409 protein-coding genes, 6 tRNA genes and 1 pseudogene (2 of these 416 only partly in view) are annotated in these 454880 nt (G+C 66.1%); 225 read left to right on the forward strand and 191 right to left on the reverse strand.

Going from position 1 to position 454880, the window contains the following annotated elements:
- Together SPYCA_RS00285 and SPYCA_RS00290 are read right to left on the reverse strand one after the other, a co-directional pair.
- Positions 1-593 carry the start of a proprotein convertase P-domain-containing protein gene (locus SPYCA_RS00285; RefSeq protein WP_232003414.1) on the reverse strand. It extends 1318 nt beyond the left edge of the window, so only the first 593 of its 1911 coding nucleotides appear in the window; its start codon is at positions 591-593; its stop codon lies off the left edge, out of view.
- Between the two features lie 544 nt (positions 594-1137).
- Positions 1138-1887, reverse strand: a complete 750-nt coding sequence (locus tag SPYCA_RS00290; RefSeq protein ID WP_120218491.1) for a 16S rRNA (uracil(1498)-N(3))-methyltransferase — start codon at positions 1885-1887, stop codon at positions 1138-1140.
- A 202-nt stretch (positions 1888-2089) separates the two neighbouring features.
- Here SPYCA_RS00290 and SPYCA_RS00295 point away from each other — a divergent pair, with 202 nt between their 5' ends.
- Genes SPYCA_RS00295 through ubiA form a run of 4 tightly spaced genes read left to right on the forward strand, consistent with a single transcriptional unit; the run spans position 2090 to position 6279 of the window.
- Positions 2090-4090: a pilus assembly protein gene (locus SPYCA_RS00295; RefSeq protein WP_120218492.1), complete on the forward strand. Its 2001-nt coding sequence runs from the start codon at positions 2090-2092 to the stop codon at positions 4088-4090.
- Positions 4087-4668 (forward strand): TadE/TadG family type IV pilus assembly protein, encoded by a 582-nt coding sequence (locus tag SPYCA_RS00300; protein ID WP_120218493.1) that lies wholly within the window; start codon positions 4087-4089, stop codon positions 4666-4668. The genes SPYCA_RS00295 and SPYCA_RS00300 overlap by 4 nt, the downstream gene beginning before the upstream one ends.
- Positions 4665-5324, forward strand: a complete 660-nt coding sequence (locus SPYCA_RS00305) for a TadE/TadG family type IV pilus assembly protein (protein WP_120222063.1) — start codon at positions 4665-4667, stop codon at positions 5322-5324. Before SPYCA_RS00300 ends, SPYCA_RS00305 begins: the two co-directional genes overlap by 4 nt.
- 46 nt (positions 5325-5370) lie before the next feature.
- Positions 5371-6279 (forward strand): 4-hydroxybenzoate octaprenyltransferase, encoded by a 909-nt coding sequence (ubiA, locus tag SPYCA_RS00310; RefSeq protein ID WP_120218494.1) that lies wholly within the window; start codon positions 5371-5373, stop codon positions 6277-6279.
- Here the strand turns inward: ubiA and smc are convergent, their stop codons facing one another.
- The 4 genes from smc to SPYCA_RS00330 all read right to left on the reverse strand — a co-directional run bounded on the left by smc (position 6280) and on the right by SPYCA_RS00330 (position 12173).
- Positions 6280-9723: a chromosome segregation protein SMC gene (gene smc / locus SPYCA_RS00315; protein ID WP_120218495.1), complete on the reverse strand. Its 3444-nt coding sequence runs from the start codon at positions 9721-9723 to the stop codon at positions 6280-6282.
- A 354-nt stretch (positions 9724-10077) separates the two neighbouring features.
- Positions 10078-10818, reverse strand: coding sequence for a DsbA family protein (locus tag SPYCA_RS00320; RefSeq protein ID WP_120218496.1), 741 nt, complete (start codon positions 10816-10818; stop codon positions 10078-10080).
- Between the two features lie 35 nt (positions 10819-10853).
- Positions 10854-11570, reverse strand: a complete 717-nt coding sequence (locus tag SPYCA_RS00325; protein ID WP_120218497.1) for a thioredoxin domain-containing protein — start codon at positions 11568-11570, stop codon at positions 10854-10856.
- Positions 11571-11588: 18 nt separating this feature from the next.
- Positions 11589-12173 (reverse strand): DUF721 domain-containing protein, encoded by a 585-nt coding sequence (locus SPYCA_RS00330; protein WP_120218498.1) that lies wholly within the window; start codon positions 12171-12173, stop codon positions 11589-11591.
- Positions 12174-12199: 26 nt separating this feature from the next.
- Between SPYCA_RS00330 and SPYCA_RS00335 the strand changes: the two genes are divergently transcribed.
- The 3 genes from SPYCA_RS00335 to nudC are packed head-to-tail and all read left to right on the forward strand — an operon-like array spanning position 12200 to position 15395.
- Positions 12200-13243 (forward strand): A/G-specific adenine glycosylase, encoded by a 1044-nt coding sequence (locus SPYCA_RS00335; RefSeq protein WP_232003416.1) that lies wholly within the window; start codon positions 12200-12202, stop codon positions 13241-13243.
- A complete protein-coding gene (locus tag SPYCA_RS00340) occupies positions 13240-14526 on the forward strand; it encodes a serine hydrolase domain-containing protein (RefSeq protein WP_120218499.1) in 1287 nt (428 codons plus the stop codon). Before SPYCA_RS00335 ends, SPYCA_RS00340 begins: the two co-directional genes overlap by 4 nt.
- Positions 14526-15395, forward strand: a complete 870-nt coding sequence (nudC, locus tag SPYCA_RS00345; protein WP_120218500.1) for an NAD(+) diphosphatase — start codon at positions 14526-14528, stop codon at positions 15393-15395. The genes SPYCA_RS00340 and nudC overlap by 1 nt, the downstream gene beginning before the upstream one ends.
- A gap of 368 nt (positions 15396-15763) precedes the next feature.
- Here nudC and SPYCA_RS00350 read toward each other — a convergent pair whose 3' ends face one another.
- The 3 genes from SPYCA_RS00350 to SPYCA_RS00360 all read right to left on the reverse strand — a co-directional run bounded on the left by SPYCA_RS00350 (position 15764) and on the right by SPYCA_RS00360 (position 18457).
- Complete coding sequence (locus SPYCA_RS00350; protein ID WP_120218501.1) at positions 15764-16186, reverse strand: DUF2497 domain-containing protein; 423 nt, start codon at positions 16184-16186, stop codon at positions 15764-15766.
- Positions 16187-16262: 76 nt separating this feature from the next.
- Positions 16263-17756: a TolC family outer membrane protein gene (locus SPYCA_RS00355; protein ID WP_120218502.1), complete on the reverse strand. Its 1494-nt coding sequence runs from the start codon at positions 17754-17756 to the stop codon at positions 16263-16265.
- A 38-nt stretch (positions 17757-17794) separates the two neighbouring features.
- Positions 17795-18457, reverse strand: a complete 663-nt coding sequence (locus tag SPYCA_RS00360) for a protein-L-isoaspartate O-methyltransferase family protein (protein ID WP_120218503.1) — start codon at positions 18455-18457, stop codon at positions 17795-17797.
- A gap of 238 nt (positions 18458-18695) precedes the next feature.
- Between SPYCA_RS00360 and SPYCA_RS00365 the strand changes: the two genes are divergently transcribed.
- The 10 genes from SPYCA_RS00365 (at position 18696) to SPYCA_RS00410 (ending at position 37803) form a co-directional block, all read left to right on the forward strand.
- A tRNA-Cys gene (locus tag SPYCA_RS00365) sits at positions 18696-18769 on the forward strand.
- Positions 18770-18981: 212 nt separating this feature from the next.
- Positions 18982-21345: a TonB-dependent receptor gene (locus SPYCA_RS00370; RefSeq protein ID WP_120218504.1), complete on the forward strand. Its 2364-nt coding sequence runs from the start codon at positions 18982-18984 to the stop codon at positions 21343-21345.
- A gap of 86 nt (positions 21346-21431) precedes the next feature.
- Positions 21432-23162: an alkaline phosphatase D family protein gene (locus tag SPYCA_RS00375; protein ID WP_120218505.1), complete on the forward strand. Its 1731-nt coding sequence runs from the start codon at positions 21432-21434 to the stop codon at positions 23160-23162.
- A 92-nt stretch (positions 23163-23254) separates the two neighbouring features.
- Positions 23255-23887, forward strand: coding sequence for a TetR/AcrR family transcriptional regulator (locus tag SPYCA_RS00380; protein ID WP_120218506.1), 633 nt, complete (start codon positions 23255-23257; stop codon positions 23885-23887).
- 452 nt (positions 23888-24339) lie between these two features.
- Positions 24340-25611: an efflux RND transporter periplasmic adaptor subunit gene (locus tag SPYCA_RS00385; RefSeq protein WP_120218507.1), complete on the forward strand. Its 1272-nt coding sequence runs from the start codon at positions 24340-24342 to the stop codon at positions 25609-25611.
- Positions 25612-25768: 157 nt separating this feature from the next.
- Positions 25769-28954 carry an efflux RND transporter permease subunit gene (locus tag SPYCA_RS00390; RefSeq protein ID WP_120218508.1) on the forward strand — a complete coding sequence of 1062 codons (3186 nt, stop codon included), beginning with the start codon at positions 25769-25771 and terminating at the stop codon, positions 28952-28954.
- Positions 28955-28968: 14 nt separating this feature from the next.
- Entirely contained in the window at positions 28969-30375 is a 1407-nt protein-coding gene (locus tag SPYCA_RS00395) for an efflux transporter outer membrane subunit (RefSeq protein WP_120222065.1), read from the forward strand.
- Between the two features lie 207 nt (positions 30376-30582).
- Complete coding sequence (locus tag SPYCA_RS00400; protein ID WP_120218509.1) at positions 30583-31926, forward strand: hypothetical protein; 1344 nt, start codon at positions 30583-30585, stop codon at positions 31924-31926.
- A 164-nt stretch (positions 31927-32090) separates the two neighbouring features.
- Positions 32091-36806 (forward strand): NAD-glutamate dehydrogenase, encoded by a 4716-nt coding sequence (locus SPYCA_RS00405; RefSeq protein ID WP_120218510.1) that lies wholly within the window; start codon positions 32091-32093, stop codon positions 36804-36806.
- 139 nt (positions 36807-36945) lie between these two features.
- Positions 36946-37803, forward strand: a complete 858-nt coding sequence (locus SPYCA_RS00410; protein WP_120222066.1) for an ATP-grasp domain-containing protein — start codon at positions 36946-36948, stop codon at positions 37801-37803.
- Here the strand turns inward: SPYCA_RS00410 and SPYCA_RS00415 are convergent.
- From SPYCA_RS00415 to SPYCA_RS00450, 8 genes are all read right to left on the reverse strand, one after another.
- A complete protein-coding gene (locus SPYCA_RS00415; protein WP_172594942.1) occupies positions 37788-38042 on the reverse strand; it encodes a ribbon-helix-helix domain-containing protein in 255 nt (84 codons plus the stop codon). The two genes, SPYCA_RS00410 and SPYCA_RS00415, sit on opposite strands and share 16 nt — an antisense overlap.
- A 209-nt stretch (positions 38043-38251) precedes the next feature.
- Positions 38252-38974, reverse strand: a complete 723-nt coding sequence (gene phbB / locus SPYCA_RS00420; protein ID WP_120218512.1) for an acetoacetyl-CoA reductase — start codon at positions 38972-38974, stop codon at positions 38252-38254.
- A 95-nt stretch (positions 38975-39069) separates the two neighbouring features.
- Entirely contained in the window at positions 39070-40581 is a 1512-nt protein-coding gene (locus tag SPYCA_RS00425; protein ID WP_146625073.1) for a DUF1963 domain-containing protein, read from the reverse strand.
- Between the two features lie 96 nt (positions 40582-40677).
- Positions 40678-41673, reverse strand: coding sequence for a ferrochelatase (hemH, locus tag SPYCA_RS00430; protein ID WP_120218514.1), 996 nt, complete (start codon positions 41671-41673; stop codon positions 40678-40680).
- Positions 41670-43958 (reverse strand): xanthine dehydrogenase family protein molybdopterin-binding subunit, encoded by a 2289-nt coding sequence (locus tag SPYCA_RS00435; RefSeq protein WP_120218515.1) that lies wholly within the window; start codon positions 43956-43958, stop codon positions 41670-41672. The genes hemH and SPYCA_RS00435 overlap by 4 nt, the downstream gene beginning before the upstream one ends.
- A 197-nt stretch (positions 43959-44155) precedes the next feature.
- Positions 44156-44752 carry a hypothetical protein gene (locus SPYCA_RS00440; protein WP_120218516.1) on the reverse strand — a complete coding sequence of 199 codons (597 nt, stop codon included), beginning with the start codon at positions 44750-44752 and terminating at the stop codon, positions 44156-44158.
- Positions 44749-45171, reverse strand: a complete 423-nt coding sequence (locus SPYCA_RS00445) for a CoA-binding protein (protein ID WP_120218517.1) — start codon at positions 45169-45171, stop codon at positions 44749-44751. The genes SPYCA_RS00440 and SPYCA_RS00445 overlap by 4 nt, the downstream gene beginning before the upstream one ends.
- Positions 45171-46148: an Mrp/NBP35 family ATP-binding protein gene (locus SPYCA_RS00450; RefSeq protein WP_172594943.1), complete on the reverse strand. Its 978-nt coding sequence runs from the start codon at positions 46146-46148 to the stop codon at positions 45171-45173. The genes SPYCA_RS00445 and SPYCA_RS00450 overlap by 1 nt, the downstream gene beginning before the upstream one ends.
- 92 nt (positions 46149-46240) lie before the next feature.
- Here SPYCA_RS00450 and hflK point away from each other — a divergent pair, with 92 nt between their 5' ends.
- From hflK to SPYCA_RS00470, 4 genes are all read left to right on the forward strand, one after another.
- The gene (gene hflK, locus SPYCA_RS00455) at positions 46241-47404 is read left to right on the forward strand and encodes a protease modulator HflK (protein ID WP_172594944.1); all 1164 of its coding nucleotides are present in this window, start codon (positions 46241-46243) and stop codon (positions 47402-47404) included.
- Positions 47404-48255, forward strand: a complete 852-nt coding sequence (hflC, locus tag SPYCA_RS00460; RefSeq protein ID WP_120218519.1) for a protease modulator HflC — start codon at positions 47404-47406, stop codon at positions 48253-48255. The genes hflK and hflC overlap by 1 nt, the downstream gene beginning before the upstream one ends.
- Before the next feature lie 127 nt (positions 48256-48382).
- The gene (locus SPYCA_RS00465) at positions 48383-49876 is read left to right on the forward strand and encodes a trypsin-like peptidase domain-containing protein (RefSeq protein WP_120218520.1); all 1494 of its coding nucleotides are present in this window, start codon (positions 48383-48385) and stop codon (positions 49874-49876) included.
- Between the two features lie 115 nt (positions 49877-49991).
- On the forward strand, positions 49992-50360 hold the full coding sequence (locus tag SPYCA_RS00470) for a VOC family protein (protein ID WP_120222069.1): 369 nt from the start codon (positions 49992-49994) through the stop codon (positions 50358-50360).
- Between the two features lie 394 nt (positions 50361-50754).
- Here SPYCA_RS00470 and SPYCA_RS00475 read toward each other — a convergent pair whose 3' ends face one another.
- Genes SPYCA_RS00475 through SPYCA_RS00490 form a run of 4 tightly spaced genes read right to left on the reverse strand, consistent with a single transcriptional unit; the run spans position 50755 to position 54608 of the window.
- Positions 50755-51795 carry a phosphotransferase family protein gene (locus SPYCA_RS00475; RefSeq protein ID WP_120218521.1) on the reverse strand — a complete coding sequence of 347 codons (1041 nt, stop codon included), beginning with the start codon at positions 51793-51795 and terminating at the stop codon, positions 50755-50757.
- Positions 51792-52883: a hypothetical protein gene (locus SPYCA_RS00480; protein WP_120218522.1), complete on the reverse strand. Its 1092-nt coding sequence runs from the start codon at positions 52881-52883 to the stop codon at positions 51792-51794. The genes SPYCA_RS00475 and SPYCA_RS00480 overlap by 4 nt, the downstream gene beginning before the upstream one ends.
- Before the next feature lie 49 nt (positions 52884-52932).
- The gene (locus SPYCA_RS00485) at positions 52933-53781 is read right to left on the reverse strand and encodes a metallophosphoesterase family protein (RefSeq protein ID WP_011542529.1); all 849 of its coding nucleotides are present in this window, start codon (positions 53779-53781) and stop codon (positions 52933-52935) included.
- Complete coding sequence (locus tag SPYCA_RS00490) at positions 53778-54608, reverse strand: diacylglycerol/lipid kinase family protein (protein WP_120218523.1); 831 nt, start codon at positions 54606-54608, stop codon at positions 53778-53780. The genes SPYCA_RS00485 and SPYCA_RS00490 overlap by 4 nt, the downstream gene beginning before the upstream one ends.
- Before the next feature lie 94 nt (positions 54609-54702).
- Between SPYCA_RS00490 and SPYCA_RS00495 the strand changes: the two genes are divergently transcribed.
- The 3 genes from SPYCA_RS00495 to SPYCA_RS00505 are packed head-to-tail and all read left to right on the forward strand — an operon-like array spanning position 54703 to position 57208.
- Positions 54703-55656, forward strand: coding sequence for an alpha/beta hydrolase (locus SPYCA_RS00495; RefSeq protein WP_232003420.1), 954 nt, complete (start codon positions 54703-54705; stop codon positions 55654-55656).
- A complete protein-coding gene (locus SPYCA_RS00500) occupies positions 55653-56447 on the forward strand; it encodes a nucleotidyltransferase family protein (RefSeq protein ID WP_120218525.1) in 795 nt (264 codons plus the stop codon). The genes SPYCA_RS00495 and SPYCA_RS00500 overlap by 4 nt, the downstream gene beginning before the upstream one ends.
- Positions 56444-57208 carry a phosphocholine cytidylyltransferase family protein gene (locus SPYCA_RS00505; protein ID WP_120218526.1) on the forward strand — a complete coding sequence of 255 codons (765 nt, stop codon included), beginning with the start codon at positions 56444-56446 and terminating at the stop codon, positions 57206-57208. Before SPYCA_RS00500 ends, SPYCA_RS00505 begins: the two co-directional genes overlap by 4 nt.
- On the opposite strand, the gene SPYCA_RS00510 is transcribed toward SPYCA_RS00505, so the two are convergent.
- Genes SPYCA_RS00510 through SPYCA_RS00530 form a run of 5 tightly spaced genes read right to left on the reverse strand, consistent with a single transcriptional unit; the run spans position 57196 to position 62111 of the window.
- Complete coding sequence (locus SPYCA_RS00510) at positions 57196-57624, reverse strand: HIT family protein (RefSeq protein ID WP_120218527.1); 429 nt, start codon at positions 57622-57624, stop codon at positions 57196-57198. The genes SPYCA_RS00505 and SPYCA_RS00510 overlap by 13 nt on opposite strands.
- Complete coding sequence (locus SPYCA_RS00515) at positions 57621-58724, reverse strand: CDP-alcohol phosphatidyltransferase family protein (protein WP_120218528.1); 1104 nt, start codon at positions 58722-58724, stop codon at positions 57621-57623. The genes SPYCA_RS00510 and SPYCA_RS00515 overlap by 4 nt, the downstream gene beginning before the upstream one ends.
- Positions 58721-59860, reverse strand: a complete 1140-nt coding sequence (locus SPYCA_RS00520; RefSeq protein ID WP_120218529.1) for a hypothetical protein — start codon at positions 59858-59860, stop codon at positions 58721-58723. The genes SPYCA_RS00515 and SPYCA_RS00520 overlap by 4 nt, the downstream gene beginning before the upstream one ends.
- Complete coding sequence (locus SPYCA_RS00525; protein ID WP_120218530.1) at positions 59860-60570, reverse strand: HAD family hydrolase; 711 nt, start codon at positions 60568-60570, stop codon at positions 59860-59862. Before SPYCA_RS00525 ends, SPYCA_RS00520 begins: the two co-directional genes overlap by 1 nt.
- Positions 60567-62111, reverse strand: coding sequence for a lipopolysaccharide biosynthesis protein (locus SPYCA_RS00530; RefSeq protein ID WP_120218531.1), 1545 nt, complete (start codon positions 62109-62111; stop codon positions 60567-60569). Before SPYCA_RS00530 ends, SPYCA_RS00525 begins: the two co-directional genes overlap by 4 nt.
- Before the next feature lie 220 nt (positions 62112-62331).
- Here SPYCA_RS00530 and SPYCA_RS00535 point away from each other — a divergent pair, with 220 nt between their 5' ends.
- The 3 genes from SPYCA_RS00535 (at position 62332) to zapE (ending at position 64863) form a co-directional block, all read left to right on the forward strand.
- Positions 62332-63114 carry a succinate dehydrogenase iron-sulfur subunit gene (locus SPYCA_RS00535; protein ID WP_120218532.1) on the forward strand — a complete coding sequence of 261 codons (783 nt, stop codon included), beginning with the start codon at positions 62332-62334 and terminating at the stop codon, positions 63112-63114.
- Positions 63115-63238: 124 nt separating this feature from the next.
- Positions 63239-63727 carry a PaaI family thioesterase gene (locus SPYCA_RS00540; protein WP_172594945.1) on the forward strand — a complete coding sequence of 163 codons (489 nt, stop codon included), beginning with the start codon at positions 63239-63241 and terminating at the stop codon, positions 63725-63727.
- Entirely contained in the window at positions 63724-64863 is a 1140-nt protein-coding gene (gene zapE, locus SPYCA_RS00545; RefSeq protein WP_120218533.1) for a cell division protein ZapE, read from the forward strand. Before SPYCA_RS00540 ends, zapE begins: the two co-directional genes overlap by 4 nt.
- Here zapE and SPYCA_RS00550 read toward each other — a convergent pair.
- Positions 64816-65859, reverse strand: coding sequence for a polysaccharide deacetylase family protein (locus tag SPYCA_RS00550; RefSeq protein WP_120218534.1), 1044 nt, complete (start codon positions 65857-65859; stop codon positions 64816-64818). The genes zapE and SPYCA_RS00550 overlap by 48 nt on opposite strands.
- Before the next feature lie 285 nt (positions 65860-66144).
- On the opposite strand from SPYCA_RS00550, the gene mdh reads away from it, so the two are divergent.
- The 11 genes from mdh (at position 66145) to SPYCA_RS00605 (ending at position 77861) form a co-directional block, all read left to right on the forward strand.
- Complete coding sequence (gene mdh, locus SPYCA_RS00555) at positions 66145-67107, forward strand: malate dehydrogenase (RefSeq protein ID WP_120218535.1); 963 nt, start codon at positions 66145-66147, stop codon at positions 67105-67107.
- Entirely contained in the window at positions 67107-67454 is a 348-nt protein-coding gene (locus SPYCA_RS00560; protein ID WP_120218536.1) for a hypothetical protein, read from the forward strand. Before mdh ends, SPYCA_RS00560 begins: the two co-directional genes overlap by 1 nt.
- On the forward strand, positions 67451-68341 hold the full coding sequence (sucD, locus tag SPYCA_RS00565) for a succinate--CoA ligase subunit alpha (RefSeq protein ID WP_120218537.1): 891 nt from the start codon (positions 67451-67453) through the stop codon (positions 68339-68341). Before SPYCA_RS00560 ends, sucD begins: the two co-directional genes overlap by 4 nt.
- Before the next feature lie 125 nt (positions 68342-68466).
- Positions 68467-68757 carry a GIY-YIG nuclease family protein gene (locus tag SPYCA_RS00570; RefSeq protein ID WP_120218538.1) on the forward strand — a complete coding sequence of 97 codons (291 nt, stop codon included), beginning with the start codon at positions 68467-68469 and terminating at the stop codon, positions 68755-68757.
- A gap of 123 nt (positions 68758-68880) precedes the next feature.
- Positions 68881-71703, forward strand: a complete 2823-nt coding sequence (locus tag SPYCA_RS00575; protein ID WP_120218539.1) for a 2-oxoglutarate dehydrogenase E1 component — start codon at positions 68881-68883, stop codon at positions 71701-71703.
- Between the two features lie 95 nt (positions 71704-71798).
- The gene (odhB, locus tag SPYCA_RS00580) at positions 71799-73016 is read left to right on the forward strand and encodes a 2-oxoglutarate dehydrogenase complex dihydrolipoyllysine-residue succinyltransferase (RefSeq protein ID WP_120218540.1); all 1218 of its coding nucleotides are present in this window, start codon (positions 71799-71801) and stop codon (positions 73014-73016) included.
- Positions 73017-73147: 131 nt separating this feature from the next.
- Positions 73148-73441, forward strand: a complete 294-nt coding sequence (locus SPYCA_RS00585) for a GIY-YIG nuclease family protein (RefSeq protein ID WP_120218541.1) — start codon at positions 73148-73150, stop codon at positions 73439-73441.
- A gap of 44 nt (positions 73442-73485) precedes the next feature.
- Positions 73486-74898: a dihydrolipoyl dehydrogenase gene (gene lpdA, locus SPYCA_RS00590; protein ID WP_120218542.1), complete on the forward strand. Its 1413-nt coding sequence runs from the start codon at positions 73486-73488 to the stop codon at positions 74896-74898.
- Positions 74899-74922: 24 nt separating this feature from the next.
- The gene (locus tag SPYCA_RS00595; RefSeq protein ID WP_197715358.1) at positions 74923-76260 is read left to right on the forward strand and encodes an amidohydrolase; all 1338 of its coding nucleotides are present in this window, start codon (positions 74923-74925) and stop codon (positions 76258-76260) included.
- Between the two features lie 9 nt (positions 76261-76269).
- Positions 76270-76896 carry a trimeric intracellular cation channel family protein gene (locus SPYCA_RS00600; RefSeq protein WP_120218543.1) on the forward strand — a complete coding sequence of 209 codons (627 nt, stop codon included), beginning with the start codon at positions 76270-76272 and terminating at the stop codon, positions 76894-76896.
- Positions 76897-76955: 59 nt separating this feature from the next.
- A complete protein-coding gene (locus tag SPYCA_RS00605; RefSeq protein ID WP_120218544.1) occupies positions 76956-77861 on the forward strand; it encodes an alpha/beta fold hydrolase in 906 nt (301 codons plus the stop codon).
- Positions 77862-77982: 121 nt separating this feature from the next.
- On the opposite strand, the gene sppA is transcribed toward SPYCA_RS00605, so the two are convergent.
- The 3 genes from sppA to proB form a co-directional block, all read right to left on the reverse strand.
- Positions 77983-79968: a signal peptide peptidase SppA gene (gene sppA, locus SPYCA_RS00610; RefSeq protein WP_120218545.1), complete on the reverse strand. Its 1986-nt coding sequence runs from the start codon at positions 79966-79968 to the stop codon at positions 77983-77985.
- Positions 79969-80127: 159 nt separating this feature from the next.
- Positions 80128-81048, reverse strand: a complete 921-nt coding sequence (locus tag SPYCA_RS00615; protein ID WP_232003421.1) for an SDR family oxidoreductase — start codon at positions 81046-81048, stop codon at positions 80128-80130.
- A 145-nt stretch (positions 81049-81193) separates the two neighbouring features.
- Positions 81194-82300, reverse strand: a complete 1107-nt coding sequence (gene proB, locus SPYCA_RS00620; protein WP_120222073.1) for a glutamate 5-kinase — start codon at positions 82298-82300, stop codon at positions 81194-81196.
- A gap of 113 nt (positions 82301-82413) precedes the next feature.
- On the opposite strand from proB, the gene SPYCA_RS00625 reads away from it, so the two are divergent.
- Both SPYCA_RS00625 and SPYCA_RS00630 read left to right on the forward strand, forming a co-directional pair.
- Complete coding sequence (locus tag SPYCA_RS00625; protein WP_232003422.1) at positions 82414-82974, forward strand: hypothetical protein; 561 nt, start codon at positions 82414-82416, stop codon at positions 82972-82974.
- A 31-nt stretch (positions 82975-83005) separates the two neighbouring features.
- A complete protein-coding gene (locus SPYCA_RS00630) occupies positions 83006-83536 on the forward strand; it encodes a GNAT family N-acetyltransferase (protein WP_120218546.1) in 531 nt (176 codons plus the stop codon).
- 124 nt (positions 83537-83660) lie between these two features.
- On the opposite strand, the gene SPYCA_RS00635 is transcribed toward SPYCA_RS00630, so the two are convergent.
- The gene (locus SPYCA_RS00635; RefSeq protein ID WP_120218547.1) at positions 83661-84107 is read right to left on the reverse strand and encodes an NfeD family protein; all 447 of its coding nucleotides are present in this window, start codon (positions 84105-84107) and stop codon (positions 83661-83663) included.
- Between the two features lies 1 nt (position 84108).
- Entirely contained in the window at positions 84109-85023 is a 915-nt protein-coding gene (locus tag SPYCA_RS00640) for an SPFH domain-containing protein (RefSeq protein ID WP_120218548.1), read from the reverse strand.
- An 85-nt stretch (positions 85024-85108) separates the two neighbouring features.
- On the opposite strand from SPYCA_RS00640, the gene SPYCA_RS00645 reads away from it, so the two are divergent.
- Positions 85109-85915, forward strand: a complete 807-nt coding sequence (locus tag SPYCA_RS00645; protein WP_120218549.1) for an HpcH/HpaI aldolase/citrate lyase family protein — start codon at positions 85109-85111, stop codon at positions 85913-85915.
- A gap of 186 nt (positions 85916-86101) precedes the next feature.
- On the forward strand, positions 86102-87604 hold the full coding sequence (locus SPYCA_RS00650; RefSeq protein WP_120218550.1) for a M28 family peptidase: 1503 nt from the start codon (positions 86102-86104) through the stop codon (positions 87602-87604).
- 119 nt (positions 87605-87723) lie between these two features.
- On the opposite strand, the gene SPYCA_RS00655 is transcribed toward SPYCA_RS00650, so the two are convergent.
- The gene (locus SPYCA_RS00655; protein WP_120218551.1) at positions 87724-89097 is read right to left on the reverse strand and encodes a class II 3-deoxy-7-phosphoheptulonate synthase; all 1374 of its coding nucleotides are present in this window, start codon (positions 89095-89097) and stop codon (positions 87724-87726) included.
- Between the two features lie 251 nt (positions 89098-89348).
- Between SPYCA_RS00655 and SPYCA_RS00660 the strand changes: the two genes are divergently transcribed.
- From SPYCA_RS00660 to SPYCA_RS00670, 3 genes are read left to right on the forward strand one after another with little or no spacing between them, the layout of a single operon-like run.
- A complete protein-coding gene (locus SPYCA_RS00660; RefSeq protein ID WP_232003423.1) occupies positions 89349-90041 on the forward strand; it encodes a Crp/Fnr family transcriptional regulator in 693 nt (230 codons plus the stop codon).
- A 39-nt stretch (positions 90042-90080) separates the two neighbouring features.
- Entirely contained in the window at positions 90081-90431 is a 351-nt protein-coding gene (locus tag SPYCA_RS00665) for an ArsC family reductase (protein ID WP_120218553.1), read from the forward strand.
- Positions 90428-91495 (forward strand): glycerophosphodiester phosphodiesterase, encoded by a 1068-nt coding sequence (locus SPYCA_RS00670; protein ID WP_120218554.1) that lies wholly within the window; start codon positions 90428-90430, stop codon positions 91493-91495. Before SPYCA_RS00665 ends, SPYCA_RS00670 begins: the two co-directional genes overlap by 4 nt.
- Before the next feature lie 216 nt (positions 91496-91711).
- Here SPYCA_RS00670 and SPYCA_RS00675 read toward each other — a convergent pair whose 3' ends face one another.
- Genes SPYCA_RS00675 through SPYCA_RS00685 form a run of 3 tightly spaced genes read right to left on the reverse strand, consistent with a single transcriptional unit; the run spans position 91712 to position 92840 of the window.
- Entirely contained in the window at positions 91712-91933 is a 222-nt protein-coding gene (locus SPYCA_RS00675) for a helix-turn-helix transcriptional regulator (RefSeq protein WP_120218555.1), read from the reverse strand.
- Positions 91926-92414 (reverse strand): hypothetical protein, encoded by a 489-nt coding sequence (locus SPYCA_RS00680; protein ID WP_232003424.1) that lies wholly within the window; start codon positions 92412-92414, stop codon positions 91926-91928. The genes SPYCA_RS00675 and SPYCA_RS00680 overlap by 8 nt, the downstream gene beginning before the upstream one ends.
- A gap of 3 nt (positions 92415-92417) precedes the next feature.
- Positions 92418-92840 (reverse strand): hypothetical protein, encoded by a 423-nt coding sequence (locus SPYCA_RS00685; protein ID WP_120218556.1) that lies wholly within the window; start codon positions 92838-92840, stop codon positions 92418-92420.
- A gap of 125 nt (positions 92841-92965) precedes the next feature.
- On the opposite strand from SPYCA_RS00685, the gene panB reads away from it, so the two are divergent.
- From panB to SPYCA_RS00715, 6 genes are all read left to right on the forward strand, one after another.
- Positions 92966-93829: a 3-methyl-2-oxobutanoate hydroxymethyltransferase gene (gene panB / locus SPYCA_RS00690; protein WP_120218557.1), complete on the forward strand. Its 864-nt coding sequence runs from the start codon at positions 92966-92968 to the stop codon at positions 93827-93829.
- 101 nt (positions 93830-93930) lie between these two features.
- Positions 93931-94692, forward strand: a complete 762-nt coding sequence (locus SPYCA_RS00695; protein WP_120218558.1) for a tetratricopeptide repeat protein — start codon at positions 93931-93933, stop codon at positions 94690-94692.
- A 1-nt stretch (position 94693) separates the two neighbouring features.
- Positions 94694-96028: an outer membrane protein assembly factor BamB family protein gene (locus tag SPYCA_RS00700; protein ID WP_120218559.1), complete on the forward strand. Its 1335-nt coding sequence runs from the start codon at positions 94694-94696 to the stop codon at positions 96026-96028.
- A 171-nt stretch (positions 96029-96199) separates the two neighbouring features.
- On the forward strand, positions 96200-97570 hold the full coding sequence (der, locus tag SPYCA_RS00705) for a ribosome biogenesis GTPase Der (RefSeq protein WP_120218560.1): 1371 nt from the start codon (positions 96200-96202) through the stop codon (positions 97568-97570).
- Complete coding sequence (locus SPYCA_RS00710) at positions 97560-97784, forward strand: sulfurtransferase TusA family protein (RefSeq protein WP_120218561.1); 225 nt, start codon at positions 97560-97562, stop codon at positions 97782-97784. Before der ends, SPYCA_RS00710 begins: the two co-directional genes overlap by 11 nt.
- Before the next feature lie 116 nt (positions 97785-97900).
- Positions 97901-98305, forward strand: a complete 405-nt coding sequence (locus tag SPYCA_RS00715; protein ID WP_120218562.1) for an Hpt domain-containing protein — start codon at positions 97901-97903, stop codon at positions 98303-98305.
- Positions 98306-98318: 13 nt separating this feature from the next.
- Here the strand turns inward: SPYCA_RS00715 and SPYCA_RS00720 are convergent, their stop codons facing one another.
- The gene (locus SPYCA_RS00720) at positions 98319-99557 is read right to left on the reverse strand and encodes a DUF418 domain-containing protein (RefSeq protein WP_232003425.1); all 1239 of its coding nucleotides are present in this window, start codon (positions 99555-99557) and stop codon (positions 98319-98321) included.
- Between the two features lie 42 nt (positions 99558-99599).
- Positions 99600-100274 carry a nitroreductase family protein gene (locus SPYCA_RS00725; protein WP_120218564.1) on the reverse strand — a complete coding sequence of 225 codons (675 nt, stop codon included), beginning with the start codon at positions 100272-100274 and terminating at the stop codon, positions 99600-99602.
- A gap of 190 nt (positions 100275-100464) precedes the next feature.
- Here SPYCA_RS00725 and SPYCA_RS00730 point away from each other — a divergent pair, with 190 nt between their 5' ends.
- Both SPYCA_RS00730 and SPYCA_RS00735 read left to right on the forward strand, forming a co-directional pair.
- Positions 100465-101901 (forward strand): hypothetical protein, encoded by a 1437-nt coding sequence (locus SPYCA_RS00730; protein ID WP_120218565.1) that lies wholly within the window; start codon positions 100465-100467, stop codon positions 101899-101901.
- A gap of 70 nt (positions 101902-101971) precedes the next feature.
- Positions 101972-102790: a Coq4 family protein gene (locus SPYCA_RS00735; RefSeq protein ID WP_120218566.1), complete on the forward strand. Its 819-nt coding sequence runs from the start codon at positions 101972-101974 to the stop codon at positions 102788-102790.
- Between the two features lie 4 nt (positions 102791-102794).
- Here SPYCA_RS00735 and SPYCA_RS00740 read toward each other — a convergent pair whose 3' ends face one another.
- The 3 genes from SPYCA_RS00740 to SPYCA_RS00750 all read right to left on the reverse strand — a co-directional run bounded on the left by SPYCA_RS00740 (position 102795) and on the right by SPYCA_RS00750 (position 106297).
- The gene (locus SPYCA_RS00740; protein ID WP_120218567.1) at positions 102795-103541 is read right to left on the reverse strand and encodes a DUF72 domain-containing protein; all 747 of its coding nucleotides are present in this window, start codon (positions 103539-103541) and stop codon (positions 102795-102797) included.
- A 129-nt stretch (positions 103542-103670) separates the two neighbouring features.
- The gene (purL, locus tag SPYCA_RS00745; RefSeq protein ID WP_120218568.1) at positions 103671-105914 is read right to left on the reverse strand and encodes a phosphoribosylformylglycinamidine synthase subunit PurL; all 2244 of its coding nucleotides are present in this window, start codon (positions 105912-105914) and stop codon (positions 103671-103673) included.
- Between the two features lie 86 nt (positions 105915-106000).
- Positions 106001-106297 (reverse strand): hypothetical protein, encoded by a 297-nt coding sequence (locus SPYCA_RS00750; protein WP_120218569.1) that lies wholly within the window; start codon positions 106295-106297, stop codon positions 106001-106003.
- A 654-nt stretch (positions 106298-106951) separates the two neighbouring features.
- On the opposite strand from SPYCA_RS00750, the gene SPYCA_RS00755 reads away from it, so the two are divergent.
- The 5 genes from SPYCA_RS00755 to queA all read left to right on the forward strand — a co-directional run bounded on the left by SPYCA_RS00755 (position 106952) and on the right by queA (position 110522).
- Positions 106952-107215: an exodeoxyribonuclease VII small subunit gene (locus SPYCA_RS00755; protein WP_120218570.1), complete on the forward strand. Its 264-nt coding sequence runs from the start codon at positions 106952-106954 to the stop codon at positions 107213-107215.
- A gap of 6 nt (positions 107216-107221) precedes the next feature.
- Positions 107222-108142 carry a polyprenyl synthetase family protein gene (locus SPYCA_RS00760; protein ID WP_120218571.1) on the forward strand — a complete coding sequence of 307 codons (921 nt, stop codon included), beginning with the start codon at positions 107222-107224 and terminating at the stop codon, positions 108140-108142.
- A complete protein-coding gene (gene coaD, locus SPYCA_RS00765; protein ID WP_120218572.1) occupies positions 108142-108648 on the forward strand; it encodes a pantetheine-phosphate adenylyltransferase in 507 nt (168 codons plus the stop codon). Before SPYCA_RS00760 ends, coaD begins: the two co-directional genes overlap by 1 nt.
- 86 nt (positions 108649-108734) lie before the next feature.
- Positions 108735-109451, forward strand: coding sequence for a peptidylprolyl isomerase (locus SPYCA_RS00770; RefSeq protein WP_120218573.1), 717 nt, complete (start codon positions 108735-108737; stop codon positions 109449-109451).
- A 24-nt stretch (positions 109452-109475) separates the two neighbouring features.
- Positions 109476-110522: a tRNA preQ1(34) S-adenosylmethionine ribosyltransferase-isomerase QueA gene (gene queA / locus SPYCA_RS00775; RefSeq protein WP_120218574.1), complete on the forward strand. Its 1047-nt coding sequence runs from the start codon at positions 109476-109478 to the stop codon at positions 110520-110522.
- On the opposite strand, the gene SPYCA_RS00780 is transcribed toward queA, so the two are convergent.
- The gene (locus SPYCA_RS00780) at positions 110501-111277 is read right to left on the reverse strand and encodes a MerR family transcriptional regulator (RefSeq protein ID WP_120218575.1); all 777 of its coding nucleotides are present in this window, start codon (positions 111275-111277) and stop codon (positions 110501-110503) included. The two genes, queA and SPYCA_RS00780, sit on opposite strands and share 22 nt — an antisense overlap.
- Before the next feature lie 166 nt (positions 111278-111443).
- A complete protein-coding gene (locus tag SPYCA_RS00785) occupies positions 111444-112112 on the reverse strand; it encodes a helix-turn-helix domain-containing protein (RefSeq protein WP_120218576.1) in 669 nt (222 codons plus the stop codon).
- A 223-nt stretch (positions 112113-112335) separates the two neighbouring features.
- On the opposite strand from SPYCA_RS00785, the gene SPYCA_RS00790 reads away from it, so the two are divergent.
- The 3 genes from SPYCA_RS00790 to tgt all read left to right on the forward strand — a co-directional run bounded on the left by SPYCA_RS00790 (position 112336) and on the right by tgt (position 116389).
- Positions 112336-114519: an EAL domain-containing protein gene (locus SPYCA_RS00790; protein ID WP_232003428.1), complete on the forward strand. Its 2184-nt coding sequence runs from the start codon at positions 112336-112338 to the stop codon at positions 114517-114519.
- A 63-nt stretch (positions 114520-114582) separates the two neighbouring features.
- Complete coding sequence (locus SPYCA_RS00795; protein WP_120218578.1) at positions 114583-115071, forward strand: hemerythrin domain-containing protein; 489 nt, start codon at positions 114583-114585, stop codon at positions 115069-115071.
- A 190-nt stretch (positions 115072-115261) separates the two neighbouring features.
- Complete coding sequence (tgt, locus tag SPYCA_RS00800; RefSeq protein WP_120218579.1) at positions 115262-116389, forward strand: tRNA guanosine(34) transglycosylase Tgt; 1128 nt, start codon at positions 115262-115264, stop codon at positions 116387-116389.
- Here tgt and SPYCA_RS19410 read toward each other — a convergent pair whose 3' ends face one another.
- On the reverse strand, positions 116390-116560 hold the full coding sequence (locus SPYCA_RS19410; RefSeq protein ID WP_232003429.1) for a NepR family anti-sigma factor: 171 nt from the start codon (positions 116558-116560) through the stop codon (positions 116390-116392).
- A gap of 211 nt (positions 116561-116771) precedes the next feature.
- Between SPYCA_RS19410 and SPYCA_RS00805 the strand changes: the two genes are divergently transcribed.
- The 7 genes from SPYCA_RS00805 to xth all read left to right on the forward strand — a co-directional run bounded on the left by SPYCA_RS00805 (position 116772) and on the right by xth (position 123820).
- Positions 116772-117566, forward strand: a complete 795-nt coding sequence (locus tag SPYCA_RS00805; protein WP_120218580.1) for a response regulator — start codon at positions 116772-116774, stop codon at positions 117564-117566.
- Positions 117567-117658: 92 nt separating this feature from the next.
- A complete protein-coding gene (locus SPYCA_RS00810; protein ID WP_120218581.1) occupies positions 117659-120376 on the forward strand; it encodes a bifunctional [glutamine synthetase] adenylyltransferase/[glutamine synthetase]-adenylyl-L-tyrosine phosphorylase in 2718 nt (905 codons plus the stop codon).
- Positions 120373-120834 (forward strand): peroxiredoxin, encoded by a 462-nt coding sequence (locus tag SPYCA_RS00815; RefSeq protein ID WP_120218582.1) that lies wholly within the window; start codon positions 120373-120375, stop codon positions 120832-120834. Before SPYCA_RS00810 ends, SPYCA_RS00815 begins: the two co-directional genes overlap by 4 nt.
- Positions 120834-121625 (forward strand): ferritin-like domain-containing protein, encoded by a 792-nt coding sequence (locus tag SPYCA_RS00820; RefSeq protein WP_120218583.1) that lies wholly within the window; start codon positions 120834-120836, stop codon positions 121623-121625. The genes SPYCA_RS00815 and SPYCA_RS00820 overlap by 1 nt, the downstream gene beginning before the upstream one ends.
- A gap of 142 nt (positions 121626-121767) precedes the next feature.
- Positions 121768-122442 (forward strand): M23 family metallopeptidase, encoded by a 675-nt coding sequence (locus SPYCA_RS00825; protein ID WP_232003430.1) that lies wholly within the window; start codon positions 121768-121770, stop codon positions 122440-122442.
- 101 nt (positions 122443-122543) lie between these two features.
- Positions 122544-122885 (forward strand): iron-sulfur cluster insertion protein ErpA, encoded by a 342-nt coding sequence (gene erpA, locus SPYCA_RS00830; RefSeq protein ID WP_120222076.1) that lies wholly within the window; start codon positions 122544-122546, stop codon positions 122883-122885.
- Between the two features lie 164 nt (positions 122886-123049).
- Positions 123050-123820, forward strand: coding sequence for an exodeoxyribonuclease III (xth, locus tag SPYCA_RS00835; RefSeq protein WP_120218585.1), 771 nt, complete (start codon positions 123050-123052; stop codon positions 123818-123820).
- A gap of 3 nt (positions 123821-123823) precedes the next feature.
- Here xth and SPYCA_RS00840 read toward each other — a convergent pair whose 3' ends face one another.
- Positions 123824-124993, reverse strand: coding sequence for an N-acetyltransferase (locus SPYCA_RS00840; RefSeq protein WP_120218586.1), 1170 nt, complete (start codon positions 124991-124993; stop codon positions 123824-123826).
- Positions 124994-125110: 117 nt separating this feature from the next.
- On the opposite strand from SPYCA_RS00840, the gene SPYCA_RS00845 reads away from it, so the two are divergent.
- Positions 125111-126217 (forward strand): fatty acid desaturase family protein, encoded by a 1107-nt coding sequence (locus SPYCA_RS00845; protein WP_120218587.1) that lies wholly within the window; start codon positions 125111-125113, stop codon positions 126215-126217.
- A gap of 148 nt (positions 126218-126365) precedes the next feature.
- On the opposite strand, the gene lptG is transcribed toward SPYCA_RS00845, so the two are convergent.
- Together lptG and lptF are read right to left on the reverse strand one after the other, a co-directional pair.
- Positions 126366-127466 (reverse strand): LPS export ABC transporter permease LptG, encoded by a 1101-nt coding sequence (gene lptG / locus SPYCA_RS00850; protein WP_120218588.1) that lies wholly within the window; start codon positions 127464-127466, stop codon positions 126366-126368.
- Entirely contained in the window at positions 127466-128674 is a 1209-nt protein-coding gene (lptF, locus tag SPYCA_RS00855; protein ID WP_120218589.1) for an LPS export ABC transporter permease LptF, read from the reverse strand. The genes lptG and lptF overlap by 1 nt, the downstream gene beginning before the upstream one ends.
- Before the next feature lie 132 nt (positions 128675-128806).
- On the opposite strand from lptF, the gene SPYCA_RS00860 reads away from it, so the two are divergent.
- The 3 genes from SPYCA_RS00860 to SPYCA_RS00870 are packed head-to-tail and all read left to right on the forward strand — an operon-like array spanning position 128807 to position 131129.
- Positions 128807-129280, forward strand: coding sequence for a DUF2141 domain-containing protein (locus SPYCA_RS00860; RefSeq protein ID WP_120218590.1), 474 nt, complete (start codon positions 128807-128809; stop codon positions 129278-129280).
- A 7-nt stretch (positions 129281-129287) separates the two neighbouring features.
- On the forward strand, positions 129288-130262 hold the full coding sequence (locus tag SPYCA_RS00865; RefSeq protein WP_120218591.1) for a diacylglycerol/lipid kinase family protein: 975 nt from the start codon (positions 129288-129290) through the stop codon (positions 130260-130262).
- A 6-nt stretch (positions 130263-130268) separates the two neighbouring features.
- Positions 130269-131129, forward strand: coding sequence for a hypothetical protein (locus SPYCA_RS00870; protein WP_120218592.1), 861 nt, complete (start codon positions 130269-130271; stop codon positions 131127-131129).
- A gap of 147 nt (positions 131130-131276) precedes the next feature.
- Here the strand turns inward: SPYCA_RS00870 and SPYCA_RS00875 are convergent, their stop codons facing one another.
- The 3 genes from SPYCA_RS00875 to SPYCA_RS00885 all read right to left on the reverse strand — a co-directional run bounded on the left by SPYCA_RS00875 (position 131277) and on the right by SPYCA_RS00885 (position 134916).
- Positions 131277-133253, reverse strand: a complete 1977-nt coding sequence (locus SPYCA_RS00875; RefSeq protein WP_120218593.1) for an ATP-binding protein — start codon at positions 133251-133253, stop codon at positions 131277-131279.
- 113 nt (positions 133254-133366) lie between these two features.
- Positions 133367-134569 carry a serine palmitoyltransferase gene (gene spt, locus SPYCA_RS00880; protein ID WP_120218594.1) on the reverse strand — a complete coding sequence of 401 codons (1203 nt, stop codon included), beginning with the start codon at positions 134567-134569 and terminating at the stop codon, positions 133367-133369.
- Positions 134570-134679: 110 nt separating this feature from the next.
- Complete coding sequence (locus tag SPYCA_RS00885; RefSeq protein WP_120222077.1) at positions 134680-134916, reverse strand: acyl carrier protein; 237 nt, start codon at positions 134914-134916, stop codon at positions 134680-134682.
- 152 nt (positions 134917-135068) lie between these two features.
- Here SPYCA_RS00885 and SPYCA_RS00890 point away from each other — a divergent pair, with 152 nt between their 5' ends.
- The 5 genes from SPYCA_RS00890 (at position 135069) to SPYCA_RS00910 (ending at position 140437) form a co-directional block, all read left to right on the forward strand.
- On the forward strand, positions 135069-135629 hold the full coding sequence (locus tag SPYCA_RS00890; RefSeq protein ID WP_120218595.1) for a Pycsar system effector family protein: 561 nt from the start codon (positions 135069-135071) through the stop codon (positions 135627-135629).
- A 251-nt stretch (positions 135630-135880) separates the two neighbouring features.
- Positions 135881-137314, forward strand: a complete 1434-nt coding sequence (locus SPYCA_RS00895; RefSeq protein ID WP_120218596.1) for an MATE family efflux transporter — start codon at positions 135881-135883, stop codon at positions 137312-137314.
- Positions 137315-137449: 135 nt separating this feature from the next.
- Positions 137450-137737, forward strand: a complete 288-nt coding sequence (gene groES, locus SPYCA_RS00900) for a co-chaperone GroES (RefSeq protein ID WP_011540765.1) — start codon at positions 137450-137452, stop codon at positions 137735-137737.
- A gap of 141 nt (positions 137738-137878) precedes the next feature.
- Positions 137879-139522 (forward strand): chaperonin GroEL, encoded by a 1644-nt coding sequence (gene groL / locus SPYCA_RS00905; protein ID WP_120218597.1) that lies wholly within the window; start codon positions 137879-137881, stop codon positions 139520-139522.
- A gap of 147 nt (positions 139523-139669) precedes the next feature.
- Complete coding sequence (locus SPYCA_RS00910; protein ID WP_232003432.1) at positions 139670-140437, forward strand: glutaminyl-peptide cyclotransferase; 768 nt, start codon at positions 139670-139672, stop codon at positions 140435-140437.
- On the opposite strand, the gene SPYCA_RS00915 is transcribed toward SPYCA_RS00910, so the two are convergent.
- From SPYCA_RS00915 to SPYCA_RS00930, 4 genes are all read right to left on the reverse strand, one after another.
- Positions 140434-141111 (reverse strand): DJ-1/PfpI family protein, encoded by a 678-nt coding sequence (locus SPYCA_RS00915; RefSeq protein ID WP_120218599.1) that lies wholly within the window; start codon positions 141109-141111, stop codon positions 140434-140436. The two genes, SPYCA_RS00910 and SPYCA_RS00915, sit on opposite strands and share 4 nt — an antisense overlap.
- A gap of 143 nt (positions 141112-141254) precedes the next feature.
- Entirely contained in the window at positions 141255-141440 is a 186-nt protein-coding gene (locus SPYCA_RS00920; protein WP_232003433.1) for a hypothetical protein, read from the reverse strand.
- A 90-nt stretch (positions 141441-141530) separates the two neighbouring features.
- Positions 141531-141827, reverse strand: coding sequence for an entericidin EcnAB (locus SPYCA_RS00925; RefSeq protein ID WP_120218601.1), 297 nt, complete (start codon positions 141825-141827; stop codon positions 141531-141533).
- A 182-nt stretch (positions 141828-142009) separates the two neighbouring features.
- A complete protein-coding gene (locus SPYCA_RS00930) occupies positions 142010-142336 on the reverse strand; it encodes a hypothetical protein (protein WP_120218602.1) in 327 nt (108 codons plus the stop codon).
- A gap of 228 nt (positions 142337-142564) precedes the next feature.
- On the opposite strand from SPYCA_RS00930, the gene SPYCA_RS00935 reads away from it, so the two are divergent.
- The 5 genes from SPYCA_RS00935 (at position 142565) to SPYCA_RS00955 (ending at position 149472) form a co-directional block, all read left to right on the forward strand.
- Positions 142565-143551, forward strand: coding sequence for an ArsR/SmtB family transcription factor (locus SPYCA_RS00935; protein WP_120218603.1), 987 nt, complete (start codon positions 142565-142567; stop codon positions 143549-143551).
- Entirely contained in the window at positions 143548-144486 is a 939-nt protein-coding gene (gene metF, locus SPYCA_RS00940) for a methylenetetrahydrofolate reductase (protein ID WP_120218604.1), read from the forward strand. The genes SPYCA_RS00935 and metF overlap by 4 nt, the downstream gene beginning before the upstream one ends.
- The gene (locus tag SPYCA_RS00945) at positions 144483-145532 is read left to right on the forward strand and encodes a homocysteine S-methyltransferase family protein (protein WP_120218605.1); all 1050 of its coding nucleotides are present in this window, start codon (positions 144483-144485) and stop codon (positions 145530-145532) included. The genes metF and SPYCA_RS00945 overlap by 4 nt, the downstream gene beginning before the upstream one ends.
- A 150-nt stretch (positions 145533-145682) precedes the next feature.
- Positions 145683-148304: a methionine synthase gene (gene metH, locus SPYCA_RS00950; protein ID WP_120218606.1), complete on the forward strand. Its 2622-nt coding sequence runs from the start codon at positions 145683-145685 to the stop codon at positions 148302-148304.
- 214 nt (positions 148305-148518) lie between these two features.
- Positions 148519-149472 (forward strand): right-handed parallel beta-helix repeat-containing protein, encoded by a 954-nt coding sequence (locus tag SPYCA_RS00955; RefSeq protein WP_120218607.1) that lies wholly within the window; start codon positions 148519-148521, stop codon positions 149470-149472.
- 36 nt (positions 149473-149508) lie between these two features.
- On the opposite strand, the gene SPYCA_RS00960 is transcribed toward SPYCA_RS00955, so the two are convergent.
- The 5 genes from SPYCA_RS00960 to SPYCA_RS00980 form a co-directional block, all read right to left on the reverse strand.
- Entirely contained in the window at positions 149509-150015 is a 507-nt protein-coding gene (locus tag SPYCA_RS00960; RefSeq protein WP_120218608.1) for a YbjN domain-containing protein, read from the reverse strand.
- 134 nt (positions 150016-150149) lie between these two features.
- Positions 150150-150482, reverse strand: coding sequence for an accessory factor UbiK family protein (locus tag SPYCA_RS00965; RefSeq protein ID WP_120218609.1), 333 nt, complete (start codon positions 150480-150482; stop codon positions 150150-150152).
- A gap of 48 nt (positions 150483-150530) precedes the next feature.
- Entirely contained in the window at positions 150531-151082 is a 552-nt protein-coding gene (locus tag SPYCA_RS00970) for a TspO/MBR family protein (RefSeq protein WP_120218610.1), read from the reverse strand.
- Between the two features lie 61 nt (positions 151083-151143).
- Positions 151144-151884: a TlyA family RNA methyltransferase gene (locus SPYCA_RS00975; protein WP_120218611.1), complete on the reverse strand. Its 741-nt coding sequence runs from the start codon at positions 151882-151884 to the stop codon at positions 151144-151146.
- Positions 151885-151999: 115 nt separating this feature from the next.
- A complete protein-coding gene (locus tag SPYCA_RS00980) occupies positions 152000-154066 on the reverse strand; it encodes a thioredoxin family protein (protein WP_172594946.1) in 2067 nt (688 codons plus the stop codon).
- A 130-nt stretch (positions 154067-154196) separates the two neighbouring features.
- Between SPYCA_RS00980 and SPYCA_RS00985 the strand changes: the two genes are divergently transcribed.
- Positions 154197-155837, forward strand: coding sequence for an alkaline phosphatase family protein (locus SPYCA_RS00985; protein ID WP_120222079.1), 1641 nt, complete (start codon positions 154197-154199; stop codon positions 155835-155837).
- Positions 155838-155852: 15 nt separating this feature from the next.
- The gene (gene proC / locus SPYCA_RS00990; RefSeq protein ID WP_120218612.1) at positions 155853-156683 is read left to right on the forward strand and encodes a pyrroline-5-carboxylate reductase; all 831 of its coding nucleotides are present in this window, start codon (positions 155853-155855) and stop codon (positions 156681-156683) included.
- Positions 156684-156722: 39 nt separating this feature from the next.
- Here proC and SPYCA_RS00995 read toward each other — a convergent pair whose 3' ends face one another.
- Positions 156723-157235, reverse strand: coding sequence for a MarR family winged helix-turn-helix transcriptional regulator (locus tag SPYCA_RS00995; RefSeq protein ID WP_120218613.1), 513 nt, complete (start codon positions 157233-157235; stop codon positions 156723-156725).
- Between the two features lie 76 nt (positions 157236-157311).
- Between SPYCA_RS00995 and SPYCA_RS01000 the strand changes: the two genes are divergently transcribed.
- Both SPYCA_RS01000 and SPYCA_RS01005 read left to right on the forward strand, forming a co-directional pair.
- Positions 157312-158397 (forward strand): branched-chain amino acid aminotransferase, encoded by a 1086-nt coding sequence (locus tag SPYCA_RS01000; RefSeq protein ID WP_120222080.1) that lies wholly within the window; start codon positions 157312-157314, stop codon positions 158395-158397.
- Positions 158398-158454: 57 nt separating this feature from the next.
- Positions 158455-158529, forward strand: a tRNA-Gln gene (locus SPYCA_RS01005).
- A 32-nt stretch (positions 158530-158561) separates the two neighbouring features.
- On the opposite strand, the gene trxB is transcribed toward SPYCA_RS01005, so the two are convergent.
- On the reverse strand, positions 158562-159527 hold the full coding sequence (trxB, locus tag SPYCA_RS01010) for a thioredoxin-disulfide reductase (RefSeq protein ID WP_120218614.1): 966 nt from the start codon (positions 159525-159527) through the stop codon (positions 158562-158564).
- A gap of 183 nt (positions 159528-159710) precedes the next feature.
- Between trxB and SPYCA_RS01015 the strand changes: the two genes are divergently transcribed.
- Positions 159711-160337 carry a class I SAM-dependent methyltransferase gene (locus tag SPYCA_RS01015; protein WP_120218615.1) on the forward strand — a complete coding sequence of 209 codons (627 nt, stop codon included), beginning with the start codon at positions 159711-159713 and terminating at the stop codon, positions 160335-160337.
- Between the two features lie 156 nt (positions 160338-160493).
- Here SPYCA_RS01015 and SPYCA_RS01020 read toward each other — a convergent pair whose 3' ends face one another.
- On the reverse strand, positions 160494-161450 hold the full coding sequence (locus SPYCA_RS01020) for a hypothetical protein (protein WP_120218616.1): 957 nt from the start codon (positions 161448-161450) through the stop codon (positions 160494-160496).
- A gap of 256 nt (positions 161451-161706) precedes the next feature.
- On the reverse strand, positions 161707-162435 hold the full coding sequence (trhO, locus tag SPYCA_RS01025) for an oxygen-dependent tRNA uridine(34) hydroxylase TrhO (protein ID WP_120218617.1): 729 nt from the start codon (positions 162433-162435) through the stop codon (positions 161707-161709).
- 299 nt (positions 162436-162734) lie between these two features.
- Between trhO and SPYCA_RS01030 the strand changes: the two genes are divergently transcribed.
- The 7 genes from SPYCA_RS01030 (at position 162735) to argJ (ending at position 170522) form a co-directional block, all read left to right on the forward strand.
- Positions 162735-163073: a P-II family nitrogen regulator gene (locus SPYCA_RS01030; RefSeq protein WP_037518110.1), complete on the forward strand. Its 339-nt coding sequence runs from the start codon at positions 162735-162737 to the stop codon at positions 163071-163073.
- A 124-nt stretch (positions 163074-163197) separates the two neighbouring features.
- On the forward strand, positions 163198-164610 hold the full coding sequence (gene glnA, locus SPYCA_RS01035) for a type I glutamate--ammonia ligase (RefSeq protein ID WP_120218618.1): 1413 nt from the start codon (positions 163198-163200) through the stop codon (positions 164608-164610).
- 155 nt (positions 164611-164765) lie between these two features.
- Positions 164766-165233, forward strand: a complete 468-nt coding sequence (locus SPYCA_RS01040; RefSeq protein WP_232003436.1) for a nuclear transport factor 2 family protein — start codon at positions 164766-164768, stop codon at positions 165231-165233.
- A 142-nt stretch (positions 165234-165375) separates the two neighbouring features.
- Positions 165376-165894, forward strand: coding sequence for a hypothetical protein (locus SPYCA_RS01045; protein WP_120218620.1), 519 nt, complete (start codon positions 165376-165378; stop codon positions 165892-165894).
- A 107-nt stretch (positions 165895-166001) separates the two neighbouring features.
- On the forward strand, positions 166002-167471 hold the full coding sequence (locus SPYCA_RS01050) for a PQQ-dependent sugar dehydrogenase (RefSeq protein ID WP_120218621.1): 1470 nt from the start codon (positions 166002-166004) through the stop codon (positions 167469-167471).
- 159 nt (positions 167472-167630) lie between these two features.
- Positions 167631-169064 (forward strand): aldehyde dehydrogenase family protein, encoded by a 1434-nt coding sequence (locus SPYCA_RS01055; protein ID WP_120218622.1) that lies wholly within the window; start codon positions 167631-167633, stop codon positions 169062-169064.
- Between the two features lie 231 nt (positions 169065-169295).
- Positions 169296-170522 (forward strand): bifunctional glutamate N-acetyltransferase/amino-acid acetyltransferase ArgJ, encoded by a 1227-nt coding sequence (gene argJ / locus SPYCA_RS01060; RefSeq protein WP_120222081.1) that lies wholly within the window; start codon positions 169296-169298, stop codon positions 170520-170522.
- Here argJ and SPYCA_RS01065 read toward each other — a convergent pair whose 3' ends face one another.
- The 8 genes from SPYCA_RS01065 to SPYCA_RS01100 all read right to left on the reverse strand — a co-directional run bounded on the left by SPYCA_RS01065 (position 170523) and on the right by SPYCA_RS01100 (position 182568).
- Complete coding sequence (locus tag SPYCA_RS01065) at positions 170523-170807, reverse strand: virulence factor (RefSeq protein ID WP_120218623.1); 285 nt, start codon at positions 170805-170807, stop codon at positions 170523-170525. It lies immediately after the preceding gene.
- A gap of 89 nt (positions 170808-170896) precedes the next feature.
- A complete protein-coding gene (gene trxA, locus SPYCA_RS01070; RefSeq protein ID WP_120218624.1) occupies positions 170897-171220 on the reverse strand; it encodes a thioredoxin TrxA in 324 nt (107 codons plus the stop codon).
- 33 nt (positions 171221-171253) lie between these two features.
- Positions 171254-174754, reverse strand: a complete 3501-nt coding sequence (addA, locus tag SPYCA_RS01075) for a double-strand break repair helicase AddA (RefSeq protein ID WP_120218625.1) — start codon at positions 174752-174754, stop codon at positions 171254-171256.
- The gene (gene addB / locus SPYCA_RS01080) at positions 174751-177729 is read right to left on the reverse strand and encodes a double-strand break repair protein AddB (protein ID WP_120218626.1); all 2979 of its coding nucleotides are present in this window, start codon (positions 177727-177729) and stop codon (positions 174751-174753) included. Before addB ends, addA begins: the two co-directional genes overlap by 4 nt.
- A gap of 95 nt (positions 177730-177824) precedes the next feature.
- The gene (locus SPYCA_RS01085; protein WP_443029491.1) at positions 177825-178544 is read right to left on the reverse strand and encodes a nucleotidyltransferase family protein; all 720 of its coding nucleotides are present in this window, start codon (positions 178542-178544) and stop codon (positions 177825-177827) included.
- Entirely contained in the window at positions 178541-179524 is a 984-nt protein-coding gene (locus SPYCA_RS01090; protein WP_232003439.1) for an aminoglycoside phosphotransferase family protein, read from the reverse strand. Before SPYCA_RS01090 ends, SPYCA_RS01085 begins: the two co-directional genes overlap by 4 nt.
- Positions 179509-179958 carry a tRNA (adenosine(37)-N6)-threonylcarbamoyltransferase complex ATPase subunit type 1 TsaE gene (gene tsaE, locus SPYCA_RS01095; protein WP_120218628.1) on the reverse strand — a complete coding sequence of 150 codons (450 nt, stop codon included), beginning with the start codon at positions 179956-179958 and terminating at the stop codon, positions 179509-179511. The genes SPYCA_RS01090 and tsaE overlap by 16 nt, the downstream gene beginning before the upstream one ends.
- 246 nt (positions 179959-180204) lie before the next feature.
- Positions 180205-182568 carry a sensor histidine kinase gene (locus SPYCA_RS01100; RefSeq protein WP_120218629.1) on the reverse strand — a complete coding sequence of 788 codons (2364 nt, stop codon included), beginning with the start codon at positions 182566-182568 and terminating at the stop codon, positions 180205-180207.
- A gap of 82 nt (positions 182569-182650) precedes the next feature.
- Between SPYCA_RS01100 and SPYCA_RS19655 the strand changes: the two genes are divergently transcribed.
- Positions 182651-182782 (forward strand): hypothetical protein, encoded by a 132-nt coding sequence (locus SPYCA_RS19655; RefSeq protein WP_269462434.1) that lies wholly within the window; start codon positions 182651-182653, stop codon positions 182780-182782.
- Here SPYCA_RS19655 and ahcY read toward each other — a convergent pair.
- Positions 182776-184194 carry an adenosylhomocysteinase gene (gene ahcY / locus SPYCA_RS01105; protein WP_120218630.1) on the reverse strand — a complete coding sequence of 473 codons (1419 nt, stop codon included), beginning with the start codon at positions 184192-184194 and terminating at the stop codon, positions 182776-182778. The two genes, SPYCA_RS19655 and ahcY, sit on opposite strands and share 7 nt — an antisense overlap.
- Positions 184195-184596: 402 nt before the next feature.
- On the opposite strand from ahcY, the gene SPYCA_RS01110 reads away from it, so the two are divergent.
- Positions 184597-184995: a hypothetical protein gene (locus tag SPYCA_RS01110; protein WP_120218631.1), complete on the forward strand. Its 399-nt coding sequence runs from the start codon at positions 184597-184599 to the stop codon at positions 184993-184995.
- Between the two features lie 54 nt (positions 184996-185049).
- Here SPYCA_RS01110 and SPYCA_RS01115 read toward each other — a convergent pair whose 3' ends face one another.
- A complete protein-coding gene (locus SPYCA_RS01115) occupies positions 185050-185613 on the reverse strand; it encodes a YqgE/AlgH family protein (protein WP_120218632.1) in 564 nt (187 codons plus the stop codon).
- Between the two features lie 308 nt (positions 185614-185921).
- Here SPYCA_RS01115 and SPYCA_RS01120 point away from each other — a divergent pair, with 308 nt between their 5' ends.
- From SPYCA_RS01120 to clpA, 3 genes are all read left to right on the forward strand, one after another.
- Positions 185922-186404: a peroxiredoxin gene (locus SPYCA_RS01120; RefSeq protein ID WP_120218633.1), complete on the forward strand. Its 483-nt coding sequence runs from the start codon at positions 185922-185924 to the stop codon at positions 186402-186404.
- A gap of 86 nt (positions 186405-186490) precedes the next feature.
- Positions 186491-187972 carry an AMP nucleosidase gene (locus SPYCA_RS01125; protein ID WP_120218634.1) on the forward strand — a complete coding sequence of 494 codons (1482 nt, stop codon included), beginning with the start codon at positions 186491-186493 and terminating at the stop codon, positions 187970-187972.
- Between the two features lie 165 nt (positions 187973-188137).
- Complete coding sequence (gene clpA, locus SPYCA_RS01130) at positions 188138-190477, forward strand: ATP-dependent Clp protease ATP-binding subunit ClpA (RefSeq protein WP_120218635.1); 2340 nt, start codon at positions 188138-188140, stop codon at positions 190475-190477.
- Between the two features lie 148 nt (positions 190478-190625).
- Here clpA and SPYCA_RS01135 read toward each other — a convergent pair whose 3' ends face one another.
- Positions 190626-192290 carry a long-chain-fatty-acid--CoA ligase gene (locus tag SPYCA_RS01135; RefSeq protein ID WP_120218636.1) on the reverse strand — a complete coding sequence of 555 codons (1665 nt, stop codon included), beginning with the start codon at positions 192288-192290 and terminating at the stop codon, positions 190626-190628.
- Positions 192291-192420: 130 nt separating this feature from the next.
- On the opposite strand from SPYCA_RS01135, the gene SPYCA_RS01140 reads away from it, so the two are divergent.
- The 16 genes from SPYCA_RS01140 (at position 192421) to SPYCA_RS01215 (ending at position 215798) form a co-directional block, all read left to right on the forward strand.
- Positions 192421-192951: a hypothetical protein gene (locus tag SPYCA_RS01140; RefSeq protein ID WP_120218637.1), complete on the forward strand. Its 531-nt coding sequence runs from the start codon at positions 192421-192423 to the stop codon at positions 192949-192951.
- Positions 192952-192987: 36 nt separating this feature from the next.
- Entirely contained in the window at positions 192988-194826 is a 1839-nt protein-coding gene (pabB, locus tag SPYCA_RS01145) for an aminodeoxychorismate synthase component I (RefSeq protein WP_172594948.1), read from the forward strand.
- Positions 194827-194940: 114 nt separating this feature from the next.
- On the forward strand, positions 194941-196152 hold the full coding sequence (locus tag SPYCA_RS01150) for a pyridoxal phosphate-dependent aminotransferase (protein WP_120218638.1): 1212 nt from the start codon (positions 194941-194943) through the stop codon (positions 196150-196152).
- Positions 196153-196563: 411 nt separating this feature from the next.
- Positions 196564-197250, forward strand: a complete 687-nt coding sequence (gene msrA, locus SPYCA_RS01155; RefSeq protein WP_172594949.1) for a peptide-methionine (S)-S-oxide reductase MsrA — start codon at positions 196564-196566, stop codon at positions 197248-197250.
- 143 nt (positions 197251-197393) lie between these two features.
- On the forward strand, positions 197394-198566 hold the full coding sequence (gene bla / locus SPYCA_RS01160; protein WP_120218639.1) for a class A beta-lactamase: 1173 nt from the start codon (positions 197394-197396) through the stop codon (positions 198564-198566).
- A 7-nt stretch (positions 198567-198573) separates the two neighbouring features.
- Positions 198574-198885, forward strand: coding sequence for a hypothetical protein (locus tag SPYCA_RS01165; protein ID WP_120218640.1), 312 nt, complete (start codon positions 198574-198576; stop codon positions 198883-198885).
- Between the two features lie 150 nt (positions 198886-199035).
- Positions 199036-200244, forward strand: a complete 1209-nt coding sequence (gene sucC, locus SPYCA_RS01170; protein WP_120218641.1) for an ADP-forming succinate--CoA ligase subunit beta — start codon at positions 199036-199038, stop codon at positions 200242-200244.
- A gap of 235 nt (positions 200245-200479) precedes the next feature.
- Entirely contained in the window at positions 200480-201229 is a 750-nt protein-coding gene (locus tag SPYCA_RS01175) for an electron transfer flavoprotein subunit beta/FixA family protein (protein ID WP_120218642.1), read from the forward strand.
- Positions 201230-201340: 111 nt separating this feature from the next.
- Positions 201341-202270: an electron transfer flavoprotein subunit alpha/FixB family protein gene (locus tag SPYCA_RS01180; RefSeq protein ID WP_120218643.1), complete on the forward strand. Its 930-nt coding sequence runs from the start codon at positions 201341-201343 to the stop codon at positions 202268-202270.
- A gap of 11 nt (positions 202271-202281) precedes the next feature.
- Entirely contained in the window at positions 202282-203646 is a 1365-nt protein-coding gene (locus SPYCA_RS01185) for a DUF389 domain-containing protein (protein ID WP_120218644.1), read from the forward strand.
- A 197-nt stretch (positions 203647-203843) separates the two neighbouring features.
- On the forward strand, positions 203844-206660 hold the full coding sequence (locus SPYCA_RS01190) for a TonB-dependent receptor (protein WP_172594950.1): 2817 nt from the start codon (positions 203844-203846) through the stop codon (positions 206658-206660).
- Positions 206661-206733: 73 nt separating this feature from the next.
- Positions 206734-208242 carry a tryptophan halogenase family protein gene (locus SPYCA_RS01195; RefSeq protein ID WP_120222086.1) on the forward strand — a complete coding sequence of 503 codons (1509 nt, stop codon included), beginning with the start codon at positions 206734-206736 and terminating at the stop codon, positions 208240-208242.
- A complete protein-coding gene (locus SPYCA_RS01200) occupies positions 208239-210041 on the forward strand; it encodes an alpha-amylase family glycosyl hydrolase (RefSeq protein WP_120218645.1) in 1803 nt (600 codons plus the stop codon). The genes SPYCA_RS01195 and SPYCA_RS01200 overlap by 4 nt, the downstream gene beginning before the upstream one ends.
- 11 nt (positions 210042-210052) lie before the next feature.
- Entirely contained in the window at positions 210053-211696 is a 1644-nt protein-coding gene (locus SPYCA_RS01205; protein ID WP_120218646.1) for an alpha-amylase family glycosyl hydrolase, read from the forward strand.
- A 2-nt stretch (positions 211697-211698) separates the two neighbouring features.
- Positions 211699-213741 carry a glycoside hydrolase family 97 protein gene (locus SPYCA_RS01210; protein WP_120222087.1) on the forward strand — a complete coding sequence of 681 codons (2043 nt, stop codon included), beginning with the start codon at positions 211699-211701 and terminating at the stop codon, positions 213739-213741.
- A gap of 266 nt (positions 213742-214007) precedes the next feature.
- Positions 214008-215798, forward strand: coding sequence for an arylsulfatase (locus SPYCA_RS01215; RefSeq protein WP_232003440.1), 1791 nt, complete (start codon positions 214008-214010; stop codon positions 215796-215798).
- 166 nt (positions 215799-215964) lie between these two features.
- On the opposite strand, the gene SPYCA_RS01220 is transcribed toward SPYCA_RS01215, so the two are convergent.
- Together SPYCA_RS01220 and SPYCA_RS01225 are read right to left on the reverse strand one after the other, a co-directional pair.
- A complete protein-coding gene (locus SPYCA_RS01220) occupies positions 215965-216885 on the reverse strand; it encodes a formylglycine-generating enzyme family protein (RefSeq protein ID WP_120218648.1) in 921 nt (306 codons plus the stop codon).
- The gene (locus SPYCA_RS01225) at positions 216882-217505 is read right to left on the reverse strand and encodes a TetR/AcrR family transcriptional regulator (RefSeq protein WP_120218649.1); all 624 of its coding nucleotides are present in this window, start codon (positions 217503-217505) and stop codon (positions 216882-216884) included. The genes SPYCA_RS01220 and SPYCA_RS01225 overlap by 4 nt, the downstream gene beginning before the upstream one ends.
- A 123-nt stretch (positions 217506-217628) precedes the next feature.
- On the opposite strand from SPYCA_RS01225, the gene SPYCA_RS01230 reads away from it, so the two are divergent.
- The 6 genes from SPYCA_RS01230 (at position 217629) to SPYCA_RS01255 (ending at position 228267) form a co-directional block, all read left to right on the forward strand.
- Positions 217629-219260 (forward strand): sulfatase-like hydrolase/transferase, encoded by a 1632-nt coding sequence (locus SPYCA_RS01230; RefSeq protein ID WP_120218650.1) that lies wholly within the window; start codon positions 217629-217631, stop codon positions 219258-219260.
- Positions 219261-219405: 145 nt separating this feature from the next.
- A complete protein-coding gene (locus SPYCA_RS01235; protein ID WP_120218651.1) occupies positions 219406-220413 on the forward strand; it encodes a LacI family DNA-binding transcriptional regulator in 1008 nt (335 codons plus the stop codon).
- Positions 220414-220537: 124 nt separating this feature from the next.
- Complete coding sequence (gene pgmB, locus SPYCA_RS01240) at positions 220538-223510, forward strand: beta-phosphoglucomutase (RefSeq protein ID WP_232003442.1); 2973 nt, start codon at positions 220538-220540, stop codon at positions 223508-223510.
- Entirely contained in the window at positions 223504-225864 is a 2361-nt protein-coding gene (locus tag SPYCA_RS01245; protein WP_120218653.1) for a TonB-dependent siderophore receptor, read from the forward strand. The genes pgmB and SPYCA_RS01245 overlap by 7 nt, the downstream gene beginning before the upstream one ends.
- A gap of 271 nt (positions 225865-226135) precedes the next feature.
- Positions 226136-227365, forward strand: a complete 1230-nt coding sequence (locus SPYCA_RS01250; RefSeq protein WP_120218654.1) for an MFS transporter — start codon at positions 226136-226138, stop codon at positions 227363-227365.
- A 56-nt stretch (positions 227366-227421) separates the two neighbouring features.
- On the forward strand, positions 227422-228267 hold the full coding sequence (locus tag SPYCA_RS01255) for an amidohydrolase family protein (RefSeq protein WP_120218655.1): 846 nt from the start codon (positions 227422-227424) through the stop codon (positions 228265-228267).
- Between the two features lie 100 nt (positions 228268-228367).
- On the opposite strand, the gene SPYCA_RS01260 is transcribed toward SPYCA_RS01255, so the two are convergent.
- The 3 genes from SPYCA_RS01260 to SPYCA_RS01270 form a co-directional block, all read right to left on the reverse strand.
- Positions 228368-229534: an iron-containing alcohol dehydrogenase gene (locus tag SPYCA_RS01260; RefSeq protein ID WP_120218656.1), complete on the reverse strand. Its 1167-nt coding sequence runs from the start codon at positions 229532-229534 to the stop codon at positions 228368-228370.
- Positions 229535-229588: 54 nt separating this feature from the next.
- Positions 229589-230626 (reverse strand): alpha/beta hydrolase family protein, encoded by a 1038-nt coding sequence (locus SPYCA_RS01265; RefSeq protein WP_120218657.1) that lies wholly within the window; start codon positions 230624-230626, stop codon positions 229589-229591.
- Positions 230627-230701: 75 nt separating this feature from the next.
- Positions 230702-231721 (reverse strand): autoinducer binding domain-containing protein, encoded by a 1020-nt coding sequence (locus SPYCA_RS01270; protein WP_120218658.1) that lies wholly within the window; start codon positions 231719-231721, stop codon positions 230702-230704.
- A gap of 142 nt (positions 231722-231863) precedes the next feature.
- On the opposite strand from SPYCA_RS01270, the gene SPYCA_RS01275 reads away from it, so the two are divergent.
- Entirely contained in the window at positions 231864-232706 is an 843-nt protein-coding gene (locus SPYCA_RS01275) for an MmyB family transcriptional regulator (protein ID WP_120218659.1), read from the forward strand.
- A gap of 28 nt (positions 232707-232734) precedes the next feature.
- Here SPYCA_RS01275 and SPYCA_RS01280 read toward each other — a convergent pair.
- Positions 232735-232821 (reverse strand) — tRNA-Leu (locus SPYCA_RS01280).
- Between the two features lie 316 nt (positions 232822-233137).
- Here SPYCA_RS01280 and SPYCA_RS01285 point away from each other — a divergent pair.
- From SPYCA_RS01285 to SPYCA_RS01355, 15 genes are all read left to right on the forward strand, one after another.
- On the forward strand, positions 233138-234721 hold the full coding sequence (locus SPYCA_RS01285; protein WP_120218660.1) for a hypothetical protein: 1584 nt from the start codon (positions 233138-233140) through the stop codon (positions 234719-234721).
- An 83-nt stretch (positions 234722-234804) separates the two neighbouring features.
- Positions 234805-237498 (forward strand): TonB-dependent receptor domain-containing protein, encoded by a 2694-nt coding sequence (locus tag SPYCA_RS01290; protein WP_120218661.1) that lies wholly within the window; start codon positions 234805-234807, stop codon positions 237496-237498.
- Between the two features lie 164 nt (positions 237499-237662).
- A complete protein-coding gene (locus tag SPYCA_RS01295; protein ID WP_120218662.1) occupies positions 237663-238532 on the forward strand; it encodes a type II secretion system protein N in 870 nt (289 codons plus the stop codon).
- A gap of 5 nt (positions 238533-238537) precedes the next feature.
- Complete coding sequence (gspD, locus tag SPYCA_RS01300; protein ID WP_120218663.1) at positions 238538-240736, forward strand: type II secretion system secretin GspD; 2199 nt, start codon at positions 238538-238540, stop codon at positions 240734-240736.
- Positions 240733-242226, forward strand: a complete 1494-nt coding sequence (locus SPYCA_RS01305) for a GspE/PulE family protein (protein WP_120218664.1) — start codon at positions 240733-240735, stop codon at positions 242224-242226. Before gspD ends, SPYCA_RS01305 begins: the two co-directional genes overlap by 4 nt.
- Complete coding sequence (gene gspF / locus SPYCA_RS01310) at positions 242219-243436, forward strand: type II secretion system inner membrane protein GspF (RefSeq protein WP_120222088.1); 1218 nt, start codon at positions 242219-242221, stop codon at positions 243434-243436. Before SPYCA_RS01305 ends, gspF begins: the two co-directional genes overlap by 8 nt.
- Positions 243437-243439: 3 nt before the next feature.
- Complete coding sequence (gene gspG, locus SPYCA_RS01315; RefSeq protein ID WP_120218665.1) at positions 243440-243946, forward strand: type II secretion system major pseudopilin GspG; 507 nt, start codon at positions 243440-243442, stop codon at positions 243944-243946.
- Entirely contained in the window at positions 243921-244409 is a 489-nt protein-coding gene (locus SPYCA_RS01320; RefSeq protein WP_120218666.1) for a GspH/FimT family pseudopilin, read from the forward strand. The genes gspG and SPYCA_RS01320 overlap by 26 nt, the downstream gene beginning before the upstream one ends.
- Positions 244399-244776: a type II secretion system minor pseudopilin GspI gene (gene gspI, locus SPYCA_RS01325; protein ID WP_120218667.1), complete on the forward strand. Its 378-nt coding sequence runs from the start codon at positions 244399-244401 to the stop codon at positions 244774-244776. The genes SPYCA_RS01320 and gspI overlap by 11 nt, the downstream gene beginning before the upstream one ends.
- On the forward strand, positions 244773-245384 hold the full coding sequence (gene gspJ, locus SPYCA_RS01330) for a type II secretion system minor pseudopilin GspJ (RefSeq protein WP_120218668.1): 612 nt from the start codon (positions 244773-244775) through the stop codon (positions 245382-245384). The genes gspI and gspJ overlap by 4 nt, the downstream gene beginning before the upstream one ends.
- Positions 245381-246385 carry a type II secretion system minor pseudopilin GspK gene (gene gspK / locus SPYCA_RS01335; RefSeq protein WP_120218669.1) on the forward strand — a complete coding sequence of 335 codons (1005 nt, stop codon included), beginning with the start codon at positions 245381-245383 and terminating at the stop codon, positions 246383-246385. Before gspJ ends, gspK begins: the two co-directional genes overlap by 4 nt.
- Before the next feature lies 1 nt (position 246386).
- A complete protein-coding gene (gene gspL, locus SPYCA_RS01340) occupies positions 246387-247532 on the forward strand; it encodes a type II secretion system protein GspL (RefSeq protein ID WP_232003445.1) in 1146 nt (381 codons plus the stop codon).
- Positions 247529-248011 carry a type II secretion system protein GspM gene (gene gspM, locus SPYCA_RS01345; protein WP_120218670.1) on the forward strand — a complete coding sequence of 161 codons (483 nt, stop codon included), beginning with the start codon at positions 247529-247531 and terminating at the stop codon, positions 248009-248011. The genes gspL and gspM overlap by 4 nt, the downstream gene beginning before the upstream one ends.
- A complete protein-coding gene (gspN, locus tag SPYCA_RS01350) occupies positions 248008-248724 on the forward strand; it encodes a type II secretion system protein N (RefSeq protein ID WP_120218671.1) in 717 nt (238 codons plus the stop codon). Before gspM ends, gspN begins: the two co-directional genes overlap by 4 nt.
- Position 248725: 1 nt before the next feature.
- The gene (locus SPYCA_RS01355) at positions 248726-249493 is read left to right on the forward strand and encodes a prepilin peptidase (RefSeq protein WP_120218672.1); all 768 of its coding nucleotides are present in this window, start codon (positions 248726-248728) and stop codon (positions 249491-249493) included.
- Here SPYCA_RS01355 and pal read toward each other — a convergent pair.
- From pal to SPYCA_RS01420, 13 genes are all read right to left on the reverse strand, one after another.
- Complete coding sequence (gene pal / locus SPYCA_RS01360) at positions 249480-249992, reverse strand: peptidoglycan-associated lipoprotein Pal (RefSeq protein ID WP_172594951.1); 513 nt, start codon at positions 249990-249992, stop codon at positions 249480-249482. The two genes, SPYCA_RS01355 and pal, sit on opposite strands and share 14 nt — an antisense overlap.
- 106 nt (positions 249993-250098) lie before the next feature.
- Complete coding sequence (gene tolB, locus SPYCA_RS01365; protein WP_120218673.1) at positions 250099-251466, reverse strand: Tol-Pal system beta propeller repeat protein TolB; 1368 nt, start codon at positions 251464-251466, stop codon at positions 250099-250101.
- A 5-nt stretch (positions 251467-251471) separates the two neighbouring features.
- Entirely contained in the window at positions 251472-252290 is an 819-nt protein-coding gene (locus tag SPYCA_RS01370) for a hypothetical protein (RefSeq protein ID WP_120218674.1), read from the reverse strand.
- Between the two features lie 9 nt (positions 252291-252299).
- Positions 252300-252824 carry a protein TolR gene (tolR, locus tag SPYCA_RS01375; RefSeq protein WP_120218675.1) on the reverse strand — a complete coding sequence of 175 codons (525 nt, stop codon included), beginning with the start codon at positions 252822-252824 and terminating at the stop codon, positions 252300-252302.
- Positions 252824-253522 carry a protein TolQ gene (gene tolQ, locus SPYCA_RS01380; RefSeq protein ID WP_120218676.1) on the reverse strand — a complete coding sequence of 233 codons (699 nt, stop codon included), beginning with the start codon at positions 253520-253522 and terminating at the stop codon, positions 252824-252826. Before tolQ ends, tolR begins: the two co-directional genes overlap by 1 nt.
- Positions 253516-253995 carry a YbgC/FadM family acyl-CoA thioesterase gene (locus tag SPYCA_RS01385; protein ID WP_120218677.1) on the reverse strand — a complete coding sequence of 160 codons (480 nt, stop codon included), beginning with the start codon at positions 253993-253995 and terminating at the stop codon, positions 253516-253518. Before SPYCA_RS01385 ends, tolQ begins: the two co-directional genes overlap by 7 nt.
- Before the next feature lie 146 nt (positions 253996-254141).
- Positions 254142-255158 (reverse strand): Holliday junction branch migration DNA helicase RuvB, encoded by a 1017-nt coding sequence (gene ruvB / locus SPYCA_RS01390; protein ID WP_120218678.1) that lies wholly within the window; start codon positions 255156-255158, stop codon positions 254142-254144.
- Positions 255155-255754 (reverse strand): Holliday junction branch migration protein RuvA, encoded by a 600-nt coding sequence (ruvA, locus tag SPYCA_RS01395; protein WP_120222091.1) that lies wholly within the window; start codon positions 255752-255754, stop codon positions 255155-255157. Before ruvA ends, ruvB begins: the two co-directional genes overlap by 4 nt.
- Positions 255755-256264: 510 nt before the next feature.
- Complete coding sequence (gene ruvC / locus SPYCA_RS01400; RefSeq protein WP_120222092.1) at positions 256265-256735, reverse strand: crossover junction endodeoxyribonuclease RuvC; 471 nt, start codon at positions 256733-256735, stop codon at positions 256265-256267.
- A gap of 160 nt (positions 256736-256895) precedes the next feature.
- Positions 256896-257642 (reverse strand): YebC/PmpR family DNA-binding transcriptional regulator, encoded by a 747-nt coding sequence (locus SPYCA_RS01405; protein WP_120218679.1) that lies wholly within the window; start codon positions 257640-257642, stop codon positions 256896-256898.
- Positions 257643-257711: 69 nt separating this feature from the next.
- Positions 257712-258029, reverse strand: coding sequence for a YbjQ family protein (locus SPYCA_RS01410; protein WP_120218680.1), 318 nt, complete (start codon positions 258027-258029; stop codon positions 257712-257714).
- 33 nt (positions 258030-258062) lie between these two features.
- Entirely contained in the window at positions 258063-258305 is a 243-nt protein-coding gene (locus SPYCA_RS01415; RefSeq protein WP_120218681.1) for a DUF2312 domain-containing protein, read from the reverse strand.
- 64 nt (positions 258306-258369) lie between these two features.
- On the reverse strand, positions 258370-258690 hold the full coding sequence (locus SPYCA_RS01420) for a DUF1244 domain-containing protein (RefSeq protein WP_120218682.1): 321 nt from the start codon (positions 258688-258690) through the stop codon (positions 258370-258372).
- Positions 258691-258789: 99 nt separating this feature from the next.
- On the opposite strand from SPYCA_RS01420, the gene pyk reads away from it, so the two are divergent.
- The gene (pyk, locus tag SPYCA_RS01425; RefSeq protein ID WP_120218683.1) at positions 258790-260244 is read left to right on the forward strand and encodes a pyruvate kinase; all 1455 of its coding nucleotides are present in this window, start codon (positions 258790-258792) and stop codon (positions 260242-260244) included.
- 253 nt (positions 260245-260497) lie between these two features.
- Positions 260498-261271: an arginyltransferase gene (locus SPYCA_RS01430; RefSeq protein WP_120218684.1), complete on the forward strand. Its 774-nt coding sequence runs from the start codon at positions 260498-260500 to the stop codon at positions 261269-261271.
- A 480-nt stretch (positions 261272-261751) separates the two neighbouring features.
- Here SPYCA_RS01430 and SPYCA_RS01435 read toward each other — a convergent pair whose 3' ends face one another.
- The 7 genes from SPYCA_RS01435 to SPYCA_RS01470 form a co-directional block, all read right to left on the reverse strand.
- Entirely contained in the window at positions 261752-262696 is a 945-nt protein-coding gene (locus SPYCA_RS01435) for a D-2-hydroxyacid dehydrogenase (protein WP_120218685.1), read from the reverse strand.
- A 48-nt stretch (positions 262697-262744) separates the two neighbouring features.
- Positions 262745-264541: a cysteine--tRNA ligase gene (locus SPYCA_RS19415; protein WP_232003446.1), complete on the reverse strand. Its 1797-nt coding sequence runs from the start codon at positions 264539-264541 to the stop codon at positions 262745-262747.
- A 50-nt stretch (positions 264542-264591) separates the two neighbouring features.
- Positions 264592-270837 carry a beta strand repeat-containing protein gene (locus SPYCA_RS19660; RefSeq protein ID WP_120218686.1) on the reverse strand — a complete coding sequence of 2082 codons (6246 nt, stop codon included), beginning with the start codon at positions 270835-270837 and terminating at the stop codon, positions 264592-264594.
- A 30-nt stretch (positions 270838-270867) separates the two neighbouring features.
- On the reverse strand, positions 270868-272691 hold the full coding sequence (locus tag SPYCA_RS01455) for a ShlB/FhaC/HecB family hemolysin secretion/activation protein (protein WP_120218687.1): 1824 nt from the start codon (positions 272689-272691) through the stop codon (positions 270868-270870).
- Positions 272692-272875: 184 nt separating this feature from the next.
- Positions 272876-273640 (reverse strand): hypothetical protein, encoded by a 765-nt coding sequence (locus tag SPYCA_RS01460; RefSeq protein ID WP_120218688.1) that lies wholly within the window; start codon positions 273638-273640, stop codon positions 272876-272878.
- On the reverse strand, positions 273627-275729 hold the full coding sequence (locus SPYCA_RS01465) for an adenylate/guanylate cyclase domain-containing protein (RefSeq protein ID WP_120218689.1): 2103 nt from the start codon (positions 275727-275729) through the stop codon (positions 273627-273629). Before SPYCA_RS01465 ends, SPYCA_RS01460 begins: the two co-directional genes overlap by 14 nt.
- A gap of 4 nt (positions 275730-275733) precedes the next feature.
- Positions 275734-278790, reverse strand: a complete 3057-nt coding sequence (locus tag SPYCA_RS01470; protein ID WP_331852512.1) for a CHAT domain-containing protein — start codon at positions 278788-278790, stop codon at positions 275734-275736.
- A 246-nt stretch (positions 278791-279036) separates the two neighbouring features.
- Here SPYCA_RS01470 and SPYCA_RS01475 point away from each other — a divergent pair, with 246 nt between their 5' ends.
- From SPYCA_RS01475 to grxD, 3 genes are read left to right on the forward strand one after another with little or no spacing between them, the layout of a single operon-like run.
- Positions 279037-279363, forward strand: coding sequence for a DUF1476 domain-containing protein (locus tag SPYCA_RS01475; RefSeq protein ID WP_120218691.1), 327 nt, complete (start codon positions 279037-279039; stop codon positions 279361-279363).
- Positions 279364-279373: 10 nt separating this feature from the next.
- Entirely contained in the window at positions 279374-279607 is a 234-nt protein-coding gene (locus tag SPYCA_RS01480; protein WP_120218692.1) for a BolA/IbaG family iron-sulfur metabolism protein, read from the forward strand.
- A 49-nt stretch (positions 279608-279656) separates the two neighbouring features.
- Positions 279657-279989: a Grx4 family monothiol glutaredoxin gene (grxD, locus tag SPYCA_RS01485; RefSeq protein WP_120218693.1), complete on the forward strand. Its 333-nt coding sequence runs from the start codon at positions 279657-279659 to the stop codon at positions 279987-279989.
- 68 nt (positions 279990-280057) lie between these two features.
- On the opposite strand, the gene SPYCA_RS01490 is transcribed toward grxD, so the two are convergent.
- Positions 280058-280432: a glycine zipper 2TM domain-containing protein gene (locus SPYCA_RS01490; RefSeq protein ID WP_120218694.1), complete on the reverse strand. Its 375-nt coding sequence runs from the start codon at positions 280430-280432 to the stop codon at positions 280058-280060.
- Between the two features lie 457 nt (positions 280433-280889).
- On the opposite strand from SPYCA_RS01490, the gene SPYCA_RS01495 reads away from it, so the two are divergent.
- From SPYCA_RS01495 to SPYCA_RS01510, 4 genes are all read left to right on the forward strand, one after another.
- A complete protein-coding gene (locus tag SPYCA_RS01495; RefSeq protein ID WP_120218695.1) occupies positions 280890-281258 on the forward strand; it encodes a BlaI/MecI/CopY family transcriptional regulator in 369 nt (122 codons plus the stop codon).
- Positions 281255-282928 (forward strand): M56 family metallopeptidase, encoded by a 1674-nt coding sequence (locus SPYCA_RS01500; RefSeq protein ID WP_120218696.1) that lies wholly within the window; start codon positions 281255-281257, stop codon positions 282926-282928. Before SPYCA_RS01495 ends, SPYCA_RS01500 begins: the two co-directional genes overlap by 4 nt.
- 459 nt (positions 282929-283387) lie before the next feature.
- Positions 283388-284308, forward strand: a complete 921-nt coding sequence (locus SPYCA_RS01505) for an MBL fold metallo-hydrolase (protein ID WP_120218697.1) — start codon at positions 283388-283390, stop codon at positions 284306-284308.
- Positions 284305-284904, forward strand: coding sequence for a DUF4230 domain-containing protein (locus tag SPYCA_RS01510; RefSeq protein ID WP_120218698.1), 600 nt, complete (start codon positions 284305-284307; stop codon positions 284902-284904). The genes SPYCA_RS01505 and SPYCA_RS01510 overlap by 4 nt, the downstream gene beginning before the upstream one ends.
- Positions 284905-284918: 14 nt before the next feature.
- Here the strand turns inward: SPYCA_RS01510 and SPYCA_RS01515 are convergent, their stop codons facing one another.
- On the reverse strand, positions 284919-285122 hold the full coding sequence (locus SPYCA_RS01515) for a DUF1192 domain-containing protein (protein WP_172594952.1): 204 nt from the start codon (positions 285120-285122) through the stop codon (positions 284919-284921).
- Between the two features lie 100 nt (positions 285123-285222).
- On the opposite strand from SPYCA_RS01515, the gene SPYCA_RS01520 reads away from it, so the two are divergent.
- Positions 285223-286221 carry an NAD(P)H-quinone oxidoreductase gene (locus SPYCA_RS01520; protein ID WP_120218700.1) on the forward strand — a complete coding sequence of 333 codons (999 nt, stop codon included), beginning with the start codon at positions 285223-285225 and terminating at the stop codon, positions 286219-286221.
- Positions 286222-286442: 221 nt separating this feature from the next.
- On the opposite strand, the gene SPYCA_RS01525 is transcribed toward SPYCA_RS01520, so the two are convergent.
- A complete protein-coding gene (locus SPYCA_RS01525; protein ID WP_120218701.1) occupies positions 286443-287153 on the reverse strand; it encodes an FMN-dependent NADH-azoreductase in 711 nt (236 codons plus the stop codon).
- A gap of 85 nt (positions 287154-287238) precedes the next feature.
- Here SPYCA_RS01525 and SPYCA_RS01530 point away from each other — a divergent pair, with 85 nt between their 5' ends.
- The 3 genes from SPYCA_RS01530 (at position 287239) to SPYCA_RS01540 (ending at position 290050) form a co-directional block, all read left to right on the forward strand.
- A complete protein-coding gene (locus SPYCA_RS01530) occupies positions 287239-288144 on the forward strand; it encodes a LysR substrate-binding domain-containing protein (RefSeq protein WP_120218702.1) in 906 nt (301 codons plus the stop codon).
- 109 nt (positions 288145-288253) lie between these two features.
- Positions 288254-288922: a DUF1013 domain-containing protein gene (locus tag SPYCA_RS01535; RefSeq protein WP_232003447.1), complete on the forward strand. Its 669-nt coding sequence runs from the start codon at positions 288254-288256 to the stop codon at positions 288920-288922.
- A 3-nt stretch (positions 288923-288925) separates the two neighbouring features.
- Complete coding sequence (locus SPYCA_RS01540; protein WP_120218703.1) at positions 288926-290050, forward strand: MBL fold metallo-hydrolase; 1125 nt, start codon at positions 288926-288928, stop codon at positions 290048-290050.
- A 6-nt stretch (positions 290051-290056) separates the two neighbouring features.
- Here the strand turns inward: SPYCA_RS01540 and SPYCA_RS01545 are convergent, their stop codons facing one another.
- Positions 290057-290782 carry a 2OG-Fe(II) oxygenase gene (locus tag SPYCA_RS01545; RefSeq protein WP_120218704.1) on the reverse strand — a complete coding sequence of 242 codons (726 nt, stop codon included), beginning with the start codon at positions 290780-290782 and terminating at the stop codon, positions 290057-290059.
- 66 nt (positions 290783-290848) lie between these two features.
- Complete coding sequence (locus tag SPYCA_RS01550; protein WP_120218705.1) at positions 290849-291124, reverse strand: hypothetical protein; 276 nt, start codon at positions 291122-291124, stop codon at positions 290849-290851.
- 128 nt (positions 291125-291252) lie between these two features.
- On the opposite strand from SPYCA_RS01550, the gene SPYCA_RS01555 reads away from it, so the two are divergent.
- A complete protein-coding gene (locus tag SPYCA_RS01555) occupies positions 291253-292422 on the forward strand; it encodes a DUF481 domain-containing protein (protein ID WP_232003449.1) in 1170 nt (389 codons plus the stop codon).
- 96 nt (positions 292423-292518) lie between these two features.
- On the opposite strand, the gene SPYCA_RS01560 is transcribed toward SPYCA_RS01555, so the two are convergent.
- From SPYCA_RS01560 to SPYCA_RS01570, 3 genes are all read right to left on the reverse strand, one after another.
- On the reverse strand, positions 292519-292977 hold the full coding sequence (locus SPYCA_RS01560) for a VOC family protein (protein WP_120218706.1): 459 nt from the start codon (positions 292975-292977) through the stop codon (positions 292519-292521).
- Entirely contained in the window at positions 292974-294509 is a 1536-nt protein-coding gene (locus SPYCA_RS01565; protein ID WP_120218707.1) for a M20/M25/M40 family metallo-hydrolase, read from the reverse strand. The genes SPYCA_RS01560 and SPYCA_RS01565 overlap by 4 nt, the downstream gene beginning before the upstream one ends.
- A 117-nt stretch (positions 294510-294626) precedes the next feature.
- Positions 294627-296150 (reverse strand): fumarate hydratase, encoded by a 1524-nt coding sequence (locus SPYCA_RS01570; protein ID WP_120218708.1) that lies wholly within the window; start codon positions 296148-296150, stop codon positions 294627-294629.
- 171 nt (positions 296151-296321) lie between these two features.
- Here SPYCA_RS01570 and SPYCA_RS01575 point away from each other — a divergent pair, with 171 nt between their 5' ends.
- From SPYCA_RS01575 to SPYCA_RS01595, 5 genes are all read left to right on the forward strand, one after another.
- Positions 296322-296777 carry a MerC domain-containing protein gene (locus SPYCA_RS01575; protein ID WP_120218709.1) on the forward strand — a complete coding sequence of 152 codons (456 nt, stop codon included), beginning with the start codon at positions 296322-296324 and terminating at the stop codon, positions 296775-296777.
- A gap of 101 nt (positions 296778-296878) precedes the next feature.
- The gene (locus SPYCA_RS01580) at positions 296879-297343 is read left to right on the forward strand and encodes a Fur family transcriptional regulator (RefSeq protein ID WP_120218710.1); all 465 of its coding nucleotides are present in this window, start codon (positions 296879-296881) and stop codon (positions 297341-297343) included.
- 31 nt (positions 297344-297374) lie between these two features.
- Complete coding sequence (locus SPYCA_RS01585; protein WP_120218711.1) at positions 297375-298136, forward strand: hypothetical protein; 762 nt, start codon at positions 297375-297377, stop codon at positions 298134-298136.
- A 44-nt stretch (positions 298137-298180) separates the two neighbouring features.
- Positions 298181-299020, forward strand: coding sequence for a type I methionyl aminopeptidase (gene map / locus SPYCA_RS01590; RefSeq protein WP_120218712.1), 840 nt, complete (start codon positions 298181-298183; stop codon positions 299018-299020).
- Between the two features lie 302 nt (positions 299021-299322).
- On the forward strand, positions 299323-300558 hold the full coding sequence (locus tag SPYCA_RS01595) for an outer membrane protein assembly factor BamB family protein (RefSeq protein ID WP_331852513.1): 1236 nt from the start codon (positions 299323-299325) through the stop codon (positions 300556-300558).
- On the opposite strand, the gene SPYCA_RS01600 is transcribed toward SPYCA_RS01595, so the two are convergent.
- Complete coding sequence (locus SPYCA_RS01600; RefSeq protein WP_120218713.1) at positions 300555-301778, reverse strand: IS256 family transposase; 1224 nt, start codon at positions 301776-301778, stop codon at positions 300555-300557. The two genes, SPYCA_RS01595 and SPYCA_RS01600, sit on opposite strands and share 4 nt — an antisense overlap.
- 125 nt (positions 301779-301903) lie before the next feature.
- Here SPYCA_RS01600 and SPYCA_RS01605 point away from each other — a divergent pair, with 125 nt between their 5' ends.
- The gene (locus SPYCA_RS01605) at positions 301904-302836 is read left to right on the forward strand and encodes a c-type cytochrome (protein WP_443029501.1); all 933 of its coding nucleotides are present in this window, start codon (positions 301904-301906) and stop codon (positions 302834-302836) included.
- A gap of 277 nt (positions 302837-303113) precedes the next feature.
- Here the strand turns inward: SPYCA_RS01605 and SPYCA_RS19665 are convergent, their stop codons facing one another.
- From SPYCA_RS19665 to SPYCA_RS01670, 13 genes are all read right to left on the reverse strand, one after another.
- Complete coding sequence (locus SPYCA_RS19665) at positions 303114-303347, reverse strand: helix-turn-helix domain-containing protein (protein WP_051035681.1); 234 nt, start codon at positions 303345-303347, stop codon at positions 303114-303116.
- Positions 303348-303351: 4 nt separating this feature from the next.
- Positions 303352-303564: a DUF2274 domain-containing protein gene (locus SPYCA_RS01615; RefSeq protein WP_058454876.1), complete on the reverse strand. Its 213-nt coding sequence runs from the start codon at positions 303562-303564 to the stop codon at positions 303352-303354.
- A complete protein-coding gene (locus SPYCA_RS01620) occupies positions 303557-304795 on the reverse strand; it encodes a TrbI/VirB10 family protein (RefSeq protein ID WP_058454877.1) in 1239 nt (412 codons plus the stop codon). The genes SPYCA_RS01615 and SPYCA_RS01620 overlap by 8 nt, the downstream gene beginning before the upstream one ends.
- Positions 304792-305643, reverse strand: coding sequence for a P-type conjugative transfer protein TrbG (gene trbG, locus SPYCA_RS01625; RefSeq protein ID WP_058454878.1), 852 nt, complete (start codon positions 305641-305643; stop codon positions 304792-304794). The genes SPYCA_RS01620 and trbG overlap by 4 nt, the downstream gene beginning before the upstream one ends.
- On the reverse strand, positions 305640-306482 hold the full coding sequence (trbF, locus tag SPYCA_RS01630) for a conjugal transfer protein TrbF (protein ID WP_058454879.1): 843 nt from the start codon (positions 306480-306482) through the stop codon (positions 305640-305642). The genes trbG and trbF overlap by 4 nt, the downstream gene beginning before the upstream one ends.
- A 3-nt stretch (positions 306483-306485) precedes the next feature.
- The gene (gene trbL / locus SPYCA_RS01635; RefSeq protein WP_120218714.1) at positions 306486-307793 is read right to left on the reverse strand and encodes a P-type conjugative transfer protein TrbL; all 1308 of its coding nucleotides are present in this window, start codon (positions 307791-307793) and stop codon (positions 306486-306488) included.
- 135 nt (positions 307794-307928) lie between these two features.
- Positions 307929-308666, reverse strand: coding sequence for a P-type conjugative transfer protein TrbJ (gene trbJ / locus SPYCA_RS01640; RefSeq protein WP_443029502.1), 738 nt, complete (start codon positions 308664-308666; stop codon positions 307929-307931).
- A 21-nt stretch (positions 308667-308687) separates the two neighbouring features.
- On the reverse strand, positions 308688-311156 hold the full coding sequence (trbE, locus tag SPYCA_RS01645) for a conjugal transfer protein TrbE (protein ID WP_058454882.1): 2469 nt from the start codon (positions 311154-311156) through the stop codon (positions 308688-308690).
- The gene (locus SPYCA_RS01650) at positions 311150-311422 is read right to left on the reverse strand and encodes a VirB3 family type IV secretion system protein (RefSeq protein WP_443026223.1); all 273 of its coding nucleotides are present in this window, start codon (positions 311420-311422) and stop codon (positions 311150-311152) included. The genes trbE and SPYCA_RS01650 overlap by 7 nt, the downstream gene beginning before the upstream one ends.
- Complete coding sequence (locus SPYCA_RS01655; protein WP_017499935.1) at positions 311419-311772, reverse strand: TrbC/VirB2 family protein; 354 nt, start codon at positions 311770-311772, stop codon at positions 311419-311421. Before SPYCA_RS01655 ends, SPYCA_RS01650 begins: the two co-directional genes overlap by 4 nt.
- Positions 311769-312791, reverse strand: a complete 1023-nt coding sequence (trbB, locus tag SPYCA_RS01660) for a P-type conjugative transfer ATPase TrbB (protein WP_058454883.1) — start codon at positions 312789-312791, stop codon at positions 311769-311771. Before trbB ends, SPYCA_RS01655 begins: the two co-directional genes overlap by 4 nt.
- Entirely contained in the window at positions 312788-313213 is a 426-nt protein-coding gene (locus SPYCA_RS01665) for a hypothetical protein (RefSeq protein WP_058454884.1), read from the reverse strand. Before SPYCA_RS01665 ends, trbB begins: the two co-directional genes overlap by 4 nt.
- 2 nt (positions 313214-313215) lie before the next feature.
- The gene (locus SPYCA_RS01670) at positions 313216-315243 is read right to left on the reverse strand and encodes a conjugal transfer protein TraG (protein ID WP_058454967.1); all 2028 of its coding nucleotides are present in this window, start codon (positions 315241-315243) and stop codon (positions 313216-313218) included.
- A 342-nt stretch (positions 315244-315585) separates the two neighbouring features.
- Here SPYCA_RS01670 and SPYCA_RS01675 point away from each other — a divergent pair, with 342 nt between their 5' ends.
- From SPYCA_RS01675 to SPYCA_RS01695, 5 genes are read left to right on the forward strand one after another with little or no spacing between them, the layout of a single operon-like run.
- Positions 315586-315924: a hypothetical protein gene (locus SPYCA_RS01675; RefSeq protein WP_058454885.1), complete on the forward strand. Its 339-nt coding sequence runs from the start codon at positions 315586-315588 to the stop codon at positions 315922-315924.
- Complete coding sequence (locus SPYCA_RS01680; protein WP_017499940.1) at positions 315921-316295, forward strand: helix-turn-helix domain-containing protein; 375 nt, start codon at positions 315921-315923, stop codon at positions 316293-316295. The genes SPYCA_RS01675 and SPYCA_RS01680 overlap by 4 nt, the downstream gene beginning before the upstream one ends.
- Positions 316296-316298: 3 nt before the next feature.
- Entirely contained in the window at positions 316299-317309 is a 1011-nt protein-coding gene (locus tag SPYCA_RS01685) for an ImmA/IrrE family metallo-endopeptidase (RefSeq protein ID WP_082657683.1), read from the forward strand.
- A gap of 6 nt (positions 317310-317315) precedes the next feature.
- Complete coding sequence (locus SPYCA_RS01690; protein WP_058454886.1) at positions 317316-317996, forward strand: C1 family peptidase; 681 nt, start codon at positions 317316-317318, stop codon at positions 317994-317996.
- Positions 317968-318747: a hypothetical protein gene (locus SPYCA_RS01695; protein ID WP_058454887.1), complete on the forward strand. Its 780-nt coding sequence runs from the start codon at positions 317968-317970 to the stop codon at positions 318745-318747. Before SPYCA_RS01690 ends, SPYCA_RS01695 begins: the two co-directional genes overlap by 29 nt.
- Here SPYCA_RS01695 and SPYCA_RS01700 read toward each other — a convergent pair.
- From SPYCA_RS01700 to SPYCA_RS01725, 6 genes are all read right to left on the reverse strand, one after another.
- Positions 318714-319418 (reverse strand): uracil-DNA glycosylase, encoded by a 705-nt coding sequence (locus SPYCA_RS01700; RefSeq protein ID WP_017499944.1) that lies wholly within the window; start codon positions 319416-319418, stop codon positions 318714-318716. The genes SPYCA_RS01695 and SPYCA_RS01700 overlap by 34 nt on opposite strands.
- Positions 319415-320344: a pyrophosphatase gene (locus SPYCA_RS01705; RefSeq protein WP_232003626.1), complete on the reverse strand. Its 930-nt coding sequence runs from the start codon at positions 320342-320344 to the stop codon at positions 319415-319417. Before SPYCA_RS01705 ends, SPYCA_RS01700 begins: the two co-directional genes overlap by 4 nt.
- A 245-nt stretch (positions 320345-320589) precedes the next feature.
- On the reverse strand, positions 320590-320790 hold the full coding sequence (locus SPYCA_RS01710; RefSeq protein WP_017499946.1) for a hypothetical protein: 201 nt from the start codon (positions 320788-320790) through the stop codon (positions 320590-320592).
- A gap of 51 nt (positions 320791-320841) precedes the next feature.
- The gene (gene rlxS / locus SPYCA_RS01715; protein ID WP_058454888.1) at positions 320842-322806 is read right to left on the reverse strand and encodes a relaxase/mobilization nuclease RlxS; all 1965 of its coding nucleotides are present in this window, start codon (positions 322804-322806) and stop codon (positions 320842-320844) included.
- A gap of 346 nt (positions 322807-323152) precedes the next feature.
- Positions 323153-323332 (reverse strand): hypothetical protein, encoded by a 180-nt coding sequence (locus SPYCA_RS01720; RefSeq protein WP_058800220.1) that lies wholly within the window; start codon positions 323330-323332, stop codon positions 323153-323155.
- 314 nt (positions 323333-323646) lie between these two features.
- Complete coding sequence (locus tag SPYCA_RS01725; protein WP_058454889.1) at positions 323647-323967, reverse strand: DUF736 domain-containing protein; 321 nt, start codon at positions 323965-323967, stop codon at positions 323647-323649.
- 361 nt (positions 323968-324328) lie between these two features.
- Between SPYCA_RS01725 and SPYCA_RS01730 the strand changes: the two genes are divergently transcribed.
- Complete coding sequence (locus tag SPYCA_RS01730) at positions 324329-324556, forward strand: hypothetical protein (protein WP_058454890.1); 228 nt, start codon at positions 324329-324331, stop codon at positions 324554-324556.
- A gap of 53 nt (positions 324557-324609) precedes the next feature.
- On the opposite strand, the gene SPYCA_RS01735 is transcribed toward SPYCA_RS01730, so the two are convergent.
- The 19 genes and pseudogenes from SPYCA_RS01735 to SPYCA_RS01825 all read right to left on the reverse strand — a co-directional run bounded on the left by SPYCA_RS01735 (position 324610) and on the right by SPYCA_RS01825 (position 342412).
- Positions 324610-325113, reverse strand: coding sequence for a hypothetical protein (locus tag SPYCA_RS01735; RefSeq protein ID WP_058454891.1), 504 nt, complete (start codon positions 325111-325113; stop codon positions 324610-324612).
- On the reverse strand, positions 325106-325573 hold the full coding sequence (locus tag SPYCA_RS01740) for a hypothetical protein (protein ID WP_017499952.1): 468 nt from the start codon (positions 325571-325573) through the stop codon (positions 325106-325108). The genes SPYCA_RS01735 and SPYCA_RS01740 overlap by 8 nt, the downstream gene beginning before the upstream one ends.
- Before the next feature lie 110 nt (positions 325574-325683).
- On the reverse strand, positions 325684-327492 hold the full coding sequence (locus tag SPYCA_RS01745) for a ParB/RepB/Spo0J family partition protein (RefSeq protein WP_058454892.1): 1809 nt from the start codon (positions 327490-327492) through the stop codon (positions 325684-325686).
- A gap of 85 nt (positions 327493-327577) precedes the next feature.
- Entirely contained in the window at positions 327578-328000 is a 423-nt protein-coding gene (locus SPYCA_RS01750) for a DUF2958 domain-containing protein (protein ID WP_058454893.1), read from the reverse strand.
- Positions 327997-328269, reverse strand: coding sequence for a zincin-like metallopeptidase domain-containing protein (locus tag SPYCA_RS01755; protein ID WP_120218715.1), 273 nt, complete (start codon positions 328267-328269; stop codon positions 327997-327999). The genes SPYCA_RS01750 and SPYCA_RS01755 overlap by 4 nt, the downstream gene beginning before the upstream one ends.
- Positions 328266-329168: an ArdC family protein gene (locus SPYCA_RS01760; protein ID WP_120218716.1), complete on the reverse strand. Its 903-nt coding sequence runs from the start codon at positions 329166-329168 to the stop codon at positions 328266-328268. The genes SPYCA_RS01755 and SPYCA_RS01760 overlap by 4 nt, the downstream gene beginning before the upstream one ends.
- A gap of 50 nt (positions 329169-329218) precedes the next feature.
- Positions 329219-331426, reverse strand: a complete 2208-nt coding sequence (locus tag SPYCA_RS01765) for an integrase (protein WP_120218717.1) — start codon at positions 331424-331426, stop codon at positions 329219-329221.
- Positions 331423-333210 (reverse strand): hypothetical protein, encoded by a 1788-nt coding sequence (locus tag SPYCA_RS01770; protein ID WP_120218718.1) that lies wholly within the window; start codon positions 333208-333210, stop codon positions 331423-331425. The genes SPYCA_RS01765 and SPYCA_RS01770 overlap by 4 nt, the downstream gene beginning before the upstream one ends.
- Positions 333207-334556: a tyrosine-type recombinase/integrase gene (locus tag SPYCA_RS01775; RefSeq protein ID WP_120218719.1), complete on the reverse strand. Its 1350-nt coding sequence runs from the start codon at positions 334554-334556 to the stop codon at positions 333207-333209. Before SPYCA_RS01775 ends, SPYCA_RS01770 begins: the two co-directional genes overlap by 4 nt.
- A 180-nt stretch (positions 334557-334736) precedes the next feature.
- Positions 334737-335522, reverse strand: a pseudogene (locus SPYCA_RS01780) (ArdC family protein); the annotation flags it as partial.
- Positions 335523-336038: 516 nt separating this feature from the next.
- Positions 336039-336479 carry a hypothetical protein gene (locus SPYCA_RS01785; RefSeq protein ID WP_137775485.1) on the reverse strand — a complete coding sequence of 147 codons (441 nt, stop codon included), beginning with the start codon at positions 336477-336479 and terminating at the stop codon, positions 336039-336041.
- 69 nt (positions 336480-336548) lie between these two features.
- A complete protein-coding gene (locus SPYCA_RS01790) occupies positions 336549-337190 on the reverse strand; it encodes a lytic transglycosylase domain-containing protein (RefSeq protein ID WP_058454896.1) in 642 nt (213 codons plus the stop codon).
- Positions 337178-337657: a S26 family signal peptidase gene (locus SPYCA_RS01795; RefSeq protein WP_369815587.1), complete on the reverse strand. Its 480-nt coding sequence runs from the start codon at positions 337655-337657 to the stop codon at positions 337178-337180. Before SPYCA_RS01795 ends, SPYCA_RS01790 begins: the two co-directional genes overlap by 13 nt.
- A 34-nt stretch (positions 337658-337691) precedes the next feature.
- Positions 337692-338000: a helix-turn-helix domain-containing protein gene (locus tag SPYCA_RS01800; RefSeq protein ID WP_082657684.1), complete on the reverse strand. Its 309-nt coding sequence runs from the start codon at positions 337998-338000 to the stop codon at positions 337692-337694.
- Between the two features lie 30 nt (positions 338001-338030).
- Positions 338031-338912, reverse strand: a complete 882-nt coding sequence (locus SPYCA_RS01805; protein ID WP_082731460.1) for a phytanoyl-CoA dioxygenase family protein — start codon at positions 338910-338912, stop codon at positions 338031-338033.
- 5 nt (positions 338913-338917) lie between these two features.
- Positions 338918-339532 (reverse strand): acyl-homoserine-lactone synthase, encoded by a 615-nt coding sequence (locus SPYCA_RS01810; protein WP_058454899.1) that lies wholly within the window; start codon positions 339530-339532, stop codon positions 338918-338920.
- Positions 339533-339624: 92 nt separating this feature from the next.
- Positions 339625-340371 (reverse strand): LuxR family transcriptional regulator, encoded by a 747-nt coding sequence (locus tag SPYCA_RS01815; protein ID WP_066113774.1) that lies wholly within the window; start codon positions 340369-340371, stop codon positions 339625-339627.
- Between the two features lie 86 nt (positions 340372-340457).
- A complete protein-coding gene (locus SPYCA_RS01820; protein ID WP_017499963.1) occupies positions 340458-340784 on the reverse strand; it encodes a helix-turn-helix domain-containing protein in 327 nt (108 codons plus the stop codon).
- Between the two features lie 482 nt (positions 340785-341266).
- Positions 341267-342412, reverse strand: a complete 1146-nt coding sequence (locus SPYCA_RS01825) for a CaiB/BaiF CoA transferase family protein (protein ID WP_041685272.1) — start codon at positions 342410-342412, stop codon at positions 341267-341269.
- A gap of 32 nt (positions 342413-342444) precedes the next feature.
- Between SPYCA_RS01825 and SPYCA_RS01830 the strand changes: the two genes are divergently transcribed.
- The gene (locus tag SPYCA_RS01830) at positions 342445-343494 is read left to right on the forward strand and encodes a LysR family transcriptional regulator (RefSeq protein WP_011415069.1); all 1050 of its coding nucleotides are present in this window, start codon (positions 342445-342447) and stop codon (positions 343492-343494) included.
- A 164-nt stretch (positions 343495-343658) separates the two neighbouring features.
- On the opposite strand, the gene SPYCA_RS01835 is transcribed toward SPYCA_RS01830, so the two are convergent.
- Positions 343659-344678: a TonB-dependent receptor gene (locus SPYCA_RS01835; protein WP_232003453.1), complete on the reverse strand. Its 1020-nt coding sequence runs from the start codon at positions 344676-344678 to the stop codon at positions 343659-343661.
- On the opposite strand from SPYCA_RS01835, the gene SPYCA_RS01840 reads away from it, so the two are divergent.
- Positions 344668-345839 (forward strand): IS3 family transposase gene (locus SPYCA_RS01840; protein ID WP_120218721.1). Its coding sequence is split into 2 segments (ribosomal slippage): positions 344668-344932 and positions 344932-345839, totalling 1173 coding nucleotides; the frame shifts between segments, so codons are not numbered across the junction. The two genes, SPYCA_RS01835 and SPYCA_RS01840, sit on opposite strands and share 11 nt — an antisense overlap.
- 31 nt (positions 345840-345870) lie before the next feature.
- On the opposite strand, the gene SPYCA_RS01845 is transcribed toward SPYCA_RS01840, so the two are convergent.
- A complete protein-coding gene (locus SPYCA_RS01845; RefSeq protein ID WP_232003455.1) occupies positions 345871-346713 on the reverse strand; it encodes a TonB-dependent receptor in 843 nt (280 codons plus the stop codon).
- A gap of 25 nt (positions 346714-346738) precedes the next feature.
- Entirely contained in the window at positions 346739-348157 is a 1419-nt protein-coding gene (locus tag SPYCA_RS01850; protein WP_058454905.1) for an amidohydrolase family protein, read from the reverse strand.
- Positions 348158-348279: 122 nt separating this feature from the next.
- Between SPYCA_RS01850 and SPYCA_RS19670 the strand changes: the two genes are divergently transcribed.
- Positions 348280-348987, forward strand: a complete 708-nt coding sequence (locus SPYCA_RS19670) for a TetR/AcrR family transcriptional regulator (RefSeq protein ID WP_058454906.1) — start codon at positions 348280-348282, stop codon at positions 348985-348987.
- Between the two features lie 219 nt (positions 348988-349206).
- Here SPYCA_RS19670 and SPYCA_RS01860 read toward each other — a convergent pair whose 3' ends face one another.
- Positions 349207-350715 (reverse strand): tyrosine-type recombinase/integrase, encoded by a 1509-nt coding sequence (locus tag SPYCA_RS01860; protein ID WP_232003457.1) that lies wholly within the window; start codon positions 350713-350715, stop codon positions 349207-349209.
- Between the two features lie 212 nt (positions 350716-350927).
- Here SPYCA_RS01860 and SPYCA_RS01865 point away from each other — a divergent pair, with 212 nt between their 5' ends.
- On the forward strand, positions 350928-352124 hold the full coding sequence (locus tag SPYCA_RS01865; protein WP_120218723.1) for a tyrosine-type recombinase/integrase: 1197 nt from the start codon (positions 350928-350930) through the stop codon (positions 352122-352124).
- On the opposite strand, the gene SPYCA_RS01870 is transcribed toward SPYCA_RS01865, so the two are convergent.
- On the reverse strand, positions 352099-352293 hold the full coding sequence (locus SPYCA_RS01870; protein WP_120218724.1) for a helix-turn-helix domain-containing protein: 195 nt from the start codon (positions 352291-352293) through the stop codon (positions 352099-352101). The genes SPYCA_RS01865 and SPYCA_RS01870 overlap by 26 nt on opposite strands.
- Positions 352290-352496 (reverse strand): helix-turn-helix transcriptional regulator, encoded by a 207-nt coding sequence (locus SPYCA_RS01875; protein ID WP_120218725.1) that lies wholly within the window; start codon positions 352494-352496, stop codon positions 352290-352292. The genes SPYCA_RS01870 and SPYCA_RS01875 overlap by 4 nt, the downstream gene beginning before the upstream one ends.
- A gap of 487 nt (positions 352497-352983) precedes the next feature.
- Between SPYCA_RS01875 and SPYCA_RS01880 the strand changes: the two genes are divergently transcribed.
- The 6 genes from SPYCA_RS01880 (at position 352984) to SPYCA_RS01905 (ending at position 356269) form a co-directional block, all read left to right on the forward strand.
- Entirely contained in the window at positions 352984-353562 is a 579-nt protein-coding gene (locus SPYCA_RS01880) for a MarR family winged helix-turn-helix transcriptional regulator (protein WP_120218726.1), read from the forward strand.
- Positions 353563-353631: 69 nt separating this feature from the next.
- Positions 353632-353877, forward strand: a complete 246-nt coding sequence (locus tag SPYCA_RS01885) for a thioredoxin family protein (RefSeq protein ID WP_120218727.1) — start codon at positions 353632-353634, stop codon at positions 353875-353877.
- Positions 353877-354668 carry a hypothetical protein gene (locus SPYCA_RS01890; RefSeq protein ID WP_120218728.1) on the forward strand — a complete coding sequence of 264 codons (792 nt, stop codon included), beginning with the start codon at positions 353877-353879 and terminating at the stop codon, positions 354666-354668. Before SPYCA_RS01885 ends, SPYCA_RS01890 begins: the two co-directional genes overlap by 1 nt.
- Positions 354669-354755: 87 nt before the next feature.
- Positions 354756-354989: a hexameric tyrosine-coordinated heme protein gene (locus tag SPYCA_RS01895; RefSeq protein WP_120218729.1), complete on the forward strand. Its 234-nt coding sequence runs from the start codon at positions 354756-354758 to the stop codon at positions 354987-354989.
- Between the two features lie 5 nt (positions 354990-354994).
- Positions 354995-355525, forward strand: coding sequence for a redoxin domain-containing protein (locus SPYCA_RS01900; protein WP_120222098.1), 531 nt, complete (start codon positions 354995-354997; stop codon positions 355523-355525).
- 36 nt (positions 355526-355561) lie between these two features.
- Entirely contained in the window at positions 355562-356269 is a 708-nt protein-coding gene (locus tag SPYCA_RS01905; RefSeq protein WP_120218730.1) for a 2OG-Fe dioxygenase family protein, read from the forward strand.
- Positions 356270-356275: 6 nt separating this feature from the next.
- On the opposite strand, the gene SPYCA_RS19775 is transcribed toward SPYCA_RS01905, so the two are convergent.
- From SPYCA_RS19775 to SPYCA_RS01920, 3 genes are read right to left on the reverse strand one after another with little or no spacing between them, the layout of a single operon-like run.
- Positions 356276-356623 (reverse strand): DUF1971 domain-containing protein, encoded by a 348-nt coding sequence (locus SPYCA_RS19775; protein WP_120218731.1) that lies wholly within the window; start codon positions 356621-356623, stop codon positions 356276-356278.
- A complete protein-coding gene (locus SPYCA_RS01915; RefSeq protein WP_120218732.1) occupies positions 356569-357021 on the reverse strand; it encodes a hypothetical protein in 453 nt (150 codons plus the stop codon). The genes SPYCA_RS19775 and SPYCA_RS01915 overlap by 55 nt, the downstream gene beginning before the upstream one ends.
- Positions 357014-357475 (reverse strand): group III truncated hemoglobin, encoded by a 462-nt coding sequence (locus SPYCA_RS01920; protein ID WP_120218733.1) that lies wholly within the window; start codon positions 357473-357475, stop codon positions 357014-357016. The genes SPYCA_RS01915 and SPYCA_RS01920 overlap by 8 nt, the downstream gene beginning before the upstream one ends.
- A gap of 83 nt (positions 357476-357558) precedes the next feature.
- On the opposite strand from SPYCA_RS01920, the gene SPYCA_RS01925 reads away from it, so the two are divergent.
- The 3 genes from SPYCA_RS01925 to SPYCA_RS01935 all read left to right on the forward strand — a co-directional run bounded on the left by SPYCA_RS01925 (position 357559) and on the right by SPYCA_RS01935 (position 361728).
- Positions 357559-358020 carry an RrF2 family transcriptional regulator gene (locus SPYCA_RS01925; protein ID WP_120218734.1) on the forward strand — a complete coding sequence of 154 codons (462 nt, stop codon included), beginning with the start codon at positions 357559-357561 and terminating at the stop codon, positions 358018-358020.
- A 256-nt stretch (positions 358021-358276) separates the two neighbouring features.
- Positions 358277-360889: a TonB-dependent receptor gene (locus tag SPYCA_RS01930; protein WP_172594954.1), complete on the forward strand. Its 2613-nt coding sequence runs from the start codon at positions 358277-358279 to the stop codon at positions 360887-360889.
- Positions 360889-361728, forward strand: a complete 840-nt coding sequence (locus tag SPYCA_RS01935; RefSeq protein WP_120218736.1) for a hypothetical protein — start codon at positions 360889-360891, stop codon at positions 361726-361728. The genes SPYCA_RS01930 and SPYCA_RS01935 overlap by 1 nt, the downstream gene beginning before the upstream one ends.
- A gap of 225 nt (positions 361729-361953) precedes the next feature.
- Here the strand turns inward: SPYCA_RS01935 and SPYCA_RS01940 are convergent, their stop codons facing one another.
- Genes SPYCA_RS01940 through SPYCA_RS01950 form a run of 3 tightly spaced genes read right to left on the reverse strand, consistent with a single transcriptional unit; the run spans position 361954 to position 366665 of the window.
- Positions 361954-366051 (reverse strand): Eco57I restriction-modification methylase domain-containing protein, encoded by a 4098-nt coding sequence (locus SPYCA_RS01940; protein WP_197715360.1) that lies wholly within the window; start codon positions 366049-366051, stop codon positions 361954-361956.
- A gap of 58 nt (positions 366052-366109) precedes the next feature.
- Positions 366110-366337: a conjugal transfer protein TraD gene (locus SPYCA_RS01945; protein WP_120218738.1), complete on the reverse strand. Its 228-nt coding sequence runs from the start codon at positions 366335-366337 to the stop codon at positions 366110-366112.
- Positions 366338-366359: 22 nt separating this feature from the next.
- A complete protein-coding gene (locus SPYCA_RS01950) occupies positions 366360-366665 on the reverse strand; it encodes a conjugal transfer protein TraD (RefSeq protein ID WP_120218739.1) in 306 nt (101 codons plus the stop codon).
- Positions 366666-366837: 172 nt separating this feature from the next.
- Here SPYCA_RS01950 and traA point away from each other — a divergent pair, with 172 nt between their 5' ends.
- Positions 366838-369723 carry a Ti-type conjugative transfer relaxase TraA gene (gene traA, locus SPYCA_RS01955; RefSeq protein ID WP_120218740.1) on the forward strand — a complete coding sequence of 962 codons (2886 nt, stop codon included), beginning with the start codon at positions 366838-366840 and terminating at the stop codon, positions 369721-369723.
- Between the two features lie 10 nt (positions 369724-369733).
- On the forward strand, positions 369734-370627 hold the full coding sequence (locus SPYCA_RS01960) for a DUF6118 family protein (RefSeq protein WP_197715361.1): 894 nt from the start codon (positions 369734-369736) through the stop codon (positions 370625-370627).
- Positions 370628-370651: 24 nt separating this feature from the next.
- Here the strand turns inward: SPYCA_RS01960 and SPYCA_RS01965 are convergent.
- From SPYCA_RS01965 to groES (SPYCA_RS01995), 7 genes are all read right to left on the reverse strand, one after another.
- Positions 370652-370728, reverse strand: a tRNA-Met gene (locus SPYCA_RS01965).
- Between the two features lie 61 nt (positions 370729-370789).
- Positions 370790-371275, reverse strand: a complete 486-nt coding sequence (locus tag SPYCA_RS01970; protein WP_232003629.1) for a 2'-5' RNA ligase family protein — start codon at positions 371273-371275, stop codon at positions 370790-370792.
- Positions 371276-371486: 211 nt separating this feature from the next.
- Positions 371487-372245: an alpha/beta fold hydrolase gene (locus tag SPYCA_RS01975; protein WP_120218742.1), complete on the reverse strand. Its 759-nt coding sequence runs from the start codon at positions 372243-372245 to the stop codon at positions 371487-371489.
- The gene (locus SPYCA_RS01980; protein WP_172594955.1) at positions 372242-373378 is read right to left on the reverse strand and encodes a Kelch repeat-containing protein; all 1137 of its coding nucleotides are present in this window, start codon (positions 373376-373378) and stop codon (positions 372242-372244) included. The genes SPYCA_RS01975 and SPYCA_RS01980 overlap by 4 nt, the downstream gene beginning before the upstream one ends.
- 43 nt (positions 373379-373421) lie before the next feature.
- On the reverse strand, positions 373422-374339 hold the full coding sequence (gene mltG, locus SPYCA_RS01985) for an endolytic transglycosylase MltG (RefSeq protein WP_120222099.1): 918 nt from the start codon (positions 374337-374339) through the stop codon (positions 373422-373424).
- Positions 374340-375016: 677 nt separating this feature from the next.
- A complete protein-coding gene (gene groL / locus SPYCA_RS01990; RefSeq protein ID WP_120218744.1) occupies positions 375017-376636 on the reverse strand; it encodes a chaperonin GroEL in 1620 nt (539 codons plus the stop codon).
- Between the two features lie 53 nt (positions 376637-376689).
- On the reverse strand, positions 376690-377004 hold the full coding sequence (gene groES / locus SPYCA_RS01995; RefSeq protein ID WP_120218745.1) for a co-chaperone GroES: 315 nt from the start codon (positions 377002-377004) through the stop codon (positions 376690-376692).
- 494 nt (positions 377005-377498) lie between these two features.
- On the opposite strand from groES (SPYCA_RS01995), the gene SPYCA_RS02005 reads away from it, so the two are divergent.
- The gene (locus SPYCA_RS02005) at positions 377499-377768 is read left to right on the forward strand and encodes an usg protein (RefSeq protein WP_120218747.1); all 270 of its coding nucleotides are present in this window, start codon (positions 377499-377501) and stop codon (positions 377766-377768) included.
- Between the two features lie 16 nt (positions 377769-377784).
- On the opposite strand, the gene SPYCA_RS02010 is transcribed toward SPYCA_RS02005, so the two are convergent.
- The 5 genes from SPYCA_RS02010 to SPYCA_RS02030 form a co-directional block, all read right to left on the reverse strand.
- A complete protein-coding gene (locus SPYCA_RS02010) occupies positions 377785-378249 on the reverse strand; it encodes an NADH dehydrogenase ubiquinone Fe-S protein 4 (RefSeq protein WP_331852515.1) in 465 nt (154 codons plus the stop codon).
- The gene (locus tag SPYCA_RS02015) at positions 378212-378733 is read right to left on the reverse strand and encodes an Hsp20/alpha crystallin family protein (RefSeq protein WP_120222100.1); all 522 of its coding nucleotides are present in this window, start codon (positions 378731-378733) and stop codon (positions 378212-378214) included. Before SPYCA_RS02015 ends, SPYCA_RS02010 begins: the two co-directional genes overlap by 38 nt.
- A gap of 90 nt (positions 378734-378823) precedes the next feature.
- Positions 378824-379303 carry an Hsp20 family protein gene (locus SPYCA_RS02020; protein WP_120218749.1) on the reverse strand — a complete coding sequence of 160 codons (480 nt, stop codon included), beginning with the start codon at positions 379301-379303 and terminating at the stop codon, positions 378824-378826.
- A 164-nt stretch (positions 379304-379467) separates the two neighbouring features.
- A tRNA-Thr gene (locus SPYCA_RS02025) sits at positions 379468-379543 on the reverse strand.
- A gap of 75 nt (positions 379544-379618) precedes the next feature.
- Positions 379619-380491 (reverse strand): hypothetical protein, encoded by an 873-nt coding sequence (locus tag SPYCA_RS02030; protein WP_120222101.1) that lies wholly within the window; start codon positions 380489-380491, stop codon positions 379619-379621.
- A gap of 62 nt (positions 380492-380553) precedes the next feature.
- Between SPYCA_RS02030 and SPYCA_RS02035 the strand changes: the two genes are divergently transcribed.
- From SPYCA_RS02035 to SPYCA_RS02085, 11 genes are all read left to right on the forward strand, one after another.
- A complete protein-coding gene (locus SPYCA_RS02035) occupies positions 380554-381126 on the forward strand; it encodes a NifU family protein (protein ID WP_120222102.1) in 573 nt (190 codons plus the stop codon).
- A gap of 26 nt (positions 381127-381152) precedes the next feature.
- Positions 381153-381746: a malonic semialdehyde reductase gene (locus SPYCA_RS02040; protein ID WP_120218750.1), complete on the forward strand. Its 594-nt coding sequence runs from the start codon at positions 381153-381155 to the stop codon at positions 381744-381746.
- Positions 381739-382368, forward strand: coding sequence for a tRNA (adenosine(37)-N6)-threonylcarbamoyltransferase complex dimerization subunit type 1 TsaB (gene tsaB / locus SPYCA_RS02045; protein WP_120218751.1), 630 nt, complete (start codon positions 381739-381741; stop codon positions 382366-382368). The genes SPYCA_RS02040 and tsaB overlap by 8 nt, the downstream gene beginning before the upstream one ends.
- On the forward strand, positions 382365-382847 hold the full coding sequence (locus SPYCA_RS02050; RefSeq protein WP_232003460.1) for a GNAT family N-acetyltransferase: 483 nt from the start codon (positions 382365-382367) through the stop codon (positions 382845-382847). The genes tsaB and SPYCA_RS02050 overlap by 4 nt, the downstream gene beginning before the upstream one ends.
- A 109-nt stretch (positions 382848-382956) precedes the next feature.
- Entirely contained in the window at positions 382957-383391 is a 435-nt protein-coding gene (locus SPYCA_RS02055) for a MucR family transcriptional regulator (protein ID WP_120218752.1), read from the forward strand.
- Between the two features lie 133 nt (positions 383392-383524).
- Positions 383525-383950, forward strand: a complete 426-nt coding sequence (locus tag SPYCA_RS02060; protein WP_011542351.1) for a Fur family transcriptional regulator — start codon at positions 383525-383527, stop codon at positions 383948-383950.
- Entirely contained in the window at positions 383922-384707 is a 786-nt protein-coding gene (locus SPYCA_RS02065) for a lysophospholipid acyltransferase family protein (RefSeq protein WP_120218753.1), read from the forward strand. The genes SPYCA_RS02060 and SPYCA_RS02065 overlap by 29 nt, the downstream gene beginning before the upstream one ends.
- Before the next feature lie 7 nt (positions 384708-384714).
- A complete protein-coding gene (gene miaB / locus SPYCA_RS02070) occupies positions 384715-386052 on the forward strand; it encodes a tRNA (N6-isopentenyl adenosine(37)-C2)-methylthiotransferase MiaB (RefSeq protein ID WP_120218754.1) in 1338 nt (445 codons plus the stop codon).
- A gap of 135 nt (positions 386053-386187) precedes the next feature.
- The gene (locus tag SPYCA_RS02075) at positions 386188-387195 is read left to right on the forward strand and encodes a PhoH family protein (protein ID WP_120218755.1); all 1008 of its coding nucleotides are present in this window, start codon (positions 386188-386190) and stop codon (positions 387193-387195) included.
- 614 nt (positions 387196-387809) lie between these two features.
- Complete coding sequence (locus tag SPYCA_RS02080) at positions 387810-390032, forward strand: TonB-dependent hemoglobin/transferrin/lactoferrin family receptor (protein WP_331852516.1); 2223 nt, start codon at positions 387810-387812, stop codon at positions 390030-390032.
- Between the two features lie 20 nt (positions 390033-390052).
- On the forward strand, positions 390053-391021 hold the full coding sequence (locus SPYCA_RS02085; protein WP_120218757.1) for a DUF6607 family protein: 969 nt from the start codon (positions 390053-390055) through the stop codon (positions 391019-391021).
- A 278-nt stretch (positions 391022-391299) separates the two neighbouring features.
- Here the strand turns inward: SPYCA_RS02085 and SPYCA_RS02090 are convergent, their stop codons facing one another.
- Complete coding sequence (locus tag SPYCA_RS02090; RefSeq protein WP_120218758.1) at positions 391300-391677, reverse strand: DoxX family protein; 378 nt, start codon at positions 391675-391677, stop codon at positions 391300-391302.
- A 140-nt stretch (positions 391678-391817) separates the two neighbouring features.
- Here SPYCA_RS02090 and SPYCA_RS02095 point away from each other — a divergent pair, with 140 nt between their 5' ends.
- The 6 genes from SPYCA_RS02095 (at position 391818) to SPYCA_RS02120 (ending at position 397492) form a co-directional block, all read left to right on the forward strand.
- Positions 391818-392273: a carboxymuconolactone decarboxylase family protein gene (locus SPYCA_RS02095; protein ID WP_120218759.1), complete on the forward strand. Its 456-nt coding sequence runs from the start codon at positions 391818-391820 to the stop codon at positions 392271-392273.
- Positions 392273-393139, forward strand: coding sequence for a sigma-70 family RNA polymerase sigma factor (locus tag SPYCA_RS02100; protein WP_120218760.1), 867 nt, complete (start codon positions 392273-392275; stop codon positions 393137-393139). The genes SPYCA_RS02095 and SPYCA_RS02100 overlap by 1 nt, the downstream gene beginning before the upstream one ends.
- A gap of 356 nt (positions 393140-393495) precedes the next feature.
- A complete protein-coding gene (ybeY, locus tag SPYCA_RS02105) occupies positions 393496-394002 on the forward strand; it encodes an rRNA maturation RNase YbeY (RefSeq protein WP_120218761.1) in 507 nt (168 codons plus the stop codon).
- A gap of 19 nt (positions 394003-394021) precedes the next feature.
- Positions 394022-394966, forward strand: coding sequence for a hemolysin family protein (locus SPYCA_RS02110; protein WP_120218762.1), 945 nt, complete (start codon positions 394022-394024; stop codon positions 394964-394966).
- A gap of 41 nt (positions 394967-395007) precedes the next feature.
- Complete coding sequence (locus tag SPYCA_RS02115; protein WP_120218763.1) at positions 395008-396165, forward strand: glycosyltransferase family 4 protein; 1158 nt, start codon at positions 395008-395010, stop codon at positions 396163-396165.
- A 7-nt stretch (positions 396166-396172) separates the two neighbouring features.
- On the forward strand, positions 396173-397492 hold the full coding sequence (locus SPYCA_RS02120; RefSeq protein ID WP_120218764.1) for a replication-associated recombination protein A: 1320 nt from the start codon (positions 396173-396175) through the stop codon (positions 397490-397492).
- A 64-nt stretch (positions 397493-397556) separates the two neighbouring features.
- Here the strand turns inward: SPYCA_RS02120 and SPYCA_RS02125 are convergent, their stop codons facing one another.
- The gene (locus SPYCA_RS02125; RefSeq protein WP_120218765.1) at positions 397557-397973 is read right to left on the reverse strand and encodes a GFA family protein; all 417 of its coding nucleotides are present in this window, start codon (positions 397971-397973) and stop codon (positions 397557-397559) included.
- A gap of 76 nt (positions 397974-398049) precedes the next feature.
- Here SPYCA_RS02125 and SPYCA_RS02130 point away from each other — a divergent pair, with 76 nt between their 5' ends.
- Genes SPYCA_RS02130 through SPYCA_RS02140 form a run of 3 tightly spaced genes read left to right on the forward strand, consistent with a single transcriptional unit; the run spans position 398050 to position 401962 of the window.
- A complete protein-coding gene (locus SPYCA_RS02130) occupies positions 398050-399783 on the forward strand; it encodes a hypothetical protein (protein WP_120218766.1) in 1734 nt (577 codons plus the stop codon).
- Between the two features lie 17 nt (positions 399784-399800).
- A complete protein-coding gene (locus SPYCA_RS02135; RefSeq protein ID WP_172594956.1) occupies positions 399801-401018 on the forward strand; it encodes a glycosyltransferase family 4 protein in 1218 nt (405 codons plus the stop codon).
- Positions 401015-401962: a lysylphosphatidylglycerol synthase domain-containing protein gene (locus SPYCA_RS02140; protein WP_120218768.1), complete on the forward strand. Its 948-nt coding sequence runs from the start codon at positions 401015-401017 to the stop codon at positions 401960-401962. The genes SPYCA_RS02135 and SPYCA_RS02140 overlap by 4 nt, the downstream gene beginning before the upstream one ends.
- On the opposite strand, the gene SPYCA_RS02145 is transcribed toward SPYCA_RS02140, so the two are convergent.
- The 4 genes from SPYCA_RS02145 to SPYCA_RS02160 all read right to left on the reverse strand — a co-directional run bounded on the left by SPYCA_RS02145 (position 401959) and on the right by SPYCA_RS02160 (position 407241).
- Positions 401959-402969, reverse strand: a complete 1011-nt coding sequence (locus SPYCA_RS02145) for a glycosyltransferase family 2 protein (protein ID WP_120222104.1) — start codon at positions 402967-402969, stop codon at positions 401959-401961. The genes SPYCA_RS02140 and SPYCA_RS02145 overlap by 4 nt on opposite strands.
- Before the next feature lie 133 nt (positions 402970-403102).
- On the reverse strand, positions 403103-405400 hold the full coding sequence (gene ptsP / locus SPYCA_RS02150) for a phosphoenolpyruvate--protein phosphotransferase (protein WP_120218769.1): 2298 nt from the start codon (positions 405398-405400) through the stop codon (positions 403103-403105).
- Between the two features lie 66 nt (positions 405401-405466).
- On the reverse strand, positions 405467-406204 hold the full coding sequence (locus tag SPYCA_RS02155; protein ID WP_232003461.1) for a hypothetical protein: 738 nt from the start codon (positions 406202-406204) through the stop codon (positions 405467-405469).
- Between the two features lie 32 nt (positions 406205-406236).
- Positions 406237-407241 (reverse strand): NAD(P)H-dependent flavin oxidoreductase, encoded by a 1005-nt coding sequence (locus SPYCA_RS02160; RefSeq protein WP_120218770.1) that lies wholly within the window; start codon positions 407239-407241, stop codon positions 406237-406239.
- A gap of 324 nt (positions 407242-407565) precedes the next feature.
- On the opposite strand from SPYCA_RS02160, the gene katG reads away from it, so the two are divergent.
- Positions 407566-409767, forward strand: coding sequence for a catalase/peroxidase HPI (gene katG, locus SPYCA_RS02165; protein ID WP_120218771.1), 2202 nt, complete (start codon positions 407566-407568; stop codon positions 409765-409767).
- A 334-nt stretch (positions 409768-410101) separates the two neighbouring features.
- Positions 410102-410668, forward strand: a complete 567-nt coding sequence (locus tag SPYCA_RS02170; RefSeq protein ID WP_120218772.1) for a septation protein IspZ — start codon at positions 410102-410104, stop codon at positions 410666-410668.
- 82 nt (positions 410669-410750) lie between these two features.
- Here SPYCA_RS02170 and SPYCA_RS02175 read toward each other — a convergent pair whose 3' ends face one another.
- Complete coding sequence (locus tag SPYCA_RS02175) at positions 410751-411998, reverse strand: aspartate kinase (protein ID WP_120218773.1); 1248 nt, start codon at positions 411996-411998, stop codon at positions 410751-410753.
- A gap of 157 nt (positions 411999-412155) precedes the next feature.
- Between SPYCA_RS02175 and ubiG the strand changes: the two genes are divergently transcribed.
- The gene (ubiG, locus tag SPYCA_RS02180; RefSeq protein ID WP_120218774.1) at positions 412156-412995 is read left to right on the forward strand and encodes a bifunctional 2-polyprenyl-6-hydroxyphenol methylase/3-demethylubiquinol 3-O-methyltransferase UbiG; all 840 of its coding nucleotides are present in this window, start codon (positions 412156-412158) and stop codon (positions 412993-412995) included.
- A gap of 166 nt (positions 412996-413161) precedes the next feature.
- Here the strand turns inward: ubiG and SPYCA_RS02185 are convergent, their stop codons facing one another.
- The 7 genes from SPYCA_RS02185 to SPYCA_RS02215 form a co-directional block, all read right to left on the reverse strand.
- Positions 413162-413833 carry a glutathione S-transferase family protein gene (locus SPYCA_RS02185; RefSeq protein WP_120218775.1) on the reverse strand — a complete coding sequence of 224 codons (672 nt, stop codon included), beginning with the start codon at positions 413831-413833 and terminating at the stop codon, positions 413162-413164.
- A gap of 152 nt (positions 413834-413985) precedes the next feature.
- A complete protein-coding gene (locus tag SPYCA_RS02190; protein ID WP_120222105.1) occupies positions 413986-414411 on the reverse strand; it encodes a hypothetical protein in 426 nt (141 codons plus the stop codon).
- A 97-nt stretch (positions 414412-414508) separates the two neighbouring features.
- Positions 414509-419041 (reverse strand): glutamate synthase large subunit, encoded by a 4533-nt coding sequence (gene gltB, locus SPYCA_RS02195; protein WP_120218776.1) that lies wholly within the window; start codon positions 419039-419041, stop codon positions 414509-414511.
- Positions 419042-419103: 62 nt separating this feature from the next.
- Positions 419104-420222: a DUF2059 domain-containing protein gene (locus SPYCA_RS02200; protein WP_232003463.1), complete on the reverse strand. Its 1119-nt coding sequence runs from the start codon at positions 420220-420222 to the stop codon at positions 419104-419106.
- Positions 420223-420245: 23 nt separating this feature from the next.
- A complete protein-coding gene (locus tag SPYCA_RS02205) occupies positions 420246-421688 on the reverse strand; it encodes an NAD(P)-dependent oxidoreductase (protein WP_120218778.1) in 1443 nt (480 codons plus the stop codon).
- Positions 421689-421846: 158 nt separating this feature from the next.
- On the reverse strand, positions 421847-422647 hold the full coding sequence (locus tag SPYCA_RS02210; RefSeq protein ID WP_120218779.1) for an undecaprenyl-diphosphate phosphatase: 801 nt from the start codon (positions 422645-422647) through the stop codon (positions 421847-421849).
- 58 nt (positions 422648-422705) lie between these two features.
- Positions 422706-423644 (reverse strand): complex I NDUFA9 subunit family protein, encoded by a 939-nt coding sequence (locus tag SPYCA_RS02215; RefSeq protein WP_120218780.1) that lies wholly within the window; start codon positions 423642-423644, stop codon positions 422706-422708.
- Positions 423645-423845: 201 nt separating this feature from the next.
- Between SPYCA_RS02215 and SPYCA_RS02220 the strand changes: the two genes are divergently transcribed.
- Together SPYCA_RS02220 and SPYCA_RS02225 are read left to right on the forward strand one after the other, a co-directional pair.
- A tRNA-Leu gene (locus SPYCA_RS02220) sits at positions 423846-423932 on the forward strand.
- Positions 423933-424105: 173 nt separating this feature from the next.
- Positions 424106-425341, forward strand: coding sequence for a tyrosine-type recombinase/integrase (locus SPYCA_RS02225; RefSeq protein WP_120218781.1), 1236 nt, complete (start codon positions 424106-424108; stop codon positions 425339-425341).
- On the opposite strand, the gene SPYCA_RS02230 is transcribed toward SPYCA_RS02225, so the two are convergent.
- The gene (locus SPYCA_RS02230; RefSeq protein ID WP_054588750.1) at positions 425338-425538 is read right to left on the reverse strand and encodes a helix-turn-helix domain-containing protein; all 201 of its coding nucleotides are present in this window, start codon (positions 425536-425538) and stop codon (positions 425338-425340) included. The genes SPYCA_RS02225 and SPYCA_RS02230 overlap by 4 nt on opposite strands.
- A gap of 427 nt (positions 425539-425965) precedes the next feature.
- On the opposite strand from SPYCA_RS02230, the gene SPYCA_RS02235 reads away from it, so the two are divergent.
- The 21 genes from SPYCA_RS02235 (at position 425966) to SPYCA_RS02330 (ending at position 451530) form a co-directional block, all read left to right on the forward strand.
- Complete coding sequence (locus SPYCA_RS02235) at positions 425966-426679, forward strand: DUF7146 domain-containing protein (protein ID WP_232003465.1); 714 nt, start codon at positions 425966-425968, stop codon at positions 426677-426679.
- 31 nt (positions 426680-426710) lie between these two features.
- Positions 426711-428732, forward strand: coding sequence for a ParB/RepB/Spo0J family partition protein (locus tag SPYCA_RS02240; RefSeq protein WP_120218783.1), 2022 nt, complete (start codon positions 426711-426713; stop codon positions 428730-428732).
- A gap of 139 nt (positions 428733-428871) precedes the next feature.
- Positions 428872-431124 carry a strawberry notch-like NTP hydrolase domain-containing protein gene (locus SPYCA_RS02245; protein ID WP_120218784.1) on the forward strand — a complete coding sequence of 751 codons (2253 nt, stop codon included), beginning with the start codon at positions 428872-428874 and terminating at the stop codon, positions 431122-431124.
- 104 nt (positions 431125-431228) lie between these two features.
- Positions 431229-432461 carry a site-specific integrase gene (locus tag SPYCA_RS02250; protein ID WP_120218785.1) on the forward strand — a complete coding sequence of 411 codons (1233 nt, stop codon included), beginning with the start codon at positions 431229-431231 and terminating at the stop codon, positions 432459-432461.
- Entirely contained in the window at positions 432458-433813 is a 1356-nt protein-coding gene (locus tag SPYCA_RS02255; protein WP_120218786.1) for a tyrosine-type recombinase/integrase, read from the forward strand. The genes SPYCA_RS02250 and SPYCA_RS02255 overlap by 4 nt, the downstream gene beginning before the upstream one ends.
- On the forward strand, positions 433810-434814 hold the full coding sequence (locus SPYCA_RS02260; protein ID WP_120222106.1) for a site-specific integrase: 1005 nt from the start codon (positions 433810-433812) through the stop codon (positions 434812-434814). The genes SPYCA_RS02255 and SPYCA_RS02260 overlap by 4 nt, the downstream gene beginning before the upstream one ends.
- A gap of 156 nt (positions 434815-434970) precedes the next feature.
- Positions 434971-436998 carry a strawberry notch C-terminal domain-containing protein gene (locus SPYCA_RS02265; RefSeq protein WP_331852525.1) on the forward strand — a complete coding sequence of 676 codons (2028 nt, stop codon included), beginning with the start codon at positions 434971-434973 and terminating at the stop codon, positions 436996-436998.
- Between the two features lie 515 nt (positions 436999-437513).
- Positions 437514-437729: a hypothetical protein gene (locus SPYCA_RS18945; protein WP_146625076.1), complete on the forward strand. Its 216-nt coding sequence runs from the start codon at positions 437514-437516 to the stop codon at positions 437727-437729.
- Positions 437730-438242: 513 nt separating this feature from the next.
- Complete coding sequence (locus tag SPYCA_RS02270) at positions 438243-439436, forward strand: DUF932 domain-containing protein (protein ID WP_120218787.1); 1194 nt, start codon at positions 438243-438245, stop codon at positions 439434-439436.
- Between the two features lie 57 nt (positions 439437-439493).
- Positions 439494-439883 carry a hypothetical protein gene (locus SPYCA_RS19450; protein ID WP_232003466.1) on the forward strand — a complete coding sequence of 130 codons (390 nt, stop codon included), beginning with the start codon at positions 439494-439496 and terminating at the stop codon, positions 439881-439883.
- A gap of 19 nt (positions 439884-439902) precedes the next feature.
- On the forward strand, positions 439903-440070 hold the full coding sequence (locus SPYCA_RS19165; RefSeq protein WP_172594957.1) for a hypothetical protein: 168 nt from the start codon (positions 439903-439905) through the stop codon (positions 440068-440070).
- A 23-nt stretch (positions 440071-440093) separates the two neighbouring features.
- Complete coding sequence (locus tag SPYCA_RS02280) at positions 440094-440330, forward strand: hypothetical protein (protein WP_146625077.1); 237 nt, start codon at positions 440094-440096, stop codon at positions 440328-440330.
- Between the two features lie 76 nt (positions 440331-440406).
- Positions 440407-441108, forward strand: a complete 702-nt coding sequence (locus tag SPYCA_RS19455; RefSeq protein WP_232003468.1) for a DUF5983 family protein — start codon at positions 440407-440409, stop codon at positions 441106-441108.
- 518 nt (positions 441109-441626) lie between these two features.
- Complete coding sequence (locus SPYCA_RS02295; protein WP_120218790.1) at positions 441627-442271, forward strand: hypothetical protein; 645 nt, start codon at positions 441627-441629, stop codon at positions 442269-442271.
- Between the two features lie 11 nt (positions 442272-442282).
- Positions 442283-442744, forward strand: a complete 462-nt coding sequence (locus SPYCA_RS02300) for a hypothetical protein (protein ID WP_120218791.1) — start codon at positions 442283-442285, stop codon at positions 442742-442744.
- Positions 442745-442815: 71 nt separating this feature from the next.
- Entirely contained in the window at positions 442816-443292 is a 477-nt protein-coding gene (locus tag SPYCA_RS02305) for a hypothetical protein (protein WP_120218792.1), read from the forward strand.
- A complete protein-coding gene (locus tag SPYCA_RS02310) occupies positions 443250-444344 on the forward strand; it encodes a sensor histidine kinase (RefSeq protein ID WP_146625078.1) in 1095 nt (364 codons plus the stop codon). Before SPYCA_RS02305 ends, SPYCA_RS02310 begins: the two co-directional genes overlap by 43 nt.
- A gap of 60 nt (positions 444345-444404) precedes the next feature.
- Positions 444405-445088 carry a hypothetical protein gene (locus SPYCA_RS02315; protein WP_120218794.1) on the forward strand — a complete coding sequence of 228 codons (684 nt, stop codon included), beginning with the start codon at positions 444405-444407 and terminating at the stop codon, positions 445086-445088.
- A gap of 70 nt (positions 445089-445158) precedes the next feature.
- On the forward strand, positions 445159-445347 hold the full coding sequence (locus tag SPYCA_RS02320) for a hypothetical protein (protein ID WP_120218795.1): 189 nt from the start codon (positions 445159-445161) through the stop codon (positions 445345-445347).
- Between the two features lie 308 nt (positions 445348-445655).
- The gene (locus tag SPYCA_RS02325; protein WP_146625079.1) at positions 445656-447149 is read left to right on the forward strand and encodes a hypothetical protein; all 1494 of its coding nucleotides are present in this window, start codon (positions 445656-445658) and stop codon (positions 447147-447149) included.
- Between the two features lie 16 nt (positions 447150-447165).
- Positions 447166-451530 (forward strand): NACHT domain-containing protein, encoded by a 4365-nt coding sequence (locus SPYCA_RS02330; protein WP_120218797.1) that lies wholly within the window; start codon positions 447166-447168, stop codon positions 451528-451530.
- 292 nt (positions 451531-451822) lie between these two features.
- On the opposite strand, the gene SPYCA_RS19780 is transcribed toward SPYCA_RS02330, so the two are convergent.
- The 5 genes in view from SPYCA_RS19780 to SPYCA_RS02355 are tightly spaced (at most 2 nt apart) and all read right to left on the reverse strand, a layout consistent with a single transcriptional unit that may run on beyond the window.
- Positions 451823-451927, reverse strand: coding sequence for a DUF2474 family protein (locus SPYCA_RS19780; RefSeq protein WP_197715362.1), 105 nt, complete (start codon positions 451925-451927; stop codon positions 451823-451825).
- Between the two features lies 1 nt (position 451928).
- The gene (cydB, locus tag SPYCA_RS02340; protein WP_120218798.1) at positions 451929-452927 is read right to left on the reverse strand and encodes a cytochrome d ubiquinol oxidase subunit II; all 999 of its coding nucleotides are present in this window, start codon (positions 452925-452927) and stop codon (positions 451929-451931) included.
- Positions 452924-454330, reverse strand: coding sequence for a cytochrome ubiquinol oxidase subunit I (locus SPYCA_RS02345; protein ID WP_120222111.1), 1407 nt, complete (start codon positions 454328-454330; stop codon positions 452924-452926). Before SPYCA_RS02345 ends, cydB begins: the two co-directional genes overlap by 4 nt.
- Positions 454331-454332: 2 nt before the next feature.
- On the reverse strand, positions 454333-454872 hold the full coding sequence (locus SPYCA_RS02350) for a DoxX family protein (protein ID WP_232003469.1): 540 nt from the start codon (positions 454870-454872) through the stop codon (positions 454333-454335).
- A protein-coding gene (locus tag SPYCA_RS02355; RefSeq protein WP_120218800.1) for a sulfite exporter TauE/SafE family protein crosses the window boundary here: on the reverse strand, positions 454842-454880 show its 3' portion. It continues 747 nt past the right edge of the window; the window shows 39 of its 786 coding nt (coding positions 748-786); its start codon lies off the right edge, out of view; its stop codon occupies positions 454842-454844. The genes SPYCA_RS02350 and SPYCA_RS02355 overlap by 31 nt, the downstream gene beginning before the upstream one ends.

Genomic DNA, 454880 nt, shown 5'->3' on the forward strand with positions numbered 1-454880 from the left:
AGCACATAGTCGATGCTGGCGCCCGATGCCGGGGCCGCATTGCTCACCGACTTGGTCAGCGACAGGTCGGCATAAGGCGAAAGCGGCACGGTGGTGAGAATGAGGTCGGCGCGCGTGAAGGCACCGCTGTCGCCGTTCAGCGAATCGCAGATGGAAAGCCGCCACGTCCCGGCCGATGCCTGGCCGTTGAACGCGGCGAGCGCGCTCTGCGGCGCGAAGGTCCGCTGATAGGGCGGGGCGGCGGCGGTCGAATCGGTCGCGTTGTGCGTCGTGATGCTCGCGGCGGCGCTATCGTCGAACAGGGTGTTGAGATTGTCCGCCGACGCGCCGACATTGGTGATGAGATCGACCACCGTGCCCGCGGGCGAGGTCAGCGTCGCGCGAATATCGCCCCGGTAGGTGTGCGTGAACTGGACGCCGATATTGACGTCGCTCACCTGGGCATTCGCGGCGACCGTGAAGTTGCGCACCATCGGCGTGGCGCAGGGGGTCGCGCTTTCGCTGATCGCGCCGGTAGTGGTGTTGCTGTAGCTGGTGGTCGTCTGTGCGGTGACGGGATTGCTGGCGAGCGTCAACGCCAGCCAGACGAGCATGATACAGGCTCGCACAGACTGCAAACACTGGCCCCCACGCCAGCGGTATCGGCTCTGGTCCCGCCGCTGCATGGCGGCCTTATGGCGGCGGGATAGCTAATATCGGGTTAAAATCGGGGGGTTAAGGGCAATTCTGTGCGGGGGCGGGACAGTTTGGGTGCCTGGGAGCGGGCGTGAAAGCGATGCCGTGAACGGCTGGAAGCGACCGGAACGGATCATCGCCGTTTCGTCAATCCGTTCGCATCGAGCGAAGTCGAGATGCCCGTCGGGCCCGGCCTGGCGCCGATTGGTGTCTGGACTTCGACCAAAGGTCGACGTTCATCCTGAGCGCCTGCAAGGCAGTCGAAGGGCTCGACACGAACGGAAAGAGGGGAAGGTCTGAAACCGGCCGATCGTTGCCGTACCCCGGCGAAAGCCGGGGTCCAGAGCGGGATGAGCCAACGCCTGCTCCTGGGCGCCCTGGACCCCGGCTTTCGCCGGGGTACAACAATAAGGCGAACGTCCACTCCCCACCCCGAAGCGGGCGCGCCGTCCCGCGTTGACCTTACGCCCCGCCGGTCCAGTCCCCATGCTGCGCCATCCACAGGCTGACCGCTGCGATGGCGGCGGTTTCGGCGCGGAGGATGCGGGGGCCGAGCGACAGGCTTTGGACCGCGGGGTGCGCGGCCAGCAGCGTGCGCTCGCGGTCCGTGAAGCCGCCCTCGGGGCCGGTGAGGATCGCGGCGGGGGCGGGGGCGGCGAGATGCGCGAGCGGCACGCCGCCCGCTTCATCGGCGAAGAGCAGCGCGCGCCCGGCGGGCCAGTCCTTCAGCAACTGCGGCAGCCTGACCGGGTCGGCGAGCGCAGGAAGGGCGGTGCGGCCGCATTGTTCGCACGCTTCGATGATCTGCGCCGCCAGCCTGTCCTGTTTGACGCGCTCGACGATCGTGCGTTCGGTCATTACTGGCTGGAGCCGCGCGACGCCCAGCTCGGTCGCCTTTTCGATGATCCAGTCGAGCCGCGCCTTCTTGACCGGCGCGAAGCAGAGCCAGAGGTCGGGCACCGCTTCGATCTCGCGCATGTGGCGGTCGATGCGCAGCGTGACCGAACGTTTGGCGGCCTCGGCGACGACCGCCAGCCACTCGCCGCTGCGGTTGTCGAACAGCCGCACCGGATCGCCCGGCCTCAGTCGCATCACGCCGAGCAGATAGTGGGCGGCGGCGCCGTCGATCACGGGCGCGCTGTCCGCGCCGAGCGGCCGGTCGACGAACAGGCGGGGGGTGCTGGCGGGCGGCCAGGCAGGAGTCGCGGGCATGGGCGCGCGATACCAGAGCAGGGCGATTTGTGCATCTTTTGCCGCCGCGCGCGGCGATCTGTCCCGATACGGGCCAGAAGCGCCGATTCGACCCGCCCCGCCGCCGCTCGATTAGCATTTTGGTAAGCAGTCACGCCCTAGGTGCGAGATTACCAGCGGCACATCGGTTGGGGAGTGCCGCGGGCCGAAGAGGGGTTAGACCATGCGAGGGACCTGGATCGGCCGGCTGCGCGCCGGCGCCAAATCGCTCATAAGCGACCGGCGCGGCAACGCCTTCATGCTGACCGCCGCGGCGATCATCCCGGTGATCGGCTTTGTCGGGTCGGCGGTCGACATCGGCCGCGCCTATATGACGCAGCTGCGCCTGCAGCAGGCGTGCGACGCCGGCGTGCTCGCCGGGCGGCGCGCGATGGCGGGCGGCAGCTATGACGAAGCGGCAGAGGCCGAAGCGAACAAGATGTTCAACTTCAACTTCCCCGAAGCCAAATATGGCGCGTCGGGCATTCTCTTTTCGTCGCAGGCCGTCAATGCCTCCGACGTCGCGGGGCAGGCCTCGGCGGTGCTGCCGACCGAGCTGATGTTCATGTTCGGCAAGGACGAGTTCCGCCTGTCGGCCAATTGCACGGCGAAGCTCGAAATATCGAACGTCGATGTGATGCTCGTGCTCGACGTGACGGGGTCGATGGCGCAAACCAATGCGGGCGACTCGGTCAACCGCATCACCGCGCTCAAAGACGCGACGATGGACTTTTTCGACACGCTGACCAATGCCGATGTCGGCGACGGGCGGCTGCGCTTCGGCGTCGTGCCCTATAGCTCGACCGCCAATGTCGGGCAGATCATTCTCGCGAAGAATCCGGCGTGGCTGGCCGACACGGTCACGCTACCCTCGCGTACGCCGATCTTCCGCGAGGAATATACCGAGACGGGAACCGAGACGAGCGACGACTATACCGACAGTCCGACGACATATTCGTCGACCTGGACCAATGACGGCACCGTATCGGCCAGCAACAGCGCGGCCTGCGCCGCACTGACGCCACCGGCCAACACCACACCGTCGCCCAGCGGATCGCCGGATTACAACCAGACGGGCCAATATGTCGACGGCGACACGCGCGTTACGACCTATGACACCGTTCAGACATATACGTTTCGCACCTATCGTTACGTCTGGTCCAGCAATCGCTGCCGCAGACAGTATCGCAACGGCTATTTCACGCGCACCTATACGACGACGGTGACCGAAACAAAGACCGATGTTTTCGACAACAAATATACCTATGAGGATCGGGTTTTCGATGTCAGCGGGGTGAAGGGCGGCTCGCCGATCGTCACCGACACCGGCGATTCGGGAGTCAGCATCAGCCACAACTGGGGCGGGTGCCTGATGGAGCGGGCCACGGTCGCTTTCGATTCCGACGACACGGCGCCGTCGGACGCGCTCGACATGGATATCGACCTGGTGCCCGATGCCGACGCCGATACGCAATGGCGGATTCTGATTCCCGAGATCGCCTTTCCACGGGCGCGTCATCCCCAATATGCGCCGTCGAGCAGCGATCCGCTGACGGTCAATGTGTTCAACAGCGACGGCACGCGAAACATCACGTCGGATACCAGCTCGAACGGTCGCTGGCAGCGCTACTCCAGATATTGGGGCAGCGGCTGGGGCGTATGCCCGGCCGCCGCGATGAAGCTGACGACGATGACGGCTTCCGACCGCGCGACCTTCAACACCTATGTCCAGTCGCTGCAACCGCTGGGCGGCACCTATCACGACGCCGGCATGGTCTGGGGCGCGCGGCTGCTGTCGCCGACCGGCCTGTTCGCCGACGAAAATGCGACGGCGCCGAACGATCGTCCGATCAGCCGCCATATCGTGTTCATGACCGACGGCGCGATGGCGCCGAATATGGGGAACCTGACCTTTCAGGGTTATGAGTATTTGATGCACCGCGTTGGCGGGACGAGCGATACCGACCTGCGCGACCGCCACAACAACCGCTTCACGCAATTGTGCCGCGGCGCGCGTCAGCGCGGGATCACCATCTGGGTCGTCTCCTTCGGGGTCGGCAGCAACGACAGCCTGAACAGCTGCGCCTCGTCGGGACAGGCGTTCGAGGCCGACAATGCCGCCGAGCTCAACGAGCAGTTCCAGGCGATCGCGCGCCAGATTTCCAAGCTGAGGCTGGCGCAATGACCCGCGTGAACCCCCTCTTCCGGCGCCTGGTGCGCCGCCTGCGGCAGAGCGAGCGCGGCACCGCCTTCATCGAGTTCGCCTTCACCGCGCCGGTGTTCCTGCTCGTCCTGCTCGGCATTTTCGATTATTGCTGGCAGATGTACGCGCAGCAGGTGTTGCAGGGGGTGGTGGCCAAGGCCGGGCGCGACGCGACGCTCGAAGGCTTCGCCGCCGACCAGAGCGCGCTCGACGCACGGGTCGAGGCGCAGGTGAAAAAGGTGTTCGCGAACGCCGCCGTGACCTTCAATCGTCGCGTTTTCGACGATTACAGCGACATCCGGCCGCTGCGCTGGGTCGATTCGAACGGCAATGGCATCCAGGATCCGTCGCCCGAGGATTGCTGGGAAGACGGCGGGCGTCAGGGCAATGGCGGCGCCGACGACGTCGTCCAATATACGGTCTCGATGCGATTCGACCGCGTGCTGCCCGTGTGGCGAATGCTGGGGCAGCCGCAATATACGACGCTGAGTTCGACGACGCTGCTGCGCAACCAGCCCTTTGCCGCGGGCGGCGAGGTCGAGGCGGAGATATGCGGATGACCGGCCCGTTTGCTTTCGGCCGCCGGGCGCGCCGCGCCGCGCGGCGGCTGGCGCGGAACGCGCGCGCCGCGGTGATGCTCGAAATGGCGTTCGCAATCCCCTTTCTGATCCTCGTCGGCTTTGGCGGGCTGGAAATCGCGAATCTGACGCTGGCGCACACGCGCGTCAGCCAGCTGGGGCTCAACACCGCGGACAATGCCGCGCGTATCGCCGCGGGCAGCAACCTGACCCAGCCGCAGATCCGCGAGGTCGACATCAATGAGGTATTCGCAGGCGCGGCGCGGCAGGTGGCGGGGATGGGGTTCGAGGACAACGGCCGCATCATCCTGTCGAGCCTTCAGCGCAACGACGACGGCGGGCAGACGATCAAGTGGCAGCGCTGTTTCGGCAATCTGGAGGTCGCCTCGGCCTATGGCGTCGAAGGAACCGGCGCGACCGGCACCGACTTTCCCGGCATGGGCCCGGCGGGCCGCGAAGTGACGGCGGCGGCGGGCACCGCCATCATGTTCGTCGAAGTCACTTATGAATATCAACCGCTGCTGTTCGGCGCCTGGTTGGGGCCGCAGACCATTCGATCGACCGCCGCCTTCAACATCCGCGAAGCGCGCGACCTGTCGGGCGTAAAGCCGCCGGGCGATCCTGCCACCTGTGACTGATCGGCCATTTATTCGCGCGCGCGCGCCTGCTATCGCGCGCGCAGCGATGACTGCCACCCACCCACCCGACAGCCAGCTTCGCGGCCTCGTCGCATGGCTTCCCGCCGCGGCGCGGCCCTATGCGCTGCTCGCACGCTTCGACCGGCCGATCGGCTGGTGGCTGCTCTACTGGCCATGCGCGTTCGGCGTCGCGCTGGGCGGCGGCGCGGTCAGCCACTGGCCGCTGCTGCTCTGGCTGCTGCTCGGCGCGATCGCGATGCGCGGGGCGGGGTGCGTCTATAACGACATCGTCGACCGCGATCTTGACGCGAAGATCGCGCGCACCGCGTCGCGCCCGGTGGCGAGCGGCGCGGTGTCGGTGCGGAACGCCGGGGTGTGGACGGTGCTGCTCGCGCTCGTCGGGTTGCTCGTGCTCGTCCAGCTGCCGCGCCCGGCGCAGATCGTCGCGCTGGCGAGCCTGATCCTCGTCGCCGCCTATCCCTTCATGAAGCGCATCACCTGGTGGCCGCAGGCGTGGCTGGGGCTGGTGTTCAGCTGGGGGGCGCTCGTCGCCTGGGTCGCGGTGGGCGGGGCGCAGGGGATGGCGCTGCCCCTGCTCTATGCCGGCTGCATCGCATGGGTGATCGGATATGACACCATCTATGCGCTGCAGGACATCGAGGACGATATGCTCGTCGGCGTCAAATCGAGCGCGCGCGCGATGGGCGGGCAGGTGAAGGCCGGGGTCGCGCTCTGCTATGCCGCGGCGCTTGGGCTCTGGGGCGGCGCGCTGTGCGCGGTGCGCCCCGACCCGCTCGTGCTGGTCGCGCTGGTTCCGGCGGCGGTGCAGCTGACGGGGCAGGTGGTGACGCTCGATGTGGCGAGCGGCGAGGATGCGCTGGCAAAGTTCCGCAGCAACCGCTTCGCCGGGCTGCTGGTGTTCGCGGCAATGCTGGTGGTGGGGACGGCGCCCTGATCATTCGGCCGCGAGCAGTTCCTCGGCGCCGCCGAGGTCGACCGAGACGAGGCGGCTGACGCCGCGTTCGATCATCGTCACGCCGAACAGGCGGTGCATCCGCGCCATCGTCACCGCATTGTGGGTGACGATCAGGTAGCGGGTGTTCGTCTCGCGCGCCATGCGGTCGAGCAGGTCGCAGAAGCGCTCTATATTGGCGTCGTCCAATGGCGCGTCGACCTCGTCGAGGACGCAGATCGGCGCGGGGTTGGTGAGGAAGAGGCCGAAGATCAGCGCCACGGCCGTAAGCGCCTGCTCGCCGCCCGACAGCAGGGTCAGCGTGCCGAGGCGCTTGCCCGGCGGCTGCGCCATGATTTCGAGCCCGGCTTCGAGCGGATCGTCCGAATCGACAAGCTCGAGATGCGCCTGCCCGCCGTTGAACAGCGTCGTGAAGAGCCGCTGGAAATGCGTGTTCACCGTCTCGAACGCCGCGAGCAGGCGGACCCGGCCCTCGCGGTTCAGATTGCCGATCGAACCGCGCAGCCGATGCACCGCCTGCGTCAGCTCCTCGATCTCGGCGGCGTTCTTTTCGCGCTCGGCATCGAGTTCGGCGAGCTCGTCGGCAGCGACGAGGTTGACCGGACCCAGCCGCTCGCGGTCGGCGACCAGCCGGTCGTGCGCGGCCGATTCGGTACTGGCGTCGCCGACGCTGTCGCCCGCGAACCCGGCCTTTTGCGGGAGAAGCGGCGGCGGGCATTCAAAACGCTCGCCCGACAGCCGCCCCATTTCGATCCGGCGGAGTTCGGCATTTTCGGAGCGCGCGACGGCGCCGGCGCGCGCCTCGCGCGCGGCGGCGACGCGCTCGCGGATCGCATTGAGGGCGGTTTCGGCTTCGCGGAGCGCGGCTTCGGCGGCGCGTTCCCGCGCTTCGGCGGCGGCGACTTTTTCGCGCAAGCCTGCCTGCTCGGCCTCGGCGGCGGCGCGCTGTTCGGCGAGGCGCGCGGGGGCGTCGGCGAGCGTGGCGGCCTCGGCGGCGAGCGCGTCGGCGCGCTTGTCCATTTCGGTGACGCGGTGCGCGGCCTCGCCCGCGCGGGCTTTCCAGCTCTTGATCTCGGCGCCGACGACCGCCTGGCGTTCGCTGAGCGCGGCGAGCGTGCGGTCGTGCGCGGCGAGCGCCTCGCGCGCCGATTGGGCGTCGCCGCGCGCGCGGTCGGCGGCCTGTTCCTCGGCATCGAGCGCGGTGCGCGCGAGCGCCTCGTCGGGGAGCGCGGCGAGCGCGGCTTCTTGCGCCGCGAGCTGTTCGTCGGCATCCTTCGCCATGTCGGCGATTTCGGCGAGGCGGCGGTCGAGCAGCGCCGCGGCATCGCGGTGCCGGTCGAGCGCGGCCTGTGCCTGGTCGGCGGCGCGCAGCGCGGTGCGGCGCGCCTCGTCGGCGTCGGCGAGCGCCTTGCGCGCGGCGGCCGCGGCTTCGGTCAGCGCGGCTGCCTTGGCGGCGGTGGCCTCGCGGCGGTCGCGAAGTTCCTGGACGCCGAGTTCGACCGCGGGACGCTGCGCCGCAAGCTCGTCGAGGCGGTTGCGGCGTTGCAGCCGCTCGGTGGCGGTGGCGCCGTCGCCGCGGGTCACGAAGCCGTCCCAGCGCCGCATGACGCCGTCCAGCGTGACGAGCCGCTGGCCGACCGCGAGCGGCTGGCCGTCATCGGTTTCAGCGACCGCGACCTGCGCGAGGCGGCGCGCGAGCGCGGCGGGCGCCTGGACATGATCGGCGAGCGGCGTGGTTCCGGCGGGCAGCGCGGGATCGTCGCCGGTTGCGGTGGCGCCGGTCCAGCTGCGCGCGGCGGCGGGGTCGGTACCGGCGTCGAGATCGTCGCCGAGCGCCGCGGCGAGCGCGGCCTCGTAACCCGGCCGGGCACGAAGCCGGTCGAGGATGCGGTCGTCGTCGCTGCACGCGGCGGCGAGCGCGCGTTCGAGCGTTGCGGCTTCGCCGTCGAGCGCGGCGAGCGCGGCCCGCGCTTCGGCAAAGCCCGATTCGATCCCCGCGAGTTCGGCGGCGGTCGCTTCGCGGTCGGCTTCGGCATCGTGCAGTGCCCGTTCGGCGGCGGTGATCGCGGCTTCGGCGGCTTCGGCGCCCGCCACGCTTTCGGCATGGGTCGCGGCGAGCGCGGCGCTGTCGCCCAGCGCGGCCAGCTCGGCCTCGACGCGCGCCTTGTCGGCGGCGATGCGGCGCACTGCCGCCTCGGCGCTGTCGCGCGCCGATAGCGCGATACGGCGGTCGGCGGCCTCGCTCGCGGCCCTGGCGCGCGCCTGCGCGAGCGCGACCTCGGCATCGCGAAGGCGCGCCTGCGCGGCGAGATGGGCCTCGGCGAGCGCCGCCTTGCCCGCGTCGTGCGCGGCGATGTCCCGCGCCAGCGATTTGGTTTCGGCGTCGAGCGCGGTGAGCGCGGCATGGGCCTCGCGCGCGAGTTCGCCCTCGTGCGCGCGGTCGGCCTCGATCCGCCGTTGCTGCGCCGCGAGGTCTTCGAGCCGCTGGAGCGCGGCGCGCTCCTCGCCCTGCAAGCGCAGCTGTGTCGCGGTCGCCTCGGCGAGCGCGCCCTGCTGCGCCTGCGCGTCTTTGCGCGCCGCGGCAACGCGGGTCGCAACCTCGGCCTGCGCCTTGGAGAGTGTTTCGAGTTCGTCCTGCGCGGCTTTCACCGCGGCTTCGGCGGCGTCGGCGTCGCGGCGCGCCTGATCGGCGGCTTCGGCGGCGTCGCGCCAGCGCGCGTAGATCAGCCGCCCCTCGGCGATGCGGATGTCGTCCGAGAGCTTTTTATATTTCTCCGCCGCGCGCGCCTGTCGCCGCAGCGCATTCGCGCGCAGATCCATGTCGGCGACGATTTCGGACAGGCGCGCGAGGTTCGTTTCGGTCGCGCGCAGTTTCTGCTCGGCATCCTTGCGGCGGACGTGCAGCCCCGCGATGCCCGCCGCCTCCTCCAGCATCGCGCGGCGGTCGGTCGGCTTGGCGGCGATGACATTGGCGATCTTGCCCTGGCTGACGAGCGCCGGGCTGTGCGCGCCGGTCGCGGCGTCGGCGAAGATCAGCGCGACATCCCTGGCGCGCACGTCGCGGCCGTTGGCGCGATAGGCGCTGCCCGCGCCGCGTTCGATGCGGCGGATGATTTCGAGCTCGTCGCCGTCGCGCTCGTCGGCCAGGCCCGCGACGAGCGCGCCTTCGGTATCGCAATGCAGCGCGACCTCCGCAAAGTCGCGCGCCGGGCGCGACGAGGTGCCCGCGAAGATGACATCCTCCATGCCGCCGCCGCGCATCGACTTGGGGCTCGATTCGCCCATCACCCAGCGGATTGCTTCCAAAAGGTTCGACTTGCCGCAGCCATTGGGGCCGACAACCCCCGTCAGACCGGGCTCGATGCGGAGTTCAGTGGGTTCGACGAAGCTTTTGAAACCGGTGAGGCGCAGCCGCTTTATCTGCACGGAAAGGCCCCGCGCAGGTCATCGAATCGGAGCTGGTGCAACCTGATCGTCACATATCCCCCATGGAGCCGTCATGCCGCGCGGTGGGGGGAGTCGCAAGACTTCTCATTCCGTCATCCCGGCGAAGCGCGGGATCTCGCCGGCGCGTAAAGCCGATAGCGTGCGATCCCGGCCTTCGCCGGGATGACGAGGAAGGGCTGGGATCGAACGATCCTCCCTGTCGCGAAGCGATGGGGAGGTGGCAGCCCGGAGAGCTGACGGAGGGGCTATGACGCAACGTCGCCGCCCCTCCACCATCCGCTTCGTGGACGCTCCCCCTCCCCACGGCTGCGCCGCAGCGAGGATCAATTCGGATCAGCGCGCGCCCATCGTGCGCAGGCGGTCGCGCAGCGGGCCCCAGGAGGCGATGCCTTCGGCGACCTGGCCGTTGATGACAAAGGTGGGCGTGCCGGTGATCTGATATTTCTCGATGCCCGCGTTGGTGCCTTTTTCGACGGCTTCGACATTTTCGACCTTGCCGAGACACTGCTGGATCGTTGTCGCGGGCACACCGCGCTGCTGATAGAATTGGTCGATCCCCCAGGCTTTCGCGAGCGCGGTGAAGCGCTGCCCCGGCGGCAGCTGCATCGCCGCTTCGACCCCAGGCTGCGGCTTTGACGCGCCCGCGATGAAGGCTTCATGTTCGAGGAAGGTCGCGTCGGCGAGGGGGAAGAAACGGTCGGTGCCGGCGCATTTGACGATCGCGCCGGCGATCGCGTCGATCGGGTGGAGCATGAAGGGCGTCAGCTTGTACGACACGCGCCCGGTGTCGACGAAATCGCGCTTCAGCTCTTCGTGCGAATCCTTGGCGAACTGCGCGCAGTGGCCGCAGGTGAAGGCGCCGAACTCTTCCAGTTTGATCGGCGCTTCGGGGTTGCCCATGACGACGCCGTCGCCATCGACGCGGACGACCTGTGACCAGCTCTTGCCTTCGGGCGGCGCGACCTTGGCGATCACGTCCTGCTCCTTGGCCGGGTCGGCGGTGCCGCCGCCGCAACTGGCGAGCGCGAGCGCGCCGAGCGAGGACAAAAGGGCGATACGAAGCGATGCGGTCATATATTCGTCTCCACGGGATCGGGAATGCAGGGTTTCTACGCAGCCTTGAGCGCGGCGTCGAGTTTCGATTTGAGCGCGGGCCAGGCGACGACGTCGGCGCGCTGGCCATTGATGAAAAAGCTCGGCGTGCCGGTGACGCGGTCGGCGCCGCGGCCGATGTTGGTCATGCCCGTGAGTTCGGCCTGCGCGACTTCGCTGTCCAGCGCGGCGTCGAGTTGCGCCTGCGCGTAGCCGCGCGCGCGCATCAGCGCGGCGAGGCCGGTATCGGCGGCGATCCGGCGCGCGCGCTGCGCCACGCTGCCCTCGAACCAGCTGGACTTTTGCGCGTCGGTGGCTTTCTGAACCCTGGCGATGAAGGTCGGGAATGCGGCAAAGATCGCCTGATGATTGCCGACAAAGGCGCTGGCGCCGCCGACGCGCGCGAGCAGCGCCGCGGTCATGTCGACCGGATCGCGCACCAGGTTGCGATATTCGAAGAGGACAAGGCCGCGGTCGATATAGTGCGTCCTGAGCGGGAGCGACGCCGCCGTCGCGAAATCGGCGCAGACGTGGCAGGTATAGCTGAAATACTCGATCAGCCGCAGCCTGGCCGAAGGATTGCCGACACTATAGGCGCCGATCGGGCTGGTCGTCACCGTCCGCGACCAGGCGGCGGGCCTGGCGGGCGTGGCGGCAATCAGCGTGATCGCGGCGCCCGAGAGTGCGGCGATCGCGCCGCGGCGGTCAAACAGGTCGTCATTGAAAGCGGACATGGTCGGCGGCGCTCTTTCCTAACTGATCTTGGGAAGCCGCGGCGGCGTCGCGAGGCCCGCGGCCATGCGCTCGAGCACGGTGCGCAGTTCCGGGTCGCCGATGTCGCGCAGGCTGTCCCCCAGTTCGGCGGGTACGGGTTTCAGCATGGCCGGCGGCTGAACGGGGGCGGCGGGGGTGACCTGTCCGTGCGCCATGCGGACGGTGGCGATCGCGGCATAGCCGAAGAAGCGGTTGACCGCGGCGATGATGTCGGGCGCGACATGCTGGAGCATCGGCGCGTGCGCGCCGCTGATCGTCAGGTGCAGCGTCCCGCCCGCCTTTTGCCCCGCGGGAAAGCGGATCATCGCGGGCTGGGTGACGTCGGCGAGGCGGTCGCCGACGATCTCGCGCCAGCGGCTGACCACCGACGACTGGATGAAGCCGAACTTGCGAAAGGCGGTGCGGCCGATTTCGGGGACGAGGTCGGAAATCGCGCGCGCCTCGCCGCCGCGCGGGCGCTCGTAGCGGCGCACGGGCGCCTTGGCGGGCTTTGCGCCGCCTTTGGCGCCGCCCTTTGCCTTCGCCTTTTTGGCGGGCGCCTCGTCTCCGGTGGCTTTCGTCATGCCCGACGCCATGCCATAGGCGGGGGGTGAGCGTCCAGACTATCGCAGACATCGACAGCCTCGCGCCCCGGCTGCTCGGCTGGTACGACCGTTCGGCGCGCGTGCTGCCGTGGCGGATCGCGCCGGGCAGCGCATCGGTCCCCGACCCCTATCGCGTCTGGCTCGCCGAAGTCATGCTGCAACAAACGACCGTCGCCGCGGTCGCGGACTATTTCGCGCGCTTTACGCAGCGCTGGCCGACCGTCGCCGATCTGGCGGCGGCGGAGGACGCCGAGGTCATGGCGGCGTGGGCGGGGCTTGGCTATTATGCCCGCGCGCGCAACCTGATCGCCTGCGCGCGCGCGGTCGTTGCCGATCATGGCGGGCGCTTTCCCGACAGCGAGGCGGGGCTGCGCGCGCTGCCGGGCATCGGCGACTATACCGCCGCGGCGGTCGCGGCGATCGCGTTCGGCCGCCCGGCGGTCGTCGTCGACGCCAATATCGAGCGCGTGATCGCGCGCCACCGACTGATCGCAACGCCGCTGCCGGGGGCCAAGCGCGCGATTCGCGGCGCGCTGGCGCCGCTGGTTCCGGGCGATCGGCCGGGCGATTTTGCGCAGGCGCTGATGGATCTCGGCGCGACCATCTGTACGCCGCGCGCGCCCGCGTGCGATCGCTGCCCGATCGCCGCCGACTGCCGCGCGCGCGGGCGCGCCGACGTCGAGCGATTGCCGGTGAAGCCGCCGAAGAAGGCGAAGCCGCGCCGCCACGGGATCGCGCATTGGATCGAACGCGACGGCGCGATCTGGCTGGTGCGGCGGCCGGGCAGAGGAATGCTCGGCGGGATGCGCGCGCTGCCCGGCGGCGAGTGGACCGATGCGCCGCCCGCCGAATCCGAACGCGCCGAATCGGGGATCGTCCGCGTCGACCATGGCTTTACCCATTTCGACCTGACGCTGGCGCTGGTGCGCGGCGAAACGACCGATGCCGCAGCGGAAGGCGAATGGTGGCCGATCTCGGACCTTGACGCCGCGGGGCTGCCGACGCTCTATCGCAAGCTGGTGGTCAGGATGCTGGAGAGAGACGCATGAACATGATGGTGACGCGCCGGGCGTTGATGGGCGGAATGGCGCTGGGCGGCGCCGCGGCGCTGCTGCCGCGCGCCGCATGGGCCTGGCGCGCCGACGGCGAGGCGCTTTATCCCGCGACGAGCGCGTTCATCCGGGGTTTCGTCGAGCGCCGCGAACTCACCGGAACGCTCGCCGCAATCGGCAAGGGACAGGAGGCGCCGCTGTTCATCGGCGCGGGGGTGCAGTCGAACGGGTCGCCGACGCCGGTCGGCCCCGACACGATCTGGCGCCTCTATTCGATGACCAAGCCGGTGACGGGCATCGCCGCGATGCTGCTGATCGAGGATGGCAAGATGCGGCTCGACCAGCCGATTGCCGACTTTCTGCCCGCCTTTGCCAATATGAAGGTGCAGAACACGCCCGACGGGTCGCTCACCGACGTGCGCCCCGCGAAGGGTCCGATCACGGTGCGTCAGCTGCTCACCCACACCGCGGGGCTGGGCTATAATATCATCCAGAAGGGGCCGATCAAAAAGGCGTATGACGATGCGGGCATCGTCGGCGGGCAGGCGAGCCGCCTGCCGATCCCCGGCCTTGCGCCCGTCACCCCCGCGCCGAGCCTGGCGGCGATGGCCGACCGGCTGGCCGAGCTGCCGCTCGTATACGAGCCGGGGACGAAATGGAGCTATTCGATCAGCCTCGATCTTCTGGGGCGGGTGATCGAGGTCGTGTCGGGACAGGCGTTCGACGCCTTTCTGAAGGCGCGGCTGTTCGATCCTCTGGGCATGACGAGCACGGGGTTCATGGTCGCGGCGAAGGACGTGCCGCGCTTCACGAGCAATTATGCGCCGTTCAGCGGCGCGCTCATCCCCTTCGATCCCGCGGCAAGCTCGATCTATCTCGACCCGCCCCCCTATCCGTTCGGCGGCGGCGGCCTCGTGTCGAGCGCGCGCGATTACGACCGCTTCCTCGCGATGCTGCTCGGCGAGGGCGAAACGGGCGGCGTGCGCGTGATGAAGCCCGAAACCGCGCGGCTCGCGATGTCGAACCTGATCGACGACAGCGTCGACCGCAAGGGGACGTTCATCGACGGGCAGGGCTTTGGCGCGGGCGGGCGCGTGTCGCTGCCGACGTCGCCCGGCGGCGAAGGCATTTTCGGCTGGGCGGGCGCCGCGGGGACGATCGGGTTCGTCCACCGGGGGCTCGGCTATCGCGCCGCGGGCTATACGCAGATCATGCCGCCCGATGCGGTGCCCTTTCAGGCCAAGTTCGGCGAGACCTTCTTCAAGGACGTCGTCGCCTGATGCCCCTGCCGCTCGGCTTCACCGGCGCGCGGCTCGACCGCGCCGACCAGCTTCGCGTCAATGAGGCGTCTTTTGCCGCCGCGCTCGCCGATCCGCGCGCGACCTGCCTCGCGCTCGACGGGATCGATTTCGTGCCGGGCGAAGGGGGCGGGCTGCTGTGGGAGCCGCTCGACCCCGCCGACGAGCGCGCGCCGATCCTGCTCGGCATCGACGATACGGGCGCGCCGCGCTTCGTGCGCGAGGCGGCGGCGGGGGTGCGCGTCGATGCGCGGTCGCGCACGGTGATGCGGCTGCTGCCGTTGCTGTCGACCGAGGAAGCGGCGCTGTATGGGGGCGCGCGCAGCCTGGTCGACTGGCACGCGCGGCATCGGTTCTGCGCGGCGTGCGGCGCGCCGACCGCGCTGTTCCGCGGCGGCTGGGGGCGGCGGTGCGGCGCGTGCGATGCCGAACATTTCCCGCGCGTCGACCCGGTGGTGATCATGCTCGCCGAATATGAGGACCGCGTGCTCGTCGGGCGCCAGGGCGGCTTTCCGCCGGGCTTTTTCTCGGCGCTCGCGGGCTTCGTCGAGCCCGGCGAATCGCTGGAGGAGGCCGTTGCGCGCGAATTGTTCGAGGAGGCGGGCATCCATGTGTCCGAGGTCACCTATGTGGCGAGCCAGCCCTGGCCCTTTCCCTCGTCGCTGATGATCGGCTGCCGCGCGGTGGCGACGGGCGCGGCATTGACGCTCGATACGGCCGAGATCGAGGCGGCGATGTGGGTCGACCGCGCCGAAGTCTGCGCCGCGCTGGCGGGCGACATGGGCGCGAGCTTTCTGGCGCCGCCGCCGCTGGCGATCGCGCGCTATCTGCTGGAGGATTGGGTAGGGTAGCGGGATTGGCGACGGTTTTGGGGTGGATTCCTGCCTTTCCCTTATCCGTCATCCCGGCGCAGGCCGGGATCTCGCCGGTGCGGCAAACCGATAGGGTGAGATCCCGGCCTTCGCCGGGATGACGATAAAGTTGAGGGCAACTACCGGTCGCTTCCGGACTTTGCGAGTTACAGTCCTCCCTGTCGCGTAGCGATGGGGAGGTGGCAGCGCGAAGCGCTGACGGAGGGGCTTTGGCGCCGGCGTCGCGGCCCCTCCACCACCGCTTCGCGGCGGTCCCCCTCCCCATGGCTCCGCCACAGGGAGGATATCAGGTCCGCAATCGGTCGTTGGCGGCCATAGCGGCCAACGATCGTTATGATGGCAAATGCCTAGCCCCGCTTGCCGGTGATCCGGCTGATTTCCTTCGCCACCATCGCCTCGACCAGCGCGGGCAGGTTGGCGTCGAGCCATTCTTTCAGCATCGGGCGCAGCGCGTCGAGCACGACCTCTTCCATCGTGCGGCCCCCGGCGGCGGGGGCGGCGGTGGTCGCGGCGGCGACCGCGGGCGCGACCACGGCGGTCAGCGCCTCGAGCGACTGGCGCGCGGCGTCGGCGCTTGCTTCGGACACCAGTTCGTCGCTGTCGGCGGCGTCAGCATCGGCGCGATCATCGCGATCCTGCAGGTCGAGGATGTCGTCGGCTTCGGGGACGCGAATCTCGCGCGCGGCGCCGGGCGCCTCGTCGCGGGCGATGACGCGCCGAATCGACGACAAAATGTCTTCCATCGACGGTTCCCGCGACATATCGCCCATATAGACCCCCTAAACCATCGCGCTTACCGGATGGTTAACGCTTCCCTTACCGATCGGGGGCGTATTTTGCCAAGCCTTATTGTGGCGCAGGCGCGGGCGGGCCTTCGGGAACGGCGGCGTCGGCGGCGGGCACCGCGCGCGTGTCGGTCGCGACCTGCTGCGGTTCGGGATCGTCGGCCCAGTCCCAGAGCTGACCCTTCACCCGGCGATAATTGACCTCGGGATCGTAGAGCGCGCCGCCCTCGATCCCCAGGTCGCGCGCCTCCGCCTTGCCCATCGCGGCGAGGAGCGAGAAGGCGGCGACGTAGGAATTGCGCTGCGCCGAGACGAGCTGGACCTGCGTGTTCAGATATTCCTGTTCGGCGTTCAGAATGTCGAGGATCGAGCGCGTGCCGACGCTGTTCTCGGCGCGCACGCCCTCGAGCGAGAGCGCGTTCGCGCCGACCGCCTGCCGCGTCGCGGCGATGATGCGCTCGTTCGCCTGCCACGCGGCATAGGCGCCGCGCGTCTGGGCGATCACGCCGCGTTCGACCTCGACATATTGTTCGATCGCCTGGCTGCTGCGCGACTGAGCCTGCCGCACCTGCGCCGAGCGGCGGCCGCCGGTGAAGATCGGCAAGGTGACCTCGACCCCCGCCGCCGCGCTCGATGTTTCCTGCGTCAGGCTGACGCCGGGGACGCCGCTGTTCAGCGAGCCGAGGAAATTATTGTAACCGCCGCTGAGGATCGCCGACACCTTGGGCGCGCGGCTCGACCTGGCGGTGCCGATGTCGGCGCGCGACGCCTTGACCTGCTCACTCGCGGCCTCGATGTCGGGGTTGCTGTCGAGCGCGATCGCGACCGCCTCTTCGGCGGTGGCGGGCAGGTTGGGGAGCGGGGGCGGCGGCTCGAGATCGACCGGCGCTTCGCCGACGAGGCGGATATAGGCTTCGCGGCTGGCGATCAGATTGGCTTCGGCGGTCCTGAGGTCGCCCTCGGCGAGCGCCAGCCGCGCCTCCGACTGCGCGACGTCGGTGCGGGTGAGGTCGCCGATTTCAAAGCGGTCGCTCGTCGCCTGCAAATTGGTGCGCAGCACCGCGACATTTTTCTGGTTGAGCTGGACGATCGCCTGGTCGCGGATGACGTCCATATAGGCGCCGACGACCTGCGAAAAAATGCTCGCCTCGGTCGCGCGCAGATTGGCCTGCCCCGCCTCGACGCGATGTTTCGCCGCGCGCACCGCGTTGCGCACCGCGCCGCCCTGATAGATCGGGACGCTCAGCCGTCCGCCCATCGTAATCGAGCGCGCGGGCGAGCTGAAATTATTGCCGGGGATGATCAGATTTTCTTCATAGCTTGCCTGCGTGCCGATTTCGGGCAGGCCGAAGCTTTTTTCGATCGGGACATTTTCGTCGGTCGCACGCTGGCCCGCGCGCGCCGCGGTCAGCGTCGGGTTGTTTTCATACGCCTTGGCGAGCGCCCCCTGCAGGGTTTCGGCCTCCGCCGCCATCGGCAGCATCAGCGCGCTCGCGGCGAGGCCGGCAAGCCAGCGGGCACGACGAGGGGACGGTTTCTTGTCGCTATCGGTCATCGTGATGTCAGCCTGAAACAAGGAGGGGGAGGGGCGGCTCAGAAGCGGAAGCCGGTTGGCGCGGCGAAGCCGGGCAGCGGCGCGACGTCCATGTCGGCAAAGCTGCGCAGCGCGACCACGCCGCCCGCCTTGACGCCTTGAACAAGCCGCGTGACCGCGCCCTCGCGCCGCGCGGCGACGATGCGGCCGCCCTCGGCGAGCTGCGCGGCGAGCGCGTCGGGCAGGATTTCGATCGCGCCGTCGATGATGATGCGGTCATAGGGGGCGGCGTCGGGCGCGCCCGCGGCGAGCGGCCCCTCGATCCAGCGGACGTTCGCGTCGGCGGTCGCCGGTTTTGCGATCGCGACCAGCGCGGGCGCTTCCTCGACCGCATGAACTTCGGCGCCGAGGGCCGCGAGCAGCGCCGCGGTATAGCCGGTCGCGCCGCCGACGAGCAGCACGCGCATTCCCGGACGGATGGCGGCGGCGACAAGCATCCGCCCGGTGACGAGCGGGGGATTGAGCATCCGTCCGTCGCCCAGCGCGATCGCGCGGTCCATATAGGCGACGCTGGAAAGCGCCGCGGGCACATGCGCCTCGCGCGGCACCGCGCCCATCGCCGTCACGACCGCGGGGTCGATGACGTCGTTTGTCCTGAGTTGGCTGTCGATCATGGCGGCGCGCATCTCCGCCGCGGTGATTTCGCTAAACCTGGTCGCCATCAGCCTTGTTCCGATTCCCTGGAGCCTTGATCCTTTGCGCCCGCTCTAGCCGAAGCGATGCTGTATTGCAACAATAATACAGCACGGCGGTCCGCTGCCGCGCGCATAGCCCGGCGGAGGGGATGCGCCAACCCCGCATCGCGCTGCGGCGGGCGCAAGACGATCGGCCCAACAATCGGATTGCCAGTGCCGGGCGAAACGGCTAGGGGCGCTCACTCCACGCATATCATGCGCCTGAGGCCCGATGGCGGAGTGGTGACGCAGCGGACTGCAAATCCGTATACGCCGGTTCGATTCCGGCTCGGGCCTCCAACATCATTCACCGTGATTTCCGGCTTGTCGCCCGCCTGACGGCGCGGCGACCCTATGCGTTTTTCCGTGGTCGCCGCCGGGAGCGCGGCCGTGCCGCGCCTGTCATCGCTTTGACCATGAACTGCCGCGCGACTGTCTCCGAACTGACGGCTCGGTGTCAGAATGCTCGACTAGCTGCCGCGCACCGAAGCTTGTCAAAGGGGTCTGTCACCATGTCGTTTTCCAGCCGCCATTTCCTTGTCGTCGGGGCCAGCCTCGCCGCGATTGCCGCCACGTCGCCGGCGATCGCCGCCGATGCGGCCGATGCGGCCGAAGCCGACACCATCGTCGTCACCGGAACGCGCGCCACCTACAATAATGCCGCGGCGACCGAAACGATGATCGCCGAGCAGCCGCCGCTCGTCTCGGTGCTGGGCGTCATCGACACGCTGCCCGGCGTGCAGGTGCAGGAAGGCGACGCCTTCGGCTTCGACGACTGGTCGACCACCGTGGCTGTGCGCGGCTTTCAGACCAATTTGAACCAGCAACAGGTCGGCATCACCGTCGACGGGCTGCCCAACGGCGGGTCGGGTTATGGCGGCGGGTCGAAGGCCAACCGCTTCATCGACACGATGAACCTGCGCACCGTCGAAGTGTCGCAGGGGACGGCCGACATCGGCTCTTTGTCGAACGAAGCGCTCGGCGGCACGCTCAACTTCGTGACATCGGACCCCTTGGAGGAAATGCGGCTGCGCGTGTCCGGCTCGGTCGGCGATTTCGAGGCGAGCCGCATCTACGCCCGGTTCGATACGGGTTCGATTCTGGGCGGGCAGGCGCGCGCCTGGTTCTCCTATTCGCGGCAGGAAGCGACCGACTGGATCGAGGGGTCGGCGCAGAACCGGCGCGACCATTTCGCAGCGAAGTTCGTGCTCGATACGCCCGTGCGGATCACCGGCTATGCCAGCTATGACGACGCGCATGAGGATAATTACGACCAGGTCTATTCGGCCGAACAATTCCGCCTGTTCCCCGAAACCGACGGGCTGGTCGGCGTGTGGACCGGCATTCCCTATCAGGATCAGGCCTATCGCCGCGCCTGGTCGACGCTGCGCAAGAATGTCTTCGCATATCTGAAGGCCGAAACGACGATCGCCGATGCGCTCGATCTGCGCGCTTCGGTCTATTATCACGACATGTCGGGACGCGGCGACTGGGTGCCGCAATATGTCGCCAATGTCATCGCCGATGGCGCGGGCAATCCCGAAAGCGAATTGGCGGGCGGGCTTGCGAAGGGCGGCGCGCCGGCGGGGCTCATCTATTTCGTCGACGCCAATGGCGTCGCACTCAGCCCGATCGCGGGCTGCGTCGGGTCGGTGCCCTATCCCTATGGCGGCACCACCAACCCCGTCTATGATCCCGCCTGCTACGCGCCCGGCGCGATCGGCGCGCAATCCTATCGCCACACCCATTATCGCAAGGACCGCATCGGCGGCGCCGCCGAAGCCGCGTGGACCGCGGATTTCGGCGGCGGCGAGAACAAGCTGCGCGGCGGCATCTGGTACGAGGATACGCGCCGCAGCGAATGGCGCGACTGGCACAATGTCCTCGACACGAGTGTCGGCCCCGACTTCGATCCCGCGCCCTACTGGATCCAGTACAGCCGCAAATATCCGCAGGACACGTTCAAATGGTATGTCGAGGACAGCCTGACCTTCGGGCCGGTGACGGTCAATGTCGGCGCCAAGCAGTTCATCAACAATATCGACCGCATCGACCTGTTCGGCGAAACGCCCAATGCGCGGATCGAATCGACGTCCGACGTGCTCTTTTCGGGCGGCATCCAGATCGAGCCGATGGCGGGGCTCAACCTGTTCGGCGGCTATGCCGAGAACTTCAAGGCGCTGAGCGACGCGGTGCTCGAGTTCAGCAACGCCGACTTTTCCGAACTCCAGCCCGAAACCGCGGAGAATTGGGAAGCGGGCGTGCGTTACCAGAGCCGGTCGTTCAATGCGTCGGCGACCTGGTTCAAGAGCAGATTTTCCAATCAGGTGATCTTCGTGTCCAACTCGACCGAAGCGGGCAATGACTATCTGGGCGAAGGCGACGGCAAATTCTTCAACGCCGGCGGCATCGATTCGCAGGGTTTCGAGCTGCTCGCCAACGTCCGCCCGGCGCAGGGCCTGAACCTCTACGCCGCCTATACCTATATCGACGCCACATATCGCGGCACCGGCAATGCGGTGCTCGACGCGGAACAGGGCGTGACGCCGGGCAATCGCGTCGCGGGCATTCCCAGAGATATGTGGGTGCTGTCGGGCCATTATGAAACAGGCCCGTTCCGCATCGGCCTGACCGGCAAATATACCGGCGACCGCTTCGTCAACGCCGACAACAGCTGGGAAGCGAAGCATTATTTCCTGACCGACTTCAGCATCGGGATGCGCGGCGAGGCGCTCACCGACTGGTTGCAGGCGCTCGATTTCAGCCTGACGATCAACAATCTGACCGACGAGGATTATCTGGGCGGCATTTCAGGCAATGCGGCGTGGATCGGCGCGCCGCGCTCGATGATCTTCACCGTGACCGCCGATTTCTGATCGGAAGTGGCGGCGGGCGGGGCCGATCCGGCGTCGCCCGCCTGCCACCGCGATCGGCGGGCCCGAATGACAGGGACGATCAGCGCATGACCAGCCATTTTCACCGCGCCGAAATCGCGCGCCGCGCGCTCCTCTGTGGCATGGTCGGCGGCGCGGCGCTGGCCGCGATGCCGCGCGGGCTGCTGGCCCATGCCGCGCCCGCCAACCCGACCTTTCGCTATGGCGTCGCGAGCGGTGATCCCGACGCGACCAGCGTCGTGCTGTGGACGCATGTAACGGCAAAGGATCGCGCCGAGGTCGCGTGGGAATTGAGCGCGACGCCCGATTTCGCCGACGTCGTGCAATCGGGCACGATGACGACCGATGCCGGGCGCGACCATACGGTCAAGCTGCTCGTGCGCGGCCTCGCGCCGGGCGGGGTCTATTATTACCGTTTCCGGCTGGGCGAGGCGGTCTCGCCCGTGGGCCGCGCGCGGACGTTGCCCGAAGGGCGGCTCGACCGACTGGGGATCGCGCTCGCCTCCTGCTCCAACTTCGCCTTCGGCTTTTTCAACGCCTATGACGCGATCGCGCGCGACCCTGCCATCGACTACGTGCTCCACACCGGCGACTATATCTATGAATATGGCGGCGACGACAGCTGGGGCGATGCGGTCGCGCGCAGCATCGGCCGCGTCCATGCGCCGACGCACGAGATCGTTTCGCTCGCCGACTATCGGATGCGCCATGCGCAGTACAAGACCGACGCCGGGGCGCAGGCGATGCACGCGAACCACACGCTGCTGGCGTGCTGGGACGACCATGAAAGCACGAACAACCCGTGGACCGGCGGCGCGCAGAACCATCAGGCGGCGACCGAGGGCGACTGGGCAGCGCGCCGCGCGGCGTCTATCCAGGCCTATTATGAATGGATGCCGGTGCGCGAGCCCGAATGGCTGGCGCAGCCGGGGCGCACGCGCGCCGACTTCTGGCGCGCCTATCGCTTCGGCGACCTTGCGCTGCTCCACACGCTCGAAACGCGCCACAGCGCGCGGGCGCGGCAGATCGAATATGCCGATCATGCCGCCGCGATCACCGACGCGGCATCGGCCGAGCGGTTTCGCCGCGAGGTGCTCGGCGCGCCGGGCCGCGCGATGCTGTCGGCCGAACTCGAAGCCGATCTGGAGGCCGCGCTCGCGCAGTCGGTCGCCGACGGACAGCCGTGGCGGATCATCGGGTCGCCGATGGTGATCGCGCGCGTCGAGGTGCCCGATGTCGCCAAGCTCGGCATCCTGCCCGACCCCTTCGCCAGGCTGGCCGCCGCCACGCCCGCCGAGCGCGCCAGGCTCGCGGCCGACCCCGCGGTTGCGCTGGCGTGGAAGGGGCGCTTCAACCTGCCCGACTATACTGATGCGTGGGGCGGCTATCCCTGGGCGCGCGAGCGGCTCTATGACCTGTCGCGGCGCGCGGGGGCGGGCGATCTCATATTCCTGTCGGGGGACAGCCACAGCTTCTGGGCCAATCGCCTGGCCGACGCGGCGGGACGCCCGGCGGGGATCGAGTTTGGGACCGCGGGCATATCCTCGCCCGGCGACTTTGTCGAAAGCGGCTTCGACGACGCCACCTCGCGCGCGCTGGACCTAGCCTATGCCGCGCATATCCCCGAGGTCGTGTGGACCGACAATATGCACCAGGGCTATGTGCGCGTCGAACTTGCCCGCGACCGCGGCGTCGCCAGCTTCATTGCCGTCGATACGGTGCTTTCGCCCGATTATCGCACCTCGGTGCTGAAGCGCGTGCCGTTCGCGCGCGACGGCGGGCAGATCCGGTTGGCGTAAGGCGCCCGTCGGGCCGCCGGTCGACCTGCGGCTCGGCTGAACCGGCGCCCCCGCTGGACTTTTTGTGACGGCTATATTATATACCAGTCGTTATGAAAGTTGACACTGGCGCCAGCGCTGATTCGCAAGCCGTCCCGCACAAGGGACGCCCGCGCGAGTTCTGCGTCGATGCGGCGCTGGCCGCGGCACTGCGTGTCTTCTGGTCGAAAGGCTATGAAGGCGCGTCGATGGCCGACCTCACCGAAGCGATGGGGATCACCAAGCCGAGCCTTTATGCCGCCTTCGGCAACAAGGAAGCGCTCTTCAACAAGGCGCTCGACCTTTATGAGCGCGAAAAGCTCGACTATATGCAGGCCGCGCTCGCCGCGCCGACCGCGCGCGGTGTCGCCGAGCGGCTGATGCGCGGCGCGCTCGACATGTATACCTGCCCCGAAAACCCCAACGGCTGCCTCGGCGTGATCGCTTCGGTCGCGTGCGGGGCGGAGGCCGAGTGCATCCGCCAGGCCGTGCTCGAACGCGGCGCGGCGGCGAAGCGCGCCATGCTCGACCGGCTGGTGCGCGCGAAGGAAGAGGGGGATTTTCCCGAAGATACCGACCCCGAGGGGCTCGCTGCTTTCCTGATGGCGGTGAATCAGGGCATGTCGGTGCAGGCGGGTGCCGGCGCGACGCGCGCCGAGCTGGAACGGCTGGTGGAAACCAGCCTCAAATTGTGGCCGGGGCGCTGAGCGGGGCATTTGTTCGCCGGAAGCGGGCGTCCGTGTTTCGGGTAAGGGCCCTGAAAGAATTATTTTTACTGCCCGGTACAGAATGCGCTTGACGCGGCGCAACATAGATTATATACCAACCAGTATACAAAGATAGGCTCTCCCCCCGGAGCGGCCGTCGTGTGACAGGATCATGCGGCGGCCGGATCCATCGACAGCATGAATCAATCCCGGGAGCGGGCTCGACCCGGCCGGGCGCCGATGGCGTTCGACCCAAGTAAACAGGGCCCGGCGCGCGCATTTTTCGGTGCGGGCGCCGGACGGGGCGGCCGTCCTCTGCCAAGAGGGTCGTCTGCATATGAGGACCGCAATCGCAACGCGGCGGAAGCAGCGCTTCCGGCGACGGGTTTCTGCGCCCCCTTTCCATGGCCGGGGTGCGGCAACCGAACCGAACGAAGAGAAGAGGGCATAAGATGACCGTCCACACCCCGATCGAAAAGCTCGACCCCGCCGATGCGAAGGTCCGCCGCGAACTCAAGACGCTGCTCCGCCCCGCGCGCGGCCGCCGTGTGGCGTGGATCGGCGCGTTTCTGGTGCTGGTCGCCGGCGCCTGGTGGCTGCTGCGCGACGGCGCACCACAGGCGGCGGCAGCGCCCGCTCCGGTGCTGACCGTCGCCGCGCCGCTCGCGCGCGACGTGACCCTGTGGGACGAATATATCGGCCGTTTCGAGGCGTCGAAGGCGGTCGAGGTGCGTCCGCGCGTGTCGGGCGCGATCACGGCAATTCACTTTACCGATGGCCAGATCGTCCGGCAGGGCCAGCCGCTCTTCACCATCGACCCGCGCTCCTATCGCGCCGCGCTCGCCGAAGCGCGCGCCGCGGCGGCGAGCGCGCGCAGCGACCTGGCGCTCGCCCGGCTTGAACTCGACCGCGCGAGCCGCCTGGTCGATATCGAGGCGGTGTCGCAGAGCGAGATCGACCGGCTGCGCGCGCGGGTCAACGCCGCGACCGCGGCGCTCGCAGCAGCCGAGGCGCGCATCGCCCAGCGCGCGCTCGATGTCGAGTTCACCACCGTCCGTGCCCCCTTGAGCGGCCGCATTTCGGACCGCCAGATCGACGCGGGCAACCTCGTGTCGGCGGGCGATGCCGGCGGCACCTTGCTGACGACGATCAACGCGCTCGATCCGATCTATTTCACCTTCCAGGGGTCCGAGGCGCTGTTCCTCAAGACCAAGCGCGAGGGCGGCGACAAGGGCGCGGCGGTCGAAGTGCGCTTGCAGGACGAAAGCGATTATCGCTGGAGGGGCCGCCTCGACTTCACCGACAATGGCCTCGATCCGCGGTCGGGCACGATCCGCGCGCGCGCGAGCTTCGCCAATCGCGAGATGTTCCTGACCCCCGGCATGTTCGGCAACATGCGTCTGTCGACCGGCCGGACGACGCGCGCGCTGCTGGTCCCCGCCGCCGCGGTGCAGACCGACCAGGCGCGCAAGATCGTCTATGTCGTCGGCCAGGACGGCATGGTCGCGGCGAAGCCGGTCGAGATCGGCCCCGAGGTCGATGGTCTGCGCGTTATCCGGTCGGGGCTGGCGCCGACCGACCGCGTCGTCATCAACGGATATCAGTTCGCGCGCCCCGGCACCAAGGCCGAGACCAAGGCGGGCAAGATCGTCGCGGCGGCGCCCAAGCAGGCGGCGGCCGGGACGAACGAGCCGGTGTCGGCGCAGGCGACCTTTGCGCGGTGACCTTTCTCCCCTCCCGCTTGCGGGAGGGGTCGGGGGTGGGCCAGCTCCGTCTCAATGGCCCACCCCGCTGCGACTAGCGAGCAAAGCTCGCAAGTCTCGCTGCCCCTCCCGCAGGCGGGAGGGGTGACCGAAACAGTTTACAGACAGGGGCTCTCCCATGCGCCTATCCCGCTTCTTCATCGACCGGCCGATCTTTGCGGCGGTGATCGCCGTCATCATCACCATCGTCGGCGCGGTCGCCTATATCGGCCTGCCCGTCTCGCAGTATCCCGACATTGTCCCGCCGACGGTGACGGTGACCGCCACCTATCCGGGCGCGTCGGCCGAAACCGTCGCCGACACGGTGGCGGCGCCGATCGAGCAGGAAATCAACGGTGTCGATAACATGCTCTATATGAGCAGCCAGTCGACCGGCGACGGCGTCGTGACGATTACCGTGACCTTCAAGATCGGCACCGACCTCGATGCCGCGCAGGTATTGGTGCAAAACCGCGTCGCGATCGCGACCCCGCGCCTCCCCGAAACGGTGCAGCGACTGGGGGTGGTGACGCGCAAGACCTCGCCCGACTTCCTGATGGTCGTGAACCTCGTCTCCCCCGACAAGTCGCTCGATCGCGCCTATATTTCCAATTATGCGCTGACCCAGCTGCGCGATCGCCTCTCCCGCATCGACGGCGTCGGCGACGTGCGCCTGTTCGGCGCGCGCGACTATGCGATGCGCGTGTGGATCGACCCCGGCCGCGCCGCCGCGCTCGACCTGACCGCGGGCGAGATCGTCGCGGCGCTGCGGCGCGAAAATGTGCAGGTCGCCGCGGGGACGCTCGGTCAGCCTCCCTATGCGGGCGGCAGCGATTTCCAGCTCAACGTCGAAACGCAGGGGCGCCTCTCGGACCCCAAGGATTTCGCCAATATCGTCATCCGCAGCGATGCCGACGGGCGTCAGGTCCGCGTGTCCGACGTCGCGCGCGTCGAACTGGGCGCGTCGGATTACAACAGCAACACCTATCTGTCGGGTGATCCCACCGTCATCATGGCGGTGTTCCAGCGCCCCGGATCGAACGCGCTCGCCGCGGCGCAAGCGGTTGAGGCCGAAATGGCGGCGTCGTCGAAAGATTTTCCCAAAGGCCTCGAATATCGGGTCATCTATAACCCCACCGAGTTCATCGCCCAGTCGATCGACGCGGTGATGACGACCCTGCTCGAAGCCGTCGTGCTCGTCGTCATCGTCATCCTCGTCTTCCTGCAGAAATGGCGCGCGGCGATCATTCCGGTGCTGGCGATCCCCGTGTCGCTGATCGGCACCTTCGCGGTGCTCGCAGGCGTCGGCTACAGCCTCAACAATCTGTCGCTGTTCGGGCTCGTCCTCGCGATCGGCATCGTCGTCGACGACGCGATCGTCGTCGTCGAGAATGTCGAACGCAATCTGGAGAAGGGCATGAGCGCGCTCGAAGCCGCGCGCACGTCGATGGACGAGGTGTCGGCGGCGCTCGTCGCCATCGTGCTCGTGCTCTGCGCGGTGTTCGTGCCGACCCTGTTCCTCACCGGCCTGTCGGGCGCCTTTTACCAGCAGTTCGCGGTGACGATCTCGACCGCGACGATCATCTCGCTGATCCTTTCGCTCACTTTGTCGCCCGCGCTCGCGGCGATCCTGCTGCGCGGCCATTCGGCGCCGGTGCAGGAGGGCAGGGGGATGCGGATGCTGCGCCGCGCGGGCGATGCGTTCAATCGCGGCTTCGAGCGGATGAGCGACGGCTATGCGCGGCTCACCGCCCGGCTGGTGCGCGCGCCCAAGAAGATGATGGTCAGCTATGCGGGGCTGATCGCGGCGACCGCGGGGCTGTTCTGGGCGACGCCGACGGGCTTCATCCCGGCGCAGGACCAGGGCTATTTCCTCGTCGCTCTCAAGCTGCCCTCGGGCGCTTCGGTCGAGCGCACCGACGCGGTGCTGCAAAAGGTCGCGGCGCGCGTGCTGCCGGTCGAGGGCGTGCTGGGGTCGGTGATGCTCGCGGGCTTCGACGGGCCGTCGCAGACGCTCGCGCCCAATTCGGCCGCCGCCTATTTCCCGCTCAAATCCTTCGAGGAAAGGAAGAAGCTCGGCGTCAAGTTCGAGGACATCATGGCCGAAGCGCAGAAGCGCACCGCGGATATTACCGAAGCGCAGATCGTCGTGATCCCGCCGCCCCTCATTCAGGGGATCGGCTCGGCCGGCGGTTACCGGATGATCGTGCAGGATCGCGGCGGCCATGGCTATGCGGCGCTCGCGAACGAAACGAACGCGCTGATCGGCAAGGCGAACCAGACCCCCGGCCTCGCCCATGTCTTCACCTTTTTCGACCCCACCAATCCGCGCGTCTTTGCCGACGTCGACCGCGCGAAGGCGAATGCGCTGGGCGTTTCGCCCGAGCGGGTGTTCGAGGCATTGCAGGTCTATCTGGGATCGGCGTTCGTCAACGATTTCAACCTGCTCGGCCGCACCTATCGCGTCACCGCGCAGGCCGACGCGCCTTATCGCCAGAGCGTCGCCGACATCGCGAACCTGCGCACGCGGTCGGACAGCGGCGCGATGGTGCCGATCGGGTCGGTCGCCAATTTCGAGGACCGCACGGGGCCGTATCGCGTCACGCGCTACAATCTGTTCCCCGCGGTCGAGATCGACGGCGACACCGCGCCCGGATCGTCGTCGGGCGCGTCGCTGACGACGATGGAAAAGATCGCGTCGGAAACGCTGCCCGCGGGTTATGGCACCGAATGGACGGGCATCGCCTTTCAGCAGAAGGCGGCCGCGAACACCGCGGGGATCGTCTTCGCGCTCGCGGTGCTGTTCGTCTTCCTCGTGCTCGCGGCGCAGTATGAGAGCCTGGTGCTGCCGCTCGCGATCATCCTGATCGTGCCGATGTGCCTGCTCGCGGCGATGATCGGCGTGAACCTGCGCGGCATGGACAATAATGTGCTGACGCAGATCGGGCTGGTCGTGCTGATCGCGCTCGCCGCGAAGAATGCGATCCTGATCGTGGAGTTCGCGAAGCAGGCCGAGGAACAGGACGGGCTGTCGCCGATCGACGCCGCGGTGCGCGCCGCGCGCGACCGCCTGCGCCCGATCCTGATGACGAGCTTTGCCTTCATCCTCGGCGCGGTGCCGCTGCTGATCGCGAGCGGGGCGGGGGCGGAGCTGCGCCAGGCGCTCGGCACTGCGGTGTTCTTCGGGATGCTGGGGGTGACGGCGTTCGGCCTCATCTTCACGCCGACCTTCTATGTCGTCTGCCGCGCGCTCGGCGACTGGTTCGCTGCGCGGAAACGCGGGTCGGGCGTGCGCGGCTCGGCGCTGCCCGTGCCGGCGGAATAAGGAGAAAGATCATGATGCTCCGCAATCTTGTCACCGCCGCGTCGGCGCTCGCGCTCGCCGCCTGCGCCGTCGGCCCCGATTACAAGGCGCCGCAGTCGGCGTCGGCGCCCTCCGCCACGGGGCCGTTCGTCGCGGCGAACAGCCCCGCGATGTCGCTCGATCCGGTCGCCGCCGACTGGTGGCGCCTCTATGACGATCCCGTGCTCGACGGGCTCGTCGTCGATGCGCTCGCCAGCAACACCGACGTCCGCGTCGCGGTCGCCAGTATCGCCCGCGCGCGCGCGGCGCTGCGCGGGGCGCGCGCCGACCGGCTGCCGCAGGGGCAAATCGGCGCGGGCGCCAATTACGGCCGCAGCCCCGAAGGCCAGCGCCTGCCCGGCGCGCCCCAAGAGGATTGGGCGGTCGATGTCGGCATCAACGTCGCTTACGAGGTCGACCTGTTCGGCCGCGTCGGCCGTTCGGTCGAGGCGGCGCGCGGCGATGTCGCGGCGGCCGAGGCCGACGCCGAGGCGGTGCGCGTAATCGTCGCCGCCGACACGACTCAAGCTTACGCAGACGCCGCCTCCAGCGCGGCGCGGCTCGCCGTCGCGCGGCGGATTGTCGAGTTGCTGGACCAGCAGGTGAAGCTCACCGAGCGCCGCAAGGAGGTCGGGATGGCGACCGGGCTCGATCTGGCGCGCATCACGACGCTGCGCGACCAGCGCGCGGCGGACATTCCGGCTATCGAGGCCGAGCGGCAGGCGGCGTTGTTCCGCCTCGCGACTCTGACCGGTCGCGTTCCCGCTGCGCTCCCTCCCATCGCGGCGGACCGCAACATCAGCCTCGAGATCACCGATCCCATCCCGGTCGGTGATGGGGCGGCGCTGCTCAAGCGTCGTCCCGATATTCGCGCCGCCGAGCGCCGCCTCGCCGCCGACACCGCGCGCATCGGCGTTGCGACCGCGGACCTGTATCCGCGCGTCACGCTCGGCGGATCGGCCGGGTCCACCGGCACGGGCTTTGGCGATATTTTCGGCGGCGGGCCGCTGCGCTGGCTGCTCGGGCCGCTGCTCAGCTGGGCCTTCCCCAACCAGGAACCCGCGCGCGCCCGCATTGCCGCCGCCGAAGCCGATGCGCAGGCGTCGCTCGCAGCATTTGACGGCACGGTGTTGCGCGCGCTGGAGGAGACCGAGACGGCGCTGTCCTCCTATGCGCGTTCGCTCGAACAACGCCAGTCGCTGCGCGCGGCGCGCGACCAGGCCGAACGCGCCGCGCGGATCGTGCGCGCCAAGCGGGTAGAGGGTGCATCGGACTCGCTCGAATGGCTCGACGCCGAGCGGACCTTTGCCGAGACCGAGGCCGTGCTCGCGGCGCAGGACGCGCAGATTTCGCGGCGGCAGATCGCGCTGTTCCGCGCGCTCGCGGGTGGCTGGTCGAGTTAGAGCTGGGCTCGCTTGAATCGTCATCCCGGCGAAGGCCGAGATCTCGCCCTCGCATTCTGACGCACCGGCGAGATCCCGGCCTTCGCCGGGATGAACGAGGCAGAGAGAAGGAGGTGCTGCGCCCCACCGCCATCCCACCATCGTTTACGCCGCTTTTACCAGTCCCGGTGCATAGGATTCACCGATATTTGTGGCTGGGGATAAATGATGGACAGCATGCGCGGACTGCTTTCGGGCAGCCACGGCCAGGATGACGAGGCGGTCGAGGCGCCCGCGGCTGTCGGCGTCGACGAACGGCGGATGCAGGTGCGCGCCTATAATTACTGGGCCTCGCTGCTTGCCGACCGCGCCTATCCGTCGGTCGAGGATCTCGACCTTGAAAACGCCGATTTCGGTCCGCATGCGGTGCTGCTCGATTTCACCCAGGGCATCGACAATCCCGGTATCGCCTTCCTGGGCGAGCGGCTGCGCGACGAGTCGCAGATCGACGAGAATGTCCATTATATCAGCCAGATACCGGGCCGCTCGCTGCTGTCGCGGCTGACCGACCATTATCTGCAGATCATCGCCAACCGCGCGCCCATCGGCTTCGAGGCCGAGTTCGAGAGCGATCGCGGCGTGACGATCATGTATCGCGGCATATTGCTGCCCCTGTCGTCCGACGACGATACGATCGATTTCATCATGGGCGTGATCAACTGGAAGGAAGCGGCTCCCGCCGAACAGGAAGCGGAGTTGCAGCTGTCGGTCGAACAGGCGCTGCGTAGCGCCGCGCCGCTGACCGCGCCGGTGCCGGTGTGGGCCGATGGCCCCGACTCGCTGCACTTCGACGAGGATTTCGGCGCCGATGCCGCGCCGGGGTTTGCCGTGCTGGGCGACGGCGCCGACCTGTTCGGCGACGCCGACCGCACCGACGACGCCGTCGATGAGTCCGCCGATCCCGGTCCAGAAGCCGAACTGGCCGACTGGCTGGCGCTGGCGCGCGAGACCGCCGAGCGGGCGATCGCCGCCGACAGTCGCAGCCGCAGTGCATTGTATCGGGCGGTCGGCCAGGCATGGGACTTCGCGCTCGCGGCCGAAGAACGGCCCGAGGCTTTTGCCGCGCTGCTCGACGATGCGGGACTGAAGCCACAGGCGCGCGCGCCGATGACGCCGGTGGTCAAGCTGGTCTTTGGCGCCGCCTATGACAAGACACGGCTGGCCGAATATGCCTGCGCATTGGCCCATGCGAAGGACGAGGGTATCGCGCGCGGCGAACTTGCCGCCTATCTCGACCGTTATCCCGGCGGGCTGAAAGGGCTGGTCAAGGACGCGCGCGCGCGGCGCAGGCCGGTCAAGGCGAAAGTTTCGGTCGACGCGCGGCTTGAAACCTTGCGCAGCGCGCAGCCCGCCGTGATTCTGGAACATGATGCGGGCGACGCCGAATTCGTCGTGCTCATCGCGCGCGCGATGCCGGGCGGTCATGTCGGCATCGTCGCCAAGGCGGCCGACGACCCGGCATTGGTGGCGAAGCTTGCCGGGAAGGCGATCGCGATCACCGCTGGCGGCTGACCGGCCTCGCGCAACAGACAACCCGAAAGTTGAAATATTTTTACGTGAGCGCGCGAACGAGGCCTTGAGCCGCGCGCGCCACAGGCGCATAGGGGGCGGCAGCGAACGGACCCCCGCCGATCGTCGGCTGGGTTCCCCCTTTTTGGTTCGGGATGCTGCACCTTATGCCCAAGACTCTGTCCGACACGCCGGAAACGGACACGCCGACCACCCCCGTCAAAATCCCCGCGAAAATCGCCGCCGCCTATCTGGGCGCGCTCGAAGGCAGCGCGCTCCCCGGCGAGGGCGACGACATGAACCGCGCGGCGCTCGCCGAGGCGAGCCAGTTCGCCGCGCGCGCGGCGCTCGATCGCGCCGCCGGGACGCCGTCGCTGCTGCTCGAGCCGATCGCCGCCGACGGCCCCGACCGCCGGATGCGGCTTGCCATCATCAACGACGACATGCCTTTTCTTGTCGATTCGACGTCGCAGGTCGTCGCGGCGCAGGGGCTGGTCGTCCATCGCATCCTTCACCCCGTCATCGCGGTGAAGCGCGATGCGAAGGGTCATTTGCAGGAAGCCGGAGCGGGCGACATACGCGAGTCGGTCATCTATATCGAGCTGGAGCGCGGCGACGCGCGCGCGCGGCGGCGTCTGCTCGACGCGATCGAGGCGGCGCTGCGCGACGTGCGCGCGGCGGTGCGCGACTGGCGCGCGATGCGCGCCGCGATGCTGGCCGACGCCGCGATGCGGCTCGAAGGCGAGGGCGCCGAACTGCTGCGTTGGTTCGAGAGCGGATTCATGACGCAGCTCGGCCACGAATGGCGCACCCGCGACGGCCGGATGCACGAACCGCTGGGGATCAGCGAGAGCGCCGACAGCGAGCTGCTGTCGCCCGCGGCGCTCGACGCCGCCTTCGCCTGGTTCGATGCCCAGCTGCATTCGGGCGGCGCGCCCGCGCCGCTGCTGATCAAGTCGAACCGCCTTTCGGCCGTGCATCGCCGCGTTCTGCTCGACCTCATCATCGTCCCCGAAATCAAGGGCCAGACCGTGGAGCGGCTGTCGATCCATGCGGGGCTGTGGACAAGCCAGGCGCTGTCGACGCCGCCCGCGAAGGTGCCGGTGCTGCGCGCGCAGCTCGACGCGCTGATGACGAAATTCGGTTTCGATCCCGCGGGCCATGCGGGCAAGGCGCTCGCGCACGCGCTGACTGCGCTGCCGCACGACCTGCTCATCGCTTTCGATGCGGCGTCGCTCGAAGAGCTTGTGCTCACGTCGATGTCGATCACCGACCGCCCGCGGCCGAAGCTGGTGACGGTGCGCAGCGCGCTCGGCCGCCATCTCTTCGCCTTCGTCTGGTTGCCGCGCGACGAGGTTTCGACCGGCCGCCGCATCGCGGTCGAGGCGATGCTGGTGCGCGAAGCGAAGGCGGGCGTGATCGGCTGGACGATGGTGCTCGAGGATGGCGGTGCGGCGCTGCTGCGCTACACGCTCGACCTGCGCAGCGGCGGCGTCGTTCCCGATACCGACGCGCTCAACGCGCAGCTCGAACAAATGGTCCGCGGCTGGCAGCCCGAGGTCGAGGCGGCGCTCGCGCGGCGCGGCGATCCGGGGCGTGCCGCGGCGCTCGCGGCACGCTTTGCGCCTGCCTTCCCGCCCAATTATCGCAATCTCTACAATCCCGAAGAGGCGGCGCGCGACATCGCGCGGCTGCGCGATCTCGATGCCGCGAACCCGCGCAGCGTCCGGCTGGCGAAAAAGAGCCTCGACGGCGACGATCGGCTGCGGCTCAAAGTCTATAGCGCGGTCGGCCCGCTGGCGCTGTCCGACGTCGTGCCGGCGCTCGAACATTTCGGATTCGAGGTGCTCGAGGAAATCCCGACCGCGCTCGGCGCGACGCGCGCGCCGGGCGGCGAGGACGACGACCGGCCGATCGTGATTCACGATTTCACGCTGCGCCTGCCCGCCAATGTCGAGGAAAAGGCGTTGCTTCCCTTCGCGGCGACGATCGAAGGCGCGATCGCCGCGGTGCTGGACGGCCGCGCCGAAAATGATGCGTTCAACCAGCTGGTGCTCACCAACCAGACCGATCCGGGGGCGATCGTCTGGCTGCGCGCCTGGTTCCGTTACCTGCGGCAGGGCGGGTCGGCCTATGGCATGGACACGGTGGTCAGCGCGCTGCGCCACGCCCCGCAACTGACCGCGGCGCTGATCGACCGCTTCCGCGCGCTCCACGATCCCAAGGCGCACGACGCCGCGCGCGCCGCGGCGCTCGATGCCGAGATTCAGGCGGGCTTCGCGGGCATCAAGTCGATCGACGAGGATCGCATCCTCCGACTCTTCCATGCGGTGATCGGCGCGACGCTGCGCACCAACGCCTTTGCCCCCGCCGCCGAAGAGGCGCTGGCGTTCAAGATCGACAGCGCGCAGATCCCCGGCCTTCCCAAGCCGCTGCCGTGGCGCGAGGTCTGGGTCTATTCGCCGCGCGTCGAGGGCGTTCACCTGCGCGCCGGCCCGGTCGCGCGCGGTGGTCTCCGCTGGTCCGACCGCCGCGACGACTTCCGCACCGAAATCCTGGGGCTGATGAAGGCGCAGCGCGTCAAGAACGCCGTCATCGTGCCGACCGGCGCCAAGGGCGGTTTCTATCCCAAGGCGCTGCCCGACGTGTCGCTCGACCGCGATGCCTGGTTCGCCGAAGGCACCGAATGCTATCGCATCTTCATTCGCTCCTTGCTGTCGATCACCGATAATCTGGTCGCGGGCAAGGTCGTGCACCCCAAACATGTCGTGACCCGCGACGGCGACGACCCCTATTTCGTCGTTGCCGCCGACAAGGGCACGGCGACCTTCTCCGACGTCGCCAACGGCCTCGCGATGGAGCGCGACTTCTGGCTCGGCGATGCCTTCGCGAGCGGCGGATCGAAGGGCTATGACCACAAGGCGATGGGCATCACCGCCAAGGGCGCGTGGATTTCGGTGCAGCGCCACTTCGCCGAAATGGGCATCGATGTGCAGAGCGATTGCGTTCGCGTCGTCGGCTGTGGCGACATGTCGGGCGACGTGTTCGGCAATGGCATGCTGCTCAGCAAGGCGATCAAGCTTTGCGCCGCCTTCGACCATCGCCACATCTTCCTCGACCCCGATCCCGATCCGGCGAAAAGCTGGAAGGAACGCGAGCGGATGTTTGGCCTGCCGCGATCGAGCTGGGACGATTATGACAAGAGACTGATCTCGAAGGGCGGCGGCGTCTTTCCGCGCAGCCAGAAGAGCATTCCCCTCAGCCCCGAAGTGCAGGCATTGCTCGGCCTGTCGGCGAGCGAAATCGACCCAAGTTCGCTGATCTCGGCGATCCTGAAGGCGCCGGTCGACCTCTTGTGGTTCGGCGGCATCGGCACCTATGTGAAGGCGGCGAGCCAGAATAATGCCGAGGTCGGCGATCCCGCGAACGACGCGCTGCGCGTCGATGCCGAGGATCTGCGCGTGAAGGCCGTGGGCGAAGGCGCGAATCTCGGCGTCACGCAGGCGGCGCGCATCGCCTTTTCGGCGAAGGGCGGGCGGATCAACACCGACTTCATCGACAATAGCGCGGGCGTCGATTGTTCGGATAATGAGGTCAATATCAAGATCGCGCTCAATCGCGAGATGGCGGAAGGGCGGCTGTCGCAGGACGACCGCGACGCGCTGCTCCTGCGCATGACCGACGATGTGTCGGCGCTCGTTCTCGAAGATAATCGCCTCCAGGCGCTCGCGCTGTCGATCGCCGAAAAGGGCGGATCGGCGGCGGTGCCGTCGCTGGTGCGGATCATGGAGACGTTCGAGGCATCGGGGCGGCTCGACCGCAAGGTCGAAGGGCTCGCCGCGAACGACGAACTGCTGCGCCGCGCCGCCGAAGGGCGCGGGCTGACGCGCCCCGAACTCGCCGTGCTGCTGTCGACGGCCAAGCTGGCCTTGCAGGATGCGATCGAGGCGAGCGATCTGCCCGACGATCCCGCGCTGGCGAGCGACCTTGCCGCGGCCTTCCCCCAGGAGATGCAGCGCGATTTCGCGGGCGCGATCGCCGATCATCAGCTCCGCCGCGAAATCATCGCGACCAAGGTGGCGAACCGCATCGTCAACCGCATGGGCATCGTCCACCCGTTCGAACTGGTCGAAGAGGAAGGCTGCGCGCTCGGCGACGTTGCGGCAGCGTTCGTCGCGGTCGAACGGCTGCTGGGAATGCCCGCGATCTGGAGCGAGCTTGACGCGGCAAAGATCGACGAGGGCATCCGCCTGTCGCTCTTTTCGCAGGCGGCGGCGGCGATGGCGTCGCAAATGGCCGACCTGCTGCGCGTGACGCAGTCGCTGTCGCGCCCCGGCCCGGTCGTCGCGCGGCTTGAACCGGGGGTGGACCGTCTCAACGCCAGCGTCGACGGGCTGCTCAGCCCGTCGGTGCGGCGCCAGTGGGAGATGCTGACGCAGCAGCTGCTCGACGCCGGCGCGCCCGAGGCGCTGACGTCGGCGGTCGTGCGGTTGTTCAAGACCGACGGCGCGATCGGCATCGTCGACCTGGCCGAACGGCGCGGCGACGACGAGGTCGCGGTGACGCACGCCTTCACCCACCTGGGCGAAGCGCTGGGGCTCGACTGGGCGCAGACGCTGGCGGCGCATATGAGCCCCGCCGACCCGTGGGAACGGCTGCTGGTCAACAGCCTGGCGCGCGATTTTCAGCAGATGCGGCTGGGCTTCCTCGGCGGGCTGCCCAAGGGCGACCTCGACGCGGCGGTGACCAAATGGCTGGCCGACCATGCGCCGCGCGTCGAACAGTTCCGCGCGACGGTCGACCGCGCGCGGATGATTCCCAACCCCAATGGCGCGATGCTGTCGCATATCGCGGGGCAGGCGCGGGGGCTTCTGGCGCGGTAGGATTTCGTCATTGCGAGCGACGCGAAGCAATCTCCAGCCGACGGCCTTTCACGACCGATAGCTGGAGATTGCCGCGTCGCCCCGGATCAAGTCCGGGGCTCCTCGCAATGACGTTTTTTTTAGAAGGCGACCCTTGTTCATGCCCTATCAGCCCCGCGTTGCCATCCTTGTCCCGGCGCCCGACTATGCGGAGAAATGGCAGCCCGCCTTTGCGCGCAAGGCGGCGGCGCTGACCGCCGCGGGTCTTACCGTCGAGCAGCGCGTGTGGACCGATCCGGGCGATCTGGCGGGGCATGAACTGATCCTGCCGCTCTTCGCCTGGGGTTATCAGCGCGACGTCGCGCGCTGGTATGGCCTGCTCGACCGTCTCGCGGCCGAGGGAGTGCCGGTGGTCAATCCGGTGCCGGTGCTGCGCTGGAACAGCGACAAGGCCTATCTCGCCGACCTGGCGGCAAAGGGCGTCGCGGTGGTGCCGACGGTCGAGGCAGCGGCGCTCGATGCCGCGGCGCTGGCCGATGCGCGCAACGCGCTCGGCGTCGATGAGGTCGTGATAAAGCCCGCGATTTCGGGCGGCGCCGATGGCACGCACCGGATCGCGCCGGGCGCGCCGATTCCCGCCGATGCGCTGGGCCAGCGCCGCCTCGTCCAGCCCTTGATGCCTGGGATCCTGACCGAAGGCGAATTTTCGCTCTTCTTCTTCGGCGGCCGTTTCAGCCATGCGATCGTCAAGCGCCCCGCGGCGGGCGACTTTCGCGTGCAGGAACAGTTTGGCGGGCGCGAGACGGCGTGGGAGGCCAATGACGCGGCGCGCACGCTCGCCGCGATGGCGCTGGCCGCCGTTCCGGTGCCGCCCGTCTACGCGCGCGTCGATATGGTCGGCGACGCGGCGGGGCGCCTGCATGTAATGGAGCTTGAACTGATCGAGCCGTCGCTGTTCCTTCATCACGCGCCCGACAAGGGCGCGGCGTTCGCGCAGGCGGTTTACGCTGCGCTCTGATCGGCGCGGCGATGCCACAGCCATTGCCGGATCGCCGAGGTCAGGTTCGGCGGATCGCCCGCTTCCATGCGTTCGACGTCGATGCGCGCGACGAGTGCGTTGACGGGCAGCGCCTGCCGCGCGGCTTCGGCTTCGAGCGCGGCCCAGAAGACGGGTTCGAGGCTGATCGAGGTGGGGTGGCCGGCGATGGTCACCGAGCGTTTGACGGGCGGGTGGTAGGAGGCGGCTTCATCGGCCATTTGAATATCCGTTCGCATCGAGCGAAGTCGAGATGCCGACGAAGTCGGCGCCGAGGGTGGGAGCGACGGCAAAGCCGCCGCTTGCCGTCAGACGGGTTCGGCGATCTTTCGGATCGCCGCCCCGCTGGCCGTGCCGGGCCGTGGCTGCGCCACCGGTTGCCAGCTCGTCGTTCGCTGACGCGAACGCCTTCGCTAGCGCCCTCGGCCCGTCAGTACATATGCTGCCCACCATTGATCGACATCGTCGACCCGGTGATGAACCCCGCATCCTCGCTGCACAGGAAAGCGACGCCGCGTGCAATTTCATGCGCCTGGCCCAAACGCCCGACGGGAATCTTCGCGACGATCTTTTCGAGCACCTGCGGCGGAACCGCGGCGACCATATCGGTGTCGATATAGCCCGGCGCGATCGCATTCACCGTCACGCCCTTCTTGGCGCCTTCCTGCGCCAGCGCCTTGGTGAAGCCGTGAATGCCCGATTTGGCGGCGGCATAATTGACCTGGCCATACTGGCCCGCCTGCCCGTTGATCGAGCCGATGTTGACGATGCGCCCCCAGCCACGCTCGACCATGCCAGGGAAACAGGCTTTCGCCATGTTGAAGCAACCGCCGAGGTTGATGCGCATCACATCGTGCCAGTCATCATAGCTCATCCGCGCGAGGGTGCCGTCGCGGGTGATGCCGGCGTTGTTGACGACGATGTCGATCGGGCCGACCTCGGCCGCGACCCGCGCGCAGCCGTCGAGGCATGCCTGATGGTCGCCGACGTCCCATTTATAGGTCCTGATTCCGGTGCGTTCGGTAAAGGCGCGCGCCTTTTCGTCATTGCCGGCATAGTTGGCGACGACGGTCACGCCCTGTTCCTGAAGCTTCAGCGAAATGGCTTCGCCGATCCCGCGGCTGCCGCCGGTGACGATTGCTATGCGTGCCATCGATCATCTCTCCCACAGATTTGAATCGATGATTAGGGCGCGGCGACGCGGCCTGCAAGTTGACCGGAACGTCAATCGCAAAGCTATTCAGCGAACTAGGATACTGACCCTAGCTGCGCCCGCGCTTTCGCAAAGTCGCCGATCGCCAGGTCGGCCTTGTCGATGGTCACGAGCAGCGCCTGACCGTCGCCGAAACGGCGGCTCATTAAGCCGCTTGTTGGCAGCGCGAGCAGGATGGGTTCGCCGTCGCGCTCGCCGCCCACGCTTGCCATTTCGCGCGCGGCGAGGCGCTGCCAGAGCGGCTCGAAATAGGCGCGGGCCGGGGCCGACAGATTGGCGGGATCGGCGCACCAGGCATGTTTCGCGCGGTCGAAGAGCATCGTCCGATAATCGCCTACCCAAAGGTCGGCGTCGGCGCGGTGCGTCGTCAGCGGCAGCGTCTCCAGCTCGAAGGTTTCGCTGCCATCGGCGGCCGTCTTGCGTGCGATCACCGCCCACGGGATCGCGTGGAGCGCCGCCATCACCGCGGTGGCATCGCCGGGCGAAAAGGGATCGCGCACCGCGCTGTCGTGGATGATGCCGACGATCTCGGCCGCGCGTCCGCGCGCCTCCCGGTTGATTGCGACGCAGCGCGCGATCACGTCGGCCGAAGCGGCATCGCAGTCGGCCGCGGGCTCGGTCAAAAGCCGACCCAGCCGCGATTCGAGAATCGCCGCCATCGCGGTCAGGCTGCCCCAGTCGAAGGGATGGAAAGCGGGATCGGCGATGTCGTAGCCTTGGGTGTCGAGGTCGTCCGCCATGTCGCTCGCGAGCGGGTCGCCGACGCCCGCTTCGACCAGATCGACCGGCCATTGCGGAAAGGCGCGCACGGCAAAAGAAGCAAGGTCGCCCCCGGCAAGGTCGCCATAGGGGCCGAACCACCCCTCGCCAAGGTTGAGCGCATAGGGCGGCGCGAGCGGCGCTCCGGGCTCGCCGACATGGAGCACGCGCACCTCGGGCCGGTGGCGATGGATGAAGAAGGCGAGCGCGCCATGGCGCGGCCCCAGTCCGCCCCACAGGTCGCGCGGCAGGTCGGCGCAGCCGATCTGGGCGAGGAAATCGGCGGGCTGATCGTCGATCAGCGGCCAGGCCATGCCCGTCGCCAGCCGCGGGCGCCCGCCGAGCCAGCTGCGCGTCGAAATGGCGTCGCGCGGCGGAATCTGCGGGACGAGGCGCAGCGTCACCGCCGCGGCGCCTGCATCGACGAGTGCCTCGGCCGCAATCTTTTCGGCCTCCGCCCTTCTCGTTTGCGATGCGGCTTCGGGCGCGGTCGCGTCGGCGATCGCCTCGACGGGCGTTTCGGTTTCAAAGCTTCCGTCGGGCATCAGGTCGCGCGGCGGCTCGAGCGGCGCCTTGCCGCTGACCCGTGCGAGGCGTGCCGGCGCGATTTCGACGTCGGCGACTTCGGGCGTCTTGCGCGGCAGTTTGGGCCGACGGGTTTCGCGCGGCGCTCGCGGGGCGGGCGGCGATGTGACGGGGCGGCGCGCGCGCCAGATCGCAAGGGCGAGCGCAATGCAGAGCAGCATCGCGCCTGCGAACATCAGGGCGGCCAGCTCGACCTCGTTCATCGCATCACTCCACAGACGGGCGCCGCCGCGCCGGATCGGCGCCACGATGGAGCATTTTAACCGGTTGCCCTAAACAGTTGGTAAGCAGCCGGAGCGTCAGATCCAGCCCGCCAGCTCGCGGCGCACGAGCGCTTCGATCATCGTCATGCCGGGCGCGTCGGCGTTGAGGCAGGGGAGGTAGGCGAATTGCCGCCCGCCCGCCGCCATGAACTGTTCCCTGCCGCGGATCGCCAGTTCTTCGAGCGTTTCGAGGCAATCGGCGGCAAAGCCGGGCGCGAAGATGGCGACGCTCTTTCCTGCCTTTGCCAAGGCTTCGAGCTGCACGTCGGTCGCGGGCTCGAGCCATTTGGCGCGGCCGAAGCGCGACTGGAACGCGACCCCGACCGGGCGACCGAGCGCCTCCGAGAGCAGCCGCGCGGTCTTTTGGCACTGGCAATGATAGGGATCGCCGAGACGCAGCGTGCGTTCGGGCATTCCGTGAAAGCTGGCGAGCAGCATGTCGGGCGCGAAATCGAGCGCGGCGAGTCCCGCCTCGACCGAGGTTTTGAGCGCGCCGAGATAGGCTGGATCGTCGGCATAGGGCGGCAGGAACCGCAGCGTCGGCTGCCAGCGCAGCGTCTTCAGATGGTCGGCGGCGGCATCGACGACGGTCGCGGTCGTCGCGGCGCAATAATGCGGATAGAGGGGGGCGATCAGGATGCGGCGACACCCTGCGTCGGTCAGCGCGTCGATCGCGCGGCCGATGGCCGGTTCGCCGTAACGCATCGCATAGGCGACCTCGACGCCGTCGCCGAGCGCGGCTTGCAGCGCCGCCGTCTGCGCGCGGGTGATGGCGGCGAGCGGCGAGCCGTCCTCGGTCCATATCTGCGCATAGGCATGAGCCGATTTTTTCGGCCGCGTTGTCAGGATGATGCCGCGCAGGATCGGCTGCCACAGGATCGGCGGGATTTCGACGACGCGCCGGTCGGACAGGAATTGCCCCAGATAGCGGCGCACCGACGGTGGATCGGGCGCGTCGGGGGTGCCGAGGTTGACGAGCAGGACGCCGACGCGCGGGGCGACGACGGGCGGATGATCGGGGGGCAGGGTCATAATGGTTGCGCCGAAAGGGGGATGCGGCGGATGCGGCGGCCGGTCGCGGCGAACATCGCATTGGCGATCGCGGGGGCGACGACGGGCACGGCGATTTCGCCGAGGCCGCCGGGTTCGCGGTCGCTGTCGACGAACTCGACGAGGATTTCGGGCGTCTGCGACAGGCGCGGCAGGCCGAGCTGGCCAAGCTTGCGCGCGGTCGCGAGGCCGCCCGCATAATCGGTCGTCGCGCCGACCGCGGCGGCGAGGCCGAAGATCAGCCCGCCCTCGATCTGTTGCCGCGCGATCGCCGGATTGACGAGGCGCCCCGCATCGACGACCGCGACCAGTTGTTCGACCTGAAGCCCCCGGTCGCTTTGCCGCGCGGTCGCCATCAGCGCGATGTGGCTGCCGCGCATCGTGTGGCAGGCAAGGCCCTGCGCGCTGCCGGGCAAGCCGCCTTCCCAGCCGCCAAGGCTGGTCGCGGTGAGCAGGCAGCGCGCGAGCAGCGGCGCGTCGCCGAGCATCGCCATGCGATAGGATAGCGGGTCGGACCCCGCGCGCGCCGCCAGTTCGTCGACGAAGCATTCGGTGAAAAAGGCGGTATAGCTGTCGGCATTGCCGCGCCAGCGGCCCGTGGGCAGGCCGATGTCCGCGGGGCAATGATCGACCGCGTGGTGCGGAATGGCGTAGCGCGTCGCCGCGCCCTCGACCGCGGCGGCGTCGGCGCGGCCGACGGCGGCGCGCTGCGCGACGTCGGCGGGCAGATTGTCGAACAGCCGCGCGCGCACCTCATGGTTGGTCGAAGGGACGGCGATACGCGTGACGAGCGCGTCGATCCCGCCCGCGGCGTTGAGCGTCGCGGTCAGCCTGGCGCGCGCCGGCGCGCGGGGCGGCAGGCGCATGATCTCTTCGGCGCGCGACCAGGCGAGCTGGACCGGGCGTTTGATTTGAAGCGCGATGATCGCCGCCTGCACCGCGACGCTGTGATCGAGGCAGGCGTCGAACGAGCCGCCCGCCATCATCGGGAAGAGGGTGACGTCGGCGACAGGCAAGCCGGTGGCGCGCGCGACCGCGTCGCGACACTGCGTCGGCGCCTGCGTCGCGACCCACAGCCGCAGCCCGCCACCGTCGGGCGCGGCGGTCGCGCTGCGCGTTTCGACGGGGGCGTGGAGCGCGGGGGCAGCGGCATATTCGGCGGCAATGCGCGTGCGTCCCTCCATCGCTTCGGCGACGTCGCCCTCGCGGTGGATGCGATAGCCATCGGCCTTCAGCGCGGCCTTCAGCGCCTTGTCGATGCGATCGGTCGAAATCGGCGTACCCTGGGTCTCGAACACCGGCGCGAAACGGTCGAGCGCGCGATTTGCCGCCCACCAGTTGCGCGCCACCGCCGCGACCCAGCGGTCGTGCGTCACGACATGGAGCAGGCCGGGTGCGGCGAACCCCGCGTCGCGGTCGATACTCTTCAGCCGCGTCGCGCCGAGCGGGCCCTGGCGGATCGCGGCGAAGACCATGTCGGGCAGGCGGATGTCGGCGGCATAATTTGCCGAACCGTCGACCTTTGCGGGCAGGTCGAGCCGCGTCAGTTCCTTGCCATAGAGCGGATCGGCGGCCGACGCGCGGTAGACGGGCTGCGCGGGCGGTTCGAGCGTTGCTGCGGCGGCGGCGACCTCGGCAAAGCGCAGTCGCTTCTGGCCATGGAGGACGAAGCCGTCCTGCGTGTCGCACTCCTGCCAGTCGGCGTCCCAGCGATCGGCCGCGGCCATCATCAGCAGCGCGCGCGCCTGCGCCGCGGCGGCGCGGCACGGTTCCTCGAACATCCGCACCGATGACGAATTGGCGGTCAGCATCACTGCATTACGCACCGCCCATTCGCGGCGCACCCAGCGGCGCACGTCGGCGACGAAATCGGGCACGCCCGCGCGCGGGGTAAAGACCGCGCTATCTTCGTCGACCAGCAGCGTGTTGGCGTAAAGCGGGCTGATCGGCGCGCTTTCGACCGCGATCGTGCGCCAGTCAGCGCCGAGTTCGTCGGCCATGATCTGCGGCAGCAGGGTCGTGACGCCCTGGCCCATTTCGCATTGCGGGACGATCGCGCTGATATGCCCGTCGTCGCCGATTTTCAGAAAGGCGTTGAAGACATGTTCGCCGGGCGCGGCGGTCAGGTTCGGCGGGTAGTCGCGCGGCCACAGGCCCCACGCGATCGCGAGGCCGCCCGCGGCGGTCGCGCCGACGAGCATCTGGCGGCGGCTGACCTGCGGCAGCCGCGATTTGCGCTTTCCAACCGTGTCGCGAATGCCCGCCATCGCCGACGCTGATAAGCGGGGCGATGCGGCGAGGCAAAGGCTTTTGGCGAATTGATCCTCCCTGTGGCGAAGCCATGGGGAGGTGGCAGCGCGAAGCGCTGACGGAGGGGCTATGGCGCTACCTTTGCGGCCCCTCCACCACTCGCTGCGCGAGCGGTCCCCCTCCCCATGGCCTGCGGCCACAGGGAGGATTATTCCTACCAGCCCCAGGGTGCAGGCGGCGGGGCGACCGGCTGGCGGTAATCGAAGGTCGCGCGGAAATCGCGGCCTTCGCGGCTCAGCCCATAGGTAAAAGCGTCGGCGGTCGTTTCGATCGACCAGATGTTGCTGTTCGAAACGCTCCGCCCTGTGCGGGTGAAAAGCGCGATCGATTCGGCATCGACGGGGAAGGTCTGGCGCGTCGCGGTGCCGGGTTCGGACGTGTCGCCGCCGTACATCGTCAGCTCGTCCTTGCTGCCGTCGGCGTGGCGATGGTCGTGCTTGAGGCGCAGCCCGGTGGCCGTCCGCGTGACGATCCAGGTGCGCGAGCGGTCCCAGCCGCCGTCGGGGCCGAGCCCCGCGATATGGAAGGGGATTTCGATCCGGTCGGGGGAGCAGCGGCGGACGTGCATGACCATCGCCTTGCCGCGCATGTCGGCATCGATGCCCTGATCGCTCGCGAGCTTGCCAGCATAGGCCTGTCCACAGCGCGCGGCGAGCGCGGCGAAGAAGGCGTCCTGCGGATCGGTCGCGGCAGGGGTGGTGGCGCAGCCGGCAAGCAGCGCGACGGCGGCGATGGCAAGGATCGATTTCATTTCAAAAGCCCGAGCCGCGGAATCTCGATCTTGGGGCAGCGATCCATCACCACGATCAACCCGGCGGCGTCGGCGCGCTTTGCCGCGGCCTCGTTGATCACCCCCAGCTGCATCCACACCGCCTTTGCGCCATGGACGATCGCTTCGTCGACCGCGGCGCCCGCGTCGTCGCTGTTACGAAATATGTCGACGATCTCGGCGGGCGGCTCGACATCGGCGAGCGTAGCGACGACCGGCGCGCCGTGGATCGTCTTGCCCGCGTGGCCGGGGTTGACCGCGATCACATTATGACCCTGCGCGATCAGGAAGGCGAGCACCCCGTTCGACGGCCGCGCGGGGTCGGGCGAGGCGCCGACCACCGCGATGCGGCGCGGCTGGCCCAGAAGCTCGCGGATCTCGCCTTCGTCGTTGATCGCCATCATTTGTCCTTTCGTGCGTTCAGCCAGTCGGCGACTTTCGCCGCTATCGCGTGAAATGGTTCGCCGGCCGGGTCGGTTCCCGCCGCCGGGGGCACGCCGCCGTCGCTTGCAAGGCGGATCCCCATCGACAGCGGCACGCGGCCGAGAAAGTCGATCTGCATGGTTCTGGCCGCCGCCTCGGCGCCGCCGCTGCCGAACGGATCGCTCACCTCGCCGCAATGCGGGCAGGCGTAACCCGCCATATTTTCGACGAGCCCGATGATCGGCACCTCGGCCTGCTGGAACAGGCTGATCGCGCGCGTCGTGTCCATCAGCGCCAGATCCTGGGGGGTCGAGACGATCACCGCGCCCGCGGGCTTGTGCTTCTGGATCATCGTCAGCTGGACGTCGCCGGTCCCCGGCGGCAGGTCGACGACGAGGGTGTCGACGTCGCCCCAGCTCGCATCGACCAGCTGTTCGAGCGCGCGCCCCGCCATCGGGCCGCGCCACGCGATCGCCTGCCCCGGCTGCGCGATCTGTCCGGTCGACAGCATCGGCACGCCATAGGCGCTCTGGACGGGGGCGAGTTTCGACCCGCGCGCTTCGGGTTTCACATGCTCGCTGTCCATCAGACGGGGTTGCGAAGGCCCATAGATGTCGGCATCGACCAGCCCGACCTTGATCCCCAGCCGCCGCAGCGCCACCGCGAGGTTCGCAGCGAGCGTCGATTTGCCGACGCCGCCCTTGCCGCTGCCGACCGCGATGATCGTCATCGCCTTTCTCTCGGCGGTCATCGCGACGCGCACCTCGTTCACGCCGGGCTGTTCGAGCAGGCCTGCGCGCAGCTTGTCCTCGAGCGGTTTGCGTTCGTCGGCGGCAAGTCCGGTGACATCGAGGACGATGGCGAGCGTGCCTTGTTCATCGAGGAAGCGCAGACCTGATGTGCGGCCGCCGCTGAGGTCGGCGGCAATGCTGGCGAGGGGGGCAGTGTCGGTCATGTCTGCGCCGAAATAGGGGAGCGCGCGCGCTTTGCCAGCCATTTTCGCGCGCACCCCCTGTTAATCGCGCGCGCCGCCCCTATAAAAGCAATATGAACGACCAGATTGAAGGCAGCATGGGGCGCCGCACCCTTCGGGGATTGCGGCAATTTTTCGATTCGATCAGCCTGATGGCCAACAGTCCGTGGGGCAGCGGTCCCGGCAAGGGCGAGGATGACAACGGCAAGGGCAGCGGCGACGGCAAGCGTCCGGGTCCGCGCAACCCCTGGATCACGCCCGACCCCGCCGACCAGCGCCGCGGCGCGAAGCCGCGCGGCCCCTCGGCGCTCGACGAGTTGCTGCGCAAGGGACGCGGCGGCTTCGGCGGCGGCGGTTCGGGCGGCGGCGGCTTCGATCTTGCCGATTCGGGGCGCATCTGGAAATGGGCGATCGTCGCGGTTCTCGCGCTGTGGCTCTTCTTTTCCTCCTTTCATATCGTGCCGCCGGAAAAGGAAGGCGTGGTCACGCGGCTCGGCAGCTATGCGCGCACCGTCGGCCCCGGCGTCAAACTGACCTGGCCGGCGCCGATCGAACGCATCCGCATGGAGGATGTCCGCGCGATCCGCACGATGGCGATCGGATCGCCCAACGCGACCGACGAGAATTTCGTGCTGACGCGCGACCAGAGCATCGTCGACCTGGCTTATGAGGTCCGCTGGTCGGTGCGCAGTCCGGAACTTTTCTTCTTTCAGCTCGCCAATCCCGAAGACACGATCCGCGAGGTCGCCGAAAGCGCGATGCGCGCGACGGTCGCCAATTTCGATCTGGTGCAGGCGATCGGCCCCGGCCGCGTCGAGATCGAGGCGCAGGTGCAGCGGCGGATGCAGGCGCTGCTCGACGAATATCGCGCGGGCGTGACGATCCAGGGCATCGCGATACGCCAGGCCGACCCGCCGAGTCAGGTCGACGAAGCGTTCAAGGAAGTCACCGCGGCGCGGCAGGAGCGCGAAGCGGCGATCAACCTGGCCCGCGCCTATCAGCAGCAGGTGCTTGAGCGCGCGCGGGGCGACACCGCGGCGTTCGACCAGATTTACGAACAATATCGACTGGCGCCGGACGTGACGCGCCAGCGGCTTTATTATGAAACGATGGAGGCCGTGTTGTCGAACGTCGACAAGACGATTGTCGAAGCGCGCGGGGTGACCCCCTATCTGCCGCTCAATGAGGTGCAGAAACGGCTGCGCGCGCCCGAAGCCGCGACGAAGGGAGGCGAGTGATGTTCTCCTCGCTTTTCCGCAATCCCGTGCGCCTGCTGGTTGGCGTCGTTGCGTTGCTGGTGCTGCTGTCGATGACAGTGTCGATCGTGCCCGAGGACCGGCAGGCGGTCGTGCTGCGCGTGGGCGAAGTCTATGGCACCAAGAACGCCTATAAGCCCGGCGAGCAATTCGGCCGGTCGGGCGCGGGGCTGCTCTTCACCCTGCCCTTTGCCGATACGGTGCAGCTGATCGACAAGCGCATCCTGGGCATCAATATGGAACGCCAGCAGGTGCTCTCGACCGACCAGCAGCGGTTGCAGGTCGACGCCTTCGCGCGCTTTCGCATCACCAACCCGGTGCGCATGTACACCGCGATCCGCACTGAGGAACGCCTGCAGCAGCAGCTCGCGACGATCCTGGGTTCGTCGCTGCGCAACGAGCTTGGCAAGCGGACCTTTGCCACCTTGCTGTCGGCGGAGCGCGGCGCGGTGATGGACAATATCCAGGTTGCGCTCAATCGCGAGGCGCAGAAATATGGCGCCGAGATCATCGACGTCAGGATCAAGCGCGCCGACCTGCCCGAAGGCGCGACGCTCGAAGCCGCGTACAACCGGATGCGCACCGCGCGGCAGCAGGAGGCGATTTCGATCCGCGCCGAGGGGCAGAAGGAAGCGCAGATCATCCGCGGCAGCGCCGACGGCGAAGCGGCGCGCATCTATGCCGCCAGCTTTGGCAAGGATCCCGAGTTCTACGATTTCTATCGCGCGATGCAAAGCTATCGGCAGACCTTCCTCGGCGAAAACAACCAGGGCGGAACGTCGATCATCCTGTCGCCCGACAATGAATATCTGAAACGGTTCAGCGGCGGTTGATTGCGGCCGCAGCGCCGATGAACGGAACTTGTCGCGCTTGTTCATGTTCAATTGGCGTTCAGCCGCCCCGCCGCAGAGACCGGCGGCCGGGGTCAAGAGTTTACCTAGACGAAGAGGATTTCCGATCGTGCGTTACGTATATGGCATCACTTCGGCCTTGCTGGCGGGTGGCACCGCGCTGGCGCTGGTCACCCAGTCGCCCGTCGGCGCGCAGGTCGCGCAGAACGAACAGAGCGAGATGGCGCGTGTCGTTCCGCGCGCCGGCGCTCCCGACAGCTTCGCCGATCTCGTCGAACAATTGCAGCCCGCGGTCGTCAATATCTCGACGCGGCAGGAGGTGACGCTCGGCGTCCGGCTCAACCCCTTTGCGGGCACGCGCGAGCCGATCACGCAGGAGCAGCAGGGCGGCGGATCGGGTTTCCTCATTTCGTCGGACGGCTATATCGTCACCAACAACCATGTGATTTCGGGCGGCCCGCGCGGCGAGGCGGTGAATGAAGTCACCGTGACGCTCACCAACCAGCGCGAATATAAGGCCAAGATCGTCGGCCGCGATGCGGCGTCGGACCTTGCATTGCTCAAGATCGACGCATCGGGCCTGCCCTTTGTCAAATTTGCCCAGGGCAGCCCGGCGCGCGTCGGCGACTGGGTGGTCGCGATCGGCAACCCGCTCGGCCTCGGCTCGACGGTGACCGCGGGGATCATCTCGGCGGTGCAGCGCAACATCGGCCAGGGCGGCGCCTATGACCGCTATATCCAGACCGATACCGCGATCAACCGGGGCAATTCGGGCGGTCCGCTGTTCGATCTTCAGGGCAATGTCGTCGGCATCAACAATATGCTGATCTCGCCCGTCGGCGCGAACATCGGCGTCAATTTCGCAATTCCCGCCGAAGCCGCGATCCCCGTGATCGAGGCGCTGCGCGCGGGCGAGCGTCCGCAGCGCGGCTATCTGGGCATCGGCATCGTTCCGGTGACCGAGGATATGGCGGCCGCGCTCGGCCTGCCCAAGGACCGCGGCGAGTTCGTGCAGCGCGTCGAACCCGGCGAAGCGGGCGAGAAGGCCGGGCTGAAGCGCGGCGACGTGGTGCTGAAGGTCAACGGCAGGGATGTGACGCCGCAGCAGACCTTGTCCTATATCGTCGCCAACACCAAGCCGGGCACGCGCATCCCGCTCGAGGTTATTCGCGACGGGCGAACGATGACGCTCAACGCCGTCGTCGGCACGCGCCCACCCGAAGAACAGCTCGCCGGGGACAATTTCGACCCCGAAGAGGAACAGACGATGCCGGAGGATCCCTCCGGCGCGGCCGACGAGGCGATCCAGAACAGCCTGGGCATGGCGGTGCAGCCGCTGACCCCGGCAATCGCGCGCGCCGTCGGCATCGACCCCGACAGCAAGGGACTGGTGATCGGCGCCGTTTCGGGCAGCAGCGATGCGGGCCGCAAGGGGCTGCGCCGCGGCGACGCGATCCTGAGCGCCAACCGCACGCCGGTCACCTCGGCGGAGGCGCTGGCGAAGGTCATCGCCGATGCGAAGAAGGCGGGCCGCGATGCGGTGCTGCTCGAAATCCTGCGTCGCGGCGGACCGTCGGCCTTCATCGCGATCCGCATCAAATAGTCGCGCCGCGCGCGCAACGGGACAAGGAGCGCTGCCGCGGCAGCGCCCCTTTTTCTTTGCGCTGCCGCGCATATGTTCCTATTATGTTCATATGATCGAGTCGGGAGGGATGGCGATGATCGGATATGTGACGCTTGGGACGAACGACCTCGCGCGTGCGGCGGTGTTTTACGACGCCATCGCCACCGAGCTGGATACGCCGCGGATGATGGAATATGAAGGTTTCATCGCCTGGGGCAAGCCCGGTGGCGCGGCGGGCATCGGCCTGACCAGGCCGTTCGACGGCAATCCGGCGAGCGTCGGCAACGGCGTGATGGTGGCCTTGCAGGCGAAGGACAAGGACCAGGTCCACCGGCTTTACGACATCGCGCTCGCCAACGGCGGGACGTGCGAGGGCCCGCCGGGACCGCGCGGCGAAGGATTTTACGCCGCCTATTTCCGCGATCCCGATGGCAACAAGCTCAACGCCTTCATCATGGGATGAGCGGCGAGGCCTGATGGCGGGGGCTGGCAAGGGATTTGCCGCCGTGCCCCTGCCTTCGCCGGGGCACGGATATGGGGTTGGGTTAAGCTGAAACCCTGCCATTCCACTTTCGTCATCCCGGCCTTCGCCGGGATCTCGCCGGTGCGTCAGGCCGATAGGGTGAGATCCCGGCCTTCGCCGGGATGACGTTCCACTCGAGAAACGATTAGAGCAAATTGCGCGAAATCTGAATCATCCGCCTCCCCGAGCCCTTCGACTGCCCTGGCAGGCGCTCAGGATAAACTTCGACCTTTGGTCGAAGTCGAGACACCCCTCGGCATCGCGCAACGTCGATGGGTGTCTCGACTTCGCTCGACACGAACGGGAAGATGGCTCTGATTAAACGCGCGCTGCTCTAAAGCAGGTCGAGGCTGCCCAGTTCGAGCGCCTGGCGCGCCGGGCGCTCGGCCATCAGCGCGAACATTTCGTCGCCGCGCGGCGTGCGCTCGACGCTCATCGAGGCGAAGACCGCCATGAAATAGCCGCTGAGCGCGCCGACGCGATAATCGGTCCATAACGCATCAGGATCGGGCGCTATGCCGCGCGCCCGAAGCGCGGCGATCCACTGGTCGAACGCCGGCCGGTCGGCGGCGGCGCGCTCGGCCGGATCGGCGATGCTGGTGCCGACGAGATAGGCCAGGTCGGCGGCGCCGCTGCCGCGCCCCAGCGTCTGCCAGTCGACGAGCCAGCAGGCCTGGCCGTCCGGCGCGAACAGGATATTGTCGATGCGCAGGTCGCCGTGGACGATCGTGCGCGCGGCGGGTTCGCGCGCGAGATAGCAGTCGAGCCGCTGGACGATTCCGGCGCCGAGGTCCAGCACCGCGGGCGCGAGCCGCGCCGCATAGCGTTCGCGAAACCCGGCATAAAGCTGCGGGAACAGCGCGCGCACCACATCGCCATTGTCGCGCGCGAGCCAGGGCAGCGTGCCCAGCCGCGGGTCGTTCCAGAGCAGGGCGTGCAGCGCCGCCGCCGCGTCGATGCAGGGGACGAGCCCGGCGGCGTCGATACCCGCGAGCTGATCGCCCTGCCGGGCGGGCGCGAGGTCGGCGAGAATGAGGATGAAATCGACACCATCGCCCGCAATTTCGGCATGATGGCAATGCGGCGCCGCGACACCGCTGTCCGCCGCGAGTTCGCGATACCAGCTGACTTCCTTGACATAGGTGCCGGTCAGCCGCGCGATATGGCGGCTCGCTTCGTCGTGGCTCGGACATTTGGCGATTACGCTCGTCGGGCCGAGCACATCGTCCGCCCAGTCGAGCGTCAGGCGGAAGCTGTCGCACATCTGCCCCGTGCCGACCTTGGCCGCGGTAAAGCCCCGGAGCTGGCCGGGATGCCCCAGCACCGCGCCGAGCCAGTCGGGCGTCATCGCGCCGGGCGCGGTCGGAAAGCTCAAGGCGCGGGGTCCATCAGCCCCGACAGGCCGGTCGGCGCGTGCGGCCCGACGAACAATTGTTCGAGCACGCCGGTGCCGCGGTGGAGCGTGCCGCCATCGGAAAGGTCGGCGGTGACGAGCGCCTGAATATGCATCGCGAGCGGATTGGCCCAGCGGCGCTCCTCGGCAGTGAGCGCGTCGTGCGAAACGACGACATCCGGGCCATGATCCAGCCCATGGCCCCAGACGGGGTGCGTATAGCCGAGCCCGCTCATCGCAAAGACGGGGCCGGTCGGGGTCAAGGTCAGCCGCCGGTCGCCGCCGAGGTCGGCGGACAGGTCGGCGATGCGCCGCGTTCCGGGCTGCCAGCTGATTGCAAAGCGCGCGGCGTCGAAATGCGTCTCGGTCCCCTTGTCGGTCACGATGACGGCGCGGCGGTTCCACGGCGCGCCAGCGGCATCGTCGTTGCTGTGAAAGAACAGCGAGCGGTCGGCGAAATTGCACGGCGTCCACAGCCAGAAGAATTGCGCGAAATTGCCCCCCGGTGGTGGCTGCGGTTCGCTTGCGCCGACCGGGCGGATGCCCCAGCTGCGGTCGCGTGTGCCCGTCCAGCCATCGGCGACATCGACGCGCTGGCCGCCGACCGACAGCCAGCCCGACCAGCGGCCGTTCTGCGTCATGCGCGTATAGTCCATGAACAGCCGCGTGCCGTTGCGGCGCGTGAAGCGCGGTTCCTCGATCGGGAAATGGCGTCCGACGAAGCGCAGCTCGCCCGCCAGGGAGCCATCGTTCGCCGCGATGTCCAGCGTCACACTTTCGAGCGGCACGTCGATTGTGATCGCAATCGGCCCGACCGAGAGGTCGAGCCGCTCGCCGCCCGACCGCCGACTGGCGCGAAGATTATGCTGCACCCCGTCGATGACGACGCAAAAGCTGGCGTCGACAATGCCGAGCTGCGGATAAAAGCCCATCGCCGCGGCGAAAAAGACCGACCCGTCGGGCGCATAGCCGTTGAAGAAATAGCGGTCGTAGAAATTGCGGTCGGTGCCCGCGAACGCGATCGGCTCGGCGCGCTGGTGCAGCGGGAAATCGTCGCCCTTGGTCAGCATCGTTCCTCATCCCGTTTTTCGTTGCAACCTAACGGGACGGGCGCGCGCGTCAATGCACCGGCGGATCGACGGGCGGGACGGCGTGGACGGGCGCGACGGGTTCGCCGGGATCGCGCGGCGGCAGCGCGTCGGCCGGGATGTCGGTAATCTGCATGTCGGGGGTCGGCACGTCGGCCAGGTTACGCACGCGCACCGACAGCGCGCGGCCCCTGACCAGCAGGTCGTTGAAGCTTGGCGGGGTCGAACGGATGCGCTGCGACAGCGTCCCGGCGCCGATCATGCGGATCGGCCCGCCCGCGGTCTGTTTCACCAGGTCGAAAGCATCATGGACGTGGCCGGTCAGCACCGCCGCGACGCCGCGCTTTGCCAAGGCCGCCAGCGCGCGCTCGCCGCCGCGGGTCAGCGCGCGGCCTTTCGTGCCCGCCTCGACCAGCGGATGATGCGCGGTGACGAGTGGCATGGCGCCGGGGGGCAGCGCGTCGATCGCGGCGAGCGTGCGGGCGAGCGCCTTGTCGGTCACCCATCCTTTCGACCAGTCGAGCCGCCACTGCGCGCGCGCGGTGGTCTTGAGCGACACGATCGCCAGGCCGGGCAGGTCGATTTCGCGCTCGACGAGCCGTTCGATGCGGCGGATACGGCGATAGGGATGAAAGAAGCGCGCGACCGGATTGAAATAGGGCAGGTCGTGGTTGCCGACCTCGACCGTCACGGGCACGTCGAGCGTTTCGATCCAGTCGCACGCCGCGGCAAACTCATGCGCGCGCGCGCGCATCGTGAGGTCGCCGGTGATGAGGACCGCGTCGGGGCGCTCGGCGCGGACGCAGTCGGTAAACCAGTCGAGCGCCGCCGGGTCTTCGAGCCCGAAATGCAGGTCGCTGATATGAAAGAGCCGTGTCATGCCGTCGCGATGAAATCGACCGTGCTCGTGCCGAGCGCGAAGCGCGCGGGCGATTCCGTTTCCTTGAGTTCGCCGTCATATTCGAGGCTGATCGGCGCGTCGCTTTCGAGGATGATCGTGTCGCCGGTCGCGACGTGCTCGCTCGGCCCGTCGCGAAAATCGCCGCCGAGCCAGGCGAGGCCGTGGCGGAGCACATCGGCGGAGCCTTCGGCGACGATGCCGTCGGCGCGGATGCCGTGCGGGGTGGGGGTCAGGATGATCGCGGGCCAGTCGCGGTCCTGACCCGCGATGCGCACGCCGGGCGCGTTCATCATCGCGTCGAGCGCCTCGGGCGCCGCGCGGCTCGCCTCGATCAGCCCGTCCTGCCGCATCGTTTCGCGCACTTCGGCCCAGCGCGTCGCGGGGCCGGCGACGATGGTGATGAAGGCGTCGCCGTCTTTTGAACGGAGCATCGGCACCGGGCGTCGGTGGCCTTTGCCCCGCAGCACGTCCGCCAATATGTCGGGCGCGTCGCGGTCGCCATGGAGCGCCTTCGACAGGAGGTTGAGCGTGCCGCCGGGCAGCGGCAGGATCGCGCCGTCCCACCCCGCCGCACCGCCTGCCGCCGCGTTGATCGTGCCGTCGCCGGTCCAGACGATCAACAGGTCGATCTCGCGCCGCGAAAGCGCGTCGGCGTCGGGGATCGCGTCATCGGGCAGCGCAAAGGTCGCGGCGAGCGGCGCGCCCTGTTCGCGGCAGACCGCCCCGATCGCTTCGAGGACGGCTTCGTCGTGGCTGCCGCTGTGGCTGTTGCAGACAAGGGCGGGGCGGGAAAAGGGGCGAGTCATCGCCTTCTTCTACGCGCGAGCGGACAAAAGGTCGCGCGCCGCGCCAATGTTACGCGCTTGTGACGCGCCGCGCGGCGCTGTAGGGCGCGGCGGGATGGCGGCGCGGCTTTTCAAGGGACGGCGATTGATCAAGATCCTCTTCGTGCTGCTGCTGCTCGTGCTGCTGTTCGGCGGTGGCGCCAGGATGATCGCCGCGGGCGGCGCGAAATCGCTCAACCTGGCCGACCGGCTGCTGGGGCAGGGCGATGGCGCGCGGCTGCTGATCGCCGACCAGCCCTATGGCCGCGGGCCGCGCCAGTCGCTCGACATCTGGGTGCCGGGCAGCCTGCGCGAAGGCGACCGGCTGCCCGTCGTGGTCTTTTTCTATGGCGGCGGCTGGAACAGCGGCGAGCGCGGCCATTATGGTTTCGCGGGACGCGCGCTCGCGCGGCAGGGCTTTGTCGTCGTCATCCCCGACTACCGGCTGGTGCCGAAGGCGCATTGGCCCGATTTTCTGGAAGACAGCGCCGCGGCGGTCGCGTGGACGCATGAGCATATCGCGAAGCTCGGCGGCGATCCCGACCGGATCGCGCTGATGGGGCATTCGGCGGGCGCCTATAATGCCGCGATGCTTGCGCTCGACCCGCAATGGTTGCGCGCGGCAAAGAGCGATCCCGCGATCATCCGCGGCGTCGCGGGCCTTGCCGGGCCTTATGACTTCCTGCCGCTCGAAAAGGGCGGCCGCGCCGACAAGGCGATGGGCAAGGTTCGGCCGATCGAGCGGACGCAGCCGATCCACTTCGCGCGCGGCGACGCGCCGCCGCTGTGGCTTGCGAGCGGCGACGAGGATGATGTGGTGCGCCCGCGCAACAGCCAGAACCTCACCGCTGCGATCGAGCGCGCGGGCGGGTCGGCGACGCTGCGCATCTATCCCGGCGTCGGCCACACCGGGATCGTCATGGCGCTCGCCGCGCCCTTTCGCAGCCGCGGGCCGGTGCTCGACGAAGCGAGCGATTTCCTGCGCGGGGTGACCGCGCGCCGCATCGCGCCGGTGGGCGCCGCGCGATGAGCGGCCCGATCGCGGCGATCGTCCTCGCCGGCAGCCGCCCCGGCCCCGACCCGCTGCTGAGCGGCACGGGCGTATCCACCAAGGCGCTGCTGCCCGTCGCGGGGCGGCCGATGCTCGTCCATGTCGTGACCGCGCTGCGCGCCGCGCCCGAGGTGGGGGCGATCACCCTATTGGCGCAGGACAGCGCCGCGCTCGCCGCCGAACCCGGCCTCGCGGGCATCGCCGATCTGCATTTTGCGGACTCGGGACAGGGGATCAGCAGCTCGCTCGCCGCCGCCTTGCCGCCGGGCGACGAGCCGCTGCTCGTCACCACCGCCGACAATGTGCTGCTCACCCCGGCGATGGTCGCCGAGTTTTTGCGCGGCGCGGCGGACAGCGACGTCGCAGTCGCGATGGTCGAGCGCAACCTGCTGCTGGCGCGCTATCCCGAATCGCGGCGCACCTGGCTCAAGTTCCGCGGCGGCTGCTGGTCGGGCGCGAACCTCTTTCGCCTGCGCGGGCGGCGGGTGCTGCCGCTGCTCGATTTCTGGGGGCGGATCGAGCGCGACCGCAAGAAGGGGCTGAAGATCGTTGCGGCGTTCGGCCCCTGGCTGCTCCTCGGTGCGCTGCTGCGCCTCTTCACCATCCAGCAGGGCGTCGCGCGGGCGGGGCGGCGCTTTGGCCTTGCGGCAAAGGTCGTGCCGATGAGCGAGCCTGAAGCGTGCATCGACGCCGACAAGCCCGGCGACATCGAACTGATCGAAGCGATATTTGCCGCACGGGGCGAAGCGGCTATAGGGCGGCGGCCATGACCATCACCAAAGCCATCATCCTGTCGGCCGGGCAAGGATCGCGTCTGCTGCCGCTGACCCGCGACATCCCCAAATGCCTGATCGAACTGGGCGGCCGCAGCCTGATCAGCTGGCAGGTCGCGGCGCTCGTCGCGAACGGGATCAGGGACATCGTCGTCGTCACGGGTTTCCGCACCGAGCGCGTCGAGGATCATGCGCTCCAGCTTTATCGCGACACCGGCGCGCGCATCCGCACGCTGTTCAACCCATTCTTTCAGGTCGCCGACAATCTGGGCACCTGCTGGATCGCGCGCGAGGAGATGGACCGCGACTTCATCATTCTGAATGGCGATACGATCGTTTCGGACGAGATCGTGGCAAAGCTGATCGAGGGTGCGAAGGAACCGATCACCGTCACGGTCGATGTCAAAGCCGACTATGACGACGATGATATGAAGGTGAACCTCGATGCCGAGGGGCGGCTGCACCAGATCGGCAAAAGGTTGCTGCCCCCCGATACCAACGCCGAATCGATCGGGATGCTGGCCTTTACCGGCGACGGCCCGTCGATCTTTCGCAACCAGGTCGACCAGATGATGCGCACGCCCGACGGGGTCGAGCGCTGGTATCTGCGCGCGATCGACATCATCGCCAAGGGCAACCGCGTCGGCACGGTGTCGATCGAAGGGCTGGAATGGCAGGAAGTCGACTTCCCGCAGGATGTCGAGGCCGCCGAGGCGCTCACCGCGAAATGGGCCGCCGAAGGCCGCTACGCGAAATAGGGTTTGAGCCAGCCGGTGAGCGCGGCGATCTGGCTTTCATCGAGCTTTACCGCTTGCGCCAGATCGGGCTGTCCCGGCCAGCCTGCGTCGGGGACGGTCAATCCCGCGCCGCTGCGTTCGCCGTCATAGCGGGGCAGGACGTGGAAATGAACGTGCGGGTCGACCATCATCAGCATCAGATAATTGATCTTCGCATAGCCGACGGCTTGGCGCAGCGCCTTTTCGATGGCGGCGGTGGCCGTCTTGAGTTCTGCGTGCGCTTCGTCGGGAAGGTCGCCGAACGCCGTCGCGTCTGATTTCGCCGCGAGCACCAGCGCGCCAAGCGTGGGCTGCGCGGGGCGCAGCAGCACGACCCAATGCACATAGTCGGCGATCAAAGTCGCGGGGTGGCCGAATTTTTCGATCGTGGCGTTCATGCGCCCTCCATCCAGCTGACGATCGTTTTGCCCGCGCGCCGCGCCGCATAGGCCTGCACCAGCTGCACGGCATGGACGAGCAGCGAGATGACCGTCCACCATGCCACCGCGATCAGCCCGATGTCGGGGCGCCCGGCGAGGGTGGCGAAGAACAGGATCGCGAAATTGGGGTTGCGCCGCGCGGTGATCAGGCGAAACTGACTGTCGAACCGGCGCCAGACATGGACGTCCATGCCGAAATCCTTGATGAACAATCCCTCGATCACGCGCTGAAGGATATAGCCCGCGACGATGGCAATCATCACGATCAGGAAGGTCTGATCGGGCAGCGCAAGGCCCCAGGCGCCAAGCCCGACGCCCCAGAAATACCACCAGAAGGGCGGGTGAATGAGGTCGACGCCATGGTCCGCGACATTGCCCCATTTCGACGATGTGATCGTGCAGCGCGCGAGCTTTCCATCGACCGTGTCGAGCACCATGAAGATGAAAGCCGCCAGCATCCCTTCCCAATACTGGCCTTGCGCAAAGAGCCAGGTCGCATAGATGCACAGCGCCGCGCCGATCGCGGTCACCATGTTCGGCGTCATGCCGATGCTCGCCGCCCCGCGCGTCAGCCACAGCGCGAGTTCGGGCCAGAGATATTTGGTGAGCGCGTCGGTCACGCCCTTATAGGCGCCGAAATAGCTCTTCCGCTCGATCGCGCGCCGCGTTTCGGGGGTCAGCGGCTGAATGAAGGGGCAGTCGAGCTTGCGGAGCTGGCGATTATAGATTTGCGGATTGCCCTGATAGTCGATGATCGACAGCGTGCCGCGGTTGGCGGCAATGTCGCCCGGCGTCATGCCGCCGACCAGATGCGCCATCACCAGCGCGTCGCCGTCCATCACCACCGTGCCGGGAAGCGCGGCGACATGCCGCAGCCACACGGGATCGAAGACATAGGCCAGATTGACGTAAAGCCGCGCGCCCGATGGCCCCGCCGCCTCCGGCAGCCCTTCGGCGCGCGCCAGTCGGCGCAGGCGTTCGGCGTTGGTCATGCCCCAGATCGGGGTCGGATTGTCGCCGATCGGCGTCAGCGCGGGGAGAGAATGATCGTCGGTCATCCGCCGCTCTTATCCTGCCCCGCGTCCATTGCAAGGAAGCGCAGGATCGCTTCGGCGCCGCGCGCCGCCGCGCCCGTGGGATCGCCGCCGATCGATTCGGCGAGGCGCGCGCGCTGGGCATCGGCATAGCGCGGATGGCGGCCGGGGGCGGCGTCGAGCGCGGCGGGCAGCTCGGCGAGGTCGTCGACGACATCGCCCAGCGTCCAGAAGAGATAATCGGGATCGTCCACCCAATCGACCCGGTGGGCGTTGAGGAAGATGCACGGGCGCGGCGTCGCCAGAAACTCGTACACCTGGCTGCTGACGTCGCCGAGATAGAGGTCGGCGCCGCTGGTATAGCTCATGTCGAACAGGCGTTCGGAGCCGAGGTCGATATGGATTCGGCCCGGAACGCCAAGCCGCTCCACCTCGACGCGCTCGGCGTCGCTCGCGTCGGCGAACAGGCGGACGTGCGGCGCGACGACCAGGTTATAGCGATCCTGCGCCGCGAACCAGTCGATGATCGCGCGCCCGAACCGGTCCCACGACGACAGGTCGCGCCGGAAATGCGGTGCGTAGAGGATGGTCGGCCGGCCATTGTCGAAGATCGGCGTTCGCGACGTTTGCAGGCGGCGCATCAGGTCGAGCTTCACATAGCCGGTAACCGCATAATGGCCGGGGCGGATCGTCCCCGCCTCGATCATCCGCGTCTCGCTCTTTTCGCCCGCGACGAGTGCGAAATCGAAATGGCGATCGCGCGCATCGAAGGTGATCGCCCGGTCGCCCGCGCCGTGCGGCGTGAAGATGAGGCGCGTCCGGCGCGGCAGGAAATGGCGGATGGTTGTCGTCGTCCGCTCGGGGACGACGATCGCATCGAAACGGCGGAGGAAGGAAAGCGCGCCCATCAGGGTCGGCAGGCGCGGATTGCGGAACAGGCCGCGCGCGCGAAGCCAGCGCGCGATGCCCTTTTGCCCGAGCAGCGTGATTTGCGGCGCAAATCCCGGATAGGCGAGCATGACCTGCTGCACGACAGGCAGATGATCTTCGCTCGCCACCGCGACCTCGACGGGCTGACCCTGCGCGGCCATTTCGGCGGCGATGGGCAGCGCGTGGAACAGATGGTGCGGCTCGCCGATGAAGAGGAAGAGGATGCGCATCAACGAACCTCCGTTGACGCCGCTGCGGCGGCATCCTCGAAATCGGCGACCTGCCAGCCATGCTTCGCCGCCAGCCGCGCGACCTTGTCGCCGCGCCCGACGAGCCAGGCCTCGCGCGCGAGCGCAAAGGTCGGCGCGTCGCTGACATGGTCCGAATAGGCGCGGATATGGGCGCCCTCGCACCCGTTGGCGGCGAGCCATTCGGCGACGCGCCGCGCCTTTTCGGCGCCATAGCAATTGGGTCCGTCGAGCGCGGGTAGCCAGTTTCCGGCAGCGTCGCGGCGATGGCGCGAGGCAATGACGGCGTCGAAGCCGAGCGCGTCGGCGATCGCGCGCGCGTAAAATTCGGGCGCCGCGGTCGCCATCAGCAGCCGGAAGCCCGCGGCGCGGTCGCGCGCGATGCAGGCGGCGGCGCCCGGCGGCACGTCGCGCGGCACGCGCCACGCCGCGAACCGCGTCGCGAGCCGCTCGGCGCGCGTCTGCGCAATGGTGCGGCCGAGCATCAGGCGGATCGCCGCGGGCTTGAACCGGTCGCGGCCATAAAGGCCGAGGGCATAGCCGATCATCAGCGCCGCGAGCGCGGGGAGCAGCAGCAACCGCCACGGCGCCTCGCGCCGCGCCGCCCACAGCAGGAACAGCGTGAAGGTCGGCGTGCGCAGCACGGTGCGGTCGAGGTCGTAGACCGCGACGCGGAGCGGGGTGTCGGTCATCGGTCGGCGGGTCCGATCAGGCGAAGGCGGCGCGCGGTCTTGCCGAGCGAGGCGCGGTCGGGAAGCGGCAGCGCAAGGCGCAGCGCCAGCCAGATCGCGGCGGCGGCGATGACCAGCAGCAAGGGCAGCGCGACCGGGTCGGGAAGCAGGTCGGCGAGCATCGCGGCAAATCCCGCGATGATCGTGATGCCGATCCCGCGCACTGCCACCGCCGGAAACTGCGCATCGAAGGGATGCAGCCGCTCGACCGCGGCGAGTTGCAGCGTCGGGATCGCGGCCATCACGACCAGCCCGATCGCGGTCGCCAGCGTCACGCCGGTCAGCGGGTCGATATGGCCGACCATCAGCCATCCGGCGGCGACGGCGACGGCAACCCCGATGACGCTGGCGGTGAGCTGGTGGCGAAAGGCGGCGACGACCTGCAGCACCGGCGCCGAGATGCCGAGCACCGCCTCGGCCGCGCGCGCGAAGAGCAGGATGACGAGCGCCGCCTGCGCCGCCTGCGCCTGATCGCCGAACAGGCTGAGCAGCGACGCGCTGCCCGCGGCGAGCACGGCGGCGAGCGGCAGCGCGATCGCCGCGATCAGCCGCGTCGCATAGGCATAGATGTCGGCGACCTGGCGCCGGTCGCGGCGCTCGGCGCTCGCGGCGAGCGGCGCCATCACATAGGTGAAGGCGATGCGCACCAGCTGCACGACGCTCGACAGCTTGCGCGCGATGGTGAAGAGGCCCGCCGCCGCCGCGCCCGCCGCGCCGGGGAGCAGCATGTTGAGGATCAGCGCGGGCGCGTCGCCGAACAGCCGCGTGATGACGTTCGACGGCAGGATCGACAGCCCCGCCCAGAAAGTGTCGCGCGATGTCCGTCCGGCCCATGGACCGCGCCAGAGATCGGCAAAGCTATATTGCCTGGCGAGCAGGCGGACCGACAGCGCGGCAGTGATGCCAAGCGAGCAGAGATGCGCGATGAACAGGCCCTTGAGACCGAGGCCGCCGGCAAAGAAGAGGCCCGCGAAGACGAGGCGCAGCAATTGTTCCCACACGATCCGCAGGCGGATTTCGGCGCCGAACACCATGCGCGCGCGCAGCGCCGAGGTCGCGATTTCGACGAAGGCCCAGAGCGGCAGCGCCCAGACGAAAATCCTGATCGCCGGAATGACCAGCTCGCGATCCTTTGCCGCGACATTCAGAAGCGGCCCCAGTTCGGCAGCGAATATCGAAATCAGCGCGGCGACGAGGATACACGGTCCGACGCCGAAGATCATCGCGGTGCGCAGCGCCGCCGCCGCCTCGGCGTCGCTTGCCGATTGCGGGACGGTGCGCTGCATCGCACTGGTCATGCCGAGGTCGAAGATATTTTCGATGAGGTTCACCGCCGCCCACAGCACGGCGTAGAGGCCATAGCCCGCAAGGCCGAACATCAGGACATAGAGCGGCTGCGCGACGATCTCGACTACCGCGCCCAGGCGCGCGAGCACCGTCGTGCCGAGCCCGCGCGCGACGCTGCGGCTGGTGACGGCGGGGTGATCGGCGGCTTCGCTCATCGCAGCGCACCTAAGCAGTATTCATGGGAAAGAAAAGCCGTGTGCCCCAGCGAAGGCGGGGGCCCGTCACCCGTTGGTGCTATTGGAAACCCGCCGGAGATGGATCCCCGCCTTCGCGGGGATACGCTTTGCAAGGATGGGGCTAAATCCCCCACCACCCCCTTGTCGACTCTGCCAATCGGGTCTAGGCAGCGCGCGATTGCATAGGGAAGACTGCGATATGGCCCAATTTGTCCTGCCCAAGAACAGCCGTCCGCAAAAGGGCGGCAAGGTCCACACGGTCGAAGGCGCCACCAACGTCAAAAGATTCAAGGTCTATCGCTACGACCCCGACAAGGGGCAGAACCCGCATTTCGACACGTTCGAGATCGACACCGATAAATGCGGCCCGATGGTGCTCGACGCGCTCATCAAGATGAAGAGCGAGCAGGATGCGACGCTGACCTTCCGCCGCTCGTGCCGCGAGGGCATCTGCGGCAGCTGTTCGATGAACATGAACGGCAAGAACGGCCTCGCCTGCACCACCGCGATCGAGGATCTGAAGGGCGACATCACGATCACCCCGCTGCCGTCGATGGACGTCATCAAGGATCTGGTCCCCGACTTCACCCATTTCTATGCGCAATATGCGTCGATCGAACCCTGGCTGAAGACCAAGACGACGACGCCGAGCGGCAAGGAGCGGCTGCAATCGCCCGCCGAACGCGAAAAGCTCGACGGGCTTTACGAGTGCATTCTGTGCGCCTGCTGCTCGACGAGCTGCCCCAGCTATTGGTGGAACAGCGACAAGTTCCTTGGCCCCGCGATCCTGCTCCAGGCGTATCGCTGGCTCGCCGACAGCCGCGACGAGATGACCGGCGAGCGGCTCGACGAGCTGGAAGATCCCTTCCGCCTCTATCGCTGTCACACGATCATGAACTGCGCCAATGCGTGTCCCAAGGGCCTCAGCCCCGCGCGCGCGATCGCCGAGATCAAGAAGCTCGAGGCCGAGCGGCAGGTTTGATGTTGGCTGACGCCAACGGCGGCACCGACCCGCTCCCCCACCCGGCCTCCCGCAGTGTATCCTGGAATGGGAGGCCGGTTGGGGGAGCGGGCCGGTGCCGTTTCGCTTTTGCGAAAGGCGAAAAGTGAACGACGGCATCGAGGAACCGAAGCGCCGCGACCATTTCAGCGCCGAGGAACTGGACGGCGGCTGGGTCAGCTGGAATCTGAAAGACCCGACGCGCTTCAACGCCTTTATCGAACCGCTGACCGTGCGCGTCGAAGCGCCGACACCCGACGGGCGCCCGCGCGCGCGGGTGCGCATGATCCCCGAACGCAAGCACAGCAATCTGGGCGACAATGTCCATGGCGCGGTCAGCCTCGCGCTCGTCGACATCGCGCTGTTCGCGGCCTCGCACCAGTTCGGTTCGCTCAACGCGGGCCATTCGGTGACGCTCGATCTGTCGACGCAGTTCGTCGGTGCGGGGCGCGTCGACGAACCTCTGGATGCGGTGGTCGAACTGGTGCGCGAGACGGGGCGGCTGATCTTCCTGCGCGGCCTCGTCGTGCAGGGCGCGGATGACAGCCATATTGTGCTGAGCTTTGCCGGGACGATCCGCAAGGCGAGCAAATGACCACCGTGCTTGCGGCCTATGACGCGCTCGTCGCGGCGGGCGAGCTTCGCCCCGATCCCGAACAGCGCGCGGCCGCCGCGCGGCTCGATCGCTTGCAGGCGGAGCTGGAGGCGGTGCCGAGGCGCGGCAGCCTGCTCTGGCGCCTCGCCGGTCGCAAGCCCGAGGCGCTGCGCGGCGTCTATTTGTGGGGCGCGGTCGGGCGCGGCAAATCAATGCTGATGGATCTGTTCTGCGACCAGCTGGCGATCGAGCGGAAGCGGCGTGTCCATTTCCACGCCTTCATGCTCGACGTCCATGCCCGGATGCGCGAGGTCAGGAAAAGCGAGAGCGGCGATCCCATCCCGCTCGTCGCCGAGGCGCTGGCGGAGAATGTCCGCTGCCTCGCCTTCGACGAGATGGTGGTGAACAACAGCGCCGACGCGATGATTCTCTCGCGGCTGTTCACCGCGCTGATCGACCGGGGGGTGACGATGGTTGCGACCTCGAACCGCCCGCCAAAGGATCTCTACAAGGATGGGCTCAACCGCGAGCATTTCCTGCCTTTCATCGCGCTCGTCGAGGACCGGCTCGACGTGATGGGGCTCAACGGCCCGACCGATTACCGCCGCGACCGGCTCGGCGACGGGGCGCGCTGGTTCGTGCCCGCCGATGACGCGGCGAGCGCGGCGCTGTCGGCAGCCTTCTTCCGCCTCACCGACTATCCACCCGAAGACCGCGCGCATGTCCCGTCGCTCGACCTCGACGTCGGCGGCGGCCGGACGCTGCATGTGCCGAAGGCGCTGAAGGGCGTGGCGGTCTTTTCGTTCAAGCGATTGTGCGGCGAGGCGCGCGGCGCCGCCGATTATCTCGCGGTGGCGCGGCATTTTCATACCGTCATCATCGTCGGTATCCCGCGCATGGGGCCGGAAAATCGTAACGAGGCGGCGCGCTTCGTGACGCTGATCGACGCGCTCTATGAATATAAGGTCAAGCTGCTCGCGAGCGCGGCGGCGATGCCCGATGCGCTCTATGTCGCGGGCGACGGCGCGTTCGAGTTCGAGCGCACCGCGAGCCGCCTCGCCGAAATGCAGTCCGACGACTATCTGGCGCTAGGCCATGGCCAGCAGGATGCCCCCGGCAATCTTTCCCCAGCGTGACGTGTTGGCGGTGACATAGGCGAGGCTGCGGACATAGCGTACCTCATGCGCGAGATGGCCCGCCGCCTGCTGGGCGGTGCGGCGCAATGTCCGCATGGGGCGCGGTTCGGGTGGCCTGATCGATCCCGGCCGCGCGGGCGGCGGGGGCAGATCGGTGAAACCGCCGCTGGTCACGCGGTCGTCTTCGGCGACCGCCTGGCACAGCGCCTCCATACGCGCGATAGCCAGCCGATTGGCAACGGCGCGGTCGCGGCTCAACAGCTCGAAACTGTGGCTGAAGGCCGAGAACTGGATCGCGCCGCTGTCGGCCGCATGGCCGAGCGCATCGCGCATTTCCTCTTCGGACATGGCGCACAGCTGCGCCGGGCGAAAGCTGTCGGCGCGGTCCATCAGCCCGCTGACCGGCACTTCGCACACGCCATGATGCATCCGCATCCCGATATTGCCGCGGTCGAGCGCGATGTCGCAGCCATGGCCGACATAGGCGCCGTTGAAACTGCTGTCATAGGCGAAGCCCAGCGCGGCGAGCGCGCGCAGCGTGTCGTCGTTGGCGCCGAAATTGCCCGCGCGAAAGGCGACCGGATCGGGCGCGCCGGCGCGCACCAGCATGTCCGCGGCCAAACCGATCAGCTTTTTCTGCGCGGCGAGCGGGAAGTCGCCGATGTTGCGCCCGGTCAGCCGCCCGACCGGATTGAAGCGCGCGAAGGCGAGCCATTCGGTGTGGATGTGGAGCTGCACCTCGTGCCCGCGCGCGACGATCGGTGCGACGATGTCGCGGACGATCGACGGCCCGTGGACGAGCGCGGGCATCGGATCGACGAAAAACACGCCCTTGAGGCCGTATCTTTCGAGCATGTCCATCTGGAAGACGATGCCGAAATCCCCGTCGCGGCAGCGGCCGAGGATTGAGCTTTCAAAATTGGCGCGCGCGTCCTGGCCGCGTTGATAGAGGCCCGCCGACAATTCGGTGTCGAAGCTGATGATGGCACGCGTCATCGCACGCGCGTAACAAAGCGGGGATAAGGGAGGGTTAATCCGTCGCTACGGGTTCCGCGGACCATGGCGGCCCATCGCGATCGGCAAACCCCTCGGCGCATCATTAAAAGATATTGCGAACTATTAGCAAAAAAAGGCAGGAAATCGAGCTTTTCCCGGTTGTTTCATCGACGGAATCGGCGTAGGGGCGTCGCCAGTCTTGGGACCGGCAGCGGAGCTTTGGCCCGTGCTCCCGCCGGTCTGTGAACCAATTGCCGGGCTTGCCAGAAGGGAGTGCCGCGCGCCATGGGACGCAAGAAGATCGCATTGATCGGAGCCGGGAATATCGGCGGAACACTGGCGCTGCTCGCCGCGCAGAAGGAACTCGGCGACATTGTCCTGTTCGACGTCGTCGAAGGCGTGCCGCAGGGCAAGGCGCTCGACCTGTCGCAGGTCGGCCCGATAGCGGGCTTCGATGCAAAGATCACCGGCTCGAACGATTACAAGGACATCGCGGGCGCCGACGTCATCATCGTCACCGCGGGGGTCGCGCGCAAGCCGGGCATGAGCCGCGACGACCTGCTCGGCATCAACCTCAAGGTCATGAAGGCGGTGGGCGAAGGCATCAAGGCGAACGCCCCCGACGCCTTCGTCATCTGCATCACCAATCCGCTCGACGCCATGGTCTGGGCGCTGCGTGAATTCTCGGGCCTGCCGCACAACAAGGTCGTCGGCATGGCGGGCGTGCTCGATTCGGCGCGCTTCAGCCACTTCATCGCCGACGAATTCGACGTATCGGTGAAGGATGTGAACACCTTCGTGCTCGGTGGCCATGGCGACACCATGGTTCCCGTCGTTCGCTATTCGACCGTCAACGGCATCCCCGTTCCCGACCTCGTCAAGATGGGCCTGTCGAGCCAGGACAAGATCGACGCGATCGTCAAGCGCACCCGCGGCGGCGGCGGCGAAATCGTCGCGCTGCTCGGCACCGGCTCGGCCTTCTATGCGCCCGCAGCATCGGGCATCGCGATGGCCGAAGCATACCTCGGCGACCAGAAGCGCATCCTGCCCTGCGCCGCTTACGTTGACGGCCAGTACGGCGTCGACGGCCTTTACGTTGGCGTGCCGGTGATGATCGGTGCGGGCGGTGTCGAAAAGATCGTCGAGATCGAACTCGATGCCGAAGACAAGGCGGGCCTGCAGGTCTCGGTCGACGCGGTCAAGGAACTGCTCGATGCGTGCAAGGCGCTGGATCCCAGCCTCGCCTGATGGACCTGTTCCTGCTCCTTGGCATCCTGATCGGGGCGCCGATCCTCGTGGTCGGCGGCATCCAGTATCTGATTTTCAAGTTGGCAGGTGGCATGGCGCTTAGGGTGGTGTGCGCGATTGCGGCATCCTATTGCGCCTTTGTCCTGATTTCCGCGTACGGCGCTCCGCCGCTCCTTGGAAACAAGGCTGCGTACGCCGGGGTCGCAGATGGCGTCACAGCGATACTCCTTCTGGAATGTCTCGCGATTTTGCTCTGGCCTTTGGCGCGGCGCTTTTTTGGTTTGAATATGGCCGCTGAAACGCGGCGCGCGGCTGAGGCCGAACAGACGATAGGAATTAGTAAATGAGCATCCTCATCGACAAGAATACCAAGGTCATCACCCAAGGGATGACCGGTGCCACCGGCACCTTCCACACCGAACAGGCGCTGGCTTACGGCACGCAGATGGTCGGCGGCGTGACGCCGGGCAAGGGCGGGACGACGCACATCGGTCTGCCGATGTTCAACACCGTCGAGGAAGCGAAACATGCGACCGGCGCGACCGCGTCGGTCATCTATGTGCCGCCGCCGTTCGCCGCGGATTCGATCCTCGAGGCGATCGACGCCGAGATCGAGCTGATCGTGTGCATCACCGAGGGCATTCCGGTGCTCGACATGGTCAAGGTGAAACGCGCGCTGTCGGGATCGAAGTCGCGGCTGATCGGGCCGAACTGCCCCGGCGTGCTGACCCCCGACGAATGCAAGATCGGCATCATGCCCGGCAACATCTTCAAAAAGGGCAGCGTCGGCGTCGTCTCGCGCTCGGGCACGCTGACCTATGAAGCGGTGTTCCAGACCTCGAACGTCGGGCTGGGTCAGACCACCGCGGTCGGCATCGGCGGCGACCCGGTCAACGGCACCAATTTCATCGACGTGCTCGAACTCTTCCTTGCCGATGACGAAACCAAGTCGATCATCATGATCGGCGAGATCGGCGGCGACGCCGAGGAACAGGCGGCGCAGTTCCTGATCGATGAAGCGAAGCGCGGCCGCAAGAAGCCGATGGCGGGCTTCATCGCGGGCCGCACCGCGCCTCCGGGCCGCCGCATGGGCCATGCCGGCGCGATCGTGTCGGGCGGCAAGGGCGACGCCGAAAGCAAGATCGCGGCGATGGAAGCCGCCGGCATCAGGGTGTCGGCGAGCCCGTCCGAACTCGGCACGACGCTGGCCGAAGTGCTGAAAGAGCGCGTTTGATTGTTGAGCCGTCCTCTCTTTCATGTTCCCCCTTTTCTTTCGTGTTCCCCCGCGAAGGCGGGGGTCCATGAGAGGTTGCAATGGGCCCCCGCCTTCGCGGGGACACACGGACGGGAAGTTTGGGAATGGTTCGACCCGGCTATGTCTACATCATGGCCAGCCGGAGAAACGGGACCATCTATATCGGCGTAACGGGTGATCTGTCGCAGCGGGTCTGGCAACATCGCGAAGGCGTGATCGAGGGCTTTACAAAGGAATATGGCTGCAAGCTGCTGGTCTGGTTCGAAGCGTTTGAGAGCATATATGACGCCCGGCAGTTTGAAGCGCGAATGAAAAAATGGAACCGGGCGTGGAAGATCAGCCGCATCGAGGAGCGCAATCCCGAATGGGCCGACTTGTTTGAAACGCTAGTTTGATCTGGTTTGTGTTCCCCCGCGAAAGCTGGGGGCCACGAAAGGGCGCAATGAGCCCCCGCCTTCGCGGGGGAATACGGATAGATTAGGCCCCTGCCTTCGCATGGGCACTGCGAGTGTGAGATTATGAACCTCGAGAGACAAAGCTTCGACATCGACGAGCCGCAGGCCGGCCCCAGCTGGGCGCCGAAGAACTGGCCGCTGATCGACAGCGACGATTTGACCGCCGCGCTCGATCCGCAGCAGATGCAGGTCGCGGTGAAGGCGGCGGCGGCGAAGGCGGGTGCGCCCTTGTCGAATGCGGAGGTCGAGCGCGCGGCGAATGATTCGATCCGCGCGATGATGCTGATCCGCACCTATCGCGTACGCGGCCACCTTGCCGCGACGCTCGATCCGCTGGGGCTCAGCCAGCGCGAGCTGCCCGCCGACCTCACTCCCGAGTATCATGGTTTCGTCGGCGCCGATCTCGACCGGCCGATCTGGCTCGGCGGCGCGCTGGGGCTGGAAAAGGCGACGGTGCGCGAGATTGTCGCGATTTTGCAGGCCAATTATTGCGGCCATGTCGGCCTTGAATATATGCACATTTCCGACGTCGAGGAGCGGCGCTTCCTGCAGGAGCGGATGGAGGGCGCCGACAAGAGCGTCGAGTTCACCAGGGAAGGCAAGCAGGCGATCCTCAAGAAGGTGATCGAGGCCGAGGAGTGGGAGAAGTTCCTCGCGCGCAAATATGTCGGCACCAAGCGTTTCGGGCTCGACGGCGGCGAAGCGATGATCCCCGCGATGGAAGCGATCATCAAATATGGCGGCCAATATGGCGTCAAGGAAATCGTCTATGGCATGGCGCACCGCGGGCGGCTCAACATGCTCGCGAACGTCATGGCGAAACCCTATCAGGTGATCTTCCACGAATTTGCCGGCGGCAGCGCGAACCCCGACGACATCGGCGGGTCGGGCGACGTCAAATATCACCTCGGCACCTCGACCGACCGTGAGTTCGACGGCATTTCGGTGCATATGTCGCTCGTCCCCAACCCCTCGCACCTCGAGGCGGTCGATCCCGTCGTGCTCGGCAAGGTGCGCGCGCAGCAGGTGGTGCGCGACGACCTCGTCAAGCATGAACAGGTGCTGCCCGTGCTCATCCACGGCGACGCGGCCTTCGCGGGGCAGGGGATCGTCTGGGAATGCCTCGGTTTCTCGGGCATTCGGGGCTATAATACCGGCGGGTGCATCCATTTCATCGTCAATAACCAGATCGGTTTTACAACCAGCCCGCAGTTTGCCAGATCGTCTCCCTATCCGTCGGACGTCGCCAAGGGCGTGCAGGCGCCGATCCTGCACGTCAACGGCGACGATCCCGAGGCGGTGACCTTTGCGTGCAAGCTCGCGATCGATTTCCGCCAGCAGTTCAAGCGCGACGTCGTGATCGACATGTGGTGCTATCGCCGCTTCGGCCATAACGAAGGCGACGAGCCTTCGTTCACCCAGCCGCTGATGTACGAGCGCATCCGCAAGCATCCGCCGGTGTCGCAGCTCTGCGCCGCGAAGCTGGAGGCCGAAGGCGTGATCGAGCCGGGCTGGGCCGATGCGCGCCGCGCCGAATTCGTCGCGCGGCTCGAAAGCGATTTCGAGGCGGCGAAAAGCTACAAGCCGAACAAGGCCGACTGGTTCGCGGGCCGCTGGTCGGGGCTGTATGCGCCCACCGACCCCGAAAATGCGCGCCGCAACATCGCGACCGGGGTGACCGAAAAGCTGTTCGATTCGATCGGCCGCACGCTGACGACGATCCCCGCCGATGTCGAGGTCCACAAGACGCTGCGCCGCGTGATCGACGCGCGCGCCGCGATGTTCGCCGACAAGGAGGATGGCGAGGTGTTCGACTGGGCGACCGCCGAGAGCCTCGCCTTTGGCACCCTGCTCAGCGAAGGCTATCAGGTGCGCCTGTCGGGGCAGGATTCGGGGCGCGGCACCTTCAGCCAGCGCCACGCCGTATGGGTCGACCAGAAGAGCGAAGAAAAATATGTGCCGCTGACCACCGTGCCGCACGGCCGGTTCGAGGTGCTCGACAGCCCTCTTAGCGAATATGGCGTGCTCGGCTTTGAATATGGCTATGCGATGGCCGATCCGAAAAGCCTTGTTCTGTGGGAAGCGCAGTTCGGCGACTTCGCCAACGGCGCGCAGATCATGATCGACCAGTTCGTCGCCGCGGGCGAAGCCAAGTGGCTGCGCGCCAACGGGCTCGTGATGCTGCTGCCGCACGGATATGAAGGGCAGGGACCGGAGCATAGCTCGGCGCGCCTCGAACGCTTCCTGCAACTGTGCGCGGGCGACAATATCCAGGTGTGCAACATTTCGACCCCGTCGAATTATTTCCACGTCCTGCGCCGCCAGATGCTGCGCCCGTTCCGCAAGCCGCTGATCATCATGACGCCCAAGTCGCTGCTGCGGCACAAGCTGGCGGTGTCGCGGCGCAGCGACTTCATCGGCGACGCGCATTTCCGCCGCATCATGTCGGACCGCACCCCGCCCGCTGACGCCGACATCAAGCGCGTCGTGCTGTGTTCGGGCAAGGTCGGTTACGACCTGATGGAAGCGCGCGATGCCGCCGGCCTGACCGACACGACGGTGATCCGCATCGAGCAGCTCTATCCCTTCCCCGGCGAGGCCCTGGCCATTCGGTTGAAGCGGATGCCGAAGCTGGAAGATGTCGTCTGGGCGCAGGAAGAGCCGCGCAACAACGGCGCCTGGTTCTTTGTGGGCGAGCTGATCGAGGAAGCGCTGGCCGAGGCGGGCAAGAAGGGGATGCGTCCGCGCTATGCCGGCCGTGCCTCCGCCGCCTCGCCCGCGACCGGCCTGATGAGCCGCCACCAGACTGAACAATCGGCGCTCGTCGCCGACGCGCTCGGTCTGTCGGTACGGGCGGAAATCAGGCGAGCGAAAAACAAGGCGTAGAATAATAGGGTGTGCCCCTGCGAAGGCAGGGGCCCATCTCCCACCCTTTGATGATGCGCCCCTGCCTTCGCAGGGGCACGGAAAGAGAAGAAGCGATGAGCACCGAAGTCAAAGTTCCCACGCTGGGCGAAAGCGTTACCGAAGCGACGATCGGCGAATGGCTGAAACAGCCCGGCGAAGCGGTCGCGCTCGACGAGCCGATCGCCAGCCTCGAAACCGACAAGGTCGCGGTCGAAGTGCCCTCGCCGGTCGCGGGCGTGATGGGGCAGCAGCTGGCCGCGGTCGGCGATACGGTGAACGTCGGCGCGGTGATCGCGACGGTCGAAGCGGGCGGCGCGGCCGCGGCACCCACGCCGGCGAAGGCCGAGGCGGCGGCGCATGTTCCCCACGCGACCGCGCCCGGCGCGGGCGAAGGTGTCGATACGGTCGCGACCATGTCGCCCGCGGTGCGCCGCCTCGTGCTCGAACACGGACTCGACCCGACGAAGATCAAGGGCACGGGCAAGGACGGTCGGCTGACCAAGGAAGATGTGCTTGCCGCGGCGAATGCCGCGCCCGAAGCCGCACCCGCTTCGACCCCCGCAGCGGCGCCTGCCGCCAGCGGCGCGCCCGGCCGCCAGGAAGAGCGCGTCAAGATGACCCGCCTGCGCCAGACGATCGCCAAGCGGCTGAAATCGGCGCAGGACACCGCGGCGATGCTGACGACCTTCAACGACGTCGACATGTCGGCGGTGATCGAGGCGCGCGCGCGGTACAAGGATCTCTTTGAAAAGAAGCATGGCGTCCGCCTCGGCTTCATGGGCTTCTTCACCAAGGCCGCGTGCCTGGCGCTGAAGGATATTCCGGCGGTCAACGGCCGGATCGACGGCGACGAGATCGTCTATAATAATTATATGGACATCTCGGTCGCGGTGAGCGGCCCCAGCGGCCTGGTCGTGCCGGTGATCCGCAATGCCGAGGCGCTTAGCTTTGCCGAGATCGAAAAGACGATCGGCGATTTCGGCAAGCGCGCCAAGGAGGGCACGCTGACCATGGACGACATGGCGGGCGGCACCTTCACCATCTCGAACGGCGGCGTGTTCGGCAGCCTGATGTCGACCCCGATCATCAACCCGCCGCAGTCGGCGGTGCTGGGCCTCCACCGCATCGACGAACGCCCGGTCGTCGTGAACGGCGAGATCGTCATCCGCCCGATGATGTATCTGGCGCTGAGCTATGACCACCGCCTGATCGACGGGCGCGAGGCGGTGACCTTCCTCAAGACGATCAAGGAAGCGATCGAGGATCCGACGCGGTTGCTGATTGATCTGTGATGACATGTGCTCCTGCGAACGCAGGAGATATTTGAGCTGTTCTCCTGCGAACGCAGGAGTCCAGGGTGGAGAGCAATGACGGCGCAACCAAACCCTGGGTTCCTGCTTCCGCAGGAACACGGAAGTGCGATATGACTCGGCCGGGCTATCTCTATCTGATGGCTAGTGCGCGGAACGGCACGTTATATCTTGGGGTTACCAGCGATCTGCTGGCGCGAGTGTGGCAGCATCGCAATGAGGTGGTGGAAAGTTTCACCAAGAAATATGGCTGCCACACGCTGGTCTGGTACGAAGCGTTCGACGATATTCAGCAAGCGCGTAAGCGCGAACTGCAAATGAAGAAATGGAAGCGGGCGTGGAAAATTGAGCTGATCGAACGCGATAATCCGCAATGGCTGGATTTGTTCGACAGGCTCTCTCTTTGACGCCCTGGGTTCCTGCTTTCGCAGGAACGCATATGGAGTGAGTTATGGCTGATTACGACTATGACGTCCTTGTCATCGGTGCCGGTCCCGGCGGTTATGTCGCGGCGATCCGCGCGGCGCAGCTGGGGCTCAGGACCGCGTGCGCCGAAGGGCGCGCGACGCTGGGCGGCACCTGCCTCAACGTCGGCTGCATCCCGTCGAAGGCGATGCTGCATGCGTCGGAATATTATGAGGCGGCGGCGGGCGGTGCAATGGCGGCGATGGGCATCAAGGTGAAGCCCGAGCTCGACCTTGGCGCGATGCACGGCCAGCGCAAGGATGCGGTGAAGGGGCTGACCGGCGGTATCGAGTTCCTGTTCAAGAAGAACAAGGTCGACTGGCTGAAGGGCTATGCGCAGTTCACTTCGAAAGACAGTGTTGAGGTCGCGGGCAAGACCTATCGCGCCAAGAATATCATCATCGCGACCGGCTCGTCGGTGACCCCGCTGCCGGGTGTCGAAGTCGATAACGACAAGCAGGTGATCGTCGATTCGACCGGCGCGCTCGAGCTTGCCAAGGTGCCGGGCCATATGGTCGTGATCGGCGGTGGGGTGATCGGGCTGGAGCTTGGCAGCGTGTGGCGCCGCCTGGGCGCCAAGGTCACCTGCGTCGAGTTTCTCGACCAGATCCTGCCGGGCATGGACGGCGACGTGCGCAAGGAAGCCAACAAGATCTTCAAGAAGCAGGGCATCGAGTTCAAGCTGAAGACCAAGGTGACGAAGGCCGAAGTGAAGGGCAAGAAGGCGGTGCTGACGCTCGAACCCGCGGCGGGCGGCGCGGCCGAAACGCTGGAAGCCGACGTGGTGCTCGTGTCGATCGGGCGGCGGCCGAACACCGACGGCCTCGCGCTCGACAAGGCGGGGCTGACGGTCAACCAGCGCGGGCAGATCGAGATCGACCATGATTTCCGCACGAGCGTTCCCGGCATCTGGGCGATCGGCGACGTCGTGCCGGGCCCGATGCTCGCGCACAAGGCCGAGGACGAGGGCATCGCCTGCGCCGAGAATATCGCTGGGCAGACGGGCATCGTGAACCACGACGTCATCCCCTCGGTCGTCTATACCTGGCCCGAAATCGCCGGCGTCGGGCTGACCGAGGAGCAGGCCGTTGAGAAGGCGGGCGGGGAAAAGGGCGAGGTGAAGGTCGGCAAGTTCCCGATGCTCGCGAACAGCCGCGCCAAGACCAACCACGAACCCGACGGCTTTGTGAAAGTGATCGCCGACGCCAGGACCGACCGCGTGCTCGGCGTATGGTGCATTGCGAGCGTCGCGGGCACGATGATCGCGCAGGCGGCGCAGGCGATGGAGTTCGGCGCGACGTCCGAAGACATCGCCTATACCTGCCACGCGCATCCGACGCACAGCGAGGCGATCAAGGAAGCCGCGATGGCGGTGACGGGCAAGCCGATCCACATCTGACGCGAACATAAGAGGGAGGGATTCATGGCGAAGTACGGTCTCTGGGCAGCGGCTTCGCTGGCGCTCTCGCTCGCCGCGACGGGCGCGCAGGCGGCGCCCGACATGGGCGCGGCCCAGGCGCGGCTGACCGCGCTGCTGGACAGGAATTATCCGGCGCTCGAGGCACTCTACAAGGATCTGCACCAGCATCCCGAACTCGGGATGCAGGAGGTGCGGACCGCGGGCCTGTTGGCGCAGCATCTGCGCGATGCGGGCTTTACCGTGACCGAGAAGGTCGGCGGCACCGGCGTCGTCTGCATCCTCAAAAATGGCGAAGGTCCGACGATCCTCGTGCGCGCCGACATGGATGCGCTGCCGATGGAGGAGAAGACGGGGCTTGTCTGGGCGAGCAAGGCGCGCGCGACCTATGAGGGCAAGGATGTGCCCGTGATGCACGCCTGCGGCCACGACACGCATGTCGCCTATCTGGTCGGGGTCGCACAGGCACTGAGCGCGATGCGCGACAGCTGGGCGGGAACGGTGATGCTGATCGGCCAGCCCGCCGAGGAACCATTGAGCGGCGCGCGCGCGATGCTCGACGATGGGCTGTTCACGCGCTTTCCCAAGCCCGACTTCGGCTTTGCCGCGCATGTCACCAACCTGCCCGCCGGTGTCGTCGCGATCAAGGCAGGGCCGTCCTCGTCGGCGTCGGACAGCTATGCCATCACCTTTCACGGGCGCGGCGGCCACGGCTCCATGCCCGCGGCGACGATCGACCCGATCCCCATCGCCGCGCGCTTCGTCACCGACGCGCAGGTGGTCATCAGCCGCGAAAAGGATCCGGCGGCGTTCGGCGTGCTGACCATCGGCGCGATCAACGCGGGCAGCGCGCCCAACATCATTCCCGACCAGGCCGAAGTGAAGGTCAACCTCCGCTCGCAGTCGCCCGAAGTGCGCAAGCTGCTCCGCGACGGCACCGCGCGCGTCGCGAGGTCGGCGGCGGCGATGGGGGGCGCGCCCGAACCGACGATCCGTTACCTCGGCGGCACGGGCGTAATGACGAATGACGAGGCGATGGCGAAAGCCGCGACCGACGTGCTCGCACCGGCTTTTGGCAAGGGGCTGGTCTTTGCCCCCGCCGACGCGACGCCAATGTCCGGAAGCGAGGATTATTCGGAGTTCGTCGATGCCGGCGTGCCGTCGCTCTTTTTCGGGATCGGCGGCTATGACCCCGCCGTGCTCGCCGCGCTCAAGGCCAGGGGCGAACCCGCGCCGACCAATCATTCGCCCTTTTTCGCGCCCAAGGCCGAACCGGCGATCCGGGGCGCCGTAACCGCGATCACGCTGTCGATCATCGGCGGCGTGCGCCCGGCGGCCAAATAGGTTTCGGCCTTGTTCGAGCTCGACAATGCGCTGATCGTCCGACTGCTCGACCTCATCGGCATCGGCGTCTTTGCGCTGTCGGGCGCGCTGATGGCGGTGCGGCTGCGGCAGACGCTGGTGACCGCGGCCTTCTTTGCGCTCGTCACCGGGGTCGGCGGGGGCAGCGTGCGCGACCTGCTGATCGGCGCGCCGGTCTTCTGGGTGCAGGATGGCGCCATCGCCGCGGTGTGCATCGCGATCGCGCTGATCGTGTGGGTGACGCCCGAACGCTGGTGGCAGGGGCAATTGCTCGAATGGGCCGACGCGGTGGGGCTTGCCGCCTATGCCGTGTTCGGCACGGCCAAGGCGCTGGCGTGGGGCGTGCCGCCCGTCCCGGCGCTGCTGATGGGGGTCATCACCGGATGCGTAGGCGGGACGATCCGCGACATATTGGCGGGCGTGCCGTCGATCATCGTGCGCCCCGAAGTCTATGTGACCGCCGCGGCGCTCGCGTCGGGGCTGTTCCTGCTGCTGATCTGGCTGGGCACAGGCACGCCGGTGGCTGCGATCGTCGGCGCGCTTGCGGGCTTTGCGCTGCGCGGCGCGGCGATCCACTGGTCGCTCGCGCTCCCCGCCTATCGCGGTCCCAGGGTCTAGCTTGACGTGCGCGTCAACCGCGCCATGATGCGGGAAACAGGACAGGGGATTTCCGCAGCATGACAACAGAGCAAGCGGCCGTGAACGGCATCGACATCACCTATGAGGACAAGGGGCCGAAGGATGCGCCCGCGATCCTGATGGTGATGGGGCTGGGCGGACAATTGACGCTGTGGCCCGACGAGTTCGTCGCGGCGCTCAACGATCGCGGTTTCCGTACCATCCGCTACGACAATCGCGACGTCGGCCTGTCGACGCGCTTCGACGCGGCGGGGGTGCCGAACCTCAAATGGATGTTCGTCAAGGCGGCGATCGGCCTGCCGGTGCGCCCCGCCTATACGCTCGCCGACATGGCCGCCGACGGCATCGGCCTGCTCGATCATCTGGGCATCGGCCGGGCGCATGTCGTCGGCGTGTCGATGGGCGGGATGATCGCGCAGCATATCGCCGCGCGCCATCCCGATCGCCTGCTGTCGCTGACCTCGATCATGTCGACCACGGGCAACCGCCGCCTGCCGCGCGCGCGCAAGGAAGCGATGCAGGCGCTCGCCAACCGGCCGATGAGTGGCGACAGGGAGGCGCTCATCGCCTATTCGGTGAACGCGGCGCGGGTGATCGGCAGTCCCGGCTATCCGCCCGACGAGGAACGGCTCCAGCGCCGCGTCCGCACCGATTTCGAGCGCGGCTGGTATCCGCCGGGCTTTGCGCGCCAGATGGCGGCGATCGTAGCCGACGGCGACCGGCGGCCGATGCTGCGGACGATCAAGGCGCCGACGCTGGTGATCCATGGCGAGGATGACCCGCTCGTCCCGCTGGCGGGCGGGCGCGATACGGCAAATAATATCGCGGGGGCGCGGTTGATGACGGTCCCCGGCATGGGGCACGACCTGCCGCTCGCGCTGGTCGATACGCTCGCCGATGCGATCGCGGGGCATATCGGCGAGGTGGCTACCGTCGCAGCATAGCAGCGTCATGGAATTATCCGTGTCCCCGCGAAGGCGGGGATCCATCTCCTGACAGTTCGCAATCGCACCGACGGGTGATGGGCCCCCGCCTTCGCGGGGGGCACGCGGCCTATCTACCTTTTTATTTCAACAGCAGCGCCAGCGTCGCAAGAAAACCCTGCGCCTCGCGCTTGTCCGGCCGCGGCACGGCGGGCAGATAGGCGCGGCAGTCGAGACAGGCCGCCTGGATCGACCCCGCCCGCGCGAGCATCGTCAGATCCTGCACCAGCCGCCGTTCGGCAAGCTGGCGATTCATCGCCGCGATACCGAACCAGCCGCGCGGCAGCGCCGCGGCTTCCTCGTCCCCGGCGCCCGTCAAGTTGGCGAGCATCTTGGAAAATTCGCTCGGTTCTTCCTCGAAATATCTGGCGTGGAAATCGCCCTCGACCCTGGCGAGCTTCGCCGCCGCGGCGAGCGCATCGGGGAGGCCGCCGAACTGGTCGACAAGGCCCAGCTGGCGCGCGGTGCCGCCCGCCCACACGCGCCCCTCGGCGATCGGCAGGATCTTGTCGAGCGGCTGCTTGCGGCTTTTGGCGACCAGCCCGGTGAAGCGCGCATAGACATCCTCGACGCTCGCCTGCGCCAGCGCGTTGAACTCCGCGTTCACCCCGCCCAGTATGTCGGGCTGGCCCGACAGCGGCGTCGTTGCGATGCCGTCGGCGTTGACGCCGATCTTCGCCAGCGCCTGATCGAAACTGGGTATGATGCCGAACACGCCGATCGACCCGGTGATCGTTTCGGGTTCGGCAAAGATGCGGTCGGCGGGGGTGGAGATCCAATAGCCGCCCGACGCCGCGACATTCGCCATCGAGACAACGACGGGCAGCTTCCTGGCCTTGGCGGCGAGCAGCGCCTGGCGGATTTCTTCCGACGCCAGCACCGATCCGCCGGGCGAATCGACGCGCAGGACGATCGCCTTGACGCCGCTGTCGGTCGCGGCGTCGAGGATATGCTCGGCGATCGTCGCGCCGCCCGCGAGGCCGGTCGGCGCCTCACCATCGACGATCTCGCCGACGACGGGGACGACCGCGATCGCGCTGCCCTTTTCTTCGGGCGGGTTCGCGGCGACCCAGTTTTCGAGGGGGATGGCGTTAAACTCCCACGGCTTGCCCTCGTCGGTCGCGCCGCTGATCTCGGCGACGCGGCGGCTGAACGCCATGCGGCTGCCAAGCTTGTCGACGAGGCCCGCGTCGAGCGAGGCTTTCGACAGATCATTGCCCGCCGCGCGCACGGCGCCGGGGGTGTCGGCGATATAGGCGTCGAGCTTGGCCGCCGGGCGGGCTTTCTTCACATCGGCCAGCCAATTGTCCCACAGGACACCGGCGTAAGCGAGGTTGGCCTCTTTCGCTTCGGGCGACTGATCGCTGCGGAGGAAAGGTTCGACCGCGCTTTTGAAGGTGCCGACGCGATAGATGTTCGCGGTGATGCCGAGGCGATCCATCAGCCCCTTGTAATAGAGGCGCGACCCGCCCGGTCCCGCGATCGCGACGCCGCCGATGCTGTCGGCCCAGATTTCGCTCGCGTGGGCGGCGATCTGATAGCTGTCGGTGGTATAGGCGGTGGCAAAGGCGAGCACCGGTTTTTTCTTCGCGCGCACCTTGTCGACCGCCGCGCCGATTTCGGCGAGCGAAACCTGCCCGCCGCCAAGAAAGCGGTCGAGGTCGAGCACGACCGAGGTGATCCGCTTGTCCGCCGCCGCGGTTTCGAGCGCGTGGACGACATCGCGCGTGCGGATTTCCTTGATCTGCGGTCCACCCGACAGCGCCGCGAAGGGGTCGGTTTCGGCCGGCTGTTCGCTGACGATGCCGTCAAGCTCGATCAGCAGCGCGCCCTCGCTGACCGGCAGGCCCGCATTGGGGCGCCCCGCGAGCAGCCCGAAGAGCGCAACGAAGAAAAGCAGCAGGAAAATCAGCGCCAGCGCATCCTTGATTCCGACAAGCAGGTTCCAGACCTTGCGCGGGAAGCTGGTCGTGGTGCGCGGCTTGTCCTCGCCCGGCAGCGGGCGGCGGACGGGGATGGCCCAGGGGCCGGCGGGATCGTTGGGCGCGGTCGCGGTGCTGTCGGTCATCGGTCAAATCTAGGGATGCGCCCGGTCGTTGGCAATGCACGCTTCGACGGGCGGGCGATGGGAGCGCATGGGCGGCCGATATTCCCTCAATCCGTCATCCCGGCCTTCGCCGGGATGACGATTGGGTTGTGGCGGTGTCGTCGGGATCGGGGTCGGGCATCAAAGCCAGCCTTCGCGGCGATACCAGCGCACCGTTTCGGCGAGCGCCTCGTCGGTGTCCTGTTCGGGGCGCCAGATCGTCGCGGGCGGGCGCGCGCCCTCGGTGACCACCCAGTCGGGATGCGCGATATAGCGGGCGCGGTCGGGGGTCAGCTTGGCGCGGTCGCGGCGCACGAACCGATCGATCCGCCCGCCGGCCCTGAGCAGCAGCGCGGGGGTCGCGAGCGTCGGCACATGGGCGCGGCCGACCGCGCGGCCGATCGCGCGGGCGAAGCCGCGGTGCGACCAGCCGCCCGGCGTGCCGTCGTCGGGTTCATAGACCTCGCCGATGCTCGCCCTGTCGTCGGCGGCGAGCGCGACGAGCAGGCGGGCGAGATCGCCCACATAGATCGCCGACATTCTTCCCCTGGGAGGCAGCAGCGCGATGCCGCGGCGGACCATGCGGAACAGGTCGAGCATTTCGGTATCGCCGGGACCGAACACCGCGGGCGGGCGCACAATCGTCCAGTCGAGCCCGCTGTCCCGAACGACCACCTCGGCGCGTTCTTTCGACCAGCCATAGTCGGAAAGGCCAGGTTCGCGCGCCGCGAGCGAGGAGACATGGATGAAGCGCGACACACCGGCATCGCGCGCGGCGTCGACGACGTTCGCGGTTGCGGCGGCATTGCCCGCCTCGAAAGCGGCGCGGTCGGGTGCGTTGACGACGCCTGCGATGTGCAGCACGACGTCGGCGCCCGCCGCCATTTCGGCAAGACTGTCGGTCCGGTCGAGCGCACCCGCGATCCAGGTCACGCCCTCGCGCGCGGGCTGCGGGCGGCGGGTGAGCGCGCGGACGTGCCAGCCCGCCTCGATGGCGCGGCGGAGCGTCGCGCCGCCGACAAAGCCGGTCGCGCCGGTCATGGCGAGGGTGGCGTGCGTCATAATCTGATGCCTTTTGCTTCGTCATGCTGAACTTGTTTCAGCATCCATGGCCCGCCTTCTCGTTCAACGCGGCGCAGGCCGAACGGGCTGGCCATGGATGCTGAAACAAGTTCAGGGTGACGAGGAAATGGACGGCAGCCCTCGCTCACAGCAGCACCATATGGTCGCGGTGGACCATCGCGCTGCGCGGCGCATAGCCGAGCGCGGCCTCCTGCGCCTCGCGGCCGAGGCCGAGGATCGCGGCGGCGTCGGCGGCGGGATATTCGGACAGGCCGCGCGCGACGACGCGCCCGTCGGGTCCGGCGATGTCGAGGATGGCGCCGCGCGCGAACTGGCCCGACACGGCGGTCACCCCGGCGGCGAGCAGGCTGGCGCCGCCTTTGAGCGCCTTGAGCGCGCCCGCGTCGATCGTCAGCCGCCCTTCGGCGGTCAGCCCGCCCGCAAGCCACGCCTTGCGCGCGCTCGCGCCCTTTTCGGCGATGAACAGGCTGTGCCGCGCCACGGTCGACAGCGGCCGGTCGATGCGGCCCGACGCGATGGCGAGGTGCGCGCCCGCGGCGTTGGCGATGCGCGCGGCGGCGATTTTCGACACCATGCCGCCCGACCCCATGCCCGACGCCGACCCGGCATCGGCCATCGCCTCGATCTTCGCGTCGATCCGCCCGATCCGCGCGATGTGGACGGCTCCCGGCTGCGCCGGGTTGCGGTCATAGAGGCCGTCGATGTCGGACAGCAGGATGACGCCGCGCGCCGCCGCGGCCTGCGCGACGCGCGCGGCGAGCCGGTCGTTGTCGCCGAAGCGGATCTCCTCGGTCGCGACGCTGTCATTCTCGTTGATGATCGGCACGACGCCCAGGCTGAGCAGTCGGTCGAGCGTCGCGGCGGCGTTGAGATAGCGGCGGCGATGTTCGAGGTCGCCGAGCGTCACCAGCATCTGCGCGGCGGTCAATCCTTCGGCGCCGAGAACCTCGGCCCACACCTGGCTGAGCGCGATCTGCCCCGTCGCGGCGGCGGCCTGTGCGTCCTCCAGGCTCGCGCGGCCGCCCTTGGCAAGCCCCAGCCGTCGTGCGCCGAGCGCGATCGCGCCCGAAGAGACGACCGCGACCTGTTGCCCGGCGCGCGTGCGCCCCGCAATGTCGGCGGCGATGCCCGCGAGCCAGTCGCGCCGCACCGCGCCATCGGGATCGACGAGCAGCGCCGACCCGATCTTGACGATCAGCCGCGGGCAGGAGGCAGGCGGAAACAGGCTCATGCCGCCGCCGATAGCGCGGCGGCGGCCCCGCGCCAATGCGAATGTCGATTGGCGCGCGCGGAAGGCTGGACGCGGCGCGCGCCGTCCCATAGGTCTTGCGCGTGGAGGGGACCATGCAACCCCATATGACCGCCGCCGAGGTGCGGCATTTTGAATTGCAGCTGGCGGGGCTGGGCTCGCTGCTCGAGTTCGGCTGCGGCGGCAGCACGCTCGTCGCGGCGCGACAGGTGCGGCGCATCGTCAGCGTCGACAGCGACCCCGCCTGGCTCGCGCGTGTGCAGGCGGAGATCGCGCGCGAGGCGGTGGAGTTCACGCCCGTCCCTATCGATATCGGGCCGGTCGGCGAATGGGGCTATCCGGTCGATGAAAGCCGCCTGCGTGACTGGCCGCGCTATCACATGCAGGTCTGGCGCGGCATGGGGGGCAGCCCCGACGCGGTGCTGATCGACGGGCGTTTTCGCGTCGCCTGCCTGCTCCAGGCGATCATCCACTGCAAACCCGACTGCATCCTGCTGTTCCACGATTTCGCCGACCGGCCGCATTATCATGCCGTGCTGCGCCACGTGGACGTGCTCACGCGCGTCGATACGCTGGCGGTCATGCGCGTGAAACGGCGGGTCGATGGCAAGGCGGTGCTGCACGACCTGTTCGACCATTTCCTTGTCCCCGATTGACCGCGCGCGTCGGCTTGGGCACATCCCGCCGATGCCAACCATCGCTCCCGTTGTCGAAACCGATCGCCTGCGCCTGCGCCCCGGACGCCTTGCCGACAAGGACCGGCACATCGCGATGTGGGCCGACGCGCGCGTCACGCGCTTCATCGGCGGCGAACCGCGCGCGCCCGACGTCAGCTGGGGCAAGTTCCTGAGCGCGGCGGGACTGTGGCCGGTGATGGGTTTCGGTTACTGGGTGTTCGCCGACCGCGCGAGCGATGCGCTGATCGGCATGGGCGGCCTCAGCTATTTCGGCCGCGGCATTGCCGAGCTCGAAGGCGTGCCCGAAGCGGGCTGGGCGTTCGATGCCGACCATTGGGGCGCGGGCTATGCGACCGAGGCGATGACCGCCGTGCTCGGCTGGGCGGACGCGCACCTCGACGTATCCGATGTGCGCTGCATCATCGACCACGGCCATGCGGCGTCGGAACGGGTCGCGGCGAAGCTGGGGTTCCGGCACATCGGCGACAGCGACGCGCTGGGGCATGTGACGGCGATTTATTCGCGGCCGCGCGGAGGGTAGTCCGGCAAAGGGAAAAGCTGCGTGCTCCCGCGAAGGCGGGAGCCCGTCTCCGATCGGTGCCATTTGGAACCGGCAGGAGATGGGCCCCCGCCTTCGCGGGGACGCACGGCTTGATTTATCGGGGCTAAGCCGGCTCCACCACCAAGACGCCGCCGTCGGCGCTCACCACCCGCACCTTGCTGCCCTCGGCGGCGTCGGGGCCGCGCACGGGCCATTCGCCGTCGCCGACCCTGGCGCGGCCACGGCCGTCCTCGATCGCTTTCGTGACGGTGAGCACCTCACCGACCAGGCGGCTGCCGCGCTGGTTCAGATTGGGATCGGTAGTGGTGATCGGGTTCGCCTTCAGCCAGCGGCGCCCGCCATAGAGCGCGACGAACGACAGCACCGCAAAGATGCCGAGCTGGAGCGGGACGCTGAGCGGCACGATCCACGCGATGACGCCGGTGACGACCGCCGCGGCGCCGATCCAGATGAGGAAAAAGCCCGGCGCGACGATTTCGGCGGCGGCGAGCAGAACGCCGAGCGACAGCCACGCCCAATGCGGTTCCATATTGGTGAGCCAGCCGAGCATGTCAGGCTCCCGGCTTGCGTTCGAGCGCGTCGCGGGCGAGTTCGCCGATGCCGCCCAGGGTGCCGATCAGCTGCGTCGCCTCGACCGGGAACAGGATCGTCTTGCTGTTCGGGCTCGTCGCGAACTGGCTCACCGCCTCGACATATTTCTGCGCGACGAAATAGTTGATCGCCTGGGCATTGCCGCTGGCGATCGCGTCGCTGACCATCTGCGTCGCCTTGGCTTCGGCCTCGGCTTCGCGCTCGCGCGCCTCGGCGTCACGAAAGGCGGCCTCGCGGCGGCCCTCGGCCTGCAAAATCTGGCCCTGCTTCTCGCCCTCGGCGCGCAGGATTTCGGAGGCGCGCAGCCCTTCGGCCTCGAGGATCGCGGCGCGCTTTTCGCGTTCGGCCTTCATCTGGCGGGCCATGGCGTTTGAAATGTCGGCGGGCGGGCGGATGTCCTTGATTTCGACGCGGGTGATCTTGACCCCCCACGGCGTCGTCGCATCGTCGACGACGTGCAGCAGCCGCGCGTTGATCTCGTCGCGCTTCGACAGCGTTTCGTCGAGGTCCATCGACCCCATGACGGTGCGCAGGTTCGTCGTCGTCAGGTTCATGATCGACAGATACAGGTCGCTGACTTCATAGGCGGCCTTGGCGGCGTCGAGCACCTGGAAGAAGACCACCCCGTCGACCGCGACCATTGCATTGTCCTTGGTGATGATCTCCTGCCCCGGAATGTCGAGCACCTGCTCCATCATGTTGACCTTGCGCCCGACGCGGTCGAAGATCGGCATGATGAAGTTGAGCCCCGGCTGCGCGGTGTGCGTGTAGCGGCCGAAGCGTTCGATCGTATAGGCGAAGCCCTGCCGCACGGGCGTCAGCGCCCAGATCAGGAACACCAGCGCCAGGACCACCAGTGCGAGTGCGAATTCCATCGATCATCCCCTCTTGCAAAATTGCGCCTTTGCAAACCCGCCTTCCTTATTGCGGCAATGGCGCGGCTGCGCCACAGAAAAGCGCATGACCGACTTCGCCCCGCGCTCGCTGCTCTATGTTCCGGGATCGAACGCCCGCGCGCTCGAAAAGGCGGCGGGTCTGGCCGCCGACATGCTGATTATCGACCTCGAGGATGCGGTGCCCGCCGATCGCAAGGACGCGGCGCGCGACGCGATGTGCGCGGCGGTGATCGCGGGCTATCCCGGCAAGCGCATCGCGGTGCGGATCAACGGCGCGGGGAGCGCGCATCAGGCGGCGGACATCAACGCGCTTGCCGCACTGCCGCTCGACGCGGTCGTGCTGCCCAAGGTCGACGCCGCCGCCGACCTCGCCCCGGCGCGCGGGCTCGGTCTGCCGATGCTGGCGATGATCGAGACGCCGACCGCCATCTATGCCGCGCGCGAGATCGCGGCGGACAGCGCAGTCGCCGGGCTGATCGCGGGGCTCAACGACCTTGCGCACGAATTGAAACTGCCGGACGGCACCGACCGTGGCGCGATGAGCCATGCGATTCAGGCGATCGTGCTTGCGGCGCGCGCGGGCGGCGTCTGGTGTTTTGACGGCGTTTACAACGCGATCGACGATGCCGCGGGTTTCGCCGCCGAAGCCGCCGAGGCGCGGCGGCTCGGCTTCGACGGCAAGACGCTGATCCACCCGTCGCAGGTTGATCCGTGCAACGCCGCCTTCGCGCCGACAGCGCGGGAGATTGCGGCGGCCGAGGCGCTGATCGCCGCGGCAACCGGCGGCGCGCAGCGGCACGAGGGCCGGATGATCGAGGATATGCACGTCGCCGCGGCGCGTGCGCTGCTGGCGCGGGCGGGGCGCGCCTGACCCTCCCCTCCCGCTTGCGGGAGGGGTCGGGGGTGGGCCAGCAGCGGCGCAGATGCCCACCCCGCTGCGAGTAGCGAGCAAGCTCGCAACTCTCGCTGCCCCTCCCGCCAGCGGGAGGGGAGGCCGCCGTTCGTCGTTCGACGAACCGCCTTGCCTACGTGCGGCCGCCATGCCATCGGCGCGACCATGCAGACGATCAAGTTTCGCGCCGCGATTGTGGCTGTCGCCCTGGCTGCTTTCGCCGCCGTCCCCACTGTCCATGCCAGATCCGCCGATGCCCCGGTCACCGAAGCCGACCTCGCCGCGCATATCCGCACGCTGGCCGGCGATGCGTTCGAGGGGCGCGCGCCGGGCACCGATGGCGAGGATCGCACGATTGCCTATATCGTCGGCGAATGGGCGAAGGCGGGGCTGGAAGCCGTGCCGGGCAGCGCGACGCCGTGGCTCCAGCCGGTGCCCTTTGTCGAGACGCAGGCGCTGAGCGGCACCGCGATGTTCAAGGTGAACGGCCGCGATTTCGCGCTCGGCGATGACGGCATCGTCGTGACCGGGCGCGATGCGTCGGTGGCGCTCGCGAGCCTTCCCGCGGTCTTCGTCGGCTATGGCATCGACGGCGCGGGGCAGGTCAACGCCGACGTCAAGGGCAAGCTCGCGATCATGCTGTTCGACAATGCGCCCTTTGGCGAAGCGCTGCCGCGCTATCGCGAGCGGCGCCAGATGCTCGCCGATGCGGGCGCGAGCGCGGTGCTGGTGATCGCGACCGACGCGGTGCCGTGGGACGCGCTGCGCGAAAGCGTCGGCAGCAAATCCATGCGCCTTGCCAGCGCCAAGGCGGGCGCGCCGGTGAGCGGCTTTCTCTCACCCGAAGCCGCCGACGCGCTGTTCAAGGCCGCGGGGCAGGATGGCGCCGCGCTGCGCGAGGCGGCCAAGGCGGCGGACTATCAGGGCGCCGTGCTGCCGGTGACGGCGGACTTCACCACGGCGTCGACGGTCCGTTTCTTTGCGAGCCACAATGTCATTGCCAGGCTGCCCGGCGCACGGCCCGACGGCAAGGCGGTGCTCTTTCTCGGCCATTGGGATCATCTCGGCATCTGCGCGCCCGAGGGCGCGGCCGACCGCATCTGCAATGGCGCGGTCGACAATGCGAGCGGGATCGCGGTGCTGATCGAGGTGGCGAAGCGGCTGGGCAGGGGCGCGCGCCCCGACCGCGACATCTATTTCCTGGCGACGACGGCGGAGGAGAAGGGTCTGCTCGGCGCGCGCTGGTTTGCCGATCATCCCGTCGTTCCGCTGTCCGACATCACCGTCGCACTCAACGTCGACACGATCGCGATCTCGCCGCGCGGCACGCCGGTCGCGACGATCGGGCGCGGCAAGCCCGCCTATGACGCGGTGGTGCGCGAGGTCGCGACGACACTCGGCCGCACGCTCGACGCGGATGGCGAGGCCGATGCCTTCATCCAGCGGCAGGATGGCTGGGCGCTCGGCGCGAAAGGCGTCACCTCGCTGATGGTCGGCGGCAGCTTTTCGGACATGGCGCTGCTCGAAGCCTTTTTGTCAGGCAATTATCACCGCGCGGGGGACAATTTCTCCGACCAGATCCCGCTCGGCGGCGCGGCCGAGGATGCCGACCTGCATGTCGCGCTGGGACGGGCGTTTGCCGATACGAAGCGGTGGGCGGTTAAGTAGCTCTTCTAGAGCGTCATTGCGAGGAGCCGGAGGCGACGCGGCAATCTCCAGCCCTCGACCTCACGCAAAGGTCGAGGGCTGGAGATTGCTTCGCTTCGCTCGCAATGACGAGAATGGCGTTAAGCCGCCTGCTTCGCGCGATCCGCCATTTCCTGATTGAGCATTTCGGCCAGCAGGAAGGCCAGTTCGAGCGACTGCCCCGCGTTGAGGCGCGGGTCGCAATGCGTGTGATAGCGGTCGGCGAGGTCCATCTGCGTCACGTCCATCGCGCCGCCGGTGCATTCGGTGACATTCTGGCCGGTCATTTCGATATGGATGCCGCCGCCATGCGTGCCCTCGGCGCGGTGGACGGCGAAGAAGCCGCGCACTTCGGCGAGGATGCGCTCGAACGGCCGCGTCTTGTAGCCGGTCGAGGTCTTGATGACATTGCCGTGCATCGGGTCGCACGACCAGACGACGGGATGGCCCGATTCCTTCACCGCGCGCACGAGCCTGGGCAGATGCGCCTCGATCTTGTCGTGGCCGTAACGCGTGATGAGCGTCATGCGGCCCGGCACATGATTGGGGTTGAGCGTGTCGAGCAGGCGCAGCAGCGCGTCGGGTTCGAGGCTCGGCCCGCACTTCATGCCGATGGGATTGCCGATGCCGCGCAGAAACTCGATATGCGCCGACCCCTCGAAACGGGTGCGGTCGCCGACCCACAGGAAATGGCCCGACGTGTCGTACCAGCCGCCGGTCAGGCTGTCCTGCCGGGTCAGCGCCTGCTCATAGGGGAGCAGCAGCGCTTCATGGCTGGTGTAGAAGCTGGTGCCCTTGATCTGCGGCACCGTTTCGGGCGTCACGCCGCACGCTTCCATGAAAGCGAGCGCTTCGGAAATGCGCGCGGCGGTTTCCTGATATTTCTTGGCCCACGGGCTGCGGTCCATGAAATCGTGCGTCCAGGCGTTGACCTGATGCAGATTGGCATAGCCGCCGCCCGCGAAGGCGCGCAGCAGGTTGAGCGTCGCCGCCGACTGGTTATAGGCCTTGACCATGCGCGCGGGGTCGGGCTCGCGGCCGTCGGCATCGAACGCGATGTCGTTGATGATGTCGCCGCGATAGCTTGGCAGCGACACGCCGCTCACTTCCTCCATATCCGCTGAACGCGGCTTGGCGAACTGGCCCGCCATGCGGCCGAGCTTCACCACCGGCATTTTCGATGCGAAGGTCAGCACGACCGCCATCTGAAGCAGGACGCGAAAGGTGTCGCGGATATTGTTCGGATGGAACTCGGCAAAGCTTTCGGCGCAGTCGCCGCCTTGCAGCAGAAAGGCCTTGCCCTCCGCGACGCGCGCGAGTTCGCTCGTCAATTCGCGCGCTTCGCCCGCAAAAACGAGCGGGGGATAGCCCGCAAGCTCGCGCTCGGCGGCCGCGAGCGCTTCGCCGTCGCGATAGGTGGGCAGCTGGCGGGCCTCGTGCGTGCGCCAGCTATGCGGTTGCCAGTTTTTCGTCATCTGCCTGTCATTTCATCTTCGAATCATGCGCCCCATGGCGCGAATGCCCCGCCGGTGCAATGTTTGCCGGGCGCGCGAGGCCGAAAATTAGCATTATCGTGACCTTTGCGCACCTATGCTTTTCTTAGGGCCAGGGAACTGATAGTTTATTGCAGGCTTGGCGCGGTGGCGGCGCGATCCAAGGGACAGGGCTATCGACAACGTCATTCACCCAATGGCCCGATCGCGGGCCGGGATGCGAGCGATTGGCTATGGCGAGTTTCGACTCCGCGTGGTTCCTTTACGGGGCGTTGCTGCTCCTTCTGGCGACAAGCTTTGTCGTACGCATCGACTATGCGCGCATCGGGCTGGCCGCGGCGGCGTTCGTCGCGCTGCCGCTCACCCTCTTTCGCGCCGCCGACCCCGGCTACAGCCTGCTCGTGCTCGCGATCCTCGTGGTCAATATCGGCATTCTCGCGCGGCTGTGGCTGCGCGGGACGAAAGTGCGCTTCTCGCCCGAGGATGAGGAGTTGCGGCGGCGGCATTTTCCGGGGCTGGGCGCACACGCCGCGCGCGGGCTGATCGATCAGGGGCACTGGATTTCGGCGAAGCGCGGCGAGGTGCTGATCCGCGAGAATCAGGCGGCGCCCAGCCTTTTCTATCTCGCCGACGGCCAAGCGACGATTCTGTGCGACGGCGCCGAGGTCGGGCGCCTCGCCGACGGCGAGCTGATCGGCGAGGCGACGGTGCTCGATGGATCGCACGCGACGGGGACGGTCGTGCTCGCCAGCAATGCGCGGCTGTGGTTCGTCCCCGCGGCGGCGCTGCGCGCCTATCTCGCGGCCAACCCCGGTATCGCGGCCGAACTGCACGAAGGCTTCGCCCGCGCGCTGCGCGGCAAGCTGGCGAACGCCAACACGCGCATCGCCGACCGCGCGCCCGCTTCCTCGGCATCGGCTGCTTGAGCCTCGAATCTGCAACGCGCTGCTGCTAATCACGCGTCCATGGCGATGATTCTTTATGGCATTCCCAATTGCGACACGGTGAAAAAGGCGCGGCGCTGGCTCGACGATCGCGGCGTCGCATACCGATTTCATGATTTCCGCAAGGACGGGCTGGACCCTGACCGCCTGCAAGGCTGGATCGATGCCGTCGGTTGGGAAAAGCTGCTCAACAAGGGCGGCACGACCTTTCGCAAATTGCCCGATGAAGCCAGGGTCGGACTGGATGCCGCTTCGGCCAGGGCGTTGATGCTCGAACAACCGGCGATGATCCGGCGGCCGGTCGTCGAGACCGCGAATGGAATCAGCGTCGGTTTTTCCGCCGACGACTGGCAGGCGCGCTTTGCGGCATGATGCGCGCGCTTGCGGCCATGCTGGCCTTGATGCTGTCCGCCGGCTGCTCGGCTGATCCGGTGATGGCGGAGCCCACGCTCGACGGTAAGCCGCCCATCGTCATCGCGCATCGCGGCGCGTCGGGCGAGCGGCCCGAACATACGCTGGCGAGCTACAGGCTGGCGATCGAACAGGGCGCCGATTTCATCGAGCCCGATCTCGTGCTCACGCGCGACGGCGTCCTCGTCGCGCGTCACGAGAACGAGATTTCGGAAACCACCGACGTCGCGGATCGTCCCGAGTTTGCCGATCGCAAGGCGACGAAGATGATCGACGGCAAAGAGGTGACCGGCTGGTTCACCGAGGATTTCACGCTCGCCGAGCTCAAGACGCTGCGCGCGAAGGAACGGCTGCCGCAGCTGCGCGGGACGGCGTTCGACGGGCGGTTCGAGGTGCCGACCTTCGAGGAGATATTGACGCTGCTCGCCGAGGCGAACCGCGGACGCAGCGTGCCGGTCGGCGTCTATCCGGAGACCAAGCATCCGAGCTATTTCGCGTCGATCGGCCTGCCGCACGACGCGCCCTTGCTCGCGCTGCTCGATCGATTCGGCTATCGCGGACGCAGCGCGCCGGTGTTCATCCAGAGCTTCGAGGTCGGCAATCTGATGGACCTGCGCGCGAAGAGCGACCTGCCGTTGATCCAGCTCGTCGATGCGAGCGGCGGCCCCGCCGACCGGCCCGATACGAGCTATGCCGCCATGACGTCGCCTGCGGGACTCAGAATGATCGCCGCCTATGCCGACGGCATCGGACCCAACAAGACGATGATCATCCCGCGCGGCGCTCTGGGATCACTGGGCGAGCCGACGAATTTGGTTCGCGATGCGCACGCCGCGGGGCTCAAGGTCCATCCATGGACGTTCCGCCGGGAGAATTATTTCCTGCCGCTCGGCAACAAGGGCGGGGTCAATCCCGCGGGCCACGGCGACCTGGGCGGCGAGATCGAGGCCTATCTTGCCACCGGTATCGACGGGCTGTTCAGCGACAATGTGCGCGAAGCGGTGGCGGCGCGGACGGGACGTTGATTTTTCGAGCGTTTGGCTTCGGCTGAAACCGGCCCTCGATTTCACCGTCGTCCAGGACTTGATGCGGAACCGATCGCAGCGCCGACGTCATGGATCCCGGATCGGGTCACGGATGACGAAGGTTGGCAGCCTTCGCTCCCCTTCCGAAAAACGCCGCAAGCCCGACCCGACGCCCCCGGGGAGGTGGCGCGGGCCGGGCCGCGCGGCCGCGCTGGCTCAGCCCTGACCGTCCTTCCACTGGAACACGGCTTCGAGCGGCTTTCCAAAGACGCGCGCGATGCGGAAGGCGACTTCGAGCGAGGGAGAATATTTGCCCTGCTCGATCGCGGCGATCGTCTGCCGCGTCACCCCCACGCGCTCGCCAAGTTCGGCCTGCGTCATTTCACCGGCCAGGAAACGCAGCGTGCGAATATCGTTGTCGAAGGGCGGCTTAGCCATGCCAGCCCCTCCGGTAGCTCATCAGGACGACCACGCTGTTCACCAGTTCGGCAAGCACGATCGCGAGCAGGCCGCAATTCGCCAGCGCCGCGCCGCTTTCCACGAAGGGCATGTAGACGCCGACGACCATCATGCCGACCAGCAGGACATAATAAGCGGCGGCGGCTCCGCGTCGACGGATCGCGCGATCGCGCTCGTCGGCGCGCGCGCGCTCCGATTTCGGTGCCTGCGCCGACAGGATGATCGTGCCGACGATGACCGTGACGGCGTGGGCCACGGCGACCGATCCGAAGAGCCACAGCATCGGAAACACCTCGCGTCCGGCGGGATGCCCGGAGAGGAGAAGCCCGAAATAGAGGGTGTAGGCCGCGGCCATCGCGATGACGTTCAGCCAGGCGGTCTTTTCGCGGAAGTTCATGGGCAGCTCTCCGGGTTCGGCGCCGGCGAGCCGCCGCGCGGATTCGAGGATCGCGGGCGACATGGTTCAATAGCCCCGGCGATAGAGGTAGAGCTGGGCGCCGATCCGCACGAGTTCGGCAACAACGACGATCGCGAGCAACAGGTTGAGCTGCTGCGCCTGGCTGACTCCGCTGAAAATCAGGAAGATATTGATCCAGATGCCGACGACGAGCGGATAATAGGCGTAGTGCGTCCCGCGCACATGAAAGCTGCGGTCGCGTTCGTCCTCCTTCAGCTCGACTTCGCCGGGACTCCGGAACGCCAGCACGGCGGTCGCGATCGACATCGACGCGATGATCGCGATCGTCGCCGGAATGATCATTCCCACCGATGCCCACACGCCCGCCGGGCTGGCGACGAGGTGCCAGGGATAGGCGAGGAAATACCAGCCAAAGGCGGCCGCCATCGACACCAGCGCTACCCAGTGGATCTTTTCACGAAACGCCATTTCCAACTCCATGTCAGGTGATATGAACTCAATGTTCGATATTTTTAACATTAAGTCAAGAATAATCGACATGACTGGGCTTTGCCGCTTTCGCCGCGGCGCGTTACCGGCTAAGCCCCGGCGCCATGTCCACGCTCCCCAAAACGCTCACCCTCGACACCTCCACGAGCCGCGCGAATCCGACGCCGCAGCCGATGAAGCGGCTGACGGTGCCGCGCATCCGCCAGCGCAAAGGCGGCGAGCCGATCGTGATGCTCACCGCCTATACGGTGCGCATGGCGCAGTTGCTCGACCCGCATTGCGACATGCTGCTCGTCGGCGATTCGCTCGCGCAGGTGATCTATGGCCTGCCGCACACGGTCGGGGTGACGATGGAGATGATGGCGCTGCACGGCGCCGCGGTGGTGCGCGGCAGCTACCACGCCGCAGTGATCGTCGACATGCCCTTCGGCAGCTATGAAGGCAGTCCCGAGCAGGCGTTCGACAATGCCGCGCGGCTGCTCAAGGAAACGGGCGCCGCGGCGGTGAAGGTCGAGGGCGGCAAGGTTCTCGCCCCGACGATCGAGTTTCTGACCCAGCGCGGCATCCCGGTGATGGGCCATGTCGGCCTGACGCCGCAGGCGGTGAACATCCTCGGCGGCTATGGCGTGCGCGGCAAGAGCGAGGAAGAGGCCCGCTCGATCGTCGAGGATGCGGTCGCGGTGGCGCAGGCGGGCGCCTTTTCGATCGTGATCGAGGGGGTGCTCGAATCGATCGCGATCGAGATCACGAACAAGGTCGCCTGCCCGACGATCGGCATCGGCGCATCGGCGCAGTGCGACGGCCAGGTGCTCGTCACCGACGATATGCTGGGCATGTTCGAGCGCGTCCCGAAATTCGTCAAACGCTATCAGGACATGGCGGGCGTCGTCAGCGGCGCGGTGCAGGATTATGCGGGTGAAGTCAGATCCCGTTCATTCCCGACCGAGGATCAGATTTACGCCGGTTGATTGACCCCGCGTGTCCACAAGTGAAACGCTTGGCCTTTCCCCGTGCCGTCGCTAAGGAAGCGGGCCGGCCTCGCGCCGTCACGAAGTTTACGGAGGTTTGATTGGCCCTGAGCCCGACGAATGACGCCGCGCTGTTGCAGGAAGTCGATGAAGCCGTTCGCAAGGATCGGCTCGACACGATCATGCAGCGCTATGGCCGCTGGATCATCGGCGGCGTGCTGGCGATCCTGCTGGCCTTTGGCGGCTATCTTTACTGGAACCACCGGCAGGAGGTCGCGCGCGGCGAACAGGCCGAACAGCTGATCGCGGCGCTCGACAAGCTTCAGACCAACCAGCCGCGCGCCGCGGCGAGCGAACTGGAGAAGATCGCTGCCGAAGGCACCCCGGCCTATCGCGCCGCGGCGCTTATGCAGCAGGCGAATATCAAGGCCGGTGCGGGCGACCTCAAGGCCGCCGCCGCGCTGATGGCCAAGATCGTCGCCGATACCGAGGTCGATCGGTCGCTTCGCGACCTCGCGCTCATTCGCCAGACGGCGTTCGAATATGACACGCTGAAGCCCGAGGCGGTGATCGCGCGGATGAAGCCGATCGTCGATGCCAGGGATCCCGCGTCGAGCTGGTTCGCCAGCGCCGCCGAATTGTCGGCGAGCGCGCATTACCGGCTCGGCCAGTTCGACCAGGCGGGCGCGCTCTATGGCCGGATCGCCAAATTGCCCGACCTTACCCGGTCGCTGCAATCGCGTTCGGTCCAGATGGCGGGGATGCTGGGCGTCGATGCCGTCGCCGACCGCGCCGCCGACAGCGTCGCCGCCGAGCAGAAAGGCGCGGCGTCCGCCGCCCCGAAGACTGAGGAAGCCAAATAATATGCGGACTGCGCGTTTCGGACTATATGCGGCGCTGCTGGCGCTGCCGCTGGCGGGTTGCGGGGTGTTCAAGGGCGATGGCGGGCCGAGGACACCGACGATCGGCAATCGTGTCTCGATCCTGTCGAACGACAACAGCGTCAAGGTCGATCCGGCGACGGCGGCGATCGCCGTTGTGCTGCCCGATCCGGTCGTGAACGCCGCCTGGGCGCAATCGGGCGGCAATGCGGCAAAATCCATGGGGCACCCCGCGCTCGGCGCGGCGCGGACGAAGCTCTGGGAAGCGAATATCGCGGGCAGCACGAACAAGCAGCGCCTCGCTTCGTCGCCGGTGGTTGCCGACAACCGCCTGTTCGTCGTCGATACCGACGCGGTCGTTTCGGCCTTTGCGGCCGACACGGGGGCAAGGCTGTGGAGCGTCGCGATCGGCAGCACGGGCAAGGATTTCAAGGATTCGCTGTTCGGTGGCGGGGCGAGCGTCGATGGCAATGTCGTCTATGCGACCAGCGGCGTTGGCGACGTCGCGGCGCTCAACGCGGCCGACGGGTCGGTGCTGTGGAAGGTGCGGCCCGCCGGGCCACTGCGCGGCGCGCCGACGGTGGCGTTCGGCGGCGTCTATGTGATCAGCCAGGACAACCAGATTTTTGCGCTGAATGCCGCCGATGGCGCCGTCCAGTGGCAGGCGACGGCGTCGCTGGAGGCGGGCAGCGTGTTCGGCGCGGCGTCGCCCGCGGCGGGGCAGGGCACGATCGTCGCGGGCTTCTCGTCGGGCGAGGTGCAGGCCTATCGTTACGAGAATGGCCGCGACCTGTGGGAAGATGCGCTGGCGCGCACTTCGATGGCGCTGTCGGTGTCGACGCTCACCGACGTCGATGCCGATCCGGTGATCGACCGCGGCCGCGTGTTCGCGCTCGGCCAGGGTGGCCGCATGGCGAGTTACGAGCTGGTCACCGGCCAGCGCAGCTGGGAAATCTCGATCGCCGGCATTTCGACGCCCTATGTGGTCGGGGAATGGGTCTATGCGATGACCGACGACGGCAAATTGCTGTGCGTCGCGCGGTCGAGCGGCAAGGTGCGCTGGCTCCAGCAGCTCGCGCGCTTCCGCGTCGAGACCGAGAAGAAAAAGAAGGATCCGATCCGCTGGACGGGGCCGATCCTCGCGGGTGGGCGCCTGATCGCGGTGAACAGCGAAGGCACGCTGGCGGAGTTTTCGCCGACCGACGGATCGCTGCTCGCATCGACCGAGTTCAAAACCTCGCTGTCGCAGCCGCCGATCGTCGCGAACAACATCCTCTACATCCTCGCCGACGACGGGACGATCACGGCCTGGCGTTGATAGAAATATCGCCGCTATTAGTCCGTCTCCCCGAGCGAAGACGAGGGGCTCGTTCGAGCGGAGCGAGAACCGCAGGTGTCGCAGCCTCGACTTCGCTCGGCATGGCCCCTCGTCTTCGCTCGGGGAGACGGACCTGTTTGTCGTTTTGTGTTCTAAGATAAGGATAATCTGATGTCGCGACATGCGACGATCGCCATTGTCGGCCGTCCCAATGTGGGTAAATCGACGCTGTTCAACCGGCTCGTCGGCAAGCGGCTCGCGCTTGTCGACGACCAGCCGGGGGTGACGCGCGACCGGCGCGAGGGCGACGGCAAGCTGCTCGGTCTCGAGTTCCGCATCGTCGACACCGCGGGGTTCGAGGATCAGGATGCGGCGACGCTGCCCGGCCGGATGCGTGTCCAGACCGAAAAGGCGGTCCGCGAGGCCGACGCCGCGCTGTTCCTGATCGACGCGCGCGCCGGGGTGACGCCGCTCGACGAGGAAATTGCGCGCTGGCTGCGCAGCGAGGACACGCCGATCATCCTCTGCGCGAACAAGGCCGAAGGCAAGCAGGGCGAGGCGGGGCTGATGGAGGCCTGGTCGCTCGGTTTCGACACGGTGCTCGCGCTCAGCGCCGAACATGGCGAGGGGCTGGTCGAACTGTTCGACGCGCTGCGCCCGGTCGTCGAGCCCTTCATGGATGCCGAGGCCGAAGCGGCGGACGATGCGGAGGAAGAGGCGCTTGGCCCGATGAAGCTCGCGATCGTCGGCCGCCCCAATGCGGGCAAATCGACGCTCATCAACCGGATGATCGGCGAGGACCGGCTGATCACGGGCCCCGAGGCGGGGATCACGCGCGATTCGATCCGCGTCGACTGGCGGTGGGAACAGGATGGCGAGGTCCACGAAATCCAGCTGTTCGACACCGCGGGAATGCGCAAGCGCGCGAAGGTGCAGGACAAGCTGGAAAAGCTCTCGGTCGCCGATGCGCTGCACGCGGTCGATTTCGCCGAGGTCGTCGTGCTGCTGCTCGACGCGACCAAGGGGCTGGAGGCGCAGGATCTGCGCATCGCCGACCGGGTGCTCCAGGAAGGCCGCGCGCTGATCGTCGCGCTCAACAAATGGGACATCGCCGAAGACCCCTCGGCGCTGTTCAACGGCGTGCGCACCGCCCTCGATGACGGGCTTGCCCAGGTGAAGGGCGTGCCGGTGCTCAGCATTTCGGGCGCGACCGGCAAGGGGATCGACACGCTCGTCCGCGTCGCGTTCGAACAGCGCGCGATCTGGACGAACCGCGTCCCGACGGCCCGGCTCAACCGCTGGTTCGAGGGCGCGGTGACCGCGAATCCGCCGCCGGCGCCGGGCGGCAAGCGCATCAAGCTGCGTTACATCACGCAGGCGCGCACGCGTCCGCCCACCTTCGTCGTCTTCGGATCGCGCACCGACGCGCTGCCCGGCAGCTATGAACGCTATCTGGTCAACGGGATGCGCAAGGAACTGGGGTTTCAGGGCGTGCCGGTGCGGCTCAATTTCCGCAATTCGCGCAATCCCTATGACGAATGACGCAGTGGTGCGGCTGGTCGACGCGCGCGGGATGCGCTGTCCCTGGCCCGCGCTGCGCCTCGCGCGCGCGATGCGCGAGGCGGAGGCGGTGCTGCTGATCGCCGACGACCCCAATGCGGGCCGCGAGATCGCGGCGCTCGCTGCCGAGCATGGCTGGGCGGTGGCTGACGAGAGCGCCGACGCGGGCGAGGGACGCTGGCGCGTTCGCCGCTGACCCAAAATGGGGCGGCTTCGGCCGGCTGGCGCGCGGTTCGTAACCTCTTTTTTACCGACTTTGGGGCATGGATCGGCCGGGACCACGACCGATCTGAACACCAAGGGACGAAAGCATTGGACGAAATCCTGGTCGATTGGGACGAGTTTCGCGCGACGCGCACCCAATTGGGGGCGGCTTTTGTGCGCATTCTCGGCTATTTTCGCGAGGACGGCACCAAATCGGTCGCCGCGATCGAAGAGGCGATGCGCGCGCGCGATCCGCGCGGGCTGGTCATGCCCGCGCACACGCTGAAGAGCGAAGCGCGCCAGTTCGGCGGCGAAAAGCTCGGCGCGCTGGCCGAAGACATCGAAATGTTCGCGCGCCATTGCGTCGAAAGCCAGACGAGCCCCGAGGAATATCTGCCGCGCGTGGTCGCGCTGCGCCCGCTGTTCGAGCAAACGCTCGCCGCGCTTGAACGCGAAGCCAATCCCCTCGTCCAGCGACGCCCCGCCGCTTTCGGTCGCGCCGTCGGTTATTGACCGCCGCGCCGTTTCAGCCCGGAAAGCGCTTTCGCATCGGCTGCACCTGCCAACGCGACAGGCTGCGCCACAGCCATTCGAGCGGGCCATATTGATGACGATCGAGCCAGGGTTTTGACCAGAGCAGCATCGCCGCCCACATGCCGAAGCAGAAAAGATAGAGCGGCAGGCGGCCGATACTGCCGAACAGACCAAGCCCATAGCCGTAAAAGATCGTCGTCATCACGACCGAGGTGACGAGATAATTGGTGAAGGCCATGCGCCCCGCCGCAGCAAGCCGCGCGCGCACGGCGTTGCTCGCCGCGGTCCTGATGAGCAGCATGATGAGCGCCGCCCAGCCGATCGTCATCAGCGTGTCGAAGGGCACCGACAGCGCGATCGTCGCGCCGAACACCGACACCGCGTCATAACCGGTGCGCATCTGATAGAGGGCGAGTCCGACGAGTGGCGCCGCCGCGACCAGGAAGCAGGCGATCGCCCATTTGCGATAGCGCGCCGCTTCCCATTCGCCGGTCAGCATATGCGATTTGAACAGCGCCATGCCGATCAGCATCAGCCCGATCGTTTCCCACAGGAACAGGCCGAGGAAGAAGAGCGGGTCGCCCGCCATTTCGCCGGTGCGATGTGCGACGATGCTGGCATAGCTGCCGAGATAAAGCGCCTTCTCCTCGGCATAGACGGGGGTGGACGGGCCCATGTCGGCGTTCATCTGTCGCAACGCCTCCTGCATCGCGGCGGCGGCATCGGGGGGCAGCGCGCCGGCCTGCGCCATCGCCATCATCGCCCAGAGGATCGTGTGCAGGCCGATGCCGACGAGGAAAAAGGGGATCGCCCAGAGCAGCAGCGCGCGCGCCGACAGGTTGCGGAACAGAAAGAGGATCAGCCCACAGATGGCATAAAGGAACAAGATGTCGCCGAACCAGATGAGGTAGAAATGCGCAAGGCCGAAGATCGCGAGCCAGAACATGCGCGAATAATGCGCACCCGCCGCGCTGCGCCCCGCCGTGGCGGCGCTGTCGATCACCAGCAGCGTGCTCGCCCCGAACAGCATCGAGAACAGGCCGCGCATCTTCGAATCGACGAAAACGAAGTTGAAGAACCAGGTCGCGACATCGCTGCCGGTCGGCGGTCCCCCGGCGGCGGGGTTGCCATAGGCCGGAAAGGGCAGCGCAAAGGCGACGATGTTCATGGCGAGGATGCCCATCACCGCGACTCCGCGGATCGCGTCGAGGCTTTCGTATCGCGTCGTCATTCCCCGGTTCATCGCCTTTTCCCCTCCAGCTTCCGCGCCGCGTCAAAGCCAGCTGCTGATCTGTTCCAGCGGTTTCTTGCGCGTCGCGTGAACGGGCACCGTCGCGTCGGCCGCCGGATGCCCCGCGACGACGAGCATCAGCGGCTTTTCGTCGGCCGGGCGGCCGCAGATGTCGCGCAGAAAGCCCATCGGCGACGGTGTGTGCGTCAAGGTCGCAAGCCCGGCGCCGTGGAGCGCGGTGAGCAGCAGGCCGCACGCGATGCCGACGCTTTCGGTGACATAATAATTCTGCCGCGCCTCGCCCGGCTCGATCCCGCCGCGCCGCTGTCCGAACACGACGATCAGCCATGGCGCGATGTCGAGAAAGGCCTTGTCCTCGTCGGTGCCGAGCGGGGCAAGCGCTTCGAGCCATTCCCGCCCGGCGCGGCTCGCGTAGAATTCGCGCTCCTCGGCCTCGGCGGCGAGGCGGATGCGGTGCTTGATGTCGGGCGAGGAAACCGCTGCGAAATGCCAGGGCTGGTGGTTGGCGCCGCTCGGCGCGGTGCCCGCGGCGGCGATCGCGGCTTCGATCACTTCGCGCGGCACCGGTGCGTCGCTGAACATCCGGCACGTCCGCCGCGTCGCGACATGGTCGCGAAATGCCTCCGCCGCGGCGATCCGCGCGGCGTCGGTCATCGCGGGCGGCGCGCTATAGGGGACCGTCGGATGCGCTTTCATGGCGCCGGTCTATCGGCGATCGGACGATCGCGCCAGCGCTGTTTGCGCGCTATTGGCGCGGGCGGGCCCCGCATCGGGAACGCACGGCGCCGCCACCGGAGCGCTCGACCTCGCCTTGCCTGTGTTGCTGCGGCGATCGGCATGATAAGCTCGCGCCGGCATCCGGCGGTCAGCGAACGGGGGGACGGGATTGGCGATCAGGGTCACGCTCGATACGGCGCCGCCGCCGCAACCATCGCTGCCGATCGCGATCGTCGGGCGCGCCGTGACGGGGGCCTTTCTGGGTCTTGTCGCCCTCTTCGCGCTGGCCTGTCTGATCGTCATTCCCTGGTGGCTGATCGGCCTTGCGATTCCGGCCCTCGACTATGATGCCGCGCTCACGCGCTGGGGTCACGACCGCGACAGCAGCTTCGCGGCTCTGCCCTGGGTCTGGGCGGCTGCGGCAGGGGTCGTGATCGGCCTGTACCATCTGTCGCTCCAGCGCCGCTGGCGGGCATCGCACAGCCAGCGCACGATGCGCGACATGACGCGCGCGGTAGCCAGGGCCGCCGGCAGGGACAGTCGGCGTGTGCGGCGGAGCCGCTGGTTGTTCGCTGCGGCGCTGCTCTGGATTCCGGCGATCCTCCTGTCGAAACCGGTCTGGGGCGAGTGGCTGGGCATGGGTGCCGACGGGCGGCTGCCCGATCCATGGATCGGCATCATGGTCGCGATCACATGTCTCGGCCCCGTCCCGCTTGCGGCGCTCGCCGTTTTTGCCGACGCACGCGCGACGCCGGCGCGGCGGCAGGCCGTGTCGGCGGTCGCGCGCGTGGCCATGGCCTATGGACCCTTTCTGTTGTTCGCGGCGCTGCTTGCCGCGGCGATCGCCGGGGGTGCCGCCGTCGGCGGAGGCGACGCGGCGGGGCGGTCGTCGTGGCAGGCCGACTATGGCCCGCCGCTGGTGCTGGGCGGAATCGTCCTGCTCTACTGGCTTTCCATCCGCACCAGCGGCGCGCTCGAACGCCGCTATGCGTCGCGGCTCGCGGCCTGGGCGCTGCCGCGCGTCGACGAGGAAAGGCGCGGCGACCGGCGGGCGCCCGTGGTCTATCTCCGCTCCTTCGGCGACGATTTCGCCCTGGTGGTGGCGAGCGAGGAGGGCGAACGCCGCCGCGTGACGCGCCTTGAGACACTGCTCGCCGACGACGCGCGACGATTTGGACCCGTCATCGCGATCGGCGAGCCGGGCTATCTGCCGGTCGAGGGCGCGGCGCGCGCCTATTTCGCCGACGACGCCTGGCAGAATGCCGTGCGCTGCTGGATCGACGAGGCCGCTTTCGTCCTTGTCGTCGCAGGCTATACGAGCGGGGTCAGCTGGGAGCTGGAAACCGTGATCGCACGCGGCCATGCCGCGAAGCTGATCGTCGTCTTTCCGCCCGACCCCGATCATTTTTCGGCGCGATGGGCATGGCTGCGCGAACGCGCCCATGCCAGTCGCATTGCGCGGCTGCCCGCCCGCCCCGTCGAGGGGACGATGCTCGCCTGTCTCGACCGTTATGGCGAAATCCTGCTTCTGACCGCCGCCGAACCCGACGTGCGGCGATACCGCAGCGCGCTTGTGATCGCATTGGCGGAGATATTCGCGGTCTGACTCGCCCTCTATTGACATTTGTGTCAGTAATGCTATCTCGACGGCGCAAGGATTCGCTACAGAGGTTCGCATGACCAGTCTCCCGCTCTCCCATCCCGACCGCATCGACGGCGGTTTTCGTCCGCTCAAGGCGTGGCGCCATTTCCGCCAGCTCATCGCGGACAAGGAAGATACCGAACAGGTGTTCCACATCATCGAATCGCTGCGCGACAAGCGCTTCGGCAAGGCGGCGGAGGCCTTTTTCGCCACCGCGGAGGGGCGCAAGCAGCTTGCCGAGCGGCCCTGTCTGCCCGCGATGCTCGACGACCATGACACGCTGCGCAAACTGCCCGAGGGCAGTGTCGGGCGCGCCTATGTCGACTTCATGGAGCGCGAGGGGCTGACCGCGCAGGGGCTGGTCGACGAGTTCGACAAGTTTCGCCGCGGCCAGCCGCGCTATGACGATATGCTGGAGCTTTACGGCAACCGGCTGCGCGACACGCACGACCTGTTCCATATTCTCACCGGCTATGGCCGCGACGCGCTCGGTGAACAGTGCGTGCTCGCCTTTTCCTACAGCCAGACCCCGAGCTGGGGGACGCTGTTCATCGCCTGGGCCGGCGCGCGCGAAATCCGCAAGGGGTTCGGCACCCGCTATCCCATTTATGGCGCGGTGCGTGAAGGGCAGCGCATCGGCCGCGCCGCGCAGCAGATCGCGCACCAGGATATCGCGGCGCTGCTCGCCGAACCGCTCGACGCCGCGCGGCGGCGGCTCGGCATCGCGGAGCCCAGGCTTTACAAACAGGTCCACGCGATGATGCGCGCCGACGGCATCGACCCCTATGACCTGCTGGGGAAAAAGGCGGCCGAAGCGGCGTCGGCGCCCGCGCCGCTCGCGCAGGCGGCCTGACCGGTCAGTCGCTGGCGCGCAGCCGCGCGATCAGCGCCCGCGCAGCGGCGGGGTTGCGGACCTTGGCGCCGGCGATGAAGAAGAGGAAGAGGTCGCGGCCGCCCGCGGCCCAGTCGCGCGCGCGCTGTGTCCAATGGTCGAGCGCCGCCGCATCATAGCCGGTCTCCACCTCCTCGCGGCTGCGCTGGAGGCGTGCATAGGTGAAGTCGGCGGTCTGCTCGTCGATGCACGGAAACTCGTCGCTGTCGGCGTAAACGACCGCCATGTTGCGCGCCCGCAGAAGGTCGAGGAAAGCGGGATCGCGGAAGCTTTCGTGCCGCACCTCGATCGCGTGGCGCAGCGGCACACCGTCCTGGGCTTCGGGAAGCATGTCGAGGAAGGCCGCGAAATCGTCGCGCTCGAACATTTTCGTGGCCATGAATTGCCACAGGATCGGGCCGAGCCGGTCGCCGAGCCGCGTCAGCCCCTGCGTCAGAAACTTCTCGACCGAGGCCGCGCCCTCGGCCAGCACCTTGCGGTTGGTGCAAAAACGTGACGCCTTGACGCTGAACCTGAAGCCATCGGGGACCGACGCGGCCCAATTGGCAAAGCTTTCGGGCTTCTGGCTGCCATAATAGGTGCCGTTGATCTCGATGCCGGTCAGATGCTGGCCGGCATATTCAAGTTCGCGCTTCTGCGGATGTTTGGGCGGATAGAAAGTGCCGCGCCATGGTTCGAAGGTCCAGCCGCCGATGCCGATATGGATGCTCATGGGGTTCACTCCTCCACCCGAAAGCCCTGCCTCGTCATTGCGAGGAGCCGAAGGCGACGCGGCAATCTCCAGCCATCGTCATTGGTGGACGGTCGCTGGAGATTGCTTCGCTACGCTCGCAATGACGATTTAGGCCAGCGCCGCGTCGGCGCCCATCAGCTTCGGGAAGAAGCCTTCGTGCGCCTCGCGCAGCTCCGCCAGCGTCACCTGATGATCGCTCTCGGGCAGCTCGAAGACGATGCGATCCTTGATCGTGCGGCCGAGCGGGTCGACCGGCACGTCGGCGCGGTTCGCGGCATCGAGGAAATCGGCAAGGCAGGTGTCGCAGACGGTGACGAGATAGACTCCCTGATCCTCGCCGAAGAAGCTCTCTGCAATCCCGAACGGCTGTTCCTCGCTGACCAGCACGCCGATGTTCGATGCGAGCGCCATTTCGGCGAGCGCGACGGCGACGCCGCCATCGGAGACGTCGTGGCAGGCGGTGATCCAGCCCTTGTTGATGCTCTTGCGGATGAAATCGCCGGTGCGCTTTTCGGCGCGCAGATCGACAGGCGGCGGCGGGCCTTCCTCGCGGCCGTGGATCTCGCGCAGCCAGATCGACTGGCCAAGATGGCCCATGCGTTCGCCGACCGCGAGAATGATGTCGCCCGTGCGCTTGAAACCGATGCCGACCGCCCTGGTCAGATCGTCGATCACGCCGACGCCGCCGATCGCGGGGGTGGGCAGGATCGCGCTGCCGCCGCCGGTCGCCTTGCTCTCATTATAGAGGCTGACATTGCCCGACACGATCGGATAGTCGAGCGCGCGGCACGCCTCTGCCATGCCTTCCAGGCAGCCGACGATCTGCCCCATGATTTCGGGGCGCTGCGGATTGGCGAAATTGAGGCAGTTGGTGATCGCGAGCGGCGTTGCGCCGACCGCGCTGATGTTGCGCCACGTCTCCGCGACCGCTTGGCGACCGCCCTCGACCGGGTCGGCGTAGCAATAGCGCGGGGTGCAGTCGGTCGACATGGCGAGCGCGCGGTTCGTCCCGTGGATGCGGACGAGCGCGGCGTCGCCGCCCGTCTGCACCGTGTCGGCGCCGACCTGGCTGTCATACTGCTCCCAGATCCAGCGGCGGCTGGCGATGTCGGGGGTGCCCATCAAGGCCTTGAGGTCGGCGGCGACATCCTTCGTTTCGGGCACATCGGTCAGCGGCGCCTGCTTCGGCGTCGGGACGTGCGGCCGGTCATAGAGCGGCGCGTCGTCGGCGAGCGGGGCGAGCGGAATGTCGCAGACGATTTGCCCATGATGTTCGAGCACCATGCGCCCGGTATCGGTGACGGTGCCGATGACCGCGAAGTCGAGCTCCCATTTCTCGAAGATCGCCTTCGCAAACTCTTCCTTGCCGGGTTTCAGGACCATGAGCATGCGTTCCTGGCTTTCGGACAGCATCATCTCATAAGCGGTCATGCCGGTTTCGCGCTGCGGCACGTCGTCCATCCTGAGGTGGATGCCGACACCGCCCTTCGACGCCATCTCGACCGACGAGCTGGTCAGCCCCGCGGCGCCCATGTCCTGGATCGCGACGATCGCGTCCGACGCCATCAGCTCGAGGCACGCCTCGATCAGCAGCTTTTCGGTAAAGGGGTCGCCGACCTGCACCGTCGGGCGCTTTTCCTCTGCATCCTCGCCGAAGTCGGCCGACGCCATCGTCGCGCCGTGGATGCCGTCGCGGCCGGTTTTCGAGCCGACATAGACGATCGGATTGCCGACGCCCGATGCGGCCGAATAGAAGATCCTGTCCTGTTCGGCGACGCCGACGGTCATCGCGTTGACCAGGATATTGCCGTCATAGGCCTTGTGGAAATTGACCTCGCCGCCGACCGTCGGCACGCCGACGCAATTGCCATAGCCGCCGATGCCGTGGACGACGCCGGCGATCAGGTGGCGCATCTTCGGATGGTCGGGACGGCCAAAGCGCAGCGCGTTGAGATTGGCGACCGGGCGCGCGCCCATGGTGAACACGTCGCGCAGGATGCCGCCGACGCCCGTGGCCGCGCCCTGATAGGGCTCGATGTAGCTCGGATGGTTGTGGCTCTCCATCTTGAAGATGGCGGCGAGCTTCTTGCCGTCCGGCCCTTCGCCGATGTCGATCACACCGGCATTCTCGCCGGGGCCGCAGATCACCCACGGGGCCTCGGTCGGCAGTTTCTTGAGGTGAATGCGCGAGCTCTTGTAGCTGCAATGCTCGGACCACATGACCGAGAAGATGCCGAGTTCGACGAGATTCGGCTCGCGCCCGATCGCGGCGACGATGCGCTCATATTCTTGCGGAGAAAGCCCGTGCTCGGCGACGATTTCGGGGGTGATGGCGGGCGCTGGCTGAGTCATGGCGCGCCTTTAGCGGCGCGCGCGCGAAACGAACAGACCCCATATCGCCTTTTTGGGCGACGGGGGCCTGCCGTCGGAGAGCGATGTCAGCGCGAAGCGAGCCTGGTCTTGTCGGTCTTCAGCGGCTCGACCTCGCGAAGCGGGAAACTCACCTGCTGCGACCCCACGGTGCCGCGAACGCGATGCGCGCCGACGCGGAGCACGAACGGCTTGCCGGTGCGTTCCTCGATACCCTTGATCACGCGCGTGCCGCCGACCTGGGTGACGGTGTAGCTATAGGTGGCGCCGTCGTGCTGGAAACGCTTGACCGTTTCGTCCTTCGCCAGCGCAGCGGTGGGCGCCAGCGCGAGCAGGCCGAGGGCGGGGAGGATGATGGTTTTCATGGTGCAAGTCCTTGTCGATGGAACAAAACTTGCCTTCGAGCCCCTCTCTTCTTGTGCGGTGCAACATGGCTCGCGCGGTGCGCCGAGGCAATTGCAAAAAGCGGAATCGCGATTGCGCGGAGGGGCCTCTGCGCAAATTATCCGGAGGGCGGCATCCGACCGGTTGCGGACGCGGCGCTCCTCCCCGGAACGGGGAGGGGGAGCATCGAAGGTGGTGGAGGGGCACTATCGGTCGAACGCGGCCTGTGCGGGCCCGTACCCCTCCACCATGCTTCGCATGGTTCCCCTCCCCCTGCGGGGGAGGATCGGCCGGAATCCACTCCATACCGGCCACCAAAAACGGTGTCCTACATGGCCCGGCTGTGCCAGCCTTCATCCCGGCTCTTTCAAATGTGGACAAAGCGCTCGCCGCCCGGCGTGAAAACAGGGGATCAACCGCGCGCGGCCTGCGCGCCGGGCGCGGCCAATCGGCGGTCGCACAAGGCTGACCTTTCCTGACCTTTGGGCCGATTGCGCCGGGCCGCGCCGACCGCTCCGCGCCCGGAAACGGACGTGGCTGCAACACGAGCAGGGACGACCGGATCGACAGCGATCGTCGGGGGCGACGACTCGCCGCCCTTGACCGAGAGGGGGCGAAGAGGCCAAAGCAGCGGTATGACGGACACCCCCGCAACCGCTGCCCTTCCCGATATCGCCGCCCTGTCATTCGAGGCCGCGATGGGCGAGCTTGAAACGATCGTCCGGCGGCTCGAAAGCGGCGACGTCAGCCTCGAGGAATCGGTCAGCCTCTATGAACGCGGCCACGCGCTGCGCAGCCATTGCGAGGCGCGGCTCGCCGCGGCGCAGGCACGGATCGAGCAGGTCAGCCTGGCCGCCGATGGTCGGCCGGCGGGAACCACGCCTTTCGGCGAGGACTGAGCGGGCGTGGCGTCGGCAGGCGGCGACAATGCGCGCGGCGCCGCGCTGCTCCGCGCGACCCAGGCCGAAGTCGCCGAGGGGATCGACGCGCTGTTCGACAAATTGCTTGCCGTCCCCGCCGACCCGCGCGGGCCGCTGTACGAAGCGATGCGCTATGCGGCGATCGCGGGGGGCAAGAGATTGCGTCCTCTGCTCGTGCGCGCCGCCGGCGATCTGTTCCACGTCGACCGCGCGCTGACGCTGCGCGTCGGCGCCGCGGTCGAGGCAATGCACGTCTATTCGCTGATTCACGACGATCTGCCGTGCATGGACGATGACGATATGCGCCGCGGCAAGCCTACGGTGCACAGGGCATATGACGAAGCGACCGCGGTGCTCGCGGGCGATTCGCTTCACGCGCTGGCCTTTGAATGGCTGTGCGACCCGGCGACGAGCGCCGATCCCTTCGTGCGCGGCGAGCTGTGCTGCGAACTCGCGCGCGCCGCGGGTCCGGCAGGCATGGCGGGCGGGCAGATGATGGACCTTGCCGCCGAGACGGCGGATTTCGACCTGCCGACGGTGACGCGGCTGCAACAGCTCAAGACCGGCGCGCTGATCGCCTTTTCGGTCGAGGCGGGAGCGATCCTGGCGCGCATCCCCGTCGAGGGCCGCCGACCGCTGCGCGGCTATGCGCGCGACATCGGCCTCGCGTTCCAGATCGCCGACGACATCATGGATGTCGAGGGCGACGAGGCGTTGGCGGGCAAGGCGCTGCACAAGGATGAAGCCGCGGGCAAGGCGACCTTCGTGACGCTGATGGGGCTCGAACGCGCGCGCGACCAGGCGACGTTGCTCGTCGAACAGGCGATCGCTCATCTCGGCGGCTTCGGCGAGGAAGCGGCGCTGCTCCGCGCGATCGCGCGCTATGTCGTGGAAAGGGACCGATAATGCGGGTGGGGGTTTATCCGGGGACGTTCGATCCGATCACGCTCGGCCATATGGACATCATCCGGCGCGGGGCCAAGCTGGTCGACCGGCTGGTGATCGGGGTGACGACCAACATCACCAAATCGCCGATGTTCGACGATGACGAACGCATAGCGATGGTGAAACGCGAGGTCGCGTCGATCGAGGGCGACATTCATGTCGTCGGTTTCAACTCGCTGCTGATGGACTTTGCGACGCGCGAGGGTGCGACCGTCATCGTCCGGGGGCTGCGCGCGGTCGCCGACTTCGAATATGAATATCAGATGGCGGGCATGAACCAACAGCTCAACGACCGCATCGAAACGGTCTTCCTGATGGCCGACGTCTGCTTGCAGCCCATCGCTTCGCGGCTGGTCAAGGAAATCGCGATCTTCGGCGGCGAGATCCACAAGTTCGTGACGCCTGCTGTCTGCGACGCGGTTGTCGCGCGCATCGCCGAACGCGGATTGCGCCAGGGCGAAGGTTGACGCCAATCATTGAGCGTTCATATTTTTCCCGCTAGGGGAGCGCCCGACGGGGCGCATATTCCGATTATCCAAGAGGCCGATCCAGCATGACATTTTTCTTCCGCCCCATGATTCTCACGGCGATGGCGTTCGGTCTGGCGACTGCGGCGGTGGCGCAGGACGCGTCGCCGCCCGCCACGACGGGCGAGGCAGCGCCTGCGGCGGAAGCACCCGCGGCCCCGGCGATGACTCCCGACCAATATCTGAACAACCCCGAATATATGCTCAACCTCGACCTTTCGACCGGCGGCCGCGTGGTGATCCAGCTCTATCCCCATGTCGCGCCGAACCATGTCGAGCGCGTGAAGCAGCTCGCGCGCGCGGGCTTTTATGACGGCGTCAAGTTTCACCGCGTGATCGACGGCTTCATGGCGCAGGCGGGCGATCCGACCGCGACGGGGCAGGGCGGATCGCAGCTTCCCGACCTCAAGGCCGAGTTCAATGCGGTTCCGCACCTGCGCGGCACGGTGTCGATGGCGCGCGCGCAGAGCGAGGACAGCGCGAACAGCCAGTTCTTCATCATGTTCCAGCCGCGCTTCTCGCTCGACCGTCGCTACACCGTCTTCGGCCGCGTGGTGTCGGGGATGCAATATGTCGATGCGATCCAGAAGGGTGAGCCGCCGGAAGTGATGTCGCGCATGGTCCAGGTGTCGGTCGCCGCCGACAACAAGCCGGTCCCGCCCGCCTCGATGCTCACCGAAGCGCAGCCCGCGGCGCCCGCCGAGGTGACCGTCGACGATCTCAACGCGCCGATCGCGCAATAATCGCGGAAGGGCGCGCGAACCGCCATGCGCGTCGACGCCTTCGATTTCGATCTGCCCAGCGAGCGCATCGCGCTGCGCCCCGCTCGTCCGCGCGACGCGGCGCGGATGCTGGTTGTCGATGGCCGCGCAATCGTCGATGCCGGGGTACGCGACCTGCCGCAATGGCTGCGGCCCGGCGACTGCCTGGTGTTCAACGACACGCGCGTGATTCCGGCGCAGCTCGAAGGGCAGCGCGGCGAGGCGAAGATTGGCGCGACCCTGCACAAGCGCATCGACCTGCGCCGCTGGCAGGCGTTTGTGCGCAACGCCAAGCGGCTGCGCGTCGGCGAGACGGTCGATTTCGGTTCGGGAGTCGCCGCGCTGGCCGAGGAGCGGCTCGCCGACGGCAGCTTCGTCCTCGCCTTTGCCGGCGATGAGCCGGTCGAGCTGCTGCTCGAACGCGCGGGGACGATGCCGCTGCCGCCCTATATCGCCGGCAAGCGCGGCGCCGACGAGGCTGACCGCACCGATTACCAGACGATGTTCGCGCGCGAAGATGGCGCGGTCGCGGCGCCGACCGCGGCGCTGCATTTCACCCCCGAACTGCTTGCGGCGTTGGCGGCGGCCGGGATCGCGACCGAGACGCTGACCCTCCATGTCGGCGCAGGCACCTTCCTGCCGGTCAAGGCCGACGACACCGACGATCATGTCATGCACGCCGAATGGGGGCGGATCGACGCTGCCACCGCGGCGCGGCTCAATGCCGTGCGCGCCGCGGGCGGCCGGGTGATCGCGGTCGGAACGACCAGCCTGCGCCTGCTCGAAAGCGCCACCCGCGACGATGGCACCATCGCACCCTTCGCGGGCGACACGTCGATTTTCATCACCCCCGGCTATCGCTTCAAGGCGATCGACGGGCTGATGACCAATTTCCACCTGCCGCGCTCGACGCTCTTCATGCTGGTGAGCGCGCTGATGGGGCTGGAGACGATGCAGGCGGCCTATGCCCATGCAATCGCCGCCGAATATCGCTTCTACAGCTATGGCGATGCGAGCCTTCTCCTGCCGCCTCAAAGCGACCGTTCGGCGTAGATTGCCATCGCCTCGGCGATGAACTCGGGACAGCCCGGCAATGTGCCGTCGTCATATGTCGCGCGAAACTCGGGATTTTCGACGTAAAAGCGGCCGAGTCCCGCAAAGGCCGCCGCATCGGGGGTCCAACTGTGCGAAACCCAGCGATAGTGCCGGTCGGTGACGGCCTGCACTGCGTCGGACCCCGGAGCGGCGCCGCTGCGAAACAGGCGCGTGAAAGCGTCGCGGATCTCCTCCATCTCGCGGCGGAGCCCGCCGACCTGCTCCTTCGTCAGCGCGCGCGCCCTTTCCCGGGCCGCGGCGACGGCCTCCTTGCCCCAGAAGGCCTCGGCCTCGCGTTCCCAACGTTCGCGCGTTTCGGGTGCGATTCCGGCATAATAGTCATTGTCTTCCATCGCTTCATTCCTTTCCAGTGATGCGATCGTGCGATCGATGGTCTGGATGAGGCCCTGATATTGCGCGATCCGGCGCTGAAGCGCGGCGCGGTGCCCGCGCAGCGCGGCGAGCAGGTCGAAGGCGGGATCGTCGAGCACCGCGCCAATCTCCGCCAGCGGCATACCGAGCTCGCGGTAAAAGAGGATTTGCTGGAGCCGCAGCAGTTCCTCTTTCCCATAATAGCGATAGCCGTTGGCGCCCACATGCGCGGGCCTGAGCAGGCCCACCGCATCATAATGATGCAGCGTTCGGACGCTGATCCCCGCGGCTTTGGCCAGCTGCTTGACGTTCGCACATGCTGTCTCCTCATCACGCGCCACCCTATCGGGGATGACGCTGCGTGAGGGTCAAGCGCGTTTTGAAGGCTGGGACCGATCGACATTCAGCTCTGGCGGTCTGCAAATGGCGGCCTTCCGCGCTTCCGCTTCTCACGTGCAAAAAAAACACGCTCGCTCCGTCTCGCCTTCAACCTTACTGAAACAGGGTCTAGATTTCGACGGTGATCCGCACCCGGTCGACGCCGATGCCGGCCGCGCGGGCAATTTGCTGCTTGGCGCGGGCGATGACCGTGCCGAGCGTTTCGCTGCCGTCGATGCCGAGCAGTTCGGAAATCTCGACGCCCAGCGCCTCGGACAACGCTTCCAGTCGGCCGGCCTTGGGCCGCGCCTTGTCGAGTTCCCAGGCCGAGATCGACGGTTCGCTGACGCCGAGCTGCGCGGCAAGCTGTTCCTGCGTCAACTCGCGCGCGACGCGCAGCCGCTGGAGGCGGCTCCCGAAGGTTTCGATCGACGTTGGCGCGCCCGCGTCGGTGGCCTGGGCGTCGGCGTCGACGACGACACTGCGCAGCTGCGCGGCACTCAGCGTCGCGGGCGAAATTGGCATGTCGAACTGGCATCCCGCGAGCCGCGCGCTCGTCCATATCACTCTCGCCGCGGTTTTCCCGCTGTGCGGCAGGTTGACTTCGATTTCCTCGCCGACATCGAGCGCGGCCTCGCTTTCGACCAGCATTCCGGTAGCGGATATATTGTGGACGAGTCCCTCGATCTCGGCGCCGGTCGCTTTCGACCCATGGAGCGGCAGGCGCAACTGGCGCCGCGAGGCGCGCCCCTTGCCGACCGTGCGTGGGGTCTCGTTGAGAAATATCTTCATCGCCATCGTGCATCCATCGCGACCGCGGCCTTAACATCTTGCTTCGGCACAGGGTTAATTCGGCGCGCCGAGCCGACAGGAAAAGGCGGCAGGATAACCGGTCCACACGGCCGCAAACTTTCCTTCCTGTCGCGTTTTGGAACAAACACTTAGATATTTACTCTCTGGCAAGGGATTCTCGGCATAGCGGCCGGACTGGGGATCAGACCGAAGAGTTTATCTGATGGACATGCCATCGCGGATAGCGCCGGAGGAGCAGGGGGATCACGGCGCCGACGAGGGCCCGCGCGGTTTTTTCGGCCGGATCGGGTCGCGCGCAGCGCGACCGCGCGGCGACGCCGCGGCGAACCTGCAAACGCGCGAGGCGCTGCTCCTCCTCCAGAATTACGAGGAAAGCGGGCGCGGCTGGTTCTGGTCGACGGATACTGACGGACGCCTGACTTATATCACCGATCCGGTCGCGCGGACGATGGGACGTTCGGCGACGGCGCTGCTCGGCACCCCCTTTACGGATTTGTTCCTGGCCGCCGACAGTCATGGCGAGCGTCAGCGCACCCTGCCTTTCCTGCTCACGCGCCAGTCGAAGTTCGACGACCTGCCGCTCTGCGGCGCGTTCGAGGGCGACGATCGCTGGTGGGCGATATCGGGGCGGCCGCAATATGATGCCGACGGCAAGTTCACGGGCTATCGGGGCAGCGGCACCGACATCACCGTGCAGCGCCGTTCCGCCGAGGATGCGTCGCGGCTCGCGCTCTATGATTCGCTGACCGGTCTCGCCAACCGCTTCAACATCTCGAAAAAGCTCGACGCGACGCTTGCCGCCTTTGCGCAGCAACAGCGCCCGTGCGCGATCATGCTGCTCGATCTCGATCGTTTCAAACAGGTCAACGATACGCTCGGTCACCCGGCGGGCGACGCGCTGCTCAAACAGGTGGCCGAACGGCTGCTCAAGATCGTCGGCGACAGGGAAATGGTCAGCCGTCTCGGCGGCGACGAGTTCCAGATCATCCTTCCCGACGTGGAGGATCGCGGCAAGCTGGGCGACATGGCGGCCGACATCATCGCCAGCCTGTCGCAACCCTATTCGGTGGACGGCAGCCGCTGCATCATCGGCGCGTCCGTCGGCGTCGCGATCGCGCCGTTCGACGGGCAGAGCAGCGACGATCTGGTCCGCAATGCCGACCTCGCGCTCTATGCCGCCAAGGGCAATGGCCGCGGGCGTTTCGCCTTTTATTCGAGTGACCTGCATCGGGCGGCCGAGGACCGACGGGTGCTCGAGGAAGATCTGCGCGATGCGCTGGCGCGCGGAGAGATTGCGCTCGCTTACCAGCCGGTCGTCAACACGAGGACGAACATGGTCACCGGGGTCGAGGCGCTGATCCGCTGGATGCACCGCGACCGCGGCGCGATATCGCCCGCGCTGTTCATCCCGATCGCCGAAGAGGCCAACCTCATCTGGCCGCTCGGCGAATGGGTGCTGAGGAAGGCGTGCGAGGATGCCGCAAGCTGGCCTGCCGCGATGCGCGTGGCAGTCAATGTTTCGCCGATCCAGTTCGCGAACCCCGAACTGCCCAGGATCGTCGCGAAGGCGCTTGCGGCGAGCGGATTGTCGCCCGACCGGCTCGAACTCGAGATCACCGAAAGCGTCTTCCTTGGCGACACCGCAGAAACCAACCGGATGTTCAACGCGCTGAAGGGCCTGGGCGTGCGGCTTGCGCTCGACGATTTCGGCACCGGCTATTCGTCGCTCGGCTACCTGCAATCGGCGCCGTTCGACAAGATCAAGATCGACCAGAGTTTCGTGCGCGGCGCGACCGAAAAAGGGTCACGCAACGGCGCGATCATCGCGGCGATCGTCGCGCTGGCCGAGGCGCTCGATATGGAAACCACCGCCGAGGGCATCGAATCGCTCGATCAGCTCGAACTCGTTCGCAAGCTCAACGTCAGCCATGTGCAGGGCTATGTCTACAGCAAGCCGGTGGCGTCGGCCGACCTCGTCCGCCATGGCGAAGAAGGGACGTGGACGATCAGGCCGTCCGGCCCCGCGCGCCAGCGCAACGGCCGTTTTTCGATGTTCCGCAAGGTAACGGCGATTCACGACAATCATCGCTATCCGGTCGTCATCCGCAACCTGTCGGCGACCGGCGCCTTCATCGAGGGCATATTGGACGTCCCCATCGGCACGCGCTTCGTGATTGATTTCGGCGAGGGGCAGCTCGTCACCGCGACAGTGCGCCGGTCGACGAAGCATCAGCAGGGGATCGAGTTCGAGCAGACGATGGTGAGCGACGGCAATGGCGGGCTTTGCACCCGCCACCGCGTCTCGCCTTATCTGATCGCGGCCGCGACGCAGCAGACGAGCGCGCTCGCGCTGCCGGCCTTCGCGACGACGAGCGACTGGAAAGCCGCCTGAGACCGGAACCGGACGCGCGGCGCTTCGTTCTGTCTTCGACCCGATCAACGGACGGAGACCATAATGGCTGAAACCAAAATCTTCGCGCGGCTGAAGGCCGACCACGACCGCCACCGCGAATTGCTCGACCGCATCGACGCGACAAAGGGCGACAGCGACGAGCGCCGCACGCTGTTCGAGGCGTTCCGCGTCGAGGTGACGGCGCACGCCGCGTCGGAGGAAATGTCGCTCTATGCGACGATGCTCGCCGACCCCGACCTGCGCGACGAGGCGCAGCACAGCGTTGCCGAGCACAAGGAGATCGAGGATTTCCTGACCGAATTATATGAGATGGATTTTGCGTCGAGCGGCTGGCTGACGCGCTTCCGCACGATGAAGGATCGCTATCTCCACCATATCGACGAGGAGGAAGAGGACATGTTCCCCGCGGCTGAGAAGGAACTGTCCGACGCGCGGAAGAAGGAACTAATCGAGATATTCGAGAAGGAGAAGCCGAAGGAGAAGGCCAAGGCGGCCGCCGAGGAACCGTCGAGCGAACACGCGCGGGATTAGTCGATCCAATCCTCCCTGTCGCGCAGCGATGGGGAGGTGGCAGCGCGAAGCGCTGACGGAGGGGCAATAACGCGACGTCGTCGCCCCTCCGCCACCGCCTGCGGCGGCGGTCCCCCTCCCCATGGCTTTCGCCACAGGGAGGATTGCCTGACCTCGACTTTCGCGCACAGCCCCGCCATAGGCGCGCGCCATGACGACAAGATTCGCCTTTTCCATTGCCGCGACCGACGGCGCCGCGCGCACCGGCACGATTAGGATGCGGCGCGGCGAAATCCGCACTCCGGCCTTCATGCCCGTCGGCACCGCCGCAACGGTGAAGGCGATGCGCCCGGCCGAGGTGCGCGCGGCGGGCGCCGACATCATCCTCGGCAACACCTATCATCTGATGCTGCGCCCCGGGGCCGAGCGCATGGCGCGGCTCGGCGGGCTTCACGCCTTCATGGGCTGGGACCGCCCGATCCTGACCGACAGCGGCGGTTATCAGGTGATGAGCCTGTCGGCGCTGACCAAGCAGAGCGAAGAGGGCGTCGCGTTCAAGAGCCACCTTGACGGCTCGCGCCACTTGCTCACCCCCGAACGCTCGATGGAAATCCAGCGCCTGCTCGGCAGCGACATCGTGATGGCTTTCGACGAATGCCCGCCCGCCGGGGTCGACGCCCGGCGCGCCGAGGCGAGCATGGAGCGCTCGATGCGCTGGGCCGCGCGCAGCCGCGCGGGTTTCGACGCGGGCGAGGATCATGCCGCCCGCGCGGCCTTGTTCGGCATCCAGCAGGGATCGCTCGACGAGAAATTGCGCGCGCGCTCGGCGGCCGCACTCATCGACATCGGCTTCGACGGCTATGCGATCGGCGGGCTTGCGGTGGGCGAGGGGCAGGAAGCGATGTTCGGCGTGCTCGACTTCGCGCCCGCCCAGCTGCCCGCGGACAAGCCGCGCTACCTGATGGGCGTCGGCAAGCCCGACGATCTGGTGGGCGCGGTCGCGCGCGGGGTCGACATGTTCGATTGCGTGCTGCCGACGCGGTCGGGACGCAACGGCCAAGCCTTTACCTGGGACGGTCCGCTCAATATCCGCAATGCGAAGTTCGCGGAGGATCGAGGTCCGCTCGATGCGTCATGCGGCTGTCCGGTGTGCACGACCTGGTCGCGCGCCTATCTGCATCATCTCGTCCGCGCGGGCGAAATGCTCGGCGCGATGCTGATGACGCAGCATAATATCCATTTCTATCAGGATCTGATGCAGGCGATGCGCGATGCCATCGCCGTCGGCGGCTTCGCTTCCTTTCAGTCCGAATTCGCCGGGCGCTATCGCCGGGTCTGATCAGTCGAGTTTGCCGAGCAGATCGAGCAGCGATTGCGGAATCGCCTCCTCGACTGTCGATTCATAGGCCCGGCGCAGGGCGCCATTGACGTCCGGCCCCTTCATGGACGGTTTTTTACCGGCGCCCTTCCCGGCTGTCTCGCCACGCGGCGACCCGGTTTTAGGCGTCATTATAAATGCATCCGCTCGACATGGGGCCTTTTGCTAACGGCGCGCGCGCCAAAGAGCAATGGCGCGTTTGTTTCTTTCCCATGAAACCATTTTCGCGCTAAATCGTTCCCGCAAGTTGAAATATGTCGGATGCGCGCGGGGGTTGGGCCTTCCATCTGTCCCTGTTTCGGACGATCTGTCCGCGGCCTGCGCGGCTTTCAGGAGGTAATTTATGTCATTGGGTCAGTCGATTGCGCCGCATCTTCCCTATCTGCGACGCTATGGCCGGTCCATTTCCGGAAGCCAGCAGAACGGCGATGCGCTTGTGGCCCGGATGCTCGAAACGCTTGTCGCGCATCCCGATGCGATCGATCCCGATGGCGATCTGCGCATCCAGCTATACCGGATGGTGCATGACAATTTCGGCCTGATGGCCGATCGGGCGGTGCCCGAGGGCGAGGCGGAGCGGAGCGACATGGCCATCGCCGACGCGCGGCTGCGTCGCATTCCCTCGCTCGCGCGGCAGGCCTTGCTGCTCACCGCGGTCGAGGGTTTCAGCGTCGAGGACACCGGCCGGATCATCGGCCGCGACGCCGACGCGGTGCGCGCGCTGATCCACGATGCGACCGACGAAATCGACCGCCAGACGCGTGCGCGCATCCTGATTATCGAGGATGAACCGATCATCGCGATGGACATCGAAATGATCGTTCGCGACCTGGGCCACGATGTCGTCGCCGTCGCGACCACCCACACCGAAGCGGTCGCAGAGGCACAGAAGCATCAGCCGGGCCTCGTCCTCGCCGACATCCAGCTCGCCGACAACAGCTCGGGGATCGAAGCGGTGCAGGAAATCCTGTCGGACGTGAAACTGCCCGTCATTTTCATCACCGCCTTTCCCGAACGGCTGCTCACCGGCGACCGCCCCGAACCGGCCTTCCTGCTTACCAAGCCCTATCAGCCCGCGACGCTGCGCGCGGCGATTTCGCAGGTGCTGTTCTTCGACGAAAGCACGGTTCCGGCCTGATGTCTTCGTCATTGCGACCCCGGCCTTCGCCGAGGTCGCTCTGACGGGGTAGGGGTTGCTACCTCCTCGGGGGCGGGCGATAGCGGCTTTCGATGACCATCCTCGACGCTTCCACGCGCCAGTCCGCACTCGACCGGCTCACCGCGCACGCGCCGTTTCTGGCGCGGCTTGCCCAGCTCAATCCCGACGATGTCGCGCGCTTCCTGGCCGACGGCACCGATGCCGCGCTCGCCGCGGTGGCGCCGCCCGCGATCGACGACGATATCATGCGCACGCTTCGCCAGTGGCGCGGGCGGATCGCGCTGCTGCTCGCGCTCGGCGACCTGTCGGGCGAGCATGACGTCGCCGCGACGACACGCCTCCTGTCCGATTTCGCCGACCGCGCCTGCGATACCGCGCTCGCCGCGGCCTTTGCCGAGCGCGTGCCCGATGCCGAACCGCGCGGGCTGTCGGTGATCGCATTGGGCAAGCTCGGCAGCCACGAACTCAACTATTCGTCGGACATCGACCCGATCCTGATCTTTGACCCCGAAACGCTGCCGCGCCGATCGCGCGACGACCCTGATGAGGCGGCGGTGCGGATCGCGCGGCGGATGGTGGAGATTTTGTCGGCGCGCACCGCCGACGGCCATGTGCTGCGCGTCGACCTGCGCCTCCGCCCGCATCCCGAAGTGACGCCGATCGTGCTGCCCGAAAGCGCCGCCATCTCCTATTATGAGTCCGAAGCGCTCGCGTGGGAGCAGGCGGCGTTCATCCGCAGCCGCGCCTCGGCGGGCGATCGCGCGCTGGGGGCGCATTTCCTGTCGGCGATCCAGCCCTTCATCTGGCGCCGCAGCCTCGATTTCCGCCAGCTCAAGGAAATCGGCGCGATGAGCGACCGCATCCGCGACCATTTTGCGCAGGGGCAGGCGTTCGGCCCGGGTTATGACCTGAAACGCGGGCGCGGCGGCATCCGCGAGATCGAGTTTTTCGCGCAGGTCCACCAGCTCATCTATGGCGGGCGCGACCCGTCGCTGCGCGCGCCCGCGACGGTCGATGCGCTCGCGGCGCTCGCGGCGGCGGGACGGATCGAGGGCGAGGTCGCGGCGCGGTTGTCGGACCATTATGCGACGCTCCGCCGGATCGAGCATCGGCTCCAGATGGTCGAGGACCAGCAGACGCATAGCCTGCCGGTGCAGACGGCGGCGCTGGACGGCGTTGCGCGCCTCGATGGGTTGGCCGACGGCGCCGCGCTGCTCGCCGCGCTCGAACCTGTCAGCGCGGATGTCGCCGCCTGTTACGACCGGCTGGTCGTCGAACGCGCGGCGACGACCGGCCTGCCGCGCGACGACGATGCGCTGGCAGGCCACCTGACCGCAGCGGGGTTCGACCCGCCCGACGCGGCGCTGCGCACGATCGCCGAGTGGCGCGGCGGCAAGCTGCGCGCGCTGCGCAGCGCGGCGGCGCTCGAGGCGCTGGAGACGGTGCTCCCCGAACTCGTCCGCGCGATCGGCGCCGCGCCCGACCCGCAGGCGACGCTGCTGCGCTTCGACAAGCTCGTCGCGGGGCTGCCGAGCGCGGTGGGCTTTTTTCACCTGCTCGCGGCGCAGCCCGAACTGGCGAAGATCGCGACGCGCATCCTCTCGCTCGCGCCAACGCTCGCCGACGCGCTCGGCGCGCGCGTCGAACTGATCGAGGGGCTGATCGACAAGCGCGCCTTCGAGGCGCCCGCGACCAAGGCCGACCTGCTCGCCGAATGGGCGCCGGGCCTCGCCGGACTCGATTATGAACGCTTGCTCGACCGCGTGCGCGACCGCGTCGGCGAGCGGCGCTTTGCTTATGGCGTCCAGCTGATCGCCGGGGCGAACGACCCGCTCGCCATCGCCTGCGGCTATTCGGAACTGGCCGAAGCGGCGCTGCAAGTGCTCGCCGACGCGACCGTCGCCGAATTTGTCGAGGCGCACGGGCGGGTGCCGGGGAGCGAGCTGGTCGTGCTCGCGCTCGGGCGGCTCGGCGGGCGCGCGCTCACCCACGCCTCCGACCTCGACCTCATCTATCTTTTCACCGGCGATCATCTCGCCGAATCGGACGGGCCGCGTCCCCTGGGCGCGACGACCTATTACAACCGCCTCGCGCAGCGCGTGACCGCGGCGATGTCGGTGCCGACCGCGGCGGGCAAGCTCTATGACGTCGATACGCGGCTGCGTCCGCAAGGCGCGCAGGGGCCGCTCGTCGTCACGCTCGACAGCTTCGCGCGCTACCAGCGCGAGGAGGCGTGGACGTGGGAGCATATGGCGCTGCTGCGCGCGCGGCCGGTCTATGGGTCGGACGCCGCGCGCGCCGAACTGCAACGCATCATCGACGATCTGCTCGCCGCGCCGCGCGACCGCGATGCCGTGGCGAGCGACGCGGCGGCGATGCGCGACAGGATCGCCGCGCACAAGCCACCGCAGGGGCCGCTCGACATCAAGGGCGGCTCCGGCGGGCTTGTCGATCTGGAGTTCGCGATGCAGGTGATTCAGCTCGCGACCGGGCGCTGCCACGATCCCAATATCGGGTCGGCGCTCGCCTGCATGAAGGTCGAGGGGCTGGCGCCACCGGCCATCTGCGACGCGCACGGCCTGCTCGCGCGGATGCTCGTGATGTTGCGCCTCACCGCGCCCGACGGGGAACCCGCCACCGCGGCCGCGCGTCAGCTCGTCGCCAGCCAGTGCGGCGAACCCGGCTGGCCGCAGCTGCTTGCCGCGCACGACGCGGCGCGGCAGGAGATTGCGACCTGGTGGGCCTCGATTCGGCCCGCCGCCCCCGCTGAGCAGGAGAAACAGCCATGATCGCGATCGGCGACCCCATCCCCGATGTGAAACTTCTCGATGCCGACGGCGCGGCGATCGACCTTGCCGCGATGAAAGGCGCGCCGCTGGTCGTCTATTTCTATCCGAAGGCCGATACGCCGGGATGCACCACCGAGGCGCAGGATTTCACGCGGCTCGCGCCCGACTTTGCGCATCTGAACGCGCAGGTGCTCGCTGTCTCGCGCGACGCGCCCGCAAAGCTCTGCAAGTTCCGCGACAAATATGGGCTGACCGTGCGCCTCGCTTCCGATGAGGACGGCGCGGTATGCGAAGCCTTTGGCACCTGGGTCGAAAAGCAGAATTACGGCCGCACCTATATGGGCATCGAACGCTCGACCTTCCTGTTCGACCGTGACGGCACGCTGGCGAAAGAGTGGCGCAAGGTGCGCGTGAAGGGCCATGCCGACGCGGTGCTGGGGGCGGCGAAGGCGCTTTGATGACCAGCCTCGGCGAAGCCGCGCGCGCGGTGCTGCTGACCGCCGACCCGCATGGCAAGCGCCGCGCGGCGCGCAGCCTGGCGCGCGCCTGGCGGCGCGGCGAGCTTGCGCACCGCTGCGACGTGGCGATGCCCGACCGGCCCGCCTGGCCCGCGCGGCCCGAACTGCTCGCGCCCGCGCAGATGCCGCGCCGCCGCAAGGGCGGGTCGCAGCGCGGGCGCATCGCGATGCTCCACGCGCTCGCGCATATCGAATTCGTCGCGATCGATCTGGCCGTCGATCTGGTGGGGCGCTTCGGCGGCGCATTTCCGCGCGGCTTCGTCGACGACTGGATCGGTGTTGCCGCCGACGAGGCGATGCACTTTGCGCTGCTCGACCGGCGGCTGCGCCAGCTCGGCAGCTTTTACGGCGATTTGCCCGCGCACGCCGGATTGTGGGAAGCGGCCGAGGCGACGCACGACGATGCCCTCGCGCGGCTCGCGATCGTGCCGATGGTGCTGGAAGCGCGCGGGCTCGACGTCACACCGGCGACGGTCGATCGCCTCCGCGCCGTCGGCGATGAGGCCTCGGCACGGATTTTATCGCGTATTTACAGTGATGAAATCCGCCATGTGCGCGCGGGCACAGACTGGTTCCGGCAAAAGTGCGACGAAATGGGATTCAACGCCGTCGAAACGTGGCAGGCGCTCGTAAAATCGCGGTTTCGGGGGGCTTTGAAGCCACCGTTCAACGACTCGGCGCGTGCTCGCGCCGGTTTAACGCAAGAATACTACGCCGTTATTGCTTCCTAAGGATCGGAACAGCACACAGGCTTCCGCGGGGGATGAGCAATCATCCAGAGCAGAGTTACCGGCACCAGGGCCCAGTTTCGGGCTTTGGCGACATGGCAAACGCGGGGTCGTTGTTTTGACTAACATTCTACTGGCGCAAAAGTTGCACCGAGTCGCAATTTTCTGTGCAGCAGCCTGTTTCGTAACGGCCACCCCGGCCGTTCACGCCGCCGAAACCAGCGCTGATGCTGGCATCGTCGTTCCCGACGAACCCGATGACGACAGCTTCGCCGTCGGCGCGCCCTCGGTCGGCGAGGACAGCGAGGCGCGCGCGATCTTTCAGGCGTGGAAGCGTCTCGACACCGGGCTGACGGCCTCGATCGGCGTGGCGGTGCCCTCGCGCCGTCCGATCGACCAGATGTCGCTCTCCTCCTCGTACGGGATGCGCGTGCATCCGATCACCGGCAAGGTCGCGCGCCACAACGGCATCGACATTCCGGCGCCGCACGGCACCCCGATCTACGCCACCGCCGACGGCATCGTCGGCCGCGCCCAGCGCCTCGGCGGCTATGGCAATTATGTCGAAATCGAACATGGCAATGCGATCCAGACGCGCTACGGCCATATGTCCTCCTACATCGTGCGCCCCGGGCAGCAGGTGAAGAAGGGCGAAATCATCGGTTACGTCGGCTCGACGGGCCGCTCGACCGGCAACCACCTCCATTATGAAGTCCGCATCGAAGGCGCGCCGGTCAACCCGATGCCCTTCGTTCGTTCGGACCAGATGGCGATCGCCGCGATCACCGGCAAGAATGTCGCGATGGGCGGACCCGAATAAGAATCCAAAAAAAGAGCTTTCCTGGGTCGGAGAGGAGGGGCGCGCCGCGGCTGATGCCGGGGCGCCCTTTTCTTTTGGGCGCGACGCCCTATCTTGCCGCCATGGCCACGCAGATTTCCGACATCACCCTGTCGCCCGCCGCTGCGGCGCGCGTCCGCTGGATTGCCGACCGCAAGGGTGAGGCGCAGGCGGCGCTGCGCCTGTCGGTCGACGGCGGCGGTTGTTCGGGATTCACCTATCGCTTCGGCCTCGCCGAAAGCATCGACGCCGATGACATCGTCACCGAAACCGACGGGGTGAAGCTGGTCGTCGATCCGGTCAGCATCGACCTGGTGCGCGGCTGCACCGTCGATTTCGTCGATTCGCTCGGCGGATCGTCCTTCAAGGTCGAAAATCCCAACGCGGCCTCAGGCTGCGGCTGCGGGTCCAGTTTCGCGATTTAGTGCCCGCCGCTCTTTTCTGGTCATGCTGAACTTGTTTCAGCATCCATGACCTGAGCGTCCGTCCCACGCTGCGCTGAAGGAGGCGACGGGCCATGGACCCTGAAACAAGTTCAGGGTGACGAAGGGGCTGTGATCGGCGTCGGCTTGCTGGCATAGGGGCGGGCATGAAAATCGCGACCTTCAATATCAACGGGATCAAGGCCCGCCTGCCGCGCCTCGTCGAATGGCTCGAGGAAACGCAGCCCGACGTCGCCTGCCTGCAGGAACTGAAATCGAGCGACGAGACGATGCCGACCAAGGAGATCGAGGCGGCGGGCTATGGCTTCCTCTATCACGGCCAAAAGGGTTTCAACGGCGTCGCGATCCTCGCGAGAGGCGCCGATCCCGTCGAGGTGCAGCGCGGCCTGGCGGGCGAGGAGGAGGACGAGCAGTCGCGTTATCTGGAGGCCGACGTTCACGGCATCCGCGTCGCGTCAATATATCTTCCCAACGGCAATCCGCAGCCGGGGCCGAAATTCGATTACAAGCTGCGCTGGATGGCGCGGCTGCGCGAAAGGGCGAAGGCGCTGCTCGCCGCCGAAATCCCGACGATCCTGACCGGCGACTACAACGTCATCCCGCACGACGACGATGTCTGGGATTCCCGCGCGATGGCGACCGACGCGCTGATGCAGCCCGAATCGCGCGACGCTTATTTTCGTCTGCTCGGCGACGGTTGGACCGACGCGCTGCGCAGCCGTCATCCGGCGGGGCATGTCTGGACCTATTGGGACTATCAGGCGGGGGCGTGGCAGCGCGACCACGGGTTCCGCATCGATCATCTGCTGCTCAGCCCGGCGCTTGCCGACCGGCTGGTCGATGCGGGCGTCGACAAGGATCATCGCGGCCGGGAAAAGGCGAGCGATCACGCGCCGACCTGGGTGCGGCTGTCCTGACCCTCAGGTCAGCATCTTGTCGTAAATCTGATACACGCGGTTGACGCGGGCATTGATCGCGGCGGCGACCGCGTTCATCCCCTGATTGTCGTCGAGCACCCAGCCGATGTCGCCCTCTTCGGCGCCATAATCGCGCACCGCGTCGCGGCGGATGAACTCGATCATCATAAAGGCCAGCGTGCTCGCCATTCGGCTGTTCTGCAATTTCTTGACCACGCCCATCAACGGCACGCGCAGGCGCCGACTCCTGGGTTTGCGCAGCCACCAGAGCAGCCGCGCCCAGTTGAAGGGCAGCAGCGATCCGTCCATGTCGATGAGCAGCTGGTTGATGTCGGGCAGCACGATCATGAAGGCCACCGGCTCGCCGTCGAGTTCGGCGACGCGGATCAGATCCTCGAAGACAATGTCCTTCAGCTTTTTGCCGATATAGGCGATCTCGCTGTCGGTGAGCGGCACGAAACCCCAATTGTCCGACCAGGCATCGTTGAGGATGCCCATGATCAGCCGCGCTTCGGCGTCGAACTGCCGTTTGTCGACGCGGCGGATGCGGATGCGCTCATTCTTCTCGCCCGCGGCGACGATGCGGTTCACCAGCGGTGGAAAGCCGTCGGCGATGTCGACCGCGAAGTTTCTGAGCTGCTTGACCGGATGATATCCAGCGGCCTCGATCCAGCCGCGATAGAGCGGGCTGTTGTGGCCGAGCATGATCGTCGGCGGTGTCTCGAACCCCTCGATCAGCAGGCCGGGTTCGTCCCAGATCGAAATCGACAGCGGGCCGAGCGCGCGCGTCATGCCTTGTGCGCGCAGCCAGTCCTCGGCCGCGGCGATCAGCGCCGCGGCGCTCGCTTCATCCTCGGCTTCGATCAACCCCCAATTGCCCGTGCCCGGACCCATGCCCTGTTCCACCGGCTGTGCGAGCGCGAGCTCGTCGATATGCGCCGAAATGCGTCCGACGGTGCGGCCATTGCGGCGCGCAAGGAAAAACTGCGCCTTGCCATGCTCGAACCACGGATTCTTGCCGGGGGTAAGCAGGCCGTAGACCTCCCCCTTCAGCGGCGGCACCCACGCGGGATCGCCGCGATTGAGCCGAAAGGCCAGCTCGACGAACTCGCGCAGGTCGTTCTTGTCCTTGACCGGATGGATCGTGACCGGGCCTTGGTTGTGCGCGCGCATACTGGTTTCCTGAAAAGACGACATTATATTTGACGCGAGGCATTAGGGCATCAAAAGCGCGCTGGCGACCCGCATTCGGCCATTTTGCTGCCACGAAGCTATGGTTCTGGACCCGCTATGACGACGATCAATCCCCCCGCCGATCGGGTCGCGACACCCTTCGCGCCGTCGATGCCCTCGACGCCCAAATCGGCCATCACGGACGATATGGCGATGATCCGCGCGGCGTCGGAACTGACGCGCGACCTCGTGCAGCCTTCGCCAAGCATCTACTGGACCGACTTTCTCGCCTCGACCGTCATCGGCTATGCCGGCATCGCGGCGGCGATCCTCGCGCCGTCGATCGCATGGACGCTGCTTGCCGCGGCGATTGCCGTCGTCGCGCTGTATCGCGCGGGCAGTTTTATCCACGAACTCACGCATATCCGCAAGAATGCGCTGCCGGGCTTCCGTTTCGCGTGGAACCTGCTCGTCGGCGTGCCGCTGCTGATCCCCTCCTTCATGTATGAAGGCATCCACAGCCTGCACCACAACCGCACCAAATATGGCACGGTCGAGGATCCCGAATATCTGCCGCTCGCATTGATGAAGCCGTGGACGGTGCCGCTGTTCGTCGTCGCCGCGGCCTTTGCGCCGATTGCGCTCGTCTTTCGCTATGCGGTGCTGACCCCGCTGTCGTTGCTGATCCCGCCGCTGCGCCGGATCGTCGTCGAACGCTATTCGGGGATGATCATCAACCCGCTGTTTCGCCGCAAGCCGCCCGAGGGCGCGTTCCGCCGCATGTGGGCGTGGCAGGAAGGCGGCGCCTGGGCCTGGTCGACCCTGCTGATCGCCGCGGGCGTCTTCGGCTGGGTGGCGCTGCGCGCGCTCGCCATCTTTGGCGCAATTGCCGCGGCGACCCTGGTGCTCAACCAGATTCGCACTTTGGTGGCGCATCTGTGGGAAAATGACGGCGAGGTGCTGACCGTGACCGGCCAGTTCCTCGACAGCGTCAATGTGCCCCCGCCGGGGCTGCTGCCCGAACTGTGGGCCCCGGTGGGCCTGCGCTATCATGCGCTCCACCATCTGCTGCCCGGCGTCCCCTATCACGCGCTCGCCGAAGCGCACCGCCGCCTGAAGGACGCGCTGCCCGCCGATTCGCAATATCATGGCGCCAATTACGACAGCCTGCCGAAGCTGGTAGCGAATCTGGTCGCGGGTTCGGCGCGGGGCAAGGCGGCCTGATATTGTCTTGCCGACGGCGTGTCCGCTTTGGGGTGGGGAGTGGACGGAAGCGATCCTCCCCGGCACGGGGAGGGGGACCATGCTTCGCATGGTCCCCCTCCCCCGTTGGGGGAGGATCGGCAACGGCCGCTTCCGGCCGCAATCAGCCCTATTCCTCGGTCCTGATCAAAATCATCTCACCAATCAGCGCGAACAATATGAACGGCCCCCACGCCGCCAGGAACGGCGAATACGCCCCCAGATCGCCCATCGCGAGAGCGAAATTGTCGGCGACGAAATAGGCGAAGCCCAGCGCCATGCCGATGATCGCGCGCACGAACAGCTTGCCTGATCGCGCCAGCCCGAACGCCGCGACCGCGCCCAGGAGCGGCATCAATATCGCCGACAGCGGCCCCGAAATCTTGTGCCACAGCACGCCTTTCAGCGCCTCGACCGGGCGCCCCGCGGCTTCGAGGTCGTCGATCGCGGCCTTCAGCTTCAGAAAGGGCAGTTCGTCGCCATCGACCTGCGCCAGCGTGAACTGGTCGGGGCGCACATCGCGCGCCGCAATGATCGTGCCCAGCGGCGCGAGCGTCCCCGACCGGCGCTCAAAGCGCCGCGCGTTCGTCATTTCCCAGCCGCCGCCGGGCAGCGCGCGCGCGCTGTCGGCCGACAGCATCGACGACAGCACGCCGCCGGTGCGTTCATAGATGGTGACGCCGCGCAGCACGACTGCTGCGCCCGCAGTCTCGACCGTTTCGGCGTTGATCAGATCGTCGCCGTCGCGCACCCAGATGTTGCTGCGCACCCCGCTGTCGGCGGGGACGCGCCGATATTCGACCTTCTGCCACGCGCTGAGCGCCGCGGTCGAACGCGTGACGATGCGTTCGTTGAAGGCAAAGCTGATCCCGGCAACCAGCAGCGCGGCGAGGAACAGCGGCGCCAGCACCTGATGCGCCGACATGCCCGCGGCCTTCATCGCGACGACCTCGCTGTTCTGGTTGAGCGTCACCATCGTCAATATCGTGCCGAGCAGCACCGAAAAGGGCAGGAAAGTCTCGATGATCTGCGGCATCCGCATCCCGACATAGCGCCACACGTCGCTGTCGCTATTGCCCGCGACCGCCAGGATCTTGCCGCTTTCGCCGAGCAGGTCGAGCGTTTGCAGAATCAGGACGAGCGCGAAGAGGATCGCAAAGGTGCGGAACAGGAACAGCCGCCCGACATAGAGCGCCATGGTGCGCGAGGGGAAAAAATGAAGCTGGTGCATCAGCCCGGCCTTTGCTCGCGCTGGAACAGACGGATCAGACTGCGGAGCCGCCCGGCACCCTTCGCCGCGACCCGCTCGAGCGCGCCGATCGGCTGGCCGCCCGGAACATGGGCGATCGTATAATACATCCAGATCGCGAGCGCCGCGAAGAGGAGGAAGGGCACCCAGAGCGCGATCAGCGGATCGACCGCGCCGCGCGCGCCCAGATCCTCGGCATATTGGTTGATCTTGTGCTGGGTGACGAGCAGCACGATCGACAGGAAGACGCCGAGCGAGGAGGTCGACCGTTTCGGCGGCACCGCCAGCGCGACCGCGATCAGCGGAATGAGGAACATCGACATCACCTCGACGATGCGGAAGTGGAAATTGGCGCGCGATTCGAGCCGCGTCTGTTCGCTCTGGCTGCTGTCCTTGCCCGCGACGAACAGCTCGGGGATCGTCATTTCGCGATCGGCGCCGCCGCGCAGGCGGAACGCCTCGATCTTGGGCAACGGGATCGGCAGGTCGTGATTGTCGAAGGTCAGCACGCGCGGAACCGCGAACTTGGGCGATTCGTGGATCAGCACCCCCTGCGACAGCCTGAGGATGATCGTTTCGGGATCGTCGGTGGCCAGGAACTGCCCGCGCGACGCCGTCGCCGACACGCGCTGGCCGTCGCGCTGCTCGCCGCGCACGAAAATGCCGCGCAAGCTGCGGCCCTCATTATAGCTCTCCTCGATGCGCAGCGTCATCCGGTCGCCCAGCCTGGTGAACTCGCCGACCTTGATCGACGCGCCGAGCGCGCCCGAGCGCAGTTCGAACTGCAGGCCTTCATAGGCGTAGCGGGCATAGGGCTGAATGAAGCCGACGATCGCCAGGTTGAGCGCGGCGAGCGCGACGGCGTAGACATAGGGCATTCGCATCAGCCGCCCGAAACTCATGCCGACGCCTTTCAGCACGTCGAGCTCGCTCGACGTCGCAAGCCTTCGGAAAGCCAGGAGAATCCCCAGCATCAGCCCGATCGGAATGCCGAGCGAAAGATATTCGGGAATCAGGTTCGCGAGCATCCGCCACACGACGCTGACCGGCCCGCCCTCGGTCGCGACGAAATCGAACAGCCGCAGCATCTTTTCGAGCACGAGCAGCATCGCCGACAGCACAAGCGTACCGAGCATGGGGAAAAAGATGAGCCGCGCGATGTAGCGGTCGATGGCAGGCAGCTTATTCAATCTTTCGTCGCCCCATCACCATGTTTTGGCCGCAAATGTTTCCCATATGCCGATTCAAGGGCGACAGGGACCCATGTCGGCGTGCGCCGTGCGTGCGCGGACGTGGCTATAGCCTCTGGAGGTTTTGAGGTCATGTCGAAATTTGTATCGGGCCTGATTGCCGTCGCTCTGTTGGCGGCGGGGTCCACGGCGCATGCCATGGGCCGGGTGATCCCGAACGATCTCGCTAATTGCCGCAGCGGACCGTCGACGCTGGTTCAGATCAACGGAATCAAGGCGTCGAGCGGCAAGATTCGCGTGCAAAGCTATCGCGGAACGTCGACCGACTGGCTGGAAAAGGGCCGCTGGCTGGCGCGTATTGAGGTGCCGGCGCGCGCCGGATCGATGACCGTTTGCGTCCCCCTGCCCGAAGCGGGGGTCTACGGTATCGCCGTGCGGCACGACGTCAACGGCAATGGCAAGACCGACATCAGCAAGGATGGCGGCGGCATGTCGAACAATCCGAGCATCAACATCTTCAACCTCGGCAAGCCGAGCTACAAGAAGACGGCCTTTTCGGTTGGCGATGCGCCGCGGACCATCTCGATCACGATGAAGTATATGTGAACCGCCGATGGCCAGTGTCGCGCTCCTCTCGAATCCTCGCTCGACGGGCAACCGCTCGCAATTGCCGCGGGTTCGCGAGTTTTGCGCGGCGCACCCCGACATCTTCCACTATGAGGTGGAGGACGTCGAACAGATCGGCGAGGCGATCCGCACGATCGCCATGGTGTCCCCGCGCGTCGTTGCGATCAACGGCGGCGACGGCACGGTGCAGGCGGCGTTGACCGAGCTTTATTCGGGCGGTCATTTCGGCGGTTCGCCGCCACCGGTCGCGGTGCTGCCCAACGGCAAGACCAATTTGATCGCGCTCGACCTCGGCGCCGAGGGCGACCCGATCAAGGCGCTCCAGCGCGTGCTCGATCTTGTCCAGGCGGGCGAGATCGACGACCATGTGATCGAGCGCCAGCTTATCGCGCTCGACGGCGGCGGCAACAGCCGCCCGGTGCTCGGCATGTTCCTCGGCGGCGCCTATCTCGCCGACGTCATGCTCTATTGCCGCAACCGTATCTATCCGCTCGGCCTGCCCAACGGCATTTCGCATTTCCTCGCGGCGATCCTCGGACTGTTCGCGATCGTCTTCGGCATCGGCGGCGGGCGCCTGCCGCCCAAGCCCGAACCGATGACGGTGTCGCTCGTCCGACAGGGCGAGTTCAAGGGCAAATTCTCGCTGCTCATCGTCACGACGCTCGAAAAACTGCTGCTCAGTATCCGCACCAGCGACAGCCATGGCAGCAACGGCCATATGAAGCTGCTCGCGACCGACAGCAATGTCGGCGCGCTGCTGAGAATGCTCGGTGCGACCTGGCGTGGCACGCTCGGGCAAAAGCAGCTCGCCGGCGTGCATTTTCAGCAAGGCGACGAGATACGGATCGAGGGCGAGCGGTCGAACGTGATCCTCGACGGCGAGATTTTCGAGGCCAGGAGCGGTGCGCCGATCATCCTCACCTCGACGCAGCCGGTTCCCTTCCTGCGTCTCGCCGCCTGACCCTAGATGACCCGCCTGACCGATCTCGTCCGCGAAGAGCTGGCGGTTCCCGTCGATCCGCGCGTGACCGCGATGGCCGCCGCGATCGCCGAGCGCTATCCCGGCAGCGCGCGCGCGGTGCTGTTTTACGGCAGCTGCCTGCGCGAAAGCGTGCTCGACGGCTTGATGCTCGATTTCTACCTGATTGTGTCGGATTATGGCGACGCCTATCCGAAACGCTGGATGGCGGCCGCGAACCGGCTGATCCCCCCCAACGTCTTTCCTTTTCAGCACGGCGGGTTGATCGCCAAATATGCGGTGCTGAGCGAAGCCGATTTCCACCGCCTGAACGGGCCGGAGACGCGCAACGTGTCGGTATGGGCGCGTTTTGCACAACCTTCGCGGCTCGTCTGGGCGGTCGACGATACCGCTCGCGATCGCGCCGTCGCGGCGGTGGCGCGCGCCGCACCCGCCTTGCTTGCGGCCGCGGGGCGACAGGCGGGCGAAGCGCCGCTCGACTGGTGGCGCCGCGCCTTTCGTCTCACTTATTCGGTTGAGCTGCGCGCCGAGCGAAGCGGCCGCGGGCAATCGGTCGTCGATGCCGATACTGCCCGTTACGAGCGCTTCAGCGCGCCTGCCATTGCTGCGATTCCACCCGGAGCGCGGAGCGGTGGCTGGCGGCGGCGGCGGATCGAGGGCAAGCTCATCAGTATCGCGCGCCTTGCCAAGGCCAGCCTGACCTATGCTGGCGGGATTGATTATCTGGCGTGGAAGATCAACCGGCACGCGGGGACGAAGATCGAGATCAAGCCCTGGCAGCGCCGCTGGCCGCTCTTCGCCGCGCTGACGCTCGTGCCGCGTCTGATCCGGGGCGGCGCGATCCGGTAGCGATGGCGACCAGCCTGTAATAACCCGTGCGTCCCCGCGAAGGCGGGGGCCATCCTCTGCCGGTTCGATTTTGCGCCGTCCGGCGATGGATCCCCGCGTTCGCGGGGATATATTCTGATCTCATCCGATCGCGATCGAGAAGCGACCTCAGCTCGCGAGCCGCTGCCGCGCCGACCGTGCCTCGCCGCAGCGTCGGATCGCCTGGTCGAGCGCCGACAGGGTGAAGGGCTTGCGCAACACGTCATGGTCGCCGAACGCCGCGACCTCGCTTGCATCGCCGGCATAGCCGGTGACGAACAGCACTGACAGGCCGGGCCAGCGCAGCTTCAGCCGCGCGACCAGTTCGGGGCCGGTGAGTTCGGGCATCAGAACGTCGGTCAGGATCAGGTCGAACCCGGCCTGCCCCTCGTTGAGCCGCGCCTCGACCAGCGCCTCGGCCTCCAGCGGATTATCGCACGCAACGGCGCGGTGGCCCAGTTCGCGCACCGCGTCGACCGTCGCGGCGAGCACGCGCGCATCGTCCTCGACCACCAATATGGTCAGTGCATCGGCGGGGATCGCTTCGGCCTCTTTCTCGCCCGGCGCCTCGTCGTCGGCGACACCGGGCACGGCGCTGGCGATGGGCAGCAGCATCGCGACGGTCGTGCCTTCGCCTTCGGTCGACGCGATCTGCACCTCGCCGCCTGACTGGCGGCAGAAGGCAAAGACCTGGCTCATGCCGAGCCCCGTGCCCTGGCCCGCGGGTTTGGTCGTATAGAAGGGGTCGAATACGCGCTCCAGCACATCGGGCGTCATGCCGCAGCCGGTGTCGATCACCTCGACCGCCAGCGTCTGTGCGCCCTCCTTGTGCGTGCCGCGCGTGCGGATCGTCAGCGACCCGTGGCCGTTCATCGCGTCGCGCGCATTGACGGCCAGGTTGAGCAGTGCATTTTCAAACTGCTGCCGGTCGATCCAGCACGCCAGCGTCGCGGCATCGAGGTCGAGCGCCAGCGCGATGCGATCGCCGATCGTGCGCTCGATCAGCGGCGCGAAGCGGCCGATCGATTCGTCGATCGCGGTCATTTCGGGGCGCGCGGGTTCGGCGCGGGCAAAAGCGAGCAGCCGCCGTGTCAGGTCGGCGGCGCGATTGGCGCCGTCGAGCGCGTTGGAGAGGTGCCGCTGCGCCTTTTCGGGCTCGCCGGGCAGCCAGCGCTCGGCGAGTTCGAGTCCGCCGACGACGACTGCGAGCATATTGTTGAAGTCGTGCGCAATGCCGCCGGTCAGCTGGCCGACCGCCTCCATCTTCTGCGCCTGACGCAGCTGCGCCTCGGCGGCTTCGCGTTCGGCCATTTCGCTGCGCAGCGCGATATTCGCCTGTTCGAGCTCGGCGGTGCGCGCCTCGACCGCGGCTTCGAGCTGCATCGCGCGCTCGCTTTCCGCCGCCTGTTCGCGCCGCGCCAGTCGTCGTTCACCCTGCACGCGGATCAGCGAGAAGGTCGCGCCGATCGCGAGCACTGCCGCTGCCGCGCCAAGCAGCGAAAAGAGCAGCATCGCCTGATCGAGGCTCGCGCGGTCGGCGGCGGCGATACGATTGCGCTCGCGCAGCAGCGCGCGCTCGTTGGTGATGATCTGCGTCAGCAGCTTGTCGATCTTGGCCAGCCCGTCGCCCTGGCCCGCGGCATAATATTTGGAGATGGCGGCGACGGTCTGGTTGTAGTTGGCGCTGAGCGCGGCGTCGCCGAGCTGCGCGCCGCGACTGTCCATTTCCCGCGTCAACTGCGCGACGAGTCGGCTCTGCGCGGGATTGTCGCGGACATTGCGTTCGAGCTGGGCCAGATATTGACGCGCGCGGCCCCATTGTTGCTCATAGATACGTCCATCCGCCTTTTGCAGGCCGACGGCAAAGCGCCCCAGCGCGGCTTCGGCGCGCGCGAGCGCGGCATCGACCGACCGCGTCTGCGCGATCACCTCGAGGCTCTGCGCCTGCCAGCCGAGCGAGCGGTCATAATCGTTGTTGGCGCGCGCCAGCAGCAGCACGAGCGCGGTCACGACCCCCGCGAGGATCGTCGCCACACCGACCGTCAGCCCAAAGCGTATCCGCTCGCGCCGCCCGTCGGTTTCGCTGTCATGATCCCGCTCGAACACCGGCCTGTCTTACCGGACAAGCGCCCGGCCGCAAAGCCGCGAAGCCGCCGTCGCCCGTCCGGGCGCTCGGTTCGCCGCGAAAAGGAATCCGCTGATCGGAGGGTGCGCGCGGTTCAGCCGATGATTCCCGTGCGCTTGCCCGCGCGTTCGAAGCGCGACAGGATTTCACCGACCTGTTCGGTCGAATGTTCGGCGCAGAGCGAGCAGCGGAGCAGGGTCATGCCCGCCGGGGTCGCGGGCGGGCGCGCCAGATTGACGTAAAGCCCTTCCTCCAGCAGTGCCTCCCACATCATCGCGCCGCGCTCCAGGTCGGGCATGATGACGGCGATGATCGCCGACTGCGGCGCGTCGGTGCCGAGCGTGAAGCCCAGATCGCGCAGCCCGCGGTGCAGCGCCTTGCTGTTCTCCCACAGATGCGCGCGCTTGTTGCTCCCAAGCATCAGCTTGCGGATGCTCGTCGCGGCGGTCGCGACGACGCTCGGTGGCAAGGAGGCGGTGAAGACATAGGGGCGGCAGACGAGCCGCAGAATCTCGAACTTCGGGTGGTTCGACACGCAAAAGCCGCCGACGGTGCCGACGCTCTTGCTGAAGGTGCCGATGATGAAATCGACATCGTCGATGACACCCTGCGCCTCCGCCACCCCGCGCCCATGCTCGCCGATGAAGCCCATCGAATGCGCTTCGTCGACCAGCACCATCGCGCCATTTTCCTTGGAGACGCGGACCATCTCTTTCAGCGGCGCAACGTCGCCGAGCATCGAATAGACGCCTTCGAGCACGACCAGCTTGCCCGCTTCGGGCGGCAGGCGCTTCAGCCTTTTTTCGAGCGCCTCGACGTCATTGTGACGGAAGGCGACGATTTCAGCGTCGCCCATCTTGCACCCGTCATAGATCGACGCGTGGCTGTCGATGTCGAGGATGACATAGTCGCCCTTGCCCGCAATGGTGCTGATGATGCCGAGGTTCGCCTGATATCCAGTCGAAAACACCATGGCGTGATCCATGGCGTAAAACTCTTTCAGCGCCTCCTCGCACTCCTTGTGACCCTGATAGGTGCCGTTGAGCACGCGGCTGCCGGTGGTGCCGCTGCCGAATTTGGCGAGCGCATCCTTGCCCGCGGCGACGACGTCGTCGTCGAACGTCATGCCCATATAATTATAGGTGCCGAGCAGGATCGTCTCGCGCCCGTTGCAGATCGCGACGGTGGGCGACAGCACTTTTTCCATCACCAGGCTGAACGGATCGGTGACGCCGGTGGCGAGCAGCGCCTCGCGCTGCTGGATCAGCGGGTCGAATTTGGAGAAAAGGTCGGTCATATCAATCGTCCAAGAACCGTTCGCATCGAGCGAAGTCGAGATGTTCCTCGATCATGCGCTATCCCGAGGGGCGTCGCGACTTCGCTCGATGCGAACGGGAAGATGGGGGATCAGCCTTGCAGCTTCGCCACGGCCGCGACCAGCTGGCCGACATTCTCGATCTCGGCCTGCTGGTTCATGCTGATGATGATATCGAACGTGTCTTCGACTTCGGCGACGAAATCCATTACCGTCAGGCTGTCCCATTCGAGGTCGCCGGCAAAGGTTGTCGCGTCGGTCAGTTCGACGCCCTTTTTGTTGAAGGGGGCGATCAGGCCGTAAATCTGGTCGGTAAGGGCGGTGCTCATCGGGTGCGTCCCATCAAGGAAAAGAATGCGCGCGGGAATGGCGCGATGATGCGCGCTTGGCAAGCGATTGCGGCGGGAACAGGGCAGCATCTTGCCGACAATCGCGCGCTGTGCCATCGCTGTCGCGGGTCCGAAGACAAAGGGGCAGGGCGATGCCAGACGATCCGAAGCCCGAACCGGGCGCGGCCTTTCCGCCCAACGCTGTGCATCTGGTGCGCACGACGCAGCAGATCACGATGCAATTGTCGCAGATGGCCGACCAGAAAGCGTCGATCCTGATGGGCGCGACCTTCGTGGTATTCACGCTGGCGATCGGACAGGCGCGTGCCGGGGCGGGGGCGCTGGCGATGCCGCTCACCATTCTTGCGACCTTTTCCTTCCTCTCGGCGCTGCTCGCCGTGTCGGCGGTGCTGCCGCGCGTCGGAAAGGCGCCGCCCGTCGTCTACAAGGACGGCAAGGACCACAGCAATATCCTCTTCTTCGGCCGCTTTTCGCAGATGGACGAGGATGAATATATCGCCGCGGTCAAGGCGCGGCTGCGCAGCGAGGAAGACATCTACGAAACGATGCTGCGCGACACCTATCAGAATGGCATGGTGCTCGCGCGGCGCAAATATCGCTATCTTGCCTATGCCTACCGCCTGTTCGTGGTCGGACTGACGCTGACCTTCGTGGCGTTCGGGGTGGAGATGGCGGGTATGTGGGGCGGGTGAGATAACTTCGTCATTGCGAGAACCCCGGACTTGATCCGGGGGGCGAAGCGATCTCCAGCCATCGTCCGGGAGCTACGCAAGCTGGAGATTGCTTCGCTGCGCTCGCAATGACGCCTGCGGATGCGAGCGCGATAAGCGCCATGACGATTGGGTGGCCGCTGTGGCCTTTCTGCCACCCTTGCCGACAATTGGCGCGGGCGCCGACGGCAACCTATTGAACCGTAACAATCGCGCGCTTATCCGGGACGGCTATGCTGCACCAGCCGACCTCTCCCCCCGTGCATCCGTTGCAGGGTTTGCGCGCCGAGTTTCGTGCGACGCTGGCGCTTGCCTGGCCGCTCGTCCTCACCAACCTGACGATGTCGCTGATCGGCGCGACCGACGTGCTGATGGTCGGGCGGCTGGGGCCGACCGAGCTGGCGGCCTCGTCGCTCGGCTTCAATCTGGCGATGCTGCTCGGCATTTTCGGTATGGGGCTGGTGATGGGGGCGTCGCCGCTGATGGCCAGCGAGATCGGGCGCCGCGCCAATTCGGTGCGCGACATCCGCCGCACCTTTCGGCAGACCTTGTGGCTCGTCGCCGTCGTCGCGGTGCCGATGCTCGTCACCCTTTGGAACACCGGCACGATCCTCGATCTGCTCGGACAGGACCGGGGGCTCGCCGCGCTCGCGCAGGATTATGTCCGCGCCTATATGTGGTCGATCCCGCTCTTCCTGGCGACGCTGGCGTTCCGCAACTTCCTCGCCGCGCTCGAACGGCCGATGTGGTCGCTGATCGTCGGCGTCGTCGGTGTGCTGGGCAACATCCTGTTCAACTATGCGCTGATCTTCGGCAAGTTGGGGATGCCCGCGCTCGGCATCGTTGGTGCAGGCGTCGGCAGCGTGCTGACCAATATGCTGATGCTGCTGCTGATGGTCGGCGTCGTCTATCGCGACCGGCAGTTCCGCCGCTATCACCTGCTCGGTCGCTGGTGGCGCAGCGACTGGCCGCGCTTTGTCCAGATGACGCGCATCGGCACGCCGATCGCGATCAGCCACGCGTTCGAGGCGGGGGTCTTTTCGGCCGCGGTGATGCTGATGGGCTGGATTTCGACCGCCGCGGTCGCGGCGCATGCGGTGGCGCTGCAACTCGCCTCGCTGACCTTCATGGTCCCGATGGGGCTGGCGCAGGCGGCGACGGTGCGCGTCGGTATCGGCTATGGCCGCACCGATGCCGGTCACATCCGGCGCGCAGGCTGGACCAGCTTTGCCATGGGCACGGGTTTCATGGCGGCGATGGCGCTGATCATGCTTGCGATGCCCGAAACGCTCGCCGGCCTGTTCATCGACCGCACCAACCCCGCCAATGCCGAAGTCGCCGAGCTTGCCGTCAGCTTCCTGATCATCGCCGCGCTGTTCCAGGTCGCCGACGGGGCGCAGGTTGTCGCGCAGGGGATGCTGCGCGGGCTCCACGACACTTTTGTTCCGATGCTGTTCGCGCTGTTCGGTTACTGGGTGATCGGCATCGGCGTCGGCGCCTGGCTGGCGTTCGAGCGCGACTGGGGCGGCGTTGGCATCTGGACCGGCCTCGCGACGGGTCTTGGCATCGTCGCGGTGCTGATGCTGACCCGCTGGATGCAGCGCGAGCGACTGGGACTGGTGCACGTGGCGGCGCCCTTGCGCGAGGTCGTTCCGGCCCCCATCTGACGGCTGCCTCGTGGCGTCGAGAATTTTCGCGTCCCTGACTTGACGCTGTCACACCCCCGGCCCATATGGCCGCCTGTTAGCACTCTCCGATAGTGAGTGCTAAGCGACATCCATTGCACTATTGGAGGGAAATCCATGCAATTTCGTCCGCTGCACGACCGTGTGCTCGTCCGCCGTATCGAAGCCGAGGAAAAGACGGCCGGCGGCATCATCATCCCCGACACCGCCAAGGAAAAGCCGCAGGAAGGTGAAGTTGTCTCGGTCGGCACCGGTGCCCGCGCCGACGACGGCAAGGTGACGCCGCTCGACGTCAAGGCCGGCGACCGCATCCTGTTCGGCAAATGGTCGGGCACCGAAGTCAAGGTCGACGGCGAAGAGCTGCTGATCATGAAGGAATCGGACATCCTCGGCGTCATCGCCTGATGTTTCCGTCGTCCCGGCGAAAGCCGGGACCGCTACCGGCCTTGAACCCGGTTCGAGGTCCAGAACGATCCCGGCTTTCGCCGGGATGACGATCTAGAGTGAAGTTGCGCAGTTTTCTGCGCCTTTGAAAGGAATGAGCCAATGGCTGCCAAGGACGTTAAATTTTCGCGCGACGCGCGCGAGCGTATCCTGAAGGGTGTCGACATTCTCGCCGACGCCGTCAAGGTCACCCTCGGCCCCAAGGGTCGCAACGTCGTGATCGACAAGAGCTTCGGCGCCCCCCGCATCACCAAGGACGGCGTCAGCGTCGCCAAGGAAATCGAACTCAAGGACAAGTTCGAGAATATGGGCGCGCAGATGCTGCGCGAAGTCGCCAGCAAGGCGAACGACAAGGCCGGCGACGGCACCACCACCGCGACCGTGCTCGCCCAGGCGATCGTGCGCGAAGGCATGAAGTCGGTCGCCGCCGGCATGAACCCGATGGACCTGAAGCGCGGCATCGACCTCGCGGTCACCAAGGTCGTCGAAGATCTGAAGGCGCGTTCGACCCCGGTTTCGGGCTCGTCGGAAATCGCGCAGGTCGGCATCATTTCGGCCAACGGCGACACCGAAGTCGGTGAAAAGATCGCCGAAGCGATGGAAAAGGTCGGCAAGGAAGGCGTGATCACCGTCGAGGAAGCCAAGGGTCTCGAGTTCGAGCTCGACGTTGTCGAAGGCATGCAGTTCGACCGCGGCTATCTGTCGCCCTATTTCATCACCAATCCGGAAAAGATGATCGTCGAACTGACCGATCCCTATATCCTGATCTTCGAAAAGAAGCTGTCGAACCTCCAGTCGATGCTGCCGATCCTCGAAGCCGTGGTGCAGTCGGGCCGTCCGCTGCTGATCATCGCCGAGGACATCGAAGGCGAAGCCCTCGCGACCCTCGTCGTCAACCGCCTGCGCGGCGGCCTCAAGGTGGCTGCGGTCAAGGCGCCGGGCTTCGGCGATCGCCGCAAGGCGATGCTGCAGGACATCGCGATCCTGACCAAGGGCGAAATGATCAGCGAAGATCTGGGCATCAAGCTCGAAAACGTCACGCTGAACATGCTTGGTCAGGCGAAGCGCGTCACGATCGACAAGGACAACACCACCATCGTCGACGGTGCGGGTGATGCCGAAGCGATCAAGGGCCGTGTCGAACAGATTCGCGCGCAGATCGAAACCACGACCAGCGATTATGACCGCGAAAAGCTGCAGGAACGTCTGGCGAAGCTCGCCGGCGGTGTTGCGGTGATCAAGGTCGGCGGCGCGACCGAGGTTGAGGTGAAGGAGCGCAAGGACCGCGTCGACGATGCGCTGCACGCGACCCGCGCCGCGGTCGAAGAAGGCATCGTCCCCGGTGGCGGCACCGCGCTGCTGTACGCGACGAAGGCGCTCGAAGGGCTGAAGGGCGCCAACGACGACCAGACCCGCGGTATCGACATCGTCCGCAAGGCGATCGAGACCCCGCTGCGCCAGATCGCGGCCAATGCCGGTCACGACGGTGCGGTTGTCGCCGGCAATCTGCTGCGCGAAAACGACCAGGATCAGGGCTTCAACGCCGCGACCGACACCTATGAAAATCTGAAGGCCGCCGGCGTGATCGACCCGACCAAGGTTGTCCGCACCGCGCTTCAGGACGCCGCGTCGGTGTCGGGCCTGCTCATCACCACCGAAGCGGCGGTGAGCGAGCTGCCCGAAGACAAGCCGGCGATGCCGATGGGCGGCGGCGGCATGGGCGGCATGGGCGGCATGGACTTCTAAAGTCCTGGCCGTTCGGCGCTCAGCCAACCGAAAGCGGGCCGGGGGAGCAATCCTCCGGCCCCTTTTTCGTCGCCCTGTGTCCCTGCGAAGGCCGCCGCTGTTCCGTCATTGCCTGTTCAGCCCAAGCCGCATAGCTAGACGGGGATGATGTTCGTCCTCGCCATCGCGCTTGCGCTGCTCGCCGATCCGCCGGCCGAGGCCATTTCGCCGCCGCCGGTCGAACGCTGTGGCTACCGCATCATCCAATCCCTTCCGCACGACCCGTCATCCTTCACCCAGGGCCTGTTCTGGCACGACGGGCATCTTTATGAGGCGACGGGGCAGTATGGCCGGTCGCGCGTCGCACGGCTCGACCTCCAGACCGGCAGGGCGCTCGCCGAAACGCCGTTTCCGCCCGACCAGTTTGGCGAAGGCATCACCCGCTGGGGCGACCAGATTATCGGCGTGACGTGGAAAAGCGGCGTCGGCCACCGCTGGCGGATCAGGGATCTGAAGCCGCTCGGCACCTTCCGTTATGCGGGCGAGGGGTGGGGGCTGACGATGGTTGGTGACGATCTGGTGCTTAGCGACGGAACGCCGCAGCTGCGCTTTCTGGACCCGACGACGATGGCCGAACGGCGCCGCGTCACCGTGCGCTTCGCCGGGCGTCCGGTCGCGATGATCAACGAGCTGGAGACGATCGACAATCAGGTCTGGGCGAATATCTGGATGACCGATTTCATCGTCCGCATCGACCCTGTAAGCGGCGACGTCGCGGCACTTGTCGATCTTTCGGGTCTGAAGGCCGACGCCGGGGTGCGAGGCACCGACAGCGTGCTCAACGGCATCGCCTGGGACGCCAAGGCAAAACGGCTCTTCGTCACCGGCAAATACTGGCCGAAGCTTTACGAAATCGCGCTTGCCGATTGCCGCTAGCTGCGGAGCGCCGCCTCCATCCGCGCCGCGGCGGCATCATAGACGCGCGTTTTCAACCCCGCGGTCACCGCGGCAGGGGCAGTGTCGGGATGGCCGCCGACGAAGGGCGGCGCGGGATCATATTCGATCGCGAGCTGGATCGCCTGCGCGACGGCATCGCCCTTCATCCGTGCGATCAGGGTCAGCGCGCAATCGAGTCCCGACGTAACGCCGCCACTCGTTACGATTTTTCCATCCTCGACGACACGGCCGGGTTGATGCGCGGCGCCGACGAGCGGCAACAAATGGGTATAGGCCCAATGCGTCGTCGCGCGCTTGCCCGCGAGCAGCCCCGCGCGCCCGAGCAGGAAAGCGCCCGTGCAGACGCTTGTGACCCAGGCGGCGCCTGCTGCCTGCCGAACGATGAAATCGATCGTCGCGGCGTCGCCCAGCGCATCGGCAACGCCATGGCCGCCCGGAACGCACAAGATGTCGGCTTGCGGCGCGGAGGCGAAATCATGCGTCGGCACGATGGCAAAGCCGCTGTCGGTCGCAAGGGGATCGAGCGTAGCGGCGGCGCCTGCGACCACTGCCCCCGGCATCCGGCTGAGCGCCTGCGCGGGCGCGGTAAAATCCAGTTGGGTGATGCCGGGAAACAGCAGGAAGATGATGGTGGTTGCGGAATTGCCGGTCATCGGATGGTCCTTGGCCGATCGTGGATCACCCAGGCGTGCGCCTTAAGGTCGATAGCGCCTGCTCTGCTTCCCGATGGGACTCCATCTGCAAGCGCCAGCTGCGGAGCTCGCAAGCCTAGCGCGGTGACGGGGCGGCGAGAAGTCTATTTGTCGCCGCCGGTCTCGGCCGCCTCCTCCGCCGGGTCGCCGCGGTCGCGGCTTTCGAGCATTGCCGCCGCATCGTCGAGCGCCCTGGCTTCGCTGACTGTCACCCCGCCGGGTCCGGGTTCATTCTCGGTGCGGCTGCAACCCGAGACAAAGCTGGCCAAGGCCAGGGCCATGATGCTCATCGCTTTTTTTCGCATCGCTCTCCTCCCATGAGAAAGGGCTCCACCCTTGCCGAGTGGAGCCCCATATCAGCCCGAAGGCGAAGCGGCGACTTATTGCTTGTCGTTGGCTTCGGCCTTGGCGGTTTCTTCGGCAATCTTGTCGCCCGCCGCTTCGGCGGCGTCGCCGGCGGCGTTCACCGTGCCTTCGATGGCGTTGCCGGCATCGTCGGCGGCTTCGGCGGTCGCGGCGGCGGCGTCGGCGGCGCCTTCGGCCATCGCGTCACCCGCGGCTTCGACATCTTCACCCGCCGAAGCAGCGGTATCGGCGGCGGCGTCCTGCGTCTGTTCCGAGCAGGCGGCGAGGCTGAAGGCCGCGGCGGCCATCGAAGCGATAATCATCTTGCGCATGGGTTTCCTTTCGAATGCAATGGCCACCGGGGCCATGGGGTGAGACCTAACGACCGATCCGCAGCTTGGCAACCACGCTGCTGAACGGTGCCAACAGCCACGACATGGCCTGAATGAATAAGGGGGGCGTCGGCAAACCGACACCCCCCTTTCGTTGACAGGCCGATAAAGCCGGAAAGAAATTACTTCTTGGCTTCTTCCATCGCGCCCTTGGCGGCGTCGGTGGCTTCCTTGGCCGCGTCAGCCGCTTCGGCAGCCTTGTCGGCAGCCGTGGCGGCGTCACCAGCAGCGGCGGCATCGCCGGCGGCGTCGGCGGCGGCAGCGGCGTCGCCCGCAGCGGCGGTCGCGTCGGCAGCGCCTTCGGCCGCTTCCATCGCGCCGTCTGCCGCGCCTTCGACGGTCGCGGCGGCGTCATCGGTGGCAGCTGCGTCGTCGGCAGCCTTTTCGGCGCAAGCGGCAAGGCCGAGCGAAGCGGCGAGGACGAGTGACAGCGTGATCGATTTCTTCATGTGGGAATACCCCTCTCAATTGAACTGACCGACCGGCACAGGAACGGATCGATCCCGAAAATTGCCAATCGCGCGAAGAATTACCGCCTCGCCAAAAGGCGTGCAATGGCCTTTTTGTCTCGTTCCCCGCCTTTCATCGTAATCGGCCGATGGGCTGCGCCCGCGCCGCGGAAATCGCGGGATGCGACTTGGTTGACCAGATATAAAGAAAGCTTTATATGACAGTCCATGAGCGAGCTGATCGACATTTTTCGTGCTCTGGCTGACCCGACCCGCCTGCGAGTCGTGGCGCTGCTCCGCGAGATGGAGCTGGCGATCGGCGAGCTGGCGATCGTGCTCGACCAGAGCCAGCCGCGCGTTTCGCGCCACGTTCGTATCCTTGTCGAAGCCGGGATCGTCGAGCGGCGACGCGAGGGGAGCTGGGTCTTCTTGCGGATCGTCAGCGAAGGGCCCGTTGCCGAAGCGATCGCGCAAGCCGATAAATGGCCTTTTTCGCCGCGCGAGAGGCGCGTGATCGCGCACGATGCGCGGCGGTTGGCGGCGGTGCGCGCCGAGCGCGCGGCGGCAGCCGAACGCTATTTCGCCGAACATGCCGCCGAATGGGACGCGATCCGTTCGCGCCATGTCGCCGAAAGCGAGGTCGAGGCGGCGATGCTGGCGATGATGCACAACCGTCGCCTGGGTCACCTGCTCGACATCGGGACGGGAACCGGGCGGATGGCGGAGATTTTCGCGCCGACTGCGCGCCGCATCACCGCGCTCGACCGCAGTCCCGAGATGCTGCGCATCGCACGCGCCAAGCTCGAACGGCAGTCGGTTCCGGTCGACCTGCTTCAGGGCGACTTTCTGGAATTGCCCGTGGCCGACGCGAGTATCGACAGCATCGTCATCCACCAGGCGCTGCATTTTGCGCACGAGCCCGATCGCGTGATCGCCGAGGCCAGCCGGGTGCTGCGCGGCGGTGGCCATTTGCTGATCGTCGATTTCGCGCCGCATGAGGATGAGGAATTGCGCACCCTCGCCGCGCACGCGCGCCTTGGTTTTTCGGACGCGCAGATCCGCGGCTGGTTTGCTTCGGCGGGCCTGTTGCTCGAAACGACACAGACGCTCGAAGGCGGGAAGCTCGCCGTCAAGCTGTGGCTTGGCCGCCGCCGGAGCGATCAGGATCAACCCCCCGTCAGCGATGGCGGACAAAGTAAAAGGCTCGCCGCATGACCTCGAACCTCGACGCGCTGGCGGAGGCGCGCCGCGCCGCGGCGTCGCCGCTTTTTGCCAATCTGGACGGCGATGTCGGCGTCAGCTTCGAGTTTTTCCCGCCAAAGTCGGCGAAGATGGAGGCGCAGCTGTGGGAAACGTTCCGCACGCTCGAACCGCTTGACCCCAGCTTCGTGTCGGTCACCTATGGCGCTGGGGGATCGACGCGCGAGCGCACCCATGCGACGGTCGCGCGCATCGCAGCGGAAAGCCGCGTGCCGGCCGCGGCGCACCTGACCTGCGTTGAGGCGTCGCGCGCCGAAATCGACGCTGTCGCGCGCGCTTATTGGGATGCGGGCGTGCGCCATATCGTTGCGCTGCGCGGCGACATGCCGGGCGGCGAGCCTTACCGCGCACACCCCAACGGCTATGCCAATGCGGTGGAGCTCGTCGCCGGGTTGAAGGCGATTGCGCCGTTCGACATCTCGGTCGCCGCCTATCCCGAAGTGCATCCCGACGCCGATTGTCCGCAGGCCGACCTCGACAATCTGAAACGCAAGCTCGATGCGGGCGCCAACCGCGCGATCACGCAATTCTTCTTTTCGCCCGACAGCTTTTTGCGGTTTCGCGACAGCGCGGCGGCGGCGGGGATCGACGCGCCGATCATCCCCGGCATCCTGCCCGTCTCGAACGTGTCGCAAACGCGGCGGATGGCCGACATGTGCGGCACCGCGATCCCGGCGTGGATGGTGTCGCTGTTCGACGGGCTCGACGACCATCCCGCGGCACGGCAGCTCGTTGCGGCGACGATCGCCGCCGAAATGTGCCGCCGCCTCTATGCGGGCGGCGTGCGCGACTTCCATTTCTACACTCTCAACCGCGCCGAGCTCAGCTATGCCATCTGCCACTTGCTGGGGCTGCGGCCGGTATCGACCCGGAAGGATCAGGCAGCATGACCAGCGCAAGAGAAGCTCTCGCCGCCGCCGCAAAGGAACGCATCCTGCTCACCGACGGCGGTTGGGGCACGCAGATCCAGACCCGCAAGCTGGACGAGAGCGATTATGCCGGATCGCTGGGCCTCGGCCATGACCAGAAGGGTAACAACGACATCCTCGCGCTGACGCGGCAGGATGTGGTCACCGCGATCGGCGAGGCCTATCTCGCGGCGGGGTCCGACATCGTATCGACCAACACTTTCAGCGCCAATCGCATCAGCCAGGCCGACTATGGCGCCGAGGCGCTGGTCGCCGACATCAACCACGAAAGCGCGCGACTGGGGCGCGAGGCCGCCGACAGGTTTGCGGCGCTCGACGGCCGCCGTCGCTTCGTTGCCGGCGCCGTGGGGCCGACGAACAAGACGCTGTCGCTGTCGCCCGACGTCAATAATCCGGGCTTTCGCGAGATTGACTTCGACGAATTGAAGGACGTCTATCTGGAACAGGTGGTCGCGCTTGCCCAGGGCGGTGCCGATTTCATCCTGATCGAAACAATCTTCGACACGCTCAATGCCAAGGCCGGCATCGCCGCGACGCTCGAAGCCGAAGCGAAGGTCGGGCGCGAACTGCCGTTGATGATTTCGATGACGCTGACCGACCTCAGCGGCCGCAATCTGTCGGGGCATACGGTCGAGGCTTTCTGGTATGCCGTCCGTCACGCGAAGCCGTTGACGATCGGCCTCAACTGTTCGTTCGGCGCGGCGCAGCTGCGCCCGCATGTGAAGGTCTTGTCCGATCTCGCCGACGCGCTTGTGATGGTCTATCCTAACGCGGGCCTCCCCAACGAACTCGGCGAATATGACGAGCTGCCCGAAACGACCGCGGGCCTGGTGCGCGAATGGGCCGAGCGCGGGCAGGTGAACATTCTCGGTGGCTGTTGCGGTTCGACGCCTGAGCATATTGCGGCGATGGCAAGGGCGATCGAGGGATTGGCGCCGCGACAGCTTCCCGACGTGCCGGTGCGCACGCGCCTCGCGGGGCTGGAGCCATTCACCATGGCGGCTTGATTGATCCTCCCCGCTCGCGGGGAGGTGGCAGCGCGCAGCGCTGACGGAGGGGGTTCTCGGTCAGCAGCCAAGGCTTTTTCACGAGAGCCCCCTCCACCACTGCTTTGCGGCGGTCCCCCTCCCCACAAGCGGGGAGGATCAGGAAGATAAATGACCGAAACCAACGCCTCCTCCACCTTCGTCAATATCGGCGAACGCACCAATGTCACGGGCTCGGCCGCGTTCAAGAGGCTCGTCCTCGCGGGCGATTATGCCGCGGCGGTCGAGGTCGCGCGCCAGCAGGTCGAAAATGGCGCGCAGGTGATCGACGTCAACATGGACGAAGGGCTGCTCGACGCCGAACATGCGATGACGACCTTTTTGAAGCTCATCGCCGCCGAGCCGGACATCGCGCGCGTGCCGGTGATGATCGACAGCTCGAAATGGAGCGTGATCGAGGCGGGCCTCAAATGCGTTCCGGGCAAGCCGATCGTCAATTCGATCAGCATGAAGGAAGGCGAGGCGCAGTTCCTCGATCATGCGAAGAAGTGCATGGCCTATGGCGCCGCGGTCGTCGTGATGGCGTTCGACGAGGTCGGACAGGCCGATACCAAAGACCGCAAGGTCGAGATTTGCGAGCGCGCCTACAAGCTGCTCATGTCCATCGGTTTCCCGCCCGAGGACATCATCTTCGACCCCAATATCTTCGCGGTCGCGACGGGGATCGAAGAGCATGACAATTATGCGGTCGATTTCATCGAAGCGGTAAAGGAAATCCGCGTCCGCTGTCCGCACGCGCATTTTTCGGGCGGCCTGTCCAATCTGTCGTTCAGCTTTCGCGGCAACGAGACGGTGCGCCGCGCGATGCACAGCGTCTTTCTTTATCACGCCATCCCGGCGGGACTCGACATGGCGATCGTCAACGCGGGGCAGCTCGACGTCTATGACACCATCGACCCCGAATTGCGGAACGCCTGCGAGGATGTCATCCTCAATCGCAAGGTCGAGGGAGAGGCCGAAAGCCCGACCGAACGGCTGATCGCGCTCGCCGAACGCTATAAGGGAACGAATGCCGCGCAGGAAAAGGCGGCCGAGGAATGGCGCGGCTGGCCGGTCGCCAAGCGCCTCGAACATGCGCTGGTCAAGGGGATTGACGCGCATATCGTCGAGGACACCGAAGAGATGCGCCTCGCCATGGACCGCCCGATCGACGTGATCGAAGGGCCGCTCATGGACGGGATGAACGTCGTCGGCGACCTGTTCGGGTCAGGCAAGATGTTCCTGCCGCAGGTGGTCAAATCGGCGCGCGTGATGAAAAAGGCGGTCGCGCACCTGCTGCCCTTTATCGAGGCGGCGAAGGAGCCGGGCGCGAAGGGCAAGGGCAAGGTCGTGATGGCGACCGTCAAGGGCGACGTCCACGACATCGGCAAGAATATCGTCGGCGTCGTGCTCCAGTGCAACGGCTTCGAGATCGTCGACCTGGGCGTGATGGTGCCGTGGACCAGGATATTGGAGGCGGCGAACGAGAATGACGCCGACATGATCGGCCTCAGCGGCCTCATCACCCCTTCGCTCGACGAGATGGTGACGGTGGCCGAGGAAATGCAGCGCGCGGGAATGACGATGCCGCTGCTGATCGGCGGCGCGACGACCTCGAAAGTCCACACCGCGCTGCGCATCGACCCTGCCTATGAGGGGCCGGTGCTCCACGTCCTCGACGCGAGCCGCGCGGTCGGGGTCGCGACCGCGCTGGTCAGCGACACGGGCCGCGATGACTATGTGAAAGGGTATAAGGACGATTATGCCCATGTCCGCGACGTGCGCGCGGGCAAGGGGCAAAGCGTCCTCCACACGATCGAGGAAGCGCGCGCCAATTATTACGACGCCTATTTGAGCGACAAGCCCGCGCCGCCGCTTGAGCCCGGCTTGCACCGCTTCGACGACTGGTCGCTTGAAGATCTCCGCGACTATATCGACTGGACGCCCTTTTTCCGCGCCTGGGAATTGCACGGCACCTGGCCGTCGATCCTCGACGACGAGGTGGTCGGCGAAACCGCCCAGGCGCTCAAGGTCGATGCCGATGCGATGCTCGACCGCATCATTGGCGAAAAATGGCTGACCGCGCGCGGCGTCTGCGCCCTTTGGCCGTGCGCGCGGCACGGCGACGATGTCGTCATCCACCTCGCCGAGGAGGAGCGTCATGTCACGCTCCCCTTCCTGCGCCAACAGATCAAGAAAAGCCGCGACCGCGCGAATATGTGTCTCGCCGATTTCATCGACCCGGCGGGAGACTGGATCGGCGGCTTTGCGGTCGGCATCCACGGGATCGAGCCGCATTCGGAGCGGTTCCGTGCTGACAAGGATGATTATTCGGACATTTTGCTGAAAGCACTCGCCGACCGTTTCGCCGAAGCCTTTGCCGAGCGGCTGCACCAGCATGTCCGCACGACGCTGTGGGGCTATGCGCCGGGGGAGCAGCTGACCAACGAGGCGCTGATCAGGGAGGAATATCGCGGCATCCGTCCGGCGCCGGGCTATCCGGCCTGTCCCGATCACAGTTTGAAACCGATCCTGTTCGACCTGCTTGACGCCGGCGAGAATGCCGGGCTGGTACTGACCGAAAGTTTTGCGATGCTGCCGACCGCGGCGGTCAGCGGCTTTTATTTCGGCCATCCCGAAAGCCAGTATTTCGGCGTCGCGCGGATCGGCAGCGACCAGCTCGAGGATTATGCGCGGCGGCGCGGGGTCAACCTGGAGACTGCGAGGCGCTGGTTGCGGCCGAATCTGGATTAAATATATCTCGTCACCCTGAACTTGTTTCAGGGTCCATGGCCCGACCTGTCCTTAGCCGCCGCGCTTGTTGATAGCGCAGGCCATGAATGCTGAAACGAGTTCAGCATGACGAAGGTTTTAATGTTCGCCCGACCTCCTGTCCGACAACAGGACACGCTAGGGATTAACCAGCTTCGCCAACGACTACCGCCGCATAAACCGCTATAGCCCGCCCATGCTCAAGTCGCTCCTTCGTCGGCCCTTGCTGCCGCTGCTCGCCCTGCCGCTGCTCCTTGCGCCTGCACCGCTGCCCGCACAGACCGGCGGCGCGCCCTACAACATCGACGGTCGGGGTTTTTCGCGATTGCAGGATGCGGTCGATGCGATCGGCGAGGGTGAGGGGACGATAAGCATCGCACCCGGCTATCATCGCGACTGCGCCGTCCAGACGGCAGGGCGGATCGCCTTCGTCGCCGTCGAACCAGGCCGCGCGATTTTCGACGGCGTGACGTGCGAGGGCAAGGCGGCGCTGGTGCTGCGCGGCGCGGGCGCGCGTGTCGATGGTCTCGTGTTCCAGAATATGCGCGTTCCCGACGGCAATGGCGCGGGGATCCGGCTCGAACGGAGTGACCTTGATGTCGCGAACAGCCTGTTCCGCAACAGCGAGGAAGGCATATTGACTGCCGACGACGCGGACGCCGCGCTGACCATCGACCGTTCGACCTTTTCGCGGCTCGGCCGCTGCGACCGCGGTTTGAGCTGCGCGCACAGCGTCTACACCGGCATCTATGGCCGCGTGACCGTCACCCGCACACGGTTTGAAAAGGGCAGCGGCGGCCATTATCTGAAGACGCGTGCGATCGCGGTCGACGTCAGCGACAACAGCTTCGACGATACGCAGGGAACCGGCACCAACTATATGATCGACCTGCCGTCGGGGTCGGTGGGACGGATCGCAAACAATCTGTTCGTGCAGGGGCGCGACAAGGAAAATTATTCGGCCTTCATCGCGGTCGCCGCCGAAGAACGAAAGAATCCCTCACGCGGCCTTGTCATCGAAGCCAATCGGGCGAGCCTCCCCGCGGGGTTGGGCCGCCGATCGGTGTTTGTCGCCGACTGGAGCGGCGAGGCGCTGGCGATCGGCGCGAACGAGCTGGGCGCGGGGCTGACGCGCTTCGAGAAAAGATAACGCGCGCTCTCGACACGAACGGAATAGAGGTAGCTTCTAAGCTTCCCCGCGCGTTTCGATCAGCGACGCCGCCAGCGCCTCAGCGGGGGTCTTGCCGCCCCACAGCACGAACTGGAACACCGGATAAAAGCGCTCGCATTCGTCGATCGCGCTTTCGACGAGCGTTTCGGTGAGGTCGAGCGGCAGCGCGGCGTCGGCGCCGAGCAGCATTCCGTGGCGATAAAGGATCGTGCCGCTGTTCGACCACAGCTCGAAATGGCCGAGCCACAGCTGCTCGTTGATCATCGCCAGCGCCTCGTGCGCGACGGCGCGCTTGTCCTCGACGACGCGAATGTCGGGAAAGGCGAGAAGCTGGATCACGCCGTCGTCGGCGCGCCACACCGCGCGCAGTTCATAGGTCGTCCAGCTGCCCTGCGCGGTCGCGACGATCTCATCCTCGCCCACCATCTCATGCGGCCAGTCGTGCGCCGCGAAATAGGAGGCGAGCATGTCCATCGGCGCCGCGTCCTGGCCGTCGTCGTCTTCGTAAATATCGTCACTCATGGCGCCGCCCTAGCTGTTCTGGGGCAAGGTTGCGAGTCTGCAAGTCACCACCAGGCGTCATCCCGGCCAAGGTCGGGATCTCGACGGTGCTGCCGAACGCGAGGTCGAGACCCCGGCCTTCGCCGGGGTGACGATTATTTTTTCGGGGCGGCCCTGGGTTTCGCGGGAGGCTTGGGAGCGGGTTTCGCGGCCGCAGGCTTCGCCGCGGTCTTTGCCGCCACCGGCTTCGCCGCGGCTTCCAGCTTGTCGAGCCGGGCCTTCAGCGCTTCGGCTTCGGCGCGCGCGGTCGCCGCCATCTGTTTAACTGCCTCGAACTCTTCGCGGCCGACGAAATCCATGCGCCCGACAAACTCCTTGGCGCGCTCGCGCATCGCGGCCTCGGCCTCGCGCCCGGCGCCCGCCACCGTTCCGGCAATGCCGTTCACCATCTTGGCGAGGTCGTCGAAAAAGCGGTTTTCGCTCTGCATGTCTGATATTCCTTCATCGGGGACAGACCCCAGTTGTCCCTTGCGCCTTCAACCTATCTGGGTGCTGGCGGCGGCGGGGACAAGGGTTTCGGCGTCGGGATTGCGCTGGTCGATCTGGAAATTGAGGATCGCGGCAAAGCTGAGCCAGGCCATATAGGGGACGAGCAGCCATGCCGCGGCCTTGCGGATCGGCGCAAAGGCAAAGGCAGTCGCGATGGTGACCATCAGGATGAAGATGATGAGGTAGAGCGCCTTCGTTACTTCATGCTGGCCGAAGAAGAGCGGCGACCAGGCGAAATTGGCGATCAGCTGGACGAAGAAGAGCAGCAGCGCGAAGCCGCGCCCTTTTGCGCCGCGCGCGTGCAGGATCATCGCGAGCGAAAGGCCGAGCAGGATGTAGAGGATCGGCCAGACGGCCGCGAACACCCAGCCCGGCGGCGTGATCGCCGGCAGGTCGAGCGCCGCGAACCAGCGATTGTCATAGCCGCTGTTCGCAAGGATGCCCATCAGGCTGCCGATCAGTACGATGGCGGGCACGGTGACCAGCGCCCAGCGGAGGTAGGACATGCGAAGCTGGCCCGGCGTTGCGATTTCGGTCATGTCGGCATTATCCCCCACCCGCGAATCCGTTGCATTTGTGTCGCGATCGTGTGGCGCATCGTCAAGTCGTTCGCCTGGTCGCAGCGATCAGAAACTCGACATTGCCTTCGGGTCCGGTGATCGGGCTTTCGACAAGGTCGGCGACGTCCCAGCCTTCACCAGTCAACCAGTCCTGCACTTCGGCGCAGACGCGCGCATGGACGGCCGCGTCGCGCACGACGCCCTTCTTGCCGACCTCGTGGCGCGCGGCCTCGAACTGCGGCTTGATCAGCGCGACGAGACGCGCGCCGGGCGGCGCGAAAGACATCGGCACCGGCAGCACCTTCGCCAGCGCGATGAAGCTCGCGTCGCAGACGATCAGGTCGACGGGTTCGGGGATATGGTCGGCGGTCAGGATGCGCGCGCTCGTCTGCTCGTGGACGATCACGCGATCATCCTGTCGCAGTTTCCATGCGAGCTGGTTGGTCCCCGAATCCACGGCGTAAACCCGCGCAGCGCCGCGGCTCAGCAGCACGTCGGTGAAGCCGCCGGTCGATGAGCCGACGTCGATCGCGACCATGCCGCCCACGTCCCAACCCAGATGGGTGAGCGCATGGTCGAGCTTGATCCCGCCGCGCGACACCCACGGATGGTCGCGGCCCTTGACGCTCACCTCGGCGTCGGCGGCGATCTGCTGTCCAGCCTTGTCGATCTTTCGGTCGCCGATGAACGCCCGTCCCGCGAGGATCAGCGCCTGCGCGCGCGTCCGGCTTTCGGCAAGCCCGCGGTCGACGAGCAACTGATCGGCGCGCTGCTTGGCCATCACATTTCCCCCGTCATTGCGAGGAGCCGAAGGCGACGCGGCAATCTCCAGCTATCGTTGGCCCAAGCCGATAGCTGGAGATCGCTTCGCTCCGCTCGCAATGACGAACCTGATATCATTTCTTTTCGGCTATTTCGGTGAGCATCCCCGGCGTCAATATCTGCGGCAATATCTCGGGTTTGTCAGAGCCGGGCGCATACCAGAGGTAAAGCGGCACGCTGTTGCGGCCATGTTCGGCGAGCGTGCGCGTGATGACAGGATCGCCGTTCGTCCAGTCGCCGACCAGCGTGACGACGCCCGCCCTGACAAATGCCTTCTGCACCGCCTCGCGATTGATCGCGCCCGCCTCGTTCGCCTTGCACGACAGGCACCAGTCGGCGGTGAAATAGACGAAGACGGGCTTGCCCGTGGCGCGCGCCCTCGCGAGCACTTCGGGAGAGAAAGTCGAGCCGGCGCCCTCGGCGGTCCGTTCGGCCTTCGCGACTTCGGCGACGGTCGCGCCGAGGCTGACGGTGAAGAGAAGGCCGGAGGCGACCAGCAGCCATGATCGCCGGTCGCCGCGCTGGACCGCACCATAGTGGATGAGCAGCACGAGCGCCATGGCGACGGCCACGGCGGGCCACACAAGCTGCTCGCCGCCGCCGAGCTGGCGCCATAAAAGCCAGATCAGCGCGAATGCAGTCAGTCCCATCGGCAGCGCCATCCAGCGCCGAAACCTGCTCATCCACGGCCCCGGCTTCGGCAACCGATTTCGGAGCGCGGGGGCAAAGCCGATCGCAAGGAAAGGCAGGGCCAGCCCCAGCCCCAGGCCCCCAAAGATCGGCAGCGCCGCCCAGGCGGGCAGCGCCAGCGTCGCGCCGAGCGCCGCGCCGAGCAGCGGCCCGCTGCACGGCGTCGCGACGAAGGCGGCGAGCGCGCCGGTCCAGAAGCCGCCCGCCGCGCCGCCCCGATCCGCGAGCGCCTGTCCGCCGCCGATCGAGGGCAATTCATAAAATCCCAGCAGGTTGAGCGTGATCGCGAGCGCAAGGATCAGCAGCGCGAGCACGCTGACCGGATGCTGGAGCTGGAACGCCCAGCCGACCTGCTCGCCCGCCGCGCGCAATGCGAGCAAAGCGCCGCCGAGCAGCAGGGCGGTGACGACGGCACCCGCGGTATAGGCCAGCGCCTCGATCCTGGCCGTTTGCGCGGCGCCGCCCGACCGCGCGAGGCTCAGCGCCTTCAGGCTCAGGATCGGAAAGACGCAGGGCATGAGATTGAGAATCAGCCCGCCCAGAATCGCGCCGCCGAGCGCGGTCCAGAACAGGCGCATGTCGATACCCACGCTGCGGGTCGCGATCACATCCCCGGCGGGGGGCACGGCGCCCGGCGCAAGCGTCAGCGACAGGCCGCGCCCGTCGCCGGTCCTCAGCAGCGCCGCCACCGGCCCCTCGCGCGTCCCCTTGGCGCGCGCCTCGACGATGATGCGGTCGCCATTGCGGCTGATGCGCTGCGGCGCGGCATAGTCGATCACATCCTGCGTCTCGACGAACAGGTGCGGCTTTTCGATCGCCACGCTGGCGGGTAGGGGGATCGCGAAACGGACATGGTCGCCGCGCCGTTCCCATCTGCCCTGCCGGTCGAGCGGCTGGGGCAGGAGCGCCCGCCAGGCGTCGAAGCGCGCGCGCGTTTCGGCGGAAATCCTTCCGTCGCCCGCTTTCAAACCGACCGAGATCACCGCCTTTTCGGGGACGCACACCTTGTCGGTGCAGGCGAGCCAGTTGGCGACCCCCGACAGGGTGAGATCGGTTCCCGGCGCGACCGAGCGGTCGACGCTGAGTTCGGCGAGCAAGGCATAGGGATGTTCATAGACATGGTTCATCATGCCAAAGAGGATCAGCGCGTCGGGGACGGGATAACGAAAGGGCGCGATGGTCACACCGTCGGGCAGGTTCCAGTCAACCGTCAGCCCGAAGCCCGCGTCGCCGCCATTGACCCAATAGCCGTGCCACGGCTTTTCGGGTGTCATCGTCAGCGCGAGCGTCGTCATGCCGCCGGGCGCGGGCGCTGCCGATTCGGCGACCAGCCGCGGCGTGATGTTCGTCGCCTGCGCGTACGCGGGACCGGTGGCCAGCCACAGCGCGGCAAGCAAGGCGGCGAGCGCCCATCCGATGCGTGTCACAAAAGCCTCACTCGCCAATTTCATGCTCCGTCCGCGGCCGTTCGCTTTCCGAAGGCTTGCCATATAGGCGGCTTTCGTCGAGAGGACAGCCCGCGCTGACACCCACCCGACGGAGATACCGCCCGTGAAGCTCAAATATCCGATCGCCGCCCTGATGGGCGCGCTGTGCCTCGCCGGCGCCGGACCCGCGGCCGCGCAGGAGGCTCCGTCGGCCGCAGCCACCGCGACCGCCGCGACCTCGGCGCCCAAGCTGCTCGTCGTGATCGCGGTCGACCAGTTTTCGGCCGACCTCTTCGCCGAATATCGCGGCCGCTTCCAGGGCGGCCTGGCGCGGCTCGCGTCGGGCGTCGTCTTTCCTTCGGCCTATCAGGCGCATGGCGCGACGGAGACCTGCCCCGGCCATTCGACGATCCTGACCGGCAGCCACCCCGCGCGTACCGGCGTGGTCGCGAACAATTATTTCGACCTGTCGGTCGCGCGCGCCGACAAGCGCATCTATTGCGCCGAGGATGAGACGGTGCCGGGCACGAGCTCGGGCGGCGGCCAATATGCGCCGTCGGTGAAGCATCTGCTCGTCCCGACGCTGGGCGACCTGATGAAGGCGCGCGACCCGCAGGCGCAGGTCGTGTCGGTCGCCGGCAAGGACCGGGCCGCGATCATGATGGGCGGGCACCGCGCCGACGAGACGCTGTGGCTCGCGCCCACCGGCCTCACCAGCTATCGCGGGACCGCGCTGTCGCCGACCGCCCAGCGTGCGGGCACGGCGATCGCCGCGGCGATCAACCAGCCGCGCGGGCCGCTCACGCTGCCCGCCGAATGCGCGGCGCAGGACATCGCCATTCCGCTCGCCAATGGCGCCTCGGTCGGCACGGGGCGCATGGCGCGCGACGCCGGCGACTTCCGCCGCTTCATGGCGTCGCCCGAAGCCGACGGCGCGGTGCTCGCGGCCGCCGCGGCACTGCGCCAGGCGCGCCGGATGGGCGAGGGGAGCGGCACCGATCTGCTGATTGTCGGCCTGTCGGCGACTGATTATGTTGGTCACGGGACGGGCACCGAGGGCAGCGAGATGTGCCTGCAACTCGCGGGGCTCGACCGCGAGCTGGGCGACTTCTTCGCGCGCCTCGACGCGGCGGGAATCGACTATGCCGTCGCGCTGACCGCCGATCATGGCGGCCACGACCTGCCCGAACGCAACCGCCAGAATGCCTGGCCCGACGCGCAGCGCGTCGACAAGGCGCTCGACCCCGAAGCGCTCGGCCAGGAGGTCGCCCGAAAGCTCGGCCTGTCGCAGCCTTTGCTTTATGGCGAGGGCGGGGATTATTATCTGTCGAAGGCGCTGACCCAGGCGCAGCGCAAGGCGGCGCTAGCCGAAATCCTGCCGCGCCTGCGCGCGCATCCGCAGGTCGAGCTGGTCGCGACGCGCGAGGAACTCGCGGCGCATCCCATCGCGAGGCGCGCCCCGGATATGTGGAGCGTGATGGATCGGCTGCGCGCCTCATTTCACCCCGATCGTTCGGGCGACTTCATCATCGCGCTGAAGGCCCGCGTCACCCCGATTGCCGAACCGGGTATCGGCTATGTCGCGACGCACGGGTCGGTGTGGGATTACGACCGCCGCGTGCCGATGATCTTCTGGCGCAAGGGGCTTGCCGGTTTTGAACAGCCCAATGCCGTGATGACCGTCGACATTCTGCCGACGCTCGCGGCGCTGATCGGCCTGCCGGTCGATATGGGCACCATCGATGGCCGCTGCCTCGACCTGATTTCGGGTCCGGGCAGCAGTTGCCAAAAGTGAAGAGAATAAGGGACGATGACGCGTAATTTGAAGGGTTTTGACGGCCGGATGCTGCTGGTCGGGTGTGGGAACATGGCGGGCGCAATGCTCGATCGCTGGCTGAAGGCGGGGCTCGACGCCGCGGGGGTGGCGATTGTCGATCCCGTTGCTGCGCCGCGTGAAGGAGTCCCCCGATTCGCCTCGCTCGCCGAATGGCGCGCCGCGGGCGGTACAGCCGACTGGATCATGCTCGGCATGAAGCCGCAGCAGCTTGGCGAAGTGGCGGGCGACCTTGCCGATGTCGTCACCGGCGGCACGCACCTGCTCTCGATCCTCGCCGGCGTTTCGCTCGCCGACCTTGCCGCGCGCTTTCCGGCCGCGAAGGCACAGGTGCGTATCCTTCCCAACCTCGCCGCGCGCATCGGCGCGGGCGTGTCGGCGGTGGCGAGCAGCGGCGATGCCGACATGGCGGCTGTCACCGCACTGCTCGACCCGCTCGGCACCGTCGTCGCGCTGGCCGACGATTCGACGATGGACCTCGTTACCGCCTTTACCGGCAGCGGTCCGGCATTCGTCTTTCGCCTGATCGAATCCTATGCGGCAGCGGGCGAGCGGCTGGGACTGCCCGCCGAGGATGCGCTGAAACTTGCGACCGCGACCTTCGGCGGCGCCACCGCGCTGCTCGCCGACAGCGGCGAAAGGCCCGGCGCGCTCATCGCCCAGGTCGCCAGCAAGGGCGGCACGACGCAGGCGGGACTCGACGTGCTCGACAGCGACGGCCAGCTCGCCGCGCTGCTCACCAATGTGCTGCGCGCGGCGCGCGATCGCGGGCGCGAGCTTGCCGACCTTGCGCGCGGCGAGGGCTGATAGCGTCGCCCCCGCCTTCGCCGGGGCGACGCTATTCGCTCAGCCCGCATCCTTTCCCAGCATCGCGATACGCCGGCGGTCGGCCGCGGGGACCAGCGCCTCGCTGACCTGCCAGAACCCCGTCACCGCCTGTTGCCCCGCGTGCGTATAGGCGCGGCTCATCGCATCGCGCATCGCGCCGAACAGCTCGCGTTCGACGGCGCGCCCCGCGTCGGTCAGGCGCAGTTCCTTGGCCCGCCGGTCGCGATTGCCAGGCCGCGTCGCCACCAGGCTGCGCGCCTCCAGTTCCTTCACCACGCGCCCCAGCGACTGCTTGGTGATGCCGAGCAGCGCCAGCAGATCCGAAATCGTCAGGCCCGGCTGGCGCGCGATGAAGTAAAGCGCGCGATAATGCGCGCGTCCCAGCTCCTTTTCGGCGAGCCGCGCGTCGATGGAGCGCCATAGCGAGGCATGGGCAAAGAACAGAAACTCGATGCCGCGACGCACCTCTTCCTCGCGCAAGAAAAGGGCAGAGGCGGCGGGCACTTGTGAAAGAAAATTGTCATCCGGCATGGTCGCTACCGTTGCGCGCCGCGCCTGTCTTTGGCAAGAGGCGCGCTCCATAAACCGCCAGCAACAGGTGTTCTTGATGTCCGCTCCCGCCTTCGCCCGTCTGCCCCACCCCAATCCCGTGGCCGACGACGTGCGCGCGGCGGCGATCGCCGATCCGGCGTTCGGGCGGGTTTTCACCGATCATATGGTGTCGATCCGCTATACCGAGGGGCAGGGCTGGCACGAGGCGCAAGTGATGCCGCGCGGGCCGCTGACGCTCGATCCGGCGACCGCCGTGCTGCATTATGCCCAGGAAATCTTTGAAGGGCTGAAGGCCTACCGGCTCGACGACGGGTCGATGGCGCTGTTCCGCGTCGAAGCCAATGCCGCGCGCTTCAACGCCAGCGCGCGCCGCATGGCGATGGCCGAGCTGCCCGAAGAGCTGTTCATCGCGGCGGTCAAGGAAGCCGTCGCCGCCGACGCCCGCTGGTTTCCCCCCGTCGATGGCGGCGCGCTCTATCTGCGCCCCTTCATGTTCGCCAGCGAGGTGTTCCTGGGGGTCAAGCCCGCCTCCGAATATCGCTTCCTCGTCATCACATCGCCGGTGGGCAATTACTTCAAGTCGGGCGCGCCGGCGATCTCGCTCTGGGTGTCGGAGGATTATACCCGCGCGGCGCCGGGCGGCACGGGTGCGGCGAAATGCGGCGGCAACTATGCCGCGAGCCTGATCGCGCAGCGCGAGGCGATCGCCAAGGGCCACGACCAGGTCGTCTTCCTCGACGCCGCCGAGCATCGCTGGATCGAGGAACTGGGCGGCATGAACATGTTCTTCGCCTTCAATGACGGCAGCCTCGTGACGCCGCCGCTGACCGGCACGATCCTGCCCGGCATCACCCGCGACGCGATCATCACGCTGGCGAAGGACGCGGGGTTGACGGTGCGCGAGGAGCCCTATGCGATCGACCAGTGGCAGGCCGATGCGGAAAGCGGTCGCCTGACCGAAAGCTTCGCCTGCGGCACCGCGGCGGTGGTCACCCCGGTCGGCAAGGTGACGCGCGGCGATGCGAGCTTCACCATCGGCGCTGGCGGCCCCGGACAGGTCACCGAAATGCTCAAGGGCAGGCTCGTCGACATCCAGCGCGGCCGCGCCGCCGACCCTCATGGCTGGGTCACCCGGATCTGACGCACGCCGCCTTGCCATTGATGGCGCGGACGCTATAGACGCGCTCGCACCGGCCGTTGGGGCGTAGCCAAGCGGTAAGGCAGCGGTTTTTGGTACCGCCATGCGCAGGTTCGAATCCTGCCGCCCCAGCCAGCCGGTGTCGTCTCCTCCCTTCGCCTCGGCGCCTAAGCCTCCACCAGCGCGTGATATTCGGCTTCGGCGAGGAAGCGTTCGGCGTCGAGCGCGGCCATGCAGCCCATGCCCGCGGCGGTGACGGCCTGGCGATAGATTTTGTCGGTGACGTCGCCCGCGGCGAAGACGCCGGGGATCGCGGTCAGCGAGGTGCCGGGGGTCACCTGAAGATAGCCGTCGTCGTCGAGCGGCAGCTTGCCCTTGAACAATTCGGTCGCGGGGCTGTGGCCGATCGCGACAAAGCCGCCGTCGGTCGGCTCGTGGCTCGCCGCGCCGGTGACGGTGTCGATCAGGTCGACGCCGACGAGTCCCGACACGCCCTCGCCCGCGACGAAGCGTTCGACCTGCTTGTTCCATAATATCTTGATCTTCGGATTGGCGAAGAGGCGGTCCTGCAGGATCTTTTCGGCGCGCAGCGAATCGCGGCGATGGATCAGCGTCACATCGTCGCTGTGGTTGGTGAGGTAGAGCGCCTCCTCGACCGCGGTGTTGCCGCCGCCGATGACGACGACCTTCTTGCCGCGATAGAAAAAGCCGTCGCAAGTGGCACAGGCCGACACGCCCTTGCCGCCGAGTTCCTGTTCGCCGGGGACGCCGAGCCATTTCGCCTGCGCACCCGTCGCGATGACGAGCGTTTCGGCGAGATAGACGTCGCCGCCGTCGCCGGTCAGGCGGAACGGGCGCTGCGACAGGTCGACATCGACGATCGTGTCCCAGATCATCGTCGTGCCGACGTGGGTCGCCTGTGCGGTCATCTGTTCCATCAGCCACGGGCCCTGGATCACCTCGGCGAAACCGGGATAATTTTCGACGTCGGTGGTGATCGTCAGCTGCCCGCCGGGTTGCAGCCCCTGCACGACGATCGGCATCATCCCCGCGCGCGCGGCATAGATGGCGGCCGACAGACCGGCGGGGCCGGAGCCGAGGATGAGCATTTTCGTGTGATGGGTGCTGGGCATGACGATCCTGTTTCTGTGCGAATGACGGCGATTGCGATACCCCATATCCGTTCGCATCGAGCAAAGTCGAGATGCCCCCGAAGGGCTCGACACGAACGGGAAGACGGGATTCGTGACAGGCACAAATGGGTGTTGCCAAGCGCGCTGGCAAGGGACAGGCTTCGAGCCGAGGGGAGAGAGACAATGGCAAGCTGGTGGGACAGACACGGCCTTCCGCGCCTGATCAAATGCGCCTGTTCGCAGGGGCAGATCATGAAGTTGAGGAGCGAGGTCGTGCCGCACGCGCGCGGCCATGTGCTCGAGCTCGGCTGCGGCGGCGGAATCAACATGGAGTTTTACCATCCCGACCGCATTGCGAGTTTCACCGGGCTCGACCCCTCGCCCGAACTGCTGGCGATGAGCCGCGCGGCGGCGGCGCGATGCGGCATCGCGGCCGACATCCGCGGCGGCGCGGGAGAGGCGATGCCGTTCGACAATGCGCGTTTCGATACGGTCGTCACCACCTTCACCCTTTGCTCGGTTACAGACCAGGCCGCCGTGCTCGCCGAAATCCGCCGCGTCCTGAAACCCGGCGGGACCGCATTGTTCCTCGAACATGGCGGGGCGCCCGACAGTGGGGTCGCGAAATGGCAGCGGCGGATCGAGCCGGTGTGGAAGCGCATCGGCGGCAATTGCCACCTGACGCGCCCGATCGGCGACGCCTATGCGGCGGCAGGCTTTGCGGTCGAGCGGCGGGGCGCCGCCTATATGCCCAGGACGCCGCGGCCGTTCGGCTGGGTCGAATATGGCGCAGCGCGGGTCGCGGGGTAGGGTGGGGCGGCGACGTCGGCGCCATGGCCCCTCCGCCAGCGGCTTGCGCCGCTGCCACCTCCCCATCATAAGTCGATGGGGGATGACGATTGAACAAAGCTTCGCTTTCGGTCGTCAGCTGGCTGCTCTCGCCTTGCGGGGCGGTTTGGTTTGCCATCAGCTGCTCGCCGATTTGCGCGTTTTTACGCCCTCCGCCCCGGCATCGTTCGCAGGCTGCGGCAGCCCGAAAAAGGCACGTCGCGCGATTTCGCCGGCCTTGCGCAGCGGGGCGACATCGGCGGCGCGCACGGCCTGCCACGCGGCCTCTTCGTCGGGATCGAGCGTGCGTTCATAATCCTCGTCGCCGAACGCGCCTTCCTCGATGCCGGTGAAATCGTCGGGCGGCGGGAAGTTGGTGCGCAGCTCGCCCGTCTCGGCGTCGGCCCAGACGGTCATCGCCGCGGCTTCCTCCTCGGGGGTCGGTTCGGCGTCGAGGTCGCTTTCGGAATCGGCGGAAAACAGCGCAACTTCATTCGCGATTCCACTATCGCGCCAGAGGCTCGCGAGCGGGTTGGCGCGATTGTCGCGCCCGGCCAGCCAGAGCGCGAGCGCGGCGCCGAGGCCGTCCGGAGCCTCGTCGGCATCCTTCGCGCCATCGCGCGCCGCCGCGGCGGCGTCGAACAGCGACAGAAAGCCCGGCCAGTCGCCCGCGATCACCTGCGCGAGCATTTCTTCACCCGCCCGCGCGCGCACCTCGACCATGCGGTCGAGCCGCGCGAGCATCGCGAGGCCGAGGCGGCTGTCGATGCGGCGGCGTTTGACGAAGCTGCGATCCTCCTCGCGCATCACCGTGCTCGTCTCGTCATGCCCCCAGATCGCGCGATCGAGCAGCTCGTCGACGAGCCGCCCCCGCGCGATCAGCACCGCCGCCGCGCAGCCGAGCCGGAACGCCGCGCCGTGCGGCCGCTGCTTGAGCTGATAGACGGCGGAGGGCGACATGCCGACCTTGGCCGCGGAAATCTTCACCGAGCCGTTGGTGGCGAAGGCTTCGAGAAAGTCGCGCTGGAGCCGCGGCGTCCAGTGGTAGCTGCCGGGGGCGGGGATCGCGGCGGGATCAAAAGCGGTGTCGTCCATGGGTTCGTCCTTCGGGTTGGGTGAAACCGTCAGAATGAACCATATGGGTTAGATGTAGGAAAGGGGTTTTTGCGGCGGCGTTTCCTATATGGCAGCTGGCGACCGGTAGTTGCCCTCAACTTTATCGTCATCCCGGCGCAGGCCGGGATCTCACCCTATCGGTTTACCGCACCGGCGAGATCCCGGCCTGCGCCGGGATGACGGATAAGGGAAAGGCAGGAATCCACCCCAAAGCGGGCGAGCGCGGCGTCTGAATCTAATCCTTTTCACCCACCTCGATCAGCCCGTGCCCGACGCTCACCCGTTCGTCGAAGACGAAGCAGCTGCCGTGCCAGCGGCTTTCGGACGCGGGCACCTGGTCGAGATAGGCAAGGATGCCGCCTTTCAGGTGGACGACGTCCTCAATGCCTTCGCGGCGCAGGAAGGCGGTCGATTTTTCGCAGCGGATGCCGCCGGTGCAGAACATCGCGATTCGCTTGCCCGCGAAGCGCTCCGCATTGGCGCGCCACCAGTCGGGGAAGTCGCCGAAGCTTTGCGTGCCGGGATCGACCGCGCCCGCAAAACTGCCATAGCCGACCTCGAACGCATTGCGCGTGTCGATAAGCACGGTGTCCGGGTCATCGACGAGCGCATTCCAGTCGGCAGGGTCGACCGTGGGCGCGGCGTGGCGCGCGGGGTCGAGCCCCGGCACCTTCATCGTCACGATTTCCTTCTTCAGCCGCACTTTGAGCCGCCCGAAAGGCATCGCGGCGGCGGTCGAGTATTTGACGTCGAGCGCCGCGCAGCCGGGGAGCGCGCGGATATGGGCGATCACCGCGGCGATGCCGGAGTCGGGGCCGGCGATCGTGCCATTGATCCCTTCGCGCGCGAGGAGCAGCGTGCCCCTGATGGCTTCGGCGGCGCACAGGTCGAGCAGCGGCTGGCGCAGCGCGGCGGGGTCATCGAAGGAGGCGAAGCGATAGAGGGCGGCGACAGTGACGGTCATGGCCCTGTCCCTAGACAAAAGCCGTGCCGAAGGAAATGTCGCCGCCCCCGCGATGCGACCGCGCCGACGATGCCGCTTTTTTGGGCAGCGAATTCGCTCGAATGCCCACCTCTTGGGCAGTGCCGCAATATCCTGTCGCAAAACTTGCAGAAAGCGCGCGATTCGCCAATTGGCACGGCTCTTGATTGGTGCAAGATGACGGGGCCTCGCAGCGACTCAGGGCTTGAGAACCGGACCAGGCTGGCCTGATCCGGCTTTGACTGCGAGCGAAGAGACAGACCCAGTGGGGGACGAGACGCGTGAAGAAGATTGAGGCGATCATCAAGCCGTTCAAGCTCGACGAGGTGAAGGAAGCGCTGCACGAAGTCGGCGTCAGCGGGATCACCGTCACCGAAGCCAAGGGCTTCGGGCGGCAAAAGGGCCATACCGAACTCTATCGCGGCGCCGAATATGTCGTCGATTTCCTGCCCAAGGTGAAGCTGGAGGTGATCGTCGAGGATTCGATGGCCGAGCGCGTCGTCGAGGCGATCGCCGCCGCCGCGCAGACCGGCCGCATCGGCGACGGCAAGATTTTCGTCATCCCGGTCGAAACCGCGCTGCGCATCCGCACCGGCGAACGCAACGAGGACGCGCTCTAGGATATGGTCGCCTCCGTCCAGATAATATCCCTGTTTCCCCGCCTTCGCGGGGACACGCCGTAATTACCAGTTTCAGCCAGACCCCGGCACCAGCCGGTCATCATCGCAAGAAGGAAGTTAAATCATGGCTACGAAGCCCAAGGACATCATCGCGCGGATCAAGGAAAACGACATCGAGTGGGTCGATCTGCGCTTCACCGACCCCAAGGGCAAGTGGCAGCATCTGACGATGTGCGCCGGGGTGATCGACGAGGACGCGCTCGAGGACGGGCTGATGTTCGATGGCTCGTCGATCGAGGGCTGGAAGGCGATCAACGAAAGCGACATGATCCTGAAGCCCGACCTCGACGCCGTCTATGACGATCCTTTCTCGGCGACGCCGATGCTGGTGATCTTCTGCGACATCGTCGAGCCGTCGACCGGCGAAGGCTATAGCCGCGACCCGCGCACGACCGCGAAGCGCGCCGAGGCCTATCTCGCGTCGAGCGGCATCGGCGACACCGCCTATGTCGGCCCCGAGGCCGAATTCTTCATGTTCGACGATGTCCGGTTCGAAAGCGGATACAACAAGTCGGGGTTCGAGATCGACGATATCGAGCTGCCGACCAATTCGGGCCGCAGCTATGAGGGCGGCAACCTGGCGCACCGCCCGCGCGCCAAGGGCGGCTATTTCCCCGTTGCGCCGGTCGACAGCGCGGTCGACATCCGCGCCGAGATGGTCTCGACGATGCTCGAAATGGGTCTGCCGTGCGACAAGCATCACCATGAGGTCGCCGCGGCGCAGCACGAGCTGGGCCTGACCTTCGGCACGCTGACGCAGACCGCCGACCGCATGCAGATCTATAAATATGTCGTGCACCAGGTCGCGCACGCCTATGGCAAGACCGCGACCTTCATGCCCAAGCCGATCAAGGACGATAACGGATCGGGGATGCACACCCACATCTCGATCTGGGAAAAGGGCAAGCCGCTTTTTGCGGGCAATGGCTATGCCGGCCTTTCGGACATGTGCCTCTATTTCATCGGCGGCGTCATCAAGCACGCCAAGGCATTGAATGCCTTCACCAACCCGACGACGAACAGCTACAAGCGGCTCGTTCCGGGGTTTGAGGCGCCGGTGCTGCTCGCCTATTCGAGCCGCAACCGGTCGGCCTCGTGCCGCATTCCCTATGGTGCGGGCGCCAAGGCGAAGCGCGTCGAGTTCCGTTTCCCCGACGCGATGGCGAACCCCTATCTCTGCTATTCGGCGCTGCTGATGGCGGGGCTGGACGGCATCCAGAACAAGATCCACCCCGGCGAGGCGATGGACAAGAATCTCTATGATTTGCCGCCCGAAGAGCTGAGCGAAGTGCCGACCGTGTGCGGCTCGCTTCGCGAAGCGCTCGACAGCCTGATGGCCGACCACGACTTCCTCCTGAAGGGCGACGTGTTCAGCAAGGACCAGATCGAGGCCTATGTCGAGCTGAAGTGGAACGAAGTCTATCGCTTCGAGCAGACGCCGAGCCCGGTCGAGTTCGACATGTATTACAGCGCCTGATCGGTACGCGGGTCAGCGACGCTGGCAAAGGGCGTCCGGTTCGGGGGAACCGGGCGCCCTTTTTGATGGTCGTTGACGTGGCAGGTAGTTGCGCGCGGCCCGCCGTCTGCGCCATGATGAGCCCGTCGAGGCGACAGGTGAAGGATATGGCGGTGATGATGCGATTGGCGGCTCCGCTGCTGCTGTTCCTCGTCGCGGCGTGCGATTCATCGGTCGGTCCCGCCGCGACCAGGGCAACGCCCGCAGGCTATCGCGAGGCGGCGGCGGCGTTCGACGCGGCGATCGCGGCGAAGGACGAGGCGGCGTTGCGACGGCTGATCGCCGACGATTTCCTGTGGGTGCGCGGCAGCGGCGCGACGGGCGACAAGGCGGCGTTCATCGCCGCGCTCGCCGCGCCGTCGATCCGCATCGAACCCTTTGAGCCCGCCGAGCCGCGCTGGATCACCAGCAGCGACAGCGCGCTGCTCGCCGCGACCAACACGCTGCGCGGCGTCGCCGAGGGCGAGCCGTTCGTCGACCGGCACCGTTTTGCCGATCACTGGTTGTGGCGTGGCGACAAGTGGCAGCTCGTCTATGCGCAAGTCACTCGGGCGCCCGAAGCGGATGTTGGCGGGGCCGATTGAGCAAACGCGGCGCCAAACAGCATCTGCGGGCCGTCGCGATCGCGCATAGGCTCGCCAGGCGCAGCGACAGCGGCGGAGACGCTTACGTCTTTGTTAAATAGTGCGGATTATCCCCTTGTCGGCTGTCCAAGGGGGCCCGACCATGATTCGTAACCCGATTCTGATTGCCGCGCTGCTGGCTTCGGCCGCATGTGGCAAGGTCAACGAACTCACCAACCAGACCCGAACGGTGGCGGCGCCGCGCGAGGAGGTCTTTGCCAGGATGTTCGGCGACGGGAGCGCTTTCAGCGGCCTGCCGCTGGTGACCAATGGCGGTTCGACGCGGCTGTACGAACTTGTCGTGCAAAAGGGCGAGCCGGGTTTCGAGAAAATGGCGCCGAAACAGCGGCCCGACGCCTATAAGGTAAAAATTGCCGTCGCGATGGAAATCCCGCGCGAGGCGCACCTGATCTACAATGTCGACGATGGCGCGCTCCAGACGGGTCTCCGGTTCACCTTCGACGAGCTGACGCCCGACCGCACCCGCGTGACCTTTGCCGTCGACGATCTGACGGGCGCGGGATCGGACGGGCTGACCGTCAACCGTTCGGCGCTGCACCGCGTCGCGCGCGATGCGCTGCGCCGTCTCGACGAGTTCGACGAGGCCGAGGCACCCGCCTGACGCGGCCAGTCGACCCCGGCTATGGTAAATGGGGGGAGGTTGCGGCCTCGCTCCGGTGATGGCAGTTTCGCGCGCGGGTGGGCCCGATCGCGAAAGGCTGGTTGCCAATGCCGAAGCATATATTCGCCGTCCTTTTGCCGCTGTTGTTGCTGGCTTCGTGCGGGGGCGGGGGCGGCGGCGATACGCCCCCGCCCGCGGCCAATGCCCCGCCCGCCTTCACCTCGCTCCAGACCGCCAGCGTTGTCGAGAATACGACCAGCGCCTATCAGGCGGCCGCCAGCGATCCCGACGGCGACGCGCTGACCTTCAGCATCGACGGCGGCGCTGACGCGGCGCGTTTTGCGATCACGGGCGCGGGAGCGCTGCGGTTCAACGCCGCGCCCGATTTCGACCTGCCTGGAGATGCCGATACCGACAATGTCTATGCGGTGGTGTTGCGCGTCAGCGACGGCCGGGCGAGCGTGACGCAGGCGGTCAACATCACCGTCACCAACAGCCGCGAAGGCATAGCGGTCGCGCGCGTTGGCACCGGGTTCAATCAGCCGCTTTACGTCGCGGCGATCCCCGGCGACGCCCGTGTCTATGTCGTCGAAAAGGGCGGCGACGTCTATCGCTTCGATCCTGCCGACGGCAGCCGGACGCGCGTGCTCGACATCACCGACATTTCGACCAGCGGCGAACGCGGGTTGCTCGGCCTCGCTCCCTATCCCGATCATGCGGCATCGCAGCGGCTGTTCGCGGTCGCGACCGGCACGAACGGCAATGTCCAGGTGCGGCGCTATACGCTGGGCCGACCCGACAGTTCGACGAGCTATGACCTGGTGCTGGACATTCCGCACCCCGGCTTCGACAATCATAACGGCGGCTGGATCGGTTTCGGCCCGGACGGCCATGTCTATGTCGCCGTCGGCGACGGCGGGGGCGGGGGTGACCCCAACAACAATGCGCAAAACCGCAATGTGCAGCTCGGCAAGATCCTGCGCTTTGCCGTCGGGGCGGGGGGCGACAGCTATGCCCCGGCGCCGGGCAACCCGTTCCTCTCGGGCGGGGGCGACCCCTATGTCTTTGCGTTCGGCCTGCGCAACCCGTTCCGTGCCTCCTTTTCGGGATCGACGCTGCTGATCGGCGATGTCGGGCAGAATGCGGTCGAGGAAATCGACATGGTGACGACGGCGCAGCCGGGGCGCAATTTCGGCTGGCGCTTTCTGGAGGGGACGCAGCCCTTTTCGGGAACGGCGCCCGCCGGGCTGACGCCGCCCGTCGCCGAATATGGCCATGGCAGCGGGGCGCGGCAGGGGCGTTCGGTCACCGGCGGCTATGTCTATCGCGGGCCGGTCGCGTCGCTCGCGGGCCAATATGTCTTCGGCGATTTCGTGTCGGGCAATATCTGGACGGTGCCCTTTGCCGACCTTGTGGTCGGCCAGACCCTGCCCGCGTCGCGTTTCGCCGTCCGCAACGAGGATTTCGCGCCCGACACGGGGACGATCGGCAACATCGCCTCCTTTGGCGAGGACAGCGCGGGCAATCTTTTCATCGTCAGCATCGGCGGCGATATCTTCATGGTGCGGCCGGGCTGACGCTTTGCGTCGGCCGCCGGTCACCGGCTGCCGCCTTGCCGCGCCTTCCGCCGGAAAAGCGGCGACCCGGCCCTTTTCGCGGTTGGCCACGCTTGATTCATCGGCCACAGTGGTTAGGTAGCAATCCGAGACCGATTCACCGCCGATGGGAGACAGAAAATGAGCACCGAAACGCATCTCAAGCAACATTATATCGGCGGCCGGTGGGTCGATTCGAAGGGCGGCAGGCTCCATGACGTCGTCAATCCCGCGACCGAGGAAGCGGCCTCGACCGTCGTGCTGGGCACCGCCGCCGACGTCGACGACGCGGTGGCCGCGGCGCGCGAGGCCTTCAAGAGCTTTTCGCAGACGACGCGCGAGGAACGGCTGGACCTTTTGAACCGCATCGTCGAGGAATATAAGAAGCGTGGGCCGGACCTCGCCAAATCGATGGCGGCCGAAATGGGCGCGCCGGTCAGCTTTGCGGGCACGGCGCAGGTCGGCGCCGGTATCGGCGGCTTCCTCGGCACGATCGCCGCGCTCAAGGATTTCAGCTTCAGCGAACAACATGGCGCGAACAAGGTCGTCTACGAACCGATCGGCGTCGTCGGCATGATCACCCCATGGAACTGGCCGCTCAACCAGATTGCGCTGAAGGTCGCGCCGGCGCTCGCCGCGGGCAACACGATGATCCTGAAACCGTCGGAGGAATGCCCCGGCAACGCCGTGATCTTTGCCGAGATTCTCGACGCCGCGGGCGTGCCGCCGGGCGTGTTCAATCTGGTCCAGGGCGACGGCCCGACCGTCGGCCACGCGATCAGCGCGCATCCGGGGATCGAGATGGTGAGCTTCACCGGATCGACGCGCGCGGGCATCCTCGTCGCCAAGGCCGCCGCCGATACGGTGAAGCGCGTGCATCAGGAACTGGGCGGCAAGTCGCCGAACATCGTCCTGCCCGACGCCGACCTGGAAACGGTGCTGCCGCCGACGGTGCAGGGCGTGCTCGTCAACACCGGGCAAAGCTGCATCGCGCCGACGCGCATCCTGGTCCAGAAGGAGCGCGAGGCCGAAGCGGTGGGCGTCATCAAGGCGATGTTCGATGGCACGCAAGTGGGCGATCCGATGAGCGAGGGCGGCCATATCGGCCCCGTCGTCAACAAGGCGCAGTTCGACAAGATCCAGGGGCTGATCCAGTCGGCGATCGACGAAGGCGCACGCCTCGAAACGGGCGGCACCGGCCTGCCGTCGAACGTCAATCGCGGCTATTATGTCAAGCCGACGGTCTTTTCGGGCGTCACGCCCAACATGCGGATCGCGAGGGAGGAGATTTTCGGGCCGGTCGCGACGGTCATGGCCTATGACACGCTCGACGAGGCGGTCGAGATCGCCAACGACACCGAATATGGCCTGTCGGCGGTCGTGTCGGGCGACCCCGCAAAGGCCGCCGAAATCGCCCCGAAGCTGCGCGCCGGCATGGTCGCGGTGAACAGCTGGGGTCCGGGGCCGGGCGCGCCCTTCGGCGGTTACAAGGCATCGGGCAACGGCCGCGAAGGCGGGCTGTTCGGGCTGAAGGACTTTATGGAAGTGAAGGCGATCAGCGGGATTCCGGCTTAGCTCGCTTACGCCCTCCCCTTCAGGGGAGGGTAGCGAGGCCTGGCTGCTTGCTGCCTAGTCGCAGCGGGTGGGGGCCAGCGGCCTTGCAGAAGGCCGCTGGCCCCCACCCCAACCCAGTGTCGGGTAAACCGTCCCCCGGACGGTTCAGGTCATGCCGGGGGCATGACCGACCTGACACTCCTGAAGGGGAGGGGCTTTTGATTCTTGCCCGCACCCGCTATGCGCCCCGGCATGACCACCCGTTCCCCGCTCGCCCCTGCAACCTTCCCCGACCTTCCCGAGATCGCCGGGGTGACGCGCCGCGTCGCGCGGGCGCGTTACAAGGACTGGGACCGCTGCGACCTGACTTTCATCGAGCTGGCGCCCGGCACCGCGGTTGCGGGGGTGTTCACGCGCAACGTCTGCTGCTCGTCCGAAGTCGAGCTGGGGCGCGAACAGGTGAAGGGCGGCGCCGCGCGCGCGCTGATCGTCAATGCGGGCAACAGCAATGCCTTCACCGGCTATCGCGGGCGCGAGGCGGTCGAGGCGATCATGGCGCAGGTCGCGGACCATCTCGGTTGCGATGCCAGCGAGGTCTTCGTCAGCTCGACCGGGGTGATCGGCGTGCCGTTGCCGAAAGACAAGGCGCGCGCGGGCGTGGCGGCGGCGCTGACCGCCAAACCCTGTTCGTGGGAAGCGGCGGCCGAAACGATCGGCACCACCGACACCTTTGCCAAGGGATCGACCGCCAGCGCCATCGTTGGCGACCGGACCGTCCATGTCGCGGGAATCGTCAAGGGATCGGGGATGATCGCACCCGACATGGCGACCATGCTCGGCTATATCTTTACCGACGCCGCGGTGGCGCCCGCGCTGTTGCAGGCGATGCTGAGCGAGGCGACCGGCGGGACGTTCAATTCGATTACCGTCGACAGCGACACTTCGACCAGCGACACGGTGCTGCTCTTTGCGACCGGGCAGGCGGGCAATGCGTTGCTCGCTACCCGCGACGACCCCGGCGCCGACGCGCTTTATGCGGCGATCCGGGGGGTCGCGCTTGACCTCGCGCATCAGGTGGTGCGCGACGGCGAAGGCGCGTCAAAGTTCATCGAGGTGCAGGTGACCGGCGCGGTGAGCGACGACAGCGCCAGGCGCGTCGCGCTGTCCATCGCCAATTCGCCGCTGGTCAAGACCGCGATCGCGGGCGAGGACGCGAACTGGGGCCGCGTCGTGATGGCGGTGGGCAAGGCGGGCGAACCCGCCGACCGCGACCGCCTGGCGATCCGTTTCGGCGACCATTGGGTGGCGAAGGACGGGCTGCCCGTCGACGGTTATGACGAGGCGCCGGTCGCCGCGCACCTCAAAGGCCAGGACGTCCGCATCGGCGCCGACCTGGGCCTCGGCGATGGCCGCGCGACGGTGTGGACGTGCGACCTGACGCATGGCTATATCAGCATCAACGCGGACTATCGCAGCTGATCAGCCGAGCGCCGGCCCCAGATCGTTATTCTCTTCGATCCGCAACATTCTGATATCCCGAACCGATGGCTGGAACCAGTTGAACTGACGTTTCAGCTCCTGAACGGCGAGGACGCAATCAACGGCCGTCACATTCTCGTTGCCGAAGTAGGTCGATCCCTGCTGCCAGTCGAATCCCCGCACTTCGAGAACCCGCCGCACGTCGGCATAGGCGTTCCGCCAAGACGCATTGGGGTAGGTTTGTTCGAGCGTAGTGGTATCGAGGTCAAAAACGATCGCATACATGCTGGTTCCCCCTCCCGCACGACGCGGGCCAAACCGATTATGTCCGATTGGCACGTTCATGGGGAGGAGAAGTAACCGGAATGAACCGATTAGACCAGAGCGCTTTCGAGCCAGCCCTTGAGCGCGCTTTTCGGCGCCGCGCCGACCTTGGTGTCGGCGACCTCGCCGTTCTTGAACAGGATCATCGTCGGGATGCCGCGCACCCCATATTTGCTCGGCGCGTCGGGATGGTCGTCGATGTTGAGCTTGGCGATGACGACCTTGCCCGCGAGCTCGTCCGAAATCTCTTCGAGCGCGGGGCCGATCATCTTGCAGGGACCGCACCATTCGGCCCAGAAATCGACAAGCACGGGGGTGTCGCTGTCGAGCACATCCGCCTGGAAGCTCGCGTCGGTGATGGCTTTGGTACCCATGGTCTGAACTCCTGAAACTCGGTCGAGGCCAAGCTAAGGCGTCGACGCGTCCGGCTCAAGGGCCGAGCCCGGCAAATTCGCCTTGGTTGCCAGCAAGCCGGGCTTGTGCGCGTCGAGCAGTGCGTCACCGAGCGCAATCAGCCGCGGCGCCGCGGTATAGAGCAGCGCCGCCGCGACGTTCCGCCCCGGAAAAATCACCCGCAGCGCATCGCGATACGCCGCCATCTGGCGCAGATAGGCGGGCTGGACCTCGGCCGCGCTTCCGGGGACGTGGCGCCCGGTCTTGAAGTCGATCACCGTCACGGCATCGGCGGTGACCAGCAGCCGGTCGACGATTCCGGCGACCACGACCCCATCGACGACGGCCGACAGCGGCACTTCGGCGAGCGATCCCGGCCCGAACAGCGGCGCGTGCGCGGGATCGTCCAGCACCGCCAGCACTTCGTCGATCATCGCCGCGCGCGCGCGCTCGTCCAGCGACGACGCCTGCGCGGCCAGCCAGCGCAGCGCCGCGGCGCGGCGACGATCGGGGGCGACGGGCGGCAACCGCTCGAACAGCGCGTGGAGCAGCAGGCCGCGCGTCACTGCGGCGGCGCGCTCCCCCCCCTGCGGCGGCGCGGTGACATCATCCTCGCCCAGCGCCGACGGGGCGAGCGGGCGCGGCGGACGCGCCTCATCGGGAGCCATGCGGTGCAGCCAATCGGGCAGGGGCGCCGCCCCGCGCGCCGCCGCTTTCGCCTTTTTCGCCTGCGGCGCCCAGCGCCCGGCGTTGACGCGGTGAACGCGGCGGCGGCCCCAGATGGCGCCGCCATCTTCCCAGTCGCGCCCCAGCCGGTCGAGCGCGCCCGATACCGCGCTATGCCAGCTCGACTCGGGAACGCTGCGCTCGGCGGTCCTGGTCACGCCGGCGACCACCAGAATCTCTTCGGCGCGGGTCATCGCGACATAGAAGAGTCGCCAATGCTCCTCGTCCGCCGCCGCCCTGGCCCTGGCATGGGCATCGGCCAGCGCGCCGTGCCGCTCGTCGGCGCCGACCGGATAGACGGGCAGTTTTTCCCACGCCGCGACATCGACGGTGAAGGGGCGATGGCCAAAGGCCGCGTCGTCGGTCGCATCGGCGAGGATCACGATCGGCGCCTGCAAACCTTTCGAGCCGTGGACGGTCATCACGCGCACGACGTCGCTGCGCGCCTCGGTCTGGCGCTTGATGTCGGCGGCGCTGCCCTCGATCTCGGCGAGGAAACCGAGCAGCGAGACGGTCTTGCGCGACTCGAACGCCAGCGCCTGATTCAGCAGCTCGTCGATCGGGTCGCGCGCCTCGCGCCCCAGCCGCGCGTAAAGCTTGCGCCGTCCGTCGATCGGGCCGGAGAGGATGGTTTCGAGGAAGCGGAACGGCGTCGTATAGTCGGCCATCGCGAGCAATCGGCCGAGCGCCTCCATCGTCGCGGGCGGCATGGCGTCGCGATGCGCGCGCAGATGCGCCCACAGCGAGGTGCGGCCGCGATCCCGCGTGCGATCATATAGTTCGTCCTGTGTCCAGCCGATCAGCGGCGACACGAGCAGCGCGGCGAGGTTGAGGTCGTCGTGCGGCTGTACCGCAAAGCGCATCGCCGCCATCAGATCCTGCACGCCGAGCGGCTGCGTCAATGCGAAGCGGTCGACCCCCGCGACGGGGACATGCAGCGCCTGCAAACGCGCGACGATCCGCGCCGCCAGATCGCGACGGCGGCGCACGAGGATCATCACGTCGCCCGGCGCGACGGGGCGGCCGTCCTTGCCGTTCGCGATCCAGTCCTGCACTTCGGCGGCGATCGCCTTTGCGAGCCGCATGCTCGCGGGATCGCGCGCGGGTGCGGTGGCATGGCCGCCATCCCCGGCCGCGTCGTCGGCCTCCTCGGCCGCGTCCAGCGCCTTGCCGACCGGCAGCGGCTCCCACAGCTCGACCTGCCCGGCGTGCGCGTCGCGGTAGGGACGGTGCGGCGGCTCCTTTCCGTCGAGCCCCATCAGCGCGGCGCCGCCCGCCGCGAGCCAGGCATCGGCGACCTCGAGCACCGCGGGGGTCGACCGATAGTTGGAAATCAGATCGACCGCCTCGAAATCCTGCCCCGCGCGTTCGCCAAGCGCATGAAAAAGGTCGCGTGCGCTGGCAAAGGCCCTGGGATCGGTGCCCTGAAAGCCAAAGATCGCCTGTTTTCGGTCGCCGACGGTGAACAGGGTGCGCGCGCGTTCGATGTCGTCGCCGTGCACCGCGAAAAACTCTTCGGCGAGCGACAGGACGATTCCCCATTGGCGCATGTTCGTGTCCTGCGCCTCGTCGACCAATATATGATCGGTGCGCTGGTCGAGCTTGAAGCGCACCCATTCGCCAAAGCCGCTGACGCGCAGCAGCGAACTCGCAAGGGTGATGAGGTCGTCGAAATCGGCAAGCCCCTGGTCGCGCTTGGCGAGCGCATAGGCTTCGGCGAAGCGGCCGCCAAGCTTCCACGCCGCCGCCAGCTCGTCGGCGACGCGCATCGCCGTCGCGGTCCCGCGCAGCGCCGACGCCGCCTCGACAATCCGCACCGCGCTGTCGACGCAGTCGGTCATCCGGCCCTTGTCGCCCGCGAAATCGGCACTCAGATTGCCCTTGCCGGTCAGGAAACAACCGATGAGTTCGTCCAGCATCGCGGCGCGCGCCGCCGCATCGCCCATCATCCAGCCGACCATGACGTCCGAACAGGCGAGCCCGGTCTTCGTCCCCCACGCAGCGCCGCTCGCCGCCACCGCCTTGATATCCGCGTCGGCGATCGCGCCCCCGGCAAGCTGGTCGATCGTCCACGCATCGGGCTCGCCGCCGGGCAGGTCAAAGGCGGCGCGCAGATCGTGCGCCGCAGGCGGCAGCAGCGCCCCCGGCCCCCCGAACACCGACGCGCAGCGCGACAGAAAGCCGATCGCCGCGTCGGGGCCGAGCCGCTGCGCCAGCGCGGCGGCCGCCGCGCGCAGCGCCGCCTGCTCCTCGCCCGGCGCGTCGAGCAGGTCGCCGAGCACCCGTCGCTGAAGCGCGCCCGCCTCATCCTCCTCGATCGCGCGAAAGCCGGGAAGCAGCTTTGCCTCGAGGGGAAAGCTCGCAAGCAGCGTCTGGCAGAAACTGTGGATCGTCTGGACGCGGATCGCGCCGCCGGGGCTGTCGATCACGGTCGCGAACAGGGCGCGCGCGCGGGCGATCAGCGCGGGCACGCCCTCGTCATAGCCGAGCAGGTTGAGGTCGATGCCGAGCGCCTGGAGGTCGAGCCGCAAATCGCGTTCGTCCATCCGCACCCACATCGCCAGCCGTTCGTGGATGCGATGCGCCATTTCGGCGGCGCCCGCCCTGGTGAAGGTGATGCACAGGATCGCCTCGGGCGATACGCCATCGAGCAGCAGACGCAGCACGCGCGCCGACAGCACCTGCGTCTTGCCCGTCCCCGCCGACGCGCCGAGCCAGACGTGGCGCGCGGGATCGGCGGCGGCGCGCTGATGCGGATCGAGCGTCGCGAGCGGCGCGGGGCGGGTCATATATCATCCTCGCCGCGCCCGAACCATTCGTCGCGGCGCATCAGCTGGTCGTAATCGCCGTAAGTCGAGCTGTCCCCCGGCGCAAAGGGCGCATCGCCGAACAGAAATCGCCGGGCCAGATCGGCGAGCGCGCCGGCGGCATGATCGACCGCCTCCGCAGCGCTTTTGAGGTCGCTGCGCGGGCCATAGGTCGATGAGATCCGGCCCGCGCCGCCCGCCTTGCGGTCGGGCCGCAGGCTCCAATACTCCAGGGCGGCGACGTCGGCCGCATCGACCCCCTTCATCCCACCCCGCCGCGCGATCAGGCCAAGCAGTCCGAGCTGGTTGTCGAGCCTGTCGAACGCCGCCCTGGCGCTCGGCGCTCCGCCCGTCTTGTAATCGACGATCGCGAGGCGTCCGTCGGGCATCCGGTCGACGCGGTCGGCCTTGCCGCTGAGCGTGACGCCATCGAGCGCGATCTCGCCCCACGCCTCGGCCTTCAGCGCGGTGCGGCCCTCGGCCTCGATCAGTTGCCGCGCCGCCCAGCGCAGCGCGGGTTCGATGCGCGGCAGCCAGAAGGCGCGCGCGATCGCGTCGAGCGCGGGATCGTCGCGCAGCGCCGCCAGTTCGGCCTCGAACGCCGCCGCGCCCGCCCCCGCGCGCACCCATCGTTCAAACAGCGCATGGACCCGCGTGCCGCGCCAGCGTGGATCGGGCGCGGCGCTGAGCGGTGCGAGCGGCGACAGGCCGAGAATCTGGTTGGCATAATAGGCAAAGGGATCGCGGGCGAGCCGGTCCACCGCGGTGACGCTGATCCGCCGCGGGCGCCGGTCGGCGGGCGGCGCGGGGCGGGGCTTTGCGACCGGCTGCGCCGCACCCGCGGGCAGGTCGATGCGCGCGGCGAGCTCGGTCAGCGGCACGCCGTCCGGCGCGGGCTGCGGAAGTTCGCCCGCCAGCGCCGCCAGCCGCAGCCAGAAGCGCGAGGCGACCGCCGGGTCGCCGCCGCTGCGCAAAGCGCGCGTCACGACGATTTCGCCCGCCCCCAGCGCCCCGGCGAAATCGTGCGCCGCCATTCCCTGCTGCCGCTCGGCGGCGGGCAGGCCTATCAGGCGGCGAATGCCGGGCGCGAGCCAGGGGTCGGGCTGCGTCGCGGGTGGCCATCGCCCTTCGTCAAGGCCGCCAAGGATCATCAGGTCGGCGCGCTGGAGCCGTGCTTCGAGCAGCCCCCAGATGAACAGCCGGGGGTGCCCACCATAGGGCGGGCGGACGCTCGCCTCGCCGAGCAACTGGCCGAGCATGGCGGGAAAATCGGCGGGGTCGATGCGCGCCGGACCCGCGCCGCGCGCGAGCGCCCAGCGGTCGAACAGCTCGGCGAGCGTCCGCCCCGCCGGCCCCGTCCACACCGCCTCGCCGGTCAGCCATTCGAGCCCCTCTCGCAACGCCGAAAGCAGGCAATCGGGCGCCACCGGCGGTCCCGCGAAGGGCGCGAGCATGGGAGCGAAGGCCGCGCTTATGTCCTGCCACCACGGCGTCAGTTCGGCGGCGAGCGCATGACCGCGCGCGTCGCGATCGGCGGCGAGCGTAGCGATCCGCGCCGACACGCCCGCCCAGCCAGGTGCGAGCCCCGGTTCGCGCAGCAGCAGATCGAGCCGCCGCACCGCGTCGAGCCAGGCGGTGCGCCCTTCGCCCTTGCGGACGAGCGGGTGCGCGAGCAGCGCGATCAGCGCAACCGGATCGAAATCCGCCGCCAGTTCGGCGAGCAGCAGCGCAAGCGCGCCGGGTGGCGTGCGCGCCAGCGGCTGGCCCGCGCTGTCGTCGACGGCGATCCCCCAGCGCGCGAGCGCGGCGGCGACGCGCTCGGCCAGCGCGCGGTCAGGCGTGACCAGCGCCGCGGTGCGCCCCGGCGTTTCGATCGCGTGGCGCATCAGCAGCGCGATCCCCTGCGCCTCCTGCGCGTCGTCGGCAAAGGTCGCGCCCGCGATCCCGGCGGTCGCGGGCTTGAGGTCGCCCGCCGCCTGCCACTGCGCGGTATAGTCGGCGGGCGCGAAGAGCAGCGAAACGAAGGGCGTGCGCGCCTCCGGGCCGTCGAAGGGCGAGGACGCCTCCCATCCGGCAACCTCTTCGCGCGCAACGCCCATGCGGTCGAGCAGCAGCTTCAGATGATATTGCGGATGCGTTTCCAGCGGGCGCGCCGCATGGTCGGCATCGCGTCCGGTTGGACCCAGCGCGTCCCATTCCGCCGTCGCCATGGCGGTGTCGAGGCCGGGGAGCACGACCATGCCGCGCGCCATGTCGGCGACGGCGCGCAGCAGCCGCGCGACCGCGGGCGCAGCGGTTGTGACACCCGCCGCGACGACGAAAGGCGCGGGCGGCGCCGCTCGCCATGCGGCCGCCACGCGGTCGAGCAGCGCATTGCGACGCGCGGCGCGGTCGATATGTCCCGTCGCCGCGAGCACATCGGGCCAATGATCGACGAGCAGCCGCAGCCGCGCGAGCGAAGCGCGCCAATGGTCGGCAAAGGCGCCGAGGTCGAGGTCGACGAGCGCCGACGCCGGAATCTCCTCATAATGAAGCTGGTCGATCACGCGCGCCAGGCCGCCCGCGAGCTGAAAGGCGGCGGCCCCCGTCACCGGCGGTTCGCCGTCCGGCGTGTATCGCTCGATCAGTTCGGCGAGCAGCAGGCGCCGCCGCAGCGGCTCGATCGCGGGTGGCAGCGGCGCTTCGATGTCGATCGCATCGAGCGCGACCGCCACTGATTCGTCAAGGTCGGCGTCGCCGATCACGACCAGCCGCGGCATCAGCAGCCCCGCGCCGCCTGCGCGGACGAAGGCGGCCTGCACCGCACTGCGTGCGCGGTTGCTCGGCAGCAGTATGATGCCTTCGGCCAGCCCCAGCGCACTGCCCGCAAAGCGGTCGATCAGACCGGCGGCGAGCGCGTCCGCGAAGGCCCGGTGGACGGGAATGGAAAAGAGGGTGGGGTGGCTTGATGCAGCCATTTTATTCCCTCGTCTTTCCGGCGAAGGCCGGGATCGCGCCCTCCCGCCTCGACGTAGCGGCGAGTTCCCGGCCTTCGCCGGGATGGCGGATTGGATCAAACCTCACTCAACGCCGCTTCGGTCGGCGCGATCGCTGCCGGTGTGCCGACGTCGAACCATTGCCCCATGTGCGACAGACCGTAAAGCCGCCCCGCCGCGATCGCGCGGTCCCACAATATGTTGGTCGAAAAGGGGCCTTCGGGTGCGTCGTCCAGCAAGCGCCGCGAAATCAGCTGGATACCGGTATAGACGAAGGGCGCGATCCGCCCCGGCTTGCGCCGCGACAGCCGACCCGCGGGGTCCATGTGGAAATCGCCGCGCCCGCGATGTCCCGTCGCGCTCGCCTGCCGGACGACGAGCAGCAGCGCGTCCATCCGCTCGCCGTCCCAGTGGCGCGCGAGGTGGCGGATGCTGTCCTGCGGCCCGTCGGTCCAGATATTGTCGCTGTTGACGACCAGGATCGGATCGCCGGTGAGCAGCGGCAGCGCCTTGACCATGCCGCCGCCGGTTTCGAGCAGCTGCGCGCGCTCGTCCGACACGGCGATGGTGAAGCGGCGCTGCTGCTTGGCGAGATGCGCCTCCAGCGCATCGGCGAGATAATGGACGTTGACGACGACATGGCCGATCCCCGCCGCTTCGATCCGGTCGAGGCTGTGGTCGATCAGCGGCTTGCCGGCGACGCGCACCAGCGGCTTGGGCCGCGTCGCGGTCAAGGGGCGCATTCTTTTGCCGAGCCCGGCCGCCAGCACCATCGCGCTTTCGATCGTCGCCGTCACGTCCATGCCTCCGCCCGCTTTGCAGCGGGAATATGGGCGTCGAACCATTGCCGGACGGGGACAAGCGCCGGATGCGCAAGGTCGCGTTCGAGCAGCCCCCACATGCGCGGCTGGAACTGGCGGTAATGCGGCTTGTTGTCGCGTTTCCACAGGCGGACGAAGACGCCCAGAATGCGCGTGTTGCGCTGCGCCGCGAGTGCCCAATAGGCATCCTCGATCTTGCGTCCCGTCGCCGCCTGGTAGCGCGCGAGCATCGCCGCCTCGACCGCCGGGTCGACGTCGCGCCGCGCATCTTCGAGCACCGAGGCGAGGTCATAGGCGGGGTGGCCGACGAGCGCGTCCTGAAAATCGAGCAGGCCGTAATGCGCCAGCCCGTCCTGCCCGGCGATGAGCATGATATTTTCGGCATGAAAATCGCGCAGCACAGTGACGCGCGGCTGACCGTCCGTCTCCACCGGCATCAGCGCCGCCTGCCACGCGGCGCGGAAGGCATCGCGGTCGATGGCGATGTCCAGCGCCGGGCAATACCAGTCGGCGAACAGCATCACCTCGCCCAGCCATTGCTCCAGTCCGTGCACGGGCAGCCCCGGCATCGGCGGTTGCGCATGGAGATGGACCAGCAGGTCGGTGACGCCGCTATAATAAGCGGTTTCGCGGTCCAGCGCGGCATCGACCGTCTCGCGCAGCCGCACGTCGCCGAAATCCTCGATCAGCAACAGGCCGGCTTCCAGGTCGCGCGCAAGGATCGTCGGCGCGTTCAGCCCCGCGGCGCAGAGATATTCGGCCACCGCGATGAAAGGCCGCGGATCCTCGTGCGGCGGCGGCGCGTCCATCAGCACCGCGCGCCGTTCGCCATCGACGACCCGGAAATAGCGGCGGAAGGATGCGTCGCCCGCGAGCGGCAGGATGCGGGCATCGCCCCAGCCATGCGCCGCAAGGAAGGCGGGCGCATGGGCGGGCGGAATCATCGGAGCGGCCATCGCGCCTCCCAAGCGGGCGGCACTGTCGCTGTCAAGACGCGCGCGTCGCCTGCGCCCGAAATCGCCAGCGCGAGCGCATCCTGCCAGCCGTCGCTGCCCAGCCGCTCGGGCCATTCGATCAGCAGCGCGCCGTCGTACAGATAATCGTCGAGGCCGAGTTCGATCAGCTCGCCCGGTTCCTCGATCCGGTAAAGATCGACATGCGCGATGGGCAGGTCGACCTCGGGCGGCGCATAGGGCTGGACGATCGCAAAGGTCGGGCTGGGCGCTTCGCCCGCAAGCCCGCGCGCCTTCAGCATCGCGCGCGCCAGCGTCGTCTTGCCCGCGCCGAGGTCGCCCGACAGCAGCACGACGTCGCCGGGCGCGAGCGCGCCGCCGATCGCCGCGCCGATGGCGTCGGCCTGGTCGAGATTATAGGGACGGCGGAATTGCATGGCCGTGTCGGGGTTGATTCGCGCAGAGGGGCAGAGATCGCGGAGATTTTTGGTTCACGCGGAGACGCGGAGACGCGGAGAAGATCCGGGCCGACAGGCCCATCAACCTCTCGAATGCCGAACCTTGGAGCGATGTCGGAAAAGGGAAGCCGCTTCGCGGAAAGCACAATTTCTCCGCGTCTCCGCGTCTCCGCGTGAATCTTTTTTTCTCTGCGCGCTCTGCGCCTCTGCGCGAATCGTCCATCGTCACGCCCCGCGCGGCAGGCTGACGCGCACCAGCGTGCCCTGTCCCGCCTCGCTCACCACTTCCATCGTCCCGCCATGCGCCGCGACGAGCTGGCGCGCGAGGGCGAGGCCGATGCCGCCGGTGTCGGTGCCCGCCTGCTGTCCCCTGGCGACCGCGGCGGCGGTTTCGGGCATTCCGGGGCCGTTGTCGGAGACGATGATGTCGATCCCGCGCTTGTCGCCGTCGGCGTGCAGCAGCACGCGGCCGCCCGATTTGCGCGCCGGCGCGGTGAAGCGCACCGCATTGTCGAGCAACCCGGCGACGAGGCGCGCGAGCCGCGGCGCGTCGCCTTCGATGACGCCAAGGTCGGCGGCGATGTTGCCCACCAGCTCGACCTTCTCGGCGTCGGCGAAGGGGCGTGTGGCCTGCAGCGCCTTGTCGAGCAGCGCGCGGACGTCGACCGGCGCGCGCTCGATCGCCAGCGTCCCCGCCTCGCCTTGCGCGAGGTCGAGCACATTGTCGATCTGGCGGCCGAGCACGGCGACCGAATCCATGATCGCATCGACATAGGCGCGCTGCTGGTCGTCGAGCTTGCCCGCATAGCCCGCCTGCAACATCTCGCCGAAACCCCCGATCGAGGTCAGCGGCGTGCGCAGTTCGTAACTCATCCGCGACAGGAAAGCGGTCTTGGCCTTGTCGGCCGCTTCCAGTGCCTCGTTGCGTTCGCGCAGCGCGCCTTCCATCTTCCGGCTCGCGGTGATGTCCAGCATGATAAGCAGCGCATTGCCGTCGGGCAGCGGGATCGACGCGAAGTCGAAATGGCGCCCGTCGGCAAAGCGGATCTCGCCGACGCGCTGCTGGCGTTCGAGCGTCGCGGCGCGGATCACTTCCTGAACGATGCTGATCTGGTTCGGTTTGGCGAGCCGGTCGGCGAGACCGCCCATCAGCACATCGACGCGGGGGTGCGCCGCAAGCGTCGGTTCATCGACACCCCACAGACGGCGGAAGCGCTGGTTCCAGAGGTGGAGGCGGCCATCCGGGGCAAAGACCGCGACCGCTTCGAACAGATTGTCGAAGGTGGCGGTGCGCACGCGCAGCAGCGTATCGCGCGCGCCCGCGAGCTGGACCTGCTCGGTCTTGTCCTCGGCGATCAGCAGCAGTCCGCCGTCGGGGGTCGGCTGCGCGACGACGTGCAGGTGGGTGCCGTCGCGCAGGCGCCAGTCCTCCTCGCTTGCCTCGGCCCGCGCAAACCAGTCGACATGCGCCTGCCGCCATTCGGGATAGTCGCGCACCTCGGGCGTCCGGCCGCGCTCGCGCCATGCGTCGAGCAGTCGCGCGAACGGCCGCGCTTCCGCCACATCTTCCGTCTCGAGTCCGAACAGGCGGCGAAAGGGCAGGTTGGCGAAGGCGAGGCCCTGATCGGGGCCGAATTGCGCGACCGCGGCCGACAGCCGGTCGAGCAGGTCGCGCTGCGTATCGACGAAGCGGCGGTGCGCGCCGCGCTCGCTTTCCAGTTCCTGAATGTCGATCGCATAGCCCGCAATGCCGATCATGCGCCCACCCTCGGGGGTCAGCGGCACATCGACGACGCGCATGATCCGCCGCTCGCCCTCGATCGTCACCGGGATGGTGCGCATCTGCGCGGCCCCCGCTGCGCGCGCGGCGTCGGCGGCGTCGGTCGCGCTCACCCCCGCGACCGTTTCGCACAGCTCGATCCCGCCGTCGATCACCGCGGCGGCGCTCTTCGCCTCGACCGCGCGGACATAGGCGGCGTTGACGAGCGCGAGCTGCAGGTCGGTGTCCCGGAACCACATGGGGAAGGGCGCCGCCTCGATCAGCCCCGACAAGGCCTCGAACGCCGCCAGCGCCTCGTCGCGTTCGGCGCGGGCATGGGCGAGCGCCTGCTGTCCCTCGGTCGCGTCGCTGAGCCACAGGAGCACGCTGCCGGCCCCGCCGACCGCCTGCGGCGCTGCGGCGCCCTGGACGATGATCGTGCGATGGCTGCCTTCGGGTTTCAGGCTGAGCTGAAAGGGCTTTGCGCCGCGCTGTGCGCCGAGGATCGCCTGGCGCAGCATGTCGTGACTTGCCGCGTCGAGCCCGTTGCCGATCCCGCGCAGTTCGTCGAAATTGCGCGGGCCGCGTTCGAGCCCCAGCCAGCGACCCAGTCGTTCGCTCGCCTCGATCCGCCAGTCGGCGCGAACGATCACCGGAAGCTGTGGCGACGCTTCGACCAGACTCGCAAGCCGTTCGGCCTGCCCGGCGACGAACGCCGAGCGCCGCTGCATCGCAATCCCGCGCAAAGTCGCCCACAATCCGGCGAGCAACCACAGCGCCGCGAACAGGCCGAGGGCGAAGAGCAGCGTCGGGGAAAGCGTACCGCTCATCCCGCCTTATATCCTTGCTTATCCGGCTTCGCTGCACGCATGATCGCCAGCCCTAAAGGCGATGGAGTCATGTTTCAATCGGATGTCGTCGCGGATCGGCGCGCCGCATCATCCGATGGGCGCGCCGTCCAAGGTTTTTCTGATCGAAGAGACCAAGTCTCCGCCCACCATCGTCATCCCCGCCTTCGCCGGGATGACGGAATGGAATCAATAGCGGTAATGGTCGGGCTTGAACGGGCCTTCGACCGGCACGCCGATATAGTCGGCCTGTTTCTGCGTCAGCCGGGTGAGCTTTACGCCCAGCTTTTCGAGGTGGAGCGCGGCGACCTTTTCGTCGAGATGCTTGGGCAGGACATAGACGTCATTCTTGTACTGATCGCTGCGGGTCCACAGTTCGATCTGCGCGAGCGTCTGGTTGGTGAAGCTCGCCGACATCACGAAACTCGGATGGCCCGTCGCGTTGCCCAGGTTCACCAGGCGGCCCTTTGACAGGATGATGATCTGCTTGCCGTCGGGAAACTCGACCAGGTCGACCTGCGGCTTCACTTCGGTCCATTTGTAATTGGCGAGCGCCGCGATCTGGATCTCGCTGTCGAAATGGCCGATGTTGCAGACGATCGCCATATTCTTCATCGCCGCCATATGTTCGGCGGTGATGACGTCGGCGTTGCCCGTCGCGGTGACGAAGATGTCCGAGCGTTTGACGGCCTCGTCCATCGTCACGACCTCGAAACCCTCCATCGCCGCCTGCAACGCGCAGATCGGGTCGATTTCGGTGACGAGCACGCGCGCGCCACCGTTGCGGAGGCTCTGCGCGCTGCCCTTGCCGACGTCGCCGAAGCCGGCGACGGTCGCGACCTTGCCCGCGAGCATCACGTCGGTGCCGCGGCGGATCGCGTCGACCAGCGATTCCTTGCAGCCGTAAAGATTGTCGAACTTCGACTTGGTGACGCTGTCGTTGACGTTGATCGCGGGGAAGGGCAGCTCGCCCTTCCTGGCGATGTGATAGAGGCGGTGGACGCCGGTGGTCGTTTCTTCCGACACGCCCTTGATCGCCTTGACCGTCCGTGTGAGATAGCCCGGCCTGGCGGCGATGAACGCTTTGAGCGCACGCTGCATCTCGACCTCTTCCTCATTTTCGGGCGCGGGCATCGTCTCGCCGGCTTCGAGCTTTGCGCCCCACAGCGCGAACATTGTCGCGTCGCCGCCGTCGTCGAGAATCAGGTTCGCGGTCTGGCCGTCGCCGTCCTTTTCCCAGTCGAAGATGCGGCCGACATAATCCCAATAGTCGGCGAGGCTTTCCCCTTTCACCGCGAACACGGGCACGCCCGACGCGGCGATCGCGGCGGCGGCATGATCCTGTGTGGAAAAGATGTTGCAGGTGGCCCAGCGCACTTCGGCGCCAAGCGCGGTGAGCGTCTCGATCAGCACCGCGGTCTGGATCGTCATGTGCAGCGATCCGGTGATGCGCGCACCCTTCAGCGGCTGCGCCGCGCCATATTCGGCGCGCAGCGCCATCAGGCCCGGCATTTCGGTTTCGGCGATGTCGATTTCCTTGCGCCCGAAATCGGCAAGTCCGATGTCGGCAATCACATAATCGCGGGTGTCGGCGGCGAGAGTGGCCACGGGGGATTCTCCATATTGGCTGAACGACCGCAGGCGAGCGGCCACGAAAACCGTGTAATTTTCTTGCGCGCTCTAGCCGAAAGCGCGCCGCTGATCAAATATAAACTTTTCTTTATATCGCAAGCCCGGCACCGCCCGGCGATGGACGCCGGGCACGCGAATCGGCGCGCGACAGGAAGGCCGCGCGTAAAAAAATTATTCCGGCCGCAATTGTGACAGTCCGCGCCGCACTTTTGTGACACGGAGTCGTAAAGTCCAAGATTCTGAAAATATTGACTTATAATGCGCCTAGCGATGAGCATAATTCGCTATTATGACAACAGTGTTACAAGCGACCGAAAACATTGACTTTTCATGTCCTGCGCGAGAAAATCAGCGAAAGTTTTTGGGGAGATAGTCGAGATGAAAAAAATCCTGCCGCCGCTGATCGCGCTGGCTTTCGCAAGCCCGGCCGCGGCGCAATCAATCGTGGTCGTCACCGCGCCGCAAACCGATTCGCAGGTGCTGCCGGTTGCCTATGCCGAGCTGAAGGCCGGCGAAAATCAGGCCGCAGTCGACAAGCTGACCGGCGAATCCACGCTCGACAAGCGCGATCCGTCGCGCCTCATCAATCTTGGCACTGCCTATGCCCGGCTGGGCCGCACCGCCGAGGCCGCCGCCGCCTATGACGCGGCGATCGGCAGTCCGATCCGCTACGATGTCGAACTGGCGAGCGGTCGCTATGTCGATTCGCGCTGGGCGGCGCGGATGGCGCTCGCCAATCTGGAACAGGGTCGGCCGCTGCTCGCGCTCGCGCGGTAACAAACATCGTCGCCCCCGCGCAGGCGGGGGCCGCTGCCGACGCAGTGCGAAGCCTCAAGCCTCGCCGCCCTCGGTTGTCAGCAGGCGGGCGTCCACTCCCGCCTCGGCAAACGCCGCCTGCCATCGTTTGGCGGGCGGCGTGTCGAACAACAAGCGGTCGCTGCCCGGCGTGACGTGCCAGCCGTGGCGCACCATTTCGCCCTCCAGCTGCCCCGGCGACCATCCCGCATAGCCCAGCGCGACGAGCCAGCGCGAAGGGCCGCGATCCTCGCCGATCGCGCGCAATATGTCGTGCGAACTCGACACCATCCAGCGATCGGCGACCTGCACCGCGCCTTCGCCGCCCCAGTCGCGGCTGTGGAGGACGAAACCGCGCGACGGTTCGACCGGACCACCCAGAAAAACCGGCTGGTCGAGTGGCGCCTGATGCGCGATTCCGAGTTGGTCGAGCACCGCGCCGACGGTCATCCCTTCGATCGGGTCGGCAATGCCGATCCCCATCGCCCCGTCCTGGTCATGGCTGATCATCGCGATCACCGAATGTTCGAAGCGGGGATCGCCGATCCCGGGCAGCGCAAGCAGCAGCTGGCCGGTGAACCAGGCGGGGGCGGTTTCCATGACGCCATCATGCCGCGTGGGGGCAGGGCGGTCCAGTAGCTTTGGGGCGTGGGTGTCAGCGTTGGGGTGGAGAGCGGACGTTCTCATATCCGTCATCCCGGCGAAGGCCGGGATCTCGCCCTATCGGTTTACCGCACCGGCGAGATCCCGGCCTTCGCCGGGATGACGATAGAGTTGAGGTCAGCAATCGGCCGAAACCAGACGTTCCGTCCAAATTCCCTTGCCGCACCCCCACCATCCTTGACTCGTGCGCCGCTCGCCCCAATGTCTCGCCGACCCGAATCCCCTCGAGCGAAAAGGATGCCACGATGACGATCCAGCCCGGCGACAAGCTGCCCGACGCCACCTTTGTGAAGGTGACCGAAAATGGTCCCGAACAGGTCAGCAGCGCCGATTATTTCAAGGGCCGCAAGGTCGCGCTTTTCTCGGTCCCCGGCGCCTTCACCCCGACCTGCTCGGCGAAGCATCTGCCCGGATTCGTCGAAAAGGCGGACGAGCTGAAAGCGAAGGGCGTCGACGAAATCGCCTGCACGGCGGTCAACGACGCCTTTGTGATGGGGGCATGGAGCAAGAGCGCCAATGCCGGTGACGCCGTGACGATGCTCGCCGACGGCAACGGCGCCTTTGCCGAAGCCGTGGGCCTGACGATGGACGGCACCGCCTTTGGCATGGGCAAGCGCGGCCAGCGTTTCTCGATGATCGTCAACGACGGCGTCGTCGAACAGCTGAACGTCGAAGCGCCCGGCGAGTTCAAGGTGTCGAGCGCCGATCATATGCTGGAACAGCTGTAAAACCCAAATCCTCCCTGTGGCGAAGCCATGGGGAGGATCGGGCTGCCCTCTTCCCTTTTGTCACAATTTCGTGCAACAGCGTCGCGATGACATCCAGATCATCGCAAGAAACCGCCGATCCCGCCGCGCGCGTCGACGCCATCATCGCCGAGCTTCAAACCGCGTTCCGCGCGTCGGTCGCCAACCTCAAATCCGCCATCGCCGCCTATGTCCGCGATCGCAGCCTGCCGCCCGCCGACGCCGCGGCGACGGGGCTGTTCGACTATCCGGCGATCCGCCTGACGACGACGGGCGAGCAGCGCGAGGGGCAGGCGGGGCATAATCTCTCCTTCGGCCGCTTCGAGCGCGCGGGCACATTCGTCACCACGGTGACGCGCCCCGACCTGTTTGCCGATTATCTGCGCGAACAGCTGATGCTGCTCGCGCGCCATTATGACGTCGAGATCGAGGTGACGCGGACGGGGCAACAGATTCCCTTTCCCTATGTGCTCGATGCCAGCGACGGGTCCGACATGGGCGGGGTCACCCCGCTCGAACTCGCACGCCATTTTCCGACGACCGAACTCGCCGATATCGGCGACGAACTCGCCGACGGGCTGTTCGGGCTCGATCCGACCGAGCCGCAACCGCTCGCGCTATTCGATGCGCTGCGCACCGATTTCAGTCTCGCACGCCTGCGCCACTATACCGGCACCGCGCCCGAGCATTTCCAGCGCTATATCCTCTTCACCAACTATCATCGCTATGTCGACGAATTCGTCGCCTGGGCGGGCGCGCAGGTGGGGCAGGGGCGCTATACCGCGCTCGCGGGCGCCGCGGGGCTCTATGTCGACCAGCCGGGGGTGAATGCGAGCGCGCTCGTCGCCGACAGCGCGTGGCGGCGGCACCAGATGCCCGCCTATCATTTGATCGCGCCCGATGGCGGCGGCATCACGCTCGTCAACATCGGCGTCGGCCCGTCGAACGCCAAGACGATCTGCGACCATCTCGCCGTGCTGCGGCCCGAAGCCTGGCTGATGATCGGCCACTGCGGCGGGCTGCGTCCCAGCCAGCGGATCGGCGACTATGTGCTCGCGCACGCCTATCTGCGCGACGATCATATCCTCGACGGCGTGCTGCCGCCCGAAATCCCTATCCCGCCGATCGCCGAAGTGCAGCAGGCGCTGGCGAGCGCCGCCGAAAGCGTGTCGGGAACCAGCGGCGCCGACCTCAAGAAGCGGATGCGCACGGGCACCGTCGTCACCACCGACGACCGCAACTGGGAATTGCGCTACACCGACTCGGCGCTGCGCTTTTCGCAGTCGCGCGCGATCGGCATCGACATGGAAAGCGCCACCATCGCCGCGCAGGGCTATCGCTTCCGCGTGCCCTATGGCACCTTGCTGTGCGTTAGCGACAAGCCGCTCCACGGCGAGCTCAAGCTGCCCGGACAGGCGAACCGCTTTTACGAGGAAGCGATCGCCGCGCATCTCCAGATCGGCATCCGCGCGTGCGAAACGATGCGCGACGAAGGCGCCAAGCTGCACAGTCGCAAATTGCGCGCGTTCAACGAGCCGCCGTTCAGATGAGCGGCGGGGGCAATGAACCGTCGTTCCGTTAACCATAAAGCAAGCCTGTCATCGTAATTTCACATGCGCTGCCGCTTTTCCCTTGCGGTGCGGCGACGGCATCGCCACCTTGTATTCCCAAGGGGGCCGCTCTCCCCGGCCTGGTCCCCGCAAGGAGATAGACCCATGCCGTCCTTTTCGGAGAGCCTCGAAAAGACCCTGCACAACGCGCTGAAGGCCGCTTCGGAGCGTCACCATGAATATGCGACGCTCGAACATCTGCTCTTCGCGCTGATCGACGACGATCATGCCGCCGAAGTGATGCGCGCGTGCGGCGTCGCGCTCGGCGACCTGCAATCGGCCGTCGTTCATTATCTCGACACCGAACTCGACAGTTTGAAGGTCGAGGGGCACAGCGACCCTTCGCCGACGAGCGGTTTCCAGCGCGTCGTCCAGCGCGCGATCCTGCACGTCCAGTCGTCGGGCAAGGATGAGGTGACGGGCGCCAACGTCCTCGTCGCGCTCTTCTCCGAACGCGAAAGCTATGCCGTCTATTTCCTTCAGCAGCAGGATCTGACGCGCCTCGACGCCGTCTCCTATTTGAGCCACGGCGTCGGCAAGGGCGGCAAGCCCGCCGCGCAGGCCGAACCCGAGGAAAAGGAGGAGGCGAAGGACAAGGACAGCGGCGGCAAGAACAAGAAGGAAACCGCGCTCGACCAGTTCACCGTCAACCTCAACGAAAAGGCGAAGACGGGCAAGGTCGACCCGCTGATCGGCCGCAGCGCCGAGGTCGATCGCACGATCCAGATCCTCTGTCGCCGCAGCAAGAACAACCCGCTCTACGTCGGCGATCCCGGCGTCGGCAAGACCGCGATCGCCGAAGGGCTCGCGCGCAAGATCGTCGAGGGCGACGTGCCCGAAGTGCTGCTGCCCGCGGTCATATATTCGCTCGACATGGGTGCGCTGCTCGCGGGCACGCGCTATCGCGGCGATTTTGAGGAGCGGCTGAAACAGGTCGTGACCGAACTCGAAGCATTGCCCCACGCAATCCTGTTTATCGACGAGATCCACACCGTCATCGGCGCGGGCGCGACGTCGGGCGGCGCGATGGATGCGTCGAACCTCCTGAAGCCGGCTTTGTCGGGCGGCGTGATCCGCTGCATCGGTTCGACGACCTACAAGGAGTTCCGCAACCATTTCGAAAAGGACCGCGCGCTGCTTCGCCGCTTCCAGAAGATCGACGTGATCGAGCCGAGCCTTGAGGACACCAAGAAGATCCTCGCGGGGCTGCGCAGTGCGTTCGAGGCGCACCATCAGGTGCGCTACACGCCCGATGCGATCAACGCCGCCGTCGACCTCTCGGCGCGCTACATCAACGACCGCAAGCTGCCCGACAAGGCGATCGACGTGATCGACGAGGTCGGCGCGATGCAGATGCTCGTCGCCCCGTCGAAGCGCAAGAAGACGATCACCGCGAAGGAGATCGAGGCCGTGATCGCGACGATGGCGCGTATCCCGCCCAAGTCGGTCTCGACCGACGACAAGGCGGTGCTCGCGAGCCTCGAGACCGATCTGAAGCGCGTCGTTTTCGGCCAGAACACGGCGATCGAGGTGCTGTCGTCGGCGATCAAGCTGTCGCGCGCGGGCCTGCGCGATCCCGAAAAGCCGATCGGCAATTATCTGTTCAGCGGTCCCACCGGGGTCGGCAAGACCGAAGTGGCGAAGCAGCTCGCGTCGATCATGGGCATCCCGCTCCAGCGTTTCGACATGTCGGAATATATGGAGCGCCACAGCGTCTCGCGCCTGATTGGTGCGCCTCCGGGCTATGTCGGTTACGATCAGGGCGGGCTGCTCACCGACGCGATCGATCAGAATCCGCATTGCGTGCTGCTGCTCGACGAGATCGAAAAGGCGCATCCCGACCTGTTCAACATCCTGCTTCAGGTGATGGATAATGGCCGTTTGACCGACCATCACGGCAAGACGGTCGATTTCCGCAACGTCATCCTCATTATGACCACCAATGCGGGCGCGAGCGACATGGCGCGCGAGTCGATCGGCTTCGGTCAGCAGACGCGCGAGGATGCGCAGGAAGAGGCGGTGAAGCGCATGTTCACTCCCGAGTTCCGCAACCGCCTCGATGCGATCGTGCCCTTCGGCTATCTGCCGCCCGAGGTCGTCGCGCGCGTGGTGGACAAGTTCATCCTCGAACTCGAATTGCAGCTCGCCGACCGCAATGTCCATATCCAGCTCGACGATGCGGCGCGCGAATGGCTGACCGGCAAGGGCTACGACAAGCTCTATGGCGCGCGTCCGATGGGCCGGTTGATCCAGGAAAAGATCAAGCAGCCGCTTGCGGAGGAACTCTTGTTCGGCAAGCTGGTCCACGGCGGCGAGGTCAAGGTGAAGATGAAGACCGGCGAGGATGCCCATGTCGGCAATCCGCTGGCCTTTGAAATCACGCCCGCGGCGCCCAAGGGCGCCAGGGGCAAGGCGAAGGCGAAGCCCGAAAAGACCGTCGAATAGCGCGCGCCTTTTCGAGAGGACCGAAAACAATCCGTGTGTCCCCGCGAAGGCGGGGCCCCAGCACCGGTTGCTTCAACCTTGCTCAGACGGGAGATGGGCACCCGCCTGCGCGGGTGCGCACTGAATGATGACTGTCGGCGCCGGGCGCTTACCCCGCCTCGGCCCTGAGCGCCTTGCGATCGAGCTTGCCGATCATCGTCTTGGGCAGCGTGTCCCGCACCTCGACCGCGATCACCCGTTCATGTTTGCCGAGCTGTGGGTTGAGCCAGGCGGCGAGCGCCTCGCCCGTCACCTCGAAACCCTCCTCCAGCGTCACGAAGGCCTTGGGCGCCTCGCCGCGATAGGCGTCGGGCACACCGAGCACGATTGCTTCCTTGACCGCGGGGTGCTCATAGAGATGCGCCTCGATCACGCTCGGATAGACTTTGAAGCCGCCGACCGCGATCATGTCCTTCAGCCGGTCGACGATGCGGATATAGCCGCCCTCCTCGATCACCGCGACATCGCCGGTGCGCAGCCAGCCGTCGGCGGTGAAGCTGTCCTTGTCGGCATCGGGGCGGTTCCAATAGCCCTGCATGACCTGCGGGCCTTTCACGGCCAGCTCGCCGGGCTCGCCGTCGGGAGCGTCTTTCGACGGATCTTCCTTGTCGAGCAGGCGAATGTGCGTCGCGGGAAGCGGCTGGCCGATCGTGCCGGGCCGGACCGGGCCGTCATAGGGGTTGGTCGCGACGACCCCCGAGCTTTCGGTGAGGCCATAGCCTTCGACCAGCGATGCGCCCGTTGCCGCGACAAACTTCTCGCGCAGCTCGGCGGGCATCGGCGCGCCGCCCGAGATGCACACGCGCAGCGAGGAAAAATCGGTGCGCGCGAGGTCGGGATGGTCGAGCAGCGCCTGATACATGGTCGGCACGCCGGGGAGCGCCGTCGTCTTTGTCCGGCCAATCGCCGCCAGCGCCTGTTTGGCGTCGAAACGCGGCAGCATGGTGATCGACCCGCCGTTGAGCACCGTGCGGTTGAGCACGCAGGTGTTGGCAAAGACGTGGAAGAAGGGGAGGACGCCGAGAATGCGATCCTCCGCGTCATGGTCGGGGTCGATCGCATTCACCTGCCGCGCGTTGGCGGTGAGGTTCTGATGCGTCAGCTTTGCGCCTTTCGGCGTCCCCGTCGTGCCGCCGGTATATTGGATCAGCGCGATGTCTTTTTCGGGATCAATGGCGACCGGCTCGGGCCGCCCGTCATTGTCGGTGAGCGCCGAGAAGCGGATGACGCGCCGATCGCCGGGCAGCGGCGCGACCTCGCGGCGCTTGAACAGGCGATAAAGCAGCGACTTGGTTCGCGGCAGGCCGCCCGCGACCGACCCGACGATCAGCCGCTTGAGGCTCGATCCGTCGAGCACTTTCAGCGCCGTCGGCAACAATGCCGCGGCGCTCAGCGTGAACAGCGTATCGGTGCCTGAATCCTCGACCTGCGCTTCCAGCTCGGCGACGGTGTAGAGCGGCGAGAAGTTCACGACCGTCGCGCCCGCCATCAGCGCGCCATAATAGGCCGCGACATAATGGGGCACATTGGGAAGGAAGAGGCCGACGCGGCTGCCCTTGCCCAGCCCCAGCTGCTGAAGCCCGCGCGCGACGCGCGCGGCGCCGCGTGCAACCTCGGCATAGCCGAACTGCCGCCCCATGAAGTCGAGCATCGGCGCATCGCCCCTTCGCGCCACGCTCGCCGCGAGCATGTCGGGCAGCGACAGCGGCGCGAAGCTCTGGTCCCAGTCGGTGGGGTGATGATATTCGGTCGACCAGGAAAAAGGGCTGTCCATGGGGGGTGGCGATCCTCTCGAGTGTTTTCTTACACTAAGGTCAGCAGGACGCGATTGGCAACCGCGCTTGCTTGCCGCGCGCCGCGGGGGAGGCTAGGCAGCACAGATCGTCTTTCTCAGGGGCCTTGCCATGCCGCTATCGCGTTTCGCCGTTCCGACTTTGCTCATTGCCTTTGCGCTCGCCGCGCCGACGGCTGCCCGGGACAAGGAGTCGCCCGTGGCGCCGGCGCAGATTCGCGAACTCTATGCCTGTCGCGACATCGCCGACGCCGCCCAGCGGCTCGCCTGCTTCGACCGCGAGGTCGGCGAACTCGCCGCGGCCGATGCGGCGCGCGAGATCACCTTCACCGACCGCGAAACCGCGCGCAAGGCGCGCCGCGGCCTGTTCGGCTTTTCCTTTCCCAAACTCGGCGGCCTGTTCGGCGGCGACGAGGATGAGATCAGGGAGATCGAAACCACGATCCGCGCGGTCAGCATGAACCGGTCGGGCCTGTACACGCTGGTGATGGACGACGATGCGGTGTGGACGCAGATCGACACCACACGGCTGCCGCGTCAACCCAGGCCGGGGCAGAAAGTGAAGATCAAGACCGCGAGCATGGGCAGCTATTTCGCGACGATCGACGGCGGCCGCACGATCCGCATGAAGCGCGACCGCTGATTGCAGCCGGACAGGGCGCGATGCACGCGGGGCGGGATGGCGCACAGGATAGCCTTTCCGGGGCCGGATAGCCGGCCCTTCGTGCTGCTCGACGACGCGCGCGCCGACGGAGCGGCGTCGGCGCGGCTGTTCGTCGATCCGGTCGAGGTGCTGACCGCGGCAACGGCCGCCGACGTGCCCGCGCTGCTTGCGAAGCTGGAAACAGCGGTGGCACGCGGCCTCCACGCCGCGGGCTTCCTTACCTATGAGGCGGGGAAGGGGCTCGCGCCCGCCTGGCGCGGCGCGGTTGGCGGCGCGGCCGGGACCATGCCGCTGGGCTGGTTCGGCCTGTTCGCCGAAGTGCGGCGAATAGACGCCAGCGAGGTCGAGCGGCTGCTGCCCGATCCGGCATCGGCGTGGGTCGGCCGGGTTGCGCCGCGGATCGCGCGCGCCGACTATCTCGCCGCGGTCGAGGCGGTGCTCGCCTTTATCCGTGCGGGCGACATCTATCAGGCGAACCTGACCTTCCGCGCCGACGTGCCGGTGGCGGGCGACCCGCTCGCCGTTTATGCGCGGCTGCGGCGAACGGCGCGTGCAGGATATGGCGGCTTTATCTGGACGGGCGAACAGGCGATCGCGTCGCTTTCGCCCGAACTCTTCTTTGCGCTGCGCGGCCATGAGGTGATCGCGCGGCCGATGAAGGGGACCGCGGCCCGGCACGCCGATGCAGCGGCCGATGCAGCGGCGGCGCGCGCGCTCGCCGACGACCCCAAGCAGCGCGCCGAAAATCTGATGATCGTCGATCTCATCCGCAATGATCTGTCGCGCGTTGCGGAACCGGGGTCGGTCGCGGTGCCCGATCTGTTTCGCGTCGAAAGCTTCCCCACCATCCACCAGCTTGTGTCCGACGTCAGCGCGCGCCTGCCCGCGGGTGCCGGGGCCGTCGACGTGCTGCGCGCCGCCTTTCCCTGCGGGTCGATAACCGGCGCGCCCAAGGTGCGCGCGATGGAAATCATCGACGCGCTGGAGGCCGAGCCGCGCGGTCTCTACACGGGGTCGATCGGCTTCATCGAGCCGGATGGCGATGCCGCGTTCAACGTCGCGATCCGCACGCTCGTCTTTCCGCCTGCCGACGCGCAAGGCGGGTTGCAGGACGCGGCGTCATGCGCCACGCTGGGCCTGGGATCGGGAATCGTCGCCGACAGCGTGCCGGGCGAGGAATGGCGCGAATGTCTGGCCAAGGGGGAATTTGTGGGCGCAGCGGGCGAGAGCTTCGACCTCATTGAAACGATGTTTTTCGATCCCGTGGACGGGATCCAGCGCCTTGAGGGGCATCTGGCGCGGATGAAGGCGAGCGCGGCGGCGCTCGGCTTTTCCTTCGATCGCCACGGCGCGCGCAACAGCCTGCAATCGGCGACCTTCCGCCTGCGCAGCACAGCGCGGGTGCGGATGCGGCTTGCGCCGTCGGGCGCGCTCGCGGTCGAGGTGTCGCCGCTGCCGCGCCTCTCCGAGTTGCCGGTGTCCGTGGCGGTGCGCCCGGCGCCGATGCGGCCGGGCGATTTCCGCGTGGCGCACAAGACGAGCCTGCGCGCGCCCTATGACATCGCGCGGCAGGACAGCGGCGCCGCCGAAGTCGTCTTCGTCGACGAGCCGGGCTTTGTGACCGAAGGGAGCTGGAGCAACATTTTCGTCGAACGCGACGGTGTGCTGCTCACCCCGCCGCTCGCGCTCGGACTGCTTCCCGGCGTGCTGCGCGGCGAACTCATCGACAAGGGGCGCGCGGTCGAATCGCATTTGCGCCTTGCCGACCTGTCGGACGGCTTTTTCCTCGGCAACAGCCTGCGCGGGCTGGTGCCGGCGCGGCTCGCCGCGCCTGCCGACGATGCGAACCGCTGAATCGCGCAACGCATAGGAAATTATCGCGCCGCCGCCTTGCGATTTGCGAACGGAGGCTTTAGGCGCGGCCGCGCGCAATTTCCCGTCAGTCCGCTCGCGAAGGAAGACCTCTCCATGTCGCTGAAGCCGCATATCTCCGCCGCCCTCGGGCGCATCCAGCCTTCCGCCACGCTCGCGATGACCGCGCGCGTCGCGAAGCTGAAGGCCGACGGCGTCGATGTCATCGGCCTGTCGGCGGGCGAGCCCGATTTCGACACGCCCGATTTCGTCAAGGAAGCGGCGATCGAGGCGATCCGCGCGGGACAGACCAAATATACGCTTGTCGACGGCACGGTGGCGCTCAAGGAAGCGATCCGCGGCAAGTTCCGCCGCGACAATGACCTCGACTATGGGCTCGACCAGATCAGCGTCAATGTCGGCGGCAAGCACACTTTGTTCAACGCGCTTGTCGCGACGGTGGACAAGGGCGACGAGGTCATCATTCCCGCGCCCTATTGGGTAAGCTATCCCGACATCGTCGCCTTTGCGGGCGGCACGCCCGTCTTTGTCGCTGCGTCGGCGGCCCAGCATTACAAGATCACGCCCGAACAGCTCGACGCCGCGATCACCCCCAGGACGCGCTGGGTGATCTTCAACTCGCCATCGAACCCGTCGGGCGCCGCCTATTCACCGGAGGAACTCGACGCGATCGGCGAGGTGATCCGGCGCCATCCGCACGTCATGGTGATGACCGACGACATGTACGAGCATGTCTGGTACGCCGATTTCGCCTTTGCGACGATCGCGCAGCGTTGTCCCGACCTGATCGACCGTATTCTCACGGTGAATGGCTGTTCCAAGGCCTATGCGATGACCGGCTGGCGCATCGGCTATGCGGGCGGCCCGGCCTGGCTCATCAAGGCGATGGGCAAGCTTCAGTCGCAGTCGACCTCGAACCCCTGCTCGATCGCGCAGGCCGCCGCCGCCGCCGCGCTCGGCGGGCCGCAGCAGTTCCTCGACGATCGCAACGCCGCGTTCCGCAAGCGCCGCGACATGGTCGTCGCGATGCTCAACGACGCGCCGGGGCTGAGCTGCCCCGTCCCCGACGGCGCCTTTTACGTCTATCCCGACGCTTCGGGCTGCATGGGCAAGACAACCCCGTCGGGCCAGCTGATCGACAGCGACGAGGCGCTGATCGACTATTTCCTCGATTCGGCGCGCGTCGCCGCGGTGCATGGCGCGGCCTTCGGCCTGTCGCCGGCGTTCCGCGTTTCCTATGCGACGTCTGAAACAGTGCTGAAGGAAGCGTGCGTGCGCATCCAGCAGGCGTGCGCCGCGCTTAGCTGAAGCCCTTTTTGTCATCCCGGCGAAGGCCGGGATCTCACCCTGTCGGCCTGACGCACCGGCGAGATCCCGGCCTTCGCCGGGATGACGAGAAATGTGCAAGATAATTTTATACCGACCGGTCTTGAAGTCGCGCGGCCTGGACCTATCTGGACCTGAACGACGATTAAGCGCCCGGTTCACCGGATGGTAAGCGATCGCGGCTACAGTGATTCCACTCACTGCACGGATGATCGGGGCGCGTCATATCGTCGGTGTAACCAGGGCGGCCACGGCCGCGAAACAGATATAATGACACGAGGCTCCCATGCTCTCCATGCTCCGCTCCGACTGGTTTCTGACCATGCTCGCCGGCTTTGCGATCGGCGCGACCTATATCGTGCTGAGCCAGCCGGCGCTGCCAATTCCCGCATAATGCCGCGGCGCGGCCGCCCGCTGCTGCGCGCGCTCATGGCGCTCGCATCGGCGGCGCTGCTCGCGCAATGCGCGCCCGCGCAGGCCGAAAATGTCGTCAAGCTCCCCGCCGCGCTGACCGATCCCGCCGTGCCCGCGAAGCGCGCGACCGCGGTGCTCGCGGGCGGATGCTTCTGGGGCGTCGAGGGCGTCTTTGCGCATGTGAAGGGCGTGATCTCGGTCGAATCGGGCTATCATGGCGGCAGCGCCGCGACCGCGCGATACGAGCTGACGCACGACGGCACATCGGGCCACGCCGAGGCGGTGCGCATCGTCTATGATCCCTCGCAGGTCAGCTATGGCACCCTCCTGCGCATCCTCTTTTCGGTGATCGCCGACCCGACGCTCAAGGACCGGCAGGGCCCCGACGTCGGTTCGCAATATCGCGCCGCGATCGTCCCGCTCGATGCGATGCAGCGCCAGGTCGCGACCGCCTATCTGGCGCAGATCGACCGTGGCGGATATTTCGCGAGGCCGGTGATCGTGCCGATCGAGCGCTACAAGCGCTTCTATCGGGCCGAGCCGAACCATCAGGATTTCATGCGCCGCCATCCGCGCAACCCATATATCGTCCGCTGGGATGCGCCCAAGCTGGCGGCGTTCAAACGGCTCTTTCCCGACAGGGTGCGCGCGACGCCCGCGCCTTGACGCGCCGACCCCCATGGTTCCACAATTGGTCGCGGCGAAAGAATCGTTCGTCGCAAATCGCTGGTCCGGCGCGGATCGCTGCGCGACCAACGGAGCAACCAAAGGGGTCGGGGACATAGACAGGTCGCGTGCGCGGGGTTCGAATGAAGATTGAGTTTTCCGGCAGGCCGCTCCTCGCGATGACGATGAGCGCCGCGGTGCTCGCCGGCTGCGTCAGCAGCGCCGCGGTCATCCCGCTACCGCGCGCGCAGGCGCCGGCCCCGCAGCAGCCGCAATCGCCGCCGCAGGCAGTGCGCGGGCCGTCCGGGTCGGTGACGGTGCCGATCGGCCAGCCGGTTCCGTCGGCCATGCCGCGCCCCGCCGGACCGCTCGATCCCGGCTTTCGCCGCGCCCCCGCCGGATTGCAGGATCGTATCCATGCCTTGTGGCGCGCCTTTCCGGGCAAGACGGGAATCGCCGTGCAGCGGATCGACGGCGAATGGACCTTGTCGCATCGCGGCGGCGAGCTGTTTCCGCAGCAGAGCGTCTCGAAGCTGTGGGTGGCGCTGGCCGTGCTCGACGCGGTCGATCAGGGGCGGTTGACGCTCGATCAGCGCGTTCGTATCGGGCCGGAAGATCTGACGCTTTTCTATCAGCCGATCGCATCGCGCGTCCGCGCCGAAGGGTCGGTGACGATGAGCGTCCGCGAACTCATCGAAATTGCGATCACGCAGAGCGACAATACCGCAAACGACAGTCTGCTGCGTACCGTTGGCGGCCCCGACGCGGTGCGTCGTTTCATTGCAAAGAAGGATCTGGGCGCGATTCGCTTCGGTCCCGGCGAGCGGCTGCTCCAGGCGGGGACCGCGGGGCTGAAGTGGCAGCAGGCCTATTCGGTCGGGCGCGCCTTTCAACAGGCGCGCGCCGCGCTGCCCGATGCGACGCGGCGCGCGGCGCGCAACGCCTATCTCGCCAATCCGCCCGATGGCGCCAGCCCGGCGGCGATCGCGAACGCGCTGACGCGGCTCGCGCGCGGCGCGCTGCTGTCGCCCGAATCGACCGAATATCTGCTGGGGGTGATGAGCCGGACCAAGAGCGGCCCGCGGCGCCTGAAGGCCGGACTGCCCCCCGACTGGAAGTTCCTGCACAAGACGGGCACGGGACAGGATTACAAGGGCGCGACCGCGGGTTACAACGACATCGGCATCGCCACCGCCCCGGATGGAACGCGCTATGCCATCGTCGTGCTGCTCGGTGACACGAGCGCACCGGTGCCCGCGCGCATGGAATTGATGCAGGCGGTGTCGCGCGCCGTCGCCGAATATCACGGCAAATGACGCGGCCATGAAAAGCGCCATGCTGCCGGTCGCCGCACTGGCATGTCTCCTGTCGGCCTGTGCGACGCCCGAAGCGCGGTTGCGCACGGGGCTCAACAATGCCGGACTGTCGAAAGCGATGTCGGCGTGCATGGCCGAACGCATGGTCGACCGGCTGTCGCTGCCCCAGCTCCGCCGCCTTGCCGCGCTCGGCAGCCTCAGGGACAAGCATATCGCCGACCTGTCGCTGTCGCAGTTCCTGCACAAGGTACGCGCGCTCAAGGATCCGGAGATATTGGCGGTGTCGACCAGTTCGGCCGCGATCTGTGCGATGCGGTAGCCCGTTGTCGCCGGGATCACGGGATGGAAAGATGACCGGTTTCCCGCGAAAGAATCTCTTGGCGCGGCAGGGGTAGCCTTGCCGCGCAACTTGGCTTATGCGGCGCCAAACTTCTCCCTCGTCACAGAGTCGAAAGGCCCGGCAGACCTCATGAACATTCACGAATATCAGGCGAAAGAACTGCTCGCGAAATTTGGCGTCGCCGTGCCCAAGGGCATCGCCGCGATGAGCGTCGAGGAAGCCGTCGCGGCGGCGAAGCAGCTCCCCGGCCCGCTCTATGTGGTGAAGTCGCAGATCCACGCGGGCGGCCGCGGCAAGGGCAAGTTCAAGGAGCTCGGCCCCGACGCCAAGGGCGGCGTGCGCCTCGCCAAGAGCATCGAGGAAGTCGAGAGCCATGCGAAGGAAATGCTCGGCAACACGCTGGTGACGATCCAGACCGGTGAAGCCGGCAAGCAGGTCAACCGGCTCTACATCACCGACGGCGCCGACATCAAAAAGGAATATTATCTCGCGCTGCTCGTCGATCGCGCGTCGAGCCGCATTGCCGTCGTCGCCTCGACCGAGGGGGGGATGGACATCGAAACCGTCGCGCACAACACGCCCGACAAGATCCACACGATCACCATCGACCCCGCGACGGGACTGATGCCGCACCACGGCCGCAGCGTCGCCGCGGCGCTGGAACTCGAAGGCGACCTCGCCAAACAGGCGGCGAAGGTGCTGACCGGCCTCTACAACGCCTTCCTCGCGACCGACGCCGAGCAGATCGAGATCAACCCGCTCGCCGTCTGCGAAGGCGCGAACGGCGACGAACTGCTCGTCCTCGACGCCAAGCTCGGATTCGACGGCAATGCGATGTTCCGCCACAAGGATATTGCCGAGCTGCGCGACCTCACCGAAGAAGACCCGGCCGAGGTCGAGGCGTCGGAATATGACCTCGCCTACATCAAGCTCGACGGCAACATCGGCTGCATGGTGAACGGCGCGGGCCTCGCGATGGCGACGATGGACATCATCAAGCTCAATGGCGCTTTCCCCGCCAACTTCCTCGACGTCGGCGGCGGCGCGTCGAAGGAAAAGGTGACGGCGGCGTTCAAGATCATCCTGAAAGACCCGGCGGTCGAGGGCATTCTCGTCAACATCTTCGGCGGCATCATGAAGTGCGACATCATCGCCGAGGGCATCGTCGCCGCGGCGAAGGAAGTGAATCTTTCGGTCCCGCTCGTCGTCCGCCTCGAAGGCACGAACGTCCAGCAGGGCAAGGACATCCTCGCGGGTTCGGGCCTGCCGATCGTCGCGGCCAACGACCTGGGCGACGCGGCGAAGAAGATTGTGGCGGAGGTCGCCAAGGCGGCGTGATAATAACTCCTCTCCCGCAGGCGGGAGAGGATAGGAAGACTTGGCAGCTTGCTGCCTAGTCGACTTGGTGTGGGCCTGCGGCGTCGCATGTGCCCACTCCGCTGCGACTAGCGGGACAAGCCCGCAAGTCTCGCTGCCTCTCCCGCCTGCGGGAGAGGTGGGACTGCTGGTTGACGTTTACGTAAACGCCAATTATGGCGCAGTGCACAATTTGCTTGAGAGGAGCTTTGAGCCCATGAAAATCCTCGTCCCCGTGAAGCGGGTGCTCGATTACAACGTCAAGCCGCGGGTGAAGGCCGACGGCACGGGCGTCGACCTCGCCAATGTGAAAATGTCGATGAACCCGTTCGACGAGATCGCGGTCGAAGAAGCGATTCGCCTCAAGGAAAAGGGCGTCGCGACCGAGATCGTCGCGGTCAGCGTCGGCCCGGCGAAGGCGCAGGAAACGCTGCGCACCGCGCTCGCGATGGGCGCCGACCGCGCGATCCTCGTCCAGACCGACGACGAGGTCGAGCCGCTCGCGATCGCCAAGATCCTCAAAGCCATCGCCGACGCCGAAACCCCCGGCCTGGTCATCCTCGGCAAGCAGGCGATCGACGGCGACAACAACCAGACCGGCCAGATGCTCGCAGCCTTGACCGGCTGGGCGCAGGGCACCTTTGCCAGCGCCGTGAACGTCGAGGGCGACCATGTCAGCGTGACGCGCGAAGTCGACGGCGGGCTCGAGACGGTGAAGCTCAAGCTTCCCGCGATCGTCACCACCGACCTGCGCCTGAACGAGCCGCGCTACGCCAGCTTGCCGAACATCATGAAGGCGAAGTCGAAGCCGCTCGATACCAGGACCCCCGCCGATTACGGCGTCGACACCACGCCGCGCGTCAAGACGCTCAGGGTTTCCGAACCGCCCGTCCGCTCGGCCGGTGTCAAGGTCGCCGACGTCGATGAACTGGTCGCCAAGCTGAAAGCCATGGGCGTCCACAGCTAATCTACCCCCGTTCGTGTCGAGCGAAGTCGAGACACCCATCGGGAAAGCGCAAGGTCGAGGGGCATCTCGACTTCGCTCGATGCGAACGGCAAGGGATAAAGGATCAAGGTTATGAAAACTCTGGTTTGGGTCGAACATGACGGCAGCGCCGTCAAGGATGCCACGCTCGCCGCGGTGACCGCCGCATCGAAGCTCGGCGAAGTCCACCTGCTCGTCGCGGGCGAGGGCGTCGACGGCGTCGCCAAGGCCGCGTCGGAAATCGCGGGTGTGGGCAAGGTCCATGTCGCCGACAACGCCGCCTTCGCGCACAACCTGCCCGAAAATGTCGCGCCGCTCGTCGCCGAGCTGATGGCGAGCCACGACGCCTTCGTCGCGCCCGCCACCACGACCGGCAAGAATATCGCGCCGCGTGTCGCCGCGCTGCTCGACGTCATGCAGATTTCGGACATTCTTTCGGTCGAGGGGCCCAAGAGCTTCACCCGCCCCATCTATGCCGGCAACGCCATCGCAACCGTCGAATCGAGCGACGCGAAGCTGGTCCTGACCGTGCGCGGCACCGCGTTTGAAAAGGCGGCGACGTCGGGCGGTTCGGGCGCGGTCGAAGCCGTTTCGGCGGGCAGCGACGCGGGTATCTCGAGCTTTGTCGGCGCCGAAATCGCCAAGTCGGAGCGCCCCGAACTCACTTCGGCCAAGGTGATCGTCTCCGGCGGCCGCGCGCTGGGGTCGAGCGAGAAATATGAAGAGGTCATCGTGCCGCTCGCCGACAAGCTCGGCGCCGCGCTCGGCGCCAGCCGCGCCGCGGTCGACGCGGGCTATGTCCCCAACGATTACCAGGTCGGCCAGACCGGCAAGATCGTCGCGCCGGAGGTCTATTTTGCCATTGGCATTTCGGGCGCAATTCAGCATCTTGCGGGCATGAAGGACTCGAAAACCATCGTCGCGATCAACAAGGATGAGGACGCGCCGATCTTTCAGGTCGCCGACCTCGGCCTTGTCGCTGACCTGTTCAGCGCGGTGCCCGAGCTTACGGCCAAGATCTGACGCGCCGCGCCATGGCCGGCCATCATCCTGGCGTGCCGGGCCTCGGCGATGCACCGTTCAACGCCGGTGGTCGCCGTTCGGCACGCCCGGGGGCCGGCCGCGAGGTCGATGACGACGACAATGGCGTCGGCGACGATCACGGCCGCGCGCTGGTGCTGGCCAGCGTCGCGCGCGATGCGCGGCTCAACAAGAAGTTCCTGCTGCTGATCACGCTGTCGGCGGCGATCGCGACGCTCGGGCTGTTGCAAAGCTCGGCCGCCGTCGTGATCGGCGCGATGCTCGTGTCGCCGCTGCTCGGCCCGATCATGGGCATCGGCTTCGGCCTCGCGACGCTCGAAAGCAACCTCATCAAACGCTCGCTGGTAACGATGGCGGCGGGCATGGCGGTCGCGATCCTTGTCGCGATGTTCATCATCTGGCTGTCGCCGATCCGCGACGTCACCCCCGAACTGCGCGCGCGGACCCAGCCGACCTTGCTCGACCTGGGCGTCGCGGTCGTCGGCGGCATCGCGGGCGTCTATGCGATCATGCGCAAGCTGTCGGGGGTGATGGTCGGCGTGGCGATCGCGACGGCGCTGGTGCCGCCGCTCTCGACGATCGGCTTTGGCCTCGCGACGGGGCGTTTCGACTTTGCCGTCGGCGCGGCGCTGCTGTTCCTCACCAACACGCTCGCCATCGCCTTTGCCGCGACGACGGTGGCGCGGTTCAACCGTTTCGGCCCGTCGCTGACGCCGCAACATACGGCAATGCAGGTGGCGGGGATCGTCGTCACGCTGGGCATATTGTCGATCCCGCTTGCGCTCACGCTCAACAATCTGGCCGGCGAGGTGCGCGCGCGCTCGGTGGTGCAGGCCGAATTGCGGAGCCTGCTCGACGAAAGCGACCGCGTCGACAGCATGAATGTGCGCATGGAACGCGACGCCGTGGCGGTCGACGGCGTGGTGCTCGTCGATCGCTATGCCGCCAAACTCGACAGTGAACTTGCGGCGCGCATCCGCAAGGCGCTCGACCGCGACGCGCGTGTCAGCATCGTCCAGCTCCGGCAACAGACCAACGCCGCGGTGCAGGTGGAGGAACAGCTCAACCGCCGTCTCGCGACGCTCGAACAACGCGAGGAGGATGCGCGCGCGATTCTCGCTGGCCTCACCGTCGGCGAACTCGTGCGCCGCGACCGCGTGCTGATCGACGCGCAGGCGCGCCGCGTCGTCGTCCAGCGCGACCGCGAGGCCGAGGGCGAACAGGTCGCCGCCGCGGTCGACCGCATCATGGCCGCGGTGCAGGCCATGCATCCGCGCTGGCTTGTCCAGAACGGCGACCTGACCGCCGCCGAGGCGCCCGATCCAAGCGCGGCGCAACCCGCGCCGGAAGCGCCATAGACAGCCTGCGGGCAGCCCCGCGTCCGCGGGCCGCCTTCTTTGCGTATACGTATACCCTATGGCGGTCCGGCGCGATTGGTTTCAATTGCGAGGCTCAAGATGGGAAAGCCCACGCGTCGGAGAGGAGCCTCAAGGACATTCGCGTCCCCGGTCCGACACGCGGTCGTCACCGCCCGTCTGTGCCAGGGGAGCCTTTTATGACCATGCCGACCAGCCTTCGTCGCGGCGCCAGCGCCATCGCGATGGGCCTTGCCTTGACCGCCATCCTGCCTGTTGCCGCGATGGCGCAGGACGCCGATCCCGCCGAAGCGGGCGCCGACGAGGAGATCGTCGTTTCGGGCTTCCGCGCCAGCCTCGAAAGCGCCGTCGGCGCGAAGAAGGAGCGCGACCAGATCGTCGAATCGATTTCGGCCGAAGATATCGGCAAGCTGCCCGACGCCTCGATCGCCGAATCGATCGCGCGCCTGCCGGGCCTGACGTCGCAGCGCGTCTCCGGCCGGTCGAACTCGATCTCGATCCGCGGCTTCGCGCCCGACTTTTCGACGACTTTGCTCAACGGCCGCGAACAGACCTCGACGGGGGACAATCGCGCCGTCGAATATGACCAATATCCCAGCGAAGTGATCAACCAGGTGCTCGTCTACAAGACGCCGATGGCGTCGATCGTCGGGCAGGGGCTTTCGGGCACCGTCGACCTGCGCACCATCCGCCCGCTCGAATATGGCAAGCGCGTCATCTCGATCGGCGCGCGCGGCAGCCTCGCCGACCTCGGCAAGCTCAATGCGGGGTCGAAAAAATATGGTTATCGCGTCAACGGCGTGTTCGTCGACCAGTTTGCGAACGATACATTGGGTGTCGCGCTGTCGGCGAGCTATGTCGACGAACCCTATCAGATCCAGGAGTTCAACGCCTGGGGCTATGCGGGCAATGGCACCGCCGCCAGCCCGGTGGTGATCGGCGGGTCGAAAAGCTATGCTACCTCGACCCAGCTCACGCGCCTCGGCCTTCAGGGCACGCTCCAGTGGCAGCCGCACCCCAATTTCACCTCGACGCTCGATGCCTTTTATTCCGACTTCAAGGATGACCAGATCAAGCGCGGGATCGAATTGCCGCTCGCCTTCGGCGGCGCCGGGGTCAATGTCACCGACATCGACGACAGCGGCGAGTTCGTCTTTGCCCGCGCGGGCACGTTCACCAATGTCGAGGGCGTCGTGCGCAACGACGTGTTCGAACGCAAGGCCAAGCTCTACAGCTTTGGCTGGAACAACCGCTGGGAAGGCGACGACGGCTGGAATGTCACCGCCGACATCAGCCTGTCGAAGACCGACCGCAACGAGCTGATCTTTGAAAGCAACGCCGGCACCGGTCGCGGCGGCGGCGTGGGCGCGGTCGACACCATCGGTTTCCGCAGCGACCGCAACGGCACCGTGTTCAGCCCGACGCTCAACTATGGCGATTATGGTCTCATCCAGCTCACCAGCCCGCTCGGCTGGGGCGGCGACCAGACGAGCGTCGACGGTCGCCGTATCCTTGGCGGTCAGGACGGCTATTACAACAACCGCATCATCGAGGACGAGCTGTGGCAATATCGCGTCGAAGTCGAACGCGAGCTCGAAGGCTTTTTCCGCTCGGTCCAGTTCGGCGTCAACTACACCGACCGCTCGAAGAGCCTCGTTCCCGACGAAGCCTTTGTCGGGCTTGTCGCCAATACCGACGGGCTGACCAGCGTGCCGGTGCCCGAACAGTTCCGCCTGGGCACCACCAACCTCGAATATCTCGGGCTCGGTCCGGTCATCAGCTACGACCCGCGCGACCTGCTTGCCGCTGGTCTCTATCAGCTGGTGCCGAACCCCTATGGCGACGTGGTCGTAAAGGCCTATGACGTCAGCGAAAAATTGATGACGACCTATGTTCAGGCGAACATCGACCACGAAATGGGGTCGTCGCTGCTGACCGGCAACATCGGCGTGCAGGCCATCTTCACCGACCAGAATTCGAACGGCGCGAGTGCGTCCTTCATCGGCACCAACCCCAACGAATCGCCCAATATCCAGGGCATTCCGCAGCGTCGCAGCAGCGACTATGTCGACGTGCTGCCCAGCCTGAACCTGTCGCTGCGCACGGCGAGCGATTTCGTGATCCGCTTCAGCGCGGCGCGCGAGATCATCCGCCCGCGGCTCGACGACATGCGCGCCTCGCTGAGCTATGGGACGACGGTGGGCGATCCGGGCGGCATGACCTGTCCCCCCGGCCGCCTGTGCGCGGTCGTGCGCGGCGGAGCGGGCAATCCGGATCTGCGTCCCTGGCGCGCCAACGCCGTCGACCTGACCTTCGAGAAATATTTCGGGTCGAAGGGCTATCTGGCGCTCCAGCTCTTCTACAAGGATCTGAAGAGCTATATCTATAATCAGGACATTCCGTTCGACTTCACCGGCTACCCGATCGCGCCCGTGGGCAATGACGCGAACGGCAACCCGATCATCGTCAATTACATGGGCACCGTGAACGCGCCGATCAACGGCGAGGGCGGCGAGCTTTATGGCGCCGAAGTCGCGGGCACGCTGCCCTTCGGCGAACTGGTCGGCGCGCTCGACGGCTTCGGCGTAACGGGCGGCGCTTCCTATACCAAGACGAAGATCGCGCCGACCCCCGGCGCGCCGGCCGAGGACATCCCCGGCTATTCCAAATGGGTCGCGAACGGCACCATCTTCTTTGAAAAATGGGGCTTCAACGCGCGCGCCAGCGCACGTTACCGGTCGAGCTTCGTTGGCGAACTGTCGGGCTTCGGCGGCAATCGTGTGCGCCGCCGCGCGCGGCCGGAGACGATCATCGACGCGCAGATCGGCTATGACTTCCAGCCGGGCAGCGCGCTCGAAGGCCTGTCGATCTTTGTTCAGGGTCAGAATCTGACCGACGAACCCTTCGTCACCGACGATCCGCGCGATGCGCGCGCGGTGATCGATTATCAGATTTACGGCCGCCGCTTCCTCGCGGGCGCGACCTTCAAATTCTGATCCTTCCCGATGGGGGCGGCGATGTCCTGCCGCCCCCATCATCCAGTTGCATAAAGAGGCGATGGCCGATCAAATGAGCCCCATGCGGATCATCATCATCGGCGGCGGGACGGCAGGCTGGATGGCCGCGGCCTGTTTCATCCGCTTCCTGCCTCCCGGCTGGTCGGTGACGCTGGTCGAATCGGACGCGATCGGCACCGTTGGCGTGGGGGAGGCGACGATCCCGCAGATCCGCCTGTTCAACCAGGCGCTCGGCATCGACGAGGACGAGTTCCTTACCGCGACGCAAGGCACGATCAAGCTCGGCATCGAGTTCGCGGACTGGACGCGCCCCGGTCACCGCTACATGCACGCCTTCGGCGCGGTCGGGCGCGGGCTCGGCCTGCTCGAGTTTCAGCATTATTGGCTCCGCGCGCGCGCGGCGGGGGTCGCGGGCGAGCTGGGCGCCTATTCGCTCAACGAATGCGCGGCGCGCGCGCGGCGGATGCAGCGCGGCGCGCCGCGCACCTCGCCACATCTCGCCGAAATGCCCTATGCCTTTCATTTCGACGCCGCGCTTTACGCCGCCTATCTGCGTCGCCGCGCCGAGGCGGGGGGCGCGCAGCGGGTCGAGGGCAAGGTTGTCGACGTTCGTATGGAGGGCGATAGCGGGAACGTCGCCGGGATCACCCTGGAGGATGGCCGCCGCATCGACGGCGACCTCTTCATCGACTGTTCGGGATTCCGTGGCCTGCTGATCGAAGGCGCGCTCGCGACCGGCTATGACGACTGGTCGCACTGGCTCATCAACGACCGCGCGATCGCGGTGCCGTGCGCGCACGGCGATACGCCGCAGCTGCCCTGGACCGGCGCCACGGCGCGCGACGCGGGCTGGCAATGGCGCATCCCGCTCCAGCATCGTATCGGCAACGGCTATGTCTATTCGTCGCACCATATCACCGACGAAGACGCCGAGCGGACGCTGCTCGCCCATCTCGACGGCGTGCCGCAAGCCGCACCCAACCGGCTGCGCTTCGTCAGCGGCAAGCGGCGCAAGCTGTGGAACCGCAACGTCGTCGCGCTCGGCCTCGCGAGCGGCTTCATGGAACCGCTCGAATCGACGAGCATCCACCTTGTTCAGTCGGGTATTTCGCGGCTTTTGAAGATGCTGCCCGTCGGCGCGGCCGACCCTGCGGTCGCCGCCGAATATAATCGCCAGAGCGATTTCGAGTGGGAACGCATCCGCGACTTCCTCATCCTGCACTTCAAGGCGACCGAGCGGCGCGACACGCCCTATTGGCGGGACCGCGCCGCGATGCCGATCCCCGATACGCTGGCCGCCAAGATCGAGCAGTTCCGCGCGCAGGGACTGATCTTTCGCGAGCATGAGGAATTGTTCACCGAATCGGGCTGGCTCCAGGTGCTCGTCGGGCAGGGGGTCGAACCGCGCGCCTGGCACCCGCTTGCCCACGGGATCGGCGAGGGCGACCTCGCCAAATATATGGCGGGGATTTCGCTGATGATCGAACGCGAGGTGGCGACAATGCAAAGCTATGACGATTTCCTTGCCGCGACGCGGCCGGCCGCGGGGGTCGCGGCATGATGCGCCGTCTCGCCGCGCTGGCGCTGCTCTTCGCGCCGCTCCCCGCCGCCGCCGACGAGGCGGAGCTGCGCGCGCGTCCGGCAAGCGACGAGGTCATCTATTTCGTCCTTCCCGACCGTTTTGAAAATGGCGATGCGAAGAACGACCGTGGCGGGTTGAGGGGCGATCGCCTCCAGACGGGATACGACCCCGCCGCGAAGGGCTTTTTCCACGGCGGCGACCTGGCGGGGCTGACGAAGCGGCTGGACTATATCCAGGGGCTCGGCGCCACCGCGATCTGGTTCGCGCCGATTTTCAAGAACAAGCCGGTGCAGGGCGCGCCGGGGCAGGAAAGCGCGGGCTATCATGGCTATTGGGTGACCGACTTCACGCAGGTCGACCCGCATTTCGGCACCAATGAAGAGTTCAAGGCCTTTGTCGATGCCGCCCACGCGCGGGGGATGAAGGTCTATATGGACATCATCGCCAACCACACCGCCGACGTCATCACCTATAAGGAAGGCGCGGCCCAGGATTTCCGTTACCGCAGCCTCGCCGATTATCCCTGGTCGCGTCGCGGCGGCATCGACGGTCCGGCGATCAACGCCGGTTTTGCGGGTGACGAGGACGCGAGTGCGGAGAATTGGGCGCGGCTCACCGATCCCGCCTTCGCCTACACCCCCGTGGTGCCGAAGGGCGAGGAGCGGGTGAAGGTGCCCGCCTGGCTCAACGACCCCATCTATTACCATAATCGCGGCAACAGCGACTGGGTCGGCGAGTCCGCCCTTTATGGCGATTTTGCCGGACTCGACGATCTTGCGACCGAAAATCCGCGCGTGGTGCAGGGCTTCATCGACATCTTCGGCCGCTGGATCGACGAATTCGGCATCGACGGCTTTCGCATCGACACCGCCAAGCATGTGAACCCGGAGTTCTGGCGCGCCTTTGTCCCCGCGATGCAGGCGCGGGCCAAGGCGCGCGGCATTCCCCATTTCCACATTTTCGGCGAAGTCTATATCGACGGCGTCGATCCGGGGTCGCTCGCCGCCTATACGCACAGCGCGGATCTGCCCGCGGTGCTCGATTTCAGCTTCGCGCGCGCGGTGATCGACAGCGTCAGCGGCACGAAGGGCACCGACCTGTTCGCGCGCCTGTTCGACGGCGACGTGCTTTACAAGGGCGGCGCCGAGGCGGCGCTCCAGCTGCCGACCTTCCTCGGCAATCATGACATGGGGCGCTTCGCGATGTTCGTGAAGCAGGCGAATCCGCAAGCGGACGATGCCGAACTGCTCGCGCGGACGATGCTCGGCCATGCGATGCTGCTGACGCTGCGCGGGGTGCCGACCATCTATTATGGCGACGAACAGGGCTTCGTCTCCGACGGCCACGACCAGCTCGCGCGCGAGGATATGTTCGCCTCAAAGGTCGCCGTCTATAACGACAACGACCTCATCGGCACCGATGCGACCACCGCCGACGCCAATTTCGACACCGCGCACCCGCTCTATCGGCATATCGCGAAGCTCGCGGTGATCCGCCGGAGCACCCCGGCACTGACGCGCGGGCCGACGAAGCTGCGCGCCTTCTCCGACAAGCCCGGCCTGCTCGCGGTTTCGCGATTCGACCCCGACACGGGGCGTGAGGTGGTGCTCGCCTATAATACGTCTGCGGCGCCATTGTCGGCGACCATCGCCGTGGATATGAAAAGCGCGGGCTTCACCGCGCTCCATGGTGATTGTCCGGCGCGCCCCGCGGCGCCGGGCAGCCTCCGTCTCTCTCTCCCCGCCTTCGGCACGCTTGTCTGCCAGGCCAGCGAATAAGCGACCATAGCGTGACACCCAACCAGCCCCTCGTTCAGGACCAGCCCGAATCCGTCGCGGATGCCGATACGCCGTGGTGGAAGGGCGCGGCGATCTATCAGGTCTATCCGCGCAGCTTTGCCGATTCGAACGGCGACGGCGTCGGCGATCTTGCGGGCATCACCGCGCGGCTCGACCATATCGCCTCGCTCGGCGTCGATGCGATCTGGCTGTCGCCCTTCTATCCCTCGCCGATGGACGATTTCGGTTACGACATCGCCGATTATTGCGGCGTCGATCCGATCTTCGGCACGCTTGCCGATTTCGATGCGCTGGTGGCGCGCGCGCATGCGCTGGGGCTGAAGGTCACGACCGACCTCGTCTTCGCGCACACCTCCGACCAGCACGCCTGGTTCGCGCAGAGCCGCGCGAGCAAGGATAATGACCGCGCCGACTGGTATGTCTGGGCCGATGCGCGGGCGGACGGTTCGCCGCCGACCAACTGGCAGTCGGTGTTCGGCGGCCCGGCATGGACGTGGGACGCGCGCCGCGGCCAATATTATATGCATAATTTCCTGAGCACGCAGCCGCAGCTCAACGTCCACAACCGCGATGTGCAGGACGCGCTGCTCGATGTCGTGCGCTTCTGGCTCGACCGCGGCGTCGACGGCTTTCGCATCGACGCGATCAATTTCGCGATGCACGACCCCGAATTGCGCGACAATCCGCCCGCGCCGCCGTCGAACAAGGTGCGCACGCGTCCCTTCGATTTTCAGCAGAAAATCTATAACCAGTCGCACCCCGACATCGCGCTCTTCCTCGAACGCATCCGCGCGCTCACCGACGAGCGCGAGGGGCGCTTCACCGTCGCCGAGGTCGGCGGCGACGACGCGCTGCGCGAGATGAAGCTGTTCACCGCGGGCGATCGCCGGCTCAACAGCGCCTATGGCTTCGACTTTCTCTACGCCGAGCGGCTGACGCCGCAACTGGTGCGCGAAGCGGCCGAGGCCTGGCCCGACGCGCCGGGGGTCGGCTGGCCGAGCTGGGCGTTCGAGAATCACGACGCGCCGCGCGCGGTGTCGCGCTGGACGCCCGACGGCGTCGACCGCGGTGCCTTTGCGCGCATGAAGATGGCGCTGCTCTGCGCGCTGCGCGGCAATATCATCCTCTATAATGGCGAGGAACTGGGGCTCGACCAGGTCGATATTCCCTTCGATCAGGTCAAGGATCCCGAAGCGCGCAAGAACTGGCCGCTCACCCTGTCGCGCGACGGCGCGCGCACCCCGCTGCCCTGGACGGCGGCGGCCGCGAACGCGGGCTTTTCGGACGCCGACCCGTGGCTGCCGCTCGGTCCCGCGCACCGCGACCTGGCCGTCGACCGCCAGGACGATGATCCGGCGTCGCTGCTCAACCTCACCCGCCGCCTCGTCGCGCTGCGCGCCGCGCACCCTGCGCTGCGCCTCGGCGGCAACGCGAACTGGGTGGCCGAGGGCGACCTGCTCGCTTTCGACCGTGTCGCCGGCGACCAGCGCATTCGCTGTCTCTTCAACCTCGGCGGCGACCCGATCGACATTTCGGCGCTCGCGCGTGGCGGCGCGCCGCTCATCGCGCTGGGTGGCGCCGACACCGTGCACTTGCCCCCCTGCGGCGCGCTCTGGCTCAAAATGGAAGGATGATCATGCTCCGTCTCGCTCCCCTCGCTCTTCTCGCCGCCGCCGCAGCGCCCGCCACCGCGCAGCAGGCGCCCGCACCGGTCACCGCCACCTCGCCCGACGGCAACCTCGTCCTGACCGTCGCGACCGACAATGATGCGCGCCCGATCTGGTCGCTGTCGCGCAAGGGCAAGCTGCTGATTGCGCCGTCGAAGCTCGGCTTCATCATGACCGATCGCGTCGGCCTTCAGCGCGGTTTCAAAATCGAGGGCAGCGAAACCGCGAGCGCCGATACGCGCTGGGAACAGCCATGGGGCGAGCGCCGCTTCGTGCGCGACCATCATAATGAACTGCTCGTCCGTTTCCGCCAGCATGAAAGCTGGGGCGGCCATGCGATGAACCTGCGCTTCCGCCTGTTCGACGACGGCATCGGCTTTCGTTACGAGCTGCCCGAGCAGGAGGGCCTCAAGACCGCGAAGATCGCCGACGAGATCACCGAGTTCGACATCGCGCCCGAAGGGACGGCGTGGTGGATCGCGGGCGGCGAGTGGAACCGCTATGAACAAGTCTATCAGCAGACGCCGATCGACGCGGTATCGACCGCGCACACGCCGATCACGATGCGCCTCGCCGACGGCACGCACCTGGCCTTTCACGAAGCCGCGCTCGTCGACTATGCCGGCATGTGGCTGAAGCGGATCGAAGGGCGCAAGTTCCGCGCGACGCTCGCGCCCGCATCGCGCGGGCCGCGCGTCGTGCGCGACCTGCCGTTCGCGACGCCGTGGCGCACGATCCGCATCACCGATGACGCCGCCGGGCTGGTCGAAAGCGACCTCGAACTCAACCTCAACGAACCGAACAAACTGGGCGATGTCAGCTGGGTCAAGCCGATGAAATATATCGGCATCTGGTGGGGCATGATACGCGGTCCGTGGAGCTGGGCCGAAGGGCCGAACCATGGCGCGACGACCGAACGCACCAAGCAATATATCGACTTCGCCGCCAGGCACGGCTTCGGCGGCGTGCTCGTCGAGGGCTGGAACAAGGGCTGGAACAGCAACTGGTTCGGCCATGGCGACGAATATAGCTTTACCCAGGCCTATCCCGATTTCGACCTGAAAGCCGTCACCGACTATGCCCGCAAGAAAGGCGTGACCTTGATCGGCCACCACGAAACCGGCGGCAATATCGCGGTCTATGAAGCGCAGCTCGACGACGCGATGAAGCTTTACGGCCAGCTGGGCGTGAAAGCGGTCAAGACGGGCTATGTCGCCGACGCGGGCGGCATCATCGCGCCGGGCGCGACGCCGGGCGAAAAGGTGATGGAATGGCACGACGGCCAGCGACAGGTGCAGCATCACCAAAAAGTCGTCGAGACGGCGGCGAAATATAAGGTCGCCGTGAACCCGCACGAGCCGGTGAAGGACACCGGCCTTCGCCGCACATACCCCAACTGGGTCGCGCGCGAAGGCGCCCGCGGCATGGAATATAATGCCTGGGGCGCCTTCGCCAACGGCCCCGACCATGAACCCACGCTCGTCTACACGCGGATGCTGTCGGGGCCGATGGACTATACGCCGGGGGTGTTCAGCCTGAAGGGGGCTGAGGATGTGCCGATGACGTCGACGCTCGCGAAGCAGCTCGGCCTTTATCTCGCCATCTATTCGCCCATCCAGATGGCGGCCGACTTCATCGAAAACCTCGAAGCGCATCCGCGCGAGCTCGCTTTCGTCAAGCAGGTGCCGACCGACTGGGCCGAAAGCCGCCTGATCGCGGGCGCGGTCGGCGACTATGCGATTTTCGCGCGCAAGGACCGGGGCAGCGCCGACTGGTATGTCGGCGGGGTCAACGACGGCACCGCACGCACGTTGACGCTGTCGTTCGATTTCCTCGAACCCGGCAAGACCTATACGGCGACGATCTGGAAGGACGGCGAAGGCGCGACCTATCTGACCGACGCGCGCCGCAACATCGCCTATGACACGGTCAGGGTGAAAAAGGGCGACACCTACAAGCTCTGGCTCGCCCCCGGCGGCGGCGCGGCGATGCGGATCGCGCCGGGCCGGTAAGGCGGCGCAGGGCCACTGCGTCCCATCATGCCATCGTCCCGGCGAAGGCCCGAATCCGGCTCTCGCGCCCCACGGCAATGGCGAGGGTCCGGTCCGTGCCGGGATGACGATCCTGTCAGAATTGGATACTGACCCTAATCTTGTGCGGGAGCCGCGCTGGCCCGCTTCCACCCCATTGACTCGGCGATATATTGGCATAGTAAATGCCATATCCCTTGGGGGTGGGAGTGATGGCAGTATGCTGGAGGACCACTAGGCCGCGTCGCTTGGGCGGGTTCCGGCGTGCTGCCATCATCGCGCTGGCCTGTCTGCTGGGGACCACATCGGGTCAGGCGCAGCCGCGATCCGCGTCGCCGCGCCAGCCCAATATCGTGATCCTCCTCGCCGACGACTGGGGCTTTTCGGACGTCGGCGCCTTTGGTTCCGAAATCGCGACGCCGCATATCGACGCGCTGGCGCGCGCGGGGATGCGCTTTTCCAATTTCCACGTCGCGGGCTCCTGCTCGCCGACGCGCGCGATGCTCCAGACGGGGGTGATGAACCACCGCAATGGGCTGGGCAACATGCCCGAGACGATCCCCGACGAGCATCGGGGCAAGCCGGGTTACGACACGGTGATGAACCTGCGCGTCGTGACGATCGCACAGTTGATGAAGGCGGCGGGATATCGCACCTACCTCACCGGCAAATGGCATCTGGGCAGCGACGCGAAGCGCCTGCCGCACGCGCGCGGATATGACCGCGCGTTCAGCCTCGCCGATGCGGGCGCCGACAATTTCGAGCAAAGGCCGATCGAGGGGCTGTACGACAAGGCGAACTGGACCGAGAACGGCAAGCCCGCGACCCTGCCCAAGGATTATTATTCGTCGACCTTCGTCGTCGAAAAGATGATCGATTATATCGAGACGGACCGCCAGAGCGGCAAACCCTTCCTCGCCTCGATCAACTTCCTCGCCAACCATATCCCGGTGCAGGCGCCCGACAGCGACATTGCGCGCTATGCGGCGATGTACAGGGAGGGGTGGACGGCGCTGCGCGCGGCGCGCGCGCGGCGCGCGGCGGCGCTCGGCATCGTGCCCGCGGGCATGCCGATGGTGACGATGCCGACGACGCGCGACTGGCAGAAACTTGATGATGACGAGCGCGCGGCAGCGGTGCGCGTGATGCAGGCCTATGGCGGCATGGCGACCGCGATGGACCGCGAGATCGGGCGGCTGGTCGCGCATCTCAAGACCACGGGCGATTACGACAATACGATCTTTGTCTTCCTGTCCGACAATGGCGCCGAGCCGACCAATCCCTTTGCCAGCCTGCGCAATCGGCTGTTTCTGGACATGCAATATGATCTTGCGACCGACAATATCGGGCGGCGGGGCAGTTTTTCGGCGATCGGAGCCAGCTGGGCGAGCGCGGCGGCGGCGCCCTTGTCGGGGTATAAGTTCAGCGCGACCGAGGGCGGGCTGCGCGTCCCGCTGATCATCGCCTGGCCGGGGCATGGCGCGATTCAAGCGGGCGCGATCAGCGACGGGCTGGCGCATGTCACCGACCTCTTGCCCACGCTCGCCGAGCTGGCGGACGTGCCGCTGCACGATGGGCAATGGCAGGGACGGAGCGTCGAGCCGATCACGGGGCGCAGCCTGGTGCCGATGCTGGAAGGCGGGGCGGGCAGCGTCCATGGCGACGCGCCGCTCGGTTATGAATTGTCGGGCAATGCCGCGCTGTTTCGCGGCGATTACAAGCTGGTGCGCAACCTGCCGCCGACCGGCGACGGCCAATGGCGGCTCTATCATCTCAGGACCGATCCCGGCGAGACGCGCGACCTGTCGGCGGCGATGCCTGATCGTTTCGCCGCGATGATGGCCGACTACCGCGCCTATGCGAAGGCGAACGGCGTGCTCGACATGCCCGCGGGCTATACGGCCGACGAGCAGATCAACCGTTATGCGTGGGAGCAGCAGGGGCGCAAACGCGCGATCAAGGCCGCGCTGTGGCTGGGCGGCGGGTTGATCGTGCTGGCGTTGCTGCTGTGGGGCCGGCGGCGGCGTGCGCGGGGGTAGTGTTGGTGCGGATGTGGGCTGCCCTGGGCGGCGGGCGGTAGGCTGAATGGTTGAGGCTGTTGGCGGTTTTGGGGTGGATTCCGGCCGATCCTCCCCCGCAGGGGGAGGAGCGCCGCGTCCGCAACCGGTCGCTTTCCGCCACTCCCGTCGTCACTACGGCGCGGGCCTACCCCTTCGGCGCCGGGCGCTTCGTGTCGATCAGGCGGAAGCCGATATGGTCGGTCCCCAGGCTGCGTTCCTGGAACTGGCGCGCGGCGGGGCGATAGCGGGCGCAATAATTGGCGGCGCACAGGAAGCTGCCGCCCTTGATGACATTGCGCTCGCTGCCCGCCGCGCTCGTCGTCCATTCCCAGACATTGCCGATCAGGTCGTGGACGCCATGCGCATCCGCCGGAAAGCAGGCGACCGGCGCGCGCCCGGTGAAGCCATCGGTGCCGAGGTCGCGGAAGGGAAAGCTGCCCTGATAAAAATTGGCGCGCGGCTTGCCGTCCCTGCCGACCGGAACATTGCGGTCGGCGCCGCCGGTCGCCGCGGCGAGCTCCCATTGCTCCTCGCTCGGCAGCGCCTTGCCCTTCCATTTCGCGAAGGCGAGCGCGTCCTCATAGCCCACCTGCACGACCGGATCGCGGTCGCGCCCGTCGATATTCGTCGCGGGCCCCGCCGGGTGGCGCCACTCGGCGCCGACGACCCAGCGCCACCAGTTCGGATTGCCGTCGGTCGGGGCGGTGAAGACCGCCGAGCCGGGAATGAGCATGTCGGGCGGCGCGCCGGGGAGCGGCGGCGGGTCTTGCTCGGCGAGCGTCTTGTAACCCGTCGCGCGGACGAACTCGGCGAACTCGGCGTTGGTCACCTCATGCGTCGCCATCCAGAAGCCCGCGACGGCCACCTCGCGCGGTGGCCCCTCTTCGGGCAGCCGCGCGTCGGCGCCCATGGTGAAGGTCGCGCCAGGGATCCAGACATAATCCTGTGCCGGCATCGCGGGGCATTCGGGGGGGCTGGCTTCGGCCAGCGGCGGCGCGGCCTCGTCGCCGCACGCGGCGAGCGTGCCCGGCAGAAGCAGCGCAAGCAGCGCGGCGGCGCGGGTCATTCGTCGGCCACCGTCGCCAGCAGCGCCTCGACCATATGCCCGATCACTTCGCCCGCTTCCTCGGCGGGCAGGCCCTGGTCGTGGCGCAGCGTGCGCCATGTGTGAAAGGAGAGCGCCGCGCACAGCGCCTCGACGCTGATGCGGTCGGTGAGTACGGAACCGGGGAGCAGGCGCAGGATCAGCTCGCGTTCGAGCATCACGACGCGGCTATATTGCCCCATCAGGAAGGGCGACTGATAACGTTTGATGTTCGCGGCGAGGCGGAAGGGCAAAGTCGTTTCAAAGACGCGGATACGGCGGCGGACGAGCTCGCGGACATTGGCGCGCCACGGCTGGTCGGGATAGGGCGCCATGATGATCGGCATCACGCGGTCGGTAACCGTCGCGGTGATCTCCGAATAGAGCGCGTCCATATCGTCGAAATGGCGGAACACGGTGCGCAGGCCGATGCCCGCTTCCTCGGCGACGCGCGCCGCGCTCGGCGACAAATCGCCCGCGACAATCAGCTCCATCATCGCCTCGACGATGCGCTTGTGGCTCGACCGGCTCCGCGCGCGGCGCCCGTCGATCCGCTCGGCGCCGCCGCGCGCCGCTTCCGATTTCCTCACCCCGATCGTCATCGCATTCCTCGCTGGCCCAGCGCGCCGCCGACGTCAAACGATCTTGCGCGTCGGTGAATATAATGACACATATAGTGTCAATAGTTCCATGGCAAGCCGAAGCCGCGAGCGGGAGGACTGGACGTGACGAAAAAATGGCTCGTTTTGGGCGCCCTGACGCTGGCAGCGGGCGGCGGCTATTGGGCTTATGACGCGAACAAATACCGCATCCCCGGCATCGTGCAGGACTGGCGCGACCCGGTGCAGCCGAACCGGGCGATCGCGTGGCAGCAGGGGCCGGCGGCGGCGCCGGAGGGCGAGCGACCGCCGAACATCATCCTGATCGTCGCCGATGACCTGGGTTATAACGACATCAGCCTGAATGGCGGCGGCGTTGCGGGGATCGTCCAGACGCCGAACATCGACGCGCTGGCGCGCGAGGGGGTCCATTTCACCACCGCCTATGCCGCGAACGCGACCTGCTCGCCTTCGCGCGCGGCGATGATGACGGGGCGCTATCCGACGCGCTTCGGGTTCGAGTTCACCGCGGTGCCGATCGAGTTCGCCGAAAATCTGGCGCATGGCGAGGGCGTCGGGCCGCACCGCGCGATCTTTCACGACGAGCTGGTGACCCCCGACATCCCGCCCTATCCGCAGATGGGCGTGCCCGTGAGCGAGGTGACGATCGCCGAGGCGGTGAAGGCGGCGGGCTATCACACGCTGCACATCGGCAAATGGCATCTGGGCGAAGCGCCCGAGCTTCAGCCGCAGCGTCAGGGTTTCGATGAAAGCCTTGCGGTGCTCGCGGGCGCGGCGATGTTCCTGCCTGAGGACGATCGCGATGCGGTCAACGCCAGGCTGCCGTGGGATCCGATCGACCGTTTCCTCTGGGCGAATCTGCGTCATGCGGTGACCTTCAACGGCAGCCGACGCTTCGCCGCGAAGGGGCATATGACCGACTATTTCGCCGACGAGGCGATCAGGGCGATCGAGGCGAACCGCAATCGGCCGTTCTTCCTCTATCTGGCCTTCACCGCGCCGCACACGCCGCTTCAGGCGACGCGCGCCGATTATGACAAGCTCGCGGCGATCAAGGACCACAAGACGCGCGTTTATGGCGCGATGATCGCGCAGATGGACCGGCGAATCGGCGACGTGATGGCCAAGCTGAAAGACGCCGGGATCGACGACAATACGCTCGTCATCTTCACCAGCGACAATGGCGGCGCCTGGTATAACGGGATGCCGGGGCTGAACGCGCCGTTTCGCGGCTGGAAGGCGACTTTCTTCGAGGGCGGCATCCGCGCGCCCCTGTTCATGCGCTGGCCCGCGCGCATCGCGCCGGGGACCGTGCGCGCCGACATGACCGGGCATCTCGACATCTTTGCCACCATCGCCGGGGCGGCGGGGGCGGCGTCGCCCGAAGGCCGGACGATCGACAGCGAGGATATATTGGCCGGACCCGCGCGGCGGCCTGCGATGTTCTGGCGCTCGGGCGATTATCGTGCGGTGCGCGCGGGCGACTGGAAATTGCAGGTGACCAGGCGGCCCGAACGGGCGCGCCTCTATAATCTTGCCGCCGATCCGACCGAACGGACCGACCTGTCGGCGCGCGAACCCGCGCGCGTCGCCGCGCTGCGCGCGATGATCGAAGCGCAGAACAAGGGCATGGCCAGGCCGATCTGGCCGGGGCTGGTCGAAGGGCCGGTGCGCGTCGACGTGCCGCTCAACGCGCCGTGGCGGGACGGGCAGGATTATATCTATTGGACCAATTGATCGCTGTGTCCGTCCCGAAATCCCCTGGCTAAATCGTCATCCCGGCCTTCGCCGGGATGACGAGGGGAGTGGGGTTGCGTTTCGGTTCGCCCAATCCACGCCTAGCCGCTTGTGAAACAAGGCCGCCGCGCGTTAAGGGACGGGGATGGCACAGCGACCGGGGTCCAATGGCGGCGGCAACGCGCGCCCGACGATGGCGGACATCGCGAACGAACTCGGCCTGGCCAAGATCACCGTGTCGCGCGCGTTGTCGAACCCCGCGAGCGTCAAGGAAAGCACGCGGCGCCTGGTCCGCGAGACCGCCGAGCGCATGGGATACCGGCTCAACGTATCGGCGCGCAACCTCAGGCAACAGCGCACACGCACGATCGCGGTGGTGATCGAAATGACGCCGTCGCACGAACGGTTGATGAGCGAGCCTTACCCGCTGCTGCTGCTCGGCGGCATCCTGCAGGAACTGACCGCGGCGGGGCAGAATATGGTGCTGACGACGATCGACCTGTTCATCGCGGCGCCACCGTCGGCCGACGGCGTGATCCTGCTGGGGCAGGGGGTGCACGACGATGCCGCCGCGATGGTCGAGGCGACGGGGCTGCCCTATGTCGTGTGGGGCGCCGAACATGGCCCGCCGGGGCGCATCGTCGTCGGCAGCGACAATCGCGAGGGCGGACGGCTCGCGGCCGAGCATCTGCTCGGCCGCGGGTGTCGGAGGCTCCTGTTCCTCGGCGATGCCGAACATGGCGAGGCCGAGGACCGGCTGCGCGGGTTCGAGGCGCGCATCGCGGCGTCGGACGCGGCGATCGTCGGCAATATCCCCTGCGCCTTCACCCTCACCGCGGGACGCGCGGCGGTAGAGCCGCTGCTCGACGCGCGGGGGCTCGATTTCGACGGCATTTTCGCCGCGAGCGACGCGATCGCGATGGGCGCGATCGAGGCGTTGCAGGCGCGCGGGCATAAAGTGCCGGGCGACGTCTCGGTCGTCGGCTTCGACGATTCGCCGGGCGCCGCGCTCTTCTCGCCGCCGCTTACGAGCATCCGGCAGGACTGGGCGTTCGGCGGCGAGTTGCTCGCGCAGAAGGTGCTCGCCAAGGTGGCGGGCCAGCCCGTCGAGTCGCGCGCGATGCCGGTGTCGCTGGTCACGCGCGAAAGCTGAAACAAAGGGATTTTTCCGTTCGTCGATACGGCTTTCCCGCAAAATGGTATCGATACCTTGACATCGATACCATTTTGCGGGAAAGCAGGCTGAGGAGCGAGGGGCCGCGATGCCTTCGCCATGGGTGAGGATTGAAGTGGCGACCAGCGGACAATCTCTGGAATCGATGCGGCTCGTCCGGCGCGGCGCGGCGGCGGAGGGAGCGAGTGCGCGGGCGCTGTTCGCGCTTGCCAACGGGCTGGTCGGGGTCGAAGGCGTGGCCGACGAATGCGCCGCGGCGCCCTCTGCCTATCTGCCCGACGCCTATATCCGCCGCCCGATCACCTATCATGAAAGCTTCCCCGGCTATGCGACCGCGACCGACACGCGCCTCGCCTGTCCCGGCCCGGTGCTGCTGCGGCTCGCGATCGACGGGCAGGCGATCGATTTCGCCGCCGCCGAGCTGCTCGACAGCGAAAGCGCGCTCGACCTCGCGAGCGGGCAGTTGCAGCGCCGCGCGCGCTGGCGGCTGGCGAGCGGGCGGACGCTGGAGATTGCCGCCGAGCGGATCGTGCCGCTGGACGGAGGCGCGATCGTTGCCTCCCGCCTGCATATCCGCCCCGTCGATTTCGGCGGCGCCGTCGCGGTGTCGCTGACCTATGGTTTCGACAGCGCCGCGCTTCACGAAGGCGATGCCGACGATCCGCGCATTTCGGGGCGCCTGCGCGCCGCGTGGCGCATGATTCCCCCCCTGCCGGGCGATACCCCTTCGGTCACCCGGTTCGCGCAGGGTGCCGTCGAGCTTGCCTATCGCCAGCATGTCACCTGTCCGCAAGCGGCGGTTGCCGCGACCGAGGCGGGGCATGTCGTGCGCGGCGATCTGGTCGCCGGCGGCGCCCTGACGATCGACCGGGTGGTCGCGCTGGCCGCGGCCCGCGGCCACCCGGTCGATGTGACCGCGCTGGACGATGGTGCGACGGACTTTGACGAACTCGTCGAGCGCCAGCGCGCTGCGGTGCAGCGATTATGGGACAGCGCCGACCTCGCGATCGCGGGCGACGACGAACTCGCGGCGGCGCTGCGCTTCGACCTGTTCCAGCTCCACCAGTCGGCGAGCCGCGATGCCAGCCACAGCATCGGCGCCAAGGGGCTGACCGGCGAGGGTTATGAGGGCCATTATTTCTGGGACGCCGAAACCTTCATGCTGCCGGTGCTGGCGTTGCAGGCGCCCGAAAGGGCGCGGACGCTGATCGCCTACCGGATCGGCAAGCTGGGCGCCGCGCGCGCCCATGCCCGCGCGATCGGCCATCGGCAGGGCGCGCTCTATCCGTGGCGGACGATCGGCGGCGACGAATGTTCGTCGCACTATCCGACGGGATCGGCGCAATATCACATCAATGGCGACATCGCCTATGCGCTCGCGCTTTACGTGGCGGCGACGGGCGACGAGACATTGCGCGCCGAGGCGGCGGACATGCTGTTCGAGACGGCGCGCATCTGGATGGAGATCGGCGCCTTCGACCCGCGCCGCGGCGGCGCTTTCTGCATCCATGGCGTCACCGGCCCCGACGAGTATTCGGCGCTGGTCGACAATGATTTCTACACCAACGCGATCGCGCGCCGCCATCTGTCCTACGCCGCCGAGACCGCCGACTGGCTGGACGTGCGCGGCGATCTGGCGGCGGTGGCGGAGCGGATCGGGCTCGATGCGGCGGAGGTCGCCGAATGGCGCCGCGCCGCCGCGGCGATGTGGCTGCCCGTCGATGCCGAACTCGGCATCAATCCGCAGGACGATGCTTTCCTCGGTCGCCCCGAGCTGCCGGGGCTGGCGGCGCGGGACGGCCACGGCCCGCTGCTCATGCGCTATCACCCGATGATCCTCTTTCGCCACCAGGTCGCGAAGCAGGGCAATGTCGTGCAGGCGATGGCGATGGACCTTGTCGCCATGCCGATCGCGCAGCAGCGGCGCAATCTCGATTATTATGCGCGCGTCACGACGCATGATTCGACGCTGTCGTCGGTGTCCTTTGCGATAACGGCCGCACGGCTGGGCGACGAGGCGGCGGCGATGGGCTTCATGCGCGAATGCGCGCTCGTCGATCTGGAGGATCGCCACGGCAACACGTCGCACGGGCTGCACATGGCGGCGCTCGCGGGCAGCTGGCTGGTGCTGGCCGAGGGATGGGGCGGGCTGCGCCTCGACGGCGCACGGCCCGCCTTCCGGCCGCAGCTTCCGGCGGCGTGGACGGGCTACCGCTTCCGCCTGCAATGGCGGGGCAGCACGGTCGAGGTCGCGGTCGATGGGGCGGGGGCGACCTATCGCCTGCTGTCGGGCGCGCCATTGGGCATCACCGACCATGGCCGCGCGCTGACCGTCGGCGCCGATCCGGTCTTTGCGTCGCGCCCGGCGTTGAAGGGCGTGATCTTCGACCTCGACGGCGTGCTCACCGACACGGCGGAGGATCATTATCAGGCGTGGCAGGCGCTCGCCGACGCGCACGGACTGCGCTTCGATCGCGAGGCGAACCATGCGCTGAAAGGGGTCGATCGCGCCGGATCGCTGCGGCTGATCCTCGAACATTCGGGCAAGGCGGTCGAGCCGCCGAAGTTCGAGGCGATGCTGGCGGAGAAAAACGCCGCCTATGTCGCGCGGCTCAGGGGCTATTCGCCCGCCAATCTGTTCGACGGGGTGGAGCGACTGTTCGCCGACCTGCGCGCGGCGGGGCTGAAGATCGGCCTCGCCTCGGCCAGCCGTAACGCGCGCGACGTCGTGGCGCGGCTCGGCATCGCCGATGCGTTCGATTTCATCGCCGACGCGGGCGCGGTCGCGAGCCCCAAGCCCGCGCCAGATATTTTCCTGGCCTGTGCCGACGGCATGGGCCTGTCCCCGGACCAGTGCATCGGAATCGAAGATGCGCGCGCCGGAATAGCGGCCATCCATGCGGCGGGCATGGTGGCCATAGGCATCGGGCCTGAAGAGGCGCTGCCCGACGCCGACGTCCACGTCCCCGCCATCGGCGACCTCACGCTCGGCCAGATCCTGTCGGCAGAACAGGAAAGGGCCGCGCGCGGGCGCCGGACAAGCAGAACAGCCAATGCGGAGGATATGCCATGTTGAAGACCACCCACCTGCTGTCGTCGATCGCGCTTTTCGCGCTGCCGATGGCCGCGCACGCCCAGGAAGCGCCTCTCGACGATGCGGCGAGTGCCGACGAGGAAATCGTCGTCACCGGCACCGCCGGCGGCGGCATCAGCCGCCAGGACGCGGCGTTCGCGATCACCAGCATCAATGCCGAGGCGATCGAGCGCGCGGCGCCGAACAGCACCGCCGACCTGTTCAAGGTCATCCCCGGCGTGTCGGCCGAAAGTTCGGGCGGCCAGAATGGCGCCAACATCTTCGTGCGCGGCTATCCGTCGGGCGGCGACGCCGAATTCGTCACGCTGACGGTGCAGGGCGTGCCCTTTTTCTCGCCGCCGACCTTGTCCTTCCTCGAAAACACCCAGCTCATCCGCATCGACGAGACGATCGAGCGCGTCGAGGCGGTGCGTGGCGGCACCGGCGCGCTGTTCGGCAACGGCCAGCCCGGCCTGACCGTCAACTTCGTCCAGAAAGAGGGCGGGCGCGATTTCGAGGGACTGGTGAAGGCGAGCATCACCGATTATGGCGACCTGCGCGGCGACATGCTGCTGTCGGGGCCGCTCGGCGAATCGACCAGCTTCATGATCGGCGGCTATTATGCGAGCGGCAACGGCATTCGCGATCCGCGCTTCACCGCCGAAAAGGGCGGACAGATCACCGCCAACGTCCGGCACGACATGGACCGCGGCTCGATCCTCGTCTTTGCGCGCTACCTCAACGATCGCGGCCAGTGGCTGCTGCCGATCCCGGTGGTCCGCGACGGCGACAAGGTGCGCCGGTTCGGCAATATCGACCCCGGCACCGGCGTGCTCGCCGGCCCCGAAACGCGATTGAGCCTGCTGCCCGACGGCACGCGCGCCGACCTCGCCGACGGGCGCGGCGCCGATCTCATCAACCTCGGCACCAATTTCGACTATGAGATCGGCGACGGGCTGCAACTGCGCTATCGCGCCAGCTATTTGAAGGGCGATGCCGACACGACCGGCCTTGTTCCCGCCAGCACCGCGACGAGCGCCGACGCCTATGCCGCCTCGCTCGGCAGCACGATCGGCAGCCTCACCTATGTCAACGGGGGGCAGGCGGTCGCGGGCAGCCAGCAGGTGATCCGCGCGGGCACCTGGATCGTGCGCAAGCAGATCGAGGATTTCACCAACGACCTCGCGGTCGAATGGGACAGCGGGACCAACAAGTTCACCGTCGGCGCCTATTATTCGGACTTCTCGTCGAACGACCAGTGGAACCTTGGCAACGTCCAGTTGCTCACCGCCGAAACGAATGCGCGGCTGCTCAACCTCGTGCTTGCGAACGGGCAGGTCGCGACCGACCGCGGTTTCACGCAGGGCAGTTTCTTCAATGTCAATGCCGCCTATGACGGGCGCGAATATGCCTTTTATGCGGTCGACGAGTTTCAGGTGACGCCCGAACTGCGGCTCGACGCGGGCATCCGCTACCAGCATTACAAGGCGAGCGGGACGCTGGAGAATAATGATTTCGGCGTGAACGTCGACGGCGATCCCGATACGCTGTACGACAATGGCACCGCGGTGCTCAACGGCACCTTCCGCAACATCGCCTATAAAAAGGGCGCATGGTCGTGGACGGTCGGCGCCAATTACGACATTTCCTCGTCGGTCGGCGTCTATGCGCGCTACAACCGCGGCAACACCAACCCCTTCTTCGACAATCTGCGCGACGGGATTTTCGTGTCGCCGCGCGTCGACAATTATGAAGGCGGGGTGAAGGTCCGCACCGACCTCGTGTCGCTTTACGCCACCTTGTTCCACACGCGGTTCAAGGGGCTGTCGACGACGGTCATCACCGATGGCGCGCCGATCGCGTCGGTCGGCGGCGCGCGCAGCACGGGGGTCGAACTCGAAGGGCAGATCCGCCCGGTCGACAATTTCTCGATCGCCTTTTCGGGCACCTGGCTCGATGCGAAATATCGCGATTTCTTTGCCGATGGCGGGGCGACCGACCTGTCGGGCAACCGCGTGCAGCGCCAGCCCAAGTGGCAGTGGCGCGTGACCCCGGCCTATGACATCCCGTTCGGGAACGACGGCAAGGTCTCGCTCTATTCGACCTTCACCTATGTCGGCGACCGTTTCTCCGACACCGCGAATGTCCAGACGCTGCCCAATTATTTCAAGATCGACGCGGGGATCAGCGTCGATGTGAACCGGGCATTGAGCTTTGCGGTGACCGCGGACAATCTGACCGACGAGGTCGGGCTGACCGAAGGCGATCCGCGCCAGCTCGGCGGCGGTAGTCAGGTTGTGAACGCCCGCCCGATCCTGGGCCGGTCGTTCCGCTTCAGCGCGGCGTATCGCTTCTGAGTTCATCCCTCCCTGGGTGGCCGCAGCCTCTTTGCGGCCACCCCTCTTTTTTGGGGCGTTTGTGAAGCAGGTGGATGCTTTTATTTACGTGTCACCCTGAACTTGTTTCAGGGTCCATGGCCCGCCGACTCCTTCGGCGCAGCGCGGGATTGGAGGGCGGGCCATGGATGCTGAAACAAGTTCAGGGTGACGAGGAGTAAACTGGGCGTTCGACTGTCCGCCGCTTGATTTGCCCCCGATACATCCGTCCCCTTTCGCCTAAGGACGCATCATGGCCCGCACCCGACTGATCGCCGCGCTGATCCTGACCTATATCGCCTTTGCGATGCTGCTCAACAGCGTCGGGACGGTGATCCTCCAGTCGATTTCGAGCTTTGACGTCAGCAAGCCGCAGGCGAGCACGCTCGAAGGATTCAAGGACATCACCATCGCGCTCGTGTCCTTTGCGACGGCGAGCTATCTGGCGCGGATCGGCCTTCGCACCGCGCTGATCGGCGCGCTGCTGCTCGCCATCGCCGGCTGTCTGGTGATGCCGATGCTGGGCAGCTTCGGCGCGGCGCAGCTGCATTTCGCGATGGTCGGCGCCGCTTTTGCCGTCGCCAAGGTCGCGGTCTATTCGATGATCGGCTTTGTCACGACGGGGCCGCGCCAGCACGCGAGCCTGACCAGCCTGATCGAAGGCATGTTCATGGTCGGCGTGCTCGCCTCCTATTGGGTGTTCAGCGCGTTCATCGACCCCGCCGGGCTGCGCTGGCTGAACGCTTACTGGGTGCTCGCGGGCATCGTCGCGCTGGCGCTCGCGCTGCTGCTCTCGGCGCGCGTCGACGAGGCACCGACGGGCGAGGAGGCCGGAGTGCCCGAGGCGGCGCCCTTCCGCGCGATGCTGCGCCTCGCGGCGTTGCCGCTGGTGCTCGTTTTCGTGCTCTGCGCCTTTGTCTTCGTCGTCATCGAACAGGGGATCGGCACCTGGCTGCCGACCTTCAACAACGAGGTGCTGCACCTGCCCGCGCAGACGAGCGTGCAGGCGGCGAGCCTGTTCGCGGCGTGCATCGCGCTCGGGCGCTTCGGTGCCGGGGCGGTGATGGCGCGTTTCGACTGGTATCCGGTGCTCAATGCCTGCCTGATCCTGCTCGCGGCGCTCATCATCCTCGTCCTGCCGCTCGCCGACGGGCTGTCGCCGCGGCCGATCGCGGGATGGCGCGACGCGCCCGCCGCCGCCTTCCTGTTCCCGCTCATCGGCTTTGCGCTCGCGCCGATCTATCCGACGATCGTCTCGGTGATGCTGAGCGCGATGCCGGGCCGCCAGCACCCGCCGCTGATGGGGCTGGTCGTCGTCTTTTCGGCGCTCGGCGGCACGACCGGGTCGGTGATCACCGGCCAGCTCTTCGCGCATCTCGACGGGCGCACCGCCTTCACGCTGATGCTCGTGCCGACCGCGATCCTCGGTATCGGCCTCTATCTGCTGCGGCGGCAGATCGGGGCAAAAGACGCCGCGAGGTAATTGGCGGCGGCGCACGGCTGTGGCAGGGGGCGACTGCCACTGCCCACGGAGACATCATGCGCACCCTGCTCCTTTCGCTCGCCCTGCTCACCCCCTTCGCATCGGCCGCCGCCGCGAACGACGACGTCATCGACACCCACGTCCACCTATGGAACGGCGAGGAATCGCTCGCCGAATATCGCGCCAAGCTCAAGGCCGCGGGGCTGTCGGTCGAGCGGTTCGGCGCGATGTGGTTCGGTGGCCCGAATCAGGCGCGCGCGGGCAATCCCGCCGACATCAGCGCGCGCAACGATGCGCTGATCGCGCTCGCCAAAGACCATCCCGACATGATCCCGATCGCGACGGTCCACCCCTATGACGGCGAGGCGGCGCTGGCCGAAGTGACGCGCGTTGCCGCGCGCGGCGTCAAGCTGCTGAAAATCCATCCGCACACGCAGGGATTCGACGCCGCCGACCCGCGCGTGCTCGCGCTGGTCCAACATGCGGGCGTGGCGGGGATGGTCGTGTTGCTCGACAATGCCGGCATCGTGCCCGCCGACAATGAAAAGCTGTTCAACCTCGCGCTTGCGGCGCCGAAGACCAGGTTCATCTTTGCGCATATGGGCGGGCTGGGGTTCCGTTTCTGGAACATCCTGGCGCTCGCGCGCACGGCCGAGGGGCTGTTCGGCGAGAATATCTATTTCGACATTTCAGCGAGCGTCATCCTCGCCGCCGATTCGCCGATCGAGGACGAATATGTCTGGACGATCCGTAATGTCGGTATCGACCAGGTGCTGATCGCGTCGGATTATCCGCAGATTTCGCTCGCGAAGACGCTTGAGGCGTTCGACAAGCTGGACCTCACCGAAGAAGAGCGCGCAAAGATCCGGTCGGGCAACGCGAAGCGGCTGCTGGGGCTTTAGGAAGCGATGCCCCGTCCCCGACATCGAGACGTGGGAGAGCGGGCGACGGGGCCCGCGCGCTTAAGCAAGGCGCGGATGCCCCGGCGATGAACGAGCGGGCCTAACCCGCCCAGATCTTTGCATAAAGCATCGCCATCTCGTCCGCATCGGGAACGCGCGGATTGTTCGCGGGCGAACCCGAGGCGATGGCCTGCGTGCACATCGTCGGGATCAGCGCATCCCATCGCGCGGCGTCGATGCCCCATGCTGCGGGGCCCGGCACCTCCAGTTCGCGGTTGAGCACCGCCAGCTCCTCGACCAGCCGCGCCACCGCCGCCTGATCGCCCTCGGCGTCGTCGGCGACGCCCATCGCGCGCGCGCAGTCGGCGTAGCGGGGAAGCGCGGCGGGCGCCGACCAGGCGGTGACCGTCGGCAGCAGCATCGCGTTCGACAGGCCGTGGGGCACATGGAAGTGCGCGCCGATCGGCCGGCTCATCCCGTGGACGAGCGCGACCGAGCTGTTGGAGAAAGCCATCCCCGCCTGCGTCGCGCCCAGCATCATCGCCTCGCGCGCCGCGGCGTCCATCGGGTCGGCGCACACACGGCGAAGGTTCGGCGCAATCGCACGCATCGCGAGCAGCGCCATGCCGTCGCTGAACGGATTGGCGCGGCGCGAGACATAGGCCTCGATCGCGTGCGTCAGCGAATCGATCCCCGTATCGGCGGTAAGGCGCTTCGGTTTGGTAAAGGTCAGCTCATAATCCACGAGCGCGGCGACGGGCAGATAGGCGAGGCCGGGGCAGAGCATCTTTTCGTCGGTCGCATCGTCGGTGATGATCGTGAAGCGCGTCGCTTCCGACCCGGTGCCCGCGGTCGTCGGGATCGCGATCACCGGCAGGCCGGCTATGTCCTGAACATGCGGCGCCTTGTAATCGGCCATCGCGCCGCCATGGGCCGCGAGCAGCGCGATCGCCTTGGCGCTGTCGAGCGGGCTGCCGCCGCCGAAACCGACGACGCAATCGTGACGGCCTTCCTTGAGGAAGGTCACGCCCCTGTCGATCGAGACGGTGGTAGGGTCGGGCACGGTGTCGGCGAACACGCGCGCGCCGATTCCGGCCGCCGCGAGAAGACCGGTCAGTTCATCGACGCGGCCGCTGCGCAGCAGCCAGGCGTCGGTGACGATCAGCGGGCGCGACAGGCCCAATGTTTCCAGCACCTCGGCCAGCTGTTTCGACGCGCCGCCGCCGACGCGGAGGATGCGGGGAAGGGCAATGTGCGCGATGCTCAACGGACGATCTCCTGACAAGGCGGTCTTACGTCGTGGGGCGCAGGGCGGAAATCCCTATTGTGCGCGCTTGCCGATCGTCCGTGCGAAGAGGTCGAGCGCGGCGGTGATCGCGGCGCGATGCGCTGCGGCGGGTCGGCGCTGGTGCGCGCAGAAAGGGAGCGGGTCCGGCGACCCCGCGGCGCAGGTGGTCAGGAAATCATAGTGCCCGGCGTCCGGCACGATCTGATGATGCGCGCGGGGCAGCCGCGCCGCGGCGACGAGGCCATTGGTGGTGTTGGGCGCCACACGGTCGGCGCCGCCGAGGATGAAGCGCGCCTCGGCGTCGATGGTGGCGAGGCTGGCGGGATCGAACGCCTGCACGATCGCGGGTGCCATGACGAGCAGCGCGCGGATCCGGGGGTGCGGCGGTGCGGCGGCGACCTCCGCCAGCCGGGCGCGGGCCGGGGCACCGTCCAGAATCGCCAGCACGTCTTCGATGGCAACCGCATATTCGATCTGCGGGCGGCAGACGCCGTCGTCGGGGTTGGCCGCGCAGAAGCGGCGCAGCCGTTCGGGGTCGACGCGCGCGCCCGCGAGCGCGAGCGCGGTGAAGCCGCCCGCCGAAAAGCCCGCGGCGGCGACGCGGTCGGGGTCGAGCAGCGGGCCAAGCTCGGCGTCGGCGGCGACATGGTCATAGGCACGCCGCAGATCGCCGGGGCGTTCAAAGAAAAGCGCGGCGCCCGCCCTGGTCATCGGATCGAGCCCGTTGTTGCCGGGATGGTCGACGCCGATCACGACATAACCCGCCTCGGCCATTGCGGCGGCGAACCAGTCCATCGCGACCGCTGCGCCACCGAAACCGTGCGAGAGGAGGATGACGCCGCGACGTCCCCCGGCGACGGACGGCGCGGTTCCGGCGCCGTCATCGCCTGCGGCAGGATACCAGACGGTGATGCGCAGCCGCGTGCTGCCATCGGCGCTGCGTATCGCCGCCGACGGATGATCGGCAATCATCAACCGCTGTCCGATCACTGGCCCGGCCCACGTCGCCGGGGCAGCGCACAGCAGCAGAAACAGGACAGCGAGGCGCAGCGGTGCGCGAAGCCCGATCATCACCTGTCCTTTCTCAGCGCGCACCCATGACCATTTTCGCCCTATGGATCGATTACCTGGCGCGTCATGGCGCGGTCAAATGAGCTTGAGCGCCGTGGCGCGGCACGCCGCCATCGCCGGGCTGGCGCACCCCATCGTCGCCGCGATGCTGCGCAACCGCCGCTCGACCTCCGCTTCGGCGAGCGCGAGCCTTTGTCCGATCCCGTCGATCGAATAGCCGGCCGCAAAAAAAGCGAGCATGTCGCGGTCGGCCGCTGCGAGACGGACCGGATCGTTGACCGGCAGCGCGGGTGTGCCCAGCCGGGCAAGCCGGTCGAGCAGCGCGGTTGCGACGAGGGTGACGGCGGTGCGCGTCGCAAGGTCGGTATCGATCGGCCCTGCCCAGGCCGACAGCGCGCGCACCGAGCCGTCGCCCATCTGAACCGGCATGACAAAGCCATCGGCGATCTGAAAATCCTGTGCCTCGTCGAGGATGCGGCGCTGGAGCGGCGAAAGCAGGCCAGGTGGAATGTCGCTCCAGAAAAAGCCGGCCGATGCGGCAGCGGTGGCGCGGATCAGATAATCATGGTTGCGATAGCCGTTCACTTCATTGTGACGAAGCCAGCCGATCGCGGGCCGCCCGTCGGCGTCGCGCGTCACCTCCCAGCCATGGGGGCCGCGCCGCAGCGTGCCGGTCATAAAATGGGCGATACCGTTCGCCGCGAGGAAGCGCGCGGCAATGTCGACGGCGGCCGCCGCGCCGCCGGCGCCCGCAATCGCCACCGCGGTCTCGAAGGCGGCCAAAGCCAGCGACGCCGCTTCGGCGGCGGTGGCCGCTGCGGCGGCCGGCGCGATCGTTGGGGCAAATCCCGCAGCGAGCAGCATCGCGTTGCGTTCGGCGGGCGCCAGCGCGAGCGCATCGGCGATACGCGCGACCATGTCGGCGCTCGGGCGCGCGCGGCCCTTTTCGAGAAAGCCGAGGTGGCGCGGCGAAATGCCCATGTCGAGCGCCAGGTTCATCTGCGAACGTCCGTCGCGTTTGCGATGCTGGCGCAGCAGCGCGGGAAAGCCGGTCGGGCACGGGCGGTCTGCGGCAAGGGAAAGCGAGAATGCCATGGCGCTGCACTTCGTCGTCGGTCGGAACGCGCTTCACAGCCTAATTGGGGATCGGCAATTTATCCAGCGCTATGCGAAACATTATTACGCCTACCTGCGAGGTAGTCGACCGGAACGCCCTTGGGTCACATAGGCGGCACCCATGACCAGCCGCCTCGGGCCCATGCTGAAGGCCATTCGTGAACGCGCGGGCATCGCGCAGCTCGAACTTTCGCTGCGCATGAATGTATCGCAACGACATATCAGCTTCGTCGAAAGCGGCCGCTCGCGCCCGAGTCGCGACCTGATTGAAGCGTGGCTGGGCGAAGCGGACGCGCCGCCTTCGCTGCGCAATGCGGTGCTGCTGGCGGCGGGATATGCGCCTGCATCGCCCGACGTTTCGCCGTGCGACCCGAGGCTGGCGGTCGCGATCGCGGCGCTCGACCGCACGCTCGACCTGCACGAACCCTATCCCGGCCTGGTTTTCGACGCCGACTGGCAGGCGCATCTCACCAACCGCAGCGCACGGCGGCTGATGCGACTGAACCTGCCCGATTTCGTCGCCGCGCTCGATGATCTGTCGCTGGGGTTCAGCATGATCGACGCCTTGATCCACCCCGGCGGCATGTTCCGCTTTATGCGCGATCCGTGGATCGGCGGCGGCGCTTTGCTCGACCAGTTGCGCCGCGAGCAATGGGTGCGCCCCGCGCTCGAGCCGCGCGCCGACCGCGTCGAAGCCTCGATGATCGAACGCTTCGGCCCGCGCCCGTCGCAGCCCGCGACGCCCTCGGCCGATCCCTATCTGAACCTCGTTTTCGACACGCCGCAGGGGGTGATGCGCTTTTTCACGATTCAGAGTGTCTTTGCCTTGCCTCAGGATGTCACGCTGGCGTCGCTGCGCATGGAGCTCTGGTTTCCTTCCGACGAGCCGACGCGCGCCGCGATGAAGGCGCTCGCGAGCAGCGATGCAGTTCCCGGCGAGCCGACGGTCACCGCGAAACCATAAAGCCGGATATCGCCCCGATCGGGTGAGATGGTGCGGTCGAGAAGACTCGAACTTCCACGGCCTTTCGGCCACAACGACCTCAACGTTGCGCGTCTACCAGTTCCGCCACGACCGCACATCATGATGGTCCGGACGGGTCCGGCACCAGGTAGGAGCGGGCGCCTAGCAAAGCTTGCCGGGCGATGCAAGCGAGCTTCGCCGCTTTTATTTCTGTGCCTGCGAAGGCGCGATGCCCGCCACCACGGCGCCTGTCATCGAACCGACTCCGAAACGTCACGCAACTGTCACCGCTCTGGCGTCAGACCGTCATCGAATCACCCTAGTGGCGGCGTCACCGGGGGCGAGGGGCAGTTTCGCTCGCCCGCGGCATGTTTTTCATCAGGGGCGCCGCTCAACGCGTTTTGGGGCGCACACCGGGAACGGAGATTTTCATGGCGGCTTTCGCACGCATTCGTATGGTCATGCTCAGCGGCGTGGCCTGTTCCATTCTGGCCGCTTGCGGCGCTGACGGCGTTGCCTCGCCGGGCGAAGGCGTGATCGTCGTCCCCGCGCCGACCCCGGCTCCCGCGCCAACCCCGACCCCCACGCCGACCCCGACGCCGACCGGCGTGACCCCGGCCGCAAGCTGTCCGACGATCGCCGGCGCCGACCAGCTGACCGACCTCGGCACGATCACCGGCAATGAAGGCACCTGGCGCAACTGCGGCTTCCCCGCGCGTTTCAACTCGACCACCGCGATCCCGAAGGTCGCGGGCGTCATTTATTCGCTGCCCGGCCGCGTCGACGTCGGCACCGACCAGGGCGCCACTGAAGATGCCAGCGACCCGGCCGACGTCACGCTGACGATCGATCCGGGCGTCACCATCTTTGGCGCGACGGGCGTGTCCTTCCTCGCCGTCAATCGCGGCAACAAGATCGACGCGGTCGGCACGCCGACGCAGCCGATCGTCTTCACCGGTCGCGGCAACGTCGTCGGCAGCGCAACCGATAACACGTCGCAGCTGTGGGGCGGCGTCGTCCTGCTCGGCCGCGCGCCGGTCACCGACTGCCTCGCGCCCGCTGCGACCCCCGGCACGGCGGCGTGCGAACGCAACACCGAAGGCGCGACGAACGCCCTCTATGGCGGCGCCACCGCGAACGATAATTCGGGCCGCATGTCCTATGTCCAGATTCGCTATTCGGGTTTCGTCCTGTCGGCGAACAGCGAGCTGCAGGGTCTCACTCCTTCGGGTGTCGGGTCGGGCACGCAGATCGACCATATCCAGATCCACAACAGCTCGGACGATGGGGCCGAAGTGTTCGGCGGCCGGGTCAATATGAAGCATCTGATCATCACCGGCGCCGAGGATGACGGCCTCGACACCGACGTCGGCTATCAGGGCAACATCCAATATGTCATCGGCGTCCAGCGCGCCGGTGGTGCGGTTGGCGACTCGATGATGGAGATCGACTCGGACGGCAACGAGGACACGACGCCGCGCCAGCGCGTCGCCCTGTCGAACTTCACCTATATCCAGCGCAACAATGCGGCGGGTAACGGCGCGGCGATCCGCATCCGCGGCGGCGCCGACTACACCTTCGCCAACGGCCTGATCGTCGCGCCGGGCATCCGCTGTCTGCGCATCGACAGCGCGACGACGACGCGCCCGGCCGACCCGGCGCTGGACGATCAGGGTCCGCCGCGCTTCGAATCGGTGTCGCTCCAGTGCAACAGCACGCCGTTCCGCGGTTCGAACGGCGTCACCGACGCCGAAGTGCAGGCAATCTTCGAGGCCGGCACCAACAACCGGTCGAACTATGTGCCCAGCCTCACCAACCTGTTCGTCAACGGCGCCACCGAAACCGGCTTCACCCCCTTCGATGCGAAGACGTTGAACGCCTTCTTCGACACGACCGCCTATGTCGGCGCGGTCCGTGACGCCAACGACAGCTGGTATCAGGGTTGGACCTGCAACTCGGCGACGGCGGACTTCGGCACGTCGAGCGGCAGCTGCACCGGCATCCCGACGACCTGATCGCCCGCGATCGAATCTGGGGAGCGGGCTGCCACAACGGTCGGCCCGCTCCCTTCTTGACAATATCCCTGGGGACATAATCCATGACCAAGCGGCCGATCTTCGCCAGCCTGCTCCTCCTTAGCTCCGCTCTTGTCGCCCCTGCCGCGCTTGCGCAGGACAGCAGCGCCGATCCGGCACCGGCCGCGGCCGACGAGCCCGTCGCCGATGAGGCTGCGCAGGACGAGGAAGCCGATGTCTCGATCCCCGGCGGCGCCGACGCCGAAATCGTCGTTACGGGCCGTTTCACCCCCAATGTCGTGCGTGCGACGCCCGAAGTCGTTTCGGTGCTGTCGTCGGCCGACATCGCGCGGACGGGTGAGGGCGACATCGCCGGTTCGCTCCAGCGCGTCACCGGCCTGTCGGTCGTCGGCAACGGTTTCGTCTATGTCCGCGGTCTTGGTGACCGCTATTCGCTCGCGTTGCTCAACGGATCGCCGCTGCCCAGCCCCGAACCGCTGAAGCGCGTCGTTCCGCTCGACCTCTTCCCGTCGAACGTCATCGATTCGACGCTGGTGCAGAAAAGCTATTCGGCGAACTTCCCCGGCGAGTTCGGCGGCGGCGTCATCAACCTCACGACCAAATCGACCCCGCGCGAAACCTTCCTGACCTTTTCGGGCGGCATCGGCTGGGACAGCGAAACGACGAACGAGCTCGGCTATACCTATTATGGCAGCGACACCGACTGGACGGGCTTCGACGACGGTACGCGCGACGTCCCGCCGCTCCTGAAGGCCGCCTTTGCCAGCGGCAAGCCCATCCTCGAGGGCGCCGATTTCACGCAGGACGATCTCGAAGCGATCCAGATGGAGCTGGTCAACGCCGAGACGAGCCTGCTCCAGCAGAACGACCATATCCCGGTCAACTGGTCGGCGGGCATCACCGGCGGCACGACGATCGCGCTGCCCGACGGCGAGCTGGGCATCATCGCGACGATGGGGATCAGCAACAAGTGGCGCACGCGCGACACGCTGCAACAGACCTCGCTCAACCAGGATCTGTCGGGCGATCCGCAGACGAGCTTCAACCGCGTCATCACCGACAACCGCATCGTCGTGAACGGCCTGCTCGGCCTCGGGCTCGAGCTGGGCGATCACAAGTTCCGCTGGACCAATTTGTTCATCCGCGACACGCTGAAGCAGGCGCGCCTCGGCCTCGGCGTCGACCGCAACCAGTCCGAACGCGACATTCTGGAGCAGGACACGGCCTGGTACGAGCGCCAGCTCATCAACACGCAGCTCGTCGCCGAGTTCGATTTCGACCGGCTCCAGCTCGACCTGCGCGGCGGCTATGCCAATTCGCAGCGCGAGGCGCCCTATGAACGCGGCTTCACCTATGTCCGCACCAATCTGCCGACCGAACAGGATCCCACCGGCAACAAGTTCGTCAACGATCTGGGCGGCAATCGCGGCGATGCGACGATCGCCTTTTCGGACCTGAACGAGGATCTGTGGTCGGGCGGCGTCGATCTGTCCTATGAACTGGCACCGCGCATCACCGCGACGGTCGGCTATGCCTATAGCGACACCAGCCGCACCGCGGTGCGCCGCGCTTTCCAGTTCCGCGGATCGAACCTGCCGGTCGAGGTCACGCAGCTGCGTCCCGACTATCTGCTCTCCGACGCGACGATCCAGCTTTACGACATCTCGCTGCTCGAAACCTCGGCGCAGGACGGGACCGCCGCGTTCGACGCGGCGCTGACGACGCACGCGGGCTATGCCCAGGTGCAGGCGGAGATCATTCCGGGAGTCAACATCAACGCGGGCGTGCGTTACGAGGATGCCAGGCAGACGGTGAGCCCGATCGACCTGTTCAACACGGGCAGCAGCGCGATCGTCGCGACGAACCTCAACAATGATTATTGGCTCCCCGCGGTCACGCTGACCTGGGAAGTCGCGCCCGACATGCAGCTGCGCCTCAACGGGTCGAAGACGATCGCGCGTCCGCAGTTCCGCGAGTTGATCGCGCAAGTCTATCAGGATCCCGAATCGAACCGCGAGTTCCGCGGCAACCCGTCGCTGACCGACAGCGAACTGTGGAACGCCGAGGCGCGGTACGAATGGTATTTCGCCAAGGACCAGCGTTTCACGCTGGCGGGCTTCTACAAGTCGATCGACCGGCCGATCGAAACCTTCACCTCGATCAGCACCGATTCGGTCGCCAACTCGAGCTTTGCCAACGCACCGAAGGCGACGCTCTATGGCGCTGAGATCGAAGTGCAGAAATATGTCCCGCTCGATACGATGTCGGACGCGCCTTTCTGGCAGAGCCGCCGCCTCGTGCTGATCGGCAACTATACCTATACCAAGTCCGAGCTGAAGGTTGGCGCCGATGATACGACGGTGATCAACGGCGTCACGCTCAACGCCGCCGACTTCTTCTTCGACGGCTCGCCGCTGACCGGCCAGTCAGATCATATCGTCAATTTCCAGATCGGGCTCGAGGACCAGGACAGGCTGTCGCAGCAGACGCTGCTTGTCACCTATGCCAGCCCGCGCGTCACCAGCCGCGGTCCGTCGCAGCAGCCCGATATCCGCGAAAAGCCGGGCATCTCGCTCGATTTCGTGGCGCGGCAGGGCGTGACCCTGCTGAACAAGGAAATCGAACTGAAGTTCGAGGCGCGCAATCTGACCGGGCGCACCTATAAGGAAGTGCAGGAAGCGGGCGACAATCGCATCTTCCTCAACCGCTACAAGCTGGGCCGGACCTTCTCGCTTAGCGCGTCGATCAAGTTTTGAGACAATCCACGCCCTCCCCTGAAGGGGAGGGGCTTTAGCGCTCCGCCGCACCGGACTCGCCCGGATGACAAAAAACTGTAATCTTCCCGTCAACTGATTGTCACCAATCGCCCCTAGGCGATTCGCGAGGCGCAGCCTATCAGTTGGGGGACAGGTAAAATCACATGGCGACGCTGATGCCCCGATCGGCCGTTCGGTTGCCGCGCGCGCTACCATCATGGCTGCGCGCGCGCGGACGTTCGCCGCGCGCGATCTGGCCGCAGCTGCTGGTCGGCCTGCTCGGCGCGCTGCTCGTGTGGCAGGCGGTGCGGCTCTTGTGGGTGCTGCTGACCCCCGTATCGCCGCTCGGCGCGTGGCAGCCGCAGACGGCAGTGATCGCCTCGCCCGCCGAACGGCGCGCGCTGTTCACCAGCCTCGATCCCTTTTTCCGTGGGGCGGCGCAGGGGCCGGCGGCGGCGACCGTCACGTCGGCTGGCCTGACCCTCTTTGGCATCAACTTGAACGAAGCGACCGGTGGCGGTTCGGCGATCATCGCGGGCGAGGACGGAGTGCAGGCGAGCTATGCCGTCGGCGACGAGATCGCGCCGGGGTTGAAGCTCGCGGGCGTCGCCTTCGACCATGTGCTGCTCGATCGCGGCGGCGCGCGCGAAAGCCTCTTCCTCGATCAGAGCGGCGCGGCGCCGGTCGCCAGCCCCGCGACGCCGCTGCCCGCGCCGACCGCCGAGGTTGGCGCGGCGACGGCGGGCGGCGAACTGACCGCCGCGGCGATCAAGGCAGGGGTGGCTTTCGCGCCGCGCACCGAGAACGGCCGCGTCACGGGCATCGTCGTCCAGCCGCAGGGCGACGGCGCGACTTTCCGCGCCGCGGGGCTGCGGCCGGGCGACGTCATCCGGGCGGTCGGCGGCCGCCCGGTCGGATCGGCGAGCGACGCCGCCGCACTCGCCAACCAGCTCGTGCCGGGCGCGCGCATCGCGCTCGAAGTCGAACGCGGCGCCAGCGTCGTGCCCGTCGCCATCTTCCTCTCGAAGCAATAGGTATTATGCGTCTCAAACTGTCCCTGATGCTCGCCGCCGCGCTCATTTCCGCAAGCCCCGCGTCGGCGATCGCGCAATATACGCTGAACGTGCGCGACGCCGATATTCGCGCTTTCATCCAGGATGCGGCGCGGATCACCGGGCGCACCTTCGTCATCGACGGGCGCGTCAACGGCAAGGTGTCGGTCGTCACCGACCGGCCGCTGTCGCGCAGCGAGTATTTCGAGATTTTCCTCGCGACCCTGCGCTCCAACGGTCTGGTCGCGGTGCCGGGACCGAACGGCAGCTACCGCGTCCAGCCGATCGACGGCGCCGCGGCGCAGCCGGGCCGCATCGGCAGCGGCGGCGCGGCGCAGAACCAGTTCGTCACCGAAATCATCCGCCTCAAGCATATCGACGCGGTGGCGGCGGTCGAAACATTGCGCCCGCTGGTCAGCGCGCAGGGCTCGCTCACCGCCAACCGCAACGCCAACAGCCTGGTGGTCGCCGACTTCGCCGACAATATCCGCCGCATCCGCGCGCTCGCCGCGAGCATCGACCGCGACAGCTCGACCAGCCAGATCGTCACGCTCAAAAATGCCGGCGCGCGCGAGATCGCCGCCGCGCTGCAGGCGCTGGTCCCCGCGGCGGGCGAGGGTGCGCGCGCGCCCGTCGCGATCGTGCCGATCGACAGCAGCAACGCGATTGCGCTGCGCGGCGATCAGGCGCTTGTGACGCGCTTCGTCGCGATGGCGAACGAACTCGACGCCAAGGCGGCGGGCGGCACCGAGCTGCGCGTCTACTGGCTCGAACATGCCAATGCCGAAACCTTGCTGCCGACGCTGCAACAGCTGATCGGCGGCGGAAGCGACCCGGCGCAAAAGGCGGGGTTGCCGCCTGCATCATCATCGTCTTCCGACGGTGGCAGCAATGCCGCGCCCGCCGCCGCAGCGCCCGCGTCCGCCTCAACCGGCGCCGGGGGGACGGGCAGCATCTCGACGCGCGGCCCGGCGATCGTCACACGCTATGAGGGCGCCAACGCGATCATCGTCGCGGCGAACAGCGAAGTGCAACGGATGCTCGGCGAGCTGATCCGTCAGCTCGACGCGCGGCGTCAGCAGGTGCTGGTCGAGGCGATCGTCGTCGAAATCGGCGACGATGCGGCAAAGCGGCTCGGCGTCCAGTTCCTGCTCGGCGGCAAGAATATCCCCTTCGTCGCGACCAGCTACAGCAATGCCTCGCCCAATATCCTCACGCTGGGCGGCGCCTATGCTTCGACGCAAATCACCGAGGAAACGACGACGACCGACGGCACCACCGTCGTCACCCAGACGACGAGCGCGCTCGGCGATGCCTTGCAGGAAGCGGCGGCGGCGCAGCTGCTTTCGGCGACCGGCGGCTTCGCGGGTTTTGCGGGCGACATCGGCAAGAACACGATCTTCGGCGCGATCATCAACGCGGTGAAATCGGACACGACGTCGAACCTGCTCGCGACCCCGCATATCGTGACGCTCGACAATCAGCCTGCCAAGTTCCTTGTCGGACAGGATGTGCCGATCACCACCGGCGAACAGCTGGGCGACAATTTCGAAAACGCCTTCCGCACCGTCCAGCGCGAAGAGGTGGGCATCAAGCTGGAAGTGACGCCGCAGGTCAATGGCGCGGGCGAAGTGAAGATGTTCCTGCGCCAGGAAGTGTCGAGCGTCGCGGGCCCGGTGTCCTCGCGCAACAGCGACCTCATCCTCAACAAGCGGTCGTTCGAGACGGTGCTCACGGTCGACGATGGCGAAATCCTTGCGATCGGCGGACTGCTCAACGATGATGAGCGTCGGACGATCGAACGCATTCCGCTTTTGAGCGATATTCCGCTGCTCGGCGAACTGTTCAAATCGCGGAGCCGCACGCGGTCGAAAACCAATCTGATGGTCTTCATCCGCCCGACGATCCTGAAAAGCCGCGCGGACAATGCCGCGCTCACCGCGCGCCGCTATGGCTATATCCGCAATTTCCAGCTCGAACGAAACCCCGATGTCGAACCCGCGATCGACACGCTGGTGCGCGATTATATGGGGACGACGCCGCCGTCGCCGCCGACCCCGGACGACGTCACCGTCGGCCCGGTCAATCTGCCCGCGCTGCGCGGCGCGGACGGCGCGGTGATCCAGACCGACGTGCCGCCATCGGTTTCCGAGGCCCCCGCCCCTCCCACCGGAGACATTCCGTGAGCGACAGCGAACCGGCCGCGCCCGCAACGGCGCCGGTCGACATCCCCTATGGTTTTGCGCGCGCGCATGGCGTCGTCATCGCGCCGGGTGACGACGGCGTCTGGCTCGCGACCCTGCGCGAAGGCAGCGATCCGGCGGTGCTGATCGAGGTCAAGCGCCACCTCGCGCAGCCGCTGCGCGTCGCGACCGCCGATGCCGCCGATTTCGACCGGCTGCTCTCGGACCATTATGCGGTCGACAGCTCGGCGGCGGCGATGGCGGGGGCGGTTGGCGGCGACGGGCTCGACCTCGGCATCCCCAGCGCCGAAGACCTGCTCGACAGCGCCGACGACGCCCCCGCGATCCGCCTGATCAACGCGATCATCGCCGAAGCGGTGCGGCAGGGGGTCAGCGACATCCATATCGAGCCCTATGAAAGCGGGCTGGTCGTGCGGATGCGCGCCGACGGCGTGCTGCGCGAGCATCTCAGGATGCCGCCGCACGTCGCGCCGGTTGTTGTCAGCCGCATCAAGGTGATGGCGCGGCTCGACATCGCCGAACGCCGCGTGCCGCAGGACGGGCGCATCGCGCTGACGCTCGCGGGCAAGGCGGTCGATGTGCGCGTTTCGACGCTCCCCAGCCGCGCGGGCGAGCGCGTCGTGATGCGTATCCTCGACAAGGAGGCCGCCGGGATCGACTTCGACATACTCGGCCTGACGGGCGAGGCGGACCGGATCTTGCGCGAGGCGCTGGCCGAACCCAATGGCATCATCCTCGTCACCGGGCCGACCGGATCGGGCAAGACGACGACGCTCTATGCGGCGCTCAAACAGCTCAACGACGGCCAGCGCAATATCCTGACGGTCGAAGACCCGGTCGAATATGCCGTCGATGGCGTCGGGCAGACACAGGTGAACGCCAAGGTCGGGCTCGATTTCGCCGCGGGACTGCGCGCGATCCTGCGCCAGGATCCCGATGTCGTGATGGTCGGCGAAATCCGCGACCGCGAGACCGCCGACATTGCGGTGCAGGCCTCGCTCACCGGTCATCTCGTGCTCTCGACCGTCCACACCAATGATGCGGTGGGGGCGATCACGCGCCTGAAAGATTTGAAGGTCGAACCTTTCCTGCTTGCCTCGACCCTGCGCGCGGTGATCGCGCAGCGGCTGGTGCGCAAGCTGTGCGACCAGTGCCGCGAACCGGTGCAGGCCGACAACAGCATCGCCGCGATGCTGGGGCTCGACATCGGCACCGTCATCTGGCGGCCGAAGGGGTGCGAGGCGTGCGGCGGCACCGGTTTCAAGGGCCGCATCGGCGTGTTCGAGGCGATCAGGGTCGACGAGACGGTGCGCCGCTATATCTACGCCGGCGGCGACGAAGCGATGATCGCGAAGCACGCCTTTCTGAAATCGCCGACGCTCGCTTCGGCGGCGCGCGCGATGGTCGCGAAGGGGCTGACGACCGCCGAGGAAGCAATCCGTGTCGCGCGGCGCGAGGATGTCGATGCCTGATTATCGCTATGTGGCGATCGATCCCGCAGGCCGCGAGCGCAAGGGGCGGCTGACCGCCGCGAACGACGATGCCGCGCGCGCCAGCCTGGTCGCGCGCAAGTTCCACATCGTCGCGGTCGAGGTGGCGGGAACGAAGGCGACGTCGGGCCGCTCGCTGCTCGCCTTTCGCAAGGACCGTCTCGGCCGCAAGGAACTGGCGCTGTTCACGCGCCAGCTCGCGACGCTCGCCGAAGTCGCGCCGCTCGAAGAGGCGCTGCGCACCTTGACGCGCCAGAGCGAGGCCGAAAGCGCGCGCGCGGTGATCGGCGATGTCCACGCCGGGCTGCTCGAAGGGCGCCGCCTTGCCGACGCGATGGCGCGCCAGCCGGCGAGCTTTCCGCCGCTCTATCGCGCGATGGTCGCGGCGGGCGAAACGACGGGCAGCCTGACAGTGATCCTCGCGCGCCTCGCCGACCTGCTCGAACGCCAGGCCGAGGTGCGCGGCAAGCTGATCGCCGCGCTCGCTTATCCGATCGTGCTCGCGGTCGTCGCGATCGGCGTCGTCGCGGCGCTGATGATCTTTGTCGTTCCGCGCGTCGTCGAACAATTCACCGACACCGGCCAGCAATTGCCCTTTCTGACGCGCGCGGTGATCGGCGTGTCCAGCTTTGCCGCGAACTGGTGGTGGCTGATCGCGCTGCTGATGGCCGCCGCGGCGTTCGGCTGGGTGGCGGCGATGCGGCGGCCGGCGTTCAAGGCGCGCGTCGATGCGCGGCTCTTGCGCCTGCCGCTGCTCGGCCGCCTGCTCCGCGATCTTTACGCTGCGCGCTTTGCCCGCACGCTCGCGACGATGGTGTCGAGCCGCCTGCCGCTCGTCGAAGGGCTGCGCCTGACCTTGCCGACGATCCGCAACGCCGCGCTCGCGGGGGCGACCGCGACGATCGTCGATCAGGTGCGCGCGGGCGGCAGCCTGTCGGCGGCGCTCCGCGATGCCGGGGTGTTTCCGCCGCTGCTCGTTTACATGACCGCGAGCGGCGAAAGCGCCGGGCGGCTGGAGGTGATGCTCGAACGCGCGGCCGATTATCTGGAGCGCGAGTTCGACCGTTTCACCGCCGCGTCGATGGCGCTTCTCGAACCTGTCATAATCGTCGTTATGGGGTCATGCGTGGCTCTCATCATCCTCGCCATTCTGCTGCCGATCCTTCAGTTGCAGAATCTAGCCGGACTGTAATAAATGTCGCTGATGCAGCTTTTCCTTCGCCTGATGCTCGACACCTCCTTTTCAGGAGCGGGTCGTCCGCCGGTTTCCCGTCGCCGCCAAAGGGACGAGCGCGGTTTCACGCTGACCGAACTGATGGTCGTCATCTTCATCATCGGGCTGCTCGCGACGGTGGTGATGATCAACGTCCTGCCCAGCCAGGATCGCGCGATGGTGACGAAGGCCAAGGCCGACATTGCGACGCTCGAAACCGCGCTGGAGCAATATCGGCTCGACAATCTGAGCTATCCGGCCTCGACCGACGGGCTGAATGCGCTGGTCACCCCGCCGCCCGCGCTCGCGCAGCCCGAACGCTATCGCCGCGGCGGTTATATCAAGAAGCTGCCCGAGGATCCGTGGGGCCGCCCCTATAATTATCAGGCGCCCGGGCCGAACGGCAAGGCGTTCGACGTCTGGTCGCTCGGCGCCGACGGCGCCCCTGGCGGGACCGACGAGAATGCGGATATTCGCAGCGAGGGCTGAAGCCCGCGCGCGCGCGCGTCCCGACGCCAACGGATTCACGCTGGTCGAACTGATGGTCGTGCTCGCGATACTGGCGCTCGCGGCGGCCGCGGTGGTGCTGACGATCCCCGGCGAGGAACGCAGCGTGCGCAGCGAGGCCGACCGGCTCGCCGCGCGCCTCGCCGCCGCGCGCGACGTCGCGGTGATCGAGGGGCGCAGCGTCGCGGTGCGCTTCGCGCCGTCGGGTTACGGCTTTGAACGGCGGATCGCGGGCGAATGGCAGCCGCTGCCCGGCCGCCCCTTTGAACAGCGGAGCTGGCCCGCCGAGGTGTCCTTTTCGGCCGAGGGCGGGCAGGCGGTCGCGCGCATCCTGTTCGATCGCGTCGGCACCAGTCCGACACCGCAGGCGGTGATCCTGTCGGGCGGCGATGCGCGCGAAATCGTCCGCGTGTCGGCGACGGGGGAGGTCAGCCGTGGGCGCTGACGGGCCGCATCGGGGCGAAGGCGGCTTCACCCTGCTCGAAATGCTGGTGGCGCTCAGCATCATCAGCATCGCCGCGCTGACGCTCGTGCGGCTCGACGCCTATGCGGTGCGCACCGCGGGCGACCTCGATGTCAGCACCGTCGCGGGCATCGTCGCGCAGAATCGCGCGGTCGAGCTGTGGACCGACCCCGCGCCGCCGACGATCGGCAACAGCGCGATCGGCGTCGCCAACGCCGGGCGCAACTGGCGCATCGATCAGCGCGTGACGAAGACCGCCGACGCCGCGCTGCTGCGCATCGACCTGCTCGTCCGGCCCGAAGGCGGCGGCGGGCAGGCGGCGCTGACGATCATCCGGCCCGCGCGATGAACGATCAACGCGGCTTCACCCTCGTCGAGATGCTCGTTGCGCTGTCGCTGTTCGCGGCGATCGCGGCGATGGGCGTCGGCCTGCTTCGCAGCAGCATCGACACGCAGGATGCGGTGCAGGAGCGGCTCAAGGGGATGAGCGGGATGAACCGCGTGCGCGCGGTGATGGCGAACGATCTGGCGCAGTCAGTGCAGCGCCCGACGCGAGGGCCGGCGGGCGAGGCGGTGCCGGCGTTCGTCGGGACCGCGACCGGCTTTGCCTTTGTCCATGCGGGCGCGGCAGCATTGGAGGGCAGCCCGCGGCCCGCGGTCGAGCGCGTCGGCTATGCGCTCGTCGGCGGCGAATGGCGCCGCGCGACGCAGCCGATGCTCGACGGCACCGCGCTGGGCGAGGGCGACCGGCTGCTGGACGCGGTGGCGGCGGCGCGGGTGCGCTATCGCGACGCGGCGGGGAGCTGGAGCGAGAGCTGGACGTCCGAACCGGGCGACCGCCTGCCGCGCGCGGTCGAGGTGCGGATCAGCCGCACGGGCCGCGCGCCGCTGACGATGCTGTTCCTCACCGCGCCGACCTTGCTCCCGCCGCCTGCAATCGCGGGGGAGGCGCCATGACACCCTCGCCGGGCGAACGCGGCGCGGCCTTGCTCAGCGTCCTGCTGCTCGTCGCCGTGATGGCGGTGATCGCGGCGACCGCGCTCGACCGGCTGACGCTGGCGACGCGGATCGCGGGCAGCGCGGCGACGGTCGATCAGGGGCGCGCCTACAGCTTCGCTGCCGAACAGATTGCGCTCGGCCGCGTCGCCGATCTGGTCGGGCGCGATCCGGCGAAACTGACGCTCGCGGGCGACTGGCTGGGGCGCGATTTCGTGCTGCCGCTGCCCGGCGGCGAAGGCCGCGCGCGGCTGACCGACGCCAACAATTGCTTCAACCTCAACAGCCTGGTCGCCGAAACGGTGCCGGGGCGCCTGACGCAGCGCATGGGGGCGCAGCGGCAATTCGCGGCGCTGATGACCCTCATCGGCATCGAGGACGGCGAGGCGCAGGCGATCGCGGGCGCCACCGCCGACTGGATCGACAGCGACAGCAATGAAGGACGGCTCGGCGCCGAGGACAATGTCTATCGCGCGATGCCCGGCGCCTATCTGCCCGCGAACCGCAAGATGGCGCATGTCAGCGAGCTGCGCGCGGTGCGCGGGGTGAGCGCCAAAATCTACGCGCGGCTGGAACCCTGGGTCTGCGTGCTGCCCTCGACCGACCCGGTAAAGCTCAACGTCAACACGCTCGCCGCCGGACAGGCGCCGCTCGTCGCGATGCTGTGGCCCGGCGAAATCGATCTTGCGACGGCGCGGGCGGCGCTAGCCGCGCGGCCCGCGGGCGGCTATGGCAGCAGCGTACGATTCTGGGAGGCGCCGGCGTTCGATCGCCGCAAGCCGCCGACCGATGTCGCCGAGCAGGCGGCGGTGACGAGCCGCTGGCTGATGCTGACGACGAATGTGACGATGGGGGACGGGTTCTTGACGGCAGTTTCGCTCATCGACGCCAATGGCGGCGCGCCATCGGCCGGCATGGCCCCGCCCGTGATCGTGCGCCGCGACTGGGGCGAGAGCGACTGACGTGACGCGCACCCTGCTGATCTGGCTGCCCCCCGTGACGGCGCTCGCGAACGACGATGCCGCCCCCGCCGCGTGGCTGCGCGTCGACGACGGCCTCGTCGTCGACAGCGGACAGGATGATGGCTGGGTCGCCGATTGGGAAAAGCGGGGCGACGACGGCCCCGACGACCGGCTGGTCGCGCTGGCGCCCGCGTGCGACGTCCCGCTGCGCTGGCACCATTATCCCGACGCGGCCCCGGCGCAGGCCGCCGCCGCAGCGCGGATCGACGCGCTGAGGGACAGTCTGGGCGATGCGGCGGCGCTGCATGTCGTCGCGGGACAGCCCGCCGGGATGGGGCAAGCGGTGCCCGTGGCGGTGACGACCCATGCGGCGATGACGGCGTGGACCGGCTGGCTGGCCGCGCGCGGGCTGACCGCGGCCGCGATCATTCCGGCCGCCGCCGCGGTGCCGCCGCCCGAAGCCGACAGCCTGTGGGCGGCCGAGCTGGGGGGTGAGCGGATCATCCGGTCGGCCGACCGCGCCTGGGCGTCGGACCCCGAACTCGACCCGCTGATCGCGGGCCATCACGATGTCGCGCCGCTCGATGCCGAAGCGATGCGCAACGCGCTGCTGCTCACGCTCGCGGCGCCGCCGCTCGACCTGTTGAGCGGCGCATGGAAGCCGAAGCGCCGCTGGGCGGTCGATCCGGCGATGCTGCGGCTCGCGCGGCGGCTGGCGATCGCGCTGGTCGTGGCGAGCGTTGCGGTGCCGCTCGTTTACGCGCTGCGTCTGTCGGCCGACACGAGCCGCGCCGACGAGGCGGTGGTCGCAATGGCGAAGAAAGCGGGGGTGGCCGCATCCGACGCCAGCGCGGCGGAGACCGAAATCGACCGTCGGCTCGCCGCGGCGGGGGGCGGGCCGCTCGCCTTTTCGGTGCCCGCTTCGGCGCTGTACGACGCGATGCGCGACGCGCCGGGCGTGTCGCTGAAAACGCTGTCGCACCGCACCGACGGCACGCTGACGACGACGCTCGCGGCGCCGCGCGTCGACGACATCAACCAGGTTTTGCTGGCGCTGCAAGCGCGCGGCTATCGCATCACCGCGCAGCCGATGGCGGGGACCGACGGGCAGCAGATGGCCAATATCACGATCCGGGCGGTGCCATGACCGACAGGCTGAAAAACTGGTGGGCGGGATTGTCGGGGCGCGAACGCTGGCTGGTCGGCATCGCCGCGGTGCTGGCGCTGGGCGTGCTCGGTTGGGGAATCGCGCGGCCCGCGGTGGCCGCCTTCATCGACCTGGAAAGCCGCCACCGTGCCGCGATCGAGCGCGAGGGGCGCGTTGCGGCGAAGGTCGCGTTGCTCGGCGCGCGGCCCGCGAAATCGGTCGCGGCGGGCGTCGACGCGGGCGCCATCGACCAGTTTCTTCAGCAGTCGGCGGGCGAGATCGGGCTGACGCTCGACCGCAACGAAGCACGCGGCGCCAATCAGGCGACGATTGCGATCGCGACAGCGAAGGCGCCGGTGCTCACCGACTGGCTCGCCGCGCTCGAAGCGCAGGGCTTCATCATCGACCAACTGACGATCACCCCCGCCGCCGACGGCACCGTCGGGATGACGGCGGAACTCCGAAAGGGCGGACGATGAGCGCGCGGCGGCGCTGGATCGTCGCGGCGGCGCTGCTTGCGCTCGTCCTGCTTGTCGCGACCTTTCCGATGCGCCTCGCGCTCGGCTGGTCGGGCGCGGATGATGCCGGCGTGTCGGCGCGCGCGGTGCGCGGGTCGGTGTGGTCGGCCGAGCTGGTCGACGCGCGGCTCGGCGCGCTGCCGCTCGGCACAGTGCGCGCCAGCCTGTCGCCGCTGGCCTTGCTCACCGGCGAAACCGAACTCGCCTTCGAACGCAGCGACGACCGGCTCGGCGCGCTCGCAGGAAGGCTGCACGGCAGCAGTCCGCGCGGCATATCGGACGTCAGCGGGACGAGCGCTATGGCGGGCGGGCTGGGCCTGATCCCGGTCGATACGATCCGCTTCGAGGGTGCGACAGTGCGGTTCGACGATGCGGGCAAATGCGCGCGCGCGAGCGGGCGGATTCAGCTGATGGTCGCCGCGCCGATCGCGGGGCTCGACCTGTCGCGCGGTCTTTCCGGGCCGCTGCGCTGCGCGAAGGGGCGCGCCGAGGCGGCGCTCGCCAGCCAGTCGGGGATGGAACGGCTGACGCTCGGCTTCGACGGCGGCGGCGCGTGGCGTGCGCGGCTGGCGATCAATGTCGACCGCGATCCCGCGATGGCCGCGGCACTCGCGGCGCTGGGCTTCCGCGCCGGGCCGGGCGGGTTCGTGCTGGCGACCTCGGGCCGGTTCTGACGTGACGATCCTCGATGCCTTGCCCTTCGGCACGGGCATCCTGCTGGCCGGGCTGATCGGGCTGCTGCTGGGCAGTTTTATCGCGACGCTGGTGCTGCGTTGGCCTGAGGGGCGCTCGCTGCTCGGGCGCTCGCAGTGCGACGGTTGCGGACGGGCGCTCGGCGTGCGCGATCTGGTGCCGATCCTGTCGGCGCTGTTGTCGCGCGGGCGGTGCCGGACGTGCGGGGCGAGGATCAACCCCTTTCATGGCCGGGTCGAGCTGGCATCGGCGCTGATCGGTGCGGCGGCGCTGGCGCTGTTGCCCGGCACGGCGGGCTGGCTCTGGGCGTTGTTCGGCTGGCTGCTGCTGCCGCTCGCGCTGCTCGATGCGCGGCATTTCTGGCTGCCCGACCGGCTGACGCTGTTGCTGGCGGTGACGGGGGTGTTGCTGGCGGGACCGATGCTCGGCACGTCGCTGGCCGATCGCTGGGTCGGCGCGCTGGTGGGCGGTGGCGCGCTGGCGCTGCTCGCGTGGCTTTACGCGCGTGCGCGCGGACGGGACGGCATGGGCGGCGGCGACCCCAAACTCGTCGCGGCGACCGGCGCGTGGCTCGGCTGGCAGGCCTTGCCGCTGATGCTGCTGCTTGCCAGCCTTGGCGGGATCGTCTGGGCGCTCGTCGTCCAGCGAAAAGGGGGCTCGCCGCTCGGCGAGCGGCGAGTCCCCTTCGGTGCATTTTTGTGCGGCGCGGCCTTTGTCGCGGTGCCTGTGTGGCCGTTTATTGCCCGATGACGACGGTCACCGCACGGCGATTCTGCGCCCAGGCTTCTTCGGTCGAGCCGATCGCCGCCGGGCGTTCCTTGCCGTAGCTGATGACGCTGATGCGCGACGGATCGATGCCGAGCGAGGCGAGATAGTTTTTCGCGGCATTGGCGCGGCGCTCGCCGAGTGCGATATTATAATCGCGCGTGCCGCGTTCGTCGGCGTGGCCCTCCAGCGTGACGCGGACGGCAGGATTGCGCTGCAGCCACTGCGCCTGGCTTTGCAGCGTCGCCTGATCCTGCGCATCGACATTATATTGGTCGAAATCGAAAAAGATGCGGTCGGAGGTGACATTGGCGACGAAGTCTTCCTGCGATCCCGGAACGACGCCGGTGCCCGTGTCGACGCCCGTATCGGTCCCGGTGCCTTCGGGCGCGGGGGGCAGCGTGTCCGGGGCCTTTTTTGCGCAGGCGCCAACAGCAAGCATGGTGATCGCCGCGATCATCGCGGTGCTTTTGCGTATCGTCATGTCTTCTGTCCTCTTGTTCTGGTGGAGAAAAACCTTCGAGCGCGCATTTCCGCGCGGTCGCGACGCGAGTGTTGAACCCGATGGAGGCCCTTTGGTTCCGTGTTTGTCAAGGCAGCACCGGGCCCCAGCTGGGGTCTGATCCGTCCTGCGGGGTCGGCAGGCGGCGCAGGTTCACGCCGGTCAGGTCGACCTGCCACAGGCTCGACTTGCCCTCGCGCCCCGGCGTGGTGCGAAAGAACTGGATGACGCGGCCGTTCGGCGACCAGGTCGGCGCCTCGTCCTGCCAGCTGTTCGTCAGCATCCGTACCCCGCCGCCCGATGGCGTCATCACGCCGATGCGGAACTCGCCGCCGCCCATGCGGGTGAAGGCAATGAGGTCGCCGCGCGGCGACCATTCGGGGGTGGCATAGCGTCCGCCGCCAAAACTGATCCGCTGCTGGTTCGATCCGTCGATGTTCATCACATAAAGCTGCTGACTGCCCGACCGATCGCTTTCAAAGACGATCTTGCGCCCGTCGGGCGAGAAGCTGCCGCCGACGTCGATGCCCGGCGCGGTGGTGAGCCGCACCGGCGTGCCGCCGTTCGCCGAAATGCGATAGATGTCGGTGTTGCCGCCGACCGCCATCGAATAGAGAATCTGCGTCCCGTCGGGCGACCAGCGCGGCGCGAAGGTGGCGTTCGCGCTTTCGGTCACCAGCTTCTGCGTCCCCGACGCGACGTCATAGATGAACACGCGGACGCGGTTGTTGAGGTAGGAGACGTAGACGATCTTCTTGTAATCGGGCGAGAAACGCGGGCTGATCGCGAGCGCCTGGCCGTTGGTGATGAAGCGGTGGTTGCCGCCATCCGAATCCATGATCGCGAGCCGCTTGATGCGGTTCCCCTTGGGCCCGCTTTCGGCGATATAGGCGACGCGGCTGTCGAAGAAGGGCGCTTCGCCCGACAGGCGCGAATAGATGGCGTCGGCGCATTTATGCGCGGCGCGGCGCCAGTCGGCGGGCTGAATCTCGAACCCCTTGCGCACCAGCTCGCTGCCCAGCGCGGTATCATAAAGGTAACAGCCGACGATCAGGCTGCCGTTCGACCCGGCATCGACGAAGCCGTGGACGACATTTTCGGCGCCGCGCGCCTGCCATTCGGCAAAGCGCGGCGCCTGCACCTCGGCGCGGGTGATCGCGCGGACGCCGTTCGGGCCGATCGGTTCAAACAGGCCGCTGCGTTCAAGGTCGGCGGCGATGACGTCGGCAAGCTGGCGGCCGAGAGCGTCGGTGCGCAGCCCTGCGACGGTCTGAACCGACGCGGTGGCGAAGGGCGGGATGCCGACGACGGTGCGTTCCTGCGACAGCGTGCCCTCGATCGTCTCGCGCGGTTCGGTCTGCGTTACCGCGGGCGGCGTCGGCGCAGTCTGTTGCGCCAGCGTCGGCGCGCTGGTGAGCAGCAGGGCGAGTGACAGGCTGATCGGGCGGAGGAACATGGTGCTTACCTCTTGATGAAATCGAGCGTGTAATTCTGCCAGAAGTCGTAATTTTCTTCGGGCAGGTCGAAGGGCGCGGCAAGTTCGACCGCGCGTTTGGCGCATTCCTGGTGCCGCTGGACCTGGAAACGGTTGCTGTCATTCTCGCCGGTCGTGGTGACGCTGGTAAAGCCCGCAAGCGCGCCCGATTGGGTCAGGCGGAACTTCACGACGGTCTTGAGCTGATCGACATCGACCCCCGACACGCGGCAGCCGTTCCAGCGGGGGGCGACCGCGGCCTTGATGCTGACGTCGATCGACCGGCGCACTTCGGCCGCGGTTGCGGCGGCGGGGGCTCCCTTGCTCGATGGCGATTTGGGCTGCGATTTCGACAGACCCTCGGCGATGCCGTCGAGGCGGCCGGTCGGACGCGCAGCGCGATCGCTGGCGGGTGCCTTGGGTGAAGCCTTGGGCGGCGCCTTCTTGGCGGCGGGGGGCTGTTTCGGCGGCGCCGCCTTGGGGCGCGCGACCGGTTTGGGGGTCGGTGCGGGCGTCGGGCGCACGACGGGTTCGGGCAGCGGCGGCGCGGGCATCGGATCGGGCGCGGCGATGTCGACCATATCCTCTTCGCCCAGCCGCGCGGCGGGGGGCGTATCGGCGATCACCGGCGCGGTCGATTGCACCGCGGTCTCGGCGATCAGGTCGACCTCCATCGGCGGATTGTCGAAGCGGCGCTCGCCCGCGGTCCACTGGACCGAGAGCAGGCCGATGACGACGATATGCGCCGCCACCGCGATGGCAAAGCCGCGTCTTTCATTCCCCCGATTTGCGCCTGCCTCGGCCATGGTCGCAGCCTATTGCCCGCTATCTGAACCGTCGGTGAGCGCCGGATCGGTTGTGCGCGGCCCGGCGGTCTCCGATGCCTCGGCCCCCGTCGTCACCAGCGCGATGCGCGTCAGCCCGGCGCGGTTGAGTTCGCCCATCACGCGCATCACGCGGCCATAGTCGAGCCCCTTGTCGGCGCGCAGCATGATCTGGCGCGGCGGGTCCTCGCCCTCGTTCGCGCGCGCGATCGCGTCGAGCCGCGCGGGAAGCTCGGCCTCTGGCACCACTTCATCGCCGATATAGAGCGTGTCGTCGGCACCCACCGACAGCTGCACCGGCTCCTGCTCCTCGGTCTCGACCGGCTTGGCGCGGCTTTCGGGCAGGTCGATCGGGACGGCGGAGGCGAGCAAAGGCGCGGTAATCATGAAGATGATCAGCAGCACGAGCATCACGTCGACGAGCGGCGTGACGTTGATTTCCGACATCGGCGCGCGGCGATGGCCGCGCCTGCGCCGGGCGCCGGCGCCCGCGCCCGAAGGTCCGGTCATCGCCATCAGGCCTCGACCTCCAGTTCGCGGCTGAATGTCGCGTGCAGCCCGTCAGCGAAGCGGCCGAGCCGCGATTCGAGCCGGTTCAGCCGCTGCGAAAAGGCGTTGTAGGCGATCACCGCGGGGATGGCGGCGAACAGGCCGATCGCGGTCGCGAACAGCGCCTCGGCGATGCCCGGCGCGACGACGGCGAGGCTGCTGTTGTTTTCCGCCGCGATCGCCGTGAAGCTGCGCATGATGCCCCAGACGGTGCCGAACAGCCCGACGAAGGGCGCGACCGAACCGATGGTCGCGAGCGTGCCGATCTTCTCCGCAAGCCGGTCGACCTCACCCGCGATCGCGCTGTTCATCGCAATGCCCAGCCGTTCGCGCGTGCCGTCGCGGTCGATCAGCTTGCCCTTGGTCGAGCGGCGCCATTCGCTGATCCCCGCGCTCAGCACCTTGGCGCTCGGCAGTTCCTCGGCGCCATTCTTGTCAAAGAAACGGTCGATATTGTCGGCGCGCCAGAAATCGCGCTCGAACCGCTCCGACGCGCGCATCAGCTTGCCGACGCCGCGGCCGTGGGAAAAGATCACCGCCCAGACATAGATGGAGGCGGCGAGCAGGCCGATCATCACCGCCTTGACGATGATGTCCGCCTGAAGGAACAGCGCGACGGGGGACAGGGTGGCCGCATCGGCGGCCAGCGAGATATTGTCTAGCAAGGGATATTGTCTCCATTCATGATCGCGGTGAAGCGCTGCACCCAGTCGGCGGGCTGGCGCCGCGGCCGACCGCCGGGGGCCAGAAAGGCTGCCGTGACCTGCCCGTCGGTCAATGTCTCGCCGCTTAACGTGTCATTTGTGCGAAGGATGCGCTGGGCGATCACCACGCTCGCGCCGCGCACGGCTTTGACGGTGCTGACGACGAGCAGATCGTCGTCGAGCTTTGCGGGGCTGCGGTATTTGATCGAAAGGTCGGTGACCGCCCACGCGCCTTCGCCGCCCTCCATCGCCGCGCGCTGGTCGATGCCCGCGAGGCGCAGCATGTCCGATCGTGCGCGCTCCATATAGCGCAGATAATTGGCGTGATAGACGATGCCGCTGAGGTCGGTGTCCTCGAAATAGACACGCGCCCGATAATGATGTTCGGTCCCGACGAAGGCGCCGGGGACGAAGGGGGGTGGGGCATTTACCATCGTTTCGACCGATAGCCGCGCTTCGACTCGTCGCAAAGCCCTCATAAACGGCTCGTCGCAGATGAGCGCCGTTTGGTGGGAGATGATGGCGGAAATCCTCTACATTCCCGCGTGTTTCGTGCCCCTGCCGTCGCAGGGGCGCAGAGTCATTTGTCGAACAGCCCGTCCTGCGCTCCCGCGGGCGGATTGAGCCCCAGATGCTTCCACGCGCTTGCGTTGAGCGTCCGCCCGCGCGCGGTGCGGGCGATCAGGCCGATTTGCAGCAAATATGGCTCGATCACATCCTCGATCGTGTCGCGCGGCTCCGAAAGCCCCGCCGCAAGCGTTTCGACGCCCACGGGGCCTCCGCGATAAATGTCTGCGATCATAAGGAGATAGCGCCGATCCATCGCGTCGAGGCCCAGCGCGTCCACTTCGAGGCGGCTGAGCGCCGCATCGGCGGCGCGTGCATCGACGACCTCGTGCCCTGCGACGCTCGCAAAGTCGCGCACGCGGCGGAGCAGCCGCCCGGCGATGCGCGGCGTTCCGCGCGACCGCCGCGCGATTTCGAGCGCGCCGTCGGGCGCGATCGGCAATGACAACAGGCGCGCGGCGCGGCCGATCACCTGTTCGAGCTCGGCATGGGTGTAAAAGTTCAATCGCACCGGAATGCCGAAGCGATCGCGCAGCGGTGTCGTGAGCAGCCCCTGCCGCGTCGTCGCGCCGACGAGGGTGAATCGAGGCAGGTCGATACGAACCGAGCGCGCCGACGGCCCTTCGCCGATCATGATGTCGAGCGCGCGGTCCTCCATCGCGGGATAAAGGATTTCCTCGACCGCGGGCGACAGGCGGTGGATCTCGTCGATGAACAGGACGTCGCCGTCCTCCAGATTGGTGAGCAGCGCGGCAAGGTCGCCCGCCTTGGCAATCACGGGCCCGCTGGTCGAACGGAAGCCGACGCCAAGCTCGCGCGCGACGATCTGCGCCAGCGTCGTCTTGCCCAGCCCCGGCGGGCCGAAGAAAAGCACATGGTCGAGCGCATCGCCGCGCGCCTTCGCCGCCTCGATAAAGATGCGCAGATTCTCGCGCGCCGCCGCCTGGCCGACGAACTCGGCAAGCGTCCTGGGCCGCAGCGCCGCGTCGGCGTCCTCGGGGGTGCGGATGGGGGTGGTGAGGTCGGTCACTTCGCCGCCTTCTTCAGCGCCGCGCGCACCAGCGCGTCGAGCCCCGCCCCGGCGCCCAGTTCCTCGTTCGCCGCCGCGACCGCTGCACTTGCTTCGCCGGGCTTGAAGCCGAGGCCGGTGAGCGCGGCGACGGCATCACCAAGCGGGCCGGGGGCGGCCGACAGGGCAGGGCCGCCGCCTGCGATTCCGCCGAGCGTTCCCGCCTTGTCCTTCAGCTCGTGCGCGATGCGCTGCGCCAGCTTCGGCCCGACGCCGTTCGCGCGCGCGATCATCGCGCTGTCGCCGCTCGCGAGCGCGCGTTGCAAATCGGCGACTTCGAGCGCCGAGAGGATCGCGAGCGCGACCTTGGCGCCGACGCCCTGGACGCTGGTGAGCAGGCGGAACCAGTCGCGTTCCTCGGCCTTGGCAAAGCCCAGGAGGCGCAGGAAATCCTCGCCGACGAGCATTTCGGTGTGGATGGTGACCTCGCCGCCGGTGGGGCCAAGCGCGTCCAGGGTGCGCGCCGACGCCTCGACCAGATAGCCGACGCCGCCGACGTCGATCACCGCATGGCCTGCGCCGCTGCTGTCGAGCCGTCCGGTGAGTTTCGCGATCATGGCGCCTGCGTAGCGCGAGGAGAACGAAAAGGGAATCAATTTCCCTCTTTGTCAAAGTCACTCTGATTTCGTCAGACCGCACCTGATCCGGGACGGCCAATGTCTGGACGCGACCGGTTGCGGACGGTTCCTCTCCCCTCCCGCTTGCGGGAGGGGTCGGGGGTGGGCAGCGACGGTGCGGTAGCCCACCCCGCTGCGACTAACGAGCAAGCTCGCAAGTCTCGCTGCCCCTCCCGCAAGCGGGAGGGGAGAAAGTCAACATCCGCTTCCCACCCCAAAGCGGCCACCAAAAAAGCTGTCCTACATGGCCCGGCTGTGCCAGCCTTCATCCGGGCTCTTTCAAAATGTCGACAAATCGCTCGCAGCCCGGCGTGGGAACAGGAGCGTAAATCGCGCGCGACCTGCGCCGGGCGCGGTCAATCGGCCGCCGCACAAGGCTGACCTTTCCTGACCTTTGGACCGATTGCGCCGGGCCGCGCCGACCGCGTCGCACCCCGAAGCCGCCATTTCTCAGCGCGTCCGATGGTTCGCGTGGCAGATCGCGACCGCCAGCGCATCGGCGGCGTCCGCTCCCGCTACCTTCGCCCCCGGCAGCAGCACGCGCAGCATCGCCTGCACCTGCTCCTTCGCGGCGCCGCCGGTGCCGACGATCGCTTTCTTGACGAGGCGCGGAGCATATTCGGTGACGGGGAGTCCGCCGCGCGCGCAGGCGAGCAGCGCGACGCCGCGGGCGTGCGCGAGCTTCAAGGTCGATTGCGGATTGTCGTTGACGAACACCTCCTCGACCGCGGCGCAGCGGGGCGCATGATCGGCGATCACCGCCGCGAGCATCGTGTCGAGGTGCGCGAGCCGGTCGGGAAGCGGCGCCTTGGCGTCGGTCTTGAGCTGGCCGTTGGCGACATGGCCGATCCGGCTGCCCTCGACGCGGATCACGCCCCAGCCGGTGCAGCTCAAAGAGGGGTCGAGGCCGAGGATGATCATATTTTCGATCCTCCCCATCGACTTGCGATGGGGAGGTGGCAGTCCCGCAGGGACTGACGGAGGGGATGCGAGCGTAGCGAGCGCTGCGCGCTCGGCCCCTCCACCACTCGCTTCGCGAGCGGTCCCGCTCCCCATCGCAAGTCGATGGGGAGGATCTGCATCAGCCCAGTTTCTCCATCACCGCGTCGGGGATTTCGTAGTTGCCCCAGACGGTCTGGACGTCGTCGTCGTCGTCGAGCGTGTCGATCAGCTTGAACAGCGTCTGCGCGACGGCTTCGTCGGTAATTTCGCTCTTCAGCGTCGGACGCCAGGCGAGCTTGACGCCTTCGGCCTCGCCCAGCTTGGCTTCAAGCGCCTTCGCGACTTCGTGCAGGCTGTCAACGCTGGTCCAGATGTCGTGGCCGTCGTCGGACGATTCGACATCGTCGGCGCCGGCGTCGAGCGCCGCCTCGAACACCGTGTCGGCGTCGCCGGCGCCTGGCGGATAGCTGATGAGGCCAAGGCGGTCGAAGCCGTGGCTGACGCTGCCCGAGGTGCCGAGGTTGCCGCCATTCTTGCTGAACGCGGTGCGCACGTTGGTCGCGGTGCGGTTGCGATTGTCGGTGAGCGCCTCGACGATCAGCGAGACGCCGCCGGGGCCATAGCCTTCGTAACGGATTTCCTCGTAATTATCGCCTTCGCCGCCGCTCGCCTTGTCGATCGCGCGCTGGATATTGTCCTTGGGCATCGACTGCGCCTTCGCCGCGTTGACCGCCGCGCGAAGGCGGGCGTTGGCGTCGGGATCGGGCAGGCCCATCTTCGCCGCGACGGTGATTTCGCGGCTCAGCTTCGAGAAAAGGGCGCTGCGCTTTTTGTCCTGCGCGCCCTTGCGATGCATGATGTTCTTGAACTTGCTATGGCCGGCCACGGCCTACCTCCATCGGATCGGAAAAATCTGGCGCCGCCCTAGCGCGGGCGGCCGCGCGACACAACGGCGTCAGATGACGACCGCGGTTCCCGACGCGCTGACCATCAGCATCGAGCCGTTCTGGCCGAGCACTTCATAGTCGATGTCGACGCCGACGACGGCATTGCCGCCGAGCTTCGCCGCCTCGGCCTCCATCTCGCCCAGCGCTTCCTTGCGCGCGCGGGCGAGCACATCCTCATATTTGCCCGAGCGGCCGCCGACGATGTCGGTGATCGACGCGAACAGGTCGCGGAACAGGTTGGCGCCGACGATCACCTCGCCGGTGACGATGCCCAGATATTCGCGGACGGGATGGCCTTCGATCGTGTTGGTCGTGGTGCTGAACATCGTCGCTCTCCTGATAGTGGTCGGGTGGAAACGTCAGTCGATGCCGAGCGCCGATTTATAGACGTCGAGGATCGCTTCCATTTCCTTGCGGTCGTGAACCGGCATTTTGCGCAGGCGCACGATCTGGCGCATGATCTTGGGATCATAGCCCTGCGATTTGGCTTCGTTATAGGTGTCGCGGATGTCGTCGGCGATGCCCTTTTTTTCTTCTTCCAGACGTTCGACGCGCTCGATGAAAAGACGCAGCTGTTCGTCGGACACGGTGGCTTCGCTCATTTTATACTCCGCTGGAATGAAAGATGATGGGGCGAGAATCGCCCTTGGCGCGTCCCTAGCGGTGTCAGGGATTCTTCGCCATGCTTTCTTCCATCCGGGCGAGTTGTTCGGGGGTCGCGGCGACGTGGAAACGCGCTTTCCACTCCGCCGTCGGCATACCGTGGACGATCGCGCGGCCGACTTCCCTGTCCATGCCACCCGCCTCGGCGATCCAGTCGCCGAGGCAGTTGCGGCAGAAACCCGCAAGGCCCATCAGATCGATGTTCGCGGCGTCGTGACGATGCCGGAGCAGGCGGACAAGGCGGCGGAAGGCGGCTGCCGCGACGGCATCATCGAGCGAGTCGAGAGCGTCGTCGGGGGCGGATGTTTCGTCGCTGCAGGACATGGTTCGGGCCTTCTTGAATAGCTATACGGTGGTTGCGCTGGCGCGCGCGACGCGCCATGCCCTGCACACCGTAACGGCAAACAGGCAAGCGGAGCAATCGTGGTCCAGAGTTTTACCCCCCGCCAGCGCAAGGTGCGTATCCTGGCGACGCTTGGTCCCGCGAGCGCCAATGCGGAGATGATCGCCGCGCTGCACCGCGCGGGCGCCGATGCCTTTCGCGTCAATATGAGCCACGGCGACCATGCCGGCCATGCGCAGGTGATTGCAGCCATCCGTTCGCTCGAAAAAGAAACCGGGCGGCCGACGACGATCCTCGTCGACCTGCAGGGACCGAAGCTGCGCGTCGGCACGTTCAGAGACGGCCCCGCCGAACTGGTGAAGGGCGCGTCGTTCGTGCTCGACACCGACAAGGCGCCGGGTGACGCCAGCCGCGTTCACCTGCCGCACCCCGAGCTGTTCGCGGCGCTCGAACCCGACACGCGGCTGCTCATCGACGACGGCAAGCTGGTGCTCCGCGTGAAGCGCGTATCGGCCGAGCGGATCGAAACGCTGGTCGAGGTCGGCGGCAAGATTTCGGATCGCAAGGGCGTCAACGTCCCCGACGTCGTCGTGCCGCTCGCGGCCTTGACGGAAAAGGACCGCAAGGATCTGGCCTTCGCGCTCGAACAGCATGTCGACTGGATCGCGCTGTCGTTCGTGCAGCGACCCGAGGACGTTGCCGAGGCGCGGCGGCTGATCGGCGGCAAGGCGGCGTTGCTCGTCAAGTTCGAGAAGCCGTCGGGGGTGCAGCGGATCGAGGAGATATTGGAGCTGGCCGACGCGGCAATGGTCGCGCGCGGCGACCTGGGCGTCGAATTGCCGCCCGAAGCCGTGCCGCCGCTCCAGAAGCGCATCGTCGCGACCGCCCGGCGGATGGGCAAGCCGGTGGTCGTCGCGACGCAGATGCTCGAATCGATGATCGTCTCGCCCTCGCCGACGCGCGCGGAGGTCAGCGATGTCGCCACGGCGGTGTATGATGGCGCGGACGCGATCATGCTGTCGGCGGAGACCGCGGCGGGTGCGTGGCCGGTGGAAGCGGTCACGATGATGGACATGATCGCGCGTTCGGTCGAAAGCGACCCCGATTATTTCCGCCGTCTGCACTTCACCGAGACGCAGCCCGATGCGACCACCGCCGACGCGCTGGCCGAGGCGGCGGGCAGCATCATCACGACGATCGCCGCCGATGCGATCATCTGTTTCACCGCATCGGGATCGACCGCGCGCCGCGTCGCGCGCGAGCGGCCGGGCGCGCCCCTGCTCGTGCTGACTCCCAGGAAAGAGGCGGCGCGGCGCATGGGGCTGCTGTGGGGCGCCCATGCGGTGCCGACCAAGGACATCGGCAGCTTTGAGGAGATGATCGCCAAGGGCAAGCGCATGGCGCTGCGCCACGGGATCGGCAAGGCGGGATCGAAGCTGGTGATGATGGCGGGCGTGCCGTTCGGCACGCCGGGGTCGACCAATGTGCTGCACGTCGCGACGCTGACCGGCGACGAATTGCGCGGATATAGTTGAGCTTTCGCTTGCACCTTATCCGTCATCCCGGCCTTCGCCGGGATGACGATTAGAATCCAATCCGCATTTCTGCTTCACTCCGGCACAATCCTTACCGCGCGATTCACAAAAAAACGGAGCTGATTCAGATCGGCACGACTAAAAATGGTAAATGGTCTTTGCACCATTGACGCCGCGCGGCATAGTTGGTGCAAACAGCGCGCCGGGCCCGCGTCGGGGGGCTTCGCATCGCCATTTCGGAGGTTTAGTCCGCGTGTCCGCACCGTTCCGTTTTCCGCGCTTTTTCGTCACCAGCCCGGCGCCCTGCCCCTATCTGGCGGGCAAGACCGAGCGCAAGGTGTTCACCGAACTCAGCGGCAACAATGCGGCGGAACTCAACGACGCGCTGGGCCGCATCGGTTTTCGTCGCAGCCAGTCGGTCGCCTATCGCCCGAGCTGCGCCGATTGTTCGGCGTGCGTGTCGGTCCGCGTGTGCGCCGGCGAGTTCGCCCCCAGCAATTCGCAGAAGCGCAACCTGCGCCGCAACGGCGATCTGGTCGTCACCGCGTGCAAGCCCTGGGCGACCGAGGAGCAATATGCGTTGCTGCGCGCCTATCTCGCGTCGCGCCATCCCGATGGCGGCATGGCCGATATGGACGAGCAGGATTTCGCCGACATGGTCGAGCAGACCCCGGTCGACAGCTATATGATCGAATATCGCGAGCCCGTCGCGGGCGGCGGCAAGGGACGCCTTGTCGGCTGCTGCCTGACCGACCGGCAGGGCGACGGCCTGTCGATGATATACAGCTTCTTCGACGCGCATCATCCGCTGCGCGAGGGGCTGGGCACCTATATCATCGCCGACCATGTGCTTCGCGCGGCGAAGGCAGGGCTGCCGTACGTCTATCTTGGTTACTGGATCGAGGGGTCGGCGCGCATGGCGTACAAGGCGCGCTTCCGCCCGCTCGAGAAGCTCGGCCCCGATGGCTGGTCGCGCTTTGATCCGACGCCGTCGGAGCGGATCGCGGCGATGTTCGAACTGGCTTGATCGGTGGCGGCTTTTGGGGTGGGGCGTTGCTGTTCCCTTATCCGTGATCCCGGCGAAGCCTGTGGGGTGGGTCCACATTTGGAGTGTACCAGTTGGGTAAGGAATGCCTTGGCTGGGGTTAGGGGGTTGAGACATTATCGAGGGGCATTGTTGTAAGCGCGATCGGGGCGGCGGCTTTTCCGGGGTTCTTGTGATGAGCGTGAGGCGCGAGCTGCGTTCGTGGGCGGGGAGGATGGCTTGGCCATGACTTGCAAACGGCATGCGATCGGCATTCCAATGGGCGCGGCAATCGCACATCGCTCCTCAAGCGATAACTGGCGGCAACGCTCTCCCATCGCAACACCTCAAGCTGGGGTTGCGCTTCGTTTGTGAACGAAGGGGCTCTCGACCTATCGCAAAGACGCACCGGTGAGATCCCGGCCCCTTCGACTGCCTTGCAGGCGCTCAGAACAGGCTTCGCCAGGATGGCGAAATCAGATGTCAGTAGCCTAAGGTGAGGTCCACCCGCGGCTCCACCGACTCGCCCTTTTTCCAGCGGTCCAGATTTTCGAGGAAGCGCGCGGCCGACCGCACGAACATCTTGTCCTGCGCGCGACCCGACAGGTGCATGGTGATGTGCGCATTGTCGAGGCTCCACAGCGGGTCGTCGGCGGGGAGCGGTTCGGGCGTCGTGACGTCGAGGAAAGCGGCGGCGATCTGCCGCGCGTCGAGCGCGGCGACGAGCGCGTCCTGATCGACGACGCTGCCGCGCGCGATGTTGATGAGCGTCGCGGTCGGCTTCATCGCCGCCAGTTCCGCCGCACCGATCATGCCATCGGTTTCGGGGGTGGCGGGGACCGCCAGGATCACCCAGTCGAAATCGCCCAGCCGCGCGCGCCACCGGTCGGGGGTCAGCGTATTTTCGCCCGGCGAGCGGCGCACCACCGTCACATCGACCGCAAAGCCCTTCAGCCGCTCCTCGATCAGCTTGCCGATCGCGCCATAGCCGAGCAGCAGCGCCTTCGATCCGAACAGTTCAACCTTGCCCGGCGAGTCCGTCAGCCACTCGCGGCGTTCCTGCGCGCGCACGACCTCGCGGTATCCCTTGGCGACGGTGAGCATCCCCATCACGACATATTCGGCGATGGTGATCGCGTTGATCCCCGCGCCATTGGTGACGACCGTGCCGCGCTCGGCAAGCAGGTCGAGCGGCATCCCGTCGACCCCGGCGTAGATCGAGTTCAGCCATTTGAGGTTGGTCGCGGCGGTGATGACCGCGGCCATGTCCTTCTTGTCATACATGTCGAACCAGCCGATCTCGGCGTGCGGCGCGAGCGCCATCGCCTCCTCCTTCGACTGGAAAAAGCGGGGTTCGACCCAGTCGGGGAGGCGGTTTTCGACGAGGGGGCGGATGAGGCCCGACAGGACGGTGACGGTTTTGGTCATAAACGATCCTTCTGATCCTCCCCATCGCAAGTCGATGGGGAGGATATTCTATGCCTCCAGCCGCCAGTCCCAGCCGAGCGGGTCGCCGTCCATCACCTCGACCCCGGCGGCGATGAGTTCGTCGCGGAGCTTGTCGGAGGTGGCGAAGTCCTTGGCGGCGCGCGCTTCCTTGCGGCGGGTGAGGATCTCCTCGATTTCGACTTCGGTGATGGTGGCGGCCCTGGGACGGATGCGGAGGTCGGCGCGCGATAGCGACAGTATATTGAGCCCAAGCACCGCGTCCATCGCGGCGAGCGCCGCGCGCTTCTGGTCCGCGTCGACCTTTTTCATCGCCGCCGCTTCTTCGAGCAGGGTCAGCGCGACGGGCGTGTTGAGGTCGTCCGACATGGCGGCGTCAAACTTTGCGAGCAGGTCTGCGATCCTCCCCGGAACGGGGAGGGGGATCGGCGAAGCCGGTGGAGGGGGTGGGCGGTCTTGCGCTGCGTCCGCTGAAGGACGCGCCCCCCCTCCGTCATCGCTGCGCGATGCCACCTCCCCGTTCCGGGGAGGATCGAGCTTTTCGACTGCCATCACCAGGCGTTTGAGCCGCGTCAGCGCCGCACCCAGCCCCTCCCACGAAAACTCCAGCTCGCTGCGATAATGCGCCTGCAGGCACATCAGGCGATAGGCGAGGGGGTGATAGCCCTTGTCGATGAGCAGTTGCAGGCGCAGGAACTCGCCGCTCGATTTCGACATCTTGCCCGATCGTTCGACGAGGAAATTATTGTGCATCCAGAAACGCGCGCCGCTGTCGGCCGAGCAGCTGTGCGCCTGATTCTGCGCGATTTCGTTCGGGTGGTGGATCTCGCGGTGGTCGATGCCGCCGGTGTGGATGTCGAAGGGGAAGCCGAGCAAAGCCTCCGACATCACCGAACATTCGAGGTGCCAGCCGGGCGCGCCGCGGCCCCATGGGCTGTCCCATTCCATCTGGCGTGTCTCGCCCGCGGGAGTCTTCCGCCAGATCGCGAAGTCCTCGTCATTGCGTTTGCCCGCAACAGGTTCAACACGAGGGGCCTTAAAAAAGGCGCGCGATTCATTCAACGACCGCTGTAGAGCTGCAGGAAAATCATCTTCACTTGCTTCAGCCGCTACCTGCCAAATAGCTCGAAGTGACTGATATTTTTTGAGTGATTTCCGTTTATAGAAATCGTCAATGACAGCAATAAAGTCGATGACCAATTTTCGCAGCGCGTCGATGCGTTCTTTGGCACCAGCAATGTCCTTCGCGGCCTTTTGTCGCTGGATCAGTTTCTGCATTTCCGCGAGAAGATCGTCTTCGCGCGCGAGGCGACCATAATCGGGGACGGTCTTGGTATTGAAATAGAGACCGCTATCCAGCTCGTAGCAATGCTTGTCGGCGATCGCTTTCGCGAACTCGATCATCTGCGGGACATAATCGGTGGCGATCGACCAGTGTGCGGGCTGGCGGATGTTGAGCGCTTTCACGTCGGCCCAATAGGCCTCGGTATAGTGGCGCGCGATGTCCCAGATCGATTGCGCTTTCTCGGCGGCGGCCTTTTCCAGCTTGTCCTCGCCCGCGTCGGCGTCGTCGGTCAGATGGCCGACGTCGGTGATGTTGATCACGTGGGTGAGCTTGTAGCCCTTGAACGACAGGGTGCGCCCCAGCGTGTCGGCGAAGACATAGGCGCGCATATTGCCGATATGCGGATAGTTATAGACCGTCGGGCCGCAGCTGTAGACGCGCGCCTCGCCGGGGTGGACGGGCCGGAACTCTTCGAGCTTGCGCGTCAGGCTGTTGAACAGCTTGAGCGGCGCGCCGGAGGCAGGGGAGGGGGCGTCGGTCATACCCCGCGCCCATGCCCCGCGCCGGGGCGATCCGTCAACCGAAAGGCGGCTTATTCGGCGGGCGGGGTCCACAGATCGTCGTTGCCCGCGCCGGTCACCGGATCGTCGACGAGCGGCTCGCCGCTGAGCGGATCGACGTCGCGCATCGTGATGAGCGCCTGTCGCAGGTCAAAGCCGCCGGTCCGTGCATCGTCCCTGTCGCCCTCGATCTCTTCCTCGATCACGTCCTGCACCGGGAAACCTCCGTCGCCGTCGCGGTCAAAGGGGATGCAAGCGGCGGGGCTGGAGATCAGGCAGCCATTAACCGTCGACCGCGGGTCATAGCTGCCGACAATGGGGGCGATGCCGTTGACCGTCACGCGCTGAAGCGCCTGGAGCCCGGTGACCGGTCCGTTGGGGCCCAGATGCACCCCGTTGATGACAATCCGCGACGCACCCTCGGTCACAACGTCGATCCCGCCTGCTCCGAAGGTCAGACCACGGCGCTCCCCGAGCGTGGTTCCGGCGCCGCTGTTCTGGACATAGAAGCCGCCGACGACCTCGGCGCGGATGCCGCGCGCGAAGAGCGCGCCTTCATCAAGGACGATGCCGTCATTCTGGGTGAGGCGCCCGTTGATCGCGTCGGTCGTCGCCGCCGCGCCGACGTCGGCGATCGCCGCGGCGGTCGCGACGATGATGTCGTCGGACACCATATTGAGTTGGCCCGCCGGCGCGGCGCCGTTGACGAGGCGAATGCTGCCCTGGCCCAGTATGACCTCGAGCGCGTCGTTCGCGATCAGATTCAGCGCGTTGGCATCGGTCAGCCCGGTGAGTTCGACATCGCCGATGACGCGCATCTTGCCCGGCGTGCGGATCGTCAACGCGCCATTGGCGCCGAGGTTCGAGCCGGGCGCGCCGCCCGCGAGCGTGAAACCGTCGACGATCACATCGGGCGGCGCGGCCGATCCGACCGATCCACCGCCCACAGATGCCACTTCGGGTGCGAAAATCTCGATCTGGGTAGCGAACAGGCGGGTGAGTTCGTCGGCGTCGATATAATAGCCCGAGACGCTGCCGCCCGGCGCGCCGCCCACGAAGGTCTGGTTGTCATTATTGTTGTTCGCGACCGACAAGGCCGTGGTGATGCCTGCCGTTCCGACCCGCCCGTCCGGATCGATCGCAATGTCCGCCGATGCGAGTGAAATGGCCTGCCCCGTGACGATGCCGGCTATGCCGAGCGACGATAGCGCCGTGGCGCTGAGATCGCCTGCCACCGTCACCGTGTCGAGGTTCAGGACGCCGCCGTTGCCCGCGAGGATCGCGTCGGCGGCGGTCAGCGCAGTGATCGTCATCACGGGGCCTTGCGTCGCGAGATCGGCGGTGCCTGCGACGCTGCCGCTGCCGAGCGACAGATCGCCGTTCGCGCGGACGAAGGCGTCGCCGACATCGGTGGCGAGCGTCTGAAAGGCCATGTCACCGCCGCTCTCGATACGGATTGCATCGGCGCTGGCGTCGATCGGGCCCGAAGCGAAGAGCGCTCCTATCCGGATATTGCCGCCGCTGCTGTCGAGGCTGGTCGCGCCGAGTGCATAGGCCTGGTCGACATCGACGCCCGCTGTGCCTGTCAGGGCGACGTCCTGACCCTCGACCGATATTATGTCGATCGTGGTGGCGGCGGTCAGCGTGGCATTGCCGAGCGCACGGACGCCGCCGCCGGTAATTCCCGCTGCCGAATCGATCACAAGATTGCCGTCGGCGGTGAGCGTCGGAACCGCATTGCCGCCGGAATCGGTCAGCGCGGCGATTGTAACGCCGGTCGCCGTGATCGCAACGTCGCGCCCGGCGTTCACCGGGCCTGTCAGTGTGGTGGCGGCCGTAGAGTCGACGACAATGTCGTTGAACGAGGCGACATCGGAAAGCGTCGTTGCGCCCCCCTGGGTGCGCAGGCTGCTGTCGCCGCCGGTCGTGCCGAGACCCAGTGTCGATGCGCCGCCGACCGCGATGCTGTTGGCGGCGGTGAGCAGAATATCGTCGCCCGCCGACAGGGCCGCGGCGTCGATCGCCCCCGCGGTCGATTGCAGGGCGATGTCGGCGCCGTCGGCCGTCTGTGCGGTGATCGTAAAGGTCGGGCTGCCCGAAGCGGTCGTGAAGCCAAGGACATGCGTGTCGGCGCCCGCGCCGGTGGCGGCAACGCCATCGGCCGCGATGTTGCCGGACGCCTGAACCGTCACATCGTCCCCCGAGGTGATATTGGCGAGGCTGGCGGTCGTGCCCGCGAGCACGAGCATGTCCTCGCCGGCGGTGCCGCCGTCGATCGCCGCCGCGCCGCCGGCGCTGACGCCGAACATGCGCGCGGCGGCGCTCGACATCAGATTGACGTCGGCGGCGGCGATGACGAACAGATTGCCCTCTGCGAGCAGGCCGTTGCCATCGACATAACCGCCGTTGGCGATCGCCGACGCGGCGATATTGGCGTCGGAATTGAGGAAGATGTTGCCGCCCGCGACGAAATTGCCCGTCAGATCGCCGGCGGCAAAGATCGAGATCGTGCCCGCGACATCGGCGGCATCCACCGACACCGCGCCGCCAACGCCAAAGGCGACGAAGGAAGCATCTCCGGTGACGGGACCGGTCAGCGCGACGCTGTTGGCGAACAGGCTGATGTCGCCGGCCGCGGCGATCGCGCCGCCGTCGATGCCGTCCACCGCCGACAGGCTGACCGTCAGTCCCGCGTCGACGCTGTTGAAGGCGATCGACTGGCCCGACACCTGGACGAAACCGCCCGCGCTCGAATTGCCCAGATCGACGGCGCCCGGCGAGACGATGCTGATGTTGCCGCCGGTGATGATCGAGTTGAGACCGGTGGCGAAGCTGCCCGCATTGGCCGAGAAATTGCCCACGGCCTCGGCATGTTCGACCGTCGTGGCGCCGGGGCTGGACATCAGGATATCGCCGCCCGCAAGTCCGTCGACGGCGATCGTGCCCGCCGGTCCCGAGATCGCCAGCGACAGCGTGCCGTCGGCGGCGACAAGGCTGCCTGTTGCGCCGCTGATGCTGGTCGCCGCCGTCAGCGTCACATCGCCGCTCGCGTTCAGCGTTGGTGCGGCGCCTTCGCGGTTGTCGTGGCGCAGGTCGATCTGGTCGCCCGCGTCGATCACCAGCGACCCGACGACGTCGAAGCTGCCGTTCGACTGGCCATGGACGCCGATCGACCCGTCGGTGGCGAGCGTGACATCGCCCTGGCTCGCGATCGTGCCGCCCGCAGGGGCGACGAAGATGCCGGTCGCCGCGATGTCGGTGTCGTTGTTGGTCGGCGCGGCAAGGCCGAAAGCCTGTGCCGTGAGGCCGGCAAAATTGATGGCTCCGCCCGTGCTGCGCAGCTCGACGCGGCCCGCGGCGTCGCCGCTGGCGTCGATGCTCGTCGGTCCCAGGTCGATCTGCCCGGTTCCCGCGGGACTGCCGCTCGCTTCGATCTCGACGCGGCCGCCCGTCGTCAGGCCGATGGCGCCCGGGTCGCCACCGCTGCCGCCGCCCTGGCCAAGCCCGCCGATGCCGCCTTCGCCCTCGACGCCATTGGCGGTGAGGTCGACGGCCTCGCCGCCCGAATCGATCGCGCCGCCCGCCGCGACCAGGCGAAGGGTTCCGCCGCTGCCATTACCCCCGTCGCCGCCATTGCCGGCCTGGTTCCCGGCACCGAAGACGCTGTTCGCCCCCGCGCCGCCGACGCCGCCCGCGCCGCTGCTGGCGAGTGCGACGCCGCCGCCGGTGCCGAGGCCGAGCGTGACCAGCGCGCCGTCCGTGGCGGCGATTTCGATCGCGCCGCCGCGACCGTCGCCGCCATTGCCGCCGTCGGGGGCGACAGCGGGGAAGGCGCCAAAGCCAAGCCCCCCCGATCCGCCGTTGCCGCCGACCCCGCCGGTGACGAAATTGGTTTCGACGATGGTGAGCCCCGCGCCGACGCCGTCGGCCTGCATCCGCGAGGTTCCGCCGCTGCCGTTACCCCCGTCGCCGCCATTGCCGTCGCGGCCGTTGCCGCCGTCGCCGCCCGTGCCGGTCGACGCGATGGTGACGACCAGCGCGCCCGCGTCAAAGCCAGTGACGATCGTCTGCGCGACGCCGCCAACGCCGTCGCCGCCTGTCCCCCCGACGTTGTGGATGCCACCGGCGCCGCCCGTTCCTGTCGCGACGCTGCTGGCCGACGCGACGGCGGGGATCGCGGTTTCGAGCGCGAGAGTCGCCGTGCCGCCGCGGCCGGTCCCGCCGGTCCCGCCGACGCCGATGCCCGTCGCGGCCCCGCTGCTGCTCGAAAAGAAGCTGCCGCCGCCATCGCCGCCGATCCCCGACGCGTCGGCGATCACGCTGCTCGCGGTCGTGGTGCCGCCGGTGACGTTGATCGCGGCCGTGCCGCCGATCCCTTCGCCGCCGTTGCCGGGGGTGCCGGGCACGCCGCTGAAACTCGATGCGTTAAAGAAATCCCCGCCGCGCCCGCCAATGCCAAGCGCGCTTGCCTGCACGACGCTCGCATCGACGACGGCAGTTCCCGAAATGTTGATGATGGCGGAACCGCCGCGTCCCTGGCTGCCGTCGCCGCCGGGGACGATGTTCAGCGGGTCGTCGTCATCGCCCGACAAACCGTCGCCGCCAAGGCCGTCGGCGCTCGCCACGATGTCGGCGACGGTGATCGACCCACCGCTGAAGTCGATCGTCGCGCTTCCTCCCTCGCCGATCCCCGATTGACCCTCGACGGCGCCACCATCGGCGCTGACCTGCATGTCACCGATCGAAGCGGTGCCGCCGGTCTGCGAAAAGACGGCGCTGCCGCCGCGTCCTGTCCCGGCCGTGCCTGCGTCGCCGAACTGGCCAAAGCCGCTGGCTTCTATCGTGAGGAGCGATGCGGTGAGGCTGCCGCCCGCAATGGTGAGGCTGGCGGTGCCGCCCTGTGCGTCGCCCGTCACGGCGTCGGGCGCCCCCGACGCCACAATGGCAAGCTCGCCCGCGGTGAATATCCCGCCCGTGACGGTCAGCGCTGCGTTGCCGACGGCGCCTGCCGTGCCGCCCGACCGGAGGGTGAAGTTGCCGGTCGCGCCGCCTTGCTGGCCCGCACCGATGGTCAGCGATGCGCCGGCGTCGCCGGTGAAGCTGGCGTCGCCCTCGACGAAGAACAGGCCATCCGCCGAGAGCGCCGGCGGCGACGCGGGCAAACTCTGTGCCGGTCCCGCGGCAAAGGTGCCGCTGGCGTGCGCAATCGTGTTGCTGCGCAGCAGCGTGTCGGCGGCGACGATGTTCGCGGCGACGGCGCTGACCGGCGCGGTGTCCAGCTCGCCCCCGACGATGTTATAGCCCGCCGACAGCCGCACGGCGCCATCGGGGTCGACTTGTGCCGATACGGCATCGTCATAGCCGATCGCGCCGCCGACGAGCAGCGTCACCGCGTCATTCTTTGGAATTGCGACCATATAGATGCGGTTCTGGTCGGTATCGCCCTGCTCGTGCGCGGGGCCGGTGGTCGTGCCGCTATGGTCGATCACCGTGCCGCCCTCTGCACCGACCGTCACGTCGATGTCGAAGAGGCCGCCATTGATTCGGATATTCACCGCCTCGGCGGCGACATAGGCGGCCGATCCGTCGACGCGCACATTGCCCGCCTGGACGATGCGCGGGGCGACGAGCGCGACATAGGAACTGCCCGGATCGCCGACATTGTTGGCGTTGATCGCGCCGTTGACGGTGATTGCGGAGGTGCTCCCCGATGCGCCGCCCAGGCGGATCGTGCCGCCGGGGCCAAACAGCCCGCCGTTCGTGTCGATGTCGTTCGTGGTCAGCAGCAGGCTGCCGACATTGATGACGCCGCTGGCGCCGATCAACAGGCCGCCGGCGTTATAGAACCAGATATTGCCGCCGCGCGGGCCGGTCGTCGAACCGACATAGGAATTGACCGTGCCGTTGAGCGCGATCTGGCGGCTGAGTGCGCCGCCCGATGCGTCGACGAAGCGGTTGAGCACCGTATAGTCGCCCGTGCCGACGAAGTTCCATATCTCTCCCGCCGGAAGAATGTCGATCGCGCCGCCGGTCGGCGCATTGTCGGTCGGAACCCAGTTGATGACACTTTCGCTGGTCGCAACCGTCACGGTTGTCGTGTTGGTGGTTCCGTTGTTGCCGATCGTGCCCGCGCCCGACACAAAGCTGCCATTACCCGCAACCTGCGCAGCGACAGGGCCGCCATGCGCCAGCGCGGCAAGACCCGCGGCGATCGCGCAACTGGCCAGCAGCCGCTGTTTGCCGTTGCGGCGGGGCGAGGGGGTGGCGATGGAACGCATGGCGGTCGTCCTCGATGCAAGATTCATGGGTCAGCGCGCCCTGACGCCGAATTGGGTGGTGAGCGACACGAGCAGGCGCGGGTCGGGCCGCTCGGTCAGGAAGCCGCCGCGACCCAGCGGCACCGCGAGCGTCACGTCGAGCCGCGCGACATCGCCATAGGCGACGCGCACGCCGCCGCCCGCCGAATAGAGTTTCTGCGGATCGAGCCCGTCGAAAGCGGCATCCTCGTTCCACACCCAGGCGGCGTCGAAAAAGGCGAAGGGCTGGATCGCAAAAGCCTTGGTGTTGGCGGGGACGAACGAACCGTAGCGCGCCTCCAGCGCCACCGCGACGCCGCTGTCGCCGATCACCGTGCCGGGGTCGAAGCCGCGTCCGACGGTGAAGTTGCCGCCCGAAAACTCCTCATAGGCGAGCAAGGGATCGGCCGCCCATTGCGCGCGCGGCGCCGCCGACAGGGTGAACTGCTTGGCGGGGCGCCATTCGGCGAGCGCCTGCGCGCGGACGAGGAAGGCGTCGGGCCGTCCCTCGATGCGGGTCAGCGGCACCGCGCCGGGCAGGAAACAGGCAGCGCCGCCGGGGCCGCAATCGTCGCTCGCGCCCAGGGCATCCACGCCTTGCCGCGCTTCGAGCGAAGTGGCGAGCGACCAGCGCGGTTCACCGGCGCTATAGCCGCCGCGCCCGGCAATCGAGCCGGGATCGACCCAGCTCGCATCGGCGCGCAGATTGAAGACGCGCAGCCGGTCCCTGTTGAGCGGAATGCCCGACAGGCTGATGTCCTGGTCGATGAAATCGAGTCCGCCGCCGATCGTCACCCGCCGCGCCTGCGTCAGCACGAGCGGGTAGGACGCGAAGAGGCTGACGATCTGCGTGTCCGACTTGATCGGCAGGCCGACGAGGTCCGGACGTGTCCAGGCATAGGTATAGCTGGCGCCGAGCCGCAGCCCTTCGCCGCCGACGCGCATCTCGTGTCCGACCTGCACGACCCTCTGCTCGTCGAAATCGGGGGTCGAATAGAAGCTCAGCGTCGTGAGGTCGCCCATGCCGGTCAATCCGGCGATGCGCGCGCGCGCATTGGCGCCCCAGCGGCCGACATCGCGCGAGCCCAGGTTCTGGACGTTGAAGTCGAAGGTGAGGGGAGTGCGCATCACGGTGACTTCGCCGATGACTTCGCCCGGCACCTCGCCCGGCCGCAGCGTGAGTCGCGCGTCCATCCCCGGAATGTCGCGCGCGAGCAGCAGATAGCGTTCGGCATCGGCGATGTTGAACACCGGCGCATCGTCGAGTCGCGACAGATAACGCTGAAGCAACCGCTCGTTGGCACCGGCATCGCCGCGCACCTCGACGCGCGTCATCCGCGCGGCGAGAATGTCGAGCCGCACGACGCCGTCGTCGATCGTCTGCGCGGGGACGCGCGCCGCCGCCAGATAGCCTTTGGCGCGCAGCATCGTCGCCGCGCGGTCGCGGATGTCGCACACGGCGGCGATCGGCAGTTCCTGTCCGGCGCGATCGGACCAGCTGGGCCTCAGCATCGCCGGGTCGATGCCCTCGACGGACGAAAAGTCGACGGCGCGAAGGGTGAAGCGGATGTGGGAAAATTGCGGGTCGGCAAGCGGGCATGGCGCGCGCTCGATCGCATCGTCGACCGCCAGTATCCGTTCGCCGGGCTGCGCCGCGGGCGCAAGCGGCGGGCGCTGGATTTCCTCGCGCGTGGGGATCTGCGGCGTCGCTTGCGCAAGCGCGCCGACAGGAAGCGCGGCCGCGATCAGCCCCGCCGAAACGGCCAGCGTGTTGCGGATCGCCGCGCCCCGCAGCCCGAAAATCCGATAAGCTTCCTCATCCCCCGACACGGCCATCACCACCCCTTGCGCTCGGACGCGGCGCGACGATCGCGCTGCGCCATTTCGACCGGAACTGCCGCGGTCCCGGCAGCACGATATTCGACCCAGGGATATGGTCCGCACACAACCGGCGGCCTTTCCCTGGCTGATTATCAGATGGATGGCGCGGCGACAATGGCCGCCCCGTCCATCTGCGCCGTCATCCCTGGCCGCCTTCGGCCTCTGCCATGGTATCGACGAGGCGGTCGAGCTGCGGCGCGCAGCCCTTCGCCATCAACATCTCGACCGAGGCTTCGGCGGTGTCGGGCACCGTCTCCATCGCCGCGAAGCGCACCGTCACCGGCCGCGGCAAGCCTGCGCCCGACAGACGATAATCGACGCCATATTGCACCGGCAGCACGTCGGTCGGCCATTTGCGGAAATTGGCGCCGTCGACGATCGCGACAGTCGCCTTCTTGCCGCCGCTTTCGATTTCGAGCGCAGTGTCGCCTTCCATGTTGGGACGCCAGAGCAGCAGCGTGGCAGGGTCGGCGACGCAGAAGGTGCCGCCCTGACGATAATCGAGCAGCCACAGGTTCGGCGCACGCGTTTCGGCGGGGATCGGGTCGCCCGGACCGCGCGAAAATCCGCCGCGCGAGCGGACCGTCGGCCCCTTGGCGAGCATCCGCGAGACATTGCTGCCGAGCGACTGGCTGGCCTGCACATTGCCCGTCGCGCTGAAGGTGCCGGGCCCCGACAGGGTACGCGTCCTGCCCGATTGCATCAGCACGACGCGATCGCCGGCAACGAGTGTCACGCGGTCGGACGCCTTGAGCCTGGCGCCGGTCGGATATTTGCTCGCCGATGGGCCGGTCGAGCGGACGACCATCGACTGCGCGGCGGCGGTGCCGACCATCGCGACGGCGGCGATTGCGGCTGCGGCCGATAGGCCGAGGCGGCGCATCGGCAAGTCAGGAAAGGACATAGCTTTCTCCTCTTTTCGTCTGGTTCAGGCGTTCGATCAGGAACTGGATGGCGGCATCCTGTCCGAATTCGTGCCGCAATGCTGTGGCCAGCGTCACAAAGGCCTGTTTATCGCCCCCGCCGTGCGCGGCGACAAGCGCGGCGACGCGCGCGCGCTGGCCGGGCGCAAGGTCGGGACGCGGGGTGAAGACGTCGACGGGCTGCGCGCGTCCGCGCAGCGTCACGCGGCCCATCGGCACCAGATCGTCGCGGCCCGATCGCGCCGCCGCCTCGGCCGAGATGAGCACGCCGGTCTTCAGGCTCTTGTTCGCGGCCTCGAGCCTTGAAGCGGTGTTCATGCTGTCGCCGAGCGCGGTATATTGAATGCGACCTTCGCCGCCGAAATTGCCGACGATCGCGTCGCCGACGTGCAGACCGACGCGCGTCATCCCGATCGCCGGAATATCCTCGGTGGCAAGGTCGACGCGGAATGTCTCGCCCGCCTGATACATGGCGAGCGCCGCCGCCGCCGCCTTTTCGCCATCGTCGGGGCGGCTGATCGGCGCCCCCCAGAAAGCGACCACCGCATCGCCGACGAACTTGTCGATCGTGCCGCCATGATCCAGCACGATGTCCGACAGACGGTCGAGATATTCGTTGAGCAGCCGCGCGACGGTTTCCGGCGTCACCGCATGGCTCAATTTGGTGAAGCCTTCGAGGTCGGTAAAGACGCAGAAGATGTTGCGCCGTTCGCCGTGGAGCGAAAGCTGATCGGGGTCGCGCATGATCTGCGCCGCAACGTCGGCGGGCAGATATTTGCCGAGCGCCGATTGCGCGAAGGCGCGCTGGCGCGACCCGATCGTGCGCGCGGCGGTGCCGACCGCCGCATAGCCGAAAAGCCAGCCGACGGCCCAGCCGAAGGTCGGCAGCGTCGTCGTGTCGACCCCGCGCCCTTGCAACCAAAAGGGAAAGGCGATGAAAAAGGCCATCTGACCGAGGAAGGCGAGCGCCACCCAGCGCGCGCGCAGGTCGATCAGGCTGGTCAGTCCGCCCGCGAGCACGATGAGCAGCGCGAGCACCCATAATGTCGGCCCCGCGAGCGGCCGCGCCCATGCCTTGTCGAGCTGCTGCGCGAGCATATGCGCGTGGACTTCGAGCCCGATCATCGTTTCATGCTGGCCGGTGATCGCGTCGGGAAAGCGGCTGAGTGGCGTGTTGAACTGGTCATTGTCGATGATGTCGCCGCCGATCAGCACATAGCGATCCTTCACCAGCTCGGAAAAGCCCGCGCGCATGTCGGCGTCCATCGGCAGCGCGAAGCTGTCGATGGGGATGTTCGCGAACACCGGCTCGACCTGACCCTCGCCAGCGCGCGCGGGGACGAGGAAGCGGATCGCGCCCCTGTAATCGGCGTGCGCCGGATCGACCGGGGCCATCGCATTGGCCATGAGCGGCGGCAACCCCGGCGGCCGGTCGGGCCAGCGGCGGATCACGCTGTCGTCGTCGGTGTGGAACAATACGCTGGTCGGCCTGGTCCTTGCGGTCGCGACGTCGGCGATAAAGGCTTCGAGAAACTTCTGCTGTTCGTAAAAGATGGTGTTCGGGTTGCTCGCCTGTTCGGCATAGGCGAGCCAGGTCGGCGTCTGCATCGCGCGCAATTGCGCTTTCAGCGCTTCGTCGTCGGGGCGCGGCGAATCGAAGGCGATGTCGATGCCGATCGCCCTGGCCCCCATCTGGTCGATATTGGCCAGCGCGGCGGTGAGCAGCGAGCGATCGAGCGGCGAGCGGATGCCGGTGTTGAACAGCGTTTCGTCATTATAGGTGACGAGCACAATGCGCGGATCCTGCCGGACCTTGGGCGCCATCAAGGTCGCGCGTGCGTCGTAAAGGGCGCGTTCGGCGGCGTCGATCAGCGGCATCTGCCAGCTGAAACGCGCGATCAGGACGGCGACGAACAGGAAGAGGACCGTCGCCGCCATGCGCGACGGGCCGAGCTGCATGACGAGGCGGCGGATGCGCTTGCCGAGCGGCACCGCGGGTGGCCGCCCGGTCGCTTCGTCGGACGGCGCGACCGTTGCTGCCGCACGGGCGGGGGGTTCGGGCGCGTTCATCGGATCAGCGCGCGGCGCGGCCGACCGCCTGTCCCTGCTGCGCCGTTTGCGCGCTGCGCAGCAGTGGCTGCGCGCCGTCGCCGATGATTGCGAAGCCTGCCCAATAATAGGGATGCGACGTTCGTTGGTCGTCCATCAGCCTAAGCTGCGTGTTCCACAGCGCATCGGCGATGCTGGCGCCTTCGCCAGCGCCGAACAATCCGCCGATCAGGCGCGTCGTCGCGTCGAAATCGTCGGGGGCCGGCCAGTGGCTCGCGATCACCGAACGGCCGCCCGCGCCGATGAAGCTGCGCACCAGCCCGTCGAGGGCATTGCCGCCGCCCGAAAGCCCTGCTTCGCGCGTCGCGGCCACGCTCGCCGCGCCCGCCGTATCGCACGCCGAAAGGATGACGAGGTCGGCGTCGATCTTGAGATCGAAGATTTCCTGAAAGGTCAGCAGACCGTCCGAATCCTGTCCGCCGAACGAGGTCACGAGCGCGGGGCGCGCGGGGCAGGCGGGGCGCGGCGCGGTGACCAGCCCGTGCGTCGCGAAATGGATGATGCGATAGTCCGCAAGGTCGGCGCGCGTCTTGACCGCCGTATCGGTAAAGGCGCCGCCGGTGAGCAAGGCGCCCGCTGCGGCGCCCATCGCGTTGCGCGCGGTGACCAGCTCGTCGGCGGAAATCGGCCGCGCCCATTGCGAGGCGTCCCACAGGCAATCGCTGTCCATGCCGCCCACCGCGCCGCGCGTGCCGAGCGAGGGCAGCCGGTCGCCCAGCGGCAGATTCTCGCCCAGTCCGAAATACTGGTTTGTCGCTCGTGACGGCGCCGCCTGCCGCGCGTTGCGGAACGCGAGCGCGGAAACGGCGGTGCTGGGCCGGCTGGTGCGACCGAGCCAGGCGATCTGGCGCATGTCGAACGGATCGGCATCGGGGTCGAGCACGCGCTGCTCATAGGCGGCCAGCCCCGTATCGGCGGTGATGAGCAGGTTGACCGGCAGCCGCAGCATCGCGCCGTCGGGCTCAAAGATCAGGTGCGGCACCGCGGGCAGTCGTGCGGCGACCGGCCCGAACAGCTGGCCATAGAGGCGATGCGCGGTCGCGGCGTCGAAGGGATAGGTGACGCGGCGACCGTTTTCGACGATCGAAATCGTCGCGCGGATCGCGTCGACCGCGCGTTCGAGGTCGGCGGCGCCGATGTCCGATTTCCAGAGCTTTGCACCGCCCGGCTCGATGAGCATCGCATAAACGCTGTCGCCGACGACGAGCATCTTCAGATAGGCTTCGTCGCCGCGCAGCACCGCCTGCAATTCGGCCAGATCAAGCTTCCCCGGCGCGACGACGCGATATTGCGGAAAGGCCGACAGGCGGGCGATCGTTTCGGCCTGCTGGAACGCCAGATTGTCGATCTGGGTGCGGATGTCGGCGCGCAGCGCGGCGATGTCGGCCGATTGCGGGAGCTGCGCGAGCCGCGCATCCTCGATCCGCGCGCGTTCGATGTCGCGGTTCAGCGTCGTTGCCTGGCGAAACAGGCGCGCGCCCTCGTCGCTACCGCTCGACAATTCGCGCGCGAGCACCGCCTGTGTGTCGGCGACGCCGGGACGGATCTGGAGCTGGCTGGCGACGAAGAAATCCTGCACCGCGGCGGGGTCGCTCGCGGCGCGCGCGGCGAGCAGCCGGTAATAGGGGGCCATCATATTCGCCATGCCCGCGGTCGAGCGTTGCGATTCGGCCAGCGCGGTCACGATCTCGCGATAAATGCCCATCGCTTTGTCGTCCTGCTCATGCCGGGTAAGGAAGGCGGCATAGCGCGCGCGCGCCGAGGCGAGGGCAGTGGTTTCGGGATATTCCACCGCGAGCAGTGCGACCGCCTCGCCGAAGCGCGCGTCGGCGCCGTCGATGTCGCCCAGCGCTTCTTCTGCAAGGGCGAGTTCGCCAAGCATCTGCGAACGCAGCCGGATGATCGAGGTGACGCGGCCTTCGCGCACCGCCAGAGCGTCCGCCAGCCCCCGGATCTGCGCGGCCCTGGCCGCGTCGGGGTTGCCGCGCAGCCGCTCGACGGTGCCGAGCAGGTGGACCGCCTGCGCGTCGATGATCTGCGCGCGTTCGATCGGCGACAGCCGTTCGCGTTCGCCCGCCTGCACCAACCGGGCGTCGCCGCCGCTGTTGACACCGGCAACGATCGCAGGCGCCAGCGTCACCGCTCCGTCGGCGACCGTCACGCCCGTGGCGAGCGGCGGGATTGGCGTTTGCAGCCGCGCCGCAGCGCCATCGAAATCGCGCTGGTTGAGCGCGTGGATCGCCCGGAAATTGCGGCGGAGGCGCAGCTGGACGGGATCGCTCGTCGGGAGCGCCTCGACCTCGGCAAACAGGCGCTCGGCCTCGGCAAACTCGCCAAGGTTCGAGCGTTGTAGCGCGCGGTTGAGCGTGAATTCGGTAGGGTCGACTCCAACCGTTGCCTGGTCTTCGAGCGCGCGCCGCGACAGCGCTTCGAAAAACTCGGCCGCCTCGGCATAATCGCCGCTATGGTTGCGGCGGTATCCTTCGGCGAGCGCCTTGTCGATGTCGATGGCGCCCGCAAGTGTGCGGGCAAAGCCGTCGTTGCCACCGACCGAGGTGGTCGCGACACGAATCACGCCGGGGACGACGCGGCGCTGTCGCACCGATTCGAGCGCGATGTCGAGCGCATCGGCATAGGCCTCCAACCCTTCGGCGGTGTAGACATTGGCGCCGTCGGTCTCGATCCGCGTCGTCCACGCAGCGTCGCTGTCACGCAGCGTGCAGCGCGCGTCGGTGGTGCAGGTCACGCGACCCGAGCGCGCGCTCTCGATGCGGGCGCGGGCGTCGTCGGCCCCTGTGCGCAGAACCCGGATCGTGCCGACAGGCTGGCTCGCGTCGCGGCAGACGACCATCCATGCCCGGTCGAACATGCCTGCGACGACCGGGTCGCGCACCGTCGCCTGCACCTCGCAAAGCGCACCACCCTCAGACCCGATCGAAAAACTGTCGCGCAGCGTCGGATCGCCACCCCGCGCCAGCGCGCCGGTCGGCGCCGTCAGGGCAACCGCCGCCAGGGCGGACATCCAATGCGGAACTCGAACGGTCATCACAATCCCCCAAACACAGGCCTTCCGGCGCGCTGGCCCCGGTGCGCCGCTCCGGCGCTATTTCGGCGCGGCGCAGGCATCATTGCTGTGGTGCGACCCATTCCCTGCCGAAAACCCTAAACCCTTCGCATCCGAAAGGGAAGTGATCTGCCGCACAGCTCGCTTGCGCCGGGAAGGCGAGCCACCTATCTGCAAGAACAGGGCTCAACCGGCGAGGACAAGATGACCACATTCGACGATCGTGAACGGGCATTTGAAACGCAATTTGCACGCGACCAGGAGGTGCAGTTCCGCATCATCGCGCGCCGCAACCGGCTGCTCGGCGAATGGGCCGCCGAACGCATGGGGCTGACCCCCGAAGAGACCGACGCCTATGCCAAGGCCGTGGTGCAGGCCGATTTCGAGGAAGCGGGCGACGAGGATGTCATCCGCAAGCTCGCGGGCGACCTGACCGCCGCGGACGTCGAGATCAGCGATGCGGAGATACGCGCGATGTTGAACGACAAAACCGCCGAGGCGCGCCGCCAGTTCATCGACAGCGAGAATTGAGGCCTTTGCAATGGGTATGCGCGAGGACGAATTGAAGGCGATGATCGAGGCGGCGTTTCCGGGCGCTATCGTGACAATCACCGACCTCGCGGGTGACAACGACCATTATGCCGCCCATGTCGTCAGCGAATCCTTTCGCGGGATGAGCCGCGTCGCGCAGCACAAGGCGGTCTATGCCGCGCTCGGCGGACGCATGGGCGGCGAACTTCATGCCTTGCAATTGACCACTGCCGTCCCTTCATAGGGACAAGCCGCGAAACCTAATCGGCGCCCTCGCGCCCCGGAGACTGACCATGAGCGATCCCGCCATCCACGACCGCATTGCCAAGCTGGTTGCCGAGCATCCCGTGCTGCTTTTCATGAAGGGCACGCCGCTGTTTCCGCAGTGCGGCTTTTCGTCGCGCGCGATCGCGATGCTCGATCGGCTGGGTATCGAATATGAAACGGTCGATGTGCTGCAGGACATGGAAATCCGGCAGGGAATCAAGGAGTTTTCGGACTGGCCGACCATCCCCCAGCTTTATGTGAAGGGTGAGTTTGTCGGCGGCAGCGACATCATGATGGAAATGTGGGAAGCAGGCGAGCTTCACGCGCTGATGGACGGCATCCCGACACGCGCGCAATAGCGCGGACGGCCGCTTCCAATATGATGGGCCGGTGACGCGACACCGGCCCAGCGCGTTTCAGCCTGCGCTCAGCGGCAACGCAGTTCGCCACGGTCGATCGCGCGGCCGAGCAGCGCGCCGCCGGCGGCGCCGATGATCGTGCCCACGGTACGGTCGCGGCCACCGTCGAGCTCGCGCCCGACGAGCGCGCCCACCGCGCCGCCGATGATCAGGCCGGTGGTGCCATTGTCGCGGCGACAATAATAGCGGCCGTCGCGGCCGCGCCAGATGCGGTCGCTGTGCGAGAGGCGGCGCGGCTCGTAATAACGACCATAGCTGTCGTAGATGGCGCGATCCTTTGCCCGCTTGCCATGCGCGGGCGCCCAGGGCGGCGGGTCTGCATAGGCGGTGCCGGTCGGCAGCGCCAAGGCGGCGAGAAGTGCTGCGGCGAAAATGCGTTTCACGTCGTTGCTCCCTTTATCTGTCGGCGACCGACATCCTAATCTGCCAGCCGGAACGCGCGATGAACGGACTATGTTCCGCAAAGGTGATGCGAGGGGCGGGCAATAGCGTCCGGGGGGCGGGGCCGTTCGGCCGCTCCGCCCCCCGTTTGCATCGGGGTAAGTGGGGATTTCCGGAGTGGGGGCAGGGGGCATCAGGGACCAGACCGATGCCCCCCACCGCTCCATTTGAGCGGAACACTCGGGAACAACCCAAACCATACAATTGCCGTGCCAGATCGACGCGAACGCGGATTCGGGCGGGCATTGCTGGTTAGCGATTCCTTACCGCCGCCAGCCTGTGTCAAAAATCCCGACAGATCAGACGGCCAGCGCGGCTCATCTCGTTCAGCCAGCGTTCAGCCCTTTGACTACATTTGTAGTCGTGTCACTGTCGATGAAGCCGATGGGAGGGGTCCGCATGGCAGAACGAGCAAGCGAGTCAGAGATGCAGGTGCTGTCGGCGCTGTGGGACGAAGCCCCGCAGACCGCCGCTGACCTCGCCCAACGCGTCGGCGCCGCAAATGGCTGGACGCAGGCGACGGTCAAGACGCTGCTCGCGCGGCTGGTCCAGAAGGGCGCGGTGACCGCCGAGGCCGATGGTCGTCGCTATCTCTATCGCCCCGCGATCGAGCGCGCCGAGGCGGTTGGCGAGGAATCGCAGCGCTTCGTCGACCGGCTGTTCGGCGGCCGCGTCAGCCCACTGATCGCACATCTCGCCGACCGCGAGGCGCTGAGTGATGCCGACATCGCCGAAATCGAGGCGCTTTTGAAGAGGCTCAAGTCGTGAGCGGCGCGATGCTGATCGAAGCGTGGGGCGACACGCTGCTCGCCACCGCGCTGCTCGTCGTCGCGGTGCTGCTGGTCCGCAAGCCCTTCGCTCGCCATTTCGGCGCGCGGCTGACCTATGGTCTGTGGGCGATCCCCGCGCTGCGGCTCGTGCTGCCGCCGCTCCCCTTCGCCGACCCGGTGGCCGCGCCCGTCGCGGTGCCGGTCGAGGCGGGGACGATGCTGGCGCTGCCCCTCGATGTCGCCGCGACGACCGAAGCCGTGGCGCCCGCCTGGACATTTGCCGATGTCCTGCCGTGGCTTGTCGTGCCGTGGGCAGCGGGCATGATCGCGGTGATCGGCGCTGCGGTGCTGGCGCATCGGCGCTTTCGCGCGGCGGTGCTGAAGGATGCCGTCGAGCTCGAACCCATCGGGTCGATCCGGCTGGTGATGACCGATGCGGTTGACGGGCCGGTGGCGTTCGGGCTGTTGCACCGCGTCGTCGCGGTGCCGCAGGATTTCTTTGCCCGCTATGCCGCCGAAGAGCGGGCGCTCGCGGTCGATCACGAGCTGTCGCATCACCGCCACGGCGATCTTTGGGCCAATGCCGCCGCGCTGGTGCTGCTTGCGTCGCAATGGTTCAATCCCTTTGCCTGGCGCGCGATCCGCGCCTTTCAGTTCGACCAGGAGGCGGCGTGCGATGCGCGCGTGCTGACGATGACGGACGATGCGGCGCGGCACGACCGCGCGGCCAATTATGCGACGGCGATCGTCAAGGCCGCGGTCGGCCCGCGGCTGGCGCTCGCGGCGCCAATGGCGGTTCACGACAATTTGCAGGAGAGGCTGACGATGTTGACGAAGCGGGATATTTCAAAGCGGCGCGGCATCGCCGGCCGGTTGCTGATCGGCGGCGCGGCGCTGGCGGTGCTTGGCGCGACGGCGACGCTGGTTCCGTCGGGAATCGCCGCGGCGACGACACCGCCAGGCGATATTCCGGCGCCGCCCGCTCCCCCGGCTGCGTCCGATGCGCCGTCGGCGCCCGAAGCTCCGGCCGCGCCTGAAGTGATGGTCTTTGCCGGCAGCGATGAGGAGGTGCACGAAACGGTTTCGACCTCCGGCGACGGCAAGACACGTGAGGTGCGCCGCATCGTGATCCGCCATGACCATGACAGGGACGGCAAGGCGGCCGATGCGCCCGCCGATCACAAGAAGAAGGCGCAGCATTTCGAGATCCGCATGCCGGGCAGCCTGTCGCGTGAAGATGTGCTGGCGACGCTGAAGGAGCAGGGCATCACCGGCGCGCGCGCCGACGCGATCGCCGACAAGCTGGAAGCGAAGCGCAAGGAACGACTCCGCGTCGCGCTGGCGCCGATGCCTCCGATGCCTCCGATCCCGCCGATTTCCTGGTCGGGTGACGGCAAGGCGATGGTGCTTGGCACATGCCGTGACGGCAGCAAAGCGGCGCCGGTCGTCGACCGCAAGGGCAGCGAGGGCGGCAAGCGCAGCCATGTCGTCGTGCTGGGATGCGGCGACTCTGCGGAAATCCGGGCGTTGCGCGTATCGGCGCTGAAAAAGGCGCGCGAAGCGTTCGTCGAGGGCGAGCGGGCGCGCGGACTGTCGGACGAGATGCGCGCCAAGGTGACCGCCGACATCGACAAGGCGATCGCCGAAATCGAGAAATCCGGCGAATAGCGCCGGGCCTGCTTCGACGCCGATCCTTGCTCCCCGGTGGGGTCGGCGACGGGGGCGGGGAAGGGGGCGGCCGATGCCGCTCCCTTTTTCATGCCGACAGCACGGACGGGAATGCGGTTTCGGGGCGGATTCCGGGCCTTCCCTTATCCGTCATCCCGGCGAAGGCCGGGGTCTCGCCGGTGCGGCAAACCGAAAGGGTGAGATCCCGGCCTTCGCCGGGATGACGTTTGAATAAAGGTCTGCAATCGGTCGGTTTCAGACCTTCCCCGCTTTCCGTTCGCATCGGGCGAAGTCGAGTCACCCATCGGCGCCAAGCCTGGCCCGAGGAGCATCTCGGCTTCGCTTGATGTGAACGGATTGACGAGACGGCAATGGCCACTTCCGGCCGAATGCTGTCATTATGTGAAATCATCGCCGCTGCCCCTTTCGTTCCTTTCGCTGCAATGCCACATTGGAGGCATGAGCCGAGACAAGCCCTGGCCCGACAGCATCCGCGCCGGCGAGTGCGAGCAGCACGAGCCGCTGGTGCGCCGCGTGCTCGCGCCCAACCCGTCGCCCTATACCTTCACCGGAACGCAGACGTGGATCGTCGGGGCGGGAAGCGACGTCGCGGTGATCGACCCCGGCCCGACGGGCAGCGGGATGAGCGCCGGCGATCCGCCTGACGCCAATGGCCAGGGGCATGTCGATGCGATCCTGCGCGCCGTCGAGGGCCAGCGCGTCGCGGCGATCCTGTGCACCCACACCCACCGCGATCATTCGCCCGCCGCGGCGCCGCTGAAGGCCGCCACCGGCGCGCCGATCGTCGGCTGCGCGCCGCTCGCGCTGTCGGACGACGGCCCGCGCGCCGATTCGGCGTTCGACCCCGATTATGCGCCCGACCGCGTGCTGGCCGACGGCGAGCGGATCGCGGGCGACGGCTGGACGATCGAGGCGGTCGCCACGCCGGGGCACACGTCGAACCATCTCTGCTTCGCGCTGGTCGAAACGGGCGCGCTGTTCACCGGCGATCATGTGATGGCCTGGTCGACCAGCGTGGTGAGCCCGCCCGACGGCGACATGGCCGCCTATATGGCGAGCCTATCGAAGCTTTATGAGCGAGGCGACCGCGTTTATTATCCTGCGCACGGCCCGGCGGTGACGAAACCCAAACAGCTTGTGCGCGGGATGCTTGGCCACCGCAAGCAGCGCGAACGGCAGATATTGCGGGAACTCGAAAGGGGCACGCGCGTGATCCCCGACATGGTGAAACATATGTACAAGGGGCTGGACCCGCGGCTGACCGGCGCCGCCGGCCGTTCGGTGCTCGCGCACCTCATCGACCTCGAAGCACGCGGCCGCGTCGCGCGCGAGGACGAGTGCTGGAGGCTCGTCGCATGAGCCGGGGATTGTTCGGCGCCGCGATCGTCGCGGTGCTGGCGCTCGCGCTCTTCTTCGGCTGGCGCGCGTGGACCGAGTGGCAGCGCGGTTACGATCCGCAGACGGTCGTTGCCGCGAGCCTCGAGGGGCTGAAGGAGCAGAATGTCCTTGTCCCCTTTACCGCGCGCTATGTCGCGGTGGTGACCTCGACGCAGAGCCGACTGGGGCTGAGCGCGAAGAAGACGCTCATCATGCCGGGGACCGTGCGCTACGAACTCGATCTCGGCCGCCTGGAGCAGTCCGACCTCGATTGGGACGATGCGACCAATGCGCTGACCGTGACGCTGCCGGCGCTGCGGCTTGCCGGGCCCGAAATCGATATCGACGCGATCAGCGAATATCGCGACGGCGAAATCCTGCTGACCCTGACCGATGCCGAAGCCTCGCTCGACGCCGCGAATCGCAAGGCGGCACAGGAGGAACTCATCCGGCAGGCACGCGGCGCAACACCGATGCGCCTTGCCGAAGGCGCGGCGCGCGCCGCGATCGAGCAAAGCTTTGCCATGCCACTGAAAGCCGCGGGTATCGACGCCACGGTTACTGCGCGTTTCGAGTAGGAATCAAGGGCGCCTCAACCCTGGCTTTTGCGGAACAGGGCCTCGGCCGCGGCTTTCTGGCTCGTCGCGGCGCGACGGTGCGCGCGGACACGTTCGATTTCGGTTTCCAGCGTAGCGATGCGCGCGTCCAGCTCGTCCAGCGACAGCGGATCGAGCGGCTGGCGAATGAGCGCGGCCAACACATCGTCGCGGCGGCGCGGAAGCTCGTCGTCGTCCATGGCCATCCTCCTGAAATGATGCGCGACTGTTGACCCCTGTCGCCGCACTGTCAATAAGGCGCGTCAGGGGTAGGGAACCGGGCCAGTGGGGGAATAAAGCGTGACCAGCCTGCCAGCAGACATGACCGCCGTTGCCATCAGCGCGCCGGGGGGACCGGAAATGTTGCGGCCCGCGACGCGCCCGGTGCCGCAGCCCGGCGCGGGCGAGGTGCTGATCCGCGTCGCCGCCGCGGGGGTGAACCGCCCCGACGTGCTGCAACGCATGGGCTTTTATCCGCCGCCACCGGGCGCGTCGGACCTGCCGGGGCTGGAGGTTGCGGGCACCGTGGTCGCCGTCGGACCGGGGAGCGATCCCGAAATGCTGGGCCAGGCGGTGTGCGCGCTCGTGGCGGGCGGGGGCTATGCCGAGTATTGCGTCGCGCCGACGGGAAGCTGTCTGCCGGTGCCACGGGGCTTTTCGATGGCCGAGGCCGCGGCGCTGCCCGAAACCGTCTTTACGGTATGGCACAATCTGTTCGAGCGCGGCTATGTGCGGGAGGGCGAGACGGTGCTGGTCCATGGCGGCACCAGTGGGATCGGCACGACCGCGATCGGCCTCTGCAAACTATTTGGCATCGAGGTGATCGTCACCTGCGGCAGCGCGGAGAAATGCGCGGCGGCGCGGGCCTTGGGCGCGACCCATGCGGTCGATTATTCGACCGAGGACTATGTCGAGGCGGTCAAGACCGTTACCGGCGGGGCGGGGGTTCATGCCGTGCTCGACATGGTCGGCGGCGATTATGTGTCGCGCAACCTCGACTGCCTCGCCGACGACGGTCGCCATATATCCATCGCCTTTCAGCGCGGCGCGAAGGTCGAGATCGACATTTCGCAGGTGATGCGTCGCCGCCTGACGCTGACCGGATCGACGCTGCGCGCGCGCAGCGCGGAGTTCAAGGCGCTGCTCGCCGACGAGATCGGCCGTACACTGTGGCCGCGCCTCGCCGAAGGCGCGTGGAAGCCGGCAATGGACCAGAGCTTTCCGCTGACCGAAGCGGCCGCCGCGCACGCGCGGATGCAGGCGGGGGAACATGTCGGCAAGATCGTGCTGACGGTTTAGGACCAATCGCCATTCCGCTCTGGCGGTCTGCAAATGGCGGCCTTGTGCGCTTCCGCTGCTCACGTGCAAAAAAGCACGCTGCGCTCCGGATCGCGGAAAACCACCATTTTCGACTCGCCAGCTTCCGAATGTCGATCGGCGCCAGGGTCAGGGCCCCAGTCGGGCGCGTCCGCCTGTGCAGGCGCAGGGCAGTTCCTGCCGCCCGCGGCCGGTCGATGCGCTCAAGCGGGCTCGGCAACCCGCCGATCGAGAAGCAGGCGATCGACCAGCGCATCGACCGCTTGCTCGGCGGCGGCTATCGAGTCGGCGAGGCGCTGGTCGCCGAACTCGTCATATTCGATCGCGATGGCATGATGGTCTTGCAGGCCGATATAGGCGAGCGGCGCAGCGAGGCCGGCCTCGACAAAATTGCGATCGGACTGCCGCCCGCCCGGATCGTAACCATAGTCGCCGCGCGCCGAGAGCGTCACCAGCGTCTTGCCCGCGGGCAGCATCGGCCAATAAGGATCGCCGCCCCGCGCGCGGTCGAAGCCGAAAGTGACGCCGACGCGCACGATATTGTCGAGCCATGCCTTCAGCGTGGCGGGAACGCCGAAATTATACATGGGCGCGCCGACGACCACGATATCCGCGGCGAGCAGTTCGTCGATCAGCTTGTCGCTTTCGGCGAGCCGCGCCCTTTGCGCGGCGTCGCGCTTTTCGGGGCGTGTGAAGGCGGCGGCCACCCAGTCCGCATCGACCGGCGCGGGCGGATGCTGGCCGACGTCGCGATAGATCACGGCGTCGGCGGGTCGGCGCGCGATCCAGCGTTCGACAAAGCGCGCGCCGAGGCGGCGGGTATGCGATCCGCGCGGATCGCGCCCCGAAAGTCCGGGGCGCGCGCTGGAATCGATGTGGAGCAGGCGGAGGGCGGTCGGACGCGATTCGATCATGGTGAAATCCTTTTCATCCGTTGAAGGGGTGCTATCGTGAATAATATGGATTATTTCAGCTGGTCGAACGCGAATCGATCATCCCATGACTCAATATGATTCATCTTTATCGCAGCGGCGCCGCCTGCCGCCGCTCGCCGCCTTGCGCGCGTTCGAGGCGGCGGCGCGCCATGTCAGCTTTCGGCAGGCGGCCGAGGAGCTGGGGGTGACGCCGACGGCGATCAGTCACCAGATTCGATTGCTCGAGGACAGCCTGGGCTTTGCGCTGTTCGTGCGGCGCGCGCGGGGTGTTGTGCTGACCGACGCGGGGCGGCGGCTGTTCCCGACCCTTCGCGACGGATTCGATGCGTTCGAGCGCGCGATCTGGGAATTGTCGCCGCGCCGCCGCCGTGTCGCGGTGACGCTGAGCGCGACGACGCTGTTCACCGTGCGCCGCATCCTGCCTGCGATCGGCCGGTTTCGCGGTCGTTTTCCGGGCTATGACCTCAGGCTCCATGCCTCTGACGATCCGGTCGATCTGATTGCAGGCGAAGCCGATGTCGCGGTCCGCTATGGGGCGGGAACGTTTCGCGGGCTGGTCGCCACGCCGCTGCTCGTCGAACGCTTCGGTGTGCTGTGCAGCCCGAAAATGGGCGTCGAACGGCCTGAGGATCTGCGGGGCGCCACGCTGCTGCACGTCGAGTGGCGGCGCGCGGGCAAAGCCCCCGATTGGCGTCGATGGGCGCGCCTTGCCGGGATCGAGGGCCTGTCGGTCGACCAGGGACCGCGCTTCACTGAGGATGACCATGCGCTGCAGGCCGCGGCGGCGGGCAGTGGGGCGGTGCTTTCCGGTCTTGCGCTGGCGGGACCGGCGATCGCGGCGGGGTTGCTCGTCCATCCGTTCGGCCCGGTGATCGAGGGCGAAGCCTATCATCTGGTGACGACGCCCGACCGACGCGACGAACCGGCGGTGCGTGCGGTTTGCGACTGGCTGCGCGAGGATGTCGTTTAGAGCGCGATCGGCGCGCGCTTGCGTGGAGCGCGAATAAGGTCTAAACCCCCGCCGGACGGCCGCCCCGCGAGGGGCGGCCCTTATTATTTCCGCTTGGAGAGTTTCCGTCATGGCCAATGCCAATCCGACTCCGCTGATGCCGCATGCGACCGCCGCCTGGCTGGTCGAAAACACCGGCCTGACCTTTGGCCAGATCGCCGAATTTTGCGGTATCCACATCCTCGAGGTGCAGGCGATCGCCGACGAGACCGCGGCGACCAAATATACCGGCCGCGATCCCGTGCGCGCGCACGAGCTGTCGATGGAAGAAATCGAAAAGGGGCAGAAAGACCCCAATTACAAGCTCAAGATGAGCGTGCAGGCGCAGGACGTGATTCGCCGCACGCGCGGGCCGCGCTACACGCCGGTCAGCAAGCGGCAGGACAAGCCCGACGGCATTGCCTGGATTCTGAAGAACCACCCCGAAGTGTCCGACGGTGCGATCAGCAAGCTCATTGGCACGACGCGCAACACGATCGGCGCGATCCGCGACCGCAGCCACTGGAACAGCGCGAACATCGTGCCGAAAGATCCGGTGACGCTGGGCCTTTGCTCGCAGCGCGAACTCGACGCGCTCGTCGCCAAGGCCGCGAAGAAGGCGGGGATCAAGGCGCCCGAGGACAGCCGCCTCGAAGGTGACCGCGAAGCGCTGCTCGAAGAATTGCGCGCCGAACGCACCGCGGCGAACGAAGCGCGCGCTGCCGAAGAAGCGCAAGCCGACGCCGACGACGAAGGCTGAGGCATGGCGGGGGCGGACGAGGACAATATCCCGGCGGCCAGCGGCTCGCCGGACGCCTCGCTGACCCAGGACGACAGTTTCACCGCGACGAGCCATGCGGGCCTGACCTATCCGTGGGGCGAGGCGGCGCCGGGCGCGGGCGAGACGATCCGTATCGCGAACGGGATCAGCTGGGCGCGCATCCCGATGCCGGGCTCGCTCGGCCATATCAACAGCTGGCTGCTGGATGACGGTGACGGGGTTGCCGTCGTGGATACAGGCATCTGCCTGACCATGTGCTCGGACGCGTGGAAGGCGCTCTATGCGGGCGCGCTGCAGGACCGGCGGATCACGCGCGTCATCGGCACGCACCTGCACCCCGACCATATCGGCCTTGCCGGCTGGATCGCGAAGAAGCAGGGCGTGAAGCTGTGGATGACGCGCGGCGAAATGCTCACCGCGCGCGCGATCGTTGCCGATTCGGCCGACAGCGCGCCCGACGAGGCGCTGGCACAGTCGCGCGCCGCGGGCTGGGACGCCGACGCGATCGAGGCGCAGCGGGCGCGCGGCTGGAACATGTTCCAGCGCATGATCTTCACCCTGCCGCGATCCTATGTGCGGATCGCCGACGGCGACGTCCTCGACATGGGCGCGCATCGCTGGCGGGTCGTTGTCGGGTCGGGGCACAGCCCGGAACATGCGTGCCTGTGGAACGAGACCGAGGGCGTGCTCATTTCGGGCGATCAGGTGCTGCCGCGGATCAGCTCGAACGTGTCGGTCAATATCACCGAACCCGACGCCGATCCCCTGGGCGAATGGCTGGCGTCGATCGACAAGCTGCTGCGCATCATTCCCGCCGACGTCACTGTCTGTCCCGCGCACGGCGAGCCGTTCAAGGGGCTGCACGCCCGGCTGATGGCGCTGCGCGACGAGCATCGGATGCGGCTCTATAATCTTGCCGAAGCGGCGGCGAAGGCGCCGATGCGCGCGGTCGACGCCTTTCCGCTGCTCTTCAATCGCCCGATCGGCGAGCATAATCGCGGCCTCGCGACGGGCGAGGCGCTCGCGCATCTCAAGCGGCTCGAGGTCGAGGGGCGGGTGCAGCGCGAGGATCGCGGCGGCGTGTGGTGGTATCACGGTATCGCGTGAGGCCGCTCAGGTGGCGTCGTGGAAAATCACCCCGAGCGTGTGCCGCTGCCCCGAACGGATTTCGCTGACCCCGTGGCGCATCGCGACGCGGTAATCACCGCGCGACCCGCGCACCGGACGGACATTCACCGCAAAGATCACGGCATCGCCCTTCGCCAGCGGCACGACCGCGGCGCGCGACTGCATCCGCGGCCGCTGTTCGGTGAGGACAAACTCGCCGCCGCTGAAATCCTTTCCCGGCGCCGACAGCAGCACCGCCGCCTGCACGGGGAAGACATGCTCGCCGTAGAGATCCTGGTGCAGGCAATTATAGTCGCCGGCGCCATAGCGCAGCAACAGCGGCGTCGGCCGCCGCTGCCCCGTCGCGTGGCAGCGCGCGAGGAAATCGGCGTGGTCGGCGGGAAAGCGCGCGGGCAGCCCCATCCGCTCGTGCCAGCGGTTCGCGAGTGGCGCGAGGCGCGGGTAGAGGCGGCTGCGCAGCGCGGCGACGAGCGGCGGCAGCGGATAGGCGAAATAACGATATTCGCCGCGGCCGAAGCCGTGGCGCGCCATCTGGACATGGCTGCGGAAGAGAGGCGGCGTGTCATAGGTAGCGGCAAGCGCGTCGCACTCGTCGTCGCCGAGAAGCCCCGGCAGTATCGCCCATCCGGCGCCGTCGAGCGCGGTCGCCACGGCGTCCCAGTCGATCGCCGCGAGGCGGGCCGCGATGTCGGTTTCGATTGTTCTCGTCATTTGCATGCCATGGCTCGTGCGCGGTGACGATGCGCCCCGTTTCTTGCGGTCAAGGCGGCCGCCGGATCAATCGCCGCGCTGCATGATCCAGCTGAACGCCATGGCGTTGAACAGCGTGTAGAAGCCATAGAGGATCGCGGCGGTGACGGCGCTGCGCGTCGCGATCGCCAGCGCGCCGACGAGCAGCAGAAACTCGAACACATAGGTCGCGTGCGGGCCGACCTTGTCGGCAAGCGGGCGGACCATCTGCTGCACCAGCGGATCGTCGCATTCCATGAAGGCGCGGTGCATCGCGAAATTGCCGACTCCGGCGCAGAAAATGGCGATGATGGCGATCAGCATAGGTTTGCAGATGGGGGGTCGGGGGTGGAAATGCCAGTGGATTTCGGCCTATGACCGGCGCGGTGCAGGCGTGCAGCGCCGCCTGTCGCTCGAAACGCCTATTCTCTCCCCGGCGAAGGGCCTGTTGGATGACCTTTTTTTCGCGCCACGCCGCCATCGTCCTGTTCGTCGCAGCCGCCGCCACGCCGGCCTTTGCCACCCCCGCCGCGCCGACGATCTCGCCGCTGATCGTTCCGGCGATGGTGCCCTCGCTGCTTCCCGAAACCACCCCGCTGCCGCTGCCCGACCCGGTGCGCGCGATGATCGCCGCGGCGATCGACAGCGGGCAAAAACGCGACATCGACACCGTCGTGTCGCTGGCGAAGGCGACCAATCCGCGCTCGATCGGCGACATCGATGCGATGATCGCGGCGGCGAAGGCGGTGCGCGAGGGCGGCGAGCAGCCCGACCCGGTGCGCCAGATGCTCGCCGCCGCGATGGCGAGCAAGAAGGACAGCGATGTCGAGGCGGTGGGCAAGCTCGCCAGGACGACGCTGCCCGATCAGGCCGCGGCGATCGACGCGCTGCTTGCCCAATATCGCGCCGACCGCGCGAAGGAGAAGGCGGCCGAAGCCGCCGCCGCGCGGGCGAAGCTCGCGCAGGCGAAATTCTGGCAGAACTGGAAGGGTGAGGGGCAGATCGGCGCCTCCTACAGCACGGGTAACACCAAATCTTCGGGGCTCAGCCTGGGCATCGCGCTCGCGCGCAAGGGGCTCGACTGGGATCAGCGGTTCCGCGCGCAGGCCGATTATCAGCGGACAAACGGCCGCACCTCGGTCGAACGCTATCTTGTCGAATATGAACCGCAGATCGAGGTCAGCGAGAGCGCCTTCGCTTATGGCCTCGGCCGCTGGGAACGCGACCGAATCCTGGGGTTCGGCGCGCGCTGGAACGCCTCGGCGGGGCTCGGCTACAGATTGATCGCCGACAAGAAAATGGCGCTGAGCGTCAAGGCGGGGCCGGCGTGGCGCGACACCGATTATATTCCTGGCCGCGGCGTCGACGACAGCGAACTCACCGGGCTCGCGGGGCTCGATTTCGGCTGGCAATTGTCGCCGACCTTGCGGCTGACGCAGGTTGCCTCAACGATCGTCGGGGGGCGCAACACGTCGACGAGCGCGCTGACCGCGCTCAACGCCAAGCTGACCGGGGCCTTGTCGGCGCGCTTTTCCTATTCGGCCGAAATCGACAGCGACCCGCCACCGGGGGTCGAAACGGTCGACACGATGACGCGCTTCACGCTGGTTTACGGGTTTTAGCGAGCAAAGGGGGCGGGGCATAACCCGTCCCAAGGTTTTCGTCATTCCGGCCTTCGCCGGGATGACGATTGGGGGTCGGTCTTTAACCTATCGCGGTCAGTCGAAAACCTCGGCGCCGCCGATCGTTTCGCCCTCGGCGAGCAGCCCGGCGCCGGGGACATGATTGAACTCGATACGGATGCCGTCGGGATCCTCGAAGAGGATCGAATAATAGCCGGGCGCCCACGGCTCCTCCTGCGGGCCGTGGACGATCCCGATGTCGGTACGATCCTTCAAAAAGGTATGAAGGCGGTCGACCGCATCGCGATCGCGCATACGGAAGCAGGCGTGATGCAGCCCCGGTGCGCCCTGATCGAAGCGTTTGCCGACATTCTCCGCGCTGGGCGTGCGGATGCCGATCGCGGTGCGTCCGCCGACGCCATAGAGCATCGCGTCGCTGTCGAGCACGATCTTGAGGTCGAGATAGCCGATGAGGTCGCGCCAGAAGGTAGTCGAGCGCGCAAAGTCGCCTGCGGTCAGGATGACATGCGCGACGCCGTTGAGATCGCTGCTCATCGGATGGCGGCGAGCGTATAGAGGAACTCGGCAAAACCCATCGTCGCATCGACCAGCCCGGCGACCTTGGGATTGGTCGAATCGATCAGATAATATTCGTCGGGGGCGTGCGCGCCCGACCCGTGGCCGATGCCGAAATGGGCGGCGGGGATCGACACCGGCGGCGCGGTGAAGGTTGCGCCGGGCCAGCTGCCCGCCATGCGCGGGTTGAGGCTCGTCGCAACGCCGAGTCGCTTGTAGGTTGCGAGTTCGGAGCGCACGAGGCGGCTGTCCTCGGCGACCTCGGTGGGGTCATAGCCGCCCGAGACATTCATCTCGACGTCGGTGAAGCCATGTTTGTCGAGATGCGCGCGGAGTTTTGTCTCGGCCTCGGCGCGCGTCTGGTAAGGGACGAGCCGGAGGTCGAGCTTGGCGACCGCGCGGCCGGGCAGGATCGTCTTGCCGCCGGGACCGGTATAGCCCGCGACCAGCCCCTCGATATTGACCGTGGGTTCCTGCGCCAGCCGGATCAGCGCGTCGTCATAGGCGAGATTGTCGATCCAGTGGGTGACGCCGAGCGCCTGCTTCTGCGCGGCTTCGTCACCGGCTTTGGCGGCTTCGCGGATCAGCGTTTTTTCGCGCGGCGTGAGCGGGCGGACATTTTCGAACCAACCCTCGATCGCGGGCGTATTGCCATCCTTGGTCACCAGCGTTTGCAGCGCCTGCACCAGCCGCCAGGCGGGCGAATCGACCATCGCTTTGAGGCTGGAATGCACATCCTTTTTCGGACCGCGGCCCCATTTCTCGCCGCTGGCGACCAGTTCGAGCTCGATGATGCCCTTCGACCCCAGGTTGACCGTGACATTGCCGTTCTGGCCCTGCGAGGCGAAGGGGATGAAGATGCCTTCGCATTTTTTCAGCGCGGCGAGGATGTTGGGCTTGGTCGCGATCTGGCGGAAGTGCGGCGATCCGATCTCCTCCTCGCCTTCGCACACGAGGACGATGTTGACCGGCAGCTTCGCCCTGGCGGCGCGGATCGCGTGGAGTGCGGCGAGGAAAGCGGCTTCCGGGCCCTTCTGGTTCACCGCGCCGCGACCCATGATCGCCTGTCCGAAGCCGGGACGCTCGACCATCCGCCCTTCGAGCGGCGGCGACGACCATTCGGCCGGGTCGAACTGTTTGACGTCGTACATGAAATAGATGCCGAGCGTGCGCGGCGCGCCGACGTCGATGGTCCCGAAGACGCCGGGATGGCCGTCGGTGGGGACGATCTCGACACTGGCGAAGCCCGCGTCGCGTGCGAGCTCGGCCATGAAAGCCGCGCCCTCGGCCATGTTCAGATTTTCGGCGGCGATCGAGGGGAGCGCGATCCAGTCGCGGATGCGCTGAATCGAGGCGGCTTTGCCAGCTTCGGCGGCCTTGCGGATCGCCGCCATCGGGCCGCCGGCGGCGAGCGCGGGGAAGGGCGCCATGATCGCAGCGCCCGCGCCAAGCATGGCAGCGCCGCGGAGCATGTCGCGGCGGTTCGGTCGATCGAAATTGCGGAAATCCATGGCTCGTCCCCTGCTATATCTGTGTTGCGGGGAGTGTTCTTTAAATCGAACGACATGGCAAGGAGGCACCGGCGAGACCCCGGCCTTCGCCGGGGTGACGGAGAGGGGCGAGCGAGCTTACACCCCCGCCAGCAACCCTTCGTCCCTGATCCGCTGCTGCCACAGCTTCGGCGCGTTGACGTGGACGTTCTGGCCTTCGCTGTCGACCGCGACGGTCACCGGGAAGTCCTGCACCTCGAACTCGTAGATTGCTTCCATGCCGAGGTCGGCGAAGCCGACGACCTTGCTGCCCTTGATCGCGCGCGCCACCAGATAGGCGGCGCCGCCGACCGCCATCAGATAGGCGCTCCTGTGCTTCGCGATCGCCTGTGTCGCGGCGGGGCCGCGTTCGGCCTTGCCGACGCAGGCGAGCAGGCCTTGCTCCAGCATCATGTCCATGAACTTGTCCATGCGCGTGGCGGTCGTCGGGCCCGCCGGGCCGACGATTTCCTCGCCGACCGGATCGACCGGGCCGACATAGTAGATGACGCGGCCCTTGAACTCGACGGGCAGCTCTTCGCCCTTCGCCAGCATGTCGGCGATGCGCTTGTGCGCGGCGTCGCGGCCGGTGAGCATCTTGCCGTTGAGGAGCAGGCGGTCGCCCTGTTTCCAGCTGGCGACGATTTCGGGTGTCAGATTGTCGAGATCGACGCGGATCGCCGCGGTGTCGGGCTTCCAGTCGATCTGCGGATAGTCCGCCAGCACCGGCGGTTCGAGATAGGCGGGGCCGCTGCCGTCGAGCGTTACATGCGCATGTCTTGTCGCGGCGCAATTGGGGATCATCGCGACGGGCTTCGACGCCGCGTGCGTCGGCCAGTCGGCGATCTTGACGTCGAGCACGGTCGAAAGGCCGCCTAGCCCCTGCGCGCCGATGCCGAGCGCATTGACCTTTTCATAAAGCTCGATGCGCAGTTCCTCGGTGGGGTTCGCGGGTCCGCGCGCGATGAGGTCGGTCATGTCGATCGGGTCCATCAGCGATTGCTTGGCGAGCAGCATCGCTTTCTCCGCCGTGCCGCCGATGCCGATGCCGAGCATCCCCGGCGGGCACCAGCCCGCGCCCATTTGCGGCACCATTTCGAGCACCCAGTCGACGATACTGTCGCTGGGGTTCATCATCTTGAACTTCGACTTGTTCTCGCTGCCGCCGCCCTTTGCCGCGACGTCGATCACGACCTTGGCGCCGGGGACCATCTCGACGTTGAGCACCGACGGCGTGTTGTCCTTGGTGTTGACGCGGCTGAACGCGGGGTCGGCAAGGATCGAGGCGCGCAGCTTGTTGTCGGGGTGAAGATAGGCGCGGCGCACGCCCTCATCGACAACTTGCTGAAGGCTGCGCGGGCTGTCGAGGCGGCAGTCCATGCCCCATTTGATGAAGACGGTGACGATGCCGGTGTCCTGGCAGATCGGGCGATGCCCCTCGGCGCACATGCGGCTGTTCGACAATATCTGCGCCATCGCGTCCTTCGCGGCGGGCGACACCTCGCGCTCATAGGCGGCGGCGAGCGCGCGAATATAGTCCATCGGATGAAAATAGCTGATGTACTGGAGCGCGTCGGCGATTGTTTCGATCAGATCGTCTTCGCGGATGATGACGGTGTTCATGTGCAGCCTTTCGCCCTTTTGATGGGATTCGGCGTCTCCCTAGACCCGGCGGGGCGTCGCGCAAAGGGATTTGCCGCGGACGCGAGCCGGGAAATTAGGTGCAATGTGATGTTGTAACCTTGGTCATGTTATGCCATATCCCGCTGAGCCATTGCCGTAACGGAGAATCGGGTGACCCAAGTCGCCAGCCCTGCCCCTGTCCTGACGCGTCCTGCCTCTTTTCTGAGCCGGGGGATCGCGCTGGTCCGGGCTGCGCGCGGTTCGCGGCCTTTGACCGCGCTGTCGGGCGATCAGCTGGCGATGGGGCTGTCGGGGCTGTGCCTGGTCCACTGCCTTGCGACGACGATCTTTTTCGCCTCGATCGCCTCGGTCGGCGGCGTGTTTCTCGACAATCATCTGTTTCACGAAATCGGGCTGATCGTCGCGATCGGCTTTGCGCTCATCACGCTGGTCGCGGGGGTGCTCAGCCACGGTTATATGATGCCCTTCGCGGTCGGCAGCTTCGGGCTGGGCATGATGGCGGGCGCGCTGGCGCGGCCGCACGACGGCAGCGAAGTGATCGCGACGATGATCGGCGTCGCGGTGGTCGCGCTCGGCCACGACCTCAACCGGCGCGCGCGGGGCTGACCCGGCGCCAAAGCGGATCGGTCCGCCGCTTGCGGGCACCCCGTAAAGAGCCTACATTGCACCATAGTCGGCGCGGGATTTGCCGCGCGAGAGGAGCCGCCATGGGCAAGCATGACCATCCGCACGTCGAAGCCAGCGGCGCCTCGCTCGCCAAGGCGGCGCGGGCCGCGCTCGAAGGCGCGGGCGAGGCGTGGACCGACATGCGCGCCGAGATTTTCGGCGCCGTCGCGGCCATCGGCAAGCCCGCGAGCGCCTATGAGATCGCCGACATCGTCTCGCAGAAGCGCGGGAAGCGCGTCGCGCCGAACAGCGTCTATCGCATCCTCGACCTGTTCGTGGCGAACAACCTCGTCCGCCGCGTCGAGAGCGCCAACGCCTTTGTCGCCAACAGCCACCCCGGCTGCCTGCACGACTGCATCTTCCTGATCTGCGATTCGTGCGGGACAGCGGTGCATGTCGACGACGACACGCTGTCGACCGGGGTGCGCGCCGCCGCCGAAAAGACCGGCTTCGCCGCCGAGCGTCCGGTGATCGAGGTGCGCGGCAAATGCGCCGAGTGCCAATAGGGTGACGCGCGGCGCATCGCCGGACGGTTGAATGCCGCTCGGGGGGCTTCAGCAAAGGATCGAGGCCGAGCGGGCGCGGCCGCCCGCGCCGACGCGCGCCTGGTACTGGACGCTGGGGTTCGGGATGGTGGTGCTGGCGTTCGGGGCGTGGCTGACGCAGATTTTTCCGCAGACGGGGCACGACATCGCGCCGGGCTATGGCGCGCCGGTGCTCGCCTTTGAATTTGCGGGTGGGCAGGCCGATCTGGAGGCGATTTTCGGCGTCGAGAGCGATCCGCAGCAGGTCGCGCGGCTCGCCGCGATGCGGACGGGCAATGAGCGCGACTATCTTTACATGCTGCTGTACGCGGGTTTCCTCGGCGGCGGCTGTATTGCGCTGTGGCGCGAGCTTCGGCTGCGCGCGTTGCTCGCCGCGACCTTGCTCCCGCTCGCCGCAGCGCTCTGCGACGCCTATGAAAACTGGCTGCTCTTCGACATTCAGGCGGCCTTTACCGCGGGCGATTATTCGCCCGCGATGGCGAGCCTGCCCTATCCGGTCGCGGCGAAGTTCGTGCTGCTCGCGCTCACCAATGTCGCGATCGGCGCCGCGGCGACGCAGCTCGGGCGCTGGTGGGCGCTGTTCGGGCTGCTCGCGATCCTCGCGGCGATCCCGACCGCAATGGCGATCATCACGCCGGCGGCCTTCGCCTGGACGCTAATCCCTTCGGCGGCGGCGGGATGGTTGCTGCTGCTTGCGCTCGCCGTGGCGGGAAGCTGGCAGGGCTTTGTGCGCTCCCGTCCGCTGGCCGGCTGACCGTTGCGCTCGCAATCGGGCGCGACATCGCCTATATCGGTCCCATGTACGACTATGTCTCCATCAGTGCCGCCGATGCGGCGGCCCCCGCGCGTGTGCGCGATGGCACGATCAAGCTCCACGACGAAGCGGGCTTTGCGGGGATGCGCAAGGCGGGGCGCTTGTCGGCCGAAATCCTCGACGCGCTCGTCCCCTTCGTCCAGCCGGGCGTGACCACCGCGGCGATCGACGACCTTGTCCGCACGATGATGATCGAGGGCGGGGGCATCCCCGCGACATTGGGCTATCGCGGCTTTACGCACAGCTGCTGCACCAGCATCAATCATGTCGTGTGCCACGGCATCCCCGACGACAAGCCGCTGCGCGAGGGCGACATCGTCAATATCGACGTCACCAGCATCGTCGACGGCTGGCACGGCGACACCAGCCGCATGTATCTGGTCGGCGAGGTGCCGATCAAGGCGCGGCGACTGGTCGAGGTCACCTATGAATGCCTGATGCTCGGCATCGAGCAGGCGAAGCCCGGCAACCGCATGGGCGACGTCGCGCACGCGATCCAGAGCCATGCCGAGCGCCACCGCTATTCGGTGGTGCGCGATTTCTGTGGTCATGGATTGGGGCAGATGTTCCACGACGCACCCGAAGTGGTCCACGCCGGGCGCCCCGGCACCGGACCCGAGCTTCGCCCCGGCATGTTCTTCACGATCGAGCCGATGATCAATACCGGCAAATATGCGGTAAAGATGCTCAATGACGGCTGGACCGCGGTAACGCGCGACCGCTCGCTGTCGGCGCAGTTCGAGCACAGCATCGGGATCACCGAAACGGGCTGCGAGATTTTCACCGCGAGCCCCAAGGGGTTGAACGCGCCGCCCTGGGGGTAAAGGAAGACGATTTCGCGCAGAGGTCGCAGAGGACGCAGAGATTTTGTTCACGCGGAGACGCGGAGACGCGGAGGAGGTTTGTCCGGGCCGGAAGGCCCCATCTTCCCGCAGCATTCTGTATAACGCGAACAGGGGAGGCAATAAGGCCGCTTCGCGTCCGACGCTGCTCCTCTGCGTCTCCGCGTCTCCGCGTGAACCCCTTTTTCTTCCTCTGCGACCTCTGCGCGAAATCTTCTTGCACCCGCGCCGTATCGCGCGCAGTCTTGACGTTAACGTCAACGATAGGCGTACGGGAGAGCGATATGGCGAAACGGGTTTTTTCGGCCGCGCTGCTGGGCTGTGCGGCGCTGGCACTGGCGGCGTGCAACGCATCGAAGAATGAAGCCATCGCGGTGGGATCGCTCGACGATGCCGAGAAGGCGAGCGAAGCGCTGCTCAGGACCGGCGGCAATGGCGACGATTGGGGGGCGATCGGTTTCAGCTATGACGAGCAGCGCTTCAGCCCGCTCACCGACATCAACGAGAGGAATGTGGGCGAGCTGGGCATCGCCTGGTTCGCCGACCTCGAGGATGCGCGCGGACAGGAAGCGACGCCGGTGGTCGTTGATGGCGTGATGTATGTGACGCACGCCTGGTCGAAGGTCAGCGCGTGGGACGCCGCGACGGGCAAGCCGCTGTGGAAATATGACCCCAAGGTGCCCGGCGAGCGCGCGGTGCATGCCTGCTGCGACGTCGTCAACCGCGGCGTGGCGCTGTGGGGCGACAAGCTGTTCGTCGGGGCGCTCGACGGGCGGCTGATCGCGCTCGACCGGAAGACCGGCAAGGAGATCTGGTCGACGCAGACCTTCGACGCCGACAAGCCTTATACGATCACCGGCGCGCCGCGCGTCGTGAAGGACATGGTGCTGATCGGCAATGGCGGCGCCGAGTTCGGGGTGCGCGGCTATGTCACGGCTTATGATGCCGACACCGGAAAGGAACGCTGGCGCTTCTACACCGCGCCGAACCCGAAGAAGGAAAGGGACGGCGCGGCGTCGGACGACATCTTCGCGTCGAAAGGCAATGCCACCTGGTCCGACACGGGCGAGTGGCAGACCTCGGGCGGCGGGGGCACGGTGTGGGACGCCATCGTCTATGACAAGGATCTCGACCAGGTCTATCTGGGGGTCGGCAACGGCAATCCGTGGAACCACGGGACGCGCTCGAACGGCGAGGGCGACAACTGGTTCCTGTCTTCCATCGTCGCGCTCGACGCGACGACGGGGGCGTATAAATGGCATTATCAGGAAACCCCGGCGGAGACGTGGGACTATACCGCGACGCAGCCGATCATCCTCGCCGAGCAGGCGGTGGACGGCAAGCCGACCAAAGTGCTGTACCATGCGCCGAAGAACGGCTTTTTCTTCACGATCGACCGCGCGACGGGCAGGCTGATCGACGCCAGGCCGTTCGTCGACGGGATCAACTGGGCGAGCGGCTATGACCTCGCCACCGGGACTGTCAGGAATTTCGTGTGTGGGCGGGCGGTTGAACATTAGGCCGCCATGGCCTTGATGAAGCGCTCACCGAACAGGACGGCGAACTGGGCCTTGGCCATGGACCACTCACGTGGCGGCATTCTCCACTCTTTCTCGGAGCGGTTCAAGATCAGATAGAGTAGCTTGGTTGCTGCTTCGTCGCTGGGGAAGTGCCCCCTGGCCCTCACCGCCCGCCGAAGCTGGGCGTTCAGAGCCTCGATAGCATTGGTCGTGTAGACGATCCTGCGGACCTCCTCCGGGAAGGCGAAGAAAGGTATGACCTCGCTCCATGCCCGGCGCCAGCTCTGGCCGATGGCAGGGTATTTTTGGCCCCATTCGCTGGCCTCGAAGGCGGTGAGTGCCTCCTCGGCAGCTTTGGCATCAACCGCGCGGTAAATGCCCTTCAGAGCAGCCGCCAGCGGCTTGCGGTGCTTCCAGGAGACGAAGTCCATCGAGTTGCGCAGCAGGTGCACGATGCAGGTCTGGACGATCGCCTCGGGGAACACGGCGGTGATCGCATCCGGGAAGCCCTTGAGGCCGTCGACGACGGCCAGCATGATATCTTCCACCCCGCGGTTCTTGAGCTCGTTCATCACGCGCAGCCAGAACTTGGCGCCCTCGTTCTGTTCGATCCACAGGCCCAGCACGACCTTGGTGCCGTCGGCCATCACGCCGAGCGCGATGTGGATCGCCTTGTTGCGGACCATGCCTTCATCGCGGATCTTGACCCGGATGGCATCGAAGAACACCAGCGGATAGGCCTGATCGAGCGGCCGGGCCTGCCAGGCGGCGACCTCCTCGAGCACGGCGTCGGTGACGGTCGATATCAGGTCCGGCGAGACGTCGATGCCATACAGCTCGCGCAGATACCCGGTAATCTCCCGGGTGCTCATCCCGCGGGCATACATCGAGATGATCTTGTCGTCGAAGCCCGGGAACCTGCGCTGATACTTGGCGATCAGCTGCGGATCGAAGCTGCCCTGCCGGTCGCGCGGGATCTCGATCTCGATCTTACCGGTGCCCGTGGCAACCGTCTTGCGGCCATAGCCATTGCGGCTGTTGCCAGCCTGCTCTTCGTGGCCGAGATGATGATCCATCTCGGCATTAAGCGCGCGTTCGGCCAAGGCCTTCTTCAGCGAATCCAGCAAGCCGCCTTGCTGCAAGGCCGCAGCAGCATCACCGCCAGCCAAAAGTTGATCCAGCAAATCAGACGGGATCACAGGTTCTTTGCGTCGAGACATAGTGGGACTCCTTCTCACCCATTATGCCCGCCCACACACGAAATTCCTGACAGTCCCTCGCCACCGGCCGCCCGATCGAAAATCCCGAGGCGCGCTATTACAAGACGGGCAAGCCGTTCATCGCGATCCCCGGCGCGCTTGGCGCACACAACTGGCACCCGATGAGCTATAATCCCGCGACGGGGCTCGTCTACATCCCCGCGCAGCAAATCCCGATGGGCTATCTCCAGGATATGGACGAACTCGACAAAAGGAAGGTACTCGGCTTCAACGTCGGCACCTCCTTGAACAAGACGATGCTGCCCGACGAAAAGGCCGCGTTCAAGGCGGCGATCGCTGCAACCACCGGGCGGCTCGTCGCCTTCGATCCGCGCAGCGGCAAGGTGGCGTGGGGCGTCGACCATCCCGCGGCGTGGAACGGCGGCACGATGACGACCGCAGGCAATCTCGTCTTCCAGGGCACGAGCACCGGCCGCTTCCGCGCCTATGCCGCCGATACGGGCAGACAGCTTCTCGACCTCGACATGCAGTCGGGGATCGTCAGCGCGCCATCGACCTTCCGCGTGAATGGCGTGCAATATGTCGCCTTCCAGACGAGCAAGGGCGGCGCTTTCCCGCTCGTCGCTGGCGTCGCGGGCGGCGCGACGCGCAAACTGCCCAATATCCCGCGCCTCGTCGTCTTGAAGCTCGGCGGCACGGTGCAGCTGCCCGCGCTGCCGGGAACGACGACGCTCGCGTGGAACCCGCCGCCGCAGTTCGGCACCGCAGCGCAGGTCGCCACGGGCAAGGCGCTGTTCGGGCGCTATTGCATGATCTGCCACGGCGACAGCGCGATCGGCAACGGCTTCACCCCCGACCTGCGCGTCTCGGGCACGCTGACCAACGCCGACGCGTGGAAGGCCGTGACCATCGACGGCGCGCTCAAGGATCGCGGAATGGTCAGCTTCGCGCGCGTGCTCACTCCCGCCGATGCTGAGGCGATCCGCGCCTATGTCATCGACCGGTCCAACTGGACCAGGGCGAACCTGCCCGATGCTTCCCAGCCAGTGGGACGGTGAGCGCCAGCGCATTGTCGCGGCGGAACATTGTCATGTCGCGATGCTTTGACGGATGATGCCTATGGTCGGACGTTCGGCACAAACAGGTTCAACCGCAATGTCGGCAAACCGCGCTCGGTTGGTAGCGGAGGAGGGATTCACACGAAAAACATAAGATACTGATTTATAACAACGTTCTTGATCGTCGTGCCGATAATTCCGCTCAATCCACCCCCAATTTTACCCCTTCGCGACAGGCCGTGCCGAAATATCGACAGGCCGACATGCGCGATCCCTGCTACGCCCGAGAACGCGGCTGTTTACAGTGTGATCGCAGAAAGGACCGCAGACTATCGACAAACACCACGGTTGCACGGCCGACCTTGGCTGCCTCGATGTCGCCGGAAGCGATGAGCTGGTAGATCTTGGATTTGCTGAGCCCCGTCATCCGTACTGCGTCGGGAATGCGAACGCTTATCGGCCCAATCGGGGGCGCGTCGTCGCCATTCGTTGCAGGCTGCCGGGCCGACATCGGACTATTTCTTACGTGCCCGGCTGAACGAGCGGTCGCTCGCCAGGAAGCCGCTAAGCATGAATGGAATGAGGTCCGGTACGGACTCGCGTCGGCCGTAGGCCGCCTCATAGGCCTCGGCGTAGTCGTTCAGCGCTTCGATGAGATCCGGCATGACGTTGATCGTGATCTTAACCGGCGTCCGATCGGGCAGCCTTGGCAGCTTCAAATCAGCCATGACGGCCTCCCCAGGGTCCGGGCAATATGATGTCTTTGTGCACGACCACCCGTAGCGGCCAGCCGGGGCGAACGCGCAAGGTCGGCTGGATATTGAGATTGCGCGTGACGAGCTGATCGCTGGCGCGCGCGCCGCTCTGCTGCGCTGACTCGCGGATCGCCCGGACAAGGTCGCTTTCGGTGCTGCCGAAGCTCAATTCAGTGCCGACGCCCAGCAATGTCGACAGGGCGACGCCCTTCAGAAGCTGCCAAGTATGCCGGTCGATCCGGTCGGACAGACCCGCATAGCCCTGCGTATCGGTCGCCGGCACATTGTCGATACGAATCGACGAGCCGTCGGGCAGGATGATCCGCTGCCAGACGACCAGCGCACGGCTCTGCCCAAACGCTACAACGCTGTCGTAGCTGCCGATCAGCCGCGATCCTTGCGGAATGAGCAGACCGCGCCCGGTCACACTGTCATAGACGTTCTCCGTGATCTGCGCGGTGACGAGCCCGGGAAGATCCGAGTTGAGCCCGGTTATGAGGCTCGCGGCAATGATGCTGCCGGCCTGCAAGATCCAAGGCGATACGGACTGCGCCAGCGCGTGCGGATTGATGTCGTCGTCGCGATTGGCGCGGCCGACCAATTCGTTCTTGCGCCCCTGGGCGTTAGGATCTCGGTCAGGGTCGAGGAGCGGCTTGGCAGTCTCGGCCGATGCTGGCGGAACACTTGCATCGGTAGTCACCGGTGCAGGGGCGGCGGCGCGACCGCCGCCCGCCAATTGCAGCATGACGCCAGACTCGCGTGCGGCCTTCTGCTCAGCGGCGATGCGCTGGCGCTCGGCTTCGGCTTCCTGCGCGGCCCGGCTCACCGCATCGGCAGCGGGGTCAGGGGGAACCATCCCGCCAAGCTGCCGCTGGCGCTCGAGGATCGGCCGCCCGAGATCACCGGGAAGCGGTGGCCCGAGCTTCGGCACGTCGCCATAGCTCGTCGGCGCGCCCGCGAGCGCATCAGGCGGCGCCTTCGCGCCAACCAGCTTTTCATCGCTTGGTGCGATCAGGCTCAGGGTCGCGGGCTTGAGCGCCAGCCAGGCGACGCCGATGATCGCGGTCGAGCCGGCGGCAGCGATGGCGACGATCGCACCGCGGCGAAAACGGGTGACGCGGCCCGGCGCCGCGCGCAGAACGAGCGTTTCGGGGTCGGCTTTGGGCGCCGCGATCGGCGCGGAAGAAGCGGTTGGATCGGTCACGCGCCCCTCCCGGCCTTGCGCTGCCGGCTCTTCGGCTGGGCGGCGGTGATACGGACAATCTGCTGTTTCTTGCCGCCAAGGCGCAGCTCGGCGACACCGAACAGGCGGTCGACCACATAATAGCGGCCGGCGACGCGATAGTTGACGAGCTGGGCCTCGCCATCCTCGCCAATCACGAACAGCGGGGGCGCCTCACCCACGGCGATCGCGGGCGAGAACTCGATGTAGGTCTGCCGCCCATCGTCGAACGCGCGCAGCGGCCGCCAGGCCGGCTTGTCGCCCGAGATCGCATAGTTGAAGTTGAGGCTTTCGACCGAGAGGCCCGACGCGATCGGCGTCGCCGCCACGGCTGCATCCCGCTGACGCCGGAGCGCGATCAGCTCGTCATGTGGATAGGTCCAGGAGATCGCCGCCATCGCGGTCGCGGGCGTGCTTTCGAGCTGGAGATGGTAGGTCCGGCGATCGGTAGCAATGACAAGGTTTGTGCGTAGGCCCGCCGAAAACGGCTTGACGAGGATGTGCACGCGCTTGCTTTCGCCGATGCCGCTGGTGGTATCGCCGACAGTCCAGCGCACGGTGTCGCCGGCGGCGACGGACACAATCGTTTCGCCCGGCTGCAAGGCAATGTCGGTGATGCGCTCGGGCGCGGCATAGAGCCGGTAGAGCACGCCTTCCGCCCAGGGATAGACCTGGACGGCATATATATATCCCGCGCTCGACGGCTCGCGCAGTGCCGCCCGGTTGGCGGCAGTGACGCGCGCGGTCGGTGACGCGGGTTCGCGGCTCTGCGCAGCGGCGGGCATGGCAAGCGCCATCGCGCTCGCCGCCAGGATGAGGGCACGGATCATTGGTCGGTCCTTTCGGGGGATGGTGCGGCTGCGGGTTGAGCAAGGGTCGGATCGAGCGGCGAGCCCAGCGGAATGTCGGCGGGCGGCGCGACCGGGAGTGATTGTGCGGGATCGGGCACGGCCGATGGTTGCGGCGAAGGTGGCCGGTCCTGCGGCGTTTCCAGTTCGCGGCTCCAGTCGATCGCGTCAACATAGAGACCGAGCGGGTTTTTTCGGAGCACATCGGCCGAGCGCGGCGGCTTGATCTTCACCGTGAGCATCGCCGTCCAGCGTGACGTGCTGGCGAGGCTTCCCCGCTCATATTGCTGCTCGGTCCATTTGACCTGGAAGCTCGTATCTGACGCGCGGACGATGCTCGTCACCTGCACCGAAACCGTCTTGCGCCCGACATCGGCGAACGGATTGGAGGTGCGGGCATATTCGCCGAGGAACAGTGACGCACGTTCGGTCGCGAAATCATAGGCTGATAGCCAGTTTTCACGCATCAATACCGGATCGAGCGAGCGCGCTCGAACGCCGGTGATGAACCGGCCGAGGAACCATGCGATCTGCGGATCGGTCGGCCGATAGTCCTTGGCGGCAGGCGCGACGGCCTGTGCTTGCCCGAGTGCATCGACCTCGACCACATAGGGCACGACGCGGCTTTGCATCGATTGCCAGACCAGCGCGCCCGACAGACCAGTGGTCAGGAACAGGCCGCCGAAGGCCATCAGCCGCCAGTTCTTCGCCTGTGCGCGAGCCGAGCCGATACGCTCATCCCAAAGCTGGCCCGCTCGTTGGTAGGGTGTCTCGGGTTCGGGCGTTCGCCCATAGCGCTGCAATGCGCGTCGAAATTTCATCGCTCAGTCCCTTTCCTTGATGTCTGGAGTGGCGCCAGCGCCGCCGCGGTCGCCGCCCTGGATTGCGTGGATCGCCATCTGACGGCGGTGGCGAGCATTCTGGCTGGCATGAAGCTTCTGCGCCCAGGCGGGTGTTCCTTCAGCTGCGCCTGTCGGCGCGGCTGCGGGGGCGCCGCCGCCGGCACGGGTGCTTCCTGCTTCCCATGCGGCGCGCTGCCCACGATCGGCGGCAGCGCTAACGCCGAGACCGCCGCTCATCCGGTTGGCAGCCGCGCCGCGCATGGCGGTCGCAACGCCGCCGAGGCCCGCGCCGACGCTGGTCGAGCCCGAGGTTTCCTGCCCGAGCTTGTAGGCGGTGGATGCGGCAGACCCCATCGATGTACCGGCGCGGATCGCGCCGAGACCGGCCCCCGCGAGACCGCGTGCCGCGCCGACGGCGCCAGCGCCTGCCATCGCAAGACCTCCGCCGGCAAGCGCGGTAGTGGCGATCACCGATCCGGCGCCGAGCTGCGGCGCGCCGGCGACGAGGCCGGATGCGATTCCCGGGCCGAAGATGGAGAGGCCAAAGATCGCGAGGCTCGCGAGCATCAGCGACACGGCCTGTTCGATCGACACCTCGTCGCCGGTGATCGCACTGGTGAAGTCGGCGAAATAGTTAGAGCCGATGCCGACGATGACCGCGAGCACCATGACCTTGATGCCCGAACTGACGACGTTCCCGAGCACCCGTTCGGCGAGGAACGACGTGCGGTTCCACAGCGCAAAGGGCACGAGCACGAAGCCGGCGAGCGAAGTGAGCTTGAATTCGAGGATTGTGATGAAAAGCTGGATCGCGAGGATGAAAAAGGCGGCGATGACGACGACCCAGACGATCACCAGCACGGCGATCTCGATGAAATTGTCGAAGAAGGCGATCGGGCCAACCAACTCCTTCGCCTGCTCGAGGAGCGGCCATGCTGCCTCGAAGCCGGTCCCGGCCAGCTTGCCGGGTCGCAATAAATCGTCAGCCGTAATCGCGCTGCCCCCTGCGGTGAGGCCGAGGCCGGCGAAGCTGCGAAAGATGATATCGGACAGTGTCGAGAAGCTGTTGAGGATCAGGGCGAAGACGCCGACATAGAGGATCTTCTTGAGGAACTTGGCGATGACGTCGTCTTCGCCGCCGAGCGCCCAGAACAGCCCGGCGAGAGTGATGTCGATGCCGATCAGGATCGTGGTCAGGAAACCGACGTCACCGCCCAACAGGCCGAACCCGCTGTCGATGTAGGAGGCGAAGGCCTCCATGAACTGATCGATGACATTCAGGTCATCCATATGGGCGGGTTCCTGCTTGAAGTTGAAAGGTGTCGCGGGGACCGGCGGCCATGAGAGGGGCAAGCCCTACGGCCCCCGCGACGAGACAGGTTCGGACCGGGGGGAGCTGGGGGCGCGGTCCTCGCCTGCCTCAGCTCATTGGCGTGGCGTGTAAGCCTTGCCGTCGCCGAGGAAGCGGCGCGTTGACTCGCGTGCCTCGCGCGCGATCTGGCCCCGCTGCGCCTGCTCGACCGATTCCGCCCGGAACTGCGCCGCCATCATTTGCTGAAGCTGGAGCTGCTGCTTGGCGGTGAGCGCGAGAAGCTGGTTCGTGGCCTGCTGCGCCTGAAGCGAGCCTTCCGCGCCCTGGCTGCGCGCGACGATGTCGGCGAGCGCCTGCGTGTCGCTCCGTACGTTGTCGACGATGCGGTTCTGGACCCCCATCGTCTGGCGAAACGCGGACATTGCGGTATCGAGTTGATCGCGTGCGCGAGCCACACGCTGATCGCGGCGGAACACCTGATCGAACTCCTGCGGGTAGAGCTGGCGGAAGCGCTCGTCGAGCTGATCGATGCGGAAGTCGACGCCCTGCGCCTGGCCCATGAGCTGGTCGATCTGCTGGAGGCGCTGGCGAAGCTCCTGAAGTTGCGGGAAATCGATCCTGGTGAGGTTTTTGCCCTGGTTGATCAGCATTTGCGCTTCGTTCTGGAGGCTCTGGATCTGGTTATTGATCTGGGCGAGCGTGCGCGCGGCGGTGAGCAGGTTTTGCGAATAGTTCGATGGATCGAACACGCTGAGCTGGGCCGCGACGGGCGTCGAGGTCAACGCGATGCCGATACCGAGCGAGCCGACGGCGCCGAGCGCGAGAGCAGAGAGGCACGCATATTTGCGGATAGGGATACGGGGCACGGGAAATTACTCCTTGTCTTCTGGGGGGCGGGCGGCAGGGTGACGCCCAAGCAGGTCGGCCGCCCAATCGAGGCCGGCTTGGGAGAGAAAGGTCGCGGCGAAGTCGGCCTGGCCCTTTTCGGCCAGCACCGCGTCTATGCGCTTCTGGCTGTCGGGATCGGACGCGCCGCACAACGCCAGCGCGATCGGGCCTAGCCCAAGCTCGAACAGCCGGTTGCCGCGCGCTGATTGCAGATAATATTGCCGCTTGGGCGTCGCGCGGCTGACCAGTTCGATCTGGCGCGCGTTGAGACCGAAGCGGACGTAGGCCGTCTGGCCCTGCGGCTCGATCGCCCGATCATTGGGCAGCAAGATGCGCTGCGGACAGCTTTCGATGATGGCCGGCGCGATCGTGCTGTCGGCGATATCGGCTAGGCTCTGTGTCGCGAACACGACGCTGACGTTCTTCTTGCGCAGCACCTTCAGCCACTCACGAATGCGCGCGGCGAACAGCGGGTGGTCGAGGAACACCCAGGCTTCATCCAGTACGAGAAGCGTCGGCCGCCCGGTGAAGCGCTCTTCGAGCCGGTGGAACAGGTAGGTCAGCACGGGCGCAACGACGCCCGCCTGCCCCATCAGCGCTTCAGTCTCGAAGCACTGCACGTCGGCGATCGCTAGATCGTCTTCGGCGGCGTCGAGCAGGCGGCCGAACGGTCCTTCGAGCGTATAGGGCGTGAGCGCCGATCGCAGCGGTGCCGATTGCAGCAGCAGCGACAGGCCGGTGAGCGTGCGTTCCTCGATCGGGGCAGTCGCGAGATTGGTGAGCGCCGACCAGACGGCCTCCTTGATCTCGGGTGTGACCAGTACTTTCTCATGGGCGAGCAGCGCGCCGATCCATTCGGCCGCCCAGGCTCGTTCGTTGGAGCGATCGATGTGGCGCAGCGGCTGGAAGGCGATCGTTCGCCCGCCCTCGTCATCGGCATGACCGCTCTCGCCGCCAAGCCCGAGCGCGTGATGCGCGCCGCCCATCGCCAGCACGGCCGCGCGCGCCGAAAATCCCTTGTCGAAGACATAGACCTGGGAGTCTGGATATCGCCGGAACTGAAGCGCGAGCATTGCGAGCAGCACCGACTTTCCGGCCCCGGTGGGTCCGACGATCAGCATATGACCGACGTCGCCGACATGCGTGCTGAGACGGAACGGCGTCGAGCCGCTGGTTTCCGCATAAAGCAGCGGCGGACCGTCGAGATGCGGATTACGCGCCGGTCCTGCCCATACCGAGGACAGCGGCATGAGATGCGCGAGATTCAGGGTGTGGACGATCGGTTGCCGGACGTTCGCATAGACATGGCCCGGCAGGCTCGACAGCCACGCCTCGACCACATTCATGCCCTCGCGGATGCAGGTGAAGCCGAGCCCGTTGACGATGCGCTCGACCGCGCGGACCTTTTCCTCGACGCGGGCGCGGTCGATATCGGCAACGGTGATCGTCGTCGTCAGATAGCCGAACGCGACATGATCGCCGCCGAGCGCCTGCAAGGCCAGGTCGGCATCGACCACCTTGTTGTCGGCATCGCTGTCGAGAAGCTGGACCGGCTGGTTGTAGATGACTTCGCGCAGCAGCGCGGTGATCGACTTGCGCTTGTTGAACCACTGCCGCCGCAGGCGAGTGAGCGCTTTGGTTGCGTCGGTCTTGTCGAGCGCAATGAAGCGCGTCACCCAGCGATAGCCAAAATCCTCATGGTTGAGTCCGTCGAGGATGCCGGGACGGCTCGCGTTCGGAAATCCGAGAATGGTCAGCGTCCGCAGATGCTGGTCGCCCAGCATCGGCTCCAGCCCGCCGGTCAGCGGCGTGTCGGCCAGCAGCCCGTCCAGATAGATGGGCGTTTCGGGCACGGCGACGACATGGCGGCGCGCGGAGATCGCACCGTGGAGAAAGGTCAGCATTTCGCTGTCGCCGAGCGCGCGCACCTCGGGCATGAAGCCTCTGAACAGGTCAAGCGCGCGATCCGTCTCGGCGATGAAGCCGGCAAGCGCTTGTCGCCAGTCGCGGCCCTTCGCGTCGTCGCTGCGCTCGACCAGCGCTCGGCCCGCCGTGTCCGCCTGATCGGGCGGAGGCAGGAAGGTGAGCGTCAGATAATAGCGGCTCTCGAAATGCGCGCCCGCGCTTTCGAACGCCGCGCGCCGTTCCTCATCGACCAGCCACGACGCCGCATCGGGAAAGCTGCTGTCGGGATAACCCAGCGCTTCGCGCCGCTCGGCCTCGAAATGGAGTGCCCAGCCCGAGCCGAAGCGCTTCAGGACATTGTTCGCCCGCGCGCAGGCGGCGACAAGCTCGGCTTCGGTGGCGGATTCTAGATCGGGGCCGCGGAACCTGAGGACGCGCGAAAAGCTGCCGTCCTTGTTGAGCACCACGCCGGGCGCGACAAGCGCCGCCCATGGAAGGTGATCGGCGAGCCGGGCGGCCTTCTGACGGTATTCGCGCAGATTCAGCATGACAGATGCCCCTTCTGGCGAAGGTGGCGAACCAGGACCGGGGCGAAGTCGGGATCGCGTTTGGCGGCGAACACCGCGAGGGTGTGCCCGAACGCCCACATGGCCAGCCCGGCGATCCACTGCTGGAGACCGAGCCCGAGCGCGGCCGCGATCGTACCATTGACGATCGCGATCGCCCTCGGCGCCCCGCCGAGCAGGATCGGCTCGGCGAGCGCGCGGTGCATCGGCGCCTCGAAACCCTCGATATGACTGCCGGAGGCGATCACGAGATGAGCGCTCCACCGCCGAAGCTGAAGAAGCTGAGGAAGAAGCTCGACGCCGCGAACGCAATCGACAGGCCGAAGATGATCTGGATGAGGCGGCGGAACCCGCCTGCTGTCTCGCCGAACGCCAGCGTCAAACCGGTGACGATGATGATGATCACCGCGACGATCTTGGCGACCGGACCCTGGACCGACTCCAGCACCTGCTGGAGCGGTTCCTCCCACGGCATGCCCGAGCCGGCGGCCTGCGCGGTGGCGGCGAGCGCAAGCCCGAGGCCGATGGCGGCTCCGGTGAGGAAGATGCTCCGACGATCAGGAATACGGGCAGGAATACGGGACAAGCGCATGGTCATTCTCCTTGGGGTTCGAGGGCGTGGTCGGGAGTAAGGTCGAGGACGGCGTAGCCGCCGTCGGGATCGAGGCCGGCGACGCGCGCGATCGTGTCGACGCGGCGCGCGAGGCCGCGCCCGGCGATGAACACGATCATGTCGATGGATTCGGCGATCAGCCGGCGCGGAACGGTGACGACGCTTTCCTGCACGAGCTGCTCGAGCCGGTAGAGGGCCGACACTGCCGAATTGGCGTGGACGGTTGCGATGCCGCCCGGATGCCCGGTGTTCCAGGCTTTGAGCATGTCGAGCGCTTCGCGCCCGCGCACCTCGCCAACGACGATGCGATCGGGGCGGAGCCGCAATGTCGAGCGGACAAGATCAGCCATCGTGACGCCGCCGGCTCCGGCAGTGCCGATCGTACGCGTGCGCAGCCCCACCACGTCGGGCGCGGCGCATTGCAACTCACGCGTGTCTTCAATGATGATGACGCGTTCATCGAGGTGCGCCATCTCGGCGAGCAGCGCGTTGGCAAGCGTCGTCTTGCCCGAACTGGTGCCGCCCGCGACCAGGATGTTCTTGCGCTCGACCACGGCCATCGACAGCAGTCGCGCCGTGTCGGCGAGCATGATGCCGTCCCGCACATAGTCGAGCAAAGTGTAGATGCGCGCCGCGGGCTTGCGGATCGAGAAGCATGGCGCGAGGCTGACCGGCGGCAGGATACCCTCGAACCGCTCGCCCGCGCCTTCGCCGTGCGGCGGCAGCTCGGCCGAAACGATCGGCGCATTGCCATGAACCTCGGTGCGCGCGTGGGATGCTACCAGACGAATGATCCGCTCGACTTGCGCGGGCTCATATTTGGTGCCGGTATCGATCCGGCCTTCGCCAAGTCGATCGAGGCGCAACACGCCGTCCGGGTTGACCATGATCTCGATGACCATCGGATCGGCCAGCGCCGCCGCGATAGTCGTCCCCATCGCGGTGCGCAGCATCGCGCGCCGACGCCCTGCGGAATTATCGGAGCCGAAAAGCGTGTCGCTCATCGCCCACCTCCATTGTCTTTCGCGGAGGCAGCAAGCGTGCGCTGGCCGCTGGCGAGCGCTTCGCCGACGCGGGCAATGAACGCCTCGAAGCGGTCTCGGCCGATCGCACGCGCCGCTTCGTCGGCTTCGGCCAAAGGGGCCTGCACCATCAGTTCATAGCGGATGAACAGCGCCAGGCTCTCGAGCAGCACATGCCCGTCACGCTCGACACGCCCCAGCGCGAGCGACATGCGATCGAGCCGCTGGCTGAACTTGTTCTCCAGCCCGCTCGCCGCCTGCCGGTTGAGCCAGGCGGTGAGCGCGTCGGTGAGGATCGCCGATTTGGACGCGCCGGGCTGGCTCGCCAGCGCCTCGAAGCGGTGGCTCAGATCTTCGGGCAGGAAGAGCTGGTAGCGGACGCGGTTGGGTTTGATCGCCGCCATCGTCAGAAGCTCGGCAGTGTGTCGCTGTCGCGACCCTGGTTGATGGTATGGGCGCGGATCAGCGTGCCGGTGGTGCCGGCGCGGTCCATCGCGTGCTTTTCGGCGACGGGATCGGTGTCGTCGCGGTCGAGGCCGAGAAGATCGAGCTGCCTGGGCGGTTCGGGCTTTTTGGTCTGTTCCTCGCCGAGTCCGGGATGGCGCTGCTGTTGCAAGCCGCCGTCCTCATCGGCTTTCGCGTCGTCGTCGGCCTTGCCAAGCCGGCTGTCAGGCGCGCGGACCAGCCCGCTCCAATCGTCGGGGCGGCCCTGCGGGCGATCGGGATAGTCTCCGGGCGCGAGCTGGGGCGGCGGCGCGATCCGCTCGCGGAAATTGCGATCCTCGTAATAGCGCAGCTTCTTCGCGCGGATCGGCGCCATGCCGGAAACGAGCACCAGTTCGTCCTTGGGCGGGAGCTGCATCACCTCGCCGGTGGTCAGGAGCGGCCGCGCCGTCTCCTGCCGGCTGACCATGACATGGGCCAACCACAGCGCGAGCCTGTGGCCGGCGTAGTTGCGCATCGCGCGCTGCTCGGTGGCGATGCCGAGCGCGTCCGAGATCCGCCGCGCCGTGCGTTCGTCATTGGTCGCGAAGGCAATACGGACATGGCAGTTATCGAGAATGGAGTTGTGCTCGCCATATGCCTTCTCGATTTGATTGAGCGACTGCGCGATCAGGAAGGCGCGAACCCCATAGCCTGCAAGAAACGCAAGGCTGGTCTCGAAGAAGTCGAGGCGCCCCAATGCCGGAAACTCGTCCAGCATCATCAGGAGCTTGTGCTTGCCCGCCTTGGCAGGATCGGCATCCAGCTTCTCGGTAAGGCGGCGACCAATCTGGTTGAGCACCAAGCGTACCAGCGGCTTGGTTCGGCTGATGTCCGATGGCGGAATGACGAGGTAGAGCGAGACGGGGTGGCCCGCCTCGACGAGATCCGCGATCCGCCAGTCGCAGCGCGACGTGACCTCGGCGACGGTCGGGTCGCGATAGAGGCCGAGAAATGACATGGCGGTGGAGAGGACGCCGCTGCGCTCGTTCTCGGACTTGTTGAGCACCTCGCGCGCCGCCGACGCCACGACCGGATGCACGATCGGCGCATCCTTCGTGCCGAGATGATTGGTGGTCATCATCCGCCGGAGCGTGGTGACGAACGGCTGCTGGGGGTCCGACAGGAATGTGGCTACCCGCGCGAGCGTCTTTTCCGGCTCGGCATAAAGAACGTGGAGGATCGCGCCGACCAGCAGGCTGTGGCTGGTTTTCTCCCAATGGTTGCGCCGTTCGAGCGCGCCTTCGGGATCGACCAGGATGTCGGCGATGTTCTGGACGTCGCGGACCTCATGCTCGCCGCGCCGGACTTCGAGCAGCGGGTTGTATTTGGCGGAAGCGGGATCGGTCGGGTTGAACAGCAGGACGTGGGAGAAGCGCGCGCGCCAACCGGCGGTGAGCTGCCAGTTTTCACCCTTGATGTCGTGAACGACGGTGCTGCCGGTCCAGCCGAGCAACGTCGGTATGACCAGCCCGACGCCCTTGCCCGAACGGGTCGGCGCGAACGCCATGATATGTTCGGGGCCGTTATGGCGCAGATAACGGCCACGCGAGCGGCCCAGGAACACGCCGGCGTCACCATGAAGGCCTGCCCGCTCGATCTCGTTCGGCTTGGCCCAGCGCGCGGAACCATAAGTGGTGACCTGGCGCGACTGCCGCGCGCGCCAGAGCGAGCCTGCGATCGCCGCGCCGCAGCCGATGAAACCGCTCGCGCCGGCGAGCGCGCCGGCCTTGTCGAAAACATGCGGCGCATAGGCATCGTAGTGATACCACCAGGGGAAGAGCGCCCAGGGACGATAGACCGGCGTGCTTCCAGCCATGAACCAGGCCGGACCAAGTTCGGGCTGGTAGGCGAGCATCGCCGCCGCCCATTGGGTCGCCGCCCAGAGGCCCGCGATCACGATTGCGAACACGACAAGGATCTGGCCGATGAGCAATTTGGTCGGGGTCACGTTGAAGCTCCCGCCCATACCGCCGGATGCGGTCGGGGCGCGGCTTCAAGACTCGGCTATGGGCCGCCCGAAATGAACGGAGCCGCTGGGGGCTGGTGGGTGACCGAAGGAGATCACTCGTCGGCGACTGACTCAATATTCCAGCTCTGTTCTTTTGATCGAGCTATGACCCGAGTTGATGATTCTGCCCTGCCGTTGTCCCTCGAGGTGGCACTGACCACCACACCGCACCGCCGATGACCCGCTACACCCTGCAAAAATCCGAGCTGCAAATTCGGGCTTGCGTGTCGGATTATCAGACATTATATCGCATTTAATGTAGTGAAATCGTGCGAGGCATGCATGGCGACAATCGCTCCTCCGAAGCCCGCGGCAACCGCGTTTCCCAAAGCCGACGCCATTAGGGCGTTGGTCGACGAACTGCTGCAAGTGGCCAGGGCTGAGGCACAGGTGCGCGGAATTGCCCTACCTCCGGAAAACCCGAAGATCATCCAGGCGCCCGTGCCACTCGACTCCTTGTCCGTGGTCGACACGCTTTGCGCGGTGGAGCAGGTCCTCGACATCGAGCTTCGCGACAGCATCGTCCGCACCGGCGGCTACAATTCGATCGAGAAGGCGATTGACGACCTCCTCCCTAAGATCGAACGCGTCTGGGTTAAGAAGAAAGGGTCGAAGCCATGACCAATCTCGCACTCCGCCAGGAAGGCGACGAGCAGGAGCGGCGGCGCTTGGGCGACCGTCTGCGCGAAGCACGGAAATATCTCGGCCTCAAGCAGGAAGAAGTTGCTGCCTATCTCAAGATTCCCCGGACCGCGCTTACCGATATCGAGAATGGCCAGCGCCGCGTTGAAGCGATCGAACTGACGCGGCTTGCCCGTCTTTACCGCCAGTCGGTGGCCTATTTTACCGGCGAAGACGAGGCCTCCGCGAGCCTTCCCGCCGATGTCGCCCATCTGGCGCGACGCGTTGCGGCCTTGTCGACTGAGGACCGGGCCGAGCTGAGCCGGTTTGCCGAATATCTCCGCTCGCGGTCTGGCGGCGAACGGAGCTGATCGATGGCGTCGGATTATGCGAGCGCGGTTCGCGCTGGTACGATGGCAGCGGGCCGCCTGCATCGCGAACTCGATACGCGCGCACTGATCGAGACCCAAGGCGGCAGCGTCGATGTCTTCGGCGCGATCCATGCCGTGGGTCTACCCTTGCTGCTTCGTCCCCTGAAAGGCCTGCTCGGCGCCTATCTCAGCGCACCTGCTCCTGGCGTTCTCGTCACGACGGAACGACCGATGAGCATCCAGCGCTTCACGGCCGCGCACGAACTCGGGCATTTTTCGATGCGACACGAGCCGAGCCTCGACGATGAGAGCATCCTGCGCCGGATGCCGATGTCGCCCGAACCGGGAAACAACTTCGAGGAAACCGAAGCCGACGCCTTTGCGATCGCCTTCATGATGCCGAAATGGCTGATGCTCGCGCACAGCGCGCGACAAGGATGGCAGATCGATCATTTCCGGCGCCCCAATGTCGTCTATCAGCTCTCGCTGCGGATCGGCGCCAGCTATGAGGCGACGTGCCGCACCCTGGTTCGCTACAATCTGATTTCGCCATCGGTGATGACCGACCTGCTCCGGACGCAGCCGCGCAGCCTGAAGGTCGATCTCCTCAAGGACTATCGGCCCGACAACTATCGCGGCGACGTCTGGCTGCTGACCGAGCGCGATGCCGGCTCGCGGATCGATGGCAGTCGCAATGATCTTTTCGTGCTGCGGCTCGAAGAACATAGCGGCGGTGGGTATCTCTGGGATCTCGACCAACTGATCGCCAGCGGCTTCGCCGTCGTTCGCGACGAGCGTGAGGCAATCGACGGCGATGGCATCGGTGGTCCCGTTGTCCGCCGTGTCACCGCGGCGCCCGATGCGCCGCGGCGCGGCCGCATGTCGCTCGACGAGCGGCGGCCGTGGCAGCCTGCGCCGGCCCTCACCAGCCTGACGCTCGATTTCGACCTCACCGGCCCGGAACAGACGGGCCTGTCGCGCGCCGAACGGCGGCACCTGCTCGAGGCCGCCTGACGCCCCATGATCGATATCGTCCGTGACCTTCGGCCGCTGTTCGGACCTGCGCGCGATCAAGGCGCGCGGCCGACATGCCTCGCATTCGCCGCGAGCGACACCCACGCCGGGCTTCGCGACGGCTGGGCACCGCTGTCGTGTGAATTCGCCTTTCATGCCGCGCAGAAACGGGCGGGCAGACCGCCGACGAGCGGCGCACTGCTATCCACAATGCTGGACGCGCTACGGCTCGATGGCCAACCCGACGAGAAAGGCTGGCCGTATCTGGCTGCGGTTCCAGCCGATCATCGACTGTGGACGCCGCCGGCGACCGTTGGCCCGCTCTATGGCCGCAACGGACAGAGGGATGGAACCGACCTGTCATCCATCCTTGCCGCGCTGGACCGTGACACGCCGGTGCTCATGCTGACGATGCTGTCACGGTCTTTCTTCCAGCCGCGCGGTGATGGCGTCGTCGATCCGGCGAACGACGAACTCCCCGAGCCAGCGCAACGGCACGCGGTCGTCGCGGTCGGGCATGGAACCGTGGACGGCATCCCGGCCATTCTCATCCGCAACAGCTGGGGACCAGGTTGGGGCTTGGAAGGCCACGCCTGGCTTACTGAGCGCTTTCTAGCGCCGCGCCTTTTCGCCACGGCAAATTTGACGGAGGAAGTCGATGTATCTTCCCATACCGCCGCAGCCTGACTGCGTTGCTGGCTGGCGCGAGGCGGTCCGGCTCGTCGACCTCGCCACCGGACACCAGGCGCAGAATGTCGTCATCTCCGTGGCCGAGCCGACTGCGCGCGCAACACTCGCCGATCCCGTCGTGGCGGAAGTCGATGCCTTCCTTTCGGGCCATGGCAAGAAGCCCATCGAGACGGTCGCCAACACGATTTTTCCGGCAGCGCTGTACAGGCGCTACGGCGCGCCGCAATTCTTCGACCGGTTTCGCGACAACGTGCTGCCGAAGGTCCGGAGGTCGGGCGCTTGGTCGGGCTATTATTTCGAACGGATGATGGAATTGCCCCGCGCCGACGGCCAGCCAATCAATCAAATCTGGGGCATCGTCGAGCGCCTGCGCAACCCGAACGTCCGAGCGCTCAACAAATTCGAACTGCTGATCTTCGACCCCGCCCGCGACGTGAATGACTCGCCCTACGGCGGTCAGTGCCTGAGCTTTGCCAGTCTCAAGCTGATCGGCAAGGGCGACGATCGTCGCCTCGGCATGACCGCGCTCTACCGCAATCACTACTATATCGAAAAACTGCTCGGCAATCTGATCGGCCTCGGCCGTCTGCTCGAATTCATCGCCAAGGAAGGCGGGGTCGCGCTGGGTCCGCTCACGATCGTCTCGACCAACGCCACGGTCGACACCGCCAACTGGAACCGCGGCGATCTTAAGCAACTCTTTGAGCGCTGCGATCAGGCGAGCGCACATCTCCTTGCTGCGGCGTGAGGCGCGCCCAACGGCAGTTCTAGCGGCTCATCGTTGTCATCCGCGACACCGTACAGGCTGAACATGCCCTCGATGAACTCGCGCTGCCCGCCGTAGCTCGGATGGCGGACCGCGGTGGTCGGAATGTCGAGACCGTCCAGCGCCAGGTGAGCATCGCGCCCGATCGCGACGATCTGGCGGGGCCGGATCATTGACACGAGGGCTTGCAATATCGGCCAGGTCGCCTCGCGCTCGCTTCGCGTGTGGCATCGGTTCGACATCGGATCATCCGCTTCATGGGGATGGAACGGGAAAACGTTCCAGAGCATGACAGGCTGACCGATCCGCTCTAGCACACGCCAGACGATCGCCGCGGTGCGCTCCGCCACGGCGGGTCCCTGCGTCGCACGTTCGAATGCGATGCCGCCCATCAGCGTACCGGCATGTCCGAGGTGAATTTCGTCGGTCAGCGGTACGCCCGTACGCCGCCCCCCGCGATAGCCGAGATCACGCGCGATCCAGATCGTTTCGACGCGATGATCAAGCGCCGCGGTGAGCAGCATTTCGAGATTGTCGCGGCGCCGGGCGGCGGCGTCGCTGCGGTCATGGACCGTGCAGCGATCGCGCCAGGGATTGAACACTGAGGGAAGTTCGGTCGCCGCCAGGGTGGACACAAAGGATTTCGGGGTCATGACGGCAATTCCTTGATACGCAGGCGGCGATTGGCGAAGTCGATCAGGACGCGGCCGCGCCGATGCTCCTGAAGGAAGCGGAAAGCCGTATAGCCCTGGAGGATCGCTTCCTCCCAAAGCCACAGCGGACAGCGTTCTGATTCGTAGCCGGCGACGAACTGGCGGACATGCTTCAGCATGTCCAGCGGAAGGCCACCGCGCTTCACGTTTTCAAAGTACCGGAGTTGCTGCGCTTGTCCGAAAATCCAGGAAGTTATGCCCTCTTCGATGAGAATCGCCCGAGCACCGTCTTCGGCGTCGTCGAGTTTCGGATCGCTCTTGCGCTTGAGACGGAGCAGCGCACGCAGCACTGGCGACCAGCCAAGCACCGCGACATAAGCGTAGTGAAAGACATCGTGGAAGCGATAGTCGTCGGGTTCGAGCGCGTTGTCGGTGAGCCGGTCGCCGACATACACACCGCTTGAGCGTTGATACACGAATGTCTGCCCGCGAACGGTGCGTTCATAGACGTCGATCGCCATCCGCCGCGGCAATTGCTCTTCTGGGTCGAGCGCCGCATCGGTCGGCGCCGGATAGATGCGCTCGCGCGGCCAGCGATCGAAGATCTTGTGAAGATTCTTCACGGCGGCAGCCTCGATGGTAACACCGGATTCGTTTGCCGCCTGGATCAACCGGCGCATGACCGCGACCAGCCGGCCCGCGAGTGCTTCGCGGTCCTTCGCAAGACCGCCCGCCTGGAAATCGTTGATGAGCAGCCCAACGTCGCCTGCCAGCGCGAGCAGGCTATGCTCGAACTGCGGCATCGGTGCCTTGGCAAGCGGAATGTGCTGCGGCTGCAGCGCATGGAAACTGAGCGTTTCGTTGCCGCCCGTCTGCCATTGTCCGCCGTTTGTCGCCGCGGCGGCAGCGATGTCGCTGAGCGCCATGCGGCTGCGCCGTGCGATCGCCGCCAGATACCAAAGGACGTCACCAAGCTCTTCCGCGACGGCGTGAGCGTAACCCAGGTAGGAGGCATCGTCGCGCTGCTTTTTCTTGGCCTCACTGAGCAAGCTGCCGACTTCGCCGAAAAGGCCAAGCATCGAGAAGCCCAGTGCGCGGCCACCGCTGCGTTGATCAGTCCGCGCGGCCTGCTTCGCATAATCCGCAACAGTGAGAGCTTCGAAATCCTCGCTCATCGCCTGCCCTTCCGGCGATCCGATATCGCGTCTGCGGGGACGCTCACGCCATAGGCTTCAAGTGCCCGCAGTACGATCATCCGGATCGGCTCGCGGGAATCGAGCGACCGTTGACCGAGATCGCGTTTCGTAACGGCAGGAATCTGCACCTGAAGATGCTCGTCGCCGACATCGGTTTGCGCTGCGATATTTTTCATGAATCCATGAAAACATAATTTCATGAAAATAGGAAGCCCGAATCCTCCGGATCAGGAGACGCTCGGCCCGCTGCGCTGCCGCCCGAGTGTCCAGTTGATCCCGCCGTCGCGCATGATGCCCGAGACCGATTTGCCGACATGGCGATCGAGAACAGAGCGCCACGGCACCAGCGTGAAATCGCGCGACCGTTCGATGAGCGCATGGCGACCACTCGTCATCTCGACTGCGCGCACGAGCCTGCCTTGAACAGCCTCCCCCTCTCTGGCCTCGGCGAACGGAACGCCTAACTTGTCGGAGAGCTGGCGGGCGACACGCAGCAATTCTCGCCGCTGGAGCGCGGCGAGCATCCCTCGCCGATAGACCGTCTGCCCATCCTGTTCGTCTGCAAGCTGTTCGGTGATCAGCCATTGCCGTCGCATCGCCTGCGCTGAACGAACCTCGCGGCCGAACCCGGCATCGCGCACCGGCGCTGGGCTGGCGGCAACCAGCTCACGATCGAGCCAGGTCGCGGCCTCGGCCGCTGGCAGATTGTCGAGCGGGACGGTCGACAGCGCCTCGATGGCGACGGGCCGGTCGTGGAGTTGGCGCGCCTCGAACCGAACCACCTTGTCAAGATGATCGGGCGTGACGATCCAGCTTCCATCGGGATCGCGTTCGACATTGCGGGCGATCTTCCGCATCGCCTCCAGCCGGCGGACATGGGTTTCGGCGAAGCCTTCACTGGCGCTCGGGTCCTGCTGCAAATGCGCGTCGATCGTGTAGCGTCCGTCGTTCGCGGCGGCGACTTCGACAATCGTGCGATCGACCGGGCGAACGCCGCCCTCACGCGGCACGATCCGGACGATGGCGTTTTCGGGGGTCGGATCGACCATCTCGCCCTCGCCGATCTCGGCATAGTGCGTGCGCCCGTCGATGCCGTCGATTAGCAGATAATGGCGGTCTTCATGCTCGTCCGCCAATCCCCGCATGATAACGCGGCCGATAATCGGCGCGGCTTCCTGCGCCGTCGGATCATAGATGACGCGATCGGCCGCGGCACAGTCGAGCTTCCGCGCGGTCAGCTCGCGCTGCATGGTACGGATGATATCGCCACGCTCCCCGATCCGGCGCAGTGTGTTCGCGAGGTCGGGCTCGAGCCGCCAGGTGTCGCTGCCGATATGCGAGGCGAGTCCCATGCGCCCAAGTTTCTGCAAGCGGCCGACGCGAACCGATTGGTGAAACGGGTCGCTGTCGCTCGCGCTGACCAGGCGCATACTATCCATGTCGCGGATCAGCCGTCGGTCGATCGCGGTCAGCCGCTCCACGCCAGTATCGCTGCGAAGCCGCTCCTCGATTTCAAGGTCGGTGCGCGGCCCGAGGTCGAGGTTGGCGATCTCGATCGCGCGTTGCCTGGCCCCGTGCGAAATATATTCGCGCGCGATCAGCAGATTTTCGCCCCGGTCATTCACGCCGCGCACAACGATATGCGTGTGCGGATGGCCGGTATTGAAATGGTCGACTGCCACCCAATCCAGCCTCGTGCCGAGATCCTGCTCCATCTGCGTCATCAGCCTGCGCACAAAGGGCTTCAAGTCCGGATATTGGTCGGCGTCCTCGGCCGACACGATGAATCGAAACTGGCGGCGGTCGCCGTCGCAGCGTTCGAGGAACACCTTGCCGTCGGCGACATCCTCGTCGGCCGAATAGAGCGCGCCGGGCTCGCCCTCGCGGGTCACGCCATCGCGCTGGATATAACGCAAGTGCGCCTTCGCGCCGCCCATACCTTTCCCGCCAAGTCCAACAGGCCGTATCTTGACGATCACGCGGCGCGACCGGAACGCGCCCAATCGGTCGCGCGATCTGAGCACCCGTGCAACGCTCGCGCCACGTCCGATCCGGCTGCCGTCGAAGCGGCCACGCCTGCCGGTTTTTAGCCCTGCGCGCTTTGCCGCTTTCACGACGCGGCTCAGGTAGCGCTGCTCCTTGCCCCGGCAGCGCATCCGGCCCAGGTGCGGTTCGAACTCATCATCGCGCATAGCGGCGTCCTTCCATACCGGAATGACGCTCCCCGCCGATAAGAATGGCGCGTCCTCGCCAGAGCGCAAGGAGTCTCGCGATTGGGATCGGAAAAGCCCAGAAAACCGCCATTCCTGGCAACCCTGTCTCGCACTCAAAGGGCGAGTCTCGCAAAAGCCTTCAAAAAACGATGTGCAGACAAACACTTACAAAATCGCGAGATTTTGCCTCTATCTTGCCGTCAAGCCCGACTGCCACCTGCCGCCCCAGACGCCCGCTTTGCCTTCCCGCCTTCCCGATTAGAAAAGGGGAGCGGCGCCATGCGGCACCACTCCCGCGAACCTGCCCCTTCAACAGCGCATCGCCTTATTGCCAGCCTGCCTGTTCGGCCTGACGCAGCGCCCGATTGCACCGCTTCAGCCTCTTCTCAGCGGCCCTTAATTCGGCTTCGATCTGCCGCCGTTCTGCCGCGTCATCGCACCATGAAAGCTCCGCGCGAAGCTCCTCGATCTGTTGTTCAACCGACATCTCATCCTCCTGATACAAGCGAAAGATGAGCCATCGCCCGGCGGGGAGCGGGTCGGGTCAACCACCGCGCAGCGGCCGCGAAGCGGGCGACGGGGGAGCCGATTTTCTCGTCGCCGGAGTGGAGCGAAGCGGAACGCAGGTGGCGTGAAAATTGGGGGAACCGTCGATGGTTGAGGCGGTCCGTTCGCCGCCGGATACTCGGTGCTTGCTGAGCGGATTTCTTCCTCTCTGCAGGCCCGCAAGCGCGTTCCGGTGCAGGAAAAGGCCCACGCCGAGCCCTCAAGGCATGAGGAAAGCCCCGCGCCGGGTGACCGGCGCGGGAGCGATCCGGCTCAGTCGCCGGGGTTCCAGATGACAGCGAACGCGTCGTCGTCGTCCTGCCCGGCGGCGCGGCCGAGATTGGCGTAGAGGGTGCGGCCGCCAAGTTCGGGGGCTGACATGGCGAGGCGGACATATTCGCGCTGGCTCACCTCGCCGGTGCGGATCCAGCCGCCGCCCAGTTCGACGCCGTTCGACAGCACGCGGTAGTCGGGCTGGTCCCCGGTCTTACCGCGATTGGGGATGATGGCGATCTCGGCATTGACCGAAAGCGTCTTCAAGGCGCCCCGGAACGAACCGTCGTTCTGGCGCTGGACATGACCGATTGCGGGCATTTCTCGTCTCCTTCACACAGTCGCCCGACCCGATGCCGGGCGATGGGCGGACCGAAGGGACGGCCCTTGAGCGCGCTGCGAACCGCAGGCCGAAGCGAAGCGGAGGACCGGAAGCGCGGGGCTGATTTGGAGCGAAGCGGCCGCGAGGAGCGCCGCCAAAGCGGCGCGGGGAAATCAGTTCCGCGCGATGGTTTCGCGGGGCGCGCGGCCGTCCCAGGTCATGCGCCCAAGGAGCCGGCGACGGGGTGGTGAGACACGAAAGGACGAGATGCGCGCGCGGACAGGAAGCCCAGTCCGGCGTCCTTCCGGGAAGCCATGATTGCTTTCGCGGCCACGAAGCGGCGGCTATAGCCTCACGGCGATGAACGAAGGAACGACGATTGCGGGGCAGATCGAACGGCTGATCGTGCGGCTGGACGGCGCGGCGGTGTGCGATGCCTGCGTGACTGACCGGCTCAACCTGTGGGTTACCGCACAGGCCAATGTCGTCACCCGCGCGCTCGGCGGCACGCGCGGATTCGAGCGGCAGAAGGACGAATGCACGCTATGCGGAAGCACCCGGACGGTGATCCGCCGCACCGCCCGGTAGGTCAGGCGGCGGGGGTTTTCGGCACGCGAGCGCGCGGTGCGGCGCGATTTGGGCTAGTTGCCGTCGCCCGCGAGCGCGCGCGCCAGCGGCTCGTTGGTCGCCTCGATCTCGATGCGGTCTGCGAAAATCGCGCACCAGCCGCTGCCGAATTCACCGATGCGGGGCTTGGAACAGGTCATCGCCCAATCAAAGCCTATCGGCCCCTTGGACAACGTTTCGGCGCAACATCGCTGGACGACCACGGCGATAGCATAGGCGTCGAAATCGTCCATGCTGGCGAAACACACGATCCGCACGGCTGGGTCGTCGGGGCAGGTTTCCGCGATGAAATCGGCTCCGATGGTGGGAAATTCGGGATCGTTGAACGCCTCGCGAAACCCGCTCCACGGCACGTTCGCATCGTCCGGCGGAAAGGCTGCGAGCAGCGCCGCGCTCGGCGGATCGGGCGCGTCGTCATTCGCCAGCGCGTAGCCAGCGTTTGCGACTTCCTCGATCAGCGCGCACTCGGCGGCGGTGCAGCGAAAGGCGAAGCTGCCCTGAATCCAGATGTCAGCCATTGCTCGCCTCCTCCCGTTCGGGCGTGATGACAAGCGGGGGCACCGCGAAGTCGGCCGCATCGAAATGCGCGATGATCGCCGCATAGCTGCCCAATCGCTCGGCGGTGCAGCGCCCCATGAGGATATAGTCGTCCTCGTCGGCAGCGTAGCTTTGCGGTTCGCCGCTGCCGGTGAACACGGTGCGTTCCGCACCCCACTGGCAGGCATAGGCGCCCGACCAGCGCGCGAAGAAAAGCCCATGCGCGATGCAGAAGGCTTCGAGTCCCTCGAACCGCCCCCAGGCGACCTCGTGCGCCATGAGCGCCAAGGGCTCGCCCTCGGGCAGATCGCCGAGCGCGAAGGGTTCGCCGTCCCATTCGGTGGACAGCCCTTCGTTCGCGATGGCCTCGGCGAAGGCGGGAAGCTGGCTGGCGGGGAGCGTCCCGCCGATGGTGATGGATGCCGAAACACGGTCGGCCATGACAAGTCTCCTGTCTGAAATCCGCGCTGCGAGGGCCGCTTGCGGCCGAGCGGCGCGGCGATTTTATGGGGGGCGGAACGGGCGGCGGGTGCGCCGCCGCCCGTCCAGTTTCATGCGGCTTCGCGCTCGGGCTGTTCCTGCGGCTCGGCCTTGGCAGGGGCCGGAAGCGCAATCACCGCGCCGGGGCCGGTCGGTTCCGGCTCGCGGTCGGGGCGCGCCGCGAGCACCTTGGCATGAGCCGCGACGGTGCCGACGCCGCCGCGCGCCGTATAGGCAGCGGGCGGGAACGCCATCCATTTCGGCACCCAACCCTCGACCTTGGGCCGTCCGTTCGTGCCGTCCAGATGGTCGCGGACGATGCGCTTCAAGACCTTGCCCGGTTCCTTCGCATTGGCGGCGGCGACAGGTTCGCCCGCCACCTCGGCGACGATGCGGGTCAGCACCTCCTTGTCGCGGACACACTCGAAAAAGGCGTCGTCGGCCTGCCAGTAGCGGGCCATATCGACGCCGATCTCGCCGCCCACCGCCTCGACGGCGGCGCTGCCGCTGGCGAGCGTTTCGCCCATGACGATCACCACCACGTCCATGACGGCGCGGTCGGGCACGTCGAGCAAGCGGAGGAACACGCCGACAAGTCCGAAGTCGTCGCCGTTGCCGCCGGCCACGGTCGGTTCCTCGGGCGAGAAGCCGAGAAGGTCCAATACGGCGCGGCGCTTCGTATCGAAGTCGGTTTCCGCGCGGCAGGTTTCGACGCTTTCGGCAACCAAATCGTTGCGCGCGGTCTGCGGCTCGGGCTTGATGGTCCAAAGCGGCGAACCGACGATGGCGTGCGCCACCATCAAGCGCAGCGCGACCTTGGGGTGACGGGTCAGCGCGGCGCGCACGGCCGCGTGGCGATGCAGGTCGATATAGGTCTGCATCGTGCTCGTCACCTCGGGGCGCGGCACCTTGGGAGCGGTGTCGATCGGCTCGCCGCGTTCGAGCCGCTTGGCCTCCTTCGACGTGACATAGCCCTCGTAAAAGTCCACCTCGCCGCTCGCGCGCACGTCGATATAGACGCGCGCCCCCTTGCGCTTGGGAGCCTTCACAAACTCGTAGCGATGGAAGTATTCGCCGCGCGGGACGATCACGACATCGCTCCATCCCTCGTCGAGATAGGCTTCGCGGCGATCCTCGATGGCCGCGTCCTGCTCGCGCCAGAAGGCGTCGGCGTCGGCGAAAAAGCGATCCTCGCCGAACAGGTCGGCGATGATCGCGAGCTTGAGCCTCTCGACGTCGAACAGGGCATGTTCGACCTTGATCGACGCGCCGCCGAACAGCCAGTCCTTCAACTGATGGCCGGTCGGGCAATAGGCGTCGGGGTCGCTGAACAGCGCCAGCCATGCCTTTTGCTGGCTCGTGCTCGCCAAGGTCAGGTGCCGGACGGTCGCCGCGTTGATCTCTTCCTTGCGGTAGAGGTCGCGGATGCGCGGCAAGAGATTGCCGAGCGCGAGGATGCGTTTGACGCCAAGCTCGGGGATGCCGAACGTCGCGGAAATATCCGCTTCGTCGCGGCCTTCCTTGACCAGCCGGGTGAAGGTTTCCCAGCGTGTCACCTCGTCGGGCGCGAGCCGCGCGATATTCTCGATCAGCGACGCCTCGATGGCGGCGGCATCGTCGCCGTTCTCGAGAATGGCGCACGGCAAGGGGTCGGCGCTGCCGGTTTCGCCCGCGACGATCTGCGCGGCGGTGAAGCGCCGCGCGCCCGCGACGATCTCGAACGCATCGGGACCGCAATTCGGTCGCACGATCAGCGGCACGAGAACGCCGCGCGCGCGGACGGTCGGAAGGATGTCGGACACGTCCGGCGCCTTCTTCGCGTAGCGCATATTGGCCTTGCTGACGGACAGCTTGCCAAGGTCGATAAAGTCGAGTTTCATTGGTCTGCTCCTTCTGGAGCGCCGGTCCCGTTTGTCTTGCTGGATGGGCGGGACCGGCACTCGATGCGGCGAAACGCGCCGCGCGTCACCCGCCTCGGGGCGGAAGCTCCTTGCCGTTGCGGCTGTCGGCCGCGCGGCGAAGTTCGGTTTCAGCGAAGATGATCGCGCCCGCCCGCCGCGCGGTCTCGGCCCATGTCGAGAGCGGGGCGAACGGTTCGAAATGCTCGTCGCGCTCGATGAACAGGCCGAAGGGCAAGCGGACGCTCGCCATTTCGGACAGGCTGAATGTGCCGAGTTCGGGAAAGCCGAACCCCAAGTCGGCAAGGCCGAACAGCGTGTCGTCATCATCGTAAAGCTCGGTCGCGAGCCATGTTGCCGCGCCCAAGGGATTGAAGAATTTGACCAGCGGAACGGGATCGGGTTCTGGCGCGCCATCGCGCGCGGCGGCGCAGCGGGCCAAGTCGTTCGCGCGCAGCGCGAAGCGCAGTTCGGGGGTCAGCAGGATCATGCCGCCGCCCTCCGCTCGTCGCTTTCGCTGGCCTCGGTATGGCGCGCCATTATCCAGTCGGCGGCCTTGCTCGCCGCGCTCGCGGCGCAGAAGATGGCGCGATTGTCCTCGCGCAAGACCTCCAGCCATGATGCCAGATAATCGGCATGGCGCACGGTCGGTTCGATGCCAAGCGCGGCGCAGAGGAAGGCGCTACCCATTTCGGCGACATATCCTGACAGTCCAGCCCTAAATTGCACCTTCGTGATTTTCATCGAGGTGCTGGTCATGCTGCCAACTCCTCGTGCTGGGGCTGCTGCGCCCACATCCAGTCGGCGGCTTGTTGGGCTTTACTGGCTGCCGTGAAGATGGCCCGGGGATCATCCTTGAGCACCTTGAGCCATGAAGAGATGTAAGCAGCATGATCCGGGCGCGGATGATGGGCGATCCCGAGGTCTGCCAGGATCAGCCCACTGAGAATTTCCACGCAGCATTCGTCGGCCGCATAGGAAGCAGAACCGAAGCGGCCGGAAAGGTCGCGATCAAGACGATGCTTTGCCCCTGTGGCATGGCCATGTTCATGCAACCAGACGCCGTAGAATGCGGCTGCGTCGCGGAAACACTCGAAGGTGGGCATATGAACCGTGTCCGTCGAGGGACGATAGAATGCCTCCGAACCGCCGAAAATGGTCTGGATGCCAAGGTTGGCGATGAACGCCTCGGCATGGGCGTGGCGATCGGCCTCTGGCAATGTCACGACCGGGGGCGGCGCAAACCCATCGACCTGAGCGACGTTGAAAACCGAAAAGGCTCGAGCGAACATCTTTTTGCGGCCGCCTTCGTCGTCCTCAAGCGCATCGCCACCGCCGGACTCGACCTGCTTCCAGAAGACAACGGTCGTCGCCCGCTCGCCCTTGCGGACCTGAGCGCCGGCCGCTGCCCACTGCCGATAGGTGCCCCACAAGCCATCGGCATAGCCACCGTTCATGGCCGCAACCCAGAGCGCGACCGTGTTGATGCCACGGTACCTTTTGCCCGAGCCCAGGTTGGACGGGCGCGCAATGCTGGTGCCGTTGTGGTGCCAGGGAGCGCGCCAATCTCCCGGACCATGTTCGATCGCGGCGATGATCTCCTCGGTTATGCGGGTGTAGACGTCGGCGCGCGCGGCCGATGCGGAAGAGCGGAACATGGCGGATCTCCATGATGGGCGAAGCGGGGCTCTCCCGCTCCTTCACTCCCTCACGTGATCCGAGCCCCCTCTTCCTCTGCCGCCGACTGCGGCGGCAACGCGCCATCGGGCGCAATCTGGGCCAGCACGGCCTCGATCCGGCGAAGATCCTGTTCAACAGCAATACGCTGCAATCCAGACAGGCGCTTCTCGCGCAGCAACGTCCGCGCCTCACCAGCGCCGCGCTCCCATGCCGGCCTGTGGCGGGCGGTGATGCAGGCGTTGGGGCAGCGGGTCGGCTCGCACAGGGCGGTGAGCGGCTGCCCGGGATCGGGGGTGGTCACACGCTTGAGGCAGAGCGCTGTCGCGGGATCGAAGAAGCAATCCGCGAGCGGACCGACATGGAAGGTGCGCGCAACGCTAGCGAGCATGACCCGCAGCCGGGACCGGTCGGCGATCATGGCGGGCAAAGGGGCCAGCCTGTCGGCCGCATCGTCGAGCGTCCGCGCGATGCGCGGTCCCGCCGGACCGCCAAGCGATGCGCCGCCCTGTCTCCGGTCGAAATAGCCCAGCAGGTCGTCGAGCTGGCCGAGCCGACGCTGCGCCTCAACCTCGGCGCGGAACCCCGATGCGCTGGTCCCGGCATAGCCCTCGAAAGCGGCAACCGAGGCGTGCTTATACTGGATCATGCCGGCGATAGTGCCGAACGGACGGTTGGCGATATGCCACGCGATGGTGCGCCGAAACTGCCGCGTCGTGATCCGCCACGGCTTGCCATCGGGTCCGGGCGGGACGACCGGCGCATCGGGGCTGCCGAAGGCGGCGTTGAGGTGGTCGCGGAAGACGTTGAGCTGACGAACTACCTCGCTCGACAGGTGCGTCTTGGTGACGGCGCTCGGGCGCAGCACCGGCCAGAGCGTATCGCTGCCACTGGCGCGCGCTGGTCTTGCCGAGAGGCGTTCGAGCACCGCGATCGCGTCTGCGACCGGCTCGATCGTCACCCAGCTCGCCGCCTCGCCCAGGGCCGACCGGCGCTTGTAGATGGTCGATCGGATGCGATGCCGCTCGATCAAACCGTCCTCGGTGCGCACGATCGAGAGACAACCGCGCCGCATCGCCTGCACCTCGCAGTCGCGCATGCCGGTTAGATAGGCGCACAATATATAGGCGGCGGCCTGGAGCATGCGTTCCTCGTGCGCGAGGGTCTTCGCGTCGAAGCGTGCGCGCCATGGTCGACCGCTCTCGGGATCGATCGAGATCGGTGTGTCCATGCCGCCCACTTCGACCCCCAGCTCGGCTGCCGCTGCCTCGATCAGCCTCGGCTCGCCGCCAGTCAGCATGAGATGCGCACGCGGTTCCGCCCGCACATCGATCCCGGCATGAAGATGAAGAAGGTGGGCGTTGATCGGCGGGGTCACGGTGCCAGTGTTGGGATCGACGCGCACCTTGCCGTTGTGAGCGGTGCCCCAGATCGGCAAGCCGCGCCCCTCGCGGCGGCGGCGATCGAAAAAGGCCGTGAGCCGGGTGCGGCGACGTTGCTGGCGATCAGCCTCCGAGAAGCTGGAATCGGCGACGACAAGACGATCACGCCGCGCTTCGAGCCGGTCAAGCTCGCGGCGGGCTGCGAGAATATCGTGTGCGAAGACGGTGACGTAGCGCAATGACCAGGCGAGCAGCGCGGCGATGACGTCTTCCGGAAACCGCGGGGTGCGGTTCTCACGTACGTGCCGATAGCCTGCGACGCGCGCGGGCGTTCGCCCGGCCCAGGGCTCGAAAGCGATGCCACAGTCAGGCAGGTGCTCGCGCAAATGATAGAGATCGGTGATCACCTCAAGGAGCTGGCCGACGATGATGGGTCGCCGGGCAGGATCGTCGCGAAGATGGCGGGCATAAGCATCGACCAACGCCTGATCGATGCGGGCAAGGTCGAGCCGTCCGAGCGTCAAGCGCACGAAGGCGAAGAACCGGCGTGCCCGGTTGAACGCCTGCCGGATGCTCGCGGGCGGCAGCTTCTGGCGGTAACCGGGAAGATCGACGTTGAGGCGCGCGTAGAGATAGGCGCGCATCGCCGCCTGCACGTCGGCGTGTTCGAGCACGTCGAAATGCACGGTGACATGGCAGCGCCGGGCGTTCTCGCGGAAGACGGCGGCACCGAGATCCCAGCTCGGGTCGCCGACGCGCGACAGCTCTTCGCGGGCATGGCCCGCCTTGAGCGGCGCGGTCGCCAGCACGGGCCGATCATCGAACGCGGGTGCGCGAACATGGGCGGGCATGGTCATGCGCGTGCCTCCGGCGGCAGATAGAGCCGCTCGTTCTCCATCTGCCGACGCGCCGCTGCGACAACGGCATCGGAGAAGGCCGGCAGGACCTGAGTGGTGATGCGGGCGTGGACGCGACCGAACTTGGCCGCCCAGTCGCTCGCCGGCAGGCTCCGTCGCTGCTCTTCGACGAACGTGAGAAAGGCGAGGATCCCGGGGAGCTTGCGCGCGGTGATGACGGCGTTGGGGCAATCGAGGCAACCCCAGAAAGGCTGCGCGCAGGGTGATCCGGCCTCGGCGAAGGGACTGCTATGGAAACCCGCGCAGGCGGCGAGCCAGACATCCTGTTCGCCGTCGAGCAACGGACCCACCGTATCCGGCGGCATCAGCGGCGCGGCCTGTTCGGGCGCTTCGCGCAGCGCCTGCTCGGCCGCGGGCGGGAGCACGGTCGGCATCGCGGCGGCGACCGCTTCGCGAAAGGCATCGGCGATGGCCGCCTCGTGCAGGGGCCGGAGCGATGGCAGATCGGCATAGTGGCGCGCCGCGACCTCGCGGGAGTGGCCGACCGCGAAGCGGGCCAAATGCCCTTCGGTCTTGGTGTACCACAACGCCTTGTGGGTCTTGCGAAGCCGGGAAAGTAGCAGATGGAGTGGCTTCTCGTCATCGTCGACGAGGCCGTGGCGGCGAGCCCAGGCGGGGAGTTGATACTTGAGGTCAATAATGCCGGCACGAAGGCCGCCGACGTTGTGATAAACCCAGAGATAATCGCCGGGCAGGTGCTCGCGGGCGGCCGCGGTGACGCCGATCAGGCGGCGGATCAGCCCACCGGGCGTTCCGCCGCCACCGTCGCGGACGCGCATGCTCTTGTGCTCGGCGCCGCGAGCGCGGCGCTTCAGATAGCGCAGCTCCACCGTGCCGGCATGGGCGTTAGTCAGACAGTCCTCGGTCAGCGTCTTCAGGCACTCGGGCTCAAGACCGGTATCGAGTGTGAGCAGCACGAGCAGCGCTGGCAGATCGCGCGCGAGCAGATGGTGCCGGCCATGCAGGTCATCGACCAGTGTGCTGATCGGCAATCCGCGCCGCAATCGCATGAAATAGAGGCTCTTCAGCGCGGGCTGGTCTGCGGCGATAAAGCCCTGCCGCGCGATGATCGCTTCGACATCGGCGCGCGCCCTGGCGATGACCGGGTCGCGCTCATCGATGCGGTCATCGGTGCCGAGACGGCGAAACATCGCGTCGATATCAACCCTTGCGGCGTCGCGCAGCGCGCGGGCGACAAACGGGCTGTAAGCATCGCGCGGGGTCGAGCGGCCCGCCGAAGTGGCCAGCGTATAGCGCAGCCGCTCATACAGGTCGGGCGCGATCCGATCGGGCCGGTCTGCCTCGATCGCGCGCAGTGTGTTGATGACCTTGCTCACCGTTATGTGCCGGTGGATCGGGCTCATCCCACGTCGTTCGAGCGCGGATGCGAAGCCATCGATATGGGCTGCGCGCAGGTCGCTGACGCCGGCCACCTTCGGCGCCTCATCGCCGAGCCAGGTAAAGAAGTGACGATAGACCTGAATATACTGCTTGATGACGCTGGCCGCACCGATCGCCCCCCCGAGCGCGGCCGACCGGCGTAGCGCACCGGCAAAGGCGATGGCGAGCGGGCGGGGATCGAGCGCGGTCATATCGACCAGGACCGTCCCGCCATGCCGTGCCTCGATGGCGAACTTGAGGCCAAGCACCGGATCAGGCTGCGGTCGCTCCGGCGTGATGGGCGCGAAGGAGACGGGCCGGCCCTTGCGGGGACGCTCGCTCATGCGCCCTGCGGTCCCGGCAACAGCGCCAGCAGTTCCTCGACGGCCGCATCCACCGTATCGGCGCGGGTCGCGATATGATCGAGATAGATATAGGTGGTGGCGAGGCTCGCGTGGCCGAGAAGGCGTTGCACCTGTTGCAGCGGGTCGCCCAGGATCAGCCGATAGCTCTCCACCGGACCCGCCGGCAGCGCGGCCTCGCGCAGTCGCTGCTGGATCAGCAAGGCGAGCATATGGACCGCGAAGGTGTGGCGAAGCTGGTGCGGGCTGATCGACAGCGGAAAGCCGTGCTCCGCACACCGCTTGCAGGCGCGGGTGAAGATCACCTCCCACGAGTTGGGGCGGACAGGCTGCCCGACCTCTGTCAGCCATAGCGCCGCCGGCTCGCGGGGCGTTCCATCCTCGTCGCACAGGATAAGGCGGCATCGTTCCTCCGGGGTGCAGACGTCGCGCATGCGGTCGAAACCGGCGCGAGTGACAGGGATCGGTCGCTCGAATCTGGCCGCGCCGTCGCGCGCGGCGAACTTGGCCACGCCCGCAGTCCGCTCTACGGCGACATAGGCGGCGATCTGGCGAAGCAGACGGCGCGGGACCAGGATGCTGCGTCCACGGTCGCCCTTGGTGAGCGGCGGCGGCAGGCGCAGCCAAAGCTGCGCCGCCTGACCATCGTCGTGGTCGATGGCCGCGAGTTCATCGGCGAGCAGGCCCGACGCCTCTTCAAGACGCAGGCCAGTGGTAACGAGAAGATCGGCGAACAGCGCATTGCGCAGCCCGTTGCGATCGCGAGCGCCGGGGCGTTCCGTGCCGTCAGGGGCGAGACCCCGCAGGCCGACCTCGCGGAAAATGCGGTAGTCGTCCATCGTGACAAACCGCACGTCCGATCGTCTGGCCACGCGCTCATAGGCGTCGTTGCGCGCCGCGATCATGCCTCGACGGCCACCCTGCGCCGGTCGCCACACGGCGAGGCGGCTGAACGGCGCCTCGACGATCAGCCCCTGTTGCTCGCCCCAGCGGTAGAGACGATCGAGGCTGGCGACGGCCCTGTTCCAGCTTGCCGCCGTGATCCGGTGATCGGCCTCGTCGCGGCGTCGCTCACGATGATAGGCGTCGACATCGTCGCGGGTCGCAGCCCACACCGTCTTGCCACAGGCATCGAGAAAGCGAAGCCAGACCGCGACATCATAGGCGTAGGCGCGAAGCGAGTGGCGGGAGCGGACCCCCGACAGCGGCAGGTCGAGAAAAAAGCGATCCAGATCGGGATCATAGAGCGCGTCGCCGTGCAGGATCAGCGGCACATGCGCATCGAGGCCCTTGGCCTCACGCCGCTCGCAAACAGTAATGATCGACACCGGCGCAAAACCCTCCCCCCGGACCCCCCACCCGGAAGCTGACCTCACACCGATGCGCCCTATGGCCCGGCAGTTATCAGGCTGGCCTTCGCCAGCTCTTGGGTCAGCGCTACGGCCAGCCTGATAACTGCCTACCGTGGGCGTCCATCGCCGACCTTACTGCAATGTTGCGGGCGGCGCAGACTGTCCAGATAAGGCGACCAGTTCCTCGCGGGCGTAGTCCTTGCTGCCGAACGGGTTGAGAATCTTGCGGTCGAGGCGCGAGGCGTGGCCGGTCGAATGGGTCAGTTCGTGCAGCGCGGTGCGATAATAGTTGATCTGCTCGAAGAACGCGGGTTGCGGCGGAACCTGCACATAATCATGCGCGGGTACATAGAAGGCACGGTTGCCGCCGATGCGGAAATCGACGCCCGATGCGGCAATAACCGCTTCGGCGACGGGCACGATCTGGCGTTCGGGGAGCGGCGCGGGGCCGGCGGCAAGGCCGGGGCGCAAGCCTTCGCATTGCGCGACGTTGAACACGGTGAAGCGTTTGAGGAAGGGCACGGCGCGGGCCTCGTCGCCGGTCAGGCGTGCGCGTTCCTTCTCGGCCTCGGGGGTGAAGCGGTCGGCATAGACAACGGTGGTCCCGCGCTCGCCCTTGCGGACGTTGCCGCCTGCTTCAAGGGCTTGGCGGAAGGTCAGCCACGATTGCGAAGGATAACCGCACTCGATAACCGCGCCCCAGAGAATGAGCACGTTGACGCCGCTGTAATTGCGGCTGGTGAGCGCATTGCGCGGAAGGCCGGGGGCGGCGGAGAAGCCTTGACCATTGGGGCGGCCCCAAGGCTGGACCCAAGGAACGCGGCCCGCCTCAAGTTCGGCAACGATCCGGTTCGTCACCTCGTCGTAAAGATTGGCGCGCTCTGCCGGGGGCTGGCTCCTGCCAGCTTCTCCGCGCGCGCGATGCTTGCCGCTCTGGCGCATGGCTATCCTCCTGCACCGCCCCAAAAACCCCAGGGCCTCCCCCGGAGCGGGGGTGGGCGGCGAACTGCGACCTGCCGGGCGCGGCCAGAAGGCGGTCCGCACCCGCAGGGCCGCAATGCAATGGAGGAGCCGAGCCCGAGCGCAGTCGAGGGCCGGCTTGCGGGACGCCGGGCCGGGCCCAGAAGGGAGCGCCGTCCACCCGTGCGACGAGGGGAAGGCCCAACGAAAAACGCCGCCGCGCCGGTCAGGCGCGGCGACGACAGGCCGGAGCAAGGCTCCGGCATCCCGCCAGTCCGATCATCACCTTTGGCCGGGACGCGCGAAGCGTGGCCCGGTGGAGCTTGGCGAACGGATGTGAGCCTAGCGGAATAGAGCGGCGGTCGCGCCGCAGGCGCGAGGCGCCCAAAAACCCGGATGCGTCAGGTCAGACCCTGCCGTCTTGACGCACTCTCGCCATGGTCGCCTTACGCGACGGTGACGCGGAGGCGAGCACTCGGCCGACTGACCCGCCGCGGATCAACCGTGCAGCGGGGATCCGTGCGAACCGGTGCGAGCGGTCATCGCGGGCAACAGGCTCATCATGGCGGCACTGGCGATGATGATCGCGCCGACCGCCGCGGCGATGCCGGTCGCGGTCGGCCGCGCGCCGCCGAGATGCATCAGGCCGGAGACGACGCTGTGGCCGGCGATCCCGGCGGGCACAGCGAAGAGAAAAGCGACCGCCCCGCGAACTGGAACCGGCAACCGTGACGCGATGAGCATGCGTCCGATCAGCAAGGCCGCGACGCCGACGACGAGGCCGAGAAGCAGGCCGAGCAACAGCCCCAGCTCGCCACCCGCCGCCCACAGAAAGGTGGCCGCACCCAGCCCGACCGGGAGCGCGAAGACGGCGAGCCGGAACATCGCCCAGGCGAAGAGGACGATGCCGGTGGCGGAAAGGATCAGACCGAGCAGCATGACGACCAACTCCATAGCCTCGGAACATAGCAGAAACACGAATCCGCATGAAGCCCGGATCGGTGCTCACTACGGACGGCCTGGCGCAGCCGTCTCGGGCGGCCCTGCGCGTAGCACGACGAACAGCGTGGCCGCGCCGGCTTCGCTCCGGCCGGCAGGGGGCCGGTCGCCGATCGCGAAGAAGATGGCATTGGCGGTACGCGGCGTTGCACTGGCGGCCGCGACAGCCGACTGGGAATTGACGGGCACTCCGGCGACGCTCGCGAGATAGGCGCGGGTCTCGCCGGGCAGCGCGCGGCCGGTCCGCACGTGCTCGGCATAGCGTGCCGGTCCCGCATTATAGGCTGCGAACAGACCGGGATAGCCGAAGCGGTCATACATCAGGCGAAGATAGAGCGTCCCCGCCAATATGTTGTCGCGCGGGCTATGTGGATCGGACCCGAGCCCGAGCCGCGCGCGCATTTCGGACCAGGTGCCGGGCATGAGCTGCATCAGCCCCATCGCGCCGGCGTGGCTGGTGATCGGGCGACCGTCCAGCATCGTGCGTCCGCCGCTCTCGGCGCGCATGACGCGCTCGATCCATTCTACCGGCACGCCGAAACGCGCCGAGGCTGCCTCGATATAAGGCCGCCAGTGAACGACCGACTGCGCGCCAGCCGGCGCCGCCGCTAGCAGCGCCAAGGCGGTGATGGCGACCCTCAGCCCAGCCACAACAGCCGCGCCTCGCCGATGACGTCGCCGCGCGATGTCGGTCCGAAATAACGCCCGTCGAACGAATCCGGGCTGTCCATCAGGAGGAACAGCGCACCGGTTCTCAGTGTCACACATCCGCTCCACCGCGGCATCGGCCGCCCGCGGCCGTCAGCTTCGCGGCGATCAGTGACTGGGCGGCCATTTACGGAGATATCGCGACCACGGGCGCAAACGCGGTCGCCGGGCACGGCCGCGACGCGCTTCACCAAAGGGACGTTGATCGGAATGTAGCGCCGCTCGGCGGCGAGCCGGCGCCAGCGGTCGGGCACGCGGGCCAGCACCATGTCGCCAGCCGCGATGTCGTGACGGCCGCCAACGGCATAGAGGCCGATCGGCGCGCTGGCCGACACGTTCCAGACCAGCCGCGGCGTCGGGGGCAGCGCGATCGTCGCCGTCAGCGCGGCGACGCCAACACTGATCAGCACGGAGGCCCGAACCGGCAGACGGGAGGGTAACAGCCTAGCCATTTCCGCCATCCCGCATGTTCGCGCGCGACCAGGCCTCGATATCGTCGATATGGTAGCGCCAGACGGTGCCGTGTTTCCGGCAGCACGGACCGCGCCGCTCGCGGCGCATCTTCTTGAGCGTGTCCGCTGCGAGGCCGAGATGGAACGCGGCCTGCTTGGTTGTCAGGAACGGGCAATGTTCGCGTGCCCGCCGGGCGCGCTCCGCGGTCGAAGATACAGCTCCACCGTTCACAGCGGGCGGCGCCACCTCGGTCGGTGTTCGTGCGCCGCCGCCTGCTTTGTCGTTCGGATCGTGTGTCATGGATGCAGCGTCTAGTCCGACGAACCCGCGTTACCCGCCGATCAGGCCCGCACGCGCCGCTTCCTGATCCGCGACGTAGGCGTCCAACATGTCCGCCTGACCGGGAAGCAGCGCGTCGATCGCCGGGAGGCCGTCAATATCGTCGCGGTAAAGCAGCACCGATGGGCACTGGCCTTCGACATTACCGAGATTGGGGCGATGCTGGGCATAGCCGATGAGCGCGGCCAGATCGGGATCGAACGCTCGAGCGATGGCGGGCGGGTAGACGAGATACTGATTCTCGAACGTCCGCAGCCATCCGAGGCAATAGGAGGTGATGACCGCGCGGCGCACATGATCGGACTGGTTAGCGCCGGCACCATGCAGGATCGATCCGAGGAACAGCAGCGCGGAGCCGGGTGGCATTTCGGCGGCGACCGGACGTGCATCGCCCGGTTGCGATGCCGCATCGTGATGGCTGCCCGGCCAGACCAGCGTCGCGCCACTCTCCAGCGTGAACGGATCGATCGGCCAGATGACGTTGATCTGATAGTGCATCCCGGTCTTGACGCCGCCCCAGAGATCCTGGTCGCGGTGCGGCACCTGCGCGAGCGCGCCGGGATGGATTTCGATCGCCTGGGTGAGGTTGAGAACGATACGATCGCACCATTCCCCGAGCACCGTTTCGGCGATACCGCAGATGATCGGGTGCAGCACAAGGCCGGCGATATGCCGTGAACGCCGCAACAACGCGCCAAAGCGCTTGGTGCGGGCTCCGTAGAATCCGCCTTCGCAAAAGGGCGTGGCGACGAAGCGCGGTGCGAGTTCGGCTTCGAGCGCGGTGATTAGCTCGGTCGGCACGGCGTTATCGACAATGACATAACCGTCGGCGAGCAGCATCGCGGCTAGGCGGGCGGGGTCGTGCATCGCCATTCCCTTCACGCGGCTCTTGCCGCCGCATCGGGAGTGATCGCACCCGGCACATAGATGCCGTTCGACGCCAGCAGCGCAGGCGTACCGGCGCAGATCTCGATGCGGAACGCTCCAAGGAACGCGCCATCGATGCGGCGCGCGGGGCCGAGCGGCGCTGCGCGCCAGCCCATCGCCAAAACCTCCTCGCGAAAAGCAGCGGTCACGACGCCGGTTAGCATGGTGATTCCGCTGCCGAGCGCATGATCGACCATCGCCGAGATGAGCCGGTTGCGGACACGCAGGCGTCCGGGGGCGCCCAATCGTTGCGGCAGGCAAAGTCGCGTAATCTCGCGAACCTGCTCCCCCCGGGGCGCATCGCACTCGCAGAGCGACGCGAAACGATCGGCGAGCAGATGCGCGCCCTCTGTCGATAGCAGCCGCATCGACCCCTGGTGAATGCAGCCATCGTCGGTGGCGATCAGATAGACCGCCTTGTCGCCGTCATAGCTGTCGATTTCATAGCGGCCGCCGACGACCGGAACATCCCAGCCCAGCAGATCGACGAACAGGGTCTTGCGGTCCTCGAACATCGAGGCGGCGCGCGCATCGGTAAGCGAGCACCCTTGGACAATATGGATCATAGCAGTAGCTCCCGTTCAACGTGAACGGTCGCAAAAGGAGCAGAGATGCGGAGTTCAAACAGTCGTCAATATTGAGGATGCGGCGATCCTACTCAGAAGCGCGGGACGATCTCCTCGATGCAGACGATCCCGCAGGCGAGCGCGATCGCCGGGAGCTGCGCGCGGGAATAGATGCCGAAATGCTCGCGCAGGTCGCGCATGTAGGTGCGCACGGTCGTTGGCGCGATGTGCATCATGATCCCGATCTCGACGTCGCTCTTGCCCATCGCCGCCAAGCGAAAGCATTCGAGCCGCTTTGGGCTGAGATGGGGCAATTCCAGGCGGCGCGCCGGAAAGCCGTGCAAGCGCCGCGCCTCGGTAAAAGCCTCGCTCGCCATCAGCGTCGCGATCCGGCAGATATGCGATGGCGGCAATTGCCCGTCGCGCGTTGCGAACGTACAGCATCCGGGCGGCTCGCCGGCGACGCCAATCGGAACGGTGAGGCCGTTGCGCAGGCCATGACGCGCGGCTTCGCGCACGATGCGCGCCTGCCGCCGCGTGAAGCCGCCCAGCAGTCGCTCCATTTCGTGCCAGCCGAACGCCCGGCTTGTCGAGCGCGCCGCGAGCAAGGCGGGATCGTCGCGGTAATAGCCTTCGGCGACGAAAACGTCGCCCCAGCTCTGGAAATTGTCCATGCGGAAATATCGCCCACCGGGCTGAAAGAAGGCCATGCTCTGGACGATCGCGAGCCATGGGAGGCCGAGCTGGCGTGCGGCGGCCTCGCTGCAACTGAACAGCTCGCGATCACTGTTCGCGCGCCTGGCCTGCTTAATATAGGCATCGAGGTCGCGAAACGGCACCGAGGGGCACTCCTTTCGACGCGCGCGTTGCGGGCGCGTCTATCGGGCGCGTGGTTCCAGCCCACGCGCGTGCAGCCCCCGATGATTTACTTGGTCTTGCTCGGCCGCCCCGTCGGCTTGTGCGGATGGCGCCGGAGCGTCACCGCCGGGCGCGCCAGTATCGCGCCGATTTCCAGTTCGTCGTCCGAAACGATCGAGATCGATATCCGGCCGGACAAGAGATAGACGGCATTGACGCCGAGTGCCTTCGCGAGCCGCTCCATTGCTTTCAGCGTCGGGCTCGACCGGCCATTTTCGATCGCACTCAGATAAGAGCTGCTCGTGCCCGCATCATGGGCGAGCGCTTCTTGCGTGATGCGCATCGCAAGCCGCAATTTCCTGAGATTCAAACTGAAGGACTTCGACGCATCCATAAGGGCGTAAGTTCACGCCCTGCGACCATTACTCCACACTGGATACAGGTTGGAGTTATTATCTATATTATTACGTTTTTACAAATATTTAAATGAGATTCCCGAACAACGCGCACTCAACTCTGATGCGGATTCTCAGGCGCGCCAAAAGACCGCATTCGGACGGTCGAATCGGTCGATGACCGAAGCCCTCACGCCAGGACATTGGCCGTGGCCGCCGCAGTGGAAATCCCATCGGCGTCGTCACATCCGGGGCGAGCATTGATTTCAAGCGCCGAGCGAATCACGATGCGAACAACGTCCCGTGGACACGTCCGCAATCGCCGTTCCGGCGTGGCGTACAGGAATCATCGGATAGTTTGACGTGCCTGTGTGTCGTTGTCTCCTTTGATTTGAATGCAGCGAAGCGGAGCGTCGCATTGGTTCATAGTTATGAAATCACCGTTCGTGTCGGGCCGCTGGCCGCCCACCATGCCAACCGACTACTCGCAACAGTCGGTTCTGGCGGTAATCCCGCAGCGGTCCGGTTTGCTCCAGCCCCGCCGAATTGTACTCGGATCTTCATGATGCAGCGGGATCGGTCCGGGGATCGGTAGTGACGAGCCCGAAAAACGTGGCGCCGGCATTGCCTGAAGGATATTGTCGATCTCCCGATAGACGCCTCGCGCTGCCATATGAGGATGGCGCGCCGCTTCGTCCGGATCAAGCACGGGGGCAAAGCAGGCATCGCTGCCTTCCAGCAGTGCGCGCCATTCTTCCCGTGTCCGCATGGCGAATATCTCGCTAAAACGCTGCTTGAGCTCGGGCCAGGCATCACGATCATAGCCGTCGTCAAAACTGCTATCGCCGGCCAACCCCAGCTTTTTGCAAAGCAGCGCATAGAACTTGGGCTCGAGTGATCCGACTGAGATGAAATTCCCGTCGGCGCACCGATAGGTCGAGTACCAGTGAGGGCCGTCAAGGATGCTGCAGCCGCGTATGCTGGCAACCTGGCCGGCGGCCTTCAGGCTCAGGAGCAAGTTCATCATGTGAGCGCTCCCATCGACGATCGCGGCGTCAACCACTTGCCCATTCCCGGTATCCCGGGCGTGCATTGCCGCTGCGAGGACGCCGATGGCCAAATAAAGCGCTCCACCCCCAATATCGCCTACCAGGCTTGGCGGCGCCATTGGCGGTTCACCAGGATGCCCAGCATACCAAAGGGCTCCTGACAGCGCGATATAGTTGATGTCATGGCCGGCCGCTTGGGCGAGAGGTCCCTGCTGCCCCCAACCCGTCATGCGACCGAATACAAGGCGGGGGTTACGCGCTAGGCAAACCTCGGGACCAAGGCCGAGCCTCTCCATCACCCCAGGCCGCATGCCTTCGATCAGTACATCGCCCCTTTGGACGAGATCCAGGACATGCGCGACGCCTTCGGGGGACTTCAGATCCAAGGCAATTACACGTTTCCCGCGGTTCACAATGGCGCCGCTGCCAAGATCGATATTTTCGGAGTTAGGGCTTACGCGTTCAATGACGACGACATCGGCGCCAAGGTCGGCCAACAGCATTCCGCAAAACGGCGCCGGGCCGATGCCCGCAATTTCGAGTATTTTGAGGCCTGCAAGCGGACCAGTTTTCGTCATTCAGGCATACCTGCGTCTGAGACCTTGGCGCTTTGATCCAGGCCGTTTCGCCGCTCCAGATTTCGAGACGGGTTGCAGTCGTGCTGGGCGGCAGTGTCGAAAGTAAGATTGGCAAAATGACCTTGATTCGCCTAATTCATTCTCTGGAGCAATTATTCCTGTGGGGCATGTCCATGCTCGATTCTCGCCTCAAGCATGCCGTCGCGGTTGGTCAGCTTCGTTCCTTCTCCAGGGCAGCGGATGCGGTTGGTGTCACGCAGTCGGCGGTGACCAAGAGTGTCGCTGAACTCGAACGGTATCTTGGCTATTCCCTTTTCCATCGGACCTCACGGGGCGCGATGCCGACAGAGGAGGGACGCGAATTTATCGATCGCGCAGCGCGCTTGCTTGCCGACGCAGCTGAACTACTCGGAGATACAGCCCGCCGCGCCGACGCCTATGCGGGCCCGCTTCGAATCGGACTGTTCCCAGGGTCAATCGACTGGTTGCTCACCCAACCTCTGGTTTCTTTGCTGCGGCGCCATCCGGCAGTGCGCGTCGAAGTCGTTTCGGGCAACAGCGAAAGGGGCGTGCGACTCCTGTCGCGCGGCGATATCGATGTCGCCTTTGGACTTGAAGCGGCCTTTGCACGCTGGCCGGAATTCAAGTGCGAGCGGGTCGCCTCGATCGAAATACTGCCTTTTGTGCGGAACAATCATCCCATTCTGGGGATAAACCCGACCAGCAAGGAGCCGCTGGTCCAGTTCGAATTCGTAGTGCCCTCATCTTCCGAACCCTACACATCGATCATTCAGCAGATGTACGAAAAAAGCGGTAAGCGTCCCGCTGACTGGATCCACATGACAGACTATTTTCAATTGGTTCGACGGATCGTTGCCACATCCGATGCTATCGGGATGGTTGCAAAACAGTTCACCGAGAACTCATGGTTTCGCGCCAATTTCGTGGCCTTGGAGGGAATCGGTTTATTCGATCCATTGACGCTTTGTTATGCTGTGCGTAGCCGCTGGCAGGTAAAACCGGCTGGCCGTGCGCTCGTCAGCCTTGTTCGTCAGGCATGGCGCACCGCACCATCGGATTAACGGCAAGGGGGCGGGGTGCGATCGGAAATCCGCTGCATCCGTCGCGATCAGCTAGAGCATTTCGCGCAGAAGTGGGAACCGGCTTTCCGGCAGGAAATGCTCTAGCAAATTGATCTTGGGCATTTTCCGAGTTGGCGGGTGATTCCACTCGCCTCGAAAATGGCCTAGAAGCTAATCGCCACTTCTCCGCCGATGACGCGCCCCCTGTTTAGCGGTGAAAGGCTTGCACCCGTGCCCCCGAAGGCCGCCGGCAAAGGTGTATCGCCGCCAATCGTCACCTCATTCAGGAGGTTTCGGCCATAGATGGAGAAGCGCCAGTGCTTGTTGTCGGTCGCCAATGTGAGGCTCGCATCGAGCATATCGGCGCCCTGAAGGAAGCCGACGTTGTTGTCGGTGAATGCCGCCTTGTCGCGATGCGTGAAGCTGACACGCGCCGTTGCTGTCCCCAATTCGCCAAGCTGCTGATCATAAGTCAGCCCCACGCCATAGGTCCATGGCGACAGCCTTGGCAATTTGAGCGCACGATCCACATCGTTGATGACGCCATCACCGCTGAGGTCGAACTGGACGTTGCGATACTGGCCATTCACGTAGCCGAGCTGACCCGAAATCACGAGGTTGGACAAAAGAAAAAACTGCCCCTCGGCCTCGACGCCTTTGATTGTGGCGTCGGCGGTGTTCCGTATGACCTGGCTGACGCCAAGCGGTCCGGGCAGGTTGATCTCGCGCTGCAGGTCCTTCATGCGATTGTAGAAGGCCGCCAGGTTGATCCGGTGGCGCCCGAATTGCTTCTTGGCGCCGAGTTCGAAACTGTCCTGGGTCTCTTGATTGAATGGCCCCGGCGGCACAGCGGGATCGGTGTTGCGCAAATTATATCCGCCGCTGCGGAACCCGCGCGTGTAAAGGCCATAAATCTGCGTGTCGTCATCCGGCTTCCACTGAAGGCCGATTTTCGGCGTAAACCCTCGCCATTTTGCCGCGTCGGCGAAATTGGTTGCACAGATCAGCGTGTCTAGATTGCAACCATTTGCGCGCAAGGCCGAGACCCGAACGGCTTTGCGTTCCCAGCTATACCGCGCGCCGAGATTCAAGGTCAGCGTATCGGTGAAATGATCTGCCCCCTTCTGAGTGGTCCAAAATTGATGATATTTTGGATGACGAAGGAGAATATGAATGCCGGCCAAGAAGCATCGCCCGGAAGAGATTATCGGCAAGCTGCGTGAAGCGGAGGTCGTGTTGGCGCAGGGGGCGACGACGGCTGAAGCGTGTCGCCGGATCGGCGTTACGGAACAGACCTATTATCGGTGGCGTAAGGAATATGGCGGTCTGAAGACCGACCAGGCGCGGCGGATGAAGGACTTGGAGAAAGAGAATGCGCGGCTTCGGCGTGCGATATCGGACCTGACGCTGGACAAGCTGATATTGCAGGAGGCTGCCCGGGGAAACTTCTGAGCCCCGCGCGCCGAAGGCGCTGTATCGATCACATCAGAATGATGATGCCGGTGTCTGAGCGGCGGCTGTGCCGTGTGCTCGGGCAACATCGATCGACACAGCGCAAGGCGCCCCGCGGGGCGAACGACGAAGCAGCTCTGACCGAGGACATCATTGCGCTGGCCCGGCAATATGGTCGTTATGGCTATCGCCGGGTGACGGCGTTGCTGCGCGATGCGGGGTGGCATGTGAACCGCAAGCGGGTCGAGCGCATCTGGCGGCGCGAGGGGCTGAAGGTACCGCAAAGGCAGCCGAAGCGCGGGCGGCTCTGGCTGAACGACGGATCGTGCATCCGGCTTCGGCCCGAGTATCCCGGCCATGTCTGGTCCTACGACTTCGTCGAAGGGCGGACCCACGATGGTCGCAAATACCGGATCCTTTCGATCATCGACGAGGCGAGCCGGGAGTGCCTGGCGTTGCCGGTGGCACGCAAGCTCAGGAGCGATGACGTTCTGGCGGCGCTCGCCGAGCTGTTCGTCACGCGTGGGCCACCAGCGCACATACGGTCCGACAATGGCCCGGAGTTTATCGCGACGGCGGTGCAGCAATGGCTCGCCCAGATCGGCGTGAAGACGCTGTATATCACGCCCGGATCACCATGGGAGAATGGCTATTGCGAGAGCTTCAACGGATCGCTGCGTGATGAACTGCTCAACGGCGAAATCTTCTACTCGCTCGCCGAGGCCCGGATCCTGATCGAGGCCTGGCGGCGACATTACAACACCGTCCGGCCGCACAGCTCGCTGGGATACCGACCACCCGCGCCGGAGGCCGTTCCATCGCCAGTGTCGCCCTCCGGTTCCGCTTCGCTCCACCTACGGCCGACACTGGCGATGGAGGCGTCAATGCACTAACATATAGCCCGGACCACTCGGTGGGGGCCGGTCAATAGTCGGCGATCAGAGTGATGGTGAGATCGTCGGCGGGTAAAAGCTTCAGCGTACCACGGATCGAACGGGCATTGGTGTCGTCGATCCTAGTGCCGGTCGTGATGTTTCGGCCATAGCCGTTGCGGTCGTCCGTCGAGAAAGCGATCCGCGCGAGCACTTTATCAGAGACAATCGGGCCGCTGACGGCGCCGTCGAACGCCAAACGACCATAGTTGCCGACCGTGACATCGCCATAACCCGAAAACGTGTCGGTGGGCTGGCGCGTTATGAGGTTGATTGAGCCGCCGGTCGCGTTGCGGCCATAGAGCGTGCCCTGTGGCCCGCGCAGAACTTCCACGCGATCGACGTCGTAGAATGCGCTGAGCGCTGCGGCGCCGCGCGAAATGAACGCGCTGTTGAGGTGGAAAGCGATACTTCCCTCGGCGCCGGTGCTGAGGTTGTCGAGGCCGATGCCGCGCAGCGAGATTCTCGCGACGCCGAGCTGCTGGCCGAGGTTGAGATTGGGGACGGCGGCCTGCAGACCCTCGATGCTGTTGATGCCCGCCTTCGCGAGGTCATTGCCGGATAGGGCCGTCACCGCGAGAGGAATTTTCTGCACCGACTCGCTGCGCTTCTGCGCAGTCACGATGATGTCCTGAAGACCGGCGCCCTGATCCTGTGCGGCGGGCGTCGATACGGCCTCCGGCTGCGGAGTGCTCGCAGCCGATGAAGCCGGCTCAGTCTGTGCGTAAGCGCTTGTGCCAACGACCGCAGGCAAAAGAAGTCCGATCCGCGCGGCGCGCGGCCAAAGCTTATCCATTTCGTAATCCCCTCCTCGTTGGACGCCGACGCGGTTCATGCGGCGCCTTTGGTTTCCTACCCCGCTATGCGGCCAGGTTCTGGCGCGCGGTCTCCTCCATCTCTGCCATTGCCGTGGTGTTGGGCGGCGGAACGAGCGGACCGCGACGCAGGGCCTGCTCCATGATCCGCTCGCGCGAGCCCTCCGCCATGCGGAGCAACTGCTTGAAGTCGACGCCAGTCAAGCGACCGTGGCGCTTCACGACCTCGCCGCGCAGGACCACCGTATCGATGTTGGAAACGTTAGCCTGCAGCACGACCGCGCCCACCATGTCGTTCAGCGGCATGAGGTTGAAGTCGTTGGGCGCGATGAGAACGATATCGCCATCCTTGCCCGGCGTGAGCGATCCCGTGCGATGATCAAGACCCATCGCTTCCGCGCCGTTGATCGTCATCCACGCGATCGCGTCACGTACCTTGAATGGGATATCCTCAGGCATCCGACCTTGCGCATTGACCGGATCGTTGGCCAGGACGCGCGCGTCTTGAAGACCGAGGCGTGCCTGCGTGAGTAGGTCGCCACCGTTGCAGGAGATAACGTCGGCCCCAAGTGTAGGCTTGATGCCGACATCGTGGGCGCGGCCGATCAAGGGGTGGCCCATGCCCATCTGCAGTTCCGTATCGGGCGTGCATGAAACCTTGGCGCCATTATCGGCGAGCAGGCGAAGTTCGTTGTCTGTCACGGAATTGCAATGCACATGGACCTGGTCGGGTCCAAGGAGTCCGGCCGCCGCGAGTTCCTCTATACCGCTGCAAAAAGCGGAGCCCCAGAAACAGTTCGTGTGAATTGTTTGCTGCACGCCAAGTCGGCGGCCTGTCATGATCTCCTTACGCGTCGAATCGAACGGATACATCCCGACCTCGGTGATCGCGACCGCCATGCCCAGCCGCTGATCGTCCGACGAAAAATGCTGCGTCCTTATCCGTTCCGCATCGGCGATGCGTTGGTCGACGCTCGTAAAATAAGGCCGGTCGACCGGTGCTGGATAGAAGCCGTAGGCATAGAGGCCAGCAATCCGGGCGTCCCGCAGGCCGCGGATGGCCTCATCGGCATGTTCCGGACTGTGCGACGTATGTGAGAAGTCATAGAGCGTCGTGATCCCGGCGTTCAGAGCTTCTAGGGCGCCGATATAATTGCCCACATAGACATCTTCTGGCGTATAGACGGGCGAGATGTTGAAGCGGATGCAGCGCATATACTGCATGAGGCTCATGTCGGCGCAAATCGCGCGTAGCTGAGTCTGCCAAGTATGCCGATGCGTATCGACCATGCCTGGCATTACAATCGTGCCGGTCGCGTCGATCTCCTCTGCCTCATCATGGTGAAGGTTTTGACCGATCTCAGCGATGCGTCCGTTCACGATCAAAACATCCCCACTGGGCACGTCGCCGATCGCAGGATCGCCGGTGATGACATAGCCGTTACGGATCAGGATCGGTCTCACAGTTTCGTTCCCCTACCATCTATTTTTGTGACGGAAGCCAGCGTAGGCTGCGCGTCCTTGATCGAGTGATACGAACGTTCCACTCACATGTCAATTCGGGGCGCTTTTGGGGGAGAAGATGATTGAAATTACCAGATATTAAGCCAAAAAAGGCAATCTCCAAGCCGCAAACGGAACGACCGGATCTGCGCGAGCAGATCCTGGACGCCGCCGAGTCGCTGTTCGCGGACCGGGGCTATTTCGGCGTTTCGGTGCGAGAAATAACGGATGCAGCGTCCACACGGCTCGCCGCTGTGAATTATCATTTTGGAACCAAGGAAGCGCTGTTCACGGAAGTCATAGAACGCCGCAGCGCGTGGTTGAACGAAGAGCGGCTGCGAAGGCTTGCGGAGCTGGACCTCGATCCAGATCGCCCGGAAGCATCGGCTCGACTTCTCATCCGCGCATTTTACGGCCCCCTCTTGAGCCGTTTTGAATCCGGTGAGCCGGGGTGGATGAATTATTGTCGCCTCATCTCACAGATAGCAGGCGTGCAACTCTGGATGGACGAAATAGTTGCACCGCTATTTGATGAAATATCTCGCCGATATGTCGAGGCGATGATATCTATCAAACCAAAGTCATCGCGCGATGATGCCTTGCAGGCCTATCAGTTTATTCTGAGCTGTACGCTGTACACATTCGCCGACAATCGCCGGATCGATCACATGTCGGGTGGGCGACTTTCTTCACGGAACATCTCGGTGACCCTGAAGGCCATGGAGGACTTTTGCGTGGGGGGATTGTTATCGTGTCTTAGGGTACAGGGCATTGGCAAGCTCGATGGTTGATGCCGCTCACCGTGATTGCCTGCTTGATTGAACGAATGTCCGCCATGAGGGCGCTCTTCCGACGTAGGTGAATTTGTGACGTAGGGCATGGTAGGATATGATACGATACTGCTTCTTATTGTTCAGTCCCACTATTCACGGATGCATCTAAGTAACTGACGTTTATAATAATTATGGTGGAAAGCCGCGCTCTTAATCAGCGGTTCCGAGCCGTGACGCTTATCGCGAAGCCGCCCAACGAGGGCGCTGCCAATACGGCTGTCTCCGGTCGCTCGGCGGCAAGCGCTGGATGGGCGCAGAACAGCCCGTGAGCTGTGAGAACTCGATAGGATCCTTCTCGACATCCGACACTGCGGTTGCCGCGTCGATCACGTCGGCCCAATCTTGCAGCATCCGCCTTCGCGGGGTGAGATAGAGCGCGCTGTTATAGGCGCCGCGCACTTCGTCCTCATCCTCGTGGGCGAGCGCCATCTCGATCCAGTCGGGCTTGTAGCGTTCGGCTTCGTTCGCCCAGGTCGAGCCGAGCCCCCGAAACCCATGCACCGTCTGCCGGCCAAGATAGCCCATGCGGTAGCAGGCATAGATCATGGTGTTCTCGGAAATAGGCTTTCCAGGCTTGGCTCCGGGAAAGAGGAACGCATCGTTCGTCGCCTGCAAGCGGCGCTGAACGATCATTGCGGCCTGGCGGGACAGCGGAACAAGATGCTCACGTTCCATCTTCATGCGCTCCGGCGACAGACGCCATAGCGGGTTCGGTCCATAGAGATCCTCGAACTCGTCCCTGGCCGCGAAGCGGGTTTCGCTGGTTCGGACCCATGTGAGCAAGGTGAACAGCAGCGCGTCACGGGTGATCTCGCGGCGGCGCGGCGTGTCCTCGCCGTCATAGGCGAAGATCGCCCGCACCAGCTTCGGAAACTCCGCGAGCGGCACGCGCGCCATGTGCCTGACGGGCGGCTTGGGCTTGAGCGCATCGTTGAGGCCGAGCGTCGGATCGATGGTCGCCCAGCCGCTCGCGATCGCGAAGCGATAGATCTGGCTGACGTTCTGCTTGAGGCGACGGGCGATATCGAGGGCGCCGCGCGCTTCGACCGCGCGGATCATCTCGAGAATCTCGGGCGGGTCGATTTCCGTGATCGGACGCTTCCCGATGACCGGAAAGACGTCGCGCTCCATCCGGTTGATGACGCGCAGGGCATGGGCCGAGTCCAGCCCTTCAATACGATTGGCGTGCCAGGCCCGCGCAATCTCTTCGAACAGCTTGAGCGCGGCCCTCTGCTTCTTCGCCCGCTTCCTGGCCTCGGCGGGGTCCTCACCCTGATCGAGCAGCCGCTTGGCTTCGGTCCGCTTCTCGCGGGCGATCGCCAGCGTGACGGTCGGATATTTGCCGAAGCTCAGCAGTTTTTCCTTGCCGTCGAAGCGGTATTTCAGGCGCCAGAGCTTCGATCCGTTCGGCTGGACGAGCAGGTGCAGGCCTTCTCCATCGGACAGCTTGTAGGGGCGCTGCCGCTTGGTGGCGTATTTGACCTCAAGTTCTTTCAAAGCCATCTGGGGGTATCGCCTGTTTTGGGGACAGCCGAAAAATACCCCCAAAATACCCCCAATCCAAATCGCCGTGGGTGGCCGCAGCGGGTCGCACCGGGACGCCGGCGTACGCAACGGGACGCGAAAAATATTTGATTTTCCTCGAAAAATGTCTGCCAGTGGCCTCAGTGGGCCACCGGTGGACAATCCGGGATGGTAGCGGAGGAGGCGCTATAACTTTCGTCTCAGGCAATTTCAGAGCGTCTCCAACTACTCTGTAAAATCAGCGATTTATCTTGTAACGTGTTCGCGTTCGGTCGCCCTGAATCGCCTGAATTCCCGCTTAAATGTGGGAACGATTGTGGGACCAAATACCCCCGTTTTTGGCGGTATGAATCCCTGACAGGGACTCGAACCTGATGGCGCTGACAGTATTGAAAGTGAAGAACGCGAAGCCCGGTCGCCATGTCGATGGCAGGGGCTTGTGCCTGGTCGTAAAGCCCAGCGGCGCGCGCACTTGGGTGCTGCGGATGCAGTTGAAAGGCCATCGCCGCGACTATGGGCTGGGATCGGCGCATGATGTTTCGCTATCCGATGCCAGAACAGCGGCAGCAGAATTGCGCCGCCGAGTTCGTGAAGGCTTCGATCCTGTCGCCGAACGGCGTAAGGCGCGCAAGGTCATTCCGACCTTTGAGGCCGCAACCCGCACATGCCATGAGACCTTGGGCGACGGGTGGAAGGATGGCCATCATGCCCGGTGGCTGTCTGGTTTCGAGCGGCACCTCTTTCCGCGCATCGGCAAAAAGCCGGTCGACAAGGTGGACAGCGCCTGCGTCGTCGAGGCGCTTTCCCCGATATGGCTGGAGATACCGGAAACAGCGCGGCGCTTGCTCCAGCGCATCGGCGTTGTGCTCGATTTCGCGCATGTGAAAGGCTGGGTGCCGGAAGAGGTCTCGTTGCGGTCGGTGCGCAAAGGCCTGCCACGTCAGAACGACAAGCGCGGGCACATGGAGGCCATGCCCTATGCCGACGTTCCGGCGCTGATGCAGAAACTTGCCAGCGCCGCCCCGACGACCGGGCGCGACGCCTTGCGCTTCACGATCTACAACGCCGTGCGCTCCAACGAGACGCGCCTTGCGGTATGGACCGAGTTCGATCTTGAAAACGCGGTATGGACCATTCCTGCCGAACGGATGAAGGCAGGCGATACCCACGTCGTGCCGCTTTCGGCACCGGTTGTGGCATTGCTGTGCAAGCGCTGGAATGAGCGGACCAGCGATACAGGCTTGGTCTTTTCAAACGACGGCAAGAAGCCGATCAGCGACATGACCATGACCAAGCTTCTGCGCGACGACGGTTTCGCCAGTATCACAGTGCATGGCTTCCGATCTACCTTCACGGACTGGGCCGCCGAATGCACCGACTTTCCCAAGGAGGTCGCCGACAAGGCTCTCGCCCACAAGCTGCCCAATAAGGTCGAAGCTGCCTACCGCCGAACCGATTTCTTCGAGAAGCGCCGAACCCTGATGAAGCAGTGGGCAGACTATCTGGGCAATCGCACCCCAGCAGCGAACAAGGCGGCAGCCGAGCCTACTTCGGCTCGCGCTGCCGGATGACCAGTTCGTGCAGACTGGCAGTGGTGATACGGGTCGATTTGCCGAGCTTGACGACCTCAATCTCGCCCGACGCAATCAGTTCGTAGAGCTTGGTGCGGCCGACGCCGATCATGCGCGCAGCGTCATTGACCTTCACGCAGATCGGCTCGACCGGGGGCGGAATTTTCACTGTGCCGCGCTCTCATTCCGATATGATACCGGATCTTCGATCCAGCGATTTACGTCGGATTCCCGCCAGCCCGCACCGTGAACGCTAATTTTCACCTGCGACGGAAAAGTTCCCTCGGCGATCTTGCGATACATGGTGGATCGGGAAAGGCCGGTCCGTGCAAGAACGGTCTTGAGGCGGATTATCTTGTCAGAGTTGGACATGGGACGTGCTTCCATTTGTTGGCAGTTACTGGTGCCCCCTGATCCAAGAATTTCGCCATGAGGCATCCAGCGCAACAGAATTCGCAGTTCCTGATACGGTCATCGTAGAAGCGGATAGAATAACTTGCGGAAGGATAGACACGGATACGTAAAAGCAGAGAATACAACGGACGCAAACACCGGGTGCCCTGAGGCGGCATTTGTGTCACGTGATCTAGGCAAACACGGAGATACGTCGGGAAATATGCGCACCAGCGGCGGATATTTGCGCCATACGTGACGATGTCTGCGTGCGAATCGGAGCCCTCTTGCTCATGCGAAATAGGTCAACGCTGGCTCACAGAATTTCGTGGGGGCATTGCGCATGTCATGCTGTCAGTGGTGCGCAACCGATCCAACCGCACGGGCATGAGGGTACCCCCCTCTAAGCCACAGCCCTTGTCACAACAACCTTGACACAGAAATCCATTTGATTAGGACTCCTAACATGATTCGTGACCAGCTCATCTATGGCCTCAGCCGTCTGGCCGCCCTGGCTCGCCAGAAGGACTGGCAGACCGGCGAAGGCGCTGGACTGACTCCCACCCAGGGGGATGCGCTAAGGTTGTTGGCCGACCGTCCGGAGGGTTTGCGCCTGAAGGACCTTGCCGCACAGCTCAGTGTGCGCTCGTCAACTGCCAGCGATGCTGTCTCGGCTCTCGCCAGCAAACACCTTGTGGAACGCAGGCCCGACCCTGATCATGGCCGGGCAATCCGGGTGTCCTTGTCTCTGGAGGGCCGCGCCCTGCTTGGCCAGCTTCCGGACGGCTTTGAAGACATTGTCAGTCTGCTGAGCGACGGCAATGCCGAAAGCCTGCATAGCATAGTCATGCGAACCATCGCGCAACTGCAACGGTCCGGACGCATTGCGCCCCAGCGCATGTGCCTGACCTGCCGGTATTTTGTGTCCGATACGAGCACGACCGAGTCAGGCGAGCATTATTGCCGATTGATCAAGGCGCCGCTTCGCCAATCCGATTTGCGCCTCAATTGTCCTGAGCACGAGGAGGCCTCCTCCTCAGCCTAGATGCCCTCGGGTCGCACCGGGGTAACGCGCACAGCGTCTTCTGTGCCTTTGAATGTTAGGAGTCCTATTATGAAGTCCAAGGCCATTTTCTATCACGCCGGTTGCGGCGTCTGCGTCGCTGCCGAACAGGCATTGGGGCAGGCGCTCGATCCGGCGCGCTACGACGTCGAGATCGTCGACTTCAATTCCGCACCGGACCGGGTCGGCGAAGCTGAAGCTGCCGGTGTGCAATCGGTTCCGGCCTATGTCATCGACGGCCAAGCGTTCCACATCAACTTCGGTGCCTCGATGGCGGCGGTCAAAGGAGAGGAATGATGCGCGCTCCAGCCATCGTCGCGGCCGCGCTGGCCCTGGCCGCACCGGCGGTACAGGCTCACGTTGGCCGCCCCCATTCCCAGGTTCCGGCCAACGAGCGGATCCCGCCCTCGCACGAACACACCGGCGGGATCCGTCCAGCAGCAGACCCGGCTGTCCAAGCTCCGTTCGATATCGTCCACGCGAAAATCAGGACCGAGGGCAATGTGGCCATTTTCCATATGGCTGTTTCCGGAAGAGCTGGAGTTACGCGCCCCACCGCTACCGGGCGGTTCGAGGGATCGAGCGTCTTCTCCTACGTCTGGCCAACGACGATCGACCCCTACGAGGTCGGCTTCGAACGCGGTGCTGGCATTCTTGCACTGGCGGTGACCTCCCACCCTGATTTCGACGACACACCGTTGTTCGATGAGACGAGGGATGGAGATCTGGCCAACGATGGCAGCGAATGGCACATGCACTGGGTGGTGCTCGGGCCGGACGAAGCCTGCGGAGCCAATGGCCTCAAAGTCAAGGACATTCCTGCAGGCACCAGTCCGCGTCTTCCCATGACCTGGCCGGGCGCCCCAATCCTGCTCGACAGTCCTGGCTGGCAACCGAACCTCACTCAGGAAACGGTTGAAGTCAGAGTGCCGTTCGGTGACATCTCGATCGTGCAGACCGCCGGGTTTGATGGCGTGACGGCCGGATTGCGCGTTAACGAAAGCGCACATTCGCCGCTGCTGTGCGTGGCCAACGTGTTCAAAGTTGCCTCGGGCGATCTGAGCCTGCCCGGCAGGGTAAACCAATAGAAGTCCCTGATGGAAACCAGAGCCAGGCAGGCTCTGTCGGCGGGTCCGGCTTAGGCCGGACCCAATCCAGATTGCGGAGGCCTAACGATGCAAAAACCGGCTGACATCGCGTCACTCCTGACGACTAACCCGGACGAAGGCTTTGCCCTCGCCATCAAATTGTCGCGCCTTGCGGTGAAGCTGACGCAGCCCGACGCGGAAATCCGCGCCAGTTTGCGCAGCGCGTATGAGCAGGACGCAATGGCGCTCGTCGCTGTTTCCCATGTCGTGGCAACGCATTTTGCCACGATTGCCGCAGCCAATGATTATTGGAAAGGGTGAAGATCATGAATGCCGTACCGGCCCAGCCTTGGGCGACTACCCGATGGTTCAACAGTGAACCGCTGACCCTGGAGGATTTGCGGGGATGCGTCATCGTCCTCGGTACGTTTCAGATGCTGTGCCCGGGCTGCGTTACCAACGGCCTGCCGCAGCTCCAGCGAATCGAGCAGACGTTCAATCGCAGCGATGTCGCGGTTATAGGCTTGCATACCGTGTTCGAGCATCATGCAGCGATGACGCCGACTTCGCTCGAAGCCTTTCTGCTTGAGTACAGGATTGGCTTTCCGGTCGGGGTCGATGCGCATGACAACCCGGCCAGCGCCCCTATCACCATGACGCGTTATGAATTGCGCGGCACCCCGTCGCTGGTACTGATCGATCGCGCTGGTATGATCCGCTTTCGCGGGTTTGGTCACGAACCCGATCTGGCCCTGGGTGCCCGCATTGCGCAGTTGATTGCGCAGCCGGATATCGGCGTTACCACTGCGGCAGTATCCGGCGCTGCAGTCTGCGTGCCCGGAAAGGGATGCGATTAACGCCAGGATACTTTGTCATCGCCGGATTCGACCACTTTGACTGACAATTTGCGTGACATGGTTGCCCGTTTCCGATCGGTCGGCTGGGCTTCCGCCGCTCAGAAGGCGACGTGCCAACTACTCGGACCGTTCGATCAAGAAGCCTGGTCCAGATTTGCAGAGAGTTGGGATCGGCTGGAATCCGACACCTATATGGCCGACGGTGGACGCTACCGCCTTCGGCGTCACGCTGTCTTGCGTTTGTCCGAAGGCCGTCTGGTTCCGCTTGCCCCGCAGGCGCATTTTCAAAGCCGGGACCACAATCCGCTCAACGGCGGGATAGCGCGCTGGTTTGCTCAGGTGGAGCGGGCCACGCTTGAAAATCCAGTCTTTGCCGACCTGCTCAACCTCTGCCTTGCTGTCTTCGAAACGGGTACTACGACTCTCGAAATCGATGTGCATCAGTTCCGCATAGAAGCTGGTCTGTCCGCCGGACATCCGACTCCGGAGGGCATGCACCGTGACGGGGTTGATTGGGTCGGAATTTTCCTTGTCGAACGCAAGAACGTCGAGGCCGGAACCACGCAAATCTGCGTCGATGGCTTGGTTGATCCGGCTGAGTTCACTCTGGTCGAGCCGCTCGATGCAGTATTCATCAATGACAACCGCGTCTTGCATGGCGTCACGCCAATCACGGCGCAAGACGCGCAATCGACAGGTCACCGCGATGTGTTGGTTCTGACCTTCCGGACAGTGGCAGTATAGTTTCGCTCAAACGCGGTGGAAGGCTATCGACAACCGCACAGGACCTACGAGTTCCAGATGATGCTGCTCACGCGGCGGAACGACAAACTCGTCGCCCGCGACAAGTTTGCAGCGATCGCACTCCTTGTCGTCCCAAACAAACATGATCGCACCCGCCTCGACAGCAAGGACAGCCCAGACATCTGGCTTAAGGCGGTGCTCTGCCAGTAGGCCGCGCGGAATAGATACCTCATTGAAAGGGCCGAGATGGCGGTAGCAGTTCGTACCAGGCGGTAACCTGACGAGAGGGCTTGCTTTCATCAGAATACGATGGCGCGGATGATCACGACCGCAAAGCCGAACAGCGCGAGACATATCGGGATAACAAGCACCTGTCCAAACACGGCCTTCATCGACATTGGCCCGGTGTAGGTCTGGAGCGGTGCCACGCCGCGTGCGAAATCGGACCTACGCCTGGACGGCTTGAGGCCCACCAAAATGCTGGCGGCTGCGAAGTATATGACGGTGTAGCCGATGCTGACGATGATCGCGAAGAGTGCATGCAGGTCATTGCCAGTTGCAAGGATCATGCACACGAAGAAGACCCCATATCCGGCAAACATCACAGCCCAGATCCAGGCCGGAAACTCCATGTCGGAATGTTCCGGCTGGGCCGGGCCGGAGGGCTCGGAGGAGGTGTTCGAGCAGTCCAGTGGTTGCTTAGCCGCGCCCGGGCCCTCTGAGAGTGCGGCAACGCTGTTTTCGTCAAGCATCGGTCAATCCCTTCATGGCTTTGATGTCGCGCCGCCCATCTCGGTGAATGCGAATGCCGGTAAGCAGACTGTCGGCGATCATTCGCGCCCGGCTGCCTATGAGGTTGCTGGCGGCTTCGTCGCGTTCGATCTCGAGCAGGGTCTGATCGAACAGCGCAAGCCAGTGCTCGAACTCCGCGCTCTCAATGCCGGGGATCGCGATGTGTTTGAGCATCGGGTTCCCGGAAAATTCGCCGCTTTGATGCAAAACTGAACGCCAGAAGGCCTTCATCCGTGCAAGGTGATCCGGCCAGTTCGCAATCCGCGCAGCAAAGATTGGTCCGAGAAGTTCGTCATCACGAACCTTGCCATAGAAGCGCTCGACCAACCCATCGATGAAGTCGCTATCGATGCCCATCGCTTCCGCCGAGCGGAGCCGCTCTGCGCGCACGGACTTTGCGTGATTGATTGACATTCTGCAGGCCCCGACTTAAAGTGGTATTTTATATACTACTAATCTGTGGTTGCGGTTTAAGCAACATCCAATATACCACTTTTATGAGACTGAGCCTGCATACTGACTACGCGCTGCGCGTGCTGATGTACCTGGCGACGACCGATGAGCTTGCTTCAGTCGACCGTATCGCGGACGCCTTCGGCATTTCCCGGAACCATTTGATGAAGGTTGCAAAGCACCTTGCGGATGGCGGCTATATCGAAGCCAAGCGTGGTCGCGGCGGCGGTCTGGCGCTCGCAATGCCGAAAAGCGAGATCAGTGTGGGGCAAGTCGTGCGCTCGATGGAATCGCTGTCCGGTTTTGTCGAATGTTTTACGCCTGAGACCAACAAATGCCCCATTGCCGGTGCGTGCGGACTGCAGGGCGCGCTCAGCCTCGCGGTCGGCGATTTCCTGAAACGTCTGGATGGATATAGCCTGCAGGATCTGGTGCCCGACCGAGATCGGTTTGAGGCAAAATTGCGCGGACTTCCAGTCCCAAAGGGCAATGCCAACTTGGCCTGAGCGAGCCAATGTTGGCTATCCCGATGCAGGCAACCGCCCCTTCGACTGTCATCATTTACTCTGCGGCCGCCCCGCCCCTTGCGCCGATCATTCTGCAGCAGAGCTGAAACCGCAAGCACGGGCGCTCTGTTTCAAAAATATGCCGCAATTTTGAAACCATTCCGGCATGAAACTGCAGCCAAGACGTAGTGTAGAACCCCTACGAACCCCGCGTGCCGGTCTGACCATTCAGCCGCGATTCTACTCAGGGGGATTGATGATGAGATTTGAGTTTTTTGGTTCGGCATGCATATTTGCCATTGCGATGTCTCAACCCGTTTATGCACAGGACGGGGAACCTTCATCATCAGAAGACGAAGCAAATGCCGGGAACGCAATTGTAGTGACCGGCTTTCGCGAGAGCGAAGAGCGCGCCATTGAGGCAAAGCGCGAAGCGTTTGTTGTAAGCGATGGGGTTTCTGCCGACGACATCGGTCGCCTCCCCGATTTCAACACAGCAGCCGCACTTCGCCGAGTGCCGGGCGTGGCGGTACGCAACGATCAGAACGAGCCGCGTTTTCCGGTGCTGCGCGGCCTGCCGCCGACCTACAACCGGACACAGATCAATGGCGCGATCGTTGCATCTGCCGATCTAGGCGGATCGCGGACGATTCCTCTGGATGTGATCCCTTCATCGATCGCCAGCCAGATCTCCGTGCTCAAGACGACGACCCCGGAGATGGATCCGAACGCAATCGGCGGAACCATCAACATCCAGACCAAGAGTGCGTTCAGTGAGACCGGCACTTTCATGACCGGAACGGCGGCCTATACCTATTACGAACAGTCCAACGATGTCGAGCGCGATGATCTGTCATGGCGGGCAAACATGACGGCAGGGACGCAGTTGGGCGACGAAGATCAGTTCGGGATCGTGCTTGCGCTCGATTATCAGCGGCGAAACTACGACATCACCCAGTTCGAAACCCCCAACCCCAGCTTCAACGAGTTTACTGCCGCCGGAACACCGACCAATCTCGGCAGTCCGACCGGAAATGGCATTCCGGTGCCGCTTGAGCGGCGGCTGTTCCTGTACAACAACGTCCGTGAACGGTTCGGTTCTGCGCTGACTCTTGAGTGGCAGGCCAATCCCGACCTCTACATGCGGGTGTTCGGTACCTTCAACCGGTTTGACGATGACGAGACCCGCCACGAAAATCGCTATCAGCAGCGCGGCAACATTACCAATCAAACGCCAACCAGCGGCACCTTTGCTCAGGCGCGAAACCAGATTGGCCTCAACACGCCGCAACAGCGGCAGGAAATCTGGAATGCCCAATACAATCTGCAATGGGGCGGCGAAGGTCCTTTGCAATTTGATCTTGATGCCATTTATTCGGGTGCCTTCGGTCGTCAACGCAATGCCTCCGAGGCTTTTCGCACCCCCACCTCGACAGATTTCGGCTTCACCTTCGACAGCAGCGATTTCTTCTTCAACTTCTTCCCGATCAATCCGGGCAATCTCGCGGACCCGGCACGTTATGTTCATGTCAGCCGCAATGAATCGCTAGATACGGTCAATCAGGATGTTTACGAGCTGCGGGGCGCGCTTACCTATTCAGGCGAGAGCGGATCGTTCGAATATAATGTGAAAGCCGGAGGCCTTTACCGCCGCACCGATCACCGCCGCGATCAGGATCAGACCACATTTACGGTCAATCCGGCTTCAGGTCTGATCTATACGCTCGATGGAGCGTTCCTGCGCAATCCGCAGGAAGTCGTCGGTGGGCAGCGGTTTGATCTGGTGGTTGATCGCACGATCACCACCAATTTCTTCAACGCCAACCGCTCATCGTTTCGCGCAGTTGAAAACAACATAACATCGGACTTCACCGTAGATGAGGACATTTACGCCGGGTTCCTTCAGGGCACGGCCATCATCGGACCGATTACACTCACGGGCGGGCTGCGCTACGAACGCACGGATACTGCCAGCACCGCCTCGCAGATCCTGAACGGAACGATCAGCCCGTCCAATGCCAGCGGATCGACCGAGGATTGGCTGCCGAGCGCACACTTGCGCTGGAATGTGGCGGACGATTTCGTCTTCCGCGCGGCTTACACGACAACCATCAGCCGGGCCGATTTTGGCAGTGTAACAGCAGCGGAAACGATCAGCTTCGCAACCGGAACGCGCCCTACTCTGAGCCGGGGCAATCCTGATCTTCAGCCGCGCAAGAGCACTGGCTATGATGCTTCGCTGGAATATTTTACGCGCAATGGCGGCCTGCTGTCGCTGGGCGTGTTCTACAAGGATGTTTCCAATGAAATCTTCACTCTGACCACGGTCGAAACGCTTGACGTTGGTCGTGGCCCCGAGCTGGTGGAGGTGTCTCGGCCATCCAATGCGCAGGACGCCAGCCTGTTCGGGATCGAGGCAGCCATCCAGCAACCGCTGACCTTCCTGCCTGCACCGTTCGACAGCCTCGGCGTGAATTTGAACGCGACATATGTTAACAGCGATCTGACCGTGTTGACGCCTGTCGGCCCCCGCCAGCGCGGGTTCTTCTTCCAACCGGAATGGACCGCCAACGCCGCAATTTACTTTGATCGTGGCCCGATCCAGGCGCGCGTTGCGTACAACTATACCGGCGACTATCTTGAGACGATCAACGGCACCATTCCAGCGGCCGACCAGTTCTGGGATTGGCGGGCGACGGTGGATGCGCAGCTACGCTATCGGCTGACCGACAATTTCGAGATTTTCGTTGAAGGCGAAAATCTGACGAACACGCGCCGCCGCGAGCTGACGGGCCCCAATCGCGATTTGCTGCAAGAAGCGGCGCAGTTTGGCCGGGCCTTCAGCTTTGGCATTTCGGCGAAAATGTGATGGCGCGCCAGAACATTCTTCCGCTCGCTCTGGCGATTGCGTGCCTTCCGCTTCCTGCCGCCGCTCAGTCAGATCCGGTTGCAGACACCATCCAGACTTGGCGCGCTGAAGAAGCGCGCCAGGGCGTGGCGGTGGACGCCGACTATTTCTATGCGGTCACCAATGCCAGAATGGGCAAATACCGGCGTGATGATGGTTCAAGGGTCGCCGAGTGGGCCTTTCAACGAGATGGCATAGAAGAAGGCACAGGTATCGTTCACCTGAACAGCTGCGCGGTGATCGAAAGCGAATTGGTCTGTGCGCATTCCAATTTCCCTTCGCTGCCCATGGCCAGCTCGGTCGAGATTTTTGATCCGGACACTTTAAGCCATCTCCGCTCGGTTCCGCTGGGTTTGCGGGCGGGATCGCTTACCTGGATTGATCGGCACGACGGAAAATGGTGGGCCGGATTTGCCAATTACGATGGCCGCGGAGGTGAAGCGGGGCGCGATCACCGATATACCCGAATCGTGATGCTGGATGACAACTGGCAGGAACTGGCCGCATACGCCTTGCCCGCAGGCTTGCTGGGCAAACTTGCACCGCACAGCACATCTGGCGGGGCATGGGGTGCTGATGGCTTGCTTTATGTCACCGGGCACGACGCGGCTGAAATGTATCAGCTCCGCATTCCCTCTAGCGGTTCGGTGCTCGAGTGGGTTGGAACTTTGTCGGTGCCGATTGAAGGCCAGGCCTGGGCATTTGATCGCTCAAGCCCCGACACAGCCAGCACGGTGTTCGGCATCCGCCGCAGCACTGGTGAAGTCGTGTCCTTCCGATTGCCCATGACAACGCCTTGAAGGGCCAAACAGCGGATCATCAATGGTAGCCCATGCGGGGAGATGAAATTTTCCGGCGAATAGTGGCCGATGTACTGATCTTCCCCCGGCTTTGGCGGCGAGGGAGCGAGTGTTGATCGACATGGTGTTTGCCGCGAATCCGGCTGACCCATGTCTATCCCTTCAATGAGCGACAAAATCGGAACGTTGCCAGTTGCGAAGATCGCCCCCGCAAGCTGCTGAAATTCAATCCCGAATATCCGCATCGGGCTGCCCGGCCATCAGCGCGTTGATCCACAGCAGCGCCAGTTCGGGGCTGCGGTATCGGCCTGAATAGCGGGTGCGCTCTTCACGCTCGACCGTCGGGAAGGTCGAATAGATGTAGCGAATGTCATCGCGGGACTTGGCCGGGTTTGCCGCATCCCAGACGCCGTAAAGGACGAAATAGAGCGCATCGAGCTTTGCCCGCAGCATGAAGCGGCGCTCTTCGTCCCAGGCGAACGGAGGCTTCACCTGCCCCGCGCCGTCCACGTGCCCAAGATCGCGGGCGAAGGTTGCCATGTCGTGTGCGGTATATGTCAGCTCCAGCACTGCCTCACGCACAACGTCAGCGGCGGATTTGCCGCCAAATCGGCGTGCGTAATCTTGCGATGGGATGACGGGAACCTGCTCAAGCAGATACCAAGCGAGATGATTGCCGTGCACCTTTTGCCGCGCAAGGAAATCCAAAACGATGGTGTTCAAATTCGCAAGAAGCAGGGGTGCAAAGTTCGCGTGAGCCGCCGCATCGACATCCTTCTTGGGAAACAGAACCGGCAGGGTATGGCCAGCACCGACCTTGGGGATCATCGCAGCAATCGTGGTTCGTGTATTCGTAACCGAGGTCACGTCCTTGATAGCGAGGCACCAGTCAGATGGTGCATCCCATCCCGCTTGGCTGGCAGGCACCCAATATCGCGGCGTCGGCTGGCGCGACGGGTTCGCGTGATCTTGCTCGTCAAGATCGGAACCCTGCCCCGGTCGAAATACGTTCGCCTCCGCCAGAACGATGTCCGCTGCCCGGTGATCGTAGGCCTGGACCATCTTGCCTTCATACAGCGGCCACCACACGCCGCTGGCTGACTGGTATTGGTTGTCGCCAATTGGCCACGCAGCCTCATTCCCCGTCAATTCGGCAACGGTGCAGAACTTGCCGCTGTCGTTCGCCATATGAAGCATTGTCGCATAGCGAACAGGCCATACCGCTTCCGGCTCGCCGGACCGGTAATCGACCAGAACCGGCGTGCCCTCATAGATGCGCGAAGTGATTTCCTTGTCACGCCGAGAACGGAAGATTGGCGCTGTGCCGCTGTTGGGGTTGATGAGTTCAATCTCATCGGGCGACATTGCGAACACACGGTCGGGATTATCCACCTCAGCAACGTCGCGAATGAAGAAGCCGTAAAGCGCCTCTTCGGCAACGCGCCCGGCCCCCGTTGCGATGTAACCGCAGAACTTGAACCGGTAATAGACATCCGGGAAGAACAGCGTGCCGTCATAGCGCCTGTTGAAGAAATCGATAACAAAGCGAACCTGATTGGCTTGCGAGACTTGCTTGAAGAAGCCCGCCGAACTCTTGTCTGAGATCAGCCCGGACGGCACCAGCAAACCAACAACGCCGTTGGCCTTTACGAGATGATGCCCGCGCTCGACAAACAGTGAATTGAGGTTCGTGTCACCGCCGGAAAGCAGAGGATAGCTCCCGGATTTGCGCGCCATTCGGGAAGTGTCGATTGCGCGTTGTTCTGCGTGGCTGAAATCCTTCCACAGCGGGTCGTTCGCAACCTTGAGCGCCGCGATCATCTTCTGTCGGTCAGCGGCACGCTCTGCCAATGCAATCTCCGGCTTGCGCGCGGCAAACCACTCGACCTGCTGCAACTTGATCCGGTCCCAGGGCGGGTTGCCGACGATAGCGTCAAAACCGCCCTTGCGCTCGCCGCTGGCCCAATCCTGCCAGACACCCGGAAAGGCGATCTGCCAGTTGAGAAACCGCTCTTCCTCGATCAGTTGACGGGCATTGCGCCAGATTTCGGTAAAGGCTTCGACCTCTGCCGGGCGCGCCTTGCCGCCTTCGGGCTCCTTGCGACCCCGCGCGATGGGGATGGCATCGCCGAACCGGCCATCGAGCCACAGGCGCACCAGCGCCTTCCCGTCCTTGTCAAGATTGAGCCAGTCCAGCGCGTGCATGAAGCTGACGAAGCCGTCCAGTTCGCCAGTCATCAGCTCGACATCGGCCCACATGGCAGCGGAGCGATGCGCCTCGGCAATTTCGGCGTCGGTCAGCGCCTCAATGGTTTTCATTGCCTCGGCACTGCGCTGTGCATTGCGCAGCGCCTCGTTCCAGAGAAGTTCGCCGCCCAGCTTTGCGGCTTTGTCGATGGCATCGCGCACCCACAGGCCGAACAGGCTGTCACCGCACCGCAGGTGATGGTCGATGAAAGAGAGGGGCGCGCCGACGGTGAATGTGTGCAGCCATAGCGCGACCTTGGCGAGTTCCACGGCCATTGGGTTCTTGTCCACGCCATAGACGCAGCGTTTCAGCACCATGCGGCGCACGATGTGGCGATCATCGAGCTGGGATTCGTCAATCGCCCAGCCTTCCTCACGGGCGTTCTTCAGGATGGTGCGGCGGATTTCGCCGATCCTGTCCGCCAGCGGACTGGCGTAATCAATGCCTGCCTGTTCCGCCGCTGCCGAGGCTTCAGCCATGGCTTCCAAGACCTTGTCGGCCATGAGATCGACCAGGCTGACCAGAAAGTGCCCCGACCCCATGGCAGGGTCGCAGACACGCAGCCGCAGGATGGCCTGCGCCGGATCGGCATCGCCCAGTTCGGCCCGAACATAATCCTCCGCATCGCCTTTCCTGATCCGGCCTATCGCCGCCACGAAACCGGCATTCGCATCGGCGAACAGCGGCTCAAGCGTCTTTTCCAGGATCAGGGTGACCAGCTCGTCGGGCGTGTAGTAACTGCCGCTGTTCTTGCGCGCGAAGGCATTGGGGCGAACAGCGATAACGCCGTCTTCGCGAACGACCTCATGCTCCAGCAGCCGCTCGTAAATCGAACCGAGCTGCTGAACGGTAAGATCGCGGTAATTGATGTAGCGCCGATCACGGCCCTGCCGTTCGAACGACAGCTTATCGATGACCGGAGCGAGAACGCTGTCCGGCAATCGAATCTGGTCAAGCAGCGGGGTGTTGGCGGGCGCGAACAGGCCCCCATTGTAGGGCGGAATGCCGATGGAAGCATCACCCCGGTCAACAATCCGGGACAGGTCGGCAATCCGGCCCCAAATCTGCGATGCAGTTACGGAGAACGCATCGCCGCGCCCCATGCGATCACCGACTTCGAGCCGCTTTGGCCGGAGCGCATAATCATCATAGCCATCAGAGTTGACCGGCAGCAGATCGCGATCTTCGGCATAAAGCAGGAACAGCAACCGATAGAGCAGGACCAGCGAGGCGTCGCGCACTTCCTCCAGCGGCGTCTGCGGCGAGGCCCCCGCAACCGCCGTGGTCAGTGCCGGGAAGATTTCGTCGAAAACGAGCTTGGACAGCGACTTGGCAACGCGCTCTTCATAGAACGCAGCTTCAGCCCGTGCGCGTTCGTGGAAGGAGCGGCCATCGGCACCGGTTTTGGAGAACGCGGTGCGCGAGAACACTGCCGCGAAGACGCGCAGGGCATGGTCGCGCGCAATGTTATCGATACTTGTTTGGTCGCGGACATCGAGCGCAAGTGCGCCAGCGAGATCGACCTCCAGAAACTCTTCACTGACTGAACGCGCGCCCGCCCAGTAGAGCCGCCAGCGTGAGCCATTGGTGAGGATGCCCCAACGCAAACCATGCTCGCTGTTGTCACCGATGCGACGGAGATAGCGCAGCATCTGGGTGGAGGGCGCGACCGCATCTTCACGTCCCACCGCACGATCCAGCGGCCTTGCCCAGCGCTTGCTCTCGACAACCGCAGCGCCATGTTCGTAGCGACGCCATTCCTCTGGCTGGGCGTTGGCGCGATCCTTGGCGTCACCGTCAATGAACAAGAGGCCATCGGGAACGTCAAGCCTGCCCCCAGCGGAGAGATTCTGTTGCCTCAGGCTCTCTGACCAACCCAATTCCGCAAGAATTGGCCAAATGAAATCATCTTCCGTCTGGCTCTCGTTCGGTGATGATTCTCGGGGAAACCGGTCCGCGATAGCGATCAGGGCAGAACGAAGCGCACCAACATCAACCGCCCGGTATTCGGTCGATTGCCGGATGGCTTCTTCAAGATAATCAGTCGTTAGGAACGATCCGGCGAACAATTGCATTGGTATCGACTAGCAGCCAATTTCGTGTCGTTCCACGAAAGGTTTTCCACCAGTGCGCCTATGAGCTGCTTTCGGCTTCGAACGCCCGCTTGCCCTTGCGCTTCCACAGCACCAGCGCCTGCTCCCGTTCCTCGCCGCGCAGCTTGGCAGCAACCGTGAGGAACGCGCCGTAGATCGTGGCGCGATCATCGTCGGTAAGTTCGACCAGCCCAGACTTCACGACGAGGCCCCCAAGTTCGATCAGTTGCCGCGTGCGTTCGCGTCGCTTGACCTGCCATTCGCGCATGTCAGTGCGTGCCTTTCGTGCCTCAAGCCGATGCCGCGCCGCCGTCAAGCGGGAGAGTGCCGTCCGGCTGGCCTCGAGGTCCATCGCCACGCTTGCGCGCCTTGCTTTGAAAGAAGGCCGCGCCCCGCTTGCGCCACGCCTCCTTCTTTTGGGCATCGCTGCTTTCCGCAATGACGAGCAGCGCACCGGCCAACGTTTCCGCATCGGTCGCATCGGCCCCGGTGGCGATCACCAGTTCGCCTAGCTGCTGCACGCGGCGTTCCTTCAGTTGTTTCGCTTTGTCTGCGAGCGCCTTCAGTTCCAAATCAAAGTCGCGGGGTTTGCGCATCGAAGTTCTCCATTGTGGGGTGATGCGCTGATGATAATATCGATGCTCTCCCAATGCTGTAGAGTCGTCGAGACGGCCTGATACTGAATAGTCCCGAGCAGGATTTTATCATGGGAGGGCGCGCTTATACGTCGTGCCGACGTGCGCTTGGTGGCGTAGATGGATTGCCGTCATGGCGATCTTCCATCTCTCCGTCAAAGTCATCAGCCGGTCGAGCGGGCGCAGCGCCGTGGCCGCCGCAGCCTATCGCGGGGCTGAGCGGCTGCACGACGAACGGCTCGACCGCGATCATGACTTCACCAACAAGGACGGGGTCGTCCATTCCGAAGTGCTGCTGCCGGAAGGCGCGCCGGAGGAATTCGCCGACCGCGAAAAACTCTGGAACGCGGCCGAAGCCGCCGAGAAACGCAAGGACGCGCAGCTTTCCCGCGAGGTCGAATTCGCCATTCCGCGTGAACTTACCAAGGAACAGGGCGTCGAGCTGGCGCGGGAGTTTGCCGAGGCAGAATTCGTCGAAAAGGGCATGATCGCCGATCTCAACGTCCATTGGGATATTGGCGCAGGCGACCAGCCCAAGCCCCATGCCCATGTCATGCTCACCATGCGCGAAGTCGGCAAAGATGGCTTCGGCGCGAAGGTGCGCGAGTGGAACAAGGCGGAGTTGGTCGAGCAATGGCGCGAACGCTGGGCCGATCACGTCAACCAGCGCCTTGCCGAACTCGATATCGATGCGCGGATCGATCACCGCAGCCTGGAGGCGCAGGGCATTGCGCTGGAGCCGCAAGACAAGATCGGTCCCGCCGCATCGCGCATGGGGGTGCGCGGGCTTGAGGCCGAACGGATCGAAGAGCACCGCGCCGTCGCGCAGCGCAATGGCGAACGGATCATCGCCAATCCCGCTGTCGCACTGGATGCGATCACGCACGGCCAGGCCACCTTCACGACACGCGATCTTGCCATGTTCGTGCATCGGCACAGCGACGGGAAGGAGCAGTTCGATTTGGCGATGAGCGCGGTGCGCGGATCGTCCGACCTGATCGCACTTGGGAAGGACGGTCGCGGCGAAGACCGGTTCACATCGCGCCAGATGATCGAGACCGAACAGAGGCTTGGGCGCGCATCGGAGTTGCTGGCCGAACGCGAGCGGCATCAGGTCGAAGATCGTGGCCGGGAAGGAGCGCTGGCGCGCGCGGCGGAGCGCGGGCTGGTGCTATCCGGCGAGCAGCGCGCGGCGTTCGATCATGTGACCGATAATCGCGGCCTCAGTGTTGTCGTCGGCTATGCCGGGACCGGCAAGAGCGCGATGCTGGGCGTTGCGCGCGAGGCTTGGGAAAGCGCGGGCTATACAGTTCGCGGCGCAGCACTATCCGGCATTGCAGCCGAGGGCTTGGAACACGGTTCGTGTATTGCATCACGCACGATAGCCAGCCTTGAGCACCAGTGGGGCCAGGGCCGCGAACAGCTCACTTCGCGCGACGTTCTGGTGATCGACGAGGCAGGCATGGTCGGCACGCGCCAGATGGAGCGCGTGCTCTCCCATGCCGCCGATGCTGGCGCAAAAGTGGTGCTTGTTGGCGACCCGCAGCAGCTTCAGGCCATCGAAGCCGGAGCAGCCTTTCGCGCGATCCATGAACGGCACGGCGGCGTCGAAATCAGCGAAGTGCGCCGCCAGCACGAAGGCTGGCAGCAGGATGCCACGCGGCACCTTGCCACGGGGCGCACCGGACTTGCCATTCAGGACTATGGCGAACGCGGCATAATCCACGCAGGTGAGACGCGAGAAGCTGCACGCGGCGAGCTGATCGAGCGCTGGGATCGGGACCGGCAGGCCAGCCCCGGCGATACGCGCATAATCCTCACCCATACCAATGACGAAGTGCGCGAACTCAATGACGCGGCACGCGGAAAGCTGCGCGCTAATGGCGAGTTGGGCAATGAAGTGACCATCTGCGCCGAGCGCGGCGAGCGTCTGTTCGCCAGCGGCGACCGCATCATGTTCCTGCGCAATGAGCGGGGCCTGGGCGTCAAGAATGGCTCACTGGGCACCATTGAGCAGGTGACGCCGCAGCGCGTGGCCGTGCGCACCGACGATGGCCGCAACGTCGCCTTCGACACAAAAGACTATGCTCACCTCGATCATGGCTACGCCGCGACGATCCACAAGGCGCAGGGCATGACAGTGGACCGCACACATGTGCTGGCAACGCCGGGGATGGACAGCCACGGGGCCTACGTCGCGATGTCCCGCCACCGTGATGGCCTTGCCCTGCATTATGGGCGCGACGACTTCGCCGATCAGTCCAAACTTGTCCGCACGCTCAGCCGCGAGCGCGGCAAGGACATGGCGAGCGACTACAAACCCGAACAGCAATTCGCCGAACGGCGCGGCATCACCTTCCGCGAACGTATCGTGGAGATCGCCCGGCAATTGCCGGAACGGGCGAAGTCGATCTTCTCAGGCTTCCGTCCGCTGGCCAACCGGCTCGAAGCGCTGCCCACCGAACAGGTTGGTCTTTCCGATCAGCGCCGGGCCGTTGAACGCTACGCTCGCGCCGCCGCCGATATCGGACAAATGCGCGAGCAGGGATTGCCGATCCTGCCACACCAGCGCGACGCGCTGGAGAAGGCCGGAAAGGCGCTCGACGCAATCCGGCCCCATGGCACAGCCGATCTCACCAGCGCCTTGCAGCGCCAGCCCTCGTTGGCCCGTGATGCCGCCGATGGTCGCAGCCAGGGCGCGATCCGGGCCATGCAGCTCGAAGCTGAAATCCGCGTCAATCCAGCGCAGCGCGCAGACCGCTTTGTCAGCGACTGGCAGCGCATCGGGCAGGCGCGCCAGGCGATGCAGCGCGATGGCGACAGCAAGGGCGTGCAAAGCCTCACCAACCGCATGACGGACATGGCGAAGGGGCTGGAGCGCGACGCGCAGGTTGAATCCCTGCTGCGCGCTCGCACCCGCGAACTTGGCATCAAGACAGAACTCGGTCGCGATTTGGCCCGCGACCTTGCCGCTTCCATCTCGATGGAGCGGAGCCGGTCAATCGGTCTGGGCCTGTAGGAGAAACACAATGGATACCGACACGGATGACGTGGAATTGACCCTGGACCTTGAGCCGGAACCCGACCCTGATCCGCTCACCCCGGATACCGCAGGCGATCCCGCCGCCGAGGCGTTTGCCCGCCTTGAGGGCGAGATGGCCCTGATGCGCCGGGCGGTGCAGCACCTTGCCGCCGAACGCGCAGACATTGTCATCCCCGACTACGGTGCGACCCTGACCGACTTATTCAAGCGAATGGGCGCGATCAGCGAGAGCCTGAAGGGCATGGCGCGCCATCCAGCATTGCAGATGACACCTGAGAGCATTGGTCAGCGGATCGCCGCAACAGCAGAATCAGCGCGGCGCAGCGATCAGGACAGGATCAGTCAGGCCCGGAGCGACTTGATCCACGCCGCTCAGGAGATGCGCAGCGTCACGGCCCATGCGCGCACCGCCGCCGAGCAGCGGCAGCAGCTTTACCAAGTGGCGGGCGGAGCATTGCTGGCAGGCGTCATGCTATGGTCATTTCTTCCCGGCACCATCGCACGTGCCATGCCCGAAAGCTGGCACTGGCCGGAGCGCATAGCCGCGCGGCTGGTTGGCACATCCTCACGTTGGGACGCAGGCGCACGGCTGATGCAAAGCGACCGCCCTGAGGCATGGAATGCACTGGTGCAGGCCGCTGACATCCAGCGCGACAACCGAGATACCATTGACGCTTGCCGGAAGACCGCTGCAACCTCGCAGCAGCCAGTGCGATGCACCCTCAAGATTCGTCCGGACAGCTCAGAGAGGAAGACAGCAACAACGCGAGAGGGGGCCGCGCAACGGCCCACAGAGGAGCATAACAGCCCATTCCGACCCGCACAAAATGTGGGAACAAATGTGGTTTCGATTTTCCGGAAAAGTCATTTTATCTTTTGAAAACAGAGCGATAATTGACTTGAATGGTAGCGGAGGAGGGACTCGAACCCCCGACACGCGGATTATGATTCCGCTGCTCTAACCTGCTGAGCTACTCCGCCCCACGGGGCTGCCGCTTCGGGCGAGCCGCGCCTATAGGCAGGCTCGCCGCGCCGGTCAATATCATCTGCGTGAGCCCCGGAAAAAGCGAGCACAAGCCGCTTCCCAGGGGCCGCCACGATAATGATGCGCGGCGATGCCCGTGATCGCCAGTGGACGCGGGCGAAAGTCCGCCGCCAGCCGGGCGAGCAGAATGCGCGCCGCAGCGGCCGTGACCTTGTTCTGGACGGTGATGTGGAGCCGTGGCGTCCCCCGGTCCTGCGCCGTGAGCATCCCCCAAAAATGGTCGGCGATGCGCGCCCGGATCGCCAGCAGATCGGGGCTGTCGATGTGGAAAGCGACGCCTTGACCCAGCGAATAGACCGCGCCCAGCATCGCGGGTGGTGGCGGCGTGTCGGCGGCTATCCGGCGGAGCAGTTGGTCGAGTTCATCCAGCGCCGACGGCGGCAACTGATGAAGCAGCGTGACATGCGCCGCAAGATGATTGCGTTCGGGCGGAAAATGCGCGGCGCGCAACGCGTCGAACCAACGCTGGTCTGCCGCGCCCATCGTTGCCGTAACGATGATGGGCGCGGCCCCAGGGAACCGGACGGGAGGGGGGGTGTCCGGATCGCTGTTTTCGGGATCGGCAGGGAAAGGCCGCGTCGTGCCGCGCTTGCCAGTGCCCATGGGGAACATCCTTTCCCGATGCCTTTTGCCTAACCGGCCGCCGCGCAGCGATCCAATCGATTAATCAGGTCAGATTGATCGCCTGATCCGATCAGGTATCAAGCTCACTCCAGAAAGTGCGCAGCGCCGCGGCGACCGCCGCCGGGCGTTCGGCGATCGCCCAATGGCCCGCCCGGTCGATCACCGTCAGCGGCGTGCCCGTGCTCGCGGCATAGCGCTGTGCGACGGTCAGTTCGACATAGGGATCACCCGCCCCCCAGATCAGCGCGCCGCTTGCGGGAAGTTTCGGAATGTCGAGCGCCCAATCATGCGCGAAGCGCAAGCCTCTGGCCGAACGATAGAGCTTCAGTATTGCGCGGCGCTTGTCCTTGTTCCTCCACTGTTCCGCCTCCTCCGCGGCGATATCGGCTGGCATCCCCTGCGCCGCCAGCCCCCTGGCAAGCTTGTCGGCTTGGCTCAGCGCCATGAAGAGTTCGCCGAGGACGGGCGTGTTCCAGATGCGCGCGATGCGGTGCCCGCGATACTCGGGTTCGATCACCGCGTTCGCGGCTGTCCAGCTGCGAACGAGATCGGGGCGCAGCATTGCCACGCGCTGCGCGAACAGCGCGCCCCAATCGTGCCCGACGATGTCGATCGGTCCGTGCGCGGCGAACAGCGCCTCGGCCTCTCGCACCGCCCAGTCGGCATAGGCTTCCTTGGTCGCCGCAAAGCCCGCGGGGAGCGGCGCGGTGAAACCGGGGAGCGCGGGCGCCGCGACAGGTGTGTCGCCGAGGTCGAGTTCAAGGAGCAGGGGCCGCCAGATCGCCGGGCTGTCCGGCACACCATGGAGAAAGAGTTTGGCAGTGGTCACGATGCCCCCGTCGGCAGATGGATGACCCAGCTGCGATCGGTCGGGTCGATGCCCTTTTCGCTGTATCCGCCGGCCAGCAGCGCGCGTCGCGAATCGACGCGCGCCAGCGCCATGAAGTTCCAGCGATCGCCGAGATCATAGTCGACCCGGCTGCTGCGACCGCTCGCAACATCGAAAATCTCGGGCGCCAGATCGTCGACCGCCACGAGCACACGGTTTCCCGGCAGAACAAGCAGGGTGTCCGCCAGCTTGTAGCGTCCGGCGAGCAACTGCCCGGCGGGCACAAAGCGGCCCGCGGCCACGTCGTACCGTTCGACCGAGCGCAACTTGCCGTCGGAATCGCGTCCATCGGAGCCGCCGACGACGAGCACGTCACCATTGTCGAGCCGGACCGCGCCATGTTTGTAGCGCCCTTCGGCCAGCGATCCCGCTGCCTCGAAGCGCCCCGTCGCCGGGTCGAAGATTTCGGCGCTCGCAAGGGCGATCCGGGGGCGTCGTTCGGCGCGTCCGCCGCCGACGACCAGCACCCGGCCATCGGACAGCAAGGTGGCGCTGGCTCCTGCGCGCGGCGTACCGAGTCTGCCCGCCGCCGACAGCGTTCCGCTGGCGGGATCGAAGATCAGCGCATCGCCGAGCGCATCCTGGCCGTCATAGCCGCCGACGATCAGAACCCGTCCGTCGGCAAGCCCGACGACGGCGGCATTGACCCGGGGTCCGCCGAACGCCGGTCCCGCGACCGATTTGCCGGTTCGGGGATCGAATATCTCGATCGACGTGGCCGGGCGCCCGTCGATCCAGCTGCCCGCGATCAGCACCCGGCCGTCGCGCAGCGCGACGGCCGATGGCTGGACATGCGCGGCGAGCAGGCGGCCGCGACCGACCAGCGCCATGCTGGCCGTATCGATGATGTCGACCGTCGCGCTGGCGGGCCCGACGTCGCAACCCGAACGCACGCAGCCGCCGATGGCGAGCAGCTTGCCGTCTGCGGTCGCAATCAGTTGATGGGTCGCCCGCGGCGCGCCGAGGCGCGGCCCGTCCTCGAAACGAACGTCGGCGGCCTGCGGATTGGCCGCCCCCTCGCCGTTCGCCGCGCAGGCGGCCAGCCCGATGACCAGCGCCAGTGTGATCGCCAAAGTTCGCATCCTCATCCTCCCATTATTCCCTTTCGCGGCGCGCCTACATCTCCCCCCGTTCGCGACGGAGCGCATACCATTTCCGGACATTGGCATCATGTTCGGCGAGCGTGCGCGCAAAGACATGGCTGCCGTCGCCGCGCGCGACGAAGAAGAGATAGTCGTTCGCTTCGGGGTCGAGCACGGCGGCGATCGAAGCCCTGCCGGGGTTGGCGATCGGCCCCTTGGGCAGCCCCGCCATCGCATAGGTGTTATAGTCGTTCACCGCCTGGATTTCGGAACGCAAGATGCGGCGGCCGAGCGGCTTGCCCCTGGTGATCGGATAAATGATCGTCGGATCGGCCTGAAGCCGCATCCCCACCGCGAGGCGATTGGTATAGACCCCCGCAACGGTGCGGCGCTCGGCCGCGACGGCGGTTTCCTTTTCGACGATCGAGGCAAGCGTGATCGCCTCGTTGCGGTTCCTCACCGCCGCGCGTGGGCTGCGTTTCGCCCACAATTCGGCAAAGACCTTGTCCATCGCCGCCTGCATCCGCGCGACCACCGCCGCGCGGCTTTCGCCCGTGGTGAACGCATAGGAATCGGGCAGGATGCTGCCCTCGGCCGGCACCGGGATTTCACCCGTCAGACGCTCCTCTGCCATCAGCCGTTCCCAGACCATGATCGAAGGCATGCCCTCCGGAATCGTCACCAGGCGCTGGATCGTCTTGCCCGATTGGAGCAGCTTCAGAATATCGCCCGCATCCATCCCCTTTTCGATTCGATATTCGCCGGGCTTGATCGGCTCGTCCGATCCGAAAAAACGGGCTTGATTGCGAAAACTCGACGCCGAAACCAGCCCCGCATCCTCGAGTATCTGGCCTGCCCTGGCGATGCTCGCGCCTTTGGGGATGACAATTTCGGCGTCTTTCGGCGCGCCGGGCGAGCAGGCGGCGAGCATCAAAGTCAGGATCGCGACCATCAGCCAGCGGAACGGATGCACACCTATCTCCCGTCAATCTTGCGGTTCCGCCTGAAGCCACCAAAGACTCGCATGCACGGCGGCCTTTTGTGTCCTCTGCGGCTTTATGGGCGATCGACATTCGGTTCCGGCGGCCTGCGAATGAGGGTGTTTTGCACTTCCGCCGCTCACGGGCCATCGGCACGCCGCGCTTCGGGTCGCGATAAACCCCCATTTTCGGCTCGCCATTGTCCGAACGTCGATCGGCCCCAGGGCCGGAGCCCCAGGTGAAGCCTCGGCGAACTCGGTGCTGCTAGAGCATGACGGCGCAATATAGGAAAGAGGGTTTTCAGCCTCCGCCGACGGAGGCCAGGAGGCGCGCCTGGTCTATATACCGAAGGATATAGATAGCACGCGTATTATTATTATTCAGAGAGGACTGGACTCATCATTTTCTGTCGTCGCCACGCTGTTGCAGGGGCGGAACCGGATCATCGTCCGGCAAGATGGAAGGGGTGGGGAATGAGGCAGGATTTTCGCAAGCGGCGGATCGTCCCGCTGATGGGTGCGCTGTCGGCGCTGATCGCACCCGAACTGGCATGGGCGCAGGAGGGCGCGGCCTCCCCGACCCGCTGATTGCGCGCGTCCGCCGCGCGGAGGCGATTGGGGGTGGCGGCATCCCGCCACCCCCGCGCGGATCAGAAATCCATCGCCGGCATCGGCGCGGCTTTCTCTTCCTTCGGCAACTCGGCAACGAGCGCTTCGGTGGTGATCAGCAGCGCGGCGACCGAGGCCGCGTCCTGCAGCGCCGTGCGGACGACCTTTGCCGGGTCGATCACGCCGGCCTTGACCAGGTCTTCATATTCGCCGGTGGCGGCGTTGAAGCCCCAGTTATAGTCGCTGCTTTCGAGCAGCTTGCCGACGATCCACGCGCCGTCCTCGCCCGCATTGTCGGCGATCTGGCGCGTCGGCGCGCGGAGCGCGCGCCGGACGATGTCAACGCCCGACTGCTGATCGTCGTTCGCCGCCTTGAGGCCGTCGAGCGCCTTCAGCGCACGGAGCAGCGCAATGCCGCCGCCGGGAAGAATGCCTTCCTCGACCGCCGCGCGCGTTGCATGAAGCGCGTCGTCGACCCGGTCCTTGCGTTCCTTGACTTCGACCTCGGTTGCGCCGCCGACGCGGATCACCGCAACGCCGCCGGCAAGCTTGGCGAGGCGCTCCTGCAACTTTTCGCGGTCATAATCGCTGGTCGTCGTCTCGATCTGCTGGCGGATCTGGGCGATACGGGCGTCGATGTCGGCCTTGGCACCGACGCCATCGACGATCGTCGTATGATCCTTGTCGATCACGATCTTCTTGGCGCGGCCGAGCATGTTGACCGTCACATTCTCGAGCTTGATGCCCAGTTCTTCGCTCACCACATTGCCGCCGGTGAGGACCGCGATGTCCTCCAGCATCGCCTTGCGACGGTCGCCAAAGCCCGGCGCCTTGACCGCCGCAACCTTGAGCCCGCCGCGCAGGCGGTTGACCACCAGCGTCGCCAGCGCTTCGCCTTCGACATCCTCGGCGATGATGAGCAGCGGCTTGCCCGACTGCACGACCGCCTCAAGCAGCGGCAGCATCGCCTGCAGGTTCGACAGCTTCTTCTCGTGGATCAGGATATAGGGGTCGTCGAGCTCGACCTTCAGCTTCTCGGCATTGGTGATGAAATAGGGCGACAGATAGCCGCGGTCGAACTGCATGCCCTCGACGGTCTCGAGTTCGGTCGCCAGGCTCTTCGCCTCCTCGACGGTGATGACGCCCTCATTGCCGACCTTGTCCATGGCTTCGGCAAGGATGCGTCCGACTTCCTCGTCGCCGTTCGCCGATATCGTCGCAACCTGGGCGATCTCGCTGTTGGCGCTGACCTTTCGGGCGTGCGCCTCAAGATCCTTGACGACGGCGTTCACGGCAAGGTCGATGCCGCGCTTGACGTCCATCGGATTCATACCCGCGGCGACCGCTTTCGATCCTTCGCGGACGATCGCCTGAGCCAGCACCGTGGCGGTCGTGGTGCCGTCGCCGGCCTTGTCATTCTGTTTCGACGCGACCTCGCGCAGCATCTGCGCGCCCATATTCTCGAACTTGTCGGCGAGTTCGATTTCCTTGGCCACGGTGACGCCGTCCTTGGTGATGCGCGGTGCGCCGAAACTTTTTTCGAGCACGACATTGCGACCCTTGGGGCCGAGCGTGACCTTCACTGCATTCGCAAGCGTATCCACGCCGCGCAGCATGCGATCACGCGCGTCCGACGCAAATTTCACTTCCTTGGCAGCCATTTGGATACCTCCTTGTCAGATTCCTTTCACGATTTGGGCAAAATGGGCTGGCGTTACGCAGCCTTCTTGAGCGATTCGACCCGCTCGATAACGCCGAGGATGTCGCTTTCCTTCATGATGAGCAGTTCCTCGCCGTCGATGCGGACCTCGGTGCCCGACCATTTGCCGAACAGGATGCGGTCGCCGACCTTGACGTCCAGCGCCGTCACCGTGCCGTCCTCGGCGCGCGCGCCGGGGCCCACGGCCACGACCTCACCTTCCTGCGGCTTTTCCTTGGCGGTGTCGGGAATGATGATGCCGCCCGAGCTTTTTTCCTCGGCTTCGATGCGGCGAACGACCACACGGTCGTGCAAGGGACGGAAATGCATGCATAACCTCCTGATTGCATAACGATATGATGCGAACCGCCCGCCTTCCCGGACGGGCGGCACGATGGAGCTAGGAAAGCGATTTTCGGGCTTCAAGAGGGGTGTGAAAAAATTTTGGCACTCCTGGGCCCAGAGTGCCAGAACGATGTATTTCCGGCGGCCGCTCACCCTCTTGACGCGACTCATATCCGGTCCAAAATTGCTCCTGCGCCGCCGCGGCGCGGCGGCGAACAGGAAGCGACACAGGAAGGAGGCACGATCATGTCGCAGCCATTTTCCCGTATTCTTCATCCCTTTGACGCCGAGCGCCATCCGCGGTTCGAGCCGGAGGTCGCGCACGCCTTGCTCGCGCGGTGGACGTCGGACCGCGCCGCGCCTTGCGACAGGTCCGGGTTCCGTCGGCCCCCCGGCGCAAGTCGCGCCCGCCTGCTGCGCGGAGGACGCGCGATGCTGTCGGCGGCCGATTGGCGGGGCGGGGAGCGTCCGCGCGCGCAATGAGCGAGTCGGCGTTGGCCAGGCAGTTGCGGGGCTATGGGCTGACCACGGCCGAGATTCATTATTACCGACCCGATCACCCCTCGTTGTTGCAGCTTTTTGTCTGGCAGGAATATGATCTCGCGCCCGACTTTCCCGTGCTGTTCGATTTCCTCGACCATTGGCGGCGGGAAATCGAGGCCGCGCTCCATTCGGTGCGGATCGCGCACGAACGACTGATCCGCCCGGCCGAGTGGCGGGCGGTCGATGGCGTGATCTCGGTCCAGTGAGCGATGCCGCGGCGCGCTATGCGGCGCGCGGCGCGTCATCATCCTTCCGCGCCGCAAATCGCAGCGCGACGGGATAGCGTCCGCAGCATCGCGGGTGCGGTCCCGTCGGCCAGCAGCACAGCGGCATCGCATCATCGGGCGGAAGCTTTGCCGCGCGCGGCAGGGACGGCGGCGCGCCGCGGCTTTTGAAAGGGATGCCCGCCCGACGACAATAGGCCTCCGCGGACCTTCGGCTCGCGAAATGCAACTCCACGGTGGCAAGGGGATCGCCGCCGCCGGTCCAGCCCGTAAGCGGGTCGATCGAAGGCGCCCATCGCGGCGCGAAGCGCACCCGCCAGCGGTCACGAAACCTGCGACCTGATCCCGATGACGCGAGCCAGGGGACCGGCTCGACGATCGCCCGGACGTCGTCGGGGATCGGCCCGATCGTCCGGGCGACGGCTTCAGGCGGTCTTGCCATTGATCGGAATGCGGCGAACATTTTTCTTCGCCGCCTCCGTTCGGGGCAGGCGGACGGAGAGCACGCCGTTCCGGAACGTCGCGGTCGCCTTTTCGCGGTCGATGCCCGACGGCAGGCCGATGCGGCGTTCAAAGCGGCCATAGCTTCGCTCCGAATAGCCGCGATCGCGGTCTTCGATGTCCGCGCGTTTCTCGCCGCGCAGGATCAGCACGCCTTCCTCTACGCTGAGGTCGACGTCCTTCTCGTCGAGTCCGGGAAGTTCGGCGGTGATGCGGATTTCGCCGTCGGTTTCGGCCAGTTCGACATGCGGCCACACGCCGCGCGGGTCGAACCGCGCCGGGCCTGTGCCGCCAAAGCCACGAAACACATCGTCGAACAGACGATTGACCTCGCGGTGCAGCGAAAGCAGCGGATGCGTGTCATACTCCCCGCCGTCGCGCGTGTCCGCCGCAATGGGGAGCCGGTTTTCCTGTCGGCTCCACGGAATGAGATCGCGAAGTGACATGATAATCATCTCCTCTGGCATTGGAACAGGGTCGCCGGCCGACCCGCCTGGTACCGCGGGCCGGTCGGCGCTTCGGCCTTGTCGCGCCGATCAGGCGGATTCGAGGGCCTTCTCGTCGCGCGATGTGATGCGATCGGGGGTGGAATTGCCGCTGCCGATCGCGATCTTGCGCGGTTTCATCGCTTCGGGGACGACGCGCTTCAGTTCGATCCAAAGCAGGCCATTGTCGAAACCTGCCTCGCCGACCTCGATATAGTCGGCAAGCTGGAAGCGTCGCTCGAAGTCGCGCGCGGCGATGCCGCGGTGCAGATATTGGCCCTTGCCGTCGTCCCCGGCGCGCTTGCCGGTGACGGTAAGCTGGTTCTGCTGCGCGATCACTTCGATCTCGTCCGGACGGAAGCCGGCGACCGCGATCGTTATGCGATAGCTGTCCTCGCCCTGTCGCACGATATCGAAGGGGGGGTAGCCATCGGCCGCGTCGCCGCGCATCCCGGTTTCGAGCAGGTCGAAAAGACGGTCGAAACCGACCGTGGAACGCCGATAGGGCGTGAAATCAAAGTTGCTTCTCATCTCCAAATCCTCCTTTGCGAAGCAATTCGGGCATGAGATGCGCCGGTAAGGAAGAGCCGACGCTCTCCATGTCCACCGGACCCGGATCGGCATCCGGCAATCTGAAATTAGGAATGTCCGCGCCCGATTCAAGGGCTGCGCGCCGCCTGTCGCGGATGGGCGAATGGTGCCGGCTGTCAGACTCGAACTGACGACCTACCGCTTACAAGGCGGTTGCTCTACCAACTGAGCTAAGCCGGCGTCTTGCGCCCCCTAGGCATTTTTGGGGCGGATGGAAATATCTGCCGGCGGAAATTATGCCCTGCCGCAACCATGTCAGACGATGCCGAAGGTCCAGCCTTCGGTCCGCGCGAGCGCCCCGGAAAGCGGGGCGGGGGACCAAAGCGCAGCTTTCGCCGATATGTCGCGCAGCCATGCGGCGGCGAGCAGCGCATCGGCGGCATGGTCGCTGACCGGCCCGGCGACGCCCGCGGGCGGTGATCCGAGCGCGGCGAGTGCGGCGTCGAGCGCGCTTCCGTCGCGAATCTTGCTGCGCCCGCCCGCGAGTCCCGCCGCGCGCGCGGCAAGGCTGGTATAGATTTCGACGAGCAGCGGGCCGGTCGTCGGCACGGGATCGAGCGGCCAGAGCGGGATCCGGCCGCGCAGCCGATGCAGCAGCCGCATTCCGCTGAGGCTCGCCTTGCCGGCCTGCGCCGCGCCGACGAGGTTGAAATTGCTGACGCTTGCCGCCTGCCGCGTTGCGCGCTGATGCTGCTCGACGACGCGCAGCCGCCCCGCGCCGGGCGCGAAAAGATCGCCGACGTCGCCGCGTCCGTGGCGGAAATGGCGTCGCGCCTCGGGGTGGTGCAGGAAGCCGCCTGCCTCATAATGCGGGTCGGTGGCGGCGAGCCGCTCGACGAGCGACCACAGCGCGGGCATGTCGGGCGGGCTTTCGTCCCATTCGGGAAAATAGCCGCCGCGGTCGGCAAAGGCGAAGGCAGCCGAAAAGTCGAAGCCGATCAGCATGTCGGCGCCGGTTTCGGCGACACCCTCCAGCCACGCCAGTATCTCCGCGCGCGACCAGATATGGCCGGGCCGCACCAGCGCCGGGGCGTCGCGACCCTTGGCGACGGCGAGCGCGATGCCGCGCTGGCGTTCGCCGCGCGCGCCCGACCAGTCGAGGGCGACGAAATGGGTGAAACGACGCATTGCGGCCATCTAACGCCCCGATGGCGCTTGCACAAAGGGCGATGGCATCCCACATGCACCGCATGCTGATCGAAACCGAATCGACGCCCAATCCCGCGACGCTCAAGTTCCTGCCCGGCCGGACGGTGATGGAGGCGGGAACGCGCGACTTTGCCAGCCCCGAAGAGGCCGAGGCGTCGCCGCTTGCGAGCGCGCTCTTTTCGCTGGGCGACGTCACGGGCGTCTTTTTCGGCCGCGATTTCGTGTCGGTGACGATCGCCCCTGGCGCCGAATGGGCGGATGTGAAGCCCGACGTGCTTGGCATCGTCATGGATCATTTCCTCGCCGATGTGCCGTTGTTCAACGCCGCGAGCGCGACCTTTTCGGTGCCCGCGGAGGATGCGGGCTTTGCCGATGATCCGGCCGACGCCGACATCATCGAACAGATCAAGGAGCTGATCGAAACGCGCGTGCGCCCCGCGGTCGCCAACGACGGCGGCGACATCGTCTATCGCGGTTTCGACAAGGGCAATGTGTATCTGAAGATGCAGGGCGCGTGCGCCGGCTGCCCATCCTCGACCGCGACGTTGAAAAATGGCATCGAGTCGCTCTTGAAACATTATGTGCCCGAGGTAACGGCGGTTCACGCCGTCTGACCCAATCCGTTTCAGGAGACCGAATTATGAGCGAGCCGCTTTCCGACAGCGCTCTCGACCAGCTTTTCCGCGCCGCGCGCACCTATAATGGCTATCTCGACAAGCCGGTGTCGGAAGCACAGCTTCACGCGATATGGGATCTGATGAAGTTCGGGCCGACGAGCGCGAACAGCCTGCCGGCGCGGATCGTCTGGTGCGTGTCGGACGGGGCGAAGGAACGCCTCGCGGCCCATGCCTTGCCCGCCAATGCCGAAAAGATCCTGGCCGCGCCGGTCACCGCGATCATCGCCATGGACCTTGAGTTTTACGAGCATCTGCCCGAGTTTTTCCCGCACACCGATGCGCGCAGCTGGTTTGCGGGCAAGGATGCGCTCGCCGAAGCGACCGCGTTCCGCAACTCGAGCCTGCAGGGCGCCTATTTCCTGCTCGCCGCGCGTGCGCTCGGTCTCGACACCGGGCCGATGTCGGGGTTCGACAATGATGCGGTCGACAAGGCGTTTTTTGCCGACCAGCCCAAGGTGAAGAGCAATTTCATCTCGACGCTCGGTTATGGCGATCCCGCGACGATCTTTGACCGCAGCCCGCGTCCGGGCTTCGAGCGTTTCAATCGCCTTGTCTGACGAGCGAACGCTCGTCATCGACAGCGCCAGCGAGGCCTGCTCGGTCGCGCTGGTGGCGGGCGGGCGCGTCGTCGACTTTCGCCATGAGGTGATCGGGCGCGGCCATGCCGAGCGGCTCGTTCCGTTGATCGCCGCGCTTGCCGACGGCGGGCGCGCCGATGCCATCGCGGTCGGCTGCGGCCCCGGCAGCTTTGCCGGCGTGCGGATCGGCGTCGCCGCCGCGCGCGCGCTCGCGCTCGGCTGGCAGGTGCCGGCGCATGGCTTTTCGACCCTCGCGCTCGTTGCCGCCGCGGCGGCCGATGCGATCGGCGAAGCGGGCGGCGCGCTTGTCGTGATGGAGGGCGGCCACGGCCAATGGTTCGTCCAGCCTTTCGCCGGCGACCTGTCGCCGCGCGCCGAGGCGCGCTCGCTGCTCCCCGACGCGGCGGTGGCGCTGGGCGATTCGCTGGTCGTCGGCAATCGCGCCGAGGCCTTCGTGGCGCGGCGCGGGACGACGGGGCGCGCGCTGACGCTACTGCCCGACGCGCGCGCCTTTCTGCGCCTGCCGCGTGCCGCGCTGATCGGCCCGCCGAGTCCCGTCTACGGCCGCGCGCCCGACGCCAGGCCGATGAGCGGCGCATGACCGGCACGGTTCGTATTGTCACCGCGCGCGTCGGCGATGTCCCCGCCGTGATGCGCGTGATGGAGGCGGCCTTCGACGCGGCCTATGGCGAGGCGTGGAGCGCGGCGCAGCTTCTGACCTTGTTCGCGCTTCCCTCGGCGCGGGTTGCGGTCGCGTGGGACGGCGACCGCGCCTGCGGCTTTTCCGCCGCGCGGATGGCGGGGCCGGAAAGCGAGCTGCTGCTGCTCGCGGTCGATCCCGCCGATCGCGGGCGTGGAATCGGCCAGCGGTTGATGGACGACTGGCAAGCGTGGGCCGCCGAACAGGGCGCCGAAGACTATTTCCTTGAAATGCGCGCCGATAATGACGCGATTCATCTTTATGCGCGCGCGGGCTTTTCGGAATGCGGGCGCCGCGCTGCTTATTATCGCGGTCGGGATGGCGTGATGCGCGACGCGATTACGATGCGTCGCTCTGGACGGAACGACAGATCCAGCTGATCGGACGTTGCGGAATTGTCTCCAAAGTGCCACTGTTCCGCCAGGCGAAAGAATAGATGCAATAATCTCCCGCCTGACTTCTGGGAATGCCAATATAAGGAATAGTGTCATGTCCGACCAAGCCGACACCAATGAAATGCTCGTCACACTGACCGCCGATATTGTCGCGGCGCATGTCAGCAACAACAGCGTCGCGATTTCCGATCTTTCGCTGCTTATCAACAATGTCCACGCGGCGCTTTCGGGCCTTGGCGGCACGCCGGTGGTCGAGGAAAAGCCCGTGCCCGCGGTGTCGGTGCGCGCTTCGGTCAAACCCGACTATATCGTCTGCCTCGAGGACGGCAAAAAGCTGAAGATGCTCCGCCGCCATCTGATGACGCATTATGGCATGACCCCCGACGACTATCGCGCGAAATGGGGCCTGCCCGCCGACTATCCGATGGTCGCGCCCAGCTATGCCGAAAAGCGCCGCGCGCTGGCGAAGGAAATCGGCCTTGGCACCAAGGGGCGCGGTGGCGGGCGTCGCCGCAAGACCAAGGCATAGGGCGCAGCGAACAATCGTTCCGCGGGGCGGCTAGGGGCGGTGCCGCAGGGGCGCCGCCCTTGTCCTATCGGCGGTGCGTGCCTATACAGTTTCCATAACGACAGACGCGGCTGCATCGGCAGGAAAGGCAAGCATGTCCGGCAATATCGACCTCGAAGCGCTGTGCCACGAAAAGGGCCTCCGCATCACCGAACAGCGCCGCATCATCGCGCGCGTCATCTCGGAATCGGAGGATCACCCTGACGTCGAGACGCTCTATGATCGCGCGTCGAAGATCGACAGCGGCATCTCGATCGCCACCGTTTACCGCACCGTTCGCCTGTTCGAGGAAGCCGGCATCCTCGACCGTCACGATTTCGGCGACGGCCGCTCGCGCTACGAAGCCGCGCCGGAGGCGCATCACGACCATCTGATCGACGTCGAGACGGGCAAGGTGATCGAGTTTGTCGATCCCGAACTCGAAGCGTTGCAGAAGGTGATCGCCGAACGGCTGGGCTTCCGCCTCGTCGATCACCGCATGGAGCTTTACGGTGTCGCCATCGATCGCAAGCGCGACTGATCGCTCTTCGATCACCTGGCGGACGGTCGTTCGCCTGGTGCTGATGGTGCTGACGCTCCTTTTTCTGATCGTCCCGCATCTTGTCTATCGCGCCGTCGGGCGTCCGTCGCCGATGGTCATGGCGTTTTTGAACGCGGCCGGCTGGATCGCCGGGCTGCGTATCCGCACGACGGGAACGCGGCTGCGGCGCGACGTGCTGTTCGTGTCTAACCATGTCAGCTGGCTCGACATATTGGCGCTCGGCGGAGCGGCGCGGTCCGCCTTTGTGTCGAAGGCAGAGGTCGGGACGACGCCGCTCGTCGGCTGGCTCGCCGACCAGAATCACACCGTCTATGTCCAGCGCGAGGCGCGGCGCGAGATTCACAGCCAGGCCAACGACCTGCGCAATGCGCTGGCGCGCGGGCGGCCGGTGACGCTTTTCCCCGAAGGCACGACCGGCCCCGGCGACGGCCTGCTCCCCTTTCGCCCCTCGCTGCTCCAGGCGGTTATCCCGACGCCGCCGCGGCTGCGCGTCCAGCCGGTATTCCTCGACTATGGGGCGGAGGCGAACGAGATCGCGTGGCTCGATCCCGAATCGGGGCTCGACAATTTCAAGCGGCTGCTCGCGCGCAAGCGCCCGGTGCATCTGACGATTCATTATCTCGAGCCGCTGCCCGACGCCGTCGAGGGCGACCGCAAGCTGCTCGCCGAGGCCGCGCGCACAGCGATTGCGAACCAGATCGCGCGCTCTTCCGCCGCAGCGTCGCATCGCCTATAGCGCGCCGATGAAATCCGACGCCCCCAAAACATTTCACGTCAAATCCTTCGGCTGCCAGATGAACGTCTATGACGGCGAGCGCATGGCCGAGATGCTGGGCGCCGAAGGCTATGTGCCCGCCGCCGACGGCGCCGACGCCGACCTGGTCGTGCTCAACACCTGCCACATTCGTGAAAAGGCGGCCGAAAAAGTCTATTCGGACATCGGCCGCCTGAAGCGCGCCGACGGCAGCACGCCGACGATCGCCGTCGCCGGCTGTGTCGCGCAGGCCGAGGGCGCCGAAATCGCGCGCCGCGCGCCGAGCGTCGATGTCGTCGTCGGCCCGCAGGCCTATCACCGCCTGCCCGAGCTGATCGCACGCGCGGAAAGGGGCGAGAAGGCGATCGACCTCGACATGCCGCTCGAAAGCAAGTTCGGCGCGCTGCCGAAGCGCGCCGGCGGCCAGCGCCCGACCGCCTTCCTGACCGTGCAGGAAGGGTGCGACAAGTTCTGCACCTATTGCGTCGTCCCCTATACGCGCGGCGCCGAAATCAGCCGCCCCTTCGCCGACCTGATCGCCGAGGCGCGCGCGCTCATCGCAGGCGGCGTGCGCGAAATCACGCTGCTGGGGCAGAATGTCAACGCCTGGGACGGCGAGGATGACCGGGGCCGCGCCATCGGCCTCGACGGGCTGATCCGCGCTCTGGCGAAAGAGGATGGGCTGGAGCGTATCCGCTACACCACCAGCCATCCGGGCGACATGACCGACGGGCTGATCGCCGCGCATGGCGAGGTCGACAAGCTGATGCCCTTCCTCCACCTGCCGGTGCAGGCGGGCAGCGACCGCATCCTCGCCGCGATGAACCGCAGCCACAGCGTCGAATCCTATCTGAAGGTCATCGAGCGCGTGCGCGAAGCACGCCCCGACATCGCGATCTCGGGCGACTTCATCGTCGGCTTCCCCGGTGAAAGCGAGGAAGATTTCGAGGCGACGCTCGCGATCGTCCGCGCTACCCGCTATGCGATGGCCTACAGCTTCAAATACTCGCGCCGCCCCGGAACGCCGGCGGCGACGATGGAGGACCAGGTCGACGAAGCGGTGATGAACGATCGCCTCCAGCGGCTGCAAGCCTTGCTGGGCGAGCAGCAACAGGCGTTCAACGAAGCGACCGTCGGCCGCGCGACGCGCCTGCTGCTCGAACGCAAGGGCAAGCGCGACGGCCAGCTGATCGGCAAATCGCCGTGGCTTCAGTCGGTGCATGTCACCGTGCCGGGCCTCGCGATCGGCGACATGGTCGATGTGCGCATCACGTCCGCGGGCCCGAACAGCCTCGGCGCCGAAGCGCTGATGGAAGCGACCGCCTGATGCCCGTCAGGGGCTCATGTGTCCCCGCGAAGGCGGGGCCCCATCTCCAGCCGCCGAGTTTCGAGAGCATCAGTGATGGACTCGCGCCTTCGCGGGAGTACACAGGTTGCTATTGAACCAAGGAGCCCTGCCCACGTGTCCAAACGCCCGCTGACTGCCGCCGCCCCCGCCGAACCCGGCGATCGCGTCCGATTGACGGCGGAGTTCGAGCGAACGCAGCTTCTGGGCATTCTCTTCGGCGAGTTCGATCGCAACCTCGTCGCGATCGAGAACCGCCTCGGCGTCTATATTTCGGCGCGCGGCAACCGCGTGCAGATCGAGGGCGAGGCCGAAGCCGCCGCGCGCGCGCGCGATGTCCTCACCGATCTCTATGACCGCATCGAAAAGGGGCAGGAGGTCGACGCCGGGATGGTCGACGGCGTGATCGCGATGTCGGCGCAGCCGACGCTCGACGGCATCATCCGCCACGACGCGAGCGAGACGCCGACGGTGATGATCCGCACGCGCAAGAAAACGATCGTCCCGCGCGCGCCGTCGCAGGTTCCCTATATGCAGGCGCTTGCGCGCGACGAGGTGATCTTCGCGCTGGGACCGGCGGGGACGGGCAAGACCTATCTCGCGGTCGCGCAGGCCGTGGCGCAGCTCATCACCGGCAGCGTCCAGCGCCTCATCCTCTCGCGCCCCGCGGTCGAGGCGGGGGAGAAGCTGGGCTTCCTGCCCGGCGACATGAAGGAAAAGGTCGATCCCTATCTGCGCCCGCTCTACGACGCCTTGCACGACTGCCTGCCCGCCGAGCAGGTCGAGCGCCGCATCGCGAGCGGCGAAATCGAGATCGCGCCGCTCGCCTTCATGCGCGGCCGCACGCTCGCCGACGCCTTCATCATTCTCGACGAGGCGCAGAACACGACGATCCCGCAGATGAAGATGTTTCTGACCCGCTTCGGCATGAACAGCCGCATGGTCATCTGCGGCGACCCGAAGCAGGTCGACCTCCCCGCGCCCGCGACCTCGGGCCTCGCCGATGCGGTCGCGCGGCTCGAAGGGCTGGAGGGGATCAACGTCAGCCGCTTCACTGCCGCCGACGTGGTCCGTCACCCGATCGTCGGGCGGATCGTCGAGGCCTATGAGGGGCCGGGGAGCTAGGGCAAATTGCGCGAAATCTGAATCATCCGCCTCCCCGAGCGAAGACGAGGGGCTCGTTCGAGCGGAGCGAGAGCCCGCACCGGAGGTGCCTCGACTTCGCTCGGCACGGCCCCTCGTCTTCGCTCGGGGAGGCGGTGCAGATTTATGGCACGATGCTTTAGGGCGGCGGCGGCCTTGGGGGTGGTGGGCGGACCTTCCCTCATCCGTCATCCCGGCCCCTTCGACTGCCTTGCCGGCGCTCAGGACAGGCTTCGCCGGGATGACGATGGAATAAAGGTCCGCAAACGGTCGTTTCCAGACCTTCCCCGCTTTCCGTTCGCATCGAGCGAAGTCGAGATGCCCCCGGCGTGGCGCGGTGTCGATTTGTATCTCGACTTCGCTCGATACGAACGGGAAAAAGTAGCAACCGGCCGAAACCCGCCTCATCCACCCGCCGCGCGGGAACGAGAAGCCGGCTCCTACCCCTCTCACTGACCGGGCACGACGCTCGGTAACGCCTGCTGTTCCCTCTGATGTTTTTCGCAAACGACTCGCAATAGCATATTGACCCGCGTTCATGGCGCTTCTAAAGCGCCGCTATTGCGAATCAATCGCAATCAATCAGGGGAAGAAAATTGACCAGCCGTCGTTCGCCGTTCCTGTCCCGCCTTGCCATGGGCAGCGCCCTCGCGCTCGCCTTGACCGCGCAGCCGGCGATGGCGCAGGACGACGACGGCGCTTACTGGCTCGCGCGCAAGAACCAGATCGTCGTCACCGCGACGCGCTCCGAGGCCAGGGTCGAGGATGTGCCGGTGACCGTATCGGTCAAGAGCGCCGAGCAGATCGCCGACGAACTCGTCACCGACATCCGCGACCTCGTCCGCTTCGAGCCCGGCGTCAGCGTTCAGCGCCAGCCCGCGCGTTTCGGCGCCGCCTTGGGCGCGACGGGCCGGGCGGGCAACGACAGCTTCAACATCCGCGGCATCGGCGGCAACCGCGTGCTGATCCAGGTCGATGGCGTGCGCGTCCCCGACGGTTTCAGCTTCGGCGCGCAGGCGTCGGGGCGCGGCGATTATGTCGATCTCGGCCTCATCAAGTCGGTCGAGATTTTGCGCGGCCCCTCGTCGGCGCTCTATGGCAGCGACGGGCTGGCGGGCGCGGTGAGCTTCATCACCGCCGACCCCGCCGATTTCCTGGAGGACGGCCAAAGCGTCGGCGGCCTCCTCCGCGCCGCTTACGCCAGCGCCGACAAGGAGTTTTCCGAAACCGCGATCCTCGCCGGGCAGAGCGGCGACTGGTCGCTGATGGCCGCCTACACCCGCCGCGATTATCAGGAACTCGACAACATGGGCGACGTCGGCGGCACCGGCGCCGCGCGGACCCGGCCCAACCCGCAGGACGGCCGTTCGAACGCTGCGCTCGCACGCATTGTCTACGATCCCGCCAGCGGCCACAAGCTGCGGCTGACCGGCGAATATCTGGGCACGCGGCTCTACACCAATGGCCTGACCGGCCTCAGCGCCGCGGTCGACCGGCTCGAAGCCTGGGACATGGGGGAGCGCAAGCGCGTCTCGCTCGACTGGAGCTGGCAGGGCGAGGGGGCGGTCGATTTCGCGCGCGTCGCGCTCTACTGGCAGGACGGCGAGGACCGCCAATATACCGAGGAAGATCGCGCCACGCTTCCCGACCGCACGCGGCTCAACACGTTCGAAAACCGCGTCATCGGGGCTTCGGCCGACGCCCGCGCCGACTTTGCGACCGGCGCGATCGCGCACCGGCTCGTTTTCGGCGGCGACATCAGCCAGACGCGCCAGCGCGGGCTGCGCGACGGCACCGTCCCGCCGACAGGCGAAACCTTCCCGACACGCGCCTTTCCGGTCACCGATTTCACCCGCGGCGGCCTGTTCGTCGGCGACGAAATCGCGATCGCCGATGGCCGCCTCACGCTCTACCCCGCGCTGCGCTTCGACTGGTATGATCTGTCGCCGCAGGACGATCCGCTGCTCCCAGCCTTTGCCGGTGCCGGGCAGGACGGTTCGCGCCTGTCGCCCAAGATCGGCGCGGTGTGGAAAGTCACCGACCAGGTCCGCCTGTTCGCCAATTATGCGACGGGCTTCAAGGCGCCCGAACCGGGGCAGGTCAACCAGTTCTTTGAAAATCTGACCTCGCCCTTTTTCTCCTATCGTTCGGTGCCGAACCCCGACCTCGGCCCCGAACGCAGCGAAAGTTTCGAGGGCGGCGTGCGCCTTGGCAGCGATGCCGTCAGCCTCGACGTCACCGCCTTTTCGGCGCGCTACAAGGATTTCATCAGCCAGGAGCAGGTCGGCGGCACCGGCACCATCGCCGATCCCATCCGCTTCCAGTTCGTCAATCTCGACCGTGCGCGCGTCAAGGGCGCCGAAGCGCGGTTCGAGGGGCGGGCGTCGTCCGGCCTCTATACGACGCTCGCCCTTTCCTATGCCACGGGCGATTCGATCCAGCCCGACGGGACGCGCGTGCCGCTGGCGTCGATCGACCCGCTCAAGCTGGTCGTCGGTGTCGGCTATCGCGAGCCGCAAAGCGGCCGTTTCGGCGGCCAGATCGTGATGACGCACAGCGCGCGCAAGGACGCGTCGCGCGCGGCGGGCGCCTGCACCGCCGCCGAATGCTATCGCCCGGATGGCTTCACCATCCTCGACGCGACCGCCTTTGTGCGGATCGTGGAAGGGCTGACGCTGCGCGCCGGGGTCTTCAACATCCTGGACAGGAAATATGCGTGGTGGAGCGATGCGCGCGGCCTCGCCGCCAGTTCGACCATAACCGACGCCTATACCCAGCCCGGCCGCAACGCATCGGCGTCGCTGAGCTTCCGTTTCTGACCAGAGCAAAGGACTGCACCATGAAGAAAGTCACCATCATCGCGGGTCTGCTGCTGTCGGCCGCGCTTCCCGCCACCCTCTCGGCGCACCCGCCGATCGCCGCCGAGGCGGCCGCGGCCAGTTTCGAGCAGGACCGCGCCGACATCCTCGCGATGGCGGGCAATTACAAGGTGCGGTTCGACATGCAGGAATCGACGCGCTGGGACGCGGGCTACACCCCGCTCGCCGCCAAGACGTCGGGCGGGCACGAGGTCGTCCGCGTCGTCGAGGATACGGGGCGCAAGATCATGCTCCAGCACCTGCTCGTCATCGAACATGAGGGCAAGACGCACATCATCAAGCATTGGCGGCAGGACTGGGAATATGAACCCCAGCGCGTGCTCGTCTATTCGGACCGCAACAAATGGGTGTGGGAGGATGTCCCCGAACGGATGCGCACCGGCCGCTGGTCGCAGACCGTTTATCAGGTCGACGACAGCCCGCGCTACGGCGGCTGGGGCCAGTTTGAAACGCAGGCGGGCATCCGCCGCTGGCGCTCCAACTGGACGTGGCGCCCGCTCGCGCGCCGCGATGCCGTCCGGGATCCCGTCTACGACCGCTATTATGCGATCAACCGCCACCAGCCGACCCCCGACGGCTGGATCCACTGGCAGGACAATACGAAGATGGGCACGAAGGATGGCAAGCTGGTGCCGATCGTCCAGGAATATGTGCTCAACACCTACACCAAATATGACCAATATGATGTGAAGGCCGCCGACGATTATTGGGCCGCGACCAGGGATTATTGGGCCGCGGTGCGCGCGGCGTGGGACCGGGTTGCCGCCGCGAAGGGCGGCATCGCGATCGACGAAAAGGCCGACACCGGCACCGTCATCAGCGGCCGCCTCCTCGAAATCGCCGACGAGGTTCAGGACGGCAAGCTGACGACCGCCAGGGCCGTTGCCGAGGCGACCAGGCTGATCGAGGCGAACACGCGCAAGATTTGACGCCCTTCACCATGTGAAGCCCGCACCTGGGGGCGGCCGGAAACGGCTGCCCCCATTTTGTGCCGGGGGATGCGATGGCGGCTTTGGGGTGGTTAGCGGACATTGAGGGGTTGCGCTGGTCTCCCCTCCCGCAAGCGGGAGGGGCAGCGAGACTTACGAACTTTGTTCGTTAGTCGCAGCGGGGTGGGCCATTGCCACGCTGCTGCCCACCCCCGACCCCTCCCGCAAGCGGGAGGGGAGAGAATGGCCGCTACCGGTCGAAAACCGACGTCAAACCCCTATTTTTTCGCTCCCTCGACGCTCCACACCCCCGCGCCGCGCGTCGCGATGAACAGGAAGATGAAGCAGTAAAGCGCGATCGTCTCGCCGCCATTGGCGATCGGATAAAGCCCCTGGCTGCCGTGCGCGACCCAATAGCCGACCGCCGACATCCCGCTCGCGATAAAGGCCGCGGGGCGGGTGAACAGGCCGATGACGATCAGTGCGCCGGCGACGATCTCGATCATCCCCGCCGCATAGAGCATCGGATTGAGCGGATAGGGAAAGGCCACCGGGAAATGGAAGAATTTCTGCACGCCATGCGCCAGGAACAACAGCCCGGACACGATGCGCAGCAGCGCATAGGCCTGTTCGCCGAAACCATCGAGAAACTTCATGGCTGGACCTCCCTCTCCTTGTGCCGAGACGGGCAGGCTAGTGGATTTTTCGGCGCCCGCGACATTTTTTTTGCGGTTCATGTCACACCCGCCGATGCTGTCTCGTCATGTCTGCACAACCCCCTTGAAGGAGACATGATATGACCCGCGTAACCGACCCCTTTGCCGCCGCCCCGCAATTGATGAAACAGTGGATGGGCGCCAGCCTCGCGATCGAAAAGAGCCTCGAGAAAAGCCTGGTCGAACTCGTCAAGATCCGCGCCTCGATCCTCAACGCCTGCGCCAATTGCATCAACATGCACAGCGCCGACGCCCGCGCGCTGGGCGAAAGCGAACAGCGCATCTACCTGCTCGCCGCCTGGCACGAAGCGCCGGTCTACACGCCGCGCGAACGCGCCGCGCTCGCCTGGACCGACGCCTTGACCACGCTGTCGCAAGGCCACACACAGCAGGCAGCAAAAGAGGCGCTCGAAGCGCATTTCACCCCGGAGGAACAGGTGAACCTGACCCTGATGATCAACATCATCAACGGCTGGAATCGGATCGCGGTCGGTTTCGACCTCTGGTACGAAGGCGGCGCGGCCAAGGCGGCCTGATGACGGCGACGCGCCCCGACGATGCCGCGGACGCAGCGGTGCATTTCGACCCGCTGCGTCCGATGCTGACGCGCGTGGCCTACCGGATGCTGGGTTCGGTCGCCGACGCCGAGGATGTCGTGCAGGACGCCTTCCTCCGCTGGCTCGGCACCGACCGCAATGCAGTGCGCGAACCCGCGGCGTTTCTGCGCCGCACGGTGACGCGGCTCTGCCTCGATCAGCTCAAATCGGCGCGGGCGCGGCGCGAAACCTATATCGGCCCCTGGCTCCCCGATCCGCTCGTCGAGGAGGAGGCCGACGATGACGTGACCCTGCCGCTGATGCTCGCGCTCGAACGGCTCTCCCCTCTGGAGCGCGCGGCTTTCCTGCTCCACGACGTCTTCGGCGTTGGCTTTGACGAGGTCGCAAGGACGATCGAACGCGATCCGGCGGCAACGCGCCAGCTCGCCGCCCGCGCCCGCGCGCACGTCCGCGATGCGCGCCCGCGCTACAGGCTGGAGAAGGAACGCGGGCTGGAAATCGCGCACGCCTTTTTCGAGGCGTCGCGCAGCGGCGACATGGCCGCGCTCGGCGCCATGCTCGCCGCCGACGTCGGCATGTGGGCGGATGGCGGCGGCAAACGCCCGGCGGCCGCGGTCCCGATCCTTGGCAAGGCGCTGGTGATGAAAGTGCATCGCAGCATCGCGGTACTGCTGCGTAAATATGGCTCGACGCTGGTTTGCATGGGCGTCATCAACGGCCTGCCGGGTTTCGTCACGCGCGAAGCCGACGGCGAGCTTCAGACGACGGCGCTCGAGATCGAGGACAACAGGATCACCGGCATCTATGTGATGCGCAACCCCGACAAGCTGCGGCACGTGCATTGAAGGGCGGGTGGGTTCCGATCGGTGGCGGGCCTTTGCTTCATCGTCACCCTGAACTTGTTTCAGCATTCATGGCCTGACCTCTGATCCGGCGCTGCGCCGGATCAGAGGTCAGGCCATGAATGCTGAAACAGCGAGGCCATCGCCGCAGCCAGCATGACGGAGCTATAGGGCAGCTCCCCACCCCAAAAACCGTCACTGGAGAACCGCCAAAAAACGCTGTCCTACTGCGCCGCGGCGCGGTAGCGGATGGGCATGATGTCGAACGACGATCCCGCAGGGGCAAACGCCGCCCCGAAAACGCGATTTGCGAATGAAGTTGCTCAGTTTTCCGCCATTTTGTCTGCGCGGCTTTTTTCGTGCTGAGCGTCGAAACTCACGCCGCGACACCGTGGCCCGATGCGCTCGACTGGGAAGTGCGCGCGGCCGAGGCGGTTGCCGCCGCGCTCGCGATCACCCCCTTCGCCGCGCTCGTCGATGCGGCGCCGCTGGTCGAGGTCGCGGTGCGCCTGACCGACGATACCGAAGTTCGCGCGCTCAACCACGATTTCCGGGGCAAGGACAAGCCGACCAATGTGCTCTCCTTTCCGCAGGTGCAGGCCGATTTGCTCGAGAGCCTCGCCAACAGCGATGACGGCGAGATCCTGCTCGGCGACATCGTTCTTGCGCGCGAAACCTGCGCGCGCGAAGCGGAGGAGAAGGGGGTTTCGCTCGCCGATCATGCGACGCACCTGATCGTTCATGGCGCGCTGCATCTGGTCGGCTATGACCATATGGACGATGTGGCGGCGGCGGCGATGGAGACTTTGGAAGTGAAAGCCCTTGCATCGCTGGGTATCGCCAATCCATATGCGGATCAGGATTAACTTGGGACACGCAGCAATCATGCCCGACGAACAGGGGTCTTCGAGCCGATCGGAAGAGGACAGTAGCAGGTCCGGGCTGCTGTCCGGGCTGAGAAACCTGCTCTTCGGCGGCGACAAGGAACCGTCGCTGCGCGAACAGATCGAAGAGGTCATCGACGAGGCCGAGGAAGAGGGCGAGGATCGCCGCGGCAGCAATATCGTCGGCGACCTGTCCCCCATCGAGCGCAAGATGCTGCGCAACCTGCTCCATTTCGGCGAACAGACGGTCGACGATGTCGCGGTGCCGCGCGGCGAGATCATCGCGATTCCCGAAACCGCGACGTTCGAGGACATCCTCGCCATCTTTGCCGACGCGGGCCACAGCCGCCTGCCGGTCTATCGCGAAAGCCTCGACGAAGTGATCGGCATGATCCACGTCAAGGACGTCTTTGCCGTGCTCGCCGAAAAGCGGCCGCCGCCGCCGCTGCTCGACCTGCTCCGCCAGCCGCTCTACGTCCCGCAATCGATGGGCGTGCTCGACCTGCTCGCCGAAATGCGCGCCAAGCGCACCCATCTGGCGATCGTGATCGACGAATATTCGGGGACCGAGGGGTTGCTGACGATCGAGGATCTGGTCGAGGAGATCGTCGGCGAGATCGAGGACGAGCATGACGACGAGCCCGAACCGCTGATCGTTGCGGGCGAGGGCGGCTGCTGGGAAGTCGATGCGCGCGCCGAACTCGACGACCTTGGCGAAGCGGTCGACCCGCGGCTGGCCGAGGTCGAGGAGGATGTGGACACGCTCGGCGGGCTCGCCGCGGTGCTCGCGGGGCATGTGCCCGAGGTTGGCGAAGTGCTCGTCCACCCCAGCGGCTGGCGGATCGAGGTGACCGACGCCGACGAACGCCGCGTCCATCACCTGCGGCTGCACCCGCCCATCGAGGTCGACCTGGAGGCGCCATCGGAGCGCCGCGAGGGTTTCTGACGCAATTGCCTTTGGGGGGCGGAGGGATTAGGCGCGACTGGATGGACGTTTCGGACCTTCGCATCGCTCTGTTCAGCGGCAATTACAATATGACGACCGACGGCGCGAACAAGGCGCTCAATCGCCTCGTCGGCTACCTCCTGGCGCATGGCGCGGCGGTGCGCGTCTATTCGCCGACAGTCGCCAACCCCGATTTTGAACCGACGGGCGACCTCGTCAGCGTGCCGTCGATGGCGATCCCCGGGCGCAGCGAATATCGCATCCCTTTGAGCTTTTCATCCCGAGTGCGCGAAGACATCGCGGCCTTTGCGCCCAATATCGTCCATATCTCCAGCCCCGACCGCGTGTCGCGGCAGGCGGCGGCGTGGGCGCGGCGCCGCCGGATCCCGGTGGCCTGTTCGGTCCACACGCGCTTTGAAACCTATTTTCGCTACTACAATCTCTCATTCCTCGAACCGCTCGTCGTTGCCTGGCTGCGCCGCCTCTACCGCCGCTGCGACGCGCTGATCGCGCCATCCGAAAGCTTTGCGCAGGTGCTCCGCGACCAGCGGATGAACTATGACATCGGCATCTGGACGCGCGGCGTCGAACAGGGGATTTTCCACCCCGGTCGCCGTGACCCGGACTGGCGCCGGTCGCTCGGCATCGCCGACGACACGCCCGCCATCGCCTTCCTCGGCCGGTTGGTGATGGAAAAGGGGCTCGACGTCTTTGCCGACGCGATCGACGCGCTCCGGCGGCGCGGCGTCGCGCACCAGGTCGTCGTGATCGGCGAGGGACCGGCGGGCGACTGGTTTGAATCGCGGCTGCCGAATGCGCATTTCGTCGGGTTTCAGGGTGGCGTCGACCTCGCCCGCGCGCTTGCCTCGTGCGACATTTTTTTCAATCCGTCGATCACCGAAACCTTTGGCAATGTCACGCTCGAGGCGATGGCGTGCGGGCTGCCCGTGGTTGCGGCGCGCGCGACGGGGAGCGCGAGTATCGTCAAGCACGGCCAGACGGGCTATCTCGTCGCGCCGGGGTCGATCTCGGGCTTCGCCGACCATCTTCAGCGCTATTGCAGCGATACGGCGCTGCGCGCCGACCATGGCGCCGCGGCGGTGCGCGAAAGCGGCGCCTATCAGTGGGATGCGATCAACCAGGCGGTCGCCGACACCTATTTGCGCCTGATCCGCCAGAAACAGCGGCACGGGGGCTGAGCGTCCGATGGCGGGCGACCTCTTCGGCGACGAAAGCCCGGCGGAGCGCCCGGGCGCCAGGGCCGGCCCCGCGCCGCTCGCCGAACGGCTGCGCCCGCGCACCCTTGCCGACGTCGTCGGGCAGGAGCATCTGACCGGCGCCGACGGCGCGATCGGACGCATGGTCGCCGCGGGTCAATTGTCGTCGATCATCCTCTGGGGCCCGCCGGGCACCGGCAAGACGACGATCGCGCGCCTGCTTGCCGAGGCGGTGGGGATGCGCTTCGCGCCGCTCTCGGCGGTCTTTTCGGGCGTCGCCGATCTGCGCCAGGCCTTTGCCGATGCCGAAAAAATGGCCGCGGCGGGCAAGCGGACCCTGCTCTTCGTCGACGAAATCCACCGCTTCAATCGCGCGCAGCAGGATGGCTTTCTGCCCTATGTCGAGCGCGGCACCGTCGTGCTCGTCGGTGCGACGACCGAAAACCCCAGTTTCGCCTTGAACGCCGCGCTGCTCAGCCGCGCGCAGGTGCTGGTGCTGAACCGGCTCGGCGACGCCGCGCTCGAAACGCTGATCGAGCGCGCCGAGGGGGAGGTCGGCCGCAGCCTGCCGGTCACGGCGGAGGCGCGCGCGGCGCTGATCGCCAGCGCCGACGGCGACGGCCGCTTCCTGCTCAATCAGGTCGAAACGCTGTTTTCGGTCGCGATCGACGCCCCGCTCGATCCCGCCGAGCTGGCGCAATTCCTCCATCGCCGGATGCCGGTCTATGACAAGGATCGCGACGGCCACTACAATCTCATCTCCGCGCTGCACAAGGCGCTGCGCGGATCGGACCCGCAGGCGGCGCTCTACTGGCTCGCGCGGATGCTCGTCGCGGGCGAGGAACCGCTCTATGTGCTCCGCCGTCTTACGCGCTTTGCCAGCGAGGACATCGGCCTCGCGGATCCGCAGGCGCTGGTGCAGTGCCTCGCCGCCAAGGATGCCTATCAATTCCTCGGCTCGCCCGAAGGCGAGCTCGCGATCGTGCAGGCGTGCCTCTATCTCGCGACCGCGCCCAAATCGAACGCCGCCTATGCGGCGCAAAAGGCGGCGTGGGCCGCGGCGCGCGACACCGGCAGCCTCGCGCCGCCCGCCAACATCCTCAACGCCCCGACGAAGCTGATGAAGGATCTGGGCTATGGCGCGGGCTACCGCTACGACCATGACGCCCCCGACGGCTTTTCGGGCGACAATTATTGGCCCGACGGCATGGCGCCGGGCGACTATTACCGCCCCGTCGATCGCGGCTTTGAAAAGCGGATCGCCGAGCGCATGGCCTGGTGGGACGCGCGGCGCGGCGCGCAGGATTGAACAGCCGCCATCGTCGTCGCGCGCCGGTCAAGGCTATGGTCGCCGCGGCCGCGCACGACCCATGCTATTCAAAGGGCGGGTAACGCTCGAATGTCGGCAGGTCGCCCAGCTTTTCCATCCAGCCGATGCGCTCGGCGGTCTGGATCTGCGCCTGCGCGGGAATCAGGTCGGGATCGTCGAGCGTCGCGGTCTGCACGTCGATCTGGCCGGGGAAAATCTGTTCGTTGGTATAGAAGAGGCCGGTGCCGCAATTGCCGCAGAAATGGCGACGGCCATGCTCCGACGAGGAATAGACTTTGGGCGCCCCGCTGATTTCGATCTCGTCGGCGCCGACCAGCCCCCACCCGACCATCGGCGCGCCCGCATGGCGGCGGCAATCGGTACAGTGGCAAAGCGCATGATGCTGCACCGCAGTGCTCATCGAATAACGGATCGCGCCGCAATGGCATTGGCCGCTGGCACGGGGGGCTTGAGTGGTCATTTTGCTCTCCTGGATGAATCGGAATGAGAACATAACATAAACAAACGACAGGCAGAGGTCGAGTACGCTGTCAAAGATGATTAACGCCAAATTATTCACGCTGTGGCAGGGAAGCGCGATGATGACAAAAGAGCTTCTCGGCACGATCGTGCGGCGGCCATTCCTGCTGGTCATCCTCGCCTTTGCGATTGCGGCGCTGTACGGGCCCGATGCGAATCTGACGCTTTTTTATCTTCATCGCCAGGATCGCTGGCTGTTGCTCGCCGCCGCCCTGTTGCTCGCACTTTCTGTCTGGAAGCTGCCCGCCCGAACGCGGCCATTTGCGGGCGACTGGCGATTGGCGTTCGGCGTCGGGCTTGTGATGGCGGCGATCGCATTTGTCGGCCACTATTGGATTCTGTCGGGATACGACCTCAGCCGCGACGAGCAAATGGCGACGTTCGATGCCGCAGTCTACGCCCGCTGGACACTGACTGCACCCCTTACCGGCGTGTGGCGCGATCATGCTGCGGCACTCAACACGATGTTCATGTACCCCGCCGATCCCCGTGCTGGCTGGCTGTCAGATTATCTGCCCTTCAACGCGGCCCTGCGGGCGTGGTTAGGTCTGGTAGCGACGCCGACGTTAGCCGGACCGTTGATGACGTTCCTCGGTGCGCTGGCAATCTGGCTTTGCGGTCGGCGCATTTGGCCCGAGCGGCATGAGTCGGCGATTGTGGGACTTTTGCTTTATGCTGGTTCCGCACAGATTCTCGTCAATGGCATGACCGCCTATGCGATGCCGGCCCATCTGACGCTCAATCTCCTCTGGCTGTGGTTGTTCCTGCGGCGATGTTGGTGGCGAGACGTTCTGGCGTTGATGACAGGCTTTGTCGCGGTGGGACTGCATCAGCCAATCATGCATCCGATGTTCGTCGCTCCCATTCTCTTCCTATTGTTGATGGAAAGGAACTGGCGCCGCGCGGCGCTCTATTTCACCGGCTATGCTGCGATAGGTCTTTTCTGGATGTGGTGGCCGCTCTGGATGTCGATGCTGGTGCAAGGCGGTGATGTCGCGCAAAATGCAAATCATGCCGATTATGTGACGCGGCTGATGAATGCATTGGCTATGGGAGATGGATTACGGGTCGCGAATATGGTGTCCAACCTGTTGCGTTTCGTCGCCTGGCAACATCTATTGCTTGTGCCCTTGTTCGTTCTCGGTTTGTCGGTTGCTCGCCATGATCGACTGGCGGGGGCGTTGGCCGCGGGGATTTTGCTGACAGTCGTGACGATGGCTGTGATATTGCCTTATCAAGGACATGGTTTTGGATATCGCTATCTACATGGTCTCATCGGCAGTTGTATTCTGCTCGCCGTTTATGGCTGGGAGTCGGTGAGGGAAAACTTGGCCGAGTGGCGCTCGCTGCTTTTGCGCACGACCTGTCTTGGCATAATCTTTCTCCTTCCGCTCCAGCTGTGGATGGCTCATAGCTTCTACGCATCTCCCGCCGCCGTTTCGGCGCGCATTGATCGCAGCCTTGCCGATTATGTTGTGATCGGCGAGGACGACGCTCCGTTCTCGATCGATCTCGTCATCAACCGACCCTTTCTGGACAAGGGGCCGACCCGTCTTCGACGGCAGGCTCTGACCCCCGAGTTCATGAAAATTCTCTGCGCGTCCGGGCCGACCATTGCACTTGCCGAACCGCGACATCTGGAACCGATCCTGCGTTATTATGAATTAGAGCCGCCATTCGGTGCTGCAAACATCAGCCAAAAGGTCGGTTCGCAATTGCGTCGCGCTGGATGCGAACTGATCCCGCTGTGATGAAAGGGGACAGGAAGATGGACGGGATCGACCCGGGCGGCGCGACGTCGATTCCCCGCGTGGATGCAGACGACGGAAGAGGAGGCTCGTCGCAGACGAAAGTTGTAATCTTCAGCGCTTATTTCCCATCGCACGGCGGTGGAATGGAACTCGCATGCGCGGACCTCGCCGGGGCTCTGCATCGTGCCGGAATGCGGGTCGAATGGGTGTCGCAGGCTGACGGCGAACCCGGAGATCAACCCGGTATCAAATATACGCCTGTTACTGGTACGGATTTCATATACGCCTTGAGCGGTGTGCCGCTTCCCATTCCCATGCCGTGGAGCATTCCCGCTATTTCACGCGCCATAAATCGAGCTGACGTCGCCATCGTCGCTGAAGCGAACTTCATTCTGAGCGCGATCTCCTTTCTTGTGGCTAAATGGAATCGAACGCCGACATTGCTGATTCAGCATGTTGGAGAACCCTCCACCGTGTCGAAGCTCGCAAGATTTGTAATGCGAATCGGGGAGGCTTTGGTGGTCCGTCCCATGGTTCGCAGCGCCGATACGGTGATATGCGTCAGTCCGGTTGTTGCGCGGCATTTTGCCAGGATCCGCACCAAGTCGGACTGTCTCACAATCGGCCATGGGCTGGACTTGAACATGTTCAGGCCATCGATCGATCGCGCAGAGAAGGACGAGGATCGCGCTGCGTTAGGCTTGGAACGGGATCGACGGATTGCCGCTTTTGTCGGGCGATTGACCGAGAGCAAGGGTGTATCGATCATTGCGGGCATGGCCGCTCGTCGCCCGGACTGGACTTTCGTCATCGCCGGAACGGGCCCGATCGACCCTCGGCTGTGGAATCTCGCAAATGTGAAAGTTCTTGGGCATCTGGGCCGCGATCAAGTTGCGAAGCTCTATCGGGCGAGCGACGTGACGGTCCTTCCCAGCCCGTCAGAGAGTTTCTCGCTTGTCGTGCGTGAAGCGCTAGCGGCAGGTTGCCGCGTCCTTTGCTCCGACCAGATACTCGAAACCGATGCTGGTCTTCGGCCCTTCATCGTGACGGAAAGGGTGGACCTTGGACATCCCCACGAAACCGCCGGGCGGTTTGCCGCAGCGCTTGATCGGTGCCCGACAGCCCCCGCGTCCGAAGCCCGAGCCTATGTGATGGAACACTGTTCTCCGGCGCATCTTTTCGGTCGGTACATCGGGTTGATCGAGGAGATGAAGCGGCGCGGAGAAACCCCATGATCCGCAGCTACCGAACGGCATTCATATCGCTGTCGCTCATTGTTGCGGCGCTCGCGATGTGGCTGTGGTTGCGCAATTTCGATGTCTCGACTGCCGAATTGGCTGTCCTTCTTGATAATCTGAACTGGTGGTCGATCGCGCCGCTCTTCGCTCTGGTCGCGGGCCATGTTGCGCTTTCGTCCTGGCGCTGGTCCATAATAGAAGGCGTCTTGGCCGGTGAACGTCCATCCTTCGGCCCCGCCTATACGACCGGAGCGCTGGCGCAGGCATTGGGGACATTCCTTCCATCGCCGCTCGTTCATGCCGCCTGTCGCGGAATGGCCAATCGCTTGAACGGCGAAAACGGTCTGAGAGGCGCATTCTCGGGAGGACTCGACCAAATGGCCGATTTTGCGGTCGTGTTGCTTATGGCTGTTCCTGCCGCATTTGCATTGGCATATCGCGACATCGACATCTACCTGTTGGGGGCAGCGCTGGTCGCTCTGCTCGGGCTGGGTCTGACCATCTTGTTGCCCGCCCTCTGTCGACCGTTTCGTCGATTTTCCATCTTCCGTGGCAAAGCCGCGATATTGTTGCGGTTCGATCACCCGGTCCTGCTGAAGCTATATGGCATTTCCTTGCTACGGCTCGCCAATCTGACAGGAATGAACCTTGTTGTTCACGCCGCGATCGGAACAGCCACAATCGACGCAATTCTGGTAGGCGTGCCTTTGGTCGCGCTGGCCACATCTGTGGCTATGTTGCCGGGTGCGCTTGGGGTCTCCGAATGGAGCTTCTCGGCCATTTTTGATCGTTTCGGCGTGGATCCTGTCGGAATCGTGCTGTTCGTTCTCGCGAATCGCATATTGTTGACGGGCGTTTCTCTGGCGGTAGCGGCGTCCACCCTGCTCATGAGGGCGCCATCCTGGCTCAGGATGAGGCTCGATGCGGTTTCGCCCGGTTAGCGATTGTTGGCGCTATTCGCCGCCGCGGATTCGAGTCTCGCCATGATGCTCGAAAGCTGGAGATAGCGAAGCAGCTTGGCCTCCTTTCGTCCCCGCGTAACCGTATCGAGGATGAGGCCACAGAATAAATTCAGGAATGCCAGGATCATCGTTCCGGTCGCGAGGACGGCCATCGGCAGGCGCGGCACGGTGCCACTCTGTGCATATTCGACAATAACCGGATAGCCGAACAGGAGCGACAGGCAGAAGAGCATGAGTGAAATCGAACCGAACAGGGCAAAAGGCCGCTCCTGTTTCAGCAGCATGCCGATAGTCCAAAGGATGCGAAAGCCGTCCGAGACGGTCTGGAGTTTGCTTTCGGATCCTTCGACACGGTCCTTGAAGCGCGTGGGCATCTCGCCCACCGGCATTTCCAATTGCAGCGCATGGATCGTCAATTCGGTTTCGATTTCGAAGCCTTGCGACATCGGCGGGAAGGATTTGACAAAGCGTCGCGAAAAGACGCGATAACCGCTCAGCATGTCGCTGAAGACGCCGCCGAACATCGTCCGCACGAGCGACGTCAGCATCCAGTTGCCGAATCGGTGCGCGGGCCGATAGGCAGTGCCGCTGACGTCGGTGCGTGTACCGACGACCATGTCGAGGCCGTCATCGATGAGCTGGCGGATCAACTCGGGGGCTGCTCCTGCGTCATAGGTGTCGTCGGCATCGCACATCAGGTAGATGTCGGCGTCGATGTCGGCAAACATGCGGCGCACAACAAAGCCTTTGCCCTGCCGTTTTTCGCTGCGGACGATTGCCCCTGAGCCGCGCGCGATGTCTGCTGAATTGTCGCTGCTGTTATTGTCGTAGACATAGATGTCGGCGTCGGGCAGCATCGAACGGAACCGCTCTACAACGGTAGCGATAACCAGCCCTTCGTTATAGCAGGGGAGAAGGACCGCGATGGTTGGCGCGCGGTTTTCCTGTGGCAAGGGGCTTGCGGCCTCGAACTGCCTTACGCGCATATACATGTGTCAGGAAATCCCCACGAAACCTCGCCAATTTCTTAGAGGAAGCTAGGGAAAACTAGTTAACAACTGCTTAGGGCGTGCGTCCGGGCGGCTCTGATTGTCCTGTGGGGATGGGCTTTGGCGGATGTCAGTCACCCAGGTCGACCCCATGCGCCGCCGCCCAGTCCCGATACTGCCCGCGCGGGTCGGGCGCCGGCTGGGCGAGGATCGCGGGCATGTCGGCGCGGAGCTTGCCGAGGTCGAGCGAGCGGATCATCGCCTTGACCGGGCCGACGCCCGCGGGGGTGATCGACAGGCGGTCGATACCAAGTCCGAGCAGCGCCATCGCCTCCAGTGGGCGCCCGCCCATTTCGCCGCAGACGCCGAGCGCGACCTTCGATCCCGACACGATTTTCACCACGCGCGCGAGGTAGCGCATCACCGTCGGCGACAGCCAGTCGTAGCGCTCGGCGAGCCGCGGGTGCGCGCGGTCGGCGGCGAAGAGAAATTGCGTCAGGTCGTTGGTGCCGATCGACAGGAAGTCGAGGTGCGGCAGCATCAGGTCGAGCGTTTCGACCAGCCCCGGCACTTCGAGCATCGCGCCATAGCGGATCGCGACCGGCAGCTTCTTGTTGTGGCTGGCAAGCCACGCGCGCTGGCCGACGAACAGCTGGCGCGCGGCCTCATATTCCCACGGCTCCGACACCATCGGGAACATGACGTTGAGCGTGCGTCCGGCCGCGGCCTCCATCAGCGCGCGCGCCTGGACCTTCAAAAGCCCTTCGCGGTCGAGCGCAAGGCGCAGCGCGCGCCAGCCCATCGCCGGATTTTCCTCCTGCGCGCCGCCTTCGACATTCATATAGGGCAGCGCCTTGTCGCCGCCGATGTCGACGGTGCGGAAGATCACCGGGCGGTCGCCCGCGGCGTCGAGCACGTCGCGATACAGCCGCTGCTGCCGTTCGCGCGCGGGCAGCGTCGCCGAAACGAGGAACTGGAACTCGGTGCGGAACAGCCCGATTCCGCGCGCGCCGGTAAGGTCAAGCGCCGCGACATCCTCGCGCAGTCCCGCGTTGATCATCAGCTCGATCGGCACCCCGTCCCTGGTGACCGCGGGAAGGTCGCGCAGCGCAGCGAGATCGGCGCGGCGCTTCTGCGAAATGGCGAGCTTGGCGTCGAATGCCTCCTGCACGGCGGGCGTCGGGCGGACGTGAACCGTTCCCGCTCCGGCGTCGAGCAGCAACAGATCGCCCTCGCGGATCGAGCTGCGCACGTCGCGGACGCGGCCGATCACGGGAACGCCCATCGCGCGCGCGACGATGATGACGTGGGCCGTCAGCGAGCCTTCCTCGAGCACGACGCCCTTCAGGCGGCGGCGGTCATATTCGAGCAGCTCGGCGGGGCCGAGGTTGCGCGCGATCAGGATCGAATCCTGCCTGAGCCCCATCTGCGCCGCGGTGCCCATCTGTCCCGACACGATGCGGATCAGCCGGTTCGACAGATCCTCAAGATCGTGCATCCGGTCGCGAAGCAGCGGATCGTCAATCTGGCGCATTCGCATACGGGTGCGCTGCTGGACGCGCTCGATCGCCGCCTCGGCGGTCAGCCCGCTGTCGATCGCCTCGTTGATCCGTCGCGACCAGCCCTCGTCATAGGCGAACATCTTGTAGGTTTCGAGCACCTCTTCATGCTCGCCGCCGACCCCGAACTCGGCCTGGCTCGCCATGCGGTCAATCTGTTCGCGCATCTTGTCGAACGCGGCGTAGACGCGGTGGCGCTCGGCCTCGACATCGTCGGCGACCGTATGTTCGATGGTGATGCGCGGCTGATGGAACACCGCGACCCCGGCCCCCATGCCGTCGACCAGCTTCTGCCCCGACAGCCGCTGCGCCGACTGGTCGGCGGCGGCGGCATCGGTGCGCGCCGCGGTGTCGACCAGATCGGCATTGGCGATCAGCTCGGACAGCACCATCGCGACCGTTTGCAGCGTCTCGATCTCGATCTCTTCATAGCGGCGCGGTTCGGCGTGCTGGACGCAAAGCACGCCGACGGCGCGCTCGCGCCGGATGATCGGCACCCCTGCAAAGCTGTGGAACAACTCCTCGCCCGTTTCGGGGCGATAGGAAAAGTCGGGGTGCGCCGCGGCTTCGTCGAGGTTCAGCGTTTCGATCTGCTCGGCGATCGTGCCGACCAGCCCTTCGCCAAGGCCGAGGCGGGTGACATGCACTGCCTCCTGTTTCAGCCCGCGCGTCGCGTAAAGCTCGAGCGCGCCGTCGCGCAGCAGGTAGATCGAGCAGACCTCGCTGTCGAGGCATTCGCCAATGATGCCGACGACCTGGTTGAGCTTGCCCTGGGCGTTGGCGCGCGAGGCCATGACCTCGTGCAGCCGGGTCAATATGGTGCGCGCCGACTGGGCGGCTGTCGAGGGCGGGGGCGGGGCGTTGGTCATCGCCCTCCTGCTATCAGAAGGAGGCCGCGCGCGCCAATAGGTCGCGCGCTATCTCTTCACCACAGCCTAGTTTCCGGAAGGCGGAGGGGGCGACGTGACAGTCGTGTCGGCGGCGTCCACCGGCATGGCTGCGGGCATCGGTGCACTTATCGGCGCGGGGCGCGGCGCATATTTTGCGTCCCACGCCGCCACATCGGCCTGATATTTGGCATAGGCTTCGTAAAAGTCGATGAAGGGCTCGTCGAGCCGTCCCAGATGCACCGGCGCCTGCTCGACCAGCTGGGCGCTGGGCGTGGCCGAAACGATCTGCGCGATTTCGTTCGCCCGCGCGCAGAAGGCCCGTTGCGCCGGGGGTTGCGCGAAATAGTTGAAGAGCTGCGTCGACAGGCGATCGCGCGCCGCAGTGCCGTTGGTCCTGGTTTCCTTGCCCAGATTGCGGATCACGCTTCGTTCGGTTTCGCGGATCGTCTTGCCATGCGTCTTGATGATATTGTTGTAGGCGGCAACCAGCGTCGTTTCCTCAAGGCCGCGGCAACCGATCGCCGCGACGTTCAGCCCGATCTTGAGCTGCCAGAAGGCGCGCTCGCCGGTGACGCCGCTGTTCGCGGTGACGAACTTCCCGTCGATCCCGCGCCCCGGCAGAATCTGTGTCAGCGACGCATTGCCCGGCGGCAACGGTCGCGGCGGGATAACGACAACCGGTGGCGCCGGGGGCGGCGGCGGCGGCGGGGGCGGCGGCTTCGGCGCGCAGGCGGCGACGCTCGCCAGCAAGCCGGCCAGGATGATTTTACGCGACAGTTTCATGTCCCACTCCCCAACCGCAAAAAGGTGCGGCATCAACCCCGGGCGTGCAAGGCCGCTTCGGCCTGTTGCACCAGCGATGCGACGATTTCGGCCGCACTCTCTTCTTCGGATACCATACCGACAGATTGCCCTGCCATTAACGACCCGTTCTCGACGTCGCCGTCGATGACCGCGCGGCGCAGCGCGCCCGCCCAATAATGTTCGATCTCCAGCTGCGCCGCGGCCATGTCGACCTCACCCCTGTCGAGCTTGTTCGCGACCTCGCGCTGCTTGGCGGTAAAGGCCTCGGTCCCGGCGTTCTTGAGCGCGCGCACCGGAATCACCGGCAGGCGGGGGTCGATCTGGACGCTCGCGACCGCTTCGCGCGCCGAGGCGCGGAGGAAGGCTTTCTTGAAATTGGGATGCGCGATGCTTTCGGTCGCACAGACGAAGCGCGTGCCGAGCTGGACCCCCGATGCGCCCATCTCCAGATAGGCGGCGATCGCCTCGCCGCGGCCGATGCCGCCCGCGACGAAAATCGGCAGTTCGTCGGCAAGCGATGGCAGGATTTCCTGCGCCAGCACGCTCGTCGAAACGGGGCCGATGTGGCCGCCCGCCTCCATCCCTTCGATCACCAGCGCATCGACCCCCGCGCGGACGAGCTTCCTGGCAAGGGCGAGGGTGGGGGCAAAGCAGATCACCCTCGCGCCCGACGCCTTGATCGCCTCGAGACTGCCCTTGGGTGGCAGGCCGCCCGCGAGCACGACATGGCCGACATTGTGCTTGGCACAGACGGCGATCAGCTCGAACAATTGCGGGTGCATGGTGATCAGGTTGACGCCGAAATTGCGCGTGGCCAGCGCCCTGGTCGCGGCGATTTCGGCGTCGAGCAGTTCGGGCGTCATCGCACCGCACGCGATCACGCCGAATCCGCCGGCGTTGCTGATCGCGCTGACCAGATGGCGCTCGGAAACCCAGCTCATCGCGCCGCAGAGGATGGCATAGTCGCTGCCGAGGAGCTCGGTCCCGCGGGCCATCAGTTCGTGTATTTTGCTCATTGACGCCGCCTTTGCCAGTCTCGGCGTTTCGGCGCAATGGATAGCGATGATCGCGCTTGCGGCTCGTCGCGCGCGCGAGTCGGTTCGGCGCGCGGGGAAGCCGGGAAGGGTGGGGGCGCTTGATCGCTTCGTTCGATGACTGAATACAGCTTATTCGGTTAGGTCGATTGGCCGGTGCGGCCTATCCTTCCGGATATCCGACAGGAGGAAGCCAACGACCCAACGTCAGTCCACGTTTTTCTCCGGTGGCCCGGTGGCCGCACGCGTCATGCGCGCGTCATCGCACCCGACCATCATCACAAAAGCCTTGAGAGGAGAGACTGTATGAACGACCCGACCCCCATCGACCCCGCGGGTGGCTGTCCCGTCCACCAACCCGGCGGTGTTCGCGCGCTGCTCGGCCGCACCAACCGGGATTGGTGGCCCGACATGCTGGCGACCGAGATTCTGAGTCCGAATGGCCCGTCGAACCCGATGGGCGAGGATTTCGATTATGCGAAGGCATTCAGGTCGCTCGACTATTACGCGCTGAAGGACGATCTCAAGGCGCTGATGACCGACAGCCAACCCTGGTGGCCCGCCGATTATGGCCATTATGGTCCCTTCTTCATCCGCATGGCGTGGCACGCCGCGGGCACCTATCGCACCGCCGACGGACGCGGCGGCGCGAACAGCGGGCAACAGCGCTTCGCGCCGCTCGACAGCTGGCCCGACAACGGCAATCTGGACAAGGCGCGCCGCCTGCTTTGGCCGATCAAGCAGAAATATGGCAACAAGATCAGCTGGGCCGACCTGTTCGTCCTGGCCGGCAATGTCGCGATCGAAAGCATGGGCGGCCCGGTATTCGGCTTCGGCGGCGGCCGCGTCGATGTCTATGAACCCGAACGCGACATTTACTGGGGCAGCGAGGACAAATGGGTCAATGAGGGCGTCCAGACCCGCATCGACCCCGCCAAGGGCATGGAGACGATCGAGGGACCGCTCGCCGCGATCCAGATGGGTCTCATCTACGTCAATCCCGAAGGCCCCGGCGGCAATCCGCACGACGACGCGGGCATGGCGCGCGACATGAAGGAAACCTTCAAGCGCATGGCGATGAACGACGAGGAAACCGTCGCGCTCACCGCCGGCGGCCACACCTTCGGCAAGGCGCATGGCAATGGCGACGCCGCGCTGCTCGGCCCGGCGCCCGCGGGCGGCGACCTTGCCGCGCAGGGGTTCGGCTGGGTCAGTTCCCATGAAAGCGGCGGCATCGGCAAACATGCCGTCACCAGCGGCATCGAAGGCGCGTGGACCAACACGCCGCGCGAGTGGTCCGAAAATTATTTCCGCCTGCTGCTCGACTATGACTATGAACTGGTGAAGTCGCCTGCCGGCGCCTACCAGTGGCAGCCGATCAATCAGAAAGAGGAGGATATGGCGCCCGCGGCGTGGGATCCGAGCATCAAGGTTCCGACGATGATGACCACCGCCGACATGGCGCTGAAGCGCGATCCCGCCTATCGCGCGATCAGCGAGCGGTTCCGCAACGACCATGAAGCCTTCAAGGACGCCTTCGCGCGCGCCTGGTTCAAGCTCACGCACCGCGACATGGGGCCGAAGGTCCGTTATCTCGGCCCCGAAGTCCCTGACGAGGATCTGATCTGGCAGGATCCGATCCCCGCGGGCACCATGCCCTCGGACGCCGAGGTGCAGGCGGCGAAGGACAGGATCGCGGCGAGCGGCCTGACCGTCAGCCAGCTCATCAAGACCGCCTGGGCGTCGGCCAGCACTTTCCGCAAGTCCGACTTCCGCGGCGGCGCCAACGGCGCGCGCGTGCGCCTGGCGCCGCAGAAGGACTGGGAGGTCAACGAACCGGCGATGCTGGCGAAGGTGCTCGACACGCTCGACGGGCTGCGCGGCAGCCTGTCGATGGCCGACGCGATCGTGCTCGGCGGCGTGGTCGGGCTGGAAAAGGCGATCAGGGATGCCGGCTTCAACGTCCCCGTGCCCTTTGTGGGCGGCCGCGGCGATGCGACGCAGGAACAGACCGACGTCGAAAGCTTCGAGGTGATGGAGCCCGAGGCCGACGCCTTCCGCAACTATGTCGGCAAGAAGAAGCTGGCGGTGAAGGTCGAGGAAATGATGCTCGACCGCGCGTCGCTGCTCGGCCTGTCGGTGCCCGAGATGACGGTGCTGATCGGCGGGCTGCGCGTGCTCGGCGCCAACCACGGCGAGCGCGGTCACGGCCACTTCACCAGGCGCTCGGGACAGCTGACCAACGACTTCTTCGTCAACCTGCTCGACATGACGAATGTGTGGAAGGCGGTCGAGGGATCGGATGACCAGGAATATGTCGCGACCGACCGCGCGAGCGGCGGCGAGACCTGGCGCGCGACCCGCGCCGACCTGATCTTCGGGTCCAACTCGGAACTGCGCGCGGTCGCCGAAGTCTATGCCGAAAGCGGCCATGAGGAAAAGTTCGTCAAGGATTTCGTCAAGGCCTGGACCAAGGTGATGAACGCCGACCGTTTCGACCTCGCTTGACGGAGCGGGCGCGCCGACCGCGTAGCGGCGGCGCTCCCGCCCGGCCAGACGACGGGTCGCGACCCGCCTCCGGGGACATGGGCCTGGGGGCGGGTCTTTTTTTTGGGCGCCGCGCACCTGACCGACGATCGCGGGCGTGACAACGGCTTCGAGGTGCGAAGCGGTCGGCGCGGCCCGGCGCAATCGGCCCAAAGGTCAGGAAAGGTCAGCCTTTTCCGGTCGCTTCCTGCCATTCGCCAGCCAGCAATGTTAACGACGTCAATTTCTGCTTGACCCCGCGCAGCCGAGTTGCAATGTTTACGACGACAACATTGAGTCGACGAAAGGATGCGCCATGCGAACGCTGCTTTATGCGATCGGGCCGATGCTGTTCGATTCGCTCGGGATTATCGTCTTTGCCGCGTTGCTTGCCCTGGATGCCGGCATCGTTCCGGCGACGGTCGCGGGCACCGTGGTAGCGGTGGCGGTGGTCGGATATGAGCTGGCGCGCGGCAACAAGGTCGCGGCGCTGCAATGGATCAGTCTGGCGTCAGTCCTGCTGACCGCCGCCGCCACCCTGTTCACCGGCGACCCGCGCTTCGTGATGGCGAAGCCGACGATCGTCTATCTGATCGTCGGGACGGTGATGCTGCGCAAGGGCTGGCTGAACCGCTATATCCCGCCCGAACAGATGGCGATCGTCGGCGACGTGATGGACCGGTTCGGCATGATCTGGTCGGCGATGATGTTCGCGAGCGCGGGCCTGAACCTGATCGTTGCGCTTTTCTTCACCGCCTGGTGGCCGCTGTTCATTGGCGTCTTTCCGCTCGCGTCGAAGTTCGGCCTGTTCGCGGTTCACATAATGGTGGTGCATTATGTCACGCAGGCGCGGCTGCGGCGCGGTGCGGCGGTTGGTGAGTAACGCTTTCGTCATTGCGAGCGCAGCGAAGCAATCCCCAGCCATCGAACTGGAGATTGCTTCGCTGCGCTCGCAATGACGGTGTCTACTCGGCGTCGAGTCCGTAAGCGGTGTGCAGCACGCGCACCGCAAGCTCGGTTTCATCCTCGTCGATCAGCACGCTGACCTTGATCTCGCTGGTCGAGATCGCCTGGATGTTGATGCCGCGATCGGCGAGCGCGCGGAACATCGTGCTCGCGACGCCCGCATGGCTCTTCATGCCGACGCCGACGACGCTGACCTTGGCGACCTTGTCGTCGCTGATGACGCGGTTGAAACCGATCTTCTCCTTCGCGCCTTCGAGCAGGTCGATCGAGCGCAAAAGGTCGGCGCCGGGAACGGTGAAGGTCACGTCGGTTTCGCCCTTTTCGCGGCCGACATTCTGGATGATCATGTCGACGTTGATCCCGGCCGCGGCGAGCGGGCCGAAGATGTTGGCGACCGCGCCGGGCTTGTCGGGCACGCGCGTGACGATGATCTTCGCTTCATTCTTGTCGTGGGCGATGCCGGTGATCAGCTGCCGTTCCATCTGATGTTCCTCTATTTCCTCGTCGCTGACGATCATCGTGCCTTTTTTGGGCGCCTCGTCGCCCTCGACGAAGCTGGAGAGCACCTGCACGCGCACGCCCATCTTCATCGCCAGCCCGACCGAGCGCGTCTGGAGCACCTTCGCCCCGACGCTCGCGAGTTCGAGCATTTCCTCATAGGTCACATAGTCGAGCTTGCGCGCGCGCGCGACGATGCGCGGGTCGGTGGTGTAGACGCCGTCGACGTCGGTATAGATGTCGCAGCGGTCGGCCTTGACCGCCGCGGCGACGGCGACGGCGCTGGTGTCCGACCCGCCGCGGCCCAATGTCGAGACGCGGCCGTCGTCCATCATGCCCTGAAAGCCGGGAATCACCGCGACCTCGCCCTTCGCCATCGCGGCGCCGAGCGCCCCCGTGTCGATGTCGGCGATGCGCGCGCGCGCGTGCGCTTCCTCGGTGCGGATCGGCAGCTGCCAGCCGAGCCAGCTGCGCGCGGGGACGCCCATCGCCTGAAGGGTGAGCGCAAGCAGGCCCGATGTCACCTGTTCGCCCGATGCGACGACGACGTCATATTCGGCGGGGTCGTAGCGCGGGTTCGCTTCGCGGCAGAAACCCACCAGCCGGTCGGTTTCGCCTGCCATCGCCGAGACGACGACGGCGACCTCGTTGCCGTTGGCGACTTCGCGCGCAACGAGTTTCGCCACGGTGCGAATCCGCTCGGTGCCCGCCATCGACGTGCCCCCGAATTTCATCACGATCCGCGCCATCTCGCCCCGCTTTCCTGAACTGGTTTCGGCCGCAACTTTCCTGCAATTCTGCGGCGTTCGGCTGTTAGGCAAGGGGACAGGCTATGGCAAGCGCATGAAGGCCTCTCCACGATAGATTTTCTTGCGCCCGCGAAGGCAGGATGCCACATCGCTTCGCATGAGTGCTGCCACGATCAATCCGCACGAAGCCGCCCATTTCGGCGCGCTCGCCGCCGACTGGTGGGATCCGCGCGGATCGTCGGCGATGCTGCACCGCCTCAATCCGGTGCGCCTTGCCTATATCCGCGAACAGATCGACATGCATTGGCACGTCGATGCGCGCGAGCGCCATCCGCTGGCGGGCAAACGCGCGCTCGACGTCGGTTGCGGTGCTGGACTGCTGTGCGAACCGCTCGCGCGGATGGGCGCCGCGGTCACCGGCGTCGATGCCGCGCCGGAAAATATCGCCGCGGCGCGGACCCATGCGGCGGGGCAGGGGCTGGCGATCAGCTATTTTGCGGGCGAACTGGCTGACCTTCCTATTGCGTTCGCATCGAGCGAGGTCGAGATGCCCATCGGTCAAGCGCGCCTTCTCGGTGTCTCGACTTCGCTCGACACGAACGGGGAAGGGATAGGGCAATTCGATCTCGTCACCTCGATGGAGGTTGTCGAGCATGTCGCCGATCCGGCTGCCTTCGTTGCCGAGCTGGCGGCGCGGCTTGCGCCCGGCGGGCTGATGATCCTCTCGACCCCGAACCGCACGATCGCCTCGAAGCTGCTGCTCGTCGAGGCGGCCGAGCGTGTCGGGGCGGTGCCGCGCGGGACGCACGACTGGGACCGGTTTCTGAAGCCCGAAGAGCTGGCAGCGCTGCTCGATGGGGTGGGGCTGGAGGTCATCGACCGCACCGGGCTGGCGCCATCACCGGCGCGCGGCTTCAAGCTCGGCGGCAGTGAGGCGCTCAACTATCTGATGACCGCGCGGTGGGTGGACAAGAGCGTCTCGGGCGTTCAACCCTAGCTTCGTCATCCCGGCGAAGGCCGGGATCTCATCGTTTCGGCCTGACGCAATGGCGAGATCCCGGCCTTCGCCGGGATGACGAGGATAGGGAAATGCTACCGTTTACCGCCTTCGCGGGGGTTGACGCCTCGGAACCCCCGGCTTTCGCCGGGGCTTCCGTGGCGCATCAAAAATCCACATCCTCATAATATTTGGGCGGCGTCACAATCTCCATCCGCTCGGCGAGCAGCGGGCGGAACGAAGGTCGCGATTTCAGCCCCGAATACCAGCCCTTCGTCTGTTCATGCCCGGTCCAGTCGATGCCGCCCAGATAGTCGGCGACCGAGATATGGGCGGCGGCGGCCAGGTCGGCGAGGCTCATCGTCGCGCCGGCGAGCCAGGTGCGGTGATCGATCAGATAGTCGATATAGTCGAGATGGTTGTTCGCGGCCTTCATCGCCTCGCGCAGCGCGCCGCTGTCGGGCGGCTGGCGGTGGACGATGCGCTTCTGCATCCGCTCGAAAAGCAGCGGGCCGGTGACTTCATAATAGAAATCCTGGTCGAACCATGCGGTCAGGCGGCGGATTTCGGCGCGGTTGGCGGCGGTGCCGTTGATCATCGCCTTGCCCTCGACCGTTTCCTCGAAATATTCGGCGATCGCCATGCTGTCGATCAGCACCTGTCCGCGCGCCTGATCGACCATCACCGGGGTGCGGCCGGCGGGATTGAGGTCGATGAACTCGTCGCGGCGTTCCCACGGCGATTCGCGCACCAATTCGTAGCCGACACCCTTTTCGCCAAGCAGCAGGCGGACCTTGCGCGAAAAGGGACAGAGCGGGAATTGGTAAAGTTGCCACATGGATTTGGCATAGCGGCAGGGGGGCAGGGCGCGCAACGGCTATACTCGTAAGCTGTCGTCATCCCGGCGAAGGCCGGGATCTCGCCGGTGCTTTCCAATGCGAGGGTGAGATCCCGGCCTTCGCCGGGATGACGGCGCGGTGGGAACTCGGCTTACCGTCGCGAAGCTTCGCGCTCGCGTTCCCATTGCGCGGCGAGGTCGCGCGCCATGTCCCTCAGCACCGGGGCATAGGCCGCCATCGCCGATGCGGTGCGTCCTGCCATGCGCGCGCTGGCGCGCAGGTCGTCGCCCATGCGATCGGCAAAATCGGGATCGCGCCCCGCCAGCTCGCCGAGCGTCGCGTCGGCGGGGATATAGGCGGCGTCCGAATCGGGATCGACGCGCGCGACCGCTTCGGCGAGCGGGCCCACCGGCATTTGCATCAGCGCGCCGACGATCGCGGCGACCGTGTCGGCCATGCGTTCCTGCATCACCGGATCGTTGAGCGTGGCGGCCGGGTCGCGCATGTCGCTGGCTGCGGCAGGCAGCGGTGCGGCGAGCGCGATCAGGGGCAGCGCGAGCAGGGCAAGACGGGTCATGGCTTCCATCCCTTGAAAGGACCAAATGGCAGCAAAGCGCTGTGACTAGCGTGGCAACGCTTTCGCTGCGCTGAACGCTCCATGGGGGCGACGAAAACTACTCCGCCGCGACCACCTCGACCGCTTCCTCGCTCAACGGGTGGGCGAGACGGCTCAGCATTTCCCTGGGGCATATCTGCCAGAAACGGGTCCGCCAGCGGTCCCAGTCGGCGAGGATTTCGGCCGACCATTTGCTGCCCGTGGCGCTGGCATGGTCCTCGACCAGCGTTTTGAGCACGCCCTCCCAATGGCTGCTTGCGAGGCGCTGCCAGACGATCGATTCGCCGTTCGCGCGACGCTCGAACTGCCCGTCGGTGTCGAGCACAAAGGCCATGCCTCCCGTCATCCCCGCCCCGAAATTCGATCCGACAGGGCCTAGGATGACCGCGGTGCCGCCGGTCATATATTCGCAGCCGTTCGCGCCGCAGCCCTCGACGACGACATCGGCGCCCGAATTGCGCACCGCGAAGCGCTCGCCCGCCTGGCCGGCGGCGAGCAGGGTGCCCGCGGTCGCGCCGTAAAGCACGGTGTTGCCGACGATGCTGTTGTGCTGGCTGACCAGCGGGCTCGACACGGTGGGCCGCACGATGATGCGCCCACCCGACAGCCCTTTGCCGACATAGTCGTTCGCGTCGCCGAACACTTCGAGCGTGATGCCCTGGCACAGGAAGGCGCCCAATGACTGCCCCGCCGTGCCGCGCAGCCGCACCTGCACATGATCGTCGGCCAGCCCCTTCATCCCGAACTTGGCCGTGACTTCGGCCGACAGGCGCGTGCCGACCGCGCGGTGCGTGTTGCGGACATTGTAGGTGAGCTGCATCCGCTCGCCACGCTCGAACAGCGGCTTGGCGTCGTTCAATATCTGCGCGTCGAGGCTGTCGGGCACCGGGTTGCGGAAGTTCGGCCCCTGCGAGCGGCGCTGCTCGTCGGGGGCATCGACTTTCGCGAGGATCGGGTTCAGGTCGAGGTCGTCGAGATGCTCGGCGCCGCGGCTGACCTGACGCAACAGCTCGGTGCGGCCGATCACCTCGTCGAGGCTGCGGCAACCGAGCTTCGCGAGGATTTCGCGCACTTCCTCGGCGATGAAGGTCATCAGGTTGATGACCTTTTCGGGGCTGCCGGTGAACTTCTGCCGCAGCTTTTCGTCCTGCGTGCAGACACCGACGGGGCAGGTGTTGCTGTGGCACTGGCGCACCATGATGCAGCCCATCGCGACGAGGCTCAATGTGCCGATGCCGAACTCCTCGGCGCCGAGGATCGCCGCGATCACGATGTCGCGCCCGGTCTTCAGCCCGCCGTCGGTGCGCAGGCGGATGCGGTGGCGCAGGCCATTCAGGGTCAATACCTGATTGACCTCCGACAGCCCCATTTCCCATGGCGTGCCGGCATATTTGACGCTGGTTTGCGGGCTGGCGCCGGTGCCGCCGGTGTTGCCCGCGACGAGGATGACGTCCGCGTGCGCCTTGGCGACCCCTGCGGCAACGGTGCCGATGCCCGCCGAACTGACGAGCTTCACGCAGACGCGCGCCTTCGGGTTGATCTGTTTCAAATCATAGATGAGCTGCGCGAGATCCTCGATCGAATAGATGTCGTGGTGCGGCGGGGGCGAGATCAGCGTGACCCCCGGCGTCGCATGGCGCAGCCGCGCGATGAATTCGGTGACCTTGAAGCCCGGCAGCTGGCCGCCCTCGCCGGGCTTGGCGCCCTGCGCGACCTTGATCTCGATCTCGTCGCAGGCGCCCAGATATTCGGCGGTGACGCCGAAACGGCCGCTCGCGATCTGCTTGATATTGCTGTTGGCATTGTCGCCATTGGCATAGGGCCTGTAGCGTTCGCTCGCCTCGCCACCTTCGCCCGACACCGCCTTGGCGCCGATGCGGTTCATCGCGATCGCCAGCGTCTCGTGCGCCTCCGGCGACAGCGCGCCGAGCGACATGCCGGGGGTGACGAAACGCTTGCGGATCTCGGTGATCGCCTCGACGCTGTCGAGCGGCACGCCCTGCGCCGGATAGTTGAACTCCATCAGGTCGCGGAGATAGATCGGCGGCAGGTCGGCGACCCCGCGCGAGAACTGGAGGTAGGTCGAGTAACTGTCGGTCGCGACCGCGGTTTGCAGCAGGTGCATCAGCTGCGCCGAATAGGCGTGCGCCTCGCCGCCCGCGCGCTGGCGATAGAAACCGCCGATGGGCAGGGTGGTGACGCGCCCGTCGAACGCCGCTTCATGCTTCTCGGTCGCGTTGATGAACAGCGATTGATAGCCTTCGCCCGAAATCTTCGCCGGCATTCCGGGGAAGAGGTCGTTGACGAGCGCGCGGGACAGCCCCACCGCCTCGAAATTATAGCCGCCGCGATAGGAGGAGATCACCGCGATCCCCATTTTGGCGAGGATTTTCAGAAGCCCGTCGTCGATCGCCTTGCGGAACCGCTGGCGGCAGTCGTCCAGCGTCAGCTCGCTGCCGAACAGGCCGCGCGCGTGGCGGTCGGCGATCGTCGCCTCGGCCAGATAGGCGTGAACCGTCGTCGCGCCGACGCCGATCAGCACGGCAAAGGCGTGGGTGTCGAGCACTTCGGCCGAGCGGACGTTGATCGAGGCGTAGCTGCGCAGCCCCTTGCGCACGAGATGCGTGTGAACGGCGGCGGCGGCGAGCACCATCGCCATGCCGACGCGATTTTCGCTGATATTCTGGTCGGTCAGGAACAGCTCGCTGCGCCCCGCGCGCACCGCATCCTCGGCCTCGCGCCGAACCCGCGCGATCGCGTCGCGCAGCGTCGAGGCGTCGCCGCCGACGGGGAAGGTGCAGTCGATGTCGGCGACCGCATCGCCGAAATAGGCGCGCAGCCGATCCCAGTCGTCGCCGACGAGCACGGGCGAATCGATGACGAGGACATGGTCGCTCTGCCCCTTTTCGTCGAGGATGTTGGCGAGATTGGCAAAGCGCGTTTTCAGGCTCATCACATGGCGTTCGCGCAGACTGTCGATCGGCGGGTTGGTGACCTGGCTGAAGTTCTGGCGAAAAAATTGCGCGACGTGGCGCGGCTTGTCCGAAATCACGGCGAGCGGCGTGTCGTCACCCATCGACCCGACGGCTTCCTTCGCATCCTCGACCATCGGCGCGAGGATCAGCTCCATATCCTCCATGGTCAGCCCCGCGGCGACCTGCCGACGGAGCAGCTCGCTGCGGTCCCATGCCGACAGGCTGGCCCGGCCGCCCCTGGGCAGGTCGGCCATTGTGCGGAATCCCTTGACGCGCGCGGCATAGTCGGCGGCGCCCGCGATCCTGTCCTTGATCGCGCGGTCTTCGTAAAGCGTGCCCTTGTCGAGATCGACGGCGATCATCTGCCCCGGACCGAGGCGGCCCTTCTTGCGCACGCTCGCTTCGGGCAGCAGCACCATGCCGCTTTCTGACCCGACGACGAGCAGATTGTCGGCGGTCAGCGTGTAGCGCAGCGGGCGGAGCGCATTGCGGTCCATTCCCGCGACCGCCCAGCGGCCGTCGGTCATCGCGAGCGCGGCCGGGCCGTCCCACGGCTCCATCACGCTGGCGAGATAGGCGTACATCGCCTTGTGTGCCTCGGGCACGTCGGGATCGCTCGCCCAGGCTTCGGGCACCAGGATCAGCTTGGCGGTCGGCGCATCGCGACCCGCGCGGCACAAGGTTTCAAACACCGCGTCGAGCGCGGCGGTATCGCTCGCGCCCGCCGGGATCACCGGCTTGATGTCCTCCGAATGCTCGCCGAACGCGAGGCTCGCCATCTTGATCTCGTGGCTCTTCATCCAGTTCTTGTTGCCGCGGATCGTGTTGATCTCGCCATTGTGCGCGAGCGTGCGGAACGGCTGCGCGAGCCACCATTGCGGAAAGGTGTTGGTCGAATAGCGCTGGTGGAAGATCGCGACGCGGCTCTCGAACAGCTTGTTCGTGAGATCAGGGTAGAAATCGGCCAGACTCTCGGCGAGGAACAGCCCCTTGTAGATGATCGAGCGCGCCGACAGGCTGCAGATATAGAAATCGGCGATCTGCGCCGCGATCACCTTTTTCTCGATGCGGCGGCGGACGAGGTAGAGCTGCTTTTCGAACTCGTCGATCGACTGCTCTTCGGGCAGCGGCCCCGCGATCATGATCTGCTCGATTTCGGGGCGCGTGCGCTGCGCCTTGTCGCCGATCACCGACACGTCGACGGGCACCTGCCGCCAGCCATAGATGGTGAAGCCTGCGTCGATGATTTCCGCCTCGACGATCGTGCGGCATTCCTCCTGCGCTCCAAGGTCGGTGCGCGGCAGGAAGATCATGCCGACGGCGAGGCGGTTCGGCAGCACCTTGTGCCCCGACGCCGCGATCGCATCGTCGAAAAAGCGTTCGGGCAGGTCGACGTGGATTCCCGCCCCGTCCCCCGTCATGCCGTCGGCGTCGACCGCGCCGCGGTGCCACACGGCGCGCAAGGCCTCGATCGCCGCCTCGACCACGCGCCGCGACGGCTTGCCGTCGGTCGCCGCGACCATGCCGACGCCGCAGGCGTCGGATTCGAGGTCGGGGCGATACATGCCTTCGGCCGCGAGGCGCGCATGTTCGGGGGTGGGGTAGTGGGTCATCATCTTCGTCCTGACGGTCTTTTTCCAACTCGCCATCGCGGCCTTCGCCGGGATGGCGGATGGCGTTAATCTGACGGGTTCCGGCCGAGCCGTTCGCGCGCCTTTTCGACAGCCGCGGCTTCGGCCTCGAGATAGGCGGCCTCGAGTTCCTCGACGCGCTGCCGGTCGGCCTCCGACCAGTTGCTGCGATCATATTCGCTGTTCTCGACCGCCATCGCGGCGGCGTCCGCGGCATCGGCCGCCGCATCGACCGCATGATCGTCGGAATCCGCGGTATCGGTCGCGTCCATGGTGTCGGCGTTCCACATGTCGCGCTGTTCCTTGAGCGCGCTCACATCGACCTTCATCAGCCTGGCGAGCTTCGCCAGCTCCTCGTCGCCCAAATCGGCCAGCTGCTTTTCCTTGGGCAGCTCCTTCAAATCCTTCTCGATCGCCGGCGCGCGGTCGATGAATTTGGTGATCAGCGGCGGCACCGCCTTGACCACCGCCACCATCACTTCGGGGTCGGCCTGCAGCGCCATCCATTCGCTGGCATAGAGTTGACCCGTGGGGGTCGCGAGGAAGGCGTTGACATCGGCAAGCTGCGCGCCAGTGAAGCGGCGCGCATAGGCCTTGGCCAGGCCCGCGCGCATCGGCGGTTCCATGTCGGCGAGCGCCTCGCGGATCAACGGCATCACCACGCGCGTGATCTGCTCTTCGCGCTCCTTGCGATGCGGGTCGAACAGGTCGGCGATCTGTCCCTTGGTGGCATCGTCGAGCGCGGCAATCTTGTCGCTTTCGACGCCGGTCTTGATCGACAGCATCAGGTCCGACTGGCCGCTGAACTCGCCCATCAGCGTGCGGAACATCCGGCCATACAGATTGTCGAGCATCTTTTCGATGCTCCCGGCCGGGATCAGCGCGGCCGTCGTCTGCTCGGCAATCGCCAGCCGCGCGGGGTCGATCGGCGGCAGGCTCTTGGTATCGAACATTTTTTCGACGAGGGCGATCACCTCGTCCATTTCCTTCTGCATCTTGGCCTTGGCTTCGGCGGCCGCAGCCTCGCTGTCGAACGGCGTCGCCTCTTCGTCGTCTGCTGGCGTGGCGACGACCTCCGCCAGCGGCGCTTCGGTCGGCGCGGCAAGGACGGCGGCGGGCGCAAGCGCCGCGGCGCCGGCGAGCAGCATATAATTCCAGGTCGACATCATGAACTTCCTTCCCCTGTTGGTCATGCCGCCTTCTTTTCGCTATTCGCTTTCGCCTTCAACCATTTTGCCATCTGTTCGCTGACGTCGCGGCCGTCGCGGATGCCCCAGACGACCAGGCTTGCGCCGCGCACGATGTCGCCCGCGGCGAACACGCCGGGCAGGCTGGTCATCATCGTCTGATGATCGACGCGCAGCGTGCCCCAGCGCGTGACCGAAAGGTCGGGCGCGCCGAACAGGTGCGGCAGCTCCTCCGGATCGAAGCCCAGCGCCTTGATCACCATGTCGGCGGGCACGTCGAACCTGCGGCCCGGATCGGCCTCAGGGCTTCGGCGACCGCTCGCGTCGGGCGCGCCGAGGCGCATTCCCGCGACCGCGACCTCCTTGACATGCGTGTCGGCGGTGAAGCTTTCGGGGGCCGACAGCCAGACGAACTCGACGCCCTCCTCCTCGGCGTTGGCGACCTCGCGCTGCGACCCCGGCATATTGTCGCGGTCGCGGCGATAGAGGCATTTCACCGACTTCGCGCCCTGCCGCACCGCGGTGCGCACACAATCCATCGCGGTGTCGCCGCCGCCGATCACGACGACATGCTTGCCCTTTGCGTCGAGGCGGCCGTCGTCGAAGGCGGGCACCGCGTCGCCAAAACCCTTGCGGTTGGACGCCACCAGATAATCGAGCGCGGCGATCACGCCCGCGGCTTCGTTGCCGGGCACGTTGATCTCGCGCGCCTTGTATACGCCCGTCGCGACCAGGATCGCGTCATGCCTCTGCCGCAACTCGTCGAGCGTCGCGTCCCTGCCCACGTCGAAGCCGAGGTGGAAATGGATGCCGCCTTCGACCAGCCGGTCGATGCGGCGCATCACGACGTCCTTCTCCAGCTTGAAGCCGGGTATGCCATAGGTGAGGAGGCCGCCCGCGCGGTCGTGGCGGTCATAGACATGCACCTCATGCCCCGCGGCGCGCAGATATTCGGCGGCGGTCAGCCCCGCAGGCCCCGCGCCGATGACGCCGACCGACTGGCCGGTCGCGGCGGCGACGTGCAGCGGCTCGACCCAGCCTTCGGCCCAGGCCGTGTCGGTGATATATTTTTCGACGCTGCCGATCGTCACCGCGCCGTGGCCCGAAAACTCGATCACGCAATTGCCTTCGCACAGGCGATCCTGCGGGCAGATGCGCCCGCAGATTTCGGGCATCGTCGAGGTCGCGTTGCTCAGTTCATAGGCCTCGCGCAGCCGGCCTTCGGCGGTCAGGCGCAGCCAGTCGGGGATATGGTTGTGCAGCGGGCAATGCACCGCGCAGTAAGGCACGCCGCACTGCGAACAGCGCGCCGCCTGCGCGTCGGCTTGCGGAGCCGAATAGCGTTCGGCGATCTCGCGAAAGTCGCGCGCGCGCTCCTCGGGCGAGCGCTTGTCCGGGTAGGATTGTTCACGCCCCACAAATTGGAGCATGCGTTCGGAAGCCATGCAATATCCCCTTCGTTGCGCGGGGATTTGCACGGGCGAAAGGCTGCTGTCACGGCCGAATCGCCAGTTAGGACAGAATTACTAACCTAAAATTGATGCTGATTTTCACGTTTTTCTGTCCGCGCAATAATCTTTCGCAATTTAGTATCTTTTCGGACCTATTTCAGCGCAAGCCATAGCAGCGCGCCCGCGCCGATGACGATCCGATACCAGGCGAAAGGGGCAAATCCGAACCGCCCGACGATCGCCACGAACGCCTTCACCACGACCAGTGCGACGAGAAAGGCGACGAACAGCCCGATCGCGATCGCGTTCACATCGTCGACGGTCAGGATCGCGCGATCCTTCCACAGCGAATAGGCGGTCGCGCCCATCATCGTCGGCACCGCGAGAAAGAAGCTGAACTCGGCCGCCGTCTTGCGCTCAACCCCCATCAGCAACGCGCCCATGATCGTCGCGCCCGAGCGGCTGACGCCGGGAATCATCGCGATGCACTGCACTGCGCCAATGGCGATCGCGGTGCGCAGCGGCATCGCCTCGACGCTTTCGACCTTGACCAGCTTGACCATGCGTTCGATCGCCAGGATCGCGACGCCGCCGACGAGAAGCGCGACCGCGACCGTCGCGGGCGATTCGAGCAGCGCGCGGATGCCTTCATAGGCGACAGCGCCGACGAGCATCGCAGGCAGGAAGCCGATCAATATATTGCGCGTGAACGCGACCGCCGACGGCTCGCCGCGCAGCAGCCCCGTGCCGACCGTCCAGAAGCGCGCGCGATAGGCGACGAGCACCGCGAGGATCGCGCCGAGCTGAATCGCGATCTTGAACGCCGCCGACCCTTCGCCAGTGAACCCCAGCAATTCGCTCGCCAGGATCAGGTGCCCCGTCGAGGAAACGGGAAGGAACTCGGTCAGCCCCTCGATGATGCCGAGCAGGATGACGGTAAGGAGGTCGTGCATGAAATGTCCTGGGGAATGCCCCGGCAATCACATTGCGATCACCGGCGCTGAAGAGCCGTCAGGCCGTGGTTTCGACCGCGAACCGGCCGTGGCGGCGATATTGCACCAGCCAGCCGTCGGCGACCGATGCGAGGGCGGTGGGCGTGATGCCAAGCTCGGCGAGGCCCGCCGCGCCGTCCGCCACGACATTGTCATGCTGGAGCATCAGCCATTGATCGGATGTGATCGGCGCGCCCGGTAGCCATCCGAAGCCGTTCGCGAGCGCCGAGGCCAGACCATCGGGCACATCGACGAACAACGGCGAGCGCCGCGTCGCATCGGCGATCCAGCGTAGCAGTTCGCGCATCGTCAGCACCTGCGGTCCGCCGAGCTCGAACAGCTTGTCGGTGGCCGTGCCGGCGAGCGCGGCGACGACCGCGTCGGCGACGTCGCCGACATAGACCGGCTGGAACTTCGCTTGCGGTGCGATCACCGGCATGATCGGCGTGACGCGCATCATCCCGGCAAAGCGGTTGATGAAATGGTCTTCGCGGCCAAAGATGATCGAGGGGCGCAGGATGGCCGCCTCGGCAAAGGCTGCGCGCACTGCGGCCTCGCCGTCGCCTTTGCTGCGGCCATAGGCGGAGGCGCTTTCGCGATCGGCGCCGATCGCCGAAACATGGACCAGCGCGCCCGCGCCCGCCGCCTTTGCCGCCGTGGCGACATGGCCCGCGCCATCGGCCTGCACCGCGCGCATATCGTCGAACGCGCCGACGAGGTTGATCACCGCGTCGCTGCCCTGCACCGCGCGCGCCACGCTCGCCGCGTCGCGGACGTCGGCGGCGACGAACTGTGTCTGGCCCAGCCCGCCCAGCGGCTTCAGGAAGGTCGCCGCGCGCGGGTCGCGCTGGGCGACGCGGACGCGTGCGCCGCGCGTCAGCAGCCGCTGCACGACATAGCGGCCGAGGAAACCGCCGCCGCCCAGCACCGTGATCAATTGCCCGTCGAAAGTCTGCATGGGTCCGCCTGTATCGATTCTCTTGAAGGGGCGCACGCGGGCGCCGAACGGCTTTCCCATGCCGCGAAGCGGCGGGGCGGGCAAGGGAGAAGGCGGCTTTGCAGCGCAAATCGGGCCGCTTTGCGATAAAAAGCACGGCCGCGGCGGGAGCGCGGTTGACAAGCCGATGGCCGCCCCGCTAAGCGCCCGCTCCTACCCCGTGCCCAGATGGCGGAATTGGTAGACGCACCAGCTTCAGGTGCTGGCGATCGCAAGGTCGTGGAGGTTCGAGTCCTCTTCTGGGCACCATCTGTTCTCCTCGGAATGTCCGAGGACGTCCAGTAAGCGGCTGGTTTTTCACCGCTTTTTCGATGAGACTCGCTGAGTGGAATCCAGGCTGATCCAGCCGGAACCATCAGCGTACCATCAGCTTTGATGGTGTTTTTGATGGTTTCGGTCAGCCTATCGAAGGTGAAACCATCATGTCGCTTACCCACATCCAGATTTCAAACGCTAAACCCAAGGAAAAAGCCTATAAATTGGCTGACGCCGACGCCCTGTACCTTGTGGTCAGGCCGAGCGGCGCAAAAGTCTGGCGAATGAACTATCGCTATCTCGATCGGCAAAAGACGCTCTATTTCGGGTCGTGGCCCGATGTCGGCATCGCGTCCGCTCGCGAATTGCGTGACGAGGCACGCAAGAAGCTCATCGCCGGGCTTGATCCCGCGGCGGAGAAGAAGGTCGCGCGGATCACCCAGAAGATCGCGCAGGACAACACGTTCAAGGCCATCGCCGAGGAATGGCTGGTGAAAATCGAACGAGAAGAGCGCGCGCCAGTCACGCTTCGGAAGGTACGATGGCTCCTCGACATCGCCGAACCGATGATCGGCAGTCGCCCGATATCGAAACTCACCGCGCAGGAAATCCTGGCCGTTCTCCGTAAAGTCGAGGCGAACGGCCGATATGAAAGCGCGCGGCGCATGCGGAGCGTGATTAGCCGAGTGTTCCGCTACGCCATTGCGACCGCCAGAGCCGACCGCGATCTCGCGGCCGATCTCCGCGGTGCGCTGATCACTCCGAAGGTGAAGCACCACGCCGCCATCACGGCCCCGAAGGACGTCGGCGCGCTGCTCCGCGCTATCGATGGTTACACTGGCCACGAACTCACCGCGGTCGCGCTTCGATTGACGCCGCACCTTTTCGTCAGACCGGGCGAACTGCGCCAGGCAGAATGGGCGGAGATTGATTACGATGATGCCGTCTGGTCGATCCCAGCCGAGAAGATGAAAATGCGCCGCTCGCTCTGCGTCCCCCTGTCACGGCAAGTTCTTGCGATGCTTGAAGAGCTCCGCGCCCTTACCGGCCATGGGAAATATCTCTTCCCGTCCTTTCGGACGCCCCGCCGTTGCATGTCGGAGAATACTGTCAGCGCCGCGCTTCGGCGGCTGGGCTACAGCCGTGAAGAGATGACGGCTCATGGATTCCGCGCGACGGCCGCCACTCTCCTCAACCAGATGGGAATGTGGCACCCGGATGCGATCGAAAGGCAACTGGCACATCTAGATGCCAATGCGACGCGCCGGGTCTACACCCGGGGCGAATATTGGGATGAACGTGTTCGCATGATGCAGCATTGGTCCGACTATCTCGACGAACTGCGCGATGGTGCGCAAATTCTCCGCCCTGCCTTCGGCAAAAGTGCAACCTCGACCGCCTAGCGGCCGATCAGGGCCTTGAGACTCGTATAAAGAACCAACGTGGACCGGCCGACTTTGACGACCTCAAGGTCGCCGGACACGATCAACTCGTAAATTCTCGACCGGCTGAGCCCTGTCAGCTCGACTGCGGTCGGAATTCGCACGGTCAATGGCTCCATGAAGACGATTTCGGACCGTGACAAATCGAGATCCTGCATTTTCCTTGTCCTCGGGATGGATCAATGTCGCGAGCGCGGCTCCAACGCAGCATTCGCCATCGCAAGCGTGCCGGTTGCTACGCCACCTCACAATAATCAGGGCAGGATCGTGCCGTTGAGCGGTATCGCCGCGCCGCGTGACTTCGTCACCAGGTGGCCGCGAAAAGCACGACAGGAGAGAGGAGGAGCTTGAGCGAAGTCTGATCTGATCGCGAGAATTCCAATGTCTGTTGCCCTTTCGACTCTCCATGATTCCGAATTGGAGGCTGCCGGGGCCGCACTGGTCAGGGGCCTTGGCGGTTTCTGGCAGGGATCGACTGGAATGTGTCGCTGCCCAGCTCACGATGACCGAACGCCGAGCCTATCGGTTCGCGTTGGCGACACCCGACTCTTGTTCAAATGCTTTGCCGGCTGCGACACGCGCGACGTGCTGCGCGCCATTCGGCGGCTCGATCCGAATGCCTTGGGCGCAAAGGGCGATGGAATCGCCAAGCAGTTCGAGCTCGACCGATGGCTGCAAAAGCGCGCCTTCGATCTTTGGAAGGTCGGACGGCCGATAAATTGGACTATCGCCGAGACCTACCTACGCAATCGGTCGATTCACATCGCGCTCAATTCTTTGCGCTTCTGCGACCGAACTCCGCTCGGCAAGGGCAAGGCGGCACGGTTTCGCCCGGCGATGCTCGCCGCCGTCACCGACGATTCCGGTCTGCTCGCCGTCCAGAGGACCTTTCTCGATGCCCGCGGGCGGCGTGCACGCGACCTTCGCCACCCTCGCCGCCTGCTAGGCCACCCCTGCGGCGGTGCCGTACGGCTCGCACCAGCAACCGAAACTCTCGGCATTGCCGAAGGCGTCGAGACGGCGGTCTCGGCGATGATACTGCTCGGCATCCCGGTCTGGGCGACGCTCGGCAATGAACGCCTCCCCCATGTTGCCATCCCGAAATCCGTGAACCGCCTCATCCTGCTCCCCGACAATGACAATGCGGGACGCCTCGCCGTGCCGCCTGCAACCGAGGCCCATACGGCACCCGGACGGCAGATCGACACGATCTGGCCGTGGCACGGTCGGAACGACTGGAACGATGTCCTACGGGAAGGAGGGAAGGGGGTGGGGGACTGGCGGCGCCGAGTGGCCTGATGGTCGGGCCTCCGCCGCCAGGAGACGGACTATGACATATCCGATCGTATACGCGCTTGCGCGTAACTGCGTCGCTTCCCCGCTGAATGTCCGAACGGAAAGCGACCCCGACGCCGACGCCGAACTGGAAGCGATGATCGGCCAAGCCGGCTTCGTGCTCCAGAACCTGATCGGCACCGCGATCAAGCGCAAGAAGGACAGCTACAGCATTTTCGGTGGCGGCCGGCGTCTCGCGCGGGTTCATGCCCTGATCGAAAAGGGACAGCTCCCGGAAGACTTCAGCGTGCCGGTCATGGTGATGCCGGACGCGAAAAACGCCATCGAGCTCAGCCTCGCTGAAAACCAGAAGCTGCCGATGACCGCCGCCGATGAATGCACGGCCTTCAAGAACATGATCGAGAAGGAAGGCAAAACCCCGGCGCAGGTTGCCGCGCGGTTCGGCAAGACCGAGCGCTTCGTGCTCGGGCGTGTTCGGCTCGCCGATCTTCACGAGACGATCTTCGAAGCGTTGCGCAAGGGCGACATCACGCTCGAGGTCGCCAAGGCTTATGGCAGCACGTCCGACACCGTGCGCCAGGCCCGTGTGTTCGAGCAGTATCAGGGCAGCTATTACAAGGATGATGTCTATACCATCCGGCGCGAACTCGCGACCGGCTGCTATCGGGGCGGCGATCCCAAGGCGCTGCTCGTCGGCCGCGAATCCTATGTCGAGGCTGGTGGACGGATCGACTCTGACCTCTTCTCCGACAGCGCGTCGGAAAACTGGATCGATGGCGACATTCTCGATCGCCTTGCCGATGAAAAGCTTGCGGTCGAGGCCGAAGCGATCCGCGAACGCGAGGGTTTTGGCGAAATCCGTGCATTGCCGACCACGCGCGTCTCATACACAGAGCTTGACGGTCTGAGCCCGGTTCGCGGTGAGGTTCCGCCACCCACGGAAGAGGATGAAGCGCGCTGCGCCGAGATCGAGGCCGAATTGACCATCATCGCCGAAGCCGCGAACGAAAGCGACGACGGCATCACCGATGATGACGAACAGCGTTATCGCGATCTGGAATCCGAACTGCGCGATATTCAGAATCGTCCGCCGGTGTTGTCCGACGACCAGAAGGCCTCGGCGCTCGCCTTCGTCGTCCTCGGCGAGGATGGCCAGCCCCGGGTTCATCATCAGATCTACCGAACCCCCGAAGCGATGAGCGAAACCGATGACTCGGATGATGACCGCGACGATGCGGCTCCTGGCGGAGCATCAGGCAAACCCGCGATCAGCCAGCGGCTCGCTGACGAACTCGCAACGATGAAGGCGGAGCTGCTTCGCGTCCATGTCGCCAGCGACCCGCGGTTCGCGCTCGATCTCGGGACGTTCGTGATGGTCGATGCCGCGCAGCGGCGTTACGGGGCGAGCGATCTCGCAAGCGAGCTCCGGGCCGATGCGGCGCCGTCGCGCGTCATCGGGTTCGAGAGCGGCACGACGGCGGCCGAGGAATGGGCTAAGCTCGAAGCCGGACTCGATCGGAGCTGGATCAACCCTTATGCCGGAGTCACCGGCCGCTACGATGCCTTCTGCGCGCTTGGTGAGGAAGCACGCGCGGCATGGCTCGGCTGGGCAATCGTCCGCACGATCCAGGCCGTGCCCGCCAAGACGACCGGCAGCGATTTCGTCGATCACCTCGGCTGCAAGCTCGGGATCGACGTCGCCGCCTGGTGGCGACCGACCGCGAAGAATTACTTCAAACGGCTGACCAAGACGACGATCCTCGACCTGTTCGCTGAAATCGGCGGCAGCGAACTCGGCCAGCGATACGGCGCCTCGAAGAAGGACCTCCTCGCGTCCTCGGCCGAGCAGCTCTTCGCGGGCAACATCATCGTGGAAGCCGACGTCAAGGAAAAGGCGCTGGCCTGGCTTCCCGACGCGATGCGCTTCGAGCAGCCCGTTGCAGAGCTGGCGAACGACGATGTCGACGTGGAGTCTGCTGATGCCGCCGAACTGACGGTCGACGACGATCCGGTCGGTGCTGGCGACGAGGACGAACCGGTGGCCGACGCGGCCTGATCAGCCAGCGCCGACCTCGATGAGGGGCTGCGACGATGCGTCGCGGCCCCTTTTTCATGCCGCCTACCCGACTGGAGGAAAGGGGGAGGGCGGTGTGCGGCAGGGGCAGGCGCCCCGGAGCCGTTTCAGGAGATCGTCCATGACTTTTCCGATTTTCAAACTCGCCGACACTCAATATTCCGGCGCCCGGGAAAAGTGCGAACGCCTCCACGGCGTTGCGCGAGCGCTGCAAACCCGGCTCGCCGACCCGCAATCGGTAACGCGTTCGCTCCTCAAAGGGCTCATGTCGGAGGCGTTCTGTGGCTCCGATGCCGACGGACACTGGTCGATGCGCGACGCCTATGACGCGCTCGAAGCGGCGCAGGCTTCGAACATGCTGTCGCTCGATGAAGGCCAAAACCCGGACTGCGCGCCGGAGGATGCCTTCTCGGCCATTCTCGCCTTCGAGAAGGCGCTGCCAACCCAGACCTATCGCAGCGAACACCAGGTCGAGATGCAGCAGTTCAGCACGCCAGCCGCACTCGGCTGGCTAGCGACGCGTGCAGCGGCGATTACGGCCGACAACCATGTGCTCGAACCGTCGGCGGGCACCGGCATGCTCGCAGCGCGCGCGATCGCCGCCGGAGCCTCCGTAACCCTCAACGAACGCGATCCCTGCCGCGCCGCGCTGCTCGCTCTCGTGACGAACGCCGACGTCACCACGCACGATGCCGAGTTCATCAACGACCGGCTGCCGCCGGATGTTCGGCCCACCGTCGTCCTGATCAATCCGCCTTTCAGCCGCAGCGAAGGCCGCGGCGAGGATCGCCACGCCGGTGCCCGCCACCTTCGCTCCGCGTTGCTCCGCCTCGCCGACGGCGGACGCTGCGTCGCAATCATGTCGCCGGCCTTTGCTCATGACGGCAGCGGCGCCCGCGGCTATGTCTCGGTCGCCGAGATCTCTCGTCCGCGCGTCGAGATTACCATTCTCGGCCGCCCGTACGTCAAGCATGGGACCGGCATCGCCGTTCGGCTGATCGTCTTCGACAAGGGCTGGATCGGCGAGACCGAACGCCACACGGTCGATACGATCGAGGCGGCGTTGCCCATCGTGCTTGCGCTCCCGCCCCGGTTGCACCCATCCGACAAACCGCCCCCCGCCTCGCCGGCGGTGATCCCGTTCCGTCCGGCGCTCAAATCCGCGTCGGGATCGCTCTTTTCCGGGCTCGCGAGCCCCAAGGTCATGGCGCCGTCGCGGATCGCCGCCAAGGACGATCCGGCCGAACCGCTCGCTTACTCTGTTCGTGACGCGCCGCTACCGGTCGGTGATCCCGTCGGCATCTACGCGCCCTGGCGCCTCGCCCGGATAGATATTCCGGGCGCGACGCCTCATCCCGACAATCTTGTTGAATCGCTGGCCATGGCGTCGGTACTGCCGCCGATGCCGCAGTATCGCCCGCTCTTACAGAAGCGGGCGAGCAGCGCACTGTCCGATGCTCAGCTCGAAGCGATCATCTATGCTGGCGATGCTTTCTCACGCGACCTGCCGGGCCGGTTCGTGCCCAATGAAGCAGGCGACCAGCTGCGCGAGGATGCGGACGGCCATGCTTATCGCATGGGCTTCTTCATTGGCGACGGCACCGGCGTCGGCAAGGGGCGCGAGGGCGCCGCGATCATTCGAGACCAGTGGAACTGCGGCAACCGCCGCGCCGTCTGGATTTCGAGGGGCGCGACGCTACTCGAGGATGCGCGCCGCGACTGGACCGCGCTCGGTGGCCTCCCGATCGACATCCAGCCGCTCGACGCATTCCCGATCGGGCAGCCGATCGGCATGGCGAGCGGCATCCTCTTCCTCACCTATGCGACGCTCCGCTCGCAGCGTCACGATCAATGCTCACGTCTCCAGCAGATCCTCCAGTGGACGGAAGGCACTTTCGAGGGCGTGATCCTGTTCGACGAATCCCATTCGATGGGCAATGCGGCGGGCACCAAGGACGAATATCGCCAGGCCAAGGGGTCTGAACAGGGATTGGCCGGAGTGCGCCTGCAGAACGCACTGCCGCGCGCCCGGGTGGTCTATGAATCGGCCACCGGCGCCACCAAGCCCGAGAATCTGAGCTATGCCTCGCGGCTCGGGCTTTGGGGGCCCGGCACGGCCTTCGTGAACCGCGACGCTTTTCTCGCTGCGATGACCGACGGCGGTATCGCGGCGATGGAAATCGTCGCCCGCGACCTCAAATCCATGGGTCTCTACACGGCGCGTGCGCTCAGTTTCGCCGGCGTCGAATATGACCCGCTCGAGCATCGGCTGACGCTCGACCAGATCGAGATCTACGACGCCTATGCCGACGCATGGGCGATTTTATGCGCAGCTGCGCATAAGATCGCTTATCGCGAGGTCGCGATAATGTGAAGGAACGCGGCAGCGACGTGGATTCTCCTAATGCGGGGCGATGTTGCTGCGCATTATTTTGATTGCGAACCTCGGCGGTCTCTGGACCAGCTGAGGATAAAAGCATGTTGAAATTGCACGACGAGTTGATCGCCGAACTCTCGAATTTGCTCACGACGCAGAATTATAACCCGGTGGTCGTAGCGAACCATCGCCTCTACGCCCGCGCGTTTCTCGATTATCTGGCCGAGTGCGACGTGCAGGTGGAAACTGTGACGCCGGCGCAGGTCGATCAGTATCTTGCCTATGCAGTTCGGGATTTCGAAGCCCAGTACGGGCGGCCTCCCTGTGCGCGCTGGCAGATGTTGCCCCGCACGTCGATCAACAAACTGCTCCGGCTCGCCCAAGGCAAATGGCCGCCCGAGCCGGAGATGACCGAACCGGAGACCGCGTATCGGCAGGCGATCTGCTGCGAATACGAGGCATGGCTGCGCGACGAGCGCGGTCTGGCAAGCGCTTCCATCTCGGCGCTTCTGTGGGAGGCACGGAACTTCCTGCGATGGCAGTTCGAACGGGGCGGGGCTGCCAGCCTCGACACGTTGAGCATCGGGGAGGTCGATCTCTACATGGACATGCGCGCCCCTGGATTACGGCGCAAATCATTGGCCGATGTCGCTGAGCGGCTCCGGTCGGTGGTGCGCTATCTGCATCGGACGAGGCGCATCCCGATGGATCTCACGCCGCACATCATCGGCCCCATGCTCTACGCCTATGAAGACGTGCCCTCGACGCTGGACAGGCGCCAAATCGCCGCGGTGCTGGCGGCGACGAAGAAGGATGGATCGCCGCGGGGACTGCGCGATTTTGCGGTACTTCAACTGCTTGCCACATATGGGTTGCGCGAAGGTGAGATCTGTCGCCTTCGGCTTGAAGACGTGAATTGGCGCGGAGAAGCCCTGCGTATCCGTCACACCAAGACCAATGCGTACTCCTACTTGCCGCTATTGGCGCCGGTTGGTGAGGCGCTCCTCGACTATCTGCGTAATGGGCGCCCCCAGGTTGAGGGGCGGGAAATCTTCATCCGGTCCTGCGCGCCCTATATCGCAATGACAAACCTGTATGGCATGATCCGCGGGCGGTTGTCAGCCGCTGGCGTCGAGCCGCCGGGAAAGCGAGGGGCGCATGTCTTCCGCCACGCGCGAGCGGTCGAACTACTGCGGGCGTCGGTCCCGCAAAAGATCATCGGCGACGTGCTCGGACATCGATCCACCGAATCCACCAACGCCTATCTCAAGCTGGCGACAGATGATCTCCGAGCCGTGGCGCTCGACGTGCCCGGATCGGAGGTGCTGCCATGAGCGCCTGGCACGATCCCGATCGCACCGTCATCGACGCCTTCCTGGAAAAATCCCAGTTCCGGCAGGGAAGCAGGCCGACTTATCGCTGGTTCCTTCGCAGCTTCGAGAATGTAGCCCAGCGTCATCCGGCGGTCGACCGGCAGATGCTCGAAGTCTGGCTGAAGGAAATGGAAAAACGTTGGCGAATGTCGACGCTGCTCAACCAGGTCTGCATTGTCGATCGCTTCCTCGACCACCTCGTCGAAATCGGGCTGATCCCAGATCAGCCCGTTGCCGTGCTTCGCCGTCAATACAACGTCAAACAAAGCAAGCCGATCTGGCGAGCGCTGGCTTCCCCAAATCCCGACGGAGCCCTGGCCGCATTGCGACGCCCCGCGCCCTTCGGCAGCATGCTGGGGGACTTCATGCGTGAGCATGTCGCGTTGATGCGGAGCCGGGGGTATCAGTATGAGACTCAGGCTCACTGGTTATTGCGGTTCGATCGGTTCCTCCAGGCGACCCCGGAACTGACAGGGGCATCGCTTGAGACGATGCTGGCGCGCTGGGCAACTGCCAAGCCGACCCGCAATCACGCGGCTGAATGCCAGAAGCTCGGGCGCCTCCTGACCAAGGCGCGGTATCGCCTTGATCCCAGCATCCCACCGAAACGCTTCAACGCCCGTCCCGAACGAGAAGTGGCACGAGAGCATCGACGACCGCATATCTTCAGCCCGGCCGACGTTCGGCAGATGCTCGACGTTGCCCGCTCCTATCCGTCGCCGGACGCGCCGCTGCGGCCGATGGTTCTCTACACCATGGTGGTTCTGGCCTATTGTGCCGGACTGCGCCGTAGTGAACTCGCCGGGCTCGATCTGGGTGACGTCGATCTTCAATCAGACACGATCACAGTGCGGGAAACGAAGTTCTACAAGACCAGGATATTGCCGCTAACCGGCAGCGTCATGGCCGAATTACGGGCCTATATCGATGCAAGGCGGCGCGCCGGCGCCCCACAGGATCCTCGGTCCGGGCTCTTCTGGCACGAGCACTTCAATGATCGCTATACCCCGGTGACGGTCTCAACGATGATCACCAACGTCATGCGCCGTGCCGGGTTCAAGGCCCCGACCGGGCGGACGGGGCCGCGTGTTCATGACCTGCGCCACTCGATGGTCGTGAACCGGATCCTTCAATGGTATCGATCCGGCGTCAATCCGCAGGACAAACTGCGCTTCCTCTCCACCTACATGGGCCACCGGGACATCAACTCCACGCTGGTCTACATCACCGTCACGCAGGACCTGCTGCAGGAAGCAAGCGAGCGGTTCCGGACCGTCGGCGCCCGATGCCTCACGATGGAGGCGCGGTCATGACGAAGGGCAATCTCTTCCCCGCATTGTTGCGGGCGTTCTTCCAGGAATGGTTGGCTGAGCAACGCAGTGCATCTGTCCATACGATCCGGTCTTACCGCGACACCTGGCGGTTATTGCTTCGGTTCATCGCGGGGCGAAAGGGCGGCGGGGTCGCGCGAATCATGCTGGCCGACGTCTCGGCCGGAGAGGTTCGCGCGTTCCTCCACCATACCGAGCATGGGCGCAGGGGCACGATCGGTACACGCAACTGCCGGCTCGCCGCGATCCGCAGCTTCTTCAGCTTCGTGGCTGACAAGGATCCCGAATACATCGCGCAATGCGCCGAGGTCCTGACCGTCCCGCTCAAGCGGGAGCCTACCGTTGCACCCTGCTATCTCGAGCCGGAGGAGGTCGAAGCGATCCTTGCTCAGCCCGACCGGTCGACAATCGAGGGAATGCGCGACCACGTGCTACTCTCGTTCCTATATAACAGCGGCGCGCGCATCCAGGAGGCCCTCGACCTCTGTCCCGAGGCGATCCGGTTCGACGCACCGAACTTCGTGCGTCTTTACGGCAAGGGTCGCAAGGAACGTATCTGTCCGCTCTGGCCGGAAACCGTGGCGTTGCTCAGGAAGTTGTTGGAACGTCACCCGCGCGCGCCAGATCAGCGGATCTTCGTCAATCGATATGGTGAGCCGCTGGGCGCCTCGGGAGTGCGGTTCAAACTCGCCTCCTATGTAGGAAAGGCGTCAGAAACCGTGCCGTCGCTTCGGTCCAAAAATGTGACGCCGCACAGCTTCCGGCACGCGACCGCCGTTCACCTTGTCGCTGCCGGAGTCGACATCACCGTCATCCGCAGTTGGCTGGGACACGTCAGCCTCGATACGACCAACCACTACGCACAGGCCAATCTGGAGACCAAACGGAAGGCGCTTGAGCAGGTGGGCGCGCCGGCGGCGAGCAACGTGCCACCTTCGTGGAAACGAGATGCCAGCCTGATGGAGTGGCTCGATACCTTGTGAAATAATGTGAAGGACGTGGCGAAATGCTCAGCAGCTTTGCGGGCCTTCGCCACGTTCCTGCGCATTATCGCGACCTCGCGATAAGCGATCGTTCACCAGAACCTCGATGAGGTGCTCAAAGCCTCGAACATCGTCGACCGCATGTCGGGCCTGACGATGAACGCCATGGCCAAGGGCTCGGCGCTCAGCCGGTTCGAGAGCGCCAAGCAGCGCTTCTTCTCCCAAGTGCTGATCGCGATGAAGATGCCGACCATCGTTCGTGCGATCGAGGAGGAGCTGGCAGCCGGCCATGTCGCCGTCGTGCAACTGACCAGCACGGCCGAGGCGATCCTCGAACGCCGTCTTGCGGGCCTTTCGCCGCACGAACGCGCCAACCTCGCGATCGACGTCTCGCCGCTCGATACGCTGATCGATTATCTGAAGACCGCCTTCCCGACGCGTCAGATGCGCGCCTTTCGTTCGTCCGACGGGGCAATGCGCTCTGAGCCGATGCACGATGGCGACGGCAATGCTGTCCTCTGCCAGGAAGCGGTCGAGGCGCGCGACAATTTGGTCGAAAGCCTCTGCTCGATGCCGCCGGTCCCGGCCGCGCTCGACTTCCTGATCGCGCATTTCGGAACCGACACCGTCGCCGAGGTCACGGGCCGGACCCGGCGCGTCGTCATCGACGGGCAGGGCCGCCAGAAACTCGAGCGCCGCAGCACCAGCTCCAATATCGCCGAGACCGACGCTTTCATGTCGGGACGCAAACCGATCCTCGTCTTCTCGGAAGCGGGCGGAACCGGGCGCTCCTATCACGCCGACCTCGATTGTCCGACCGCGCACAAGCGACGCATCCACTTCCTTCTGGAACCGGGCTGGCGCGCCGACATCGCGATCCAGGGTCTCGGCCGCACCCATCGCACCTACCAGTGGAAGCCGCCGGTGTTCCGCCCCGTCACGACCAACTGCAAGGGCGAACGCCGCTTCATCAGCACCATCGCGCGACGCCTCGATACCCTCGGCGCCCTCACACGCGGCCAGCGCCAGACCGGTGGCCAGAATCTGTTCGACCCGGCTGACAATCTCGAAAGCAGCTATGCCCGCGAAGCACTTACCCAATGGTATCATCTGCTCCATGCCGGCAAGCTCGCGAGCGTCGATCTCGAGAATTTTCAGATCATCACGGGACTGAAGCTCGTCGACGAGAATGGCACGCTGCTCGACAAGCTGCCGCCGATCCAGCGCTGGCTCAACCGCATCCTCGCGCTACGCATCGCGACTCAGGATGCCATATTCGAGGAATATATGGGGCTCATCCAGGCCCGCGTCGATGCGGCCCGCGAAGCGGGGACGCTAGATCTCGGGGTCGAGGCAATCCGGGCCGAACGCATCGTCCAGCTTTCGGAGCAAGTGCTCAGGAAAGATCCGGTCTCCGGCGCCGAAACCCGTCTGCTCCGTCTCGAACTTCACCTCAAACCGCGCGTTACGGGGTGGGCCCGCCTCGACAAGATCTGGGGCGCTTCCTCGGATGTCCAGTATCTGCGCAACAGCCGTTCGGGGCGTGTGGCCCTTTGCGTTCCGTCCTGGTCGATCACCGACGAAGACGGGAGGCCCGTCAAGATGATGGAGCTTGTCCGTCCGACAGGTTCGAACCGCATCCAGCTTGCCGGTCTCGGGCATACAAACTGGGAGGAGATCGACCGCGACAGCTTCCGGAGCCTCTGGGAATCCGAGGTCGGCGAAGCACTCGACAAGGTCGATATTGAGACGATCAGTGTCGCGACTGGTCTCCTGCTCCCCGTCTGGAACAAACTGCCACAGGACGACGTCCGTGTCTGGCGGATCGACGACGCAGCGGGAACGTCGATCCTCGGTCGCATCGTGATGCCCGGGGCGATCGAGAAGCTGGAATCGGCTTTCGGGCTCACTTCCTCGATCGTGCTCACGCCTGACGAACTGATCGAGGCTGCCCGGCATGGCGATGGCGCCCTTTTACCCGGGCTGCACGGCGCGCGTCTCGTGTCGGCGATGGTGAACGACAGCCGTCGGCTTGAGATCCGGGACTTCCGGCCTCAGGACCGCGAATGGCTGAAGGCGCGCGGCGCGTTTAGCGAGGTGATTGCATACAAGACCCGGCTCTTCCTCCCGGCGGGAAAGGCCGATGAAATCCTGACCACCATCATCGCCGAGCCGCCACAATGAAATCGAACCTCTCATAGGGAGAGGGTCATGTCGCGGGCATATGGGCAGGTCGACCGGCGTTCGTCGATGGCTTTCACACCGCGATGCCCGAGTTGGACGCCCGGCGAGCATGCCGCCCGCGACCTTGCCGACCGATGGCATCATATTCGAGCTTCGCGAGGAGTGGGGACTTGCTGAGCTTGGCTCGTCGAACGCGGAACCTACGCGCCTCCATGCTCGCCCCGCGAAAGCAATTCGGCGGAGGAGGGAAGGAGGTGGAGCGAGGTGTGGCGGCGGAATTGTCTGCCGACCACCAAGAAGATGGAGGTTCCCATGGCAGACCGGACATCCGCCATGATCCGGATCGGCGGCACGATTTCTCGCGAGCTCATACCCGCGCTTTCCCTTAACTCTGCGGCGAACGGCTCGGCATGTTTTGGACGACGCGAACCGGTCACCCAATGGGGTTTGCAACCCCGGTCCGAATAGAGGATGATCTTGCGACCGCTTAGCGCCGATCGGCAAAGGATGAAAAGATGAGCGATACGGTTTCTGCCTCGGCAACAGAATGTCCGAAGGCAATCGAACAGAGAATAGTCAGGTTCCTCATTGAACGGGAAGATGAGCACCGCCGCAACTTGGTAGGGCAAACGGGTGATGCACGCGAACGGCTCGTATCAGCGATGCTCGAAAATTTTTGGCTTCGTCGGGCAGTAGAGAGCGGCGCGATGACGGGTAATCGCGAAGGCTAATGCGCGACAGGCGTGGGCGCACCGGTGCGGTGCCCGCAGCCCCGATACCACCTGTTCGCCGGACAGCGAAGTATCCCAACCGGGCCAATCGACGCGGCTTGGCCGCAACGAAGTCTTGCCACTGGGCTTGAAGACGGCGAGGCTTTGCGAAAGAAGGACGATGTCGATCGCCTCTCGCGAGCGCAACAAGTCACGAGCTGGATCGCCCGAGGGCTGATCAACGTGAACCGTTGCGGTACCGGCCGAGCGAGCGCCCAAGGCGGTGACCAGTACTGGATACGTGTCCGAGACGTCCGCGCCTTCATTATCGATAACGCTGCCGCGGTCGGCATCCGCAAGGTCGACAAATTTTGGTTGATCAACTCGTGGCGCACAGCGCCATCTGACTGACTGACTGACTGACTGACTGACTGACTGACTGACTGACTGTCGGGAGAGGAGGGGGTGGGGTCGGTGTGAGCCGGGCAGTGATTTCGCCCACGCTCGACGTCCCCTTCTTGTCGGAGAGTTCCCATGAATAGTCTTGCTGCCGTCGCCGACCGCCCGGTCGGCGGCGCCTATCGCGTCGATATCTCCCGCGGCCGCAATATCGGCCGCGTCTCGTCCGAATGGTTCTCGCGTCCCGACGACGAGCGCTTCCTCTCGCTCACCGATCTCCATGAGGTCGTTCGCGCCCGTGCCGACCGCGCAACCACGCGCGTCGTCGACAGCAAAGCGATCCGTGTCGAGGCCCGGAGCGACAGCCCCGAACGTCTCTCGCTGATGGTCCCCGACGCAGAGCGGCCCGTTGCGCCGACGAACTGGGCGTTCGGACAGCTTTGCACCCTCGTCGGCGCGCCCGCATCCTATCTTCGCGAACTTCCGGCCGCGCTCGCCGGCATCAATCTTCAGCATGGCCTTGTCGCGCACCGCGGCGAGCAGGTGAAGTTGCTGCAGACCGACGACGGGCGAACCGAACTTCGAGCCGCGACCGGTCCCGAATATGGCCGTATCTGGGACTACGAGCTCGTGGAAGCGGTGATGAAGATCGCCGGCGACGGCGTCGGGCAGACGCGGTGGAAGGTCCCCGGCGTGCTCGACTGGTCGAACATGCACTATAACCCCTATGTCGACGTCATGCGCGACACGACGACGCTCTACGCCTCCGACCGCGACGTCTTCATCTTCCTGGTTGACGACACACATCCGATCGAAGCGGGCAAACTTCCCAATGGCGACCCGGACCTCTATTTCCGCGGCTTCTATTGCTGGAACTCCGAGGTCGGCGCGAAAACGCTCGGCATGGCGACCTTCTATCTCCGCGCAGTGTGCATGAACCGCAATCTCTGGGGCGTCGAGAATTTCGAGGAGGTGAAGATCCGCCACTCGAAATTCGCAGCCAACCGCTTCGCCCATGAAGCAGCGCCCGCGCTCGAGCACTTCGCGGACTCTTCGCCGATGCCATTCCTGAGCGGCATCAAGACCGCGCGCGAGCGCATCGTCGCCCGCAAGGATGAAGACCGCGAGACGTTCCTGCGCAAACGCGGCTTCTCGAAGGCTGAAACCGCGAAGATCGTCGCGACCGTGCTCAATGAAGAGGGCCGCCCGCCTGAGACGATCTATGATTTCGTGCAGGGCATCACGGCCTTCGCGCGCACCAGGACCAACCAGGACAGCCGGCTCGAGGTCGAGGGCAAGGCCTGCAAGCTTCTCGAAACCGCCCACTGACAGGCGAAGCCGCCGGTTCCTCCGATCCGGCGGCTTCCTCTTCCATGGAGGCCAGCCATGACCGATGCTCGCTATTGCCTGCTCGATACGATGCAGGACCTTATGTCCAACTATCTCCTCGACGAATGTCCTGACAATGTGACGTGGGAAGATTTCGACCCCGACATCGACGGGCTGCGTTCAAGCGTCGCCGACCTCATCGACAAGCATTGCCGGGGTACGGTCTCAACCGCCGTCGTCGTTACCCACCTGGTCGAAGTCGAATTTTTCAGCGGCGACGATTGCTTTGCGAGCGCAGTCTATACGATCGACGCTTCGACAACCCACGGGGCGGAGCACCACGCGCTTTCGATGTCGCTCGACAGTATTTACAACGACCCGCGCATTCCGGACCTGTCGCGTGCCGCGACCGCGAGGCCGGTCGACGATCCCGACGCGCCGATATGATTGCCGATCGGTCTCCACGATGGCGCGAACGGCGCTGTCGGCTGCCGAGGGCGACGAATACGACCCGGGCACCTTTTTCGTCGCCGTCATCGACACGCATCGACGGGCCTCATCCTTTGTGAAGATCATCACTGCGCGAGGTCGATGCCGGTCTCCCGCGGTGTACCTGCATGCCGTGGCTGCATGACCATAGCCGAAGGGGGTCCGACGATGTTGAATCCATTCCAGCAAATTTGCGCCGTCGCATACGGTGAAGGCGACTTTGCCCACATCGAAAGCATCGAGGAGACTCACGATTTGGGCGATCCACTCTTTGCCTTTCTCATGGCTGAGCTCGCATCGAGTGAGGGCTGTGATTCCCGCGAAGAAGCGCTGCGCCGCCTAGAAATGGCCGCAGCTGATATTCGCCGCGTTATCGACGCGATCGATCAAACCATCGTCATTTGATCGATTCAGGCTGTTCAGGCATCGTAGGTCGCCGATTGCCGGCACAGGCTCACATCAAGCCGAACAGGATTAACTCATGTCTGACACTCGCATTCGCGCCTTCGCGCAACTGCTCGCTCGTACCCGCGCGGCGATCGAAACGCCGACCGATCTGGATGACGCCGCCCGCACCGCGGTAGTCGAGGACATCGCCATGTTCGAGGATTGCCTTGCACGAAATGCGATTCCGTGGCGTTTCGACATCCACATCGCCTCAATCGATCATAAGCATGGCGCCAACCATTATGCCGCGCTGACCCAGGAAGCGTTGATGGCTGAGGTCGCGGAATATTGCCGCGAGTGGTGGTCCGATATCGATGATGGGCGCGATCCGGCGACACTCGACGATGAAACGATCGCGGACATCTATTTCGACGATCATCCGAGCGAGTATCTCAGGACCGACCGCGTCCGTATCGATCCGCCACTCACCGATATGCAGCCATCCAACCTTGAAACGGGGCACTATTGCGTACTCACCACGGCGCATCTGTCGACTGCGACCGCAAACTCTTTGGATGAATGGTCCACGGCGGAAACGTCCGAACGGCCGATCAATGTAGCGAGCACCGTTTACGGATGGTTTGTTCCGGCCCGCGAGGTGGATGAACTGACGCGATCCAAGCTACCCGCGGACCTTCTGGCCGCGATGAATTTTGCTCGCGCGCATGGTTTCGACCATATCCTGTTCGACTGCGATGCCGGCAGCGTCGAAGCATTGCCGAAGCATGACTGGTGAAGCCGGTCTTTGGTATCCTGCGCTAGCTATCTTCAGGCATGCGCCCGCGCATCGAGTGTTTCCAGCCTATCGGCGGCAAGCTCCGCGACATTGGCCTGGATCACATGGCCGCGGTTGCGCAGGATTTCGCCAAGATCCTTGACCATAGCGATCAGATCGTCGGTCGCGAGCGGGCCATCGAGCGTGCGCAACAAATGGCGTTCTTCCTCGTCCAGTTCTCGTATCGTCATTCTCCGCGGGACGCTTTTTTTTGGGCAGGCCCGCAATCTAGCACATTCGGACGACTGCCGGATGCTCAAATTCTCCTCACGGCGATGAAAGGCAGCGTCGCCGCGCGCACTGCGGGATCCCCGGCACAAGCGGCGAACGCTTGCTTGCCGCCCGCTCGCCATCGATCGACGGATCTACAACGCCGTGAATGCGGGCGCCTGGGTACCAGCGATAGCCCCGCCAAGTGGGAGGAGAGAGGGAAGGGCAGGGGCGGGCGCAAAAGACGTCCGGACGAAGGAGCCTATCCCATGCCCTACGATATCGCATTCCGCTTCCAGCAGGCAATCGATCCTTCGGCACTCTCGACGCTGCCGGCCTGTCTCCACGCGCTGATCGCGGCGATCAAGGATTCCCGAAATGCCGGCAATCCCGACGACGCCGATCCAGCGGTGTTGTTGCTCGCGCGGCATCTCGGTGCCGTCGCGGGCGCAACGGGCGGCGCCGACACCGTGCTTCGGCGCGCCTGCATGGACCGCATTGCCGACATGCGCGGTAAATCCGCTCTCGTGGTGCTGGCGCACAGGGGCGTCAGCTACGACGAGCAGGCAAAGAAGCTCTTCCATAGCGATGGCCGAAAGGCCCTGAAGCGGCTTGCTGAGGCGCTTGGCATGGAGGACAGCAGCTATGACCTTCGCTCGAACAAGGGCGGCATTGCGGTCAGCGGCGAGATCATCCTTCATGGCGAGGAAATCTATGTCCAACTCGGGCTTGGCATCGGATCCGGCCGCGAGGTGATGTTTCGCCGTGTCACGGGGCGGAAGGATTATTGCGGCGACCGCAACCACTGGGCCGCGGTCGGCGAACTGCTCGAGCCTGACCGTCTCGCCGCGCGCATCCGGCGCGAACTGCACCTCGCCGGCCCCATAGCGCCGCCGATGCGGCTGGTCGCCTGAGGAGAACGTCGATGGAAATCATCGTCTCGCGTTCCCGCATCGCGGGGGCGCTGCCCCACTATATCTATCGCGCGCTCGTTCCGGCCAAGGGGATTGCGGTGGAGCGCTGCGCGATCGCTGGCACCGTTTCCGCGCCCGGGGTCGCCGGTCGTATTGCCTGCATTCGGATCGCTCCGCTCATTGCGCCCGAGCGCTACCTTGCGATGCACCCTGTAGAGAGGACCGCGCTTGCCCCGCGCGTTGGGGCAGTCGGACGCCGGATCGAGTGGCTGATCATTCGCGCCTTCTTCCCCGAGATGACCGCGCAATCGTTACCTATCGTCTTTCAACTCGATCATGACCCTGGCGACGCCTGCATCTGGGCCGATGCCGACGATCTGACCGGCGTCTTCGATCGCGTCGAACACGAGTTCGCAAGCCTCACAGCAATCGACTTCGGTCTGCGTCAGGGCGACAGCCTTAGGGCTGCCTGATTGCCGTCATCGACGATCCGCCCAAGGGGCCGCCCTAAGCATAATTACACCACCAGCAGAAAGGTCCTGCGATGACGGTCATCGGACATAATTACATCCGGAAAGTCGAGAACTTCGACCGATTCGAGATTCTCGCGCACCCGCTTCCCCATCGTGACGACCGCATTTTTTATCCGGCGGAGCCCGATGGCTTTGGCGCCGTCACCTATGCCTCGCACGATGTGATGATCGCGAGGCCGACCGGCGTCGGTAGCAAGGGCCGGCTCGCCATACTGATGCACCATGGCGGCGGTCGCCACGCCCTCGAATTCTACGAAAGCACCTTGCCGATCGCTTCGACGCTGCTCGCGCTTCCGGAACGTGAGCAATATGCGCTCGCCTATACGATCTTCGAGCAAGCGGACGAATGCTCCGCCGGAGCGCGTGCCGCCGAGGCGCAGCGTTGGGCTGAGGCCTATGTTGAGGGCCGCATCCGAAAACGGCGTCGCGGGCGCGCGCGGCAAATTTGTGTCGAAACCGCGGCCGAGAAGGCACTTCGCGTCGCCTGAATCCTGAGCCGCCCGCACCCAATCACTCCCGACCGATCGTCATCGGTCGGGAGGAAAGGTGGCGGGGACGCGCGGCGGCAATGAGGCTGCCGCGCAACAGGAGTATTCCCATGACGCTTCCCGCTCAAATCCGCCCTTCCGTCGGCGAACAGCTTATCGCGAAGGTGTCGCGCCTGTTCAACGGGACGATCACCGACGTTCTCAACGAGCTGTTCCAGAACGCCCGCCGTGCCGGTGCGCAGCGTATCGACGTCGATCTCGGAGAGCATGATGGCAAGCCGGCCCTCTTCATTGCCGACGACGGCACCGGCATCGATGATCCCGCCGCGTTCGTGACGCTCGGCCGCTCTGGCTGGAGCGACCAGATCGCACGGCGGGAAGACCCTGCCGGAATGGGTGTGTTCAGCCTCGCCGGCAAGCGCGTTACCGTGCGATCCTTCTCGAGAGCCGCCGAGGCCGGATGGATGGTCACGATCCCCGAAGACGGCTGGCAGGGAGAAGATTCGCTGACCGTCGAAGCCTCCGATATCCGAAAGGGCACGCAGCTCGTCATTGCCATGCCCGCCGAATGGTTGCCCAATCTCCAGTCGCGGGTCGAAGCAGCGGCGAAGCATTTCCCGTTGCCAGTCCGCTTTCAGGGCGCGGTCTTGCCGCGCGAGGATTTCCTCTCGGGCGCCTGCCGGATCGAAGAGTGGCATGGCTGCCGGATCGGAATCTTCAGCGATTCCTATGACATCGCGAGCGATCCGCGCATCAATTTTCATGGCATCAAGGTTCCCTGCCGCATGCCCGCCATCGGGGAAATCGAAGCACGGCGGAAATGGACGGTCCGGATCGACATCGTCGACGCGCCCTCGCTCCAGCTCGTTTTGCCCGCGCGCAAGGAGATGGTCGAGAATGCCGCACTCGCCGATCTGCGGGCTGAAGTGCAGGCGGCCATTTTCCGGACCATCGCGCTCAAAGGCGAACATCGCCTGTCGTTCAAGGACTGGCAGCGCGCCACCGAGCTCGGCGTCGTCCTTCCCGAAGCCAGCCCGTGGCTCTGTGCATGACGCCCGCGAACCGCAGATGGCAATGCATATGTCAAGGACGAGCGCGTCGAAGCTGCCTCGATGATCCTGATCCCCAGGCACGAGGCCGATGTCGAACAATGCGCGGCGAAGGTGTTGACCGAGGAGAAGCTCGGCTTCCGGCCTGTCTTCGCTGAAGACAAGTTCTCCGGCTATCGATGGTATGACGTGCTTCCGCGCGTCCCCCGCCTGTCCTTTGCGGTCGAACGGGAGGGCGAACTGTTCCACTATGCCGATGATGGCCAGATGCTCGAGCATGTTGAATCCGGCCGGGTGACTGCGATCACCCTTGATGTTCCGATAGTTCGCTGCGGTGGGCTCGATGAACCCGCCGTGATGCTGAGCCTTCCCGTCGATATGCTCGTCTGCGCGAACGCGAGCAGCCATGTCGACGAAGCGCATGTTTTTGTCCGCGAGGGCTCAATCGTCACTCCGCAGACGCTCGGGCAGCTGATCGAGGATGCGATCTTCGCTTACGACGAGGATTGCGACAGCGACAGCTGGGGCAGGCAGCATGACGATTTCATCCGCGATGCGCGCAACCTTGCGAACAAGCTCCTCCTCGGAAAGGACGAGGCGCTTCTGGAACAGATCCGATCCGCCTTCTGCGACGATGTCCAATGGCTGATCCCCGAGGGTCGAACACTCACCCTCAAGGCCGATGTCGCCAAGGTTCTAATCGATCTGGCTGTCGCTGATCCTGAAACTGGGCCAACCGCTGCATAGCATTCGGACCATGCCAGGCTGGCGACCTTGCGTCCGCCTCCGCCCTTACCCCCACATGCCGGAGTGATCCATGACCGCCCTGTCAGCTCTGCGGGCGCGGCTCGCCTCGTTCGACCACGCCTATGCCGTTGCGATTCAGCTCCGCGGCACGACCGGTCGTGGTCAATTCATCGTGTGGACCGGCAATCCGATCCAGCCATTTCGTGTTTCTCCGACTTTGCCGCCGCTCGGTGAGCAACTGCTGGTCTGGGTAGCCTGAAGCGGCCATTTCCTGATCATACATTTGGCGTAGGTGCAATTCGTATCAGGTCAACGACGTCACGAGATGCATGTCGCTCCGTCAGATTCCTAAGCCAAGCGCCCAGAGGCCGAGCTTCGAAGGAATTTGGTCGGGAATGCGCCCGATCTCGGTAATTTACGCTCCGCTGCCGATCGCCTGAAAGCAGACGTCGTTGTGGCTGGTCGGCAATGGTAACCGCATGAGCTCCGTTAGACGCTGGTGAGACAACTCCGCCATCGAACATCTAGCCCCCAGTTTCGCAATACGGGCAATTTGCCGAATACCAAATGACGATCGCAACGAGGCTTGCTGAAAGCTGCTTTGCCGAGCAAGATCAAGAGATGATCGTCACAGTAGCGTTCGATGTAAAGAATCATGTTGAAGTGATGGAAGGCTGGCCTATGAAATTGGGCAACACGACCTTCTTCCTGGAACGTGAAGCCAACGTAATCAAGCGCGTTTGCGCCGCCTTCTCGGGTGTGGACGTCGCACAGGCTCCGCATGTGCAGCCGGCGGGTCCAGAAGCCGAGATACCGCAGATCACGATAAAGGGAGGTGAGCATGCCTCTCTCGCTCGGAAGATCATCATGAATTGGCAGGCTGTCGTAAGCGGTCTGCAAATTGTAGACTTGGATTTTGACAATTACGAACTGCGCTTCCGCGCGGAAGACGTGAGCGAAGAAGCCAACATCCATCTCACGTCGTTTCGCTCCAACCCTGGCAACATTTTGAATCGGGAGTGCGATTTCGAACAGATCGGAAGGGCCTTTTGTGTAGGGCAGATTTCCGACGATAGAATTGAATCGACCTCGCATTTTCGCGAAGGGCGACTAGCGTACGGTGCCGGCCGGTACATCGACGCGTACAACAACATGTACCTGTTTCTCGAGACGCGATTCTGCGATGGGAAGACCGGCAACGAGAAGCAGACGGACCTCCTGTCGAAGCAAGTTGAGCTCTGCCAAGCCATTGAGAACAATGCGAAGGCGTTCGCCAAGCAAAAGTCGACTGGAGCGCCCGCGTTCAATCTCTTCAAACTTGGGGATACAACCCCCGACAAGATTCGAGCCTTGGTACTCCTGCGTGGCAAGCTGCGTCATCATTCGCTCAAGAGTCCGCAGCGCTGGGATCCGAACAAGCAGAAGGAGTACGAAGGCGCAGCACGGTTCCTGGGTGCTGTGGTCGGAGACATCGTCATCAAGGAATCGCTTGACGACATTTACGGACCCGCCGCACTGCAATTGTTCCGAGAAATCTCGGTCGCTACGGGGCATGAGACCAAGATCAAGGTGAATACACATCGGCTCAACAAGGAGCGGACGCTGGTATTGGACATGAGTTATCCGACGACGGTCGTCTCCAGCAAGCTTTGCCTTTCGGCGCTCCGAAACGCCGTCCAAGCATGTGAGAAGGATGGGCAACTCGGAGATACAGTTCGATTGCAAGCTTCGAGCAGCCGTTCCGAACTTGAGCTGTTCTCGTTGGATTTCGATGTTTGGGCCTACACCCAGAGTCGAGCGATCGAAATGAATGACTCTATCGTCTCGGTCCGGTGCGGCTTCGAGCATTATCAGGCCGGACTCATCGTCCGGCATGAATTCTCGATCCCCGTTCCGGGCAGCAAGCTTTCGATCCCGGACGTGTGGACGCTGCTACGAAAATGCTTCGACCATATCGAGGAAAGAGACCCAACGACGCGCATCATGAGCCTGAAGCTGTATTTGCGTGACGGGGACAAAGGGTTTGTCGCATATCGCGTAGGCGCTCAGGTCAACAACTGATCTGGATGGCGCGACGATGCTGGCAAGAAACAGAGACGATTTTTCACGGAAGACAGTTCTCCAGATCGCGAAGCGCGCAGGGTGGCTTTGTTCGTTTCCGACGTGCCGCACGCTGACAGTCGGCGCGACGGCGGATGGCGATGGTGAAATCAATATCGGCACGGCAGCTCATATCTGCGCCGCTGCGCCCGGTGGCCCGCGCTATGACGAGAAGATGACGCCGGATCAGCGTTCCTCCGCGAAAAACGGCATCTGGATGTGCCGAGACCACGGCAAGGCCATTGATTCAGACGTGAGGGCATTCACCGTTGACCTCCTGCGTCAATGGAAAAGGCAGGCGGAAGAGGACTCCTGGCGGCGCGTATTGCGAAATGAAGCGCCGCCCGCCTCAGCAGCGCAACCCGACGGCGATCTGCATGTGCGTCTACGGGACGCCGCCGCAGCCGATCTCGCCGTGTTCCGGAATACGGCAAAATGGCCTGCCACACCGGTTCCGCTCAGGCTCGAAGTGGATGGGCTCGGCGAACCTGCAACGACAAACGCAATCGCGCGTGCGGTCGTGTCATTGGACGATTTAGTCCTCGTCGCGCCACCCGGCATGGGAAAAACGACGACACTCTTCCAGATCGCCGACGCCATGCTGGCGGACGGCAGCGGTACGCCGCTCATCGTGCCGCTCGGGGATTGGGCGACGGAAGACGCAACCGTTCTCAGCTCGATCCTTAAACGTCCTGCTTTCAAAGGCTTTTCGGAAGACGATTTCCGCGCGGCGGCAAGCCAGCCCGGCATCGTAGTTTTGCTGGATGGCTGGAACGAACTGGACGCGGAGGCACGCAAGCGCGCGCGCGTGCAGGTCGAGACCCTCAAGGCGGAATTGCCGGAACTCGGGCTCATCGTCTCGACGCGTAGGCAAGCGCTTGACGTGCCGTTCGCTGGAACGCGCGTCGATCTCTTGCCGCTCAGCGAGGAACAGCAAATGCAGATCGCCGTCGCCCTGCGCGGCGATGCGGGGGCTAAGATCGTGGATCAGGCTTGGCGCACAACGGGCGTGCGCGCACTTGTCACGATACCGCTTTACCTGTCGGCCTTGCTTTCGCTTCCCGAGAATGCGTCGTTTCCGACGACGAAAGAGGAAGTATTGCGGCATTTCGTGACCGCTCATGAGAAGGAAGCCAGCCGTGCAGAGGCGTTGCATGGCGTGGCGAAAGGTTTTCAGGAAGACTTTCTCGACGGCCTTGCTGTTTTTGCCTCGCAAACGGCGAATACTGCCATTGCGGACAGCAACGCGCGGCGGTCGATCTCTGAAACGGGCGCGCTGCTCGTCCAGAACGGGCAATTGACTTTGAGTTCTCAGCCCGATCCCGGTGACGTGCTGGAAGTGCTGGTCAACAGCCATGTGCTCATGCGGGCCGGTGATACCCCCGGCGTTTCATTCCAGCACCAGCAGTTGCAGGAATGGTATGCCTCGCATGCGGTCGAACGCCGGATCATCAGCGAAGTGGATGATCCCAAGGGTCGCGAAGCGCTGAAATCGGAAATCTTCAATCTCCCGGCATGGGAGGAATCTATCCTCTTTGCGGTGGAGCGCATGGCGCGGGGAACAGAACCCGGGAAGGCTGCCTGTGGAAAGGCAATCCTCGCCGCTTTCGAGGTCGATCCGATGCTCGCCGCCGAAATGATCTACCGCGCGACGGATGAAGTCTGGGCCTCCATCGCGGCGACGATCCAGGAACGTGTCAGCCATTGGCACACACCCGGCAAATGCGACCGCGCCTTCCGCTTCATGATGAATTCAGGGCGTCCGGAATTCCTTGATCGCATCTGGCCGCTCATCACGCATGAAAACGATCAGGTAAGCCTCAAGGCGCTCCGCAATTGCAGGCGCTTTCGGCCCTCCTTGCTGGGGCCAGATGCAGAAAGGCGCATCAAGGCTTTGCCGCCGCAGGCGCGCGCGGTTCTCCTGCATGAAATGGCGTTTCACAGCGGCATGGACGGCCTCGACCTCGCAACGGCGGTTGCGAAGGACGATCCCGATCCGGAGGTACAGGCTTCCGTCGTTGACGCGCTCTCATTCCGCCGCGCCGACCGCCACATCGCCAAACTGCTGCAAGGCGCAAAAGACGCAACCTTCGACTTGGTGGCGCGAAAAAGCCTTGTGGACGAAGTGGACCACGAGGCTGTGCAGCAGGGGATCACCGCTGCGCGCAAGCGGTACGAAGAAAGCGGCATGTCAACTTATGACCGGCTGCACTCGATCATTTTCGCCAGTGATACCCAAGACAGGAGCGCCGAACTCGCCACTATTATCAGCGATATGGAGATCAAGGACAGGCAAGATGCGGCGGTACGCCTCATTTATGAGGCGCGGAACCGGTATCCGCAGGCCGTAGCCGAGGGCTTGCTGGCGCGGGTGCGCGCGGGCCGCGAGCTATTCTATGGGGCGGATGATATTCTCGCCAGCGCCGGTTTCGGCCTTGAAGACGATGATCTCCTCCGGCTCGCGCTGGCGGAATCCCCCCGTCTGGATGACCAGGCGGAAGCTGCTGCCTCCGTTCTCGGCCCCCAATCTGTGGGGCGCATGATCGATACGCTCTTGGATGCGGCGACACGGCTGCGCGATGCGGACGGCAAGTATGATCAGACGGCTGCGGACCGGTATCACTGCATCCAATCGCGTATTGCGCACGTGCCGGGCGCAAGCCTGGTCGCAGCCGCGCAGGCGCGTTCCGCAGAAGCAGACAATGCGCAGATAGAGCGACTAGCCGAATTGCTGTCACGTCATCCCGACGAGGCCGACCGGGGTCGTCCTTTCGATGCGGAAAGCCTTGCTGCTATCCGTGCGCTCATCGAAGACTGGGGCAATCGCCTTTTGGCGTCCGGCGACGCGGAGCGGCGGCATATTGCGAGCGTCGCTACGCTTGCACGCCGTGCGCCCGATGTAAGTTTGCTTCCTCTCTTAAAGCGGATGCTGGATGAAAATCTCCGCCGCTACCGCGCTTTCCGGGAAGAAGCCGCTGCCGAAGGCTGGCAACAAGGTAAAGCAAGAGACGAGGCGAGTTGGCCCATGATGCACGAATATATGCGTGCGTTCATGGCAATAAAATCGCCAGAAACGACCGCCTTGACGTGTGAATATCTCATCGATCCACACTTTGGCGAACTCGCAGCCTGTGTGCTCGCAGAGCTTTGGAGAGCCGCAAACGAACCGCCGCCGGACCAGCGCTTCTTTGGCGGGCCGGATCTCAGCGGCGTGGCGGAAAAGCGCGCTGCCCGCGCCGCCGACCCCGCCGCGACCTCGGACGCTGCGGAAGCCATTTTTCCCGTCATCGAAACGCTTATCGCGGATGGCACAACAGACGACCAGAAGCGGCTCGCGGCCGAACTTGGTATCGTGGCTGTGCGTTTGCCGCACGGCCAGCGCGACGACACCATCGAGAAGCTAATCTCTCTGACACCCCGGCGTGCGCGTTCCAAATTGCTGTTCAATTTGGTTCTCTCCGGCGCGGAAATCGACAGCAAGCTCGTTACCGAGGGCATCGCCGAAACTTTCGAGGCGGCAAAAAAAGAACCATGGATACTCATGGATAGCAACGCCTACGAGTTGCACGACTGGCTGAATTTGTTGCCCTTTACCAACCGCCTCGCTGACATACTCCACGTCGTGCGCGGAATGCCGGATGCACAGCGGGAACCGCGCTTTTTAGAGGGCATGGTTGACGCTTTTGCTGTAACGCCCTCGGCGGGTGCCGAAGAAGCCTTGTTCGAACTCGCCGAACAAGACCCACGATTCTACGAAAACTTTCATTGGCGGGCGGCGGCGCTCAAGCTGGGCACCGCCTCATCGGCGCACCGCTTCGTTGAACTGACAGCGAAGGGCGTTTTCAACACCAAGTCCGTCGATAGTTGGCGATTGTCGCGTGAACTCGGCGCGCTGATCGCCAAACATCCGGCAGTGCGCAGACAGGTCTATGACCTATTGAACGATGATGACTGGTCCCCCGCCCAGGCATTACTTGCAAGGGCCGTTTCCGAAAACCCCGACGGCGAAGGCTTGTTGCTCTTGGTCGATCTTGAGAACAAGCAGCAGCGGCCGATGTTTGATTGGCACACGATCGAAGCCGTTGTCACCAAACACGTCCCTGTCGAGAACTGGAGCAATGCCTATAATGTTGTACCGGTTGCCGCCGCCGAATTGCGGCAAGCTCTGCTCGCACGGACAGCCGATGGGGGCCCTCAGGATGCCGCCGCGCGTTGTCTGACCGCCATTGACGCCATTCGAGATGAGCGCGGCGTTCCCGTTTCAGAGCCGCGCCACCCCGATATTGCCTCCGGCAAACCGTGGCCGATCATGACGCCCAATCCCAATGCAATCGCAGGTTAGTTTCCAATCTACTTCTGAAATCAACGAGACCGCGCGGTGCAGTTGAAAACCTGGCTGCTAAGAAGCGGCCCTTCCAACCTGAGGTTAGGCTACAATTGCATGCTGAACCACCGACTGCAACGGCCGATTTGCCGCACCCAGATGGTCGATCGGTTGGCACTCGCTGCGTAAAATGAGCGCAGCTCTGAAGGGCAACTATTGCAACGCAGGATCTCAGACCTGCCATTCCGCAATCGGCCAGCTTCGAAAGATCTGCCAAAATGCTCGGCTTGCTGATCATTCTCTCGATTTCTCAGCCGCGCAGCACTGCTCTTATCAAAAGCCCCACCACTGCCAGCACCAGGACGCTCGCTATCCAAATGGCGACGAACCAGCCTAGTTCCTTCAGGCGCGCCACCTTAATGATACCCGTCCTGCCCAACCTTGCCGCGAAACACCCAATAGGACCACGCGGTGTAGGCGAGAATGATCGGCACCATTATCGATGCTCCGATGAGCATGAAGACTTGGCTGCGATGCGGAGCGGCAGCTTCCCAGATTGTGACGCGCGCCGGGATGACGTCCGGCCAGATCGAGACGCCGAGCCCGACAAGGCAGAGCCCAAAGAGCGCAAGAGCCCAGAGAAAGGGTTGTGCGTCCCGCTTCAGGCGCAGGCTGCGATAGAATAGGAAGGTGACGATGACCGTGGCGAGTGGAACCTGTGCAGTGGCGAGCACGCCGGGGTAGTTCAGCCACCGTTGATGATATTGCGCCTCGAGCGTCAGCGTCGCGAGGCTGATCGCACCAATCATGGCGAGCAGCAGGATGCCGAGGCGGCCGGCATAGGTCACGGCCTGTCGCTGCAGCGCGTCCTCGGTCTTCCAGTTGAGCCAGCACGCGCCTAGCAGCGCATATCCGACGACCAGTCCGGCGCCGGTCAGCAGGCTGAACGGCGACAGCCATTCCCACCAGCCGCCGGCGTAGGCACGGCCCTCCACGGTGATACCCTGAAGCAGCGCGCCGAGCGCAATCCCCTGCGCAAAGGTCGCGACGATCGAACCTAGCGTGAAGGCGCGATCCCAGAACGCCCGGTGCGCCGGGTCACGCCATCGGAACTCGAACGCCACGCCGCGAAAGACGAGGCCAAGCAGCATGGCGATCATCGGCGCGTAGAGCGCGGGAAGGATGATCGCATAAGCGAGCGGGAAGGCAGCGAGCAGGCCGCCCACGCCCATGACGAGCCAAGTCTCGTTGCCGTCCCACACCGGGGCGATGCTGTTCATCGCGGTATCGCGATCCTTGCCCACGTTGAAGAAGGGAAACAGGATGCCGATGCCGAGGTCGAAGCCGTCCATCACGACATAGGCGATGATCGCAAAGCCGATTATGGCGGCCCAGATGACGGTGAGATCGATCATGCCCCCTCTCCTTCGATGACCGCAGCGACAGGCGTAATCCCGGCGGATCGGATCGGCATTCCGTCGAGCGCGGCTTCATGCGCCTCGGGCGCCTTTTTCATGAGGCTGAGCAGGTACCAGATGCCCATGCCGAACACCGCGAAATAGACGATGACAAAAGCGAGCAGCGAGGCCGCAACCGCAGGCGAGTCGAGCGGCGATGCACTGTCGGCGGTGCGCAGCAGACCATAGATGGTGAACGGCTGACGGCCGACTTCGGTGGTGACCCAGCCGGCGAGGACCGCGACAAAGCCGCTTGGTCCCATCAGGACGGCGGCGCGGTGCAGCCAAGGCAAATCGTAGAGTCGGCGGCGTGCGCGCGCGAAGAGACTCCACAGACCGATCCCGACCATCGCCATGCCCAGTCCGACCATGACGCGAAACGCCCAGAAGACGATACCCACCGGCGGTTCGTCGGCATCGGGAACCGTGTCCAGACCCTTCAGCGGCGCGTTGGGGTCGTGCTTCAGGATCAGCGAAGACGCCTTCGGGATTTCGACGGCATAATCGACGCGTTTATCCTTGCTGTTCGGGATTCCGAAAAGGATGAGCGGCGCGCCGTCGGGGTGGCTCTGATAATGGCCTTCCATCGCCATCACCTTGACCGGCTGATGTTCCAACGTGTTGAGACCGTGGAAATCGCCCGCCACGACCTGGATCGGGGCGACGATCGCCGCCATCCACATCGCCATCGAGAACATCTTGCGCGCGCCGGGGTTCTGCCGGTCCTTCAGCAGATGCCACGCGCCGACGCCGCCCACCGCAAAGGCCGTCGTCAGATAAGCCGCGAGGACCGTGTGGACGAGGCGATAGGGAAAACTGGGGTTGAAGATGATCGGCAGCCAGCTGTCACCGGGAAGGAATTGGCCGTTCGCGCTCATATCGAAGCCCGCCGGGGTCTGCATCCAGCTGTTCACCGACAGGATCCAGAAGGCCGAGATGAAAGTGCCGAGGGCCACCGCAAGCGTCGCCACGAAATGCAGCTTGCGGCCGACCTTGTTGATGCCGAACAGCATGACGCCGAGGAACCCCGCCTCGAGGAAGAAGGCGGTCAGCACCTCATAGGCCATGAGCGGCCCGATCACCGGTCCGGCCTTGTCCGAGAAGACCGACCAGTTCGTCCCGAACTGGTAGGACATGACGATGCCGGACACGACGCCCATTGCGAAAACCACCGCGAATATCTTGAGCCAATAGCGGTAGAGGTTGGCGTAGACGCCCTTACCGGTCTTCAGCCACAGTCCTTCGAGCGCGGCAAGGAAACTCGCGAGGCCTATCGAGAAGGCCGGGAACAGGAAATGGAAGCTGACCGTGAAGGCAAATTGAATGCGGGCAAGCAGGATCGCCCAGTCCTGTTCGATCATCATCATTCTCCGAGAGGAGGAGCTGGTTGGGATAGTATCATTTTTTCGTCGCTGCACGCAGTGGGCCGATTGTCCAAGGCGAAGGCCCCGGGGCCACGCGCCCAGATCAGCAGCAGCGCGCCGAGAATCGCGACATTCTTGAAGAGCGGCCCGACGTGCGACGGATCGGGAACGAGATGAACCGCTACGGTAACCGGGACAAGGGTCGCGAAGAGAATGAGCGCCGAGGCCCGGGTCATGAATCCGATCGCGAGCGTCAGGCCGGCGATGACGAAGGCGATACCCGACAGCCATAACAGCACCGATGGATCGCCGATCATGCCGACCGTCGGCGCCCACGGCGATTCCTCCATCCGTTCGAGCATCATGCGATGCTGTCCGAAGTGGCCGAGCCCACCGATGATGAAGATCAGGCTGGTCAACAGCCGGAACAGCGGGTCGATCAGCGCGCTGGTGTGAGGCGACGGCGTCAACCTTGCCTCGATGTTTCGCAACATGCCTTTTCTCCCCATTATCCCGCCAGTTCGGCCCAGCTTTTCCAAAGCATGTA

Source organism: Sphingopyxis sp. FD7 (assembly GCF_003609835.1).
GTDB lineage: Bacteria > Pseudomonadota > Alphaproteobacteria > Sphingomonadales > Sphingomonadaceae > Sphingopyxis.

Excerpts from the sequence above, each read along its gene's own strand:
- SPYCA_RS00290 (WP_120218491.1), bottom strand. The coding sequence starts at position 1,887 with ATGCCCGCGACTCCTGCCTGGCCGCCCGCCAGCACCCCCCGCCTGTTC.
- SPYCA_RS00295 (WP_120218492.1), top strand. The coding sequence starts at position 2,090 with ATGCGAGGGACCTGGATCGGCCGGCTGCGCGCCGGCGCCAAATCGCTC.
- SPYCA_RS00300 (WP_120218493.1), top strand. The coding sequence starts at position 4,087 with ATGACCCGCGTGAACCCCCTCTTCCGGCGCCTGGTGCGCCGCCTGCGG.
- SPYCA_RS00305 (WP_120222063.1), top strand. The coding sequence starts at position 4,665 with ATGACCGGCCCGTTTGCTTTCGGCCGCCGGGCGCGCCGCGCCGCGCGG.
- ubiA (WP_120218494.1), top strand. The coding sequence starts at position 5,371 with ATGACTGCCACCCACCCACCCGACAGCCAGCTTCGCGGCCTCGTCGCA.
- SPYCA_RS00320 (WP_120218496.1), bottom strand. The coding sequence starts at position 10,818 with ATGACCGCATCGCTTCGTATCGCCCTTTTGTCCTCGCTCGGCGCGCTC.
- SPYCA_RS00325 (WP_120218497.1), bottom strand. The coding sequence starts at position 11,570 with ATGTCCGCTTTCAATGACGACCTGTTTGACCGCCGCGGCGCGATCGCC.
- SPYCA_RS00330 (WP_120218498.1), bottom strand. The coding sequence starts at position 12,173 with ATGACGAAAGCCACCGGAGACGAGGCGCCCGCCAAAAAGGCGAAGGCA.
- SPYCA_RS00340 (WP_120218499.1), top strand. The coding sequence starts at position 13,240 with ATGAACATGATGGTGACGCGCCGGGCGTTGATGGGCGGAATGGCGCTG.
- nudC (WP_120218500.1), top strand. The coding sequence starts at position 14,526 with ATGCCCCTGCCGCTCGGCTTCACCGGCGCGCGGCTCGACCGCGCCGAC.
- SPYCA_RS00350 (WP_120218501.1), bottom strand. The coding sequence starts at position 16,186 with ATGGGCGATATGTCGCGGGAACCGTCGATGGAAGACATTTTGTCGTCG.
- SPYCA_RS00355 (WP_120218502.1), bottom strand. The coding sequence starts at position 17,756 with ATGACCGATAGCGACAAGAAACCGTCCCCTCGTCGTGCCCGCTGGCTT.
- SPYCA_RS00360 (WP_120218503.1), bottom strand. The coding sequence starts at position 18,457 with ATGGCGACCAGGTTTAGCGAAATCACCGCGGCGGAGATGCGCGCCGCC.
- SPYCA_RS00370 (WP_120218504.1), top strand. The coding sequence starts at position 18,982 with ATGTCGTTTTCCAGCCGCCATTTCCTTGTCGTCGGGGCCAGCCTCGCC.
- SPYCA_RS00375 (WP_120218505.1), top strand. The coding sequence starts at position 21,432 with ATGACCAGCCATTTTCACCGCGCCGAAATCGCGCGCCGCGCGCTCCTC.
- SPYCA_RS00380 (WP_120218506.1), top strand. The coding sequence starts at position 23,255 with ATGAAAGTTGACACTGGCGCCAGCGCTGATTCGCAAGCCGTCCCGCAC.
- SPYCA_RS00385 (WP_120218507.1), top strand. The coding sequence starts at position 24,340 with ATGACCGTCCACACCCCGATCGAAAAGCTCGACCCCGCCGATGCGAAG.
- SPYCA_RS00390 (WP_120218508.1), top strand. The coding sequence starts at position 25,769 with ATGCGCCTATCCCGCTTCTTCATCGACCGGCCGATCTTTGCGGCGGTG.
- SPYCA_RS00395 (WP_120222065.1), top strand. The coding sequence starts at position 28,969 with ATGCTCCGCAATCTTGTCACCGCCGCGTCGGCGCTCGCGCTCGCCGCC.
- SPYCA_RS00400 (WP_120218509.1), top strand. The coding sequence starts at position 30,583 with ATGGACAGCATGCGCGGACTGCTTTCGGGCAGCCACGGCCAGGATGAC.
- SPYCA_RS00405 (WP_120218510.1), top strand. The coding sequence starts at position 32,091 with ATGCCCAAGACTCTGTCCGACACGCCGGAAACGGACACGCCGACCACC.
- SPYCA_RS00410 (WP_120222066.1), top strand. The coding sequence starts at position 36,946 with ATGCCCTATCAGCCCCGCGTTGCCATCCTTGTCCCGGCGCCCGACTAT.
- SPYCA_RS00415 (WP_172594942.1), bottom strand. The coding sequence starts at position 38,042 with ATGGCCGATGAAGCCGCCTCCTACCACCCGCCCGTCAAACGCTCGGTG.
- phbB (WP_120218512.1), bottom strand. The coding sequence starts at position 38,974 with ATGGCACGCATAGCAATCGTCACCGGCGGCAGCCGCGGGATCGGCGAA.
- SPYCA_RS00425 (WP_146625073.1), bottom strand. The coding sequence starts at position 40,581 with ATGAACGAGGTCGAGCTGGCCGCCCTGATGTTCGCAGGCGCGATGCTG.
- hemH (WP_120218514.1), bottom strand. The coding sequence starts at position 41,673 with ATGACCCTGCCCCCCGATCATCCGCCCGTCGTCGCCCCGCGCGTCGGC.
- SPYCA_RS00435 (WP_120218515.1), bottom strand. The coding sequence starts at position 43,958 with ATGGCGGGCATTCGCGACACGGTTGGAAAGCGCAAATCGCGGCTGCCG.
- SPYCA_RS00440 (WP_120218516.1), bottom strand. The coding sequence starts at position 44,752 with ATGAAATCGATCCTTGCCATCGCCGCCGTCGCGCTGCTTGCCGGCTGC.
- SPYCA_RS00445 (WP_120218517.1), bottom strand. The coding sequence starts at position 45,171 with ATGGCGATCAACGACGAAGGCGAGATCCGCGAGCTTCTGGGCCAGCCG.
- SPYCA_RS00450 (WP_172594943.1), bottom strand. The coding sequence starts at position 46,148 with ATGACCGACACTGCCCCCCTCGCCAGCATTGCCGCCGACCTCAGCGGC.
- hflK (WP_172594944.1), top strand. The coding sequence starts at position 46,241 with ATGAACGACCAGATTGAAGGCAGCATGGGGCGCCGCACCCTTCGGGGA.
- hflC (WP_120218519.1), top strand. The coding sequence starts at position 47,404 with ATGTTCTCCTCGCTTTTCCGCAATCCCGTGCGCCTGCTGGTTGGCGTC.
- SPYCA_RS00470 (WP_120222069.1), top strand. The coding sequence starts at position 49,992 with ATGATCGGATATGTGACGCTTGGGACGAACGACCTCGCGCGTGCGGCG.
- SPYCA_RS00480 (WP_120218522.1), bottom strand. The coding sequence starts at position 52,883 with ATGCTGACCAAGGGCGACGATTTCCCGCTGCACCAGCGCGCCGAGCCG.
- SPYCA_RS00485 (WP_011542529.1), bottom strand. The coding sequence starts at position 53,781 with ATGACACGGCTCTTTCATATCAGCGACCTGCATTTCGGGCTCGAAGAC.
- SPYCA_RS00490 (WP_120218523.1), bottom strand. The coding sequence starts at position 54,608 with ATGACTCGCCCCTTTTCCCGCCCCGCCCTTGTCTGCAACAGCCACAGC.
- SPYCA_RS00495 (WP_232003420.1), top strand. The coding sequence starts at position 54,703 with ATGGCGGCGCGGCTTTTCAAGGGACGGCGATTGATCAAGATCCTCTTC.
- SPYCA_RS00500 (WP_120218525.1), top strand. The coding sequence starts at position 55,653 with ATGAGCGGCCCGATCGCGGCGATCGTCCTCGCCGGCAGCCGCCCCGGC.
- SPYCA_RS00505 (WP_120218526.1), top strand. The coding sequence starts at position 56,444 with ATGACCATCACCAAAGCCATCATCCTGTCGGCCGGGCAAGGATCGCGT.
- SPYCA_RS00510 (WP_120218527.1), bottom strand. The coding sequence starts at position 57,624 with ATGAACGCCACGATCGAAAAATTCGGCCACCCCGCGACTTTGATCGCC.
- SPYCA_RS00515 (WP_120218528.1), bottom strand. The coding sequence starts at position 58,724 with ATGACCGACGATCATTCTCTCCCCGCGCTGACGCCGATCGGCGACAAT.
- SPYCA_RS00520 (WP_120218529.1), bottom strand. The coding sequence starts at position 59,860 with ATGCGCATCCTCTTCCTCTTCATCGGCGAGCCGCACCATCTGTTCCAC.
- SPYCA_RS00525 (WP_120218530.1), bottom strand. The coding sequence starts at position 60,570 with ATGACCGACACCCCGCTCCGCGTCGCGGTCTACGACCTCGACCGCACC.
- SPYCA_RS00530 (WP_120218531.1), bottom strand. The coding sequence starts at position 62,111 with ATGAGCGAAGCCGCCGATCACCCCGCCGTCACCAGCCGCAGCGTCGCG.
- SPYCA_RS00535 (WP_120218532.1), top strand. The coding sequence starts at position 62,332 with ATGGCCCAATTTGTCCTGCCCAAGAACAGCCGTCCGCAAAAGGGCGGC.
- zapE (WP_120218533.1), top strand. The coding sequence starts at position 63,724 with ATGACCACCGTGCTTGCGGCCTATGACGCGCTCGTCGCGGCGGGCGAG.
- SPYCA_RS00550 (WP_120218534.1), bottom strand. The coding sequence starts at position 65,859 with ATGACGCGTGCCATCATCAGCTTCGACACCGAATTGTCGGCGGGCCTC.
- mdh (WP_120218535.1), top strand. The coding sequence starts at position 66,145 with ATGGGACGCAAGAAGATCGCATTGATCGGAGCCGGGAATATCGGCGGA.
- SPYCA_RS00560 (WP_120218536.1), top strand. The coding sequence starts at position 67,107 with ATGGACCTGTTCCTGCTCCTTGGCATCCTGATCGGGGCGCCGATCCTC.
- sucD (WP_120218537.1), top strand. The coding sequence starts at position 67,451 with ATGAGCATCCTCATCGACAAGAATACCAAGGTCATCACCCAAGGGATG.
- SPYCA_RS00570 (WP_120218538.1), top strand. The coding sequence starts at position 68,467 with ATGGTTCGACCCGGCTATGTCTACATCATGGCCAGCCGGAGAAACGGG.
- SPYCA_RS00575 (WP_120218539.1), top strand. The coding sequence starts at position 68,881 with ATGAACCTCGAGAGACAAAGCTTCGACATCGACGAGCCGCAGGCCGGC.
- odhB (WP_120218540.1), top strand. The coding sequence starts at position 71,799 with ATGAGCACCGAAGTCAAAGTTCCCACGCTGGGCGAAAGCGTTACCGAA.
- SPYCA_RS00585 (WP_120218541.1), top strand. The coding sequence starts at position 73,148 with ATGACTCGGCCGGGCTATCTCTATCTGATGGCTAGTGCGCGGAACGGC.
- lpdA (WP_120218542.1), top strand. The coding sequence starts at position 73,486 with ATGGCTGATTACGACTATGACGTCCTTGTCATCGGTGCCGGTCCCGGC.
- SPYCA_RS00595 (WP_197715358.1), top strand. The coding sequence starts at position 74,923 with ATGGCGAAGTACGGTCTCTGGGCAGCGGCTTCGCTGGCGCTCTCGCTC.
- SPYCA_RS00605 (WP_120218544.1), top strand. The coding sequence starts at position 76,956 with ATGACAACAGAGCAAGCGGCCGTGAACGGCATCGACATCACCTATGAG.
- sppA (WP_120218545.1), bottom strand. The coding sequence starts at position 79,968 with ATGACCGACAGCACCGCGACCGCGCCCAACGATCCCGCCGGCCCCTGG.
- SPYCA_RS00615 (WP_232003421.1), bottom strand. The coding sequence starts at position 81,048 with ATGACGCACGCCACCCTCGCCATGACCGGCGCGACCGGCTTTGTCGGC.
- proB (WP_120222073.1), bottom strand. The coding sequence starts at position 82,300 with ATGAGCCTGTTTCCGCCTGCCTCCTGCCCGCGGCTGATCGTCAAGATC.
- SPYCA_RS00625 (WP_232003422.1), top strand. The coding sequence starts at position 82,414 with ATGCAACCCCATATGACCGCCGCCGAGGTGCGGCATTTTGAATTGCAG.
- SPYCA_RS00630 (WP_120218546.1), top strand. The coding sequence starts at position 83,006 with ATGCCAACCATCGCTCCCGTTGTCGAAACCGATCGCCTGCGCCTGCGC.
- SPYCA_RS00635 (WP_120218547.1), bottom strand. The coding sequence starts at position 84,107 with ATGCTCGGCTGGCTCACCAATATGGAACCGCATTGGGCGTGGCTGTCG.
- SPYCA_RS00640 (WP_120218548.1), bottom strand. The coding sequence starts at position 85,023 with ATGGAATTCGCACTCGCACTGGTGGTCCTGGCGCTGGTGTTCCTGATC.
- SPYCA_RS00645 (WP_120218549.1), top strand. The coding sequence starts at position 85,109 with ATGACCGACTTCGCCCCGCGCTCGCTGCTCTATGTTCCGGGATCGAAC.
- SPYCA_RS00650 (WP_120218550.1), top strand. The coding sequence starts at position 86,102 with ATGCAGACGATCAAGTTTCGCGCCGCGATTGTGGCTGTCGCCCTGGCT.
- SPYCA_RS00655 (WP_120218551.1), bottom strand. The coding sequence starts at position 89,097 with ATGACGAAAAACTGGCAACCGCATAGCTGGCGCACGCACGAGGCCCGC.
- SPYCA_RS00660 (WP_232003423.1), top strand. The coding sequence starts at position 89,349 with ATGGCGAGTTTCGACTCCGCGTGGTTCCTTTACGGGGCGTTGCTGCTC.
- SPYCA_RS00665 (WP_120218553.1), top strand. The coding sequence starts at position 90,081 with ATGGCGATGATTCTTTATGGCATTCCCAATTGCGACACGGTGAAAAAG.
- SPYCA_RS00670 (WP_120218554.1), top strand. The coding sequence starts at position 90,428 with ATGATGCGCGCGCTTGCGGCCATGCTGGCCTTGATGCTGTCCGCCGGC.
- SPYCA_RS00675 (WP_120218555.1), bottom strand. The coding sequence starts at position 91,933 with ATGGCTAAGCCGCCCTTCGACAACGATATTCGCACGCTGCGTTTCCTG.
- SPYCA_RS00680 (WP_232003424.1), bottom strand. The coding sequence starts at position 92,414 with ATGTCGCCCGCGATCCTCGAATCCGCGCGGCGGCTCGCCGGCGCCGAA.
- SPYCA_RS00685 (WP_120218556.1), bottom strand. The coding sequence starts at position 92,840 with ATGGCGTTTCGTGAAAAGATCCACTGGGTAGCGCTGGTGTCGATGGCG.
- panB (WP_120218557.1), top strand. The coding sequence starts at position 92,966 with ATGTCCACGCTCCCCAAAACGCTCACCCTCGACACCTCCACGAGCCGC.
- SPYCA_RS00700 (WP_120218559.1), top strand. The coding sequence starts at position 94,694 with ATGCGGACTGCGCGTTTCGGACTATATGCGGCGCTGCTGGCGCTGCCG.
- der (WP_120218560.1), top strand. The coding sequence starts at position 96,200 with ATGTCGCGACATGCGACGATCGCCATTGTCGGCCGTCCCAATGTGGGT.
- SPYCA_RS00710 (WP_120218561.1), top strand. The coding sequence starts at position 97,560 with ATGACGAATGACGCAGTGGTGCGGCTGGTCGACGCGCGCGGGATGCGC.
- SPYCA_RS00720 (WP_232003425.1), bottom strand. The coding sequence starts at position 99,557 with ATGACGACGCGATACGAAAGCCTCGACGCGATCCGCGGAGTCGCGGTG.
- SPYCA_RS00725 (WP_120218564.1), bottom strand. The coding sequence starts at position 100,274 with ATGAAAGCGCATCCGACGGTCCCCTATAGCGCGCCGCCCGCGATGACC.
- SPYCA_RS00735 (WP_120218566.1), top strand. The coding sequence starts at position 101,972 with ATGACCAGTCTCCCGCTCTCCCATCCCGACCGCATCGACGGCGGTTTT.
- SPYCA_RS00740 (WP_120218567.1), bottom strand. The coding sequence starts at position 103,541 with ATGAGCATCCATATCGGCATCGGCGGCTGGACCTTCGAACCATGGCGC.
- purL (WP_120218568.1), bottom strand. The coding sequence starts at position 105,914 with ATGACTCAGCCAGCGCCCGCCATCACCCCCGAAATCGTCGCCGAGCAC.
- SPYCA_RS00750 (WP_120218569.1), bottom strand. The coding sequence starts at position 106,297 with ATGAAAACCATCATCCTCCCCGCCCTCGGCCTGCTCGCGCTGGCGCCC.
- SPYCA_RS00755 (WP_120218570.1), top strand. The coding sequence starts at position 106,952 with ATGACGGACACCCCCGCAACCGCTGCCCTTCCCGATATCGCCGCCCTG.
- coaD (WP_120218572.1), top strand. The coding sequence starts at position 108,142 with ATGCGGGTGGGGGTTTATCCGGGGACGTTCGATCCGATCACGCTCGGC.
- SPYCA_RS00770 (WP_120218573.1), top strand. The coding sequence starts at position 108,735 with ATGACATTTTTCTTCCGCCCCATGATTCTCACGGCGATGGCGTTCGGT.
- queA (WP_120218574.1), top strand. The coding sequence starts at position 109,476 with ATGCGCGTCGACGCCTTCGATTTCGATCTGCCCAGCGAGCGCATCGCG.
- SPYCA_RS00785 (WP_120218576.1), bottom strand. The coding sequence starts at position 112,112 with ATGGCGATGAAGATATTTCTCAACGAGACCCCACGCACGGTCGGCAAG.
- SPYCA_RS00790 (WP_232003428.1), top strand. The coding sequence starts at position 112,336 with ATGCCATCGCGGATAGCGCCGGAGGAGCAGGGGGATCACGGCGCCGAC.
- SPYCA_RS00795 (WP_120218578.1), top strand. The coding sequence starts at position 114,583 with ATGGCTGAAACCAAAATCTTCGCGCGGCTGAAGGCCGACCACGACCGC.
- tgt (WP_120218579.1), top strand. The coding sequence starts at position 115,262 with ATGACGACAAGATTCGCCTTTTCCATTGCCGCGACCGACGGCGCCGCG.
- SPYCA_RS19410 (WP_232003429.1), bottom strand. The coding sequence starts at position 116,560 with ATGACGCCTAAAACCGGGTCGCCGCGTGGCGAGACAGCCGGGAAGGGC.
- SPYCA_RS00805 (WP_120218580.1), top strand. The coding sequence starts at position 116,772 with ATGTCATTGGGTCAGTCGATTGCGCCGCATCTTCCCTATCTGCGACGC.
- SPYCA_RS00810 (WP_120218581.1), top strand. The coding sequence starts at position 117,659 with ATGACCATCCTCGACGCTTCCACGCGCCAGTCCGCACTCGACCGGCTC.
- SPYCA_RS00815 (WP_120218582.1), top strand. The coding sequence starts at position 120,373 with ATGATCGCGATCGGCGACCCCATCCCCGATGTGAAACTTCTCGATGCC.
- SPYCA_RS00820 (WP_120218583.1), top strand. The coding sequence starts at position 120,834 with ATGACCAGCCTCGGCGAAGCCGCGCGCGCGGTGCTGCTGACCGCCGAC.
- erpA (WP_120222076.1), top strand. The coding sequence starts at position 122,544 with ATGGCCACGCAGATTTCCGACATCACCCTGTCGCCCGCCGCTGCGGCG.
- xth (WP_120218585.1), top strand. The coding sequence starts at position 123,050 with ATGAAAATCGCGACCTTCAATATCAACGGGATCAAGGCCCGCCTGCCG.
- SPYCA_RS00840 (WP_120218586.1), bottom strand. The coding sequence starts at position 124,993 with ATGCGCGCGCACAACCAAGGCCCGGTCACGATCCATCCGGTCAAGGAC.
- SPYCA_RS00845 (WP_120218587.1), top strand. The coding sequence starts at position 125,111 with ATGACGACGATCAATCCCCCCGCCGATCGGGTCGCGACACCCTTCGCG.
- lptG (WP_120218588.1), bottom strand. The coding sequence starts at position 127,466 with ATGCACCAGCTTCATTTTTTCCCCTCGCGCACCATGGCGCTCTATGTC.
- SPYCA_RS00860 (WP_120218590.1), top strand. The coding sequence starts at position 128,807 with ATGTCGAAATTTGTATCGGGCCTGATTGCCGTCGCTCTGTTGGCGGCG.
- SPYCA_RS00865 (WP_120218591.1), top strand. The coding sequence starts at position 129,288 with ATGGCCAGTGTCGCGCTCCTCTCGAATCCTCGCTCGACGGGCAACCGC.
- SPYCA_RS00870 (WP_120218592.1), top strand. The coding sequence starts at position 130,269 with ATGACCCGCCTGACCGATCTCGTCCGCGAAGAGCTGGCGGTTCCCGTC.
- spt (WP_120218594.1), bottom strand. The coding sequence starts at position 134,569 with ATGACCGACCTTTTCTCCAAATTCGACCCGCTGATCCAGCAGCGCGAG.
- SPYCA_RS00885 (WP_120222077.1), bottom strand. The coding sequence starts at position 134,916 with ATGAGCACCGCCCTTACCGACCAGATTTACGGCCTGATCGCCCCCTTC.
- SPYCA_RS00890 (WP_120218595.1), top strand. The coding sequence starts at position 135,069 with ATGCCAGACGATCCGAAGCCCGAACCGGGCGCGGCCTTTCCGCCCAAC.
- SPYCA_RS00895 (WP_120218596.1), top strand. The coding sequence starts at position 135,881 with ATGCTGCACCAGCCGACCTCTCCCCCCGTGCATCCGTTGCAGGGTTTG.
- groES (WP_011540765.1), top strand. The coding sequence starts at position 137,450 with ATGCAATTTCGTCCGCTGCACGACCGTGTGCTCGTCCGCCGTATCGAA.
- groL (WP_120218597.1), top strand. The coding sequence starts at position 137,879 with ATGGCTGCCAAGGACGTTAAATTTTCGCGCGACGCGCGCGAGCGTATC.
- SPYCA_RS00910 (WP_232003432.1), top strand. The coding sequence starts at position 139,670 with ATGTTCGTCCTCGCCATCGCGCTTGCGCTGCTCGCCGATCCGCCGGCC.
- SPYCA_RS00915 (WP_120218599.1), bottom strand. The coding sequence starts at position 141,111 with ATGACCGGCAATTCCGCAACCACCATCATCTTCCTGCTGTTTCCCGGC.
- SPYCA_RS00920 (WP_232003433.1), bottom strand. The coding sequence starts at position 141,440 with ATGAGCATCATGGCCCTGGCCTTGGCCAGCTTTGTCTCGGGTTGCAGC.
- SPYCA_RS00925 (WP_120218601.1), bottom strand. The coding sequence starts at position 141,827 with ATGCGCAAGATGATTATCGCTTCGATGGCCGCCGCGGCCTTCAGCCTC.
- SPYCA_RS00930 (WP_120218602.1), bottom strand. The coding sequence starts at position 142,336 with ATGAAGAAATCGATCACGCTGTCACTCGTCCTCGCCGCTTCGCTCGGC.
- SPYCA_RS00935 (WP_120218603.1), top strand. The coding sequence starts at position 142,565 with ATGAGCGAGCTGATCGACATTTTTCGTGCTCTGGCTGACCCGACCCGC.
- metF (WP_120218604.1), top strand. The coding sequence starts at position 143,548 with ATGACCTCGAACCTCGACGCGCTGGCGGAGGCGCGCCGCGCCGCGGCG.
- SPYCA_RS00945 (WP_120218605.1), top strand. The coding sequence starts at position 144,483 with ATGACCAGCGCAAGAGAAGCTCTCGCCGCCGCCGCAAAGGAACGCATC.
- metH (WP_120218606.1), top strand. The coding sequence starts at position 145,683 with ATGACCGAAACCAACGCCTCCTCCACCTTCGTCAATATCGGCGAACGC.
- SPYCA_RS00955 (WP_120218607.1), top strand. The coding sequence starts at position 148,519 with ATGCTCAAGTCGCTCCTTCGTCGGCCCTTGCTGCCGCTGCTCGCCCTG.
- SPYCA_RS00960 (WP_120218608.1), bottom strand. The coding sequence starts at position 150,015 with ATGAGTGACGATATTTACGAAGACGACGACGGCCAGGACGCGGCGCCG.
- SPYCA_RS00965 (WP_120218609.1), bottom strand. The coding sequence starts at position 150,482 with ATGCAGAGCGAAAACCGCTTTTTCGACGACCTCGCCAAGATGGTGAAC.
- SPYCA_RS00970 (WP_120218610.1), bottom strand. The coding sequence starts at position 151,082 with ATGACCGAAATCGCAACGCCGGGCCAGCTTCGCATGTCCTACCTCCGC.
- SPYCA_RS00975 (WP_120218611.1), bottom strand. The coding sequence starts at position 151,884 with ATGGCCAAGCAGCGCGCCGATCAGTTGCTCGTCGACCGCGGGCTTGCC.
- SPYCA_RS00980 (WP_172594946.1), bottom strand. The coding sequence starts at position 154,066 with ATGAAATTGGCGAGTGAGGCTTTTGTGACACGCATCGGATGGGCGCTC.
- SPYCA_RS00985 (WP_120222079.1), top strand. The coding sequence starts at position 154,197 with ATGGGCGCGCTGTGCCTCGCCGGCGCCGGACCCGCGGCCGCGCAGGAG.
- proC (WP_120218612.1), top strand. The coding sequence starts at position 155,853 with ATGACGCGTAATTTGAAGGGTTTTGACGGCCGGATGCTGCTGGTCGGG.
- SPYCA_RS00995 (WP_120218613.1), bottom strand. The coding sequence starts at position 157,235 with ATGCCGGATGACAATTTTCTTTCACAAGTGCCCGCCGCCTCTGCCCTT.
- SPYCA_RS01000 (WP_120222080.1), top strand. The coding sequence starts at position 157,312 with ATGTCCGCTCCCGCCTTCGCCCGTCTGCCCCACCCCAATCCCGTGGCC.
- trxB (WP_120218614.1), bottom strand. The coding sequence starts at position 159,527 with ATGCCCAGCACCCATCACACGAAAATGCTCATCCTCGGCTCCGGCCCC.
- SPYCA_RS01015 (WP_120218615.1), top strand. The coding sequence starts at position 159,711 with ATGGCAAGCTGGTGGGACAGACACGGCCTTCCGCGCCTGATCAAATGC.
- SPYCA_RS01020 (WP_120218616.1), bottom strand. The coding sequence starts at position 161,450 with ATGGACGACACCGCTTTTGATCCCGCCGCGATCCCCGCCCCCGGCAGC.
- trhO (WP_120218617.1), bottom strand. The coding sequence starts at position 162,435 with ATGACCGTCACTGTCGCCGCCCTCTATCGCTTCGCCTCCTTCGATGAC.
- glnA (WP_120218618.1), top strand. The coding sequence starts at position 163,198 with ATGGCTACGAAGCCCAAGGACATCATCGCGCGGATCAAGGAAAACGAC.
- SPYCA_RS01040 (WP_232003436.1), top strand. The coding sequence starts at position 164,766 with ATGATGCGATTGGCGGCTCCGCTGCTGCTGTTCCTCGTCGCGGCGTGC.
- SPYCA_RS01045 (WP_120218620.1), top strand. The coding sequence starts at position 165,376 with ATGATTCGTAACCCGATTCTGATTGCCGCGCTGCTGGCTTCGGCCGCA.
- SPYCA_RS01050 (WP_120218621.1), top strand. The coding sequence starts at position 166,002 with ATGCCGAAGCATATATTCGCCGTCCTTTTGCCGCTGTTGTTGCTGGCT.
- SPYCA_RS01055 (WP_120218622.1), top strand. The coding sequence starts at position 167,631 with ATGAGCACCGAAACGCATCTCAAGCAACATTATATCGGCGGCCGGTGG.
- argJ (WP_120222081.1), top strand. The coding sequence starts at position 169,296 with ATGACCACCCGTTCCCCGCTCGCCCCTGCAACCTTCCCCGACCTTCCC.
- SPYCA_RS01065 (WP_120218623.1), bottom strand. The coding sequence starts at position 170,807 with ATGTATGCGATCGTTTTTGACCTCGATACCACTACGCTCGAACAAACC.
- trxA (WP_120218624.1), bottom strand. The coding sequence starts at position 171,220 with ATGGGTACCAAAGCCATCACCGACGCGAGCTTCCAGGCGGATGTGCTC.
- addA (WP_120218625.1), bottom strand. The coding sequence starts at position 174,754 with ATGACCCGCCCCGCGCCGCTCGCGACGCTCGATCCGCATCAGCGCGCC.
- addB (WP_120218626.1), bottom strand. The coding sequence starts at position 177,729 with ATGGCTGCATCAAGCCACCCCACCCTCTTTTCCATTCCCGTCCACCGG.
- SPYCA_RS01090 (WP_232003439.1), bottom strand. The coding sequence starts at position 179,524 with ATGGCCGCTCCGATGATTCCGCCCGCCCATGCGCCCGCCTTCCTTGCG.
- tsaE (WP_120218628.1), bottom strand. The coding sequence starts at position 179,958 with ATGCAATTCCGCCGTCCCTATAATCTCGACCAGGCCGACGCCATCGGC.
- SPYCA_RS01100 (WP_120218629.1), bottom strand. The coding sequence starts at position 182,568 with ATGAGCGGTACGCTTTCCCCGACGCTGCTCTTCGCCCTCGGCCTGTTC.
- SPYCA_RS19655 (WP_269462434.1), top strand. The coding sequence starts at position 182,651 with ATGTCGTCGCGGATCGGCGCGCCGCATCATCCGATGGGCGCGCCGTCC.
- SPYCA_RS01110 (WP_120218631.1), top strand. The coding sequence starts at position 184,597 with ATGAAAAAAATCCTGCCGCCGCTGATCGCGCTGGCTTTCGCAAGCCCG.
- SPYCA_RS01115 (WP_120218632.1), bottom strand. The coding sequence starts at position 185,613 with ATGGAAACCGCCCCCGCCTGGTTCACCGGCCAGCTGCTGCTTGCGCTG.
- SPYCA_RS01120 (WP_120218633.1), top strand. The coding sequence starts at position 185,922 with ATGACGATCCAGCCCGGCGACAAGCTGCCCGACGCCACCTTTGTGAAG.
- SPYCA_RS01125 (WP_120218634.1), top strand. The coding sequence starts at position 186,491 with ATGACATCCAGATCATCGCAAGAAACCGCCGATCCCGCCGCGCGCGTC.
- clpA (WP_120218635.1), top strand. The coding sequence starts at position 188,138 with ATGCCGTCCTTTTCGGAGAGCCTCGAAAAGACCCTGCACAACGCGCTG.
- SPYCA_RS01135 (WP_120218636.1), bottom strand. The coding sequence starts at position 192,290 with ATGGACAGCCCTTTTTCCTGGTCGACCGAATATCATCACCCCACCGAC.
- SPYCA_RS01140 (WP_120218637.1), top strand. The coding sequence starts at position 192,421 with ATGCCGCTATCGCGTTTCGCCGTTCCGACTTTGCTCATTGCCTTTGCG.
- pabB (WP_172594948.1), top strand. The coding sequence starts at position 192,988 with ATGGCGCACAGGATAGCCTTTCCGGGGCCGGATAGCCGGCCCTTCGTG.
- SPYCA_RS01150 (WP_120218638.1), top strand. The coding sequence starts at position 194,941 with ATGTCGCTGAAGCCGCATATCTCCGCCGCCCTCGGGCGCATCCAGCCT.
- msrA (WP_172594949.1), top strand. The coding sequence starts at position 196,564 with ATGCCGCGGCGCGGCCGCCCGCTGCTGCGCGCGCTCATGGCGCTCGCA.
- bla (WP_120218639.1), top strand. The coding sequence starts at position 197,394 with ATGAAGATTGAGTTTTCCGGCAGGCCGCTCCTCGCGATGACGATGAGC.
- SPYCA_RS01165 (WP_120218640.1), top strand. The coding sequence starts at position 198,574 with ATGAAAAGCGCCATGCTGCCGGTCGCCGCACTGGCATGTCTCCTGTCG.
- sucC (WP_120218641.1), top strand. The coding sequence starts at position 199,036 with ATGAACATTCACGAATATCAGGCGAAAGAACTGCTCGCGAAATTTGGC.
- SPYCA_RS01175 (WP_120218642.1), top strand. The coding sequence starts at position 200,480 with ATGAAAATCCTCGTCCCCGTGAAGCGGGTGCTCGATTACAACGTCAAG.
- SPYCA_RS01180 (WP_120218643.1), top strand. The coding sequence starts at position 201,341 with ATGAAAACTCTGGTTTGGGTCGAACATGACGGCAGCGCCGTCAAGGAT.
- SPYCA_RS01185 (WP_120218644.1), top strand. The coding sequence starts at position 202,282 with ATGGCCGGCCATCATCCTGGCGTGCCGGGCCTCGGCGATGCACCGTTC.
- SPYCA_RS01190 (WP_172594950.1), top strand. The coding sequence starts at position 203,844 with ATGACCATGCCGACCAGCCTTCGTCGCGGCGCCAGCGCCATCGCGATG.
- SPYCA_RS01195 (WP_120222086.1), top strand. The coding sequence starts at position 206,734 with ATGAGCCCCATGCGGATCATCATCATCGGCGGCGGGACGGCAGGCTGG.
- SPYCA_RS01200 (WP_120218645.1), top strand. The coding sequence starts at position 208,239 with ATGATGCGCCGTCTCGCCGCGCTGGCGCTGCTCTTCGCGCCGCTCCCC.
- SPYCA_RS01210 (WP_120222087.1), top strand. The coding sequence starts at position 211,699 with ATGCTCCGTCTCGCTCCCCTCGCTCTTCTCGCCGCCGCCGCAGCGCCC.
- SPYCA_RS01220 (WP_120218648.1), bottom strand. The coding sequence starts at position 216,885 with ATGACCCGCGCCGCCGCGCTGCTTGCGCTGCTTCTGCCGGGCACGCTC.
- SPYCA_RS01225 (WP_120218649.1), bottom strand. The coding sequence starts at position 217,505 with ATGACGATCGGGGTGAGGAAATCGGAAGCGGCGCGCGGCGGCGCCGAG.
- SPYCA_RS01235 (WP_120218651.1), top strand. The coding sequence starts at position 219,406 with ATGGCACAGCGACCGGGGTCCAATGGCGGCGGCAACGCGCGCCCGACG.
- SPYCA_RS01245 (WP_120218653.1), top strand. The coding sequence starts at position 223,504 with ATGTTGAAGACCACCCACCTGCTGTCGTCGATCGCGCTTTTCGCGCTG.
- SPYCA_RS01250 (WP_120218654.1), top strand. The coding sequence starts at position 226,136 with ATGGCCCGCACCCGACTGATCGCCGCGCTGATCCTGACCTATATCGCC.
- SPYCA_RS01255 (WP_120218655.1), top strand. The coding sequence starts at position 227,422 with ATGCGCACCCTGCTCCTTTCGCTCGCCCTGCTCACCCCCTTCGCATCG.
- SPYCA_RS01265 (WP_120218657.1), bottom strand. The coding sequence starts at position 230,626 with ATGATCGGGCTTCGCGCACCGCTGCGCCTCGCTGTCCTGTTTCTGCTG.
- SPYCA_RS01270 (WP_120218658.1), bottom strand. The coding sequence starts at position 231,721 with ATGGCATTCTCGCTTTCCCTTGCCGCAGACCGCCCGTGCCCGACCGGC.
- SPYCA_RS01275 (WP_120218659.1), top strand. The coding sequence starts at position 231,864 with ATGACCAGCCGCCTCGGGCCCATGCTGAAGGCCATTCGTGAACGCGCG.
- SPYCA_RS01285 (WP_120218660.1), top strand. The coding sequence starts at position 233,138 with ATGGCGGCTTTCGCACGCATTCGTATGGTCATGCTCAGCGGCGTGGCC.
- SPYCA_RS01290 (WP_120218661.1), top strand. The coding sequence starts at position 234,805 with ATGACCAAGCGGCCGATCTTCGCCAGCCTGCTCCTCCTTAGCTCCGCT.
- SPYCA_RS01295 (WP_120218662.1), top strand. The coding sequence starts at position 237,663 with ATGGCGACGCTGATGCCCCGATCGGCCGTTCGGTTGCCGCGCGCGCTA.
- gspD (WP_120218663.1), top strand. The coding sequence starts at position 238,538 with ATGCGTCTCAAACTGTCCCTGATGCTCGCCGCCGCGCTCATTTCCGCA.
- gspF (WP_120222088.1), top strand. The coding sequence starts at position 242,219 with ATGCCTGATTATCGCTATGTGGCGATCGATCCCGCAGGCCGCGAGCGC.
- gspG (WP_120218665.1), top strand. The coding sequence starts at position 243,440 with ATGTCGCTGATGCAGCTTTTCCTTCGCCTGATGCTCGACACCTCCTTT.
- SPYCA_RS01320 (WP_120218666.1), top strand. The coding sequence starts at position 243,921 with ATGCGGATATTCGCAGCGAGGGCTGAAGCCCGCGCGCGCGCGCGTCCC.
- gspJ (WP_120218668.1), top strand. The coding sequence starts at position 244,773 with ATGAACGATCAACGCGGCTTCACCCTCGTCGAGATGCTCGTTGCGCTG.
- gspK (WP_120218669.1), top strand. The coding sequence starts at position 245,381 with ATGACACCCTCGCCGGGCGAACGCGGCGCGGCCTTGCTCAGCGTCCTG.
- gspM (WP_120218670.1), top strand. The coding sequence starts at position 247,529 with ATGACCGACAGGCTGAAAAACTGGTGGGCGGGATTGTCGGGGCGCGAA.
- gspN (WP_120218671.1), top strand. The coding sequence starts at position 248,008 with ATGAGCGCGCGGCGGCGCTGGATCGTCGCGGCGGCGCTGCTTGCGCTC.
- pal (WP_172594951.1), bottom strand. The coding sequence starts at position 249,992 with ATGACGATACGCAAAAGCACCGCGATGATCGCGGCGATCACCATGCTT.
- tolB (WP_120218673.1), bottom strand. The coding sequence starts at position 251,466 with ATGTTCCTCCGCCCGATCAGCCTGTCACTCGCCCTGCTGCTCACCAGC.
- SPYCA_RS01370 (WP_120218674.1), bottom strand. The coding sequence starts at position 252,290 with ATGGCCGAGGCAGGCGCAAATCGGGGGAATGAAAGACGCGGCTTTGCC.
- tolR (WP_120218675.1), bottom strand. The coding sequence starts at position 252,824 with ATGGCGATGACCGGACCTTCGGGCGCGGGCGCCGGCGCCCGGCGCAGG.
- SPYCA_RS01385 (WP_120218677.1), bottom strand. The coding sequence starts at position 253,995 with ATGGTAAATGCCCCACCCCCCTTCGTCCCCGGCGCCTTCGTCGGGACC.
- ruvA (WP_120222091.1), bottom strand. The coding sequence starts at position 255,754 with ATGATCGCGAAACTCACCGGACGGCTCGACAGCAGCGGCGCAGGCCAT.
- ruvC (WP_120222092.1), bottom strand. The coding sequence starts at position 256,735 with ATGATCATCCTCGGCCTCGACCCCTCTTTGAGCTGCACCGGCTGGGGC.
- SPYCA_RS01410 (WP_120218680.1), bottom strand. The coding sequence starts at position 258,029 with ATGTTCAGCACCACGACCAACACGATCGAAGGCCATCCCGTCCGCGAA.
- SPYCA_RS01415 (WP_120218681.1), bottom strand. The coding sequence starts at position 258,305 with ATGAGCGAAGCCACCGTGTCCGACGAACAGCTGCGTCTTTTCATCGAG.
- SPYCA_RS01420 (WP_120218682.1), bottom strand. The coding sequence starts at position 258,690 with ATGTCCTGCAGCGACGAAACATCCGCCCCCGACGACGCTCTCGACTCG.
- SPYCA_RS01435 (WP_120218685.1), bottom strand. The coding sequence starts at position 262,696 with ATGACCAAAACCGTCACCGTCCTGTCGGGCCTCATCCGCCCCCTCGTC.
- SPYCA_RS19415 (WP_232003446.1), bottom strand. The coding sequence starts at position 264,541 with ATGACCGACGCCCCCTCCCCTGCCTCCGGCGCGCCGCTCAAGCTGTTC.
- SPYCA_RS19660 (WP_120218686.1), bottom strand. The coding sequence starts at position 270,837 with ATGCGTTCCATCGCCACCCCCTCGCCCCGCCGCAACGGCAAACAGCGG.
- SPYCA_RS01455 (WP_120218687.1), bottom strand. The coding sequence starts at position 272,691 with ATGGCCGTGTCGGGGGATGAGGAAGCTTATCGGATTTTCGGGCTGCGG.
- SPYCA_RS01460 (WP_120218688.1), bottom strand. The coding sequence starts at position 273,640 with ATGTCCTTTCCTGACTTGCCGATGCGCCGCCTCGGCCTATCGGCCGCA.
- SPYCA_RS01465 (WP_120218689.1), bottom strand. The coding sequence starts at position 275,729 with ATGAACGCGCCCGAACCCCCCGCCCGTGCGGCAGCAACGGTCGCGCCG.
- SPYCA_RS01470 (WP_331852512.1), bottom strand. The coding sequence starts at position 278,790 with ATGTCCGCCCTGGCGGCGGTTGCCCTGACGGCGCCGACCGGCGCGCTG.
- SPYCA_RS01475 (WP_120218691.1), top strand. The coding sequence starts at position 279,037 with ATGACCACATTCGACGATCGTGAACGGGCATTTGAAACGCAATTTGCA.
- SPYCA_RS01480 (WP_120218692.1), top strand. The coding sequence starts at position 279,374 with ATGGGTATGCGCGAGGACGAATTGAAGGCGATGATCGAGGCGGCGTTT.
- grxD (WP_120218693.1), top strand. The coding sequence starts at position 279,657 with ATGAGCGATCCCGCCATCCACGACCGCATTGCCAAGCTGGTTGCCGAG.
- SPYCA_RS01495 (WP_120218695.1), top strand. The coding sequence starts at position 280,890 with ATGGCAGAACGAGCAAGCGAGTCAGAGATGCAGGTGCTGTCGGCGCTG.
- SPYCA_RS01505 (WP_120218697.1), top strand. The coding sequence starts at position 283,388 with ATGAGCCGAGACAAGCCCTGGCCCGACAGCATCCGCGCCGGCGAGTGC.
- SPYCA_RS01510 (WP_120218698.1), top strand. The coding sequence starts at position 284,305 with ATGAGCCGGGGATTGTTCGGCGCCGCGATCGTCGCGGTGCTGGCGCTC.
- SPYCA_RS01515 (WP_172594952.1), bottom strand. The coding sequence starts at position 285,122 with ATGGACGACGACGAGCTTCCGCGCCGCCGCGACGATGTGTTGGCCGCG.
- SPYCA_RS01525 (WP_120218701.1), bottom strand. The coding sequence starts at position 287,153 with ATGATCGAATCGCGTCCGACCGCCCTCCGCCTGCTCCACATCGATTCC.
- SPYCA_RS01530 (WP_120218702.1), top strand. The coding sequence starts at position 287,239 with ATGACTCAATATGATTCATCTTTATCGCAGCGGCGCCGCCTGCCGCCG.
- SPYCA_RS01535 (WP_232003447.1), top strand. The coding sequence starts at position 288,254 with ATGGCCAATGCCAATCCGACTCCGCTGATGCCGCATGCGACCGCCGCC.
- SPYCA_RS01540 (WP_120218703.1), top strand. The coding sequence starts at position 288,926 with ATGGCGGGGGCGGACGAGGACAATATCCCGGCGGCCAGCGGCTCGCCG.
- SPYCA_RS01545 (WP_120218704.1), bottom strand. The coding sequence starts at position 290,782 with ATGACGAGAACAATCGAAACCGACATCGCGGCCCGCCTCGCGGCGATC.
- SPYCA_RS01550 (WP_120218705.1), bottom strand. The coding sequence starts at position 291,124 with ATGCTGATCGCCATCATCGCCATTTTCTGCGCCGGAGTCGGCAATTTC.
- SPYCA_RS01555 (WP_232003449.1), top strand. The coding sequence starts at position 291,253 with ATGACCTTTTTTTCGCGCCACGCCGCCATCGTCCTGTTCGTCGCAGCC.
- SPYCA_RS01560 (WP_120218706.1), bottom strand. The coding sequence starts at position 292,977 with ATGAGCAGCGATCTCAACGGCGTCGCGCATGTCATCCTGACCGCAGGC.
- SPYCA_RS01565 (WP_120218707.1), bottom strand. The coding sequence starts at position 294,509 with ATGGATTTCCGCAATTTCGATCGACCGAACCGCCGCGACATGCTCCGC.
- SPYCA_RS01570 (WP_120218708.1), bottom strand. The coding sequence starts at position 296,150 with ATGAACACCGTCATCATCCGCGAAGACGATCTGATCGAAACAATCGCC.
- SPYCA_RS01580 (WP_120218710.1), top strand. The coding sequence starts at position 296,879 with ATGGGCAAGCATGACCATCCGCACGTCGAAGCCAGCGGCGCCTCGCTC.
- SPYCA_RS01585 (WP_120218711.1), top strand. The coding sequence starts at position 297,375 with ATGCCGCTCGGGGGGCTTCAGCAAAGGATCGAGGCCGAGCGGGCGCGG.
- map (WP_120218712.1), top strand. The coding sequence starts at position 298,181 with ATGTACGACTATGTCTCCATCAGTGCCGCCGATGCGGCGGCCCCCGCG.
- SPYCA_RS01595 (WP_331852513.1), top strand. The coding sequence starts at position 299,323 with ATGGCGAAACGGGTTTTTTCGGCCGCGCTGCTGGGCTGTGCGGCGCTG.
- SPYCA_RS01600 (WP_120218713.1), bottom strand. The coding sequence starts at position 301,778 with ATGTCTCGACGCAAAGAACCTGTGATCCCGTCTGATTTGCTGGATCAA.
- SPYCA_RS19665 (WP_051035681.1), bottom strand. The coding sequence starts at position 303,347 with ATGTCGGCCCGGCAGCCTGCAACGAATGGCGACGACGCGCCCCCGATT.
- SPYCA_RS01615 (WP_058454876.1), bottom strand. The coding sequence starts at position 303,564 with ATGGCTGATTTGAAGCTGCCAAGGCTGCCCGATCGGACGCCGGTTAAG.
- trbG (WP_058454878.1), bottom strand. The coding sequence starts at position 305,643 with ATGATCCGTGCCCTCATCCTGGCGGCGAGCGCGATGGCGCTTGCCATG.
- trbF (WP_058454879.1), bottom strand. The coding sequence starts at position 306,482 with ATGAAATTTCGACGCGCATTGCAGCGCTATGGGCGAACGCCCGAACCC.
- trbL (WP_120218714.1), bottom strand. The coding sequence starts at position 307,793 with ATGGATGACCTGAATGTCATCGATCAGTTCATGGAGGCCTTCGCCTCC.
- trbE (WP_058454882.1), bottom strand. The coding sequence starts at position 311,156 with ATGCTGAATCTGCGCGAATACCGTCAGAAGGCCGCCCGGCTCGCCGAT.
- SPYCA_RS01655 (WP_017499935.1), bottom strand. The coding sequence starts at position 311,772 with ATGACCATGCGCTTGTCCCGTATTCCTGCCCGTATTCCTGATCGTCGG.
- trbB (WP_058454883.1), bottom strand. The coding sequence starts at position 312,791 with ATGAGCGACACGCTTTTCGGCTCCGATAATTCCGCAGGGCGTCGGCGC.
- SPYCA_RS01665 (WP_058454884.1), bottom strand. The coding sequence starts at position 313,213 with ATGGCGGCGATCAAACCCAACCGCGTCCGCTACCAGCTCTTCCTGCCC.
- SPYCA_RS01675 (WP_058454885.1), top strand. The coding sequence starts at position 315,586 with ATGGCGACAATCGCTCCTCCGAAGCCCGCGGCAACCGCGTTTCCCAAA.
- SPYCA_RS01680 (WP_017499940.1), top strand. The coding sequence starts at position 315,921 with ATGACCAATCTCGCACTCCGCCAGGAAGGCGACGAGCAGGAGCGGCGG.
- SPYCA_RS01685 (WP_082657683.1), top strand. The coding sequence starts at position 316,299 with ATGGCGTCGGATTATGCGAGCGCGGTTCGCGCTGGTACGATGGCAGCG.
- SPYCA_RS01690 (WP_058454886.1), top strand. The coding sequence starts at position 317,316 with ATGATCGATATCGTCCGTGACCTTCGGCCGCTGTTCGGACCTGCGCGC.
- SPYCA_RS01695 (WP_058454887.1), top strand. The coding sequence starts at position 317,968 with ATGTATCTTCCCATACCGCCGCAGCCTGACTGCGTTGCTGGCTGGCGC.
- SPYCA_RS01700 (WP_017499944.1), bottom strand. The coding sequence starts at position 319,418 with ATGACCCCGAAATCCTTTGTGTCCACCCTGGCGGCGACCGAACTTCCC.
- SPYCA_RS01705 (WP_232003626.1), bottom strand. The coding sequence starts at position 320,344 with ATGGCGCTCAGCGACATCGCTGCCGCCGCGGCGACAAACGGCGGACAA.
- SPYCA_RS01710 (WP_017499946.1), bottom strand. The coding sequence starts at position 320,790 with ATGAAAAATATCGCAGCGCAAACCGATGTCGGCGACGAGCATCTTCAG.
- rlxS (WP_058454888.1), bottom strand. The coding sequence starts at position 322,806 with ATGCGCGATGATGAGTTCGAACCGCACCTGGGCCGGATGCGCTGCCGG.
- SPYCA_RS01725 (WP_058454889.1), bottom strand. The coding sequence starts at position 323,967 with ATGCCCGCAATCGGTCATGTCCAGCGCCAGAACGACGGTTCGTTCCGG.
- SPYCA_RS01730 (WP_058454890.1), top strand. The coding sequence starts at position 324,329 with ATGAACGAAGGAACGACGATTGCGGGGCAGATCGAACGGCTGATCGTG.
- SPYCA_RS01735 (WP_058454891.1), bottom strand. The coding sequence starts at position 325,113 with ATGGCTGACATCTGGATTCAGGGCAGCTTCGCCTTTCGCTGCACCGCC.
- SPYCA_RS01740 (WP_017499952.1), bottom strand. The coding sequence starts at position 325,573 with ATGGCCGACCGTGTTTCGGCATCCATCACCATCGGCGGGACGCTCCCC.
- SPYCA_RS01745 (WP_058454892.1), bottom strand. The coding sequence starts at position 327,492 with ATGAAACTCGACTTTATCGACCTTGGCAAGCTGTCCGTCAGCAAGGCC.
- SPYCA_RS01750 (WP_058454893.1), bottom strand. The coding sequence starts at position 328,000 with ATGATCCTGCTGACCCCCGAACTGCGCTTCGCGCTGCGCGCGAACGAC.
- SPYCA_RS01755 (WP_120218715.1), bottom strand. The coding sequence starts at position 328,269 with ATGACCAGCACCTCGATGAAAATCACGAAGGTGCAATTTAGGGCTGGA.
- SPYCA_RS01760 (WP_120218716.1), bottom strand. The coding sequence starts at position 329,168 with ATGTTCCGCTCTTCCGCATCGGCCGCGCGCGCCGACGTCTACACCCGC.
- SPYCA_RS01765 (WP_120218717.1), bottom strand. The coding sequence starts at position 331,426 with ATGACCATGCCCGCCCATGTTCGCGCACCCGCGTTCGATGATCGGCCC.
- SPYCA_RS01770 (WP_120218718.1), bottom strand. The coding sequence starts at position 333,210 with ATGAGCGAGCGTCCCCGCAAGGGCCGGCCCGTCTCCTTCGCGCCCATC.
- SPYCA_RS01785 (WP_137775485.1), bottom strand. The coding sequence starts at position 336,479 with ATGCTGCTCGGTCTGATCCTTTCCGCCACCGGCATCGTCCTCTTCGCC.
- SPYCA_RS01800 (WP_082657684.1), bottom strand. The coding sequence starts at position 338,000 with ATGACACACGATCCGAACGACAAAGCAGGCGGCGGCGCACGAACACCG.
- SPYCA_RS01805 (WP_082731460.1), bottom strand. The coding sequence starts at position 338,912 with ATGGCGATGCACGACCCCGCCCGCCTAGCCGCGATGCTGCTCGCCGAC.
- SPYCA_RS01810 (WP_058454899.1), bottom strand. The coding sequence starts at position 339,532 with ATGATCCATATTGTCCAAGGGTGCTCGCTTACCGATGCGCGCGCCGCC.
- SPYCA_RS01820 (WP_017499963.1), bottom strand. The coding sequence starts at position 340,784 with ATGGATGCGTCGAAGTCCTTCAGTTTGAATCTCAGGAAATTGCGGCTT.
- SPYCA_RS01825 (WP_041685272.1), bottom strand. The coding sequence starts at position 342,412 with ATGACGAAAACTGGTCCGCTTGCAGGCCTCAAAATACTCGAAATTGCG.
- SPYCA_RS01845 (WP_232003455.1), bottom strand. The coding sequence starts at position 346,713 with ATGAACCGCGTCGGCGTCCAACGAGGAGGGGATTACGAAATGGATAAG.
- SPYCA_RS01865 (WP_120218723.1), top strand. The coding sequence starts at position 350,928 with ATGGCGCTGACAGTATTGAAAGTGAAGAACGCGAAGCCCGGTCGCCAT.
- SPYCA_RS01875 (WP_120218725.1), bottom strand. The coding sequence starts at position 352,496 with ATGTCCAACTCTGACAAGATAATCCGCCTCAAGACCGTTCTTGCACGG.
- SPYCA_RS01880 (WP_120218726.1), top strand. The coding sequence starts at position 352,984 with ATGATTCGTGACCAGCTCATCTATGGCCTCAGCCGTCTGGCCGCCCTG.
- SPYCA_RS01885 (WP_120218727.1), top strand. The coding sequence starts at position 353,632 with ATGAAGTCCAAGGCCATTTTCTATCACGCCGGTTGCGGCGTCTGCGTC.
- SPYCA_RS01890 (WP_120218728.1), top strand. The coding sequence starts at position 353,877 with ATGCGCGCTCCAGCCATCGTCGCGGCCGCGCTGGCCCTGGCCGCACCG.
- SPYCA_RS01895 (WP_120218729.1), top strand. The coding sequence starts at position 354,756 with ATGCAAAAACCGGCTGACATCGCGTCACTCCTGACGACTAACCCGGAC.
- SPYCA_RS01900 (WP_120222098.1), top strand. The coding sequence starts at position 354,995 with ATGAATGCCGTACCGGCCCAGCCTTGGGCGACTACCCGATGGTTCAAC.
- SPYCA_RS19775 (WP_120218731.1), bottom strand. The coding sequence starts at position 356,623 with ATGTCTCGCGCTGTTCGGCTTTGCGGTCGTGATCATCCGCGCCATCGT.
- SPYCA_RS01915 (WP_120218732.1), bottom strand. The coding sequence starts at position 357,021 with ATGCTTGACGAAAACAGCGTTGCCGCACTCTCAGAGGGCCCGGGCGCG.
- SPYCA_RS01920 (WP_120218733.1), bottom strand. The coding sequence starts at position 357,475 with ATGTCAATCAATCACGCAAAGTCCGTGCGCGCAGAGCGGCTCCGCTCG.
- SPYCA_RS01925 (WP_120218734.1), top strand. The coding sequence starts at position 357,559 with ATGAGACTGAGCCTGCATACTGACTACGCGCTGCGCGTGCTGATGTAC.
- SPYCA_RS01930 (WP_172594954.1), top strand. The coding sequence starts at position 358,277 with ATGATGAGATTTGAGTTTTTTGGTTCGGCATGCATATTTGCCATTGCG.
- SPYCA_RS01935 (WP_120218736.1), top strand. The coding sequence starts at position 360,889 with ATGGCGCGCCAGAACATTCTTCCGCTCGCTCTGGCGATTGCGTGCCTT.
- SPYCA_RS01940 (WP_197715360.1), bottom strand. The coding sequence starts at position 366,051 with ATGCAATTGTTCGCCGGATCGTTCCTAACGACTGATTATCTTGAAGAA.
- SPYCA_RS01945 (WP_120218738.1), bottom strand. The coding sequence starts at position 366,337 with ATGCGCGAATGGCAGGTCAAGCGACGCGAACGCACGCGGCAACTGATC.
- SPYCA_RS01950 (WP_120218739.1), bottom strand. The coding sequence starts at position 366,665 with ATGCGCAAACCCCGCGACTTTGATTTGGAACTGAAGGCGCTCGCAGAC.
- traA (WP_120218740.1), top strand. The coding sequence starts at position 366,838 with ATGGCGATCTTCCATCTCTCCGTCAAAGTCATCAGCCGGTCGAGCGGG.
- SPYCA_RS01960 (WP_197715361.1), top strand. The coding sequence starts at position 369,734 with ATGGATACCGACACGGATGACGTGGAATTGACCCTGGACCTTGAGCCG.
- SPYCA_RS01970 (WP_232003629.1), bottom strand. The coding sequence starts at position 371,275 with ATGGGCGCGGCAGACCAGCGTTGGTTCGACGCGTTGCGCGCCGCGCAT.
- mltG (WP_120222099.1), bottom strand. The coding sequence starts at position 374,339 with ATGGTCGCGATCCTGACTTTGATGCTCGCCGCCTGCTCGCCCGGCGCG.
- groL (WP_120218744.1), bottom strand. The coding sequence starts at position 376,636 with ATGGCTGCCAAGGAAGTGAAATTTGCGTCGGACGCGCGTGATCGCATG.
- groES (WP_120218745.1), bottom strand. The coding sequence starts at position 377,004 with ATGCATTTCCGTCCCTTGCACGACCGTGTGGTCGTTCGCCGCATCGAA.
- SPYCA_RS02005 (WP_120218747.1), top strand. The coding sequence starts at position 377,499 with ATGAGCGAGTCGGCGTTGGCCAGGCAGTTGCGGGGCTATGGGCTGACC.
- SPYCA_RS02010 (WP_331852515.1), bottom strand. The coding sequence starts at position 378,249 with ATGTTCGCCGCATTCCGATCAATGGCAAGACCGCCTGAAGCCGTCGCC.
- SPYCA_RS02015 (WP_120222100.1), bottom strand. The coding sequence starts at position 378,733 with ATGTCACTTCGCGATCTCATTCCGTGGAGCCGACAGGAAAACCGGCTC.
- SPYCA_RS02020 (WP_120218749.1), bottom strand. The coding sequence starts at position 379,303 with ATGAGAAGCAACTTTGATTTCACGCCCTATCGGCGTTCCACGGTCGGT.
- SPYCA_RS02030 (WP_120222101.1), bottom strand. The coding sequence starts at position 380,491 with ATGCGTCGTTTCACCCATTTCGTCGCCCTCGACTGGTCGGGCGCGCGC.
- SPYCA_RS02035 (WP_120222102.1), top strand. The coding sequence starts at position 380,554 with ATGCTGATCGAAACCGAATCGACGCCCAATCCCGCGACGCTCAAGTTC.
- SPYCA_RS02040 (WP_120218750.1), top strand. The coding sequence starts at position 381,153 with ATGAGCGAGCCGCTTTCCGACAGCGCTCTCGACCAGCTTTTCCGCGCC.
- SPYCA_RS02050 (WP_232003460.1), top strand. The coding sequence starts at position 382,365 with ATGACCGGCACGGTTCGTATTGTCACCGCGCGCGTCGGCGATGTCCCC.
- SPYCA_RS02055 (WP_120218752.1), top strand. The coding sequence starts at position 382,957 with ATGTCCGACCAAGCCGACACCAATGAAATGCTCGTCACACTGACCGCC.
- SPYCA_RS02060 (WP_011542351.1), top strand. The coding sequence starts at position 383,525 with ATGTCCGGCAATATCGACCTCGAAGCGCTGTGCCACGAAAAGGGCCTC.
- miaB (WP_120218754.1), top strand. The coding sequence starts at position 384,715 with ATGAAATCCGACGCCCCCAAAACATTTCACGTCAAATCCTTCGGCTGC.
- SPYCA_RS02085 (WP_120218757.1), top strand. The coding sequence starts at position 390,053 with ATGAAGAAAGTCACCATCATCGCGGGTCTGCTGCTGTCGGCCGCGCTT.
- SPYCA_RS02090 (WP_120218758.1), bottom strand. The coding sequence starts at position 391,677 with ATGAAGTTTCTCGATGGTTTCGGCGAACAGGCCTATGCGCTGCTGCGC.
- SPYCA_RS02095 (WP_120218759.1), top strand. The coding sequence starts at position 391,818 with ATGACCCGCGTAACCGACCCCTTTGCCGCCGCCCCGCAATTGATGAAA.
- SPYCA_RS02100 (WP_120218760.1), top strand. The coding sequence starts at position 392,273 with ATGACGGCGACGCGCCCCGACGATGCCGCGGACGCAGCGGTGCATTTC.
- SPYCA_RS02110 (WP_120218762.1), top strand. The coding sequence starts at position 394,022 with ATGCCCGACGAACAGGGGTCTTCGAGCCGATCGGAAGAGGACAGTAGC.
- SPYCA_RS02115 (WP_120218763.1), top strand. The coding sequence starts at position 395,008 with ATGGACGTTTCGGACCTTCGCATCGCTCTGTTCAGCGGCAATTACAAT.
- SPYCA_RS02120 (WP_120218764.1), top strand. The coding sequence starts at position 396,173 with ATGGCGGGCGACCTCTTCGGCGACGAAAGCCCGGCGGAGCGCCCGGGC.
- SPYCA_RS02125 (WP_120218765.1), bottom strand. The coding sequence starts at position 397,973 with ATGACCACTCAAGCCCCCCGTGCCAGCGGCCAATGCCATTGCGGCGCG.
- SPYCA_RS02130 (WP_120218766.1), top strand. The coding sequence starts at position 398,050 with ATGATTAACGCCAAATTATTCACGCTGTGGCAGGGAAGCGCGATGATG.
- SPYCA_RS02135 (WP_172594956.1), top strand. The coding sequence starts at position 399,801 with ATGGACGGGATCGACCCGGGCGGCGCGACGTCGATTCCCCGCGTGGAT.
- SPYCA_RS02140 (WP_120218768.1), top strand. The coding sequence starts at position 401,015 with ATGATCCGCAGCTACCGAACGGCATTCATATCGCTGTCGCTCATTGTT.
- SPYCA_RS02145 (WP_120222104.1), bottom strand. The coding sequence starts at position 402,969 with ATGCGCGTAAGGCAGTTCGAGGCCGCAAGCCCCTTGCCACAGGAAAAC.
- ptsP (WP_120218769.1), bottom strand. The coding sequence starts at position 405,400 with ATGACCAACGCCCCGCCCCCGCCCTCGACAGCCGCCCAGTCGGCGCGC.
- SPYCA_RS02155 (WP_232003461.1), bottom strand. The coding sequence starts at position 406,204 with ATGAAACTGTCGCGTAAAATCATCCTGGCCGGCTTGCTGGCGAGCGTC.
- SPYCA_RS02160 (WP_120218770.1), bottom strand. The coding sequence starts at position 407,241 with ATGAGCAAAATACACGAACTGATGGCCCGCGGGACCGAGCTCCTCGGC.
- katG (WP_120218771.1), top strand. The coding sequence starts at position 407,566 with ATGAACGACCCGACCCCCATCGACCCCGCGGGTGGCTGTCCCGTCCAC.
- SPYCA_RS02170 (WP_120218772.1), top strand. The coding sequence starts at position 410,102 with ATGCGAACGCTGCTTTATGCGATCGGGCCGATGCTGTTCGATTCGCTC.
- SPYCA_RS02175 (WP_120218773.1), bottom strand. The coding sequence starts at position 411,998 with ATGGCGCGGATCGTGATGAAATTCGGGGGCACGTCGATGGCGGGCACC.
- ubiG (WP_120218774.1), top strand. The coding sequence starts at position 412,156 with ATGAGTGCTGCCACGATCAATCCGCACGAAGCCGCCCATTTCGGCGCG.
- SPYCA_RS02185 (WP_120218775.1), bottom strand. The coding sequence starts at position 413,833 with ATGTGGCAACTTTACCAATTCCCGCTCTGTCCCTTTTCGCGCAAGGTC.
- SPYCA_RS02190 (WP_120222105.1), bottom strand. The coding sequence starts at position 414,411 with ATGACCCGTCTTGCCCTGCTCGCGCTGCCCCTGATCGCGCTCGCCGCA.
- gltB (WP_120218776.1), bottom strand. The coding sequence starts at position 419,041 with ATGATGACCCACTACCCCACCCCCGAACATGCGCGCCTCGCGGCCGAA.
- SPYCA_RS02200 (WP_232003463.1), bottom strand. The coding sequence starts at position 420,222 with ATGTCGACCTGGAATTATATGCTGCTCGCCGGCGCCGCGGCGCTTGCG.
- SPYCA_RS02205 (WP_120218778.1), bottom strand. The coding sequence starts at position 421,688 with ATGGCTTCCGAACGCATGCTCCAATTTGTGGGGCGTGAACAATCCTAC.
- SPYCA_RS02210 (WP_120218779.1), bottom strand. The coding sequence starts at position 422,647 with ATGCACGACCTCCTTACCGTCATCCTGCTCGGCATCATCGAGGGGCTG.
- SPYCA_RS02215 (WP_120218780.1), bottom strand. The coding sequence starts at position 423,644 with ATGCAGACTTTCGACGGGCAATTGATCACGGTGCTGGGCGGCGGCGGT.
- SPYCA_RS02225 (WP_120218781.1), top strand. The coding sequence starts at position 424,106 with ATGTCGCTTACCCACATCCAGATTTCAAACGCTAAACCCAAGGAAAAA.
- SPYCA_RS02230 (WP_054588750.1), bottom strand. The coding sequence starts at position 425,538 with ATGCAGGATCTCGATTTGTCACGGTCCGAAATCGTCTTCATGGAGCCA.
- SPYCA_RS02240 (WP_120218783.1), top strand. The coding sequence starts at position 426,711 with ATGACATATCCGATCGTATACGCGCTTGCGCGTAACTGCGTCGCTTCC.
- SPYCA_RS02245 (WP_120218784.1), top strand. The coding sequence starts at position 428,872 with ATGACTTTTCCGATTTTCAAACTCGCCGACACTCAATATTCCGGCGCC.
- SPYCA_RS02250 (WP_120218785.1), top strand. The coding sequence starts at position 431,229 with ATGTTGAAATTGCACGACGAGTTGATCGCCGAACTCTCGAATTTGCTC.
- SPYCA_RS02255 (WP_120218786.1), top strand. The coding sequence starts at position 432,458 with ATGAGCGCCTGGCACGATCCCGATCGCACCGTCATCGACGCCTTCCTG.
- SPYCA_RS02260 (WP_120222106.1), top strand. The coding sequence starts at position 433,810 with ATGACGAAGGGCAATCTCTTCCCCGCATTGTTGCGGGCGTTCTTCCAG.
- SPYCA_RS02265 (WP_331852525.1), top strand. The coding sequence starts at position 434,971 with ATGAACGCCATGGCCAAGGGCTCGGCGCTCAGCCGGTTCGAGAGCGCC.
- SPYCA_RS18945 (WP_146625076.1), top strand. The coding sequence starts at position 437,514 with ATGAGCGATACGGTTTCTGCCTCGGCAACAGAATGTCCGAAGGCAATC.
- SPYCA_RS02270 (WP_120218787.1), top strand. The coding sequence starts at position 438,243 with ATGAATAGTCTTGCTGCCGTCGCCGACCGCCCGGTCGGCGGCGCCTAT.
- SPYCA_RS19450 (WP_232003466.1), top strand. The coding sequence starts at position 439,494 with ATGACCGATGCTCGCTATTGCCTGCTCGATACGATGCAGGACCTTATG.
- SPYCA_RS19165 (WP_172594957.1), top strand. The coding sequence starts at position 439,903 with ATGGCGCGAACGGCGCTGTCGGCTGCCGAGGGCGACGAATACGACCCG.
- SPYCA_RS02280 (WP_146625077.1), top strand. The coding sequence starts at position 440,094 with ATGTTGAATCCATTCCAGCAAATTTGCGCCGTCGCATACGGTGAAGGC.
- SPYCA_RS19455 (WP_232003468.1), top strand. The coding sequence starts at position 440,407 with ATGTCTGACACTCGCATTCGCGCCTTCGCGCAACTGCTCGCTCGTACC.
- SPYCA_RS02295 (WP_120218790.1), top strand. The coding sequence starts at position 441,627 with ATGCCCTACGATATCGCATTCCGCTTCCAGCAGGCAATCGATCCTTCG.
- SPYCA_RS02300 (WP_120218791.1), top strand. The coding sequence starts at position 442,283 with ATGGAAATCATCGTCTCGCGTTCCCGCATCGCGGGGGCGCTGCCCCAC.
- SPYCA_RS02305 (WP_120218792.1), top strand. The coding sequence starts at position 442,816 with ATGACGGTCATCGGACATAATTACATCCGGAAAGTCGAGAACTTCGAC.
- SPYCA_RS02315 (WP_120218794.1), top strand. The coding sequence starts at position 444,405 with ATGATCCTGATCCCCAGGCACGAGGCCGATGTCGAACAATGCGCGGCG.
- SPYCA_RS02320 (WP_120218795.1), top strand. The coding sequence starts at position 445,159 with ATGACCGCCCTGTCAGCTCTGCGGGCGCGGCTCGCCTCGTTCGACCAC.
- SPYCA_RS02325 (WP_146625079.1), top strand. The coding sequence starts at position 445,656 with ATGACGATCGCAACGAGGCTTGCTGAAAGCTGCTTTGCCGAGCAAGAT.
- SPYCA_RS02330 (WP_120218797.1), top strand. The coding sequence starts at position 447,166 with ATGCTGGCAAGAAACAGAGACGATTTTTCACGGAAGACAGTTCTCCAG.
- cydB (WP_120218798.1), bottom strand. The coding sequence starts at position 452,927 with ATGATCGATCTCACCGTCATCTGGGCCGCCATAATCGGCTTTGCGATC.
- SPYCA_RS02345 (WP_120222111.1), bottom strand. The coding sequence starts at position 454,330 with ATGATCGAACAGGACTGGGCGATCCTGCTTGCCCGCATTCAATTTGCC.